This window comes from Nostoc sp. C96 (assembly GCF_059384975.1).
In genome coordinates this window covers 540,515-1,001,887 of record NZ_CM182020.1, presented here as the reverse complement: position 1 = coordinate 1,001,887, position 461,373 = coordinate 540,515, and the positions used below count along the sequence as shown (strand labels likewise).

Here is a 461,373-nt window from a genome sequence, read left to right as displayed (position 1 = left end):
ATGCTTCACCTTCTTGTTGAGCAACACAACCTGCAACTACCAAGGTTAAATCTGCTTTTTCGTGTTTGCGCTTGGCTTGTCTACCGAGGTAAGAATATACTTTCTGCTCGGCGTTATCTCGAATGGTGCAGGTATTGTAGAGAATTACATCTGCATTATTTGGATCTTCGGAAAACTCAAAGCCCATGTCTTCTAAAATGCCAGCCATGCGCTCTGAGTCGGCTTTATTCATTTGGCAACCGAAGGTAGTAATGTGATAGCGGCGTTTAGAAGTGGTCATGGGAATTGTGCTTAATTAGCTTGGTGTTAGATATATTGTTTTTCTATTCTATAGTTTTAAACGCAGAGGTACGCGAAGGGTAACGCGGAGGTACGCGGAGTGATTTCATCTATTCCCTCTTCCTTTGTTCCCTATTCCCCCGCCCCCAACTGTGGCACAATAAAGAACTGTAATAAAAAAATATTGTTAAGGTAATTTAGTGACTCCAACTGCTCAATCCACGGCAAGTGCGCGTCGCGTGGTATTTCCATTTACGGCAATTGTAGGCCAGGAAGAAATGAAACTGGCGCTGCTTTTGAACGTGATTGACCCCAAAATCGGTGGTGTCATGATTATGGGCGATCGCGGCACCGGCAAGACAACAACTATCCGGGCGTTAGCGGATTTGTTGCCAGAAATCCCTGTAGTTGCTAATGACCCCTTCAATAGTCACCCCAGCGACACCGACCTGATGAGCGATGAAGTCCGCCAACAACTAGAACAAGGTGCGGATATTCCCGTAGACCACAGGAAAGTTCAGATGGTAGACCTACCATTGGGAGCCACAGAAGACCGGGTATGCGGTACTATCGACATCGAAAAAGCTTTGTCTGAGGGTGTGAAAGCCTTTGAACCAGGGTTGCTGGCTAAAGCTAACCGAGGCATTCTCTACGTGGATGAAGTCAACTTGCTTGATGACCACCTTGTAGATGTGTTGCTCGACTCCGCTGCTAGTGGCTGGAACACTGTAGAACGGGAAGGTATTTCCATCCGTCACCCAGCGCGGTTTGTGCTTGTTGGTTCTGGAAACCCGGAAGAAGGCGAATTGCGTCCTCAGTTACTCGACCGTTTTGGGATGCACGCCGAAATTCACACGGTGAAAGAACCTGCTTTGCGGGTGCAAATTGTGGAACAGCGCTCGGAATTTGACCAAAATCCGCCAGAATTTTTGCAACAGCATCAAACTGAGCAAGAAGCACTCCAGCAGAAAGTTGTCAATGCTCAAACTCTGTTGCGAGAAGTCAAAATTGACTATGATTTGCGGGTGAAAATTTCGGAAGTTTGTTCTGAGTTAGATGTGGATGGTTTGCGGGGTGATATTGTAACAAACCGTGCAGCCAAAGCATTAGCCGCTTATGAAGGACGTACTGAAGTCACCCTTGATGATATCCGACGGGTGATTACTTTGTGCTTGCGTCACAGGTTGCGGAAAGACCCGCTAGAGTCAATTGACTCTGGCTACAAAGTGGAAAAAGTTTTTGCTCGCGTTTTTGGTGTAGAGTTGCCAGAAGAAGATTCAGCAAAGAAAAACGGCACAGGACAAATTAAAACTGGTGTCCGCTAATTTTCACTGAAAGTAAAAAGTAGGGGCGCATAGCCTTGCGCCCTGAAATTCACCTAATTTACTGAATATGAGATTTTGGCGTTTTTGGTTAAGCAGCTTGTTTTTGTCTAGCCAACATGAACCAGCCCATTTTATTGAGTTTGTCATGCTAGTGCTGACAATATTACTGCTCGGTATTTGGGGAGTTACGCAAGAATTACCTTATATGCTCTTATGCCTGAGTTATGCCATTGGAGCAGCTATTTCTATGTTAGTCCGAGAAGCGATCGCACCTTCACCGCAAGCAAGAATTTCTCGCCTTATTGCCTTATTATTACTTGTCATCAGCCTCTACGGTTTTGTGGATTTTCTGTAAGTTAGTCAATAGTCAATGGTCAATGGTCAATAGCAAAGTACCAGATAGTTAATCAAGCAATGACAAATGAAAAATAACTAACTCCATCCTTGCATTTCTACGAGTTCTATACATAATTGATTAATTTGTTCTAAGTCAGGTTTATGAGGCAGAGTTGATGTTTCATAAACAGCATCCATTTGGGCGACTAAATCCTCTGCCATCTGCATCACCTGTTCATAACTATATTTTCCCTGGAGAATGGCTTTTAAATCATCAACATCGCCAGCAATTCTTCTATCTACAATTACTTCTCCTTGCTGCAATATTTCTAAGCCACTGCGGAGTAATCTAATACAGTGCATTCCATGTTTAAGGTCAAATCCAGACTGTTTTTCCATTTCGGCTCTCACTGGATTGCGATTTTCTTGCCAAGATAAATATGCTTTCCATTCTCGTAAAGCAATTTGATAGCTTTGACTTTTTTGCAGCAGCCGAATAAAGTCTTTACGACCATGAGTTAAATTTTCGGTATATTCTAAAGTTTCAGTGGGTAAAGTATATTGTTTCAATACACCCTTAAAATCAATATCTGCTGTGAGTAATTTATATAATTGCTCTGCTTCTTCTAAAAATTCAATGCGCCCTCTAATTAATACATAAAGATACTCCAAAAAAGCATTTAACTCATCTTTACTCAGTGGTTCTTCATTTTCTATCCCATAATCAGCAGGTAGCGGTTTCTTTTGTGGAGGATTTAACAACCACTTGCGATGAGTTTCCATCTTTTTGATTTGAGCAAAAGCATAACCTGAATATGTATGCTTAACTTTCTTAGTCAAAAATATATTTCTGTGTTTAATTAAATGTTGTCCAACTTCAGTTAATACAGGATATTTATGTAACCATAGCAATTCCAAAATATTAGGATTTGCTCCTGCTAATAATTGCAGAATTTTTCTTAACTCATAGATAACTGTATCTTTATTTCCATCAATAAACGGAAATATCCCTGGTTCGTCCCAACCAGCATCTTTTTGTTCAATATTGTCAAATCCTAAATAATATCTTTTGGGTGCAATAAACACACCCCGAAAATCCAAATCTGAGTCAGGACGATTTAATCCATAGCCATGACTACCTGCTAAACCAATCAAAATGCTTCTTTGTTCGACTTCTATTCTTTTCATGGCACATGATTAAAATAGCTATCCTAACTCATTCCATTTTAGATTTTGGATTTTAGATTTTGGATTTGGGTGGTGTGTTGTCGCGTAGCGCAACGCACCCTACTAAAATTAAAACGCAAAGAAGCTCAGAAAACTCTTTGCGCCTTTGCGTCTTTGCGTGAGATATTTAATTATTCCACTACACCATTTCAGATGATGTTTGCACCACTGGCTGAGGCTGGGGTTGGAACATGAACAAGGAGTAAACTACATCTCGGCGGATGTTGACCATCATATCGAGGAATAGTTCATAACCTTCGCTCTTATATTCAATCAGTGGGTCTTTTTGACCATAACCACGCAAGCCTACAGACTCACGTAAAGCATCCATTTGTTGTAGGTGTTCTCGCCACAGAGTATCAATGCGTTGCAAGATGAAGAAGCGTTCGGCTTGACGCATTAACCCTGGTTGAACTTGGTCAATTTGCGCTTCTTTCATGTCGTAGGCAATTCTTACCTGTTCGTGGAGGAAGGCCTTAATCTCCGTGACAGACATGTCTTCTAGTTGACTGGCCTGCATATCTGATAGCAAGTAGACGAATTCTTTGACTTTCTCAACAAGTTTGTCTAGCTCCCATTCTTCGGAAGGTAGATCTGCGTTGATGTAATAGTCAACGATGTCGTCCATCGTTTTTTCTGCATATTTAATGACTTGTTCTTTCAAGTCTTGACCTTCTAATACCCGACGGCGTTCGGCGTAGATGGCGCGACGTTGGTTGTTCATTACCTCGTCGTACTCAAATACCTGTTTACGGATGTCGTAGTAGTAAGTTTCAACTTTTTTCTGTGCGCCTTCTAAGCTACGGGTGAGCATTCCCGACTCAATAGGCATATCTTCTTCGACTTGGAAGGCGTTCATTAAGCCAGCAACGCGATCGCCTCCAAAAATCCGCAATAAGTTATCTTCTAAACTGAGGAAAAATCTGGTAGAACCAGGGTCGCCTTGTCGTCCAGCGCGTCCCCGCAACTGGTTATCAATCCGCCGTGATTCATGGCGTTCTGTGCCAATTACGTGCAAACCACCGATTTCGACGACGTTATTATGTTCGCTGTCGGTAAACTCTTCATATTCGTGTTTGACACGATTATATGCTTCCCGCAATCTCTGAATTACTGGGTCTGAGGTCGGTGCTTTTTCGGCAGCTACGGCAACTTTATCTTCTGCTTCTAGTTCTGGTAAAGAGCGATCGCCATATTCCCGCACTGCAAAATCTACTGCTTCTTTAAGTAGTTGTTCTGTTGCTTTTGACAGTTGGGTGGGGAAGATTTCTGGCGAAGCTTTCCAAGTTTTGACTTTTTTCCCTGGTGTAAAGCCTTGACCGCCACCATGTCCTGTGGGCATACTACCGCTGGCCCTTTGGATACCGAAGACATCTTCGTCTTCTGGTTGAACGATGCGCGGCATAAAATATTCCCGCAATTTCAACCGCGCCATATATTCTGAGTTACCACCGAGGATGATGTCTGTACCTCTACCAGCCATGTTAGTAGCAATAGTGACAGCACCTCTGCGCCCAGCTTGAGCGACAATTTCGGCTTCCCGTTCCACGTTTTCGGGTCGAGCGTTGAGCAATTCGTGGGGAATGCCTGCCTGTTTCAGTAATTGGCTGAGATACTCTGACTTTTCTACGCTAGTGGTTCCCACTAATACAGGACGGCCAAGTTCGTGCATTTCGGCACATTCTCTGGCGATCGCTTGCCATTTACCCGCCTCTGTTTTAAACACCATATCCGACAAATCTTGTCGTCTTCTGATTCTGTTGGTGGGAATGACACTGACTTCTAATTTGTAAATTTTTTCAAACTCAGCTTCTTCTGTTTTGGCGGTTCCTGTCATGCCGCCCAGTTTAGGATACAGCAAGAACAAGTTTTGGTAAGTAATGGTTGCTAGAGTTTGGGTTTCTGGCTGAATTTCTACATGTTCTTTGGCTTCAATGGCTTGGTGTAATCCATCACTCCACCGCCTTCCAGGTAACACCCGTCCAGTAAATTCGTCTACGATAACTACTTCGCCATTCCGAACAATATAGTTAACATCCTTTAAAAACAGTTCTTTGGCTTTAAGTGCATTAAATACAAAGTGCGCCCAAGGATCTTCTGGGTCAAATAAATCTGTCACACCTAAAAGCTCTTCTGCTTCGGCAAAACCTTCATCTGTTAACAAAACGTTACGGGCTTTTTCGTCTACTTCGTAATGTTCTTCTTTTTTGAGAGTGAGAGCGATTTCCTCTGCTTGCAAGTATTTTTCTGTTGGTCTTTCTACCTGACCAGAAATAATCAGGGGTGTCCGCGCTTCATCAATCAGAATTGAGTCTACTTCGTCGATTACGCAATAGTTAAAAGGGCGTTGTACAACATCAGCCATTGAAGTGGACATGTTGTCCCGCAGATAGTCAAAGCCTACTTCACTATTGGTAACGTAGGTAATATCACATTCATAGTTCTTCTGGCGTTCACTGGGATTCATGCTCGCCTGAATTAGTCCCACACTCAACCCTAAGAAGCGATGCACCTGTCCCATCCACTCTGCGTCCCGACGAGCTAGGTAATCGTTCACAGTAACGACGTGTACGCCTTTACCTGTGAGAGCATTTAAATAACTCGGTAAGGTTGCTACTAGGGTTTTACCTTCCCCAGTTTTCATTTCCGCAATTTGTCCAGTGTGTAGGATGATACCGCCTAACATCTGGACATCAAAGTGCCGCAATCCTAAGACTCGCCGTCCTGCTTCTCTCACCACGGCAAATGCTTCGGGTAGGATGTCATCCAGAGTTTCACCTTTGGCGAGACGCTGTTGGAATTCTCCTGTTTTACCTTTTAAATCATCATCAGAGAGAGCTTTAATTTCTTCCTCTAAGAGATTAATTTCCGTGATATAAGGTTGGTATTTTTTCAGCTTACGAGCGTTGGGATCGCCCAACAAGAGTTTTAACATGGCGGTTATGGAACTAAATCAAGGGGGATGGGAAATATAGCTTTGGTATTGATTATAAGAATTTAACCTAACCCAGCTTTTTTAGTTGCAGATGGGTAGGAAATGAAAATTCACTCAAAAACGCAGAAAACGTAGATCAAATAAATCTACTAAAGATTTAGTTTTATTTTACGTTTAATATCGAAACTCTATTAATAGTATCATTTTGCCCTCAACTGAGGCAGGGAAACCCGACCATGTTCAAGGTGCGATCGCCCCCATGATATCCTGTCTGGTAATCAGGTTGCTGGGTGTAATACCGTTTCACTTTAAGTTTGATACAAATAGACCGCAGGGGGCAGGGAGCAGGGAGCAGGGGGAAAGAATGAAAAACCCATAAATTCGTATCATTTTTTTCGTGAAATGGTGTAAGGGTATAAGGGTGCAGGTAAGGATAAATCTTACACCTAGTAAATGCCAGCTAAAAATATTAGGTTTGATGGAGCGACAGCGCAACCCAACATCCAAAGATTTTTGTATGTGGTCAAATATTCGAGTTCTGAAAGTAAAGTTTCAACCTTTTTGCTTGAACGTTGAAGTTCAAAGGGTGAACGTTGAGCCTTTGAAGGTGAAGTTTCAGCCTTTTTACTCGAACGTTGAGCCTCAAAGGGTGAAAGGTGAGCCTTTGAAAGTGAAGTTTCAGCCTTTTTGCTCGAACGTTGAGGTTCAAAGGGTGAACGTTGAGCCTTTGAGGGTGAAGCTTCAGCTTTTTTGCTCGAACGTTGAGGTTCAAAGGGTGAAGTGTCAGGAAATTTTCTGCGTTGGATGTTGTGGAGTGTGGGATTTTCTCACGCAGAGGCGCGGAGGCGCAGAGAGGAAAGGGAGAGTTTTTGAGTTTTTTCACAATTGTTTTGCGAAAATTGCTGAGTCCGGCATGATTTACTTAACAGTCATCAGTAAACAGTCAACAGTAATCAGCAATATATTTTAAAGTCCCTCACTTGTAAAAGGTGGTAGTCAACAAGAGTCCAATCTCCAACTGAAACCGTGATAACTGTTCTCTGATAACTGATAACTGACCTATACAAGCTTGTGAGTTGAGAGTGAAAAAGTTATTCAGTGCGATTAATGCGGCGGGTATCTGTCTTGCACCTTGGATAGTGGCGGGTGCGATCGCAACAGGGTTAGTTTTAAGTATGCCAGTTGAGGGGATAGCGCAACAACAAACCCCTGCATATTCAGCCGAGCAACAAGCAGCTTTAAAGGAGGCGGAAGAACTGAATGAACAGGCATTAAAGTTATACCAAGAAGGTAATTACAGTAGCGCCATCCCTTTAGCAGAACGCGCTCTGGCGATTAATAAAAAGGTGCTGGGTCAGGAACATCCCGATGTAGCCACTAGCTTGAATAATTTGGCTGCGCTGTATGATGCACAGGGAAAATATGAACAAGCCGAACCTCTGTATCTCCGCGCTCTGGCTATTAGAGAGAAGGTGCTGGGTCAGGAACATCCTGATGTAGCCACTAGCTTGAATAATTTGGCTGGACTGTATTATGCACAGGGGAAATATGAACAAGCCGAAGCCCTGTATCTCCGCGCTCTGGCGATTAGTGAGAAGGTGCTGGGTCAGGGACATCCCGATGTCGCCCAAAGCTTGAATAATTTGGCTCTACTGTATCGCGCACAGGGGAAATATAAACAAGCCGAACCTCTGTATCTCCGCGCTCTGGCGATTAGTGAGAAGGTGCTGGGCCAAGAACATCCCCTTGTCGCCACTAGTTTAAATAATTTGGCTGGACTGTATGATTCACAGGGGAAATATGAACAAGCCGAACCCCTGTATCTCCGCGCTCTTGCTATTAGAGAGAAAGTGCTGGGTCAGGAACATCCCGATGTCGCCCAAAGCTTGAATAATTTGGCGATACTGTATGATTCACAGGGGAAATATGAACAAGTCGAACCCCTGTATCTCCGCGCTCTTGCTATTAATGAGAAAGTGCTGGGTCAAGAACATCCTCTTGTCACCCAAATCTTGAATAATTTGGCTGTACTGTATGATGCACAGGGGAAATATGAACAAGCCGAACCCTTGTATCTCCGCGCTCTTGCTATTAGAGAGAAAGTACTGGGTCAGGAACATCCCGATGTCGCCCAAAGCTTGAATAATTTGGCACTACAGTATTATCTACAGGGGAAATATGAACAAGTCGAACCCCTGTATCTCCGCGCTCTTGCTATTAATGAGAAGGTGCTGGGTCAAGAACATCCCCTTGTCGCCACTAGTTTAAATAATTTGGCTGGACTGTATGATTCACAGGGGAAATATGAACAAGCCGAATCCCTGTATCTCCGCGCTCTTGATATTAGAGAGAAAGTGCTGGGTCAGGAACATCCCGATGTCGCCACTAGCTTGAATAATCTGGCTTTCATGTATCAAGCAAAAGGTGATATCACTCGTGCTACCGATTTCTTACGCCGTGGATTAGATATTCAAGCACAGAATCTCAATCTAATTTTTGCTACTGGCTCGGAAAAAAGCAAACAAAGTTACATTACGACTTTTTCAGGGGCAACTGACGCTACTGTTTCCCTATCATTGCAAGAAGTTCGCAATCAAAAAGCTGCCGCATCTCTCGCCCTAACTACTGTACTCCGTCGCAAAGGACTGGTGTTAGATGCCGTAGCCGACAGCATCCAAATCTTACGCAGCAAACTCGACAAAAATCCCGAAACTCAAAAATTATTCACCCAATGGCTGCAAGTACAACAGCAACTCTCAGCCTTAGTCTTTTCCCAATCAGAAAAACAAACTGCTAACCCGAAAGCTCAGTTAGAACAACTCGAAGCAGAGAGAGAAAAGTTGGAAGCAGCAATTAGTGTGAAAAGTGCCGAATTTCGTCAGCAAACCCAACCACTACAGTTAGCCGCCATCCAAGCCAAGATACCCAAAGATGCAGCCTTGGTAGAAATTGTGCAGTATTACCCATACAACACCAAAGCCAAAACAGAGGCTCAAAGGTTTGGTAAACCACGTTATGCGGCGGCTGTATTACGCTCCAAGGGTGAACCAAAGTGGGTTGATTTAGGCGAAGCCGCAGAAATTGATAAACTAGCCATTGATTTCAGAGCAAATTTAGCCACCGGAAGAACATTCAAAAAACTCGCCCGCAGTTTAGATGAAAAATTAATTGCACCCATCCGCCCTTTACTGAGTAATGCAAATCATATTTTAATTTCTCCCGATGGGCAATTAACATTAATTCCCTTTGAAGCTCTAAGAGATGAGCAAGATAAATTTTTAATTCAGCGTTACGCTTTTTCTTATCTCACAAGTGGACGGGATTTATTACGCTTTGGCTCAAATAGTAACAATGCTTCTGCGCCTGTGGTGTTGGCAGATATTGACTACGATAACCAAAAACAAACTGTTGCTTCTGCAAAAACATCTGGTTCACGCGGTTCTCAAAATCGGCGTTCTGGTGATTTGGCAAACTTGATATTTGACCCGTTAGCTAATACTAAAGATGAAGCTATAGCTATTAAAAAGGTTTTACCCAATGCCAAGTTACTATTAGGTAAAGATGCGACAGAAACCGTAGTTAAACAATTACAAAGCCCCAGTATTTTACACCTGGCGACTCACGGTTTTTTCATCGCTGATAAAGAACAAAATCTCAACGCCTCACCAGATTTAGAATTAACACCACGCCAACCGAAGATTTTAGAAGTGGAAAATCCTTTGTTACGTTCTGGTTTAGCATTGGCTGGGTTTAATAAACGCAAACAAGCCACAAATAATGATGATGATGGTGTGTTGACGGCGTTGGAAATTGCTGGTTTAGATTTACGTTCTAATCAATTAGTTGTGCTGTCGGCTTGTGATACTGGTAAGGGTGATATTAAAGTTGGCGATGGTGTTTATGGTTTGCGTCGTGCTTTGGTAATTGCTGGTTCCCAATCTCAAGTTTTAAGTTTGTGGCAAGTTAATGATGAAGCAACAAAGGAATTGATGGTGAAGTATTATCAAAATTTGAAAACCGGGAAGGGAAGACATGAAGCTTTACGTGCTGCACAGTTAGAATTACTCAATAGTCAAGAATATCAAGAACCTTACTATTGGGCGGCGTTTGTTCCTTCTGGTAATTGGACACCGTTAAATAATAGGTAGGAGATTTAGATCCACGATTTCTTCAAGAAGTCGGGGATCTGAGCTTCACATAATTACTGAGAATTTTCCCATTCTGGGGAAAGGCGACGAAAATTATATTGTTCTGCGCTGGAATGACAGCTAACACATCCGCTAATTTGTACCGGACGCGGTAAATCGACTTTAGGATGCAAAGCTTTGAAGAAACGTGATTTATTTACGCGATAAGGTGTTTCTTCGTCTTTGAGTTGAGTGCGAGAGAAAGTAGAAAGATAACGCCACACAAGAATCCGTGCTGGATCTACTAAAGGCTGGAGTTGTACACCATAGTGTTGGGAGTCTTCCAAAAGATTTTTCCAGGTTTGGGTGGGTAAAACTTGTGGCGGGATAGGAATATGGCACTTGGAACAATTTTCTATGTAGAGTTCTTGTCCTAGCTGATACTGAGCCTGTATGACATCAACGGTTCCAACTTCTGAGATAGGAGTAGCACTGTAGACACTAGTTGCGGAAGTAAATAGCCAACCCATAACTAGACTCCAAGCCAAAATTACCAACACTAAACCGAAAGGGCGGCGTTGTTTGAGTTGACGAGATTGGCGTTGTCGAAGATTTGACATTCCTCACATTCCCAAATACTTATAGCTAATGATTGAGACTGATGCTGCTTTGCTGATGTTGCGTCAGTATTTTAGTGTTTTGGTTGGGCGATCGCACTGCAAATCTCATCATCCCTCATTCAAGGTTATTCGCGGTAATCCAAAAACCCCAGCAGTTAACCGGAGTATACTAAAAAAGTATGAAGTATTAATCTTTCATACTTCATACTTCATACTTCAGCCCTAATTATCGCCTGTGGAACTATCGTGTAAATCAGAGTACGCAATTCTAGCCTTACTAGAAATGGCAACTCATTATGAAAATGGCGAACCGATGCAAATTCGGCAAATCGCTGCTCAACAAAACATACCAGATCGCTACTTAGAACAACTACTAGCAACCTTAAGACGCGGGGGTATTATCAAAAGTCAACGCGGTTCCAAAGGTGGCTACCTTTTGTCCAAAGAACCGTGGAAAATTACAATATATGAAGTTTTAGAATGCTTAGAAGGCTTAGACGTAAAAGTCTCAGAAGAAACCTCCAGTCTCAAAAGTGTAGATAGTGCTGTTGTTGATGAAATCTGGCAAGAAGCTTGTCTTGCTGCCAATGCTGTTTTGCAAAACTACACACTTCAGCATCTTTGCGAAAAAAGAGACTCCCGCAAGCAACTAGACATCATGTATTACATTTAGTTATTAGTTAATGGTTAATGGTCAATAGTCAATAGTCAATGGTCAATAGTTTTTACTCTTGACTGTGGACTTTTGACTCCTGACTAATTACAAAGGAATATTATGCGAATTGCTCGTAACATAACAGAAATTATTGGTCGTACACCCTTAGTACAATTAAACCGTATTCCCCAAGCCGATGGCTGTGTAGCGCAAATATTAGTGAAGTTGGAAAGTATGAACCCATCGGCATCAGTGAAAGACCGAATTGGGATTAGTATGATTAATGCTGCTGAAGCGGAGGGATTGATTGCTCCGGGAAAGACAGTATTAGTAGAACCAACATCGGGGAATACAGGCATTGCCTTGGCAATGGTAGCAGCAGCTAAGGGTTATCGATTAATTTTGACCATGCCTGATACCATGAGTGGTGAACGACGGGCAATGTTACGAGCTTATGGAGCAGAATTAGAACTCACTCCCGGAATTGAAGGTATGGGTGGCGCAATTCGCCGCGCTCAAGAGATAGTTAATACTACACCATACTCATATATGTTGCAGCAGTTTCGCAATCCAGCGAATGCCAAAATTCATCGAGAAACTACCGCTGAGGAAATCTGGGAAGATACTGATGGTCAAGTAGATATGATTGTTGCTGGAGTGGGTACAGGTGGTACGATTACTGGTGTAGCAGAAGTTCTCAAAGCACGTAAACCAAGTTTTCAGGCGATCGCAGTTGAACCAGCCAATAGCCCAGTTTTATCAGGCGGACAACCAGGAGCGCACAAAATCCAAGGGATTGGTGCAGGGTTTATTCCACAAGTGCTGAAAATCAAGTTCATTGATGAAATAATTACCGTCAGTGACGAAGATGCGATCGAGTATGGACGGCGTTTAGCCAGAGAAGAAGGGCTATTATCAGGAATTTCCAGCGGTGCGGCTTTATGTGCTGCAATTAAAGTTGCCCAACGTCCAGAAAACGCGGGACGCTTAATTGTGATGATTCAGCCCAGTTTTGGCGAAAGGTATTTGAGTACACCGTTGTTCCAGAACCTGGAAGCAAAAATACCCACCAGCGTCAGCTAACAATTACTTAGACTAATGGTTGACTCCAAGCACACTGATAACCACTACGAAACTCTCAAAATTAATCGTGATGCCAGCCAAGCGGAGATTAAACAAGCTTATCGCCGCTTGGTAAAACTATTTCATCCTGACAGCAACCAAAAAACAGCCGATAAGGATAAAATTATCCGCATTAACGAGGCTTATGAAGTCTTGGGTGACTCTCAAAATCGCCTTGACTATGACCAAAAATTGCAGCTTGAATCTCAAAATCGCCAACAACGCGCCGCATCAGCGCAAAAACATTACCAAGCCACGCGAAAATCAGGGAAAAATGCTGATGAACAAGTCGAAGAATGGCTACGTTTAATTTATCAACCAGTTAACCGCATACTGGAAGAAATTCTTGATTCTCTAGAAGAGCAAATTGAACAATTAGCTGCCGATCCGTTTGATGATCAATTATTAGAAGCATTTCAAGAATATTTAGATACTTGTCGAGACGAGATTAAACAAGCTCAAGTTATCTTTCGTTCTTTGCCTAACCCTCCTAGTTTAGCGAGAACTGCGGCGCATCTCTACTACAGCCTCAATCAAGTAGCAGATGGCATAGAAGAATTTGCCTACTTTCCCCTAAGTTATGACGATCGCTATCTACACACAGGGCAAGAAATGTTTCGCATAGCCACAAGATTACACTACGAAGCGCAAGATTCAGTTAAGCAGTAGAACAATCAGTTAATATCTCAAGTAATTTGATATTTAAATAACCAGAGGATATCGCCCACTAGGTATTTTAGAACAAGATGCGGTGACATGGTTTTGGATTGGTAGCCATGATGAATATGAACGTTTCTTTGGATGAAGTTGTATTGAGAGATACTTATACGAGCAATATATTCTTCCTCTCACCACAGACCAAGAAATTAGTTTATGCTGGAAAAAGTGAAAGATTAAGAAAATTTAAATTTTTCTCCCAGTGTACTCATGCAATGTATCGTAAATCGCCGCGCTCAATTTTCGGCTAGTCATCGCTATTGGCTACCCGAACTGAGTGAAGCTGAGAATTTTGAGAAATTTGGTGCTGGCTCAAAATTTCCTGGACATGGACATAACTATGTTTTATTTATTTCCCTGGCTGGGGAACTAGATAAGTATGGTATGGTGCTGAATTTGTCTGATGTTAAACAAGTAATTAAACGCGAAGTTACCAGCCAACTGGATTTTTCTTATCTCAATGATGTTTGGGCAGAATTTCAAGAAACTCTCCCCACCACTGAAAATATTGCACGGGTTATCTGGCGGCGGTTAGCACCCCACTTGCCTGTAGTCCGCGTACAGTTATTTGAACATCCTGAACTTTGGGCAGATTATATGGGAAACTCAATGGAAGCTTACCTCAGTATCAGTACTCACTTTAGCGCTGCCCATCGGTTGGCACATCCTGATCTTAGCTTAGAAGATAACACTGAGATTTATGGGAAATGCGCTCGGACTAACGGCCACGGACATAACTACCATTTAGAAGTGACCGTGAAAGGCGAAATTGATCAGCGCACCGGGATGATTGTTGATTTAGGTGCATTGCATCAAGCGATCGCCGATTATGTGGTAGAACCATTTGATCACACCTTTTTGAACAAGGACATACCTTATTTTGCTGAGGTTGTGCCGACTGCGGAAAATATCGCCCTATATATTAGTAATTTACTGCGATCGCCCATCCAAAACCTAGGAGCGCAGCTTTACAAAATCAAACTAATCGAAAGTCCCAATAACTCCTGCGAAATCTACTGCACAGATACAGACTCAAATCCCATGAGTGCAGTAGATAGTCAACCAGTCTTAGCTAGGTTGTAATTTTTGTAGAGACGCGAAATTTCGCGTCTCTAATTTTTTCCAGGGTGGGGAAAGAACCGGAAATATACACAGATAACGGCTCAATCAAAGTCACACGGAGATGATAAAATTACTCTTCAGTTATTTAGTTAAGAATGAGTAATTATCAAATGTCCCCGATGCTTCATCCCTTGCAGATTGGTAAACATATTGCCCGTTATCCTATAATGCAAGCAGCAATGGCAGTACGGGTATCTGGCGCACAATTAGCTGGCGCAGTTGCCAATGCTGGCGGTGTGGGGATGATTGCTTCGCTGGGGCTAGGTTTAGATTCTCCTTACTTTAATCAACGCAAACGTAGTAGTTTTTTCGCCGCCAATCGACTCGCACTCATCGATGAATTGTCTCAAGCCAGGAGTATCAGCCCAGATGGAGTAATTGGGGTAAATATTCTTGTAGGAACAAAAGATTACTCAAAAATAGCAACAACCGCCGCAGCCGAGGGCGCAAATTTAATTGTGACTGGGCCAGGAATGCCTTTAACTTTACCAGAGTATACTGTTGATTTTCCTGATGTTGCCCTTGTACCGACTATAGCCAATGTCGAGGCGGCTCAGTTTCTTTGTCAGACTTGGAAAAGTCGATATAATCGTTTACCCGATGCTTTAATTGTAGAAAATTGCCAGAAGGTGGGCGGACATTTTACCCAATGTGAACAGATAAATGTTCCAGGGTTTTCAGTTGGGAGGGTGATTTCGCAAATTCGGGATTATTTAATAGAGACGATGGGTGCGAGGATACCTTTAATTGTGACAGGGGGAATTAGCGATCGCCAAGATATTGATCAAATGTTAGCAATTGGCGCTGATGGCGTGCAGATGGGTACTCGCTTTATTACGACAATTGAATGTGATGCCAATCAACGTTATAAAGAACGTCATTTGCAAGCAAATTTAGCAGATATTGTCACAGTACCCAGCCCTGTTGGCAAACCTAGTCGGGCTTTACGCAATTCCTTCGCCGAGCAAATCATGACAGATTCATTACAGGAACGGCGGTGTATTGCCAACTGTTTAGAAACTTGTCTATTTCGAGATAAAGGCAAAACCTATTGTTTGTTGAATGCTTTAGCTCAAGCCGCCCGTGGTGATGTAGAACATGGTTTAATTTTTTCAGGTGCTAATGTTAGTCATCCTGAGCGCATCATGTCTGTTGCAGAATTGATGGCAGATTTGACGGCTAAGGTCTAGTAGCAACAGTGTAGTGAATTGAGCGCTAAATCTGCATTGTGGCTAAGGCTGCTGCATCTAGGCTGTTTTTTCCAAAACATCATGCTTAATTAACTACAATAAAATTTTTAGGACTAACGAAAAAAACCTCTCCAACTCTTCTGACTCTGTGCCTCTGTGGTAGCTTGCGGGAAGCTGCTTGCGCGTCTAAGATTTTCCAGAACCCATAAAGTAATTTCTTCAACCTAGAATTTTTAACATTAATTTATGAATATAAATGAAATTCTCAAATCATATATTGCTGGCAAAAGAAACTTCCAAAAACTTAATTTACAAGAAGCCGAATTAACTAATGCCAATCTTACAGGCGCAGATTTTAGCTATGCTGATTTGCGTCAAACAAGATTGGGTAAAACGAATCTCAGCCAAGCTTGTTTACGAGAAGCAGACTTGAGTGAATCTATTCTTTGGGGGATAGATTTAAGTGAAGCAGACTTATATCGTGCTGTGCTGCGAGAAGCTGATTTAACAGGTGCGAAATTAGTCAATACTCGGTTAGAAGAAACTAACTTAATTAAATCTAGTATGTGTGGCGCAAATTTGCATGGAGCAAACTTATCTCGTGCGTTGCTATTTCAGGTAGACTTACGCCCTAGTTCTAACCAACGCACAGATTTAGGATATGCAGTTTTGAGTGGAGCAGATTTAAGTTACGCTGACCTGAGAGCCGTGTCTTTGCATCATGCTAATTTAGATCAAGCCAAATTGTGCCGTGTTAATCTGAGTAAGACAATTCAGTGGGGTAACTTAGCCGCAGATTTAAGTGGGGCTAGTTTACAAGGTGCAGACTTGAGTTATGCCAATCTCGATAGTGCGGTTCTGCGAAAAGCAAATCTGCAAGGCGCAGACTTAACGGGAGCAATTCTCACAAATGCTGATTTTCAAGGAGCCATCATGCCTGATGGTAGCGTTCATGATTGAATTATGAGCGATCGCTACACAGATTAATTTGTTAATAAAATACGACAACAACCTCCTTTAAAAAATATTGGGAGGTTGTTATCCTAATTGGGAAACTTTTCCCAAAACTAACGCACGGTTGCTCGCAAGTTCTCAGCATCAATGGGTTTGATCAGGTAAAGCAACACTAGATTCCCAACAATAGCGGCAATTAACGGTAGTTTACGCATCAGCTTGATAAATTTTGACTGAGAACTGCGCTCAATGTTGGCAATTTTTAAGTTGTAACCCGCACAGCGTTGTAATCGAGTGAAGAATTGGGGATGTTCGGTATTTAACATCACCGGAAAAGCCCGTCCGGCTGTTTCATTTGTGTTCTGCACAACCTGGCGGTCAAATTCTGTCGCATCAAGTCCTAATGATTTGTAAAAACCAGACCGTTCATGAACTGTCATTGTGTGGGTAGCAAATACCGATAGCAAGAAAAAGCGACTCCACAACTTAGCTTTCCAGTTGTTCCATAGTTGCGGTTGAGAACGTAACAGCGCCTTAAATATATCTCCGTGACGGTTTTCGTCCTGACACCAACTTTCAAAGTAACGGAAGATGGGGTAAAACTGGTTTTCTGGATGCTGTTCTAGATGTCTGTAAATAATAATGTAACGCCAATAGCCGATTTTTTCTGATAGGTAAACGGTATACAGTACCCACTCAATTGGGAAAAACGTATAGGTGCGGGTTTTAGTCACCTTGGCTAAATCTAGGGAAAGTTTAAAATCCCCCATTGCTTTGTTAAGAAAGCCGGCGTGGCGAGCTTCATCTCGTGCCATTAATTGAAACATCTCTGCTAATAGGGGACTGCGATTTTTCAACTTGCGGGATAATTCCTTAAACAGCAAAAAGCCAGAAAATTCAGAAATGCAAGAGCGCTCTAAATACTCAATAAACCCTTGTCTCGCTTCGCCGTCAATGTGTTCCCATGATTGCTCAAATGCTTCATCTCGGATAAAGTGGTGGCGGTTATAGTCTGCTCGCATTTCGGCTAACATCGCCTGCAATTCTGTATCTTGAGCAGATAAATCTAGATTGGCGGCTTTTTCAAAATCTGTTGTATAAAACCGGGGCGTGAGTACAGTTTCTTTGCTGGGGGTTTTAATTCCTGGTTTGGGTAGAGTATTAACCATCGGTAATGCGGTAATCCAGTAAATAGTTTTATAGCTATTAAGTTATGATAGGTGGCATTTTTTGACTAGACCTCTTTACAATCCTTTAGTAAAGTCGGAAATTACTAGGCTCTAGATGCAAGATCTGACAATCTAAAAGCTTGATATGGCAGGATTTTAGACAATTTATTAACTTTTGCAACTTACCTGAACTAAATCTCATTCATAACTATAGAGTTATTAAGTGGTAGCAATTACACTTACTCGAAGTTTTAGAGGTTTTACCATGCGCCGTCATTCTGATCGTTCTCTGCAAGTATCTCCAAATCACACAACATTCCTGGCATCACCTACCAACACCATACCCCAGGATTCACGACAACGAGTGCAGCAATTCATGCAGAAAATACAGGATGAGATTTGCACAGGGTTAGAGCAACTGGATGGGGAAGCACGCTTTCAACAAGATTATTGGGAGCGAGAAGAAGGGGGAGAAGGACGTACCCGCGTGATTCGAGAAGGGCGGGTATTTGAGCAGGGGGGCGTGAATTTTTCCGCAGTGTGGGGGAAAAGCTTACCGCCTGCTATTTTGGCGCAACGTCCAGAAGCCACTGGACATGACTTTTTTGCCACAGGAACTTCAATGGTGCTGCACCCTCGTAATCCTTATGTACCCACCGTACATATCAACTATCGCTACTTTGAGGCTGGCCCGATTTGGTGGTTTGGTGGTGGGGCTGATTTAACACCATATTATGCCTTTAAAGAGGATGCTGTTCACTTTCATCAGACACTAAAAAATGCTTGTGATGTCCATCATGCAGAATATTATCCAGCCTTTAAACGCTGGTGTGATGAATACTTTTATTTACAGCATCGTCAAGAACAGCGAGGTATTGGCGGGATTTTCTTTGATTATCAAGATGCTAGTAGTCAGCTTTATGTTGGCGCTCAAGTAGATACTCCAGCGGCAATTTACAGCCAAAAAGTAGGTAATGTAAAGCGTAATTGGGAAGATATTTTTGCTTTTGTGCAGTCTTGCGGTCAAGCTTTTTTACCTGCTTACGTACCCATTGTAGAACGACGACAAGAAACAGAGTATGGCGATCGCCAGCGTCATTTTCAACTTTACCGTCGGGGTCGTTACGTCGAGTTTAATTTAGTCTACGACAGAGGTACAGTTTTCGGGCTGCAAACAAAGGGAAGGACTGAATCGATTCTCATGTCTTTACCGCCTCTAGCTCGTTGGGAATATTGCTATGAACCAGAAGCAGGAAGCCCGGAAGCAGAACTGACAGAAGTTTTTCTCCAGCCTAGAGATTGGGTGTAAGAAAGGTAAAAGTAAAAAGTAAAAAGTAAAAAGGCAAGGGTAAAAAGTAAAACTTTTACCTTTTGAATTTTGAATTGGGATGAGGAGTGTTTGTGAAATTTAATGCAATCAGAACGTACTCAGATAATCCCCAGTCGTTGCGGCTGGATTGGCTAACTGTAGTATTTTTTGGGATAATTCATGCCCTAGCATTATTAGCACCGTGGTGTTTTTCATGGTCTGCATTAGCGGTAGCGTTGTTTCTACACTGGCTATTTGGCAGTATTGGAGTTTGTCTAGGCTATCACCGGCTGTTGAGCCATCACAGCTTGCGTGTGCCTAAGTGGTTAGAGTATGCGATCGCAATTTTGGGTGCGCTATCTCTGCAAGGAGGGCCGATCTTCTGGGTAGCTGGACATCGTTTACACCATGCTCACACAGAAGATGAATACAAAGATCCCTACTCAGCCCGCAGAGGTTTTTGGTGGAGTCATATTCTGTGGATTTTCTACCCCACCAAGGAGTTTTTTGATTATGACTGTTACCACAGATATGCTCCTGATTTAGCGCGAGATCCCTTTTATCGTTGGCTGAACCGCTACTTTTTACCACTACAAATTCCCGTTGCATTGTTGCTGTATGCCCTCGGTGGTTGGTCATTTGTGATTTATGGTGTGTTTTTGAGATGTGTAATTCTTTGGCACACAACTTGGTTTATCAATTCTGTCACTCATCTGTGGGGATATCGCACATTCGAGTGTAATGATAATTCTCGTAATCTTTGGTGGGCAGCGATTCTCACCTATGGCGAGGGTTGGCATAATAATCACCATGCCTATCCTCATGTAGCTAGATGTGGCTGGCGCTGGTGGGAAATTGATATGACTTGGTGGGCAATTAAATTATTGAGGACACTAGGTTTGGCTCAAGATGTCAACTTAGCACCGAAATAGGGTGTAAGGGTGTAATACCAATTTAATATGAAGCTGAACCCTATAAATCATGTACAGACGTTGTATACAACGTCTGTACATGAACTATTTTTCTGACTCAGCAATCAGCGAGAACTTGCGTGCGGAGAGAACTTGCGTGCGCGGGTTCCCCGCGTTGAGCAAAGTTTGGAGGGTTCCCCACGTTGAGCAAAGTTCGGTAACTTAACACTAATATTAGGAAGATAAATATTGTCCCATTTCTGGTTGTTGACGACGCAAAATATTCATAGCTTGCTGCTGAATTTGACGAACTCGTTCTCGGCTGACATTGAGCTTTTCGCCAATCTGAGCCAAACTACGTTCTTGATTGTCTAAAAGTCCAAAGCGCAAAATTAAGACTTCACGTTGTACGGGTTTGAGTGAAGCTAACAAATTATCCAAGTCCTGGCGCAGCATTTCTTGGGTAATTTGTTCATTGGGTGAGATGCCATCATCACTTAAAAGTTCACTGAGTTCTGTGTCTTGATTATCTCCTACTTTTAAATCTAAAGAAATTGTGGCACTTGCAGCACTGAGATATTCTCGAATTTGGCTTGCTTGTATATCCAATTTTTGAGCAATCTCTGTAACTGTGGCGCGGCGACCAAGGGTTTGAAACAATTCTCGCTGGACTTTTTTAATTTGATTGAGTTTTTCGTTAACGTGAATTGGTAGTCTAACAGCCCGGGATTTTTCGGCGATCGCTCTGGTGATAGCTTGACTAATCCACCAGTAGGCGTAAGTTGATAACTTATAGCCACGGTTGGGATCAAACTTTTCTATACCTCGTTGTAACCCGATCGCACCTTCTTGAATCAAATCCAATAACTCTAGATTGCGACGCTGGTATTTTTTGGCAATGGAAACCACCAGTCGGAGGTTTGCTGTCACCATTTTTTGTTTAGCTCTCTGACCAAGTTGAAGTATTTGAGTGACTTCAGCTTCGCTTTTGTTGACAAAATCTGCTAATTCTGCTAACTTCGGTTCCCGATGTAATTGTTGACTAAGTTGCTTTTTCTGCTCCTCAACGGCAATCATTTGCTGTACTTGCCTGCCATAAGTTATTTCTTGGTCTGAGGTGAGTAAAGGGAACTGGCCAATCTCTCGTAAATAAACGCGTACCATGTCAGGACTTAGGCTGGACATACAACTTTCAAACTGCTCTTTTCGATAATTTCAGACGAATCTAAAAGTATAAATCAAATAGCCTCAGAAAAAATGCCAATCAGGACAAGCCATTTTGTGCTGCGATCGCAGCCGCACCCTAATCATGGTGAAAAATTATTCACCAACTGAGTTCACACACTAGATGATGGGTTTAACGATAGACTGGGAAAAATTCTTGAGAAAACATTCATGGCAAAATCCAACGGGGCGAAAGGCGAAACTTCTACTCAAGAACCAGCTGTAGTTTCAAATACCGAAGATACAGTTGCGGTTCAAGATGCGCCGGAACCAGTAGAGGATGTCCAAGATATTGATGAAATCCTGAACTCGCTGAAAGCTTTACTTAGTAGCGTTGAAAAACTGCAAAAAGTTCGTCAGGAAGTCGGCGATATTAAACCTTTAGTCCAAAGAATGCTGGATGGGGAATTGTTAGCTGGTGAGGAGTTGGAATTACTTAAGGCTAGGGTAAGTGGTCTAGTACGTCTAGTTAAAGCTTACAGTGACCATCAAGCCGCACTAACAAAAGCCCAACCAGCAAGAAACTTGCTAGACGAAATCCTAAAATAGCATCCAGCTAACTGAAGTTTTTTGCTTTGGCAATTATGACTAGTCCATCGGAAAAGTCTCGTCTCGAAAATGCGATCAATGCCGCTTGTGCAGTCGCCAAACAACAAGGGCTGAATTTTGCTGAGGCTGTGGTGCTGCAAGACAGAAGCAATTTAGTGATCCATTTACGCCCCGCCCCTGTAGTTGCACGTATAGCAACTACAACGGGTACAGTGCGCTTTGGTGATGCTTGGTTTGCCAAAGAAGTTGCTGTAGCTAGTTATTTAGCCGCAGCAGGCGCACCTGTTGTCAGTCCAACCAATCTTATTCAACCAGGGCCGCATCAGCACAATGGATTAGTTCTCAGTTTTTGGGAATTTGTCGAAGAAATAGATGAACTACCAGACGCAACTATTGTTGGACAGACTTTACGAGATTGCCATGAAGCTTTAGTAGACTTTGTAGGTGAACTGACAGTTTTAGATCCTTTAAATGAGTCTGAAAGTTTGCTGTCTACTCTCATATCTCAAGCAGCATTCAGCCTCAGTGATACCCAAATGTTACAAGCAGTAAATCATCATCTCAAAAGTCGATTTCAGCAACTTCAGTTAACGATGCAACCGCTTCATGGAGACTCCAATTTTTCTAATGTGCTTAACACCACACGCGGAGTACTATGGACAGATTGGGAAGATACTTTTATTGGTCATATTGCTTGGGATATTGGCTGTTTAATTGCCTCTAGCTATGTTTTTGGTACGGATATAGAACGTGCGGTTGCGGCGTTGAATGGTTATGATCTAGAGATAGATCAAGAAATATTAGATTTGTTTATCGAAGCGCGGACTTTTCAAGGCGTAATGTGGAATTTCATTATTGGGCAACAACATCCTGAGAGTCTGGAACGGTTAGAAGGTCGCCTGAGTTGGTTACGCGATCGCTATGGCACAGTATCTTAAATTGTTAAATCTTTGATGAATAACCTATAGAATTATAACTGGTACTGAAATGTAGATACTAGGACTAGAGGCTTTAGTCTTGAGTCTGTAGGGAATGAGATATTAAATAACTGCATTACTTACTCAAGAACATAATGAAATACGAAGTAGTCGAGCAGGTTTTTAATAAATATTCGACTTTACGTAAATTTGAATATTTAGAACTAGATGTTCATTTCTGTATTGTCGATAAATCTGAGCAAGTACAGCGCTTTGCCCTGCAACCAGAAGCGGTGATTTTAGGTACAGATATTCGTTTAGGGTTTCCTGAATTTATTGGCAAGGAAGAGATATTAAAATCTATTATCCAAGGTCAACAAGCAAGCTTTGAATTAGTAGCAATTAGAAGAACTTGTGAGAATCAATCGGATATTTATATTAACATATATATTATTGGTGAATCTAGCGAAAAACTATCGGAAATAAGATTGATAATTTTTATTGAAGATGTTACAGAAAAAATTCAATCAAAACAAGATTTATCAAAATTAACTAATGCTACTAGTCTGCTGTCAATGACACTGGTAACATATAAAAACTATATGGATACAGTTATTAATTCAATGGCAGATGCCTTATTGATAACTACTAATACAGGCAAAATTAAGCAAGTTAATCCGGCAGCGCAAAAGTTGTTTGCTTTTTCCGAAGAAGAATTAATCAATAAACCAATATCTTTGATATTTGATGACAATTTTTTATTACTCAGGATTATTAATCATTACAGCAAAATCAACCGAGATTTACAGCATTTTGAAGTTGTTTGCCGCAAAAAAACGCGAGAAAAAGTGCTGGTAGCTTTTTCTTGTACAGTGATGCAGAAAAAAAACGAAGTTTTAGAAGATATTATTTATCTTGGTCGAGATATTACGAGTCGCCAGCGTCGAGAACAACGTCATGTTGCCCAATATGCTATTACCCGAATTCTCTCAGAATCACAAAATATTCAACAGGCAATACCAGAAATTTTACAGGCAATTTGTCAAAATTTAGAGTGGGATGTAGGGGAATTATGGACAACAAGTGAATATATTAGTACAAATGTGCCAGAAGAAAGTGATGATGTAGTATTAAGATGCGTCGAAATTTGGTCAAGCCGACTCGTAGCAGTGCGGGAATTTAAAGCTGTGACATGGCAAACTACATATCTTCCGAGTGTGGGACTACCTGGACAAATTTGGGAAAGACGTTCTGCTTTATGGATTAAAAATATTTTAGACTATGGAGATTTACAGCGATCGCCAACTGCTGTAACCGCGGGACTGCGTTCAGCATTTGGGTTCCCCATCCTAGACGACAATAAAATTTTAGGAGTGATGACTTTTTTTAGCCGCGATGTCCAACCCAAAGATGCAGACTTGTTACAAATGATGGTTTCTGTCAGTAGTCAAATCGCTCATTTTATGAAACGCAAACAAGCAGAAGATGATTTGTTAGAAAGTGAATCTCGATATCGAGATATTTGTGAAAATGCTAATGATTTAATTCAGTCTGTTAATGCGTATGGACGATTTTTATATGTTAATCGAACATGGTGTCAAACATTAGGATACAGCGCCGCAGAAGTGGAGCAAATGAATGTATTTGACATTATACATCCTGATTTTCAAGAACATTGTCGACAAATGTTTTATCGTTTAATGTCAGGAGAACAGTTAGACCAAGTTAAGGCGGCTTTCATTGCTAAAAATGGTCAAACCGTTTTTTTAGAAGGTAATATAAATTGTAAATTTGCTCATGGTATACCAGTGGCAACTCGTGGTATTTTTCGCAATATTACAAGGCGAGTAGCATTAGAAGCAGCATTGCAGCAACAGGAAGCACAAACGGAACAACTTTGGCAAGCAAGAATACCAAAATTGACAGCTAATAATCTCCAAGCACCAATAGAGGGTAAAGCCGCAGATGTGATCAATGTGACTGTTTTATGTGCAGATATTGTCGGTTTAAACGAAATTGCGGCTTTGGGAAGTGCGATGCAATTAGTTAATTTACTCTGTCCAATTTTTGCTAATTTCGATCGCCTTTGTAATCGCTACGGTTTAGAAAAAATCAAAACCATCAATGAAGCGTATATAGTAATTGGGGGATTACCGACAAAACGCTCAGATCATGCCCAAGCTATAGCGCAAATGGCGCTAGATATGCAAAATGCGATCGCCACATTTAATACAGAAAATCAGCAAAACCTGAAAATTTGTGTCGGTATCCATACAGGAGTCGTCACAGCAGCCGCACTCGGTTTAATAGACACAATCAATATTGCTAAATCTATCGAGTCTCAAAGTTTAGCCGACACTATTCAAGTTAGCGCTACTGCTTACGAATATATCCGTGATGAATTTATTCTAGAACCACAGGATGAAATAGAAATTCCCCATCAGCAGCAAATGACAACTTATCTACTACTGGGAAAAAGTAAAAAGTAAAAAGGCAAAAGTCAAAAGATTTATTGTTTTAACTTTTACCTTTTACCTTTTCGATTATGGATTATTCGGAATTAATCTACCGCAAGGATAAGTTGTAACACCTTTGGCTGCATCTTCAGCCATTGCTGTAGGTACTTTATCCGATGGTTGCGTTTTAGCTGCGAGATAATCTTTTTGTAGGGTGCTTAACATTGCTTCCCGCTGATCGTACAACCGCTTTAAGGGACGAGGCGCACATTGATTCATTACATAAGCTGTAACTAAGGGTAAGGCGATCGTGCTATCGGTATAACAAACAATTGTGCTGGGTAACTCTTCTGGGTCAATTTTACCCCAGCTGACCGCCTCGGATGGAGTCGCCCCAGACAAACCGCCAGTATCAGGACGCGCATCAGTAAACTGGACAAAGAAATCATGTCCGCGTTCTTCTAACCCCAGTACTTCATGAATTTGTGGTTGAGTTTGCAGTAAGAAGTTCTTGGGACTACCACCACCCAGAATTACGGCTGCACTTTTACCGTTTCCCTCTCTGGCATTGTAGGCGATCGCAGCTGTCTCATTCACATCAATGGCAGGATCTAAAATTAATTGCGAACCTTCTAACGCCAAAGCTGCAACGTTCATCCCAATGGAACTATCCCCAGGCGAGGAAGTGTAAATTGGTACGCCATATTCATAAGCTGTCGCCAGCAAGCAAGAATGCTGCACTCCCAGTTGCTTTTCGACTTCTCGGACATACTTACCTAAAAGATAATGAAACTCTGCTGTTCCCATTCGCTTTTGGAAAGGTTCAGCTTGCAAAATCTTGCGAATGAAAGCATCGGTTTCTAACAAAACATCGTAGCCAAAGATAATGTCATAAATGCGGATAGTACCTTCTTCCCGCAGTTTCACATCATCCAAAAATGGATTCCCCGCAAATAGTTCAAAGCCTAACCCATAGTGCATATCATGGTAAAGATTCGCACCGGTGCTAATCATCCAGTCGATAAAACCGTTGCGAATTAAAGGTGCTAATGCGGAAACCCCAAATCCCGCTGGTGTCATCGCACCAGAAAGGCTAACTCCCACCGTCACGCCATCTTGGAGTACATCTTGACTCAGTAGTTGGCAGACTTCCCGCAAACGTGCTGAATTGTAGGCTGTGAAATAAGTATTGATTAAATCTACTACCCCAATATTGGTTGGTATGGGTGTAGGTGCGATTTTTTGACCACGCTGTTTTGACATTTGCACTCCCGAACAGTAAACGCGCCGAATCTAATGTTAACTATGTTTCAGTAACTTCTGGCATCGTCTTGCTGTATAAATCAAATGCAGTTTGACCAAAACAGACGAAAATCACTTGTTCTAGGGAGCTTGTTTGAAGTAAAAACTTTTTAACTTCGGCGATCGCAATTTTACAGGCGCGTTCCATCGGGAACCCATAAACACCTGTACTAATAGCCGGAAAAGCAATAGTTTTAACTTGGTATTGTTCCGCTAAAACCAAACTGTGACGGTAACAACTAGCTAATAGCTCATCCTCTCCATAATTTCCGCCTTTCCAAACTGGCCCAACTGTATGGATTACCCATTTTGCTGGCAAGTTATAACCTTTTGTAATCTTCGCCTCACCAGTTGCACAACCCCTTAACTCTCGACATTCTGCCAGTAATTCTTTCCCAGCGGCGCGATGAATTGCACCATCAACACCGCCACCACCTAATAACGAACTATTAGCAGCATTCACAATTGCATCTACTGATAACTTAGTAATATCACCTTGATTGATTTCTATTTGCTTCATAATATTAGTTTTGCCAGATTTGTCTGCATTTTCTCAAATTGTTAGCTATTCAACATTTTTCATAAAATATATTATTACCTAAATTATTCGTTAACAATAATAACCGCGGCTTCTTAGAGGAACCGCGGTTTTCAAACTCTCGTTAAAGTAACTACAAAAATTTTTGAGAGAAATGCTTTAATAAAACTATTAACTTATTTAGACTCGTCATATAATTTCACTTCAATGAGTCTCTTATTTTTATGAGTTATTAATCTTTATTTTGACAAAAATTAGCAGTTTATAGTCAGTTTAAATAAAGTCGCCCCATCATTTTCTATCAGCAAAGTCCCGTAATTCTATTTTCTGTAGTAGTTATTTTCATAAAATGTTGATGAGCAAAGATACACCAGAAGAATTAGAATCAGATAGAGAAATCGAACGCTTGATTGATGAAGTAATGTCCTCATCCCTGAATAATGATTCTAAGCTGAATGACGAGCAGTATCGCCAAAAAATGCAGCGCCGTAAAGAAATCCAAGATCGGCGCATAGCACAAGCTGTCCCAGAGAAGGGGTTAGTGATTGTTAATACTGGTAACGGTAAAGGCAAAACTACTGCGGCGCTGGGAATGGTGTTGCGATCGCTTGGTCATGGCTATAAAGTGGCGATCGTCCAGTTCATCAAAGGTGCGTGGGAACCTTCCGAAAAGTTGGTTTTCAGCCATTGGGAAGACCAAATCGAATTTCACGCGATGGGTGAAGGCTTTACCTGGGAAACCCAAGACCGCGATCGCGACCTCGAAAAAGCGCAAGCAGCTTGGGAAAAATCTTTAGAATACATCCGCAACCCAGATTTTCAGTTGGTGCTGTTGGATGAAATTAATATCGCCTTAAAAATGGCTTATTTACAAATAGAAGAAGTTTTAGCAGGTTTGGCAGAGAAACCGCCTCATAAACACATAATTCTCACAGGTAGAGGCGCACCAGCAGCTTTAATTGAGCGTGCTGACTTAGTAACCGAAATGACCTTAATCAAACATCCTTTCCGTGACCAAGGCGTTAAAGCTCAACCAGGAATCGAATTTTAATTAAGTATGAAGTGTGAAATGTTTAGTACATAGTAAATTTCCTACTTCATACTTCATAATTCATACTTCATAATTCAGCTTGACACATCTGTAAAATGCGGCGATCGCTAGAACTCAGCGATTGAATCGGATGATAGTCTTGTAATGCTACTGAGTAAGCATAATTGTTAAACTCATCATCAGAAATAGATGGAATTGTACTGGTTGTTGCTACATCAGAAGCACCAACTTCATCTTGTGAGCCATTGACAGTCATTGCCAACTCACCAGATTTATCAATTGTGCCTTGAAAACAACTAAACTCAGAGCTAGGCATATATAACGCACCAGTTACTTTACCTTGCTGCTTCTGGAATACGATATAGCCTTGACCAATTTGGTTTGGTGTTGGTGATTGTCCATAGAGATAAACTCCATCTTTTGTGGGAATATTTCTCTTAGGCATCACCCCGGTTTCTTTACCTGCTTTTTGATAGTGTCTAGGAGATATATCTCTAGATTCAGGATCTATAATTTCACTCTCAAAAGCTACTGTTTGTTGTGGCGATCGCTGTTCTTGAATTTCTCTCAGCCGCGACAACAAAGAATTCTCAGAACTAATATATTGATGATTGGTCAATCTGGAAAAATTACCATCCACAGATGCGGAAGTTGTGACTGTTTGTAATTGTTTGCTAAGTACAGGTTTAGTCTGCTCACTGACAACACCAGCGGTTAAAACTAAGCCAACAACAGAAATTGTTAGCTGGCGAGGGGATAAGAATTTAGAAATATTGTTAAGCACCCGACCACTCCTGTTACGAAATTAACTGTCTCCTCTGCGACTCACTTAAACCATAACCAACTGTGTATCGTTCAAGGTTCCGTCGATAGTTTGATTTAGTTTTTTCAAAATAAAAATCCGTCAAAAAAAGAAGTTTTGTAGAATATTTGACGATAAACTCACACTATCATCACTTATAGAATTTACTCTTCCCCCAATAGAATCACCCTATCGGGTGATGTAATTGCCAAATACATCATTCTGGTAAATATTTGCTCGCTAATTCTTTACAAATATTGATATTTTCGTTGTCAATTGAGTTAACTATAATCAGCTACAACAGCCAAACTCTTCATTCCGCAAAAGATAAAATTTTGCTGTGTTGGGTGTAGAACAGTCGGAAATTCAATTTCTATCAACACTTCAAAAATTATGATATCTGCTGATACAACTTCTCAACTGTTGACAATTCCGCCTTTAGAAAACGGCGACAAGCTTACCCGTGCCGAATTTGAGCGCCGCTATCACGCTATGCCAAATCTCAAAAAAGCAGAATTAATCGAAGGAGTTGTTTACGTGGCTTCCCCCGTACGCGCAAAAACACACGGTAAACCCCATAGCCGCATTATGATTTGGTTAGGTACTTATGAAGCCGCTACGCCAGGAGTAGAAACACTGGATAATACCACTGTGCGTCTTGATGCTGATAACGAACCACAACCAGATGCACTACTCCTAATAGAACAAGGTGGACAATCACAGATTATACAAGATGATTATGTCGAAGGTGCGCCAGAATTAATTGTAGAGATTGCTACTCAATTTAACCAATGCCAAAACCTGTATATTGCCTCACCAAAGGTTCATGAAATGCTAGTATAATATCTTCTTTCGGCACTCCTAAATTAACTAATTCATTAGCAATGCCAATCTCAGTACCATCATGCTGTATCCAAATTTTGTCATTCTTGATATCTAGATGTAACACACAGCCGTACATTGGTCGGCGATTTTTCCAACCTGTATAAACAACCTGATAATGATCTCTTTGGATGTCAAAAATTAGTTCTGTTTCCACTTCATCATCAGAAGGGCTTCCTTTAGCATATTCAGTTAATAATTGTTGGACGTATATACGATATTGTTCTATTTTTTCCATTCTAAAATTGTCTCCTTGTTTGGATCGTAGACTAACAGACTAAGTTGAAACCGTGCAATAATAGTTTCTACAAATGATAGATTAAAAAAAGTTTTATAAGTACCTTGCGGAACTGCTAAATATAAAAAACGGTCAGGCTGCTGTTCTTCCAAAGCAACACGGTAGTTAAGAAATTGACCCAATGCAGTATGAAATTCAGAAATATTAGACGGACTAGTAAAGCTTTTAATTTCAACCGCTATCTTTTCTTCTCCTCTCTCAGCAGCAATGAGTTTTTCTGCTCCCAGATAGATCGATTTGCATATCAACCCTACCTGCTCGAATTCTGACAGGGTCGTCTGTAATTATCCATCCTTCTTTTTCTAACGCATTTTTAACCGCATCATGAAAAATATCTTTAGCAGCCATTAACTTAAAATATAGTAATTTTTACCAAAATAATAATATAAGTATTGCAGGTGATCGCACCAGATTTCGACATAAAAAAGCGCCCCCTGAATTCAGGAGGCGCATCACCGTTATCGAGTTATTGATTCTGCAATTAACTAGCAACGTATTCTTTAACGTTGGCGCGACGGCGACGCAAATGAGCCAGTGCTTGATGTTCGAGTTGACGAACACGTTCGCGGCTAAGATTCAATCTTTCACCCACTTTCGCCAAGGACAATTCATTTCCATCCTCTAAACCAAAGCGCAGAGCCAACACTTCGCGCTGTTGGGGTGTGAGTTCGGCTAACAAGGTGTTGAGGTCTTGGCGCAAGAACTCTTGGGTGGTGTAATACTCTGGTGATGGCCCATCATCTTCCAACATTTCTTGCAGTTCGGTGTCTTGGTTATCACCAACACGCACATCTAAAGAAACTGGCTGACGTGCCATATTCAGATATTCTCGAATTTGGACTGGTTCTAATTCCAGTTCTTTGGCGATTTCAGCGGGTGTAGGAGAACGCCCTAATGTTTGGGCTAGTTCGCGCTGCACTTTTTTGATTTTATTGAGTTTTTCGGTAATATGAATCGGTAAGCGAATGGTGCGCCCTTGTTGAGCGATCGCACGGGTAATTGCTTGGCGAATCCACCAGTAAGCGTAGGTTGAGAATTTATAACCGCGTGTGGGATCAAATTTCTCTACACCTCGTTCTAATCCGAGTGTTCCTTCTTGGATTAAATCGAGAAATTCCATGTTGCGCTTCTGGTATTTCTTGGCGATCGCTACGACTAAGCGTAAATTCGCTTCAATCATTTTTTGCTTCGCCCGTTTACCTTGAGCTACCGTTTGCTTGACATCGGTTTCTGATTGTTTAACATGGTTTGCCCACTCTGGTAAACTCGGTTCGCGGTGCAATTTCTTTGTCAAAGCTTCTTTCGCTTCGACAAGTTTCATCATTTGTTGCACCTGCTTCCCAAAGACAATTTCTTGCTCACGGGTTAGCAGTGGTACACGACCAATTTCCCGCAGATAGGTTCGCACCATATCAGCCGTGAATTTGGTGTTCAGGTTTTCAGTTTGGGTGTTAACAGTAGGCATTGGTGCGTTGTCCTCTACTCCGTAAACACAATGAATCTTTAATAACTAACAACAATTAGGAAAAACTATCTATAAAAACACCGAACTCAGGTGGTTCCTGGGGATTGCGTATTTAGAAATTTATTCCCCCTACTCCTCGACTTGTTTCTCTTTCGTTCTGGCTTCAACAGTTCATGACGGCTATATAAGAATAATCAGTTCATATACATGAGATTCCAGAAGACGAGTATCTGTGATAGGTTCCCCCTACCCTTACGTAATTTTTTAGGTCTTGCAAAAGCACACTGGGTTGTTTTCAAGAATTCTTCTTTATCTTCAGTTGGTATCGGCAACTGACAAATCCGAAGTCGGTATGAGTTTTACTTGCTTTTATCTTAGGATAAATCAGATGGATAGTAAAGTAGTCTAGAGAAAGAGAAGATTATACTCCAAAAGTGTATATTTACAAACAGAAATTAATTTCCTTAGAGTGCTTACTATATCTATAGTGACGGCAAAACCCCCTCTTATGTTGCCTATCGGTAGGGAGAAAACCGAACTCTCTGGGCATATTTTTGGAGGGATGTTACGAATTGGTCAATGGTTATGAGTCAAGAATCAATAGTAAATGCAATGGACTATTGACTATGGACGTTTGACTATTGACAAAATTAAAATCCCAAATCAGCTTTAGCTAGTTCCGCAGCGGCGAAGACTTCTGCGTCGGGCTTTTCGTCCCAAGCTGGATCACCGATTTCGGCGTAGAAAGTAGCATCGTAAGGACGAGTACGCACAACGACTGGCATAGGAACGGCGTGACCTAAAATCAAGGCTTGTTGTTTGGAGTCTAATTTGGACAATACCGATCGCAGTCCACCTGCACCAGATACACCCGTGAAAATTGCATCGATGTCTTTTTCGTCGTTGAGTAAAGCTGTGATCCGAGTACCAATCTGGGACATAACTTCATTATCTATTCCCGACGGTCGTTGATCAACTACTAGCAACGTTACGAAATATTTCCGCAGTTCCCGCGCGATCGTCCCAAAGATAGTACTTTGGACTATAGCCGGGTCGAGAAAACGATGCGCCTCTTCAATGGTAATCATTAAGGGGGTGGGGCGATCGTTGGGGTTTTTGCTCTGCAAGAACTTATCAGCTTTGCGGACATAATGCTCATGGATGCGTCTGGTGATCATATTTGTCACCAACATATAAGAGAGCATATTTGACTGGGAACCAAATTCTACCACTACATTCTTGCCGGCTTCCAGAGATTGTAAGATTTTATTAATGTAGTTTTGAGGGCAAACTGCCCGCATATACTTCAAACCGTCTAGGCGCAAGAGTTTCCGCTGTAAGGCCATAATCGAGCCTTTGTGTCCCCGCTTTTCTTCGCAGAACATCTCGATTTCTTCGTTGGTCATGTTCAGCAGTTGTACAATCCAAGCTTTGTTGAACTCGCTGTAGAGAATGTTGGCATTATCTAATGCTGCTTCTGACAGTCCTAAATCGCGGCTACATAATTTAATATCTTCAACTTCGATTTGTTCGTAACTCAGATATAGTTCTTGAGAATCGCGCACACCTCGACGTTTAGTTGATTCGGGGTCGAGGGTGTAAACTTCAACTTTCCCAGGGAATAACTGCTTTAAGCCTTTGACTGTGTTAACATTTTTACCTTCGGCTACGGCTTCCCAACCGTATTCTGAGTGCATATCAAAAATCAAGTTGACTGCGGCATTTTTGCGAATCACCCCAGCCAAAAGTAAGCGGGTAAGAAAGGATTTACCTGTACCAGATTTCCCAAAAACGCCGTTGCTGCGTTCTACAAACCGATTTAAATCAATGCACACAGGTACATCCATATCTAATGGTTTACCAATGGCAAAATTCTTTCTATGGATATCATCTTCCCAACCAAAGACGCGGCGAAAGTCTTCTTCACTTGCGTCGAAAACCTGACTAAAATGACTGGGAATAGTTTTGACTGGTAGTAATTCCATCGTGGTACTTGTTTGGGGCTGCAATGATGCCAAACTCGTATTTGATGGGACAAATGGATTTACAGATTTACCGTTAGTTGGAGAAAAAGACTCATTAGATTCGGGGGTAAACATCAACATCGGCGCTAAGGCGATGGTTCCATAAGTACCACTTCCGGCTAAAACATCTCGCAAAAAAGTGTCTTCCCAACTCGGCGGATTAGCAATAATCCGAGCGTTTGCAGTTCCCAGGGATACATCTGTCAGCATACAGAAAAACCGCGATCGCACCCCTTGGACAACTAAAAACTTACCCACCCGCATATCTTCGACAGAAATATCCGGGTGTAGTCTTACTTCTAATCCGTCAGTTAGTGAGCCTTGAGTTACCGAACCTAATGGTTTTACCAATTTGTCATTTGTCATTGGTTAATGGTTATTGGTCAAGAGTCAAAAGTCAATGGTGAGCCAGCGCGGTCTTGGGGGTTTCCCCCATGAGCGACTGGTGAACCCCGAAGGGGTCAATAGTCAATGGTTTTTACTCTGGACTTTGGACTTTGGACTATTGACGAAATCTAATCAATCTGAATCGAGGTTGGTGCTGTACCAGATGGCGATGCGCTGATTAGTGGTTTACGAAATTGAGTGTAAAGGCGATCGCGCCATTCAAAGAATAATTGATAATCGGGATTATGGGCGATGCTTGGCACACCTTGACCTCTGAGACTGGCGGGTAAATCTAAATAAGCGCCTTCAGGGAACTTCAATAATATTGATAAACCAGCCACGGCTAAATCGGCTAAGGTTGGTTCATCGCCTGTGAGATAGGGACTGTCTGTCAATAATAAGGTTAATGCTTCTAGGTCTTGCTTTAAATCGGCGATCGCTGATTTAATCACATCTGGGCTATATCCTACACCCAAACCTACAACTGTCAAAATATCGCTGGGTACGCCTTCGACTAAACTACGAAAAATGTCTGGTGTTGATGTGGGTAATAAAGATTTGCGAAAATTTTGATCTTGACTAATAGCGGCAAAAAGTGCTTTTCTACCTTTAATTCCAATCGATTCATCTGCCCATTCTTCGATTAATAAGGTTAAAGCTTTTTGCTTGGGATTTTGCGGTATTAGTGGGCGCTCAGGATATTTTAAGTCTAAATACTTAGCTATTTCTGTAGAATCTGCAATGTATTTATTTCCATCTTTTAATACTGGCACTTGTCTTTGACCAGTGAGACGAAATAGTTCTATCTGTCCTATGCCGGGAGTAACTTCTATTTTGCGGTACTCTAAACCTTTGTAATCTAGAATTAGCCGCACTTTTTCTGAGTATTGAGAGAGTTCCCATTGGTATAATTCTAGCATATTGTATTCCTGGATACTGAGTTATAAAATAACTCTCTAATTTTATCTTTACTTCCCGAAAATTTGCCAAGTTAAAATAAAATCTAGCAGACAAATATTGCTCTAACTAGTTATTTTACCTGGATTTGATATTGATCAAATTTCTAATTACTCAGAGAAATTTTTTGCAACTCTAGACTAAGCAATACAAAACCAAATCATTCTGATAATCTTCCCCAAGGTTCTGCTATGGGTTTGTCAAAATCTTGAGAAAAAATAATTGGTATTTCCTGTAAGAGATAATTATGTGCTGCTAAAAATTTGCTTTCGCCAGATAAAATCTGAAAAATTGGCTGACTATTAAGGTTAAGCACAATTTCACTGTTAGTTTTTGTCAATATATCAATGAGAATTACCAGATTCAGATCTATTTCTTGAATTTAAAGTTGTTTTATACTATATTTTTCTAGATAATTTTTATACTTTTATTGTCAGCAATTTTGCTATTAATATATTGATTGAATAGTTATTTAAACACAAAAAAAATGGAAATTTATATTAAATATCTTACTTTTCAGATTAGATTTTTTGTGTAGCAAAGTGATATAAGTCTTTATGTAAACTGTGTTAAATCAAAACAAACAAAATTTATGAAGGGGCATAACAGCAAGTTATTGACTAATTTAGCAAGTATGGCGGGAGTATTAGGGGTGAGTCTCCTTGTTACTTTACCATCACAAGCCAAAGAAGTTCTGAATCCTAGTCCTAGCATTTTTAGCGAAGCTCCTTACAACCGGAGTCAACGGGTGCAGTCCAATGCTAGTTATACACCTGTTAAGCCAGCGATCGCCACAGATAAAAACAACGCTCGTAATGCAAATATAGTAGCTCAAAAAAGCCCAAACAGAGGGTTAAATCCTCGCCCTAGCATTTTTGATGAGCCTCCCTATAACCGTGGTAGTCAGTCTGCGCCTAGCGAAACTGCACCGACTCCCATAACTCCACCAACGACACCAGAGAAACCACCAGCACCAGAGAAACCCCCAGCTAAACCGCCAACTAGCGGTACCAGCAATAAAAACAAAACTGTTGTAGCATTAGCTGAATCGAACAGTTCCTTTAAAACCCTCACCGCAGCTTTAAAAGCCGCCGGATTAATTGAAACTTTACAAGGTGCAGGGCCTTTCACAATTTTTGCCCCGACTGATGCAGCCTTTGCCAAACTTCCCCCAGATGCTTTAAACGACTTGTTAAAGCCAGAAAATAAGGAAGTTCTGGTGAAGATATTAACTTATCATGTCGTACCGGGCAAAGTATTGTCCTCCGATTTGAAATCTGGTCAAGTAACCAGCTTGCAAGGAGATCCTATTTCTGTGAAAGTTGATGGCAACGGGGTAGTAGTGAATGATGGTAAAGTCACTCAGGCAGATATTCAAGGCAGCAACGGTGTGATTCATGCGATCGACAACGTAATTTTGCCGCCTAGCTTGTAGTTTATTTCTCTGGGACTGACGCACAAAAGTAGTCTGTTAAGCCAGACTGGGTATAAGGGTGTATAAAACTACACTCTTACACCCTTATACGTTGTTTTCCGTCCAATCTTGGGCGATCGCTGCTAACTTAGTTAAATTTTTAGCTAAGTTAACAGTGTTTGCCGTTGTCTGTTGTGAGGTACTAGCAACTTCGGTTAGAGATTGGCTGACTGCGGTAGAAATTTCGACTTGGTTGTTAGCAGCCTGCATTAGTTCTGTCAGTAGCACATTCACATAGTGGCTCATGGCGGTAATGCGGTCTAGTGCTTGCTGGGTTGCTTCAATTTCTTGAGTGCTGGCGATCGCTTGTTGCTCTCCTCCCTGCATTAACTCCGTTACTTCAGTGTGAGCTAGGTCAAGTTCGCTAACTAAAGATGTGATCTTTGTGATGTCATCATCCAACTGCTGCGCCAAAGACAGTACTTCTTCCGCTGTAGTTACAAATTCTTGCCCAGATTCTCCAGTCCGTACCGCTTCAAACACAACCTTCATCGCTTGGCGCTTCATTTGAGATGCTACCTGAGCAATCAAGTTAACTTTTGATAATAGTGTTTGAGATGGCTGCTCAAAATGTTTCAGCTTTGTAGCAGCTTCCACAACTGTATTACTAACTGCCGAAATCCCATCTAAAATTCCATTCATACCTTGCTGACCAGTTTCTACTTGTGTGTAGATTTGTTGGGCTTGGTTGTCTAGTTCTTGCAAACGCCGGAAAATTGCTTGATTCCCATTAGCTAATGCTTGAATTTGATTATGGGCATCTGTGATCATATCCATCTGGCTAATTGCTTGACTTGAAAGAATTTCCACAACAGTTTGATGATCTTTCAACAATTTAGATACTTGAGATTGCCAGGCTTCTTTGTGCAGATGTTGTTGTTGCAAGGCAGATTCTACAGATTGATATGCTTGCTCTACTTGGTCTAACAGTCGCGCATGGTCGAGGGCAAATCCTACTTGCATGGCTAACTGAGCAAACAAATCAATTTCCGGCTGTTGCCAATCTCGTGGTGCAGCACATTGATGGGCAATTAATAAGCCGAATAACTGGTCATCTTTGAGAATTGGTGCGACTAAATTTGCTTTGACGGCGAAAGGTTCAAGTTGACTGATGTGACAAGCACTCAAACCTGCTGTGTAAATGTCATTAGTTGCTTGAACTCGACCTGTTCTGTATTGGTCTACATAACCTTCGGCAAAACAAGGGTCTTTAATTTTGGCACGCAATGCTTTAGGAAAACCGGGAACTACAGCTTCGGCTATGACTGTACCATACCAGTCAGCATCAAAACCATAAACCATCACTCGGTCTGTACTGAGGGCTTTGCGAATTTCCTCTACAGTAGTTTTCAGAACATCTTCTTCATTCAACGATTCTCTGATTTTGCGCGTAATATCTACAAGTAGCTGAGTGCGTACTCCTTCAGCATCAATTCGCTGGAGTAATCTAGCATGGTCGAGGGCAAATCCTACCTGCATGGCTAACTGAGCCACTAAATCAATTTCTAGTTGTTGCCATTCCCGTGGTGCAGCACATTGATGGGCAATCAATAAGCCGAATAACTGGTCATCTTTGAGAATTGGTGCGACTAAATTTGCTTTAACGGCGAAAGGTTCAAGTTGACTGATGTGACAAGCACTCAAACCTGCTGTGTAAATATCATTAGTTGCTTGAACTCGACCTGTTCTGTATTGGTCTACATAACCTTCAGCAAAACAAGGGTCTTTAATTTTGGCACGTAATGCTTTAGGAAAACCAGGAACTACAGCTTCGGCGATGACTGTGCCGTACCAGTCGGCATCAAAACCATAAACCATCACTCGGTCTGTACTGAGGGCTTTGCGAATTTCCTCTACAGTAGTTTTCAGAACATCTTCTTCATTCAACGATTCTCTGATTTTGCGGGTAATATTAATCACTACATGAGCTTGGTCGGCTCTTTTGTCTATTTGTTCTATAAGTCTGGTATGGTCGAGGGCAAATCCCAGTTGGGTAGCGACTTGAGCAAATAAATCGATTTCAGCTTGTTGCCAAAAACGGGGTGCTGAACATTGATGACCGATTAACAAGCCAAATAACTGATTATTTTTGAGGATAGGTGCAACTAAATTAGCTTTAATACCAAATCTTTCTAACAATCCAATGTGACAATCTGTCAGGTTAGCTTGATAAATATTATTGATAGCGCGGACACGTCCTTGACGGTACTGTTCGATGTATCTTTCCTGAAAACAGGGATCAGCAACTGTCGCCCATAAGATTTTGGGTAAACCAGGTGCTGCTGATTCTTCTAAAAACGAGCCATTCCCATAAGCGTCAAAGTGAAAGATGACTACACGGTCGAATCGCAGAGTTTGACGAACTTCTTCAACTGTGGTTCTTAACAGATTTTCTTCCGAAAGTGCTGCCTGCATCCGGCGAGTTAGGTTAATTAACAACTGAGAACGTTCAGTTTCGGTTTCTTGTTTGGAGAGTAAGATTGGTAACTGAAGTTGTAGCTGGTTAATGTTGGATTTGAGTGCAACTAATTCATCTTGTTCTGCAATATCAGTTTGTGTTTCTATTTCTTCTCGACGACTTAATCTATTAACTAAAACAGTAGAAATTTCAGCCGCAGAAAGTACTGGTCGTGTGAGACGATGGGAGATTACAGATGCGATCGCCCCTGATAATACCGCAATTATCCCCGTCCCCCATAATAAAGATGTTTGGTATTGCTTGAGGCTAATTTCTGCTGTTGACAAATATGCGGGGTTGGCTGACTTGGCTTGGTTAATTTGCTGAGTGAGCGACTGACTGCCAAAATAACTAACGGCTCCTACACCCAACACTGGTAGGATGCTGATAGCGATCGCCCAACCAGTAACTTTTGATTTTAAGCTCCACGGCAAAAGTGACTGGAGACGGCGGAAAGAATTGCTGCTGTTTACCCTGACATCACTGGCTTTGCTTAGGGATGGTTCAACTTCAGTAGTAGCAAAATTACTATTCAATTTCTTGGTAGAATGCTGATTCATGGATAAAATTTTTCCTAGATTGACAGGATCTGCCATATACATTGGCCATAAAGTGGCAGGTATAGGGAACCGACTCTTATTGAGATATCAAGCTTACTGAGAATTGAGATAATACTACTTTTGTCAATGTATAATTTTGCTGAAATTTTAAAGATTTGAGCCAAATTTATCAGTTTGGTCAAGCAATTTACTTAATACTAAATTACAAATTCTTGTTAGAATTGTACTTTTTTAATTACTGATATGAAAAACCTGATAAAGAAACAGCAACACGAAAACCTAAAAGGTTGCCTCGACCATCTTGAGGATTCCAGCTACGATAAGCAGAGCGACATAATCGCGGAGAGCTTTTCCAAGAGCCGCCGCGAATCACGCGCGATTTAAATTCATTGTTAGATAGCCACACACTACCATCCACTGGTGCGCCTTGATAATTTTCGTGCCAATGATCCCCGCACCACTCCCAGACATTACCGTGCATATCATACAATCCAAAAGTATTGGCGGGAAAACTGCCAACTATAGTTGTTTGCCAATGATTTCCTGGGTCAGCACTATAAAGAGAACTGTTGTTATAGTTAGCCAAGCTAGGTAGGAGTGTTTCACCAAAATAAAAAGGTGTAGTGGTTTTGGCGCGACAGGCGTATTCCCATTCAGCTTCGCTGGGTAGGCGATATTTTCGCCCCGTTTTTTGACAAAGCCTAGCACAAAATTCTACTGCATCTTCCCAAGAAACTTGCTCGACAGGACGATTTGCGCCTTTAACATTAGCTGGTGTGGAATCGAGGTGGCGGTTAATGGGTGAAAGTGCAGCAACGGCTTGCCATTGTGCTTGGGTGATGGGAAATTTACTCATAAAGAAGGGGGAAATTTTGACAAGATGCTGGGGACTCTCGGTATCAAATCTTTCTGTTTCATCATCTGGAGAACCCATAAAAAATTGTCCCCCCGGAATAGATACCATTGCCAAGGTAATGTCATTGCTTAAATCTTCGATATAACATTGCGCCGAGTCAGAATAACGGTTAACTTCATAAGTTGGTTTAGAACCAACCCATCTTTTCTCAGAAATATTCGCTATTTCAAACTCAAATTGTTCTAAAGGTAAGAAAATTGTGTCTAATTCTGGTTCTAGACTTAATTGTGATTCTACTGGGGGATTAAAGTTGAGTGGTGGAGATAATAGAGCAGACAATGGTAATTCTTGAGTTGCGGTCAGTGCTTGCAATGCTTCAGTTGCGGATGGATAGCGCGAAGTGTAGCGATCGCATATCATTGTTTCGATAATATCAGCTAGGGAATCACTGACTTTTACATAGTCGCGCCAGATCGTTTTTCCTGTGTCAGGATCTTCTTGTAGCAGATGGGGAGAAATCCCGGTTAAAGCTTCAATAGCCATCATTCCTAAAGCATAGATGTCGCTGCATAACCGTGGTTTACCTTTGGCTTGTTCTGTGGGGATGTAGCCTGGAGTACCAACCACCACACTAGTACGAATCATTTTATATACATCAATTGAGATGGTGCCAAGTTCTCTCACAGAACCAAAGTCAATCAACATAATCTGATGATCATGTTTACGCCGCATGATATTTTCGGGTTTGATATCCCGGTGAATGACGTTGTTTTGATGCACAAAGACCAAAACTTCTAAAATGTCATGCAGCAACTTTGTGACATCAGTTTCTGTCATTTGCCTTTTTGGGACAATTTCTTTTCTCAGGGTATGTCCTTCCACATAGTCTTGGATAATAAATAAGTCATTATTAATCGTAAAATGAGCCAGTAGGCGGGGAATTTGGGGATGTTCGCCCAGTTTTTCCAAGATTACGGCTTCTTGCTCAAACAATTCCATAACTCTCGGATGGGTATGCTTTGGCTTCAGTCGCTTCACTACACATATAGGTTTACTAGGACGTTTGAGATCCCTTGCTAAATAGGTTTCACCAAAGTTTCCTTCACCTAATTTTTTGACAATTTTGTAGCGTTTATCTAGTAGTTCGCCGATGAAGTCCATATTTGTTAGTTCAGCCCAGAGGGGAATGAGGCATAACAAAAACTTATAAAATTTTGATGTGGTCTAATTAAATAAAATAAAATTATCAAGAAGAATATGGGTGGATTTTTCTGCGATTGACTCTGGTTTTAATTAAAATATGAAACAAGTTTTAACGCCATTATCCTATCATTTTCTAGTCAAATAAGTGCATAACTTATTTATGGCAATATTTGAACTATTTAACTCAAAGGTTAAGACACCTAACTAATGGTCATAACTAAGGGGTAAGAATTAGAAATTGATGGCAGAAAATAGTGAACAGGCTGTAAATGCTCGTGAGATATATGTTTGATAATGAGTTAATGTGTTCATTTAACTAAAAAATGCAACAAATCGATATAAATTATCCGATAAATTTAACACGGAAGCAAGATGTTTGATATTAGGGAATGCTGAAGCTAAAGTGCGGCAGACTGAGCAATTCTGAATTCATAAATCCTAGGCACAGTATTGCAACATAAACTTCTCAGTAATTGTGTATAAATGTTCATTTAAATGAGATAGTGTTTGTTCAGCGATCGCTTTTGGTAAGCCATGATAATATGCTTGGGCAATACCGCCTGTAATACAAGCAATGGTGTCACTGTCACCACCAACAGAAATTGCATTGCGAATTGCATCTTCGTAATCGGTAGATTCTAAAAAGGCGATAATTGCTGGGGGGACGGAACCTTGACAAGAAACATCAAATTTGTAAGTCGGTCTAATTTGATCAAGGGTAATTTCTAAATCGTAGCCAAAATTATTTTGAATATAAGCTTTGATGGCAGGTTTATCGTAGCCTGTACGAGCCAAAAATATAGCGGCTGCTGTGGCTTGAGCGCCTTTGATACCTTCAGGATGATTATGAGTAACTTCGGCACAACTTTTAGCGGCTTGCAGTACAGTAGCTAAGTCATTCAAGGCAAATGCAATGGGACTGACGCGCATAGCCGAACCATTACCCCAACTATTGTATGGCTCACTACTACTAGAGTTTGCCCAAGTTCTAAAAGTACTGCCATAACCAGCGTAAGGATAGCGGCGGAAATAAGACTTAAATTGCTCAATGTATTGATTGCTATCTAGTAAATTACCACCATCCAGAATTATTTCTGCCACTGCCACTGTTAGCACAGTATCATCGGTGAAACGACATTGCCTGTCGAATAAAGGAAAATCCTTGGTTTTGATATTGTTAACTTCATATACCGAACCAATGATGTCACCTGCGATCGCTCCTAACATATTAATCTTCTGGAATATGATTTAATTACGTTTTTCCAGCCTTACGACAGCATTGTAATCTGGTACTCCTTCTAGCGATCGCTTACTTTTATCAAGCAATACATTTCCCTCTGGCCAATGAACCTGTAAATTTCCTCTCTGAATTGGCGCAATATAAATTTTCCCCGGTAACTCACCCAATTCATTCTGCAAAATTACCTCATCCCCATCTTGTAAATTCAACTTAGCTGCATCAGCCCCATTGATTAACACCGCCTCACGGAATGCACCAGTAATGGCATCTTTGCGTTCTTGCACCATACTATTAAACTGCTTACCGCGACGTGTAGACACCAAAAAACAGCCTTCTGGTATTTTTTTGACTGCGGGAGATAAAGGCGTAAAATGAGCTTTACCATCTGGTGTAGCGAAATTCCAGCCAAAGCACAGATGCGAACCACCATATTGAAATTGATCGCCGGCTTGCTGTAAGTGTTGAATACCTGCATATAACGGCACAACTTGGGCAATTTCCTGGCGAATAGCCGCAGTATCCTGAAAATCAATCTTCTCAGCCAAATCTGGCCGCACCCGCTTGGCTAATTCTATAAACACCTCCCACTCCGGCTGCGCCTCGCCAATACGGGGGCCAGGTATTTCTGGGCTGAAAATTATCCGCCGTTCGGTGCTGGTTTCCGTCACTCCTCCTGGTACTTCATAGCGAGTTGTGGCTGGTAACAATACCACTGTGTCTGCTGGTTCGACTAACATTTGGCTAGAAAGCACAATATCCAGATGCACCCGCAGCGGTAAATTTTGCAAAGCGCCTTCCACATAATCTGGTTCTGGCAAAACTTCTAAAAAATTCCCTCCCACCGAGAACAATACATCTAACTGCTTGTCGTAAGCCGCATCAATCATTTGTGGTGCGATTAAACCTTTGCTGCTAGGTACTTCAAAACCCCACTGTTGACTCAAATGGGCAGCATTTTCTGGGTTAATCGGTTTACCACCAGGAAACACAGTGGCGTAACATCCCATCTCTGCACCGCCTTGCACCCCAGAATGGCCGCGAATAGGCATCAAACCACAGCCTTCTCGCCCAACAAAACCTTTAGTCAGCGCTAAATTGATAATACTGCGGACATTATCTTCACCACATTCATGTTGCGTAATGCCCATACTCCACACAAACACAGCTTTATTAGCTGCTGCAACCATTTGGGCAAAGGCGTGCATATCATAACGCGATGCACCAGAAAGTCTTTCTAATTCTTCCCAAGATTGTTGTTCTAAAGATGCTTTCAGTTCGGCAAAGCCTGTGGTGTAACTCTCTATAAATGATTGGTCTACCCATCCGTAGGCAATTAAATGTTTGATTGTGCCATTCAAAAATGCCATATCACCACCAGTGTTTACCAAAAAGAAATCTTCGGCAAACTTAGTGCCAAACAAAGCACTTTCTATAATAGAAGGCACCCAATACCGTTCCATTCCTGGTTCACGATAGGTATTAATCACGACAATTTTCGTACCAGCTTTTTTGGCGTAGTGGAGATATTTCACCGTCACTGGTTGATTATTGGCCACATTAGAACCAATAAACACTAATAAATCTGTACCTATCCAGTCTTTATAAGAACAAGTCGTCGCCCCTGCACCCAGTGAGCTTTTCAGCCCAGCGGTACTCGGAGAATGACAAATACGGGCGGCATTATCAATATTATTACAACCCATTGCGCGTACCGCTTTTTGGGTGGTGTAATAAGTTTCGTTGACAGTCCCGCGACTGGTAATGTAAAAACTGAGCCTATCGGGAGTAGTGGCGCGGATACGACTGGCAATAAGATTTAAAGCTTCATCCCAGCTAACCCGACGAAAACCTTTTTCGCCACGTTGGCGCATCATGGGATAGGGAAGTCGCCCCAAGTTACGTAATTGAGAACTTTTTAGGGTTTGTAATTGTGATACATCTTGCAGTAGATGGGGGTCAAACGCTGGCATAGTGTTCATCTGCAATAACCGCAACCGAACATTGCAGAGATGAATGCCATCGAGTGTCCAATCTTTCATGCCAGTTGTGCCTAAAGCACAGCCATCACACACACCTCGATTAAGAATCTTCCAGGTGTATGGTAGTTTGTGGCGTGATAGCCAAATCGCCCGAAATACTTCCCAATAGTTGTTGGGATACTGTTCGCCAATGCCAAAGGGCTTCCAACTTGCCCAGTGCTGGGGTGTCCAATATTTCTTCGGTTTAGGTAACATAACTAAATATATAATTACTCTGGATAAAACTAATTTGCCAGATTTAAGCACAGCATTTAAATCTACCTAATTAATCTTTATTTTGATTTTTATCGCTGATGTTGTACTAGTAAATATAACTTTTGATAGATGCAGATGATGTTACTCTCTGGTGTTAGAAAATTTACAGGTATCAGTATTTGTCTCTTTTGGTATATAGCTAGTTAGCAAAAGTAAATATAAAATCAAATTATCGGCTAGAATCCTACTTAACTTACTATTACCTACGGATAAGCACAGATACATTATCGGTGTTTATCTGCCTTTTTATTAAAAATTTTCTTCTAATAAATATAAATAATATTGTGTAAGTATCCAAAATAAGTTTTTGCTGAGATAGTCAATCATCTAAGAGATAAAATGTCAGAATGCTATCGTAAAGGCAAACTTATTTTCTCAAGTTTGAGGAAAGTCTTATGACTACTACATTGGTAGAGGCTAATTCTATCGAGTCATTGTTAGGAAAAGAAGCAGAAGACCTGCTGAATTACAAAGCCAAAGTTTCTCAAGATTTATTGCATTTACCAGGGCCAGACTTTGTAGATCGAGTCTGGCTTAATAGCGATCGCAATCCTCAAGTTTTGCGTAATCTGCAACAACTTTATTCTACTGGTCGTCTGGCAAATACAGGCTATCTCTCAATTCTGCCTGTTGACCAAGGTATCGAACACTCAGCTGGTGCATCTTTTGCACCAAATCCCATATACTTTGACCCAGAAAATATTGTTAAATTAGCGATCGCAGGTGAGTGTAATGCCGTTGCGACAACTCTGGGAGTATTAGGTATTGTCTCACGCAAATATGCTCACAAAATTCCGTTTATTGCCAAAATCAACCATAACGAACTCTTAACCTTTCCCAATCAATTTGATCAAGTATTATTTGCTAGTGTTGAGCAAGCTTGGAATTTAGGTGCAGTAGCAGTAGGCGCAACAATTTACTTTGGTTCCGAACAATCAACTAGACAAATTCAAGAAATTAGTCATGCTTTTGCACGCGCCCATGAATTAGGAATGGTGACAATTCTTTGGTGCTATCTACGTAATAACGCTTTCAAACAAGATAAAGATTATCATCTGGCTGCTGACTTAACTGGACAAGCAAATCATTTAGGTGTGACCATTGAAGCCGACATCATTAAACAGAAATTACCTGAATGTAACAATGGTTATGGTGCAGTTGTGAAAGCCACAGGTAAAAGTTATGGCAAAACAGATGAGCGAGTTTATACAGAATTAACCACTGATCACCCCATAGATTTAGCTCGTTATCAAGTGCTAAATTGCTACGCTGGGAGAGCAGGATTAATTAATTCTGGTGGTGCATCTGGTAAAAGTGATTTTGCTGAAGCAGTACGCACTGCTGTTATTAATAAACGGGCTGGTGGTACAGGATTAATTTCTGGAAGGAAAGCTTTTCAGCGTCCGTTTGAAGAAGGCGTAAAACTATTTCACACCATTCAAGATGTTTATTTATCACCAGATGTAACTATTGCTTAAAGTTACGCAATTAGATAACAAATTCAGGAAGGTGATCAATATTCACCTTCCTTTTTATATATGCACAATTAGCCTAGAGGAAGACGTTAGCCTAATAAGTATTTTTTACCATTTAGGCATTTGTTTCAGACCTAGGAGAAACTTTTCCTATGCTAAATATTCAAAGCGTCCTTGATCAATTAATTCGCAAAATTGCTGTGTTCATCTTAGCTGGTTTAGTCATAATGATGAGCTTACCTAATAATTCTGTGCTGGCTGATGGTTATTATTCTGATAAAAATCACAGCATAGAAACAGTACCACCTTATTACACTGCTAAAGACCGGAGAATAGCCAGAACTGAACCTAGCAAACCTTATTACACCACTAAAGAACGTCAAAAGTCACAAGCCACTAAAAATTACGACGATTCTCTCAAAACTGGTAAGCGAGAAAATCAAGTACATCTGAAAGATTTAGAAACTAGAAATCGGTAAATAAACTCCAGAATATAGAGGCGTGATGATTCACGTCTCTAGTAAAAATATTGCTTAATTATTGTTATCTTCAAGATGAACGCTAGTAAGCTTAATAAGCGATCGCATTTAGCTTCTTAAGACCAATGACACTTATCCTAGCCTTAGATTTTGGTGGTACTAAGTTAGCCGCCGCAGTAACTCAACTTGGTTCCCGTGAATGGTTGCGTTATGAACGTCGACTCTCACCAATAGATGGTAATGCTACCACTGATTTAGCAATTATGCGATCGCTCATTGATAATTTGCTGCAAGATGCAACTCCCGATGCAATTGGGGTGAGTTTTGGCGGCCCTGTAGACGCTACCACCGGAACTGTCCGACTTTCTCATCATGTCCCTGGCTGGGAAAATCTACCTCTCAAGGAATGGCTAGAAAAAGAATTTGCTATATCTGCCATTGTAGATAACGATGCTAATGTTGCGGCTTTGGGCGAACATTGTTTTGGCGCTGGTCAAGGATATGATAGCTTGTTTTACATTACTATCAGCACTGGCGTTGGTGGTGGTTGGATACTCAATGGTCAACCTTGGCGCGGTAACGCAGGTATGGCTGGTGAAATTGGACACATAGTTGTTAACCCTGCGGGGCCACTGTGTTTATGTGGTAAGCAAGGATGTGTAGAAAGGTTAGCATCAGGCCCTTACATGGCTCAAGATGCTAAAGAGTATTTATTCAAACCAGCAAATCAATTACAAGGTAAACAATTACGCAGCTTAGTGAATGACAATTTAGATTTAATCACTGGACAAATTATCAGCGCCGCAGCAACTCAAGGAGATGAGTTAGCAATCAAGATTTTGCAAAGTGGTGCTTGGGCTTTAGGTGTGGGTATTGGTAATGTGGCGAATTTAATGAACCCACAACGATTTATTTTAGGTGGTAGTGTAACTAAAGCTGGAGAAATTTGGTGGAATACTGTAAAAAAAACAGCCCGTGAAACAGCATTACCAGAAATAGATTTTGAAATTGTTTGTGCTGCGTTGGGAGATGATGCACCACTGTGGGGCGCTGTGGCTTTGGCGGAATCAGCATTAATCTCTAAATAATTTTCTCACCATTCCCAAAGGGTTTCCTAATAAGGAAAAAATATGACAAAAGCCAGGAAAAAATACTGGCTCAATTTCTACATCTAACAGAATTCTTTCTAGTTCTCCATCACTCAGTGGTTCTTCCCATAATCCATGCTCTACAAGATTATTACCATGAAAAATTAGGCGATCGCGCAAAAAATTTAATTGCTCATCCCGTGGTGCTGCGGGTACTCGAATCGTTAAGGGAAAGTTACCAAATAATACCACGACTTTGCCTAAGTGATATTTTTGCATATTCTTTATATTTTTTAACTATTTTAAGATGTATTTTGCATAGCTACTATTTTCTTATAACTTTGTTGCATTGTCTGAGCCTCATCATAAATACTGATCATGTCCTGAAAATATTTGTCTTAATTAATTGGTAAAAATTCAAACACTTTGATACCCAGTCTCTTTAAAAATCTGGTATTTCCAGACTTCATAGAGAATTTAGGCTCCTAAATACTAAATTTTTTTGCTAATTTTACAAGACAGAGGATTTATTTTCAGTTTCTTGAATAAATGATTCAAATTGACCATTAGGTGTCCATTGAATAGCGCCATCTCGCCCTGTGAAAAAAACTTGTGTTGGATTTTGTTTAAGTTCAGTAATTATTTTAGGATCAAGGTTAGTAGATGTGGCGATCGCTACTTTTGGCTGAAACAATTTGATCAAATCTTTTAATGATTCTGGACTACACCATAATACTTGCGGACTAGGTAAACCTCCCGTTTTAGCTAATCTTTCGATTTCTTGAGGTTCAACATCACCGACTAATAACCAAGTTTGATTTTGAATTTGCAAATACAAAACAGGTAATTGCTCTTTAATTAATTGAGCAACTGTTAAACCTGTAACTACTTGTTGTCCTGGTATCACAGTTTGGTAAATACCTTGATGCTTTTGAACTTCCTGTTGAATTTCTTGACTCGCCAGGTTAGTCTCTGGTTTGAGAGAATATTTATAAAAATTTTTGATTGGCAGGCTTTGAATTACTTCCAACCAAGCATTATTATCATTGTTATCAAAATCACTGGCGATCGCCCATTCAATTTTATTCACACCTTGCTGCTGTAAAAATGGGACAATTGTGTAACGTCCTGTACCTTCTTCGCCACTGTTAATTAAGGTGACATTGCCTTTATCTTGAATCACTACCACTGGTTCTGCGCCAGCTTCTAAAACTGTTACCCGAAATAATGTATTTGCTGAATGCCAAGCTGGGACAAGTACTAAACCAAATATGATTAAACCAGCAAACCACCAACGTTTTTGCCACCATTTAACTAGGCACGTTAACAGAATCAAAGTATAAACAGCTAACATTTGCCAAGTTGAAATACTTCCAACTACTAAGGAATTTCCTGGTAAACTACTAAAAAATTCTACTAATTGAATTAGCCAATCACTAGGATAGTTGAGTATACTTGCGATCGCACTGCCCACCTTAAAAGATGCTAATGCCGCGATCGCACTAATAATTCCCCCAATACTAATCACTGAAATGAACGGTGTAGTAATCATATTCAGCAACAAACTGTAAGCGGGAACCACGCCAAACACCGAAAGTTGGATAGGTAAAGTCCAAATTGTCGCCGCTAAAGGTACAGTAATTAAAGAAGCGATCGCAGGTGGTAGCCAATTCAGTTTTTCAGTTATCGCTGGTACAGTAACAATTAATCCTAATGTTGCTAAAAAACTCAGTTGAAAACCTAAATCCCAAATCCATAACGGGTTAAATAACAATAGTAATGTTGCTGCTAATAATAGCGAACCGAACTGTTTTACTTTTCTATCTAATAACAAACCAACTAAAGCTGCACTACCCATAATTACGGCCCGCAGTACCGCAGGTTGGAATCCTGACAAACTGAGGAAAATAATTAAACCTAAAAAACCGCAGATAAATTGGGTGGCTTTATTTGTCCGTTTTGTTAACTGTAATATCACACCCAAAATTAACGAAGTTTGAAACCCAGATGCAGCCAAAGCATGAGCCATTCCAGCTTTGACAAATAAATCACGAATATCGTATGGTAAATCGACAGCTTTGCTACCCAAAACCATTGCACTTACAAGTGGCCCTGCGGGAATTCCTAAACTTTGAACTTGCGATTTCAAAATTCGCTCCCGAATTTGCCACCATCCCCATTTATCATCATCATTGACAATATTTATTTGTCTTCCTATCAAACCAGCAAATGATCCTTCCTGCTTGAGATACTTTTGAAAATCGAAAGCGCCAGGGTTAGAAGCAGCTTTTGGTTTATATAAAATCCCTGTAACAGCAATTTCTTCCCCAGGATGCAGCCCAGTTGCTTGCAATAGAGGTAAAGTTACATACAACTTACCTGTAACCCCTTTTGGTACACTGGCGGGGCCATTACCATTTTTAACTTCATCCAACTGAGTCGCTGCTAACCAAAACTGTCCGCGTTGACTGCGAGTCAAGCGGGGACTACTTTCTACTTGGCCGCGTACAATCACTAATTGCTCTTGATTTGCAACATTATCTGCCGGCACAAATTGACTAATATCTTTTACACTTGGTAGTGGCGATCGCCATTGCAAATAAAAAGTCGCCAACAATCCTACCAAACCAGCAATTAGCCAGACTCGCGGATGGGGAAATGATTGCCAAATATTTGCTGTAGCTTTACCTTTGTTTCCATTGCTTTCTTGTGGCTGAGGTGGAGTGGTGCGTTTTCTCAAAAAAACTGCTCCCAGTATCGCCACAATTAAAATCCACACCCCACCCCAAGGAACGGCTGTAAACAACAACCCGAAAATATAACCAAGGCAAATAATCACACCACTCGTCTGAAGCATAAGACAATTTAAATTCTCAACTGGGCAGCACTCAAGAAAAATTGATGCTTGTTGGTGAAGTATAGTTTATTTAGATTCATACAAACAAAGCCCGCAAATGCAGGCTTTCTTGATGAGACTAAGTATGACTCGTTAAAAATTACAACAAAACTACAAAGATATACCCAAGTTAAATAAGCCCTAATACAGCGTGGACAACTAAAAGTCCCAAGATTCCGCTGCCTAAATAGGCATGAGTAGTGCGTAAAGCAGGTTTACCACCCGCAAAGCCAGTAAACGAAATTACACTATTAATCAATAGCAATATGAGTACAAGAGAGCCAGTCCAGAAATGAGGACTTTCAAAAATTGCGTGACGCTGCATTACCAAAGACAAAACTCCACCAGGATAACCCGCCGCTAAAAAGAAAAACATCCACGGTGCAAGTAGACGATGATTCATCCGGTTTTTAAATGACTCATCTTTATCCTTCGCCAGCCTATATCGCCAACCAGTCCATCCGACATAGCTACCCATCACAACCACAACAATTCCCATCATCACCGGATGACCCCATTCCACAATCGGCTGGGGTATTCCCAAAGAACGGAACCAAGCTGCAAGAGGTTCTAGGGCTTCGCTGACGTTAATCATATATACTCAAATTTTTTTAAGGATTATAGTAACTTTTTTAGCATAATTTTAAGTATTGTAAATAATAATTAATTTTTTATAAGGAGGAGGGCGATCGCACTTTATCTAAAATTTAGTTGCGCTTGAAACTTTTGATAAGCCTGATTGATGACTTGCATCGATGCTTGAGCAGTTGCAGAATTATTCACGTCAGGATGATATTGTCTGGCTAATTGCAGGTAAGCAAACTTGACATCTTGAGGTTGAGCATTAGCATCTACACCTAAAACTTCCCACCATTCCGGAGATAATAAAGAATTGCAAGTCAACTCATTCAAACCTTGCAGACTCCAAATTTTGATAGTACCGCCGTTACCACCACTTATTAAAATTTGACTATCAGGCGTAAAGACGACAGGACTACAACCAGGTAGAGTTTGTAATAAATTCCCAGTTGGGATATGCCAGAGTTTGATAGTGTTGCGAGTGCTACTAGCTAAGATTTGTCCATCAGCACTCACAGCTAGAGATAAAATCGCTTCTGAATGTCCAGTCAAAGTAGAAACTAATTTTCTTGTATGAAGAATCCAGAGTTTGATAGTAGTATCTGTACTACCACTAATTAAAGTATTACCATCAGGGGTGATAACTAAAGTATTTACAGCAGCCGAATGTGCTGAAAAAATCTCTACTTGTTTCCAGTTGATGCAGTCCCAAATTCTAATCGTTTTATCAGTACTGCCACTAGCTAGAATTTTACTATCAGGACTGATAGCAACAGAGAAAACTGCATCTGCGTGTCCATTCAAAGTACGTTTTAACTCTCCTGTATAGCCTCCCCAAATTCTGATGGTTTTATCAGAACTAGCACTAACAATAAATCTGCCATCAGAACTATATATAACTGAATTAACAAAACTATGATGACTGTAGGGAGAGTTTAAATAAAAAAATGTCCGCAAAAATTTTTGTTTATCTATTTGCCAAGTACTAATTTTGCGGTCAACACAGCCACTAGCAATCTGTTTTCCATCAGGACTGATAGCAAGAGATAGAACCGCCTCTGCTTTACCGGAGAAAGTATAAAGCCATTTTCCTGTTTTCAAATTCCACAGATTAATTTGTCTGTCATTGCTACCACTAACTAAAGTATTACCATCAGGAGTGATAGCGATCGCATTAACTTTTGCTGTATGACCTTTAAGTGTTTTGACACATTTCCAAGTTTCAGGAAGCTGAAGGTTGGAAATTGTAGTTTCGGGTTCAGTCTTCGCAGTAGAAAATTCAGCCTTAAGTTTTTGTAACTCCTCCTCAACCTCCAAAGCCGCAAATTTTTGGTTGAAATCATCACCAGATAAAAATAAACCTAACTCTATGACAGCAGCGTTATAGTAATCCATCTGCAAAACTTTTTCTTCCATTCGTTCAAAAAGCTGTGCAGGAGTTTCCTTAACCTCAGATTCATCTAATAACTTAGCAAAACCATAAGCCGCCAGTCCTAAAACTGCACCCACACCAGCCATTGGTACAGTACCAATACCAAACGCCAAACCGATTTTAGGTGCAACTATTCCCATACTACCAACAACACTAGAAAAGCCAGCACCACCAACAGCACCAATTCCCATTGCACCAAAAGCCGCAGCATCTCCCGCAGCTACCGCTTTAAAAGCACCATAAACAGCTGCACCAGACACAGCACCAGCACCAACAACAGGCGCAGTTCCAATCCCGACAGCACCAAATCCGCCTGCTAACCCCATTCCGCCAACTGACACGGAAACACCCGCACCTACTAAGCTTCCTCCAGCGATGAATGCTGCACCTGTTTTAGAGTTTTGTGTCATTAGTTTTTGTATCTACTAGAAGTTATTTGATTAATTTTTAGTAAAAAAATATTTTATGTTTTACTTATGTCCCTAATAATTCCAAAATATTTTCTAAAGCTGTAAGGTTTTGTTTAAGTAAATTTACTGTTATTTCCTGCTTTTGAAGCTGTGTTTTTAAAGTAAACACAATTTTGTTGTTAACTTTGTTCTTGATTACAGCTTTAACGGCTAGATTATCATCATTGTTTTTTAGTGCTATCTGAGCCTTATTTTTCCAGAAAGTCACTTCTTCTTGCGCTTTTTCATAATCTTTCTGAATCCCTTCTTGATGAGTAACAGCAAAGTTTAGAGTTTGCCGTACCTCTCCAATAGCCACTGCCAACAGTGTTTTAGTATCTTGTTTATCTGTAGCTTTATTTAGCTGTTTCGAGGGTTGTAATAATTCTTTTTTAAGCCTCTGTAGCTCCTCATCAACATCCTCAAAGGTTATAAAAATCAACCTATCCGAATTAGAAACAACTTCTGAATTAGTTTCAACCTGTAAAACTTGCTTTTCGTTGTTATCTGCTTCAGAAATCTTTTCTTCCCAAGATTTAAAGCTAACTTTAAGATTTTCAACTTTTGGCTGTTGTTCTTCTACAAGATTTTTCAGCCTACTAGCTATTGCTTGATAGCGTTCTTTTTGAAACTTTGCTTGAGGAATTAAATCCTCACGACCTTCTTTTAGAGCAAGTTGATATCGTGCTTCCCATTTATCAGCTTGTGCTTGCGCTTGAGCGTAATCTCGTTGAGCAATTTTCTGGGCTGCACTGGCATGGATTGTGCCTTCACGTAACTTGTTCAAAGCATTTTGCTTAGAATCATTTTGTTCGTCCAGATTCATAAGTATGTTGTAAGTAGCTTTAATTACTTACAGACTAAGCAAAGCCAGCTTTGAAAGCCTCAGAATTAACAATGAAATCTTACTTTTTGCTCTTAAATTTTGTCTAATGTGCAGCCTTCCGCTATCTTAAGTTTTGAGATAACAAATTGCGCTTAATATGACTTCGCTTTCTCCTCACCAAAAAGCCAAAGCCTTAAAACCCGGTAGCCGTCGCCCTGCCAAAGAACTGTGCAGCGAATGCGGACTATGTGATACATACTATGTTCACTATGTCAAAGAAGCCTGTGCTTTCATTAACCAGCAGATAGACACCCTAGAAGCACAAGCCCATAGCCGTTCTCGGAATCTCGACAACCCCGAAGAACTCTACTTTGGTGTGCATCAAGACATGATGGCGGCGCGGAAACAGCAACCCATCGAAGGCGCACAATGGACAGGGATAGTCAGCACCATTGCCATAGAAATGCTGAATCGGGGCTTAGTGGAAGGCGTTGTCTGCGTCCAAAATACCAAAGAAGACCGCTTTCAACCTATGCCCGTAATTGCTCGCACCCCAGAAGAAATACTGGCAGCGCGAGTCAATAAACCAACACTTTCTCCCAACCTTTCTATTTTGGAACAGGTGGAAAAATCAGGGATGAAGCGACTATTAGTAATTGGTGTTGGTTGCCAAATTCAGGCACTTAGGGCTGTAGAAAAGCAACTCGGTCTAGAAAAGTTATACGTTTTAGGTACACCTTGCGTAGATAACGTCACCCGCGCCGGACTGCAAAAATTCCTAAAAACCACCAGCCGATCGCCTGACACAGTAGTACACTACGAATTTATGCAAGACTTCCGCATCCACTTCAAGCATGAAGATGGTTCCATTGAGAAAGTACCATTCTTTGGCTTAAAAACCAATCAACTCAAAGATGTCTTTGCTCCTTCCTGTATGAGTTGCTTTGATTACGTCAACTCCCTAGCTGATTTGGTAGTAGGCTACATGGGCGCACCCTTTGGCTGGCAATGGATTGTAGTCAGAAATGATATAGGTAAAGAAATGCTGGACTTGGTAAAAGACCAGATAGACACTCAACCTGTGATGTCGCAAGGGAATCGCAAAGAAGCCGTACAGCAGGGGATTCCGGCTTATGACAAAGGCGTAACTTTACCGATGTGGGTGGCGAAAATGATGGGAGTGGTGATTGATAAAATCGGCCCCAAAGGTTTGGAGTATGCGCGGTTCTCGATTGATTCGCACTTTACCAGGAATTATTTGTATGTGAAGCGGAATCATCCTGAGAAGTTAGAGGCGCACGTGCCGGAGTATGCTAAACGGATTGTTGGCGAGTATAAGTTACCGGATTAAAGTCTCACGCAAAGGCAAGGCAGTGCGTTGCCTTTGCGTGAGACAATCCTAACTCATGTAACTTCAAGCACTCCCAACTGCATTAATCGCCGCCTCTAATGCGATCGCCACATGAGTCCAATGAGTCCCCCCTTGGCAATAAACTATATAAGGCTCACGCAAAGGCCCATCCGCCGAGAATTCCAATGTACTCCCCTCAATAAACGTTCCCCCAGCCATCACAACTTTACTCTCATACCCCGGCATAGCATCAGGCACAGGGTCGAGATAAGAACCCACCGGAGAATTCTGTTGTACAGCCTTACAAAAAGCAATTAACTTTTTCGCAGAACCCAACTTAATCGCTTGAATGACATCACCACGCGGCGCAAGCGGCGCAGGATTCACAGGATAACCAAGCTTGTCAAAAACATAACCAGTTAAGAAAGTTCCCTTCATCGCCTCGCCTACCATCTGCGGCGATAAAAATAAGCCTTGGAATAACAAGCGATTTTGGTCAAAGGTCGCACCGCCATAGCTACCAATACCGGGTGCAGTTAAGCGACAGGCGGCGGCTTCTACCAAGTCAGCACGACCAGCTATGTAACCACCAGCCGTGACGATAGTACCACCCGGATTTTTAATTAAGGAACCCGCCATTAAATCAGCACCAACGTGGGTGGGTTCTTGAGTTTCGATAAATTCGCCGTAGCAGTTATCAATGAAGCAAACAGTATCAGGATTTTGCTGTTTGACTAGATGCACAATCTTTTCGATATCCGCAATCGATAAACTAGGCCGCCAAGAATAGCCGCAAGAACGCTGAATTAAGACTAAACGCGTTTTGTCATCTACTGCATGGCTTAAAGCTTCCCAATCGATAGATCCTTCAGCAGTTAACTCCAATTGACGGTATTTTATGCCAAACTCAATAAGGGAGCCTTGTCCTTGACCCCGCAAACCAATCACTTCTTCGAGCGTATCGTAGGGAGAGCCGACCACTGCTAACATCTCATCACCAGGACGAAGTACACCATATAGGGCGCAAGCGATCGCGTGAGTTCCCGATACAAACTGCACTCGCACGGCCGCAGCTTCCGCACCCATTACTTCCGCAAAAACTTTGTCTAAAGTTTCTCGTCCTAAATCATCATGACCATAGCCACTTACTCCAGCGAAGTGGTGCGCTCCTACGCGCTGATTACGAAAGGCATCCAGCACTCTTTTCAGATTATGCTTGACCTGAGCGTCAATTCCAGAAAAAATCTCTAACAGTGCCTGTTCTGCTTGCCGCAGCTGTTCCAAGCTGTTCATTACTTCCTCAATAATAAAAAATTATAAATGTGCGGATTTTGCGATCGCGCAGATTAGGCTGAACAATTTCAATACAGGTTATTGCATGACAATTGCTACTACGACTAAACCTCAAATCAATTGGGTAAATACCCTCTTTTTCGTTGGTTTACACATCGGCGCTCTATTTGCCTTTGTCCCTAGCAACTTTAGCTGGACGGCAGTTGGCGTGGGTTTCTTACTTTACTGGATAACTGGTGGTTTAGGCGTTACTCTAGGTTTTCACCGCCTTGTTACTCACCGCAGTTTCCAAACTCCCAAGTGGTTGGAATATCTCTTGGTGCTTTTCGGAACACTATCGTGCCAAGGAGGGCCAATAGAGTGGGTAGGGACACACCGCATTCACCATTTACATTCAGATACTGACCCAGATCCCCATGATTCTAATAAAGGCTTCTGGTGGAGCCACATGGGTTGGCTAATTCATAAATGTCCCGCTCATGCTGACGTTCCTCGCTTTACCAAAGATATTGCCGAAGACCCAGTTTATCAGTTTTTAGAAAAATATTTCATTCTCATCCAAGTTGCCCTAGGTTTACTATTGTTGTTTCTAGGTGGCTGGCCGTTCGTGATTTGGGGAATTTTTGTTCGCATTGTCTGGGTTTACCACTGCACTTGGTTGGTGAACAGTGCTACCCATAAATTTGGCTACCGCAGCCATGAATCTGGCGATAATTCAACTAACTGCTGGTGGGTAGCTGTACTAGTTTTTGGTGAAGGTTGGCACAATAACCACCATGCTTTTCAATATTCAGCCCGTCACGGTTTGGAATGGTGGGAAATCGACTTAACTTGGATGACAATCCAACTTTTACAATTATTTGGTCTAGCTACAAATGTAAAACTTGCAGACAAAAAACAGTAAGTCGTTTATCATTTGTCATTAGTCATCGGTCTTCCAATGATTAATGACAAAGGAATTTCTGAGTAATCAAAATATCCAATCGTCAGTTCTAGAAATAGCTCCCAAAACATACTTTCGGGTATGCTTAGGTAGCTAAAGTTGCTATAATCCAAAACGTTAATGTAAAGAAATTTTGCGGCAAGTTACTTTTGGGTAACTTGGTGGAGGAGTTTGTCGTTTTTCGGGTTTTCATGACTACATCAATAATCAAGACGCAAGAAATAAACCAAGACCTTAGTAATTCCCAACTGAGGCTCAAAGATATTATCAAAACTCTGCCAAAAGAATGTTTTCAGCAGAATAGTCGCAAAGCTTGGACACAAGTTTTTCTTAATGTTTTGATGGTAGGGTTAGGCTATTATAGTTTGGCAATTTCTCCCTGGTTTCTATTGCCTATTGCCTGGATTTTTACAGGGACAGCTTTAACAGGTTTTTTTGTGATTGGACATGACTGCGGTCATCGCTCATTTGCCAAAAGACGGTGGGTTAATGATTTAGTAGGGCATATATTTATGATGCCGTTAATCTACCCTTTTCATAGTTGGCGAATTAAGCATAACCATCACCATAAACATACAAATAAGTTAGATGAGGATAATGCTTGGCATCCCATCCGACCAGAAGTTTTTGCAAATTGGGATAAAACTCGTCAGTCTGCTTTTGAATTGTTCATGAAAAAGCGGTTGTGGTGGGTAGGTTCCATTGGACATTGGGCTGTTGTACATTTCGACTGGCGCAACTTTAAAGTTAAAGACCAAGGCAGTATCAAACTTTCAGTTGCTGTAGTTACAATTTTTGCAGCAATTGTATTTCCTACCCTCATCGCTACAACTGGTATTTGGGGATTTGTCAAATTCTGGCTTGTGCCTTGGTTGGTATATCATTTCTGGATGAGTACATTCACCATTGTTCACCACACATTCCCAGATGTTCCTTTTAAGGAAGCCAGTAAGTGGAACGAAGCAATGGCACAGCTAAATGGCACTATTCATTGCGATTATCCTCGTTGGGTAGAGTTTCTTTGCCACGATATTAACGTCCACGTTCCTCATCACCTTTCTACTGCTATTCCCTCTTATAATTTACGGTTAGCTTACAGCAGCATTAAAGATAATTGGGGAAACTATTTGCATGATGAATTGCGGTTTTCTTGGCCTTTAATGAAACACATTACAGACCAATGTCAACTGTATATAACTGATGTTGGTTATCAAACTTTTAACGAATATTACGCAGACAAGTAAGCTAAGTTCAGGCTAAAATTGCTCTGATTAAATCTAAGCTCGTATATTAATTACAGAGCAATTAGATAATTCGTCTGCCAATTAAATAGGTTCTGGCAATTCTCGATGAATTATTGCTAAGTGAATTGCCAGAGATTTTTACCTTGCGTGTCTAAAAACATTGCAGGTATCTTAGAGGTGAATTAAAACCTCAAACAAATTTTGATTTTATATTTCATCAAAGAATCAAGTGCAATCAACTACCATCCCTTTTGACAGTTCCCCTGCTAGTGAAACTTCTGAGAATACCACTAAGCTGCCTTTTACTCTTCAGGATTTAAAAGCTGCTATCCCAGAAGAATGTTTTCAACCAAATGTCAGCAAATCACTGTTGTATTTCTTTCGTGATGTTCTGATTATTGGTTCGCTCTATGCAGTGGCTCATTATCTTGATTCTTGGTATTTTTGGCCTATTTTCTGGTTAATGCAAGGAACAATGTTTTGGGCTTTATTTGTCGTTGGGCATGACTGCGGACATCAGTCATTTTCTAAGCATAAATGGCTCAATGATTTAATTGGGCATCTGTCTCATACACCGATATTAGTTCCTTATCATGGTTGGCGCATCAGCCATAGGACACATCATAAAAATACTGGCAACATCGATAACGATGAAAGCTGGTATCCTGTGACGGAATCGCAGTATAAAGAAATGCCTTTGGCACAAAAGATAGGTCGATATTATTTATTTTTATTGGCTTATCCAGTGTATTTGTTTAAGCGTTCTCCCAATAAAGAAGGTTCGCACTTTTCACCTAATAGCCCACTGTTTAAACCATCAGAGAAATGGGACGTAATTACTAGTACAGTCCTCTGGATTGGCATGGTAGGTTTGTTAGGTTTCCTCACCTATCAATGGGGTTGGATGTGGTTATTGAAATACTACGCTATGCCCTACATTGTGTTTGTCATTTGGTTGGATTTGGTGACATTTCTGCATCACACCGAGTCTGATATTCCTTGGTATCGTGGCGAAGATTGGACTTTTCTTAAAGGTGCAATTTCTAGTATTGATCGCAATTATGGTTTGTTCAATCACATCCATCATGATATTGGTACTCACGTTGCTCATCACATCTTCCTCAATATCCCTCACTACAACTTGTTAAAGGCAACTGAAGCCATCAAACCTGTCATGGGTGAGTATTACCGCAAGTCTGAGGAACCGATTTGGCAGTCTTTATGGCGTTCTTGTGTTAGCTGTCATTTTGTTTCTGATACTGGTGGTAAAGTCTATTACACATCCAAACCTAAATAAATTAGCCATCAATTTAAAAGTTTGAAACTAAAAAAGTCTGCCTAGGCGGACTTTTTTTTGCTCGATAGTATATTGCAAAGCAGCACTCGTTTTTTATAGACACTAAAAATTTAGGGTAATATGACAGTAAAGCGAAATATACCGAAAAAGTTGTATGAATCTCACTATTCAAGATGTAGAAAGACTACAACACAACCTACAAGAAGAGCAGCACGACTACCAAATAGAACTGCAAGAAGGAAATATTCTACTTATGGGGCCGTCAGATATTGAATCTAGTGAGATTGGCGCTCAGTTAATATTTTTACTTAAACTGTGGGTTAATCCTCGTAAACTTGGGCGGATATTTGACTCTAGTGGTGGCTTTATTATGCCCAATAGCGATTTACGCGCGCCTGATGTTTCTTTTGTAGCAGCAGCAAGATTAAAACGTACTGTGAGAGATTTTGCTGAGTTAGTACCTGATTTAGTAGTAGAAATAAAATCAAAAACAGATAGAATTTTTAAGTTAGAAGAGAAAGTTAAATTATTTTTAGAATTAGGTGCCAGAGTAGGAATATTAATTAATCCAGATGAATTAACTGTGAGTGTATATCGCCCCAGTGGTGATATAGAAGTTTTAGCTGGTGAAGATAAATTGACGATTGTTGAGTTATTTCCTGGTTGGGAAGTGACAATTTCTGAGTTATGGCCGCCTGTATTTGAGTAATTTTAAAAAATAATTCGTTACTCTAAAATGAGAGCGATCGCCTTACACGTTAAAACCTACCATTCCCTTGAATAATGTGCTTGACGGTAGTCAAGGTTTCCAAGCTAATAAATCCCCGACGGTGGCCTTTTTGGTTAGACATACCGAGAAATACTGAGTCTCCCCGCGAAGGGTTGCGCGAGAATCTGGGGGAAGTGTTGATGTAGGTGGAAGCGCTATTCACTCCTAAAGCAAATTGCCGACTTTCTTGATAAGATTCCGTGACGATACAGTCAGCATGACCGCTGCTATGTTGATTAATCCAAGCGATCGCCACTTCTAGGCTATCCACTAGTTTAAAGGCTACAGTCTTAGTTAAATAGGGACTGCCCCATTCGCTTTCTTTGGCTAGTTGCAATTGAGGAAAAGCTTCGACTAACTCTGCATCACCTTTGATTTCAAAGCCTTTTTCTTTCAAGCTATTCCACAGCACTGATAAAGATGATGGCATGGCTTGGCGATGAATTAATACCTTTTCGATCGCGTTCACAGGGTCTGGTTCGCTTTGATGGCTATCAAGAATCATCCAGCGTACCATCTCTAAGCTGCCATTCAGCGACCAGTAAAGGTAACAGTTGCCCATTGCGGACTTTAATACGGGACAAGTGGCTTGTCGCATCACCTGTTGCACCAAGCTAGAACGTCCGTAGGGAATTACTAAATTGAGGTACTGGTCTTGAGTAACTAAATCTCGCACTGAAGCACCATGTTCGGCGGTAACTAGTTCAACGCAACCTGGTGGTAAACCAACCTCTTGAATTGCACTTTGGAGTACCTCTGCGATCGCGGCGTTAGAATGACTGGCTTCTGTACTACCTTTGAGAATGATACTATTACCAGTTTTAATACACAAACCTGCGGCGATCGCCCCTAAATCTGGAAATGCCTCATAAATAAAACCAATCACTCCCAAAGCCATTAATTGTGAGTAACTCTGAGAGTCTTCTGGTTGATAGTCAGCATTCCTCACCCGTCGTAGGGGATCTGATAGTTCACCTAAACGTCGGAGTATTTCTACTGTTGTTTCTAGTCGTTTTGGGGTGAGTTTTAGCCAATCTAAGATCAACTCTGGCACTGCCATTTCTTTACTGGCTTCTAAATCCAGAGTATTAGCTTCTAAAATATCATCAAAAGACATTTCCAGAGCCTGTGCCATCGCCAACACAGCACGACTGCGGTCTACGCCCTTTGTAAACCCCAACTTCAGGGAAGCTTGATAAGCGCGTTTGGCGCTTTTCATTGGTTCGGGGTAATCATGTACAACTTCAACGGTCATTGAGTTAACGTCGGTAGGTAAGCCAGACCATGAGTGCTGGCAGGATAGCTAATACCACTGCCACTATTGCCCAAGCAATAATGCTAGAACCCTTGGCTAATTTCAATGCTAATGGTAGCCAAATAATCACTAACACAAAAATAATGCCAAGGGCGATGGGTAGATAGCTTTCTCCCATACGTGGATGGACAACATTCCAACTATTTCCCGTCCAGCGCCAAGCCCGCTTGTAGGGATAAGTGGTCGAAAGTTGTTCTAGGACATATCCATTATCTTGGACAACAAAGATTTGCTGACAGCGATCGCAGCCAAATGCTTCTGTAAGGGTAATCGGAACTAACCGTCCCCGACGGCGACAGGGACAGGGATATTCCTGGGTAAAATCTATTTTTTCGGGTTTTTGAGGATGCACAAGCGTTCTACTAACTTGAGCGTGATTTTCATAATTTGGAGATTTCCCGACTCAATGCGTTAGAAATTGGGTAATCTCACAATCAACTGTTTATATACATAGCGAAGTCAGGCAAATAATGCCATTATCAACAACACCATCAATTACCAATTTTCTGGAAATGGGTATATCTGTCTGTTGTTTTGTGCTGTAGCTGGCAATCTTGTTGAAGGATTTCCGGCTTTGCATCTGCGACTTTCAAGGTAATGTCATCAAGTTTTTGCGGCATGTATTGTGGTTACATATCTAATACAATTCTAAGCTTACGCGCTACTACTCCGAAAACAAACCGTTTGACAAGAAGGCTGCGTTCGCAAGCCAGTAATATCCTGAGAACACTTCCTAAATTCTAACTACCGAGCATTAGACACAAAGCAGGAGACTTTTTTAACTTATTTTCATTCTCCTGCTCATTATCTAGTAGTTGAGCAAAATATTGTGGCTGACTTCATTACCAAGAGATGCTGTTTACCTGATCAAACTTATATTCAACTAGCCACTTCTAAATCTAGTTTAATCTAGCCAAAATATAATGAGTTGAATCCAAGGATAAATACTTGGCTATTACTCACCCTATTTTTTGCTGCTTAGATATTGGTTTTATTTTTAAAAGCGGGTAACGCGATTCGAACGCGCGACATCAACCTTGGCAAGGTTGCGCTCTACCACTGAGCTATACCCGCAAACTCACATTAACTATAGTGTCAGATATATTTTGATTTGTCAACCCCTGAGTTTTAGTCAATGGTTATTTGTCATTTGTGCTTGGTCAATAGACCATTGACTCTTGACCATTGACCCCTTCCGGGTTCGCCAGTCGCTCATGGGGGAAACCCCCAAGACCGCGCTGGTTCACCATTGACTCTTGACCATTGACTACTGACTGTTAATTATTGACTCTTGACCGTGAGCAGCAGGTAAGGGCTGGGGATTTAAAGTGTACGTCTCTGTGAGGTTAGATCGTAATTTCCGCATCAGGCTGGCCATTTCTAGAGCGTTCATGGCATACTCCCAGCCATGATTAGCTTTAATCCCGGCTCGTTCTAGGGCTTGCTGCATTGTATCTACGGTCAAAATGCCAAAAATTACTGGAACTCCAGTTTGAAAGCTGGCTGCGGCAATGCCTTTGGCTACTTCCGAAGATACATAATCAAAATGGGGCGTTTGTCCGCGAATAACCGCGCCTAAACAAATGATCGCATCATAACGCTGGGAAAGTGCTAATTGACGTGCAACAATTGGCACTTCAAAACTTCCCGGAACCCAAACATAATCAACTTGATTACCGTGGGGGTTAGGGTCTACACCATGACGTTTCAAGCAATCTTGACATCCTTCCACCAGCTTTGCAGTCACAAGGTCATTAAATCGACCAATCACCACTGCAAAACGTAAGGGTTCAGTTTGAGTAAAAGTTCCCTCAAAAACTGCCATGACTGCCTCTTAATCAACTATACTCTTGCCAATATACATTTCTTCTTTGCAGATGGTTGAGATGAAGCGCACAATTATCTACTGAAAATATGGAAAAAGGTAAATTAATCAATTTACCTTTTTCTTTTGCTATCAGCTTTATGCTATTTTATTAGACTATTGCCAAGTGCCTAGACTACAAACCTAGACTACAAAAAAGTTTAATATACCAACCAACAGTACTAGGGCAATCCAAACTCCAGAACCCAGCCACAATAATCTTTTAGATTCTACCCAACTTTGTGGGGTAGCATAGGCAACAGGAACGCCAACAACCAGTACAAAAGACATCAAAACAAGAGCTACTAAAGCGAACTGGAATATTATGGTCATTTTTGCTTCTCCCAAGACAGCGTAATACTAAAGATAGAATATCCTAAAGGGCGACACTGACAGTTTTTCCTTATTTTTTAACCTAGCAGAAATTGATACACTTTGGTCAACAGTCAAAGGTCAATTGTCCATAGTCCAAATATTGACTTTTGACTTTTAACTCTTGACTTTTGACTTTTGACTATGGATTTAATTCTTTGCCACACAACGGCTGATTTTGATGCTTTGGGCGCGGCGGTCGGGCTGACTTGCTTGCTACCGGGAAGTAAGATTGTGTTAACAGGCGGCGCACATCCACCTGTGAGAGATTTTTTGGCGTTACATCGAGATGAGTATCCGCTGATTGAACGACGTTCAGTGAATCCGCAAACAATTCGCTCGATTACTGTAGTTGATACACAAAAGCGCGATCGCCTGGGTAAAGCAGCTGAATGGTTAGATTTACCCAGCGTGAAAGAAATTGTAGTTTATGACCATCACTTAGGGCAAGAGGGTGATATTCCGGCGACGCAATTGCATATTGCCCCGGTGGGTGCTTGCACAACTTTAATTGTGGAGCAATTACAACAACAGCAAATTTCTCTCACCCCATCCCAAGCCACGGTGATGGCTTTGGGTATCCATGTGGATACGGGTTCATTAACCTATGACTTATCAACAGCCAGGGATGCTTTAGCTTTGGCTTGGTTGATGCAGCAAGGCGCAAGTTTACCAGTTATTTCTACTTATCGTGATCCTGGTTTATCAACGCAGTTACAACAGCTATTAACCACAGCGCTGCAAGAGTTAGACTATCTCTGCTTACGCGGTTATACGTTGGCTTGGGTAACTTTAAAAACTGAGGCTTTTGTGCCTGGGTTATCAGGTTTAGCATCCCAAATAGTAGAGTTAAGCGAAATTGATGCTTTACTGTTAGTCAATGAATATCCATTGGGGGAAGATGAATCAAGATTAACTGTGATTGGGCGATCGCAAATTCCTGGTGTCAATCTTAACTTGTTATTTCAACCCTTTGGTGGGGGTGGACATTCTCAAGCCGCATCACTTAACCTGCGGGGAGTTGATACACAAGCAACCTTAGAAGAACTTTTAGAAGGTTTAAAAGCCTCCATTCCTCATCCTCTCACCGCTAGAGATTTGATGTCCTCGCCAGTCCGCACCATTCTTCCAGAAACTACCATTGAAGAAGCACAGCGGATTTTATTACGTTACGGACATTCTGGTTTATCTGTAGTTGATAATCAAGGACAGTTAGTCGGCATTATTTCCCGGCGAGATTTAGATATTGCCTTTCATCACGGCTTTAGTCATGCGCCAGTCAAAGGTTATATGACTATCAATCTCAAAACCATCACCCCAGATACCACCCTGCCACAAATCGAGTCGCTGATGGTGACTTATGATATCGGACGCTTACCAGTCTTAGAAGATAGGCAATTAGTTGGGATAGTCACCCGTACCGATGTCCTACGGGAGTTACATCAAAACAGTGAGGAGTTTCAAAGTTTAACTCCTCAAAACTCAAAACTCAGCACTCAGCACTCAGCACTGAATATCGCCTCACGTCTTGCACCCCAACTGTGGCAATTACTCACCAAAGCATCCCAAGCAGCAGAAAAACGCGGTTGGCATCTTTACTTAGTTGGTGGTGCTGTGCGGGACTTGTTATTAGCCGAAACAGCAGATCAATTAATGATTAAAGATATTGATTTGGTTGTAGATGGCTTTCATAAATCAGCAGATGTCGGTGCTGGGGTGGAATTAGCAAAAGCATTGCAAGAACTTTACCCAGCCGCGCGTTTAGAAATTCATGGTGCGTTTCAAACTGCGGCTTTGTTGTGGCACAAAGACCCAGAATTAAATTCTTTGTGGGTGGATATTGCCACAGCTAGAACAGAATTTTATCCTTACCCAGCTGCAAACCCTGAAGTTGAGGCGAGTTCTATTCGTCAAGATTTGTACCGTCGGGATTTTACTATCAATGCACTGGCATTGCGGCTAACTTCTCCCCGTTCGGGCGAATTACTCGATTTCTTTGGTGGTTTATTAGATTTACAAGCCAAGCAAATTCGGGTTTTACACGCCAATAGTTTTATTGAAGATCCTACCCGGATTTATCGCGGTGTGCGCTTTGCTGTGCGCTTTGGATTTGATTTTGAACCGCGAACAGAAGAGTATATCCGCTACGCCATTAATAGTGGTGTTTACGATCGCACCACTCAACACAATAGCAGAACTCCAGCTTTGCAAACTCGGCTGAAAACCGAACTGAAACATATCTTGGAAGCACCGTACTGGAAATCAGCTTTGCAATTACTCGATAACTTACAAGCTTTGCAGTGCATTCATCATACTCTCTCTTTAGATGCGGAACTTTTACGCCAACTGCGGTTATTAGAACGCTGTCTGCACAGATTTGATCCCCAACTCACCCTTGTCCACTGGCAAATGCGCCTAGAAGCTTTAATGGCCCATCTCGAACCAAAATATCGGGAAAAAGTCGCCAAAAATCTGCAATTACAAGAAGATAGCATTCATCGTTTGCAAAATTTAGCCCAAACCCAAGCAGATGTTAGGGAATTGTTACCGCAGTTGCAGCGTCCCAGCCAAATTGTGCAGTTACTGAAAAAGTATGACTTACCAATGCTGATTTTAATCGCCTTGCAAAGCCCGCGATCGCTCAGAAAACAAATTTGGCATTACTTAACAGTATTGACTCACATTCAACCCATTTTAAATGGTAACGACCTGAAGAAATTAGGCTACAAGCCAGGCCCTCAATATCGTCAAATTCTGGATGATATTCTTGCCGCTACGTTAGATAGAGTAATTACAAATAAACCCGAAGCTGAACAATTCTTGAGTACAAACTATCCCAAATAACCAGTTATTTTCAAGATAAAATTATGCAAATCAAAACACAAAAAAAACGCTACACTCCAGAAGAATATCTCCAACTAGAAGAGACATCCGAATTTAAAAATGAATACTACGATGGGGAAATTGTACCAATGGCAGGTGGAACTACAAACCATAACGAAATTTCTTTAAACTTCTGCACTAATTTCAAATTTAATATGCGGGGTAAACATTACAAAATCTATATGGGTGATGTAAGATTGTGGATATCTCGTTACCGCATCTATACTTATCCTGATGCTATGGTGATTGAAGGAGAACCAATATATGAAGGAAATAGCACTACTACAGTCACAAATCCTCAAGTAATTATAGAAGTATTATCTAAATCAACACAGAGCCATGATAAAACTGATAAATTTAGATTTTACCGTTCTATACCCACTTTCAAAGAATATATTATCGTTAATCAATATGAATATTTAGTTGAGCATTACGCTAAAAATGCTAATGCTCAATGGGTATTAACAGAATACGAATCATTAGATGCAGTTTTATCACTCCAAACAATAGATTTTGCAATTCCTTTAAGTGACATTTATGAAGGTGTGAACTTGTCAGCAGTTGGAGAAGAAATTTAATTTTTGTGAAACATACTACATCTGTGTGAAGATTCTTCGCTTTCCGTAATGCTTTTGTGCTACACTGTAGTCTATATCAAACCTCATCACATAATCATCGAGATAGCTGAAATGAAGTAGTACCAGACAAAAATTGTCAAAACCGAATAAATACGCCAAGTTTGACAGGGTTACTTCAAATAATCATGAGCTAGAATTTTTGTTTTTATCTTCAATATTGTGAGTTTAACCACATTTATCCGTGGTTGATTATTGATGTAGATCCGATTGCATCGGAATATTTTGTCTATTCAATTCGCCCGTAATCTTTGTGCATAGATGGGTGAAAGTTGATGATTTGAGGTTTGGTAAGAATGCAGAAAAAATCAATATTAATCGCTGAGAATTTAAGTTATGAAGTCAGTGATATGCAGCCATTGTTTTCAGGGATTCAAGGAAGTATTGTAATAGGCGATCGCATTGCTTTAGTTGGTCGCAATGGTGTTGGCAAATCAACTCTATTAAAGATAATTGCAGGACAGATTCAGCCTAAATCTGGTTCGGTGTTTCGGCAGGGTAGTATTTACTATTTACCCCAAATTAGTACTATTCAAGAATCAATTAATGCAGATACAGTATTGAATTATTTAATTTCAATTGCTGATGAATGGTGGAACATTGAAGAGATTTTGCAAACCCAATTCAACACAACCATTGATTTATCATTACCAATGGCTAATTTAAGCGGTGGAGAATTGACAAAATTATTTTTGGCAATTGGTTTAGCACAACAGCCAAACTTACTGTTGCTAGATGAACCAACAAATCATATAGATTTGCCTGCATTAGAAAGCTTGAGACAGTTTCTGGTAAATTTTGCTGGTGCTTATGTCATTGTCTCTCACAAACCTTTTTTCTTAGATCAAGTAACTACTGCGACTTGGGAACTTACTCCCAATCAATTAAAAGTATATGGAGGCAATTTTTCTGATTATCGACAACAAAAGCAAATAGAATTAGAAGTGGCAATGCGATCGCACGAAGTAGCCAGAAAGGAACTTAAACGCACCCAAGCAGCCGCGATGCAAGAACAGCAACGCACCGCCCAAGCACAACGTAACGGTCGAGCGAAGTTTCTCAATGGTAGTATTGACAGAGCCGCTGCTGGCTCAATGAGAACTCAAGCTCAAGTCTCAGCTGGTACAGCTAAAAAGAAGCATGAAGCAGCTGTAGCTAAAGCTACGCAAACAGTCAACGAGACAAAGATTAAAACTACCAAAGTCACAAGTATTCATTTAGAGGAAAGCAATCAGAAACGCCGGAATTTAATTGATATTCAAGGTGCAAATCTTTGGATATCTAATCGCCTGCTGATTCAAAATATCCAATTGCATCTTTCTTCAGGTGAACGCATTGCTATTATCGGGGCGAATGGTTCTGGGAAATCGACTTTAGCGAAAGCTATCTTGGGGATGGAGAAGGAAACAGTGTTATTAGAATCAGGTGAAATTTTAATTACACCTGTCATGAAAGCTGTTTATCTCGACCAAACTTATCAACTCGTAAATCGTCAGCAGACAATTCTCGAAAATATGCAATCTGCTAATTCCAATTTGAGTTATCAGTTATTGCGTCAACAACTAGGACACTTTTTATTTAAATATGATGATGTGCATAAATCTACATCTGTGTTGAGTGGTGGCGAGTTGGCTAGACTAGCTATCGCTATGATTAGCATATCCGAAATCGACTTGCTCATTCTCGATGAGCCAACTAATAATCTTGATATTGAAACTGTAGAACAAATGGTCATCGGCATCAATGAATATCAAGGCGCTTTATTTGTCATTTCTCATGATATTAATTTTTTAAGTCGCATCAATATCAACCACAGTTGGCAAGTGAAACAGCAAAGTTTACAAATGACAAGTTATTTACCCAATCATCTTGAGCAATATTATCAAGAAATTGGTCAGTGTTGAAGTTTTAATTCAGCGCGATCGCATGATGACGAATGTGGTCAGCAATAAAACTAGCAATAAAATAGTAACTATGGTCATAACCAGCTTGGTAACGTAAATTGAGGGGTTGATTTACAGATACACAAGCTTGTTCAAACATTTCTGGTTTTAGTTGTTCAGTTAAAAATTTATCTGCGGTACCTTGGTCAATTAAAATGGTACTGTGATAGCCTAATTGTTTGATTAATTCACTCGCATCATAAGCACGCCAATTATCTTGATTATTGCCTAAATATCCACTAAAAGCCTTTTGTCCCCAAGGACAACTCATCGGTGCAGCGATGGGTGCAAAAGCAGACACCGATTTATATTGTTGGGGGTTACGTATAGCACAAACTAAAGCCCCATGTCCCCCCATTGAATGACCAAAAATACCTTGTTTATCTGCTTGGATGGGGAAGTTAGCTGCAATGATAGCAGGTAATTCTTGGACAATGTAACTATACATTTGATAGTGCGATCGCCAAGGTTCTGCGGTAGCATCAACATAAAATCCTGCACCTGTGCCGAAATCCCAAGCATCATCTTCACCTGGAATACCAGTATTGCGGGGGCTAGTATCTGGTGCTACCAACATTAAACCATGCTCGGCGGCGTAGCGTTGCGCCCCAGCTTTGACTATGAAATTTTCTTCTGTACAAGTCAAACCAGACAAAAAGTAGAGAACTGGTACTGATTTGTGTGTTGCTTGGGGAGGCTGATAAACAGCAAAGCGCATTTCACTGTTACAAGTTGCAGAAGCATGAGAGTAAAAGCCGAGTTGACCGTCAAAGCATTTATATTCGGAGATAATTTGCAGATGCGTCATGATTGCCAAATTTTTAATTTAAATTCTGGAATAGCTGAAATTTAACTTGTAACAAATAGTTGGCGATCGCAACTTTAAAGTGCGTAATTCAAGCATAATGAGATGTCAAATACACAAGCAGCAACTTTGCTCAAATTTAGGAATAAAACAGCAAAAAGACTGCTAAAACAATTATTGCAGGCTTGAAACAATGTACTCCAAAATACGTAAACCATATCAAAACGCTTCTTCTTCAGAATCATCAAGTAAAAATCCGTTTGCGCCACGTAGTTTTAAAGTTCCTTCTTCGGAAGAAGAAAAGCTCGAAGCACAGCAACAACCCAATTTACAAAGTACCAGAAAGTCTGGCGATGGTTTTCCAAATGTCTCAATGTTTCTTCCGCGTCCTCCAGCCGCACCACCACAATTGCAGATGAAACTCACCATTGGGCAACCTGGAGATAAGTTTGAACAAGAAGCGGATAAAGTAGCGGCGGATGTAGTGCAGCAAATGAATGTCCTTCAACGCCAGGAATTGGTAGAGGAAGACAAACCCCCAAGGTCGCTAATGACTCATGAGTTGACCCATGTAGTGCAGCAAAATAAGGATGCGTCAAAATTTCAAAATCCTGTAGAGCTAGAACAAATTAACCAAGCCATTATTCAACGTTGTTTAAATCTAGATGACCCATCCTGGGAAGCATCAATTTTTAGTTACTTGGTATCTTATGATCCCAAGAAAGCTAAACAAACATTACAAGATGCGTTTACAGAACTCAAAGACCTAGTTTCTCGTATTGAGGAATCTATCTCTATACTCAAGGAAAACAACTTTGTATCAGACCTTTCTCAGTTACAACAATTTATTGAAACAGCTAAAGCAAAACCAAAAATTACATATTCTGAAGGTCAAGACTTATTAAAACAGATCAAGCAACACAAATCTGCCGCAGAACAACTAGAAGAAGAAGTTGAAACTGCTATAGAGCAACAGAACATCGAAGAACAAAAACAGAAGGAACAAGAGGAGGAAAACAAAAAAGCCGAACTTAAACGACAAAAAGAAGCAGAAATCCAACAGCAAAAAGAAGAAGAACTCAAACAACAAGCAGAACTTAAACGACAAGAAGAAGAACTCAAACAACAAGCAGAACTTAAACGACAAGAAGAAGCAAAAATTGTTGCTGAACAAGAGGCACAAAAAAAAGAAGAAGCAAGGAAGAAAAAACAGGAGAAAAATCGGATAAAAGCCGAAGCAAGAGCAGAAAAAAAACGGCAGGAACAAGCAGCACAACAAAAGGAAAAAGAAGCAAAACAAAAGCAGTGGGAAATAGAACGCGAAGAAAGAAGGAAACGACAAGATGAGGAAGAAAAGAAACGACAAGCAATAGAAATGCAACGTCAGGAGGAAAAACTTAAAAAACAGGAAGAAGAACGTAAACGCCAGGAAGAAGAGAATAAGAATAAAAAAGAAAAGATAGATCAGTTAATAATTGAAGCTCAACAACTACAACCGCAAATAACAAATAAATCAGTCAACGATGTAACCAAAGAGTTACAAAATGCTTTCACAGCAGAATATCAGAAGGCTTATAAAAATATACAAGGTAAAGATCCAGCGGCTGATCAATCAGCCATAGAGACATTTAAGAAAATAATTCCGATCACAACTCAAATTTATAACGAATCGCAGAGCATTCCCGCCAACGAGATGCAAATGGCACTGAAAAATTCATATATTAACAGCTTGTGCAATGATCTTAAGCAGACCATTTTGGGAGATAAAGGAATTAGTGCAACGACTTTGGAGCTTGTCAGTACATTCAAAAAAGAAATTAGTAAAATATGCACATATTACAAAGAAATAGAGCAACTAGGACTAGAAAATAATACAATCCAGCATAAGGATAACTATCCATCTGAATGGAAAAAAGAAGCAAACGATGCATTTACACAATTAGACACAAATAAAAATAATTATAACAAGAATGACTTGGGACAATCTATCTCCCAATTCCAAAAAGCTCATGTTCAGCAATACTACAAATATCTTGATAAAAAAGCTGGAGTTGAGGCTAGGAAATTAGCTTATGCAGAAACAGTGGAAGGTAAATTTAGGCAAAACCCATCTGTTGAGGATCTGGAAAAACTTGTCAATGATGGGGAAGTTACAATAGGAGAAATTACAAAAGCTTACATTTCAAAATGGGATGATGAAAAACTAGGTGAATTCTCAATTGAATGTCCGTTAAAAATAGGGGTAGAAGAGTATAAAAACGTGGTAGTTCATGTTCACTGTAATTCTGATGGCAGTGCTAAACCTGGAAATGGCGCGCACTTTAAATTAGCTAATGATAAATACGATGGAAAGACTTGGGAATTGTCGAAAATGTTGAGGGATAATCTCATTCCATCCGAATATGCAATGCGTAATGCAGGAGAAACATTATTTAAGTAACTACTTGAATACGTTTTAAATTTTAACATTCCTGTGAGGGTTAAGAAGATTCAATGAGAATTTTATCTTAACTGTATTAGTGTATAGACAAGCGATGGAGTTGTGATTGCAACATCTTCCGAAAAGCACGTTTAGTTTGAGTTTCTCCTTGAGTTTTGCATTGCGCTAAAAACTCGTAAACCATTGATTTAGTTAATATGGAAAATGTGGCACTAGGCTTGGTAGATATGGGGCGTGGTTTCCCCGCCCTTAACAAAGATTGCTGAATCTAAAACGTTACAACACTGCGAATAGATTCACCTTTGTGCATTAATTCTAAAGCATGATTAATTTGTTCAATTGGCATGACATGGGTAATTAAATCATCGATATTGATTTTGCCATCCATATACCAATCAACAATTTTTGGTACATCTGTGCGTCCTCTTGCACCACCAAAGGCTGAACCTTTCCAGACTCTACCTGTAACTAATTGAAACGGACGTGTGCTGATTTCTTGTCCTGCGCCAGCTACCCCAATAATGACGCTGACACCCCAACCTTTATGGCAGCATTCTAATGCTTGACGCATGACTTTGACATTGCCGATACACTCAAAGGTATAGTCTGCACCGCCTTTAGTTAAATCAACCAAGTAACTAACTAAATCACCTTCGACTTCTTGAGGGTTGACAAAGTGCGTCATCCCAAACTTTTCGGCTAAGGCGCGCTTGCTGGGATTAATATCTACCCCCACAATCATATCGGCTCCTACCATCCGCGCTCCTTGGATGACGTTTAAGCCAATACCACCCAAGCCAAACACGATAACTTTTGCTCCCGGTTCTACTTTGGCGGTATAAATCACTGCACCTATACCTGTGGTGACACCGCAACCAATGTAACAAACCTTGTCAAAAGGGGCATCTTCTCGAATTTTGGCAACGGCGATTTCTGGCAATACTGTGTAATTAGCAAAGGTGGATGTACCCATATAATGGTGAATCATTTCGCCACTGATACTAAAACGACTAGTACCGTTGGGCATTACGCCGCGTCCTTGAGTAGAGCGTATTGCTTGACAGAGATTGGTTTTGAGGCTGAGACAATATTCACATTGGCGGCATTCTGGGGTGTAGAGTGGGATGACATGATCTCCTGGTTTGACACTGGTAACACCAGCACCCACCTCGACTACTACACCAGCGCCCTCATGACCTAAAATGGCGGGAAATAAACCTTCAGGATCAGCACCAGACAGAGTATAAGCATCGGTGTGACAAACTCCCGAAGCTTTAATTTCTACTAAAACTTCTCCTGCTTGTGGCCCTGATAATTGCACTGTTTCGATAGTTAGCGGCTTACCCGCGCCGTAAGCTACTGCTGCTTTAACATCCACGCGTTAGCCCTCCTAATATATAAATTTTAACGGCGTTGTTGACACTGGGAATGAATTGTCATTCTGAACGTCACAAAGTGTATCGCGTCTACGTTCTGCGTTACTGCACTCAGCATGATACAACAAAAATTATCTTGCAATTATCCAACGTCGCAATTCGCAATTACAAATTGGCATAACGTCAAAACAGAAGTTGCTACAGCTTGCGCGAAACACGCAAATGCGAAAGCGGAAGTTGCTACAGCTTGCGCGAAACACGCAAATGTAAAAGCAGAAGTTACTACAAGGAAAGTGGAAGTTGCTACAGCTTACGCGAAACACGCAAATGTGAAAGCGGAAGTTACTACAGGGAACGCGGAAGTTGCTATAGCTTGCGCGAAACACGCAAATGTGAAAGCGGAGGTAAAATCTCTTGCCTTAAAATTTATTTTCAGTCTCATAGCAGAAGTCTTAAAGGATGTTTTAAAAGTGGTTGGTTATGTTTATCGGCACTTACAGATCCCCCCAACCCCCCTTAAAAAGCTACAGTGTACACACAAGCTTATCTGATCTCCCTAAATCCATATCATTTGCTACAACGGAGGGAACCTCCCTTCGGGTGACGCTCCTAACGTCGCTACCGCTTCGCTAACGGCAGTTCCTTCTCCTAATCGGAGACGCTGCGCGTAGCTTGCTTCCCCGTAGGGGTACAAGTCGGCAAAGCCGCCCAACGGACTGCTCACCGCAACGCAGTGGCTACCCTTAAAAAGGAGGATTTGAAGAAAATTCTGAGGGTTGACAGATACACTACTGGATATGAACTAAAATTGCATTTTTTTGTGAGATTGGTACATTAGTTACAGGCGGCAAACGTGGAAGATGATATCTATCCGCCGCATGAATTTTATAATTTTGTCAACCCCTCAATTATTCATAATTTTGCAAAGCTTATGAACCCTGCCCTAACGAAAATTGGCGCTCAAATGTCCAACCTCACTGGTGTACGAGCGATTATGAAGGACATTGTAGAAACGTTGCAAGCGAGTCAGGGGCAGGAATTAATTAATTTAAGTGCGGGAAATCCGTTGATTTTGCCAGAGGTGGAACAGTTGTGGCGGGATGCAACAGCAGAACTGCTGGCGAGTTCGGAATATGGAGAAGTGGTTTGTCGATATGGCGCAAGTCAAGGTTATGCGCCTTTGATTGAAGCGATCGCTAATGACTTCAACAAACGCTATGGTTTAAACTTAACCTCTCGCAATATCTTAATTACTCCCGGTAGCCAAAGCCTTTATTTCTATGCGGCAAATGCCTTTGGTGGCTATGACATTAATGGTGGACTGCGACAAATTGTTTTACCACTGAGTCCCGACTATACAGGTTATGGTGGTGTTTGCTTGTATCCAGAGGCTTTAATTGCTTACAAACCAACTCTGGATATAGACGCGGCTAACCACAAGTTTAAGTATCGCCCTGATTTCAGCCAATTGTCGGTGTCAGAACAAACTGGCTGTATTATCTTCTCTCGTCCTTGTAACCCCACAGGTAATGTCCTCACAGCCGATGAAGTGCATAAAATTACGGTTCTAGCGGAAACTTACAATGTACCTGTGTTGATTGATTCTGCTTACGCGCCTCCCTTCCCAGCTTTGAACTTCACAGAGATGCAGCCGATTTTTGGCAAGAATATTATTCACTGTATGAGTTTATCTAAAGCCGGATTACCAGGGGAACGCATTGGTGTAGCTATTGGTGATGAAAAATTCATTCAAGTGCTGGAGTCCTTCCAGACAAACTTGTGTATTCATGCTTCTCGTTATGGACAAGCGATCGCCGCTCGTGCGATCAACTCCGGTAAACTAGTAGATATTGCCGCCCAAGTTATTCGGCCTTTTTATCAAAACAAATTTGCAGTTCTGGAAAATACTCTAGACACATCTATGCCGAAAGATTTACCTTGGTTCCTCCACCGTGGTGAAGGCGCTATCTTTGCGTGGTTGTGGTTGAAAGATTTACCCATCACTGATTGGGAATTTTACCAAGAACTCAAAAAAGTTGGGGTAATTGTGGTACCTGGTAGTACCTTCTTCCCTGGTTTACAAGAAGAATGGCCTCACAAACACCAATGTTTACGCATTAGCTTAACAGGCAGTGATGCTGAGATTGTACTTGGGATGCAGCGTCTTGCCAAAGTCGCAGAACAAGTTTATCAGCAGGCGGCGGTGAGTGCGTAAGGAGGCAGAAGACAGGAGGTTTTTCAACTTCCTGTTATGCGCTGTCTTTACTAAATTGGATAAATAGGAATGAATAGCGAAGAGACAAAAAAACCGAAGAATAGTAGGAAAGCGCAGGGCAATAAAAAAAGCAAAAAAACTCAATCCCCAAATGCTAATCCAAAATCTACAATCCAAAATCTAAAATTAGATGATTGGTTAGCAATTGGTAAAATTGTTGCGCCTCAAGGGTTGGCTGGAGAATTACGAGTGTACCCAGAAACGGATTTTCCTGAACGCTTTGAAGTACCGGGAACACGTTGGATGTTGCGTCCTGGGCAAACAGAACTACAAACTGTAGAATTATTGGATGGTCGTTACGTCGAGGGCAAAAATTTATACGTGATTACCATAGCTGGCGTAGAAACGCGCAACCAAGCTGAGGAATTGCGTGATTGTAGATTATTTGTCCCGGCAAGCGATCGCCCCGAATTAGGCGAAGATGAATATCATGTTGTCGATTTAATTGGTTTGGAAGTTTATCTACAAGCATCTGGTGAACTGTTGGGGAAAGTGGTAGATGTGATCCCCGCAGGTAATGATTTATTAGAAGTAGAATTACTCAATCATGAAAAAGCCAACAAAAAAGTTTTAATTCCCTTTGTCAAGGAAATTACACCCGTCGTAGACATAGCATCTCGGCGCGTGGAAATTCTACCACCGCCAGGTTTACTGGAAATCAATTAAAGATTGGTTTTCTTCAAACTGCTGGGTTGCACCACCGGGTTGTGAAAAAACTAACGTTGTGACTGCTACTGCGCCCATCCCCATAACAGCTAAAGCAAACATAGCTGTGCGTTTTTTCAACTTAATCGCCGCCATTAAAACTTCGATAATAGAAGCCTTACCCGTAACGGGAATTGACTTGAGTGCTGTTAAAGCAACTGCTGCATTGGGATAGCGGTCTTTCCAGTTAGGTTGCACTATCGTCAACAACCATGAACGAAAACCTGGATGAAGATGAGGTGCTAATTTGGGAAATCGTAAGCTGCTATCACTAATTTTCACGGTATGAGTATTAGTGAGTAAGCAAATCAATGTTGCCCCAACACTATATAAATCTGAAGCCTGTGTCAAAGCATAACCAAACTGTTCTTCTGGGGGAATAAAACCAGGAGTCCCTGTGGATAAGGTAGTTAAAGCTATTTTGGTACTTTGTCGGCGAGCCAAACCAAAATCAACTAAATAAGCATTGAGTTGCTCATCAACTAAAATGTTTTCTGGTTTAATATCCCGATGAATAATTGGGTCAACTTGCTGTTGCAGATAAACCAAAATTTCTAAGAGTGAGATGGCTATCTGCTTAATTTCCGTTGCCGAAAAACTACATTTTGTTTTCAAAGATATAGCTTGCTTATACTCTTGCACTAAATAAAAATTCTCTGCGGTGGCAAAAGAATTTATGTAGCGAGGAATGCGAGGATGTTGCAGTTGCTGTAAGAGAGCAATTTCACGTTCGTAAGTTTTTGAACCTGACCAATCAGTAGTTTCATGGTCAATACTGAACTCTTTAATGACTACTGGTTGTTGAGATTGACAATCATCAGCAAGGTAAACAATGCGTCCTGCTTCGTGATTACGTGCAAGTTCTCGAATCACTTGATAGCCTTGCACAGAAAAATCTGGATGCTGACTGACGGGAATTTTCCCTTTATTACGCACATCAAGCTCCATTACACACCACCTGAGTTTGATTTTGTCAAGGTGCCATAAGATAAAAGGTACTCACCCGGCAAATGAAGTGTGAAATAATGCGATGTGCAAGTTATTCTTAAAACCCCTCTCCAAACCTCTCCCCGCAACGGAGAGAGGCTTTGAGTCTTGCTCCCCTTCCTTGGTAGGGAAGGGGTTGGGGGTTAGGTTTGAGATAAAATTGCACACAGCACGAAGTATAAAATATAACGATTAAATTAACACTTCATACTTCATACTTCAGACTTGTGTTAACCAATTAATCATTTGAGTGTTGACAAGCTCTGGAACTTCGTCGTGAGGACAATGACCGGCGTTAGGAATGGGAACAATTTTGATATCTTTGCCATTCGCCCGCGCCTCTTCGTAAATCTTCGCCCCAGTAATTGGTGTCCAGGGATCATCAGCACCCCAAATCACTAATAGAGGACGTTCCACTTTGGGTAAAAGTTCCTCTGGGCTAGGGCCAGGAGGTGCAGTTAGGATAGATGCAAAAACTTGTTGCGCGCCTGGATCACAAGAGGGTGTATAAAGTAAATCAACTAATTCATCAGTGACAGCGGCGCGATCGCGGTAAACTTGGTACAAGGTGCGGCGAATTTGGGCTTTTTGGCGAATGCGGTTAAAGACAAATTTACCAGTAATAGGCGATCGCACCACTTTATTAAAAGTAGCCATCACAATGCGTAGCGGTGGGTTCAATTCGTGGGGACGATGACTCAACCCACCCGCAGAATTAATCAAAACCCCACCAGCGCTAATTTCTGGATGTTCTGTTAACACTATCAAGCTAATCAATGCACCAATAGAGTTACCAATAAATACCGCAGGTTCTTGAATATGCGCCGTCCAAAAATCCTTGAGTAATTCCACCCAGATTTCTACAGAGTAATTCAGCAGCGGTTTATCGGAACCACCAAAACCCAACAAATCCACTGCATATACCTTATAACCAGCATCAGCTAACACGGGAATATTTTTCCGCCAATGTCCGATAGAAGCCCCAAAGCCGTGAACCAAAACCAAAGGCTTGCCTGTACCCATGACAGTATATTGAATTTTATGCCCCTGCCAAGCCCAAATTAGTTTTTCTAAAGTAGTTGAAGATAGCTGCTGTGTGGTTCCAGTCATTATTAAGATTCCTAAACTATTACTTTATATAGTAAAGTCTAGAGAATTTTGGGCAGAGCGCTGATGTGTTATTTGAGAAAGTACCTTAAAAAGTAGGCGATCGCACTATTCTGCTCGATGATTATAATACGCGAGGAGTTGATAGCTAAGGGGCAATGCCAAAAAAATCAGAGAATTAAAAGTAATGGTGGCAAAAGCTGGGTATATCCTTCAGCCAGGACGAGGCAAAGGAAGTCATACATTTTGGAAACATCCAATGCTACCGGAAGAACCCCTTACTATTCCTGGCAAAGATGGTGATGATGCTCCACTATATTTAGAAAGAGGTATTCAACGAGTACTGAAAAAGTTGGAAGAACTCGAAAAACTTGCAAACGAGGAAGATGAGGAATGATCTATCACTACAGCATGGTGATTCAATGGTCACAAGAGGATCAACTTTTCTTAGTTCACTTGCCTGAGTTTCCCTGGCAACAATTTCATACTCATGGTAGAACTTACGAGGAAGCTGCCAAAAATGGTCAGGAAGTAATTGAAGCTTTTGTAGAAATGCTGATTGAAGATAATATACCACTGCCAGAACCGCGAATGTTGCCTACAAAACCGTTGCAAGTTGCTTAAAGATTTTACTCAGCACTAATCAAGGATTTGGGGACAGGTGTAGGGGTAGACTCACAAGTGTAGATTTTTAATCAGATTTCCATTACCCCTACACCCTCACACCCATTCTTAACAAGTCGTGAAAGGGTAAGCGATCGCTCGCTATATTGTTAAGTAATCCAAATTCTCTATAGGAATGTTAGTTTCCTCTACACAAAGGGATTAATAAGTCAAGGGAATTCATATTCTCTTCACTTACTAGCCGATTGGTACGGTGTGAGATGAAACACATAAAAACTCGTTCTTTAGCTCATTTGAGTCAAGTGATTGTTGCTGCAACTTCTGTAGCAATGTTATCGCCAATCTTTTCAGCAACTGCAGCTCCTCGGTTCTCTACCACCATTGCACAAACACCTGTTAACTCCACAAGCCAACAACTGTTAGCTGATGAGTTAAGCAGCAATAGCTCAGACTTGCCAGAATCAGTAAAAGTTGCTGTTTTACAGGATATTTCCGATCGCACAGGTACAAAAACTTCTGCTTTACGTGTCGTTAAAGCCCAACAGCAAACTTGGTCTGATGGCTGTTTAGGTTTAAAAGCGGATGACAACTGCTCTCAAGCAATAGTACCTGGTTGGCACGTAGTGGTTGCCAACGTCAAGCAAGTTTGGGTATACCGGACTGATGAATCGGGAAGTGTCGCCAAGCTAGATGAAGAGTCTACCCAGAGCTTGACAGCATTGATTAGCCGTCGAGAAACTAGCACTCGTCAAACCAGTGGAACTGCTATCAAACGCACAGTGCTGGCTCAACGCAGTACCGAAGTTAGTGCTGCTAGTACAGCAGTCAAGGCGAAAAAGACAGGTTTTAGCCTCGCTATTTTGCAATCATCTGGTGACTTTTCGGAAGTAGTTGCTCGTATTTCTGTAAAATCAAAACGCCACAAGGACTTCTTAAAAGAAAGATTTCTGGGTGATTACAAATACAAACTGAAGCACAAGGCGAAATTTGTTAAAGGTATCAAAGCAGGCGATCGCGTAGTTGTCAGATTATACGACACTCAAAACCGTTTTATTGGCTACAGCGAATTTGAATGTTTGTCAGCATTCAGTAGCGTGAACTTAGTTTTGTCTGCTAATCCTAGTGAATATCAAGTTGTCCGCACTGTCTATGGAGTTGATGCTGATGAAGACGGCACAATAGACTCTGGGACTAGCACTTATGACTATTTCACCCAAGTTAGCGACCAACGAGTAACTTTCCTTAGCAGTTCCCAAACTGTTAACGTTAGTCAGTTTGAGGCAGAAGGTTTATCATCCGTTGCCACAAATAGCGTTTACTCATCTTCTTTTACTAGTGGGAAATTCGCCCTAGCTCGTCAAACAATTAGCACTTTTAGTTACAACTTAGCAGAAGCTTTAAAAGCTGAACCCGGTCGCTTAGTAGAACTCAATGAAGTCAGCGATGATGATAGTTCTATTTATGACATCGGTCAAATGATGATGAGTTACCGTGCGATCGGTGTAGCTCAAGGTATCCAGGTTAAATTTAGCGATGTCTCAACTAACCACTGGGCTAATGACTTTATTGCAGAGTTGTCAGCTTTGCAAGTAATTCAAGGTTTTCCTGATGGTACTTTCCGCCCCGATGAACAAGTGACTCGCGCCCAATTTGCGGCAATGATTAGTCAAGCCTTTGAAAAGGTCAATATTCGTCAAGCCGTTAGCTTTAGAGATGTAACTACAAAATATTGGGCTTACAGTGCCATCCGCGAAGCTTATTCTACAGGCTTTTTAGGAATTTCTGGGAATAAATTCAATCCCACCCAAGCCTTATCTCGTTTGGAAGTATTACTATCGTTAGCACGCGGGCTAAACTATACCTTTAGCGGTTCCACAGAGTCAATTTTGGCTGCATACTCTGACGCTGCAACTATTCGGAGTGATGTGCGAAATGCGATCGCTGCACTGACAGAACGAGGTATTGTCGTTAATTATCCCAATGTTCAAGCCCTCAATGCTGACAAGGTAGCAACGCGAGCCGAAGTCGTGGCTTTGATATATAAAGCGTTAGTCAGCACTGGCGAAGCTGCTGAAATTAACTCTCAGTATGCTGTCGAACAAACACAGCAGCAAGCTGAAGTTGAAGAAAATAGTGTTACTGAAGATAGAAAACTCCGCCGTCATTGTAACCAAGGAATTGGTAATGGTTCTGAAGGCTGTGATCCAGGTAACTCCCATCCTCACGGTGGTAGTAACGACGAAGGTGGTAGAACTCCTGGTAGAAGGTAAGATTCAAGTTTTGTAGAAACAATAAAAACTGTTTCTACCAATGGACAGTAGGATAAAACTCAAAAGTAAAAGGTAAAAATCATTTTTTGTTGTCTACCTTTTACTTTTTTTTGCCTTTAATTTGAATTATTCTGCACATAAACATCTCTAATAGGGAAGGGAATAGAAATTCCTAATTCTTGATAACGTTTGTGCAATTTCTTAACAAACAAATGTTTACCCATTCTTTGATCAAAATATTCACTTACCCGCATATAAAGAGTAAAATCTATACTAAAATCCCCAAAAGTATGAAATCGAATATATGGCTGATTTTCCATTAATTCCGGTGCAATCTCTCGCATTACTTCTTTTGCAACTTCGACAGTTACTTTCTCGACTTGTTCTAAATCACTGTCGTAACTTACCCCAACATTCATTGTTAAAGTGATTTCTTTAGCAGGCAAATGATAATTGATAAAAATTGCCGACGCTAATTTAGAATTAGGAACAATCACTACATTATTGGAAAGCTCTTTAATAGTAGTATTCCGCCAATTAATATCTGTAACATAACCTTCATGCCCAGCATCTAGTTTGACATAATCTCCTGTTCTAACTTGTTTAGAAATAATTAGATAAAAACCCGAAAATAAATTTGCTAAAGTATCTTGTAGGGCTAAACCAACAGCAATACCACCAATTCCTAAAGTTGTAACTATGGGTGTTATTTCTACACCTAGGGTTTGTAAGATAATTAATGTACCTAAAATTAAAACGGCAGTTTTAGCAAGATTAGAAATTAATGAAGCTGAAACGCCTTCGGTTTTACGAGTAAATAAATTTACAAAACCAGCAGTTAGCCTAGATGCAACTAATGTGGCTGAAAATAGAAAAGTAATTGTGATAATTCTTTGGAGCAGCAGTTTTAAGTCTGGATTAATATTAGGTGCAGCAACTAAAGCTGATGACAAACCTGCCAAAACAAACCAAATAAAGGTTACATGATGTAAAGCTTGAAAAATGATTCTGCTTCCAGGAATATTTTTCTGGAAAATGATTTTTTTGAAATTTTTGAACAAAAATTTTTCACAAACTATTCCAGTGATCAAGCTGACTACAATAAGTGCGATCGGTAAAATCCATTGCGTCATAATTAATTTGATTTCTTCAGTTTAACGACAAAAATTAAAAAAATATTATAAAACAATTACTAGTGAATCTCATCTGACAAATACAGTAATTTATTCACCTTTAGGTATATTTAGCATCAGAAATATGATGAAAAATACATAATATGCACTTGCCCATAATTTATCACCCAAACTATGTTGTACCTTTACCGGAAGGGCATCGTTTCCCGATGTCTAAATTTAGTAAATTGTATGAATTATTACTCAGGGATGGTGTAGCACAGGCAGAACAGTTTCACACTCCACAACTTCCGCCGCAAGATTTGATTGAGTTAGTGCATACGCCAGATTATGTTAAAGCATATTGTGAGGGAACCCTTGACGCGAAAGCACAACGTCGTATTGGCTTGCCTTGGAGTCCTGCTTTAGTGAATCGTACCTGTGTAGCGGTTGGTGGTACAATCCTGACTGCCCAGATGGCTCTAAGTAATGGTTTAGCTTGCAATACAGCGGGTGGAACACATCATGCTTTTCCCAGTTATGGATCTGGTTTTTGTATTTTCAATGATTTAGCGATCGCATCTCGTGTTTTGCAAAAACTGGGACTGGTGCAGAAAATCTTGATTGTCGATTTGGATGTGCATCAAGGAGACGGTACGGCTTTTATTTTTGGTGATGATGCAAGTGTGTTCACTTTCTCGATGCACTGTGAAGTCAATTTTCCCGGTACAAAACAACACAGTGATTTAGATGTTCCTCTCCCTGTAGGAATGGAAGATGATGCTTATTTGCAAACTTTGGCAAAATATTTGCCAGATTTGTTATCTCATGTCCAGCCCGATTTAATATTTTACGACGCAGGTGTTGATCCCCATATATGCGATCGCTTGGGCAAATTGGCTTTAACTGATACTGGCCTTTTCCGCCGCGAAATGCAAGTTTTAACTACCTGTGTCAGTGCAGGTTATCCAGTCGCCTGTGTGATTGGTGGTGGATACGCCGATGATATGCAATCTTTAGTATGGCGACATTCTCTATTGCATCGTGCTGCTAGTGAAGTTTACCGACAGTATAGACTTTAGGTTACAGGGGACAGGGGACAATAGTTTTTACTCAGCACTCAGCGAGAACTTGCGTGCGGAGAGAACTTGCGTGCGCGGGTTCCCCGCGTTGAGCAAAGTTCGGTAACTCAGCACTCCAAACTCAGCATAGAGTAATTCGGTATAATCACCTCAATAACTTTGATACATCAGAATATTGTGATTGCTATCTATCCCGGCAGTTTTGACCCCATTACTTTAGGACACCTTGATATTATTCAACGTGGTAGTCGGCTGTTTGATCAGGTAGTTGTAGCTGTGCTACGGAATCCTCATAAAGTGCCGTTATTCACGGTACAGCAACGACTAGAACAAATTCGGATAGCTACGCAGCATCTACCAAACGTCGAAGCGGATAGTTTTGATGGCTTGACTGTGAATTATGCCCAACAGCGCCAAGCACAGGTGTTGTTACGAGGTTTACGGGCAATTTCTGACTTTGAAGTAGAATTACAGATGGCTCACACGAATAAAACTCTGTCTACTCAAATTGAAACAGTTTTTCTCGCAACATCAAATGAGTATAGTTTTTTAAGTAGTAGTGTGATAAAAGAGATCGCAAGATTTGGTGGTTCTGTCGATCATCTTGTTCCCCCGCACATTGCTTTAGATATATACAAATGCTACAACCACAACTATCCAATAGCGAACCCAACCACAACGGCAATTATCCCGCCCCTCCAGAATATTCCAATGGAGTCGGCAACGGGGACAATTCCCGAAGCGGAAGTGTAGACATTCAGCAAGAACTCAACCGTTTAGAAGATTTGATTTTGTCTAGTTGGCGAGTTCCTCTAACAGGGCGCACATTAATCGACGAAGAAAAATTATTTGAACAGCTAGATTTTATTCGCGTTTCCTTGCCCTCTGTGTTTCAGGAAGCCTCCGCGATTATGCAACACAAGCAAGAAGTGATGTTAGAAGCGGAAGAATATGGACAGCAAATTGTCGAGGCTGCCCAAGCCAAAAGAGCGCAAATTTTGGCAGAAAGCGATATTCTCAGGCAGGCAGAACGAGAAGCAGAACAACTACGGCGAACAACCCAGCAAGAATGCGAGGAAATGATGCAAGAAACCATCGCCGAAATTGACCGCCGACGACAAGCTTGTATAGAAGAATTAGAACAAATGCGACAAACTGCGATCGCTCAAGCTCAAGAAATTGAAGATGGTGCAGATCAATACGCTGATACTGTCCTGGAAAATATCGAGCAAGACCTCAAAGATATGTTAAGAATTATCACCAATGGCAGACAACAATTACGCCAAGAAAATCAATCTCAAGGTTATTCTTCGAGAAAGAAATAATGCTTGAGGCAGAAGGCAGAAGGCAGGAGGTAGAAAAAATAGCTTTGTATTTCAATAGGACTTACGCATTGACAAAAAGCATCAATTACGGGCTTTAATAAATGCCTGCACTAGTGATGTTGTTCAAAATATACTCGCGCAAGACTTCTGTAAATAAATTCCTTTGGACTTCATACCAATTGGTAATTGTTTTTTCAGAGCGCATTAGCTCCAATCTGACAAATGCTTGAAGTGAGCAAAATATGTGAGTCTTGATTGCTTGGCTATCTCTAACCATAAATCGACAGATTCCACAGACCTGTTTGATTGCCCGATGAAATGTTTCAATTTTCCAATGGGTATCATGAATTGTGATAAATTCACTCCTCGATATTTGTTGGAGCCTATGCTCATCAGGTAAATATAAAATATAGTGTCTAGAGTCTTCTTTTTTAAAGACTTTCCTAAACAACTTAATAAATCCAAATTCTTTTAGATGAGTGATTAAACCTTCATCTGGAATCTCTAGAGTGCTTATCTGGCTGTATTTACCTACTTGATTCGAGACAGTTCTATTTTTCTCAACCCCGAATAGAAAACCCAATTTCTGGTTTCTTAGAAATTTCAAGTTCTCCACTCCTGAGTACCAACTATCCCCAGTTACGACTCTTGGTTTTAAACCCCATGCTATTACCTCAATTACCATTTCGCGGAAATAGTCGTTCTTGGTTTTACCTTCCCTTTTGTCATATATTCTGTAATTAATTGGAACTGAATTCTCATAAATATCACTGTAATATAGTGTGATTAAATTCAATCCCTTGATGCTTTTATGATATTTACCTGACCAAAAATAACCTATTAATTCTGCATGTTTTGGGTCACTGTAAAGCTTCTCTATGACCGTATCGTCAACACTTAAAATCCCTCCTACCAAATTAATTATGCTCTTTACCCTATTGTACAAATCATAGGGAGTGTATCTCTCTCTGAGTAAAAAGCGATTTACACTATCATCTGAAACATCTTCCAATATCTCTGCTAATCGGCTGCATCCCCCATGCTTTGGCTCTGATAGCAGAAATAGAGTGTAATGTTCCAGATTACATTGTGCTGTTGAGGGTTTGCTGATTTCTCTAATTTTCCGATACCTGTGAGTAGACGACACCAATCTCAAGCCAGCATTATATTACTACTGTGTCAATGCGTAAGTCCTATTCAATTACGAATTAGTATCAACTCTACTGTAAGATTTTTCTAACCCTATCTTGCTCATGGGGTAAAAATTGCAGGTTATTTCTAGTGCATTGCCATGCCTTACTATCAGGATCAGTTAAGCATTACCACTGTTGATGAGGCTCTACAACAGTTATCTGTTGATGAACTGAAAAAACTGGCTGCATTACTGAATACTAATAGCAAACCGACTCGGAAAGCCGAAATAATTGCGTTGATTCAGCGCCATCTTTTAGGGGAAAATCTGCAACAATTGTGGCGAGAACTAGATCATCTCCAACAAAAAGCAGTAGCAGAAACCATTCACAACACAGATGGTTTATTTAACGCAACACGTTTTTATGCTAAATATCTCGCAGAACCGAACTGGGGGACATCTGATGTCTACGGCTTCAAGCGTCAACAATCGTTGTTGTGTTTATTTATCTACGGCCAAATTATTCCTCAAGATTTACAAACACGGCTGAAAGCTTTTGTTCATCCACCAGCAGAATTTTCTATTACTAGCTTAGATAGCTGTCCAGAGGTTTTTCGTTTGCAGTGGCGAGAATGGAACTGGAAAACCCATGAACGAGAAACTCATGAAAAAGAAATTGTCGTCAAGCAGTGTGAAATGGAAACTGCTGCACAACAAGATTTACTCGCGGTATTGAGGTTAATTAACGCCGGCAAACTCAGTGTTAGCGATAAAACTGGATATCCAAATAATAGTAGTATGAGTGCGATCGCATCTATACTTACTGGCGGCGATTATTACAACGATGACCCAGCTACACCATCATACGAAAAAATCGGTTTTATTAAGCCTTTCGCCTGGGCAATGCTAGTCCAAGCCGCAGGTTTAGCTGAACTTTCTAACAAACGCCTTGTATTAACCAAAGCAGGACAAAAAGCCCTTACCAACCCACCCGCAGCAACCATTCGCAATATATGGAAGAAATGGCTGAAAAATAAGGTATTAGACGAATTACGCCGCATAGATTCGATTAAAGGGCAAACAGGCAAAGGTAAGCCAGGTTTAACAGCCCCAGACAAACGCCGCGAAGCCATTACCAAAGCCTTAGCCGAGTGTCCTGTAGGACGTTGGACGGGTGTAAATGAACTGTTTCGTTGCATTCTCGTCAAAGGCTACGATTTTGAAGTTACCCGCAACCCTTGGAATTTGTATATTAGTGACTCCCATTACGGTAGCTTAGGTAATGGTGGCGATGATTGGGAGATTTTGCAAGGCAGATATGCTTTATGTCTGTTATTTGAATATGTTGCCACCTTGGGGATGATTAATATCGGCTACGTTAACCCAGGTGGGGTTCGCCCTGACTACAGCGATTTATGGGGAACCGATGACTTACCGTTTCTCAGCCGTTACGATGGCTTGATGTGTATGCAATTAACACCATTGGGTGCATATTGCTTAGGTTTGCAAAACGACTATACACCGCCACCGTTAGAAGTACGGACGGTATTTCGGGTGTTACCAAACTTAGAAATAGCCGCGACTGGAGAACCAATTACTCCTGCTGATACTATCGTGCTGGATGTTTACGCCCAAAAAATTTCTGATGCGGTGTGGCGGTTAGAGACAGCTAAGTTGTTGGGTGCGATAGAAGCAGGACAAAGCATCACCCAATTACGAGAATTTTTGCAAGCCCGCAGTGGCCATGAATTACCAGAGACAGTCAATCAATTTTTAGCAGATATTGAAGCGCGAGGCAATAGTTTGCGCGATCGCGGTCAAGCCCGTTTGATAGAATGCACTGATGAAGCTTTAGCAGTATTAATTGCTAACGATTCGCGCACGAAAAAGCTGTGTTTCTTAGCTGGAGAAAAGCATTTAGTTGTGCCTAGCGAATCAGAAACTAAATTCCGGAATGCCGTAAAGAAATTGGGGTATAGTATTGCGTTGATTGGTTAGAATTTCTCATGAACGAGTTAGTTTTTATGCAAGTAAATTTCGGGTTGAATGTAGCCAGCTTGATTGGTTTTGTACAGATAATTTTTGCTGTAGCTTACATATTGGCTATGATAATTCTGCTGATTCAACGCGCTAGAAGATTAGAGAGTTTATCTTTAATCATTTATATTTTCCAAACTATAATTATCCCTATTTTTCTGCTAACTTCTGGATTGATTCTGGTTTTTCAAGGTTGGCGATTAGACCCTATTTTACAATTTATGCAGTTTTTACTAACTGTGTTGATTATTTATTTATGTATTAAAGATATTGTGGTTAATGGTGGTTATAGAAATCGGTAGTTTAAGTTGAGCGATCGCACTCAAGCAGATTTTACTAAAAATGCAATGCTAAAGTCTTAGCAGTTAAAAAAATTGCTGGTTGCAAGCTGTTTCATATTTGACTTTGTGAAACAAAATAAAGCAAATGCGAAAAAACCGGATTAAATGTTGTAGCTTAATTGCATAGGTGTATTTTAGCAATTATGTAGTTGGTATATGCAGCTAAAATTAGTGGTTCAATTATTACCAAAAGTAGCAGCAGCCTCCGTAACTTCGCTTCTAGCTGGGGGAATTTTTGTAACTGAGCCTAGTTATGCTGGGCCAAGCAAGTTCTTCTGTACACAGGAAGGTGGTATAACTGTCACCAAAGTACGCACCCCACGGGGAAATGAGACGTTTATCCGTTGGGTGGTTGACGATTTTAAAAAATTTCCACCTGCAAAGCGTTGTCAGACTGTGACTACCAGATTTCAACGCTACTACGATAACGGTTCACTTTACATTACCAGTCGAGACAACTTTAACAGTTATCCAGTTTTGTGCATTGCCAATCGCAAAGGCGTACCTTGTACAACAGAAAATATACTAGTCACCCTCAAACCTGGAACTGATACAGGTGCAGTTCTAAAACGAATACTTGATTTCCGTCGTGGTGCTGCGGCTAAACCCATTAATTTAAGCGGATGTCAAGCAATTACCTACGACAGTCAAGGTGATTTGTATCTTGATGTAAAGCAATTTTTAGATGCTGAAGAGTGTAGTCAATCAACTACTAGCACTAATAGTAACTAAATAGAACCCGTAGAACCTCGTTTTTAGTTGAAGGTTCTTAAGGAAGTCACTGTAACATGAACTGGCAATGCCTTAAAAGCAGAATTGTTTATCTGGTGTGCTTGATGATTTGTCTTGGTGGTGTTGAGTTAGCACTCTCAAAACCGCAAAGTGTTCTTGATGAGTTTAGCAGATTGGAGCAACCTACTCCTCTTTCTGTCGGGCAATTGCAAAAATTAGCTCAGACTATGACTGTCAAAATTTCTGCACAAGAGTTACTAGGCTCAGGAACTATACTGCAACGTCACGGTCAAATTTATACAGTAATTACCAATGCTCACGTCTTGAGGTCTGCTAAACCACCCTATCAAATTCAAACGCCAGATGGGGGTTTATATCAAGCTTCTGTGGTGCAGGTTGCCAAGTCTCAGCAGGATGATTTGGCTGTGTTGCAGTTTCGTAGTCCCGATATAGTTTATTCAGTGGCGAACATTAACGATGTATCTAGCTTGCAAGTTGGGGATGAGGTTTTTGTGGGTGGATTTACATCAGATTTGACTGATCATAAGTTTGTCTTTACCTCTGGCAAAGTCACCTTATTGCTAGAAAAAGCATTAGAACAAGGCTACCAGATTGGCTATACCAATGATGTGCGTAAAGGTATGAGTGGCGCACCATTGCTGAATATATATGGTGAAGTAGTGGGGATCAATAGCTTACATAAAGATCCAATTTGGAACACAGCAGAAATTTATCAAGATGGTTCTCAAGCAGAAGCCCATTTGCAAGAACTTATTACACAATCTAGTATGGCTATACCGATTAAATCAGTGAACAGTGAACAGTTATCAATGTTGATGTATCAGGAGAATCAATTATGAGGATGGCTGGTTTACTGATGGCAGTATTATTAGGTACAGCAACTGTCATAGTGCAACCAGTTGCCACAGCATTGACATCCACAGAAATTTACCCCATTGCTGAACAAATTACAGTCCGCATTGATGGTGCTAATACTGGTTCTGGAGTAATTATTGAGCATAAAGATAATACTTATACCGTTGTCACCAACTGGCACGTTATCCAAGTAAAAGGTACTTACACAGTTCAAACAGCAGATGGTAAAAAATACACTATCAACCACAGCCAAATAAAGCGATTACCAGGGGTTGATTTAGCAGTATTTGAATTTACCAGTAATCAAAATTATCGTGTTGCTGAAAAGGGAAATTCTGATCAAATTACCGGAGGTAAAACTGTTTATGTCGCCGGTTATCCTGACGGCATCCCTGGTATTCCAGAACGCACTTTTCAAGCTTTACCTGGACAAATTGCAGGTCTTATACAAAAGCCCAAAGATGGTTATGCTTTAGTTTACACAGTCAATGCTTTTCCCGGCATGAGTGGCGGGCCGATACTGGATGAACAGGGAAAATTAGTTGGTATTCATGGACGTTCTGGAACTCGTCCAGATACAAATGCTACTGCGGTGTTTGGGATTCTCTTGAAGACTTATTTGAGTCTTGCACCATCTGTAAATATCAACAACACCTCTACTAAATTTTCTCTGCTGAAAACGCTGAGAGGACATTCTACAAAAGTTGATTATGATGATTCGATAGAAGGAGTTGTTACTTCAGTCGCCTTTAGTCCAGATGGTAAAACTTTAGCTAGTGGTAGTTTGGATAGAACTATCAAAATATGGAATGTCGCTACTGGTCAAGAAATTCGTACACTCAATGGTCATTCTCATAAAGTTTTTTCAGTCGCATTTAGTCCAGACGGCAAAACATTAGCTAGTGGTAGTTTGGATAGAACTATCAAAATATGGAATGTCGCTACTGGTCAAGAAATTCGTACACTCAATGGTCATTCTAGGTGGGTTAAGTCAGTCGCCTTTAGCCCAGATGCCAAAACCTTAGCTAGTGGTAGTTATGACGAGACTATCAAAATATGGAATGTCGCTACTGGTCAAGAAATTCGTACACTCAATGGTTATTCTCATTGGATTGATTCAGTAGCGTTTAGCCCAGATGGTAAAACCTTAGCTCGTGGTAGTGGTGATAGTAACAATATCAAAATATGGAATGTCGCCTCTGGTCAAGAAATTACTACTCTCAAAGGTCATTCTAATGGGGTTAATTCAGTAGCGTTTAACTCAGATGGTAAGACTTTAGCTAGTGGTGGTTTCAAAACTATCAAAATATGGAATGTCGCCACTGGTCAAGAAATTACTACTCTCAAAGGTCATTCTAATTGGGTTAAGTCAATCGCCTTTAGTCCAGATGGCAAAACTTTAGCTAGTGGCAGTTGGGACAAGACTATTAAATTATGGAATGTTTACACTGGTCAAGAAATTATTACCCTTAATGGTGATTCTGATATTATTGAATCAGTCGCCTTTAGCCCAAATGGCAAGACTTTAGCTAGTGGTAGTGGGGATGCGACTATAAAAATTTGGCGCTTGTCTGAGTAGTTATTTAATTTAAATTTTTGATGTTATTTTGTTTAAATTAACTTTGTATTTTAAGAACTTTTAATAATTTAATTAGGCAGAGAATCAATTACATTTACTCTCGTATGGCTGTACCGATTAGAAAAGAAGTATTACAAAATCATCAGGAGAATCAATCATGAGGGTTACTGGTGTACTGACAGCAGTATTCTTGGGTACAGCAATTGTCATAGTGCAGCCAGTAGCCACAGCCTTGACACCTCAAGAAGTTGCTGATATCGCTCAACAAATTACAGTCCGCATTGATGGCACAAATACTGGCTCAGGGGTGATTATTGAGCTTCAAGGCAATGTTTATACTGTTGTCACTAATTGGCACGTAGTACAACTCCCAGGTAACTACACAATACAGACACCAGACGGCAGAAAATACACTTTCAACCACAACCAAGTAAAACAATTTCGCGGCATTGATTTAGCTGAATTTCAGTTTACAAGTAACCAAAATTACCGTGTTGCTGAAAAAGGAAATTCTGACCAAGTAACATTAGGGACAAATATTTCTGTAGCAGGTTATCCCCAAGGAACATCTGATATAAGTTTTCTCAGAGGTGCGATTTCGAGTCGGTTAACAAACCCAAAAGATGGTTATACCTTTGTTTATTATGTAGGGGGTTTGCCGGGAATGAGTGGCGGGCCGATACTCGATGAGCAGGGTAAATTAGTCGGGATTCACGGACGCGCTACGACTCGCCCAGATACTAATGCTACTACGGTGTATGGGATTCCGTTAAAAACTTATTTAAGTCTTGCGCCATCTGCACAAACAATGTCAGTTACATCATCGGTAAATACAGCCTATAAATTTTATTTAGCGAAGACTTTGACTGGACATTCCACCAAGATGATTAAATTTGGAAATTATTCATCCATAGAAAGAACCGTTTATTCAGTCGCCATTAGTCCAGATGGCAAAACTTTAGCTAGTGGTGGTGATGACAACACTATTAAAATCTGGAATATCGCCACAGGGCAAGAAATTCGTACCTTCAAAGGTCATTCTTCTTCGGTTACTTCTGTCGCTTTTAATCCAGATGGCAAAACTTTAGCTAGTGGTAGTTATGACGAGACTATCAAAATCTGGAATATCGCCACAGGACAAGAAATTCATACCTTCAAAGGTCATTCGGATGGGGTTAATTCAGTCGCTTTTAGTCCAGATGGCAAAACTTTAGCTAGTAGTAGCGGTTCTTTCTCCGGAGATATCAGACTATCAAACATTACCACCGGGCAAGAAATTCGTACACTCAAAGGTCATTCTTCTTCGGATAATTTAGTCACTTTTAGTCCAGAGGGCAAAACTTTAGCTAGTGGTAGTTATGACGAGACTATCAAAATCTGGAATATCGCCACAGGGCAAGAAATTCGTACCTTCAAAGGTCATTCGGATGGGGTTAATTCAGTCGCTTTTAGTCCAGATGGCAAAACTTTAGCTAGTAGTAGTTATGACCGAACTATCAAAATCTGGAATGTTGCCACAGGGCAAGAAATTCGTACCTTCAAAGGTCATTCGGATGGGGTTAATTCAGTCGCTTTTAGTCCAGATGGCAAAACTTTAGCTAGTAGTAGTTATGACCGAACTATCAAAATCTGGAATATCGCCACAGGGCAAGAAATTCGTACCCTCAATGGTCATTCTTCTTCGGATAAATCAGTCACTTTTAATCCAGATGGCAAAACTTTAGCTAGTGGTAGTTATGACCGAACTATCAAAATCTGGAATGTTGCCACAGGGCAAGAAATTCGTACCCTCAATGGTCATTCTTCTTCGGTTACTTCTGTCGCTTTTAGTCCAGATGGTAAAACTTTAGCTAGTGGTAGCGATGACAACACTATCAAAATTTGGCGGCTGTCTGAGTTAGTAATTTCTGTTAATTAGAGTAATCAACTCAAAAGCATCAGAAATATATCTTAAATACTTTTATTGAAAATCAAGAATAAGTAAATTTATGCCATTCATTATTATTGTTATTTATCTTAGCTACATTTAATTGTTGAAAACATCTATTTCTATTTGGATTGAAATAGTAATGTTATTATAGGCTCGATAGAATGATCGCCTACTAAACAACCACTCTAATTTTATCTTTAACCAATATGATTTGTTTAAAAGTGCCGATTTTGCCATTGTGATTGTACAGCAAGTTGCCACTGCCTTTACACCCTCTCAAGTGAGTGCGATTGCTTCACATCTATTGAGGATTAATTTCAAATGAATTAATCATGGCTTCCACCAATGGTAAATATCGATTATATTCTTTTTGTTCTGCTGTATAGGTAATATAGTAAGCATTGCCTTCTCTGACTGTGCCAATTTCTAGAACTTGGAACTGACATTGATATTCTTGACGGGAATAAGTCAATCTGTAGGCATTATATTGAGATAATGTTGTTGTTGGTTTGGTTGCATCTGTAATTTTTGCCTGGGAGTAATTCTGCTTAATTCGTTCTAAAATTCTATTTTTATATTCATTGAGAGATAAGACTTGGGATAATTCTGTTTTATTGACAGTAACTTCTGGGTTACAAGAATTTTCTTGTTGTAGATTTTTAGGGATAAATTGAATTAATTCACCACTAAAATCGCCTGGTTTTTTGGTTATCCAGTTGTCTGGATATTTAATTTTGATATCAGATTGAGAATATTCGTTAGTTAAAGGCTGAGGTTGAGGACGAATAGTTGAAAATCCTAGCCATAGAATGACGGAGGTGATAGTTGCAGATACTCCCACACCCAGCCACTTTTTCTGTGAAATTTTTCTGCTAGGTGGCGGAGGTGGTGTTATGTCGGGAGGTAACATAAGTGCATTCACCGCTTGCAGTGCTTCTGCTGCTGATGGATAACGCTGCTTGTAGTCACGATGCACCATTTTATCGATAACGTTAGCTAATTCTGGGCTAACTTGAACGCGATCGCGCCAAACAATTTCCCCTGTCTGTTGTTGAAATAGTGCTATACCAGGGGATGCAATTCCTGTTAAAGCTTGGATAGCAATTACACCAACTGCATAGATATCACTACTCAAGACTGGACTACCTTCACATTGTTCTCTTGGTGCATAGCCGGGAGTATATATCGCAGTGGCAAAACTTACCTGTCCTTGAGGATTAACTATCTGGGTAGTAACTTCTTTAACGGAACCAAAATCAATCAAGACAATTTTCTCGTCAGATGCACGCCTAAGAATATTTGAAGGTTTGAGATCCCGATGAATTAAATTTTGTTGGTGAACAAAATTTAAAACTTCTAAAATATCGCGTAAAAGTTGAATTACGTAAGTTTCATCAAGTTGTTTACCACGTACTAATTCCTGACTGAGATCATGTCCTGCAATATATTCCTGTACTAAATAAAATTCTTGATTTTCTGTGAAGTAGGCAAGTAGGCGGGGAATTTGGTCATAATTTCCTAAATCTTGTAACTTTTGTGCTTCTCGTTCAAATAATCTTTTGCCAACTTCCCAGTGACTTGGATGTTGTGGTTTAAACTGCTTGACAACACATAAAGGATTTCCTGGTAATTGTGTATCAACGGCTTTAAACGTCATGCCAAATCCGCCTCTACCCAATGGTTCAACAATTTGGTAACGTCCACCAATAAAATTTTGAGATGTCATGCCACTTGCCTAGTTCCCTGGTGTTCTCTTTATACTATTTCTCTAAAGTATTACTGTTGAGATTATCAAAAATTACTAAATAGTATTTAGCTGATAAAACTCATGACTTACATCCCAGAAAATGCGCTGATTGTGCAGAGCGATCGCACTATTCTTTTAGAAGTACATTCTCCCACAGCAGCTAAAGCCAGAGAAGCGATCGCACCTTTCGCGGAACTAATCAAAAGTCCCGAACATATCCACACTTACCAAATTACACCGCTAAGTATTTGGAATGCGCGGGCGGCAGGGATGCAGGTTGAGGCGATGGTAGCGGCGTTGCGAGAATATGCAAAATACCCCATCCCGGAAGCTGTCGCCCAAGAAATTAGCACCTTAGGTAGTCGCTATGGTTTAACTGTGATTGAACGTGATGGAGATAGTTTACTGCTGCGGATGAGCGACGAACCATTAGCAGAGTTGCTGTCACGGGATAAGCAAGTTGCACCATTATTAGGTAAGCGACTGTCGGAGGTTTGTTTTCAAGTCGCGGCGAGTTTGCGTGGCGTACTTAAACAAGCTTTGTTAGCGGCTGGTTATCCGGCGGAAGATATTGCAGGTTATGTCACAGGTGATGCTTTAGCAATACAGTTGCGTGAAGAAACACGCACAGGCAGAAAATTTCTGCTGCGAGACTATCAAAGTCAAGCAGCAGAAGCATTTTATCAGTCGGGAAGAGTACAAGGTGGCAGTGGCGTAATTGTGCTACCCTGCGGTGCAGGTAAGACAATTGTCGGTATGGCTGCGATCGCCGCCGTGCAAGAGAGTACACTTGTACTAAGTACTAGTTTAACATCTGTGCGGCAGTGGCGGCGGGAATTGTTGGATAAAACAGATTTACCAGAAGATGCGATCGCCGAATATAGTGGCGAAGTTAAAAATACAGGGCCAATTACCCTGTCAACTTATCAAATCCTGACCTATCGCCATCAACGGGACGGTGATTTTCCTCACTTTGATTTATTTAGCGCCCGTTCTTGGGGTTTAATCATCTACGACGAAGTTCATCTCCTCCCCGCGCCAGTTTTCCGCATCACCGCAGAACTGCAAGCCCGCCGCCGCTTGGGACTCACCGCTACTCTAATTCGTGAAGATGGTAGAGAAGGTGATGTTTTCGCCCTGATTGGGCCGAAACGGTATGATGTTCCGTGGCGCGAACTGGAAGGTGAAGGTTTTATTGCTACGGCGAGTTGCACAGAAATTCGCGTTTCTCAAGATAAAGAACGCCAAATGGAATATGCTTTAGCACCCAGGCGGAATCAGTTCCGTGTCGCCGCCGAAAATCCGCGCAAGCTGGAAGTTATCAAAGACTTGTTAGCAAAAGAATCAGGACACCGCATTTTAATTATTGGCGAATTTCTGTCGCAATTGGAAGCGATCGCCCAATTTACCCAACTACCGTTAATTACTGGTAAAACTCCCGAAAAAGAGCGAGAAAAACTTTATCAAGCTTTTCGAGAAGGGGAATTAGGCGGACTCGTTTTATCCAGAGTTGGTAACTTCGCCATTGATTTACCAGATGCAGATGTTCTCATTCAAGTATCTGGTAAATATGGTTCTCGCCAAGAAGAAGCCCAGCGTTTGGGTAGAGTTTTACGCCCGAAATCTGATGGTCGTCCCGCGCAATTTTATACTTTAGTTTCGCTGCGTACTTGCGAAGAAGATTTCGCCCGTCATCGTCAGTTATTTTTAACTGAGCAAGGTTATAGTTATCAAATTGAAATTATTGATTAGTTGAAAATTGATAGCTATTTCCCTGCTTTATTCTTTGCGCCTTTGCGTGAGCTTTTAAACAATCTTGTCAGTAGCCGAACCACTACCTCCTACACCTACAAAGTGTAAGTAAAATCATTGACTAACATCCCAGGCACCAGACTTCCACCTAATTGCCGATTTTCGTAAGTGCCGACTTCGGGGATGAATTCTTGAAAGTTAGTGAAATCGACTAAATTTTCTCCCCAAAAACGATAGAGGCTGTCGTCAAAGCGGAGATTTTCGATAGGTGCAACGATTTCGCCGTTCTCTACCCAAAAACAGGCATAACGGGTCATACCTGTAATTCTACCCGTGGGGCGATCGCTCCAATTTAAATAATGTAAATTCGAGAGATATAATCCTGTATCTAAGTTAGATAAAATCTGCTCTAATCTTAAATTTCCTGGTCTGATTTCTGGTGTACGTAAGGTTTCGGAACTATTAGCACCATTAGCAGTTTTTTGATATTCTTTAGCAGTCCGAGAATTAACTAAGCTATTTACTAAGATGCCATTTTCAATTATCAATAACTCTGGTGCTGCCATTTCGCCTAATTCATTAAAGCGTGGCACTAGACCTAATTGAAAGTTTTCCTGTAAACTAAATTTGGCAGACAACTGTTTTTCTTTTCGGGATAATGCTGCTAAAGCACTGTTACCTTGTTGGATATCTGCTTCACCCACAGCACTCCAAGAAAGCATCTGCAATAAATCAGCCACAGCCGCAGGTGCAAAATAAGTTTTATATTGTCCTCTAGACACTTCTTTTGCTGGACGAGATAGTAATTGTAGTTGTTTTTTGGCTTCGCTGATTTTTGCTGTATAGTTAGCTAAATCCCAGTGGTTTCCGGCAAATGTGCCTTTAACAGCTTGTCCAGAACTGCTAAACAAAGAATAATCTAATGTGAAAGTGTCGGTAGCGAACCAATGTTTTTGACCACTAGAATCTCCATAGCCTTTAATTACTACACCTCCAGCATAAATTCCAGTAAAATCTAATTCTGTTACTTCATCTAATATGCTAGAAACTACTGTCTCTGGTGCTAATAAATTACTATAATGAACTTCTCGACTAGTATTATTTCCTGAAGGTAAAACTAAATAAGGATCAATGGGTAATACAGGCAATTCCTCCCGTAATTCTTGTAAGGCTTTATATGCTTTTTGTGAGTCTTTTTCCCAATTTCCGGTAAAAGTAAACTGTCGAGAACTACTGCGTTGATCTGCCATTAAAGTCAGTTGAATGCAACCATCGGCTACACAGCCAGTTTGTCTAACTTTGGCATGATTAAATCGAGTAAATTGACTTCTTTCACTACTAAGTTTGAGGGTAAATTCCTCACCTTCTAATTTCTTGATGAGTAGAGTTTCTAAAACCTGATTGAAGCTAGATTCTAAAGCTGTTAATTCTTCTTTCATTGGTAGATTATTAATTCGTAATTCGGAATAAAGTTACAAAAGTCATGCTTTTGACTTTCTCAACTTCCTCCCCCAAAGACTTCAATATCAGCAAATACGCAAACGGATGAACCATGCCCTACCCAAATGGCTTGATTGGGTTCGCCTTTACCACAGTAAGGAGTACCATACATTTGCCAACTATGAGTATCACCAACTTGGATTAAACTGTGCCAAAATTCTGGTGTTGTGGCGCGATAGTTGGGGTTGCGGAGAGTTTTGGTGAGTTGGCCATTTTCAATTAATTTGGCATATTCGCAACCAAATTGGAATTTATAACGGCGATCGTCAATTGACCAAGAGCGATTTGATTCCATGTAAACGCCGTGTTCAATACCGCTAATAATTTCGTCAAAGGTGGCGTTTCCTGGTTCTAAGTTTAAGTTAGCCATGCGATCAATTGCTGGTCGATTCCAGGAACAAGCACGGGCGCAAGCAACTCCGGGGATTCCGGCTCTGGCTTGACTTTCTAAACTGCCTAAACCTCTTTGTAATACGCCTTCTTTAATTACATATTCCCGTGTGGCGACTGCACCTGTATCATCAAAAGCATAGCTGGCATACTCACCTGGGACTGTGGGGTCGAAGGTAATATTCATCAGTGGCGAACCATAGACTAGCTGACCAAAATCGTCGGTGGTGACAAAGCTACCGCCTGCATAGTTGCGTTCATCTCCTAAAATCCGGTCAATTTCTAAGGGATGACCGATACTTTCGTGGATTTGCAGCATCATTTGGTCTGGCGCTAAGACTAGGTTAGTGCGTATATTTGGGCATTCAGCCGCAGTCAACAATTCTATAGCTTGTTCTCCTACTTGCTGTACTCGTTGCCATAAATTTTCTTGTCTTAAAAGTTCCCATCCACCTTGATAACAGTGCGCTTGCCAACCGTTGTTGGTGCGTTGCTGGACAATGGCTCCGTCTTGGGCGATCGCACCATAATTACTCCCCAAGGAGATAAACTTTTGATAGACTTCTGATCCGTTGCTGCTGACAAACCAACTTTCTCGCTCACTAGTGCTGATGCTGGCTGTGGTTTGCACAATTTTTTCATGAACTTTGAGTGTTTGGCACATCCGCACCAACAAATCGTTGATTTCTCCGGGACTCAGCGCGTCTAATGGTTCTAAATAGGGCGAGTTGTATTCACCTACAACCTTGGGACGCTCGGTTTCTTGAAATGGATATATCCACCATTTACTAGCTGCGAGTGCTTGCTTGTAAGCTATTTGGGCAGTAGCTTCTAAAGAAGCAAATTCTAAAGAATTGGTAGCGGCGTAACCCAGACAGCCATTCACTAAAACTTCAATCATGGCTCCCTCGGTGGTAGATTTACCATTAGCTTGGGGAATACCATCACGTACATAACGGTTCGAGGCTGTTTCTTTGACTGCTCTGATACCAATCCAATCAGCCGGAATATCAAATTTAGCGATCGCTTTTGTTAGTTCAGACCACATAATAATTTAGATGCAAAATTTAGTTAATTTATTATTGACAATTTGCTTTATTTATGAAAGCTATTTTATTCGTTCAGCTAATCCTAGTTTAGCTATCAAATAACCAGTTATTGGATAAGTTATCTAATTTTCTATGCTTTTTTGCAAAGCATAGGAACTTTTCGGTTTTTTACACAATTGGTTGTATTTGATACTAATTTAGATTATTGTACTTTTACCCTAATCGATGTAAATTATCAGACCTGAGATACTTTTTCAAGACTGTTTTCACCACACACTCTAAAAATTCGATTTAGTGTAATAATGCAGAAACCTTGCAGAAGAATTTAGTAGCCAGAATTAATGATTCTGACTATTTGCCATGTTATGAAAACATAACATTTTGGATTTAAAACTGAGTTTCTTCGTGGAAATTTTAGCGAGAAAAAGGCTTTTGTAGTTGAGTTTTTCAGATAAAAACTGCAATGTGAGATTGACAAAAGCCTATACTTCAGATTAATTTCTGTGCCAGCGAGTACCTTCAGGACTATCAATTAAGGTAATACCTTGGGATTGTAGTTCATTACGGATGCGATCGCCTTCGGCAAAATTCCGCGCTTTTCTGGCGGCTTGGCGTTGCTGAATCAAATCTTCAATTTCCGCATCACTTAAACCATCATTTACAGGGGTAGCATTTTCAATTTCGGCAGTTAAACCTAAAACCTCTGCCAAAGTTAGAAGAGTTTGCCATTGTTTTTGCAGTTCATCGGCTGGTGTGTCAGTTTTGCCTTCATGAACCAGGATATTTCCTTCACGGCGGAGTTCTTTGGCTAATTCAAACAACACTGTTACCCCACCTGGGAAATTAAAATCATCGTTGACAGCTTCTTTGAAACGTTCCACAAATTCGGGGAGTAGGAGAGTGGGGAGTGGGGGAAAATTTACTTCCCAATTGAATTGTTTACCATATTGATAACCAAACAGCAAACCTTCTTTTAGGGTGTGCCAGCCGTTGGTGGCAGCAGCGATCGCATCATCGGTAAAATCAATAGGCTTACGATATTGCGCCATCAGCACAAATAACCTGACTGCCATTGGATCAACGCCGCGATCAAGTAAGTCGCGGATGGTGGTAAAGTTGCCCAAAGACTTGGACATTTTCTCACCGTCTACTTTGACCATACCGTTGTGCAGCCAGTAATTTGCTAAAGGTTTACCTGTGACGGCTTCTGATTGAGCAATTTCGTTTTCGTGGTGAGGGAAAATTAAGTCAGCACCACCAGCATGAATATCTATTGTCTCACCCAAGCGATCGCGCACCATCGCCGAGCATTCAATGTGCCATCCCGGACGACCAGCACCCCAAGGTGATTCCCACGCAGGTTCTTCGGGTTTGGCGGCTTTCCACAAAGCAAAATCAAAGGGGTCTTTTTTCTTTTGATATTCTGCGTCTTCTATATTAACGCGGTCACTCGCACCAGCCTGCATATCTTCCAACTTGCGACCAGAAAGCTTCCCATACTCAGCAAACTGGCGCACAGCATAGTAAACATCCCCATCAGACGGATAGGCAAAACCTTTATTTTCCAACTCATGAATTAACCGCTGAATTCCGTTCATCGTATGGGTCGCGCGGGGATATTCATCAGCTTCTTTGATTCCCAACCGTGCCATATCTTCAAAATATGCTTTAATGAAGCGTTCAGCTACAGCCTCCATTGATGAGTGTTCTTGTCGCGCGCGGTTGAGAATTTTGTCATCAACATCAGTAAAATTCTGCACATAGCGCACTTCATAACCGATAAACTGGAGATAGCGGCGCACGACATCCCAAACAATGCAAGCTCTAGCATGACCCAAATGGCAGTAGTCATAAACCGTCACGCCGCAGTAATACATCTTAACCTTGCCTGGTTCGACTGTTTTAAACGGTTCTTGACTACGGGTAAGGGTATTGTAAACAGTTAGGGTCATAACAGAGTAATGCGGCAATAGAGGGATACGCAATAATAGGGTTAAGTCGCTGGGAAGTTTATCCAGCATCCCTATGCTAGTGTTTTCTGGCCTATCTGCGCTACCTTTTATGAATTTGAATTTCCGGTAGCACAGCCGCAACTTAAAGAAGTTTGATATTTTTTGATTTGTTTGATAACCGCGCTATGCAAACAGCAGTGAATTCTGAATCTCAACCCATGAATGCGCCGAAACAAGGTTTACCAGTAACAATTATTACTGGATTTCTTGGTAGCGGCAAAACGACTTTACTAAATCATATTCTCACAAACCAACAGGGTTTAAAAACCGCTGTGTTAGTGAATGAATTTGGTGAAATTGGCATCGACAACGAGTTAATTATCTCCACCGATGAAAATAATAATATGGTGGAGCTAAGTAATGGTTGTATTTGTTGCACCATTAACAATGATTTAGTTGATGCTGTTTACAAAGTATTAGAACGGGAAGAAAAGCTAGATTATCTAGTAGTAGAAACCACCGGACTAGCAGATCCGCTACCAGTAGCCTTAACATTTTTAGGCACAGAACTGCGGGATTTAACCCGTCTAGATTCGATTATCACTGTCGTAGATGCAGCTAACTACAGCCTAGATTTATTCAACTCCCAAGCAGCTTACAGCCAAATTGCTTACGGCGATGTCATTCTGTTGAATAAAACAGATTTGGTTGATGAAGCCACTTTGACTCAGTTAGAAGCAAAAATCAATGAAGTCAAAGAAGGTGCAAGAATTTTGCGTACCACGCGATCGCAAGTACCACTCGCATTAATTCTCAGTGTAGGATTATTTGAGTCTGACAAATATTTTGACACCGTTGATGAGCATGATCATCACGATCATGACCATCACGACCACGACCACGACCATTCAACTTGCGGTCACGACCACCATGACCACGACCATTCAGCCTGCGGTCACGACCACCACGACCATGAACACCACCACCACCATTCCGACCATTTAGAAAATGATGGTTTCACTTCCATCTCCTTCCAAAGTGACAAGCCTTTTTCTATTAGGAAGTTTCAGTATTTCCTAGATAACCAATTACCAACCAACATTTTCCGCGCTAAAGGTGTGATGTGGTTTGATGAAAGTCCCAAACGCCACATTTTCCACCTGTGCGGTAAACGCTTCACCTTAGATGATGATGAGTGGAAAGGTGAACCCAAGAACCAGCTAGTGCTAATTGGTCAAAATCTAGACCGGGAGACTTTAATCTCTCAGATAGAAAACTGCATTTGTTTACCTTCCGTCAGTCGGGGTAAAGGCTTCGGAAAGTAAAAAGTTAAAAGTCAAAAGTCAAAAACATTTCTTTTTACTTTTTCCCTTTTACTTTTTACTTTATTTATGCGCGTTATCATCCAGCGAGTGAAATCATCGCAAGTAACAGTTAACGGTGAAACTATTGGCAAAATCGGCCGAGGATTAAACTTACTTGTAGGTATTGCCGATACTGACACAGATGCAGAACTCGACTGGATGGCGCGTAAATGCTTAGAATTGCGGCTGTTTCCCGATGAAGAAGGTGGAGACCGATGGCAAAAATCTGTGCAAGAAATTAACGGTGAATTGTTGGTAGTCAGTCAGTTCACTCTTTATGGCGACTGTCGCAAAGGTCGCCGTCCGTCTTTTGACCGTTCTGCACCGCCTCAAACCGCAGAAGATTTATATAACAGCTTTGTTAAAAAGTTACGCGCCAGCGGTTTACAGGTAGAAACAGGCAAATTTGGCGCAATGATGCAAGTTTCGATCGAAAATGATGGCCCTGTAACTTTATTACTAGAACGAGAAGCAACGTAAAGAAGCCAGGGAGGACAAGATTGAAATTTCTTTCCTTCTGCCTTATGCCTCTCCGCAGTCGCTACAACGGGGAGCCACTGCGTTGGGCGGCTCTGCCGACTTGAAGCATGTGGTGTGGGAACCCCCGCAACGCGCTGCTCTCTGCCTCCTGCCTTTTTAAATAGACTACTGAGTTCTAAATAATGAGAGAATATTAAATCAACCATCACAAAACTTTAAATTCTTTCATCATGGCAAAAATCCAATTTTCTAGAGGTCTTGACGAAAATGTGTTACCAGATGTACGTTTGACGCGATCGCGTAGTGGCGATACTGGTACAGCAACGTTTATTTTTACAAATCCCAAAATTTTAGACCAAAGCAGCACTGAAGAAGTTACTGGGATGTATATGCTAGACGAGGAAGGCGAAATAATTACCCGCGAAGTTAAAGCTAGATTCGTCAATGGTAAAGCCGAAGCATTAGAAGCTGTTCATATTATGAAATCTGTTGATGAGTGGGATCGCTTTATCCGTTTTATGGAGCGATTTGCTCAAGCAAACGGTTTAGAATTCAGCAAATCTTAATAGTCAAACTGAAGTATGAAGGATGAAGTCTGAAATAAACTCAGACGCTATGCGTAGCTTGCTCTCACGAAGTGGTACGCGAACGTCAAAGGCGAACATACTTCATTCTTCTATCAGATGAATCGGTGAAAACAATCCAAAATTCCACATTGAAACTCGGATGATGCAACAACCACATCCAGATGCGGCAAAAATTCTGGTAACTTGTGCGGTAGTTACCGTCAGCGATACACGCACTCCAGAAACAGATAAAAGTGGTCAACTTGTTCAACAATTGCTAATAGGTGCGAACCATAGTATTGCAGCCTACGCAATTATCAAAGATGAACCAAGCCAAATTCAAGCACAAATTGAATCGCTGGGTAAAAGTGCCAATTTAGATGCAGTGATTTTTAATGGTGGTACAGGTATTGCACCGAGAGATACTACTTACGATGCGATTGAAAAATTATTAGAAAAAACTCTACCAGGATTTGGAGAGATATTTAGATTTTTAAGTTATCAAGAAATCGGTTCCCGTGCGATCGCATCTCGCGCTGTCGCAGGTGTTTATCAAAATAAATTAATTTTCTCTCTCCCTGGTTCCAGCAATGCTGTGCGGCTAGGTATGGAAAAACTAATTTTACCTGAACTTGTTCATTTAGTCAGTCAGATGAGGAAATAGCAAGGCACAATCCAAAATATGATTGGCTACAATTCTGATTTCTAATACTCATTGGCTAAACCAGCGCTTTTAATAACGCCTGGAGTTTTAGTTGTACCTCAGCAAATTCTTTATCAGGATCAGAACCGGCGACGATACCTGCACCTGCGTAAAGTCTAGCGCGATCGCCATCGATTAGTGCCGAACGAATCCCCACAATAAATTCACAGTTACCTTGAGAGTCTATCCAACCTAAAGGTGCAGCATATAAACCCCTCTCAAAGCTTTCGTAACGCCGAATTTCTGCACAAGCCACATCTCTTGCTGCGCCAGCCACAGCTGGTGTCGGATGCAGTTGCGCCACAATTTTTAAGGGGTGGACATTAGCGGGAACTATAGCGCTAATGGGTGTCCATAAATGTTGGATATTAGATAGCTGTCGCAAGCGTGGCGGTAATACCTGCGGTGATAATCCTAGTTGTGATAGGCGTTGAGTAATAAAATCAATTACTAACGAGTGTTCGTGTCTTTCTTTTTCACTGTTGAGTAAGCGATTTGCATTTGCAGCGTCTTCCTCTGGCGTTTTACCCCGTGGTGCGGAACCAGCTAACGCATCAGTAATTAATTGTTGATTCTGAATACAAATTAATCTTTCAGGACTTGCCCCAATAAAGTTTTGTCCTTTACCATTACTTGTGGAAAAAACATAACAATTAGGATGGATTTGTCTCAGATTATCTAATGATTTATATAAGTCAAACTGATGATTTGCCCGCACATCTAAAGCATCTGCTAGGACAATTTTGCTTAAATGACTAGCCTGGATTTTTTGTAAAGCTGAAACAACAGAACGTTTAAATTCTGTACCCTGCGTTACAGATTGCTTACTAAAGTGTGTGGATAAAAAATCCAGTTTGGGCGAGAAATATTCTAAAGAATTAATAAGTTCAATTTTACTCCATAAATTATGCCAGATTTTTTCTAAATTAGCGTTCGCTGTTATTAATATGTTGGCGACTAAGATGCAGCGCTGATTTTTGACGGCTATTTGCCAACGCGGTAAAAATATCGTCGCCGAGGGAAACGGATAGTCTGATTGAATGTTTTGGTTAAAAAAACTAAAGTAACAAAAAAAACGAGGGCTGGCAAAAGGTTGGTGAATATCTCCAAAATTAATGATATTTTTTAGACAATTTTTGATAAAATATTCTGCTTGATTAAAACGGTCTTGACCATCAATTTGTAATTTTGCGACAGCATCAATCGCGGCGATCGCTTCTCCTTTACCTCTGTTCTCAAAGTAAAAATTTATTTCATTTGCTTGCGCTAGTTTAGCCAATACAACTAAAGGATCAACCCAGTCAAGTTCTAGGGAAATACTCACAATTTGCCGACAATTATTGTTGAGGCAATTTTCGTGAACTGCTAACAGAAATTGGTATATGTCTTTGTGCGTTACAAAGAAGTTGTTACGACATGGTGAAACTGTCATGGATCTAATAATAGTAAATTTTTTTTAAGTTATCTTCCTAAAGTGTAATTAATCATGGTCTATTTCTACAGGTAACATATTCAGTAGACATTTCACCAGAGTATAGTTTGCTTTGTTTAGGGTATTATCAAACGCTGACAAGCTATGCTCAGTTTCAACGCGTAATCAAAGAATAAGTTTTACTAAGGAATGGTTAATCAATCCCAAAAAATGCTGAATGTTAAGTGCTAATTGCTGAGTAAAATAAATAAAGAAGAATTCAGAAGTCAGAATTCAGTAATCAAAATCAAGAGTGTAGGGTATTCCAACCTGCCATTAATTGTAGTGCAGTAATTTTTAGCTTTTTCGTGAATTAAAACCCATGTATTTATATACAATCATCACAAATTGCTGCTGAATTCTGACTACTGACTCCTGAATTATATTTTGATAAACAATGAATGTTAACTAATGACTACTAAGCAGATTTCACATCCCAAAAGTAAGCTGTGGATGGCGGCAATTAAACCGCCGATGTACAGTGTGGCAATTATGCCTATTTGGATAGGAACAGCAATTGCTTTTGCCGAAACTAATATTTTTAATACAACAGTATTTATCACGTTTTTAGTAGCTGCAATATTAATTTTGGCATGGGAAAACATGAGCAATGATGTTTTTGATTCTGAAACAGGAATCGATAAGAATAAACATCATTCACTAGTGAATTTAACAGGAAAGAAGTCACTCATATTTTGGTTAGCAAATCTATGTTTGGTGATTGGTTTGCTAGGAATATTAGCGATCGCCACTTGGCAACAAGACCCAACTGTGATCATCATGGTGTTGCTGGCTTGTGCTTTAGGCTATATGTACCAAGGGCCGCCCTTTCGGTTAGGATATCAAGGATTAGGTGAAATTCTCTGCTTTTTTGCCTTTGGGCCGTTACTAGTACCATCTGTATATTACAGCCAAACGCAAACTTGGTCGATCGCCAGTTTTGCCGCTTCAGTGATTGTCGGGATTGTCACCAGCTTAATTTTGTTTTGTTCACACTTTCACCAAGTTAAGGATGACATAGTCGCCGGGAAGCGATCGCCAATTGTGCGTTTAGGTACAGCTAATGGTGCGAAAGTTTTAGTTTGGTTTACCGCCAGTATCTATCCTTTTTGCTTATTGTTTATCCTTTTGGGAGTTTTCCCAGTATGGACATTGTTGAGTTGGCTAAGTTTACCTTACGCCATCAAATTATGTCGCCATGTCCAACAAAATCACAACCAGCCAGAAAAAGTCAGCAACTGTAAATTCATCGCTGTCGCTGTGCATTTTTGGAGTTGCTTGTTATTAGGTGTAGGATTTTTCATCGGCTAATGAGTTGCAAAAGGTACGAAAAAGAATAATGAACCGCAGATGAACGCAGATAAATTTATAAGCTAATCGTCATTTAAATTGCATCATTTTGATGGTAATAAAAGCTGCAAACTTTTCCCTTGCTCCCTGCTCCTTGCCCCCTTGCGGCTTCAATGTGCAAACTAAAATGCTTAACAGCTTACCTCAGCACTCAATACTTTTCGAGTTTCGTCCTTATCAACGGAGATTTGCTAAACCACTAATTACCCATCATGGTGTTTGGGATACCCGCGAAGGTATTATTTTGCGGCTTGTAGATGAAGCAAGAAAAATTGGCTGGGGAGAAATCGCGCCTATCAGTTGGTTTGGTTCAGAGACTTTAGAACAAGCGTTAGATTTTTGTCGCCAACTACCTAACAAAATTACATCTGAGATGATTTCGGCAATTCCTGACTGTTTACCCGCTTGTCAGTTCGGGTTTGAATCAGCAATTGAGAGAGTGAGGAGTTGGGAGTTAGGAGTGGAAAATAATTTCACTTGTAGCGGCTTACTTTCTGCGGGGGAAGCGGCGTTACAACAATGGAAAACGCTGTGGGAACAAGGATATCGCACATTTAAATGGAAAATTGGTGTAGATGCGATCGCTAAAGAACTAGCAATATTTGATACCTTAATTCATAGCTTACCCCTCTCAGCCAAACTCCGCCTAGATGCTAACGGTGGACTCAGTTATGCAGAAGCGCAATTATGGCTGGAGGCTTGCGACAATATCCAGGGTGAATTACCTGTAGAAATTGAATTTTTGGAACAACCCCTAGCTGTTGATGAATTAGTAAAGATGTTGGAGTTAAGTAGATTTTACAGAACTGCGATCGCTTTAGATGAATCCGTCGCCACACTCCCACAAATTATCAGTTGTTATCAACAAGGCTGGCGAGGAATTTTCGTCATCAAACCCGGAATTGTCGGTTCACCATCAAAGCTGCGACAGTTTTGCCAACAACATCAAATTGATGTTGTATTCTCATCTGTATTTGAGACTGAGATTGGTAGACAAGCTGCACTTAACCTAGCAGTCAAATTATCTCGTAAAAACAGAGCAGTTGGTTTTGGCGTTGATCATTTTTTTGCCCAAGCAGAAATAACAAATCCTGAAAATCTATGGAACAACCTTTAACTTATCTGCAAAATTTAACTCAAAATAATTGGCTAATTGCTAACAACAGCAATCAATTTCAAACAATAGCTGAAAAATTATATTTAGAACTCACGGAAAGATTAAAACAACATCATAAACCACTCAAAATTATCTTAGCTGAACGCGAACCAGTCAAATTTTTAGCTAGTTTCCTCGCCGCTTGTGCAGCCAATTGTTCAGTTTTTCTCTGTAACCCCGACTGGGGAACACAAGAATGGGAACAAGTATTTACATTAGTCCAACCGGATATCATTTGGGGAATAGATTCTAGTAACCCCTTAGCACTCAGCACTCAGCACTCAGCACTCAGCACTCAGCACTCAGCACTAATCATGATTCCCACAGGTGGTTCATCAGGGAAAATTAAATTCGCCATCCACACATGGGAAACTCTCACCGCATCTGTACAAGGATTTACAGAATATTTCCAGTTAACGCAAGTGAATTCTTTTTGTGTATTACCTCTATATCATGTTAGTGGATTAATGCAATTTATGCGTTCTTTCACTACTGGAGGGAAACTAGTTATCTTGCCATTTAAATCTGTAGAATCTATTCCAATAGCTTCTATTCAATCATCAGAATTTTTCCTTTCATTAGTACCAACTCAACTACAACGCCTTTTACAAAATTCTGAATTAACCCAATGGTTAGCCCAATTTCATACTGTAATGTTAGGCGGCGCACCAGCTTGGCAAGAACTATTAGAAAAAGCCCGATTTCACAATATTAGGTTAGCACCAACCTACGGTATGACAGAAACCGCCTCGCAAGTTGCCACCCTCAAACCTGATGATTTTCTGCAAGGTAAAATTAACAGTGGGCAAACTTTACCCCATGCCGAGGTAATAATTCGCAATCAACAAGGTGAAGTTTTACAACCTCATCAAATTGGGAATATTACTATTCAAGCCAAATCTTTAGCCCTTGGTTATTATCCTCACAATTGGGAAACCCAAAATTATTTCCAAGTAGATGATTTAGGTTTTTTAGATACTCTTGGTTATCTGCATATAATTGGACGCAACAGCGACAAAATAATTACAGGTGGCGAAAACGTTTACCCAGGGGAAATCGAAGCGGCTATCCGCGCCACGCAAATGATTGTTGATGTTTGTGTAATTGGTGTACCCGATAAATATTGGGGACAAGCATTAACAGCTATATATACTCCTCTAGATGCTAATATTTCTACTCTAGAAATTAAAACTGTACTGCAAGATAAACTCAGTAAATTTAAAATTCCTAAATATTGGATTTGCCTTGAGGATTTACCCTGCAACGCCCAAGGTAAAATTAATCGTCAAGCACTACAACAAATAGCAGCAGAATTTTTGCAAAATCACAGAGAACAAGCAACACTAAAATAATGCCTTACTCCCTGACAATTACCTCGTTCGTTACAAATGAGGTAGCGTTAATAAGAAACCTTACGTTATTCGTCACTAATGAGTTAAGGTTCTCTATGGATGAGGTAGCGTTAATAAGAAACCTTACGTTATTCATCACTAATGAGTTAAGGTTCTCTATGGATGAGGTAGCGTTAATAAGAAACCTTACGTTATTCGTCACTAATGAGTTAAGGTTCTCTATGGATGAGGTAGCGTTAATAAGAAACCTTACCTCGTTTGTCACCAATGAGATGTAGGTTGGGTGCAGGAACGGAACCCAATATTCTCAAAACTCTGTTAGGTATAGCGATAGCGTAACCCAACCGACTATTCTCTACTTTTAACTCTGTTCCCTGATATCGTCACAATTTAACCTTACATCACCTCGCGTGCTTTCCGCCTCTCCGCGCCCTCTGCGTCTCTGCGGTTCGTTTCCAACCACTGTATAATTTCCTCAGATAATTCTTGCTTAGTTCTACTATTCACATCAATACAAACATGGCGAGTAATTGCCTTAGCAACTAACACCTCTGTAATACTAATTTCGTAAGCAATCTCAAACTTATCCGCGCTCAATTTTTGGGGAATTAGACTAACATTTAACTTATCTCCGCAATACATTGGGCGCAGAAAATCAACATTAGCATGAACAATCGGAAAAGCAACAGCAGGCTTAGTAAAAAAAGCCTTGATATTTATTCCTGCTGCGTTGAGAGATGCTTCATAAGCTTCATGACAAATGCTCAAAACATTAGCAAAATAAACTACACCCGCAGCATCAGTATCTGCAAAGCGCACGGTACGATTATAAATAAAAGACATTTTTGTATAATTAAAAATTAAAAAACAAAATGGCAAACTATTCAGCCTGCCATCTCAAATTATCTCACTGCAATCGCGTCAGTTATCAATGTAAGGGGTAATATATATCTTCAGAATGAGGGTTGAGATAAGGGCGTTGCAAGTCAACTGAATGGATAGCAAAGTGTTTTTCAATTGACTTCATTCGCTCTTCCATTGCATCTTTACCTTTTTGCCATACTTCCAATAAAGCATGAGCGACAATTTGACAACGATTCATTCCAAAACTTTCTTGCACGGCAAATTTTTGAATTGGTTCTTCAGCTAAACTTAGTCCTGGAGCTAAAAACTTAGTGAATAAAGGGATTCCTGGCTGAAAATGCGATTGATGTTCTGCATAAACAGCTTGAAGAATTTGGTGAATTGCTGGGTAGTTTTCTCGTTCAAAATAAAGTAAGCCGGAGTCGTAGCGTCCGTAAGCTCTAGGATTGTAAAGTACTTGAAAGGTAAAGGGAAGTGCAGCTTGGTTGAGTTGCTGCGTTAGGCTATCCATGAGGGCGATCGCCCCATCTGCCGTAATATTAAAATAGATTCTTCCTGTTCCCAATTCCGTATCTACACTTTGCTGTTCTTGTCCTACATCACTTACAGCTACATAACAGCCATTTTGTAGATGATTTTTCGGCATCCAAATAGATACCGACTCACCCGGTTTAGCAGACTTGCTATGAGATTTCAGATGACAATCTGGCTCAATATATAACGTTAAACCACATTTTGTCACCGCCATACTCCCATCAGGTTCTTGACGTAAAACTTGCCAACTAGGGTCGAAATATCCTTTACCGTGGTTATTCGTGTGCAGTTGGGCGTAAAATTCCCAGTCAATACCCAAATGAGGATTATTAGCTAAATTCTGCTGTGGTAAGCCATTAGCTGTATCAGAATTAACAGCTAAAACATTTTGTAGAGAACCGTTGTAATAAATCCCATATAGGAAATTACGCAGTAGCAACGTGAGATATTTTTGCTGTAAAACCGCAGAATTCTGCTGAAATCTATCTGCTATTTTTGTTGGTAAAGCAAAAGTTTGATAGTCAGGATGATGAATCGAAAAGTTAGATTCAATCTGGATATTTCTCGCAATATCAAACAGAGAATTTAACAAAGGGTTGGTAGAAGTGTCTAGCATTGCTGAATGGAGAGTAAGGAGTAGGAGAGAAAAGGCAGAAGAACTATTGACTATTGACCGAGGAAAAATGACAATTATTTAACATCCGCGCAGACGGGTTTTTTCGTAGTATAAGGGAACCAATTTTGGTGATTTTTGCGGTTGGGTTAGTTGATGCTGTTTAGCCATCGGTGCAATAATTTCTGAGGCGGTAACACCAAAAACATTGTTTACAGATTTCTCTGGTATGGTTAGCAGATTTTGTGCTACTTGTAGCGCACACATATCAGTATTATCAAAGTGTTGCTGATACTTGATTTTGTCTTGAATTTGGTGAATTATTCCGAGTCCTGCAAACTGGATGACACGCTCTACAAAATCTGGGCGGTGTTCTAAAATAGCAGGAAAAGCCTTGAGATAAGCTTGAATTAAAGCCAGTAATGAAGGTTGAATTTCTGCTAGTGGTATCATCGCTAACTGCAAAGATTCTTCTAACTCCAGCATGGAATCTACTACTAAACTAGAAAGCCAAATTTTTAAATAGCTGGCGATTAAAGTGCCTAAATCATAAACTGGATCTCCCCACGCGCAAGCTTCCCAGTCTATCAGGCGCACTAGGCAATTATCGAGTTTATCCCAACGAGAATGTAGCAAAATGTTGTGCAACTTCAAATCGTTGTGAGTTAAACAGCAAGGTTTCCATTCACAAGCTAAATCTGCGATCGCATATTCTAAGCTTTCATAGCGCTGATAAAATGTATAAAATTGCCATGCTGATTTTGGCACTGCACCAAAAATATCAGGTGTAAGTGATTCTATACCCTGCGCTGGGTTGTAAAAGTTATAGCGATACTGTCCTGCTGGCGCTGTCGCCATAAAATCTCGATATTCTCGGCGCTGGAAAGTTGTGCGATGCAAACCTGCAATTGTGGTACCAATAGCAGTGGCTATTTCTGTAGGGAAGCTATAGCTATGTTGATAAAAGTTACCTAATTCTTGATATTCACTTAAATAATTGCGGACAAGAATGGAATTTTCTTCATCATAATGTACTACTAATGATGCGATCGCGGCAATATTACCTAAAACAGGAAACTGCTTGAGTAATTGGTGAAATAACCACTCATTAAAAAATTCATGGAGATTTCCGTCATTTTCCTGATGATGTTCTTGTTTAACTAGTAATTGGCGACGATTTCCCAGTGTCACTAATAAATTGAAATTCTTTTTGCTACTTCCTGGCACATCAGATAAATCTGAATTGCCATCTTCTAAGCTACACAGTCCGATTGCTTGCAGATACTGAATAACGCTTTGAGAAGATAGTGGTAATAACATATTTGATTTCCTACTTCGTAAAAGTGCTGAGATAATCAATTACTTAATTTCAGGATTATTGTTACTTGCGGACTTTAAGTAGATAGCGATAAGTATCTAAATATCAATTATTCTTTCTTCTCCAGTAATATCGTATTTCTGATATCTATAACTGCCAAAATGGCACGATTACCTTTATTTTTGCTTTAAATATTACTGAGCATTACTATAAAAACTTTAAAATCATAAGATGCTTTTAGTGAAAATACTAGACTGAGGTATTCATTGATTTAATGACTTTATAGTTTCCTCGATAAGTCAAAATAAAAAAGTAATCAAAATCACCTTAATATCATTTTCTTGACTACAATTTGGCGTAATTTTTATGAATATGACAACATTATCTTGAACATAAAGCCTTATATAGCAAGCTTTATGGTTTTTTATGATTGATGTTGACTATCTGTTAATTTAGTTAATATAGATAGTAGTACAACCATTTAGTATCATAAAAAACATGTTATCAATTTACCTAATATTTGTTAGATAAAAGTGATTTAGGATTTAACTGAGTCATAGCTCCACGTTAATAATTGAATATTTACCTAAAAATACCTGTCTCTAGATGGATATTAGATAAAACTTAGGATGCAAAACTCAATCAGGACTGTAATTCATCCTGAAATAAGACTAATAAATGTCATATACATAGTATGTTGCGTTATCAAAGTGAGATGAACGCAGAAACCCCGGTTACTGAATGGGTAAACTCTCGGCTGTACCCAAAACTGTCAAAATCATATCCAATATTATTTTTATTTATCATTACCAAATAAATAAAACCGGATGTTTTGGCAAAAGGATGCTGAATTTTTTGCGGTCACATATTAATAATTTATGCTGTGACTTCAGTAGTAGGCAAGATTTTTTACTCACGCTGTCTTATTGCCTAGTACAACAAGGCAAAAGTAAAAAATAAAAAGGAAAAAGAAAGAATAGTGACACCACAAGCCTTTTAGCAATTCCAGATGTCACTGAGTGTAGTTGTACTGAGCGCAGCCGAAGTAGTCGAAGTGTGTTCTGTTGATTTACGCCGACCTGTACTAGCGATCGCCACAGCAATACAATAATATAAATGTACTATGACAGAAAACTCATATATTCTTACACCATGTCACGAAAAAAATGAGACAAATTTATGGGTTTCTCATTCTTTCCCCCTGCTCCCTGCTCCCTGCTCCCTGCCCCCTGCGGTCTATTTGTATCAAACTTAAAGTGAAACGGAATTACCGCCCCAATAGCTGATGTGCCATCACAGCCAGCGTCAATGCACCTAAAACAATCATCAATCCCGCAGGCATAAACTTGCGTGTCTTAGCAAACCTTAAAGCAAACACAACCACCAAAACCCCAGTCACACAAACGGCTAAAATCAAACCCCAAGGTTGCCCTTGAAGTTGCCAGTAAGCAGATAAAATCAGCAACAAACCGCTAATACAACCACTGAGGAGCGAAACTTTACTGCGCGCCTGAACGTAGCCCATAATTCCACCGACAATTGCTAAGATACCGTAAGCAAAAGCAGCAATTATACTTAAATTCATTGTTACAACCTATGTAGATTTTGACTTTACAGCCAAGGTCGGCAGACAATTTACCATAGCTATTGAGCTACATCACCCAGTTGATTGATGGATATTCCAGCGATGGCAACGGCAAGTACTTCGTCATTAGCCCAGGTTCAATTTCTCCAGCGTCAAGCAGCATCTCTTTTACTCTACCAATCTGTTCTCCAGAGCGAAGCCGCGATCGCCTTTCTGGAACTGTTGCAAGCAATACGTTACACTGATGCCGACGCTAGGGGTTGTCTCCAAGCCTACGGAAATTACTTCCACGCCTTAGCAGCACACAATCAAAATTGGGAAGACTACTTAATTTCACAAATTCTCCTTTGTGAAAATCCCTTTAGCCGAATGGCGCAACAAAGAGATTTCTCGGAGTTACCTCCAACTTTAATTGCCGCCGCCCAAAATGATTTACAGATATTACAAAGTCTTTATGAATGCAGCACTGCTTGTCTTAGCGAATGGGTGCAGACTGTTGCTCATTTACCTGTTTCGCCTGTAGTTTGGTATCAAGAACACAATCATCTCAGCAGCAACACAACCGTGTATTTGCCAAATTGGGAACATTGGGCTGATGCTGTAGAAGAATTAGCTGCTTATTATCGCAAATTTGGCGTAGGTTTATTTGCTGAGTATCGCGCCTTACGTTGGCAAAGTGGGCAGTTTGCCGGTATTCCTTATCCTGACCCAATACAGTTAAGTACACTGGTAGGCTATGAATGGCAGCGTGATGCTTTGCTGAAAAATACAGAGTTTTTATTATGTGGCGAAACAGCATTGCATGTATTACTTTACGGTAGTCGCGGTTCGGGTAAATCTTCTTTAGTCAAAGCCTTATTGAACGAGTATGGAGAACGTCAACTGCGTGTACTAGAAGTAGGCAAATCTGACTTACAAGATTTACCCAAAATTGTCGAACAGTTACGCGGGTTACCCCAAAAATTTATCATCTTTGTGGATGACCTCTCCTTTGAGGAAGATGACGATGCGTTTAAAGCCCTTAAGGTAGTTTTAGAAGGGAATTTAACCGCACGTCCACAAAATGTAGTTGTTTATGCTACCTCGAACCGCCGTCACCTGATTCGGGAATATTTCGCTGATAGACCCACACCCAAAGATCACGAAGAAATCCATGCTTGGGATACCATGCAGGAGAAGTTATCATTTAGCGATCGCTTTGGTTTGACATTAACCTTTGAACCAGCCAATCAACAGACTTATTTAACAATTATTCGCCATTTAGCAGCACAAACAAAAATTAATCTCAGCCCAGAAGATTTAGAATATCAAGCATTACAGTGGGCAACACGTCATAACGGTCGTTCTGGACGCACAGCACGACAGTTTATTGATTTTTTAAAAGCAGATATATCTCTCTTTAGTACAACAAATATTCAGTCTTAATTACGAATTACGAATTACGAATTAACACCAGCAATATGCAAGCAGTAATGGTCAGTAATCGGTTTCTTTTAGGCATAGTTGCCTTTAGTGTAAGTTTTGGGCTTAGTCTTGTTCCCAACTGGAATTTTAGTCAAGCCTTCATTACAGGCATAATTACTGTACTTGCTACTTATGCCGCAGCATTATTTGTTGATAAACGACGTAGACATCACGAAATGCTGGTGTTAGTGACCTTACGTAAACACATTAAAGAGCAAGAAGCTTTAAAAAATCGCATTTATCGAGAAATCAAACAAATAGAAGAACATCGCAGTTTATTATACGCCGAAAACCAAAAACTCCAAAATCAAATTGCAGAATCTCGCAATCAAAGAGATAGTCTACATCGAGAATTGAGTAATTTTGCTGGGCAGAAAAAACAATTAGAAACTGAAACTAATAACCTAAAAAATACAATTAAAACTCTAGAAAAAACAAGCACAGAACTGAGTAACACTTGTACTAATCTCACAGCCGAAAAACGCCGCTTAGAGTTACATAGTAATGTTTCTCATGCTGAAATTGTCCAGTTGCAAACTCAAATTGCTCAACTACGACAAGATAAACAAGAACTTGAGAACAATTTAACTTTATTAGGTAGACTCAAACCTCAGCTAGAAGAAAAAATGTATGAACTCAGAATTCAAATTCAAGAACTAGAAATCGTTGTTAATCAGCAGAATAAATTATTAGCCGACACGATAACAGAAAGAAACGACATCATTAGTAGACTGAATAACTTAACTCAGCAAACATCAGATAAAGAATCAGAATTACAACAGCTAAATAGTCAAGTTTCTATATTACAAGAAGAACGAGATTTATTACAAAACCAAGTTTGGGAATTACTCCAACAAACAGAAACACTTAATTTAGAGCATCTACCTATAAATCTCCCCATCGAAGATGAACCAGAGTTATTTCCTTTTGCCGATTTAATTGCCACTCCAGAAGATCTAAGTGAAGACTTACCTGAAGAATGGACTAATTTATTAGAAAAATTACCAGGGCATGAAATTGAAGTATTAAAAGCAATATTACAAGCAGATAATCCCAAAGGGACAATTAAACAAATTGCCGAAGCAAATATTACCATGCCGAATCTCTTAATTGATTCAATCAATGACCGAGCAAATGATACCATTGGCGAATTAATCATCGAGCCAGGAGAAGACATTCCCGAAATTTATCAAGAACACCTGAACAATGTCCGCAAAATGATTGCTATGTACGAAGACCTGATGAGTAGGCAAGCCTCATCAAATTAAATTTACTTGTTATCGTAAAATTATTATTGCGTTAAATATCAAATCTAGTGAAGTACATGGCAAAGCTCAAAATCTCGAAGAAAATTTCCACTGCTTTAATTAATTCCCTAGGCGCAGGAGTAGTACCAAGACTAGGAGTTGAACATATAGCAGTTGGTCGAGAACAAGAACTTAAAAGCCTGATACAAAATCTAGATGATATTGCAGAAGGTGTAGCAGCATTTCGCTTTATTATTGGTAACTATGGTTCCGGTAAAAGCTTTCTCCTACAAATGATTCGCAACCGAGCAATGGAGCAAGGTTTTGTAGTAGCTGATGCTGATTTATCATCCGAACGTCGCCTCGCAGGAAGCAACAACGAAGGTTTAGCGACTTACAGAGAATTAATGAGTCACCTTTCCAGCAAAACCCGTCCTGATGGCGGTGCTTTAGTTTCAATTTTAGAAGGCTGGATTAACAAAATCCAGCAAGAAGTTGCCAAAGAAACTAATATGCGTCCAACAGACGAAGGTTTTGATGACCAGGTGGAAACCAAAATTCGAGAAGTTGTACAGTATATTGAAGATTTAGTTCACGGCTTTGATTTTGGTAACGTCATTATTGCTTATTGGCGTGGTTATAGATTAGATGATGATAATTTAAAAAATGCGGCTTTGCGTTGGTTACGCGGAGAATTCAGCACTAAAATTGAAGCCAGGGCTGCTTTAGGGGTGCGGGTAATTATTGATGATGAAAGTTGGTATGACTATATTAAATTATTAGCGAAATTTGTTGCCGAAATTGGTTATAAAGGTCTATTAATTTTATTAGATGAAGCGGTAAATTTATATCAAATATCTACTACTGTTACCCGCGAGAAAAACTATAACAGACTGCTGGCAATGTTTAACGATACCATGCAATGCAAAGCCGAACATCTGGGAATTTTTATTGGTGGTACCACCAAGTTTTTAGAAGACCAAAATCGTGGCTTATTTGCTGACCAAGCTTGGCGCAGACGTACCAAAGAAAGTCGCTTTGCTACCCAAGCGAATGTTCAGGAGTTTTTAGGGCCAGTTATTCGGTTAAACCCCTTGAGTGAAGCGGAAATTTTCACGCTGTTACAACGCCTGAAAGAAATTCATGTAACCCACTATGGCTATGATAAAACGTTGAGCGATCGCAACTTACAAGAATTCTTACAAGAAATCGTGAGTCGCCTAGGTGCAGAAGCATTACTCACACCCGGCGAAATCATCCGCGACTTTATTAGCGTGCTGAATATCCTGCACCAAAATCCAAAAATAGCATTCAGTGAATTAATTCATGGCTCTCAATTCAAACCTATAGCCGTTGGTAAAAATGCAGCTATCGATGAAGATGACGCAGCAGAATTTAGTTTGTAACTAATTAAATAAGCAAAACCACAACTAATTAAATATTGACTAGTTAAACATGAGATGACTAATGCCTTTAACCGACTTGCACCCTTCATTCAAGAATATATCTACCATCACAACTGGACGGAATTACGACCAGTGCAAATTGCTGCTTGTGAAGTAATTTTTGACACTGATGCTCACTTGTTAGTTGCAGCAGCCACGGCGGCGGGAAAAACAGAAGCAGCATTTTTACCAGTATTAACTGTCTTACATAATCACCCTACAAATACAATTGGTGCATTATATATCGGCCCGATTAAAGCTTTAATTAATGACCAATTTGAACGTCTTAATGGCTTACTTAAAACAGCCGATATTCCTGTTTATCACTGGCATGGTGATGTTGCTCAAAGTCGCAAAAATCAGCTTTTAAAAAATCCCCAAGGCATTCTCCAAATTACTCCCGAATCTCTCGAAAGCCTACTAATTAATAAACACCATGATTTAGTCCGCTTATTTGGAGATTTAAAATTTGTCATTATTGATGAAATTCATGCTTTCATGGGTTCGGAACGCGGCTGTCAGATTATTTGTCAATTGCAGCGTTTAGCAAATACAATTCAATCACAACCCCGGCGCATTGGTTTATCAGCTACCCTTGGTGATTATTCACTGGCAGAAGAATGGTTAAGTTCGGGAACCGACAAACAAGTAATTACTCCCAAAATTGAAGTTGGCAAACGTCAAATTAAACTTGCTGTCGAACATTTTTATCTTCGTGATGATATTAATTCATCAGCAATATATGATAATTACCTATTTAATCTCACCAAAAATCAAAAATGTCTCATCTTTGCAAATAACCGCACTCAAACTGAATCTGTAATTGCTTCTTTGCGACAAGTTGCTCAAGAACAAGCACAACCAGATATTTATCATGTCCATCACGGCAGTATCTCAGCAAGCTTGCGTCAAGCTGCGGAAAAAGCTATGCAAGAACCTCATCATCCTGCTGTAACTGCGGCGACGCTCACCTTAGAATTAGGTATAGATATTGGCAATTTAGAGCGAGTCATTCAGTTAGAATCACCCTTATCTGTAGCCAGCTTTTTACAACGTTTGGGACGTGCTGGTAGAAGAGGTGTAGCAGCAGATATGCGTTTTGTGTGTGCTGAGAATGAACCATCACAAGAAGTATGTCTTCCTGAGCAAATTCCCTGGCAACTTTTACAGTGTATTGCCATTATTCAACTGTATTTAGAAGAACGTTGGATTGAGCCAATAAAGCCGCCTAAATATCCTTTGAGTTTGCTTTATCATCAGACGATGAGTATTTTATTAGCAACAGGGGAAATATCTCCGGCTAATTTAGCAAAACAAGTTTTAAAATTTCCACCTTTTGCGGCAATTACTCAAGAAGATTTGAAACTATTATTACGTTATTTAATTGATATTAATCATGTTCAGAAAACTGAGCAAGGTAAACTAATTATCGGCTTGGCTGGCGAAAAAATAGTAGGTAGATTTCAGTTCTATGCTGTCTTTGCTGATAATCAAGAATATGTGATTAAGCAAGGGACTACAGAAATTGGTAGTATCGTCACACCACCACCTGTAGGTAATCAATTTGGTTTAGCAGGTCGCACTTGGGAAGTTTTAGAAGTTGATTTTAAAAGGAAAGTGGTTTTAGCTAAACAAGTAGATGGTAAAGCTACCGTTTATTGGCGTGGTGGTGGTGGTAGTATTCATACAAAAATTTTACGGCGAATGCGGCAGGTTTTACTTGAAGATGTGGAATATAGTTATTTACAAAAAAACGCTAAACAACGTCTAAAAATAGTCAGAGAATTAGTCCAATCTGCTGGATTAGCAAAATCTCAGCTATTGCACTTAGATAAAAATAAATGCTGTATTTTCCCTTGGGTGGGAACGGTAACTTATCGCACCTTAGAAAGATTGCTCAATTCTTTTTGTCGAGAATCTTTAGAAATTAGTAGTATTGGGGGAATTAACCCTTATTATTTAATTTTGAAATTAGGCAAAGGTAAGTTTAAAAATCTGCAACCAGAAATTGCTTCATTATGTGAGCAAAGAATTTCCGCAGAAGATTTAGTCAGCACAGCCGAAGCGCCAGAAATGCAAAAATATGACGAATTTATTCCCCATCCGTTATTACGCAAAGCCTTTGCTCATGATTATTTAGATATAGAAGAACTTAGACAGCAAGTTGCACTGTGGAATTGTCCTGAATAGAAGTTTACTTTATTTGAGAGCGATCGCACTTAAGATAGATGTTTTCTAAATAAAGTAATTCAAATTTCAGACTGTACAAGATTAAATATGCACTCTTGGCTATAAGCAAGCTCTGACTTCTGCTAGAGGAATATTTACCTTTGTAACAGATAGTCTTGATATGTCTTTCAATAAAGCTGATTGGTTCCCAAATAGGTTGGTTTTTGACTAAATTTCATTCCTAACCTGTACTTAAAGCTAACCAATTAGTTCTAAAAACGTAAAAATAATGGAGTGCAGTTCATGATAAATCTGATTTCTCAAGCATTTTCTCGCATCAGTTCTCTGCTGAATGGTCTTCAAGTAAAGCGGTTTGTCGCTTTAGTACTAGTGGGATTTTTAGTCTTGACAACAAACGCTAATATTGAGCGTGGTAACACCAAAGCTGTAACGAGAGAACTTGATAGAGTGGTACATCAAGATAAAGCTGATAGACCTAAAACTACTGGTGAATGGAACAGAGAAGCTCGTCAAACTGAAGATGAGCCTGGTAAACGCACTCAAAGAATTGCTAAAGAATCAGCAGAAGCTGTCAAACAATGGGGTTCAGTCTATCCCGATACCGTTAAACGCAGCGCAGATGATAATGCACGTAGGTAATACAAAACAATTTTTGATTGAGTATCTCTTTCTCCATCTAGGAGAGCAGAGCGCTGAAAAAATAGCAATAGGTAGTTAAGATTGAAAAGGTGCAGTGAATATTGCACCTTTTTGGGTATAAAAATAACTGTGCTATAAAAAAACCCCTTGTGGGGGTTCAGTTTTAAGTTATTCGCGTGGAGTGAACAACTTAATCATTAATACCTACAGTAAATACAGTAATCCGAACAGAATTATCCAAATTACGTCTACAAAGTGCCAGTAGATTTCGGCAGCTTCAATACCGAAGTGCTTTTCGTTACTATAATGACCAGGGACGCGCGATCGCCACAATACTGCCACAATTGCTAAAACGCCGATGGTAACGTGCAATCCGTGGAAACCAGTTAAAACGTAAAAGGCACTAGCAAATAAATTGGTAGTTAAACCAAATTCTAGATGAGTATATTCATATACCTGCCCCACCAAGAAAATTGCCCCCATTGCGGCGGTAATCGCTAACCAAATCCGCGCACCTCGTGCATCATTCTTTTTAATTGCCGTATCAGCATTGTGCATCACAAAACTGCTGGCAATCAGATTGACAGTATTAACTCCAGGAAGTAATAATTCCAATTCTGGTGTGCCAGCAGGAGGCCACACAGGTAAGGTCGAACGAAAAGCTAGATAGGCTCCAAACAAACCCAAAAAAATCATCCCTTCAGCCACTAAGAAGACAAACAAACCAAACAAGCGATGGTCTGGATGTTCTTCGTGATGACCAACTGTGGCTGCACTATGATGATGATTTAATTCGGTTTTAGCTGGGTCAATGGTTTGACTTTGCATGAATCTTATTAAGTGTGAAGTATGAAGTATGAAAAATGCAGTATGGCTAAGAGCTAGAGAATTTTGAGAGCGAGAATGCTAAATCCCTAGCTCCTATTCCATCCTTAATCTTTATTACCCGAAACACGTTGTTCCAGGTCAGACTCGATGGTGGGATATGGCTCATCAGGATCGGCACGTAGTACCGAGTTGGGGCCAGCCGATAACAAGGGATTGGGATCTGATAACGGCACACCTTCATTAGCTCTTTCTAAGCCGTAGTCATAAGGCCCTGTAGCTAATACGGGGAATCCATCAAAATTTTCAATTGCTGGTGGCGAGGTTGTCATCCACTCTAAGGTCAGCGCTCGCCAAGGATTATTACCTGCTTTTTCACCGTACATCCAACTCCAAATTGCATTGATGATGAATGGAAAGGTGGAAACAGCAAGTATGTAAGCGCCATAGGTGCAGATTTCATTTAGCAGCGTAAATTTGGGGTCGTATTGAGCAACGCGGCGGTTCATTCCCATCATCCCTAGCTTGTGCATGGGTAAGAAGGTCATATTCAGACCCACAATTGTCAGCGCAAAGTGAACCTTACCCCAAAATTCGTTGAACATCCGTCCCGTCATTTTCGGGAACCAGTGATATATCGCGGCAAAAATCCCCAACACGCTTCCACCAAACAACACATAGTGGAGGTGAGCCACGACAAAATAAGTATCGTGAACGTGGATATCAAAAGGTACAGCCGCCAACATTACACCACTAATGCCACCAATTACAAAGGTGCCAACAAAACCAATGGCAAATAGCATGGCTGAGTTGAGTTGGATTTTGCCACCCCACATTGTGGCTAACCAGCTGAAAATTTTGATCCCTGTGGGTACAGCAATGATCATCGTAGTGATCATAAAGAACATCCGCAACCAACCGGGAATCCCACTGGTAAACATGTGGTGCGCCCAAACTATCAACCCCAAAAAGCTAATTGCTAGGGAAGAGTAGGCGATCGCTTTATAACCGAAAATTGGTTTACGAGAATGTATGGGAATAATCTCGGAAATTGCCCCGAAGAACGGCAAAATCATGATATAAACTGCCGGATGAGAGTAAAACCAGAACATGTGCTGGTAAACTACAGGATCACCGCCGCCAGTCGGATTAAAAAATGTTGTGCCTGCTAATAAGTCAAATGCCAGCAAAATCAAACCTGCGGCTAAGACTGGAGTTGACATCAAAACTAATGCCGAAGTCGCAAACATCGCCCAACAAAACAAGGGCATTTGATGTACTCCCATTCCTGGAGTCCGCATCTTGATTAAGGTGACAAGAAAATTTATCGCCCCCAAAATCGACGACGTACCCAGCAACAGCACACTCATAATCCAAATCCCTTCACCTACTTGGCCTGTCACCAAGCTGAGGGGTGGATAGGAAGTCCAACCAGCATCTGGCGCATCGCCTACAGCTAAACTAGCCACCAGCAATAAACCCCCAACAGGAATCATCCAAAAAGCCACAGCATTCAATCTAGGGAATGCCATATCTTTAGCCCCAATCATCAGGGGAATCAAATAGTTGGCAAACCCCGCACCAGCTGGCACAATCCACAAGAAAATCATAATTGTGGCGTGTAGCGTAAACAGGCTGTTATATACTTCTGGACTGACAAAATCTACTTCGGGAGTGCGTAGTTCTGTTCGTACTAAGTCAGCGAGAACACCGCCAATGCAATAAAAAATGAAGGAAGTGACGAGATATTGAATCCCGATCACTTTATGGTCAGTGTTAAAAGTAAAGTAATCTCGCCATTTTCTGGCTCCCGGTTCATCAATCCGCACCGGAAAATTGGCTGTTTCTTGTATTTGGGCTTGTGTCATAGTTAATGGTCAATGGTCAAGGGTCAATGGTCAATGGTCAATGGTCTGATGGTTTTCCTCTGGGCTATTGACTGTGGACTATTGACTTTGGACTACTTGTGAACTTGATGTAAAATTTCTGGCTGAATTCCCATTTCCTTGGTGTAAGGCGCGAGAAATTCATCTGGGGTGAGGTTGGCTGGATTAACAGCAACAGCTTTATTCAAGGTTTCATGACTAGCCACCAGCTGCTCTTGCATCCATTTGTCAAAATTTTCTTGACTTTCCACTACCACTTGGCTTCGCATCGCGCCGTGGTAGGGGCCGCAAAGTTCAGCACAAATTAGAGCATAATCACCGATTTTTCTCGGTGTGAAGCGAATTTCGCTCTGTCTACCAGGAATCGCATCTTGTTTTAAGCGGAATTCTGGCACCCAAAAGGCGTGGATGACATCATTAGCTGTCATATTGATTTGCACTTCTCGCCCGATGGGAACATGCAGTTCACCTGTGGTTATGCCTGTTTCTGGATAAGTAAAAATCCAGGCATATTGCAGACCTGTAACATTAACCGCTAAACTAGCTGGCTGGCCTGCTTTGTCGGGGCTGGAGCCAAGAGTAGGAGCTACACTACCTACACCAGGAGCATTACGAAGTTGGGGAATCTGATCAGCATTCCGTACAGCAGCGGTGGCTGGGTCTTGCATCGCCTCATCAGATTTTTCTTGATTCAGGTTTGGTGCAGTGCTAGGAGGAGTATCTGTCAAGGTAGCTGCGAGAGCGGTTCCCGCACGCTGCGCGAACGCGGCTCCGGGCATATTCATCGAACTTTGATTTATAGGCGCTTCGTGAACAGCGTGGGGATCGAAGCCACCGATTTCGTTATACACATCAAAGCTATAAACAGAAATACCGATCACAATAATTGCGGGGATCGCCGTCCAGAGTATTTCTAGAGGTACATTGCCTTCTACTGGTGGCCCGTCTTCATTGTCACCAGCACGCCGACGGTATTTAAATACAGAGTAGATTAAAACACCTTCAACAATCAAAAATATACCTACAGAAACGGTCATCATCGAGTTAAATAAACCATCAACTAAGACGGCTTCATCAGAGGCTGCTGTCGGCAACAGACCGTGATTTTGACCGTACCAAAGACTGGCTAACGTTAGTACGATGCCAATCAGTAATGTCCAGATTGAACTTGGAATTTTCACGGCTTACTTAAATTAATTGATTACGTTTTTTCAAACCTGCCCACTTACTAAGGTAGTCTAGGCTATTAAACATAAAGCCAAATGGTCTGAAATTTTTATTAATTTTTTCAGCCACTTTACTATTTCTGAGTAAAAGAGATTTATTAGATACTGACAAGGATAAATAGGGATAACTGGAAAAATTTAAGAAAAAATTTAGGTTAGGAAAATTGTTTGTCAACTGCTTATTGCTCACAACTTGAAAAATACCTAAAGCTTCAGACTAAAACCATCAGAAGTGATTCAAAGTAATAAGTGAAAGCCCATCTCTAAACTTGGCTGTATACGCTAGGGTGGAAATGGGTTGGTACGAAAAAATTAGAAATTTTAAGAGAGCTACTACCAAGATCGGCAGAAGGAATCGTTCATGAACGAATTTGTCCTAAAACAACAAAATGATGCGGCAGTTGAGCAACAAAAGCCGAAGGAAATGATTCGTCGCTTGGTGTGGAGAATGTCTATAGCCACCTTGATTTTAATGGCTATTGGCTCTGCCACCCGTGTAATGAATGCCGGACTTGCTTGCCCAGACTGGCCGCTATGCTACGGGGAACTAGTACCAGCCAAACAAATGAATCTCCAAGTATTTTTGGAGTGGTTTCACCGCTTGGATGCAAGCTTGATTGGTGTGAGCGCGATCGCACTGGCTGGTTTATCTTGGTGGCACCGTCGCTCTTTGCCTGTCTGGTTGCCTTGGGCTGCAAGCTTTGCTCTGTTTTTAATTGTGTTTCAAGGCATTTTGGGAGGACTCACCGTTACTGAACTGCTGCGGTTTGACATCGTTACCGCCCACTTGGGAACAGCACTGTTATTTTTCACCACCCTACTAGTAGTCGGTACGGCTCTGGCTCCCTATCAGGGAACTGGGAATGTAGGCAAGCTACCCTGGATTGGTTTAGCTGCGGCTATGTTGGTTTATGTGCAGAGTTTACTAGGCGCTATAGTCGGTTCTCGCTGGGCGTTACACCAATGCTTTGGTACGTCTGAACTTTGCAGCGTGATGTACAGCCATATTTTTGGGTTAGTACCGCCAACAGTAGCAACCCTAGCCGTAGTTTTAATTTCTTGGCGCACACCAGCCCTCCATCCAGCTTTGCGGCGACTAGCAAATATGGCTGGTGGTTTATTGATCTTACAAATTTTGTTAGGCGTTGCTACTTTTCGTTTGCATCTGCAAGTCGAGCCGCTAACTGTCTCTCACCAAGCTATCGGTGCGGCTTTGCTTGGTACTTTGGTCGGGTTTACGGTTCTCGCATTGCGTGACTGGGCTGCTAATCGTGAAATCAACAGTTTGTCTGTAGGTTTAGCGACAAATTCTCTGCATACCCCAGCCAAAAGCTCGAATCCTTAACAAATCCTGGTTTGTGGCCAAACTGATGCGATCGCTACGATGACTGATGACTAATGGTGATAAGACATTAGCCATTAGTCATTAGTAATTCACCCCATAGAACTGGTGAAAGTCTTCCTATCTTCACCTCTGCCTGAGTTTCTCAAACACTAGCCACTGACGCTTCAAATTCAGAAACGGCAAGGTTCAAGATTATCACCCCAGCAAAGGCTTCTGGGCGGATCACTCTCCACAATCAGACAGAGCTAAGACTAGACACACATTGTTGACAATTAAGGAAATAGAACCAAGATGATTGAGACTAATGTCTCTCGCCACCACGAAACTTTCCTCCAGGTAATTCAAAGCTATTACCAACTAACTAAACCTCGAATTATTCCCTTGCTTTTGATTACTACGGCTGGGAGTATGTGGGTTGCAGCTAAGGGACAAGTAGACCCATTACTGTTGTTAGTCACTCTGACTGGTGGTACACTGGCTGCGGCCAGCGCTCAGACAATCAACTGTATCTATGACAGAGATATTGATTACGACATGGAACGGACGCGCCATCGTCCTATGCCTTCTGGCAGAGTACAGCCAAGGGATGCGCTAATTTTTGCGATCGCTTTGGCTGTACTTTCCTTTACCCTACTAACAGTGTTTGCTAATTTATTGGCAGCTTGTCTGGCATTTTCTGGCATCGTTTTTTACATACTGATTTACACCCACTGGCTCAAGCGTCACACCACTCAAAATATTGTGATTGGTGGTGCGGCTGGGGCAATTCCGGCGTTGGTTGGTTGGGCAGCTGTGACAAACACTTTAAGCTGGCCTGCGTGGTTAATTTTTGCCATTGTCTTTTTATGGACTCCGCCCCATTTCTGGGCGCTGGCGTTGATGATTCGTGATGACTACGCCAAGGTAGGTATCCCCATGCTTCCCGTGATTGCGGGTGCGACAGCCACAGTCAAGCAAATTTGGTATTATACCCTCATTACAGTCGTCGCCACCCTGTTATTGTTCTATCCCTTACATGCCAGTGGTATTATCTATGCGGCGATCGCCGCTGGTTTAGGTGGATTATTTATCCGCAAATCTTGGTGTTTATTGCAACAGCCAGAAGACCGCACTGTAGCCAAAGATGTGTTTCTCTACTCCATCTCCTACATGATGCTGTTATGTTTGGCGATGGTGATTGATAGTCTGCCAATTACCCATCATGTGGTGAGTACTATTATTGCTCAGTTGCACTTGTTTAATTAAGGTAGACCAAAATGAATGCGATCGCACTAGTAGAATGAGAGGTGCGATCGCATTTTTCGATATTAAAAAACCACTGAGCATACCATTTTATTAATTCATAGCAAATTAGCGTTGCAAACACTCTGCGTTACTTGGCGCTAACCTCAGCGTCACTCTGCGTTTAAAAGAGTTGCTCAGTTTCTTTTGCCATGACTCCTTTTCTCTACTCAATTTCCTAAATTCCTAGATATCAACCAAAGAATCAAGCTAGTTCCCAGAACGCAAAAAACTCCTGCTAACCCAGCCAGGGGTTTTTTATATTTACCAGTCCACCATTCGGGTACTTTACCAGTGTAAGTTATGAGTTGGGCTGTATCTATAGTAGCGATCGCCCACACCAAAGCTGTATGTAATCCCCAAGCTATACCCAAACTGCCTTTATCTGCTATTCTCGCCATCACTAACATCATTCCCATCAGCCACAGTCCAGGTACTTGTGGTAAAGTTTCCTGTTGCTCCCAAACTAAATGCAGCACCGCAAAAATGCAGCTAGAAATTGCAGCAGCAATCCCAACTGAATAATCTCGCTCCAATTCAGTGAGCAAAAAACCGCGAAAAACTAATTCTTCAATACCACCTACCAATAACGCTACTAAGAAAATCGGTAGCAAGATAGCTGGTAATAACTTAATATTAGACTTTTCAAAATCACACCAACCCAGGCAAAACTGTACAGTAAACATCACACCTAGGCTGAGTAATCCCAAACCAAAACCTATTCCTAAGCCACCCAGCAGGGAAGTTTTTATGATTAACCCATAATCAGCAAAAGACTTTTTACATAGCAAAACTACACCCCAAAGCACCAAGGGAGCTAATAAATAAAGTGTCACTATGAGAGGTAACTTTTGCTCTGGCTGCAAAGGTTTTGTTGGTCGCCAACCCACGAAAACAGCAGATATGACTGCTAATGGCAACCAACATACTACCCAACTGATAAAAAATGCCATCAAAACAACTGGTACTGAGGCATTTTCTAGAAATGACAGTAGAGTGTTGACTGATGGCTGAAAAAAATTTGCTAAAACAAATAAAAAAAACACGATAGACTTATTGGTTTATCTTCAAGACTCTACTAAAATTTGTGGCTTGAGCAACATGTCTAATCGTATCGTTTTATTAGTACAGAATTCTTAAACAGAGTTATTGGCTGTAATAGTAGGGATATGTAGTCCTAAAATTTGGCTGTCACTTCTCCCTACCATCGACCAATTTACTCTTCTTCGTCTAAGTCTTCATCTACCTCATCCATATCTTCTGGGGAGATGCCTTTTTTATCGCTTTCACCTAGTTGAATTAGGTGAATATGCTTGTATCCCAATCTAATTTCAAATTCATCTCCAGGCTTTAAACCCATTGCCTTAGTGTAAGTTGCACCAATGACAATTTGACCATTTTGATGAACGCTAACCCGATATGTCGGTTCGCGACCGCGGCCATCTTTAGGTGCTTCTGGACTTAAAGGAATTCCTCTAGCCGATAGTAAAGCGTCATAAAAATCAGTCAGATTGACGCGCACCTGATTATTTTTAGTAACAGTGTAATAGCCACACTGTTTTGCTCTCTCTCTTCTGGGTAAATTAGAAAGTTCTTTTACCTTAGCAAGCAGTGCTTTTCCAGTTAATGGTGCAGTTGCAGTTTCTGTCATTACGCTCAAATTATCCTTACTCTCTCCAAACTGATAAACTATGTAGTCTAATGCCAGTATTTAACTTTTGAGTATCCGTAAAAAGATCCTCAAAATTTTTGGGAAGGGTTAAATTGCTACTAATAGAGGAGCTACAAGCGCCTATTATGATATTTACCTGCAACAGATTAAAGGTTAAGGTTATCACAGGCATTTATTTTGGTGATTTTACGGCACTTTTAACCATGATTCGCCATTGAAAACGAAATGATTTTCTCTTTTGGCGCTACTGTAGCGGTGTAACTTTAAGCCACCTTTACAAATGAGGTTGTTTCTACTCTCAATCAGAAGTAGACCCAATAAATTGCAGGTTTTCCACTTTCAGTGCTTGCCTTTATTGCTCTTGATTTGTAGGTTTTAACCGTTCTTCCTCTTAAGCTTAAGACAGCATAGTATTTGAATATGCTCTCTTGGACATACACTTTTTGTCCCAGATATAGAGACAGAAAATTTTATGTCTCTATGTTACGAAAAAACAAAGTAGTGGTCATCGCGCTTATACGACGATTAAGACTGGTTTTGTTGCTTCGTAATTTTATATTAAATACTAGCATGGACTAATAATAGCAAAATAATTGTTTAAGTTTGAATTTAATTTACAGACAAACTTTTATCTAAATCATTTAGCTTAACGAGGTAACAAGCAGTCAGGATTTTTAGGCGAGTTTATTAGCTATCATACGTATTGCTGCCGCACTTTTAGAAAAATTCATCTAAATTTAGATCCGCAGTTTTGAGTCGCTGCCATTCTTTGATGTTAAAGATTGAGAAGAGACAAAAATGCAGAGAGCTTAAACCTCCTGGTTTATTCTCACGAGACAAACAACAGTCAAGTATTTCGAGTGTCTGTCTTTAGCAAGAATAAATATCTTGTGCATCTGTCAAGTGCTTGATTAACCTGATTAGGATGTTTATTATCAGCTTTAACACTTCTCTATCACCAAAAAATCAACCTTTGGAGATTATTTCCCTGATTTCTGCAATAAGTAGATTTGAGCTATGGGTCTTGCTGATATAAAGATGTATTAAGCAAATGAAGCGTATTAAATGGGAATATTTTCGTTATATAGATAATTAACTTGAGTTAATCTACCAAAAACATCTTTTGTTTTTAACTCCTAAACAGGTAAGGTGAACAACAAGCTGCGATCGCCTATTTGGGAGTAGGGCTTAGAGCTTAACATAAATCTCGGACATGGTGCTAATACAACTAAAATTTTAATGGTTATCCTTAAACTAGAATCAGTGGCTCTTTACTCATCAGCCTTTTAACACTAGGCCTTGAATTAAGAGCAACAAGAGTATAGCTCAATTTTCGCACCTACTAGCCTTTACTTATAATTTTTGAGGCTGGTAAAGCAATTTTAAGACTTTGGTTGGTAGCAATGGAAGTTATTTTTAAGATTATTCGGCAGCAACAAAATTCTGTGCCTGTTGTGCAAACTTACCCTCTAGAGGTAGACCCTGGTAATACTGTGACTTTACCCATAACTTTGCCGCAACGGCAAGCTTATGCTTCCAATAAAAGGCGGCAAAGTTATGGTTCCAGTTTTTAAAGCGTATAGGTAAAACTATAACAGCTTATAAACCAAACTCACGTCGTGCATTATTAAAAGCAGCGCGGATTTGTTTATATCTAAAACATCCTGGATTTGTAATTAATTCACAAACGCGAGCTTCTGTTGGATAGATACCCTGAGCATTAAGGCTAAGGACAATCTCTCTAACGTCATTGCATAATTTTTCTATGCTTTTGAGACGACAAGCTTTGTTGTAATCATGACATTTAGCAGAAATAGCACTACACAAATCTGGAAAGTGTCTAGAAATAGTTCTATTGTGATGACCTAACCGCTTTGCAACTTCTTCCATTGTTGGTGGTGGTTCTTCATTAGCTGCAAGTATTGCTAATAAAGCATCTCTTACTTTATGTTGGTCGAAAACTTTTGGAGATACCCTTGGTGTGTGAGAAAGTTGGAGGTACTTCTGCGAGATTTTTGTAAAAGATTTAGTGACTAGATTTTTTGGAGCAAGAAATTCTACCAACGATATCTCTAATTCGTAACAAATCTTCAGAAGTATATTTAGCTCTGGCAAAGTTTTAGTAGATTGCCACATCCACAAACTATTTCTTGGTACTCCAATAAGACGAGAAAATGCAGCTGCATTATTTTCTGCAACTTTATCAATAACTAAATTTAATGATTTTGTAATATTTTCCTTGGATGGGGGAGATTCAAAGCTTTGAGTAGCTAAAATTAACTCTCCTACAACATTGGCAGTCCAAGACTGCCACTCCAACTGTAAATTTATTGATACTTCATCATCTGTAAATGTTTTAAGGCATTGATTTATGCCTAACCACTCTCCACACTTTGAACAGTAACCAGGTCTTGAGTACCAGCTTAATAAAAGTGATTGATGATTGCAGTGAGGGCAAACCTCAATTAAGGGTTTTTGATGCTGAGGGCAAATTGTAATTAGTTTGATTGTCCAAAGCAATTGCTCATAAACTACTTGCCCGTTTTGGTATTGCTCTTGGTAACAAATTGGACACCAAGCTTTTTTAGTGCGAAATAAATTGCGTGGAGTCAAAATGTCTGACCAAAACAGCATGGTTAAAAAACGCAAGTCATCTCTAAGCGTCAGTTTTTGTAACACTTGAACTAAATCTGCTGCCATCTCTCCCATGCCATTTAAAGCTTGACTACGATTGAAGATTTCACGAAAACCTCGATTAGCTCCATTTTGGAAATACAGTTTATTGACCAGTGGAGCAATTTCTCTAGTCATCAAGATACCTGGAAGAACTCTATGCAACTCTGCTATCCGTGCGATATAACCTGTTAAACTCTCTATGTAAGGTGTACCAAGACCTATAGGTTGAGGTTGATAGAGACGACTACGTTGTGGAATTAATGGCTTTTTTAAATCCCAAGATTCGTATGTTGTTAGTTCATTAGCTAACATCTTGCTGCACTCCGATGGGATCTCTTTTAGGTTTGCGTTTGCCAACCTTTCCTGACGGACGAGTAGTTTTTGGGTTTTCTTCTGGTAGTGCGATTGGTTTTGCGCCAAGTCCTAATGCAGAGCGTAAGTCTTGAACATCTTTTTCTGTTTCAGATAATTGTCGTTCGCCTTCTTGAATGTCTTTGAACATTTTCTGACACTGAGAAACCGACAAAGCACGTTTTTGTAAATCTTTAACAGTGATTGTTGTTGCTTCTCGATCCAGGGCATCTTTCAGAACACGCTTCAGCCAATCTTTCAGTGTGCCAATACATCCTAAAGTACGTTCGTAAAAATATTCCCACTGATCGACTAAATTTGGAGTTTCTGCTAGTGGCAGATGCTGTTGAAAAGTTAACAACACACTCTTAAAAGCCTGTACATCTTCTGGGCTATCAGCACAATAACGGCGGAAATGAATATCAACACTACGACGTGAGAGTTGACCGCTCAAATTACGGAATGTCAGTAGTTCGTATGTTCCTAATAGACAGTGCAAGATGCCTGTCATGTTTGCTAAAGATTTGAGACTGTCTAATTGATCTTGTAGCTTGTATCCGCTTGCCACCTTACCAAAATGTTGTGCTTCATCTACAAAAAACACTTCTGGATGACGATGGATGAGAGCATTTTCTAAAGCTCTGCGTAGAGCAGGTGCAACTACTTTCGACTCAACATTAATTTTGCCAAAATTATCGCGAGAGATACCACGCACACCGTAATCAAACTTGTGATCGATTAATGGTTCTTCCAAGGTAATTAAGGCGCGTGTATAGTATTCTTTCCAGTTGAAGTATCTCGATTCTGGGGCTAGAGCTTCAATACCAACAACAGGAACACGACCGCGATCGCTTTCCAGTTGAGGTAATACTAGTTCCTTTAATTTCTGCTCAACGCGGAGCCACAAAGTTGTTTTACCGATACCGCTAGGGCCATAAACAAAAATGAATGATGCCCCTGCGGGTTCAGCAATTGTTCGCATGAGAATTTCATAGACTTCTTTAAGTCGAGGATGCGCTACGGTGTAATCCTTAAAATAAGCAAGCCTTTCTGTAGTAGGCCGTGTGAGGAGTTCAAGGGGAAATCCAGTAGATTTTGTCATAATTAAAACTCTTCATACATTACAAGTATTTCTGGGACGATCGCTTCATCTTCAGCTACTTGAGTATCAGTATTTTCAAAAGTAACTGGAATAAGTTGTGGTTGTTCGTTACGGATTGTTGTCGCTTTTCCGCCCTCAATTACTCGGAATACTTCCTTAACTTCTACATCATAGGAACGCTGTTGTAATAGAGCTTCTTGAGCTTCTACTGATGTTAAAAATTCTGCTAGATTCTTAGCTGAAACTTGAGATTGTCGTCCATAATTTGAGGAGCGTTTGCGTAACTCAGCGCTAGCTAACTTCAGTTCTTTTTCTGAACGACCTTGGAGTTCTGTATAATATTGAGAAATACACTGTACCCACTGTCCGCGAACAAAGGCGTAAGCGATACCAATATTAAACGGGTCATATCTGATTGGAACAGAGGTATTTTCAATTTGCGGGTCGCGAAAACTATTAGACCAATAGTAGATGTAGTTAATTTTTACGCCGCGTGCAACCTGAACTTTAGCTTTTCCCTCTGAAGTTGTAGGTAAGGTAAGAATCTGAAAGTTTTCATCGTAAGGAATCATGCGGTGAACCCGACTGCCACCAATTGCCATACCCGCAGCAAAGGCATCCCTGGGACTTTGGAAAAGTGCTGGATGTTCGTCTGTATCGTAAACTTCGTAGGCCCAAGCACAAAGATATTCATAAAGCAAACCAAGTGTCCATACAGCTTGATTTTTAGGGTTAACTGACTTGGTGACTTGGCGCACATTACGCGTTATTTGCGTATTACCGAGTAAGTTATGGACAAATTGAGTGTTTGAAGTTCCAAATAGACGTTCGCAGACCGACCCAAAACGAGCCTTAGCTGGGGGTCTTTGCTTTTTTGTACATTCAAAAGTAGCTAGTAGTGTTTCAAAGTAAACGCTATGAAATTCAGTACCGTTATCTACGACTACAAATTGGGGAAGTCTACCGTGACGCTTGACACAAATTCTTAGCACCATTAAGCAAGAACGATATGAAGGTGAATCAAACGTTAGGTAAACTGCCAGCAATCGCCGTGAGTAAGCATCTACGAGAAATGTTGCCCAAGGTCTGCCAAGATTGCGACCTGTACGAGAGCAAACTAGTTCTACATCTAGCTGAGTATGATCTATGTGTCCAATTTCAAAGGGGCGATCGCCGTGTCTTGGGGTAGTTTGGGTAAGCTCCCAATAGAAGGATTCACGATGATAGGCGGCACGATGATCCTGGCGTTTTTTAGTCTGTTCGTAACCAGTGCGGCGTTTTACTTCTTTGGTAAATGCTTTATAGCTCGGAGCAATTACACTAGATTGTTCGCAAGCTCGAACTAAAGCCCCGTAAACCTCCAACATTCTTTTTTGTTTCAGAGTTTCATAGTCTTCTAAAATAAATTTCTCCATAATTGCTAAGGTGTCTTCGGGCAACTTGCGCTGACGATTACCTTTGACACTGCGATGGGACAAAAGTCCAATGTAGCCACAACTGTATTTTTGAAGTGCCGTTAGATATTTAGCTTTCCAGTCACGAATGGTACGGGCTGGTATTGTTTCGTTTTCTGGGGGATAACCGTTTAAGTAAGGTTCGATAGCTTTGTAGCGTTCAACGGCTTTTGCTTGGTCTTCAGGACTAGCTTGATAAAATTGCTGCCAATATTCTGTGCTAATAGCTGTATTTTCTGGTGTTTGGAGACTTGTAATTTTTCCTTGACGAACCAGATTCTCAAATACAACTTTTTTGAGTTCAATTAACTGATTATTTTCTGCGCCAAGTATCACCTCTGTTTCTCCAACATGGATGATATTTAAACCTTTGCCGTCCCAACTAACAGGCGTTCCAGTGGTAAGATTGATTACATGAGAGATAGCCAGAACATTTATACTTGGTTGCTCAAGCATTAATCTATAACCACTAGCAGTTTGTTCGTCACGGAAGACGAGACATCTTTCTGGTTCAGCAAGTGGTGCAGCATTTAAATCAAAATGGATTTGCTCTTGAACAATTAAGGTGTAAATATCGTCAGATTTAGCTCCTGTTGGCTGATGGATTAGTTCTGCTAAAGTGATTCCTGGTTGAGATGACACAATTGCAAGTAATGATTGAGCGATCGCTTCTTCCACTGCTAGGGATTCGGCTCGGTAATAATCTTCTAAAAATTGCAAATTACGTTGCAGAATCCAATTGATTTCCTTATCTGAACGAATGCGGTAATAAAGCCCAAATTGGTCAGCATAGACTTCCCCAGGCGGGCAATGCCATTGATTATCTTCTTGAGAGTAAAAGTAACGATTGGGGTTTTTCTCTGATAATTTTTTTAAATCCTGCTCAGTTTTACACTCTTCCCAACCAGCCGAATTGGTTCGGATGACAAAGAAATCTGGGGTGTGTAAAACGCCTAATCTACGTCCGTTACTTGCTTGATAGTCAAGTTTAATTTGTGGTGGTTGATCGTAAAATTCTAGAACATCATCATCGTGTTCTAACTGATAGATAATTGGCAGTTCAACCCGATGAGATTCAAATTGAATCGTGACTCCCATCTTGCAACTAGGGTAGCGTCCCGAAACATTCTTGCTACCTCCACCAACCCGACGGGATGGTTCAGATGCGCGGACTTTCTCAATAATTTTTTGCCCTGCCTCGGATATTTGAAGGCGAGCAACCCATTGTTCAAATTGCTCTTTCATATAGTCCTTACTAAGCGCTTTGCGCTTAATTTTCTGAATCTATCAAAATCAGACCATAAAGTTAGGAACTTGTTTACTTGATACTATACTACTTAACTTTATAACACTTATAGTGTGCAAAAATCTACTGATAGTAGGTAGATTTAACAGCGATACTGGTTCAGTATTGTTTCGTGACACAGAAACACTTCAGTATTGAGTACCGCTTTGGCAAAGCAATTAGGCGGCGAAGGCGAGAGCTAGATTTATCCCAAGAAGAACTGGCTGAAAAGTCAGGGCTTCATCGCAACTACATCTCAGGTATCGAAAACGGGGAGCGTAACCCTTCGTTAAAAAATATTGTTAAGTTAGCGATAGCTTTGGAGATATCTGTCTCCGATCTCTTCGTTAATTACGGTATTGAGGTTAAAAGTGACTAGGAAACTAATTCCTGAAATTTGACTTTTAAAACTAAAGTACCAGAATTTAGGTTAATCCAAGAAGGATGACTATTGACTTAGAACATTGGAGCCTAAAACCTCCAGAAATCCCGCAACGGAGTCGGTTATTTTCTCTTGAACCTGCGGCGGTGGGAACTCCCTACACAGAAAGTCTTAGTAGCTATCTTCATCGTTTGGCACAGGCACATTGTTTAACCACTCAAAAGCTCGTTATGGGAGAGATTGCGCCACTTATCCTTAAGGATGAGGATAAATCTGAGCTATTGGCAAAAAATCTGAGTCACTTATTAGGAAATAGCGACGCGAAACCGGCTATCAATGGAATGCGAGAAATGACAGGAAAGTTAGTCACTGTCTTAGAAGAGTTAACAATGCGTCAGGATTTGCGGTTTTTGACCCTTTTAAGTTGGAAAGGAATGATTTATGACAAGGGGTTATTTCGGAACTACCGCGCTTGGTGTCCTTATTGTTGGGAAGAGTGGATGCAGGAGAACAAAACTATCTATGAACCATTATTATGGTCATTTAAGGATGTAGAATTTTGTTTGATTCACAAACAGCGATTGGTAGAAGAATGTCCTCATTGTGGTTCGCGTTTACCTGTAATCGCTAAGTTTTCACCTGCGGGATTTTGTTCTCGTTGTTACGGGTGGTTAGGACAGGAAGCTAAAGGCGAAGAGGATATGGAGAAATATCGAGTTAATATTCAAGGAATTAGCGAGTTAATTGCACTGACTCCCCAATTAGGATATAAACCCATTCCAATCGAGTTAACCCGAAAATTACAATTAATTTTGTTTGTATTTGAACAAGCAATTGGAAAGGATGTGAAGTTATTGGGAGATTTAGGGAGAGTCATGGAATCTTTGAGGATAGCCTCAACAACAAACCAAAGTCAACCTTATCATTTGGTGAAGTTGATTATTCCTGTGTGCGAAAAGGCGAAGATTAGTGTATCCCAGTTGTTTGGGTTAGATTTTCAGGAATTGAGCAAGATATTGTTTGGGAATTTTAGTCTGGAATTAAAGTTGTAGCAATTTAGTATTTGATGCCAAGACTATCAAAAAGCTGGGTTAGAACTTTAAAATCAAAGTTTAGAGCGCACTGGCAAGCTTGAAGAAAGTGGCTACAACTTAATTTAAAGCGTTGTCTGATGCAGTGATCACACCTTTGGAAACCCGCCGCCATAATAGGAGACACGCTACCAAGGTTGTGCCAACCGTCAGCTAAATCGCTGATTCGCTAAAAACAGCAAACCAAGGCATTGAGCAGAGGTTGGATCAGGGCGAACGCATCTAAATATAGTACAAAGATACTAAAGTCAGAAGAAAGTATTGATCGCGGGTGACAGATAAGTAAGCATTCAAGCTTTGATGGTAGAGTCATTGTAAAAGTAGTAAGATTGGCCTAATTCGTGTGAAACTCAAGCCCAAAATCACCATTGCTGACCACTTCGCACAAATGTCAGACCCACGAATAGATCGTACAAAACTGCACAAGTTAATTGACATTTTAACGATTGCCATCTGTGCAGTGATATGTGGAGCAGATAGTTGGGTGGCGATAGAGTTGTATGGCTGCACAAAGTATGAGTGGTTAAAAACATTTTTAGAGCTACCAAATGGCATCCCATCGCATGATACATTTGCAAGAGTATTTGCACAATTGAATCCGCAGCAATTTCAGGAATGTTTCTTAAACTGGATAAAAACAGTTCAGAAAATAACTGCAAGTGAAGTTGTAGCAATTGACGGAAAAACGTTATGCGGCTCTCATGACAAGAGTATTGAGCAAAGTGCAATTCAAATGGTGAGCGCATGGGCAACCACAAATAAATTGGTGCTGGGACAGGTAAAAGTAGACTCTAAATCAAATGAGATTACAGCAATACCAGAATTAATCAAAGTTTTAGAGCTTAACGGTTGTATCGTAACGATTGATGCTATCGGTTGTCAGAAAGAAATAGTGAGGTTAATTACGCAACAAAACGCAGATTATGTAATTACTCTAAAAAAGAACCAAGGTAATCTGTATGAGTCAGTAGAAAACCTATTTTTATCAGGCATAAGTAAAGGTTTTGAAGGGTTTCAACATAGCACATATAAAACAGAAGAAACTGGGCATGGTCGTCATGAAATTCGTAATTATGTGATGTTATCAGGAATTTAATCTCAACTTGACCCTGATTCAGTTTGGTCAAACCTTAATAGTATTGGAATGGTAGAATCCGTCCGGCAAGTGAATGGTAAAACAACAGTAGAGACTCGTTATTTTATTAGTAGTCTTGAAGATAATGTCAAACAACTTGCTAATGCTGTTCGCAGCCACTGGGGGATAGAAAACTCATTGCATTGGGTATTAGATGTAGCTTTAAAAGAAGATGATTGTAGGATTAGGAAAGATAATGCTCCACAAAATTTTGCAGTAATGCGGCAGATAGCAGTAAATCTTTTAGGTAAAGAGAAGCGTGTAAAACGCGGAATCAAAAATAAACAGTTTCTGGCAGCAATGGATAATAATTATTTAGAAAGAGTTTTAGATTTAGCGTAAAATAACTTGTCAACAATTTAGTTAAAATTATTGTTTATTTTCAGAACTAAGCTTACTTATTCATGGCTAAATAGTTAGCTAGTTTATCTTTACACAAGAGTTATTTCCTTAGAGATAAGCTAATTTATGTGTTAGTAGAATAATCGATTTGTTCTGTTTATGTTTTTGTCAGATTTTGCACTTATATAGATGATTTTGAAATCCGTATTAGTTTTTGTTAGGAAATAAGGTGCGTTTTCCCTGGAGGTTGGATACTTTGAGCGATCGAATCCTCCAACTTGCCAACACACCCAGAAGCTTGAGTGTATCAACTCCGAACCCTGTGGATGATGCGGCTAAAATCATGAACGATGTATCAAGGTAGGCAGTGAAGGGAGCGGGGTTGTAAGATTGTGAAAAACTTTTCAGGAAGGTGGGTTTAATTTTGACTTTGTTCGGCTTCTTCTTGCTGAATAGCCACAAGTTCTGCTCTCAATTCGTCATCAGATGGTCTTTTGCGAAATTCTTCATGGGTGTATATCCAGACCAGATAAACAATGCGCTTTACTTCATTAACTGCATACATGAAGCGACATTGCCCAGCAGATCCGTCTAACTCTGGTGTTCTAAATTTGATTTTTCTGAATTTAAAGTCTGCTCTATACGTTCCTTTGGGAAAACCTTCATCCTCTGAAAATGAATTAGAGCTAGGATTCTCACGGAGTTTTTTGATGTAATCCTCTACTAACTCCAAAAAAGAATCTCTAGCTCTTTCGTTTTTGCGGTAATGACTTTTAATCAGCTTCTTGAGGCTAATCTCAAACCTCTCCAATGGCACTATCTGATAAGCTTCGCAACCAGTCACGGGTTTCCTCCGCCTTCAAAACTTTACCCTGCTCTGGGTATGAATACAATTGTTCTAGAGTATCAGATAAAACCGCTTGATAGCTAGGGTCGTGACGTGTTGCTGTATCTAAAATTGTCTCAGACAGAGTGTTTAAAGCTCTCATGCAAGAACGGAAAGCTTCTGTCTGATTAGTTACGCGCAAAAATAAATAGTAAATTATTGCTCGAACTGTAAGCTTCAAGCTAGATACGCCTTGTGTAGCTGGTTCCAGCCAATAGTATGCAAAGTCTTTTAGTTCTTCGCGGTCTTCAGTAGAAAGGTTGTTCCATTCTTGGTTAACCTGGTGGATCAACCTACGAGCTTTAGCAGTTAATTTCTCAAATTTTGTTGATGAACTTATCTTTCTTTTCCGAATCTGCTCAAACTCATGAGTAAAAATCACGATTGCAGTGGACACCGCTACACTCTCCTACTACTCTGCTCTTGGACAACATCAATGGTAAAAACTACTTGAGCTTGATAAATTAATTAGTTTTTTAAGTTGTCTTATTGTATGTTTAGTTGTCTCATTTATTCTAAAACACCAGTTGCTGGCTGTCTTCCGCAATAAAGCAGAGGCATAAGCAATGATGATACCTGTCACTATAATTATCAAAACTCCATTACAGGCTCAATATATCAGCCTATTAAGGCATTTTTGAAAAACTTTTCACAAACTTCAAAGTATCATAATGGCATTACAGTGGTTCGATAAACGCATTATAGTGGCACTACACTAGTTGAATAACCTTATCATAGTGGCACTACAGTAAACCAATAACTCGATCATAGTGGCACTACACTAGTTGAATAACCGTATCATAGTGGCACTATTGTAGAGCAATAACGACGTTACTAAGTTGAAAAACATGATCATAATTAGCTTGATGATCACATTAATCAATTATTGATCATGTTTTGCTAAATTACCTCTCTACAGCAATCGCTTGTGTTTTACAATTGCATAACTAGTTATGCAATCAAGCAAAGCCGCGAAACTTACACGAACTCCATGATTATTTGCTTCGCTTGGGTTGTTGAGCCATACCTCAGTTCATGAATGGCTTGGTGCAATCCTGTATGAGCATTACTGATTACTGGCTGCTGTTATGGCTGTCTCTAATACCTGTGGATCTGGCTTGTCTGTCATAGCTGTGCTTTCAACTACTATCAGCATTTTCGATGAAAGCAAGTGAAAAGGGAAGAGGGCTGAGGCGATCGCTCCAATTCTAGAGTTATGTCTAAGCGATCGCTCTTGGGTAATGCAACACTTCTCTAAGGAGCGTCGTTAAGCTCGACTAGAATTTTGTCAAGTCTATCGTTGGCTTCCTTGGCAAGTTTAGTGCATTGCACACTAGCAACTATTCCTCCAGCAGTGGTGACAGTTCCCTCTGTAGCTTTGCCTGACAGTAACAACCCAGCACCCACTAAGCTTACAAACAAAGACATGGCAGTGGCAAATAGAGTCAGGTTGAAACTGTAACGAGCTTGGCGCAGACGTTCCATCAAAACTTCCTGGTTGAAATTGGGTTCACCTTCTTGAGATACCGTTAACTTAGTCATTAATTTATCCATCGCTCAACTGCTTTAAGTCTCGCAGTTAGGCAATTTGAGTTCAGCCAAAGTTCTGCTTTACACCGCATGACTTTTGCATGAGTTTGGCTTTTATCATAAAATTTGGGGTGGCTGATCCGAATGAAGTTATGCCACAAAATTCGCTCATAGCTTGCCCAGCAGGTATTGAAAAAGCAAAAACCGCTCTAGATTATAAAGGTTGGAGCCGGCAGATGTTAGCAAAAAAATTGGACATAAGCCGCCAACCTGTTGATAATTTTTTTGCTGGTAAAGCAGTAAGAAACGACAATTTCAGCGCTATTTGCCGAGAACTAGAACTTGACTTGGAGGAGGTAACTGGCAGCGTTCAGGCAGAGGAACCAGTAGTCCAAATCCCAAGCATTGATGAACTGGTACAACAGGTACGGGAAAAGATAAAACCATACATCCAAGAGCTTTGCGGCAAAATGCAAGTGCTGGAAATGACTCAGCCCATTGGGTTAAATGACATTTACACTGATGTCAATATTTTGGAAAAAATTACAGCATTCCAACAGCATGAAATATCTCAACTTTTAGAAAACATTAATCTGGAAGACTTTGATCGCATTGGTTTCGGTCGGGTAGTACAAGAGCGAGTATCTGGATTGACAGCTGTTAACCAATACTCCAAACTGATGATTTTAGGAAAGCCGGGAGCGGGTAAGACCACCTTTTTAAAGCGAATAGCTATGCAGTGTAACTTAGGCTGCTTTTTAGGCGATCGCGTCCCTATTTTCATCACACTCAAAGCCTTTGCGGAAGAATCTCAGCAACCGAGTTTATTGCAATATATCAATGACCAATTTGCTCTCAACGATATTTCCGACGAGAAGATAACTGAAACGCTATTGCGTCAAGGTCGAGCAATTATTTTACTTGATGGGTTAGACGAAGTTAGACAAGCAGACAACGATAGAGTTATCAGAGAAGTTGAAAAAGTCTCTACTCATTATTATGGCAACTGTTTTTTGATCACCTGCCGGATTGCTGCCAATGAACATAAATTTAAAAACTTTACTGAGGTCGAGGTTGCTGACTTTGATGAAAAACAGATTGCCGAGTTTGCTGCCAAATGGTTTCAGGCTAAAAAGAACCCCATAAAAGCCCAAAAATTTATTGAAAAGCTTGAACAAAATCCAAGGATTAAACAACTAGCAACCAATCCCTTGCTCTTGACGCTGCTGTGTTTGTTGTTTGAGGGAGCAACAGATTTCCCATCCAGTCGTTCTGAGCTTTACCAAGAAGGAGTAGAAGTATTACTGAAAAAATGGGATGGTACGCGCAGCATTGAACGCGATCAGGTATATCAAAAACTCTCTCTTAGACGCAAACAAGACCTACTAAGCATGATTGCCTTGGAAACCTTTGAGAAAGGAGATTACTTTTTCAAGGAAGGGAAAGCAGAAAAATACATTACTGATTACATTGAAAACTTACCTGACGCACAAACCGACTCAGAAGCACTACTGTTAGAAAGTAAAGCAGTACTGAAATCGATTGAAGCACAGCATGGATTACTGGTAGAACGGGCAAGAAGAATTTATTCATTTTCTCATTTAACCTTTCATGAGTTTTTCACTGCTAAACAAATAACCTTAAATTCTAATTCTCAACAGGTGTTTAAAAAATTAGAGAGTCATATCACCAACAAACGTTGGCGAGAAGTTTTCTTGTTGAGTGTGGGGATGTTGGCTAATGCTGATGACCTTTTAAAGTTAATGAAAGATCGCATTGATGAACTCGTAGTAAATGATGATGAATTAAAGCAGTTTCTCACTTGGGTTGATTTAAAATCCAGTTCTGTGGAAGCGTCCTATAAAAGAGCAGCTATTCGAGTTTTCTATTTCGACTGCGCCCTCGACCGTGCCTCCGTCCTCAACCGCGCCCTCAACCGCGCCCTCGGACTCGACCGCGACCTCGAACTCGACCTCGTCCTCAACCGCGCCCTCAACCGCTCCCGCGTCCGCGCCCTCGAACTCGACCGCGAACTCGACCGCGACCGCGAACTCGACCTCGACCTCGAACTCGACCTCGACCGCGAACTCGACCGCGAACTCGACCGCGTCCGCGCCCTCGACCGCGCCCTCGAACTCGACCGCGAACTCGGCCGCGACCGCGTCCGCGCCCTCGACCTCAACCGCGCCCTCAACCGCGCCCGCGTCCTCGCCCTCAAACTCGACCGCGACCACGCCCGCGACTTGCAGCGTCAGATACAAGAACTACTAGATTTAAAACCAAAAAACTTAGTAGAACTGAAACAGTGGTGGCAGACAAATGGTCAAGCTTGGATTAAAAAACTCAGAGCAGTAATGATTGAGCATCGTAATATCGGTCATGATTGGCAATTTAACGTCGAACAAGAAGAACTGTTACAGCAGTACTATGACGCTAATAAGCTACTAGTTGATTGTCTTAACAGCGAGTGTTACGTAAGCCGAAATGTGCGACAGGAGATTGAAGATACATTGCTGTTGCCAGTAGCTAAAACTAGCTCATCTTGAAAAATTTTTCAGGTATGAGGGCGATCGCTCGAATGCGATAATAAAAATTCCATAGTGAGTGAAGAATGCGCTTCAAAAAAACGAGGCGCTTTCTTTTTGTTGGCTTTGGGGAAGTGCGATCGCTTCTTACTCTGGGCAAATACTATGTTCTCTATCAAACCAAACAATATAGTAAATTGAATCTACCCTAAAACCAAAAATCCGCTTCTTCTCACAAACGCGCATTTCTGTGATAGTAACGTCGTCGCTAACACTATCTGGAAGTAGTGGATGCTGCTTAATAATCTTAAATCCACAACCAACTGACTCGCCTCTAGTTTTAGAACCCTGGCTTTTTATCTGATGCCAAGTATGTTTTTCAATTTTTTTTAACGCACGCATTAAATCCTTAATTTCATCTGCCTTCCATTCTGACAAGCAGTATCGATTTGTATCTGCGTGCGTAAATCTAAAGCTTGGATTTAAGTGATCGCTCGGCTCTCCCTGAGTGGCTTTAGCTGTAGCCGCTTCAGGGATTTTTCTAGATTTGTTTTCAGTCTTTTGTTTTGGGAGATGCTTTTTCCCCATTAAGCTACAACAACTAAGTATTTCTCGTAATAAGATTTCATTGTCTCATGAGAAATAATTTGTTGTGATTTTTCACCGGGGTCTAAGCCTTCACGGGCTTCTTTCCACGGCTGTTCATCGTGAGTTAACTTTTCAAGCTGCCTAGCACTTAACTCACCGTAAGCATCCCAAACTTCTTCTAATATTTCAATCTCGTCTTCCGAAAAATCTAGTTCGCACGCTTCTGGTTCAGGGATAGCAGTATGTTTATAATCTCTGTAATGATTCCATACTTCGTATACCACAGGCCCGTGAGGCCATGCTTGAATTTTTTCAGGAAACAGAGGCTCGTTTCGCAACACTAAGCTCCAAGCTTGAGCATAATACACAAGCTTTTGAAGCTTCAATGGGGATATTGTGTCGCCAGCTTCTCTGTCAACACGACAAAGAAAATATTTGGCAACATCAAGGGCGCTTCGCATACCAGTTTACTGCTCAAGTAGTACAAGTGTTCTGACAATTCTATTTTCGCATAATCAAAGGCGAAGTGCGCGACTTAGAAGAAAATTTAAGAATTGCGTGCTACACAGTTGGCTTCACTTTTTAAGCAAATGAAGCCAACTGTGTAGCACCTAACCTTGTTATGACTTCCACTTGTTGGAAAATTTTTCAGGTTTTAAAGGAAGTGATTGCCATCGCCTTTCAACGCTTCTCCCACGCACAATTTTCAGCTGAATAAGGAAGCTCAGGATTAATCAACTTGAGGCGATCGTCATCTTTGTAAGTCGCTCCCATGTCCTGGTAAAAATCTGTGAAATTCTTCCATCGCTCACAGACTATTGAGCCATCGTAGTGTTTTGGCTTGGGATTGCTTAGTTGATAAATTAACCGATCCCAATATCTATACAGCCGCGTTTTTGACATTCCATGCGGCTTTTTAACCTCAATTCTACCTGTGTAAATTCGCTTCTCAGCAGCAGCTACACTAATCCCCTCTCGCTTGGCTAAAGCTTCTGCCGCAGCTTTAACAGACAAATAAACAGTAGAATCTCCAGGTAGCTTTGTTGGTTTACCAGGCGCGCCCCCCATTTCTCCACCATTGCTGACGTTGTAGCCGTTAGGAGCTAAAGTCTTGAGTTGTTTAATCCATTGACGTTCTTTAACTCTAAGCTCTTCAATGCTAGAAGCAGAATCAATGATTTCAAGCGTGAAGTTTTCTTCCCCAAAGAGAGCGATCGCTTTATGAATTAGCGAAGCTTCCTTTGTAGAAACTTGATCTAAATGTCTTTCCCAGCGTTCTTCTAAAGATGTTGTAGTTAAGCCAACATACTGTTTACCATTGATGAGATTAGTGGCTAAATAAACAACGCCATTGTCATAACCAAACTTGGGAGGGGCAAACAAGGCTTCCTCTGGCTTCATGCCTTCCGCCAACCGTCTCCTTACAGTTGCAGAACTGACAGGAGAATTTAATTGCCGAACAGCATCTTCTACACCGTTATAAACAATGCCATTTACCTCGAAAGGATGTCGGGGGTTATGAGGTGCATCATCAAACACTTGCTCTGAAGTCCAGCCAGCATCTAATCGCTTGAGGACAACCCAGTAGTCTTTACCTAATTTTTGGCAAGCGTGTTTAATACTTCGATACTGAACTCCTTTGTACTCAAAACTATGCTTCGTCTCGGTTATATTTTCCCTTGAGCATTCAGGACATTCGTTTCCCCGAAGATGATTGTAAGGAAGTTGATCAAAGCTGCCATGTTCAGAACAAATGACAGTTATTTTGGTTTCTGCATTAACATACCTTACTAGGCTGTAGTCGTATTTATCGCCATGTTTAGCACGAGCTTTTTGGATGAATTCTTCTGTTGTTAGTGCTTGCGAACGCCAGTTCGCTCAAGTCGGCAGAGCCGCCCACGCGACTGGCTCAAATTTTTCATCTTTGTTTTATCTGGAAGTGGGAACTGGGGGGCGATCGCCAAAAATAGCCCCTTGTTGCTCTAGGTCACGCTTGGCATCCTCTGTAAGTCCTGTGCTGTCTCCAAAAAAGGCATTTTCAACAGGATCGCATCCTGAATGGACAGATAAACCGTTTTCCAGTAATCCCCCATCAAGCTTTGATCCAGCAAATTCACAGGCTCCCAAATGCTGATTAATATTTTCCCTGTGCGTTTGCCCGCCGTAGTTTGCATCTGCACGGTTGATTGAGCAGGGATTTGCCCAGATGACGAGGCTGACTGGGAAGGTGGAGGGTTTTGCGGTTGAGTCATCCTGAGATAACGTGAATGCGGATGCGCTCAAATTCTACCATTCTGCTTACTCAAGCAAAGCTCATAATTTGCAAAACTATTGGGAATTCTGGTGGCGACAATATATCGCGTGATGCGTATGCCTTCTGAATTAGAAGATTCATCAACACCAGTAAAACAATATAGTGACGACGAAGTTACTAAAATCCTCAACACAGCCAAAGCCAACCGCACGGAGCGAGACGAGGCCGCTAAAAGAGCCAAAGATTTAGAAACCAAAGTTGCTGAACTTTCGGGACAGCTTGAAAAAATCCAAGGAATTGACCCGAAGCGATTCCAGGAACTTGAGCAATTAGCCCAAACCTACGAAGAGCGCAAACTGGAAGAACAGCGCAATTTCCAAGAACTCAAAGAACGCTGGAGTGGCGAAAAGACCACATTGCAACAGGAAATTGGGCAGTTAAAAGAAAATCTTAAGCAGAATCAAATCATTAATGCTTTAGAGAAATCCTTCTATGCTACTGGTGGTAAAGCTGGCAAGGATGAAGATGGCTATAGTTATTTTGACCTGATACGCGATTGCGCCATCAATTATGTTGTGCTAGATGAACATGGCAAGTTTATAGTCATTGACCCGCGAAACAAAACGCCGCTAAAGATACTAATGGCTTACCAGGAATCAAAATCTCAACATTGCGATCGCATTTTTATCCATAGCAAGGCAAATCTGCATGTTTGGGCTTCTGTTGATAAGAATGAAAACTAAATGACTTTTGGTGGTTCAGCGTCAGTTTTTCTAAAGGAGGCTCACTTTTACTCTAGATCGTTATAGTTTGTAAACTGTAGTAGCTCAGAAATTTATATTTTGTTTACTGCTGTAGCTATTATATGTCCAACAAGGGTGAAAAAGAAACCAGAATTTATATTTATATTGAAGACGTTGTATCTGTAGCCTGGAATAAAGATAGAGGAACAGTTTTAAAGCGACTACGTGGAAAAAAATCACGCCAGAAACTGGCTGATGAAATTGCTGCCAGAGGTGGTGAGTGTTCGCATCAAAACTTAAAGAAATTAGAGTATGGTGAGTCTGAAAGCGTTTCTTTAAAAGTATTAGAGGCTATTTGTACTGCATTAGGAATCTCGGTAAACAATTTTTTAAGCACAGTCGAAGTGACAAATTAAAGTTTTAAATAGGCTCGTTGATTTTAGCTACTAAAGTTACTAATATATTGATGTACTCAAAAAGGCGATCGCCCTCGGCCAAGAGAAATGCGATCGCCTTTTGTTCAACCCCATTAATGAGGTCACTCATGATGATTGTACAAGATGAATTTGATAACCCAGCCTTGGCTGAATCAGAGTTTGAGGAATATCTTGACCAGCTTGCCGACCCAGTAGCACCAGAAATTGAAATTGACTCAGTACCAGATGACTTAGGTGAACTGTATCGAGTCTGGAATGCTTCTCAACTACTTGGCACTTTCTACCAAAATCTAGAGGGGAAATGGGTAGCACAACCCTGTAATAGCGACGATAGATTACGTTGTGACACTCCTTTAGCAGCACAAATCATCATCATCGCTGTGAATGGCTTACTGGTAGACGACGCAGCCTAACACACAAAGCATTTATCCCATCACTTGGAGACGTGATTCAGTTCACGTCTCTTTACTTCTAAAGCTACGAATCACTTCTGCGATAGCAGTCAATAATTTGATCTCATATCTGTGAGCAACGCCTAACGGCATCAAGCCACGAATCACGTATACAGTAGCTGCGTGCCGGATAGGCTAATTCTGTGAGCAACGCCTAACGGCATCAAGCCACGAATCACAGTAATCCGACTCCAGTATGTATCTAACTCTTGGCGGTGAGCAACGCCTAACGGCATTAAGCCACGAATCACGCTATATTTCGGCTTCAATATGCTAACGGGGACAAGTGAGCAACGCCTAACGGCATTAAGCCACGAATCACTTTGTGATGCTTCGCGTGACGATATTCTAAGCAGTAAAGTGAGCAACGCCTAACGGCATTAAGCCACGAATCACCTGCGCTGGACATTGGAGGGGAGGCGATCGCATTAGTGAGCAACGCCTAACGGCATTAAGCCACGAATCACAGCAAGGGTGAAAACCTTTAACTGAGGAAGGCTCATTTACAATCTTACAAGTACCTTCCAGATCGAGAAACCAAAAACACAAAACTTACCAAAGTTTCCCTTACTTTCAGCCCCTCAAACCCAGTGCTGATAAACTTTTCCAAAAATGGCAAGCACCTTTTTCCTTACCTTAATTACCATATCCCTTAGCGTGTAAACCTTCCCGCCATTCTTCTACCTTAAATTCCCTTTCCTATATAGAGATACTTGTCAAATTGGAGATTGAATCATTGTCCACGCTAAATCAGGAGGTGGTGAGCTTGGCATTTCCTCAATCCCACACCTCAAAAATCGGGTATTTCTTGACCCCACATGGTCAACCCAATAAGGTAAGGTTAACCTGCCTCGATTATCCCTTATCACCCACTGTCTCACCCCTTCTAAATAATCTTGGGTCACAAGTTTAATCGTTTTAATCAACTGGTCACTTTCTCCCAAAAATAAACAACCAAACCGTCTTACTAGCTCAGGATGGTCAAAGGCTAACTGTATCCTCTCACTTAAACTTGGTTGTATCTTCTCCCCGTCAGAACGAACCCAAATCAAACACTTCACATTAGACAAAATTTCTTGATAACCGGGAATAACATTCTCTGGATGGCTAAAATCAGCATTCTTAAACCGTCTCATTTGACGCAAAATTCGGGACTTTTTAGGGATAGATAACATTGCGATCGCCAATTCTACCCCACAGTGGCGATAGACATCCGTTTCCCCTACCAAAGACAACAACATCCCATACACTGTTGCTGGAGGAGGGACAGGATAGGTTTTTCCCATTTCCCTTGCATGGGACTCCCGAAAAGTCGCAAATGGAACATCCAAATAGAGAATTAATGGTGCAGTCATTTTGATTCTTTTAACCTCAAATCTCTTTTAATGACTGTTTTTAACTCTTCAATCAGTTCATTTCGATTACGATAGATATGCGCCTTGTTAAAAGGAGAATTATCAAAATCATCCAATTGCTGTAACTCCTTAACAATTGTTCCCCCAATCCATAATTTACTAGGGTCAATCTGCCCGCATTCCACCTCATCTATAAACTCTTGTGTAAGTTTTACGTCCTTACTCTTAGGATCACAATATTCAAAGCAATAGGAAATATATGAAGGCAAATTATTTGTCCATTGAAATACAAAACTATCAGGACAAAAAGGATAATTAAAAATATTACTACTTCCTCCTACCTTGGGAAGATTCATAATCCCATCTATCAGAGGTAAAATCCGCGAAAAATCTCTGAGATGAGTGGCATTAATTCCAAAATAATATTGATATCGAGTTGCATGATATTCTGTAAAATGAAGCGATGTACTATCCTTATCTCTGCCACTTTTCGCGCCTAACTTAACTGCACCATCATAAGGCGTTAGTGAAACAGCGTGATTCATTCCTAAAGCACCCATTCGCTGATTAGGAGTGCTGGTTTTTGTTTGTTTCTTTGTTCTCTTGGTTTTTGAAGTTTCTTCCTCTGTTTCAGCAGACTCTAATAAAGCAAACCCAAAAATATCATCATCATAAAATTTTTCCGGGTCGAAATCTTCACTTGTTAACCGATTAATATGTTCGTCTTCATCCCAAACTCGATTAACTAAATAACCTTGCTTTTGCAGATAAAAACGTAACGCCCAACGAATTGCACTCGAACCTACAATAGAATAAATCTTCCCATCATTCCAATAGCCTTTTTGCAGAGTAGTCTTATTTCCTCGCCTCATGTCATGATTTAAGGAAGCTAAACCATAACGAGTGAGGACTGTTCCATAAAGATAATAATTGGGGATATTACTGTCACTCTTCTTCTGACTCATCATTCACTTCTTCTGGGTTTTGATTGTTTGGCAATGAATTATCATCTCTATTGGTGAGTTTATCTTTGGGTTTATAACTGGCGATCGCTAACAATGCCCAAATTCTTATTTCTTGCCAAGGTGATTTTTTAATTAATAGTGAAATTTCTTCTTGATGCTCATTAAAGTACTTATTTAATCCTCCTCTTACTAAAAAGTCGGACAAATACTCCTTAAACGACAATTCATCATAACAATAGTTTAGCTCTGCCCTTAACCGTTCAACTTTCTTCTTAATCGGAGGGTCTTTTCCTTTCTGGGCTTTGGCATACATTTTAGCAAAATTGCCCTTCATCGCTTGCTGAAATACCTTGATGAAAATCAGATACTGCTTGTCTTCTTCACTATTTTCTGCCATTCTTATGAATCCTTCGCGGTTGAAAAATAGCTGGTTAAATAAATATCCTTTTGAATCATCTATCACCAATTTTTCCCAAAAATTAGACCACCAATGGATTCTTTTTACTAAATTATCAGCAATCAAAGAACGAATCGGATTCACTTTAATAAAAATTTGCTTAGGTTTAATTTGCTGATAGTTAGTTTGAAAGTATTTTTGAACCTGTTGATAAGTGATTAAAGTATTCTTATCAATTTCAATTTCGTCTATACTCATCAATGTTCTTTGACGAGAATCTTTATTCATTTTTTCATATAACCAAACTTGACAAGCTTGATAGTAGTCGCCTTGGGGCTGAGTATCGTCTAAGCTGTAGTAAAGTAATCCTGCTTCACCAACGCTACTAACATGAAGCTGTTTGGTTTTTAATTGCTGTAATCGCCATCTTCTTTGAGAAGCATCTTCAAAATCCTTGATTTCTGGAATCACCACTAGGTAGCGATGGGGTTTCTTTTCCTTCAAGTCTTCTGATGGAATATGAAGTAAGCAATAATGACAAACTACTGGTACAAATAATAATGCTAAGGCATATTTAGGTTTTTCTTCCAGTTTTGTAGCGTTCTGCGTTCTAGCATGGCGAACAATTCCTCCTAAATACAACCAACTGGTTATTTGAACATAATCCTGTCTGAGTTGTTGGGTATTTGTATCGCATAACTTCTCTGTAAAGATTTGATGTGCGTACCAAGTTAGGGATTTATATTGATACTCGACTTTTTGTTCTTCAACCGTCAGTTCAGTGTTAACTATCTCTCCTGCTTGATAAAACTGATTATGACGAAGAAAAACAACACACATTCCCTCATGAATGTGGATTTTCTGGCTTAAATCTATTGCATCATTTTCTAATCCTGTTAAATGAATTAAACCTGTATCATCTAGTTGAAAAGACTCCTTAATTAACCAAGATAGGGCGACATAATCACTTCCTTGCCAGAATAATTCAATAGTATCAGCAGTCAAATACCATGATATATTTCCTCCCCGTTGACGAGATGAGGGATATTGCTTTTCTAATCGCTTTAAAGTCATATAAAGTCCCGTCATTCCGACACGGTGCATTATTGTCGTATCCGCAGCATCGAGAGATAGGAAAATTTTGGGTTGGGTAGCAACCATGATCAGGTTTCCTGTTCTTCCTTGGTGCGAGTCGCTGGGACAAATATTCCACACATCATCTTTCGTCTCCCACTTATTCCTTGTTCTTGCAGGATTAAGGAATCTTCTGGGTTGAGTTGGCTGATTTTTACGCCAAATCCTCTGACTTTAAACTGTCTCCCTTGTTTATTGATGGTTAATTGTCTTTTTTGAGGTGTTCCATCTTGTCGGGTAAGTAGTTCAATTTTTCCTTGTATTCCTTTATTATCCAGTTTCCGTTGCACAGCTTCAATAAAAGTAGTAGCTTCTTGAAAGCCTGTAATTATCACTAATCTGGAATAGACACTTTCTGAAGAAATTAACGGTTTGTAGTCGGGAATATCTAGTTGATAAGAATTGTGACCGATATGAAAAGCTTGACCTGCTAAATAAGGATAAATTAAAGGAATCTGTTGATGATGAATCCGAATTTTGAGACGAGATTGAGCAGTGAGTTCAAGCAAATTGTTTCTGGTGGGTATTCCAGCAATCGGGTGAATCCCAATATTGTTTAGTTCATGTAGTGGAGGACAAATACGGGATAAAGCAGCGTAGGTAAGATAACCGTTGTCAAGAGGAATAGGTGCGCCTCTAAGTTTAAATGTTAAGTCTACATATTCCTCACTTTGAAGTAATATGGCAGCCATAAATGGAAATTTTGAGAAAACTTTAGTAGCTACTCACAACAGACGGATAGCAGAAAGTTTCTATTCTAGATCAGGGTAAACGCTTCTGCTTCATTCACTAGACTGAAAAGTTTTGTAATCGCTATTTGTTCGCAGAGGGATAAGTTGCGATCGCACTTCATTCCTCTATCCATTCCAATCCTGGCAAGGTTAGCTGAACTGCTTCTGTTTCTTGTTGACTGATTTTGGTATGGATATATTCAGAAACGTCACCTGTAGATTTTGGTTTTGCCTGTTTTACGCCAATCTCTTTAGATAAGGCTGATACTGCTTCATCATCGAAATCAGAAGATATGAGTTCACCCCGAAAGGCACGATGCAGCAGGGTTTGAAATAAGTGTTCTGCTTGGCGTTCGGCTTCCCGTTGTTGGGTGCGGAAGCGTTCAAATTTTTGGACGATTTGGGCGAATTTTTCTTGAAGGGGGAGAGGAGGAACTGGAACCACAATATTTGATATACCTGTGCGATTAATTGTGAATTGTCCAGCAGTAGTAATAATACAACCTTTAAATTGATGTCTTCCGTATGGAGAATTCAACAAATGTACAACATAAAGGGGGTTGACAACTTTATGATTTAGTCGGGTGCGAATAATATGATCATTAAATGCAACTGGTTCGTCTATATTTTTAAATACAGCACATCTGCCAACTAAATCAGGGTTGCCATTAACTCGCACTAATAATAGGTCATTATCATAAAGGCAGTAGTTTTTATTTTCTTCTTCACTTAAATCTATCCGATTAGGTTCGGAATAATCAATTACTCCCCAACCAACATCTTTAATTCTTAAAACTATAGTACCAACATTATCAAAAGTTTTTCTTCGTCTACTAATACCGTTTTTTGTATCAAGAATGAAATCATCTAGACTTTGAATATCCCAACCTATTGGATTAGTAACTGGATCACCAAACATTTGCAAGAAGACGGATTGCAGGAAGGTGTCGCTGAGTTGTAGGGCGTAGCGGCGTGTGCGGCGCAGGCGATCGCATTTTTCCAAGACTGCTGCAATCCGCTTTTGTTCTGCTAAAGGGAAATATGGAAGTTTAACTTGCAGTAACTCACTCTGCTTTATTCCTAATACAGTTGTACTTGCTGAGCGTTCATACAGTTGCTTTTGTACAAATGCTGTTTTAAGAACATAAAGTAAATATTCTTGTGATATTACATTTTGCTTTCCTCGTAAAAGGATAACTCGCTGGGCAAGTGCTACTTTTTCAGAGGTTCTTAATTGAGCTACTTCTCCTAAAGGGGCTTCAGTTGTGATTAGAACATCTCCTTTTTTTGGAAAACCACGAGTCATCCATGATTTATACGTATCTTCAGCAATATATTCATGATTACCCTCTACTATCCAACCATCCTTAATTACTTTTGCCGTAATAAGCTTAATACCATCTTTTGTTTTTGGAGGTGTTTTACCTCGGTAATCTATGACTTTTTCTATGACTTCCTCAATAGTTCTGGTTTCAAAAGTGGCAGTTTCCATATTAGAATGATGCTAAATAATCCATTATTTCTTTCACTTCCGCCGTCATCACTGCCTCTAACTTCAAAGTTCGTTCAAGAGTCACCTGTGGCGAATCATAAAATGCTTCATCCTGCTCAATTTGACGATAACGACTTGCTGACAAATCATATTTATTTCCCTTCACCTGCGCCTTACTCACCCAAAACTGACGATTTAATTGATTAATCTCCGCTTGCAAAGGTGACATTTGCTCATGAAGTTGTGCCAGTTTTTGCCTATCTGCTTCCAACGCCAGACGGGTATCCTCATCATCGGCGGGTGCAATGGCATTTTCAAAAGTCAGGCGGTTAATTTCCTTGTGCAGTCGCAACCGTTCCGTCTTCAAAGGTGCAATTTGCTCTTTCAACTCGGCTAAACGCTCCTCCCTTTGCTTAGTGAAATCAGCATTAAACCGATTCCGCCAACAATTAAGAATATCAGGAATATCGTTCTCAGCTACAGGTTGGCGCTTATCATCCAGAGAAAAGCCATCATGCTCCATATCGTAGAACCAAATCCGGTCAGTGGTTCCCCCACGAGTAAACAGCAGCACGGCTGTAGACACCCCCGCATAAGGTTTAAACACGCCGCTAGGCATTGATACCACCCCATCAAGGCGATTTTCTTCTATAATCTTTTTGCGAATCTCGACGTGCGCCTTACTGGAACCAAACAGCACCCCATCCGGGACAATTACCGCACATCTACCACCCATATCCAAGACGCGCAGAATTAGGTGCAGAAATAGCAATTCTGATTTTTTGCTTTTACCCGCCAGAGTGGAATGAGCATCACCAGGATCGACTGCTCCCTTAAAAGGCGGATTCATCAATACTAAATCCAGAGTTTTTTCATCATTAAAAGATTTAGAAAGGGTATCCATATAAAAGAACCGGGGATGCTCAATACCATGCAGCATCAAATTCATGGAACCGATGCGTAACATCGTCATTCCAGAATCATTATCGTATGCAGTCAAAGCTTGAGTTTGCAGAAACTCCGCCTCCTCAGCAGAGAGCAGATCCCCAACTAGGTGCTTTTGCCCTTTGTCGTCATACAATATTTCTGGATTGGTGTGTTTTTCTAAAATATATTGATAGGCATTGACAGGAAACCCACAAGTACCCGCAGCTAAATCGCCAATTCTGTCAGTGGGTTTAGGCTCCACCATTTCCACCATCATCTGGATAATATGGCGGGGTGTCCTGAACTGTCCATTTCTCCCAGCAATACTCAGCTTTGATAATAAATACTCATACAAATCCCCCTGCACATCCTGATTCTGTTCCGAGATTTTCATCTCATCAATGGCTTTGCAGGCTTCAATTAGCAGACTTGGTTTATTAATTTTAAATTCCGCAGTTTGCATATACTGACTGAAGGAATTTTTAATTTCATTAGGTTCTTCCTGAGTTTCAGGATTATCTATTTCATTGGATTCTTCCTGAGTTTTAGGATTACCGATTTCTTTCAGCCAGGGGAAGACCTTAATTTTAATATGACTTAAAGCATCATCAGCCTTCATCTGTGTCCAATGTCGCCACCGCATTTCTAACGGTAATTTTGGCTGATAATTCTCTTGTTTACGTCGCTTGGCTTGTCGTTCCCTTAAATCTTCAGCCTCGTCTAAGCGTTTAAGAAAGAGCAAGAAAGAGAACTGCTCGATCGCATCCATTGGATTAGATAAGCCACCAGTCCATAGCTTATCCCAAAGTTGATCAACTTTTGATTTTAGGTTAGTGTCAGTGAGCATAATTAAATATCTATTATTTTTAACTTATTGAAACTAATAAATCTAAGCTGCTAACTGCTCTGTAAACCCTAACAGTTCATCCACCTCATCCTCAGAAAACAACCTATCCACCGCATTCTTCCCAAACCTTGCTAATGCACCCTCATATAAATCAGCCACCTCTAACCTGCGCTTCTGCAAAAATACACTTTGCACTGCCCGCAAAAAATTAATCTGAGTTGCATTATACTGATGTTGAGCAATATATTCCTCAAACTGACGCTTCACCACCTCCTCATAATCAGGAATCGCATCCAGTTCTAGAAGATATCGCAGAAACGCCAACAAACTCCCTACCTTCAACCCGTAAGCCTTGCGAATATTTGACTCCGAAAGCTGCGTATTACCACCCCCCAAACCTTGCCGCAAAGTTCGTTCTAACTCTACTAATTGCCAATCTGTCACTACTTCCCCTTGGCGAATTGCTGCAACTGTGGGGTGATTTTCCACGATTTCTGTAATCTTGCCTTCCACACGTTTTTTGTACTCTTCCACATACACCTGTTCAGCACCCTCACCCAGAGTAATGAAGCCACGGGTTTCCACAAAATCAGGCAAGTCTAACTCTAAAAACACACTGGGGCGTTGTCGTCGATTCTTCATCTGATTGGCTAAAGCAGCAATCACCTGATTTAATTCAGCCACAGTTGCATTTTTCAACCGAGACGACAAACACAACTTTACTGCGCCTTGCTTTTGGGTGTCCTGATGCACAAAGTCTGGTAAGCGGCTTACATCATCAGCAACAGATTGTAATGTATCAGGCTTTGCCGCCTCAGTCTTAATTTCCAATTTCAATCGCTCAACTTTGCTAGTAAAGGTAGCTTCGGCTACATCTACTCCTGGAACAAAGCGCAGCAGTGGGGCAATTTTTAGTCGCAGAAATTTCAATTTATTTTGAGTAATGTAAGCCCAAAATGAATCCGTCCAAGCTTCCTCGATTTCATTTAGCTGCTTCTTGACAGTAAAAGCATCCATAGGAATTTCGGCAATTTGTTGGCGCAAACTGGCAATTACCGCTTGACACTCTGGCGACTCCTGCTCACTCAAATACAACTCCAGCAAATCCAAGCGTGTGTTAAAAATTCGCTGAAGTACAGGAATAGTTTGCGCCACTGCTGCTTGTGGCTGCGCCTCAAATTCGTTTTCCCAAAAATCAATAATCAAAAACTCTTGCTTGGTACGATTTGGCAATAACTCCAAACGTCTACAAGCCTCTTGGTTGCGGGTTCCCCGCCCAATCATCTGCCAGAGTTTTATTTGCGAGTGTACTGGCTTCATAAATACCAGATTCATGATCTCTGGTACGTCTACCCCGGTGTCCAGCATATCAACGGAAATCGCAATCCGAGGCATATCCTCATTTTTGAATTTGCCTGTCAACTTTCCCTTGTATTCGGTTTCATGAGTAATCACCCGCACCAAATCCGAATACTGGGGATACATTTCCTCAAATACTTGACAAAGCCGTAGAGCATGAGGCTGAGTCAGAGCAAATACAATTGTTTTCGCTGGTAGTTGTCCAGACTCGTCTTTATGGCATTTATCTAATATTTCTTCCCATTGCTTTCGCAAAGTGTCTCTATTACTGACAGTTTTCTCTAACTCTGTCCCGGAATAATCCAGTTCATCCGGGTCAAGACCTTGTTCTATCAAAGCATTGCGGTCTTCCTCACTGAGATTTGCTCCTTGAATTCCCTGGCGTTGAAATCTCGTCTGTGCGCGATAAAGGCTAAAGTTGACTAAATATTTTTCATTAACTGCTGTGGTGAAATCGTAGAGAAAGGTAGGGGTTCCATCAAAGCAGTGAAAGGTGTTAAAAGTATTACGGTCAACAAAAGTTGCTGGAGTAGCTGTTAGCCCAATCATTCGGCCATCAAAGTACTCCATCACCTCCTGAAAGCGGTTAAAAATTGACCGATGTGCCTCATCAAAAATAATCAGGTCAAAAAATGCCGGGGTGAATTGTTGATAGCAACGCGCCAAAGTTTGCAGAGTGACTGTATACAGGCGTTTTGTCTTGTCGATATTGTGGGTAAAAATGCGATCGCATGGTTCATTAGGGATATGCGGCTTAAAACCATCCGTCAAAGCTTGATCTACCAAATTATCGCGATCGGCTACAAACAAGACTTTACGGGTTTGGTTTGCCCTCAGAAACAAGTCAATAATCGCCATTGTCGTGCGCGTCTTCCCCGTACCCGTCGCCATAATCAACAAAGCACGACGCTTCCCTTGATCAAACGCCTCACAAACCCGCCGAATCGCCTCTTGCTGATACGCCCTCCCCGCAATTTGGCTATTAATCGGTACTTCAATCAGGGGTATTTTATTTTGGCGGAGGTAAAGCAAATTTTCTAAATCTGCTGGTGAGAAAAATCCGGCAACTTGCCGTTTGGCAAAGTTACCCACATCCCAGAAATAGACTTCTACACCATTTGTTAGGAAAGCAAAAGGACGAAAACTTTGATGTTTTTCAATTTCCGTAACGTAATGTTCTACCTGTGCTTGTGCTATCAGGGGATCACGGCTTTGTTTTTTCGCTTCGACAACAGCGATAACTTCCCCATTAGGCTGATATAAGCAGTAGTCTGTTACTCCATTCCAAGGTGCTGCATCGTAGCCATCTACCGGAATCTCAATTTTCACCTGATCGGGATTTGTGAGGTTCCATCCTGCTTTTTCTAACGCCGGATCAACTAACTTCTCTCTGGTATTGGCTTCACTTAAAGACATTACAGCATCCTAGAACAGTGACTTAGCAAGAAGAGTCAGAGTTTTGTCTCCTATTAGTGTTCCCTCAAAACCCTGTGTAAATCACATCTAAGTATATCAACAAGTTCAGGGTTTTCTTGTAAATGTAAGTGCTGTTCGGCATTGAGTTGAGCGGGGTTGATGTAAGCGAGAGTTTGCCAGCGATGACACTGCGATCGCTAACTACTTTGGTTAGACTGGCAATACAGTTTAGGTTATTGTTCGCAATGTTCTCACTGGTTAAGAGGATCTTCTAATACTCCAGTAGTTACTTAGAAAAGATGGATAGCCGAAAGTTTCTATCCTATACCAGCATTAACCGCTTCTGCTCCATTCTCAAAAATCCTCTGCTTTCCTGCTTTCTATGCTTGTTTGGACTCACGGCAAGCTTATACTTCCAATTTGTACTAGCGGCAAAGTTATGGTTCCAAACTGTCAATTTCATCCAAAATTAGCTGACGCAAGAATGAGCCTTCTAGCGTTGTTGACGGCAAAGTTATGCTTCCAGTAGCGGCAAAGTTATGGGTAAAGTCACAAATACAATCCTTGACTGTTTAAATCGAATTAAATGGGAGCAGGATGGCACATTAGCATTTCGCAAAAATTGTCGCAATACCATTTGTGGCAGCTGTGCGATGCGAATCAATGGGCGTTCAGCTTTAGCTTGCAAAGAAAACGTTGGCAGCGAAATTGCGAGATTACAACAAATACAATCGTTGACAAATACCGCAAATTCTCATTTAGAAATCACGGTTGCACCTTTGGGTAATATGCCTGTGATTAAAGATTTAGTAGTAGATATGAGCAGTTTTTGGGATAATTTGGAGGCAGTTGCTCCATATATAAGTACAGCAGCACGACAAATCCCAGAACGAGAATTTTTACAAACACCCCAAGAGCGATCGCTCCTTGATCAAACTGGTAACTGTATCATGTGTGGTGCTTGTTATTCTGAATGCAATGCCCGTGAAGTTAATCCCGATTTTGTTGGCCCTCATGCTTTAGCTAAAGCGTATCGCATGGTTGCAGATTCTCGTGATAGCACCACAGAAAATCGCTTAGAAAATTACAACGAAGGTACTAAAGGAGTGTGGGGTTGTACTCGTTGTTTATATTGCGATTCAGTTTGTCCAATGGAAGTCGCACCCCTAGAACAAATCACCAAAATTAAACAAGAAATTCTCACACACAAACAAAAAGCTGATACCCGTTCCATTCGTCATCGTAAAGTTTTAGTCGAGTTGGTAAAAGAAGGGGGTTGGATTGATGAACGCCAATTTGGTTTACAAGTAGTTGGCAATTATTTCCGTGATCTCAGAGGATTACTCAGTCTGGCACCTCTGGGATTAAGAATGATCGCCAAAGGTAAATTTCCCTTGTCTTTTGAAGCATCTGAAGGCACTGAACAAGTGCGATCGCTTATCGAAGCAATACAACAAACAAAGTCTGAGGTCTAAAGGCTAAAACTTCAGACTTAATACTTTATCTAGGGTCTTGGGGTATATCTAATGGTCGCCCAAAACGGTCATAAACTAAAATATCCCACTGCCCGTTATTAGTTGATTCAAACGCAATCCGACTACCATCAGCGCTAATAGTGGGGTTACGAACTTCCGCTTGCAAATTATTAGTTAAATTGCGCGATTGGCGAGTTTCTCGGTCATAAACAAAAATAGCCGATCGCCCCTGACGACTAGCCGCAAACACAACATAACGACCATCTTGGGACACGCTTGGGTGAGAGGCGATCGTATCTAAAGCATTTAAACCCGGTAAATCAATTAAATTACGCGTCAAGGTATCAAACATATAAACATCTTGACTACCCCGGCGATCGCTAGTAAACACAATATATCTCCCAGAAGTTTGCGGATTTAATTCCGAAGCCAAACTATTAATACTCCGTCCCCCTGGATCAAACGGATAACTCACCAACCGGGGATAACCAAAACAACCAGTTAGTAAACTACAGCAAGCAAATATAGGTATAAAAATATTGCGCTTTGTCATTAGTCAATGGTCAATGGTCAATGGTCAAAAGGCAGCAAGGCGATAGCTAAAGGATTAAATTTCAGACTTCACACTTTAATTAGGCGCATCCACCGTTGCACCATTGGGAATATCTAATTCAACATTGGGGCCACGGTCTAAAACTTCAATATCCCATTGACCACGACTGGCTGTTTCAAAAACAACGTAACGTCCATCAGGGCTAATACCAGGATTTCGTACCCAGCCACGATAGACAGGAGTCAGAATTTGTGATTGTTGCGTAGCGCGATCGTAAAGAGCTACCACTGGTCTACCTTGGTCGCTAGTTAAATAAACAATATAACGCCCTGTGTAGCTCAAGCTAGGACTTTCACTGATTGTCTCCGAACGGTTTAAACCCGGCGTTCTGACAAATATTTGTTGTTGCAAGTCATACACCAATAATTGGTGACTACCATTACGATTTGAGACAAATGCTAAAAACCGACCGTTGCCACTTAACGTCGGTTGTTCTTCCGTATAACGACTATTCAGAGAAGTAGGCCCAAGTGGAATCTCACTAGTACCACAAGATACAAGTAAGCTGATTAAGCCAAAAATCAGGCTCCAATGAATCGGTCTTTGGAGCCACAAAGTAGGCGTAAATTTATTCACCTCAACTGTTATTTTTTACATCGCCTCTAGCTTACATCTATCCCAACAGTTTTATACATCATCAAAATTAGTTGAATTATCCGATTCATCATCAGACCTGTCAATCGGCTTGTATGGGACATAATCTGCGGAAATGACATCATCATCTGCACTTTCGCGGCGCGAGGTTGTCTCAGCAGGTGGACGACGTTTTCTTGGTCTAGCTGGAACATCATCTTCCCGGCTTTCGGGACGCTGAGTACCGTTACTCCCACGACGAGCAGTTTTTCTCCCTTCATCGCTGGGACTTTCCCAATCATCTACTTGTTTTGTGGAAGGAGAACCCCAACTTTCTTCATCGTCATATCTCTCAGTTGAACGGCTGGTAGAACGAGTAGAAGTCCGGCGGCGATTTTTATCAGTTGTATCTGTCCGTTCATTAGTGGGGCGACGATTTGAGCGACGGGGTGGTTGCTCCTCATTGTAGTCATCACGAGATGAGCGTTCATCTCTGCTACCCCGAATTCTAGGACGTGCTGGAGGCTCTTCTTCTTCATAAGGTAGTGGTTCGTACTCGTCTTCTACCTCAGCCTCATAGTCTCTGCGCGACTTCCTATTATATGAATAGTTATCGCTGACTTCCCGTTCTCTATCCACAATCGGAGTGTTACGCTTGGCTTGCTGGGTAGCGATGCTACGTAGGCGAATACTTTCCACCGCAAAAAACACCGTTGTTCCAACCAACAGCAACTGACCAAATTGCAGAATTGGGTCTAACCGCCATCCTTGGAAAATCAGAATAAAGCCGCAGAGTAAACCAACAGCGGCAAAAAAGATATCTTGATCTCGTGAAAGTTCTGGGCGTACAGTCCGCATAAAATACAGCGCTGCCCCAGCCACAGCCAGGAAAATTCCTAGAATACTGGCTGAGTTCGTCCCTACATTGACCTGAGCCAGAACACTGGCTGAGTTCAGCCCAAAATTTAGCATTGTTCTTTATCCCAATATCACAATCTATGTTAGCGAGTCACAATTAAAATCACTACTTTAATTAATCACAATATAATTAAGCTCCAAAGCTTCTGGCTCAGAAGGTAGGAAGCTATTGATTGCCAGCCAAAAAATTGATTTATATCTGTCAGCTAAGTATACCCTGTCCTCACAAGGAAGATTGCTGCTGTTAATGCAATTGGATAAATAGCTGACAGATAATTGGTATTAGAGTCAGTTCGACTCACCAAAAGATTATGAACGTTGGATTTTATCTTTTTGGCTAATGAAAATTAGCCCAACGGTAGCAGGGATAACAACGATCGCAGTACCCCAAGCCAGACTCCAAAGAAAATTTGCTAAAGATGGTGTCATTGTTCTCAACCTTTTTTTACACACTTCATCATAATTCTAATAGTGTAGTACTTCCTTGAGAAGCCTCTTGCTATGAGTGGTAAAACTAGAGCTTAGAAGCTAGAGACACGAAACTAGTATTTTTCAAGACTTACGTGCCATTAATCTACAATCCAAAATTTAAAATCTAAAATTTGGTTGACTGGCATTTGCAATAAAATATATATAGATTGCTTGACAAAGCTTAAAACTTCCTTACTTGCTTCTCAGAATTTTCTTTGTTCAAAAATAGTAGCTCAAACCGATGACTGGCATTAACTTGACCGTTTGGATTCTTGGCCCGCTGTTGGGACTGATGACCTTCTTATTTATTTTCCGCATTATTCTCACTTGGTTTCCACAAGTGAATTTAAATCAATTGCCTTTTAATCTTATAGCTTGGCCTACGGAGCCATTTTTGCTGCCTTTACGTAAGCTAGTACCACCCATCGGCGGGGTGGATATTACCCCAATTATTTGGGTAGGAATTTTCAGCTTGTTGCGAGAAATCCTGCTAGGACAGCAAGGACTACTTACTATGATGTCTCGTGTCAGTTAGGGGATAGGGGAGGATGCGATCGCCTAATTATCACTCATATTAAGAAGGGCGATCGCAACAAAGCCAAGTGTAGCCTATTTACATCCGTGACTACGGAATTAGCGATAACCTCCCCATTATGCCGCTTCAATCATTGTTCTCATAGGCAATCTCAACCTGTCTGTGATTGATGTGCCTCCATATACGCTCGTAGCAATTGATTGATCTGTGTCTGATAGCCTCGCCCTTGAGACTTAAACCACTCCAATACATCGCTGTCAATGCGGAGTGTAACTTGAGCCTTGGCTTTTGTAGCAGGTAAACCTCGTCGCACTACTGCCTTAGCAAACATTTCTGGTGTAATTTCTGGACAGTCTGACAAATCAATATCCTCATCACTCATTGCGTCTAATCGTTGCCAATCAGTTTGAGATTTGCTCGAAGTAGGTTCGTTGTTCATATTTCGTCGCTTTTCTTGCAGAAATAATACGAGTGCAATCCTCACGTTCTGTATGGACAACGGCAATCACTCGCCCTTTAATCTAAACCAACCTGAGTACGGGATCAGGAAAGGGACAGCTTTTAAGCTGAAAATTAAATATTTCTCAGCCTGTTACGCCTTCCCTTTACCTTTCTACTTTCCAATCCCCTAAATATTCATTTCTTGGACAAAATTGGTGTAAACGTTACCTTGTAAAAACTGTGGGTTTTCCATAATTCGTTGATGGAACCCAATAGTTGTCGGCAATCCAGTAATGGCACACTCCCGAAGAGCGCGTTTCATCCGGTTAATCGCAGTTGCCCGATCTGGCCCCCAAACGATGAGCTTGCCAATTAAAGAATCGTAGTAGGGAGGAATCTGGTAATCGGTGTAAACATGAGAATCGATCCGCACACCAGGGCCACCGGGGGGAAGATAACCGCTGATGCGTCCTGGGGCGGGACGGAAATCATGATCTGGGTCTTCAGCATTGATGCGGCATTCTATAGCATGACCACGCAATACTACTTGATCTTGAGTCAGCTTCAGTCTTTCTCCTTGAGCAACCCGAATTTGTTCAGCCACTAAATCCACCCCAGTAATCATCTCTGTTACAGGATGCTCTACTTGAATTCGGGTGTTCATTTCCATAAAGTAGAACTTCCCAAATCGATCTAACAGAAACTCAATAGTACCTGCCCCAGTAAAGTTGATAAACTGGGCAGCTTTGACCGCTGCTTGTCCCATTTTTTCCCGTAGGTCAGGGTCAAGAGCCGGACTAGGGGCTTCTTCTAACAGTTTTTGGTTGCGGCGTTGAATTGAACAATCCCGTTCACCTAAGTGAATCACATTGCCGTAATTATCTGCCAAAATTTGAAATTCAATGTGCCGTGGACGTTCAATAAATTTTTCTATATAAACGCCAGAATTACCAAAGGCTGCACCAGCTTCTCCTTGAGCAGCTAAGAAAAGTTTGACAAATTCATCTTCAGAGCGTACTAAACGCATACCACGCCCACCACCACCAGCAGTAGCTTTGATCATCACTGGATAACCAATTTCTTTCGCCAGTGCTAATCCTTCTTGTTCAGACTCTACTAAACCATCGCTACCGGGTACTGTTGGCACTCCAGCTTTTTGCATGGTTTCTTTGGCTGTGGATTTATCGCCCATTAACCGAATAGCTTCCGGAGTCGGGCCAATAAAAGCAATATGATGATCAGCACAGATTTCCGCAAATTTGGCGTTCTCTGCCAAAAAGCCATAACCTGGATGAATAGCAGTGGCATTACGCGTCAAAGCGGCAGCAATTATATTGGGAATATTTAAATAACTTTTACCGCTGGCAGGCTCACCAATACAAACTGCTTCATCAGCAAGTTGAACATGGAGAGCGTTACGATCAACAGTGGAGTGAACCGCAACAGTCGCAATTCCCATTTCTTCACAGGCGCGGAGAATGCGAAGCGCGATTTCTCCCCGATTAGCAATTAATATTTTGTCAAACTTCATTTTGTAGCTTCGATATTAGTACCAGTAGATCGACATTTTCTCTTATCTGGTTTGCAACAGAGCTTTTACTTGGTTGCAAATGACGATCAGAGCTTTCTCAACATCATCCTGAGCAGTGTATATACACCCTTCGGAGTTTTACAAAGGGAAAGGATTGCCAAGGAGCCTCTACAGGTCTTAACCAGACTAACAGCATCACATCTGCTTATCTGTGCCAGTGTCCTCAACGAGGCTGTGGTTAAAAGTAGCTATACCCCTTTTAATATCACTTGTGGCGCTATTACATTTCTGTTAGTCTGATATCCGCCTTCGGGAAATTTGTGAATATGTTCACTTAAATTTTTGGTAAATTTTGCAAAATAAGATATTACCTTACTATAATCACTTTGTTGTGCTATATTAGTTCTTCAGTGAACTCTCGCGGATGTGGCGGAATTGGTATACGCGCACGCTTGAGGTGCGTGTGGCTTTGCCTTGCGAGTTCGAGTCTCGCCATCCGCATTATTTAGTCAATGGTCATAAGTCAATAGTCAATAGTTAAGCAATGCCTAGCTACTGACTACGAGCTTTGAACTATTGACTTTTTTTGTGCTTTTATAGAGATAGATGAACTTTTGTAAATAAAATTGACTGCTATTTTTACTCTGACAAACAACTCAACAAAGCCAGCAGCATGGCATCGCCTGACTCCGATTTGGCAAGGGGGCGAGGAAATTATTCAAAAAAGTTTGCCTCACACGCAGTTAGCACCTACTTGGCAATTGCTCCTGTTAGGCGATGGTTCTCCGACTAGGCATTTAGAATTGCTGACAGGTGAGCCAACAGAAGTAGATGTCATTGATATGTCTTTAATTGGTATGGATTTAGATGATGCACCTGACTTAATTCAAGCTGTACCAGGGCCAAGATTGCGACGACAGGTGTGGTTGCGGACTGCTTCTGGTCAGAGGTTAGCTTATGCTACATCCTGGTGGGAAGCCAGCCATGTAGATGAGTATTTGCAAAACCGTTCATTGCCAATTTGGGCAAGTTTAGCGCGTCTCCGCACAGAATTGTATCGAGATGTGCGAGGTATTTACTACGGGGACTCAGCAGCGTTAGAGTCTGGCTTTGATGTGGAAGGGCCGTTTTGGGGTCGTCACTACTTGTTTTGGCATCATGGGCAACCGCTAACTTTGATTTATGAGGTTTTCTCACCTTACTTAACCAAGTATTTGGGGCCGATGCAGCTAAATGCTACTAATGGCAAAGTGTAAAATCAAGAAGCGATCGCCAAAATATCGCCAAGTGCTGATTATCCATTCAATTGCTTCCAGGCATTGACCTCAGCGACGGTCATTAAATCCTCGCACTAAATTAGGTAATCGAATATACCTGAGATAGGTAAAAAATTAAATTTATCTAAAAATTAAATTCTGGCTCGATAGTTCATTTACTGCTATCTAGCCCATATAATTGTGATTTCAGCGCAAAAATATCGATAAATTGCCAAAATTTATGATTTGGTAATTTTAGTAAAAATAGTCATCACTAAGTTATATTTTCTATAATTTTTTCAGTTGGGTATTAACCCTATATTTTTAAACATTCAATACATAATAACTAAGTTGTGTAAGTAGTAAAAATTACAAATTACTGCTGGCTTGCAGCTTTTTGCAGTTAGTTATATCCTCATAATGCTGAGAATCAAGTTTAAAACTTATGTAAAAAAATTGTCTGTTCAGAGTAACCTTAAAGATTTATAGCGCATGATTGTCAGGGTTGCGCTGACTTAAGTCCTTCGCCTAGATCATTGATTTTTAGGATCACAAGATAAATTTACCAGAGGGTTTAGCTCACGAAGATTGAGCGATAAAAAAACTTTTATGAGAAAGTTGCCTGCGAAATCGAGCAAAGCATGTTAAAAAGATAAACTAACAATAAAAATACTCCTTTTACAGCAAAATAGCTAAGGTTAATTACCGAAGTATCAGTAAAAGTTCAGGGTAGAGAAAATTGTGGAAAAACTGCCCAAAAGAATGGGAAAAGCTTAAGTTTACTTGATAAAACAAGTAAAAAGTCCGCAAGTTATGAGGTATTGGTTTCAATGGCGCTGCCTATTGTGTCTGTTCCCATGAAGAAAAAACAGAAACCGTCTCTGGCACTGACGCTCTCGGCTACTGGTTTATTAATTATTGGTGGCGGAGTCGCTTATCGGCTGTTCAGCCAGGGTCATTTATATTCGGGAAATTTATTAGTAGGTGCAAATATTATTCCTGGCGATGCTCTGTTTGCTGCTTCTCTCACTACAGATCCCAAACAATGGCAGAAATTACAGGATTTTGGCACAAAAGAATCGCAAGCAGAACTGAATAAAAATTTAATTCAGTTACGCGATCGCTTTCTGACCAATAATGGTTTTAACTTTGAGCAAGATATCCAACCTTGGGTAGATGAAGAAGTTACCTTCGCTATTTTGGCTCCCGAAACTAGTCAGCCTGCTCCTAAGCCTGTAGCTACCGATGGGGTTGCTAACAGTCAGCAGTCATTAGTGATGGTTTTGCCTGTCAAAAACCCAGAGTTAGGCCAAAAAATATTGGCACAGCCCAAAGCGCTGAAAACAGGTAAATGGATTGACCGCACCTATCAGGGAATTCCCATTAAACAAAGCGAAGGGCAATTTGGCACAAACCTTTCCGCCACATTATTAGATCAACGCTTTCTGGTTATTACTGATAATCCTAAAGCTACAGAACGGGCAATTGATGCCTACAAAAATAAAACATCCTTAGCAACAGTCGGGAGTTTCGCCGAGAATTTCCCCAAAATTTCTGAGTCTCACTCTTTTGCTCAGTTTTATATCAACGTCCCAACAGCCGCGAAAATTGCGACGACGGCTCCTAATCGTCGATTACCTGCTCAAGTTTTGGCGCAACTGCAAAATAACCAAGGTTTGGCAGGGACTATTACTTTAGAGGCAGAAGGAGTACGTTTGAAGGGTGTTTCCTGGCTGAATCCTCAAAGTCAGCGCCTACTCTCAATCGACAACACAGCAGGTAGTATGCAGCAACGAATGCCAGCAGAAACCTTAATGATGTTATCGGGTAGTAACTTACAAAGATTGTGGGGAGATTACATCCTCACATCTCAAGGAAATCCCCTCTCGCCTGTATCTCCAGAACAATTGCGTAGTGGCGTAAAATCGCTAACTAATCTTGATTTGGAACGAGATTTACTCAGTTGGATGAAAGGCGAGTTTGCTGTTTCACTGATTCCTAATACATCAAAAAACGGCACCCCAGGAGATTTTAGAGCCGGATTGGTATTTATGATCAAAGCCAGCGATCGCAAATTAGCTGAAGCATCTCTACAAAAATTGGATGACGTAATTAAAAATCAATATCAATTCCAAATTCAACCAGGGACAGTCGCAAATCAACCTGTTGTTAACTGGATTGGGCCTTTTGGTACTTTAACAGCCAGCCACGGTTGGTTAGATAAAGATGTCGCTTTTTTAGTATTGGGCGCTCCTGTCACCGAGAAAATTGTGCCTAAACCCAACAGCACACTAGCTAGTAATCTTGCTTATCAACATACTGTGCCGACAGAACTCAATCCGACAAATGGGGCATTTTTCCTGGATGTAGAACGGATGGTAAATAACTTTACCCTCAATACTTTATTTCCCAAACAAAAAACTTTTTTAGAAGCAACCCGTTCTATTGGCGTAACAACATCTGTGAGTGACAGTCGTAGTACTCGCTACGATGTATTTCTCTCTTTGAAAAAATCTCATAATTCAGCGATTTTACCTAATCCTGTGTCTAGTCCCAGCATTAGTAGTTCAAAGTAAATCTTGTCCGTGGTATTAGTCACACCAGTTTAGCAGTACCACACACATTAATTTATTATATCTACCCTGAGTCTCTAATTAAACTCAAGTTAGGATCAAGAGAGTTAGAATCGCAACTTTAAACAATAACGGTGGAGAATACTGTATGAATCTGGTTGTACTCCAGAACTGGCTAGACAACGCCGCATTTGCTGTGTTATTTCTCACCATGCTGGTTTACTGGGGAGGAGCAGCTTTTCCAAATCTGCCAGCACTGGCTGCTTTGGGAACGGCCGGAATGGCGATCGCTAATTTGTGCATCGCTACCCTTTTAGGCGCAAGATGGATAGAGGCAGGTTATTTTCCCTTGAGTAACTTGTACGAGTCGCTGTTCTTTTTGACTTGGGGGATTACAGCAGTCCATTTAATTGCGGAAAATGGGACTCGTAGCCGCTTGGTAGGAGTTTTTACTACACCTGTTGCAATGGGAATCACTGCCTTTGCTGCCCTAACCTTACCATCTACAATGCAAGCCGCAGAACCATTAGTACCAGCATTAAAGTCTAACTGGTTGATGATGCACGTCAGCGTGATGATGTTGAGCTACTCTGCTTTAATGGTAGGTTCAATATTAGCGATCGCTTTTCTGGTGGTGACACGCGGCCAAAATATCGAACTACAAGGCAGTTCGGTTGGTACTGGTGGCTACCGCACCAATGGTTATCGCTTACACAAAGCAGGTGAACTAGTAACTCAATCAGCAACACCTGTCGGTGAAAATAACGGTTCTGCTCTTCGTTTTGAAAACAATACTAATAACGGCAACACCGCCGTTTTGAACTTGGTAACAGCAACCCCATCAGGAACCATAGAAACCGCAAAAGCTCTTTCACCCCAACGTCTCAGTCTGGCCGATACCCTAGACAATATTAGCTATCGCATCATTGGGTTAGGATTTCCCCTGCTGACAATTGGGATTATTGCTGGTGGTGTTTGGGCAAACGAAGCTTGGGGTTCTTACTGGAGTTGGGATCCTAAAGAAACCTGGGCATTAATTACTTGGTTAGTTTTTGCAGCTTACCTCCACGCTAGAATTACTCGCGGTTGGCAAGGTCGTCGCCCCGCAATTTTAGCTGCAAGTGGCTTTGTCGTCGTCTGGATTTGTTATCTCGGTGTAAATCTTTTAGGAAAAGGTTTACATTCTTACGGTTGGTTTTTTTAATAGCCTTAGCCCCTCTTTAGAAGTGGAGAGGGGTTAAATTATATTTGATATTTTGTGAATATTTTCTATGTTTTAAAACCGCATCTATAGGTGGTAGGCTTTGGTGCGGTGTAACACCTCAGCATACACAGTACCTGTTCCCTTTACAATGGTATGGACTCCCCTACACGCCAAAATTCATCGCACTATTAAATCGCGTCATTTATTTCAGCATCATGAACGCCTATTAGTGGCTGTTTCTGGTGGACAAGATTCTCTATGCTTAATTAAATTACTATTAGATTTACAATCAAAATGGTCATGGTATTTAGCTATTGCTCATTGCGATCATTGCTGGCGTGATGATTCCCAGGATAATGCTCATTATGTAGAAAATTTGGCTAAAAATTGGGGTATAAATTTTTATTTAGAAACTGCTAAAGAACCCATAAATAGTGAAGCTGCGGCGCGGAATTGGCGGTATCAAGCTTTAAATGCGATCGCCCAACAATACAATTATCAATATATAGTTACTGGACACACAGCCAGCGATCGCGCTGAAACTCTGCTCTACAATTTAATGCGTGGTACTGGTGCTGATGGTTTACAAGCTTTAACTTGGCAACGTCCGTTGTCGGAAAAAGTTATTTTAATACGTCCACTGTTAGAAATTACCCGTCAAGAAACAGGGCAATTTTGCCATGATTTTCAATTACCTATTTGGGAAGATTCTACCAATCAAAATGTTAAGTATGCCCGCAACCGCATCCGCCAAGAATTAATTCCCTATTTACAAATAAACTTTAACCCCAAAGTAGAATCAGCTTTAGCCCAAACAGCAGAACTCTTACAAGCAGATGTCGAGTATTTGGAACAAGCAGCCCAGCAGTTACGGGAAAAAGCGATGATAGGAAGTGGGGATGATCTAAAATTAAATCGTCAGGTATTACAACCAGCGTCATTAGCTTTACAACGCCGTGTGATGCGACAGATATTAATAGAAATTTTGCCTGACGCACCTAATTTTGAACATATTGAAAAATTAACCGCCTTAATTATCGCCCCGAACCGTTCACAAACTGATCCCTTTCCTGGTGGTGCGATCGCTCAAGTTCAAGATAACTGGATTATGATTAAGGAAAAGTCATTATAAAGTCTAAAATATTTTTCACACTTCATACTTCTAAGACGCTATTAACTCTGGCTGAGATATCAAATTTTGCAGAGTCTGACGCATCTCGCTAATAGTTTGTAGTTGATAATCACCCACTTCTTGCACTTGCGCTAGAGAATCATTAATTCCTTGTAATTTTTGTCGCAAACTTTCCAAAGAATCTTGAATTGGTTGTAAGGCTTCTTGATATAAATTGACGCGCACCCAACATTCAGCAGTTGCTGTTCGCAAAGACTGTAAATTTGCTTCTAGAGTTTTGATTTCTTGTTGCTTATTTTCCAAATCATGCGCTTGGTTATCAATCATTCCTTGGTCTAAATCAATCGCAGACCGCATCTGTTCAATGTCTTGTTCAAGTTTTTGTAGTTCCTGAGATTGTTGTTGCCGCTGACTATCAATTTGTAGCAAAATCGGAGAAAAATCAACTGTATTTTCTTCTTCGGTATTGGGAACAGGTTGTCCTTGTCTTCGGAGCAATATATTTTGGTGCTGCTTCAGAGCCTTATCACGCTGCAACAAACTACGGCGTTGACCTTCTAAAGTTTTGTTGAGCATTTGATAATGGTCTTTTTCATCCGCCAGTTCCATTTCCAAATTGATATGATCTTGGTCAGAAGCTTGACTAAGTTTTTTTTGTAATTCTTCTATATCTGCTTGCTTATATTGCAGTTCTTGTTCTTGTTCTTGGACAAAACTAGAGTCTATTTCTAATTTTTTAATAAGGTCTTGAACTATCTTTTGGAGTTCATCTAAAGGCATTTTTTCTAATGCTTCTAAATCAACTTTCTGTCCAGAAATATCACCAGCACTAGCAGATAAATAATTAATTTTTTGATATAAATCGTCTTGATATTGCAACTGTTCTTTAACTAGTCGAGCAGATTCTTGCTTACTAGTAATAGTTGCCTGATTAATTTTTAATTGAGTAGTTTGCTGCTCTATAAAATTATGTGCTTGTTGCCATTCATTTTGGCGATCACCTAAACTTTGTGCAAGACGCTCAACTTCTTCTTGTTGTTGCGTTGCTAAAGTTTTTTGCTGCTCTAACTTTTCCCAGTGCGGATTTAAAATTGCTTGCTGCTGTTCGATTAATTCAAAAGCTAAATGCAAATGTTCTCTGACTGTTTCCGTTGGAGCAACACGGCTAGATAAGCGATTTAATAACTCGCTCATAACCCGACTTTGCTCTTCATCTAAAACATTACCTTGTTGTACCTCTGCTTGTCGCTCTTCTAAACGCCGCTGTTCACCACGTAAATGCTCCCAAGCACCTTCTAATTCTTGGCGGTTACGCTCAATTTCCGCTTGCAACTTTTCAATTTCCTCGCGGGATGAGTCAACTTCTTGTTTTTGCTCATCCAGACGTTGACAATCATCTTCCATTTGTTGCAGCTGTTCTAAGCGTGCTTCCATTTCCATTTCCCGGCGATTCATTTCTTGCGCCTGAAATGTCAGCGACTGCTTCCATTGATCAATCTCATCTTCCTTCAGTTTAAATTTTTCTAGCTGGCGAGAAAAATTTTGCAATATGTTGACTAATGGCCGTCCTGCTTCTTGAATCCGCTGCACTTGACGATTTGGATTCAGTTCTACTAGCACTAATGCACCGTCATTTAATTTGCTTGCTTCTTCAGCAGTGATTACCTCTTCCGACACAGTACTCCAATTCTGGTCGGTTCGCTGACAAGCGAGCAGTTTCAGTTCGGTTTTAGAACCACCACTAAGTAAGCCGCCCTTCTGCTTTTGTACTTCTGCTAAATACAGCACACCGTTCGTCCTTTTGCGTACTTAATGTCCGTGTTTTGAAATATATCTGAGATAATTCTATGAGTTCGTCTTAATTTCACCGTGGTGTAGGAAAAAAATCCAGACAGAACTATCTATAGGCGTAAAATTTCACGCCGAAATATTTATAGAAGCGATTGAGTCGCGCCTTTATATTCTGTACTGGTGATAGTGATGATGACTTCCGTGTTATCACTAACTTTATCAAGCTGTATTACGAAAATTTACGGTTTATAGCTAAATGTATCTCCTGATAGACATTATTTGTTGGAGAAATAAGATGGCGAAGACGTGGAGGTAATAATTTACTTTACTTATGAGAAATATGGAGAAAATTACTGGGCAAACTTAAGTCAAGAATATAACAAGGAGTCGCGTTGCGCTAAATGCAGGGAAATTTAAATGAAATTGATATTCGCAGTATTTTGCAATTGATTGCTTTAGGGCAGAGAACTGGACAACTTTTAGTAGAAGCTGGTTTTCACAAGCAAGATAATCTCAGCCAAGATGAGACTCTCAGACATCGCCATAGTAAAAATAGCAGAAAAAAATCTTGGTTTGTCTTTTTTCTCAATGGCCAAATTATCTATTGCCAAGCTGGTGAAAGTAATTTATCGCGGATTGACGATTATTTGCGCCATTATCGCATCGATACCGGACTTGAGCAAAAGCAACATACTTCACTAGCCACCCAAAATGTCCCAGAGTATGGCTATTTGTGGACACTTCTAGAGCGAAGTATCATCAGTCCCAAGATAGCCCATAGTATTATTCAACGCTTAGTGCAAGAAACATTATTTGATTTATTGAGTTTACACCAAGGTAGTTTCACGTTTCGTCAAGGAGCAGCCCTGGCACCACAATTAACTAGTTTAGAAATTGCGCCTCTAGTTGCCAGAATCACTCAACAAGTCCAAGAATGGAAGCGCCTATATCCGCAAATTCAGTCTCCCGAACAATTACCCGTCTTAGCTGACACAACAGAACTACGCTCCTCATTACCAGAGGCAACAGTAAATAAGCTACAGCATTGGGCTGATGGCAAAACATCCCTACGACAACTGTCGCGTTATCTAAATCGAGATTTATTGACAGTTGCTAAGGCAATATATCCTTATGTACTACAAGGTTGGTTGCAAATAGTAGATTCAGCGACAACTAATTCCAAAACATTCATACCAGAGTTGGGAGGAGAAGAAAACCATCGCCCACGGATAGTTTGTATTGATGATACAACCACGATTTGTGAGGCTGTTGAGTCGATTTTAAAGTTACATGGTTATGAAGCGATCGCGCTGACTCAACCCTTAGAAGCTCTTGGTTTGCTATTTCAACTACGACCTGATTTAATTTTGTGCGACATTGCCATGCCGGAACTAGATGGTTATGAGATTTGCAATATGCTGCGCCATTCCACCGCATTTCGGTTAGTGCCGATTATTATGCTGACTGGTAAAGATGGCTTTATTGATCGAGTCAGAGCCAGGATGGTTGGGGCAACAGATTATTTAACCAAACCATTTGATGATTCCGAATTACTCATGCTTGTGGAGAAATATGTTAATTACAAGTCTTTTATGGGAACACCAAAGAAATAGAAGACTTGTTGATTCCATAAAAGATCGGGTAAAAAATGTTATCACAGAATCAACTAACCCCATGCCCAATTATTATCTAGTCAATTAGTGAAATAATAGCATAAATTTATACAAGTAATTTTAACGGGGAGTCAGGGAATGTTCCAAATGGGAACGTCTACATCAGGAGGTAGATAGGCATTTATGAGTACAGTTCTGATTGTGGAAGACAGTCTCGCACAAAGGGAGATGATTATTGACCTCCTGAAAGCCACTGGTTTAACAGTCACATACGCCAGTGACGGAGTAGAAGCGTTGGAGGCCATTCAAAGCGCTCCTCCAGACTTGGTGGTATTGGATATTGTCATGCCACGAATGAACGGCTACGAAGTTTGCCGTCGGTTAAAATCTGACCCAAAAACCCAAAATGTCCCAGTAGTTATGTGTTCTTCTAAAGGTGAAGAATTTGACCGCTACTGGGGAATGAAACAGGGTGCGGATGCTTATATAGCCAAACCGTTTCAGCCGACGGAGTTGGTAGGAACAGTCAAACAACTCCTGCGAGGATAAGGATGAAAATAACATGGTCAGCAAACCGGACTTTTTGAGTGGCAGTGGCCAAGACCACTTTCGGCCTGAATTACAAGTAGAAAGTCCTGAAGGTGAGTTACATTTACGTTTTTATATTCCCTCGCATCAGGAGTTTGCCCTACCAGCTACTGGTATCCGAGAAGTCTTGGAATTAAGTCCTGATAGAATTACCCCGATTCCTAATGCTTCTCCTTTACTTTTGGGTACTCTAAATTTACGAGGTCGAGTAATTTGGGTAGCTGATTTAGGTCAATTTCTTGGCGAAGGAACGGCGCTAAATACGGATAGAGCAGAAATTCCCGTAATTGCGATCGAGGAGCAGGAAACAATAGTCGGTTTAGCAGTGGAAGAAGTCGGCGGTATGGATTGGCTAGATGTACAACATCTGATGCCACCAACAAATCTACCAGATACGATGGCTCCCTTTTTGCGTGGTGAGTGGTTATTAGGTGCTAAAAACAACCAGTGTCTAAGATTGCTTGATCAAACGGCGATTGTGCGGAGTGCAAGGTGGGCAGGATGATATTGGGAGGGAGCAAATGGCAGCAACAATAGATGATTATCTCGAAACATATCAGCAGGCTTGTACAGCCTACGCAGAACAAGACTATGAATTCGCTGCTACCTTAGTCGATCAGGTAGTAGAAAATGTACCAGATGACCCCAACTGCCATTTGTTAAGGGGTCACGTCTACTACGTTTTGCAACAGTACGATATTGCCAAAACAGAATATCAACAAGTATTGCAGTTGACTGATGAACCAGAAATTATCAGTTTTGCCAAAAATGGTCTAGAGAATATCCATCAATATTTACAGCCTCTAGAAGAAGCTATACCCCTGGAAATTGATCAGTCAATCAATTTTGCCAGTATCGCTGATTCTTCAGAACTTGATACAGCAGACTTACAAGATTTAGGAGCTTTTGCTAACTTAGATAGCCAAAGCTTTGATTTAAGCAGTTATGAAGAATCTCAGTCATCTTTAAACCCATTTGATGTTCCCACAGACAGCATTGTTATGAACAAAACGGTTGAAGAATCTCCATCTTTAATGGCTGATCCTTTTGCCGTGAATCAAGATGAAAATAGTGCTGATCTGCATAGCAATCCAGAGGAAGAAATCGCCCTAGATTTACCAGCTTTTTGGCAAGAAGATATTTCAGGAATCAATTTAGATGATTCAGGAATCACAAATAGCCCCTTTGATAGTGGGATAACTTCGAGTCAAGCAAGTTCACCCTTTGATAGCAATAGTGTTGATTCTCCTTTTGCACCAGTTGATTTATTAACGAGTAATATTTTAGATACTTCATCTGAACCTTTATTAACAGAACAGTATGCAGAGCCAAACATAGCAAGTTTTGATTTAAAAATGGGTATTCTGGATGAAACTTTACCCAAATCACCAGAAGATATTCTGAATGTGGACGCAAAAACTAATCAAGATAATGTATTCGCGGCTAAACCAAGTAATTGGTTAGAAAAAATAGAATTTCCTGATAATTCTGAAACTACCAACTCATCTGTTAATGATGATTTTTCTTTGCAAAACTCTCCTTTAAAAGCTGGCACAACTTTAGACACCAACTCTTTTGATGGTGATGATAATTTTGATTTTGAAGCGTTTGAGTCTGCTTTTGGCTCAGATGAATTCAAAACTGATGAAGATACAAACGGTCTGCTCAGTGGTGAAAATTCTAAAAGTAATATCGAATTTTTAGATGATTTTGATGAATTTGACGACCTCGGTAATATTCCTGGATTTGACTTAGCAGACTCAGATGTGAGCTTTGGCGATGTGGCACTATCTGGGCCGCTAGAAGCTCATAGTAGTCCCCGCAGTAAATTTACTGAAACGCCCGTTAATAATATTGCTAATGGTAGTAGCGATCGCGATGAAGAACTATTCACCATTACTGGTTCTCAAGAAGCCGTACCGATATTTACCCAAACTGATGTCTCAAAACTAGAGCCTGTTGCCAGTGTTGAGCAAGGCTGGTTAGCACCATTGGAAAATGCTTCTTTAGATATGAAGCCTTTTTTGGTAGCTGGGACTGTTGGTATTTTCTCGGCAATGGTTGTTGCTATTGTGAGCTTTGGCGCGACTTCCTTTTCGCCACCGCAACAGCGAGAATCCATCCGCAACACTGGCTGGGCTATGTCTCTCGCCGCTGGGATTTCGGGATTTGCCACTGCTGCTTTTATGGGCAATCTCACTCTCAAGCAAATTCGCCGCACAACTAAGGATTTGCAAAATCAGTTTGATGCTGTCCGCCAAGGCAATCTCAATGTCCAAGCTACAGTCTATTCCGAGGATGAATTAGGGCTGTTATCCACCGGCTTTAACGAAATGGCGCGGGTAATTTTTACAACTACCAATGAAGCTCAACGCAAAGCCGATGAACAAGAAGAAGCCAAGGAAAATCTACAACGGCAAGTAATTCGCTTGTTGGACGACGTAGAAGGGGCCGCCAGAGGTGATTTGACAGTGCAAGCTGAGGTGACAGCCGACGTATTGGGAGCCGTTGCTGATGCCTTTAACCTGACAATTCAAAACTTGCGGGATATTGTCCAACAGGTAAAAGTAGCAGCGCGGGAAGTAACCAAAGGTGCGACCAATTCTGAAACCTTTGCCAGAGCCTTATCAAGTGATGCTTTACGCCAAGCCGAAGAGTTAGCTGTCACCTTAAATTCTGTGCAAGTGATGACTGACTCCATTCAACGGGTAGCAGAAGCCGCGCGGGAAGCTGAAACTGTTGCCCGTGATGCTAGTAGCATTGCGCTCAAAGGTGGGGAAGCCGTAGAAAACACCGTAGCTGGGATTTTAGAAATTCGGGAAACTGTGGCGGAAACCACCCGCAAAGTGAAACGGTTGGCAGAATCTTCCCAAGAAATTTCTAAGATTGTGGCGTTAATTTCCCAAATTGCTTCTCGTACCAACTTACTCGCACTCAACGCCAGTATTGAGGCGGCGCGGGCGGGCGAAGCGGGAAGAGGGTTTGCGATTGTTGCGGATGAAGTGCGCCAGTTAGCCGACAAATCTGCCAAATCCTTGAAGGAAATTGAACAGATTGTGATGCAAATCCAAAGTGAAACCGGCTCAGTGATGACCGCAATGGAAGAAGGCACACAACAGGTAATTAAAGGAACAAAACTTGCCGAAGAAGCCAAGCGATCGCTGGAAAATATTATTCAAGTGGCGAATCGCATTGATATTCTTGTGCGTTCAATTACCAGCGATACCGTAGAACAGACAGAGACCTCCCGTGCTGTCGCTCAAGTTATGCAATCAGTAGAACTCACAGCCCAAGAAACCTCCCAAGAAGCACAGCGAGTTTCTGGCGCACTTCAAAACTTAGTAGGTGTGTCCCGTGACTTAATCGCTTCCGTTGAGCGTTTCCGCGTGGATACCTTGGAATCGAAGTAATTAGTCATTAGTCCATAGTCAATAGTCCATAGTGCAAAATTATTGACTGATGACTGATGCTCTTGACCATTGACCATTGACCCTTGACTCTTGACTAAAAAACTATGCTGCCGGAACAACAACAGCGGATTTTGGGTTACTTTATCGAAGAAGCGCGAGACCACCTGAACACAATTGAGCAGGGGTTATTGGATCTTCAAGGTACTTTGAACGACCCGGAAATGATCAATGAAGTTTTTCGGGCAGCCCACTCCATTAAAGGCGGCGCGGCTATGCTGGGCCTAACTAGTATCCAGCACACGGCTCATCGTCTAGAAGATTGCTTTAAAGTCCTCAAAGAGCATCCAGTTCGGATTGATGAAAAGTTAGAATCATTGTTTCTGGGTGTAGCAGATACTCTCAAAGCTTTATTAGAACATTTAAGCGGCCCCTACGGACTGTCAGAAGAAGCGGCCAACACTTTGATGTCGGAAGCTGAACCTGTATTTAAATGGCTGATTGATCATCTAGACTCTTTAGTACAAAAAGGTCACAATGGCGTAGCAGATGATAGTCATACAGTCATACAATCGCCCCAAACAGAAAGCGTCAGTTCACTCACAGAGATTTTCTGGCGGACGGATACTTCTACACCAGTAGAAGACACTCAAGTTGCATCTCCAGGAATACCCACATCAGTTGCCGCCCAAGAAAATACTTGGAGCGAGTTTCAAAATCAGGTGCTGCAAGCTCTACGACAAATGTTGCAACTGTTTAAGCAACAAGCGACAGCAGAATCACGCCAAAATCTTCAGCAATGTTGTCGCCAGTTAGAGAAACTTGGACAAAGATGGAATTTGCCGAATTGGTCTAGTTTATGTCAAGCTGCGGCAAATGCGATCTGTAATAGTGAAAATACTTATCTTACCCTAGCTAAAATTGTCATTACTGAAATTAAACAAGCTCAGGAATTAGTGCTTCAAGATAGAGATGCTGAGATTACAATTAGTCAGCAATTAGAAGCACTCCTAAGTTTTCCCGAACTGGAATTTGATTTATTTGATAATGAACTAGTTACGGAGATAGAAAACCAAGCTGTCAACATCACCACAACTAATGAGGAAGTTTCTCTCATTGCTAGTGTAGAACCTACAGATAGTGTTATTAGCTTGGCGGATATTAATGAGCAACTGAATCAAGATAGTGCGATCGCAATTAATCATCCGAGTGAAAATGTAGCTAATTCTCTGTTTAGTGATGGAGAAGATGTGTCATTCACGATTGGTCAAATTGACCATCACGGGCCAGAAGTAGCATTAGCAGACTTAAATACTTTAGCCGATTTATTTGAAGGGGAAACACCAGAATTAGATGAAACTTGGCAACAAGAAGAAATTCTGGATATTACTGCTGTTAGTGACTTGGGAATAAATATTACCGAAGATACGACAGAAGATAATGATAGTGATTTGGCGGATTTTCTGTCTCTAGATGAAGAACTACGTACTGATGAGCCAAATGTCAATCTCAGCACTACAGAAGAACTTGGACTGTTATTTGGCGATAATTTCTTAGAAAAAGACTCTTCCGAAACAGAAATTACGAATGCACCTCAATTATCTTCGGCTAACGTCAGCAACCAAGATGTAGATGACCTGTTAGCTCTGACCCTAGATGATCATCAACTACCAATGGTGAGCGAAGTAGCTCAACCAACAACTGAGGCGATTCCGAGTACTGGATTATCTGTCTCCCAACAAAGCATTTTAGATGAATTATTCCTCGAAAATGCGAAAACAACTCTTTCAGAGGTCAATCCTTTTGACAATACAGAACTTAAGGTGTCAATTTCTGAACCTAACTCTTTGTCTTTAGACGGTTTATTTGCTGAAGGTGAAGAAAATACACTCATACCCACACAAGATTCAGGAATTGGGGATTTATTTGATAGTCCACCTACAATAGCAACAAATTTAGCTCAGACAGAAGATGATTTGAGTAATTTCTGGGATTCCCCCGCAGACACAGAATTACAGTCAGAATTTGATAATATCTTAGAAGAAGATGTTACTAAAGCTTTAGAAGAAAGTTTATTTGCAGCGGCGGCTTCTGGGGAAATTTTTGGGGATATGCAGGATGCTAGTTCCTCGAATATAGAAGATTATCGAGATGATTTTGAGCTAACTTTCCTCCAACCTGACTTAGATTTTGCTTCAGATAGTGAAAATGATTTATTTGGGGAATTAAAAGCGCCTGTTTTTAGCGATCGCGATGTTTCTTCACCAGAAATTCGCAATTTTGCCCAAGCACCAGAGGCATTAGATTTCACTCCCGAATTCACTTACCAGTCGCCGGAAGCTGCTGCGGTTGATGCCCAAGCTTTTGGGGAAGTAGAACTCAATCTTTTTGATGATTTAGATTCAGAATTTGCCCAAGATGAACCGATGGCTTTAGCTGATTTAGAGCCAAAAATTCATGGCACGTATATTCAGCTAGACAGTTCCGATAATCCAGCTTTTGATTTGTTTGGAGATATTAGCCTTCCAGGAACATCTGAAACTCATGGAAATGTGAATGAACCCGTAGTCAATGAAGATGTAGACTTGAGTTTGCTAGATGAGTTATTAGCCACAGACATCAGCCAACCAAATACGGATTTAGATCAGTTACTTGCAGATACAGAAATTATTGAGTTTTCCCAACTGCCAAATTTTGAAAATTTACTCGATGATTTATTAGTTGTCAATAATCATGAAAAATCTGATAATTCTGAGCCAATAATTAGCGATGATTTTGATTTATTTTCCACGGCAGATACAGATGAAATATCATCCAGTGGTGAAGAGTCAGGATTAAAACTAGAAGTTTATGAAAATATTAACCAGACTGTTGCTGTTGATGTCTTAAGAGAAACAGCAGAATCTCCAGAATTATTATTAGAAATCAGTGAGATATCATCAGATATACCAATTACTGAAGTAGAAAGTATTAATGTAAAATTCACAGAATCATCCACAGAAGAAACAAATATAATATCTGAAGATGAAAATGACTTTGCTGATTTAGAAGCATTATTAGGAGAAGAACTACCAAGTGATGCTGGTGCGATCGCTTCGGACGATTTTGCAGCGTTGGAAGCTTTGTTAGGTGGAGATAACGATGATGAAATCTCTCCCCAATCCACAATTCACCATAATTACATCTCAGAATCTCCTACCACAGCCAGTAATCACTCTGTTAGTGAAACGCCTGCATCACCAAAACTCGAAGATGAATTTAGTGATTTAGAAAAACTACTGGCCGAAGCAGATAACACAATCGCTCACACATCACCAATCAAATCCAACAATAATAAAGCTCCTCGTCCAACAAATCGACGGAACGCCAGATTTGAAGAAACAATGAAAGTGCCAGTCAAACAACTGGACGATATGAGCAATTTAGTCGGGGAATTGGTAGTCAACCGTAACACCTTAGAGCAGGATCATGAACGGCTAAGACAATCATTAGATAACTTGCTAATTCAAGTGCAACAGCTATCAGATGTGGGCGCGAGAATGCAAGAATTATATGAGCGATCGCTTTTAGAAGCTTCTCTACTGGCCAGTCGTACCAAAAAAGAAACGCCAATCTTCTCACCAGAACCCGATACAGACAGGGGTTTTAGCGAACTAGAAATGGATCGGTTTACCCCGTTCCACACATTGTCTCAAGAAATGATTGAATTGATTGTGCGAGTACGGGAGTCAGCGAGTGACATCGACTTTGTGACTGAAGAGACTGAACGTGTGGCGAGACAATTCCGTCAGGTGACAACGCAATTGCAAGAAGGCTTAACCCGCGCTCGCATGGTGCCGTTTTCTCAGGCGATTGACCGCTTGCGGCGCGGTGTGCGGGATAACGCGATTAAATGCGGTAAACAAGTAGAGTTGGTGATTGAAGGTAGCGATACCTTAATTGACAAGATGATTTTAGATCATCTCACCGATCCATTAACGCACATGTTGAATAATGCGATCGCGCATGGAATCGAAACTCCAGAAGAACGTCAAGCTGCGGGTAAACCACCTGTGGGAGAAATTACCATCCGCGCCTTCCATCAAGGAAACCAAACAGTTATTTCTGTGGGTGATGACGGTGCAGGTATCGACCCAGAAAAAGTCAAAGTTAAGGCCGTTAAGGTCGGGATGATTACCAAAGAACAAGCCAGAACAATCTCCCGTATGGAAGTTTATGATTTGCTGTTCCAGCCTGGGTTTAGTATCAAAGATAAAGCCGATGAAATTTCTGGTCGTGGTGTCGGGATGGATGTAGTGCGTTCCGAGATTAGTGAAATTCGCGGGACTGTCAATACAGATTCGGCAATTGGTAAAGGCACAACATTCACTATTCGTTTACCACTCACCCTAAGTATTTGTAAAGCCCTCTGCTGCGTCTCCGATAAAGCCCGAATTGCCTTCCCAATGGATGGAGTAGAAGATACTTTAGACATCCCCGCCAAAAATATTCAACATAATGCTGATGGGCAAACATTTATTTCTTGGCGTGATACAGTCTTGCCATTCCGACCTCTCAAAGATTTATTATCCTTCAATCGCCAGTTGAGTCGCGGTAATGTTTACGGTGGTACTAGGGATGATGATACAGTTTCCGTCGTGGTGGTGCGATCGGGCAATACTTTAATTGCTTTACAAATTGACTTAGTACTCAGTGAACAAGAAATTGTCATTAAGCAATTTGAAGGGCCAGCGCCTAAACCCATTGGTGTAGCTGGTGCTACGGTGCTAGGGGATGGTCGGATTATGCCAATTGCTGACGTGTTGGAAATTATCGATATCTTCCAAGGACGGATGTCTAAACATAGTGGTGGTACTCCTTGGCAACAAAAAACTCCACCTACTGTTATAGAAGTTCAGGCGGAGAAAATTGATCCAACTGTGCTGATTGTTGATGACTCAATTACAGTGAGAGAATTGTTATCTTTGACCTTTAATAAATCAGGCTATCGCGTTGAACAGGCGCGTGATGGTCAAGAAGCTTGGGATAAACTGCGCTCTGGACTACCTTGCGATATTGTATTCTGCGATATTGAAATGCCCCGTTGCGACGGACTGGAGTTATTATCACGCATTCAAAAAGATTCCAGCCTGAATCACTTACCTATCGCTATGCTCACCTCGCGCGGTGCAGACAAACACAGACAAATGGCAATTCAACTTGGTGCTAGTGGTTACTTTACTAAGCCTTATCTCGAAGAAGCCTTACTCGAAGCTGCTGTGAGGATGTTGAAGGGTGAGAAGTTAGTCAGCAATAATGGTTAGGATGTGCTGAGTATCAACTTAGTTTAATTTAATTTATGGTTCTACTGCTGTCACAGGCATAATATCATCAAGTTTCATCTGTAAGTTGGGAAACAGATAAGATGAGATAGTTTCTCCTAAGCGATATTGCTGCTGTTCATACACACCGTTAACTAAATGACCAACGGTGAAAGTAGGCTGTTTGGGATTACCAATAAATTGCCAACCACCTAATCCCTGAAAGTCCACAATCCAATATTCAAGAATGTTCAGAAAAGCATATTCTTCCACTTTTCTGGCATAATCATCTTGCCAATTTGTACTTACCACTTTAGCAACAAGTTTAATCGTACTGCCGTTACAAATAATAGGTTCTTTTTGCCAGAGTGGTTCTTTGCTCAGTTCTACTTGATCTAAAACAATAACATCAGGACGCAATGCTGTAGCAGTAGCCGCAAGTGGTTTAATCAAGCAAGTTTTGGGAACTAGCCAGTTTAAATGAGAATTAAAAACTTCGACATAGATTCTACCGGCAATACTCCCCGCAACGGCTTCATGATGGCCTGTAGGTTCCATGCCTCTTAATTCCCCATCCATAAGTTCGTAACGTGTATTGTCACCATATTGGTTAATAAATTCCTCAAAGCTAAGTAGCCTAGGTGGAGTGTAAGTCATACTGTTTTTACTAGATGTAGCTTTGTTTTGACTCTACTATTTCTATGATGAAATTGCTTGCCAACATCGTACGATTTTTTGTAATATTTTTCACCACAGTTTTTGTTTCTTACTGGGTTGTAAATCCGGGAATATTACCTGTAGCTTTAGCCAGCTACCACAAGGCTGGGAATTCTGATTACCATGTACACAGAAGAATTGTATCCCCAACTATGTCAACAGCAAAACAGATTACTTATCCAATTACCCATAAAAGCGAACAAGTAGATGATTATCACGGAACTTTGGTTGCAGACCCTTATCGTTGGTTAGAGAATCCCGATTCTGAAGAATCGAAAGCCTGGATTGCGGCTCAAAATAAAATTACTTTTGGCTTTTTAGGTGAAATTCCTGCTCGTGACAAAATTAAACAACGCTTAACTAAACTTTGGGATTATGAAAAATATGGTATTCCTTTTAAAGAAGGTGAATCTTTAGGGGATAGTTCCAGCGATCGCTATTTTTATTTCAAAAACGATGGGCTGCAAAATCAAAGCGTATTATATACATTAAAAACTCTCGACTCTGAACCGCAAGTTTTACTTGACCCCAATAAACTTTCTGCTGATGGCACTGTTGCTTTATCAGGATTATCTATTAGTAATGATGGTAGACTTTTAGCTTATGGTCTTTCAACTTCTGGTTCTGATTGGCAAGAGTGGAAAGTCCGCGATGTGGAAACAGGTAAAGATTTAGCAGACCATTTGCAGTGGATTAAATTTTCTGGTGCATCTTGGACAACTGATAATCAAGGCTTTTTTTATAGTCGTTACAATAAGCCAAATTCTAAAACTCAGTTAGAAGATGTCAACTATTATCAAAAGCTTTATTACCATAAATTAGGTACGCCCCAATCGGAAGACATTTTAATTTATCAACGTCCTGACCAAAAAGAATGGGGATTTGGTGGTGGTGTTACAGAAGATGGACAATATTTAATTATTGCTGTGTGGTTGGGAACTGACTCTAGGAATTTAGTATTTTATAAAGACTTAACTAATCCTCAAGCTGAAGTTGTTGAACTCATTAACGAGTTTGAGGCAGATTATAGTTTTATTGACCATGATGATAGTATCTTTTATTTCCGCACCGATTTAAATGCTCCACGGGGTAGAGTAATTGCCATTGATATTAAAAAACCAGAGAAATCAGCATGGCAAGAAATTATTCGGCAAAGTGAAGCAACTTTAGAAAGTGTCAATATTCTCAATAATCAGTTTGTTGCTGATTATTTACAAGATGCGCGATCGCAAATTAAAATTTTTGACCTAAAAGGTGCATTGGTGCGTGAGGTAGAATTACCCGGAGTCGGTTCAGTCGGTGGTTTTGGCGGTAAACGTCATGACACAGAAACTTTTTATAGTTTCACTAGTTTTACTACCCCAGGCGCAATTTATCGCTACGATATGGTGACTGGTAAAAGTCAGCTTTTCCGCCAACCAAAGGTAGACTTTAATCCTGATGATTACGAAACAAAGCAGGTATTTTATCACAGCAAAGATGGCACAAAGGTGCCGATGTTTATTACTCACAAAAAAGGCATTAAGTTAGATGGCAATAATCCAACTTTTCTCTATGCTTATGGTGGGTTTAATATCTCTCTAACTCCGACTTTTTCTGTGAGTACCTTGGTGTGGATGGAGATGGGTGGTGTTTACGCTATGCCAAATCTGCGCGGTGGCGGAGAATATGGTGAAGAATGGCATCAAGCCGGGATGAAAGAGAAAAAACAAAATGTGTTTGATGATTTTATTGCGGCAGCTGAGTGGTTAATTGCCAATAAGTATACAAAAACTGGCAAACTAGCGATCGCAGGTGGTAGTAACGGCGGTTTATTGGTGGGTGCTTGTATGACACAGCGTCCTGATTTATTTGGTGCGGCTTTACCAGCAGTCGGCGTGATGGATATGTTGCGCTTTCACAAGTTTACTATCGGCTGGGCTTGGACTGCGGAATATGGTTCGCCAGATAATGCCGAAGAGTTCAAAACACTTTATGCTTATTCACCGTTGCATAACTTAAAACCAAAGACAGCTTATCCAGCCACTTTAATTACTACCGCAGATCACGACGATCGCGTAGTTCCTGCCCATAGTTTCAAATTTGCAGCGGCTTTGCAAGCAGCCCATCAAGGTGATGCACCTGTGCTAATTAGAATTGAGACAAAGGCGGGACATGGTGCGGGTAAACCAACAACAAAGATTATTGAAGAAGCTGCGGATAAGTGGGCGTTTTTGGTAAGGGTTTTGGATATTAAGATTTAAACGCAGAGGTGCGCTGAGGTAGGCGCGGAGTAACGCAGAGTATTGAGGGTGTGTTTCTGCAATGGTAGAACGCACCTTTTTTGTGAGATAACCCAGTTACACTGTTGAATAGATATGGGTAAAAGCTATGCAAGTTACACAACAGCAATACTACACCCCAGAGGAATATTTACAGTTAGAGGAAGCGGCTGAATATAAAAGTGAATATATTGATGGACAAATAATTCCAATGGCGGGTGGAACCGTTAATCACGCTCAAGTCTCACTTAACCTTGGTTATGCGTTAAATTTTGCATTTAGACAGCAAAATTACGAAGTTTTTGTGAGTGATGTCCGTCTGTGGACATCACAAAAACGGATTTATACATACCCAGATGTGATGATTATCGCAGGTGAACCAGAATTTTTTAACAATCGCCAAGATATTATTACTAACCCGCAAATTATTGTGGAGGTGCTGTCAAAATCCACTAGAAATTATGATTATGAGGATAAGTTTGCGGCGTATCGCACAATTCCCACGTTTCAAGAATATCTGTTAATAGACCAATATCAGGTGCATGTAGAGCAGTTTTCTAAAATTGGGAAGAAACAATGGAATCTGGGTGAGTATGATGAGGAAGATAATGCGATCGCATTTGCATCTGTACCCTTGGAAATTTCCCTACAAGATTTATATAACAAAGTAAATTTTGAGCTTGTTGAGCCAGAAAGTGAAATAATTTGACAAAGAGTGCTGATTATTCATGTCCTTTGACAACCTCTGCAAACTCCTATCTGAAAAACATCCCGCCACCTTTGCTAGTTGGGTATTAGGTACACCGCAAACAGCCGCCACTGTCCTCAAAACCGAATTGAGTATTGAACCAATACGTGCTGATTACGTTACATTTCTACAATTAGAAGAACGCATTCTTCACCTGGAATTTCAAACTAAACTCGAATCAAATCCACCTCTACCGTTGCGGATGCTTGATTATTGGGTAAGGTTATATCGGTTATATCGTATCCCCATCACGCAAGTTGTTGTATTATTACTTCCTCCTGCACCAGACACAGTAATTGAAACTGTTTTCCATGTCGAAAGCACTTGTCATGAATATCGAGTAATTAGCCTATGGGAAGAAAATCCCCAAATCTTCCTGGATAACCCAGCATTGTTACCATTAGCACCACTAACAGCAACTTCCCAACCCCAAGCTTTATTGCAACAAGTGGTGCAAAGAGTCAATCAACTTGAGTCAACACAAAGACTGGAAATTTCGACCTACACCCAAATCTTTGCAGGGTTAAAATACAAAAAAGACTTGATTCGACAATTATTTCGGGAGGATATGATGCGCGAATCAGTAATTTATCAAGAAATTCTTGCTGAAGGCGAACAACTAGGAAAACTAACAGAAGCGCGATCGCTCATTTTTCGCCAACTTACTCGTCGTGTGGGAAAATTAACTTTACCACTGATAGGCAAAATTGAAACGCTCTCTTTAGAAGAATTAGAAAATCTAGGGGAAGCTTTGTTAGATTTCCAAGGAATTGCAGATTTAGAAGCTTGGTTCAATACGCAGAGTGTTGAGTAAAATCAGGAAAAAGAGGCTTATTTACTAAAACTCGGTTAATCAACAGTTTCAGCAAATAAGCCGGAAGCGGATCAAATTAAGCTTCGACTTTTACGCCTTTCCAGAAAGCGATGTAACCTTCAATATTTTTTGCTTTTTCTTTGGCGCTGGGATAATACCAAGCAGCATCTTTATTAACCTGTCCATCAACTTCGATGCTGTAGTAACTGGCTAAACCTTTCCAGGGACAAGTTGTGTGGGTGTCGCTGTCTTGGAAATACTGCTTGTTAATTGCGTCGGGAGGAAAATAGTGATTGCCTTCCACAACTACAGTATTATCGCTTTCGGCTAAAGTTGCGCCGTTCCAAACTGCTTTAGGCATAAGTGCGTTGGTGATGAAAGTTTACACTTAACATTCTGACACTTCCTCTGATACCGTTTCACTTTAAGTTTGATACAAATAGACCGCAGGGGAGCCAGCGCGTTGGGGAGACACTGCGTTGCGGAGGTTCCCTCCGTTGTAGCAAGTGTCGGCGGGTTTCCCGACTTGTAGCGACTGGCGTGGGCAGAGGAGCAGAGGGGCGGAGGAGAAATTATTCGTATGATTTATTTAGTGAAATGGTATGACATCAACAAATTTGAGTCGCTTATTGACTATATATTTAATATATTTGCGGGATATATGATTTTATTCGTGTGGTAGAGATTACTAATGGCAGAAATTCAAATTGGTATTGAGGGTGAAGGTGCGCCAGCGGCCGCCGAAGCTTTGTTAGAAATTCCTGGGATATCGGGGAGTTATGAAGTACCGACGCAGCGAGAGGGAACTTTGGCGGCTATTGCTACCATTTTTGGCATTGTCGGTGGTGCTGCTGCTTTAGCTGAACAAATCCGCAAATGGTATCAAGAATGGCAAAAATCCCATCCAGATAAGCAATTTGATGTGGTAATTCTTGACCCAGATACGGGAAACAGGATTTTTCTCGCAGACGCTACTATAGAGGAAATTACCGAAATCCTCAAATCTATCAGCAAATAAAGTGCAAACTATCCGCATTCAACTTCGGGAAAGTACACAAGAAACTGTTGAACTCAGGTATTGGCTACCTCAACAAAAGCATTATGAACCACGTCGCCTGCAATTAGCAGAAATCGCTAATTTACTCAAGCAAGGCGATCGCGATTATTATCAACTGCTGCCTAATTTACGGGGAATTGGGCAGCAGTTATTTTTTTGGTTGGATGGGGATGGGCGGTGGTTGAGTCGGGGAATTGCTAACTGTCGCGGTGAGGGGTTGGTAATTGCCATTGATACTGGGAAACAACTGGCACATCTACCTTGGGAAGTGCTGCATGATGGTGAGGATTTTTTAGTCAAGCGGGTTAATCCAGTGGTTTTACCTCTGCGCTGGATTGAGAAAGAAACGGAACCGTTTCTCGTGGAAGCACGACAATTGCGAGTATTGTTTATGGCGACCGATCCGGAAGATGTGGAACCAAAGTTAGAGTTTGAACAGGAAGAAGCGAGGATTTTGGCAGATACGCGAGATTTTGCTGTAGATTTGCGGGTGGAAGAAAGCGGTTGCGTGAGGGAGTTGGGTAAGGTATGGAGTCGCTATCTTGATGATTTTGATGTGTTTCACCTCACAGGACACGCCTCAATTAAGGATGCAGCACCTTACACGCCTTACTTTATCACTGAGACGGAAATCGGGGAACGCCACGAAACCACAGCCGTAGAACTGGCGGAAGTCTTTCGGTTTCGCTTTCCCAAGTTGGTGTTTTTGTCTGGGTGTCGGACTGGACAAGCACCAGATAAAGGGGCTGTGCCTTCAATGGCTGAGGCACTTATTGAACAAGGGGCTAGGGCGGTTTTAAGTTGGGGGCGGCCTGTGGAAGACCGGACAGCCACAGCCGCAGCCGCGCACCTCTACGGCAAATTAGCGGCTGGATATGAATTAGCCCAAGCACTCGCCAGCACTTACCAGCAGTTGTTTAAACAGAAAGTGCGGGACTGGCATTTGTTACGGTTATATGTCCAGGGCGAATGTCCGGGTGCGTTGGTGGATGTGGTGGGAGATGTGCCACCCTCAGCGCCGGAACCTGCTTATCAACAGTTTTTAGATCCCGATACCCAACTGGTGCGGGTGGCGAAACCCTCTGAGTTTGTTGGCAGACGGCGGAATTTGCAACGTTGTCTCAAAGCTATTCGCACTTCATTAGGGGTACTAATTCACGGACTGGGTGGTGTGGGTAAGAGTACTGTGACGGCGCGACTTCTGGAAAGGATGGTTGGCTATCACAGGCTGGTGAACTTTCGGCAACTCGATGAGGACAAACTGCTCAAAACCCTTGCTGAACAATGTACCTCGGAACGGGGGCATGAAATTCTCAATGGCAAGTTACCGTTGATGCAGCGCCTCACGAAGTTTTTCACTGAAGGACTCAATACCAAAGAACAGCGCTTTGCCTTTGTGCTGGATGACTTTGAGGCTAATTTGGATTTACGAAATGGGGTTTATGTCTTGCAACCACAAGTTGTGGATGTACTGCTGGCGTTGCTGAAGGCGATGCAAAATTCCCAACTTCCCCACAAGGTAATTATTACCTGTCGCTACAATTTCACTTTGTCGGAACTGAATCATCGTCTGTACCGCGAACCTCTGGGGGCTTTGGGTGGGGCAGATTTAATTAAAAAGTATAATCGTCTGGATTCGTTTAATGGCAGTTGGCAATTTCAGCCTGATTTACCGGAACGTGCCAAAAAAGCAGCAGATGGAAATCCTCGGCTGTTGGAATGGTTAGATAAGATTTTGCAAAATTCCCCGAAGTCGCCGGAAGCAAAGAGGGGAGTTGAGATGATTCTGCAAAAGATGGCAGATAAGGAAAAGGAATTTCGTGAGGATATTTTGGCACAGGTATTGCTGAAGCAGCAAACTCCAGCTTTGCGTCTTATGCTGGGGAAGTTGTTGGTGTATGAGTTACCTGTTCCTCTAGCTGCGATTTCCCCTATTTGTGAGGATATCTCAAGTTGGGAAAGTCATATTCAACGCGCTGAAATTTTGGGTTTGTTGGAAGTTACCCTCACCAACAACACAGAGAGGTTGTATCGTGTTCCCCGGATTTTGTCACCGTTGCTAGAGTTTCCAGAAAACCCCAAGGGTGAAGAGTTGTATAAACAAGCTGCACAAATTTTGTATCGCCTGTGGTGGGAAGCGGAAGGTGCGACGGAAGCACAAATGTTAGAAATTCATCGGTTGGCGTTGTTGGGGAAGGATGAAGAAATTGCAGCGAAAATAGCTAGTTCATTGGCGAACGGCTTGTTGCATCAAGGTCGATATCGGGAAGCAATATATCTGTGCAAATCAACTTTAGAAATTACTAAAAACCATAGTGTTCTCAAAGAAATTGCTTATTGTGAACACCAAATGGGTGAGGTTGATCAAGCATTAAACTATTACCAACAAGCTTTAAATCTTTGTCCCGCAGAAGACGAAGCAGAATTAGCGTCAATTTATTATTATTTTGGGATGCTGAAAGCCGACAAAGGGGATGTGGATGAAGCGATCGCACTCTACAATCAGTCTTTGGAAATATTTGAACGCATTGGAAATGTCCAAGGCAAAGCGGCAACGTTGCACGAACTGGCAATTATCTACGCCGATAAATGGGAAGCGAATAAAGCGATCGCACTCTACAATCAGTCTTTGGAAATAGATGAACGCATTGGTAATGTCAAAGGCAAAGCGGCGACGTTGCACTGTCTGGCACGTATCTACGCCAACAAAGGGGAAGTAGAGCAAGCGATCGCACTCTGCAATCAGTCTTTGGAAATATTTGAACGCATTGGTGATGTCCAAGGTAAAGCGGCAACTTTGAACAATCTGGGATATCTCTACGCCAACAAACGGGAAGTGGATGAAGCGATCGCACTCTACAATCAGTCTTTGGAAATAGAAGAACGCATTGGTAATGTCCAAGGCAAAGCGGCGACGTTGCACTGTCTGGCAATTCTCTACGCCAACAAAGGGGAAGTGGAGCAAGCGATCGCACTCTACAATCAGTCTTTGGAAATATTTGAACGCATTGGAGATGTCCAAGGCAAAGCGACGACGTTAAACAATCTGGGAATTCTCTACGCCGACAAAGGGGAAGTGGATAAAGCGATCGCACTTTTCAATCAGTCTTTGGAAATAAAAGAACGCATTGGTGATGTCCAAGGCAAAGCGGCGACGTTGCACGAACTGGCAAGTATCTACGCCAACAAAGGGGAAGTGGAACAAGCGATCGCACTCTACAATCAGTCTTTGGAAATAAAAGAACGCATTGGTGATGTCCAAGGCAAAGCGGCGACGTTGTACCAACTGGGAATGATCTACTCCAAAAAAGGGGAAGTGGATGAAGCGATCGCACTCTACAATCAGTCTTTGAAAATAACTGAACGCATTGGTAATATCCAAGGCAAAGCGGCGACGTTGCACGAATTGGGACGTATCTACGCCAACAAAGGGGAAGTGGATGAAGCGATCGCACTTTTCAATCAGTCTTTGGAAATAAAAGAACGCATTGGAGATGTCCAAGGTAAAGCGGCGACGTTGAACTGTCTGGAGTATCTACGCCAACAAAGGGGAAGTGGATGAAGCGATCGCACTCTACAATCAGTCTTTGGAAATAGAAGAACGTATTGGAAATGTCCAAAGCAAAGCGGCGACGTTGCACAATTTAGCAGCTATCTACGCCAACAAAGGGGAAGTGGATGAAGCGATCGCACTCTACAATCAGTCTTTGGAAATAAGTGAACGCATTGGAGATGTGAAAACTAAAGCGGCGACGTTGCACAAACTGGGAATTCTCTACGCCAACAAAGGGGAAGTGGAGCAAGCGATCGCACTTTTCAATCAGTCTTTGGAAATAGATGAACGCATTGGTGATGTCCAAGGCAAAGCAGCGACGTTGCACAATCTGGCAGGTATCTACGCCGACAAAGGGGAAATCGATGAAGCGATCGCACTCTACAATCAGTCTTTGGAAATAAATGAACGCATTGATAATGTCCAAGGCAAAGCGACGATGTTGCACCAACTGGGAATAATCTACGCCAACAAAGGGGAAGTGGAGCAAGCGATCGCACTTTTCCATCAGTCTTTGGAAATAACTGAACGCATTGGTAATGTCAAAACCAAAGCGGCGACGTTGCACAATCTAGGATCTATCTACGCCAACAGAGGGGAAGTGGAGCAAGCGATCGCACTCTACAATCAGTCTTTAGAAATAAATGAACGCATTGGTAATATCCAAGGCAAAGCGACGATGTTGCACCAACTGGGAATAATCTACGCCAACAAAGGGGAAGTGGAGCAAGCGATCGCACTTTACAATCAGTCTTTAGAAATAAATGAACGCATTGGTAATATCCAAGGCAAAGCGATGACTCTGTGGTGTTTGGGGCATTTGGCAGAACAGCGAGGTGAATACACTCAAGCGATATCTTATTTGCAACCTGCTTTGGAGATTTTGCAGCGGTTGCAGTCACCGGATGCTGAAGGTGTGCGGGCGAGTCTTGATAGGGTGATGGGTAATTCCTGAAGGTTTTTGTCTCACGCAAAGGCGCAAAGGCGCAAAGAGGAAGGCGAGAGTGTGGTTTAAGTAAATGAAAACTGCTTTAATGAGTGTTTGATACTCGTGAATGAGTATTTGATATTCGTCGGCGAGTCTTTGATATTCGTGCGAGAGTGTTTGATACTCGTCGGCGAGTCTTTGATATTCACGCGAGAGTGTTTGATACTCGTGAACGAGTGTTTAATACTTGCGTGAGAGTGTTTAATACTTGTGGATGAGTCTTTTATACTCGTGGATGAGTCTTTTATACTCGTGGGCGAGTGTTTGATATTCGCGGGTGAGTGTTTGATATTCGCGGGTGAGTGTTTGATGCTGATTAACGCAGTGTGTAACTTTCTCTCAAACCTAACCCCCAACCCCTTCCCTTGTAGGGAAGGGGAGCAAGACTCAAAGCCTCTCTCCGTTTCGGGGAGAGGTTTGGAGAGGGGTTTTAAAAATAAGTTGCACTCGCGTAATTAATTAGCTTTTACAGCAATTCAGGTGAGAGAATCTGGATCTACGCCGAGCGATCTTAATCTTTCTCGTAATAATTGCGCTTGTTGCTGTGCTTGTTGCGCTTGTTGTTGAGCTTGCTGTGCTTGTTGTTGAGCTTGTTGCGCTTGTTGTTGAGCTTGCTGTGCTTGTTCTTCTGGTGTTAAAAGCCTTTGTCTTTCTTGGTTATACCAATACATCCACTCGCGGGGAATACCAAGATAAGTCCCCTGTTCTATACCAATTCCTAAACCAATTTCTGGCAACCAAACTGGATTACCATCATGTAATTCATAAGCATGATTAACTAATTTGTATACTTCTAACCGTGGCTTGCGGCGACGAAATGGGTTGTAAACCACGTAATACAAAATCCCTAACGTGGCGTACTCTGCTTTTTTAGTTGAGTATTCACCACGATATGTCTGCGACACTACCTCTAGGACTAATAATGGTAGTTTCTTTTCTTCCCAAAGCACATAACTGGGGCGGAGGTTTTGATCATAAAATCTTTCTACGCCCAGACTCAGGAATCCATCTGAGACGATCGCTGGTAAATCTGGACATAATAAATACCCATATCTACGCCAAAAAACCAATCCATGCGTTCTGGCCAAGCCATCGCCAAAAGGGCTTTGAGTAAACCGGGAATTAAATCTTGTAATTCATTATCCACGGGGGTATCGTCAGAGTCTGGTAATTCCTCAGATGAAGGCAAGCAAGCTAATGGATTGTAATTTAGCATGATTGATGTCCCGTTCCTCAGTTATGAGTACATCTTTATTTTATTCATGAAAGAATCAGGATTTATGCGAAGCGATCGCACTGAAATATTTTTGTCTCACGCAGAGGCGCAAAGGCGCAGAGAGGATTTTGTGCTTTTATAATCTTTGTATCAACTACCTACGCAGAATGCAGCCAAAAAAGCGATCGCTATGCTTCAGTATCCTAATCTCGAACAGGCGCTAAAATATCACTTCGGTTATGATCAATTCCGTCCTGGACAGCGAAAAATTATCGAAGATGCGCTACAAAATCGAGATTTGCTGGTAGTAATGCCAACGGGTGGCGGTAAGTCTTTGTGTTTTCAGTTACCAGCATTGATCAAGAAGGGATTGACGGTGGTGGTATCGCCGTTAATTGCGTTGATGCAAGACCAAGTGGAAGCACTGCGAAATAATAATATTAGCGCCACGTTTCTCAATAGTAGTTTGAATCCTTATCAGGTGCGATCGCGGGAAGAAGCCATTCTGAATGGTAAGGTAAGATTACTCTATGTCGCCCCGGAACGGCTGATGAGTGAAAGGTTTTTGCCGTTTCTCGATTTAGTACATCACCAAGTTGGTATTTCTACCTTTGCGATTGATGAGGCGCACTGTGTTTCGGAGTGGGGACATGATTTTCGTCCAGAATATCGTCAGTTGAGGTCATTGCGATCGCGTTATCCCCATGTCCCGACGATTGCGTTGACAGCAACGGCGACTGAACGCGTCCGTTCGGATATCATTCAACAAATCGGGTTAAAGCAGCCAAGTATTCACATTGCTAGTTTTAATCGGCAAAATCTTTATTACGAAGTCCGCCCGAAAAGTAAATATGCTTACGCTGAATTATTAGAATTAATTCGAGAAATTGACGGTTCAGCTATTATTTATTGTCTGACTCGCAAAAAAGTTGATGAATTAACTTTTAAACTGCAAAATGATAAGGTTTCAGTTCTTCCCTATCATGCAGGCTTAAGTGACGAAGAACGCAGCAAGAATCAAACGCGATTTATTCGGGATGATGCACGGGTGATGGTGGCAACTATCGCCTTTGGGATGGGAATTAATAAACCAGATGTGCGACTGGTAATTCACTTTGATATTCCCCGAAATTTAGAAAGTTATTATCAAGAATCTGGGCGGGCGGGACGCGATGGCGAACCTTCACGCTGTACAATCTTTTTTAGTTTTGGTGATATTAAAACTATTGAATGGAGTATTAACCAAAAAACTGATGCTCAAGAACAGTTGATTGCTAAACAACAACTGCGACAAATGATTGATTATGCTGAGGGGACAGATTGTCGGCGGACAATTCAACTCAGTTATTTTGGCGAAAGGTTTCTGGGAAATTGCAATAATTGTGACAATTGTCGTCATCCTAAACCCGTGGAAGATTGGACAATTGAAGCCATGAAGTTTTTATCTTGTGTGGCGCGTTGCAAAGAAAGATTTGGAATGCTGCATATTATTGATGTGTTGCGGGGGGCAAAAAATCAGAAGATAACCCAATACGAACACGACAAATTATCTACTTACGGTATCGGTAAAGATAAAAGTGTGGAAGAATGGCGAATGTTAGGGCGATCGCTTTTACATCAAGGTTTGTTAGAACAAACTAGTGATGGTTATTCTGTTTTAAAATTAAACGCCCACAGTTGGGAAGTGATGCGACGACAGCGCAAAGTGGAAATTGCTGTGTCTGCAACCCAAAAATTATCTTTAATTGAAGAGAGTCCTAAAGCTGCTGAGGCAGAAGAATTATTACATAAATTGCGATCGCTGCGTAAAGAACTGGCTGATGAACAGTCTGTTCCACCTTACGTAATTTTTCATGACTCCACATTAAAGTTAATGGCACAGGTACAACCAAAAACTTTAGTTGAGTTTGGTAAATTATCTGGTGTTGGGAGTCATAAACTTGCCCAATATGGGGAAAAGTTCTTAGCAGAAATTCGGACTTACCGTGATGGGAAAAATTCTGTTAGTTCTGCGGTTGATGTTCTACCTTCACTCAGTTTAATTTCTGGAACTGAATTACAAACTCTACAGTTACATCAACAAGGTTTAAGTGTTGCTGAAATTGCCAAACAACGCAAACTCAGCCCAGCGACAGTTGTCAGCCATCTCGCAAGATTAATCGAAAAAAACCAGCCTGTAGATTTAAATTTATTAGTACCTGTGGAACATCATCAAAAAATTTGGCAAGTTCTCGAAGTTCTCGGTGATATTCCTCTCACTCCGCTAAAAGAACAGTTAGGTACAGCCTATACTTTTGATGAAATTCGCTTAGTTAAAGAGAAGTGGCGGCGAGAAAAACGGAAGTAAATTATTTTTGGCGATCGCATAAACTCAACATACATTATTCCATGTTTCTCTCAAGAGCGATCGCCTGACACTTTTAAGCTATTTCAGAACTAGATACAGGTTGAGTTGCTACTTCATCCGCAGTTTTATTAGCCAAAACTACAGACAGCAGCTTTGGCAACATCAAACAAGCAACAGTATTCACCAGTGTCAACATTAGACCATCGATAAAACTCATAAATAAACTCCTTTTTTTAATTTTGTTTGTTATTTATTTAGTTTGAAGCATATTTTGTCAAATGGACTACATTAGTGCTTTTGATTTTCTTCTCATCTCCATAAGCTAGTTCAATATTTAGTTTTGTAACACTAATAGATACAAAGATACCCGACTTTTTTAAGGAGCCGGGTATCTAAGACTTTATTCCATCAATAGCTAGAACATTTAGAACAAAAATGAGGACTGAATCTACAATATTGACGGCCTGTTATTGCATAAACCGTACAATAGGGAAAACTAGTAATTTCTACTGTAGATTTTGGTGAGAGCAGAACTTTTGTAGATGCTTGATTAGTCCTGATTTTAGCTAGAATCCCCGACAGAAGCTTAGGAAATGCTAAACAAGCAATAGCATTAATCAGAGTGAAGCATATTGCATCTGTGAAATCTATAGGTAATCACCCCCATTGAAAAGTTAGGTGGTCGCTGTTTTTGACTGCAAACATCCAAATTAACCAATCATTTACGGATGTATTGCTTAAAGTTTATATAACTTCACTTTAACATAAATTTTTATCAATACAACCGTTGGTTTTGCGAAATAGCGGACACAATTGGCGATGTAAAAATACAGGAGAGTATTGTAGTGTCAATAGCAGAATAAACTAAAACTAAAAAATTAGTACATTTTCGGTAATGTTGTTATGTCAAACACCCAATCAGCGTCTTCCATATTATTGAACATCAGTGAGAGAGAAAAGCTGGCATTTCAAGGTTCTGTAGATTACACAAAAGTAAATTTACTTTCAGAGATTTGGCCTTTAGCAGCCAAGCAATTTGGCAATATTGTGGCGTTGCGAAATCCGCACTCCAAGCCAGAAACAGCGATTACATATACCCAGTTGGCGGATCAAATTCAACAATTTGCGGCTGGGTTACAAGCCTTAGAAGTGCAAGTAGGCGATCGCATTTCCTTAATTGCCGATAACAGTCCCCGCTGGTTCATCGCCGATCAAGGTATCATCACAGCAGGCGGTGTGGATGCGGTACGTAGTTCGCAAGCCGAAAAAGAAGAACTGCTGTTTATTATTGCCAACAGTGGCAGTACAGTTTTGGTAGTTGAAGATTTAAAAACCTTTAATAGACTGCGCGACAGATTATGTGACTTACCAATTCGCATAGTTATCTTACTTGCTGATGAAACACCACCAACGGACGATCATCTGAAAATACTCAACTTTTCCCAGTTACAAGAACTTGGTGCAAAGCATACTCTAGTGCGGGTTCAGCAAAGTCCCGATTCCTTAGCCACTTTAATTTATACATCTGGGACAACAGGTAAACCCAAAGGTGTTATGTTGTCTCACCGCAATTTAATGCACCAAGTAAGAAGTCTCAGAGCAATAGTCCAACCCGAACCAGGTGATATTGTCTTAAGTATTCTTCCTACTTGGCACAGCTACGAACGTAGTGGTGAATACTTTTTGTTATCACAAGGCTGCACCCAAGTTTACACAAACTTGCGTTCTGTGAAACGCGATTTAAAAGAATTTAAACCCAATTTCATGATTGCTGTTCCCCGTTTATGGGAATCGATTTATGAAGGAGTGCAGAAACAGTTTCGGGAACAACCAGCTAATAAGCAACGCCTGATTAACTTTTTACTAGGCATCAGCGAAAAGTATATCAAAGCGCAACGCATCGCCCAAGGATTGTGTTTAGAGCATATCGATGCTTCAGCCATTGAACGCGCTGTAGCTAAAATTCAAGCATCAGCCTTGTTACCGCTGCATATTTTGGGAGAAAAGATAGTTTATGCCAAAGTTAGGGAAGCCACAGGCGGACGCATCAAACATGTTATTAGTGGTGGCGGGGCGTTACCAAGGCACATTGATAACTTTTTTGAAATTATTGGTGTAGACATTTTACAAGGTTATGGTTTAACCGAAACTTCGCCAGTAACTAATGCGCGTCGTCCTTGGCGGAATTTCCGTGGTTCATCCGGTCAACCAATTCCCGGTACAGAAGTAAAAATTGTAGATCCTGAAAATCGCCAGCCTTTAGCCAAAGGACAAAGAGGTTTGGTGTTATTGAAAGGGCCGCAAATCATGCAGGGGTATTACCAAAACCCCGAAGCAACAGCCAAAGCCATTGATGCTGAAGGTTGGTTTGATAGCGGTGATTTAGGTTGGGTTACGCCAGAAAATGACTTGGTGCTGACTGGTAGGGCAAAAGATACAATTGTCTTGACTAACGGGGAAAACATCGAACCACAACCAATTGAAGATGCGTGTTTGCGATCGCCTTATATTGACCAAATCATGCTTGTAGGGCAAGATCAGCGCAGTCTTGGTGCTTTAATTGTTCCCAATCTCGAAGCCTTAGAAAAATGGGCTCAAAGTCAGAACGTGCAATTACGTCTACCAGAACAAAACTCCGAACTCAGCACTGGTGTTGACCTAGAGAGTAAAATAATCCAGGATTTGTTTCGCCAAGAATTGAATCGGGAAGTACAGAATCGTCCAGGTTATCGTTTAGATGATCGCATTGGGCCATTCAGGCTGATTCTAGAACCGTTTTCTATTGAAAATGGCTTGATGACCCAAACACTAAAAATCCGGCGACACGTTGTTGCAGAACGCTACGGCGACCTGATTAACAAAATGTTTGCCTGATCTTCAAAAGTGCTGAGTGCTGTTAGCGGTAGCGGGGCGTTTAGCCCGTGCTGAGTATCAAACCTCGATAATTTCCACTGCAAACTTTATAGAGTGAACGCGAAATATGGATGTCTCCAACCCCCAACTACTTTTGAAGCGCATCGTCAACGTCAAAGTTATTGTTACTCCCCTCTGGAGAGAGGAAGTACAACAGCAATTGCAAGCCCAGATCAATCAACTTGATCAGCAATTGCAACAACTTGACCTCGAAGGACAAAGAGCGATCGCCGCCATTCAAAAGCAAAGTATCCAACCACCTAGCCCCCAAACTCTGCAACAAATTGACAACATCCAACTGCAAGTTAATCAAAAGAAAAGCGAATTCCTAGAGCAAAAAAATCAAATGCTGCAAAACCTTCAGCAAGTACAGATGCTGGAGTTAGATCAAGAAGTCAACCAATTTCAAATGGAAGGATTTTTCCGGGTAGAAAAAGGTGATAACTTAATTAGCAAAATGCAGGTAGAAATCGTCATGCGCGATGGCATTATCGAAGATATTCGCGGCGATATCTAAATAAAGTATGAAGTGTGAAGTCTGAAAGTATGAAAATTTTATTCTTCACACTTCAGATTTTTACTCTGATTTAATTGTTTGCTGTGGCGACTTCCAGGTTTACATTGTACCTGGGAGCCAGCCCAGATAATTTCCCACACAGGCGGCGAACTCACTAAAAGCGATCGCCCAAAGGTATTCATCTCTACCCGATATTTAATCGCATTGACTGAATTACTATTTTGGGGAATGTGTGTAATGGTCACTAGGGCTTGATTGTGCTGGGGATAAATCACTTCTATCTTATCTATCCCCTTTTCTGACCCTACATCTTCAATCGCATTTAACGCTAGTGTTTCTGGGTCACTCCCTTGGCGAGCCGCATTCAGACTTTCTAATGGTATAGATTTATAGTTAATACGCTCTGGATCAACCACAAGGTTTTCAGTATGTTGCATGACTGAAAATTGCGGTTTTACTGGATTTTCAGTATGGAAAACTGTTACTGAATTTTGGGGCTGAGTGATATAAACACTAATAGCAGCAGTAACAATAATACTGAGTAGTAAAATCCGCAGAAACTTCCACTTTCCTGAAAGCATAAGCTCACAAAAATTTCCCACAGATTAATTGTGAATTGTGAATTTTAAATTGATGTTAAACCTCTAATTATTTACACTTCGCTAAGAACAAAATCCTGATACAAGTGTAGAGTAGAGCAGAATATTGTCAATATTCCCAAGATCACATCTTGTAGATCATGGATATCACGCAGAATTGCAGAAAATTTATCCATTGTGTAGTTAGAGACAGCAAAATCCTAATTTACTGACCCCAGATTACTAAAGATCTCAATCAAATTCCCATCAGGATCACGAAAATGTGCCGTGCGGAGTCCCCAGGCTGGACGATCTAATGGTTGGGTGACAACTATAACGTTGCGTTCTTTGAGTTTTTCGTAGACTTCATCCACGTTATCAACGGCGAAAACTAAAGCCATTTTGTTTTGACAATCAAAAGCCGAAGGTAGATAAGCACTAGGTATTGCTTCAGCCATGAAGTCTTTTCTAAATAATGCCAGTTTAAGGTGAGATCCAGTGTGCAACTCAGCATAGCCGCTATTTTCATCACCCCAATCAATCCAAAAGCCGAGTATGTCACGGTAGAAGAGAAAACAATCTGTGTAGTTGGTTACTAGCAGCCTGATATGTGTTAACTGAAGCATGATAACTATGATGTCTATTAGTGAATATACTAACTATGAATTCTTGGCTCTGGATGCAAGTTTACCAGCAGATCGCTTTCAACAATTGCTAACTCATCCAGCCGTTGCTGGACGATTTCGCGGTTAAAATAAGTATCTGCTAAAACCCAGTATGTACCAAAGTGTCTTGCTTCCGATGCCATTAAGCTTTGATAAAATTTAGCTAATTCTGCTTCAGGACAGTGTGTAGCTAACAGTCCTAGTCTTTCGTGACTGCGGGCTTCTATTAAGCCAGTAACGAGTAAGGAATCTAAAAAACGGTCTGGTTCGTTGGGACGGACAGCGGCTTTTAAACCAGCACCATAGGGAGGTGGTGATAAAGGTGCTAAGGGTATGTTGCGGCGTTCTAGCCACTGGTTGACAAGTTCAAAGTGTTCTAATTCTTCACGAGCGATCGCAGTTAATTCCCTTACCATTTTGGTATTGGAAGGATAGCGAAACATAAAATTTAACGCCACCCCTGCTGCTTTGCGTTCGCAGTGAGAATGGTCAAGCAAAATAATATCTAAATTTGCGATCGCTTGTTCTACCCAAGCATCAGATGTCGGCTGCTTGAGGGCGTTGATAGTCGGTAATGCAGAAGTAAGCACAGGCTGAAATTGAAGAAATTGCAATCCTGCTGAGTATCCCAGCAAATCGATTGTAATAGCCAATGGGGTGAATTAGTGTGGGCGATCGCTGAAGAGACTGAATATTGTGGTTTAGGAGTGTAAGAGTGACTTCAAGATAATTCTTTACGACCCAAATTAAGTAAATCACCAAAGCAAAGTAATTTTCCTATGTTGTTACATAAGTATTGTGGTTGAAGTTTATCAACCCTACTTTTTTAGGAATAATTATCTACTGCTTTGGTGCTTTTTTAGCGGATATTTCCGCCATAAGGGTAAAAGTAAAGGGCATATAAAGCCTATAATAGCTGCCTAAAAATTACTGTATCAGCCCACACCATTTGCTCAGATTTCTCATTGATTTTGCCCGGCGATCCTATGTCAGGAAAATCTTATACTTCACCCAACTTTGTACTGTTAATTATCATGAATTATTTGTATTGATAAATAACTAAATATAAAATTTTACCAAGCAATTGGTTGGCGATCGCGGAAAAATCCCCCAGTAACACCATCATCTTTAAGGGTAGCCAGCCAGACAATTGTATCAACGCCTTGTTCTGGTGTACGTGGTGCATTAGCGCCACCCATATCAGTTTTTACCCAACCTGGACATACAGAATTAACTAATATATTGCTACCTATTAATTCACTGGCAAAAATTCGGGTTACAGCATTTAAAGCTGTTTTAGAAATGCGGTATCCAGGGGAACCTCCCTCCATATCTGTTAACTGTCCCATTCCCGAAGAAACATTAACTATTCGTCCGTAATTTTGTTTCTTCATTAAGGGAATTAACGCTTGAGTAACTCGCACAACACCATAAACATTTGTATCAATTGTTGTCTGCAAAGTATCAATTTTGGTATCAATAATGCTATCGCTTCCTGCTTGAGCATCAATATAAATACCTGCATTATTAACCAGTGCATCAAGTTTGCCAAACTGCTGATCAATAAACTTAGCTAAATTTTGACTACTTTCATCACTGCTAACATCTAAAGTATAAGCAATTACATCTAATCCCTCAGCCTGTAACTTTTGCGCGGCGGCTTTACCTTTATCTTCGTCTCTGCTGGTGAGAATTACCTTATATCCTTGTTTCGCCAGTTGACGAGAAGCTTCAAATCCCAATCCACGATTTCCACCAGTGACGACAGCAACTTTTTGGTTTGTACTCACGCTGATTTTCTCCCCATCATATTTTTGTGGTGGCAATTTTTAAGATATAAGAAGTGAAAAGACATCACACCCATCGTTTGACAGAAACCAGATGATAAATTAAATCTGCATCAGCACCCAAATTACGCCCGCAGTAACTAGAGGCACACCAAGGTTATCTGTACCAGATGGTGATATAGCTTCAACTAAAGTTGCAAAACTAGCACTAACTAATGCTATTAATAAAGCCTTGCCGATACCAACAGACACAGCTAGGGGGCTGAGAAAAGAATTAGGTAAAAACATTAGTACCAAAAATATTGCTGTTGCACTAGCTAAAAACATCGCCAATGAACCTTCCCAAGAACGCACAGATGAGCCTATTTGATATTGATGTTTTCCGAAACGTTTACCAATTAATGCAGCTAAAGCATCTCCCCAAGTCATAGCCATAATTCCCGCTACAGCAATGGGGACATGATCAACTGAATCATCTGGTCGCCAAAAAAAACCAAAAAGGATGGTAACTGAAATTGCAAAATAAACAGTACCTGGGGAACTATCTTCAGTATCCATTGCACCGATAATTCGATAACGATAAAGTAGATAATTGATGAAAATAAAGGTGGCAAAAGGGATAATACCGATTTGCCAATGTTTAAACAGCAACAGCACACCAAACACCCACATCCCCGCACCAATATGGATAACCTTGCGAGTTAAATCTGGCTTGACACCAAATAGCCTCCGCAGTCCTTCACCAAGGGCTAATAAACTCATCGCGTAGGTGTAAGATGCTGCTAATCCGATCAGATCACTGTTATTCATTATTTAATTGAATGCGCCGCGACTCGATATTTTACAAGCTATTTCAACAATTCCCTAGTTTACTATTTGAACTGTTGCAAAATCCGGTAGCCAATGCAGAGGCGTATAGATTTGATTCTGTAGCTGTTAAAGAACCTAAATTTGAAATCGATGGTAATGACTACTTATTTACTTTGGCCTTTCGCTGTTGCGGTTGAAATTTTTATCTGGGAATGACACACTACCGATACCTTGCAAAATCCCACGACCGATTAAACCTAAACCACGACCGATAATTTGAGTCAGCACAAAGACAATACCACTCCCTAAAAAAGATAATAGGGATTGTAGGCGAGGAGCGATCGCATCCCAAAATTCTAGGCCTAGCGTTACCAATAAAGGAACTCCCGAAAGCTTGGCTAATTCTGCATTTCGCGGAGCATATATCGAAGTTTTAGCAATCCCGCGCGGTGCTAATACAAACAACTCATAGCGGCTTTCAAAAATTGCTTTAGCTTCATTAACATAATTATTTAAACGATATTTCCATGATAATTCATTTCTAAAACGTTCAATTTCTCGCGTGGAAATTAACTTTCGAGTATAGAAATTTTTCTTAATCGCTTCTACATCGGCTAAATAATTTAACAGTGGTTGTAATACTCCATTACCAACCTGAATCAACAAATTCTCTAAAATGATTAATGCCTGATATTTAGCATCATCACTATCAGCTAAATAAGCATGATTATCAATATATAAATCTGTCTGAAACAGTAAATAAGAAAATAACTCTAATACAAAAGGGATTTTATTTAATATCTCTGTTTGAATAACTCTAGGATGTTGCAACAATACATTTACAACTGCAATACTTTGCTGCCCGACTTGCACTTGGGAAAATTTACCGAAAAAATCTGTAACTGTGGCTTGCCAAACATCAAATAATATAGTGTTTTTGTATCCTTCTAACTGCTCAATTGTAATTTGAGCCGCACGTAAACTATCTAACTGTGTAGCTATTTTTTGTAATATTAAATAAAGTAAATCACGTTTTTTCGCTTCATATAAAATATCAATCTCTAAAGGAACATCTGTAACGTTTTCCAAGGGCGATTGTAGCTTATTAATACAAGTTGCAAATAACTCAAATTGCAAATTAATTGGGTTAATATCTGGTAGCAAAGTTAGTGGTTGTTCCACATCTGTTGTGGCAATAGCACTACTAGATAAAGGAATAAATGGCAATTCTTCAGGAGAGGAAGTTAATTGTTGCCTTTGTTGGGATGAACTTAAAAATTTATTGAGTAACCAATGCGCCGCTAAAAGTTCTCGCCGTTGTCCAGCCAGCACAGCCCGTTCTAGTATTGGTAAACCTGGGGTTTGTAATTGTAATGTAACTTTTGCTAAGGAATTATTAATATAATTAATTCCCGATAAACACTGATTATACCATAGCCGTAATAAAGGCATCTGAGGCGGTGGAGAAATATTAACTGGAGAAGGATTGGTATTTAATACCCAATAGGAATCACCTGTTGCTATTTCTGCTATGACGGCAATTATTTGAGATATGGGAGTACCTTTAGGGAGATAGCCATTGATCCCAGCTACCTTAGCCGCAGTCAGTATTTCTGGGTTTTGGGCAGAACTCAGCAGTAAAATTGGCAAAGTGGGATATGTAGTTTTGAGCAAACGACACAATTGTAAACTTTGTAACTGACTATCAACAGAACGACCGTTGCCCAATTCCAAAACCACTAGATTTACTTGGTTGGGGTCTGGATGAGCGAATTCTGCTAGTCTTTGCAAAGCAGCCGTATCGGTTTCTACTTCTGCTACAACTTGCCAATCAGCTATTTCTTCTAAAGCTATCCGCAGTCCCAAGCGAAAAATAGGATCTTGGTCAATTAGTAATATTTTGAGAGGGCGATCGCTCATCATTACCTGAGACACTAAGGATATTCTTACTCATTGTCACCTGTTTTCGTCCACCAATAAATGAATCATAATTACATAGGCGGAGTCTTAATTGTGTAATTAAATGAACCTCAGTATTCGGCAATGGTTGGCAGAACGCCAGATTGAAATCCACCAAATTAGAGCATTTTCCCTTGGTCAATTGGCGGGAGTCGCCTACCGGATTGTCCAAGATATGGAACTCAAAAGCCTTGCACCGCTTGATGTCTGTACCTTAGTGGAGGTGTTAGAACTGCCTTTGGGGTCTGTTTGGGAAGATATTAATGTCATCGCCCGATTAACAGAAAGCCTATTGCGTAGTCTCAGTGAAAAAAAAGCCTTAAAACGTAACGAAGGTACATGGTTGGCGTTTCAAATTGCCTATCTCCAAGCTTTACAACAGGTGATTCAACAAGAAGTCAGCCTGCAAAAACCTTGGCTGAATCGAGCCATGATTCCAACTCCCGCGGAAATATTGAAAGAGTTGATTAGCAAACTCAGTTTGCAAGATGTTCAACTCCAAGGACTTTTGAAAACTCTAAGTCCAGGTAAATTAACTGATACTCAAGCTGAACAAGCACTATCTTTAGTGGCAGATTCATTATTAGTACAACAAATGAATAATGCTACTGTAGCTTGGTTAATTGCCAATGGTGCTGAAGATTTAGAAGCAAAATTGTTAACGCAGCGTTTAACTCATTCCCTAAGTGGCTATTTACTCAAAGTTGTAGCTGAAAATGCACCGCAACTGGCACAATTACAAAAATTTTTCCAGTTAGGTTCTACTAGAAATATTTCCCCCTCAGAGCTAGGCACTTTGGGAATATCTACTAATTCGACTGTAGGAGACAAAATTGATTTATGTCGAGAAAATTATCGGGGGATTCTGCTTCAAAATCTGAGTACACCTTTATTTATAGAATCTTTTGCACTCAAAGATATTTATATTCCTCTTAAGGGTTTAGTCACAGATAAAAGTAATTCTCCATCAGTATCTGTTGATTTAAAAAAATGGGTGCAAGAACAGTTAGCAGATAGCGAAACAATTACTGTCATTACATCAGAACCGGGATATGGTAAAACCAGTTTTTGCCAAATTTGGGCAGCAGAAGTAGCACGAGAACTTTATCCTGTTTGGATGCCAGTAATTATTAGATTGCGTGAGATTCAGTATGGCAAAACTTTAGCAGAGACCCTTAATTCTGGTTTTCTTTTAAATAATCAGGCTAATTTAAGTGATTGGTTTGAGCAAGAAAATCCACGATGTTTGTTACTTTTAGATGGTTTGGATGAATTACCTGCTTCTAGTTTAGGCACAAGGGCAAAGGCAATTTTTCTACAGCAGCTAATTGAATTTCAAGCTGAAGCTAAACATAAAATTATATTGACTAGTCGCAAAAATACTTTAGAAGAAATTGACTCCGATATATTATTGCAGTTACAACAAATAGTTATTCAACCATTAGAACAAGAACAATTAAAACAATGGTTTCAACAGTGGGCAATTTTACAATCATTACCCATCGCCCAAAATTTCTTTACATTCTTAAAGCAATCTGGTTTATTTGTCAGTAATTCTAAGTTTCCCGAACTTTCGGCTTTGGTGCGCCAACCTTTGATGTTGTATTTGCTAGGGATTTTACACCGTGACGCACTCATAGATGATGAAATATGGCAATTAGCTCAATCAAATAGCACTTTTACTGTAGTTTGGGAAATTTATTATCGCCTAAGTCGTTGGTTATTAGGCTATCCCGCAATTGGTGGGATTAAAACCATGCTATTGCGTTCTGGTTCGGCTCACATTCATCGTACACAAGAAGCGATCGCCAATTTACTCTCAGGCAGTCATCCCCAAGATTTATTAAACCAAATGCAGGCGATCGCTCTGCAAATTTTACACAGCGATCGCGATCAAATTCACTTACCGAAAACTTCTCACCCTCACACCCTACCAGCCTTCTACTTCAAAACATCCCACTCCACACTTTTGGTAGAATTTTCCCACCCCAAATTAGGTGAATATCTCTGTGCTGACGCTATTGCTGATCAACTACAAATCTTGACTCAGCAGCAAAAAGATGCCTATGGAACCCTGATTTTTTGCCTAGATTCTCCTCAGAGTGTTGCTCAACATCTATATAAACTACTTGGTTATGGTGTGTTGACTAGAGAAATCAAACAACTGGTAATTGAAACTTTACTACACCAGCCTAAAAGCGATTTTTCTCTAGATTTATTACTACAACGTCTAGAATTATTTTGGCATGGTTACTGTCAGGGTCGTTGGTTGAATGAAGGAATTGTTCATCAAGCTTGGGATTATTTCCACACCCTACATAATCCTATTAATGTTGAGCAAATTAATGCCAACGTGGGTATAAATATATTTTTATTATTATGTGCTGGCTATCGAGTTACAAAAGTTGCTTTTTCCCCTTGCGGTAATCCTGATAATGTCACTGAATTTTACCCAGAAGCTTTGACGATGCTGATGGGTAAACTGGCAATTTTATCTAATCATGTTTTAGTCCGGCGAATTCTACCTCAATCTTTAATTGGACTTAATCTCTCAGGCGCATCTTTGTCACAAATGATGTTAGCTAAAGCCAATTTTGAACAGACAAATTTTTCAGGTGCAAATCTCAGTTATGCAAATTTAGCTGGTGCAAATCTCAGCCGGGCAAATTTAACTGGTGCAAACCTCAGTTATGCAAATTTAAATGGCGCAAACCTCAGTTATGCAAATTTAACTGGTGCAAATTTGACTGGTGCTAATCTCAGAAACATTAATTTTGAGACTGTCAATCTCACCAATGCCTGCTTATTTGATACTATTTTGAATGAGACTGACAGAGAAATTGCCACAGTTAATGGTGCTGTATTCTCTTTGGAACAGTTTTACACCCTGAAAAAATTACTTTCACAAAAATCTTTAATGAGCATCACCCCTAGCGCCGATAAAACGGAAGCTTGGTTGCATAATAATTCTGATATTCAAGGACTTGAAGGTTTGCAAGGAGAGACAATGGTCTCCGTAGATCTATATGATGATGATGATGATGTCGAAGATGAAACGGTATTTAGTGTAAATCCTAATGATTATGATTAGTCATTGGTCAATAGTCCATAGTCAAAAGTTATTTTTCTCTACACTCCTACACCCTTACACATCTTCTGATGGATGGCGATAACCATAAAAGTTAATACTATATTCCGTGATTTGTACGCCTGTTTGTTCTTCAACTTGACGGAGTAATTCTGCTGGTAATTCTATGTGAACATCTAGAATTTGATTGGTATCGAGACAGTTGACATGGCTGTGAGCATCACTAATGTTGCCATATAAACGGCCATCACAGTGTTCGATACACTCAATAATGCCTTGGCTTGATAAGGCTTCGAGGTTTTGGTATACAGAGGTATGGCCAATGTCTTTGCCTTCTTGGTTAAGGCGATCGTAAATTTCTCTAGCAGATAGATGCTCATTTGCTTGCCACAGCAATTCTAAGACAAAGCGGCGCTGGCGGCTAACCCGCATACCCAGCATTTGACAGCGATCTAGTGCATCTTCTAAGGAACGAATTGGTTTTTTAGCTATCGTTGGTTTTTGCATATTAGGTTTGGCTAACTATTCTGGAAATTGGGTATTTCCATGTTTAATTTTTCTTTTTGATATAAAAAAATATTATATGCTGCTTGTTCGCCTCAACTGTGTTGTTTTTAGCGATCGCTGCACAACTTACAGTCTCAAATAATAGTATTTACAGTTTGTTGATGGTTTACTCATCATATTCTTATCTAAAACAAACTCATTACAACTTTAGCTTAAAATTCAAATTAATGTCCACCTTGAGATAGGTGTAGTTTATATGACGCAATCTAGTTTAGGTTTGTGTTCTACCCTGGGGAAAGTCGCTAATCTCGGTAAAATTTTTATCTTCTTTTCTGAATTAAAATTGAGCAAAAAGCCTTAAAACTGTCTCTCAGCGGCGATTTCGGTAGTTAAACTGGTGAGATTAACAAAAAGAGCGAGTATAATCGGTGACTGACAATTGACAGTCTAGTTATCCTAAAGGGGTATTTTATGTCAGACCAATTTACCTTTACCGTTACAAATGACACCGACCTAGCAATTACAGAGTTGTGGGTATCTGTTGATGATGAAGAGTGGCTTCCATTTACCTTGAGTGATGACGGGATTCCATCAGGTGAAACAGCAACAATTGCGTGGGCTGAATATACCAATGATTCTCCTTGTGAATGGTATATCTCTGCTGTATTTGAAGATGAATCAGAAACTGATTCAGCCTTATTTAACTTTTGTGAAGAACCCGCTTTAACAATTGGATAAAAGCGATCGCAAAAATTGCTAAGGGCGCACAGATGTACGCCCTTAACTTTTATACAACTAAATAAAATTGCATATCTTTACCAGTTAGCCACAGCTTGAGCGATCGCGTCTTTAGCAGCTGCTAATGATTGTTGACGAGCATCATCACCTAAATTGAGGCTATCAGCATGAATAAATGTCACATCTGTTAGACCGATAAAACCCAAAATAGCGCGGAGATAAGGTTCTTGATAGTCATAAGCTGCAAAGGGTGTACCTGGAGGAAAAGTCCCACCACGAGATGTAATAATTAGTACTTTTTTGCTGCTATCAACTAAACCCTTATAGCCGTTCGCATCAATGGCGAAGGTGCGACCAACACGAACAATTTGGTCAATGTAAGCTTTGAAAGTAGAAGGAATATTCAAGTTATACATTGGTATACCAAAAATATAGCGATTGGCCGCTAGAAACTCATCAATTAAACTATCCGAAAGCTTAATCGCCTCAGCTAATTCGGGTGTGTGCTTATCTGGTGGTGTAAAAGCCGCAGCTATCCATGATTCGTCTACGTGGGGAACAGGATGATGACCCAAATCTCGGTAACTAACTGTATCCCCTGAATGAGTATCTTTCCAAGATGTGATGAACTCATAAGTGAGTGCGCGTGAAACAGAACGTTCACCACGAGGACTAGAATCAATGTGTAGGATATTTGCCATAAATAAAGCCTAAAATCAGATTATTACTCAAATTTGTTGGTTTGAACGAGCAGTCAAAAAGGTGACATCAGAAATCTACATCAGTTCACCAGAAGCGCAGAAAGTCTGTCAAGTCAAGCCCACAATCGTCAGCATCAGTGATGCAAGCATATTATACTGGGCTAAAAGCATGACACGGTAAACTGATATTTGCTGCCTATCTAGCTGCATAAGATTTTATGTTTGTTTAACAGTCTTAAGTTAAGAATGTTCAACTTGAACGGAGACTAACTATGCTTGTTATACCAACCAGATAAACTAATTACCAACTTTAATGGTATTATCTAAAAAATCTTGACTGAATTAAGCTTCTGCGGTGTGGCTAAAAGAATAATTAATCTAAGCAGTAGGTTTGTAAAAATGCTTGCTGCTGAAAATTTGGTGTGCGAAAAAACAGACCAAATTAGATAATTTTTTACTTAATTCCAGTCAGATACCAGGGCAATATATAAGTGAAAATATTTTGATATGCGTTCTGAACAAAAAAATATAAATTTTATTTCTAGCGCAACTAGTAAGCATAATATTTGGGAAAATCATCTCCATCAAATCAGCTTAATTTCTCCTGAAAAAACCAGCCATAAATTTCTAAATTATCGGAGTTATTCATCTGCTTTAGCATCCAGTAATGTTGGCTCTGATATCACTAGCTCGAATCAGCAGAATAACCAAGAAAATACTCAAGCGATCGCACTGATATCTGCCCAACCAGACTTAATAGTACAAAATGCTGTAGCTCCAGCTTCAATAACTGCTGGTAGTACAATTAACCTGAACTATCAGATCAAAAATAAAGGCACGGAAAATGCTTTTTCTAGCTACACACTTTTTTATCTATCCCATGATCAAACTGTGAGTGATAATGATGTGTATTTAGGCTCAGACTATGTTGATAGTATTGCCGCAGGTGCGTATAGTTCAGAGTCAGTCGCACTCAAAATTGAAAATAATATTGCTGCTGGTAGTTATTATTTACTTTCTCAAGCTAATGGTAATGGAGATGCTCTTGAAAGCAATGTAAATAACAATACTTTTGCTCAGACTATCAATGTGACTCAGACGAAGACAGATTTGATCATTCAAAATGCTGTCACTCCTACTTCTATATCTGTGGGAGAGAGCTTTAAAGTAAGTTATCGTGTCAAAAATCAAGGTATTGGCAAAGCCTTTCCTAGCTCTACAACCTTTTATCTATCTAGAGATAAAACAGTGAGTGATGATGATTTGTATTTAGGCTCTGATGAAATTGCTAGTCTGTCCGCAGGTGCTTACACTTCTAGAACAGCCACTTTTAGCATTGAGAAGAATGTCGCCCCAGGTAGTTATTATCTGTTGTACAAAGCAGATGCTAACAACAATGTGATTGAAACAAATGAAAGTAATAATGTTACAGCTAAAGCGATCGCACTCAAGAATAGTTTTAGTTCAATTAATGGTTACGGCTTGATTAATGCAGCCGCAGCCGTGGCTCAAGCTTTAGGTCAGACGACTTTTGCAGATGTACCTGATTTGGGCAGTCGTAATTGGGGCGCAGACCTGATCAAAGCGCCAGAAGTTTGGGCTAAAGGCTATACAGGCGCAGGAATTACTGTCGCAGTTATAGATAGTGGTGTTGACCGCAACCATCGAGATTTAAGCTCTAATATTTGGAAAAATACCAAAGAAATTGCTGGCAATGGTAAAGATGATGACGGCAATGGTTATATTGATGATGTCTACGGTTGGAACTTTGTTAGCAATAACAATAACACCCTAGACAAAAACGGTCATGGTACTCACGTTGCAGGTACGATCGCTGGCGTAAAAAATAGCTTTGGTGTAACTGGTATTGCTTATAATGCCAAGATTATGCCAGTGAAAGTTTTAAATGAAAATGGCTCTGGCTCTGATAGTGCGATCGCTAACGGTATTCGTTACGCTGTGGACAATGGAGCAAATGTGATTAACTTAAGTATTGGCAAGGATCAGCCAAATACAGATATCCAATCAGCTGTTCAATATGCCAGTAGCAAAGGCGCAATTGTCGTTATGGCTGCGGGAAATGCCAGTGCTTCCACACCATACTATCCTGCCAGCTATGCCAAAGATTGGGGGCTGGCGGTGGGAGCAGTTGATCAATCTGGGAATATGGCTGATTTTTCTAATTTAGCTGGCTCTGAACTCATCAGCTATGTTACAGCCCCTGGTGTTGGCGTTTATTCTACACTTCCTGGTCATAAATATGTTGCTTGGAACGGCACATCAATGGCAACTCCTCATGTTGCTGGGGTAGTAGCTTTGATGCTCAGTGCGAATAAAAATCTTACTGATGCTCAAATACGTAAGATAATCACAGCAACCGCAAGCAATAGTTTGACAGCATAATTTTCAGGAGGTAGGAGGTAAGAGACAATCCTGATGAAGCAAGTAAACATCAAAAATCTCTTTCTCCTACACCCTTACACTCCAATCAATGTTTTTGGGAAAAATTTATTCCCCATCTAGCATTAACAACTCACAGCTTTTTTGCGCTTGAGCCATCCGCCTAGTAACCCAGCAAGGGCAATACCACCAATAGTTGTTGGTTCAGGTACAGCTTGGTTTCCAGAACCCTGTGAATTATCATCTTCTACGCGGTAGACACTGACATCATCTAGGTTTAACCAGTCATATCCAGTGTGACTAGCAAACTTTAACTCTGTAACTCTTGATGTAGCCACAAAGTTAAGGGTGTATTTTTGGAAATTCAGTAGAGAATCAGGATTTAAGGTGAGGTTTGTTAGTTCTAACTGCTTTTGTCCACCGACAAATACTTGAAATATGTTATCAAGACGAGGCGCTTCTTCTACAGAGGCTAAGTAAAAGCTGAGTTGATACTCGTTATTCTTTTTTGTAGCTAGATTTTGGGAAAGGTACGCCAAAGTTCCAGGCGGAGTGTAGCCAAGTTCGACACTACGAATACCATTGGTTGCTGGGTTGGGATAATTTGACAAACGATTAGCAAAGATATCAACACCAATCAGACTATTATTATTCCAACCAGTAATAAAAGGATTAGGTAGAGTGGGGTCATAATCAGGATTTACGAGTGGATCTGCCTCAAAATCTCCATTCTGCACTAGATTTACGTTTGTCGCTTGCGCTTGGGGAATGTAAGCACCAGTAATAGCAATGGCACTAGTCATACCAACAACAAGCAATCCTATATTTTTTGCTGATTTCATCAGATTTAACTCCAAATAGTTTAAATTTCACGAGAATAAAAAGTTACTGAAAAAGCGATCGCAGATTTTCTGGGTTTAGGGAGTACCAAATCCACGAGTAGTCAGCCTACCTCTGGCTGTAGAACTTGATAAGAAGTTGGCAAAACTAGTTGCAGCCGTAAGATTAGTAGTTCTGTTGAGTACAGCCGCCGGATAGACAATCGAACTGTGACAGTTTTGTGCCACGGTTGTGATGAAGGTAGTACTATTAGAAATTCTTTGGTCAGTTGTGTAAACTAGACCTGCATCAATTGTGTTGCCACTAAGTGTTTTATTTTGTACTGCCGCCAAGACGTTACGGACATTACTCGCAAATACTAGCTTGTTGGCAGTCGTACTATTTAGGAGTGTGTTGTAGCTACCTGCACCACAACCACTGAGGGTGCTTTGGAGAGCTTGTTGAGCATAGGCTCCGGCGGGTACGGTTGCGGGATCACCGATAGCAATCCCTCTAATGCCAGTTCTGGGAGGACTGCTGGTGGTGCTGTTTGTCAGTCTGTCAATACCTGCGATCGTTGGACTTGGCGCTGGAGCAGTCGGCGTATTCGGTCTAATTAAGACCAGACGGTTAGTTGCAACAGTCACAGGCCAACCTGAAGCCAATTGTCCTGCTGCTTGCAGGCTATTCATTTGCGTGGTCGCTGCCGAGATAAAAATATCTGGGATACCTGCTGACTGATTTGCTGGCAAGTTGATTTGATTGAGCAACGCACCAGAAGAATCAAAAGTGTTGACAAAAGTAGCTCCTAAGCTAGGGTTAGCGGCAATGAAGTCACTTTCAATTTCTGGCAATACTTCTGATAAACTAACTGCGGCAAAGACTCGTAAGGTAACTGCCGCCTGTGCCTTTTCGGTTGTCTGATTGAGTAGCGGTAAGCCGATTACTAACAGCAAGCTGGTAATCGCCGCAGCTATCCAGGTGATCAAACCTCTTCTTCGAGTTAGAAACATGCTGAATCTTTTAGTTGGTGTAAGGTTGACGCAGGCGTATATTACCAACCACAGGGGTGTTTACCAATATATTTGGTAATAATACTATAAGTAATCCTACCAGGGTTGGTAGTTATTACCAATATATCTGGTAATTAAATCCTGACAAAACACTGTGGTCAAAAGAGGCAGGGGAGCAGGGAGCAAGGGGGAGAATATTTCCCCCTTGCTCCCTGCCCCCTTCCCCGAAGCCTCTTCGGTGGAAACTCGGCAATAAATAAATGATCAACGCTGAGGTTAATACTCTTGTGTGCTGCGTTGGCATGAGAAAATCAGATAATACGATCGCAATACAAGCGATAAAGTCAAAGGAAGAAAGATGTCGGATAATTTGAGAAGCCGGGTTGTAACACAGGGTGTACAGCGATCGCCAAATCGAGCGATGCTCCGGGCTGTTGGGTTTGAAGATGCCGATTTTAACAAGGCAATTGTCGGTATTGCCAATGGCTACAGCACTATTACCCCTTGCAATATGGGGATAAATCAATTGGCAAAAAGGGCAGAATCTGGTATTAAAAGTGCTGGAGCTATGCCGCAAATTTTCGGTACAATTACCATCAGTGACGGGATTTCGATGGGAACTGAGGGGATGAAATATTCCCTCGTGTCAAGAGAAGTGATTGCCGATTCCATTGAAACCGCCTGTACAGGACAAAGTATGGATGGCGTGTTGGCCATTGGTGGGTGTGATAAAAATATGCCAGGGGCAATGCTGGCGATCGCCCGGATGAATATTCCCGCGATTTTTGTCTACGGTGGTACAATCAAACCCGGACACTACAACGGTCGTGATTTAACTGTAGTCAGTTCCTTTGAAGCAGTAGGACAATATAGTGCTGGCAAAATTGACGAAACTGAATTAACAGCAGTTGAACAAAATGCTTGTCCTGGTGCTGGTTCTTGTGGTGGGATGTTTACAGCTAACACCATGTCATCGGCATTTGAAGCAATGGGGATGAGTTTACCTTATTCTTCGACAATGGCGGCCGAAGATGCCGAAAAAGCCGACAGTACCGAAAAATCAGCGTTTGTTTTAGTAGAAGCCATTCGTAAGCAATTATTACCCCGACAGATTATCACCCGCAAATCTATAGAAAATGCTATTTCTGTAATTATGGCCGTCGGTGGTTCTACTAATGCAGTATTACATTTTCTGGCGATCGCCCGTGCGGCTGGTGTGGAATTAACCATCGATGACTTTGAAACTATTCGCGGACGAGTTCCCGTACTGTGCGATTTAAAACCCAGCGGTAAGTATGTAGCGACAGACTTACACAAAGCTGGCGGTATTCCTCAAGTTATGAAAATGCTGCTGGTACATGATTTGCTGCATGGTGACTGTATTACCATCAGTGGTCAAACCATTGCCGAAGTGCTTGCCGATGTGCCGAATGAACCCAGGGCTGACCAAGATGTAATTCGCCCTTGGGATAAACCGATGTATGCTCAAGGTCACTTGGCAGTTCTCAAAGGTAATCTCGCTACTGAGGGTGCAGTGGCTAAAATTACCGGGGTGAAAAAACCAGTCATTACCGGCCCCGCCAGAGTATTTGAATCAGAAGAAGCTTGCTTGGATGCGATTTTGGCAGGCAAAATTAAAGCTGGTGATGTGATTGTGATTCGTTACGAAGGCCCCAAAGGCGGCCCTGGAATGCGGGAAATGTTGGCTCCCACCTCCGCAATTATTGGTGCTGGCTTGGGTGATTCTGTCGGGTTAATCACCGATGGCCGCTTCTCCGGCGGGACTTACGGTATGGTAGTTGGTCACGTTGCACCAGAAGCAGCTGTGGGTGGAGCGATCGCCTTAGTAGAAGAAGGTGATACCATCACCATTGATGCACCATCGCGGCTCTTACAGTTGAATATTTCGGATGAAGAATTAGCGCGTCGCCGTGCTAATTGGCAACCCCCAGCCCCACGTTACACTAAAGGTGTATTGGCGAAATATGCCAAGTTGGTATCTTCCAGTAGTTTAGGTGCAGTGACAGACTTAGGTTTGTTTGATAGTTAATCAACCGCAGATGGACGCAGATAAATAAACATAATCTCTGCGTCTCTGCGCTATGCCAATGCTTCACCATCTGGCATCCTTACATGTTTTCTTGAGGAATCATAATCGTAAATGTCGTACCTGTACCTACTTTACTTTCTACGATAATTTTTCCTTGATGTAGCTCTATACATTTTTTGACAACTGCTAACCCTAACCCTGTCCCAGCAATATTTTCAACATTTTGGCATCGGTAAAAAGGCTCATAGATTTTATGTTGCTCTGCTAATGGAATACCAATTCCTTGATCAATAACTTGAAAAGTTATCAGATCAGCTTCAGATTTTAGTATTAAATAAATTTCGGTTTCGTTATTTGAATATTTGATAGCATTTAATAACAAATTGCTAAGAATAGAATACAAAAGCCTTTCATCAAAATTGGCTTTAAAAATAGAACCTATTTTTTGAAATCTTATCATATTTGCTGTTCTAGCAAAAAGCTGTAAATCTTCTACTAAATTTAAGCAAAAGTTTTCTAAATTTATCACTTGTAATTTAAAATCTAACTGACCTGCTTCGGCTCGCGTTAAAATTAATATATCCGTTAATATATGATTCATAATTTTAGCAGAAGATTGAATCCGAAAAATATTCTTTAAGTGCTGTCTATCTACTAAATTTTCGAGACTTTCCTTTAATAACTGTGCTGAAAGTAAAATTATACTTAATGGTGTCCGAAATTCATGAGAAATCATAGAAAACAATTGAATTTTTAAATCACCTATTTTCTTTTCTTGAGCTAAAGAAGATTCTAAATCTCTAATTCGCTCACGTTTAATCCATTGCTTTTCCAGAATTATACATAAACCAAGAATGATGATTAAAATTAAAAACGTTGTAAAAATTTCTATAAAAACTCGGAAATAAATACTTTGTTTTGATTGCTCTAATGAATCTTGGAGATAAGTTTGTTCTTCTGCTTTAATATCTGCTATGACATTTAATATTTTTTCTCGAATCTGAACACTACTAACGGTAATATCATTTTGTATTAACATTGCTTTTTTATCTTTTTGGTAAAGTTCTATAGATTGCTCTAACAGAGATAATCTCTGATTGACTAATAAATTTAAACTTACCAATCGTTTTTCTTGACTACCATACGGATGTATTTGTTTTTGTAATATTTGCAGTTGAGAGCGCATATCTGCCTTGGCATGATAATAACGCTGCAAATCCTGACTACTACCTAAAAAAATATATCCTCGTCTAGCTGATTCTGCGGAAGTCATTGCTCCATAAAAATTTGTCAAAGTATTGAGAGTTTGATATGTCTGCTGCACCCTGTTAGCTCCATATTTGATTTCATCTGTGTTCTTCAACGAAATAAAACAGATAATTACCATTAGCAACAAGGTTAAACCAAAACCTCCCATAATCCATTTTCCTGGGAAAGTCCATTTGATCAATTGCTGAGTCATAGATTGAGTTAAACAATAGTTACTTATACATGATAAATTTAAGGTATTGCTAATATATTTGCCTGTTACTCAATAAAAGATCAAATATGCGAATTTTAGTAGTTGAAGATGATATTCAACTCGCAGAAGTACTAGCAGAAGCACTCAATAGACGGCAATATGTGGTGGATATTGCCAAAGATGGAGAAGCAGCTTGGAACTCTACACAATCCATGAAATATGATTTAATAGTCCTGGATATCACCTTGCCTAAGCTAGATGGAATTAAGTTTTGTCACCAGTTACGTACTGTCGGCATAAACAATGCTGCACATCGTAATGCAACTATACCAGTGTTAATGTTAACAGCGCGTGATACCGTAGCGGACAAGATTGCTGGGTTAGATGCTGGTGCAGATGATTATGTAGCCAAGCCATTTGATTTAGAAGAGTTAATGGCTAGGGTTCGTGCGTTACTTAGACGAGGTAGTTCCAGCAGCACAGTGAGTCTGTTTTGGGAAAAATTGTATCTAAATCCCAGCACCTATGAAGCTACTTACGATGGCTATCCCCTATCATTAACTCTCAAAGAATATGCAATTTTAGAATTACTGGTTGCTCATGGTAGACGAGTACTAAGTCGTTCTAGCATTATTGAACAAGTTTGGTCAGTTGATGAATCTCCTGTTGAAGAAACAATCAGATCCCATATTAGGTGCATTCGACAAAAGCTGAAGGCGTTAGGTGCAGCAGAAAACTTCATTGAAACTGTTCATGGACTAGGGTATCGCTTGAAATAGTCATCATGATGCTCATCTCATCAGCAGCGTTGAAAACTTAGCTATGACTATCTACACGAATTATACACAAACTCTACACGAGGGTTGCATATCAATATAATATTATGATATTTGAACTTAAAATTATAAATATAAAATTCAATACTTAAAAATTGAATTTAGTATTAAATCGTCTCTATTTAATGATTTATCAGGGTTCATAAAATTTACGTGATTTGGAGTCATTAAAGCAAACTAAGTTGACTACGCTTATGAATAAATATGATCGTGGTAGTGGTAGATATGACAATCTGCTTTTAATTAATGAGCTTTGTTCATCTATTACTTTCTATTCGTCAATCATCACCAAAATTAATATAGGACTTACGTAGTGAGATAAGCAATCAAGGATTTTAGGAAGGGTGTATGGATGTATGTACCCAACACCCTGACACCAGGTAAACTCATGCGTAAGTCCTATAAATAGAGTCCGAATATCATATACCTTCACGTTAATTAATTTTAAATTTTTAAATAAGCTAATAAAAATCTCTATTTTCTCTGCAAAAATAATTACCAATGTCCTGTAAGTTTGCTGTTGTTATACATTTTAATTGGCAAATTTAGCACAGGTTGATGTTGGATTAGCTTGCAAAGATAAAGGTTTAATATTGCCTTTAGGTTTTTATTATTTTTGTGTTTTCCCTTGTTTTTAAAAGTAAAATCCGAGATTACTTCTGTGTTTTACAAAGACTGTGGCTGACGTAAATGGATAGAGTCAGTTTTGTGCAGATGTCATAACTGCACACACTTGGTTTTTTGTTAAATAGTCCTAATGAAAATTATGAATAGCCCAAAAGTTAAAGGCTCAAAAGATAAAGCACTCTTGAAAAAGAAAATACTTTCTGTGTTAGCGATCGCTATTACTGCTATTTTTTCTATCGGTGTGATAGTGGGTGGTTTTCTTGACAGAGAAGTGAAAGCACAGTCTGTTGATGCGACTCTACCCAGTAGATTCGGCCGGATGTTTCGTAATCTACCACCCTTTGCGCCACCCAGCCCGATTGTTAAAAATGCTCTGATGGAAATGGGTAAACCTGGGGGAATCTTAGATGCTAAAGACAATTTAGCCGCAGGGCCAATAGCCCTAATCACTGATCCTACTCTCAACGTTAACAATCCCAACAACCCTACCCATACAGCTGGTACAACCTTTATGTCCCAGTTTTTGGATCTTGACATAACCTTTGATACGACATCTCGACTTGGCCAAGTAACACCTCCAGTCTCGGCAACGAACTCTCGAACCGCAGCCTTTGACCTTGATAATATCTACGGTTCTGGGCCGATAGGTTCGCCAAATCTATACGACCCTAAAGATCCAATTAAGCTGAAACTTGAAAGTGGCGGCTTGTTTGAGGATTTACCAAGAGACGCAAACAATCGAGCGATTATTGCAGACCCACGCGGTGATCAGCATCTAATTATCAGTGGGTTGGTAACTGCGTTCTATAGCTTTCACAACCATCTGGTGGATTTAGTTAGATCTCAGTCTCCTAATATCTCGAACGATGATGTTTTTCGTCAGGCTCGTCAATTGACCACATGGCACTACCAATGGACAATCCTCCATGAATTTTTGCCCCTGGTAGTTGGTCAGGATATGGTAAATGACATCTTAAAAAATGGGCGTAAATTTTATAATCCCTTGCCAAATAGAGGATTTATCCCAGTTGAGTTCCAAATTGGTTATCGTATCGGTCACAGTATGATCCGGCCTTCTTACCGAGCCAACTTGGCTGGTGACAATGGCAAGCCCTTCTTCGCATTCATTTTCGATCCTTCTCAAGAGGGAAAACCTGATCCAGATGACCTCCGTGGTCGAGCAAGAGCAGCACGACGCTTTATTGGATGGCAGACATTCTTCGACTTTGGAGATAATCAAGTCAGACCGAATAAATTAATCGATACGAAAATTTCTAGCCCACTGTTTAACTTGCCACTTCAGACTATTGGTTCAGGTACTCCTCCGACTTCACTTATCCAACGTAACCTGCTCCGACACCTGACTTGGCTACTACCATCTGGTCAAAGCATCGCTCAAAAGATGGGTGTACCTGTACTAAGTAAGTACGACTTGGCCGAGCTTCGGAGTATTTACCCTACCTTCGATACCTCCACACCACTTTGGTACTACATGCTCAAAGAAGCTGAACTGAAAGAAAAAGGCTTACATCTAGGCCAAGTTGGTGGTCGGATTGTGGGTGAGGTAATGATCGGTCTGCTTCAGGTTGACCCAAATTCTTATCTCAATGTAAATCCGTCTTGGGTGCCGACTTTACCAACTAAAACTGGCAAACCTCAAGATTTTCGGATGACTGATTTGTTAACTTTTGCTGGTGTAGCTCCAGTTAGTCGTGGTCAGTGACGTTATTGTCGGACTTTTCATACCATAGTTTGGTTTGTTTCCGCCGACCTAATTACGACTAATACCGTTTCACTTTAAGTTTGATACAAATAGACCGCAGGGGGCAGGGAGCAGGGAGCAGAGGGAAAGAATGAAAAACCCATAAATTTGTATCATTTTTTTCGTGAAATGGTATGAGCATCTGGATACAATATCCAAAAAGTAAAGAAAGCAGGTGAGCATAACTCACCTGCTTTTTGCTTTTTTATAAATATTCTCGAAATTTACCTTTTCCTAGTATTTCCTTAACCTTGATTCAGTAAATTTTCGGGGACTATTGACACAAAAAAATTACTCTCATCTTAAGTTGCAGTATATACAAAAACACTCGATGCAGTAGTGTGACAGGTCTAATTTGGTTCCTCAATCATCTGAGACTCCAGCCAGATTTCTAATTTGGTTATTTCTTCTTCTGCCTTATTGAAGTCTGATTCTATGTTTATGAGCGAAGTACATTTGTCTATCGCTCTCAATTTTATGTTTCTGCAAAGCTATACATCTAAGGACAAATAGTCATGGCGATTGAATTTAATGGTTCTTATTCTGAGAACTTTGATAGTTTGGCATCTTCTGGAAGCAGTAGTGTAATTCCTATTGGTTGGGCATTGTTGGAAACTGGAACCAGTGCAAATGTAAACGGACAGTACACGACTGGTACTGGCTCTAATAACGCAGGCGATATATATAGTTTTGGCGCAACAGGTTCTAGTGAGAGAGCTTTTGGAACTCTGCGCTCAGGTACTCTCAACCCCTCAATCGGCGCAAGCTTTACGAATACAACAGGTAGCACAATTACAACGTTGAATTTGTCCTACAGAGGTGAACAATGGCGTTTGGGTGCAGCTAACAGAGGAGCTGATCGTTTAGATTTTCAGTACAGTCTGGATGCAACATCTTTAAATACAGGAGCTTGGGTAGATGTTGATAATTTAGATTTCAATTCTCCCGTAACTACCGGAACTGTAGGGGCGTTGGATGGAAATACTAATAGCAGCCAAATCACCGCAAGTATTACAGGGCTAAATATCCCCAATGGTGCAAGTTTTTGGTTTCGTTGGTTAGATTTTGATGTTTCTAACTCAGATGATGGCTTGGCGATTGACAATTTTTCCCTTTCTACTGGAGTCACGCCGCCTGCGGTTCCCACAGTGGAGATCGCAGCTACCGATGCAACCGCCGCCGAAGCTGGAACAGAACCAGGAACTTTCCGCATTAGTCGTACTGGTGATACAACCAATGCGCTGACTGTTAGTTACACAGTTGCTGGTGGTGCAGATCAGACAGACTACACACCAAACCTGACGGGTAGTGTGACAATCCCTGGTGGACAGTCCTTTGTGGATGTCACAATCACACCCGTGGACGACTCTTTGGTAGAGGGGAATGAAACTGTTACGCTGACGCTGGTGGATACTGCTGATTACGATTTAGGAGCAACCGCCACAGCTACAGTCACAATTACAGATAATGATGTTGCGCCTGGGGCAGTTCGTATTCATGATATTCAAGGCACAGCACATATTTCACCCCTCAATGGCCAAGGTGTGGTAAATGTCGCCGGGATCGTCACAGCGATCGCCTCTAACGGCTTCTACATCCAAGACCCAACTCCCGATAACAATGATGCAACCTCCGAAGGGATTTTTGTTTTCACAGGTACTACTTCTGCTATTCTCAGCACCCGTACTGTCGGCGAAGCAGTCTTAGTTACAGGTACAGTATCGGAGTTTCGCCCAGCTAACAACTCCAACAACCTCACCGCCACACAAATCGGCAACAACAACAGTGTGCAGAGTTTGAGTGTAAGTGCCTGGACAGATGCACCGACTACAACTATTACTCCAACAATACTGGGCAATGGCGGACGGACGATACCAACTCAGGTGATCAATGATGACTTTGCTACTAGCGGTAACGTAGAAACAGGTGGAGATTTCGATCCAGTAAATGAAGGTATCGATTTTTACGAAAGTCTAGAAGGGATGTTAGTTCAGATTAACAATCCTGTGACGACATCTCCAAGCGCCAACTTTGGGACTTCTGAGGAAATCTGGGTGCTGGCAGATAACGGTGCTAATGCCACAAGCCGGACTGAGCGAGGCGGTAGCTTGATCACAGCTACCGACAGCAACCCAGAACGGATTCAAATTGATGATTTAATCAATGGCTCAATCACATTGCCAAGTGTGAATGTCGGCGCGCAACTCAGTACAATTACAGGCGTAGTTAACTACGATTTTAACAATTACGAAGTCCTGGTTCCATCTGCACCAACGGTAGTACAGCCATCCACTCTGCAAAGAGAAGTTACAAACTTAACAGGCACTGCCGATCAACTAACGGTTGCAACTTTCAACGTGGAAAACCTTGATCCTGGTGATGGTGCAATTCAGTTTGGTAACTTGGCTAACCGGATTGTGAATAACTTGCGATCGCCAGACATCCTCTCTCTAGAAGAAATCCAGGACAACAACGGGGCGGTTAATGACAGTGTAGTTGATGCCAGTGTAACTTTTCAGACATTAATAGATGCGATCGCCGCAGCTGGCGGCCCGACATATCAATATCGTCAGATTAACCCGGTGGATGATACTAATGGTGGGGAACCTGGGGGTAATATTCGTGTTGGTTACTTGTTTAACCCCAATCGCGTCAGCTTTGTAGACCGTCCTGGTGGTGGTTCCACTACCAGCATTTCCGTCACTAATGTTGATGGTACTCCCAGCCTTTCTAGTAGTCCTGGGTTAATTGACCCGACAAACCCCGCTTTCAACAGCAGCCGTAAACCTTTAGTTGGTGAGTTTGTCTTTAACGGTCAAAGTGTTTATCTCATTGGCAATCACTTTAACTCCAAAGGTGGCGACCAACCTTTATTCGGGCCAAGTCAACCGCCAGTTCTCAGTAGTGAAGCGCAACGCCAGCAACAAGCCGCAATTGTGAGAGACTTTGTGCGAGAGATTTTGACAATTGACCCGAATGCGAATGTGGTGGTGCTAGGTGACTTGAATGATTTTGAGTTTTCTAATCCTCTCACCACATTAGAAAGTGCAGGACTAACTTCTTTAATTGAAACCCTACCTGCAAACGAGCGTTACACCTATAATTTTCAAGGTAACGCCCAGGTACTTGACCACATTTTGGCAAGTCAGAACTTGGTCAATAATTTAGATGGTTATGATGTGGTTCACATCAACTCAGAGTTTTTTGATCAAGATAGCGACCATGATCCTGTGATTGCCAGGTTCAATTTACCACCAGCCAACCAAGCACCAACGGCGGTGACATTTAATAATGCGATCGCCAACATCAACGAAAATACTAATACCACCAACCGCATCAGAGTTGCAGACATCGCCATTACCGATGATGGACGAGGCACAAATAACCTAAGTGTGACTGGTGCAGATGCTAGTTTCTTTGAAATCGACAATTCTGTATTGTATCTGCGGGCTAACACTAACTTAGATTTTGAAACCCGTTCTAACTACAGTGTGACAGTTGCCGTGGATGATCCGACAGTTGGTGCTACTCCCGATGCTACTGCTAATTTCTCCTTAGCTGTCAATAATGTCAACGAAACACCAACCGCTAGGAATGACATCGCCACAACTACGGATATTCAACCAGTAATTATTAATGTTCTCGCCAATGATAGCGACCCAGATCGTAATCCGTTGACTATCAACAGCTTTACCAATCCGACAACGGGTAATTTGGTCAGAAATAACGATAACACCTTTACCTACACACCACAAATTGGCTTCACTGGTGCTGACAGTTTTACTTATACCGTGAGTGATGGCAATTTAACTAGTACAGCCACAGTTAACTTGACAGTTACCCTTGGTAGCAACCAGATTAACGGCACTAACGGTAGTGATATATTACTGGGAACTAGCAGAATCGATGTTATCCGCAGTTTGGGGGGTAACGATATTATTAGCGGCTTAGGTAATAACGATGTCATCTATGGTGGCGATGGTAATGACATAATAGACGGCGGGGCTGGGAATGACAGCCTCTATGGTGAAAATGGCAGTGATATTGTTTATGGTGGAGATGGCAATGACACCTTGAATGGTGGTGCTGGTGACGATATGCTGCTTGGTGATGCAGGTAATGACACCCTCATCGGCGGTTTAGGTAAAGATATTCTAGCTGGTGGGAATGGTAGAGATAGCTTTTATCTCAATCGTGGGGCGGGAAATTCCGATATTATCACTGACTTTGTGTCTGGGATTGATAGTATTGTTATTTCTCAGTCAGAGTTTGGACTTAACCAAGCACTGGGTACACTTGACCCTGGCTTATTCCGCCTGGGTAGCAGTGCAAGCACAGCCGGCGATCGCTTTATCTACGACAGAAACACAGGTAAACTATTCTTTGATCAAGATGGTATTGGTAGTGTTGCCAAAGTGCAAATAGCCCAACTGTCTAATCGACCAACTCTGAGCAATATCGATTTTACTGTGATTGCGTAGCTGAGTAAGCAGTAATAATTATTACTGTTCAGATACCCGACTTCTGTTAGAAGTCGGGTATCTTGTTGAACTCGATTAATAATATTATTTAGTGCGATCGCTCATCTCATGAACAAATTGTATTAATACCAGTCTGCGATCGCCAGCGCTGTAACCCTAGAAAATTCTCTGACATTATGCGTTACGAGAGTTGATTGAAGTGCTATGGCTGTCCCAGCAATCAAAATATCAAGTGAACCTATAAGTATACCCTGTTGTTCCAATTGAGCGCGGATATTTGCAGCAGCCAAAGCATGAGGCTGCTCAAAAGATACCAGATTAACTTGGCTCAATAATTGTTGAAGTTGTTGAGTGCGTTTTGCTGGTGAGCTAGATTTAGCAATACCAACTTGTAATTCAAAGAGAACGATTGTGGAAATGACTATTTCTTTGGGAGAGACCTGAACCAGATTTTGAGCAACCTGTCCCTGACCTTTAAAGTAATAGATCAGGGTGTTGGTATCTAAAACGTACATTTAAAGAATCTCTCGTAAGATGTCTTGTCCCGAATTTGACCGAATATCTTCTAAGCTAGGAAAATCCTGTTCCCAACTTCCAGCTAAAGAATAAACTAGTGCTGTCCATTGCTGTGAAGTGACTGTATTGCTTGGTTGATTAGCATTTAGATATTGATCACGAATAGATTCTGCAAAGGAGAGAATCTCACTAGCTCGGTCTTGCGGAAGAGATTTGACAAGTTCATAAATTTGTTCGGCGATAGTCATACAAAGTCACTGAGCAAGTACAGAAAATCCATAAACCGTCCTGTTCTTCCACAAAACATCTTAACGTAAGTTTCCCACAGAGACACAAGTTAATTAAAATTGACAAGGTGCGATCGCGAGTCTCATGAACAAATTACCACTACCACCAGGAAGCTTTGGTTTACCAGTTGTCGGAGAAACTCTATCTTTTTTGGCAGATTTAAACTTTGTCGAAAAACGCTATCAACGATATGGTTCGATTTTTAAAACTCATATTTTAGGTAGACCAACAGTTGCAATGGTCGGGACAAAAGCAGTGGAGTTTGTCCTTTCTAGCCATATCGAAAATTTTTCTTGGCGTGAAGGCTGGCCGGAAAATTTTAAAGTATTGTTGGGTGAATCATTATTTTTACAAGATGGCGAAGAACACCGCCGCAATCGCCGTTTAATGATGCCAGCTTTACACGGGCCAGCGCTGACAAACTATGTCACTACAATGGATGAAATTGTCTGCAATTACCTAAAACAATGGGAGAATAAACAAGAGTTTACTTGGTTTGAAGAGTTTAAAAAACTGACTTTTGATATTGCAAGTCAACTGTTATTAGGTACAAGTGCCAGTGAAGAAGTTATCCGTTTAAGTGGGTTATTTACTAACCTCACCAATGGTTTTTTTGCTTTGAATACGTTGCCTTTACCTTTTACTACCTTTAGTAAAGCGATCGCAGCGCGTAATCAAATTTTAGAACACATTGCTCAGGTTGTGAAAGTACGCCAGCAAAATCCCAGCAAAGATGCTTTAAGTTTATTAATCCAAGCTAGGGATGAAGATGGTAACAGCCTCAGTGAACAAGAAATTATCGTCCAAGCCGTGCTGTTACTCTTTGCGGGACATGAAACCACCACTGCAATGTTGACTTGGTTAGCCACCGAATTAGCACGCCACCCAGAAGTTTTACAACGCGCCAGAGAAGAACAGTTACAACTGACTTCATCTGGTTCTGTAACTCTAGAACAATTGGGAAAAATGCCTTATTTAGACCAAATTTTATGGGAAGTTGAACGACTACATCCACCAGTTGCAGGGGGATTTCGTGGGGTAGTCAAAGAGTTTGAATATGATGGTTATTATGTCCCGGCTGGTTGGCAATTATATTATTCAATTTTAACTACTCAAAACCTACCAGAAATTTACCCTGAACCAGAACGTTTTGATCCTGACCGTTTCAGCCCTCAGCGCCAAGAACACAAACAGTATCCTTTCAGTTTAATTGGTTTTGGTGGAGGGCCGCGGGTGTGTATTGGTGTGGCATTTGCCAAAATGGAAATGAAGATTGTTGCTGCCCATCTTTTACGCAGCTATGATTGGGAAATCTTACCTAACCAAAGTTTGGCTACAGTCCGAATTCCCACAAATCGTCCTAAAGATGGGTTGCGGGTTCGATTCCAGCCCCGGTGAAATTGTATATGACACCTCAAAGCAATATCAGTTTGCCGTCAGAAGTGTCTCAACGTTGGCAAAGTGTCAAAGATTTTGTCAACCAAGAGGCTAACTCTGTAAATAATTCTCTACAACAAGTTGGCGAGTCTTGGCAAGAAACAGCTACAACAACCATTGAAAAAGCTAAATCTTCGATTGGACAAGGGTTACAAACCGCCGACCAGTTTAAGAATACAACATCAGGCGCAATTGAAACTGCGATCGCCTCTTCAATCAATGATTGGCTGACACAGCATCCTATTATGTTGCGTCTACTTCACATACTTAATTGGGCAGCGAATCACCCTATTATCAGTTTAGTAATTTTGCTGTTTAGTCTCGCTATTCTTTTCAGTATTATCAACGCCATTATTCGTTTATTTACAACAGCAAGTTTTTCTATCTTGCAAGCACCATTAAAATTATTACAAGCTTTAATTAGAGTTATATTCCTAACTTTAGCTAAAGTCGGTGGTTTTACTTTTAATAAAATCACCAATCATCATCAAATAGATAATACAAATACTATTCAACCTATTTATCAAGATAAACAGCAAAGATTAGCAGAAATTTCTTGTCGTTTAGAAACACTCCAACAAGAACAACAGCAACTTTTACAAGAAGCCGCCGAAATCATCGCCACAGACACCACAAATCTCGAAATTAAAGAAATGATATTTCCTCAAAATCACATCAATAATCTTTAAACATTCATATATAGCAGGGTACAGGTTAGAGGTCTAAGTTTTATCGCTTACCGATGTCCTAACTACCTTGGCTAAAGCCACACCCCATAACTTAACGAAAAAAACCCTCAGCGTAACTCCGCGCCCCTTTGCGTTGAAAAAAACCTAATTAAACCTAATTAAACCTGCATAAATCCCGTAATAATTTCATCTTCCTTACCAGTAACAAAATTAGCAAAACGTTGTGCTAAAGGTGGGACAAAAACCAGAGGATTGCTAAATCCTGAAAAAATATGCACATCTTTAAATTCTGGCACAGCACCAATTACAGGTAGACGATTGTGACTAAATGCGACTAAACAATGATGCCATTTTCCTGGTAAATTACCTAAAGCTGGTAATACGGTTGTAATACTATTTCGCAGCCATTGTTCACTTGCTTCTGAATTAATTTGTGCATGAGGATTTGTCAGCACGCGACTAATTTGACCCAAGCGTAAGCTACCATCTAAAAACTGAATTGCACCTACATCTAATATTGGTGATGCTAATTCTTTATCAGGTTGATTCCACAATTCATCAACTTGTATAGATACTGATTCTAATTCAAATCTTTGCAGATTAGCTGGCATTACTAAAGTATGTAAACGCAAATCTACAGGCGGAATTTCGATCATTTCGGCGTGGGTAAAATACACCTTGATAGAAACCCCGGCTGATTTGAGTAATTGTCTGCTAAGTCCACCAGCACAAATCACAACGTTGGCGCTGTGGTAATTTTCAGTATGCGTTTGAACACCACCGCTGAGAATTTGCAAAACTTGACTAATCTGCATTTCCCCCCCAGCACGTAAAAATGCTTGAATATAAGCTTGTGCGGTTTTTTCGGGATGAATATGGCCATGTTTGACAGTTAACGCACCGGAAATAACTTCCCGATTTAAGAGTGGTTCTAACTCACAAGCTGCTTGTAAACTCAGTAACCGCGGTGGAACTGCACATTTAGCATAAACACTAGCTGCTGCTTCTGGGTTGCTATCGGCGGAAATCGTCAGTAATAAATCTAATTCTCGCAACTCAATATCAGCATCTAATTCTTGAGACAGAATTTGGTAACGGGCGATCGCTTCTTGGCATAATTGACGAGTGAGTGGTGTTGTCCCCGACCAATAAGCTAGTCCACCATAACTATATCGAGTTGCATTGTCTGGTGTGGCGTGTTGTTCTAATAACAGTACACTCCAGCCGACTTTGACCAGTTCATAGGCAAGTGTAGCACCTGTAATTCCGCCACCAACTACAATCCAGTCGTAGGTTTTCATTCAATATGTTGCTTGTAGACGACTCAAAAGATATTCTCCCGCCAGAATGGGAGGATAAATAGGCGCACGTTCTTTTTGGCAAGTTTCTAGACAAGCAATTTCTGTATCATCATTAGGATGACAGAAAAACGCTATAGAATAACGCGATCGCTCCAACTGCTGATCGTGAGGAATCATTACCCGATGCTTGGTTGAACAAAACACATCATTTGTCCAACGCTGCATCAAATCGCCAGTATTCACAATCACTGTATCAGGAATTGTCGGCGCAGCAATCCACTCCCCCGCAGTTGTTTGCACTTCCAAACCACCCACATCGTCTTGGAAAAGCAAGGTAATACTGCCATAATCAGAATGCTCACCAGCACGTACTTGTCCAAGTTTAGGCGGTGTTTGTAAAGGAGGATAATGTAGCAGTCGCAAGGTATGATTTTGTTGATTATGTCTAATAGTAAAAAAATATTCTGGTAATTCTAAGGCTAAAGCAAATGCTTGCAAAATTTTATTTGCTAGTTCTGTACAAGCTTGATAAAAGACAAAAATGTCAGGCTCATTTGCTGGAGGTTGTAGAGTAAATAATTCTGCTTTGCTAAAATTAAATGCTTCTTTTAAATCTCCTGGTTGATTAGGGTCAAGACGTTCTCTTTCAATACCTACATACCCGATGTTACTCAATTCATTTTTCCAAGCCAATTTTTGTTTAGCCGCTAAAGATAAATTAAACAATGATTTACTGTGAGAAAATACTTGGGTAATCAAATCTTTTGATATCCCAGAATTTCGCAAATACATAAAACCAATTTTATGACAAGCATCATAAATTTCTCTGGCTACAGCTTGTTGATATCTAATATCACTTTTTCTAAAAGTAGCTAAATCAATAATGGGAATTTTCAACATTAGAAATATTAAATTGAGATTATTTCACAATAATTGCTCAAGTTTACAAAATTAATTAAAAAAAGGAATTTATTTTGCTAAAAATTATTCAATTTGAGAACGAACAAGATAAAACTCATCTGCAAAATTTGCTTTTTGAATATTTTAGCTGGATAAACTTGATGTGGAACCAGGAATTTCATCTAAGTTTTGATGTTAATGCTTATTTAGAGGAATCTCTTACTCAAATAGATGAATTTATGCCACCAGTAGGACGCTTACTTTTAGCCAGATATAAAGGCAGAATTGTTGGTTGTGTTGGCTTACGCAGAATTGATGAGGGAATTGGTGAAATAAAACGGATGTATGTCAAGCCAAAATTCCGGGAAAAAGGTATCGGTAAAGCTTTATTAGAAAATATCATCTATGAAGCTGCCAATATTGGTTATTCTAAACTACGCTTAGATACGGCTCCTTTTACGAAGGAAGCACAAGCACTCTATCATTCACTCGGTTTTCAAGATATCGAACCATATTTTGCCAAACTGGAAGTGCCTCCAGAATACCGAGCCAACTGGATTTTTATGGAATTGAGACTTTAATTAGGCAAAATAGCCGCACTAATGAGATTCACTTAACTAAATCCAGTTTTTAGCTATTTATTATCGAACAACTTTGCCCTTATTTAGCCATTGATAGAATCAATTCCTTCTATACCTATTATGGGTAAAGATTTATGAAGAAAATATAACAAAATTGCATATAATAATCTCATTCACACACATAAGTATTTTTGCTTACTGCCATGATAGCGGATGGATTTTCTTGGCTAACTACGATTATTATGTTGCCACTTGTGGCTTCTATACTCATCCCTGTGCTGCCTGATAAAGATGGCAAGCTTGTGCGATGGTATGCCCTAGGTGTGGCGATCGCAGACTTTATCTTGATGTGCTACGCTTTTTGGCAGCATTACGATGCCAGCAATGCAACTTTTCAACTCGTGGAGAAATATGCCTGGTTGCCTCAGTTAGGTCTGAGTTGGGCAGTTTCAGTCGATGGAATATCTGCGCCACTAGTGCTACTGGCAGGGCTAGTCACGACACTTTCGATATTTGCAGCCTGGCAAGTTAACCTCAAGCCACGCTTGTTTTATTTCTTGATGTTGCTGTTATATAGCGCCCAAATCGGAGTGTTCGTCGCCCAAGACTTATTATTATTCTTCATTATGTGGGAACTAGAACTGGTTCCTGTTTACCTGCTTGTCTCCATTTGGGGTGGTCAAAAACGCCGCTACGCCGCGACAAAATTCTTACTTTACACCGCCGCAGCTTCTATTTTTATTCTCATAGCTGGGCTGGGAATGGCACTCTATGGCGATAATACAACCTTCGATATAGTTGAACTTGGTGCTAAGAATTATCCTTTGGCTTTAGAACTGTGGTTATATGCAGGACTATTAATTGCCTTTGGTGTCAAATTAGCTATATTTCCTTTGCATACATGGTTGCCTGATGCCCACGGTGAAGCATCTGCCCCCGTATCCATGCTTTTAGCCGGTGTACTGCTCAAAATGGGCGGATATGGGTTAATTCGCCTCAATTTAGAATTGTTATCTGATGCCCATGTTTATTTTGCACCACTCCTAGCAACTCTCGGCGTAATCAATATTATTTATGGTGCATTAAACTCCTTTGCTCAGACGAACATGAAGCGCCGTCTGGCTTATTCGTCTATTTCCCACATGGGCTTTGTACTGCTGGGAATTGCCTCCTTCACAGACGTAGGCGTAAGTGGAGCGATGCTGCAAATGCTTTCTCACGGTTTAATTGCCGCAGTATTATTCTTTTTAGCAGGTGTGACCTACGATCGCACCCATACAATGGCAATGGCAAGCATGGGCGGTATTGGCCAAGTCATGCCAAAAGTCTTTGCTTTATTCACAGCTGGCGCAATGGCATCACTAGCTCTTCCTGGAATGAGTGGCTTTGTGAGCGAACTTCAGGTATTTGTTGGCATTACCACCAGCGACATCTACAGTTCCACATTCTGCACCGTCATGGTGTTCTTGGCCGCCGTGGGAGTTATTCTTACCCCCATTTATCTGCTTTCGATGTTGAGACAAGTATTTTACGGCACTGGTGCAGAACTCACCTGTGACATCAACAATGCTTCTTTAGAAAATCAAGAAGATGAAGGAACAGTTTGCTTCGGTACAGACTGTCTCCTACCCAGCGAAGCCGTCTATCGAGATGCTCAACCGCGGGAAATATTTATCGCCGCTTGTTTCTTGGTGTTGATTATTGGCTTTGGTTTCTATCCCAAATTGGCTACGCAAATGTACGATGTGAAAACTGTGGCTGTCAACACTCAAGTACGCCAATCATATATTCAATTTGCCCAAGCTAATCCTCAAATATATGCCAAGGGATTATTTGCGCCTCAAATTGCCCAGCCGGAAACTGCACCCGTTTTTGGAATAATTAAATAACTGCTCCAGTTGGAAAATTAATTAGCCGTCATCAACTTGTGACATACGCAGTTGATGACGTCTAATTTATTCATAATCTGCTTCATAACATAGCCCGCTTCATCCAAATGCCTACTTTTAGATATATGACTAATCACCTTGTTGCTAGTTAAGCTAAAACCAGAGACTACAACAGGTACAAAGATATGAATAAGGCCTTAATCACTAGTGTGATTTTTGCAATGTTAATTTTATTGATTGTTTCTCCTTTTGCTGCCCTTGCTAGTTTAATGATTGTGTTGTTAGTATCAGCAACTTTCTGGTTTATCAAAAATTTATTACAAACGATTATTAGCGGTAATGTTCAGTCAACAGAAGAAGGAGAGTGATTGCTACTCGTTCATTTCTTTGTATGTAGCTAGTGCTGAAGGTGATAAGCGGCTGAGGTAACGGAATATCCAATATTTAACAACTGTATCTAAAATCACCGGAAATGTAGCAATGAAGAGAAATATTAAACTTTCATTTGCTGCTACACCAAGATGCTCGGCTAATCCTTCAAGAATGACTTCCCAACCGTGCGGTGAGTGGAAACCGACAAATATATCGGTGAACAAAATAATTACAAAGGCTTTGGCACTATCGCTCAAACCAAAGATAATTTCATCTATAAACGACTTAATAGCCGCAATTTCTTTCTTCCCATTAACTACTACTAATGCAAACGCTACTAAAGAAATTAAATCAGCAAAAATATTACTAATAGCATCTTTGCTTTTCCAGCGAAACTCTTGAGCTATTTCTATAGCTTTTTCCTTAATATTTCTCTCTATTTCTTCTGAATCCAAAATTGGAGCTTTTTTGAGTAGAGTTTGAAATTTTAATTTTTCTTCAAAAATTTTTAACTCTTTGAAGGCTTCTTCCTCCATTTCAGAATTGATAAATATGGGAGTAATTTGTTGACTTCTAACACGCTCTACTATCGGACTAACGAAAAATTCTTTAGACAACTGCCGTGTTAATAAAGGAATAATAATTAAAAGTATCAAAAACCGAATCGAAGTTCTCGTCCGATTTTGAGAAATGTGGTAGTTACGAATAAAGTCGGCTTCAGCTTGGGGAGAAAAGTCAGTGGTAATTCTATTAATTGTTCTACCGATAGAACTGGGAAGAAATCCTATACTTTGATTGCTGCTAGGATTGATTAGATTAGATGTATTTTGGTAAATTTCACTGTCAATTCTTATAGGTTTAGGTTGCGAGATTGATTGTTTATTTATCTTGCTAATTATTACTGTTTGTTGCTGATAATTATCAATAACTTCATCAATAAACTGGAGCTTATTTAATAAAACTGGATGAGAAATTTCTAGTAGTGAGCGACTAGACTGGAATTCCGCTAGTCTCAGTTTAATAATAGTTAAATTTTGTGTAAGTATACTCTGCCAATAAGACATGACATTTGGGGTGTCATTTACGGATGTAGCAGCAATGATTTGACCATTGAAACGCTCTATTTCAATATTCCTGATTTTCTGTGCAGCCTCGTAAGCTTGTGCAAGCGATCGCTCTGGTGTATTAATAAACCATTGCTTCATCACTTGCCAATATTCAGATACTTTTTGCAGCAGCAAATCACTATTCTTTATAAACAAAAAATTCTTCATTGCCGTATTTAGGGTAATCTATAATTAAGATAGGGTAATAATAAGTTTAAATTCTTATCGTTACCCTATCCAAACATTAATAATGAATTACTCTGAATATACACCAATCAAAGGATTTGGGACAGGGAATGGTCGATTTTCTAAAATCTTAAATTGACCATTGTCAGCATCATAAGCAAAAACTTCACCACTCTCAATTTCATAAATCCACGCATGAAGAGTCAGTTGACCGCTGTGAAGTCGAGAACGAATAATTGGATGGGTTTCGAGATTTTCTATCTGTGTTAGTACATTTTGTTCAATGGCAATTTTTAACAGCCTGTCAGGTGGATAATCTTTGTAGTTATCCATAACTAAGCGGCGAGTTGGTTCAGCATAATGCCGTAACCAGTCATAAACTAAAGGCATTTGCTGGGCCAAACTACCTATTTGTAATAATCCTCTCATCGCTCCACAATGAGAATGACCACAAATCACTATATCATCGATATTTAAAGCTTGAATTGCATATTCGATTCCCGCAGCTTCAGCACTATTGGGTGAGCCATAAGGCGGAATAATATTACCAACATTACGAATAACAAATAAATCGCCAGGTTGACTCTGAGTGATTAGAAAAGGATCAATCCTAGAGTCTGAGCAAGTAATAAATAATACTTCTGGATTTTGTCCTTGGGATAAATTTTCAAATAATTCTCGGTGTGTAGTAAAGTAATTGTCGTGAAATTCATTCAGCCCCGCAATGATGCGTTTAATTGGCACGGTTAAATACTCCTTAGTAATATTAGTAATAAGCTAAATGTGATTTTTAGAGACGTAGATACTATCAATATGTCTCCTCAGAGCTTATCTAATGTGCAATCCACTTGGCATCAGAGACAATACACACACCTCCAAATTTTTTCAGAATTGGCTCAATTGCTGTTACTAATTCTTGTTCTTGTTCACGTGTGCAAACACTTATCACATATCCATTAGTGAGTACATGAGTTTCTAAATCATTAAAAACTTTACCTCTATCTCCTTTACCTATGACATCTTCAATTACTGTGTAACCGGAAACTCCGACTTTTTCTAAAATTTCTAGAACCTTAGTGATTTCTAAAGAGTTTGTCACTATTTCTATCTTCTTGATGGCTTCCATTTGGTTAAACTCCAATAGCTTTAATAATGTTGAAATACAAAGGAATGCCAATAATAATGTTGAAAGGAAAAGTTAAAGCTAATGCCATCGATACATATAAACTAGGGTTAGCTTCAGGAACTGTCATTCTCATCGCTGCGGGAACTGCTATATAAGAAGCACTTGCACAAAGAACAGCGAATAGTAAGGAATTTCCCGCCGACATACCAATTAATTTTGCGAGAATTATACCCATAATTGCATTAGCTACAGGCATTAATATAGCAAAAGCAATTAAAAAAGCACCCGTCTTTCGCATATCTTTAATTCTTCTAGCAGCCACTATACCCATATCTAGTAAACAGACGGCTAAAACCCCGTAAAAAATATCTTGGGTGAATGGGTGTAGTTTTTCCCAGCCTCTTTCGCCTGTAAGCGTTCCAATAATCACGCTACCGATAAGGAGAAAAACTGAACCATTCAAAAAAGCTTCTCGTAAAACTTCACCCCAAGCAAATTCTCCTTTTTTGTTTTCTTGATTTGGTGCAAACAATCTTACTAGCAAAATACCTACAATAATTGCAGGTGATTCCATTAATGCTAAAGCTGCTACCATGTGTCCGCCAGAAGCAATATTCAGAATTTTGAGAAATGATTGAGCCGTAATAAATGTGACGGCGCTGATAGAACCATAAGTTGCGGCGATCGCAGTTGCATTATATGCGTCTAGTTTGACTTTTAAAATGAAAAAGGAGTACACAGGTACACCAGAAGCCATCAGGATTGCTGACAAAAGTGTGAGAGCAATTTCCGTATTGATGCCACTCTGTGTAATTTCATATCCTCCCTTAAAGCAGTATTAATTCTATGTTTGAAGCATAATTTTTCATTGATGAAAGTAATTTTCAGTTCACGAAAATAGTTTTACTATGGGTACTGCTACTAGGTTTAAGATAAATTATTTGTATAGCTGGAACTATTACCGTGATTTTACGGTCAATGCTGTTTTACACTTTCAGTAAGACACCTGATATTGTCGAGGAAGTTAAGTGTTAAGGATAAAATTGGGGTTCTTTAGCCAAGCGTTAATGGGGATTGCTGGAACTTCTGTGGTTGCGTTGGGTATGATTGCAACTATCAATCAGCCCAGTTATGCAGGAGGGACTATCTTCAAGTGTGAAAAGCGTCAGGGTATACCGATAACAGTGGCTCAAACTCAAGATGGTAGGAAAGTCCCGATGATTCAATGGTCATCGCAGGATTACTTTACTAGGGAGTGGAATTCGGAACGCCGTTGTTATGAAGTATCGCGGAGATTTCAAAAAAGCTATGACAATGGCAAACTAAAGTACATTAAAACTGGCATCCTTAGAGGTGAACCAGTGGTATGTGCAGCGGTGAATCAAAATGCGCCTTGTACAGATAGTTCTTTGTTATTCACTCTCAAGCGTGGTAGTAATGCGAAGGCAACCTTGAGAAGATTAATGAATCGTCGGGGATTAGTGGCTGGAAATGTACTCAATGAAAGTGGCGGAGACTCGTTGAATATTGATTTTGATACATATCTGAATCATGCTACAAATGAGCAAAATAGCGATATTAATCCAAATATTAATGAATAAAGATGCGATCGCTATTTCATATCCCTTGTAAATACAGATAGATGAATTGTTCTTTGTTGACGCTGGTTGTTTGTCTTGGCAGTATCTCCCTGACACTGTCGGCCTCAGCACCAGTTGTCAGTATTCCTGCACCAGATTATATTGCTCAGTCAGCCCCTCTTTCACAACAGGCGCAGTCTATTACTGTCAAAGTCAGATCTCAAGATTTTTTGGGGTCAGGTATTATATTGCGCCGCAACGGTGCAACATACACAGTGTTGACTAATGCTCATGTGCTACAAGCTGGTGATCCTCCCTATCGTGTGCAAACTGTGGATGGTAGGATTTATACAGCTAATTTACCTCGACGCTTAAACTTCGGGAAAAACGATTTGGCTGTGTTGCAATTTAAAAGTGCAGGCAGTATCTATGCAGTAGCATCTTTTGGTGCATCTCCCACACCAGGAGATGAAGTTTTTGCTGCGGGTTATCCAGCGGTGGAAGAGAGAGGGAAAAAACAAAGCTTTGCATTTACTACAGGTAAGGTGGGTTTAGTTCTAGCCAAACCATTAGAAGGGGGTTATCAGCTAGGCTACACCAACAATATTAAAAACGGGATGAGTGGCGGCCCTTTATTAAATCGTCGGGGTCAAGTGGTGGGAATCAATGGGATGCAGGCTTATCCTTTGTGGGATCAACCTTCGGTATTTGCTGATGGTTCCAAAGCTGAGGAAAGACTGCATCAAATGATTATTCGCCTGAGTTGGGCTGTACCAATAACAAAGGTCATACAGATGATGCCCAAAGCCGAAAAAACTACGGTTACTACTGTATTCAGTAAGGCTGATTAGAGGTCAGATGATGAGACTTAATCGTGGATTAACAACAGCAATTATCGGAGTTGCGATCGCCTTTACGCAACCAGAAATTGCTCGACCCTTAACTGCTCAAGATGTCACCAATCTCGCTAAAGATATTACAGTACTAATTAGCGGCCCCAAACTCGGTTCTGGAGTTATTATTTACCGCAAAGGCAAAACCTACAGTGTTCTCACCAATTGGCATGTTGTTGATGAGTCAGGAACCTATACTATTCAAACGCGGGATCAAACTCAATATCAAATCCCACCAACATCTATTACCCGTGTGCCAGAAGCGGATTTAGCAATTTTACAGTTTAACAGCGATAAAGCGCACAATGTTGCTATTTTTGGCAATTCTGATGCCACCAGAGAAGGAACAACTGTATATGTATCCGGCGCACCAGAACCATTAAATGGGATTGAAAGCCGGACTGTGTTGGTTCCAATGGGGCAAATTATTGGTACCAATTCTCAAGACAAAGAAGGTTACACCTTAATTTACACCAACACTACTCATAGTGGTATGAGTGGTGGCCCAGTATTAGACGACAATGGGCGTTTAATTGGGATTCACGGACGGGGCGCTAGAGATGATGATAATCTCAAAGTTGGTTTTAACCTAGGCATTCCCATCAAGTTTTTGCTCAATTCCAAAGCTGTCAGCACTTTAAAATTAGCAATTCCCATTGCTCAACCCAAAGATAAACCTGCATCTGCAAATGTTCCTACCATTGGCAGACCGAGTGTTATCAATGGTTCTGGGGGAGCCGCAGGTTCTTGTCCTGGTAGAATTTGCTAATTATTACATTCTTTTTTACGTAACAAATTTTTTTAAGATGAAAAAGTTTTTACAATTTAGCCTTTTAACTGTATTACTATTACCAACATTGCCAAATTTGGATAGCAAAAAAGCGATCGCCCAAAGTGCGATCGATGAAGATAAACTCAATACTGTGAATGGGATGCCTTGGGCTGGTGGTGGTTTACCTTTTAGTAAACTCGTCAATATTCAAGATACCTTGGTCAATTCCGCTTTAGGCAAAGTAGTCATTGATGCCCACGGCGAAGATCCATTAAGCAGTTTAATTAAAAGTCCTTTTAGCGGCCCCCGTCCCGGTAGATTTGTCATTATTTCTCTTTGGGGAAGCAAAATTGAAGGCTGCTTTGCCAAAATTGTTGTGCAAACAGCCCCCAGCAATGGCCAAGCTACATTAGATGAAATCGCGCCAACAACAATAGAGTTAGGTATTAATGGTCAAATTCTCCAGTTAACTCCTACTCCTAATACCAAAGTCAGAGGCTTTTCTGGCAAGTATACATATACAGAATATGAAAACAATCAAAACGTTTCATATAACAATACTTGGTATATGTCAGATACGTTGTTTGCTATCAATGCCGATGCTGCTAATATTTTACGCAAAGCTCCAGCCAAAGAAATTCGCGCTCGTTTAACTTTTGCCAATGGTGATACTAAAGTTTTTCCCATTGGTAAGGGAACAGTGAAACATTGGCAAGAAGCTTATGGGTTTAATAATACTTGTACTGCACCCAGTCAGCCGTAAATCAGGCAAAAGGCTGTAAAAGGCAAAATGTAAAAGGCAAAAGGCAAAAGGTAAAGAATAGATGCCGTAGTGTTCTTACTTTTTCCTTTTTACTTTTTATTTTTTACTTTTAATTCTTCGGTTTTGGTGATTCGGGAATAATTTCTGTGACTACGCGATTACCTGTTTTACCGCCACTCACAACAATATTATCTGTTTCCAGATTACCAACGGCTGTATCTCCATTAAATGTTAAGGCTGGGCTGGCTTGGCGATAAACTACATTTCCCTGTGCTTCTAATAATTTTTTATCAAGATACCAAGTTAAATTCTGAGATTTTAACGACTGGCGACGCTGTCCAACTGCGTTAACATTACCTACTAAATAAACCGTTTTTTGCGGTATTTTCATCTCAGCTTGATTACCCGTCACCGTCAATTTTTCCGCCCGGTGGAAGACGCGCACCGCAGAGTTTGTCTTCACGTTTTCTGCATTCATATCCCAAATCATTGAGTTACTCAGGATTTGTACTGGTGGGTCTAATAAATCGGCCTGGGCATTTTGTTTAATGGTAACAATCTTCGTTTTTAAGTTAACTTCGGCGGAATTGCCTCGGCCACGATCTGTGATTTGATTATTTTTATAACGTTCAAATTGTAACGGGCGATCGCCAATTAATTGTTCTTGTTTAATCTGCCAAATTAAATGCTCAGTCCGCATTCGTAATTGGGGATCAGTAGAATTAGCGACAACTTTGCCGAAAAAATCTACTACTTGGGCGCGAGTCTTAACTCTTGCTTCTTGCGCTACTGCTTGTAACTGTTTGTGCTTACCGTTGATTTGATTGCGAACAATTAATAAATCTTCTTTGGGTAGCCATTCCATTTCATTACCTTGTAAAACCACACCATTATTAGGGTCTGTGGCCAAGATTTTGCCTTTGAGAAATAGCCGTTTACCATCTTGTTGAATATCTGCTTGGTCTGCTTTAATTTGATAAATTACTTTGCCATCTTGATATAACTCTCCATAAGGATTTTCGGCTTGACCAATTTGTTTTTCTTTGGTGTATACTGCCTGTTTTGCTTTAACTTTCCACAGCGGTCGTCCTACTTCGTCAGCTTGTTCTAAAGTTACATCAAAAAAGGTTAAATTACTCTCGGAATCTGCTGCTGAACGTTGATTATTTTGCTGAGAGCCTGTGGAAGATTTACCGCCACAAGCTCCTAAACTCATGATTAACAGTAAAATTAAAGGCAGGTAATACCAATTTGTTTTGATTTGAATAAAACTCCCAAAAGAAAATGTATGAAAGTGGGGGGATTGATTTTTTCCCCCCATAAATCTTAAATTTCTTTTTGCTATTTGCCTGCCTTGCTGATGCTTCATGTATCTTGAATTTCTAGATGTCCATCATGGTCTGTGGGGTCATCCAAAAAACCCATTCCCGACAAAGGGCGATATGGGTAACTCTGGCGGGGTGTTTTTTGGATATCTTCTTTGATAGCTTCTAAATCAATGTAGCGATCGCTCACATTAATTAAACTATCACTGGTCATAGAGCGTAAACTCACAACCTCTACCCTGACACCACGATAGCTTACAGAATTAACAGCGTAGGCTAAATCGCCATCACCACTCACCAAAACTGCCGTATCATAGGAATCTACCAAAGCCATCATATCAACAGCTATTTCGACATCTAAGTTGGCTTTTTTAGAACCATCTGGTAGCTGTACTAGGTCTTTAGCAATGACTCGATAACCGTTACGACGCATCCATAACAAAAAACCTTGTTGCTTTTCGTTGGTTCTATCTACACCTGTATAGAAAAAAGCCCGCAACAGTCTAGATCCACCTGTTAAACGACATAATAACTTGGTGTAATCGATTTCAATTCCTAATTGCAAGGCAGCGTAAAATAGATTTGAGCCATCAATAAATATGGCGACTCGACCTCGATTTTCTAAAACTTGCTCTGGCGTAAATATCGAGTCGTTTTCTAGATTATTCAACATTGTTGTCATACCTCATTTTTATCTGGTTATTTTTGATACGAATTTCCAACTTTTACATTTAGTTAGAGAGTTTTATGATAATTTTCCGGGGCTAATTATTTAAGTTCAGCCCCGATAAATTTTTGGCGAGATTTGAAAGATTAGAAAATTGTCTGAAAGAGATTAAAAAAACTAATCGTTTTTAGGAGGTTCTATGCGTTTAAAGATTGGTTGAGGATTCCCCAACAGTTGTTTATTAGATAGTAACCCCCATTTGGAATGAATGGAAAATGGGGCAGCATTTGCTGTTTGATTTTGTTCGTTAAAGTTGATTCCAAAACCCAGCTGCTGATAAATTTCGCTACTGATATTGGGAATAACTGGTGCAAGAAGATACGCTGACAGCCTCACCGCTTCCAAAACTGCGTAAAGCACTTTTTCTACTTCCTGCTGCTGTCCTTGTTTATATAGCGACCAAGGTGCTTGATCATCAATAAACTTATTACTGGCTTGTACCAATGACAGAATAGCTTCGCAGGCTTGATTGAAAGCTAACGTCTGATATGCTTGTTGAACCTTTTCCCCTAGATCTAAGCCAATCTTTTTCAAAGGATTGTCAGCAGAAATTGTTTCATCGGAAATTGACAGTTCATTACCAGCACAGTACTTCTTCACCATGTTCAAGGAGCGATTAAGCAAATTACCTAAATCATTTGCCAAATCTGCATTTAGAACATTAATGAATCTACTTTCATTAAAATCGCCATCTTTGCCAAATTCGATTTCCTTAAGAAAGTAATAACGAACCGCATCACTACCATATCTCTCGACTAGAGCAATAGGATCAAGGGTATTACCCAGCGCTTTACCCATTTTTTGCCCATCTTTGGTCAAAAAACCATGTCCAAACACTCTTTCTGGCAAAGGTAAATCTGCTGACATTAACATGGCTGGCCAGTAAACTGCATGAAAGCGCAGAATGTCTTTGCCAATTAAATGCAGATTAATCGGCCACCATGTCGCTAAAGCGTTATCTAAGGTTGGTTCAGCATCGGGTTCTAATAATGCTGTGACATAACCCAGGAGTGCATCAAACCAGACGTATAGGGTTTGTTTTGGATCAGTTGGTACAGGAAAACCCCAATCGAGATTAATTCGGGAAATCGAAAAGTCTTGCAAACCTCTGCTCACAAAGCTTAAGACTTCATTACGACGGCTTTCTGGTTGAATGAAATCTGGGTGAGATTGATAAAATTGTTCTAACTGGGTTTGATAGTTCGATAACCGAAAGAAGTAATTTTGTTCGTCGCGCCACTCAACTGGTTTATTCGTATGAATAGGACAACGCTTATCCGCTAATAATTCTCTTTCTTCTTTAAATTCTTCGCAGGCTACACAGTACCAGCCTTTTTGTTGTCCTTGGTAGATGTCGCCTTTTTGCCAAACTCGCCCAAAAAATTCTTTGACGATCGCTTCATGACGCGGTGCTGTTGTCCGACTAAAGCGATCATATTGAATGTTTAATTTCTCCCATAAGCTAACGAAACTAGGGACAATTTCATCACAAAATTCTTGGGGTGCTTTTCCTAAAGTCTCCGCCGAACGTTGAATTTTTTGCCCATGTTCATCTGTACCTGTTATTAGCAGTACTCTATGTCCCTTAAGCTTTTGAAATCGAGCCACTACATCTGCGGCGATCGTTGTATAAGCACTTCCAATATGTGGGACATCGTTTACATAATAGAGGGGTGTTGTCAGTGCAAATGTCTGGTCTGTTTTATCCACTAGGTTCATGCAAAATAAAAATAAATTATTAAACCGTTTTTTAATTAATTATGAGGGCAAAACCACGCAATTATATAACATTACTATCGCTTTTTCAAAGTTCCTCTTAATATTAGCAAATTTCTAGAGTTCACAAATGTTTGGTCATCAGTACAAATCTGGCTAATTTCTGCTCAAAAAACTTAATAGAGCATTTCATATCCTTGAACTGATGCTATTTCTTACATAGTATTGTGACTAAAAGTACAACGCTCCAAACATAGAAAAATCATTTCCTTTTAATAGATAAGACATTTCTATCCTAAGACGGTCGTGGCATTAGTAAAGAAATGTAAAAATTGAGTCAAGATAAACTACGATATTTTCCCAAAAATATATTTAGATATGAGTCTAAATAGTCCTTTGGACATTTCTCGCTTGCTCTTAGCAACGTTTTCCACACGAATGTTTCGCTATTACGAGGATCGCATTCCTGATGATGCAAGTTTGTTAATAGTGAGCAATCATCGCAGCTTTATGGATGCGATGATTTTAATGTCAGCTTTATCAAGTCCGATTCGTTTTGCTTGCCATCACTACATGGGACAAGTCCCAATTTTGCGAGAGATTGTCACCGGACAATTAGGTTGTTTTCCTTTAGATATTAATCAAAACCGGCAGCAAAGCTTTTTTGCCCAATCACAAATGTTATTAAAGTCTCAACAGATGGTAGGAGTGTTTCCTGAAGGGGCTGAACCAATGGTGCAATCAACTCCAAAATCTGTAGTTGGGGAATTTCAGCGGGGATTTGCCCATTTGGCGTTGCGTTCTGGTGTACCAGACTTAGCAATTTTACCAATTGCGATCGCCTCCTTAGAAGAAGTCAACACTACAGCTTTTCCCCTAAAAATGTTGAGTTTGTTCGACCCCTCCGAACCTCTATTTAACCAATATGGATGGCATCCATTAGTCATATATCAACGGGTGGCTGTGCTAATTGGTCGTCCTTATTGGATTACAAACGCTCATCAACATCAATATCATGGCAAACAAGCAAAAAATGTGGTTTCTGAACTAACCGAACACTGCCACAGCGAAATCGCACATTTACTCCAACAAGGATGTTATTAATGTACAAACTAGCAGAAAAAAATTAATCGCGGCAATTTTTTGCTAATTTTACTTGAGGGTTAATTGTAATTTGTTGCCTAGTTTTGATATATCTTGCTAAATATTGTCTGATATTATCTGCTCATAAGATTGAGTTATCTTTATGAGAAATTTATCTTATATTTAAGTGAGTTTTGATTAGCTGAGTTATGATTTTAACAGAGTTTTGTCTGTAATACTGTAGCGAATCTAGTAAGCAATCATCCAAATCAAAAGATAGTTGTTGTATGCAGGTAAATTTATCACAATCGCCAAGGAAATTGAAATTGTAAAATGCCACAAGTTGATCTAAAGCCATGTTTTCTGACTCCGAAACGAGTCCAACCAGAGTATCCGTTGTTTGTTTATTTACCGGGAATGGATGGTACTGGTGAGTTGCTGCGATCGCAAACATCGGGGTTAGAAGCTGGCTTTGATGTGCGCTGTTTGGCGATCCCCAGAAAAGATCCTGACAACATGGGAAGAATTAACGAAAAATGTCTTGGATTTAATTCATGCAGAATTAGAGAAAAGTTCCCAGAGACCAGTTTATTTGTGTGGAGAATCATTTGGGGGATGTTTGGCGATGAAAGTAGCCACCCAAGCATCGCATTTGTTTAAACGCATTATTTTGATTAATCCCGCCTCAGCTTTTCGCCTACGTCCGTTTTTAGATTGGGCATCCCAGATAACATATTTAGTGCCAGAATCTTTTTATGATGTCGGCGCATTGGGATTATTACCGTTTCTGGCATCCTTAGAACGGATGACTAGAAGCGATCGCCACGAGCTGCTAAAAACCATGCGTTCTGTTCCATCAGCAACAGTTAATTGGCGGTTGGCTTTATTGAGACAATTTGCAGTGGATGACAGCCAGTTACGCCGCCTAACTCAGCAAGTGTTGTTAATTGCAGGTGCAAGCGATCGCCTTTTGCCTTCTGTAGATGAAGTAAGACGGATAGCGGGTATATTACCCAATGCTGAAGTTTTGATACTGCCAAATAGTGGACACGCCTGTTTGCTAGAACAAGATATCAGCCTTTATGAGATTCTCAAAAACAACAACTTTTTGGAAACTAGGGATAATAAATTTTACCAATTACAAGTTAAGGAAGTAGGTTGAGCTTAAGTAGTTCGACAAAAATAAACTCCTTGTTCTCTCTGCGCCTTTGGTTACTGAGTTTCGACAACGCACAACTACCGCACAGTCGTTGGCGCAGCCTCTCGTAGAGAAGTATGCGTTTCTAGGTGAGACAAATTATCCCTGAAGTACTCAACAAACTTGTACTTGTTGGGAGATGTCAAGTCGCTTGAAATTTCGCTACAAACAGACTAGAGCGACTGGCAAAACAATGACAGAACAACCCCAAAAAAAACCAGAAGTAGAAATTACCCATCAAACATCCGCCACAGAAAAATTATCCCTATTTGACTCTTTAGCCATCACTGGTAAAACATTTATCGATACAGCCTGGGGACTTGGCGTAGCCGCAACAAAACAAACGCATCAATTATTTGGACAAGCAACTCAAACCACTGGTGAGGTAGTCAATTATCTCAATCAAAATTGGCTCATCCGCAAACTATCAGGATTTTTGAATCTTAATTGGTTAATCGGTGCTAGTGAAAATGTTGACCTAGAAAAAGCCGCAGCCACAGTCAAAAAACTCAAGCAACAACACCCACAAGAATCGCCTAGCCAAATTTCTCATCGCATCATACTAGAAACAGCTACAAAAGCTGGGGGGATTGGATTTGCCAGTAGTATTTTACCAGGGGTAGCAGCAGCATTATTAGCCGTGGATTTAGCCGCAACCTTGAAATTGCAGTCAGAAATGCTGTATCAAATTGCGGCGGCTTATAACCTAGATTTAAAAGATCCAGCGCGGAAAGGTGAGGTTTTAACAATTTTTGGTTTGGGTTTGGGTGGAAATCGACTGTTAAAAGCAGCTGGATTAGCTTTGCTGCGAAATGTGCCATTTGCAGGAGCCGCGATCGCCACTAGTTCTAATGCTGCCTTAAGCTATTCTCTGGGTTATGCCGCTTGTCGATTTTACGAAGCCAAACTAGATGAATCCGTTTCCCTATCATCGCCAGAAACTTTGGCAAGCCTCAAAGCAGAAAGTGAAAATTACTTAGAAACAGCGATCGCTCAACAAGCAATCATGGATCAAATCTTAGTTCATATCATTCTTGCCAGCCATCCTGAAAAAACCTGGGAAAAAATCTTACCAGAATTGCAAGCATTAAACCTCAGCCCCAACTCACTAAGTGCGATCACCAACAATATCAAATCACCGCAACCATTAGATACACTACTCAATCAACTCAACCGTGATTTTGCGATACCATTATTGGCTCAATGCCAAAGAATTGTTCAACTTGACAAGCAAACTACCGCACTAGAGCAAGAAATAATTAGTGCGATCGCCAATAAATTTGACATTAACACTACTGAAGTCGAGTCAATAGTGAATACTTCTGATTCCAACACTAGCCTCTAGCTTCCAGTCCCTAGTACAACATGGCGGAAATAAAGAAACCATTTCAAGTTAGTGAAAATCTTGTGATATAAGCTTTTTGACTTTTGCCTTTTTACTTTTTACTTTTTAATTCCGCGTAGCGGTACTAGCCTCTATTCTTGTTCAATTTGCTCAGGATCAATACCCAGTTCTCGGAGACGTTGCTTTAATTGCTCTACTTGCTGTTCAGCTTGCTGTCGAGCTTGTTTTGCTTCTCGTAGTGCTTGCGCCTGTTCTGTGGGATTAAGCAGTTTTTCTCCTGTATCTTCTCGGTAAAAACCAATCAGTTCTCCTTCTACTTGCAACCGCAACCCTAAAGGTTCACTGCGATTGTCCGTAATCAATTCATATCTATCTTGCCGCAACCGATAACCTTGCAACTGTTCTTGTACCCATTCACCTTTAGGATCAAATAGCCAGTATTCTTTAACACCAAGTTGCTCGTACAAGGTTTTCTTAAATTCCTGATCGTGATTTTTTGTCCCTGCCGAAGTCATCTCAAAAATCACAGATGGAACTTCCCCTTCTTCCCACACTTTATAATTATCTCGACCACCAGGCGCGACATTAAAAATTATCATCACATCTGGTGCAACTCGCAACTTAGGAAATCCTTGAGCGTAGTAAAGAAACTGATTCGCCAGAACTGTTGCTTGTTGTCCTTGTAAATACTGGCGGAGAATTTCCAGCGTCGCCAGTAAAACACATAGATGGGCATAGCTTTCTGCCACAGGTTCACCATCGGAACTAGGATAGAACACTTCTGCCCGTTGGTTTGGAGTCAAGGCTGAGGTCATAGTCATGCCATGCAGAAGGTTGGGATGTTTCAATTATAAAAGTCAATGGTCATTTGTCCTTTATTAATGGTCAATGGTCAACAGTCAATAGCCAGCACTTGAAATCATATTTCAGACTTCACACTTCAAAATTTTGAGCAATACTGGTACAAGAAGGAATCTTTAAAGAAAATCCCAACATGGCAGCAATTCAACTTAGTAATCAGCCTCTGCTGGAGTGGGCAGGCGATAGTTTGGCAATTGGATTATTTGAAGATGCGGTAGAGTTAACAGGTGAACTGGCGACTTTGAATGAAAAGTTTGCTGGCATCTTAAAAGAAGTCATTGCCGAAGAAGAATTTACAGCCAAAGCCAACAGTACTGTTTTCACCCGTGTCAGTGGCGGTGGTTCAGTTAAAAAAATTATTTTAGTCGGTTTAGGAAAGCCAGACGCGCTGAAAATAGATAGTCTGCGGAGGGCGGCGGCAGCGGCGGCTAAAGTAGCAAAAAAGCAAAAAAGCAAAACTCTGGGATTTAGCTTTCCCTTATGGAATAACGACCCAGCAGCCACAGCCCAAGCGATCGCTGAAGGTGTACAGTTAGCTTTGTACCAGGATGTGCGATTTAAATCAGAACCAGACGATAAAGGTTCAAAGGTCGAAACAGTAGAACTGCTGGGTTTCGAGGGACAAGAAGCCGCGATTACCCGTGCAAATCAAATTGTGTCTGGGGTAATTTTGGCGAGAGAGTTGGTTGCAGCCCCAGCCAACGCAGTGACACCCATTACAATGGCAGAAACCGCCCAAGCGATCGCCAAAGACTACGGTTTACAATTACAAATACTCGAAAAAGAAGATTGTGAAAAGTTAGGTATGGGTGCTTTTTTAGGAGTTGCCCTAGCATCTGACTTACCACCTAAATTTATTCATCTTACCTACAAACCAGAAGGCACCCCGACAAAGAAACTCGCCATTATTGGCAAAGGTTTAACCTTTGATTCTGGTGGACTGAATATTAAAGGTGCAGGTAGCGGCATCGAAACCATGAAAATTGATATGGGTGGTGCAGCTGCAACCTTGGGTGCGGCAAAAGCGATCGCCCAACTCAAGCCGAATACTGAAGTTCACTTCATCTCCGCCGTTACCGAAAACATGATTAGCGGTCGCGCTATGCACCCTGGCGATATCCTTACCGCCTCTAACGGCAAAACCATCGAAGTGAATAACACTGATGCCGAAGGGCGTTTAACCTTAGCTGATGCTTTGGTGTATACCGATAAATTGGGATTAGATGCGATCGTGGATTTAGCCACCCTCACAGGTGCCAACGTTATCGCTTTAGGTGAAGATATCGCCGGGTTGTACACCCCTGACGATGCGATAGCTTCGCAGTTAGAAACAGCTGCTGCCACATCCGGCGAAAAAATTTGGCGAATGCCAATGGAAGAGAAATATTTTGAAGGCTTGAAATCTGGCATTGCGGATATGAAAAACACCGGGCCGCGTCCTGGTGGTTCGATCACTGCTGCCCTATTCCTCAAGCAGTTCGTTAAAGATACCCCTTGGGCGCACATAGATATTGCTGGGCCAGTGTGGGCAGATAAAGAAAATGGCTACAACGGCCCCGGTGCCACAGGCTACGGCGTAAGGATTTTAGTTGATTGGATACTCAATCAATAAAAAGTCAAAAGTTAAAATTAAAAAGGCAAAAGTATCTTTCTGTTTACTTTTGCCCTTCGGGTTCGCCAGCGCGGTCTTGGGGGGAACCCCCAAGACCGCGCTGGCGAACCTTTTTACTTTTAACTTCTCGCGTGTTATCTTGGGCTTGCCGCCAAAATATGTTGCAATAGTGACAAACGATGCGGAGTACTGAGCAGTTTTTACTTGACTCAGCACTGAGTATAGGAATTTGGCAGTCAAAAAGTTAAGGTTTTTTAACAAAGCCAATCTGGTAAAATTTGTAAGGTTTCTAGAAGCTCTGAGCAATGGGATCGACTTGCGCACGGATAGCAATTGACGCGATGGGGGGGGATCATGCACCCAAAGAAATCGTTGCTGGTGCATTACGCGCCAGTGAAGAATTGGGTGTGAAAGTCTTGTTGGTAGGTGATCCCCAACAAATTAAAGCTGTCATGCCGCCAAAAACTACTTTGGAGAGGGTGGAGATAGTTCCTGCTGAAGAAGCGATCGCTATGGATGAGGAGCCTTTAAATGCGGTTAGACGCAAACGCAAGGCTTCGATTAATGTGGCGATGGATTTGGTAAAAAATCAGCAGGCGGATGCTGTATTTTCTGCTGGACACTCTGGGGCAGCTATGGCAGCAGCATTGCTGCGCTTAGGGAGATTGCCAGGAATTGATCGCCCAGCAATTGGTACAGTTTTCCCTACAATTATGGCTGGCAAGCCAGTGTTAATTTTAGATGTAGGTGCCAATGTAGACTGCCGACCTAAGTTTTTAGAGCAGTTTGCGATGATGGGTTCGATTTATAGCCAGTATGTATTAGGTACAGACACACCCAAAGTCGGGTTATTGAATATTGGCGAAGAAGATACAAAAGGTAATGAGCAAGCCCTCCGCGCCCATCAACTACTGCGAGATAATTCTCTAATTAATTTTGTTGGTAATGCTGAAGGGCGTGATGTGCTTTCTGGAGAATTTGATGTGATTGTCTGCGATGGTTTTGTCGGCAATGTCTTACTAAAATTTGCCGAATCTCTGGGAGGCGTAATTCTGCAAATTTTACGGGAAGAACTGCCCCAAGGATTGCACGGTCAAATTGGCACAGCACTGTTAAAACCAAATCTCAAGCGAATTAAGCAGCGTATGGATCATGCGGAGCATGGAGGTGCTTTACTGTTAGGTGTGGCTGGAGTTTGTTTTATCGGCCACGGCAGTTCACAAGCACCTTCAATTTTTAGTGCAATACGGATGGCCAAAGAAGCAGTAGATAATCAGGTACTAGAAAGGCTTCATTCCCAATACGAAATCCTACAGCGTGGTAGCGGTTAGTAATGGGTTAGTTGTCATCCGTCATTTGTCCTTTGTTGTAGGAAAACACCAGAGGCAATGATCAAAATGCTGAGAGCTTGGGAGAGCAGGAGTGCAAAAGTTAGGCATAGCATTTACAGGAAGTGGCTCGGCAGTTCCCGAAACTTCCCTCGATAACCAGGCACTAACAGCGCTGGTTGAAACATCAGATGAGTGGATTACCACAAGAACCGGGATTCGTCAACGACGAGTATCACAACCGTCAGATTCTCTGAGTTCCTTGGCAGCGGCGGCTGGTCGTCGAGCGATCGCATCTGCCGGAATTCAAGCCACTGATATAGATCTGATTTTGCTGGCAACATCTACCCCTGATGATTTGTTTGGCACTGCTTGTAAAGTGCAGGCTGAGTTAGGCGCGACGAAAGCCGTAGCGTTTGACTTAACCGCCGCTTGTTCTGGCTTTGTGTTTGGGCTAGTAACGGCCGCTCAATACCTCAGAACAGGTGTATATCAGAATGTACTTTTGATTGGGGCAGACATCCTCTCTCGATGGGTAGATTGGCAAGACCGCAGAACTTGTATTTTGTTTGGTGATGGGGCGGGTGCGGTAGTTTTACAAGCTAGTGAAAGCGATCGCCTCTTAGGATTTGCCCTCAAAAGTGACGGTACGCAAAATCATTACCTCAACCTTGGCTATGCCGCTACTGCTCAAGAAATACTCCCAAACATCAACGTTTCTCAAGGCCATTACCAACCCATCACCATGAACGGCAAAGAAGTATACCGCTTTGCTGTGCAGAAAGTCCCAGAAATTATTGATAAAGCCTTATTTGAAGCTCATCTTACTGTTGATCAAATAGATTGGCTCATCTTACATCAAGCCAATCAACGCATTCTAGATGCTGTCGCTCAACGGCTAGGAATTCCCGAACAAAAAGTTATTAGTAATCTGGCAAATTACGGCAATACTTCCGCTGCTTCTATTCCTCTCGCCTTAGATGAAGCAGTGCAACAAGGCAAAATTAAACCTAACGACATCATTGCTGCATCCGGCTTTGGCGCAGGTTTTACCTGGGGTGCAGCAATTTTTAAATGGGGAAAATAAGCATTAATAAGTAAAAAGTTAAAAGTAAAAAGGTAAAAATTTTTTACTTTTGCTTTTTGCCTTTTGATTTTTTTATTGACTAATGACCAATGACTAAAACTGTATGGGTGTTTCCCGGACAAGGTTCCCAAGCACTGGGAATGGGAACAGACTTATTAGATATACCAGGTGCTAAAGAAAAATTTACTCAAGCTGAGGCCATCTTAGGCTGGTCTGTCAGCGAAATCTGCCAAAACCAAGAAGAAAAGTTAGCACAGACACTTTACACTCAGCCCTGTCTTTACGTAGTGGAAAGTATTCTCGCTGATTTAATGCGGGAACGAGGACATCAACCAGATTTGGTGGCTGGGCATAGTTTAGGTGAATATATTGCCCTTTATGTCGCTGGGGTTTTTGAGTGGTCAGCAGGGTTGCATTTGGTCAAACGTCGTGCTGAACTGATGGATAGTGCCGCAGGTGGAATGATGGCGGCGTTAATGAACTTTGACAAAGAACAATTAGATGCAGTTATAGCCGCAACACCAGATGTAGTTTTGGCAAATGATAACAGTCCAGCACAGGTGGTAATTTCTGGTACTCCTGATGCTGTACAAGCGGTCATGTCTCAAGTTAAAGCCAAACGAGCTATTCCTTTAAAAGTCTCTGGCGCTTTTCACTCACATCTAATGGCGACGGCGGCGAGTGAATTCCAAGAGATTCTGGAAACTGTTGAATTTCAGCCTGCAACTATACCCGTGATGTCGAATGTTGAGCCTGTACCCTCGACTGATGCCCAAATTTTAAAACAGCGTCTAACTCAACAGATGACTGGTTCGGTACGTTGGCGAGAAATTTCTTTGCAATTACCAGTGAATAACATTGAACAAGTCATAGAAATTGGCCCTGGCAATGTCTTAACTGGTTTAATTAAACGTACCACTTCTGATTTAATCTTAAAGAACGTCCGTAATGGTGCTGAATTACCGGACTAAAAAATTCAAAAGTGTGAAGTATGAAGTATGAAATACTTGACTTCACACTAGCCTGTGGCAAGCCCTTCGGGTGACGCTCCTGCGTCGCTAACGCTGCGCTAACAGCAGTTGCTTTAAGTCGGGGTACCCGCCCAACTCACTGCTTCACCGCTAAAAGCGGCTACATACTTCATAATTCATCCTTCTTATGTCTCGCAGTCGTGAACCGCTTATTAGTCTGGCACTTTACCACGCCTTTAAATGGTCGGTTGTCAGCCCCATGCTTCATGCTTACTTTCAGGGCAAGATTTATGGTGTGGAAAATGTGCCGCAATCAGATCCATTATTAGTTGTCAGCAATCATGCTAGTTACTTTGACCCGCCCATTGTTTCTAATTGTGTGCGTCGTCCAGTAGCATATATGGCTAAACAAGAATTATTTGAAATTCCGGTTTTAGCACAAGCCATTAAATTGTATGGTGCTTACCCCGTGAGCCGAGGTAGCGCCGATCGCAATGCAATTCGGGCAGCTTTAGAATGTTTAGAAAATGGTTGGGCAGTGGGAGTTTTTTTACAAGGTACTCGCACTAGTGATGGTAAAATTACTGACCCAAAAAAAGGCGCAGCATTACTAGCAGCCAAGGCGCAAGCACCGATTTTACCTGTGAGCTTGTGGGGAACTGAAGGAATTTTAGCAAAAGGCTCGTCTCTACCGCGTGCTGTTCCCCTCACAATCAGAATTGGTGAGGTGATTGACCCTCCTAGTTCTACTAATAAAGAACAATTAGAAGCTGTAACCCAAAAGTGTGCCGCAGTAATCAACGAAATGCACGATTTAGGACGTTAATGAGAAATATACTTTTAGGTAGTAGCGATCGCCACTGGATTTTTCTATGTTGCTAATATCTACTAGCAAATCGCTAAACTAGCTTATTTTTAAATTATATGAGTGGATTGGATGCCAAGCATTTTTGGAATCGTTTGAATAATTTGGCGTTAGTCCGCTTTTTGCTGTTAGTGGCTGCTGGTTGGGCTTTTGTGCAACTTTTAGGATATTTTGAAGCAGTCATAGTTATTTTTACATTCGCCGCAATTTTAGCGTTCTTACTTAGCTACCCTGTATATTGGTTGCGGCGGTTTTTGCCTCATGGTGTGGCTGTGATTGTTGTTTTCTTGCTCAGTATCGTGATTTTGGGAGGATTGATGATCACCGTTGGGATTGCGGTATTATCTCAAGGACAGCAATTAATCGACAGTATTTCTGGTTTTTTAACTTCTCTTGCGCCTTTTTTAGAAAGAATAGAAGAATTTCTCAGGAACCGCAATCTACAAATAGATTTAAGTGTCATTGAAGAGCAATTACGCGATCAGGCTATATCAGGTTTAGTCACCAGTTTAACTTTTTTACAACAGTTATTGACTAATTTCGTAACTTTTGTCTTGATTGCGGTTGTAGCATTTTTTATGTTATTAGATGGCGAAAAGCTGTGGAATTTTATTTTAAAAATAGTCCCTAAACAGCGCCGAATTAGATTTACCAATATTATTAGACGGAGCTTTTTAGGGTTCTTTCGTGGTCAGTTATTATTAAGTTTATTTTTAACAACAACTAGTTTTATAGTTTTTCTATTATTACAAGTACCTTTTGCTTTATTATTGTCAGTAATAGTCGGATTTTTAGATATCATTCCTGGGATAGGCGCAACTTTAGGTGTTAGTACAATTACGTTGATTGTGCTATCTCAAAATGTTTGGTTAGCATTAAAAGTCTTAATCGCTTGTATTATCCTTCAACAAATTCAAGATAATTTGATTGCACCGCGAATTATGCAAAATGCTCTAAATCTAAATCCTGTTGTAGTATTTTTTGCTTTATTAGTAGGTGCTAGAGTTGCAGGTTTGTTAGGAGTTTTTATCTCTATTCCTATTACAGGAGTCATCGTATCTTTATTTGAAATTGATGAGATGAAAGCAGAGATTTAGTCAATAGTCAATAGTCATGGGTTATTTGTCCTTGGTAATTCTTGACTAAAGTGTAATGTAAAATCAAATTTAGAAAAAGAAAAACGTGAAGTCATGTCAGATTTAAGAGCAGAATTAACACAAAGCGTAGATGAAGCAGAATGGGAATGGTTAATTCCTCATGTACAACGCGATGCAGTAATTTTGGTAACGCCAGGGTTAAGTCTTGTAGATGTAGGAGAAGCGATCGCTAGTGATAACTCTCAATCTGTACAGCAGTGGATTGATGAGCAATTAATTACCAAACCTTCCGTAGACCAAGTGGGAGAATGGAATGGCGATCGGCAAAAACGATTCCACACCCTGATTTTACAACCTTTTGTTCTAGTCCAAGAAATCGCCGCATAAGCAAGTAAAAAGTAAAAAGTAAAAAATTCATTATTTGTACTTTTGCCTTTTACCTTTTTACTTCCTACTCTCCATCCTTGATTTAGCAACTTTTTTACCGCCATCAGCACCTGTATAACCCGTAGCTACCCACACCAAAGCTCTAGCTCCATCACGAATAGATTTCTCTAAAGGTTCAGGTGGTGATTCTGAAGGTACGGATACTGGCTGAAAATCAATTCCCCGGCTACCTAAGACAATCTCACCAATAACAGACGCACGACGCATGTGGAAATCTGAGGTAATTAAATAAACCCTCTTGATGCCGTGGGCTTTTAAATCGTCTACTAAGCTGGTAAAATTAGTAACTGTATCTACAGCCTCATAATCTAAGTGTAACCGCTTGGGATCAACGCCAGCTTTGACAAACACCTTCCGCGTGTATCTAGGTGGACTACCGCCAGAAATCCAAATCGGTAACTTTGGATGCTTACGAACAAACTCCGCTGTGAACTTTTCTCTCTCTAATTTTTTGGTTGAACCACCCAATACTAAAACCGCTTCAGGTTGTTTAGCTTGTTGTTGGAATTCTTTGTAACCAAGCCACATAAATAGGGGTAAGGCAAGAACCATAAACCGAAAAGATTTACCTGTAAACAAAAAATTGTTCTTCAAGGCTCTGTGATTTCGTGTAGTGATACGTATTCTTCTCTGAATAAGTCAAAAATATATGTTAGATTAGCAGACTTTTGTCAAATCCACCCTATAGTTTGTTAACAATTTTGATGTTCATACAGATTAAATTCCGTATAAACGCTCTCAGTAAGTATTTATTAGTTAACTTCAGATAAATTTAGAAGATTCCGCAAAAACTACCGAGGAAATTTTTGGTGAATTTATTTTGATATAACGACGGGACTGGTGCGTCTCGAACGCACGGCCTAGCGCTTAGGAGGCGCTCGCTCTATCCAACTGAGCTACAGCCCCAACTATGAGGCATAAATATAATAGCAGTAGTTTTAGCTAGAGTGCCAAGAATTATCCCAAGAACCGCCGCCTATTTCTAAACCACACAGAGAACTCTGTGATTTTAGGATAACTTGAGATGGTTTGTCACTTACTTTTCGCAACTCCAAATTCAGTTTTCCTTGCATGGTATCCCGACAACAGAACTCTAAACCATTGGTTGTCGGCGCACGTAGGGGTGTACCTAGTAGATGCGTGGTTCCTGTCAATTCAACCTCGTAGTTTAGATTTTTAGCTTGCATTTGCCATCTACCCCAAGGTTGAATTTGCCATTGGACTTGCGAATTCCAAGGCACAAATTCATAAAATGTGCCTTGATAATGTACTCCAATCATGGCGACAGATTCCATCCACCACAACACACCGCGTCTACCACCACCTGCGGTTAATGCTAAGTCAGGTTCACCGTCAAAGCAATTACAGTTTAGCCAAAACCATTTTTGTGGAAAAGCCCCGCCCCAGTTTTTCTCGCTGTAGGCTGGTGCGTTGGTGAATTGATAGATTTTGCCATTCCAGTCTATCCAACCACTAGCCAAGCCATGCGCCATCAAAATTTGCCAGCCAGGTTCAAAAATCTGTAAAAATGACAGCCAGCCAGCAGTTGATTGCTGAGGGCTATTTTGATTTCCCCAAGCGTATACTGGCTGAATTTCATATAACCAACGGCAATAAAAACCAGTTGCAGGATCACGAATTATTCCTTGGTTGATGGTGGCTGTAGCTTGATAACCCTCTTGAATATGTTGTTCAAATTCTTTTGGTAAAAGGTAGAGAGGTTGAGTGTTGAGGTTGGTTTTACCCCAATGTCCTAAAGCTAAGACATCTCGACTAGCCCAAAATTTGTCTAGATCTGGAAAAGTGCGACATAAATACTGATCATCAGGTCCGAGAATCTGCGCTGCACCACCACTATAAGGTTTACCACCAATAGGATCTTCAATTGAGTACATAAAGGCGAAGGTTTGTCCGCAGTCTGGCAAAGTTACCCGATAATACCAACCTTCAAAAAAACGGCGACTACTGCCATCCCAATGATACCCACTGTGTGGTGTTTGAGAATTTATAGGTAAGGAAAACATCTATATAAATGTTTGCTAATTGACTATTTTTTAGTATGAGCGATCGCCTGTAAACAAGCTTGAACATTTTTAGGTAACAGCTAATAACAGCATATTTCTACCTGAAACTAATTCTTTTGGCAGATGATAAACTCCCAACTTTAGATAGAACCATCTGTGCAATTACAGAGGGTATGCTGAATATCATTAAAAGCTAAGTAAAAAAAAGAACGCAAATTTATTTGGTTCTTGTCAGATTAGTATTGCAATTTCTTTTGTCGTCAGAGTTTAGCTTTTTTAGTACAGATTTTAGGAGTGTAATTAATAGTATGACTAATTCAGGCGATCGCGAAACTTATAACAACGAAACTAGACAAGAGTCTTACACGGATAATTACGGTAACACTCACACTAACCTGACACGCACCAGTGAAACAGTTAACAACAATCCCAACAATGTCAATTCTTATCGCAATGGTTATGCAAATGGTCGAGAAATTGAGCGTAACTACCAGCAAGCTAATTTAGCCGCCCGTGATAATGACAATGCTTCTCGTGGCTTACTATTGGGGATTTTGCTCACCTCTCTAGCTGGTTTAATTGTTGGTGCATTCTGGTACTTTAACCAGCCCAGAGAAACCGTAGTTAACGAAACTCAACCAATAGTGACTCCTTCACCTAAAAATGATCTTCCTACTCCCCAACCACAACAAACCACAATCATCGAAAGAACCAGAGAAGTACCTATCGAAAGAACCAGAGAAGTACCTGTTGTAATTCCTCAACAACAAGTTCCATCCGTAAATATACCTTCCCCACCAGACATTAATATAACTGTTCCACCTCAACAGCCTGTAACTTCGGGAACACAAACCACTCCTCCAAAAGATAATCCTGCTCCAGCGGACAGTAGTAAAACTAAGGCAACATCAAATACTGATTCTTCTACCACTGGTGATACTAGTACAGATAAGAGTAACTCTCGATAATAAGCAATTGCCATAGTTGTAGAGGCGTTGCATTCCAACGCCTCTATTTTATTGTGTTTGATTATCTTCATACTTTTGATAGTTGCTGAGACTCTTCTGTGGATAGAGTTTTTCGAGATAGCTTAACATTTACTATATTTTGTGTTGTAAATAGTTTATTTCAAAGAAAAATAATTTAAAAACCTTACCTAAATAAATTAACTAGGAAACATATCAATAAAATTATTTTTTATTAAGTAAAACTGGGTTATGAATTATCTACAATTATTTAGCAAAAGACAAAATTATCCGAGCAATTTTAAGCGGAAAACTGCAAAAAATAGCAAAAATTTAATGTATGAGAAAACGCAAGCTCAACAAATAGCATATAGCGTTGCTCATGCAATTAGTGGACGAATTCGCTTTCGGGTTCCTCGGCTATCAAAAGATTTGGAATATGCGAATAAACTCAAAGTAGCGATAGAATCACAAATTAAGAATGCCAAAGTCCGAATTAATCCTACAGCCGCATCTGTTGTTATTCATTATCCATCAGGTTTAATGCCAGATGAACAAATGCGATCGCATCTAGTTAATCTCATTCAAACTGCCCAAAATATAGTTTTACCCACAAAAGTCAGCGCCAAAACAATTGCTGGGACTGTTTTTGATGCGTTGATTAACTTAATGGATAGCCTACGTAATGTCAACAAAGCACGTACTGCTATTCAGCATCAAGACATGAAAAAAGACTCTTGGGAGCGATTATTGTCAACTAGAGAAAGGATAATTAAAGGTTTCAAATCTGCTATAATGTTTATCCTGCCTCACAAGCGATTTCGGCATTCACAGTCAGCACTAAACTCTGCTTGATTAAAGCAATTCCATATTCAGGCATAAGTCTAGATGCAGAATATGAAAATACTCTTTTAAGGAAAAAAATAATTTTCTGATAGTTTACCAAACACGTAATATTTTGGTCGGTTTTTACTCTACCAGTCAGCTTGTTTTTAGCCAGAATGTAATTTAGTAGTGCAACATCGCACACTTTTATCTAGCTAAATCCAGAGGCCAAGTATGTTTCCTTTTTGGGGTAACGTCTGTTACGGTAGCGAACCTATTTCGCACAAAGCTCATTTAGAACGTAAACTCAAGTTCTTGACTTGGATGCGCGATGATTTAGAGTCCAAGCTATCTGGTATTAATGCTGCCATTGATACCATTCGACAACAAATAGAACGGGAAGATAGATCTGCTTAAACTTCTATTGATGACTGGTAAAGGAGTTTAGCTAAATCTGAGAACTTTTAATTCTGTTTGTTTTTGTATAACGCACCACCAAAAAAAGGTGGTGCGTTAAGTGTGTAACCGAAATTTTTGCAGAGTAAATCATCTCGAAATACATAAAAACTCAGCATTAGAGACATATTAGGGTATGTTTATACAAAAATATCTCTTCTGTTAGAGGCTCATCCTCTTGATCAGTCCCTTGTAAAATGTTGGCAGCAATCAATAAATCCTACAGAACCAAAGTCAAAAATCATTATGCGCTTATTACATACAATGCTGCGGGTGGGGAACCTAGAAGAATCATTGAAATTTTACTGTGATCTCCTAGGTATGAAATTACTCCGGAGAAAAGATTATCCAGGGGGAGAATTTACCTTAGCTTTTGTTGGCTACGGTGATGAAAGTGATAATGCAGTTATTGAATTAACTTATAACTGGGGCGTGGAAAAGTACGAATTAGGTAACGCCTACGGCCACATTGCGTTGGGAGTGGATGATATTTACACTACCTGTGAAGCAATTAAAAATCGTGGTGGTAAAGTTGTGCGGGAACCAGGGCCAATGAAACATGGTTCTACAGTAATTGCTTTTGTCGAAGATCCGGATGGATACAAAATTGAACTGATTCAATTGGGTAGTCAAGGATCATCTGTGAAGCAATCCTCACAAGACCAACTCGTATCGCCATAATTTTGATTACGATTAGGGTGTAAGGTCTTTTTGATTCACAAGACTTACGCAAAAACCTTGTTTGTTGAGGTTGGGTGTAGGGGGTGAGATCTTTTATCCTACGCTACTAATAAGGAGATGCCGCGATCGCCGGATAGTGCATCTAAGTCCTCCACCTTTCCCCAACCCCCAATTTCTTAAATAAAATCCGCCATTTAAAATCGTAACGATGCAGCCTACAGATCCTAATAAATTTACAGATAAAGCCTGGGAAGCAATTGTCAAATCTCAGGATATAGTTCGTGCTTATAAACAACAACAATTAGACGTTGAACATTTAATTATTGCCCTTTTAGAAGAACCCACCAGTTTAGCGATTCGCATCTTAGCACGGGCGGAAATCGACCCTATCCGCTTGCAACAGCAACTAGAAGCTTATACCCAACGTCAGCCCAAAGTTGCTAATAATGACCAGCTTTATCTCGGTCGCACTTTAGATGTGCTACTTGACCATGCTGAGGAAGCAAGAGTCAAAATGAAAGATACCTACATATCTGTAGAACATATTCTCTTAGGCTTTGCGGAAGACGAACGTATTGGTCGGCGAATTCTCAAAGGTTTTAATGCTGATAGTGGTACTCTAGAGGCGGCAATTAAAGCTGTGCGTGGTAGCCAAAAAGTGACAGATCAAAATCCAGAATCTCGCTATGAAGCACTGCAAAAATTTGGTAGAGACTTGACAGAACAAGCCAAAGCGGGCAAACTCGACCCAGTTATTGGCCGGGATGATGAAATTCGCCGCGTGATTCAGGTGTTGTCGCGTCGTAGTAAAAATAATCCGGTTTTGATTGGTGAACCGGGGGTAGGGAAAACTGCGATCGCCGAAGCTTTGGCACAACGTATAATCAACGGTGATGTCCCTGAATCTCTCAAAAATCGCCAATTAATCTCTTTAGATATTGGTAGTTTAATTGCTGGGGCAAAATATCGGGGTGAATTTGAAGACCGCCTCAAAGCCGTCCTCAAGGAAGTTATCGAGTCCAACGGACAAATTGTCTTGTTTATTGACGAACTGCATACCGTTGTGGGTACAGGTTCCAATCAACAAGGGGCGATGGATGCAGGAAATTTACTCAAACCTATGCTGGCGAGAGGTGAACTGCGGTGTATTGGCGCAACCACTTTAGATGAGTACCGCAAATATATTGAGAAAGACGCAGCCTTAGAACGCCGTTTTCAACAAGTATTTGTCGATCAGCCGAACGTAGAAAATACTATCTCGATTTTGCGGGGTTTGAAAGAACGCTATGAAGTCCATCACAACGTCAAAATTTCTGATTCAGCATTAGTAGCTGCGGCTACTTTATCAGCACGATATATTTCTGATCGCTTTTTACCCGATAAAGCCATTGACTTGGTAGATGAAGCCGCCGCCCAGTTGAAAATGGAGATTACCTCCAAACCTTCAGAATTGGAAACCATCGACCGCCGCTTAATGCAGCTAGAAATGGAAAAGCTGTCACTAGCGGGAGAAGAAAAAGTTCCTACCCAAACCCGCGAACGTTTGCAGCGCATTGAAGAAGAAATTGACACCTTAAAGGTAAAACAGCAAGAATTTAACGAACAATGGCAAGGTGAAAAGCAGTTATTAGAAGCGATTAGTGTTTTAAAGAAAGAAGAAGAAGCCTTGCGAGTGCAAATTGATCAGGCAGAACGGGCGTATGATTTAAATAAAGCTGCCCAATTGAAGTATGGCAAATTAGAAGGCGTACAACGCGATCGCGAAGCCAAAGAAACAAAACTTTTAGAACTGCAAAGCCAAGGTTCGACTTTGTTGCGCGAACAAGTCACCGAAGCAGACATTGCTGAAATAGTCGCCAAGTGGACAGGTATCCCCGTCAACCGTTTATTGGAATCAGAACGCCAAAAATTACTGCAACTAGAAAGTCATTTACACGAACGAGTAATTGGACAACACGAAGCCGTCGAAGCCGTAGCCGCAGCTATTCGTCGCGCTCGTGCAGGAATGAAAGACCCCAGCCGTCCCATTGGTTCATTTTTGTTTATGGGGCCGACTGGAGTCGGTAAAACCGAATTAGCCCGTGCTTTAGCACAGTTTCTCTTTGATTCTGATGATGCTTTGGTACGCCTAGATATGTCCGAGTATATGGAAAAACACTCGGTTTCGCGGTTAGTTGGTGCGCCTCCGGGATATGTTGGTTATGAAGAAGGCGGTCAACTTTCCGAGGCGGTTCGCCGTCATCCTTACTCAGTCGTGCTGCTGGATGAAGTGGAAAAAGCTCATCCCGATGTGTTTAATATTTTGTTGCAAGTACTGGATGATGGGAGAATTACTGATTCTCAAGGCAGAACAGTAGATTTTCGTAATACTGTGATTGTGATGACTAGTAACATTGGCAGTGAACACATTTTAGATGTGTCTGGTGATGATTCTAAATATGACATGATGCGGAACCGGGTAACAGATGCACTGCGATCGCACTTCCGCCCCGAATTTCTCAACCGTGTAGATGATATTATCCTGTTCCATACCCTCAGCCGTTCCGAAATGCGTCACATCATCCGCATTCAACTCAAGCGGGTTGAGAACCTGCTAAAAGAGCAGAAAATCTCCTTTGAAATCACTCCAGCAGCTTGTGATTACCTCGTGGAAATGGGTTATGACCCCATTTATGGCGCACGTCCCTTAAAACGAGCAATTCAGCGAGAAGTAGAAAACCCCATCGCCACTAAATTATTAGAAAATACTTTTATTGGTGGCGATACCATCCTGATTGATAAAGATGAAGACAATTTGACTTTTAACAAAAAAGTTACTGTGAAAGTCTCAGTCCCACAGGTAATCACATAAGCATTTAACGTGAATTCGACAGATCAAAAAACCCCTCTCACACAAGTCACCTCAAGTCGGGAAACCCTCTCATAGCATGGTGTTTCCTGTGCTGTAGCCAGTGCGTAGAGGTGGCAAAAGCTGAATATTTTTGTTTTAAAAAAACATTGTCAATATCAGCCAAAAATTAGGTAAAATGTAATGCCATTGTGCCAGCAGTTCTCATGACCTCATCTGCCTCGTTTGACACATTAGAGTCTCTGCAAGCGGATATCGCTGACTTAATCGATCGCCTACCGACTTTAAAAAATCGGCAATTTATCCAACAGGCACTTGCTACTATAATCCGTTTGGCTGATAGTGACATTGATCGTCTTGATTGGAAAATACTATCCTCTGCTTTAGCGGATATGGAGCGAGGCTTTGAGTTATTTTACAACTACCGACACGTACGTAAAGTAACTATTTTTGGTTCTGCCCGTTTATCACCAGAAACACCAGAGTACCAAATGGCGCTGGAATTTGGTCGCGCTGTGACTCAGTTGGGTTTTATGGTGATGACAGGTGGCGGCGGCGGAATTATGCAGGCTGGTCACGAAGGCGCTGGACGAGAAAATTCCTTTGGGTTAAATATTCAGTTACCCTTTGAACAGCAAGCTAACCCGATTATTGAAGGTGATCCAAAGCTGATTCACTTTAAGTATTTCTTCACCCGCAAACTGTTTCTCCTCAAAGAAAGTGATGCAGTTGCGTTGTTTCCTGGTGGGTTTGGCACTCAAGATGAAGCCTTTGAGTGCATGACTTTAAGTCAGACAGGCAAATTTGGCCCTGTACCTTTAGTTTTAATTGACCATCCAGGCGGCGATTATTGGCGGTCTTGGAGCGATTATATTGATCAACAACTGGTACAGAAAGGTCTTGTGAGTCCAGAAGACCCTAGCCTTTACACTGTGACAGATAACCTGGAAGTAGCTTGTAACGCCATCACAGATTTTTATAAAGTTTATCACTCCAGCCGCTACGTGAGTAATCAGTTGGTGATTCGCCTCAGTTGTGATTTATCAGATGCAGAGGTAGAACAATTAAATGCTGATTTTAGTGACATTCTCGTAAAAGGCAAAATTGAAAAAAGTCAGGCTTTGCCTCAAGAAGCTCAAGATGAAACTTTAGAATTACCTCGGTTAATTTTGCACTTTAATCAACGAGATTTGGGGCGTTTATATCAGATGATTGCCACTATTAATCAAATGGGTAGACCTTCGCAACAGGAGATAGCCCATCCAGAGAGAAAGTAGTGCCAAGACTTATTGATTAACATTGTGCGTCACTTGTTAACCTTCAGAAAGTTTTGCAAAGCTTGTCTACCAGTCAGCTAATCATATTGATATTCAAGGCAAGACTAAAGAAATTAACGAAATATAGCAAAGTGCTGAGTGCTGAGTATAAACCCAGTAATTACAAGGCTTTGAGCTATCAAGACTGTCCTCATCTATGTGACTAAGGCTATACATTAAATTTCTATAGAGATGCGAAATTTCGCGTCTCTGCATCTGGTGGAATGACTCATTAACAACAAATGTATTGTCAATCATGAAAGCTTGTTCAAGGCTTGTTGAACTATTTTCCGAACAATTGAACTTTCATCTTCTAAGCATTTATTAAGTGGTTCTACTGCTTGTAAATTTCCCAAATTGCCTAGATTTAATGCTACTGCACCGCGAACCCTAAAGTCTTCATCTTTGAGCATCTCAATTAGGGCTTTCGCAACTCGCTCATCATTCATTTCTGCTAGAGCATAAACAGCTGCTATACGCACATCTGCATTCACATCCTGCAAAATACTGATCATAGGTTCAATAGCTCTTATATCTCGTCGTTCTCCCAGGTAATACATAGCACTTTTACGTAGCCAGTCATTTTTACTGCCCAATGTCACAATTAACAAGTCGACCATCAGAGGATTTGCAATCTTAGCGATCGCAGAAAGAGTGTTTGTTTGAATGCGACTTTCCGAATCTTGTAGTAACTGGGCCAATATTTCTAGTAGATCTGGATATTGACGGGTAAGGAGAGTTTCGATAACTTGGTGAGTTGCTTGCTCGGAGCGTAGCCAATCTCTTTTGATGGCTTGTAATAAACCTTCCCGATCTCTGAGAAATTCCACCAAAATATCTGTAGTTCTAGAATCATCAATGAGCCGTAAAGCATGAACCACAGCTAATTGGACATGAGGAAAACTAGAAACATCTCTGAGAAAACTACCATTGCTGCGAAAAACCGCAATCAAAGGTTCAATAGCTCTCACATCACCAAACTTGCCTAATGCTGAGGCGATCGCACCACAAGCGGTAGACTGATTCTCATCTCTCAATGCTTGAATTAGCGGTTCAATCGCTTGAGTATCGCCAAATTCTCCTAACGCCCATGCTGCTTTAGTTCGCACAAAAAAATCTGCGTCTTGCAAACACTGAATTAGCGGTTCAACGGCTCGACTATCTCCCAACTTTACCAATGATTCAATTGCATTGGTTCTGACTTTACTAGAGCGATCGCTTAAAGCTTGTAAAAGTGGCTCAACTGCTCGAATGTCTCCTAATTCACCTAATTTTTTTGCTGCTAGAGCATGGCCAGCATTGTCATAGAGTATATTTTGTAAACCAATTACTAACGGTTCCGCACCAACTTGATTAGCTAAACCCAAATTCGCTAAATTATCTAATGTATTAGCTGCCATTGCTTGCAACATCCCAGCATCAGGACTCAATGGCGCAGCTTGCAAAGCCTGGATTAATTCTTCCAGTGCATTCGTGTTAGACAAATCAACTTCACTAGCAAATGTTGGCGGTTCAGGATTGTATGATTCATTCGTAGTCGATTTTGCTCTGCCCCGATAGTTATACTTACGGTGAATTTCTGCAACTTTTTGTTTGTCTTGTTTTATGTCTCCTTTATCATCAAGATAACAAGCACCAGTTTCGTAACACTCTGCCGTTGCCATTATTAAATCTGTTAAGCTATCCCAGCGAATTTCTTCAATACAACACTCTGGATCTATGAACCAAATAGGTGCAGAATCTTCTCCTGTAACAACAGCGTACCTATAATCACCATTAAAATCTAATATCGTTAGCCAGTGCGGATTCCAATCAAAGCCCCAACTTAAAAAGTCTGCGTACCATTTCAACGCTTCTTGCAAAGATAAATAATTGTCAAATTTAGGAACTATATAGCCATATTGGCAACCATTATGCCACCCGTAAAACTCGTATAATTCTTCTGGCAAGCGATAAGGAAAATTTTCAACAATTGCGTCTATTTCTTGGCGAGTTAGTCCAGGCGCTAAACTCAAAGCAAATTCCGGTTGATTTTTGACTAACCAAGTCTCAATTCTATCCAGCGCATCTGTTAAAAGTGACATAAAAATTCCGGTGAGTGTATTTATATAATTCCCCAACTAAAACAGCGAAAAACTCTATCAGAAAAGCAAAATATTTTATAACTAATTTTGAAATATTTGAGCCTAAATTATTAAAGCATTGCTATAAATATTAGTGTTTGCCATCTAGAGAAAAATCAAAACAATAAATTACAGAAGTTTGCGTTGATTAAAACCAAACTCCTGTACTCTTCTATGTGCCTCTGCGCCTCTGCGTGAAACCAAAAAGATGTAGTTTATTCATATAAAGGTAGTAGGAATTGTCAAGTCAAATAAGTAACAAATAGAAATTTATTTTACCTACTACCAGATTAGGAATAGACCAGTTATGATTACCCAATGCTGATGAGCATAAAAAAGCCTGTATATTAGCACAGTAAATCACAAATCACATCGTAGAACTTGGGGAGTAAGAAATGCTGGAATTATTGAGTTCAGGTTTGGTGTCTCTGTGGCTAGAAATGGCTGGAGTAGAAATCAAGCCTTCTGATGCTTTAGAAGCATTGGCTGGGCAAGTAAATCCTGGCTTAGTTCTGGCTTCTGATCCCAATCATACTGGGGTGAATACAGTTCAACAATACTTACAAGCACTAATTAAATCTAAGTTAGTTGCCCAAAATTTAGCCGAAAGCCAGGGAATTTGGTTACAGTCGGGGCCAATACTCATGGCTAATCATGAAGGTACAACACCTTTGCCAGCGGCTTCTTTAACTAAGATTGCTACTTCTTTGGTATCTTTAAAAACTTGGGGGCCAGATCACCAATTTGAAACTTTGATTGGGACTACGGGGCCTGTGGTTAATGGTGTATTGCAAGGTGATTTGGTCATTGCTGGTGGTGGCGACCCCATGTTTGTTTGGGAGGAAGCGATCGCCCTTGGCAATACACTCAATAAAATGGGCATTAAGCAAGTTAAAGGGAATTTGCTCATTTCAGGCAACTTTGCCATGAATTTCCAGCGCCATCCCCTACTAGCTGGTCAAATGGTGAAGCAAGCGCTGAATTATAAAACTTGGACTCGTCCAGCGAATTATATCTACTCCATCATGCCTAAAGGCACACCTAAACCAGAAGTTGTGATTACAGGGGCTGTTAAAGTTACCGCCCAACCACCGCAACAAACTTTGCTGGTGCGGCACAAATCTTTGCCTTTGCGTCAATTGCTCAAAGAAATGAACGTTTACAGCAATAACGAAATGGCCGAGATGCTGGCAGAATCTGTGGGGGGAGCAAGTGTAGTACAATCAACGGCGGCATATCTGGCGAGAGTTCCTGAGTCAGAAATTCAATTAATCAATGGTTCTGGACTCGGCCCTGAAAATCGGATTTCTCCCAGGGCTGTTTGTGCAATGTTAATGGCGATTCAACAGCAAGCAGCAGGATATGACCTGAATTTGGCAGATTTATTTCCTATGTCGGGATTTGATCATCGAGGAACAGTACACAGCAGACATATACCAGTGGGTACTGTGATTAAAACTGGTACTCTCCGCGATGTGAGTTCATTAGCTGGCGTTATGCCGACACGCGATCGCGGTTTGGTTTGGTTTGCTATCCTCAACCGTGGCCCCTTCGTATCTAACTACCGTCTAGAACAAGATAAGTTGTTGCAAAGTCTGGTCAAACAATTAGAAGTAACTCCCGCAGTTCCCACAGCTATTACTCCCCATTCACCCGCTAACTCTTTACCCGAACTGGGCGCTACTAGCCGCAACGAAATTCTGTTTAGAGGTTAGGTTTTAGAATAGCGTAGAGCATATTTTTTGTTATCTTCTGCCGATCAAAAATTTGCTCTACGGATAAATCTAAGTTAATTTTCTTGAGTATGAGTAAGGAATATTTATGAAAATTAATTGTTTAAAACTAAATTAGACTCCCACTGCACTAACTTTAGACCATATTCATACTGATTAAGCCAATTTTCGTTAGTTTTAATAACCGTTGCTACTTTTTGAAGTTCTTCCTGTTGATCTTGACCAATTTTTTTGAGGGCTTCAAACATACTTTTTAGACCATCATTAATATGTCTTTTTACATCTTCTGTGCCTGAATTACCAGGCATCGCTTTTAATTCTGTTGCCCAACTTGAAATAGTGTCCGCTAAAACGGCTAATGGTTTTTTATCCCAACCTAGCCATTTCTTATCATCATGTTTTGCATGGAATCCAGAGAATTGGGCATTATTTTGCTCATTTTTAACCCCAATACGAATGCCCCCGATGCTGTTACCTATATGGACTACTTTCACCTCTCCATTTTGTGATCGTGTGTTTAAATTTTCGATCACATTATTAGATGTGTCATTGTTAGGAGATACAATATAAGCCTCAATAGGTGGAACTGGTGAGTTTTGCTCATCTTCATCATCTGCTCCCAGTTTCGCCTGAACATCGCTAATCATTGCAGAAAGAGTTTCTGAGATATTTGTATCACTGTCAATGTGACATAGTGCATAAACCTCAAAGTCAGCTTTTTTGCCAACTAATGCAACTCCTGTGCATGTGGCTAAACCAGTTGTGGCTAGTCCCGTAGTCAGTTCATTGGCAGATTTAACTAAATAATGTCCTTCCGGGACAAGAATATCCATATTTTCAGCTTTTTTAAGTGCATTTCCTTTAATCTCAGACTCTACCTTAATTATGTATTCAGCTTTTTCTAGTACCGCTGCCTCAGTACCACAAGCTTCCTTAACTTTTTCAAGTTGTGCAGTAACTTGTTTTTCCCTAGAAATGCTTTCAATGATCCATTTATTCCAAGATATAAGTTCTTTACCCTCATAATTCTTATTTTTTAGCCACGTTGTCAGAAAGTCATCTGGGTTTTCATTAGACTGATTTAAAGGTTTTTTATTCTTTGCTGGTTTTAGATTTGGATTTGCCGCAGCAAAGTTTTCTACTAACTTTTTCAAAGCTTTGTTATTAGGAACATCTTCAATATTCCAACTATTTTCTTGAGCCTGTTTAAATTTTTCCCATATATCACTATTCTCAGCAACCCACTTTAAGTTACCTTGCGTTCTAATATAGGTTTTTGCATCATCTTCAGGCATCATCCTAATTATGCCTTGAATATCTTGAGCAATAGTAGTTCCTAACAGATTGCTTGGTTGACTTTCAGGAAGGTTTGTAGTTTGACTAGTATCTTGCTTCGCCTGTACTTGTTGCTGATTTTGCTGCACTACATGAGTCAATTCGTGGGCAATTAATTCCTGTCCGCCTCTACTTCCAGGATCATAGTTTCCTTGGCGAAAGAAAATATCTTGTCCTGTTGTAAATGCTTTGGCCTGAATTGATTGATTCATCTGTTCAGACTGAGCATCTGTATGAATTTTCACACCACTAAAATCAGCCCCAAATGCTTGTTCCATTGGCTGTTTGATCGTCTCTGCAAGAGGCTGTCCACTACCCTGCATTCGTTGGATAGAAGCTTCTAAATCTGGTGTTGCACTAGTTTCGTCTGCATCTGATAGACGTTGTATTAGAGATTTTTTTCTCAGTTCTTCTTCTGGTTTTGGCTGTGGCTGTACTGGTGTTTCTGGAGAATTGATTCTTTGTACAACATCCGCTGCTAGTCTGTCAGCTTCTTGCTCATATTTATCCCCAGGTTCACCAATGGTAAGTTTCATCTGGATTCTTGGTGGTGGTGGCGGTTGATAACCAGGGGGAAAAATTGGAATATTGGCGAAGTTATTACCAGATGTTTCCGTGCTGGTTGATTTAGTCTGTAAATCAGGTAATTGTTCTGGTTCTTCGGTTTGCGGCTGGCTGACAAAGCGACGAGGTGCAAATTGATTTGCTGGTACATCAGAGTGATTTGCCGGAGTTTTCCCTGTTCTGTGTTGTCGCTTATACATTTGCTCCTCCAGATATTTTTGTGCCAGCAAAAAACCTGCCGTATTTTTGCGGCAGAGGTATTGTAAAAATTTGGCACTATCTTACTGAAGATAAATAGCGATCGCCATAATTGATATCATTGTTCACAATGAATCGAACCTGCAACTGCTGCAAAAATCGGTAAATATTGCAATTCTTCAGTTGACTCTACCATTGCAATTAATCCATAGACAGTTTGATGATTTTGCCAACACACTTGATATTGTGTAATGGGCAGTTCAACATCAGGAGATTGAAACACAAAAATATCTAATCTTGCTGGATAATTATCAATTTTTGTCTGTGTTTGAGTAATTATTTCAAATTCTTCTGGTTGTAATTTTTTTAATGGTAATTGCATTAATTCATCTGCAAGTTCTATAAAATTCTGTTCATGTTGTTCTGCATTAGGGACAACAATTTTTTTAATAAAAATTTGTGGGTTATGTACCAATTGTGCAGGATAGGAATATCCCTCTGTTTGCTCATCTAAATATTGCTTTTCAATTTTTTGCCAAGTCTGAGGAATTTCTAAGGATATTCCAAGTTTGCCACTGAAATGACGCTCAAATATAACTGGGCCATTCATAGAAAAATCCTAGGTTAAATATTTTATTCTTCCTTGTTTCCAGAGAAGTAATTGGTGACATTTTCATAAAGACTTGACGCACCAGAGGCGATCGCACTTCCAGCTTTTGACGCACCACTAGCGATCGCACTTCCAGCTTTTGATGCACCAGAGGCGATCGCACTTCCGGCTTTTGACGCACCAGAAGCGATCGCACTTCCAGCTTTTGATGCACCAGAGGCGATCGCACTTCCGGCTTTGGTCAAACCTTTGTAAGCTAATCTAGTGGGAACTTCTATTGCTGTTCCTGCTAATCCAGCCGCACCAACTAACAAGCCACCAGCAACCGCTGTACCTTTATTTAGTGCCATCATCCGTCCGGCTTCGACTAATCGAGATTTAGTATAAGGACGAGTAGCATTTTCCGTCATGGTGATATCTTGAGTATGATTACCGTGACCTGCTTCTCCGATAATATCTTCAGTATTTAATAGCTGAGATGTATGTGCTTGTTTAATTCTGGCAAGTGTAGAAACATTCGCTAATCCTGAAGTTTCCAGATCATGTTCAAAAAAGGTTCCTTTAAGATGTTCTCCTCCGGCTAAATCGACAATATCGCCTTTAGCAATATGATGAACTACCTCTGGTCTTTCTTCTTCTGGTAGAGAATCAATATTTTTGTGATATTGTTTGGCATTAGGAGCAGCCGATTGAAATGTTACCAGCCGTCTCACTAAATCAGGATGAGTACCGACAAAATGCTGCGCTAATGCACCGCCTAAACTGTGGCCTGTCACATCCAATTTGCCTGACTGGGAAACAATATTACCGATGTAGCCAGTAGGGACTTCTTTTAGCAAATTCTGAATACCACCATGTCCAGGAGAGTTAATATCTAAATCTTGCCATGCTGTTGCTAAATCACTGGTTCCACGAAATGCCAATACAGCATGTTTTCCTGCTGTTACTCCTGCTTCTGTCGGTAATAATAATCCATAATTCAAACCACTACCAGCATTAACAACATTGCCATCAGGAAACCATTGTTCTTTAAATCCTTGTTCTCTCAACCATTCTTTATCTTGATCTGTTAAAACGTCATGATAAATCAAGCCATGTCCAATTTTCTCTAAATTGATATCTTGGGGATTAATTGCCGTTGTCCCATCTTTGACTTGAGAAGGATCAATGTCTCTGTTAAGAATCTGAGTTTGGCTATGCTGGATATTTTCACCAACAATCGGCGCATCAACTCGCTGTCTAGCTTTGACTACAGCGTTAGTTTCTTGTTCATATTCATCTCCTGGTTCACCAATAGCAAGTTTCATCTGAATTCGTGGCGGCGGTGGTGGTTGATAACCAGGGGGAAAAATGGGAATGTTGGCGAAATTGTGACTAGGGAGTAATGTATTATTTCTGACTTGTTGAGCCTGTAAATCGGGTGTTTGGGTGGTATCTTCGGCTTCAGTTGGGACAACAAACGGACGAGGTGCAAATTGATTTACTGGTGTGTCAGATTGATTTGCCGATGCTTTACCTGTTCTATGTTGTCGCTTATACATTTTTCTTCTCCAGAGATTTTTGTGCCAGCATCACAGATACCGTATTTTTGCGACAGAGGTATTGTAAAATTTTGGCACCATCTTACTGAAGATTAATAGCGATCGCCACAATCAATACTATTGTTTACATAGATTGCATCTTCAGCCAACTAAAAACCTGCTCTACCGACAGATTTAGGTCGATTTCTTGTAAACTCAATAAGCGATCGCTACCTTGCAACAATTGTGGTTGTTGATTCGGAGCAAAAACAAGAATAGAGCGATCGCTTGGATCAATTAACCAACCTAGCTGACAACCATTTTGTAAGCAGTAAAGAATATTACCAATGACTTTGTTAGAACTTTGTTCAGGAGAAAGAATTTCTATTGTCCAGTCAGGACACAATAAAAAATCATTAGGCGCTTCCCCATCCGCATCAAAGGGAATGCGTGACCATTTAAACACAGCTACATCAGGGACAATTGAGCGCGTACCAAAACTACAACGCAACTCAGGGAAAGCATAAGCAATCCGTTGATTTTCTGCAACGTTGTTGATGTTGTTGCACAACTTTAATTGCAATCGACTATGCTTCCCCTTCGGCATTGGTTTTTGAATAATCTCACCATTAATATATTCACTAGCCGGTTTGGTTTCTGGGAGCTTCATAAACGCTTCTAGGGTGAGAGTTGTGCTAGTTGTGGCGCTCATAGCTCTTGAAGATTACGAGGTGTGACTTTAGTTTAGCAGGGTGGTTGGATGGGCGATCGCCACGCCACTATTGATACTCTTGTTTACATAGACAGCGATCGCTTTGTGACATCCTCAACGCTAAGATTTGCGGCTGGCGATTGATTGCTCTTCGTTGCCAACAATGCGGCTGTATTCTTGATGCTGTGCGGACTTATTAACTCTATTGTTTAGATTATTTGTCTTTTTTTATCTGTTATCTCTACCGCTTATTTTGAAAGCATTGGTTGCATCAGTTTTAAGATAATCCTTGCGTTGTTCACTATTGAGATATTTCTCCATCCATTTATCACCTTTCAAGTTTCCTAAATCTCTAGTGATGACATCTATGCTTGCAAGGTCTACACCAGCTGTTTGCAACTGCGTTAACGTTGTATACATTTGGTGCATGTTGGGTTTGTAGTGACCACTTTTATCAGCGATCGCTTCCAGTCGGCCATTTATCACCTGAATTGCACCAGCACCCTTGATGGGGATTCCAGCTAAAGCACTTGAGTGATGATATTCCCCTTCCTTATGACCAGCTGCATAGAATTTACCATCGGGGCTAAGAACAAAGATCATCCAACCTTTTCCATCATTCGGTAAATCAGAACTTATAGCCAGTAGACCTGATGAGTCAACTACCCCGCCAAAGGCATCTTTCCATGCACCTCCGCTAATCTTGACTTCTCTGGATCTGCGATCAACTTCAGACTCTAGGTAATCGACACTTTTTTTACCTCCTTCGCCATTTTTTTCTAGCCATTCCCAGAAAGAAATTGTGTTTGGAGGTGGCGAAGATTTTTGAGAATATTCCGAAGTTACTTTCCATTCCCAAAAATTAGTTTTACCACCCTCATTCTTTTGCTTTTCAAAAGCGGTCATCATTTCTTTATCTCTCTTTTCTTGGGTATCCAGCCAGTCTAGTATTTTAGTTTCCTCAAGCCAATTTTCAAAAGGCCCTTCTTTTCCGTCTTCACCAGCCAAATTAAAAGCAGGACGATGTAGTGCATCCCAAGCTTCTAGCCAGTAACTATGATGATTTAAATCTAATTTTCCCAAATCGGCGGCCTTAGCCTTTGTCTCAGTTTTCACTTGATCAACTATATTTTTATAAGTTAAAGCTTTTGATTTACCTTTTATCTGAGGCGTATTTGGATCTGTTCTGACTATTTTGGCCAATTTATTCCAGCGTTCTTTCCCAGTTTTCTTCTGAGGTTCTACTTGGGTTGAAACTTTCTTTATCAACTCTCCGTATTCATTACAATATTCACCTAAAAAGTCGTCAATACACATTTGAATTTCTTCAGGGGTGAGCAAGTAATCCTCTTCTCCATTTTGTTCCTTTTCCAAGAGGAATTCATGGATTCCTGCTCGTGCGAATTTAATCAACTGAGTATATATTTCCGCACTTGATTGCCTGACTACGGCATCTGCATCTGCGGCATCTTGCTCTTCCATGTATTGGAAAAAACGATCTGCGATCGCATTCACGTTTTTCTCAACCTGTTGCTTTCTTTGGTCATCCTTATTAGGCGTTTCCTCTTTCTTCAAATCAGAAGATGTACTTGGGGGAGCAAGAGTTTCTGGCTCTTCTGCTTTCTTCGCTTCAACTGGCTGCAAGTCTGATAACTGTGGTTCAGATTGCTTCTGTTCTGCATCGGCTTTTACAGACTTAGAAGCCGCCTGAGATCCTTTGGATGCTCCTCCTTTCTGCTGTTTTTGTCTGTTGATATCCTCTGCGTTTTTTGTGGCTATTTCATTAAACATATTAATAGCTGCCTTAACAGAAACACGCTGTATAACATCTGTACCTGTTTGCAGTTCTTGGCACTGTATTTTATCTGCTAAATTCTCACTTTTTGAATTCTTCCTACTCATTAGATCCGTCTCAGTAGGAGTGGTGTTAATAGAAACTCTCTTAATCTGCGGCATTACTACCTGGCTTGGCCGTTGTTGCACCACATGGGTTAACTCATGAGCTATTAATTCCTGTCCACCACGGCTTCCTGGCTGATATGCGCCTTGGCGAAAGAAGATATCTTGCCCTGTGGTGAAGGCTTTCGCTTGAATCGATTGATTTAACTGATCAGATTGAGCATCAGTGTGAACCTTCACGCTGCTGAAATCAGCGCCAAATGCCTGTTCCATTGGTTCCCTGATGCTTTTTGTTAGAGGCTGTCCGCTACTCCTGGCCTGTTGTATCGACTCTTCTAAATCAGGTGTTGCAGTCATACCATCGGCGACCGACAAACGCTGCACTAAGGGCTTCATTTGCAGTTCGTCTTCATCGCCTGTTAATTCTTGACGCTGAACTTTTTCACTCTCAGGTGCATTAATTCGCTGCACTACATCTGCTGCTAATCTGTCCGCTTCTTGTTCGTATTTGTCACCAGGCTGGCCGATGGTGAGCTTCATTTGAATGCGGGGTGGCTGAGGTTGAGTTACATTGCTGGCAAATACAGATATATTTTTCAGGTTATTGTCAGATTGCTTTTTCTTATCTGATTGAGTCTGCAAATCAGGCGTTTGGTTGTTGGTTATTTCTTCAGCTTGCGGCTGGACGACAAAACGGCGTGGTGCGAATTGATTGGAGGTTGAGGTATCAGCAGAATTTGTAGAAGCTTTTTTTGTTTTGTACTGTCTTGTATACATTGACTCAACACTCCAATCTTTTAAATTAGTGGTTTGTTGTCCAGACTTAGCTAGTATCAATTTTGGCATTAACTTGAGGACATTAGTTAGCGATCGCCACCACTATTCACAGTGTCAAACCCAGCCTTTGACTTCAGCATCGGTTAACTGTCGTTCTAGCTTGGTGTACTCACTCTTAGCTGCTTGTAAAATATGTTTCATCTCTACCGCGTCTCCGGTATCGGCAGCTAAAAAGGCGGCATTGAGGGCAATGTTGCGAATATTACCGCCAGATACATTTAATTTGGCTAACTTACTCGCATCTAAATCTTGAGTAGGTGTTTGACGGGGAAAAACGCGTTGCCAAATCTCGGTGCGCTGGGTGATATCCGGGAAGGGAAACTGCACAACAAACCGAATCCGGCGCAAAAATGCCTGATCTAAGGAAGCTTTTAAGTTGGTGGTGAGAATTGCTAAACCTCGGTAAGATTCCATCCGTTGGAGTAAGTAACCTACTTCAATGTTGGCATGGCGATCGTGGCTGTCTTTAACTTCGCTGCGCTTACCAAATAAAGCATCGGCTTCATCAAATAATAGAATTGCGCCGCCTGCTTCGGCTGCATCAAATACCCGGCGCAAGTTCTTCTCGGTTTCGCCAATGTACTTACTCACCACCTGACTTAAATCTATGCGGTATAAATCTAAACGCAATTCATGGGCAATTACTTCTGCGGCCATTGTCTTACCAGTACCACTAGCACCAGCAAATAAGGCGCTGATACCTAAACCCCGTCCGCCTTTGTTGCCAAATCCCCATTTTTCATAGACTTTTGTCCGTTGGCGCACATGGGCAGTAATATCACGTAATACTTGGCGTTGTGCTTCTGGTAAGACTAAATCATCCCAAGTTGCACTAGTTTCCATTGGTTGGGCTAATTCATCCAGACGCGATCGCGCTTGAAAACGGCAAGTATCCCATAAAAGAGTGCTGAGTTCTTCTACTTCTTTTGCCTTTTGCTTTTTAACTTTTAACTTGCCTTTGGCTTCTGCACAAACTGTTTGAATGGTAGAGGCGTTGAGGCTGAAGTGGGAAACTAGGGTGTCTACATGGCCGTTGAGGGTGGTGGCTGCTTCGCCTAAAGCATTTTGCCAGATTATCCGTTGTTCTGTGGTATTGGGTTTGTGAACTTCGATCGCAATGAGGGGACGTTGGAGCGATCGCTTTCTTTCCAAACTAGTAATAATTAAGGGACTAGTAATACTGGCGATCAAACGCGCGATCGCATTTTCTTTGGCTGGCTCTGTATAATCTACTTCATCACAATCTAATAGCAAGACGCTATTGGTGAGCATCGATTCTCTTTCCCACAGACGCAACAAGTCGTTCATCTCGTTCTGACGCAAATTAGTAATTGCTCCAGCCGACATCAGGTGTAAATTAAGGTTGAGTAACTTGCAAGCTTTAGCGGCGATCGCTTTTTTGCTGGCTATTTCATCTCCACATAACTGAATAATTGGCAATACTGTTTCTGTTTCGCTCCACGTTGTGGCTAATTGTTCGGCTAACTGCTGATGAGAGGGGACAATTTCGCTATGTGGAATTACCACAGGTTGCACAATACTCTGTAATCTTTCATCCAAGTGATCCAAGCCCAGCAAATAATGAAAAATCCGTTCATCAACTCGCAAATGACTCAGATTCAGCGTAGAACCTTCTTCAAGTTGGATTAACTGCCACTTTCGTAACGGTGCAGTTGGTATAAAAGCATTCCAATGAGGTTGCGGTAAGCTGGCTTTGGCTAACATAAAGGTTGGATAGGGTTTTCCTAAACTACCTTGAGCATTGGCACATAAAAAACCCCAGTTAGCATCTAATTCCATCCCAACGCAGAGTAACAAAACGTGACGCTCAAATTCTGATAAACCAAAAATTTGGCAAAGAGTGTCAAGGGCTGGCGGGGAGAGGTGAGAAAAATAATGATTGCGGTTTTCTTTAGCTTCTTCAGCTAGTAAAGCCTGGCGAACGATATCTAGTGCATTGATTAAGTAATTATAGTTAGCTGTTTGCCATTCATAGTTCTGAGTTAATAATTTATTTGCCATAATTTTGATGAGTTGAGTATCTCAATGTATTTTTTAACATGGAGAAACGCAGAGTTTTTTCAGAGGATATTGCAAGAGTCAAGCGATCGCTACTACAGGCCCGATATAACTTTCATAAGTGGGACTATGAGGATCTGTATCAACTGAGAGTAAACTTTCTGCACCATCAACAACTAGGCGAACTAAATAGTTTCCAGGTAAACAATCAGTAATCGCAAAGGTAATAGAGTTGCTATTGTTGCGGCGATGCTTGGTTTGTTCGTAGGAATATCCGCTAAATTGGGTTAAGGAAAGTTCTGTTAATACTAAAGTGACTTGTTGTATTTTATCTATGGTGAAGTTAACTGTAACATTGACATCAGCCGATCGTAGGTCGTTACCTCTGCCATGTAAATTAGATACAGTAACTTCTTGAATGGTGGGGCGCAGTAATATCGGCACAATATTGGAGTTAACCCGCTGTTGGGGATGAATTACCTGTAAACTCTGAACACCAGCCCGTAATGATTCTGTAGGTATGCGAGAAAGATCCAAAGTAATTTGCTTTTCGGTCACAGTTTGAGGTGTTAGTGTCACTTCACCAAGGCGGACTTGAGTAATCTCTGCGTTTAAGTTGTTCCCTTGAATTAATAAAGTACTGCTGGCGAGAATTAATGGATTTGCGGTGCTTTGGGTTTTCCAGAGTTTGGCTAGTTCTTCGGCTACCTTGATGTGAGCGATCGCAGGTTGATATGGTGTAACATGACGCTGAATATTGCGGACAGGTAAGGGTTTTTTGGGAATTTCGCCGCTATCGATTAAGATAACACTGGCTTTATAACCTAATGACAATGAGTATGGTGTTTGAAAAAATACCGTCCATATTTTGGAAATTTCTTCGATATTCATATCAACGGGAGAAATTGTAATCGTTTCCACTTGTTCAGCTAGGTTAGAATCCGCTAAAAATGTGAAAGTGGAATCGGCTACGGTTTCCCGAATCATATCTTGGGTGAGAATCGATTTGCTATTGAGGGTACGGATAATACTACCCATGAGGCGCTGCGGTTCCAATTCCACATCGTTACCGTAGCAGGTGATCAAGTAGTACAAATCTAAACCTGTTTGCGATCGCTTAATATATTTCTCTTCGGAATGGCGTTGTCTTAAATCAGCACTGCGCCAAGCACTATTCAGCAAAACATCGTAAAGATAGATGTTCACTCCTGCTTCTGGTGTAGCATTATTCAGGCGATCTGGTCTAACGGTTGTCACACGCGCACCATCTACGTCTACTTGGACGTTGGCTTGCAATGTTCTTTGCAAAGTTGCGGTGATAGTGGCGATGGCTAAATAGTTACTCATTTGTTATTGGTCAATGGTCAATAGTTAATAGTTAATAGTCAATATGTTTTGACTTTTGACTTTGGACTCTTGACTCTTTTATGGACAAACTAAACCAAGTTTTAAAGCTTTGACAATTGCTTGAGTACGACTGGTGACACTTAATTTATCAAAAATAGCTGTTAAGTGCGCTTTGACTGTGGCGACTGTAATATAGAGATTCCCTGCAATTTGTTCATTAGAAGCGCCTTGAACTAACCAATTTAAAACTTCTTGTTCTCTTTCAGTCAGATGAATACAACTATGACTAGAGTTTAATGATTTTCCTGTGTAGTAGTGAAACAATCTAAAAAATGCCGTTGCTACATCCGGCGGTAAATAAACTTGATTATTAATCACAGTTGTAATCGCTTCACACAATTGAGTTGCTAATTGGTCTTTAAATACATAACCACAAGCACCTGCTTGCATAGCACGAAATATCCATTCATCTTGTTGATGAGCCGACAAAATTAATACTTTGCCGTTATAAGATAATTCCCCTAAACGTTGCAGCGCCATAATGCCATCGTCTGGGGGTAATTCTAAATCTAGTAATATTAAAGTGGGATGTTGTTCCGCCGTTAATTTTACCGCTTGCTCAACAGATGCGGCTTCTCCAATCACATTTAATCCCAAACTACTACTAGTTGTATAAAAGTTTAATAAGGTGCGTATACCTTTACGAAAATGTGGTTCATCATCGACGAGCAGAACAGAGATGACCTCTTTTTTTGTATTCATGGTAGTTTACCTGGTATATATTAAGAGAATTCAGAAGTTTGAAGTCTGAATTTTGGCAGTTTGAATCAGCAGACTATCTAATAACTTTGAAAAGCTTGCAGTCTAAGTCTTATTTCTTTTTACTTTTACCTTTTTACTTTTGCCTTTTATACGGTAATGTAAAGGAAAATTGTGCGCCCCCTTCGGGCAGATTTTCTGCCCATAAATTACCTTGATGTGCCAGGATAATTTTTTGGGCGATCGCTAGTCCTAAACCTGTCCCACCTAAACGGCGAGAATAATAAGGCTTAAATATTTGCTTCAATTCCTCTGGTACAATTCCGGAACCGCGATCGCAAATCTCAATTAGCACTTCATTACTGTAGGCGTACCAATTGCAAGTTATTGTCCCGCCACGAGGACTAAAATAAATTGCATTGGATAATAAGTTATCAAACACCTGTTTCATCTGCCAGTTATCTACTGTCACATACACAGGTTTTTCAGGATAATTAATCTTTAATTCTTTTTCTTTTAACAAATGTTGTAAATTTTTAATACATTCACCAATAATTGTTTGCAAATTGTGTTTTTTAAAGTTTAGATTTGCCTGTTGACCACGGTAAAGTAAATCGGTTAATTTAGCGCTGAGTTCATCTACAGTTTGCCGAATTAAGCAGGCTTGTTCTTGTAAATCACCTTGTGGTAATGCCAAGCGGAGATTTTCTGCATAGAGATTAATCAATGCTAAAGGATTCCGCAATTGATGTTCTGCTTGTCCGAGAGCTTGAGATAAAGCCGCAATTTCTTGTTGTTGGTGCGATCGCTCTCTATACATAGCCAAATAATTACTCAATAATTGAGCATTATTCAACAGTAAATTTTGCTGTTCATCTGATAGCAAATTACTAGTACAGATCAATAAATATTCGGCTGTTGTCACACTTTGTTTGCTAATTCGACAAACATAGCTATGATAAAAATCCGATGCGGCTAATTCCGTAATTTTGAGAACGGGAAAATCTTCTCTCCACCAAGTTTCTGCTTGCAAAGATGTAAAATCTAAGTTGGACTGTCCAGAAACAAAGTAGCTTGGCAAACAAGCTGGTGTAACTTGCACAGAACATAAATTTTCTGAGAGATATTCAGCCACTAAATGACGTTTTCCCTTTGCCAAATCGTGATAAACAGTCCAGATAGCCACAGTCGGCAATAAGGCAGTTAATTGTTGAATAATTAACTGACAAATTTGGTTAAAATCTGACTCTGGCAGCTTACTCTCTGAATTGTTTCCCAACAAAGGTAGCGGAAATTGAGAGGTTAATTTTTGTGTAGCCACCCTCATCCTGTTTTACACTCCGAAACACTCTAATAGCTAAGAAGCATGATGAATGCTACTCAATTTCAAATATTTTGTACTTGGAGAAATTATGCTTCTAACTGTATAAATACGGACGAGATTAGCTTACTCTACCCCTTGGGAATTTGGGGAATTTAAAACAATAATTTTACAATATCGACCAAAGTCTAATAACCGCCAGCCAACTAGATCCCTAAGCTAGAAAGAGTTAGCCCAATAGTGGCAAATCAACTAACAAAAAAGCCTGATTTAAAGGTTTATTTTGTGCTGTCAGCCCTCTGCCTTCCGTAAGTTAGGTAGCAAAGTAGTCACTTTCTGCTGCCTGCATTAGGAAATCTGGTAAGGACGCTTCAACCTCCATAGATTCATGCTGGCGGTAAAAATACACCCGCCAGACTGATTAAGGGAGCATTTCCGTCACCCTGCTGTTGTGTCTTATGATCCCAGCTGCTACCCAGACTTTAGCAAAAATTTTAGCTGGCGGGATTTCCCTGCTCAGTACAGAACAAATTGATTTCAACCACCCTGGTGTGGAACAGAATATCAACCCTAGGCTGAATTTATACTGTTATAACATTCAAGAAAGTGTTGAAAAACAACAGTCCAATTGTCAGCAACCAGCAGACAAAAGGAAATTAGTCTTATTAACACCGAGGTGGTTTGATATCTCATTTTTGGTGAGTGCCTGGGATTTTACCAGTTTGGGTGAACAGCGTCTCTTATCTGAGGCATTAATACTACTGTTGCATCATCACTCATTACGAGAGGAAGTACTAGCTCCAGCACTGCGCGGTCATGGCGAATTAGCAATGACCGTTTCTGCTATTCATCCTTTGGACGCTGCGGCTTTGTGGAATGCCCTAGGAGTACCATTACGTCCAGCTTTGTATGTGACATTAACAATTCCCCTGAACTTGGACAGTTACTCTGTCACTGAATCAAGGTCGGTAGATTGTTCAAAACCAACACAAAAAGTCTGAAGTATGAAGGCTGAAGTCTGAAATTTCATACTTTATACTTCAGACTTAAAAAATAGGAAAACCAAGTGTTATGCCAAGATTAGATTATTTTGCACCTGGTGTCTACGTTGAAGAAGTAGACCGAGGTAGTCGCCCAATAGAAGGGGTGAGTACAAATATCGCTGGTTTTATCGGTTTTACAGAAGATGTCCGCGGTGATGCGGAATTATTTAAACCGATGTTGGTGACATCGTGGAACGAGTATCTAGAATACTATGCTAAACAAGGTTCGGACGGTTTCACCGATTTTGATGCTTATTTACCCTTTGCGGTAAATGGTTGGTTTCTCAACGGTGGGGGACGGTGTTGGGTAGCCAGTATCGGCACAAAACTTCCTGGTTCTCAGCCACCACCACCAGAAGAAACTGCTTTAAAACTGCGTACTACCGGGAACCGTCCATCTTTAAGCTTTGCTCTGAAGCCTGCTGAAGGTGACGATGATAGCGGTGCAGAAGGCAGAATTAATGTTTCTGTGACTGAAAGTCAACCGCGTCCACCAGAAAGCCCAGAAGCTGAACCACCTGCAAATACTGGTGAATTTTTCAAAGTTATTATTAGCCGCAATGGGGAAATTCTGGAAGAATACGACAATCTTTCCATGAACCCTCAAGTTGAAGCACAGCTAGGTGCTTATGCGGTGACAGCTTTGCAAGAGTCGCAGTTTGTGACTGTCGCTGACTTAGAAACACCAGGACAACCTTTATCTCGTCGTCCTGCAAATGGTACTTACGAAGTCAGTCCGCCACCAGTCGTTTCTACTCCTGACCGTTTCCCCAGAGATGTGCAAGGTGTCCGGGACGATCGCACCGGGATGCAAGGTATCTTTGAAATTGACGAAGTTACCATGATTACTTTCCCTGATTTGATGCGGGCTTATCAAAACGGCATCTTGGATTTAGATCAAGTCCACGGCATCATGGAAGCAATGGTCAGTATGTGTGAAAATACTGCCCCCAACCGGATGGTAGTGTTAGATCCGCCTCCGTGTAAAGGTGGTGGTGCGCCTGTACCGCCCACCCAGGTGAAGCCTCAGCATATTGCTCAGTGGTTGAGTGCATTTAATCGGCGATCGCAATTTGCCGCCCTCTACTATCCTTGGATTAAAGTCCCCAACCCCCGTAACGGTGGTAGACCGATTTTGATTCCTCCCGCTGGTCACATGTTGGGTGTTTGGTGTCGGACTGATGAAACTCGTGGTGTGTACAAAGCACCCGCCAACGACACACCTAGAGGTGTAATTGGTCTAGCTTACGAAACCAACCTGCGCGAACAAGAATTACTTAACCCCTTGGGTATTAACTGTATTCGTACCTTCCCCAACCGTGGTATCCGCATTTGGGGCGCTCGCACTTTGGTAGAACCAGATAACGTGCAATGGCGCTACATCAGCGTCCGCCGCTTGATGAGTTATATCGAGAAATCAGTAGAACTTGGTACTCAGTGGGTAGTATTTGAACCCAACGACCAAGATTTATGGGCGCGTGTCACCCGCACCGTGAGTAATTTCTTAGAAAGACTATGGCGCGAAGGTGCTTTGTTTGGTGCTTCGGCTGCGGAGGCTTTTTACGTTAAGTGTGACTCCAGCATTAACACCCACGAAACCATGATGTTGGGTCGGTTGTATATCGAAGTTGGTGTCTGTCCTGTACGTCCGGCGGAATTTGTCATCTTCCGCTTTAGTCAATGGTCGCCTAACCAATAAACAATTTTGGATTTTGGATTTTAGATTTTGGATTTAAAGTTTCCGAAATAACTAATATCCAGAAATTTAAATTAAATTCAACATACTTACAGGGTAATAGCTATACCTTGTAAGTATATAAATTTACCAAAATCAAGGAGCTAAAAATATGCCTGAATTAAAACCAATTGCCGCCAGTAATTTTTATTTTGAAATTGATGGCATGACTGATATGGCCTTTAGCAAAGTTGGCGGGGTTAAATTTGAAGCCAAAGTCAAAGGTCAAGATAAACCTTTAATGTCTACTAAAGGTGGAACTACTATTCGACAAATTAACTCTGCTGGTTTTGAAGGATTATTTACAATCGAAGTAACAACCCTCATGAGTGGTGATAGTGATAGCACCAGTAAGAAAATGTATGAGTGGTTTAAAAAGTGTATGCCAAAAACTGAAAAGGGTGAAGGAAAATGGGCAGAAAGTAAAAAAACAGGTTCTATTACTGCCTACGATACTGATGGTAAAGAGGTAATGCGTTGGGAGCTAAAAGAAGCTTGGCCTTCTCAATATAAAATTGGTGATTTAGATGTAAATGGTAGTGATTATATCGAAGAGACTTATACATTAACCTGCGAAAATATGAACAGAAAGACATGAGTTTAACTCTAAAATTTGTCTGATTCATACAAACCATACTGAAACCATTTTTTGGAGATTTAATTTATGCCAGAGTTTATTTCTAACGCCAAGTTTTATTGGGAAGCCGATGGACTCACTGAGATTTTGATTCAAAAAATTAGTGGGATGCAAATGAAAATGACAGTTGCTGGTGGAGATTCACCCATTGGTGTAACCAAAGATGGCAAAACTCAAACACAAGCCACAATTGGTGGTGTAGAATGTTCTGAAATTACTATTGAATGTGTAGCAACTGCCGAATCTAAACAATTGCTAGATTGGTATAACAAATGCCATGCTGAAGCTCTTTCTGGTGGTAAAGCTGAGGGACGTAAAAATCGCAAATTAGGGAAAATTTCTATCTACGATGGTGAACAAGAAAAAGTTCAGTACGAGTTCACAGATGTTTTTCCTACTAGTTACGCAACCAGTGATTTTTCAGCAGGTTCTGGTGATTTACTTACAGAAACAGTAACCGTAGGCTTCACCTACTTTGAACGTAAAAAGTAAGTAGAAGTCTAAATTATGAAGTCTGAAGTATGAAGTATGAAAGTTTACCTTACTAGATAAAAACTTTCGCCTTAATTTAAGATGTCATCATGACTGTAAGGTTAACAACTTTTACTCTTCATACTTTTTTCTGAGCATAATTGTTATGAGGTTAACACTGTGACAGACTTTCCTGAAATTCTCACGAATAGCCGTTTTTATTTAGAATTAAAACTTACTGGTAGCCAAGAACCAGTAGATGGCTATTTTATGGAATGCCAAGGTTTTAAAATTAATCAGCAAGTCATAGAAGTTGCCGAAGTTACGCCGCAAACCTGGGGTAAAAATGGCAATACTAGTGGTAGAATTGTCCGCACTAAAATTCCAGGAAATATATCTTATTCCAATATAGTTTTACGCCGTGGTTTAACTATCTCTATGACTATGTGGAATTGGTTAGCGGCTGTGCAAGAAAGTAAATGGGGTGATGAAAGACGCGACGGTTCTTTAGTAATTTACAATCAAGCTGCTGAAGAAAAATTTAGATTAGAATTTAAAAATGCCTGGCCTGCTAGTTATAAAATTAATGATGTGAATGCAGCAGGTAGCGAACATGAAATTGAAGAAATAGAAGTAGTTGTAGAAGAATTAAAACGAGTAAAAGTAGCATAGGATGTTACAAACTGATTTTGAATTTACTTTACCGAAAGGGTATCTAGATGCAGACGGTAATTTACACCGTAAAGGTGTGATGCGTTTATCAAGGGCGATGGACGAAATTGTGCCATTACGTGACCCTCGTGTAAAATCAAATCCAGCTTATGCGACGGTGATAATTTTATCTCGCGTGATTACTCATTTAGGTGCATTAGATGAGGTAACACCCGCAGTTGTAGAAAATTTTTTTGCTTGTGATTTAAGCTATTTACAAAATTTTTATCGCCAAATTAATGAGTTAGAAGAAGTAGAGAGAGGGGAGTAGGGGTGTAGAGGAAAATAACAAATGAGTAATATACAGACAGAATTTAACTTTACCCTTCCGAGAGGTTTATTAGATGCTGACGGAAATTTGCATCGCCAAGGTGTGATGCGTTTAGCGACAGCCAAGGATGAAATAATTGTGCAGAAAAATAGGGCTGCTCAGGAAAATACAGCTTATGCTGCGATCGCCATGTTATCACAAGTAATCACTCGTTTGGGCGATTTAACAACAATAACTCCTGATTTACTAGAAAATCTTTTTTCACGAGATTTGGCTTATTTGCGAGAGTTTTATAATCGAATTAATCAGCAAGGTGATGCAGAAATTCCAGTACAGTGTCCCCAATGTCAGACTAATTTTCAAGTGGAGTTAGCTTTATCGGGGGAATCATAGGCTACCCCTCAGATTTACTACATGAGGAGGTAGCCTGTATTGCGTTTAATTTCCATTGGAGTTTAGCAGAAATTTTAAACTTAGAGCATTCTGACCGTCAGCATTGGGTTGAAGAAATCAGCAAAATTGTGCAGCCAGAATAACTGATAAAAGCCTTATCACATTAGCAAACTTTTGGGTACATACTATAGGAAGATGCCTCAATATTGAACTCAGCCTAAATTTATTCTGGTGTGTCAAATAACTGCTTTCTACAGAGGTTTAGCACTCAGCTAAACCTTTTTTATAACTTATGGTTTTGTAAAAAACTAACGGCTCTACTCAACTCGCGATCGCAAGATATATTTTATCATCTATAGCTAAATCTAATACACTAGATTGTTATCTAAAGTTTTTCTATCCCTCGCCAGATAGGTGAAATGAATTATTTTCAAGGTTAATATTCGGTCTCATAATGCCTGAAAAACGTGTATCCACCCTGGAAGTAAAGCCAGGGTTTTTTTCATTAATCTGAAAAATTAAATATATAGCAATAATTATTTGATTTAGAAAAGCTGAAAGGACTGATTAACGATTTCGGATAGATTGTTTTTTATTTAAAATATTTTTATACACTAGTTTAGTGTTGTCTCCTACTAGAGGTAGAATCAATTAATTATATCCTTATTAAAAAGACTTCATCTTTATCAGTCTAATTTGTATCTTTAATGAAGAGTAATACATATCATAGTTTAGATTTTTTGTACACAACTAAAAGGAAGATGACCTATGTCTAGTGAGGGGATAAATTATCTAGATATGGTAAACACCTGGTATTTATAGGCTTGGCCATTGTCCAAGCCTTTTTCATATTTTTTAGACAATAAAACTAGTGACAAAATTTTAATCAACTAAAATTAGCTCTATTGGTGCATAGTTTTGATATCTAAAATTAATAATATAAATTGCTTATAATAGTTTTTTTAACTGTACCAAACTCTCTCTATCCTTACTTTTTTGTAGTTATATCAATTGCATAGTATTTGGCTACACCCTAAAGATAGATGAAGTACCTGAGTAGAAAGTAATAAATTAATTTAGTACGTTGTTAAGCACAGCAATTCTTAAGGTTTGGTCATGAGCCAAACCTTTTTTGTAACTAAAAAGTATATAAATTTTACCTTGATAATTTTGGACATATAGGAATCTGCTTTGATTCCTGAAATGATTTACTTAGGAAGGGAATAAAGAACAGGTAACGGGGAACAGATAAGAAGGAATAAAAGTGTATGGAGTTCTTTTCAGAAATCAAATATGAGTTCTATATAACTATCCTATCTAAGTTGTGAAAAATCTTCTTTTTAACGAACCTCCCGTAAAGTAACTGGCAAAGAAGACGAAGAAGGATAGTAAAAAGAATAAAAAAATTCATCAATGATTTAGGATTGCTATATATTTTTATTTATAGATTGTCTCAAAATTAAAAATATTATTTGTAGCTCTGTTCATATCAGTTATTAAATCATTTGTATACATCCTTTAGAGAGATGAGCTAAAGGATGACTTCGGATAAATTAAGCTTGGTGTAGTAAATGCTTGGTATACATAAAGGCTTGGGTAAACCGAGCCTTTTTTTGTACACTTTTGGAGTATTGCATTATTACTAATTCTTATCGTATTTGTGGGTCAACTTAATGCAAGTATATTTCCACAACTATGCAAAAGAGTGTTGGATGTACTTAAGATTATAAATACACAGGTTAAACTAGCGATCGCCTCCAGCCTCAATCTATCTATAATTAATGCACTTAAAAAAATCACCCAAAAATTTTATATAAGTAATACTGGCAAAATTTACGAAAAACTCTTGAAATACTTACATTTTGCCGCATCATTGTACCTGTTAGTAAAATAGTCCAGTCAAGAAACTGTTGAAGTTTCATTAAGAAGACTCATATTTGTGCTTTCCGTGGGAACTATATGGACAATTGCACTAATAGAGGCTAGAAGGAATGGCATCTAACGAATTTATGTGAATTTCCGGTAATCTTACTTAACTAAACATTACATTATATCTGGTTTAAGCAAAGCTGAGGTTTTTTAAGTGTAACTACTGAGAAAAATCTAGTTAAATTTTGCTAATTTAGCAGTATTCTTTGAAATTCGTTTAGCTAAAAGTTGATTAAAGACAAGGAGATTGTTTTAATTTTTACTGTTTGTGAAGTTACTTCTCCTGATGCTGATCAATTTTAACGACGGTAATTAATTTAACTTTTAATTACCTATATAAAAAAGGTGTAAACATCAAAAATCAATAGCATCAAGTTACTAATGCCCCAAAATTTATCCTAAGTACTTGTAGTATATTTTACGCAAAAAACTTAGTTTTTTTGAGCATGGTAACTAAAACACGTACGAGTTGATATGACACGTCTTGAACTTAGCTGAAGTAAATGCAAAATCTAATTCCTATGAGTAGTCATCGGTTAATCCAAAAACTACATCCACTATCTTTATTAGCACAGCTAACTAGTCGGCGTGCTACGGGATGCTTACGTGTATTTACTGGATCAACCTCATGGTCAATCCATCTCGAAGAAGGTAAACTTACTTATGCTTCTTCATCTGATAAGGTATTTGAGCGACTGGATAATCAGTTACGGCGTTTGAGTCTCAATATCCCTACACTCAATAGCGCGACTCGTGTCCAGATGCGGCTGATGTTTGAACCAGCCAGTGAAAATCTGTCCATACCATATCCAGACTACCAAGCTATTTGTTGGTTAGTAGAGCAGCGTTACATCAGTTCTATGCAAGCAGCTACCTTAGTAGACGAATTAGCTAAAGAGGTGCTGGAGTCATTTTTAATTTTAAAAGAAGGAACCTACGAATTTTATCCTGACACTTCATGGAACGAACTACCAAAATTCTGCCAGTTAGACTTGCGTTTACTAGTGGAATATTGTCAAAGACAATTACGAAATCGTTATCATATCCAATCACCAGTTAATGTTGCGAAGGGTTCTCCAGTCTTACCGTCCATTAATTCATTATCTAATGGCAAGACATTAAACAAAAATAATTCTGGTGAAAATAATAATCAGAAATATGCCAAGCAATTAGAAAAAAATAGTTTATATACAGTTGCTTGCATTGATGATAGTCAAACTGTGTTAAATTCCATCAAGCTATTTTTAGATGAAAACACTTTTTCGGTAGTGACAATTAATGATCCAGTTAAGGCGTTAATGCAGATTCTCCGCAGTAAACCTGACTTGATTTTGCTAGATGTAGAAATGCCAAACCTAGATGGTTATGAACTTTGTTCATTATTACGAAGGCACTCAGCCTTTAAACATACACCTATTATTATGGTGACTGGTAGGACAGGATTTATTGATAGAGCTAAAGCCAAAATGGTCAGATCATCTGGCTATTTGACCAAGCCTTTTACTCAATCAGAATTACTAAAAATTGTGTTTAAGCATATTAAATAATACTGTCTTTCCCACAAAAGGAGAATTAGGAGTGAATCTGACTTTGGTTGGCACAATTTTAATTGTTGAAGATTCGCCCAGCGAATTAGAACTTATGAGCCATTATCTCAAAGAAAGTGGTTACAACGTCATCAAGGCTAGTGGTGCAAAAGAAGCTTTAGAACAAGCTCTTTTGCAAAATCCTGATGCAATTGTGACTGATGTTGTTATGCCAGGAATGAGTGGTTTTGAGTTATGCCGTTCACTGAAAAAAAATCCAGCAACTCAAAAATTACCCATAGTTATTTGTAGTTCAAAAAATCTAGAAATTGATAGATTATGGGCGATGAAACAAGGTGCTGATGCCTATATTACCAAGCCATACACACGAGAACAATTATTAAGAGCTATTAAATCAGTGGTGATTTAAATCAATGAACAATTCTAACGCTATACTTGCTGAAAAACCTCAGCAAAATCATCTCAAAGATGGTTATCTGAAGTTTCAGCTAAATCAACAAACTGCCGCTATGTTGGCAATGAATCACACTCAAGAAGCTGTGATTTTGCCTGTAGAAGCTATTACTCCGATGCCGAATATGGCTGGATGTATCTTAGGATTAATGAATTGGCGGAGTCGGATAATTTGGGCTATTGATTTACCGCGAATGCTCAATTTAGAAGCTATAGATACGCGAAGACAACAATATAATGTCATCGTAATTAAGGTAGAATCACTGCTTTTAGGTTTAGTTGTTCAAGAAATTAAAGGGACAACTAAAGTTATGCTTGATGATATTCATTCTCCCATTGGACAAGTAGCATCTAGTTTAGTTCCTTATTTGCGTGGATGCGTTGTGCAACAAGAAGAAATATTGCTGGTATTAGATGCACAAGCAATTGTGCAATCTTCTATTCTCCGCAGTGATTAAGTTGTCTGGACTTCAGATAACTTGAGATATTTTTGATGTACCTATGCAGGAGAATTTCAGGATGTTTAATAAAACTGACACGGCTAAGAGTGGTGATGGTAAAAATCGTGCTTCTTTGATTACATCTACCAAACTTTCTGAGAGTAAAATTCCATTAACGACTAATAGTAATGCTGCTAAATCTGATGGAGATATGCAGCATAATCTTGGTGGAAATTTAAAACGGCTGAGTTTAGAAACTAAAGCCACAATTATAGCGATCGCCATCAGTACTATACCAGCTTTAGTCATGGGTGCGATCGCCTATACTTTTGCGAGTAAATCATTGACTCAGCAAATTACCCAATTTCAAACGGCTGAAGCTATTGGTTTAACAGATAAAGTTAACCGCTTTATGTCTGCAAGATATGGAGATATTCAAATACTGGCTAACTTGCCTGTATTTGTGAATGGTAACTTCACCAGAAATACTAGTACTCCAGAAAAACAAGCATTACTAGATAAAATTCTCGCAGCTTATCAAACTTATAATAGTATTGCTGTCTTTGGCACGGATGGTAATGTAATTGTGCAGTCTTCTGGTGAAGCCCTAGATAACCAAAAAGATAATAACTATTTTCAAGCAACTCTGCAAAAAGATGCTGCGGTAATTAGTCAACCAGAAAAATCTGCTGATATTTATCTAGCTGCACCTATCAAAGATACAGTCACAGGCAAAACTTTGGCAGTTGTCAGAACCAGCCTACCGACTAAAGCTTTAGAAGAAACAATCAAAAACTATGCTGTTAACGGCTATCAATACGCTTTGCTAGATAATTCTGGCAAAGTTTTCTTAAGTTCACGCCCAGAATTATTAGGCAAAGAAGCAAAAGCCGAGTATCCTGGTTTAGCCAAAATTCTCGCAACAAGCAATATCTCTACCCTGACAACTGTTCCCCAAAGTCATCATAAACGACAATTAATTAGTTACGTACCTGCGCCAAAAATTGCCGGGTTATCAGATTTTAATTGGCAAGTATTGTTGACTACTGATGCGGCAATTTTATATGGCACTCAACGGCAATTGTTGTGGATAGTTACCATCGGTACAGGATTAATTGGACTCATTGTTGCTGCGATCGCAGCTTGGTTAGCCAAGCGTACCACATTGCCCATTATCAATGCCACCGCAGCTGTCGCCAAACTCGGACAAGGTGAACTCAACACCCGTCTCGCATCAGAAAGAGAAGACGAGTTAGGTGTATTGAGTGCCAATATTGATAATATGGCTGCTCAATTGCAGGTATTCGTCAAAGAACAAGCCGCCGAAATTGCCCAAACCAAGACTGTTACTGAAGCAACTTCCCCAGCCGAACGCCCAACACAAGAAGCCTTACAACTGCAACTTTTAGAACTACTAAATGACATCGAAGGTGCAGCTAGAGGTGATTTAACTGTCCGCGCTGATGTGACAGACGGCGAAATTGGCACTGTCGCCGACTTTTTCAACTCTATTGTCGAAAATTTGCGGGATATCGTCACCCAAGTTAAACAAGCCGCCACTCAGGTAAACACTGCTATTGGTTCTAACGAAAGCGCTATTAGCCAACTTGCAGACGAAGCACTAGTGCAAGCTGAGGAAATTAACCGCGCCCTAGATGCTGTTGATAAGATGACACATTCCATGCAAGCAGTTGCCAATAGTGCCGAACAAGCCGCCACTGTAGCTAACAACGCCGCTCAAAATGCTTCCAAGAGTGAAGAAGCAATGTATTTAACAGTGCAGAACATCCTCTCTCTCCGGGAAAGTGTTGGCGAAACAGCCCAAAAAGTTAAACGGTTGGGAGAATCTTCTCAACAAATTTCCCGCGTGGTGTCCTTAATTAATCAAATTGCCATGCAAACCAACTTACTCGCCATCAACGCAGGTATAGAAGCCGCCCGTGCTGGTGAAGAAGGCCAAGGTTTTGCTGTGGTAGCCGAAGAAGTAGGTGAGTTAGCAGTTCGTAGTGCCGCAGCCACCCAAGAAATTGAACAAATTGTCGAGAACATCCAACGGGAAACCAGCGCAGTTGTTCAAGCGATGGAAATTGGTACTACCCAAGTTGGCGAAGGTGCGCGGGTAGTAGAAGAAGCCAAGCAAAATCTCGGTCAAATTTTCGATGTTTCCCGGCAAATTGATTCTTTAGTACAGTCTATTTCTTCTGCAACCGCATCTCAAGTGCAAACATCGCAAACTGTGAGCTTATTAATGAAAGAAATCGCTGCTATCTCTCAACGCACTAGAGATTCTTCCAGCGTAGTTTGCCAATCTCTCAAACAAACTGTAGAGATTTCTCATAAGTTGCAAGAGACTGTTGAGACTTTTAAAGTTAACTAAAAATTGTCCAAAGTCAAAAGTCAATAGTCAAAAGTTGGGCTATTGACCATTGACCATTGACCCTTCGGGTTCACCAGTTGCTTCTCCTAATCGGAGACGCTACGCGAACAAGTCGGGAAACCCGCCCAACGCACTGGCTCACCATTGACTATTGACTAAATAATAAAAACAATGTCACAAGATAAAGAATTAGAAATCCAGATGCAGTTTCTGGAAGAAGCGACAGATTACCTCAATACTTTAGAAGCAGTATTGTTGGAAATCGACACGAGCCATCGTATAGATTTAGAAAAAATTAACGGCGCACTCCGCGCTGCCCACTCAATTAAAGGTGGTGCAGCAATGATGGGATTTCGGGTGCTAAGTGATTTAGCACACCGTTTAGAGGATGCTTTTAAAGTCTTAAAAACCAGAAAAAGTTCTCTAGAAATTGACCAACAATTGCAAAGTTTATTGCTGTCGGCAATTGATTGGATGCGTCAGATTGTGGATTTACTATCAACAGAAAGTGTCATCGAAGAACAATGGTTAACGAGTTTTTGTTTTCCAGTCTTTGATGAACTTCATCAACGTTTGGGTGATCCTAGTCCTGAAGATGCAACAACTATGTTGTCACCAGAAGATGGACAAAATATTATTCATTTATTATTTGAAACCGAAGTCGAAGGTTGTTTACAACGGCTAGAATCTGTGTTGGCTGATAGTCAACAACCATGTTTGCAAGAAGAAGTGGCAATTATGGCTGCTGAGTTAGGCGGTTTGGGAGAAATGCTGCAATTAACAGCGTTTACTCAACTGTGTGATTTCATCAAACGCTGTGTGGAATGTGCTGCACCAGAACGCATTCCCGAAATTGCCCAGATAGCATTGCAAACATGGCGGCGATCGCAAGCTTTAGTCTTAACGAATCAACTCGATAGTTTACCTAGAGCAATTGAGTTAAGTGAAGCACCAACCACATCAACAAATTATAATCAATTTGAGCAACTGTCAACCGCAGATGCGATCGCCCAATTTCTGGCTACAGATAACGGTGTTAACCAAGAAGTAGAACTAACAGAAACGCCATTGATTGGGCAAGCAGAAGAAATAACTGTTAGTAATTTTGTCCCCTTAGATGCAGAGATTAATCAAAGTATTAGTCTGCCAGCAATCAACACCATTATTGCCGAACACAAAACTGAAGTAATTAGTAATGGCAAAGACCGTGAACATTCAGAAAACTCAGTCCGAGTTCCCAGTAAACAACTAGAACAAATTAATGATTTGTTTAGTGAACTCATAGTTCAAAGAAACGGTCTACATTCCCAACTAGAAAAATTACGTAAACTCTCGCGGAATCTCAACCAGAGAGTGCAAACTCTTGATCGGGAAAATCAAGAACTACGGATGGCATATAACAGAGTACTATCAGCTAATGCGCGTCAGCACCACGGAATGACATTGGTCGAAAGCTCAGAAAACGAAAGTATTGATTCTCCCACTCAGCACTCAACACTAACCACTCAAAACCTTGCCAGCACCCAGCACTCCCTAGAAGAAATTAATTTGCGATCGCAAGATGTGATCGAAACTATTGTCCAAGTGCAAGAAGTTTCCACAGACATTCAATTAAGTGTAGATGATGCTGATCAAATTGCTCGCAAATTAAACAAAACCTCCAAACAATTGCAAACCAAGCTCAATCAAGTGCGGATGCGGCCAATTTCTGAATTAGTTGAGCGTTTTCCTAGAGCTATCCGCGATTTAAATGTGGAGTATGGCAAAAATGTCCAGCTAAAAATTGAAGGTGGCAATACTTTAATTGAACGCAGTATTTTAGAAGCATTAAATGACCCTTTAATGCACTTATTAAGGAATGCTTTTGATCATGGCATAGAAGAATCAGCCACTCGCCACAGCTTAGGTAAACCAGAACAAGGATTAATCGAAATTCAAGCCACTCACCGCAGCAATCGCACAATTATTACTATGCGGGATGATGGACGAGGTATTTCTTTAGAAAAAATTCGCGCTCGCGCCTTGGCAATGGGGTTAGATAGTTCTTTATTAGAAAGTGCGAGTGATGATGAACTACTTTCACTCATTTTTGAACCAGGGTTTAGTACTTCCGAAAAAGTCACCGCCTTATCTGGTCGTGGTGTGGGAATGGATGTGGTTCGCAACAACCTCAAACTGGTGCGCGGTGATATCACAGTTGATACTGAGCCAGGAAAGGGAACCACCTTCACCTTATCAGTACCGTTTACCCTGTCTGTGGCGCGAGTGCTGTTAGTTGAAACCAGTAAAATATTACTGGCCTTTCCCACTGATGTGGTTTCGGAAATATTTTTACTCCAAAGCGATCGCATCATCTCAATGGGCGGTAGCGAAGTCCTGAATTGGCAAGGTACAATGATACCTTTGATTCGCCTGGGACAATATTTGGATTTCAATTGTCCGCGTTACGACAGTCCAGAACTGGAAACTCCCGCAGCCATTAACGCTAGTAGTGTATTAATAGTCAAAGGTAACAATCAAACTGTTGCTGTCCAAGTAGACCGTTGTTGGGGTGAACAAGAAGTTGCTATCCGTCAAGTTGAAGGTAATATCCCTTTACCGGAAGGTTTTAGTAACTGTACAATTCTCGGTGATGGTCGAGTTGTCGCCTTAGTTAATGCTAACGAATTACTATATTGGATTGCTACTAACCAAAACACTCCCAAAAACAATCAACTACCCTCAGTCAGATTAAAAACACCGTTCCTGTTTGTTGATAGTGAAAAGCTGGCGGCGTTACCTCCCAAACCAAAAGGCAAGATTTTAATTATTGATGACTCAATTAATGTCCGCCGCTTCTTAGCACTTACCCTAGAAAAAGGTGGCTACCAAGTAGAACAAGCAAAAGACGGTCAAGATGCTTTAGAAAAATTAGAAACAGGCTTGAAAATTGCTGCTGTAATTTGTGATATCGAAATGCCTCGTCTTGACGGTTATGGATTTTTAGGAAAAGTTAAAAACAACATTGATTGGAAAAATATCCCAGTTGCAATGCTGACTTCTCGTAGTAGCGATAAACATAAACAACTCGCTATCCAACTTGGTGCTAGAGCTTATTTTTCCAAACCATATAACGAGCAAGAATTACTCGGCACTTTAGAGCAACTCATCAGTAATGTAGCAGAAACAGCAGCTTCTAATTAAATGCCAACTCAATAAATATTTGCACTCATTCCCAGTTTCCCGCCGGGAATGATATTTTTTTGTTTTGAAGATTTACCTAATAGTAGCGATCGCCACTCTCACGATTTGATTGTCAACATCAACTTCAACATCGCCTGACAGTCTTACTTATACAGCTTGCATAATTAGCCGTAAGTAACCTGATAGGTACATGTACAACCTAGCTAAAATTCCTATATTGGAGGATATCTCATGCTTAATACCCCCATAGCATTAGTTTTAGCTGAAAAAAGTTAATTTAGTTACATTTTTCTAGATTCAGTTAGTATACTGTTAATACCAGCAAAGTTGGTACTACTCTTGAAGAATCCTCTGACTAAGATAGTTAGCATTATCCGACAACTCGGAATCCCTGTATCTATGCTTACTTTGTCTTTACACAAGATGTGCTAAAGTTTCTCAACTGCTAATGTTTGATTAAATTCTCCAAATTTAAATAGTTATGACAGAGCAATCAGATTTTCTATCTAATCTCTCTGACTTTCTTTATCCACGTAGTTGCTATTACGGTCAGTTTAAGCCAGAATATCTAGTATTTAACGCTAATTTACAAGAATTTGCTCAAAGAGTGGGCTACATTAGTAACCTGCAAACAAATGGTAAACTTTCTCCAGAAGAAGCCTACCAGCAAATTAAGGCTCTTTGGAAACAATTAAAACGTGCAAAAAAACAGCTAGAAATTAGGACAGATGTCTTAGATTCAAATAATCCTTAATAATATTACATCATTTTTAATAAAACAACTTTGTGTTCCTGTCGGCTTTACTCCAAAGGTAAAACATCATGGAAGTGGTTGTAGTCGATATAACGATGTCCATTAGATGCGTGGTGCAGTATATCTACAAACCGATGATTCCATAAAATCTCATTACTACCATAGCTATGACGTGCATGAACAACTTGTGCCACTGTTTCATCAATGCCGCTTAAAGATACCATCAGTACACAGTTAGTTTGAGTTAAAGATTCTGGTGTCATCCCATATAAAGGACTAGACTCATCAATTACATGGATGACTGACCAACTTAAGGCAAAGCCAGGAGTTTGCTGGCGCAAAAGTTTAAGATCATAAATGCGGCGCATAAAATCACCTTCTGCGGTCACTTCATCACGCATTAGATACACCCGCATCTGTGCTTCCAAAATTAAATTCCGCCGCTGGTTAGCAGTGCGAAACATCAGAGTCGGCGCACCCTCATAGGGTACAATTACCGCCACACGACTAAATATGACACGCGCCGTTGGACGAGAAAACCGAGCAAAGGCTAACCCTGTCATCACAGCAATTCCCATCACCCCAACAATCGCCTCTATCGTCACAATAATATTGGCATAAGTTGTTTTGGGATACATTGCCCCATAGCCAATAGATGCCAAAGTTTGCACACTAAAGAAAAACACATCTAAAAAAGACCCTGGACGAGCATTCGTAATGCAATCTCCCCCTAATAAATAAGCCAAAGCAAACAGAGTGTTAATAACTACATAAAAAGCACAAATTAATAGAACAAATCCACTCCAAGGAACTGTCAGCAGTAAATGATAGGGATCGCGCCAGTATGAGTACCATACACCTAAACCGATAATCTCGACATTACCATTGCGATACTTTAGGTGAACGATGCTTTGTGAACCTTGTCTTTGCTTCCGTGCAAGTATCTTGAGTTGAAATTTCATCGGGTTTGACCAGGTAAACTCTCTGCTCGTTTTGGGCGTAAAATTTTACTGATTATTGAGTTGGCTAATACTAATTTAATGTGAAGTTGCACATATCTAGATCCCCAGAAATCCCCTTTTTTAACTGCGATGTACACACAAGTCAAAAATGTTTAACCCATAATGATGTTGGCATTATGCTATCTCTAAGCCATCTGCTTGAACCGTATGTCAGGCTTAGACTAACAGTTGAGCCAAAAATTCCTACGATACCTAATGAATCTGGCGATATATTCATTTACAGACCACCGAATTCACTACTTCGTAAACTTAAAAATGAATATGAAATCAAGCCAGCCTGGGAAGGTAAAGACATTTGGCTATGGCGACTAAAAAAATAACTTGGCTAGGCAAAATCTTTTATTTGAGATTTACCCGAATTGAATAAAAAAACTAGAACTGTTTGCAAGATAGGGACTAGAGAGAAGATATCTTTATTTTTTTGTAAAGTTATTGCTTTATCACAATTTGTCAATTTCTGTAGTTAATTTAACGACACTTTAATAAAAAGTAGCATATACTCGGTATATAAGCCTCCGAGAAAGAAAAATAGCGGAGGATTGAAACCTAACCAGCAGGTAAATCCTATGCAAACAGTATGGGAATCAACGGAATTAGAATATGCCTTTCTGTTCACATTAAGAAAAGTAAATTCAATTAATCCAGAAGGTTTTGAGCCATTCTTTCATAATTTGCCAGTTGATCCTTATATCAAGGGCAATTATCGTTTAAGAAGATTATCTCGGTTTACTGTTTCTGGAAATGAGTTAATAAAATTACCTCATGGCTATCTTTTTCAAAGTAAGACATACAATCCGTTATTAGGAGATGTTAAAAGAGAGTTCTCGGAATTGGAAGATGGCATCATTAAGCTTGATATCTTTAAAAAGATGGTCTTAGCGTTTAGTGATTCTTGTAAACTCCACCCAGAAGCAGAAATAGGTGTTCATCAAATCAGAACTATCTGTTCCGCAGAAAATATGGGTAATCCAGCACCTGAAGGTATTCATCAAGATGGTACTGATTTTATCGGCATATTCTCTGTTGCTAGAGAAAATATTCAAGGGGGAGAAACTCATTTATATACTGCGAAAAAAGAGAAGCCTGTTTTTAGCAAAGTGCTAAATTCCGGTGAACTATTATTAGTTAACGACCACGAATTTTTCCATTTTACGACTCCCATCAAACCTCAAACTGATGGTTTAGGAATTAGAGATGTATTTGTGTTAACTTCGCCGAGTTTGTTGACTGAATGATTATTTTCACAGTAAATGATTTATAAACTTGAATATTACGTACTAATTTTGCTTGGCTAACATTAATCTATTGTCAATATGGGGAATTAAACTTAGTTATTTCCCCATATTTTTTAGATAAAAAATAATATAACTGATAGTTTTTGAGCAATTTGAAGGTGTAAAAACAGCAATTAATTGGTTTTACTGAATGGCGATCGCACTCTCAATTGATACCGTTTCACTTTAAGTTTGATACAAATAGACCGCAGGGGAGACAGCGCGTTGGGCGGGTTTCCCGACTTGTAGCGACTGGCGTGGGCAGAGGGGCGGAGGAGAAATTATTCGTATCATTTATTGAGTGAAATGGTGTGAGATGCTGCAATTTTAAAAAAATCTTTGTCGCTCTCGGCTAAGTTCCCAACCTCGATTATCTCGGTTAACGCAAGTTAAGCCTGTCCTTCTGGATGTGCAAACAAAACCTTGATAACGCAACGTTTTACCATATTGCAAAACAGGACTGTTGGCATCTGCTACAGTGTCGCCATAACAACCCCGATATCCACTACCCCGCGCATTCAAATTAAATACATGACCCCAGTCTAATTGACAGTCTTTGGGTTGGGGTGGGATTCTTCCAGTAATTTGTAAAACATCACAACGAATACTTTGATCTGCGATTAAGCAGTGAATATTCCGAGAAGGTGTTTGAAATTGGGTTTCTGCTTGGGCGATCGCCGGGAAAGATATAAAAGAAAATACAGTTGTTGTCAGGATGCTCAAAAAATTCTTGCGATTCATGAAAAATGCCTTGTACGACAGAAAAAGTTCTTGATAGCAGATTTGTCTCTTCAAGGCTGGTGCTGATTTCTTAAAATGCACATACTCTTTGATGAGACTTGCTAGATTTAATTATATTAGTGACTATTAGTACCAGTAAATATTTAGATACCAACATTCTAGATAAAAGAAACAAATCTTATAATACTTGACTGTAATTGCTTTGACGCTTTTAGTCAAATTAAAGGCACATCAGTAATTGGCAATTAAGGTAACTTTTATATCAATAATTCTTGGGTGCTAGAAATTATGCAGAAGTCGGCAGTTAAAAATGATAATTTGAGACAGTTCTGATTTACATTCTAGTTTCGACAAATCAGTAGCAAGAGCAAGGCAGAATAATTTCTATCTGCGATTTAGTGCATTGTCATCAGTTAAACTTTACTTATTCACATCATGAGTCCTGAAGACATCACTGCTCAAACTACTTCTGGAAATAACCATGACCAACCGATTCATCTCTCTGGGTCGATACAGCCTCATGGTTTATTACTCGCACTTAATGCTGAGTTAGAAATTTGGCAAGTTAGCAACAATACTCAGAACTATTTGGATCAACAACCCCAAGAGTTACTTGGTCAACCATTGAGTTGTTTACTGGCTACTCAACAGGTAACAGCCATTAAACAGTGCTTAGAGAAAAAAATTGGTAGTTTCACAACTTTCAAAATACCAATCACAACTATCAATGGCGAGCGATATTTTGATGCTATTGTTCATCGGACAAGCAATGCTTTAATTTTAGAACTAGAGCCAAGAGACAGTGATGATGAGGTGAGTTTTTTAGGTTTTTATGGTTTGGTGAGTGAAGCGATCGCCAAACTACAAAATACTTCCAATCTCGCAGAATTTTTGCATTTAGTTGCCTCAGAATACCGCAAAATCACTGCTTTTGACCGAGTGATGGTTTATCAATTTGATCAACAAGGTGCGGGTTCAGTAGTTGCGGAAGTCAAAAGCGAAGATTTACCGCCTTATTTGGGACTGCACTATCCGGCTACAGATATTCCTGAACCTGCAAGACAGCTATATACTCAATGTTTGCAGCGATTTATCCCTAATTTCCCAGCCCAATCTGTGGAGTTGATTTCCCAAAATTCAGCCGACGCTACACCCGTTGATTTAAGCTGGGCTGTATTGCGGAGTGTTGACCCCTGCTGTGTTACCTATCATCAAAATATGGGCGTAACCGCCATTCTGGTGATTGCGTTAATTAAAAATCAGCAGTTATGGGGGTTAATTTCTTGTCATCATCCAATGCCGAAGTATCTAGCTTATGAAGTGCGGAAAATCTGCGAATTTTTAGGACAGATTGTTTCCTTAGAGTTAGGACACAAAGTTATTCACTCAGAATTAGACTATGAAGTTAGGCTGAAATCTCTCCAAGGGGAATTTGTCGAGTTAATTTCTCAGGCGGATAATTTTATAGATGCGTTAATTAAACCGCAACCGAGTTTATTAGCTCTGGTCAATGCTACTGGGGCGGCGGTATGCCTAGATAATGAAATTACACTGGTGGGCGCAACACCAAATATAGAACAAGTGCGATCGCTAATTACTTGGGTAGATAGTCAAGTTAGCAATCGCATTTTTACCACCGATTCTCTCCCGAAACAGTACCCAGAGGCGATTAAATTTAAAAATACAGCCAGTGGCTTACTATTGTTACGTATTTCCCAAATCCAGCGTTACTATATTCTCTGGTTTCGCCCGGAAGTTGTGCAAACTATTAATTGGGCGGGAAATCCCAACACATCAATTCAGGTACAGGCGGATGGTAGCATTATTTTTTGCCCGCGCACATCCTTTGAAAAGTGGCAAGAAATAGTCCAGTTAACTTCTCTACCTTGGAAACAGTGTGAGATTGATAATGCTTTGGCCTTGAAAAATGCGATCGTCGGGATTGTTCTTTCCAAAGCGGAAGAGTTAGCCAAAATCAATCAAGAGTTAGAACGCAGTAATCACGAACTTGCATCTTTTGCTTATGCTGCTTCTCATGACCTCAAAGAACCTTTGCGCGGCATTTATAACTTCTCGACAATTTTAATCGAAGATTATGCCCAAGTTCTTGATGAAGATGGCATTGATTACTTACAGACTGTACTTTCTTTGTCTGTGCGGATGGAAACTCTGATTAATTCCCTGTTGCGTCTCTCGCAATTAGGACAAACAGAAACCGATCTTCAACTTACCGATCTCAATGAATTGCTCAACCAAGTCATTGAGGTAATTAGTAGCAGTCGTCAAGACACTGAATCTTATATTCACATTCCTCGGCCGTTACCTACGGTTCCGTGTGACTCGGTACTTCTCAACGAAGTTTTTACTAATTTGATCATCAATGCCTTGAAATATAACGATAAACCAGAACCATTAATTGAAATTGGCTTTATCAGCGAGAGAGAATCAGATAATACCTTAAAAGCTACCTCATTTCCTGTTTTTTATGTCAAAGATAACGGTATTGGCATTCAACAACATCATTACCAAACCATCTTTCGCCTATTTAAACGACTACACTCTCAAGAAAAGTATGGCGGCGGAACAGGAGCCGGATTAGCCATTTCTAAAAAAATTGTTGAGTTACACAACGGTCAAATTTGGGTTGAATCCAGTGTGGGTATTGGTTCTACGTTTTATTTCACCTTGGGACAATAGTTTAAGATAATTAAAATTTTTTGTTACATTTTTTAAAATCTCTGATGACGAAAAAACTTAACAAACCTCTGTTGGTTGTTGAGGATAGCAATGAAGACTTTAAAATGTTGCAACGCCTGATGCGGCGGTTGGCTGTCCCGAACCCCATATATAGATGTACTAATGGGGACGAGGTTTTAGACTTGCTTTATCAAGAAAAAAGTTCTCAAAACCCTAACAGCATACCAACGCCTTCTGTCATCTTGCTTGACCTGAATTTACCGGGGATTGATGGCCGTGACATCCTCGAACGGCTCAAGCAAGATATAAGTTTAAAGAAAATCCCCATTGTGGTTTTTACCACCTCATCCAACCCCAAAGACATTGAATTTTGCTACCAAAAAGGAGCCAATGGCTATTTAGTCAAGCCGATGGATGCTCAAGAACTGCAAAAGACGGTTCAAGCATTTGTTGACTATTGGTTAGAGAGTAATACGGTGCCACCTGGGGATTAATACCAATTCCCCAAAATATGGCTACACATAGGCAGATGGGGGGCAGGGGGCAGGGAGCAGGGGGAGAATTATCTATAGCCTGGATTTAGATAATTGGTACAAAAGTTAAAGGTAGAGTGGGCAAACTTTGCCCACCCGACTTTTCTGTACCTTAAAATTTAAGATTTTATTTATATTTTTGTAATGATTAATTAACAATTGCAGTAATGTATGGGATTGTGAATGAAGGAGTGTAAACATTCTCCCCCATTCTTAATATGCCGGACACCTGGACGCTACTCATCATTGATGATTGTGCCGAGGATCGGAAAATCTATCGTCGATATCTCTTAAAAGATCCTCAAAATTCATATCAGATATTCGAGGCCGATTCTGCGGAAGAAGGGCTGGCGTTGTGCCAATCAATCCACTGTGACGTGATTTTGCTGGATTTTTGCCTACCTGACATGAGTGGGTTAGATTTGCTGGAGCGTTTGAAAAAGCGTAAGGTTGAAGCCCCTGTTTCCATAATCATGTTGACAGGGCGTGGTGACGAAGCAGTTGCAGTACAAGCCATGAAACGAGGTGCGTATGATTATTTAGTTAAACAGCACCTCCAGTTAGATGTACTACAATTAGCAGTTCGCAATGCCATTAAACAATCTCGCGTTGAAGTTAAACTCAGCAAAACGCAAGAACGACAGCGTTTAATTGCGACAACAGCACTTCGCATCCGTCAGTCGCTGAATCTAGCAGAAATTCTGCATACAGCTGTAGTTGAAGTACAGCAACTTTTGAAGTGCGATCGCGTGATGGTCTATCAGTTTACTTCTGATATGGATGGTAAGATAGTCGCATCATCTAAAGAGCCTGAGCAAATATGCGATCGCCTCTGGGATACTTGCTATCAAGAAGAAAGCAGCTTTGTCACTACACAAGTAGCTCATAGTAGCGTCACGACTAAACAAAAAAACTTAGTGGTGGCTTACAGCAATCTGGGTGAAAATCATCGTTGGCGATGCAGACGCAAAATTTCCCATCACCATGAAGCGAGTTTGAGTCATTTGTGTTTTCAGACAAAAGAGCAACTTAATCCTCAAATAAATTTAGTAGTTCCCATTAATCTGAACCAAAACAATAACCCTAACCCAAAACTTTGGGGATTTTTGATTGCCCAACCTACTTCTGAAGATAGACTATGGCCAGCTGATGAAGTAGAAATTCTCAATCAAGTATCTGTCCAATTAGCGATCGCTATTCAACAAGCAGAACTATTGGCGATGACTCAAGCCGCATTGGTAAAAGAAAAAGAACTGAATACATTTAAATCTCAAATCGTCACTACAGTTTCTCACGAATACCGCACACCTTTAGCTTCGATATTGGCAGCTGCATCAACAATCAAGCAACAAGGCGCACAACTAAATGAGTCGAGAAAAAATCGTTTCTTACAAATCATTGAGCAAAAAGCTAGGCATTTGTCCAGACTTGTGGATGATATGCTGTTAGTCCATCAACTCGAACTCGACAAAACCAAATTTAAGCCGCAGCAGCTAGATTTACTGCAATTTATTTCCGAGTTAATCGAAGATCAGCAAGAAGTATTAGGCGATCGCCATGAATTGATTTTACAGGTGACAGGAAACCATCAAAGCTTTTGGGGCGATCGCGGACTTTTACGGCAAATACTATTGAATTTATTATCCAATGCCATCAAATATTCCCCAGCAGGCGGCAATATAGAAATTTATCTGGATGGTAAAGAATCTGAAACTCTCCTAGAAATTCAAGATAAAGGCATTGGTATTCCTGTTGCAGATCAAGAAAACTTGTTCAAATCCTTTAGTCGTGGGAGTAATGTTGACACTATCCCAGGAACAGGTTTGGGCTTAGTAATTACTAAAGCCTGTGTAGAGTTGCATGGCGGCAATATTAGTTTATCTAGTCAAGAAGGACAGGGAACTAAAGTTACAGTTAAGTTGCCAAAGCAGCATTCTCATTCGTAATTCGTAATTCGTAATTCGTATTTTATGCACAGTGGTTTCATATAAATGGAGAAAAATGAAAATACTCATAAAGGTATTGAGACATCGATAGCTGTACAAGTATGAATCTGATGATGGATTCATTTAATACTTGGGCAAATCCGGTACAGATCAGATGATTGCGATCGCAATCATTGGACTTTTGGTTGTCCTTCCTTAAAAAACCAAGATGTCGATGAACTGTATCAATGAGTAAAAAAAGGTACGGTAGTTGAAATTTTACCTTAAGCTAAACTGAGAGATTGTCTTGGCAAAGTATACTATTCCTTGTCCAGCAGACTTATCAGAGTGTACTATGTCAATTCCAGCCTTAACTCAAAAGCTGCTTGCTGCCAAAAAAATTAAAGGATTAAGCTTTGCAGACTTAGAACAAATTTTAGACCGCGATGAAGTCTGGATTGCTGCTTTATTTTATCGTCAAGCTACAGCTTCCTTGGAAGAAGCCCAAAAACTGGCTGATGTGTTAGGGCTTGATTCCGAAGATGTTGCAGAACTAATTAGCTATCCGACAAAAGGCTTAGGCCCTGTTGTTCCTACCGATCCCTTGATTTATCGTTTTTACGAAATCATGCAAGTTTACGGTTTCCCCATCAAAGAAGTTATTCAAGAAAAATTCGGTGATGGGATTATGAGTGCAATTGATTTTACTTTGGATATTGAAAAAGTAGAAGACCCCAAAGGCGATCGCGTTAAAGTCACCATGAATGGTAAATTTTTACCCTATAAAAAATGGTGAGTCATTAGTCAATAGTCATTTGTCCATAGTCAAAAGTTATCCTCCTCTCCTGCCTTCTGCCTCCTGCCTTCTTAAGGATTAACTTCTTGACAAAACCACTGTTGATTTTCATCAAGCTGATAAATGCTTCTATTTTGTGGTTCGCCCCGCAACTCTAAGTGATCAACCTGTACTGGATCAAGTAATAGTAAGCAAAAGTTTGATACTGGTTGCAAAGAATCAGGCGTTGGTGGTGTAAAAGCTGCTGGCGCTGTATTCCTGGGTTTACCAGGATGAGGCCAAACAAATTGTAAACGTGCTGCATCGCTCAGTGCTTGCCAAGTAGCAAGGCGGGCTGATTGTAGTCCAGAATCATCATGACTATCAACTAATGTCAAGCGCCCAGCAATGCGAAACTGTTCCCGTGTGTTGGGGAAATACCAACAAGCTTCCGCCCAAGGTTGATTTTTGATTTGATCAATTTTATCGCTACGAGTATCAGTAATAAATTTTAGCTGATTGGTATCTTGAAGAAAATCACGAAAGACAACAGTCCGATTAGCAGGGCGATGATCTGCGCGGATTGTAGCCAATTGTAAGTAACGAGCATAAACCAGACTACGGTTGCGATGTAGGGCGTGAGCGATCGCACCTCTCCAAGGAGCAAGAGACATTGTATACTTTCATTTCCATGAGTACAGCTACAGAAGTAGCGCAAAGTGGAAAATTTTGCAATCTTTTATCCTCAACTTACTTGGCGTATAGTCATAATCTGTTCAAAAGCAACACGACTTGATTATGGTTCGAGAGCTTGAAAGAAAACGTCAGAATCTACTAATTCAACAAGCACCTAATTCCACAAACAAAAACCTCTTGGTCTTTACACACAACCAAGAGGGCATTCAACAAATATATTTCAACCATACTATTATGCAAGAAAATGGACTAAATAAGGCTGAAATTTTTCAGCAATTCCTTACCCATAACAGACAGCAAACATCAAGTTTACTTTCTCAAATAGTTCCTACTTCCCCAGGTACGCCACCACCACCTGATGCAGTAAGTCTAGTACCTATACTCAGTTATGGAGGGGTTGCAGTAGCAGTTATTATTGCTATGGCTTGGTTTAACCAAATACAGCTAAAGTCGCTTTTGGAGATATTAAAAGTTACCAACCGCAATAGACAGTAAATTTGACTTTGAAGGAAGAAATGCTTTTGTATTCTTAATAACTAAATTTTTGAGAATCGAATAAACAAATCTTCCTGGAAATAAGCTGTAACCCTTGGAACTTATTCGGATTTCTCTTTCAACAAAGAATGATTTGATTGATGGGGGTAAAAGGTAAATTTGTCTTATACCTCCATCAGTCTATAAATTTAATACTGAAAATAATTACAACATAGTATATAAATTTATAAGTAAAGTAAGGGCATTATACACCATAAGTTTATGTTGTAATTTGTACTGTCATTACATAGCGTAAAGTGTACATTTTTTCAATCTTTTCTCCTCAACTCACTTAGCGTATAGTCGTAATCTGTTCAACAGCAACACGACTTGATTATGGTTCGAGAGCTTGAAAGAAAACGTCAGGGTGTTACGTTTCCCGAAACCGCGCCAGCAGCCAATCCTGTATTTTTTAGGACTTACAGCCGCCGGACTGGAGCAGGACTGAGAGAATCTTACGATGAAGTGTGCGATCGCACCATCCAAGGCTTAATCGAATTAGGTAAGCTCAACCCAGAAGAAATTGCCCTCTTAGAAAAAACACAACGCCAACTTAAAGCTTTACCTAGTGGCCGTTGGCTATGGGTAGGCGGTACAAATTGGATTAACAAACCCAAGAACTTTTCCGGCGGTTACAATTGCACCTCTACCAATCTCCAAGACTGGAAAGCCTTCGGTTTAATGATGGACTTGGCCATGATGGGCTGCGGTACAGGAGCCATCATCGAACCACAGTATATTAATCAACTACCTCCTATCCGTAATCGTCTCAATGTCACAGTACAAGGCGAAATTGGCAGCACTCCGAAAAACTTACGTCGTGAATTTACACAAACCGATATAGAAGGCAACCGCGTTACCATTCATGTTGGTGATAGCCGCGAAGGTTGGGTTGCATCTTATCAAACTCTGTTGGAACTCTCCACAGATAAAAGATTTACAGATGAAGTAGAAGTATTTGTTGATATCAGTGATGTTCGTCAAGCCGGAGAAACCCTCAACGGTTTTGGCGGCGTTGCCAATCCTGTGAAATTACCAGGATTGTATCAACGTTGTGCTGACATCTTAAATAAAGCTCTAGGCAGACAATTAAATTCTGTAGAATGTTGCCTATTAATTGACGAAGCTGCTGTAACAATTGTTGCAGGTAATATTAGGCGTTGTTTGCCTGAAGATGCTTTGGTTCATACATCTAAAGGTCTTGTACCAATTCGTGATGTAAAAGTTGGTGACTTAGTACAGACTCCTTTAGGATTTCGGCGAGTTGTCGATAAATTCGACCAAGGGTTTCAAGATGTTTATGAAATCGAAACCAATGGTACTTATCCCAGAGCTACTTTAAACCATAGACAAGCAGTGATGGCAGATGCTCAAGGCGGCATTGTCTGGAAATACATTGCTAGTTTAGCTGAAGGCGATCGCCTACTACACAATACTCAAGTTTTACCCGGCACAGTTACTCATTTGCCTTCAGATTTTACTCAAACTCGACCTTTACATAGCCGCACAGCCAAATCTTTTGTAGTTCCAGAACTCACCTCTGAAGTAGCTTGGCTAATTGGGTTAACCCACGGTGACGGCTATGTAGCTCTTGGTCGCAATAAATACGGTAAGCCCTACGGTCGTGTTGAATGGGCAATGAACAGTTTAGATGTTGAAGTCACAGCTAGAATTCAAGCTAAACTTGATGCGGCTTTGGCTTTATTTGGCTTAACAGCCTCTCATGGCATTATCAAAGGTGAAAACACTGCCAAGTCAATCTGTTCATCTATTCGTCTAGCTGAGTATTTCCATCGCTACATTAAGCAACCAAATGTCCCCTTAGTAGTTCCTGATTTTATTTTGCAGGGTTCTGTGGACATCCGCGCCGCTTACTTAGCTGGTTTAATGGATAGTGACGGAGGAGTTAACAACCGACCCCCTTACCTAGTAACTTCAGTTTATCGGTCATTTATTAGACAAGTTGGTGCAGTTTTATCCAGTTTAGGAATTGCTGGTAGGCTTACCACAACTCGTCCCCAGGAAGAAGGGTGGCAAGTGAAGTACAACTTGACAATTCCTGCGCTGAAGGAGCGTTATAACTCTTTAATTGCACCTCATTCGTCCAAAGGCCAACTGCGCCAAGGGCTGAAGATGTATGGTTTCACCGTTCCCGGTGTCATCATGCGTCAAGCTTACACTTACAGCGAAATGCGCGAGATGGGATTCCAAGGTTCTCGCACTGTAGATGCCAATTATGAACGTTACATCGCTGAAGCTGATATTTCTTTAGATATTCCTGTCACTGTTAAAGGGCTGGGTAGCTATGATTACGTTCAAACTTACGACATTGAAGTTGAAGAAGCTCACTGTTTTTACTGCGATGGCTATCTAACACATAACAGTGCAGGTATGCGTCAGTTTACTGCTGACGATGAACTCGGAGCTACAGCTAAAGATAACCTCTGGCAACAAGACGAAAACGGTAACTGGCGCATTGATCCTGAACGTGATTCTCTACGTATGGCGAATCATACAAGAGTATTTCACCGCAAGCCAACATTAGAAGAATCGATCGCAGCTGTTCAGAAACAATATTATAGTGGCGAAGGTGCGATCCAATGGGCTGGTGAAGCTGTAGCGAGAGCTAACATTGATCTGCTTTCTACCCAAGCATTGAAAAAAGAGTTTTTACAAGCTTACGAACAAGGAACAGCTAAAAATTGGCTGCAACAACGTTACCCAGAAATAGATGCTAATGAATTAGAACATCGTTTGAGCAGATACGCTTTAAATCCATGCGGAGAAATTATTGGTAGCAACTTCCACTGTAATCTTTCAGAGATTCATCTCAATCAAATTGACCCATTTAATTACAAAGAACAAGAGGAAGCTTTCACTGCTGGGGCATTATCTGTAGCGACACTTTTAAATCATAAATTTTTGGAACCGCGCTATCAATATAGTCGGGAATTAGACCCAATTGTCGGGGTTTCTTTTACTGGCTTATTTGATTTCTTTGTCCATGCTTTTGGTGTGGACTGGTTGCGCTGGTGGGCAGAAGGTAGACCTGCAACACCCCAAGGGTTAGCATTTAAGCACCAAGAAGAAAAATATCTCAGCTTTTGGAGAGAAGTAGTACAAAAGGCAGTGTGGGATTATTGCGATCGCCATCATCTCAAACGTCCTAATCGTTGTACTACTGTCCAACCCAGTGGAACTAAAGCTCTATTATCTGGCGCTAGTTCTGGTTGGCATCCACCCAAAGCCCAAAGATTTATTCGCCGGATCACTTTCCGCAAAAATGACCCCGTAGCCTTAGCTTGTATTGACTACGGCTATAATGTCATTCCCTCCCAAGCTGACAAGGATGAAAACGGTAATTTATTAAACGATCCTTTTGATCCCCGCGTAAGTGAATGGTTGGTGGAAATCCCTGTCGCGGTACCTTGGGCTGATGTACCTGGTGCCGATCAAATTGACGTATCTAAGTTTTCTGTCTTAGCCCAATTTGATTTTGTCATGCAAGTTCAACGTCATTACGTTACCCACAACACATCCGCTACCCTAGAACTACGGGCTGATGAAGTTGAACCGTTAGGACAGCGAATTTACGAAGCCATCCAAAATGATGAGGGTTACATTTCCGCCGCATTATTAGCACGATTTGACGATTTACAATCATTCCCCCGTCTCCCATTTGAGCCAATAGACAAAGCAACTTATGAGCGTTTATCTCAAGAAGTGTTAACACGACGTAAAACCGATGATTTCTGTGCTGTTCTCAGCCGCTACGACTCCGGCGAACTAACAGAAGCAGGCCCTAGCGGTTGTGATTCTGACAAGTGTATGTTTCCAGATCAACAACCTAACTAGGAGCTAGTAAGTAAAAAGGTAAAAGATTTATTTTGACTTTTGCTTTTTTACTTTTGACTTTGAATCCCGCGTTACGATTGATAAAAAAGTAATAATTTTTTATGGCACTGCCAGGAGATTTTTCATGTTTCTTGATGAATTGTCACCAATATTTAAAGAGTTAACTCATCACCCAGTCTCATTTCTCGGTGGTTTTTTCTCTGGAGTGCTGCGACTTAATCTGAAAGATGATCCTGTGAAAAGTTGGCTAGATCAACAAAGAGGTACCACTAGCTACCCCACTTCCACAACCGAAGTGAGCAATGGTAAAGCCACAGGCCCACAGACAATTTCAATTGAATAAATTTGCTGCTGATTTCCCATCAAATTAATCGCTTTTTACCTGCAACTCTTACTCTGACAGATTCAGCAAAGTTGCAGGTAAATTTTTGTTTTTTAGCAAAGTTTGTAAATCTAATAGTAATCTCAAGATTACTAATCACAATGTATAAATAACTGCTTTTTTAAGTAAAAACTACTAAAAAAACTGGCGAAACAATCAGACTAGCTATATTAACACAATGAACTTTTTATCTTAAAAATCTATAAGTTTGGCTTATTTTGTATTATTTGGGATTGTAATATCCCATACTTTGAAAAATGTCACAATCAGTTATTATATGAGCGTAAGCGTAAGTTCAGCCTTATGGACAGTTTAGTTGAAGTCACGCCAGCACTATGATTGCTGCGCCACAACGTTCGTCATCAATAAAAATAAATCAGAAGCGGCAACGCAAGATTTGTAGTTTGTTGATCTCTGTTTTTTCGCTGAACTAATCGCTGTTTGTTGACAATTACGTGATCCCACATGACTATTTACGTTGGAAATCTCTCCTACCGCGCTACTGAAGCAGATTTAAAAGCAGTATTTGCAGACTATGGCGAGGTCAAAAGAGTTGTCTTACCTACTGATCGTGAAACAGGGCGGATGCGCGGTTTTGCTTTTGTGGAAATGGAAGAAGACGCTCAAGAAGATGCGGCTATCACTGAGTTAGATGGTGCCGAATGGATGGGTCGGCAACTCAGAGTTAACAAAGCAAAACCACGAGATGATAACCGACAAGACGATAATCGGCGAGGTGGTTGGGCGAAAAAACAAGAAATTTAAATCAGACGGACGACAATAATAGCAAATTGTTTTACTCTTAAGCAAGAATTTTCTTGGCTAAAGTTAACTCAGCACAATTAGCGGAGTTAAAAGCCAACAGTAACTCAGGCTAAAGATCATTCTGTAGCTCACTTAGTTACAAATTGCTGTAAGTATTAAACAATCGAAGGCAACTATACCCGGCTGTTGTGAGCTACAGACAAATCTCACAAGCAGTCGGTTTTTTAGGGCTTAGGTAGATATGGGGTGAGATCTAACAAGCCATTTTACCTCTACGCTTCCATTGGCAACGATACTTTTCTGCCTTGGTAAATTCAGCAAAAACTTATCCATTTCTTTAGTTTATCTAAAGCCACATCAAGGTTATCAACTTACCTTTCTAAGATAGAAGCAGCAGCTATAAGTTGCTACCCATGACTTTACCAACCTAACTATCAACCAGTCCCTAGGGAGAATGCAAAAATGGCTAAAGCGCCAGAATCTCTGGAGTTGCCAATCGACGATCATACAGATAAAAGCTTAGATCGTGATTGTACAACCTTATCCCGTCATGTTCTTCAGCAACTTCAAAGCTTTTCTCCTGATGCTCAGGATTTAAGTGCGCTGATGAATCGCATCGCCCTTGCAGGTAAATTAATTGCCCGTCATCTTAGCCGTGCAGGGTTAATGGAAGGCGTTCTCGGATTTACCGGGGATGTAAATGTTCAAGGAGAATCCGTCAAAAAGATGGATGTTTATGCCAACGATGTTTTTATCTCGGTATTTAAGCAAAGTGGCTTAGTTTGTCGCCTAGCTTCTGAGGAAATGGACGACCCTTATTACATCCCAGAAAACTGCCCTATAGGTCGTTATACCTTGTTGTATGACCCAATAGATGGTTCTTCTAACACCGATACTAATCTCAGCTTGGGTTCCATTTTTGCGATTCGCCAACAAGAAGGAGACGACGCGGATGGTTTAGCCACCGATTTACTTACTAATGGACGTAAGCAAATTGCCGCTGGATACATACTATATGGGCCAAGCACTATGCTGGTTTATAGTATAGGTAGAGGGGTGCATTCATTTACTCTTGATCCCAGTTTGGGAGAGTTTATCCTCACCGAAGAAAATATTCGGATTCCTGATAATGGCTCTGTTTACAGTGTCAATGAAGGAAATTTCTGGCAGTGGGAAGAGTCAATTAGAGAATATGTTCGGTACGTTCATCGTACAGAGGGCTACTCTGCTCGCTATAGTGGAGCGATGGTGAGTGATATCCATAGAATTCTGGTTCAAGGCGGTGTATTTCTCTACCCAGGTACAATTCAAAAGCCAGAAGGTAAATTACGCTTACTTTATGAATCGGCTCCTCTAGCTTTTTTGATTGAGCAAGCAGGCGGTCGCGCCACCACAGGACTAGTAGATATTTTAGATGTGGTGCCGAAAAAACTCCACCAACGCACACCTTTGATTATTGGTAGTAAAGAGTCTGTGGCAAAAGTTGAGTCTTTTATTCAAAACGGTCACTAGTTTTAAAAGTCAAAAGTCAAAAGTCAAAAGTCAAAAATAAATTTTATTTACCAATAATTATTGACTATTGACCATTGAGCATTCACTTTTAACTGTTTCTTACTGTGAAGTTATTTTTATCTTGCTTTACTAGTGTCTGCTTGGGATGAAGAAGAGAAAATATCACTACTACAGTGCGGATGAAGTAGTGATAGATTATTTCAGCTGGTCGATGCGATAAGTGATTGGCAAAGCCAAAATGCAAAAGTCACCATCACAGGATGGATTGCCAAGTTCACTTGGAGACATCATTAAACGGAGGGAACTAAGCTATGGCGACTAATCATCTACAGGAGATTCAACAATACGGTCAAAGTATCTGGATGGATAATTTGACGCGAGACATGATTCAATCAGGGGAATTGAAAAACCTGGTAGAAAATCAAGGAATCTCCGGGATCACCTCGAACCCAGCCATTTTTGAGAAAGCGATCGCGCGTAATGCGATTTATGATGCGGACATAGAAGCAGGTGTTCGCGCTAAATTACCAACCTACAAAATTTACGAATCTTTAGTTTTCGCAGATATCCGTAATGCGGCAGATATTCTGCGCCCTGTATATGAAGCCTCGAATGGACTTGATGGTTATGTGAGTATCGAAGTACCACCAACTATTGCTCATGATACTCAAGCCACCATCAACGAAGCCCGCCGTTATTTTCAAGAAATTGGCCGGGAAAATATCATGATTAAAATTCCTGGTACAGAATCAGGTTTACCAGCCGTAGAACAAGTAATCGCCGACGGAATTAACGTCAATGTTACTTTGTTATTTTCTGTACAAAGCTACATTAATACAGCTTGGGCTTATATTCGAGGCTTAGAAAAACGCGCCTCTGAGGAAAAAGACATTAGCAAAATTGCTTCTGTCGCCAGCTTTTTCCTCAGTCGCATTGATAGTAACATTGACGCAAAAATCGATGCAAAATTGCACCGTGGCGTTGATGATATTAACCTAGAAGCCAAACTCAGAGCCGTAAAAGGCAAAGTAGCGATCGCTAATGCCAAAATAGCTTATCAAGAATACAAAAAAATTATTGAAAGCGACCAATGGCAAGCCCTTGCAGCCAAAGGGGCAAAAGTACAGCGGTTACTTTGGGCTAGTACCAGCACCAAAGACCCGAACTACAGCGACGTGATGTATGTTGATGAGTTAATTGGCCACGATACCGTTAACACCTTACCACCCTCGACAATAGCAGCTTGTGCTGACCACTGCGATGTAGGCGATCGCGTGGAAACCAAAGTTCATGAAGCTTATCAACTTATCGAAAATTTGAAAGATCCAGACATAAACATTGATATCAATACCGTAATGGATGAACTGTTAGTGGAAGGTATTGATAAATTTGTCCAACCTTTCAAGTCCTTGATGAACTCTTTAGAAAACAAAGTCAAGTTATTGTCACCTGTGTAGGGTCTAAGAAATCTGAAGTGTGAAGTCTGAAGTCTGAAAGATAAACACAAAAAAGTAATTTCATACTTCATAATTCATACTTCATACTTCCTCCCATTCCAAATCTCAACTCCAAGATCCAAAAATTGTTATGGTCAGTCTGCTAGAAAATCCCTTGCGCGTTGGTCTGCAACAGCAAGGGATGCCCGAACCCCAAATTATAGTTATCTTTGGCGCTTCTGGTGATCTTACCTGGCGCAAACTAGTTCCAGCATTATACAAACTACGGCGAGAACGGCGGGTTCCACCAGAAATCACGATTGTTGGTGTGGCACGTCGGGAATGGACACATGAATACTTCCGTGAACAAATGCGTAAAGGCATGGAAGAAGCCCACGGTGGTGTCGAACTCGAAGAACTATGGCAAGACTTCTCTCAAGGTTTGTTTTACTGTCCTGGTGACATAGACAACCCTGAAAGTTATCAAAAACTGAAAAACTTACTCAGTGAATTAGACGAAAAACGGGGTACACGCGGTAATCGGATGTTCTACCTTTCCGTCGCTCCCAACTTCTTCCCCGAAGCCATCAGGCAACTAGGAGAAGGCGGAATGCTAGACAATCCAGAGAAGCACCGCCTAGTAATTGAAAAACCCTTTGGTCGAGACTTGGCTTCTGCTCAAAGCCTCAACGTGATTGTGCAGAAGTATTGTAAAGAAAATCAAGTCTATCGCATTGACCACTACCTAGGTAAAGAAACCGTTCAAAACTTGCTCGTGTTCCGCTTTGCCAATGCGATTTTTGAACCATTGTGGAACCGTCAGTTCGTTGATCACGTACAAATTACCGTTGCTGAAACCGTAGGGGTAGAAGACCGGGCTGGTTACTATGAAAAAGCCGGCGCACTCCGAGATATGTTGCAAAACCACTTAATGCAACTTTACTGCTTGACGGCAATGGAAGCACCCAACTCAATGGATGCTAACAGTATTCGCACAGAAAAAGTTAAAGTACTTCAAGCAACTCGTCTAGCAGATATCCGCAATTTGTCTCGTTCGGCCATTCGCGGTCAATATAGTGCTGGTTGGATGAAAGGACAACAAGTGCCAGGATATCACGAAGAACCAGGTGTTGATCCCAAGTCCGGTACACCCACTTATGTAGCCATGAAATTCATGGTAGATAACTGGCGTTGGCAAGGTGTACCCTTCTATTTGCGGACTGGCAAACGGATGCCGAAAAAAGTCAGCGAAATTTCGATTCATTTCCGCGATGTTCCTTCTCGGATGTTCCAGTCCGCCGCCCAACAAAGAAATGCCAACGTACTGGCAATGCGGATTCAACCCAACGAAGGAATTTCTTTGCGCTTTGATGTGAAAATGCCAGGGGCAGAATTCCGTACTCGTTCCGTAGATATGGACTTTAGCTACGGTTCCTTCGGAATTTCCGGTACTTCTGATGCCTACGATCGCCTCTTCTTAGATTGTATGATGGGCGACCAAACATTGTTCACACGGGCTGACGAAGTGGAAGCAGCTTGGCAAATAGTCACCCCCGCCCTTTCTGTTTGGGATGCACCCACCGACCCAACAATTATTCCCCAGTACGAAGCCGGTACATGGGAACCCGCAGAAGCCGAATTGTTGATAAACCAAGACGGCCGTCGCTGGCGCAGACTGTAAAATTTTAGATTTTAGATTTTAGATTTTTAGATTAGGAACAAAGAAATAGCGAATAGGTAATAGATAAAAGCAAAAACTATTTCTGACTAATTCTGTTTAGTAGTTCTTAATCAAAAATCTTAAATCGTCAATCCAAAATTCAAACTCCAAAATCCAAAATTACTATGACCCAAGCTCCTACCATTTTTTCACTCCAAGCCCCCAAGGACATTTCGCTGAATGAAATCGAAGGGGAATTGAATCAAATTTGGCAAAGTTACGGTATCACTGGTGAAGATGGCGGCTTACCTGCTGCTACTCGTGCCACAACTTTTACCTTAGTGGTTTACGAACCTGAAGAAACCCAATATCTATTGGCATCTCTGGGATTTTATAACGGCCCCATCGATGGGATTTTAGGGCCACAGACAGACATCGCACTGCGACAAGCGCAACAAAAATATGAACTACTAGAAACTGGCACGGCTACACCAGAAACTTTGGCAAAATTACGGGAAGAATACACCAAACGCCAAGGCAATGGAGCCGTTGCGGAAAATGGTAATGGTTCCTATAACGTTAGTGTTACCAGCCCCAGAATTGCTGATGAAATTGCTTTACGCAACCCCTGCCGCATCATTGCTCTATGTCCCATCGCTGGTGAAGATGAAGGGGTAAAAGCACAAGTTTCAGCTTACTGCCCAATTCAAAAGCAATCTTCTAGCACTCTTGTTTGTTGTGAATACATCACCCTTTCTGGTACAGCCTCAGCTTTAGAAAGAATTGGCGGGATGATTCCCGCATTACTCATTGGTGGTCTGCCTAAGTTCCTATGGTGGAAAGCTACTCCCGACCCCAACAACCCATTATTCAAGAGACTGGCAGCCGTTTGCAATAACGTTATAGTTGATTCTTGTAACTTTAACGAACCAGAAAGCGATTTACTCAGCTTATATGAGTTAGTCGAAACTAACGTACCTGTGGCTGACTTGAATTGGCGGCGTTTAGCAGCATGGCAAGAATTAACTGCGGAAGCTTATGACCCCCCTCATCGTCGCACAGCCTTAAAAGACATTGACCGCGTAACAATTGATTATGAAAAAGGCAACCCTGCCCAAGCACTATTATTTTTAGGTTGGTTGGCTAGTCGCTTAGAATGGATGCCGATTTCCTATCAAAAGGAAAGCAATGATTACGATATCATTCGGATTCGTTTTGTAGCTCAAGACCAAAAGCAAATAGAAGCCGAGTTAGCTGGAGTTCCGGTTGCTGATGCAGGTGATATCTCTGGCGACTTGATTGCTTTACGTCTAAGTTCAACTAATACCAAAGCCGACTGTAGCACAGTCATCTGCTCGGAAACTGGGGGTTGTATGCGGATGGAAACCCACGGCGGCGCTCAATCTGCTGGTTTGTTCCAACAAGTGAGTTCACTTTCTGAACAAAAGGCGGAAGCACTGTTGAGTCAGCAAGTACAACGCTGGGGACGTGAAACTCTGTTTGAAGACAGCTTGGGAGTTATTGCCCAAACTGTGAAACCTTCAGTGAAGAGTTAGATTAATCTCAGCTAATTTGTCAAAAAAGCCTTCCAATTTTCAAAATGGAGGGCTTTTTTTAACGCAAAGATACGCAGAGGATGGCGCAAAGTTGCGCGGAGGTTTTATTAAGATAATTCGTACTTTTACTTCAATATGTAGTTACGTCAAATAAAGTAGGAGCGCTTTTTGTTGTCTAACAGTATCTTCATAGTAATCAACTATTTCGTTGTAGTAATCTACCATCCAATAAAGCATTTCTTCTTCTGAAAAATCAATCAAGGGTACAGGGTTTGGCTTTTGGGACTCTAGCATAAAACGATTTTCACTATTCTTTCCTACACAGTGTATTTTCACGGTGACGGTATACTAATCTTTTAAGATTTAAGCTAGTCACAACCTCTTAATCTTCTTATGGCTTTAGTAATTGCTGGCGAACGTAGCGGGGTGGGTAAGACAACAGTCACACTCGCCCTGTTAGCATCTTTATGTCGTCGTGGTGGTCAGGTGCAATCTTTCAAGGTCGGGCCAGACTATATTGACCCAATGTTTCATCAGTATGTGACTGGTCTTGCTTGTCGCAACTTAGACCCAGTGCTGACTAGTGAAGCCTACGTTCAGCAATGTTTTGCTAAACATCACCAAGCAAGTGAATATGCTTTGGTAGAAGGGGTGATGGGGTTGTTTGATGGGGTGATGGGGAGTGGAAAAGATGATAGTCAACACCCATTCACTTTTGCCAGTACGGCTCATGTTGCGCGGTTACTAGATTTGCCTGTAGTGCTGGTAATTGATTGCAGTCGGTTATCGGGTTCTGTGGCGGCGATCGCTCACGGTTATTGTTCTTTTGACCCTAAAATTAAAATAGCCGGTTTAGTCCTCAATCGCGTGGGGAGCGATCGCCATCTTTCTTTACTCAAAGATGCTCTACAATCTCTACAATTACCGATTCTCGGTGTATTGCGTCGTCAAGATAACATTACAATTCCTGACCGCCATCTCGGCTTAGTCCCCACAGGCGAACTTAGCGAACTGGATGCTGTGGTAGAACGTCTAGCTGATTTAGGTGATACTTGCTTCGATTGGCAAAGTTTATTACCGTTGTTAGACACTCAAAACTCAAAACTCAGCGAGAACTTGCGTGCGCGGGTTCCCCGCGTTGAGCAAAGTTCGGTAACTCAGCACGATGCTCAACTCCCGCTACCGCTAACAGCACTCAGTAAAGTTAGGATTGCCGTTGCACGCGATCGCGCTTTTAATTTTTATTATCAAGATAATCTCGATTTACTCCAACAATTAGGTGCAGAGTTAGTCTTTTGGAGTCCTTTAGCAGACTCAGAATTACCTCAAAATATCCAGGGAATGTATTTTGGTGGCGGGTTCCCAGAAGTATTTGCTGAACAATTAACTAAAAATACAAATGTTTTACAAGCAGTCAAAACAGCTATTCTTCAAGGAATGCCGACAATTGCCGAGTGTGGGGGATTGATGTATTTGTGTGAAAAAATCATCGATTTTGAGGGTAAAACTTACCCAATGGTAGGAATAATTCCCACATCTGCTTGTATGGATAAACGTTTAACTTTGGGTTATCGTCGGGCGGTAGCTTTACAAGATAGTTTGTTAGTAAATGCTGGGACAAATATTTACGGACATGAGTTTCACCGCTCAAGTTTAAAAGCTAATTTTCATCAGCCATTATTTGCAACTTACCGCTACGATTGTGATGAGAATATGGGCTTTGAAGGCTGGAATTTACCTATTAATCTTCATGCTTCATATATACATTTACATTGGGGCGCTAGTATAGAAATTCCCCAGCGATTTATTCAACAATGTCAGTCTCATAGGATGTGCTACAGCAATGTTATGACTTGAACATTTGAGAGAAAATTTTTTGTCATTGGCATAAATGAATTTAGAAGGATATCAATCCGTTAGCAACACAAGAGCATCAGGTTATACCAATTTGAAAAATGATTGTGAGAAATTGAGTTCTGAACAGATGATCAATAAACCCTTCCATCATCCAAAATAGTTTTAGTTCGTTTCCTTATCTATATTTTTCATGACTCATTTAAGATTGCTATAACTGGCTTAAAATCTCGTAAAATTCATATTAATGGCTGCAATGGAAACACAAGTTTTAGCAATTGCATCATACTCAGCAATTTCCATGTTAGTAACTTCACCTAGAACAACTTAATTTCTTAGTCAAAGAATGTTGCTCACAGACTACTGAATTCACTTGTTAAACTTTAAGTTACCCATACACTTTTGTCGGTTACTAAAGTTGGAAATTAATGAATAAACAGGTGAATGCAATTCGAGTTGCATGGTGTAGTCCACTAGATTTGCCTCAACTAATAAATATTCCCCTCAATTTTGAGTGGATGCAAGTTGATATTGCAACTTTATTTGAGCAAGATTTTGACGTGATTGTACTCGATATCAAAGCTTTTGAAAATTTGGAGCAAGCCAAATATATGTATACTACTGTTGGTTTGCCAATAGTAGTCTTAGTAGAGACAATTGAGCAAGAAACTGCTGTTCTTTGCTGGTTAGAAGCAGCAGATGAAACCTGTAAACTTGATGCTATTAATCAGCAAATAGGTTTACGTTTACAGCGCAGTATTTGGCATAACCAACAAAAGCATTTATTTAGTCTGGATAAGTTAACAGGAATTGCTAATTTTCGCAAATTTAATGATTATGCCATCAAGCTTTTAACATCCAACGAAGAGGTAGAACCTGTATCTTTAATTTACTTAGATATTGATCGGTTTAAATTTATTAACGATCGCTATGGTCATAATGTCGGAGATCAGATATTACAAGAGATTGGACAAATTCTTCAAAAGTACTCACTAGGAGCAAGCATCGTCGCTCGGACAGGCGGCGATAAATTTGCTATTTGTATGGATGGTTGTATGGTGCAGGGAAAAGCTTTTGCCGAATTTCTCAGAACGCAGATCGAAACTCATGAATTCAAGCTGAATGACACGTCTTCTGTGCATCTAACAGCTTCATTAGGAGTAGTTACGATGTCAGGACATTCTTCCGTTGAGCAATTATGGCAAGAAATCAATCAATGTATCTATGCGGCCAAGCAAAAGGGACGTAACCGCGTTGTCACCTCAGAAGAATTTGAGGCGATCGCAGACGCTTCCGGTCAAGATAAACTAATCACTGATTTTGAGCATCGCATTCGTGTCACTGCGGAACGAATGATTAGTGAAATGGTGCTGAAAGCCAGTCGTTTAGCCAATAAATACCGCATAGAAGCAGAACATGATGGCTTAACTGAGGTGTTTAATCGGCGCTATCTCGATAGACTACTAGCCCGTGAGATCGAAAAATATCATAAATATCAGCAACGGCTAACAATCTTGCTCCTCGATTTAGATAATTTCGGTGAGGTGAATCGTACCTACGGTTTTCCTACTGGTGATCAAGCTTTAAAAACTGCTGCAAAAATATTTACAACTCATATCCGAGCAGGAGATTGGGTTACACGCTACGGTGGCGAAGAATTTTGTATTGTTATGTCCAACACTGACCTCAATACCGGATGTCAAATAGCTGAACGAATTCGCCTAGCTTTGAGTGAAGAAATCATCACAGCCTACAATGGCCAGCAGTTTCACCTCACGACAAGTATTGGAGTTGTTGAACTAATGGCAGAAAATAACCTTGTGTCTTTTTTGCAACAAGCCAGCGATAAAGTCCGAGCAGCTAAGAAAAACGGACGTAATCAAATTTGCTTTTAAATCCCTACAACCTTTTAGATTTTCTCCTTCGCCGGTGGGACAATTCCACTCTTATTTAAACCTGCATCAATTTCTCTAAGAATTTTAAAATCGTCCTCTGGTAAAGGATAACTACTACTATTAAACAAACCTGTACTGACCATTGGTTGTTTTTCTAAAAAAGAAAATGCTTGGCGAAATTGCTGCGGTTGAGCTTTAATTGGTGCGTCAAAATGACAGGGAATCACCCACTGAAAATCCCATCTGGCGACTTTCTCCGCCCAATCAAGCGTCTCCTTTGGTGCGCGGTTAAGAATGAGAGTTTGTAAAACTGGTGCGACAAACAAACGCCCATCTCCGCGTAAAGCGTGAAATGACCTCTGCCAGTTATCTCGCCATTTAAAGGGAAATAACCCAAAATAAGCCTTTCTAGAGCGTTCTGTGGCTTTTAAAGCATCACGGAACACCTCGCCCCATGTAGGTACTTCTAAAGCACTGGGTTGAAAGTATAAAGCAAACAGTGTGATGCGTTCCCATCCTTTGCGGCGATTTGCTTGATTGTCAGCCACAACATCCGAACCTTTTTCTTTGGCGTGGAATAATAAAGGATAGGGATCGAGTTGGACGATCGCTGGTGGTTCTTCTGGTACAGATACTACCGCATCTGTGACTAATAAAGTGTGCGATCGCTTATGAAAAAATGCCACTTCTGTAAACTTACCAGGGCCTAAATCAATTGTCTTTAAGATTGCATAGTCCAACTCATCAGCAAAAGGCGCTAGACTACTATCTTCTGGCAAAACTTGAGTAAGTTTTGCAGGTAAACCCAACCAACTTAATGGTAAATTCAACGGGAAACTCCATTGATTCGGCGCAACAAACACCTGTGCATTAGGAAAGCATCTCGCAAAAGGGCCGACAAAAACTTTGTGTTCGATACCAGAGATAGTTGGCAAGATAATATATTTGATATCGCCATGTTCTGCTACCAACTCCTGAACAAGTTGAAAACATTCTTTTGTTGGTGCAACAGGTGCATATACCAGTAAACCACCTGCATCTAGCTTGACAACAGTCATCCGAATCGGCACAACAACGTAAAAGATGCCTTGTAATTGGTCAAAAGTCCAAATAGTGTTTTTGATGACTTCTTTACGAATTGTCCGCCGCCTGCTATATGGGTAGAGTGGCACAATCGGCCAAAATGGCCAGGAAATATCTTTTGGATGAATTTGTTCCGTTACTGCACGTTCATCGTGAGCCACCCTGAAACCCCTCCGAATTCCCAATATTTAAGTTTATTTGTGATCTCCGAAGTTGGAGTTTAGCAAATTCTGGAGCTAAGAAACTAGTTTATTTGCTTTTGTTTTTGTCTTACGCAGAGAGTTAAGGAGCAATGAATAGAGTTTACAACAAAGGTGTGAGTAAGCGAGATATTCTCACAGCTAACTTGAACCACAGAGGTTTTTTATCATATTCAGAGAAATTTACTGTAATTGAGGCAGCTAAATCAGTTTTGAGCATTTTCTCAACGCTATGAGCAAATTGAGCATTGATTATAAATGCCATGACTTCAAAGTTGAGAAAAAATGAGCGATTATCGAGGTTGACTGTGCCTACTCCTGCTAAATCATTATCGATGAGGATAATTTTTTGGTGCATAAATCCATGTTTGTAGCGATAAAATTTGATATCTAGAGCTTTCATTTCGTTGTAATAGGAGAAAGAACACAGATAAACAAATAAGTGATCAGGTCGGTTTGGTAAGATAATTCGCACATCAACACCGCGCATTGCTGCTAGTTTTAAGGCTGTCAAAGTTGAATCATCTGGGACAAAATAGGGAGTAGCAATCCAAAGACGAGTTTGCGCTTGATTAATTGCATTAACGAAAAAAAGTTGACAAGCTTTGTGTTTATCAGCGGGGCCTGTGGGTAAGATAAGTGCTGTTTGGTTAGCTTCCCTATTAGGTTGCACTTGCCAGTTAACATCGATAACTTGGCGATTTGCCCAATACCAATCTTGCAAAAAAGAACTTTGCAGACTTTGAACAGTCGGCCCTTGCAGTTTGATATGAGTGTCGCGCCAAGGACTCAGACGGCGATTTTTACCCAAATAGTCATTACCAATATTTAAACCACCAGTAAATGCAATTTCACCATCCACAACTAAAATTTTGCGATGGTTGCGGAAATTAAGTTGAAAACGATTACCTCTACCTTTAGTAGTGTGAAATGCGCTCACTTGAATTAAATTTTGGCGCAGAGAGTTGAGATAAGTGTGAGGTAATTTGTTAGAACCAATTTCGTCATAAAGAAAATAGATGCGTATACCTTGTTTGGCTTTAGTAATTAAAGCTGCTTGAAATTCATTACCTGCTGCGTCATCATCAACGATGTAAGATTGCAACAAAATATAACTTTTTGCAGAGGCGATCGCACTCAACATTGCTTGATATGTTTGCTGTCCATCAATGAGTAATTCCGCAGCATTACCTGATGTAAAGCAAATGCCTGTAAATGTTTCTGCTAATGGTTCTAGTGATTTTAATTTCTCTGGGACTGCAACCTGAAATTTAGTTATTTCACTATAAGCTTGATGAACTAATTTCTGGTGTTGAGCAAATACTGAGCGCAAGGCTTCGGCGTATCCATGAAATTTTGTTCTGCCTAAAATCCAGTATAAGGGGAGAGCCAGCCAGGGAAAGGTGATCAGAGAAATACTCCAAGCGATCGCTCCACGGGAAGAACGCACTGTCATGACTGCATGGGCTGCATGGGCAATTCCCAAGGTATGAACTACAACGGTAGCTGCACTAAAAAAAGTGAGGATGCTAATATCTACAAGCATCGTTATTTTTCACATATCGACATAACTAAATTCTGCCAGCAATGGCTTGTGATCGGATGAATTAATTTCGTCTAAAACTTTAGCACTAGCTGGTTTTTCAGTTAAGCCTCGGTAAAAAATATAGTCTAAGGGGGGTGACAAAAGGAACCTTTTAATCTTCTTGCTTTCCTGGGTGGCAAATTCTACTGATTTTAAGCCTAACTTAGTGATAGCTTTATCTAAAAGTATTGCTCTTTGGCGATTCCAAGTATTAAAATCCCCAGCAAAGATAATCGCCCCGTGATGTGTAGATAATGCTAATTCTATTTCTTGCAATTGAGTTTTAAATTTGTTTATATCTACAAAATTAATTAGATGGCTATTAATAGTTAAAAGTGTTTTTCGTTGATTAGATAAAGAATATTCCGTAATTAATGAAACCTTGGGCGTATTGACTAAAGGCTCATAATGTTTAGTTACTATAGCTTTTTTGCTAACAGGACTAACATTAGCTGCTGTTAAAATACCAGAATAAGTTTGATGATGAGCATCAATAAAATTAGGCGCGTAAGCCCAACTGAAATTTGTTAAACCAATAATTTGTTCTACACCTACACCCATCCGCACTTCTTGGAAAAAGATTAAATCTGGCTGGTACTGTCTTAAAATTCGGTAAAAGTCTTTAAACCAAATTTTATCAAAGTTATTTTTAGCTATATTCCAATTTAAAACTTTAATTGAGTGAGGATTTAGTTCTGTTTGCAGTTTATGACTGTTACCAAGGGTTGATTCATGGGTGCGAATGAATCGATAAGAGGGAACAAACTGTCTGGCGAACGTGGCGATATTTTCTTTGAAGTCAGACATGACTCAAATTTAACTAAACTTAATCTAGCTTAACTCTTGACTCTTGCTTTGCAGAGATGGAAAGTAGGATTTTAGGGTGTTTGCTCTTAAATTATCGAACAGAATTCAGGAGTCATAATTCATACCAATTTGAAAAATGATGGCGACAAATTGATTTCTGAACAGCTTACCAGTAAACTCTTTATCAATCCAAAATCCAAAATCTAAAATCCAAAATGGTATCAGCTTGGAAATTCTCTGCGAGTGGCGGATAGCGTCTCGCAGAGAGCGTCTGAATCCCCGACTAATTGATTCTGATACCATTTCACGAAAAAAATGAGACAAATTTATGGGTTTTTCATTCTTTCCCCCTGCCCACGCCAGTCGCTACAAGTCGGGAAACCCGCCCAACGCGCTGGCTCCCCTGCGGTCTATTTGTATCAAACTTAAAGTGAAACGGTATAACTCCTGAATTCTTCTTCAATCCCAACATATCTTCTACGTCCTCTCAAGACATTTACTTTTTTGTCAAAATAGATTAGAAACGAATTACTCTAAAAAAGTTACTAATATGAGTCGTTATAGACCTGTTCTAGTAATTCCTCAATCATCTTCAGCACAAATACTAAATTGGATTGCACTGGCAGGACTAGTGGGATTATTTGGTATTGCTATTCACGCTTGGTTGACATTACCAGAGACTATACCCATCCATTTTGAAATTGATGGCGAAGTCAATAGTTGGGGAAGTAAAAAAATTCTCTGGCTGTTAGCAATTATAGCTTTAGCAATTTATGGATTTTTAACATTTATCAGTCGTTATCCTCATACATTTAACTATGCAGTGATCATTACTGAATTAAATGCTTTACGGCAGTATCAAATTGCTTGCTCAATGCTGAATTGGTTAAAAAGTGAAATAGTTTGGATATTTGCTTATATTGAATGGCAAATCTTCCATCTAGCAACTATAGAAAACCCCCATTTAGAAATATGGTTTGTTCCTGTATTAATCATAATTATATTTGGGACAATTGGATATTGGTTGAGTCAATCTTTTATGGCTCATTAACGTTAAGCTATTTACTGAAATGTTGATAAAAATGCCTCTCTAAACAGAACTTAAGTAAGAATTAAACTGACGATGCAACTGTTTGTGGTTGAGTTTAGCTTTCCATTCTCGAATTGCGATCGCCGTTCTGTTAGTCGGTGATATATATGCTTGTGGAGGTGTTTGTTGTGGTTGAGACGGAAATTCTCGCAGAGGCTGAGTTGTTAAACAGTTGCTTAAATTGGGTAAATTATTCTCTATATTTAAAGCTTTAATTACCTCATCAACTGTTTTAAAGCGATCATCTAAAGAAAATTTCACCATCTTGCCTAAAATTTTGGCAAAGCGATCGCTAATATTCACTTCTTTTTGCCATGATATCTCACCTGTGGAGATATCCTGTTCAAAGTCTAGAGGCCCTTTACCAGTCAACAAATAAAGACAAGTGACTCCCACTGCATAGATATCACTGGCATAAACTGGCCGCAGTGCAAACTGTTCTGGAGGTGCAAACCCCATTGTTCCAACAAAATTAGTACTTGCAGTTTTATAACCAGAGTCTTCCGCAATATCAACTAACTTTTCTTTAACTGCACCGAAATCTATCATTACTAACCGCTGATCATCTTCACAGCGCAACAAGTTTTGCGGTTTAATATCTCGATGAATAACGCGATTTTGATGTATGTATTGTAATATTGGCAAAATTTCTCGTAAAAAGTGTTTCACTTCTGTTTCAGTTTGAGTGCCGTTCCGCTTGACTTCCCGTGCTAAAGTGTAGCCGCGCACATATTCTTGCACTAAATAAAACTCGCCATTTGTTTCAAAGTAGTCTAAAAGCATAGGAATTTGCGAATGACTACCAAGTTGCGCTAAAGTTTTGGCTTCTTGCTCAAAGCGCTGACAGGCTTTTTGCCAACTTTTAGTACTAGTTGTCTTTGGGCAAAGTTGTTTAATCACACACAGAGGGTTGCCTGGTAATTGGGCATTTCTGGCTAAAAAAGTAATACCAAAACCACCTCTACCTAAAATTCGCAGGATGATGTAGCGATCGCGAAATAGCTGCGTGGAACCACACAATTGAGCCAGTTGATTCTTTTGTGAACTGTACTCGTTTTGAAAATTAGTCATGTTTCCAGAAAAGCGATTCATGGTTCAAAAACAGCTACTCTGTGTTGTCTTCAATTTAACTATAAAAATATTTTTTTGCCAGTATCATTACTGCTTATTTGCAAATTCTTGCTCTATTTTAAAATTCATCCGTAATTCAAAATCAAAGTTTTATAATTTTTATACAAATTTATCCGGATTACTGAGATGACTGCAATATTACAGCAGATTGCAGATGAATGAGGTACAAATTTTCAGTACAAAACGCCGTGTGCAACTTTATGTCAAACCTAACCCCCAACCCCTTCCCTACAAGAGAAGGGGAGTAATCATCAAAGTTTCTCTCCGTTGCGGGAAGAGGAATGGAAGTGGGGTTTCAAAAATAAGTCGCACATCGCGTTACAAAGCTATATATTAAGAGGCTTTCAATCTTTCTATTGTAATTAGCCAACTACGAATAGAAGCAGATCTAGGCTGAAGCAATTCATTTCACACTTCAGCCTAATTAGTCATAGTTGATTATGGAACTTCAATCGGAATCAACGCATTTTCTGGCAAATAATCGCAGAAACGCCCATTATCAGACTGCACTAAAATCAAGCGCAAGGGATAATCTGGTGGCACTTGCAAATCTGCCCAAGGCACTGATAACTCTAAACAGGTATCTAAAGCTACTTGGGCGCGACTACAGCGGGGTTGCCATTGATGATTCTCTGCGGCTTCTCGGAACTGCACCGATTGTGTCAGCAAGTTAATTTCTAGATGGTGGTGATACAAATAATTCACTGGTGCTTGCTGTGGCAAATCTGCTAAGGGAATTGGGCTATTGTGCATTGTTTTCTCAGGATAGAACCACAGCAGATTTAGCTCTGGTGGTAACTCATTTCCTGGTGCTACACCACTTTTGAAGTCCAACCTTAAATAAAAATTCAGGTGATCTACCCCATACCAAAGTCGTTGGACAATGCTGCTGTTGTGCATTGTACCTCTAGCACCACCAATTTCTATTCGTCCAGCTTTGTCCCAATCTTGTTCATCACCTCTGCCATCAATTACGGGGTGAATAAAGCTTTCGGGAATATGGTTGGCTTTAACTTCATGCACCTCTACAGGCTGTGAAAGATAGGCTGGTATTGGTTCATTTAAGGCTTTGTAAATGCCACATAAATGTTCTCGAAATAACTGATCAAAGATGGCATCTTGATTGGAAGAATGTCCTTCACCAAACCACCAAAACCAATCTGAACCCTCGGCAGCATATAAAGCCTCCCATGCGGCTGGGTTGCTTTCTTCTGTGGCTTCAGGATGGCTGGCCAGCACGGCTCTGGCATGGGTCAAGTAGTCCCAAGCTTTATTTTTCGCTGGGTCGCCAATCCAAGTGGTGAAGCTACCATCTACCCAAGAACCGCTGTGTAATTGTTCTTGGGGGATAGTGGCTGTGGGCGGAAATTGTTCGATAAATTCCGAGACTGTAACAAGTTGTAGTTGGGGGTCGTTACTGAGGTTTTGATATAAAGCTTCGAGGAAGAGTTTGCCGTCTTGGGGATAAAATTCCCAACAATTCTCGCCATCCAAGGCGATGGTAACTAACCAAGGTTGTTCGCTGGGGTTTTCGCGTTGTTTTTTAGCGATCGCTTGCAAATGTCCTACTAAGTTAGCGGCGGCTTGTTTTGGCTGCATTGACCCATAAGTAAAGCCAATTAAATCTGACAATCTATGGTCACGGAAGACAATGGCCAAATCACCTGCTGGGGTTGTTAAACGATAAGGTCTATACAGTATTTCTGGTTGCTGGACGTTACCTGCGCCATCCCGATGGAAGAAGTGTTTGAGTGTCCATCCTAAAACGGCCTCATCCGAGCAAATCCACTTAAACCCTTGCTTAATAATATACGGTAAAACTTCTGGACTAACGGATTGTTCTGAAGGCCATAACCCTCGTGGTTCTTGACCAAAACGGTCTGTATATAAATCCCAAGCTTTGCGTAAGTGGCGGGGAATATCTTCTGCCCATTGAAAGCGATGCTCTGGCAAGGTCATATTTGGCACTGCCACCCGACCAGCATTGGTATCAGCCAGCAAGGGCATAATCGGGTGAGTGTAAGGCGTGGTAGTTACTTCTAATTGCCCCGTCTGTTGCATTTTCCGGTGTTGAGGAATAATGCGGCTTAAGATTTGGCGTTGTTTGGCATAAATTTGCTGGCGATCGCTTAAACTAAAATTCCGCCCCTGTTTTAACCATCCAGCAATTTCTGGATCATCCCAAAATAGCGGATCTATCCAAGCTAAGTTGTGCCAAGCCAGCAAATCACTGTAATCTGCTAATCCCCAATTTGCCAAACACCAAGCTGGCCCTTTTTCTTGTCTTTGTTGATACAATTCGGCATAGCGCGGATGCGGATCAATCAGCGTGTGGTGATTGGCATCAAAAAAATGTTGGACAATAAATTCTTGCTGATACTGGGTGAGTTGTTCCGCAGGAGTTAAACTAGCTGTTAAATAAGGGTCAAAAGCTGTACCAGCAATGTAGTCTTCTAATTGCAATATCAGAGAAGGTACCAGATTCACCGTTTGGTGTAACTGGGGATACTGTTCGAGAATTAATATTAAATCTAAATAATCTTTGGTGCCATGCAAGCGTACCCAAGGGAGCTTGTACTGTTGAGTAGATGAAAGTGAAACGCCGCTGTCAGGAGATTTGTACAGCGGCTGATGTTGATGCCAAATAAAGGCAATATAAAGTGGATGGGGCATATATTAGGTAGTGATTAAGAAAGTATGAAGTATGAAGGATGAAGTATGAAATTTCATACTTCATCCTTCAGCCTTTTTTTACTAGTCCCTAGATAACTTGCTCAACTTCAGCGATTTCAGGAATCATTTCTCGCAGGCGGCGTTCAATACCCATTCTGAGGGTCATTGTAGAGCTAGGACAAGAACCACAAGCACCTTGTAACCGTAATCTGACCACAGGGCCATCAAGTTCCACAACTTCTACATTACCGCCATCAGATATCAAATAAGGGCGCATTTCATCTAAAACGGTTTCTACGTTGTCAAGTGTCAGTTCCATTGTTTTAGACCTGTGAATTTAGTGATAGTTATAGGTGTGAGTTCTTCGTAGATTTTTGGCACTACTAGTGAATCAACACCCATAAATTTGTTTTTTGGCTTTGTTAAATCAATCCTAGATCTAATTGTCGCTAGATTGCCTGCCATGCTTTTACCTTTCTGATTGTAGACAAAACAATCACTAGCGACTCAACAAAAAGTAGCATCAAGCCGTCTTATGGGATTCGTGAACTTACTCATGAACAGAGATGAAATCCATCATAACTTTACCTTACTCCCCACCCATAGATATAGTGTTTTCATATACAGTCATCAAAAAAGGGCGTAGGGGTGGAATAAAGGATGGTGATTGCGTTGGTTTTATACCCTCACATCCAATCTCAACATCCCAGCTTTCTGCTTCATGCCTAATTAACAGGCGCAGTCTAAATTATTGTCTGTTGATGAAACAATTACTGGTCGTTGATACAAAGGCACTGTAAACGTAACGGTTGAGCCAAGTCCTTCACCCAGACTGTAGAAATGCACTTCACCACCCATTGCTTCAATCAGCTTTTGGGAGATGGCCAGTCCCAATCCTGTACCGCCATACTGACGAGTGCGGGAACCATCTACTTGAGAAAATAATTGAAATAATTTATCTTGTTTGTCTAATGAAACACCAATTCCGGTATCGGCTACTCGGACTCTCACCAGACCAGGAAATTGCTGTTCTTGAAATTTCACCTTTTTCTGTACTATATCGGCAGTGATAGTAATACCGCCTTCATGGGTAAATTTAATTGCATTATTTACCAAGTTCAGCATCACTTGGAGCAGCCGTTGATAATTGCCTTGGACGACGATTTCATCGCAGGTGGTGGGAATTTGCATCCGAAAGCTGAGGTTTTTCATCTCTGCTTGGGGACGCATGAAACTTTCGACACCACAAAATAGCTCATCTAACTGGACGGGAGCGCAATCTAATTCCATTTTGCCTGCTTCGATTTTGGCAATGTCCAAAATATCGTTGATGATGTTGAGCAGGTGGATTGATGATTGATGCGCTTCTAAGAGAAACTGATGTTGTTCTTCAGGATCATCTGCCATACCCTCTAAGATTAACTTCAAAAAGCCAATCATCCCGTTGAGGGGAGTGCGAATTTCATGGGAGACGTTGGCTAAAAATTCACTTTTGAGGCGTGAGGCTTCTTCAGCTTTTTGGCGGGCGGCTTCTAATTCTTTATATAAAGTAGCATGAGCGATCGCCGTTCCTAATTGATCGGCTACTTCTTTGGCTAGTTCAAGTTCGGCATTTGTCAGCGGATAGCATTCATCTCGCACATTTAGGGCAATCAAGCCATTTGCTTGGTCTTGATAACATGTTGCTACTACTAAAACTTTCTGCTCTGGACACAGTGCATATTTCGCTATCTCCATCACCACTGGTTCTAAAGTAGCTAACGCTTGAGCAAATGCTGGCTCAGAAGCTACATCTATTTCTAAGCCAAGCATCGAACTCCGTTCTGGCTGATGATACTCTGCTATAACTCGCACTTTTGAGCTAGAGGGCTGATAGGGACAGATAATGCAACGTTCTAGCTTTAGGGCTTTACCCAAATTGTCTACTGTTTGCTGCCATATAATGTCTAAATCCAAAGTTCGGCGAATATTTCTAGTAATTTTATTTACTAGTTTTTGATGTTGCTGCGAACGTAAAGCCAACTCGATTGGTGTAGGCGCTTTTGGTGTGTTACTGAGTTCTTTTTGCTCAACTGTTGCCTGTAATAACCGTCCCATCACTACAACTGTAGTGGCGGCAGTTCCTAGTGGCGGCATGATCGGACAAATTACTAATTCCAACTCGCACAACTCTTGGTGGTAGCGAAACCAACACTGCAACTTTTCTGGCACCAAACTTTCTAAAATTCGGTGCAATCGTTCTAGATAAGCTACCTTATCCACAGGAGTAAAAATTTCCTCATCATGGCTACCATTCACTATTTGCTCAGGGTTTAATCCCAGAACTTCGCTGTGCTGCCAATAAAATGACAGGTAGCGGCCTGACCCATCTTGCATATAGACCAACTCAGCACCGAGAGTTGGTAAAGAGCCATCCGTTTGATGAGCTATGTCTTCCAGATTTTGAGAAAATAAGTTTGGCAATTGGGAGTTGGCAGTAATAGTCATTTAATCGAGTTGGGTAGACAAGTGGCAACTCAATACAGTTTTGCTCAAGCTACTAAAAGCTTTTACATACTTACATTGGGTGTTTTGGCTGTGATGAACACGATGATTGACAAATTTGATAGTTGTGTTCTTGTCTATAAAAAGCTTTTTTGTGGCTGTCAATCATTCCATTCACCTCTAGGCGGCACAGGTGTACGGTAAGGAGTGCGGGTTAGTTCATCATCTCTAGGAATTTCACCCCGTAACCATTGGCGAATTGCTACTTCGATGACTTTGCTAGGGTCGTTGGTGAGATGCTGAATTTGCTCTAGTAATTCAGAATCTAGGCGGACAGCAATTTCTACCTTATCGCCTTGTTTTTGCTCCCCTTCGGTAGCTCTCTCTTTCATATTCATCGGTTTATATACTCTGAATGTGTTTTGTCTAAAGCTTTGTAAAGTAGTTCTACTCAAGTTTCGGGTTAGTTTACTGACAAATCTTCAAGGTATAGTTACATAGTTCCCCGAACTCTTACTAAAAGTAACAGCTTGAGATTTTTAAGTGGCAATTTTCATAGAACTCACTCTTTCAAGGCTCTAGAAGTTTTGTCAGTAAATCAGTAGCTCCGAGCATTTACGAGGTGTAACTGCCCACGCTTTCTACACTATGTACTTATATATATTTATTGTACGCTGCTGATAGATCAATACCTGCAAGGAAAAATAGACTTAATTATTAGTCAATAGTCATTGGTCATTTGTTATTGTCCCTACCCTCTACCCTTACTTCATACTTCATAGCAGCGTCTTGGCTAAGAAAGCATTAAAATACATGAAGTAAATCGCTCTTTATAACCTTGGTTGCTGCTTCAGCAAAGATAGTATATGACTGACGTTCCCGCAGTTCGCATTCGCAATTTCTGTATTATTGCTCACATTGATCACGGGAAATCAACCCTCGCCGATCGCTTACTGCAAGCTACTGGCACTGTTGACGTGCGGCAGATGAAGGAGCAGTTTCTCGACAATATGGATTTAGAACGGGAGCGCGGCATTACAATTAAGCTGCAAGCTGCCCGAATGAATTACACTGCTAAAGATGGTCAGCAGTATGTATTAAATTTAATTGACACTCCCGGACACGTAGACTTTTCTTATGAAGTGTCTCGCAGTTTAGCTGCTTGTGAAGGGGCATTGTTGGTTGTAGACGCATCTCAAGGTGTGGAAGCGCAAACTTTGGCGAATGTCTACTTGGCGTTAGAACATAACCTGGAAATTATTCCGGTTTTGAATAAAATTGACCTTCCTGGTGCAGAACCAGACCGGGTAATTGGTGAAATTGAAGAAATTATCGGTCTCGATTGCAGCGGGGCAATTTTAGCCTCAGCCAAAGAGGGCATAGGAATTAACGAAATTTTAGAGACAATTGTTGAACGCGTTCCGCCAGCACCCAATACCGTAGATCAACGCTTACGGGCGTTAATTTTTGATAGCTATTATGATTCTTATCGGGGTGTAATTGTCTACTTCCGGGTGATGGATGGTCGGGTAAAAAAAGGCGATCGCGTCTATTTAATGGCATCTGGCAAAGAATACGAAATCGACGAGTTGGGTGTCCTGTCTCCCACCCAAAAGCAAGTTGATGAACTTCACGCCGGGGAAGTAGGATATTTCGCCGCAGCTATTAAAGCGGTAGCTGATGCGCGGGTGGGTGATACGATTACTTTATCTAATGCCAAAGCGGAAGAACCTTTACCTGGTTACACCGAAGCTAATCCAATGGTCTTTTGCGGGATGTTCCCCATCGATGCTGACCAATTTGAAGACTTGCGAGAAGCTTTAGAAAAGCTGCGGCTGAATGATGCGGCGCTGCACTATGAACCGGAAACTTCCAGCGCGATGGGTTTTGGCTTCCGGTGTGGGTTCTTGGGTTTGCTACACATGGAAATTGTCCAAGAACGGTTGGAGCGTGAGTATGATTTAGATTTAATTATTACCGCACCTTCTGTCGTTTACCGTGTAACTACGCTCAAGGGCGAAGAGTTATATATTGATAACCCTAGCCATTTGCCTGAACCAAACGCTCGCGAAAAAATCGAAGAACCTTATGTCAAGGTAGAGATGATTACGCCGGAAACATACGTGGGGACTTTGATGGAGTTGTCACAAAATCGGCGGGGTATCTTCAAGGATATGAAATATCTTACCCAAGGGCGGACTACTCTGACTTATGAGTTACCCTTAGCAGAAGTTGTCACCGACTTTTTTGACCAAATGAAATCGCGATCGCGCGGTTATGCCAGTATGGAATATCATCTCATCGGCTACCGCGAAAATCCACTGGTGAAGCTGGATATCATGATTAACGGCGACCCCGTTGATTCCTTAGCGATGATTGTCCACCGCGATAAAGCTTATAACGTCGGCCGATCAATGGCTGAGAAACTCAAAGAATTGATTCCCCGCCATCAATTTAAAGTACCAATTCAAGCATCAATTGGTAGCAAAGTTATCGCCAGTGAACATATCCCCGCTTTACGCAAAGATGTACTCGCCAAGTGTTATGGCGGTGACATCAGCCGGAAGAAGAAACTTTTGCAAAAGCAAGCCAAAGGTAAAAAGCGAATGAAAGCTGTAGGTACAGTTGATGTACCGCAAGAAGCTTTTATGGCTGTGTTGCGTTTAGATCAAAATTAAATAGCAGCTGTTATTAACTTTATACTGCAAGAAAATTACAAGGAATGTCTAAGGGAAGATTCTCTTTACATTCCTTTATTTATTTCCTGATGGTTTTTACTCCAGCATGAAAACAAGCAAAGAATGGTGGTGTACTAAAACTCGAAAGAGGGGTTAGATACTCCATCCCCTAGGGACATTTATCAATTAATCTAGAAAGTTTCATAAGGTATTTGCGAATTCAACCAACCTTGCTACCCTGTGATCTATCCTTAAAATTATTAAAAAATTAGAAAACTTTAGTAAACATACTTACTCAATTGATTTCGTCCCCTTGTATTTTTAGATAAATCTAGTTGTTGAGAAATTTATAAAAAATTGGAGACTTGAGTATATGAAAATACTTGTATTAAGTTGGGAATTTCCACCAAGGATAGTCGGAGGTATTGCTAGACACGTATCTGAGTTGTACCCGGAACTAGTCAAGCTAGGACATGAAATCCATTTGATTACAGTAGAGTTCGGTCAAGCGCCGATGTATGAGATGGTTGAAGGGATAAATGTACATCGAGTCCCTGTAGGACATAGTAACGACTTTTTTCACTGGGTTGTCAATCTTAACCAAAGCATGGGACATCACGGTGGTAAGCTCATTTTAGAAGAAGGGGCATTTGATTTAATCCATGCCCATGATTGGTTAGTTGGAGATGCAGCGATCGCTCTCAAGCATACTTTTAAAATTCCCCTCATAGCAACAATCCATGCTACAGAATACGGGCGCTACAACGGTATTCATAACGATATCCAAAATTACATTCACGGTAAAGAAACCTTACTTGCTTTCGATGCTTGGCGAATTATCGTTTGTACCGACTATATGCGCCGAGAAGTAGAACGCGCCCTCCGCAGCCCTTGGAATAAAGTCGATGTCATATATAACGGTATTCGTCCCGAAAAAAAACAGCATCATCAAGATTTTCATGCCCAAGATTTTCGCCGTCAATTTGCCGAAGATGGTGAAAAAATTGTTTACTATGTCGGCCGGATGACTTACGAAAAGGGTGTACCAGTATTATTAAATGCTGCACCTAAAGTCCTAGCAGAAATGGGTGGTTACGTTAAATTTGTGATTATTGGTGGCGGTAATACTGATCATCTTAAACAGCAAGCCGCAGATTTAGGTATTTGGGATAAATGCTATTTTACGGGTTTCTTATCTGATGAATACTTAGATAAATTCCAAACAATTGCCGACTGTGCTGTATTCCCCAGTTTCTATGAACCCTTTGGTATTGTGGCTTTAGAAAGTTTTGCGTCTCGCGTTCCTGTGGTAGTTTCCGATACCGGGGGTTTCCCTGAAGTTGTGCAGCATACCAAAACTGGCATTGTTACCTGGGTAAACGATCCTGATTCATTAGCGTGGGGAATTTTAGAGGTTTTGAAAAACCCTGAATATCGGCAATGGCTGGTAGATAACGCTTATGAAGATTTAGAACGTCGCTTTAGCTGGCCAAATTTAGCCCAGCAAACAGAATCAGTTTATCAGCGAGTTATGCAGGAGCGATCGCAAGTTATCTGGTAATCCAATACCAAGTAAAACTGAGGATACTTACCAGAAATGCAGAGAATCAATGATTACTCTAGATAATTTTGCGTTAAAAAACATTACAAACCCTGTACGCTGGGAATATCAAGCCTTCTGATGCGAGAGTAAACAGTAAATGCAGTTTGCTCTAAAAAGTTAGTATGACGAAGGCATTCCCAGATATAGCAAAGTTCTGGAAAAATTTGGGAACTGTGTTGTTAAGGATGGGTGCCAGTTTAATAACCCGTCTTACAGCATACCTGAAACGCCACTTCATTGACAACACTGTAGACGTTGTTTCGCCCGTTTCCCACCTTCCCCGACTAGCTGGCCCAGTACTGAACTTAGGCGGCGGTGGCCCTGATGTCGAGAAGGCCATTCAATGGATGATTGACCAAGTTAGGGGAGGGACTAGCAACGCTACGAAAGTTGATGTGGTAGTTCTCCGTACTTATGGCAGTGATGATTATAATCACCTGATCTATGGTATGAGAGGTGTGAATTCTGTTAGAACTCTCATCATTAGTAACCGCCAAGATGCTAACAGAGATGATATTGTCGAAAAAGTCCGAAAAGCTGGCGTAGTTTTCTTTGCTGGTGGCGACCAATGCCAATACATCCGCAGTTGGAAAAACACCAAACTAGAAAATGCCGTCAGAGAAGTCTACACTAGAGGCGGTGCCATTGGTGGAACTAGTGCAGGTGCCATGATTCACAGTGAGTATATTTACGATTCTTGCGCCTGTGAAGACAGCATCGAAACTAGAGAAATCCTCGAAGACCCCTATCGAAATATCACCTTTAGTTATGATTTTTTTCAATGGGGTCATTTGCGCGGAACCATTATCGATACCCATTTTGATAGCCGCAAACGGATGGGTAGAATTATGGCTTTCATTGCACGACAAATTCAGGATGGCAAAGCCAAACGTGTTTTAGGGATAGCTATTAGTGAGGAAACCTCAGTTGTCGTAGATAAGTATGGTCTCATAAAAGTGATGGGAAGAAATGCCGCCTATTTTGTCTTAGGAGACCACCCGCCAGAGGTATGTAAACCCCGAACGCCCCTAACTTACCATGACTATAAAATTTGGCGAGTTCCCAGCGGCGAAACATTCGACCTGAGAAACCCACCAAATCGTGGTTATTACTTTAGAAGCGTCAAACGAGGCAGATTTAATTCAGATCCCTATTGAATTAAACTCCGCGCCCCTTTGCGTTAAAAACCTCAAAGACTACGTAGTGGAGAAAGCCTTGATTCAAAACTTTCTCCACACCCAACTAACTTGTTGGTTTACAACTTCGTCCCACACTCAGCACAGAAGTTATGGTTCGGTGCATTCATGCTACCGCAGTGACTACAACAAACTGGTTCTAAGGAACTTTTTGGTGGTTGCTTGGGTAAGCCGACCATTTGAGCATTGCTCTTACCAGGGGCTACCATTGGATAACAGTTTTCGTCTCTGGTGACGTGAACATTTAAGATGACAGGGCCGTTGTGTGCTAACATTTCGGCGATCGCATCTTTTAATTGCTCGCGTTCCTTGACGACAATGCCTTTGATACCATAAGCCTTAGCTAATAACTCAATATCTGGCATCCCGACTTCCATATTTGAGCAGGAATAACGCTCGCCGTGGAAAGCTTGTTGCCACTGGCGTACCATGCCCTGCCAGCCGTTGTTGACAATTACAGTCTTGACATTAATCCCATATTGTGATGCAGTTCCCAATTCTTGTAAACACATTTGGAAACTGGCATCGCCGCTAATACAGATTACTTCATCATTGGGGAAGGCTACTTTTGCACCGATAGCCGCAGGTAAGCCAAAACCCATTGTGCCTAAGCCAGCACTAGAAATCCAGCGGCGTGGGCCATTCTTAAGGAATTGCGCTGCCCACATTTGATGTTGACCCACATCTGTAGTGTAGAAGGCGTGGGGTGCTTGGCGACTAACTTCAACAATTGCTTCTTGAGGTGAGATGCTGTCGGGGTGCTGTGGTACTACTAAGGGATACTCTTCCCGCCAACGATTAATTAAACTTAACCATTCTTGGTTTTGGTTAGGTGTAGGTTTGGCACCTGATTGCTTACAGCGGCGCAACAAGTCAACTAAGACATTGCGGACATCGCCAACAATGGGGACTTCGGGAATGCGGTTTTTACCTACTTCCGCTGGGTCAATATCAATGTGAATAACTTTGGCGCGAGAAGCAAACTCATCTAATTTACCAGTGACGCGATCATCAAATCTTGCACCTACACAAATGAGCAAATCACAATCACTCACAGCAAAGTTAGCGTAGGCTGTACCGTGCATTCCCAACATCCCTAAAGATAGGGGATGATGCTCGTCAAATGCCCCAATGCCCATCAATGTAGTGGTGACAGGAATATTAAATAGTTCAGCCAATTGCAGAACTTCTTCATGGGCATTAGCAGCGATCGCACCACCACCAACATACAGCAATGGGCGGCGACTTTCTTTAATTAACTTAATTGCCGCGTTGATTTGGCGGGGATTTCCCTTAACTGTAGGGCGATATCCTGGTAATTTAACTGTACCTGGTTCTATTGGCACATAATCAAATTCTTCAAAAGCCACATCTTTGGGAACATCAATTAAAACTGGCCCTGGCCTTCCCGTACTGGCGATGTGGAATGCTTCAGCCACAATTCGCGCCATGTCTTTGGGATCGCGCACTACATAAGAGTGCTTGACTATTGGTAAAGTAATACCGTAAATATCGGTTTCTTGAAACGCATCTGTACCGATCATTTTTCGGGGTACTTGTCCGGTGACGACAACCATTGGAATCGAGTCCATATAGGCTGTAGCGATGCCTGTCACCAAGTTTGTTGCTCCAGGGCCAGAAGTACCAAAACAAACTCCTACCTTCCCTGTGGCACGAGCATAGCCATCTGCGGCGTGGGCTGCGCCTTGTTCGTGCCGCACCAGTATGTGCTTCAGCGCACCAGTGGATTCCACTTTGTATAAATCATCGTAAATCGGTAGGATTGCTCCACCGGGATAACCAAAAATATATTCAACTCCGTGGCGGAGGAGGCTGTCTAGTAAAGCGAAACCACCAGTTGCCCGTTTAGGTGTCACAACTGACGATTGAGCAGCAGACTGGTTTTGATTCTCGGTTTTTGCGGGACTAATCGGGGAAGGCAAGCTCAAGGTCACGGTCGAACCTCAGATAATAGCTAAGTTAACGCTTAAATTCTGTAGTTAAGATTTCAGGGTAACTGAAACTTTTCTCTATTTTAAGACCCTTCATGATCATGAAGGGTTAACAGCACCAGATTAGGATATTTTACACAATTCAGTAAACAGTAAGTTCGTCACCTTACTCATCAACTTACCTTGAATATGCTTACCGCCTAGCAGCTTCTCACCTTGTTCACTGACATTTGCTTTGAGTGAGTCACGGTAGTCGAGCAATTCCTTGGTCAGTTCATTATCTGGCAGTCGGCCAGTTTCCACACCAGTTAAGATGTACTGCCACAGCGAAATTCTACACAATGATGACCCGCTGGCTTTTTCAATAAGTCCGTCACCGGACTGCTCAAGGGTTGTACCCATACCCAGCCGCATTTTGAAAGTGTCGCGGCTGCGGTTACGTTTGATTCGTTTGGTTTCCCCAGCTAAACGCTTCACAATGGTTTCGCCATTTTTGCGATCGCGCTCAGTTTTCTTCACCTCACGCACCTCATACTCAATCACAGGTTTACCATCGACTCCTAAGAACGACTCAAATGGGTAAATTCTGGTGAGTAAACGCGATCGCACTCGTAAACCAAAACCAAATTTATCAAACACGCTAATGTAAGACTTGAATACTGACTCTGAAAGTATTTCAGTAATTCTGGCTTCCAAGTTTTGCTCATAAAGTGAGATGTCACACATCCACTGAGCGTGTAATTTCAAAATCGGATCAATCTCAATTCCATATTCCTGAGCAATAGATTTTTTATAGCGATTATCCATCCTGGTTTGACCACCGGGGGAAATTTCACTACTACCAGACAACCAGCCCCAAAGCGGCGGGACAAATCCAGGTTTATCAGTTGCGCTTTTGGTGTGCGCTACTTCTGGGAACTGCCAAGCTAGAAGCTGACGGGCATAATTGACAATTGGCGACTGAACACGGTTGAGGTGTTCGAGTTGCTGGCACAGGTCGCGGAGTTCATCTATAGGTTCTGGCTGGTGCATGAGAAAATATCTCATGTTTATTTCGCCATTCTCCAGTCGATGATCTGGGTCGTGACCGTAAGCGGCCATAGCCAAAGCATCAGCAGGGTCAGATTTATTAGGTAAATTTTTACCGCCACGATAACGGCGCAATTCAACGTGACCAACCCACAGAATTGTGATTTCTAACTTTTTAAGAATAGATGCCCAAATCCGGGAATAGTGGTTTCCTGTTGGCTCCATAATTGCGTAGTCTGGCTTGATTTCTGTTAGGTAATCAGCAAAGTCAAACGCTGATTTTTGCTTTTTTCTAACATCTGGATTGGAATAAAAAGCCGGATATAAGCTTGATGCTTTATTCCTAGTTTTGTTCCAATAAGCCTGTAATCCGCCCTTGGGATATTGTGATAAAATATGGGTTGTAATACTGTTTTTGCTAACATCAATTCCCAAAATAGTTGCTTGAATTGTCATGGTTCTGCGAAAAAAGTAAGGTGGTTTTCAGGACTGGCATCCTTTGGTAAACCCGAACTATAAAGCGCACGAATCACCCTAACGCCCCACATATAAGGGGCGCGATTCAGGAATAAACGCATTCGGGGAATTAGTCAGAGAAAAGCCGCGCATGAAATCTTTAACGCCACAATTGAGGGGCGCAATTCATTTTGAACGCTGCACTTTCTCTAACTAATGTGCGAATTGATTTGGACTCAACCCGCGACGCTGGCAGTAATGCCAGCGTTTCGGCTACTGAGTCAAGGTAGCCATCATCAGGCGGATTTATTCGTCATCATCATCAAATTCTTGTGTTAGTTCGATATCAATTATTTGAATTAGAGAACTAGATGCAGGTTGAAGAATATCTTGAATTACTTCATTCACTCCGCTATCAAATTTTTCTACATTTTTCATTTCATTTAAAGCCTGATCAATCTTGGCTTTAATGTGAATTAAATCGTGCCATAAGGTGTAGTAATCCCAAGCTGGATCAGGTTGCCAAGTGTTATTAGTTGTTTCTAAATTTTCGCTACTCATAAACTTCATCGTCCTCGTAATCTTCTTCACCCCAGTCAATAATTGAATAGGTGTTATTAGGGTCAGTGTTGTTGAGAATATCGACCATTGCCCGTCCGGTTAGTACATCAAAAACCGAGTAATTAGAAAGTTGTTGCTCAACTTGGAGGCGTTGAAAAGCTTGTTCTAGTTGAGGTGTTCTTAACCTGGGGTCAATGTCCTCAATGCTGTTGATTGCTGGCGGTTCCTCATCGCCGTAAATCCATCGCTCATACTGGTCATCGGCAAAATCAGCCCAAGCTTTTCGACCTTCGGGCGTTCCGGGTGGTGGTGCGGTTTCGAGAAAATCAGCGAGTTCTTTAGCACGGGCAAAACCTTCCTCCCAGCACTGCATGGATTCAACCCAAACCTCACTCATAGCGAAGCCATTGCGTTTAGCAGCAACAGCTGCAACTTCATTCACATCAGCATTCCTGGCGCTGGCGATGAGTCGGGCAATGGATTGAATTTGAATACTGCTGAGTCTTTCTAAATCCACAATCCACAGGGCAATTTGTTCTTTGTTTGGCCCGGTTGGTCGTTCCATTGGGAACGGGTCACGCATGGGAATCATGCCATCGGGGAATAGTTCTAAGATTGGTTCGTAAGGATTTCCGGGTTTGAGTTTTACCCAGGTGTCATGTTTGGTCATCATGTTGTCCTCTTGCAGCAGCTTCTTGCCAAGCTTGGGCGATTGCGTCTACGTCTTCGGGAAATTGGAAATTTTGAATGTTGCCATTTGACCAAGTGATTCTGGCGATGCCTTCATCAATTTCTAGTTGACGAACTAGGGCTAAATTTAGCCAGCCACCAGACGGTAAGTGACAGCTGTATATTGTTGGCACAGAAATGATCATGGTAAATTTGGTGTGGTACAAATTCCGCGATCGCAGCGGCTTACTTCTACTCACTGCGATCGCCAAAAAATTTAGAAACTGTCAGGAATACCGTCATCCTCTGGCTGAGGTGATTTAGCCGCGGTTACTTGTTGTTGAAGTTCACGTAATTCCTGTTTGAGTCGCCTGATGTTTGCCTCATACTGGTCGCATATCTCTTCTCTGATTTTTCGTTCCACTGTTTCCATGACACGCGAGATTGATTCTTCTACGTCATCCCCTTCCTCTACTTCGGCAAATAGGGACAATTTCTTATTTTCGTAGTTCCCCAAGCTGAGAACTCGTTCGTATGTAATGCTTTTGATTTCCATAACAATGTGATATTTTTTACTAGTCCAGAAGTAGTGAATCGATTTTTAAAGGCGATGGCTTTGCCAACGCCAGGGGCGAACGCATATCCTGAGTGCGATCGCCTTTTACAATGCCGGCTATCCTTTAACCTCCGCGGCCTGATCAAAAGCCACTACAAAATTGCCGGAAGACAGCCGGGATAAGATGCTCATGTAAGCATCGGCATCTGGACGAGTGCGAAATCTAGCAACGCAGATATTACCTGTGGTACGACAGTTGAAAACTGCCCACGGTCTAAGGTCGGTGCGATAACTCATAATCTAAAATCCAAATTTTTCAAGAAAAGCCAGCACAAACTAACCACCTAGCTTGTGCTGGTGTGAACGGAACAATTTGATTTACAAAAGCTGATTAACAAGGAATCGCCAGTGAGGTGTAACACTGGCGAACAGTGGAAAACCTTATAATTTTCGGTTACTTGTATGTGAATTTTTCGTCTAAAAATACCTCCAACTAAAGGACATGACTGTATAGGTGCAAGTGTGAAGTGAAGCACCAAAGAATTTCTGTGTGAATTGTGAGTTTTAGGTTGTTTCCGCACCGGGGGCTTTGCCAGTGGTGCGGGTGCTTGCTCCTGAATAGGCCATGCAATCTTGAAAGCATGGGGGAGCAGGTTTACATTAGCTTCAACAGCTGAATGAGAAACTATCAACAGACCAGCCATTTACTGAACTTTGCCAAGCCAGGTAAATCTGGCTGGTCTTTTTATGTCGTTCAACATGAATGATACGTCCTGTCGGTTGGTGCTGTCAAGACGTTTCATTCATGAACCACTCGTCTTGTATGATAGAAGAAAATCACCTAAAACAGGATAAGTCTCCCTTGAGGCTACTTAGAGAACAAGCTGGTTTGACCCGACCTCAAGTCAAACAATTAATAGGAGTTTCGGAGCGCAGGCAGGCTGACTGGGAATCAGGTAAGGCTATGCCAAGCGTTGAAAATGTTGTGGCGTTATGTCGCTTGTACAAAGTCTCCATGAAAACCATGTGTAAGTCTTTGGGTATCGATGTAACAGGAATTCCTAATGATGAAGATGATTAATTTCTAAATCAAAAGCTGCCTAGTTCAATGGCTGGGTAGCTTCTTATGCACCAGTAGAGAACAATACGACAAATTGTGTATCCAAAACGTCTTCCAAAAGAGCGATTGCAGCTGACCAATGCTCAAAATTTGTATGCGGGAATCCCGGATGTATCAAACTGGATGTTCCCGCAATCTAGATTGAGTAAGTTACGGGTACTCAACCTATGGATATTTTAGTCTTGCTTTTTCAAGTACTACTGCCTTGTATCGTAATTCTTGCCGTTTGCGGTTTGGTGTGGTTAATTATGCGACTGCTACCAAAGTCAGTTCAAAGAGTTCTCAACTTCAACTTTACCGACCCAGCCGCTAACCGACGAGAACCTGAACAAAGCGACCATACCAGAACTACGCGATTGCAATCTGACTTATTGGCAATACTCAAAGGCGACAATGCCAAAGCTAGAAAGCTTTTAGAGCAAGAACACAAAATAAGACCAGGTATGTCAAACGGTTGGTATCTGGAAAAAATCGTCGATGATCTAAGACGCGATCGCCATTAAAAACTAAAAAGCCACCCTACTTACAACGACTGGGTGGCTCTAAGCTCTACTACTCGAATTATGCCAGGAAATCAAACATTACAAAAGCTCCAATGGACGGAGCAAATAATTAACCCTCCCGGCTGGTTAATCAACTGCTTGGAGTGGCGCTACTGGGAAGGTTGGGGTGAGTTATGAACCAACTAACCCTGTTCAACCTGGAACCATTTACCAACTACGACGAAACTCAAGAACCACCAGACCCGGATGATTACCAAACACTCGAACAATACGAATATGCCTGGAAGCAATGGCAGAACAAATACCCTGAATTGCTCAAGTATGTAAATGCGATGTCTCCGTGTGAAAGTGTTGGGGAGCAAGTAATCAACATCACTGTAGAAAGTGCGAATACTAATAACTTAGTTAAATTTCATACAAAAAAATCTGCTCCCCAACACGATAACCATTGGGTAGAAAAATACTGGGTTGAGCGTTCTGGTAATAAATATTGGTATTACCGCTATATGTGGATGGAGGGGAGAAAATTACACCGCCGCTACATTGGCTCGGTCAGTTCACCAAAAGTACGCGATCGCAAATTGGCCATCGAGGAGGCCATAGCTGATGGTCAAACCCCTGCGGAGATTGAAAAACTCATTCGCTCCTGGCGCTAAGTCTCCTATATTCCTAGTGTCAAGCATTCTCAATAAGGTAGTTTGGGCGATTGCCATTTTTCAAGAAGCTGCTGTCCATGCTGAAAGTATTGATTTTTCGTTGCTTCATCCATGAAAAGTGTTTAAAAGCAAAAATTTTATTGCTAGTAGATAGCATTAAGTCTCAATGAAAAATGCTTTCGCCCTTGGCGTTGGCGAAGCCATCGCATGAACACGGTAAAGAGCGATCGCAAAAAATGAATATTTCAGCTTGATTGTAGAGGATAAAAAATGCGATCGCCTTGAAGTGGTGCGATCGCACAGTTAGATGTTACTCAGTAGAGTTATTTAGCTGCTATTGTGTCACGGAAGCATTGACTGTGGGTAAAGTTCATCAACTTCATCCCAGGCCATGTTGGCCATCTCCTCTAGTGCTTTGGCTAAATCATGAGGATGCCAGTCTGCGAGAACAGCCCGAACATACAATTCTTCGATTTTTTTGAATAGTTCACGGTTCATAGTGTGGCGATCGCTCCTTTGATTTGGTCAGCGTCAATATCGATGTAACGTTCCAAAGCCTTAAAATCACGGTGTCCCGTAATTTTCTTAATCGTGTAAGGACTTGTACCGTTACGATGCAGCTTGGTGATAAACGTCCGGCGGGTTGAGTGAGTGCTGATACCCTTAGCCGCAAAACCAGCTTTTTCACAGGCACGCTGCAAAATGTCATAGGCATTACGCCAAGTCACACACTTTTGGCCGTCCCGGCTGGGGAACAGCCACAAGCTATCACCCGGCTTGTAACTAGCAAGTGATTCAGCTAAAACCGGATGTACAGGAACTTGGCGAGTTTCTCTACTGCCATCAGGCCGACGCTTGCGAGTTGACGAACGAAAAGTAATAGCTTCTCGTGGTGAACCATCAGCGTTATAAACATCACTCACCCGAAGTTGAACAATCGCCCCCCAACGTTCCCCTGTGTACCATGCCAAATCTAAAAGCAGTTTATATTTCTGAGTTTTTAACTGTCGTCGTAACTTAGAATATTCAGCGTCAGTCAGAATAGATGCTTGCCCACACCTATTATTTTTCATTGTAAAATCTCCTCTTTTAATATTCCGGTTTAGCCAAGGTGATAAGTTAAATCGGAATATTTTGTTTTTTAGCTAATAACTAAAAGTGTATTAACTCTAGCTGTAGCAACTGTTTCACGTCCTCAGCGCAACTACCGCTTTTACATAAAACTGGAAGATTTACTGATTTTTAAATACCGCATACAAAGGATTTAATCACTTCATAAAAAATCCGAAATATGGCGGAACCAACATTAGCAGAAGTATTTGGCTCTGGTGCAACACAGAACTCAACAACGTTAACAATTGCAAAAGCAGACTTAGCAAGCGTAGGCTTAACCGCATCCGCAAGTAATACAGCCGAATCTCTTCTCGTAGCCCTTCTTCTCAAGGCTGAAACTTATTTAAACGATACTAACCAAGCCAATAACATTGACCAATCAGTTAGTATTAGCACCTCTACAACACCATCATTCACAAATCGGAACAGTGCAGTTTATATCCGTGATTCGCTAACCGTAGAAATCGATAAACCTGCGGGTACTTTGACAATTGATCCGGATGACTATTAAACATGACCATTGCAGTTAGAACAAATACAACTCTGGCTGCTACTATCACCCAAACCAATTTAGTAGCAGCTATCAAAACAGCATTAACAAACGCTGGCTATAGCAACTTAATTGATGAATACACCAGCGGAACAGATAAAATTCTTGTCTACTCTAAAACTGTTGGCACAGGAACATATAACGCTATTTATCAGCGGATAAGAGTGACATCTGGTTTAGTACTTGCAGCCCGTTTATATAGTAGCTGGGATACTGTAAACCATACTGGCAACAATGCAGGAACAGAAGCATTACAAACAGCCTTCGTTACTGGGTCATCAATCTCATTTGCCAGTTTTAATGCCGGAGATGAATTAAATCTCGTTGTTGCAATTCAAGGTTCAACAGTCATCCCGATTGGCTGGTTATTTCCAAGTGTTAAGCCGACATGGTGGGATATAAATCAATATCCTTTTGCCTTTCAGTTTACAGGTAGTGGTTTTAGTGTTTGGCGGGGTTGCGCCCTCAACCCATACAGCAACGACACCTACAACGGAATTATCAATAATACCGATATGGGGACAGCAAACCCCATCAGCAGTAAACGCGATATTCTAGCAGGTTTAATCATTACCTCTGCTAGTGGTGCAGGCATAGCCGCCAAAACATCAGATGATATCGCCACAGTATCAGCTGGCGGAAGTGTGCGTTATGACTTAATTTCCCCTCAAGGAACAACCACAACTTACACAATTATCAATCCTGTTCCTGGCGGTTTAGCAATTCGCACAGCATGAGTAATTTTTATCAATTTTCTAGCTTCCTAGAAAATGGTGAATTAAAAAAAGATGGATATTTAATCCTTAATTCTAATTTTTTAGATGGGAATCAAGAATATACAGGAATTATTTATCAATCATCTTCTGTAATTAATCGTTCCAATCCATTACAAATTTATTTCGGGGTTAATGCAACACAAGATATCAATAATCTTTACATCAAAAAGAGTGATTTGACTGGCTTGACTCCATCTGCCAACAACACAGCAGAATCATTATTAATTGCATTATTGCTAAGGAATATAGATGTAACTAATGATAATGACGATGCTATTTTGATTACACTTTTCGACACTTACATTCAAGGAAATAAAATCAAAAACACATTATTAATTCAAATCGACCACCCAGCAACAGTAATTGACAATGAAATACAAGAACCATCAACAGAAATAAACCCTATGAATTATGGCTACTTACTGTAAAGCGGGAGACAAGCCGACAGTTATTTATTCATTTAACGGAGGTAAAGAAAAAACATACAAATCAAAAGTATCTCCTATTGATGTCGAAATAGTTGGTTTACTTGAAGACGATGGAAGCACAAATTACAACGGAGAAGGATTTCGGCTAATCGTAACTGCACTAGATGGTTACACCTGGATTGATGGAGTAGTGAAAGACTATAGGGCAGACAGAAGTACAGATTACACGACATATAGTGTAATCCCATGCGGCAGCAGTGAATGGATTACTCTGGCAACACTAAGCAATGACCAGAATGTAGTTAGCACCGACCCTAATGTTAAATGCCCTCCCGATTCAGATGAATGCTTTATTAGGGTCAAATATCAAGGTTCAGTTATTTTCAAAGATAAGGGTAAAAAAGATTGTAATTTTAGAGTTCAGTGCGGTAATTGCCCCGATGGATTTATAGAATGTCCTCACCCTGGATACCCTGGTTACTGCTGTATTGATTGCAAAGGGTCAGCGGAGAAAATAAACACTTTAGCTCAAAAAGTAGAGCAATATGGCGGAACAATGTAAGGATATTGACGCAGCTTTAGCAAGATTAGAAGCAGCGATAAATGCTTTATCTCGTAAGTTTACAAGTCTTGAAAATAGAATTAGCAAAGTTGAGCAAGCGATAAATATTTTCAATTCAAGTATTAATGGTTTGCAAAATGCTGATTCTGATATTAGAAATAAAATCAGCAATCTCGATAATGACATAAAAAGCCTCAAGCAAGGCGATAATAATAATCGCTCTGGATTGGGAGAGAGAGTCGCAAAACTAGAAACTCTAGTATCAGCAATCGAACAATTTGTAATGAGTCTCAGACCAATATTGCAGACATTAAAGAAATTTAATTTATTTGATATTTTACTAAAATGAGTGCTATTCAAATTATTGAAATGACCCGTGAAGCTCAGGACGCTGCTAGAAGATTATACGCAGCTAATGAAAGTTTAGGTAAATACATAAATGCTTCAAAGGCTGCTAGATTAGATTTATCTAATTTGAAAAATCTTAAACGCACAGTTGATAATGCTCGACCAGATTTATCTAACTTGAAAAATTTAAAACGTACTGTTGATAGCACTAGTAAAAAACTAATAGATGTTGGTAAAATCACAGATGCTTTAAAGAGAGGAGCTTTTAAAGAAATTAATCCTAGCTGGGGTAGTAGATTCGGTAGCTTTTTAGCAGTATTAAATGCTGGTGCTACAACATTTTTAATCAAAAAGAATGAGGAAATACAAGAGGCTAATATTGAAAGTCAGAAAATAACTGAAGCGGGATTAGCTGATACTTTTACACGTACTATCAATAATTCAATTCAAATTAAAACCTTGCAAAAGGAGTCCGAAGCCTCTAAGAAATTTCAAAATGATATTACCTATGAAGTAAGAGAAGGTAGAAAAATTGTAGAAGGTAAAGCGGATGCAGCCAAAAAACAAAGTAATGATGCACTCTATGAGGCGAGAGAGGGAAGAAAGATTGTAGAGGGGAAAGTAGATGCAGCTAAAAAACAAGCTAATGATGCACTCTATGAGACGAGAGAGGGAAGAAAGATTGTAGAGGGTAAACTCTTCGATATTAACCAGAAAATAGCAAGTATTAATTCTGGGTTTAAAACTACCATAGATGGCATTGTAAATACATTCAAAACTCAGACTAATGCAACAATTGATAGTTTAAAGCAACAGTTAAAACTGACACAAACCAAACAAGACACTATTGATAAACAAGTATCTGATATTAATAGAAACTTGGGCAGATCCAGTAATAGCACCACAAATAATATTGCAGCGCAAGCAGCCAAGATTGTTTTCGGGCAAGTTGACCCAAAGCTAAAGACGATTGAAACCAATGCTTACGGCAATACCATCAGAGTTAATACACTTGGCGATAGCATTGTTGGATTAGGTGGACAAATCCGACTAGTAAATAATCGTGTTGAGATATTAGAGAAAACCCCAATTAAGTTTCCCCCTCAAAAAAATTACGATCCACAAATTGACCAAATAAACACGCGGCTAAGGGAACAAGAGAAAGTGAATCAAGAAGCCATCCCCAAATTAAACTCAATCCTCAGTCTTATTCCCCTGATTCCTGCTAGGGTCGCTGATAATATCCGTCCTTCAATTCCTACAGTTCCACAGATTGAAAACGCTGCCGGAACGGCAATCTGTAGAAGCTTGAACGGTGGTTGTGCTGGTAAAAGTTTGAAGGACACTTCTGACAATATTAAGCAGAACAGCAATAACAACACTGGTAACATTCTCGACGCGATTAACACGGGTGCGAACGCTGCATTACTTCAAGGGCAAGGTGAAATTCTAAACCGTTTGGGTGATCAGCTTCCTGGTGGTATCGGTGGGAAGCTAACGCGGTTCACCAAATGGCTGCAATTAGACCGCGCATTAAACATCCTCACCTTTGCGGCTACCGTTCACAATGCTTTCATGTTGTCTAACGACGTTGGGCAAACCTTACTCGGTGCTTTGGGTAACGTATTACAGGTAATCGGACTCAAGGACGATGACGGACAGGCTTTTGATATCGGCTCCATCATCTCTGGAACTATTGAGAACTTTATCAAATCCATTGTTGGTGCTGAGAACTACCAAGCTATTTCAATCGCTTGGGCTAAGGCTAACCGCATCTACCAAGCCACAACCAATGTACTCAATAGCTTTTTGAATCTATCTCAAGTTATTTTACAAGCAAATGAATTAATAGCTGCTTATACAGGCAGAATAGGAAATGCTTTAAAAAAAGGTGGTGTGGTTCTAGAGAATGCTTATGGATGGATGAACCCCCAGCCTAAATTTAATCGCGTTACTTCCTTCTTAGAGAATTTGCAAAATGCAGCATCAACAGTTCAAATGGTGACACAAGTACCATTAGATATTGTTAATGCTACTACTGAATTAACAACAGCATCAACAGAATTTGTTAAGGCAGTTAAAGAGGATGATAAACCGGAAAACAAAGCCGGATAAACACCAGAGCCAGATGTATTAAAAGCCCAAGAAAGTATAGGAAAAGTTAATTCACAACCCAATCCGTTCGACTTCTCAGACTTGTTTGACGGAGAGGACTAATGGCAAATTTACCAGATGATTTTAATCCATTTGAACACTTACAACAGACTTATAGAACTGAATTTAACAGACGGGTAGATAGATACTTTCGAGATGTAGAAGGCAATGGTGATTTATCTTCGGCGCGTGCATCGCTAAAGTTGGCGTGCCGAATTACCGACAATGACAACGACGCAATGATGAATATGCGTCACAACTTATTTATCAATGTCATTGGTTATAGCCGCAAAAATTTAGCTATTTTTTATGGTTCAAAGTTTGATAATGCGCCTTCTGTTGCTGGGCATCCACAGCTATTTCTAGTCTTTTCACAGGATGAATCTGCTTCACCTCCTGAAGAGTCACCCATACAGCATGAAAAATCAGTTAGGTTAATGAAATTCTCTTGTATTTCTGGTGATGATGATGGCAGTAGTAAGCCAGTTATTACTAAAGCAAATATGACAGAAATTGCTAATGAAATCAAAAATACTTTTTTATCAGGTGGCAGGGGAATAACTTACACAACTGGAAATAAATCAGCATCGTATACTGACCCTGAGAATGGATTTCCTAAAGGTAATTATTTACTTGTCAATTCTAGGGCTGACGGTGTAGAGATTTATGAAAAAATTTGCAATGTGATTGATGTACCATTTCACTCAGACAAGCTTGTAGTTAATGACCCAGATAAAGCCAGCACCACAACGGCTACAGCAGGTAAAGTCACGATTTTAGGTAAGCAGGTACAAAATCGGCGGTATCGTCCCGTAGCAGTTCTCAGATTTAGAAGTGCTTACATCTCGCTGGGCAATCTTGTACCACCAGTATTTTTGATAGATACTACACTACGAAACACGGGATTAGTCAGTTATCCGTGATGTTAAATGAGTGTCAAAGGCTGACTCTGGCAAACAATAAAGATAAAAACCTATTAGGTTTCTGGGGAAAATTCTAAGGATTTTAACGGGCTAGGGTAGTAGGCATCTGCAACTAGTACCAATAAGCACCAGTAAAAATTATGGGTTTTAGAGATTTACAACGCTACCCCGCACAGAAAGCTCGGTATGACAAATATAAATTGTGGTTAGATGCTCCCCCAGAACAGCGCCAAACAATGTATGCGTCTATTACCGACGAAACCAAGCGGGTGAAGACTGAAAAAGAAGCTGGCTATATTTCTCCGTTTGGCACTGCTGGTACAACTAAAGTTTATCTGCCGGCTCGACTAATCAAATCTGGTCAAACTGGTCAAGGTTCGGGTGTGGCTGAAGTGCTGCGCGGGCTGCTTGCCAGCTATACGACTACTGCAACTGAATTTGCAGCATTAACCACACCAATTTTGATTAATGCTTCAAAGTTCAAGTTCGCCAAGCTAACACTCAGTTTAGTTGTGCCGGGAACTACGAAGAAAAATAGTCGTATCACTGGCGCTGCCTACTACAAACCTGATGTAGATTCTGTTACTAGTCCATTTGGGCAGAATGCTGGCGGACAGGATTACGATGCGGCTGTTCTGGCTATCAAAGGTGAATCAGCTTATGCAACTTTTGTAGCTGGTAACGGCGGTAAAAACCGCGCCAGATTTACCCCAGAGGGATAATGAGCAAGATAGCAGAACGTACTGGGTTGATTTGGAGTCCAGATGATGCTTTAAATCTGCTATCTGTTGATGTTGATGGCAACTGCTCTGAGGCTGAATTTCAGGGGATGCTTGCCATCAATCAAGCGGGTAGAGATTGGCTCACGGGGAAAATTGACATCGTTGAATATCTCGATAAGTTGGAGTTTTACGGTGTTCCCAACCCATTCGAGATACTTGATGAATTTGCTGATCATGTTGATTTTGTAATTTCTCACGGATAATCAAGCGGTGAGAGTAGTTGAGTTAAATAATAGCGATAACTGGCAAAGCATCTACTCTACTAACATTAATGCTGTCAGCGTTCCGATGCAGGATGGGGGTTATTTAAGTAGCCCAATTCCTGAAATAGTAGTGCCATTAATACTAGATAAATTTATTTTGGCTGTGAGCGTGAGTACTGATGTGCCGTCAGGTCGAGAGTGGCGGTTTGCTGGTTATGTCAATCAAAAAATTAGCACTGGGCTTGTAGTTGGTGGCAGTCAGGATGCAACTACGGTTAGAGGTCAACCGCTATTTTTAGACCGTGTAAACTTGATTCTCTTTCAAAAAATTTCTACATCCTACGCTCTCAGCATTAGAGTACCAAAATGGTTTACTCGTGCTGCTGTGAGCGTGTGGGAGTACACAGGTATAGACGATACAAGCGAAAATATTTTACTGGCTGAGGAGTTCGGTAACATCAATTTCAAATTAGACCAGTTGCTTAATAATTAGTACTTCGATGAAAGTTGACCTTAACAATGCACTAACTATTATCTTGGGATTATTGGCTGTAATTGGCTCAATCTATCGATTAGCGCAGGTTGAGGCTAATATTATTTCCAAAATTAATAATCTTGATAAAAAAGTTGAAATTCATCTAACTGAATACTCCGAAAAAAAACAATTTGTAGATTATCGCCTCAATGCCAACGAGAAACTAATCGAGCATAAGTTTAACCGACTGGCCGGCTGGGTAAAACAAATTGCTGGCTTCCTCAATAGAGAATCTAACTTTCATATCCGGGATGACCAGTTTTAACTCTCTGGGGATTCATTTTAATTGAAAAGTTAGATTAAATGCCTACCGATTTTTAAATATCAATCACAAGATAGAAGTTACAAACAAATAAATCTGTAGGCGATCGCTATTCTCAAAATTAGGAACTAGCAAATCGGACGCTGACTATCTTTAATCATAGACAATGAATGATGTGAGAAAACTGATTAAATTACATCCTGTAAAACTCGGCGTGTATTTTGCCATGCCCAAACACCAACGGCCGCCACAACAACACTCATTGTGACGAGAACAACACGCAAGCCCAGCACATCTGTTAAGGGGCCAGTAATTGCTAAAGGTACTGATAAAGCAATATTGACAGCATGGTTTTGAAAACCAAATACCTTACCGTGCATAGTTGGTGGTGTTTGTTGCTGAATTAAAGTTTGCATCGGTACACCAATTAAGGCAGCACCTACTCCTAAAAATGCACATAGTCCCAGTGCCAGCATTAAGTTATGGGTAAATGTGAATACTCCCAAAACCAGTGCCATTGCTAAAAACCCAATTAAAGGTAGTGGCTTATGGTGCAATTTATCACCCCAGTGACCTAAAATCCCAGCACCCATCACCATACCTACCCCGGCTGCTGCTAAGAAAAAGCCAAACTGCTTTTCTTTTAAACCAAAGTCTTCTGCTAATCGAATTGTTAGCACTGTTAAAGCGGCAAACACGCAATATAAAGTGGTGAGTTGCAGCATGGCATTTAAGACCAAGCGATTTTTCTTTAAATAGCGCACACTTTCTTTAAACTCAACCCAAGGGTTAATAGAAGCCTGATGTTCTTGATGAGGTTTGTGTTCTTTAAATTTTATCGGCTGCATGATTGCCCCCGATAAAATATATAGTCCGCCAACGATAATTTCTTGGCCGTATTCTTCTCCCATTAAGCTTTTCGCCCAGCTTAATATTGGCTCTCCGATGGCAAAACCGACAATTAACGCTCCCATCATTGTGCTGCTAAACAGGGCGTTGGCTGCTAGTAAATTTTCTCGGCGCACTAATAGAGGGATTGCGGCTTGTTCTGCGGGGGCAAAAAACTGAGTAACTGTGGAGATGGCAAATGTGAGAAGTAATAAAATGAAAAACTCTCTTGGCAAAAAGGGCAGACACAATGTTAATAGCCCACGCACAATATCGGAGCCTACCATAATTAGCTTTTTGGGCAACCGATCAACAAATACACCACCCGCAGAACCAAATAAAATTGCAGGGATAGTAAATGCCACCATCAAGGTTGAGTACATGGAGTTTTCTGCTAATCCTGATGGGGCTGGATAAAATTCCAGCAAGGCAATCATTAACACGAAAAAGACTTTATCTGCCAACTGGGAAATGAGTTGCCCAATCCACAGGAGCATGAAACCACGGTTTTTTAGCAGTGCGCTAAACCCATTATTTACAGCAGCAGGTTCAGTAGGAAACATCGGGTACTTAGTGATAACGACTAGGGTAGATGGGGCAGATGGGAATGAGGGAGTCGGGGGGATGGGTGCAGGGATCGGAGAAGATAAATTTCCCCCTTGCTCCCCGCACCCCTGCTCCCTTGCCTCTTCTATTTCTCACTCCTGTTGCCCTATGCTGTTTTCCGGACTATTTTGATTCATAGCGTTTGACCAACACATGCAAAAACTCGGTAGCAGTCAAGCGCATTTGTTGGGGAGAATCCTGACAATCAGAGTTTACCCACCAACCTTGAACAGTTTGGGGCGATCGCCACAGGGATAGATGGTCAACGGCTGGTTCTGCGTAAAAATTATTATGCCCACTACCCAGTAACAAGGAACTCCAATGTGTAAAATAATCGTGGCTCAGGCGATGAATGGGAAAATTACCCCATAAAGGCACACCCCATCCATCTATAGCAATAAAGGCTTTGACTTGTCCTCCCAAGATTTGCCAGTTCCAAGCGGCGACAATCGCACCTACTACTCCTGCACTGAAGCTAATAAATACAACAGGGGAGTTTCGTTGATTTTTTAGGCGATCGCCCAAAAATTGCAAAATGTGCGGCGCTGATAACGCTAAAACACCTTGTCCTGGAAAAACCATTGTCTTGAGTGTAATTTGGCTTAAGCATTCTGAAATAAAGCTATCAGTTATTTCTGGTTCATGAATGCCAGGGCAAATGATGATCATCATTTATCTTTTATGCTCACAAGTTTCTCTGGCGGAAGATGGAGTTTTTTGTCATTAATCTATATTTTGATTTAAGTATTTTTATGTATTTAGCAAGCTGCAAAAGTCACTTTATGATTTTATCGCCCTATGTAGAAAAAATTAGTGAAATCTGGGTTTAACAGATTTTCCTCTAGGATAATAAGTAATTATTTTGTCATACTCAGTATCTAGGATTAACTCTAAGTATGTCTTTTGAAGTATTGTTGTTAATTTTATGGTTATCCTATCCCCCCGGAAGGGATAATGTTTTATGATCCAGAAAAATACATAGAGCTATTATCTAGCTCTAATGCTTTACTCTGGTTTCTATTGAGGAATTTACTGTGGTTGCTACGCCAGAAAAATTGCAACACACCCACGAGCATCTACCAGGTCAAGACCGTGTAGCTGTGTTGCTCATGGGTTATGGTGAAGTTGAAAGCTACGAAGATTTCGCCAACTATAACGAACAGGCTTTAAATTTACTAACAGCAAAATTCGCACCTGTGCCAACTTGGATTTATCCACCTTTAGCAAAGTTGTTGGCGTTATTTGACCGCCATGAATGGGGTCATACACACCATGATTTCATCTCGCCACACAACGCCATATTTGAACAGCAACGAGCCGGAATTGAGCAAAATTTACAGGCGAAGTGGGGCGATCGCGTTAAAGTATTCAAAGCATTTAACTTCTGTGCGCCGTTTCTGCCCAAACAGGTTTTAGCCGAAATCCAGCACCAAGGATTTGATAAGCTATTAATTTACCCGCTGTTGGTTGTTGATTCAATTTTTACCAGTGGGATTGCGATCGAGCAAGTGAATAATGCTTTAGCTGAAATAGCTGATGGTGAAGAACATTGGGTAAAAGGACAGCGTTATATTCCTTCTTTTTACAACGAACCAGCCTACATTGATTTGATGGCGCATCTAGTTGAAGAGAAAATCAATGCTGATTTCGCTGCAACTTACTTACCTTCCCAAATCGGGATCGTGTTAATGAATCACGGTTGTCCGCATAAAGCTAAAGGCTTTACATCTGGGATTGTTGAAAGTCAAGCACTATACGATTTAGTTAGAGATCAATTGATTAACCGCTATCCTTTAATATCCGTCGGTTGGTTGAATCACGATACACCTCTAATTGAATGGACGCAGCCTAACGCTGAACAAGCTGCCAAAAACCTGATTCAATTAGGTGCGAAAATCATCATATTTATGCCCATTGGTTTCGCTACAGAAAACCATGAAACGTTGTTAGATGTCCACCACATTATTCATGCCTTAGAAAAGCAATTTTCTGGTGTGGATTATGTGCAGATGGCTTGTGTTAACGACAATGCAGACTTCTTGGCAATGGCGGCAGAATGGGCGAACCCTCATATTGCAGAATTGTTGTCAGAACAAGCTTTAGCAGTTAATCATCAATCAAGTGAACATCATCACCACCACCATCATCATTAATAGGACTGACACAAAAACACTCTGAAACTCTTATTTCTCCGTGTTCTTGATGGTTCGATGGTTGCTTACCCGTGCGTCAGTTCTGATTAAATAATAAGGTGGGTAAAGTTTTGCCCACCCTAAAAGATAATGCTGATCATTTTAGTCAATCAAGCATGAAGATTAACTTGTTCTTGTAACCAAGAATCTACAGGTTGTCCATCTTTACGCCGCAATTCAATTTCAATAGAGATGACTTCTTTAGAACCAGGAGGCGCAGGTTTTTGGTGGAAAATAATATCGTAGTCTAATGGGTTTTGATTACGTTCTTTTAACCATTCCTGGACTTTAGTTGTGGCGAAAAATGATTGTCCTTGGTCAAACATCCGAGTAATTTGCATTTGTAGGGTGTAGGGATTTAGGCGACCCATTTTTTAGCACCTTTGTAAAGTAATTTAAAGTTAAGACATTGCCTACTCTATGTTATATCGATGGTTAGATAACAAGGGTTTAATTAGGCAAGCGCACTATATTGACAATCATAATTGCAACAATACGCATTGGGGTAACAAATGCGAGAAACTGAAAACAGATCCATTAATGAAGGAGAACGCAATGGGCTGGACTAAAGTTCTGGCGGCTGATGCACTAGCCCCTGGTGCTAGAGAAGTTGTGAATGTTGGCAAGCGGAAAATTCTCGTGTTAAATCACGAAAATCAACTATATGCGGTAGATAATGCCTGTCCTCACTTAAAATTACCTTTAAAGAATGGCAAAATTGAAGATGGGGCAATTGTTTGTCCTATTCACCGCAGTGCCTTTAATCTCAGTAACGGGCAAGTTAATAATTGGTGTCCTTGGCCACCCGGAGTAGGTAAAGTATTGTCATTAATTTCGCAAGAAAAAACACTGCCCGTTTTTCCTGTGCGGGTGGAAGAAGGTAGTATTTGGATTGATTTAGCCGATAACTAAATTGACATTTCAATTGCATTAATTGGGCGGGCATCTTGCCTACCCTACAAAATCTAATGTTGCTGGATTTTCCAAAAATAACTGGAAACCCAATTTGTCATAATATGGGCAACAATCGGCACTAACAAATTTCCACTCAACAGGGCGCTATATCCCAAAATCAACCCAATCACTGTTGCCCACATTACGTAAGGCCATTGTTGGGAACCACTGAGGTGTAAAACTCCAAAGCACAGGCTAGATACAATCACTGCTACATGGTCTAAGCCTAAAGCTGGCAGCATTACACCTCGAAATAATAATTCTTCGCTTAATCCTGGTAGTAAACCCAGCCAAATTAAATCCGGCCAGGCTAAAGGTCTTAATACTAGTTCTAGATAATAGTCTGCACTTTGACGATAGGCTGGCCACAACCGATAAGCTAAACCACTCAAGCTGGTGATTATCAGTCCTACACCCAGCCCCCAAAGAAAATCTATTTCGTGCCATTCCCACTTAAATAGGAAAACATTACCAAAGCGCAGCCAGACTTTAGCAACTGTCCACAGCAGGATGGCAGTTACCGCCATTGCTACTAAAACCTGGATACGTGTCAGGTAAGGAATTTCTGGATCTTGTTTTTGTTGTTCTACCACAGGAAAGTTATGAAGTATGAAGTATGAAGTATGTAGACGCGCAACGGTGAAGGAGTGCGTTAGGCGGGTTCCGCGACTTGTACCCCTATGGGGAAGCAAGCTACGCGTAGCGTCTCCGATTAGGAGAAGCAACTGCTATTAGCGCACCCGTTAGCGAAGCGGTAGCGACGAAGGAGCGTCAGGGCTTGCCGCAGGATAGTAGGAAATTTTATCCTTTATCCGTCTGCCTGTTGACCATTGACTATTGACCAAGAATCAAAGTATCTGGATTGATGCCTGCTTTGAGGGCTACCAATACACCTACTGCTTCTAAATACGAGTTTACCTGTATGGATTTGATTCCCAACGGTTGGGCAGGAACTTGTATTTGAGTTTGATTATCTTTGACGGTAATTATTGAGCATCGGCTTTGACTTAAACTTAGTAAAGCGCTGCTACCGCAAGCGTTTGCCGGTACGATCGCAACATCTATTTGATCAGCCCAAATATCTGCTGGATGAGATGTAAATAATTGTTTCTCGACGATAAATTGGGGGGCGCGACTTAAGCCTACAAGTACGCTTGGTAAAAAAGTATAGCCTAATTCTTCGGCGGCGGAACGCGGAGATAAATCGGGATAAGGCGGGGCGCTGGCGAGGGCTGGTGAATGGGCGCAAGGAATTTGCAAGTTTCGCACTAGTAAATGGCTAATTACTGCTTCTGCACCTGCTAACGGGTCTACGCCTTTACCTTGGCGATAGTTCTGCACAGCATCTTCATCCATATCATCAGGGAAACGGGCGACAACCGCGATCGCCTCTGCCCCTATTTTATTGATTAATATCTCTGCTGCCCTAAGTAAACTATCGGGGTTGCCGATGGTTCCCCAACTTGCCCCTGATGTGGAAGTACGTAATTCTACATTTAACGGGGCATCAGTAACTACATAATCTGTGATGGTTAATCCGAGAGTTGCCCTCGCTGCGTCAACAGCTTGCAGGTGTCGTAGCTGCAACTCTGGTTCAATGCCTTGGTCTAAAAGCAAACCTATTTTATTATTGCGGACTGGTCGTAATCCCCAACATCCAGATGCGAATTTGTCAAGCCCAAAACCTTCCACATAGAAAGCATTGGGGATGTTCCAATACAAACTTGCGCCATTGAGGACATTGGGGTGAGTGATTAGGCGATCGCAAACCTGTGCTAATGTTCGAGCAACAGGTATAGCATCGCCAGCATACCCCCCAATCGCTGCCCCAACGCCAGTAGGTACAATCAAAATAGCGGTATAAGGACGCATTTTAAGTGCTGAGTGCTGAGTCACCGAACTTTGCTCAACGCGGGTTTCCCGCGCACGCAAGTTCTCGCTAAGTGCTGTTAGCGGTAGCGGGAGTTGAGCAGCGTACTGAGTGCTAGAAAAATCTAGCACCGTCATACACTTAAGACTCAACACTTCCTTTAGTCACAACTGCTTCCACAGCAACTTTTTGCTGTTCTTCATCTACAGATGTAATCGCCCAACGTAATGGTTCACCTTGTTTTTTTAACTCAGCTTCAATTACTTTTTGCAATTCAGTAGGAGTTTCTTGAATATCAATTTCCGCAGTAATAAAATGAGTAGTCATTGCCGTTTCTCCTGTTAATTAATTTGTTCTACAATAGCCGAATGAACTATAAGTTATGAAGTCTAAAGTATGAAATCTTATCTTTTAGACTTCATACTTCAAACTTTATACTTTATTACTGTTTACCGAATTGCAACTGATAAACAATGTCTTCTTTTTCAGTTTCAATTTTCAAGTCAGAACGGGGATAGGAGACGCAAAGTAATGCGTAACCTTGTTTTTGCAATTCTGGACTAACACCCATACCCTCGGTTTGGTCTACAGTTCCTTCGATGATTTGGGCGGCGCAAGTTGTACAAACTCCTGCATGACAAGAAGCAGGCAACTCGAAACCAGTAGTTTCAGCTACGGATAAAATAGTTTCATCTTCAGGAACTTGCAGAGTAAGAATTTTACCTTGGTGATGGAGTTCTACGGTGTAAGTATTGGACATATACTAAAAAATGAGTGCAATAGACAAACTCATTATTATATCTGAATTATTTAATATTATTGCAGATATGGTCAACCACTAAATTTTTACCTCTCACCAGAGAGCGATCGCTTAATATAATCAATAATTTTAGAGAAAATCGGGGTCAATATTTAATTCGCGCAACTTGGCAGCTAGGCGTTCCGCACGTTGCTTTTCTTCGTCTGCACGTTGCTTTTCTTTGTCTGCACGCTGTTTTTCTTGTGCTGCTAATTCTTCCGGTGTCGGCACTAATTCCCCTTGTGCCGTAAAATAGCGTAATTGATTGTTCTGCACACCCAAATATAAATCTAGCTGCTGACTCCATAACCAACCTTGGAGATTTGGTTCTATGGGTTGGTAATTTCCATCGACTAAATGAAACCCAACAAATTCTAAATTATTGGGGTCAAACCAAAAATATTCTGGTGTGCGAAATATATCTTGGTAGATTTGCTTTTTTAAGCCTTTGTCTGTGGCTTTTGTAGAAGATGACAGTAACTCAACAATAATATTGGGATATTTACCGTCTTCTTGCCAAATTACCCAACTTTTGCGAGGTTTTCTTTCGCATCCTCGCACCACAAAAAAATCAGGGCCACGAAATTCTTCTGACTTGAGTTGACGTTGGCTGTAGTAAATTGTCAGGTTCCCAGCAGCATAAAAGTCATTGCGGTTTTGCCACCACAATTCTAAACATTGTAATAACAGAATAATTTGACGTAGATGTAAATCGCTTTCCAAAGGTGGTTCGTGACTTTCAATATCTCCTGGTGGAAATATTATATCTGCTGCTGGTTCTAATTCTTGGGCGACTGACATGACTTGATTAGGGCTAAGGGTGAGACGATCGCATTCATTTGGGATTGTAGATCAATGCAAAGATGTAATTACTATCATAATCTGGTTGACCGATAGTGATTGCGATCGCTCCTCTTCAAAAACAAGCCAATGAGAGCATCTTACTTTTTTGTATGTCATTGCGAACGGTCGTGTTAGCGTCTCGCAGAAACGCGAAGCAATCCCAGGGTTTGGGATTGCTTCATTTAGCTTTGCTGCATTCGCAATGACTTTGTGTCAGCAACTATGTTTAACTACTTATTGTTAGCAGCATCAATCACTAGTACAGGTTGGCGTAAATAAACAGACCATCTGGAATTGCTAAAAGGCTTGTGGGGTCACTATTCTTTCTTTTTCCTTTTGACTTTTTACTTTTGCCTTGTTGTACTAGACATTTGCACCAGTTGCAGTTCCGCCCAATTTTTGTTGAATTTTGGCTTTAGCTGCTTTAAATTCTGTAGCTAGTTGCTCAGTTTGTTGAGTGTTCAAGTTATTACGGATTGCAGCAAACATTGTGCTTTCTTCTTGACGAACATGGTCGCCAACGATATCCATCAGATGTTTGATTCTATCTTTAAATTCAGGAGCAGAAGGACTGATAGCCTTAATTTGCTCTAAAAGCCGCTTCATTTCGGCTTGTTCATCATAAAGTTCTTGGGTATCGCCTTCGCCATAGAAAGAACGAACTCTGGGATAAACTACTTCTTCTTCAGCTTCAGCATGTGCTGTTAGATCTTTGTAAATTTGACCAAAGTATTCTTGAATTTTTTGATGATCATTGCTTTGTAGCAGTTCAGTAAATAAGATATTTACCTTGTTGTGATCCAAGCGAATAACGTCTTGGATGTTCATATCTTTTTTATCGGTACTTTGGGTAACTGCACTACCTACAGCACCGCTAAAAGCTGCGATCGCATCTTGGACTCTCGCCCAGATTCCTTGGTCTGCATCTTGTCCAGTTAGCTCACGCACACCGAGAATTTCAAGAATCCCTTTGAGTTGCTCTTGATGGGCGCGGTTTTCAAAGTTAACAGGATTGATAGGCCCAATTGCAGCCATCACATCAGCACCAACTTTTTGGGCTGCTTTGTGTACCAACAAACCACTCATAACTTGTTGATGCTTTAACAACTCGTGCTGAGATACTTTTTCGTAGAAACTCAGTTCTGAACCTTGCATCAATTGGCGAACTTTGTTTACCATTTCTTGCACAGTTTTTTTCGGCTCTTGCTGAATACCATACTGCACAATTACTGTTTCGATGATGCCCAGATTTTTCCGATCATCTTCGAGGAAGTCTCGAATCCGATCTGAGATTTCACTATCTGTAGCTTCTCTCAAAAATAGCTCTTCATTCTCAATAAGCAACTGTTGAACTAATTTAATACTAGCCAATTTAGTGGCAATAGCATTGCGTTTTGTATCATCTAAAGTAGATACCATTCTCAAGTTCTCCTCAAAAATTAATCGGATTATTACTAATCAAAGCTTGTCATAGGAGTTAATCATCTTTCCTCTTTCTTTTGAGCGATTAATTGCGTCACTCTAGATAGAAAACAAATTTTTTAAACATAAGAAAAGCTGATTATACTTTTGGATATACACAGATAAAATTTTGACTCCATCGTTAGGTAGATAATTTTTCGACATTATTTTTCTAAATTGTCCAAAGAGAGTCAAACACGAGATGAGAATGTAATGTCAGAAAGCCCTGGGATAGGAGAGCAAGCACTAAATAAAGCCGCAGAAATAGGATTATCTAGCCAGTTAGATGAAGTAGAAAATCTAGATGTCAACATCAAAACTGATCCGCTGAAAATGGTTCAGGGAGAGGTAGATGCAGTAGAAATATCAGGCGAAGGTTTGGTGATGCAAAAAGACCTCCGAATGGAGGAATTAAAAATGCAAATGGGTAATGTTGCCATCAATCCTTTGAGTGTGGCTTTTGGCAAAATTGAATTAACTAAACCTACAGAAGCTAGTGCGAGAGTTGTATTAACAGAAAATGATATCAACCGCGCTTTTAATTCAGAATATGTGCGATCGCAACTTCAAAGCCAGAAAATAGATATCAATGGGCAATTAATGAGTATAGAGCCTCAACAAGTAGACTTTCGCTTACTTGATAATCAAAAAATATGGCTCAATGCAACTATTCAATTAAAAGAAACAAGCGAAACTCAAAAAGTTGCTTTCTCTGCAATACCTAGAGTCAGTGCTAATGGACAAACTGTCTCTTTAGAGAATGTCGAGTATGGCGAAGGTGAAGAAATCTCCCCAGAATTGACAAAGGCTTTAATTGACCAAACCAGCAATATTCTGAATTTAAGTAACTTCGATTTAGAAGGTATGAGCCTGCGAGTTAAGCAACTACAAGTAGAAGCAGGTAAATTAACGCTTCAAGCAGAAGCTTATGTAGAGCAAATTCCCTCCGCTTAAACAAAGGATACTAAATTTATGGAAACTATGGATACTTCAGAAACAACATCGGCTTCTACTCCTTTTCCCAATATCCCACCGATTATTGAAAGTGATGATAGAGAATATCGTGATACTGGCGTACCTAGTACAGTAGCGATCGCCGGACATCCATTACACCCTTTAAGCGTCATTTTCCCCATAGCTTTTTTAGCCGCAGCATTAGGAAGCGACTTTGGCTATTGGTTAACTCGTGATTTCTTCTGGGCGCGGGCTTCTTTATGGTTAATTGGCCTTGGGCTGGTTGGCGGTTTAATTGCAGCTGCGATCGGGATGAGTGATTTTTTGAAGATTGAGCGAGTCCGTAAGCGCAAAGCTGGCTGGGCGCACATGATTCTCAATGTTTCTATCCTAGTTTTAACGCTGTTGAACTTTATTTTGCGTTGGGGCGATGCAGAAGCACGCATCTTACCTTGGGGATTATTAATATCTTTGGTAGTTGGGACACTAACTAGCGTGTCTGGATGGTTTGGTGCAGAACTTTCTTATCGCCACAAAATAGGTGTAGTGGGGGCTGGTAGTAAAAGGTACCCATAACTTTATTTGAGATTTGAAAGCTAGAATCTTTTTTAGTCTCTAGCTTTTAGAAAATCTGCCATAGCCGTCACTCAAAAATCTTCATCATCTCTCTTTGCTCATCGTTTATAGCGATGGGCTTTTTATCGTCAGTTGTATACTAAAATTTCTCCGCTTTGGTATGTGGTAATATTCAAGGCTATGTAAGCTACATTGATAAATAGATTGTTGCTTGGCATTACTTTTTTTTGCTAGGATTTCGTTCATTATGTGTTGAGATTTATTGTTGGTTGTGGCGACGAAAATTAAAGGAAATAGGCAATGCAAAAAAGAGTGAAAGTCAAACCTAATTCAAAACAACAAAAAATTGAAGAACAAGCAGATGGTAGTTTAACTGTCAATTTGAAATCGCCTCCAGTTGATGGTAAAGCGAATGAAGAGTTAATTAAATTATTGGCTGATAAATTTGACGTGCCGAAGTCTTATGTCACTATTAAATCGGGTTTATCGTCTCGGCAAAAATTGATTGAAATTAGCACAGATATTGAGTAGTAATATTATTTTTATAGAGAATCAGTTATTGGCTTTTCTATGTAAGCAGCTACGCTATTTCACCGATGAATATTAACCAGACGTTCATCTAGCCAAGCTAAAGCTGCGCCAGAGGTTTCAGCCAAAATACTGATGAGACGATATAGTGCGATCGCACTGATCACTACAGCTGAAGGAAAGCGGTGCTGTAAAAGTGCGATCGCCGTGGCTTCAAATACACCTAATCCTCCTGGCGCACCTGGAACTACCAGCCCTAATAGCCAAGCAAAACTAAAAGCCCCAACTAACAAAGGCATTTGGCTGAGATTCACAGGGTAAATGGCATATATAGTTAAGATAAACCCTAAACTCCGCAATCCTAAAAATCCGAATTCGCCTAATAAGGGACGGATGGGATAGCGTTCGAGATTGATTGCGACTTGTGGCTGAGTCTTATTAGCCGATTTTTTGTTTTTCAACCTGTGTAAAAAACGAATTACCGGGTTTAAAAACCAAGGATGTACGCCACAAAGTATAAAAATTAAAACTAAAAATTGGCATATTATTACTGCTAAATTAGTCTGAGTTGCCGCAAATTGATTACCTAATAAAACAACAATTATTAAAGCGGCTGCGGCCATGAGTAGCGGTTCTAGTAACACACTTAATGTTGCTGCACCCGCAGAGATATTGGCATTTTTAGCTGCGACAATTCGCCCATAATAATGCCAAACATTACCCGGTAGATACTTGGCGATGTTAGTTTTTAAGTAGACCTGAATGAATTGAACAGATGGTATGGATTGATTTAAATCGCGCAAAACCCAAGTCCAGATCCAGCCAGCCCACGTATGTGCTAATAATGTTACACCTGTGGCGATCGCCAAAATTGCCCATCCGGCTGCATCAATTTTGAGATTTGTCACCCCAACCCAATTATCCTTGAGGGCTTTGGCGACAAAAAATAGCGTTCCCCCCAAAATTATCCAGCGTAAAAATTGCTTCATCACTTTGGTCATTTAATAGCTTTAGCACCAAACCTTGAATATCTTAAATCTTATGGTACATCAGCAACATCCCAAAAAATTTACAAACTCACGCTTCAGTTCTGCTTAAAACATAAGTAATTCTTGTGACAAATTATTTGTAATTCCACTTAGATAAAAAAAATATTTGGAAGAATTGATTTAATTTCAACTTTATTAATATTAATTTAAAGTGGGATTTTTATATTAATTTGCATACTTTCAAATCCATCTTAAGTATGAAATAAAATAAGTTTTAGTAATTTTTAATTTTGATGCAGTTTTTATAGTTATTTCCATGATTAAAAAGCTGAAATATCAATATTGTCTAACTTGAGAGAGATAAAAATAGCATATTTTTAGTGAAAATAATGTAGCTTAAGCCAGATGTAAAGTTATTTTTTTTTGAATTACATTAGAGACTGTTGGTTCAATAATAATCAACTATAACAAGGAAATGAGCTTACTTAATTTAATTAATTATAAGCTAAAAAACTTGTTTATGGTTGAAAGGAGGTCTCAGTGAAAAAAATCACAGCTTTATTGAAAAAACTACGATTGCAGCAAATTGTAACTGTATTTCTTGCAGGTTTATTGTTGATAGTTAGCACTGCTTGTTCAAGTGGAGATGTTACAGGTGCCAATCCTCAAAATCCTGCTGTACAAGCTGGAGGCGCAAACAATCCTTATAAAAATGGTGGAGATAAATATACTAGAAACCCTTCCAGCAATTCTCAAAAGATAGGCAATCAAGCTAACTTACCTTCTGGCTTATTAATTGCTACAAATCAAGAATCAGAAATACTCTACCCTGGTGCAGAAACACCCCAAGGCAGAGTAGAGAAAGAAAAAGAATTACCAATCATTACAAAGGAAAATTTTAAAACATCCTCTGAACCCGGAAGTTTAATTCAAAACGAATCAGATTTAGGAAATAGGGTTCAAGACCGCCTCGAAACTGTCAAAGAACAATTTGAAGATGCTACCAGCTTTGTCAAAGATAAAGCAGCAGAAGCAAGTGCTAGACCAGAGTTACAAAAGAATCCGGCAGTAGGTAGATAGAACTTTTGATTTGTTCTCACATTGGAGACGACAATTTGAAGCTAAATTTCATCTCCATCAATTTGGAACTTACTTACATAAATTCAAGGAGCTAAAACATGAAAAAAGTTATTGATTGGGTAAAAAATATTCGCCCTTTGAAAGTTTTAAGCGTTTTCTTGGCAGGTATGTTTCTCATCCTGACACAAGCTTGTAACAGACCAACTATTGCAGGATCAACCACCACAACCGGGTGCTGAATCAGGTTATGCCCAGCCTGGTGCTGAATCAGCTTATACTAAACGTCAAGACCCCACTAAACAGTACAACCTTAATACTCCTGAAGGTGGGATGAATAACTTTAGTGATGTAGATCCTAGAGCTAAAAATTTTGAAAAATCTGCTAGAAACAGAGCCGAAGATTTGAGCAGAAATGCCGAAAGAAACATTGATCAAAAAGGCATTGAAAGTCCACAGGATTATGCTCGGAATTATCGCCAAGGTACACCTTTTCCTGAAAGAGTGAAAAACTTAGGTGAAGACATTGGTAGTTCTGCTCAAGAAACAGCGGAAGGTGTTGCCAAAGGGGCAAAACGCGGTGTTGAAAACCTCAAAGACAATACCAGTAATGCGGCTCAAGACTTGGGTAAAAATGCCCGTCGTGCAGGTGAAGATGCAGGCGACGCTGTAAACCGGTCATTAAGAAATATTGACTAAATTTTAGTCAATTCAAAGTAGGGAACACAAAATATAGGAGTCAGAATTTAAAATTATTCTGACTCTTTTCTTGTTAATTGTTTGATGAATACCAACTCTCAAGAGCAAGCCGATGAATTTCCCGCCAAGGCAGATTGTGTTGTCGAGCTAATTTGGCACAATCTTCATATTCTGGCTGCACATTAGTAATAAATTTATCTTGTAATTCTCCTTGCCATGCAACTTTGATACGTACATTGCCATATTTTGTTTCTACTTGTTGAATTTCTCGTTGCAGGATGGCGCGTTGTTGGGTAGTGCGACGAATACCCAAAGTGCTAGTTTCACGGAATAAAATTGCTTCGCAATTCAGTAAATTATCAGGATGACAGATAACTGTTAATAAGATACCTGGACGGGACTTTTTCATACCTATGGGTTGGGTGAAGACATCCACTGCACCAGCGGCAAATAGCGCTGCAAATACATAGCCAACCGCTTGAGGATTTAAGTCATCAATTTGAGTTTCGAGTACGGAGATGGTTTCTAAAATTGGGCTGATTTGTTGTGAATGGGCGACATCTGCCTGTAGGCTGGTGCTTTCACCCAGCCACAGGCGTAGTATATTGGGAATAGGAAGATTAATCGTTCCCGCACCCAATCCCACTTGTTTAATCGTCATTGATGGCGGATTCCCAAATTCTCTGACTAGTGTAGTGGCGATCGCACCTCCCGTTGGTGTTACCAGTTCCTTTTCAATGCCGTTACTATAAACCGGACAACTCCTCATTTCCCATAATTTCAACACTGCTGGCACTGGTACCGCCATTTGACCGTGTGCAGCCCGCACCGTACCGCCCCCTGTGGGCAATGCCGAGCAGTAAACTAAGGGGAATCCTGTGCGATCGCTCTCAATCCCCAACCAATCTAAACCTAAACAAGTGCCGACAATATCCACAATCGCATCCACGGCACCCACTTCATGGAAATGTACTTTCTCAGGTGCAATCCCATGCACTGCACCTTCGGCTACGGCTAATTGTTGGAATACTGCTAAACTCCAAGCTTCGGCTCGTGGTGGCAACTTTGCCTGAAGAATCATTTGCTCGATTTCTGGCAGATGACGGCCGTGATGGTGACTATGTTCGTGGTCATGGTCATGGTGATGCTTCTCTAGTAAATCCACATATACCTTAGTTGCCTGTTGACCATTTTTTTGGACAAATTCTGCCCGTAAATGGTACTCCTGGGAAATTCCTAAGTCATTTAATTTTGTACTTAAATACTCCACAGGCACACCCAAACTGACTAAGGCTCCCAGGCACATATCACCAGAAATTCCCGTCGGGCATTGAAGATAAGCTATTTTACTCATATAGGTTAATCAATGGTCATTTGTTCTTAGTTATTGTCTCCCTAGCTCCCTGCCCCCTGCTCCATTTCCCAAAATACCGTGTTCTATGGCAAAAATTCTCACAGTGCATCCGGATAATCCCCAAAGCCGCCGAATAGAAGAAATAAAGTCGGCGCTATCTCAAGGCGCGGTCATGCTTTACCCAACTGATACGGTCTATGCGATCGGTTGTGATTTAAATGCCAAGTCGGCGGTGGAACGAGTGAGGAAAATCAAGCAGTTAGCGAATGATAAACCATTAACATTTTTGTGTCCTTCATTGTCAAATGTAGCGACTTATGCGTTTGTCAGCGATACGGCTTATCGATTGATGAAGCGGCTAATTCCCGGCCCTTACACATTTTTGCTACCTGCAACTAAGTTAGTCCCCCGACTAGTGCAAAATCCCAAGCGAAAAACTACAGGTATTCGCGTACCGAATCATACTGTATGCCTAGCCTTGCTCGAAGCTTTAGAAACCCCGATTATTTCCACTTCGGCACATTTGCCAAGCAATGAGGCCGATGATGGGAAATTTAGCTCAGATCTTAAACCTCAGCTATCAAGGGTAGAGCTATTTGATTATCTGGATAACTTAGTAGATGTGATTGTAGACACGGGTGAAGAGCCAACATATCAGGTATCGACAATTTTGGACTTAACAGGAGATGAAGCAGTAATTACGAGACGGGGGTTAGGTTGGGAAGCAGTCGCCGCATGGGTTTAAACAGCGTACTTCACAAGCTGAAACTTCTGTTTCGGAAACGAGTATTCAAAATGCTCCAGTTTGGCGATTGTCATACTGAATCATGGCAGGGATTGGGTAGTCAGGATAGGAGTAAAAGTATATATAGCCAGGATTTGAACCAATTGTGTGTGTGATTAATATCTGTGTATCGCCTGCAATTTGGTTACTGTATCAAAAAGCGACACATTACTTTCACTGTAACTTTTTTAAATTTCCTACAGTCATATACATAAGCAGTGCTGGCAATGAATCTTGTATGGATCAATACTTAATAATTTTCCAGACAAGAACGTTTTCAGATGCTATCTTTGCGTTGTAGTTACGGTGCGATACCCTACCCTAGGAAAATTCATGAAAGCTAACCTTGTAAATCTACCAACCTCCACACCCAATTTTTTTGTTAGCAATGTTGCTATTGAAGAATCACCAGCTACAGATACTTTAATGCCACTGCTGTGTCAGGAAATACAGGCGCAGGTCAAAGCCAGTTCTGGATGTGTACAAGCTGTAGCACAACGCATAGCCAAAGAAGTTAGACGGATTTGTGATAAGAGTTCTCGCATCCAAACATCAGGACAAATCCAATCTTGGCAGCTAACTTTAGCAAAACATCGTCTGCACAAGTGTCTGCACTACTACCAACTTGGTTCTCGGCGGGGACGGGTAGAGTTACACAGTAGTTTGGGGGCGATGGTTTATCGCCATGTTACGCCATCTGGGGCAGAATATGGATTTGACGCTCGTTACAATTTGATTGAAGATTTTCTCCAAGCTTTTTATATTGAGGCGATTAAAGCTTTCCGGCGGGAAAATGAATTAGCTGAAGATTACCAACCCCGCACTCAGCTGCAATTAGCTGAATATATGGCATTTACAGAGCAGTATGCCAAGCGCCGCATTAATTTACCTGGTGGAAATAATCAACAATTAGTCATTCTACGCGCTCAAGGTTTTGCGCGTCGTCAGCCTCAAGAAACGGCTGTTGATATTGAAATGGCTGTAGAGTCGCCGAAAGGTGAAGATGGAGAATCTTACCAACGCAATCCCGCGGTGCAACAAATCCGTTCTAAAATGATTGCTCAAGGTCATGTTGATTTATCGGAAGAATCAGAACGCGATCGCGTGATTGCTGAATTAGTCAAATATCTAGAATCTCAAGGTCAATCTGACTGTGTTGACTACCTCAGCTTGAAGCTGCAAGACTTATCTGCACCAGAAATTGACCAAATTCTCGGTTTAACTAGCCGTCAACGCGATTATTTGCAACAACGCTTTAAATATCATGTAGAAAAGTTCTCCAAACAGCACCAATGGCAATTAGTTCATCAATGGTTGGGTGCTGGTTTAGAACAAAAATTAGGTTTGTCTTCTCAACAGTGGGAAACTTTTATTCAAGTACTTTCTCCCCAACAGCAGCAAATTTTGCAATTAAAAGCAGCAAGACATAGTGATCAAGCGATCGCTAAAGCCTTAAAATGTACTCCCAAACAATTGCAAAAACGCTGGACTCATCTACTAGAAATTGCTTGGGGAATCCGCAATGGTCACAGCGAAGTACAAACTGGTTGAGTTTTTCCGCAGAGTATCGCTGCGTTCAGCGCAAAGTAACGCGGAGTTTTATTCACCTAAATTCATCAGCGGTTAATTACTCTGAACTCAACTATTTTTCACTCTTTTTTAGTACATAAGTACCAAAAATATCCCACTTTTTTCCACTTTGAAAATTCATATTAAGTAACTGTCTATATATCTCTGCTTCCATGAAATTCTAGAATAGATGGTAAGTGTGGCGGAGGGCTTGAGAATGACTATGACTCAAGGCAAACGGGCAAATCAGGCAGGGAAGATTCTAGAAAGTAATGTAGAAGCAATATTAACTGGACATGGTTATTTTCAAGTTGGCAATCACGTCACTAAAGAATATCTTTTAACTGCTCATTTATTACCAAAACGCTATGCTAAACAAGTTTATATTGGTGCAGGAATTTATAATACTTTGTTGAAAGTTGATTTTTATGTTGTTGGCTTACCGAGCATTCCCACAGGATTAATTATTGAATGTAAATGGCAAGAAAGTGGCGGTTCTGTAGATGAAAAATTTCCTTATTTGAGTATGAATATTCAGGAATATTATCCAGCACCGGCAATTGTAGTGATTGGTGGCGAAGGTATGCGTGAAGGAGCAATTCAATGGCTCAGGCAACAAGTCAAACTAAACCATAACTTACTTGGAGTTTACAGTTTAGATAGATTTATTGCCTGGGCTAATAAAAGTTTTTAATATGAAGTAATTAATAATTCGCTAATTATGCCCCGCTTTTTAGTATTAGAATTAATTGAGCGCGATGCCGCGATCGCATAAATATTAAAGTTTATTTCCTGATATATTTGTTTAATAAATTCACAATCAGAATTGCAAACCATAACTTTGACACCACGATTTGCTAACTCTGCACACACATCGCGCAAACGTGTTTGGTCTTTTTCACCAAAAGAATTGCCATTATAACCCGTAAAATAACTAGTATTGCTGATAGGATGATAAGGTGGATCGCAAAACACAAAATCATCACAACTCTTAGCATAATTCAGCACATTCATAAAGTCTGCTTGCTTTATTTCACAAGATGAAAGGGCTTTAGATGCAGTTCTGAGTAAATCTGTTGGACAAATATTCGGATTTTTATAACTACCTAAAGGAACGTTAAATTTACCTTGGGAATTGACGCGATATAAACCGTTATAACAGGTTTTATTCAAATAAATTAACCGAGCCGCTTTCTCTAAATCATTTATGCCTGGATGAGAACGCACCTTATAATAATAATCTCGATTATGTTGAGATTTATGCTCTTCTAATAAGCTAATTAAATTTTCAACTTTATCTCTGACACAGCGATAGGTAGTAATTAGTTCAGCATTAATATCGGTTAAAACTGCCGTTGTTGGTTGCAAATGAAAGAAAACCGCACCACCACCTAAAAAGGGTTCATAGTAAGTTTGATAAAACTTAGGAAAATAAGGAAGATATTGTTGAATTAACCTACTTTTACCACCTGCCCATTTTAAAAATGGACGTGGGCAAGTTTCAGGAAGCATTTGAATAACCATTTACAGACAAGTTCACTAAAATTAAGCTAATAAATATAACAGGATATAACTGCCGACGCATATTCTATATTAGGTGAGTAATTTTCATCCGCATAGATTACAATTGGGTAGATAAAGCATATCAAAACAAACGTCAGTTCATAACAAGGCAGTTTAGATTTCCATGTTTGACGGATTTTGGGATAACGTTTTTCGCTACCCCCGCTACTTAATTACTATCCTCGTTGGGCTTTTGGTGAACACATTTGAGCCATTAATGCCCTTGCTAAAACGCCCAGTCACCTTAGTTGCCGTTGTCGGCTTATTACTGGGCGGTCTGGCTTTCGTGACTCTCACCCTACGCGCTATGCTAGGCTTGAGTGCGGTTTAGGACGGGAAAGATTGGGGCTATGGCTTTTGGTGTTGTTATAGCTAAAAGCCTGATAGCTACTGGTTTTATACTCAGCACTCAGCACTTTCTTAGAGTCATTCCCAAATTTTCGATTATTGATGTTTTATAACCTCTGTGTGGAGGCAAAGATTTTATGGCTACAAATCGCCGCGTTTCCCGTGTTGCTGAATTAATTAAACGGGAAGTTAGCCAAATGTTACTCAACGGAATTAAAGATGACCGTGTGGGTTCAGGTATGGTTAGTGTCACGGATGTAGACGTTTCTGGCGATTTGCAGCACGCCAAAATCTACGTCAGTATCTATGGTACAGAAGAAGCTAAGGCAGAAACAATGGCAGGCTTGAAGTCGGCTACGGGTTTTGTACGTAGTGAACTTGGTGCTAGGGTACGGCTGCGTCGGACACCAGAGGTAATTTTTATCGAAGACCGTTCTATAGAACGAGGTAATAAAGTATTGTCGCTGTTGAATAAACTCCAGGATGCCCGATCGCCTGAAACTTTAGATAGCGAAGAAGACATAGGCGCAGAAGAAGATTAGTAATAGTTATAGTAGGGGCAAAAATCGGTTCGCCCCTATTTAGTTATTTTGCTAATCATTAAACTTCATAAGCATCTGACAAAATTTAAATCATAAACCACTCTCACTATTAGGACTGGCTGTAGGTGCTGGTTTTTCAGTTTTGGGGGTTTTTTGATGATTTTGCTGATCTACAGGGGGAAAAGCCTGTTTACCGATATTATCAGCCGCTTGTTTAAATAAAGGCTCGATTTTATTGCGCCAGTATTGGGTATCGGGTAACTTTTCGGGATGATTTTTGTAGTCTAAAACCTTGTCCCATTTGCCATCATCGATCGCTTTGTTGATGTCGTTAAACAGTGCATCAGCCTTAGTCCAATCTTGCTGCCATTGGTTGATGATCTTACCTGTTTCTTGAATACCAGCAGAAGCATTAGCGGGAATAGACCGTAATAATGCGATCGCACCGACTAAATCTCCTGATTCATACTTCTTCCTAGCTTGTTCGACAACCTTGTCGCTGTTCTCACTAGGTTTTGCTGGTTCTGATTTTCCAGATTCCGAATTTGAGACCTCTGCTGGCGGAGTCGTCGCCTTACTCGGTTTTGGTTTGGGAAGCGGTCTAGCTGCAATCACCGTACCATCATCAACCGTCTTAATAGCAATACCTTTATCTCGCAGACAACCAATCCATTCATCATTATTGGAGATGACATCTGCATACGCCCAAGCCAAGCGCCCAGAATTGAGTCTAACTTGTATCCAATTGCGCTTTGTCCGCAGTCCTGTCACCTCAAATTGTGTGTCCTCACCGATGGTTTTAAGAACATTATCAGAATTAATCGAACTAGGTTCCGAACGAATATTAGAATTACCCGTCACCATCGCCAAGCACTTATTGCCCACACTAGCGTTTTGACCTGTAAAATTGGCGGCGAAATTTCTCACATTTGGGTATAAATTTGCCACCAAAGCCGCCGCACTACCAGCCAAAAGTACACCAATTAACAACGGTAGAGGATCAGATTTGCTAGAAGTTCTGCGGGTGGGTTTGGTAGTACCAGGGTTTGCTGGCGCAACCGCCAGAGTTGGCTGAAAAGACGCAGCAGGTTTAGCCGTAGAATAACTATGATTAATCACAGGTTCCGGTGGTGCCGCTGGCGTTAAAACTGGACTCATCACATTCAAACAAGCTTGCAGTGCTTCGGTAGCTGTTTGGTAACGATCTTTGAAATGATAATGCACCATCTTCGTCAACACAGATGTTAACCGATAGCTAACAGGGGCTAAATGTTGCCAGCGAATCTCCCCAGTATCAGGGTCTTCTTGTAATTCCGAAGCCGATACGCCAGTCAATGCTTGAATAGCAATAATACCTAAAGAATAAATATCACTATTGGGGCGGGGTTTACCTTGTCCTTGTTCCGTTGGCATATAGCCAGGAGTTCCAATAGCCACAGTCGCCGTCGGTTGTCCGCCAACCGTCACCATTGAAGAACTTAACTGTTTGACCGCCCCAAAATCTACTAAAACTAATTTATTGTCCGATGACCGCCGAATAATATTATCTGGTTTAATATCGCGGTGAATTACACCTTGCTGATGGACAAACTCTAAAATCCCTAATACTTCCTGCAACATTTGCAGAACTTGGCCTTCACTCCAGCGTTGACCAGAAATTAGTTCATTAGTTAAGGGATGTCCTTCGATGTATTCTTGGACTAAAAAGAATTCTTGATGTTCGTCAAAATAAGCCAGCAACCGAGGAATTTGGTCATGATATCCCAAGCGTTCCAAGGTGTCCGCTTCGTTTTGGAACAAACGTTTGGCAGTTTCAAAAATTCTGGGGTCAGAACTGGTAGGCTTGAGGTGCTTGACAACGCAGATAGGATTTCCCGGCCGTCTGGTATCTTGGGCGATGTAGGTTTGACCAAACCCCCCCTTAGCCAGCACTTGAATTACTTGGTAACGATTATCTAGTAGCTTACCGATCATATTCCCTCCCCAGAGTTATTACCTAATTTTCCAGCTGGTAATAAATATCTCCAAATTTTTTTACTTGAAATCCGCTATCTTGAGAAAAGATTTGAAATAAATACGTAGCTTTTTTATAAACCCTGTTTATTAACTGTGCCAATTTGAGATTTTAGATTGCCGATAGCGGAGAGTCTTTTAGATTTTTTTGGTTTATACTCCGTCAAGTCAAGGCGCAATATCAATCTACTTCCAAAATTTAAAATCCTCAAACACTGTACCCTAGCGGTTAGAGTCAATCCAAAATCCAAAATCCAAAATTCAAAATTGTTTGACGACCGATGCCACCTAAAATAACCAATCCAGTTGCATGGCAACAGGCGGAACTCCTCATGCAACCAGCTTTCATTAGAGTTGTGGATAACATTCGTAAGCAACTCGACACATCTGCTTGGACGGGAACCTACCATGATGTACTGATTTGGCCACCTAACACCACCGACGAAATGAAAGCCTTGGTAACAAGACTGTTACAAGAGATGGAAAGTGCCACACCAGAAGAAGCAGACGAAATCCGTGATACCCTGTCTCGGTTGCCAATGCCCCATCCAGGATATCATTTGCAATTGCAACGTCAAGAGCAGAAAGTCAGCATTGATTTGTGGGAACTGTGTTATCAAGTGTGTTTTGCAAATTACAGTCCAGAGAATGATATTGCTGATATTGATACCAGTTTAATTGATGAGTTAGGTGAAGTAGATTGGCTGCATCTAGAGAATAAGACAAAAGATTTAGTGGCCCAGGTGTTTGCAAATTTACCAACGCACTGATTGAATTTGCGATCGCTTCAAGTAAATCTCAGCCCTAAACTCTGTGAGAAAATTCATAAAACAGAGGACAATCATTAGCTTAGTCCTTGCAGATACCACATAAACACACAGAATTTACCTGTGTTTATTTCTGTTCATCTATGCTTTAATTGTCAAAACTTGGGCATAACCCAACATCCATCATCTAAACACTGCTCATGATTGACATTGACGGTTCCTACGGGGAGGGAGGCGGACAAGTTCTCCGTACTTGCTTAAGTTTAGCTGCTATCACAGGTGAACCAGTTCGTATTGCCAATATTCGCGCCGGACGCAAAAAACCGGGGTTAGCGCCACAACACCTCACAGCAGTTCGGGCGGCGGCTAAGATTTGTCAGGCTCAAATACAGGGCGATGCTTTGGGTTCGATGATGCTGGAATTTATTCCTAGTAGTCCAGTGCAGGCGGGAAGCTATACTTTTGATGTCAGTGAAGTGCTAGAAGGTGGTTCGGCTGGGGCAATTACTTTAGTTTTACAAACAATTCTTTTACCTTTAGCTTTAGCCAATGGTGATTCTCAGGTAACTTTGCGCGGTGGAACTCATGTCATCTTTAGCCCAACGATGACATATATTGAGCAGGTATATCTGCCGATGCTCAAGGGTATGGGAATCAAAGCATCTGTCAAATTAGGTGCGTGGGGGTGGTATCCCCAAGGTGGTGGAGAGGTAGAATTGCAGGTGAGTGGTGGGACTCAACTCGGTAGCATACATTTACTAGAGCGCGGCAATTTACGCCAAGTCCGGGGGCTGGCGGTGGTGACGGAATTACCTGCTCATATTCCTCAACGTATGGCTAACCGGGCTGAGAAAATATTAGGTACAGCAGGATTAAAGGTTACTGTACAAGCTTTACGAGAAAAAGGTGTTGCACCGGGAGCAGGGATTTTTCTCACGGCTGAATATGAGAATAGTTTGACGGGATTTGGTGGGTTTGGGCGGTGGCGGATGTCATCGGAAAAAGTGGCAGAAATTGCTTGCGAACAACTGCTGAATTTTCACCAAACTGGTGCGCCTGTAGATGAGCATTTGGGAGATCAGTTAATTTTGCCCGCAACTTTGGCTACAGAAGAAAGTCAATATCAAGTAGCAAATGTTAGTACGCACTTGACAACTAATGCCGCAGTAATTGAGATGTTTGGACTATCGCGGGTAATGGTGGATGCGGTGGAGAAGATTGTGAAGGTGGTACCAATATCTCACGCAGAGGCGCAGAGAGTGAGAGTTTGAGAGATATTTTACGGAAGTTCTCATCTCTAGTCACAACCCAGACTTTTAATCCTGTTACCTGTTCTCTACTAAAAAATCCAAAATTGGTAAACCGCACCTTTAAGGACGGTAAGCACAACTCTTAGTTGATTTTAATATTTGTTACGTTTCGTTACACTGAATACATCGAGAGTAAAAGTCAATCTCTCGCCAGCATTCAAAGGTGAACGACATGAATGGCACAATTCGCGTTGGTAATCTCTTCGGGATTCCATTTTACATCCATCCGTCCTGGTTTTTGGTTCTTGGCTTAGTAACCTGGAGCTATAGTAGTGGACTTTCAGCCCAATTTCCCTATCTGTCTGGGGGGTTAGCTTTGCTACTAGGATTGATGACAGCGCTGTTATTGTTTGGTTCTGTCGTCGCCCACGAATTAGGACATAGTTTTGTTGCTTTGCGCCAAGGAATTGATGTTAAATCGATTACATTGTTTATCTTTGGTGGTTTAGCAAATCTCGAAAAAGAATCGAATACTCCCGCAGGCGCTTTTTGGATTGCGATCGCCGGGCCGTTAGTCAGCTTACTATTATGTGGAATCGTGACGATATTGGGTGTAACAACTGCGGTATCGGGGCCACTTGCGGCGGTTCTTGGTGTTTTAGCTTCTGTTAACTTAGCTTTAGCACTGTTTAACTTGATTCCTGGCTTGCCTTTAGATGGCGGTAATATCCTCAAAGCTCTTGTTTGGAAAATTACAGGTAATCCTTATAAAGGTGTGAGTTTTGCCAGCCGAGTTGGACAAATCTTTGGTTGGGTGGCGATCGCTTCTGGGATAATTCCTCTAGTATTCTTTGGCAGCTTGGCTAATGTTTGGAACTTGTTAATCGGTTTCTTCTTGCTGCAAAATGCAGGGAATTCAGCCCAATTTGCTAGAGTCCAAGAAAAACTAGATGGCTTAACCGCCGCAGATGTCGTTAATAATCATAGCCCCATCATCTCTGCAAACCTCAGCTTAAGAGAATTTGCTGATGAACAGATTCTTCACAAACAAGACTGGCGACGCTTCTTAGTCACAGATGATGCGGGACAATTAGTCGGTGCAGTTACTCTAGATGATCTACGCACCGTTCCCACCGCACAGTGGACAGAAACTCAGGTTCAAGAAATCATGCGCCCAGTTGCTGCATCCAACACAGTAAAATCAGATCAACCCCTCTTAGAAGTCATCCAGCTACTGGAACAACAAAAACTCTCAGCCTTAGCTGTAATTCGAGAAAATGGCGTTCTGGTGGGTATTTTAGAAAAAGCAGCAATTATTCAACTTTTGCAAGGTCAACCTATAACTCACCCTGCATAGATATCTCATCACTAAATACTCCTTCTCCACCCTCTCTCAGTCAATCTGAGGGAGTTTTTTTGTGGAAAAAGCATTCAGCCAAAATTGTTTCACTCTGGATCTATCCCCAATTCTCGCAGCTTTGCTAATAATACTGCTTGACGCTGACGTTCAATTTCTAATTGAGCGATCGCATCATCCGCACGTTGACGTTCTTGTTCCGCACGCTGGTGTTCTTGTTCAGCCCTTTGACGTTCTTGTTCGGCTTGTTCAGAACTCCACAGCAATAAATTACCTGCTTCATCCCACCACCGCAACCAACAAATATTCATTCCTAAGCGAGTACCTCGCCAAATTCCTAAAAATAATTCCATTTCAGGAATCCAAAATTGTCCTGATTCTGTAGGTTGTTGCAAAACATATCGTCCATTTTCCAGACGCAGGACTTCTAAACTCACTTCGTAAGGGTTGAAAATTGCATAGACGGGAACTTGTAAGATTTGTTCGTAAAAGTAGAGTTTCCCATAGGGAAAGGTGGGACGAATGGAATATTCCCCGTTGTCGGAATCGGATAGAAACTCCATCACCACAGCAATGTTTTCACCTTCTATGTTGGGTGTATAGCTGCGCCGAATTACACCTGTACCTACTGGTGAGACACTGGGTACATATAACCAATCTGGTGCTTTAACAACAGTTTTTTGATTAATATTGGCGACGAGGCCAAAATTAGATGCAACTAACATTTGAGGTTGAATGCGATTAGCTGTAGCTAAAGCTTCTGTTAAAGCTGCTGCTAAAAACGGTTGTTGAATATTTTCCACTGGATCGTCGGGCAGAATAAAATCATCTGGGAGTTTTTCCCAAGTGACGACAGGGGTTTGGCGCTGGGGTGCGGCTAGAACCATCATGGTTAAAGTGTCGCTTGTGGGCTTGGGGACTAATGCCAATATTTTACAGTGCTTTTTAGATGTCTGAAATCAAGAGGTATTTAGAGATATCGAGAGTTTGTCTGGGGAAACAAAGTTACTTTTATGCCTAGTTAGGGAACTCTAGCAATTAAGGTTTTGTTTCACAATACAAGGACTTACTTATGGATAAAACCATTGTTCAGTTGGTTGACGAGTTACCCAGCGATAATATTACTGTCAAAGTTTTAAAAGCTCTTGATTATGTAGCACCTGGGCAGTGGGATAATTTGGTGGGTTTTGATAATACAGTCCGTGCGATTACTGGCGAAACAGATGCTAACGTGATTAAAAGAATCCGCGATCGCGCCGATAGTATATATGTAGACCCACAACACGGCTATCAAGCAGCCATCAAACTTTATCAAATCATCGACAAAGCCGATGCAGCAATGGGAACTGCGGCTTTAGCTAACAAAGTGAGCGAAAAAATTAGTTTTCTCTCTTTTTTAGGCAATATTACGCCCAAAGCCGATGTCACCCAAACAATTGACTTAGTTCTCAAAATTGCTGTCGAAATCATCGCCTTCTGCAAAATCAACGGGATTCCCCAACCCAACCCCCAAGAATTTGCCAATATCCTAGCGAATAACTATCAAAACGCTTCCCTGATGCGGATGGCTGCATTGGTTTGTATAGATGGTATTTTACCTTTAGGCCCCGACTTCTTGATTAAAATTCAGGAACTGATTAGTGGTGCTGATGCTGGTAATGCAATCGCTCAAAATCCCATCTTTCAAGCTGTCAATAGCTCTCTACCAGGAAATACTCCTTCAGATAAAGTTGGTTTTATTGCCCAAGGTTTTAACTCTGTCCAAGGTTGGATGAATAACTTAGTCACCAAGACAGGTATCACACCCCAATCAGTTGCTAATGGTTTAAGTAGTTTTGTGCAGATTGCTGACGATAATTTAGATTTTGTCGCTGCATTCTTAGATCAAACTACAAATTATTTTGAGCATACTGGCATTCAAACCGTCGCCCGCAGCATAATTTTACAAGCTCATACTTTAGTTAAAGCAGAAATTGCCGAAGAAGCCAAAAAGCCACAACAGCAAGATACTTCATCTGCAACCAAATCTAAGTCAGATACTCCTACCCAGTATGGAGTGAATAGCACAGTAGAAGTTTGGGACGAAGAAGACGAAGAATGGTACAAAGCCACAATTCAGAAAATTAAAGATGACCAATTCTTTATTAATTATGTTGGCTATGGTTCATCTTCTGATGAGTGGGTTGGCGAGGATGCGATTCGGATTCGCGCCCTAGAATCATCTGATGATAATGGATTTGCAGTTGGTCAAAAAGTAAAATGCTGGGACGAAGAAAACGAAGAATGGTATAGTGCCACAATTGAGGAAATTCGTGGTCAGCAATACTTTGTTCATTACCAGGGATATGATTCATCCTATGATGAGTGGCTTGATTTAGCAGAAATTCGCTAGATTAGACAGGCATTGAGTCTATTAAACATTCACTCAATGCCTAGAATATCTAAAACTTATGTTACGTAGTTTGACTTATATCTAAAAGCATTGGTATTTGTGCTTTTTCGTCATTAGACTAGATTTAGCACAGGGTAGAAATTTAGAGGAAAATTATGATGAGCGATCGCGACTATACATTAATCCTGGACAAAAGCGGTAGTATGTCTACACCTGACCAGGTAGGTGGTAGAAGTAGATGGGAGATAGCTCAAGAATCTACTCTCGCTTTAGCCCGAAAATGTGAACAATTTGACCCAGATGGCATTACAGTTTATGTATTTTCTGGCAAATTCAAACGTTATGATGATGTAACCTCAGCTAAAGTAGCCCAGATTTTCCTCGAAAATGACCCCGCAGGTACCACCAACTTAGCTGGTGTCCTCCAGGATGCAACTAATAATTATTTTCAACGTAAAGCCGCAGGTAAAACCAAAGCCAATGGTGAAACTATATTAGTCATTACCGATGGTGAACCTGATGATCGCAAAGCAGTATTTGAAGTAATTATCCAAGCAACTCGTCAAATGGAGCGAGATGAAGAATTAGGAATATCGATCATTCAAGTAGGCTCAGATGCTCAAGCAACTAAGTTTCTCAAAGCTTTAGATGATCAATTGCAAGGTGTCGGCGCTAAATTTGATATCTGCGATACCATCACTTTAGAAGATTTAGAAGATATGAGTCTTGCAGATGTATTGATGAATGCAATTACAGATTGATCAGTCAATACTTGTTTATCATTAATTTTACTGTAACAATACAATATAGGTTTATACTTGTCAGATTTTTCAGGTTGTATGTTATAGGTAGTAAGTGTTATTACTGTAGGGCTAATGTCTGATTCCCAACCTTCTACCTTTTCCAATAGTAACGACTTGGATAATTTTGAGATGGAGCTATTGAAGCAGGAATATTTTTTCCTGCAAAACACTATTGAAGATTACAATAAGCAGATTTGGGCAATTAAAGCCCTTGGAATCACTGGTACTGGTGCTGTGATTCTGTTTGCACTGCAACAGAATAAGAGCCTTATTGCTTTGCTTGGCTGTGCCATTCCTATCTTTTTTTGGGTTTTAGAGAGTCAGTGGAAGCATTTTCAGCGTGGATTTTATCCCCGTGTTGGTGAAATTGAAACAATTCTCTTGGAAACCTGTAAATTGAGAGGGCCTGCCATCTTTAATAGCTGGAGTTATTCATTGAAACGAGTTACTGTACCCAAACGGAAAGGTTATCTTTGGGACGGCTTGCTAAATCCCACTGTATTTATAAGTTACATTCTAGAAATTATTTTTCTCCTAATTGCTTGGAAGGTAATTCCCTTAATTTGAGGCTGGTTAATAAGGAATTTTTTTAATGACTCAAACACTGACTTGGCTGCATCTTTCGGATCTTCATGCTTGTAAACCGCGAACTGGTTGGGATGCTAAACGAGTGACTGATACTCTCTGCAAAGATCTTAAAAAGATGCAGAAGCAGTATGGGTTAAGACCAGATTTAATTTTTTTTACGGGTGATGCAGCGTTTGGTCACATTGGGGAAGGTGGCGGAAAATCAATAGCTGAACAATTTCGTGAAGCGCATGATTTCTTAACAGCAGTTCGAGAATCTTTTGAGCCAGTAATTGAGCAACGAAACCTTTTTCTTGTACCGGGTAATCATGATGTGAATCGACAGCGAATAACTGATTTTGAGACAGAATGGTTACTTAGTGAAAAGAGAAACTTAGATGATATTACTCATTGTATCCAAAGTGTAGGAACTAACTGGAAGCAACTTCTTGGACGTTTAGATGATTATGCTCATTTTCTTCAGACTTATGAGTACGAGCATCTCCTGACAGGACGCGATCGCTTAATTTATGCTGATGCAAGAGAGTTTGATGGGTTACGTGTAGGTATTGCTGGGTTTAATTCAGCTTGGTCATCTAGAGGAGTTGGTCGAGAAGAGATGGGACGGCTTTGGATGGCTGGTCGTTTTCAGCTTGAAACTCTAAATCAACAGATACCGCCTAGTGACTTCAAGATAGCTCTGCTACATCATCCTTCTAACTGGTTGTTTCCTGATGAAAATCCTGAGTTTGGAGATTTCCTCCAACGAGATTATCAGTTTGTACTGCATGGTCATGAACATAGGGGATGGGTGCGACCTGATGCTTCAACCGGACACACGGTTATATCAGCAGGTGCTTGTCATGAATGGTCTGATAGCAAAAACAATGGCTATAACATTGTGCGGCTTGATTTTGAACAAGGAACTGGTGAGGTTTGGTTACGCCAATACGATTCTATAGGTGGAGGGTGGACTCCCCGCCTTATTGCTAATCGGACAGATAACCAAGGATTTTGGCCTTTAACACATTTAAAGCCTTGGATGGAAACGATTTGTAATTCTGTAGCTGCAAAAAAAAACTCTAACTCTGCCGTAGAAGCATTAATAGATAATATTCCGATTGAAATTACTTCTGAAAGTCAAGTTGAGCGAGCGGAAGATTATGAAATTCGTTATCGTAAAGCTGTCGCTAATAAGTTAGATTATGTGCAGCTTTTTGGTATTGATGTACCCAGAGAATCGAAGGAATATTCGCTGACTGTTTCGTATGTATCTTTGAATTTGTCCGATGAAGATGAGGAGATTACAGAAGCAGAAGAATTAGAAAATGATGATAACCAATTAACAGATACAGATCAAACTACATTTCCAGCAGAGCAAGTTTTTGATAATCTTTGTGATAAAAAGCGGTTGCTGATACGTGGAGTCGCTGGTAGCGGAAAAACAACGCTCTTGCGTTGGGCTGCCGTTCAATCAGCCAAAAATGAACTTATATCTAGAGACATAGGAAGACAAAAATCACCATTGATTAAGCTTGATGGAGAAACTAATACTCAATTTTTAACTAATTATGGTGATTGGCGAGAAAAAATTCCTTTTATTATTCGCTTACGGGATTACACTAAAGGTGAATTGCCACGTCCCAGCGAATTTCCTCTGTTACTGGCAAAAGAACTACCTGATCCTCCCGCCAATTGGATTGATAATGTCTTAACCAGTGGTCGTGCTTTGGTGATGTTTGACGGCTTGGATGAAGTGCCGAAACAAGCACGGGATAAAATAATGCAAGAAATCCGTGATTTGATTAATGCCTATCCCAATAATTACTATATAGCTACAACCCGTCCCGAAGCAGTCGAACCAAAAGAGTTTATTGAACTTGAGTTTGAATCTGCGCGGGTTGAACCGATGAACCCTGCTGACCGTGATACTTTCATTGATAAGTGGCATGATGCAATGGAGGTTCGTTTACGAAATTGGAATGAACCTGAAGATTTACGACCTTTGGCACAACGCTTAAAGCAGCGACTTGAGAACACCCCTGCTGTAGCTCGACTCACCAGTAATCCTTTGCTTTGTGCTGTAGTTTGTGCGCTTCATAGGGCAAGAAATGAGAACCTTCCAGAAACACCTGTTGATTTATGCGAAAAGCTGTGCGAAATGCTGCTTGATCGCCGCGACAAAGAACGTCTGAGTCTTGAAGCTCAAAAGTGGATTGATGAAGTCTATGGAGGATTAGAATTTCGGGTTCGTAAAGGATTGCTGTCTCAACTTGCTTACCACATGGTTAGTTTAGGTGTATCTGCAATTACTGAAGCTGAAGCAGATCAGCAAATTACTGAAGCGTTAGGAAGCTACAAACATCCTAACATCAACGCCACTGCTATTCGTAAAGCACTTGTTGAGCGCAGTGGTATGCTTCAGGAATCAAGTGAGCAAAGAATTGAATTTCTGCACAACACTTTAAAAGAGTTTCTAGCGGCCGAACGTTTTGTTAATATCGGTGATGTTCAGACGTTAGCAAATCACACTGATGAAGCTTCCTGGCAACCTGTAATTTTGTTTGCTGTTGCACTACCACGAGATGGTTCTAGGTTTGCTACTGAGCTTGTAAGAGCAATTCTTGAAAAAACTCCTTTAAATGCTCCCTCTAAAGTACGGAAAAAAGAAGACCGATTAAAAGCAGCAAAAATCAGATCACAGCAGTTCTTTTTTCTGCGCTGTTATACAAATGCCTATCAGCTAAATGATTCAGGAATTAGCCAAACCTTTACTCAGTTGTCAAAACAGCTTTTACCACCCCAAAATATGACGGATGCCGCAGCTTTAGCATCCTGTGGTGAAGCGATTATACCTTATCTGAAAAAACAAATAGGTTGGAAAGCAGCAGAACGTGCAGCCTGTGTGCGAACGTTGGGCTTAATTGGTAACCAGAAAGCCAGCGATCTTCTGAAAGAGTTTTTAGATGATTGGACTCTGACAGTTGGTCAAGAACTAGCAAGTTTTGTTGATGATTGGAGCCAAATATCAGTTATTAGAAAACATGTTAAAATAAGCGGCTTAATTCCGATTTCAATTTCAAGAAAATTACGTGACTTAAATCCGTTGTCTAATTTAAACAACGTCACAAGACTAGATATTTCAAACACGCAGGTGAGGGATGTTTCCGTTCTGGCTCACATGACCAACCTTACATCGTTAAATCTTTCAAACACGCAGGTAAGCGATGTTTCCACTCTGGCTCACCTGACCAACCTCACAAGGCTAGATATTTCAAACACGCAGGTGAGGGATGTTTCCGCTCTGGCTCACCTAACAAACCTTAAAGAGCTATATCTTTCATTCACGCAGGTAAGCGATGTTTCCGCTCTGACTCATCTGACGAACCTCAAAGAGCTAAATCTTTCATGCACGCGGGTAAGCGATGTTTCCGCTCTGACTCATCTGACGAACCTTACATCTGTAGATCTTTCATTCACGCAGGTGAGTGATGTTTCTGCGCTGGCTCATCTGACCAGCCTCAAAGAGCTAAGTCTTTCATTCACATCGGTGAGCGATGTTTCTGCGCTGGCTCACCTGACCAGCCTCAAAGAGCTAGGTCTTTCATTCACACCGGTGAGCGATGTTTCTGCGCTGGCTCACCTGACTAACCTTAAAAAGCTATATCTTTCAAGAGTACAGGTGAGCAATGTTTACGCTCTGGTTCACCTGACTGACCTCAAAGAGCTAGATCTTTCAGAAACGCAGGTGAAAGATGTTTCGGCTCTGGCTCACCTGACTGACCTCAAAATTTATCAATAAGCCTCATCATCTTACTAAACGAGGATAGAATCTATAGTACCTCTACCTTGGACGAAGTGTAGCTGTGAGTGCCACTCAAGGAACGCTGAAAAAGCGATCGCCTGCGGTAGACTGCGCTAGAATTTGTGTGCGATCGCTATAACTTTTTGACTATAGCTTTTTGACGGTGAGGCTTCTGCTTGCGTTTACGAGTCGGTGCTGAGAAGAAAATTTGAAAGTTAATAATGATGAGGAGTTTTGTACTCTTACAAAATTTATGTTACATCCTTTAACTTATCTCTAAAAGGCTTGCAAAGTTACAAGACTCGTAGATTAGACTAGTAGCACAAGGTAACAATTTTTGAGGCAGATATGATGAGCGATCGCAACTATACCTTAATCATAGACAAAAGCGGTAGTATATTTACCCCTGATCAGGTTGGTGATAGAAGTAGATAGGGGATAGCTCAAGCATTTTCTCTAGCTTTAGCCAGAAAGTGTGAACAATAGTTACTCAATGTCGTTTTTTAACAAATTCTAAGTCTATTTTCTGTATTAACAAATGACGAATGGTATATAACTAATTGGAGAAATTTATTATGCTTGAAAACCGAGATTACACTTTAATTATTGATAAAAGTGGCAGTATGGCAACCCCAGACCAAAAAGGCGGTAGAAGCCGCTGGGTTGCAGCCCAAGAATCTACTTTAGCTTTAGCTAGTAAGTGTGAACAATTTGATCCCGATGGTATTACTGTTTATGTGTTTTCGGGAAGATTTAAGCGCTATGAAAATGTCACTACTAGTAAAGTTACCCAAATTTTCCAAGAAAATGATCCATCAGGAACTACAGACTTAGCTGCTGTCTTAAAACACGCTACGGATGATTATTTTCAACGTAAGTCTTCTGGACAAACAAAGTCAAACGGAGAAACAATTTTAGTAGTAACTGATGGTGAACCAGATGACCGCAAAGCAGTGATGCGCGTAATTATTGAAGCTTCTCGGCGAATGGACAAAGACGAAGAATTAGGAATTTCCTTTATTCAAGTTGGTTCCGATCAACAAGCTACTCGGTTTCTCAAAGTATTAGATGATGAACTACAAAGCGCTGGGGCAAAATTCGATATCTGCGACACCATTACAATGGAAGATATGGAAGATTTAAGTTTGTCCGAAGTTCTACTCAACGCTATTAACGATTAAGTGAAAAACCCAACACTGTTATTATCATAGTTTCTCGATTTGATCCGCGTGCATCTGCGGTTAATTATTCATTAGAGCGATCGCTATCATAATCAACGAACAAAAATGGACTCTATTGATCAACTTTTAGCTCAAATCAAAGCGGAATATGATCCAGCAAAACCCGCACCTACACCACAACAATCTAAACCAGATGTAATCTCACCATTCATTTCAACACCATCTAAATCACAATCTATCATCGATAACATTTTGGCGGAAGTAAAAGCTGATGTTGAAGAACAAGCCGCCATTGAGGAGTTGCAAAGACAACAAGAACGCGAACAAGAACGCATTCGACAAGAAAAAATCAAAGCTCAACAATTAGAAGTTTTGCAAAAAAAAGCAAAAGAATGGTTGAAAAAATTAGATCCTCTGTCACCAGAAGGATTATGGTTTGAAAGTTTTGCTGAAGGCTATCCCTCAAAATTAGCAGCAGCAATTGAATATTTACAAAATAATTAAATAATATATTTTACAGTTTGTGTTGGTTGCTGATGTGAGATAAATGCTCAACAGCCCAGTTGTGCATCGCATAAAGGATAGGTTTTAGACTTTCTCCTAAAGGAGTGAGTGAATATTCTACTTTGGGAGGTATTTGAGCATAAACTTGTCGATGTACTATCCCATCCTCTTCCATTTCTCTCAGTTGCTGAGTTAACATCTTTTGGGTAATTCCTGGTAAGGCTCGTTGCAATTCACCAAAGCGTTTCACACCAGTGATTAATTCCCTAATAATTAAAACTTTCCAACGTCCGCCAATTACCTTCAAGGTAGTTTCTACTTCACAAGTGAGCCTGCGATCGCTTTCTGCTTCTGCTTTCATAGTGACTTTATTAGTGGAGGTGAAAAATCATAAACTTGCTATATTATCCACGCAGCTTGAAAAAATTCCCGTTCGCAAAGCATAGCGTAACGGTAAGTTGAATGAACTAAAGCGTTATTAGTGGCGTAGTTATCCACCAAAGTTTCTAATTGTTGTGTGAGTGGTTGAAAATCCGTACCACTGTAGGTGATAATCCAATCTGCATAGTGATGATTAGGAATACCATTACAAGCTAACCGTTCTCCTAAAAAGGCATACAGCCGCATACAGGGTGACATCGCCGCCGCAGTTATCCCAACATCGCTACTCCAAGCTGTGGCTAATAAAAAATCTGTATAACGCCGGGTAGCTGCGCCTGGTTCTACTGAGCGCAAATCAACTCCCCACTTGGCTGCATAACCTTGATGTAGTTGTAACTCTGCTAAAACTCCACTAACTAAGTGGTGAAATATGGTAAATCCTTTCCAGTCTGGTGCTTTAGCTGCGGCGATGCTATAAGCACGGGCGAAAGCTTCTAAAAAGAAAGCATCTTGTCCTACATAGTAAGCAAATTTGGTTGGTTCAAGACTACCATCAGCGATACCTTGCACGAAAGGATGCTCTAGACAAGCTTGCCCTAAATCTTGATTAGCTACCCACAATTCATTGGATAAAGTCATTAGTCTGGAGCTTGTAGCCAAAAATTCTTAAATTGATCGTAGCTGACTATCAAGCTATATAGCTCTACATCCTTGATCTTTTGTAGTTAAAGTGATTACTTGCTTATATAGTAAAGGAGGCAGAAAGCTTGCCTGCCTCTATATCAACTGCTTCAGCAGTTCAGTAATATTTCCATAGTAATTTTTACAAGTATTTATCTCACTTCACAATGTATACGCAACACTGTTTTAACTTTTGTTGATCAGATTATTTTCTATAAACAAAACTAGTAAAGACGTGATATCGCTACGCCTATACTAGTTTAAGAATATAAATGTTCCTCACGCTGGCGTTCGGAACTCTGGAAGATCTAGACACACTTAGTTAAGTTGAACCAAGGCGATCGCATCTGGCGGTAAAATATGCAATTGTTGTCATAGTTTGACATATCTGTATAATTCTGCCCTTGTGTGCTTAAAATATACAAAAATGCCACTCACTATGTAACTTGTTTTTTAGTCAACTACCTTAATCACAGCAGTTGCTACTTTTTGAGAAGCTGCACCAAAGCGCCCCTACAAATCGGGAAAACCGCCCAACATATTAAATCACCGCTATGGGTTTACACTCTGTCAATCATAGCTGCCAGTAATCTTGGATTTAGTCGAGCAAGACTCATGGACAATTAAAAATTAAAAACCAGAAAGTTGATTTTTAATTTTTAATTTCTCCTTGCTAGTCTTAATTGGTTGTTTGTGCTGCTAACATCTGCTTGAGCTTTTCTAGTTCCGATGCCCAACGGGGATCTGGACGAATTGCATCTGAGTCAGTTGATGTGCTACTTTCGCGCCCACCACTGCTGCGTTTAGACTTCTTAGAGCCTTTGTCACGACGATTGCTTTCTTTATTGCTGCTAGGAGTAGGATTGCTATGTGCAGCAGCTTTAGGCGCTTGCTCTTCGCCTTCATCACCCTTGGTGCGGGGCAATGCTTTTTCTAGCTTAATTGGGGTATCTTTGAACATCTGACCATTATATTTTTCAATAATTTGATCAGCTTGTTCGTCATTGTTGACGGTTAAGAACCCAAAACCACGACATTTACCAGTTTTCCGGTCTTTAATTAGTTTTGTGGTAACAGCATCGCCTTCTGCCGCAAAAACTGCTTGCAGGTCTTGACGATCTATTTCTTCTTTTGGCAAATTGCCTATATATAGGCGAACGGACATGACTATACCTCCAGAGTTTAATGAACGTAGCAAGGCAAGAGAACAATCACTTGGTTTTGGCTCTTAATTAAATAGATGCTTTTGATTAAATTTGCCATCAACCAATTTTTTTGACTCCAAACTGTCAACTTATACAATACAGTTTTTCGTTTGGATAAAGCTTGTATATTACAAAAGCGCATACAACGCTCAGTTAATACCACCTTAATTCTAAAATTTGTAAATTTATTAGCCTACTGTCTGCCACAGTAAACATTTTTTTGATGTCCTTGCCCGCAGAATTCAACACCATTCCCTACATTATCACGGTATCTTCTACGTAGCTAGTTCAGAACACACATTTCCGATTATATGGCGAATCAATAGTAACATAAAATACATTTTCTTCTCAAGAAGGGATATTTGAAACAAAAACCAGCCAATGGCTGGTCTAGCTGCTGTGTTGGGAGGATAAAAAGATGGATTGGCGTAAGCAGTTACTAAGCTAGGATGCTTAAGTTATGCTAGTTGCTTAGAATATTGTTAATAAATGTAACACTTGTAAAGAAATGTTGCAACATCATCCAGAGTCCATAGTCAACAGTCAAGAATTTTCTTTTGGCTTTTTAACTCTTCAACTATTGACCATTGACTAACCTAGAAGAAAAATGTAAGCGCCCCAAGCCTGTGCGGCTATGGCCAAAATGGTAGACCAAATCGGGTGAGGACTATAAAGGGTGGTGCCAGTTTGAGTTTGTACAGATTGAATATCTATCCAAGGTGTTGCGCCACGGCGGAACCAGCCGATGACCGTAACTTGCCGTCCGATCAAATCTGGAAGATGGACTTTCTGCCCCAAGCATAGCCAAGGAACGTGGTGTAATTTCACCAAACCATTGCTGGACTGTAAGATAAAGTCTTGTGCTAAAGAGTTTGCTGTGCCAGGGCGACCTAACAATTGGCCGACCAAACAGACACTAGTACTATCTATAGGGATGGCAGATGGATTAGCTAACAGGTTAGGTAAACTTTCATTAGCTTGGTAATTAGCAGTTTTGAGATTTGGAAAAAAAGCATTCATGCGAATTACTAAACCAATGCTAAAACCAATCAGTAGGCAACCACTGACAAAATTCCAATCTTCATAAATCCATTTCAAGTTCAAAAATTTGAGGCTGAAAGCAGTTTGCCAACTCAACCAAATTAACCCTGCAAATCCAAAACCTATGGGAATACCTAAAAAAGGCGCGATTTGCAGCAAGAATGATTGACGTGTAGTTTTAATAAACTGTTCGTTGGCCAGATGGAGTTCAGTTTCTATGTGCCAGTGACGAGCTATTTGACACAGCCATTGAATACGCTGACCCATTAACGGATGGCTATTATTAATTGCCATCCAGTGACGATAGGGATTGATATGATCCCACATCAAGGCTGATTCAAAGGGAATATGACCAGCAATACTACCCAAAGATAGACTTTGTTGATAGCTGATCGGCATAAGGAGATTTAGACTTTCTAGCTGACAATTGGTGTGTTGTACTTGTTGAATATCATGGGCAATGCCGATCGCAATTTTCAAGAAAGCCCGAATTAAAGCGTTAGGATTACCAGTAATTTCGGCAGCTAGGCGATCGCTATAATAATGCCGCGAGCGCGATAACCATAAAGCTGTCCCGGTAAATAAACACCAAATTCCATAAGTCAGACTAGAGAATATGTTAAACGGCCACTGCCCAAAACCAGGCGAGATATTGTTTCCCCACTGAGAAATTTGCTGATATAAACGATAAATAGGCAAAGTCAGCAGCAATACCAATGACATCACTAAATAATCACCGTGGGCAATGTGTCCCAACTGGGCAGCATAGATAGTGGCAATTTCATCATCTGCCAGTTGATTTAATAGCCCTTGACTGACGACAATCCGCGCATTACGGGGTAAATTGCCGTAGGTTAAAGCTATAGGTGTATTGATGGGTAAAATTCGCAGATGAGGTAACTGCCAGCGTTTTTGCTGACAGTAACGCTGGAGAACTCTGGCTGTTTCTCGACTGCGGCTGTGCAAGATATCTTTTGATAGGGGTTGCTGACTACAAAACCGAGTTAGTAACCAATCTAATAGCCAAGGGGAAAGGGCGATCGCACTCACCAAAATACCAATTACCACCAGCTTGGGGTCGCGGTAGAAAAACGGCAATGGTGCCAAATACGGTAACTTGTCTAAAATTACATTCACCGATACCATTGCTACCTTCAAGAGAAACTCCATCACCCAAAACAAAGCAACGATGGTGAAGAGTGCCTGTAAGCGCAAAGGTAGTAATTTTGGTTTACGTAGAGGTTGCCATACCTTGGCGCGTTTTGCTTGTCGCCAGTAAATATTTAGCCGTTGAGTCGGTGTATATCCATCTAACTCTGTAAACCGATTTTGTGATGCTACTGGCGTTTCTATGAAAGTATTTTGATAATGACTTGGCTGTGCCGGTTTTTCTAGCACAGACTGTTGTATGCGTCCTGATACCACAGTCGATGAGTTACCAGAATTTGTCGTTTCTTTTGATGTTTGTGGAGATACTTTTTTTGTTTTTTTACGTTTTGTTAAATGTGTTAAAGCGCGTTCTGCCCACTCTTGGACTTGGGGATTTTGGCTATCTCTGAGAGTTTGACATAGGGCGATCGCCTTGCGGGCTTCGCCAGTGCGGGCATAGGCCATAACTAACCCAACACGAGCTTGTAAGCTAGTAGTGCTATTGCCTTTACTACTAGCAACAGGCTCTAGTTGAGCGATCGCTGTTTGATAATCTCCCTGCTTGAGGGCAGTTAAACCAGCCTCCAAAGATGATTCAGAATATGAAGGCATAGAAATTCTGGCACTCCAATCTCTGCTAACTGACAGAATAAGGTAAAAGTAAAAATTTAAAAGGCAAAAGTAAAGAAGAACAAAATCGCTCACCAGTACCTAGACTGCTGCGCCTCGCGTTTTAGATATAAGATTTTCTTTTTACTTTTCACTTTTAGCTTTTGACTTTTGATCCACGGTAATATAACAACGCGACCCCGCGATGCCGTGGACATCAACTATACCCGATAAGTAGAATTCAGGAGTCAGAATTCAAGAGTCAGGAGTCAAAATTCAGGATTTGTACTGAATTCTGGATTCCAGATTCTGGATGCTTCTTCAAGATTCCACTGATGATTGACCATAAAGTACCGGGGCGATCGCGCTTAATTTTAAATTTGGATGGTCTTCTAGTAACTGATGGCAATTCCATTCATTGCGGAATAGCAGCACTGGCCGATCCATACTGTCTTTGACTGTGGTGGTGTTAAATAAACGTCCCACCTTGTTCAAAGCTTCCCAACCACCTTCTACCCAACGGGCGACGCTGTAGGGTAATAAATCGAGAATTGTTTCTACACCATACTCATTTTGTAGGCGAAACTGCACCACTTCAAATTGCAACTGACCCACCGCAGCCAAAATTGGGTCGCGTTTGGCTTCATCAGTTGAGTACATAATTTGCACAGCACCTTCTTCGCGCAATTCCGAAATACCTTTTTGAAATTGCTTAAACTTTGAGGGGTTGGGGTTTCTGAGGGTAGCAAAGAGTTCTGGTGAAAAATACGGAATCCCCTCATATTCCAACTTCTGCCCTGTGTAAATGGTATCGCCGATCGCAAAAACGCCAGGATTGTTTAACCCGATGACATCACCTGGATATGCTATGTCAATCGATTCCCGTTCTTGGGCAAAGAGTTTTTGCGGACGAGATAAACGCACAACTTTGCCTGTGCGGGCATGATTGACTGTCATATCTTTTTCAAATCTGCCAGTGCAGACCCGGACAAAAGCAATGCGATCGCGGTGTTTTGGATCCATATTGGCTTGCAATTTGAACACAAAACCGGAAAATTCCGGGTAAGTGGGGGGAACTTCACCAACGCTACTGTTATGAACACCTGGTTTTAAAGCACAGTCAAGGAAAGACTTGAGGAATAACTCTACACCAAAGTTGGTCATAGCGCTACCAAAGAACACTGGAGTCATTTTGCCTTGATGCACTAATTCCAAATCTAGTTCCGGGCCGACTCCCTCTAAAAGTTCCAGATCATTTTTGAGTTGGTAGTACAAGTCTGCTTCTAGGAGTTGTTCAATTGTGGCATCACCCAAGTCAACAACAGTATCCAAAGCTTCTTTACTACCGTGGGCGCTACGTTCAAACAAGTGAATTTGTTGTTGTTGACGATCAAAAACACCCTTAAAGCGATCGCCCATCCCAATCGGCCAATTCACGGCGTAAGTCTGCAACCCTAGTTCCTGTTCAATTTCATCTAACAGTTCTAAAGGTTCTCTACCCGGACGGTCGAGTTTATTTACAAAGGTGAAAATTGGCAAACCCCGCAATTTGCATACTTCAAATAATTTCCGGGTTTGGGGTTCCAAACCTTTAGCCGCATCAATTAACATCACCGCATTATCGGCTGCGGCGAGAGTACGGTAAGTATCTTCACTAAAATCTTGGTGTCCGGGAGTGTCTAATAAATTAATCTGACAGTTACGGTATGCAAACTGTAAAACGGTTGAGGTAATGGAAATTCCCCGTTGTTGTTCCATCGCCATCCAGTCTGAGGTAGCCTTGCGCTGCGCCCGCCGCGCTTTTACCGCACCGGCTTCGTGAATCGCACCTCCGTACAGCAGGAGTTTTTCTGTGAGTGTTGTTTTACCCGCGTCAGGGTGAGAAATAATCGCAAAGTTGCGTCGCAGTTCTACTGCTTGGTGAAGTTCTGACTGAAGTTCAGTTGACATAATTGACCTAAATGTATAGCTTACCTTGTTACTTTACTTAACTTAATTTTTCTCTACTTTAGTAAGTCTTTTAATCTTAAAACAACGAGGCTCGTGATAGGTTCAACATAGTGATAAGTGCTGAGTCACCGAACTTTGCTCAACGCGGGGAACCCGAGCACGCAAGTTCTCGCTGAGTGCTGAGTAAAAAATGTTATACCGTTTCACGAAAAAAATGATCCAAGTTTATGGGTTTTTCATTCTTTCCCCCTGCGCCCTGCGCCCTGCCCCCTGCGGTTTATTTGTATCAAACTTAAAGTGAAATGGTATTAGTCCCTAGCCTCTAAAAGGAGAGAAGTATGTACGACCCAGATAAGCGCAAGATTTTATCTGCCTTGTGTCATGGAGCGATTTTTTTCAGTACGACTTTTGTGTCAGTTGGCATACCGATCGCTATGCTATTCATTGCTAATGATCCGGTAGTGCTAGAAAATGCCAAAGAATCCATTAATTTTCACTTTAATGTTTGGATTTATGGAATCATTATTACAGCATTGATTTGGATAACTTTAGGTTTGTTATTTCCCTTAATTGGTATCGGCTATTTGCTGCATTGGGGATTAACAATTTGGGCGATCGCTAAAGTGCTAACCAATCCAGATCAGCCATTCCGCTATCCCTTCATTTTCCGCGTCCTATAGCATAATCATGGTAATAGCTAATAAAAGCTTGAACATTTTTAACAAAAAACATCTCTTTTCTTCTCTGCGCCTCAGCCTCTCTGCGTGAGAATTAAAAATAAATATCTTTTTGCCAAAACTGTTAGCTAGATGAAGTAGCAACCTAGTTGTAGAATACAAAATTGCCCCACAGCTTCATCAAGAGTAGGGCAAAGGACAGTTAAGCACTGTATTGTAGTTTGTCTGACAGTAGTAGAGTTTTTCTCTACTTTTGTGCCGCTTTGACTTGTGTCCATTACATCGTTTCCTTGACAAAAAATTATGTTTCCCATACAACGTCCCCGTCGTTTGCGTAGCCATCCCCAACTGCGCCGGATGGTACGTGAAACCATCCTCACCACCAACGATTTAATTTACCCACTGTTTGCTGTCCCAGGCGAAGGCATAGCCAAGGAAGTTAAATCCATGCCTGGAGTCTACCAACTCTCGGTGGACAAAATAGTGGAAGAAGCCAAAGAAGTTTACGACTTAGGCATTCCCGCCATTATTTTATTTGGCATTCCTGAAGATAAAGATGTTGATGCTACTGGTGCTTGGCACGATTGCGGAATTGTCCAAAAAGCTGCCACTGCGGTAAAAACGGCAGTCCCAGATTTGATTGTGATTGCTGACACTTGCTTGTGTGAATACACCAGTCATGGTCACTGCGGTTACTTGCAAGTGGGTGATTTAACAGGCAGAGTACTCAACGACCCCACCCTGGAATTACTCAAGAAAACGGCAGTTTCTCAAGCCAACGCTGGTGCAGATATTATTGCCCCTTCTGGGATGATGGATGGTTTTGTCCAGGCAATTCGGGCGGGATTAGATGCAGCAGGATTTCAAGATACCCCCATTTTGTCGTATGCTGCTAAGTATGCTTCCGCTTACTATGGGCCTTTCCGGGATGCAGCCGACTCCACACCCCAATTTGGTGACAGAAGAACTTACCAAATGGATCCAGGCAATAGTCGGGAAGCTATCAAAGAAATTGAATTAGATATTGCCGAAGGTGCGGATATGCTCATGGTCAAGCCTGCTTTGGCTTACATGGATATTATCTGGCGGGTGAAGGAAGCGAGTAACTTACCTGTGGCAGCTTACAACGTTTCCGGTGAATACTCCATGATTAAAGCTGCGGCTTTAAATGGCTGGATTGACGAAGAGCGTGTAGTTATGGAAACTTTAACTGGCTTTAAACGTGCTGGTGCAGATTTGATTTTGACTTATCATGCCAAAGATGCTGCAAGATGGTTGCGGTAAGTGCTTTTTTGTGGAAATCTCACGCACAAAGATTGTCTGTGAAGAATGGGTGCAAGGGTTTTGAACACCTACACCCTTTCCCAAACCCTTGATTTTTCGTTTCTGGAGTTAGTCCTAAAAGTATTTCTTTGTGTTTTGGTGTTTGAGCGTTAGATGATTATGATAAATCTGGGAAATAACGACTGAGAAAATCTTGCGGTGTCAAAATTGGAATTTCGTTAAATGCTACCAATACTAATAAATCTAAATCCCCAGTAATAATTGCTTCCGCATTCGCCGCAACAGCGGTAGCCAAAACAAAATTATCTTTTGGGTCACGCAATTGAGGAACATCTACAGAAATTGTGGGAGAATTATTAGATAAACTCTTAACTACGGACATCAACTCTTCTACTGTATAACCTCTCTGTTGTAGTCGGTGTTGAAATTTATCACGTCTTAAAGTTGTTTCTAGCTCTAATAATAAAGACTCAGAAATAAAGCTATTAATTTGCTGATTTCTGGCTAAACGCAAAGTTTTAGCAGGAACACCTCCCCACAATAAAGCTGAAATCCAAACGTTAACATCAAGGATAACTCTCATGGGTTCGACCATAACTCTTGTCTGACATCCTTGACAATTTCGCTAATTTCTTCGACCGTGGGTTGATTAGGATCAGGTTCTAAGTCTTCTAAGTCTTGCAGAAATTTATCTAAATTTACATTAGGCTGAGTAATTTTTTTCAACACAATTTCATCTTCTGTCACTGAAACTGCATATTCTGTCAAAGGTTGGAGTTGTATCAAAACTTCTTGAGGCATTTCTAGCTTTCCTTCAGATGTAACTTTAGCCACAATATTTGTATTCATAGTTTAATTTTTCCACTTTGATAAATTTTAGCCTTGATTAAGATTGCCTTGCCTGCCGCTAAAAATAGCCATGTCATTCACCAGAATGAAAATTAAGCAACCGCTTATATCAACAAAGATTAAACTCTATTAGAAGAATTCAACAATCGCCCAGATCAGTATCATCTGGGTGGTATAAAAAAATTATCAATATACTTTTAAGCAATTGCTCACAGCAAGCATAGCAAAACAGGTTATGAAATTTAACTATTTATTAACACCTGCACTAATTGGAGTTTCAGTTGCTATTGTGCAACCACAAATGGCTGTCGCGCTTTCTTCAACCGAAGTCAGCAAAATTGCTAAAGCCATGACGGTGTTGATTGAAAATCCAAATGGTTCTGGTTCTGGGGTAATTATTCGCCGCGAAGGTGAGACTTACACTGTATTAACAGCTAAACACGTTATCGACAACCCAGATAAATATGCAGTTGTCACGCCTGACGATCGCCGTTATGAGTTAAAGTACAACACGGTGAAAAAGCTATCGGGGATAGATTTAGCTATTGGGCAGTTTACCAGTAATAAAACTTATCCTGTGGCCAAAATCGGCAACTCTGATGATATCAGCGAAGGTGCAACATCTTATGTTGCGGGGTTCCCTCAACCCAGTGCGGCAATTTCTATCTCAATTTACAATTTCATTGAAGGGCGAATCACTGCCAATGCTTCTAAAGCGCTGCGTGATGGTTATGCCTTAGTTTACAATAACGACACTCTACCGGGAATGAGTGGCGGCCCAGTACTCAATGATAAAGGCGAATTAGTAGGTATTCACGGTAGAGGCGACACCGCCGAGAACTACCAAATTTCTGATAAAAATCCCGATGTAATTATTAAAACTGGTTTTAATTTAGGCATTCCCATCAATACTTTTTTACGCACCTTACCTAAAGGTGCGGTAGGTGCTGTCAGTCAACCTACTCCTACAACACCCAAGGCGGATGACTTTTATATTCAAGGTGGGGATAAGTATAAAAAAGGTGATTACAAAGGAGCAATTGAAGCTTACGACCAAGCAATTCGCATCAATCCCAAATATTCTTATGCTTACAATGACAGGGGAAATGCGCGTTATTATTTAGGTGATAAACAAGGCGCATTAAAAGATTACAACCAAGCCTTAAAAATTAATCCTGAATATGCCTTTGCCTATTATAATCGCGGCAATATTCTCTATGATTTTGATGATAAGCGGGGGGCGTTGGCTGATTATAATCAAGCCTTGAAACTTAATCCTAATTATTCTTCTGCCTATAATAATCGGGGTAACTCTCACTATGCTTTAGGTGATAAACAGAGGGCGCTGGCTGATTATAACTTAGCAATTAAAACTGATCCTGGTAATTCGGAAGCTTATTACAATCGGGGAAATACTCGCGCTAGTTTAGGAGATAAGCAAGGGGCAATAACTGATTATAATCAAGCGATTAAGATTAACCCTAATTATGTTTTTGCCTACAATAACCGGGGAAATATACGTTATGATTTGGGTGATTATCAAGGAGCGATCGCAGATTACACCCAAGCTGTTAAAATCAATCCCAATCATTCCTCCGCTTACAACGGTAGGGGTAATGCTCGTTATTACTTGGGCGATAAACAAGGCGCAACTGCTGATTACACCTTAGCCTTGAAAGCAAATCCTAATAATGCCGAAGCTTATTATAATCGCGGCAATGCTCGCTCTGATTTGAAAGATTCCTCAGCAGCGATCGCCGATTACAACCAAGCAATTAAACTTAATCCTAACTATTCTGCTGCTTACAACGGTAGAGGTAATGCCTTTTATTATTTAGGTGAAAAGCAAAAGGCACTTGCAGATTATAGCCAAGCCATCAAAAGCGATACTAATAATTCTGAAGCTTACTATAACCGAGGCAATGTTTACTTTGATTTAGGTAATAAAAAAGGAGCGATCGCTGACTATACCCAAGCGATTAAAATTAATCCTAATTATGCCTATGCTTACAATAATCGCGGTAATGCTAAGTATGATGTCAATGATTTGCAAGGAGCCTTAGCTGATTACAATCAAGCCTTAAAGCTTCTGGCTAATTATGCCTATGCTTACTACAATCGAGCTAATGTTTACAAAAATCTGGGAGACTTAGAAGGAGCGATCGCCGATTATAATCAAGCAATTATCAACAACTCCAACTATGCCCAAGCCTATCAAAATCGTGGTCTGGCTCGTTATGATTTAGGCGAACAGCAAGGGGGTATTACTGATTTAGAAATGGCAGCTAATTTGTATAAAGAACAAGGAAACGCAGCAGCTTATCAACAAACCTTAGAAGCAATTAGAAAACGTCAACGTTAGCAAGTAAAAAATAATGAGCATTATCCTAAATTGCTTTTAAATTGTGAATTATTACGAGTTATTTCACATTAACCCTCGAAATTATGACAACTTTACCTGAGTAAATACTAAGTGTTGGAAAATTACCAAAAAATATCAGCAACAATCAACCACTATCATCCGTCAATCCACTTACTCAGAAAACACTCCTCCTAGAACTGTCTAGCAACAATCAGGCAGTGATTTTCTCATGTTTTGAGGTATAACGTGATGAAATCGAATATTAAGTTATTTCCCATAATCAACAGCACCAGCAATTTTCCCAAAGGTGTTGTTTTTACCCTAGCTTTAACCAGCTTGCTATCTTTGGGACAGGGATTTATCGGTAATTATGCAGCTGAAGCTGCGCCGCGTGGCGAACCGATACAACTTTCGCAACGCTTACCTGATCACTTTCGTAATCGCTCTAATGGATTACCGCGAAGAATTGCCAACATCATAATTAATGATGCGGCTCGGCGTGGTAGAGTAACGAGTAATCAAGTGAGAATTACTCAAGTCCGTTCTCAAACTTTTGCTAATCCTTGTATTTTTAATTTTGGTGAGGTTTGTACAAGAGAATATAACCCCATCAAAGGTTGGGAAGTAATTGTTACAGTTCAAAATCAGTATTTTACTTACCACGTTGATGAATCAGGTTCTCGGATTGTTTTAGATCCAAAAACTACAGATTCAGGTTCAGACAACAGTTATCAATTACCCAGAGCGATCGCCGATAGAATTTTAAGAGATGCGGCTCGGCGTTCTGGCGAAAATGTGAATGATTTAAGAATTACCCAAGCGACCCGCAAAACCTTTGGTAATGCTTGTGAATTTAATTTTGGTGAAGTTTGTACACAACAATATGATCCTATTCAAGGTTGGGAAGTAATAGTCAGAGTTGAGGGAAGGTCTTGGATTTACCACAGCAATGAATCTGGTTCCCAAATCGTTTTAGATCCACAAATCAACGATTCAGGTTCAGAAAACAGTGGACAACTACCAAGAGCGATCGCCGATAGAATTTTACGAGACGCGGCTCGTCGTTCTGGGGAAGATGTGAATGATTTAAGAATTACTCAAGCTGAACGCAAAACCTTTGGTAATACTTGTGAGTTTAACTTTGGCGAAGTTTGTACTAGGGAATATAACCCCATTCGCGGCTGGGAAGTGATTGTGCGAGTGCGTCGTCAGACTTGGACTTATCACGTTGATGAATCTGGTTCTCGGATTGTGTTAGATCCGCAAATTAGCGATTCAGGTTCAGAAAACAGTGGACAACTACCAAGAGCGAGCGCCGATAGAATTTTACGAGATGCGGCGCGTCGTTCTGGGGAAGATGTGAATGATTTAAGAATTAGCGAAAGTACTCGCAAAACCTTTAGTAATCGTTGTGTCTTCAACTTTGGCGAAATCTGCACAGAAGAATATAACCCAATTGAAGGCTGGGAAGTGATTGTGCGAGTGCGTCGCCAGACTTGGACTTATCACGTTGATGAATCTGCTTCTCGGATTGTTTTAGACCCGGATATTGGACGCTAGTACCGCTACGCGGAAGTCAAAAGTCAAAAGTCAAAAAGCTTATATTACAAGCTTTTCACTAACTTGAAATGGTATCTTTAATTTCCGCCGCGTTGTACTAGCTTGGTGAAGCTGGCGACTAATCACAACAAAATCTCCGACTGGTTTGCACGGTCGGGGATTTGAGCATCTCGATTGTTTCAATGCAAATAGGATTGCTATATTGGCATTTGAGCAATTTGAATAGTATATAATGATGGATTGTGTCGAATCGTCAAATTTAAACCCAGCCAATGCCTAAACTAAAAACCCGTAAAGCAGCAGCAAAACGGTTCCGCGCTACTGGTAGCGGTAAAATCGTCCGCCGCAAAGCTTTCAAAAACCACTTGTTAGAACACAAAACCACTAACAAAAAGCGTAAATTCTCCAAAATGGCAATTGTCAACGAGCGTGACGAAGAAAACGTACGCTTGATGCTGCCTTATTTGTAATGTAAATCTTTTAGGAATTAAAACATGACACGGGTAAAACGCGGTAACGTAGCTCGCAAACGCCGCAATAAAATTCTCAAGTTAGCTAAAGGTTTTCGTGGTTCTCACTCAACGCTGTTTAGAACCGCTAATCAGCAAGTAATGAAAGCGCTACGCAGTGCTTACCGCGATCGCAAAAAACGCAAACGCGATTTTCGCCGTCTGTGGATCACTCGGATTAACGCTGCTGCTAGACAACATGGTTTAAGCTATAGCCAGTTGATTGGTAACTTGAAAAAAGCCGAGATCCAACTCAACCGTAAAATGTTGGCACAATTAGCAGTCTTAGATCCTACCAGCTTCAGCAAAGTTGCTGAATTGGCAAGCCAAGCTAAAAAATAAAGGTGGTAACGGATGAATAACCTTTGAAGGATAAAGTATGAAGTATGAAGGCTGAAACTTACCCCAAACATCAATCAAGGGGTTGGCAAAAACTTAGCTCGTTGCTCAGACAATTGGTGACGCAACAAGTCTGTTTTTCATCCTTTATCCTTTATCCTTTATCCTTGAATCGGTTATATCGGGTATTATCCACCGCCATTTTAGGGATTTTCTGCTGTTTATTTTTAGTCACAGGATTACCTGCATCTGCCGCAGAAATGCCAGAAATTCAGCGGCGGGGCTATTTTACAATTGCTGTTAAAGATAATCTGCCTCCCTTGGGATTTAGAGATGGTAATGGTAATATCCAAGGTTTAGAAATTGATTTGGCGCAACGTTTAGCCACAGATTTACTAGGCAAAGCCGAGGCTGTGAAATTGCAACCTGTAGCGAATCGCGATCGCTTATCGGTAGTCTTAAAGCAGAAGGTTGATTTAACAATTGCCAGAGTCACAGCTACTGAGTCACGCTCTCGGTTAGTAAATTTCAGTGTGCCTTATTACTTGGATGGCACTTACTTAATTACAAAAGATAACACCGTCAAAGAACTGCGGGATTTAGCCAAGCATAAAATAGCCGTACTCAATCACTCTGATGCGATCGCTCAAGTGCGTTATTATGTCCCCAATGCGGAGTTAGTAGGAGTAAATTCTTACCAGGAAGGACGAGAGCAGCTAGAAAATAACGCAGCCACAGCCTTTGCAGCCGATGCAAGTGTCCTCAGCGGTTGGATACAACAATATCCGCAATATAGGCTATTACCCACCAAGCTATCGACTGAACCCTTATCTGTAGTTATGCCCAAGGGCTTGCAATACGACGAACTGCGACGTAATGTAAATGAAGCGATCGCTCGTTACACAGTCGAAGGTTGGCTGAAGCAACGCGCTCAATATTGGGGATTACCTTAAAAAGGCAAAATGCAAAAGTTAAAAGTTAAAAGAGATGTGTACTTTTGCCTTTTAACTTTTAACTTTTAACTTCTCTACGGTTGATAATAGATAGAGAAAGTAGTTTTAATATTTGTCTTGACAGGCGATGGATAATAATCTAGCTGTTGTTTACCTCTCGATTGTAGTAGCAATTTTGGCGTTTGCGGTTGTGAGTGTTTTCCGCCAAATTCTCAAAACTCGGAAATTAGAAGGCTCATTCGCAAAACTGCGAAAAAAATTGGAGAAAGAAAAAGGTACAACTCAGGAATATTACGAGTTAGCCTGTATTTATTCTGAGAAAAAATTGTACACTCAGGCGATCGCCCTATTTCAAAAAGCTCTCAAAGCAGCCGAAGAAGAAGGCGAAGAAGCAATTGCTCCTATTTACAATGGGCTAGGATATACTTACTTTGCTCAAGAACAATATGATTTGGCAATTCGTCAATACAAAGAAGCTCTGAAAAATAAACCAGATTATGTGGTGGCATTAAATAATATTGGTCATGCCTATGAACGAAAAAAATTAAATGCTCAGGCGCTACAAAGTTACGAAGAAGTACTTAAATTCGCTCCTAATAATTCTACTGCAAAACGTCGTGCAGAATCTCTACGACGCTTGGTTTCTGCTTAATTAATAACTGTGCTTTTCTGAATAAAAAACTCAAAAACCAGGTTTGTTGAGAAAACCTGGTTTTTTATATAACTATGTATAAATTAATTAATTTATTACACATATATACTTGCAAATTTCCAACTTTTTAAAGAAATTAGGAATCTATCTCCTGACTATTTAGCTTTGAATTTGAAAAATATAATATTACTCACCATAAATTTATCGGTTTTTTAATTCGTATTGAGAATGAAATAATTATAAGTTCTTGTTTGGCTCATTACGAATGTTTAAAAGATTCCGGTTTCCTTGGTTAGCCATTACTATAATTATCTGCCTGGCACTATTTTTTGGTTTTATTGGCAAACTATCTGCTCAACAATCGCAGATTTCCCATCCGTTAACCCCATTAACAGAATCAGAAATTACCACATCTGTGGGGGTTATTAAAAAGCAAAAAACTTTAAGCGATATGGCGGTATTTTCTATTATTGCTTTACAAGAACCAGATAAAAAAGAAGTTTTAAATTTTACACTAAATAAAGAATTTCAGCGCCAATCTTTTGTAGTAGTATATGAGCGATCGCAAAACAAAACCTATCAAGGTATCGTTGACGTAAAAAAACAGTCTCTCAGTTCTTGGAAAGAAATTCCTAATGCTCAACCAGCTTTGAACTATTCTGAATGTAACTTAACATCTCAAGCGATTAAAGCTGATGAACGATGGCAAAAAGCCATGCAAAGACGGGGAATCAAAGATTTTGATGATGTTAAAGTTAGTTGTTGGGCCCCTGGAATTTTAAGCAAACAAGAAGAAACAAAAGGCGATCGCCTAGCGCGTGGATTATCTTATTATCGAGGCGATCGCTGGAATTATTACAGTAGTCCGATTGAAGGTGTACTCGCAACTGTAAATTTAAATACAGGTAAAGTTGTTAGTTTTATAGATAGAGGCATCGTACCATTCTCTAAAGAAAACTGGAACTATGATCTTAAATCTTTAGGTAAATTACTAACACCGCCAAAACCATTAAGAATTTTTCAGCCTTATGGTAGAACCTTCCAAATTAATGGCAACGAAATTAGTTGGCAAGGTTGGAAATTTCGCTATTTAATGCACCCTCGTGATGGGTTGGTGTTGTATTTAGTAAATTACCAAGATGGACAAAATATTCGACCAGTTTTATATCGTGGCAGTCTATCAGAAATGGTAGTACCTTATGGCGATCCTGATCCTACTTGGTCATTCCGTAATGCTTTTGATGTTGGTGAATATAACTTTGGTGTGTTAGCTAATGCGCTGGAATTAGGCAAAGACATTCCCACCAACGGAGTTTTACTAGATGCTATATTTGCCAACGAACAAGGCGAACCTGTGACAATGCCAAGAGTTGTGGGGATTTATGAGCGTGATAATGGCATTCTCTGGAAACATTATGGATATGATACTCAGCGCAATGATGTGCGACGCAATCGTGAATTAGTTGTCACTATCACTGCAACAGTTGACAATTACGATTACAGCCTGAATTGGATTTTTCACCAAGACGGCACTTTAGAAGTACAAAATGAGTTATCGGGAATTGTCTTAGCACAAGGAACAGCTTTAGAGAAAGAGTCCTTTGATAATTCTTCTGGACGACTAGTAGCTAAAAATATTTTTGGCGTAAATCATCAGCACTTTTTTAATTACCGCCTAGATATGGATGTAGATGGACAGGCAAATTCTGTTATGGAGATGAATGTTAATTCTGTGCCAATAAGTGATAAAAATCCTCTAGGAAATGCGATCGCAGTAGAAGACACACCATTAACAAAAGAAAAAACTGCTGTACGCGATATTGATACAAAGCATAGCCGAGAATGGATGATTACTAGCACAGATAAAAAGAATTCTCTCGGTGTGGGAACTGCATATATGCTAATGCCAACTGGAAACACAATATTTTTCCCCACAAAAGGTGCAGAAATTCGGAAACGAGCCGAATTTGCTACCCATCACTTCTGGGTAACAAAATATAAATCAGATGAACTTTATGCAGGTGGCAATTATCCTAACCAAGGTCAACCAAAACAAGGTTTACCACAATATATTGCTGACGATGAATCTTTAAGCAATGAAGATATCGTAGTCTGGTACACAATGGGAATGACACACGTACCTCGTCCTGAAGATTGGCCTGTGATGCCTGTTCATCGTGTTGGGTTTAAGTTAGTTCCACGCGGTTTCTTTAGCCTTAATCCTGTCATCAATTTGCCTGAGTAATTATCAGATCCCCGACTTCTTGAAGAAGTCGGGGATCTGGTTTTTTAATTTATGATTGCTCTATCTGTAGAGAAATATTAAGAATAACATTTCAAAATTCATGAATAAATATTAAATAACCGCTTTATCTTGTTATCAACATTTGCAGAAGACTAAGAATTATTTCGTAAAACAATATATATGTTGTTTAACTTAAAAGCTGAACGCCTATCATCAACAAGGTTTCAGCGATCACCAGACAAATTAACTAGTAAATAGTCCTATTTATTCAACGCTACAAGTTTTGGGACAATCAAAGACTAATAATTTCGCAATCATAGTCCACCTCTGATTCACCTCACAAGGGAGAACGCCTGATGAAATTGGCTTACTGGATGTACGCAGGCCCAGCCCACATTGGCACTTTACGAATCGCAAGTTCGTTTAAAAACGTTCATGCGATTATGCACGCCCCACTCGGCGATGATTATTTTAACGTCATGCGTTCTATGCTCTCACGGGAGCGAGATTTTACCCCAGTAACAACTAGTGTTGTAGATCGCAACGTTTTAGCGCGTGGTTCTCAAGAAAAGGTGGTTGACAACATTACTCGCAAAGATGCGGAAGAACACCCCGATTTAATTGTGTTAACTCCCACCTGCACTTCTAGCATTCTCCAAGAAGATTTGCACAACTTTGTAGAACGGGCGCGGATTGAAGCTAAAGGCGATGTCCTTTTGGCCGATGTGAACCATTATCGCGCCAACGAACTGCAAGCAGCCGATCGCACTCTCCATCAAATCGTTCAATACTATATTGAAAAAGTCCGCAAAAAAGGCGAACTATCTACAACCAAAACCGAAAAGCCATCAGTTAACATCATCGGTATTTCTACCCTTGGTTTTCACAACAACCATGACTGCACCGAACTGAAAAAACTCATGGGTGATTTGGGAATTGAAGTTAACTCCGTCATTCCCGAAGGCGCTTCTGTTCACGAATTAAAAAATCTGCCGAAAGCTTGGTTTAACTTAGTTCCTTACCGGGAACTTGGTTTAATGACGGCTAATTACCTACAAGCAGAATTCGGCACACCTTGCGTAGATATTACACCAATGGGTGTGGTAGAAACTGCTCGTTGTATCCGCAAGATTCAGCAGGTAATTAACGAACAAGGTGCAAATGTTAACTACGAAGAATATATCAACGAACAAACCTTGCACGTTTCTCAAGCTGCTTGGTTCTCCCGTTCCATCGACTGTCAGAATTTGACTGGTAAGAAAGCTGTGGTATTTGGCGACAACACCCACGCCGCAGCCCTTACCAAAATTTTGTCACGGGAAATGGGGATTCATGTAGTTTGGGCAGGAACTTACTGCAAATATGATGCTGATTGGTTCCGCGAACAAGTCAGCGAATATTGCGACGAAGTGCTGATTACTGATGATCATGGCGCAATTGGGGATGCGATCGCCCGTGTCGAACCCTCAGCCATCTTCGGTACGCAAATGGAACGCCACGTTGGTAAACGCTTAGATATTCCTTGCGGTGTAATTGCTGCACCAATTCACGTCCAAAACTTCCCCATTGGTTACAAACCATTTTTGGGTTACGAAGGTACAAATCAAATCACAGATTTAATCTACAATTCCTTCACTTTAGGAATGGAAGACCATCTATTAGAAATATTTGGTGGACACGATACTAAGGAAGTAATTACTAAAGGTATTTCTGCCGAATCTGATTTGAATTGGACAAAAGATGGTTTAGCAGAATTGAACAAAATACCTGGATTTGTCCGCGGTAAAGTGAAGCGAAATACTGAGAAATTTGCGCGCGATCGCGGTTTCAAAGATATTAATGCTGAGGTGCTATACGCTGCTAAAGAAGCTGTAGGAGCTTAGTTTAGGACTAATAGACTTTACTTAAAGGATGTTTTTGATTGAACATCCTTTTTCTTTAATAAAATTCAGTGTATAAAATACCCATAGAGACATGCAGTTAGCTCAAAAATTTATAAGAATTGCTGTAATATATTAAATGTTAAATTTATTTAATATAAGTTGAGCTATTTTTCTGTTGTATTCTTTTGGATCTTTGTCCGCAATTGCTTTAATTTTATCAATTGCATAGTTTGGTAGATTCATTACAGCTAAAGTTTTTAAAGTATACTGACGAACCTGCGGTGCAGAATTAGATAGGTTATCTAGTAAATAAGGAATTGATATTTCGCATTTTTTTTGAAAATTACTAGCAAGTTTATTTATTGCTGAAGCAGCAAGCCTTTTATTTTCATAAGAATTTGTACTAGATAAATACTGAATAAGATAATATATGGCTTCTTCTCTATTAGATTCTCCCAACTCAAATGGAGTCCAACTAGCCAGTTCATCCGAGTGGTGGTTTTCGCAAAAAAGTCTAGCAGCTTTTTTAAAATCTTCTATTGCGCTAGGTTTGTTATCTAATTTATGGTAGCTTTTACCTCGTAGATAATAGGCTTCAGCAAAATTAGGGTTAATCTGTAATGCTTGATCAAATTCTTCTATAGCTTGCGTATAATTCTGTAACTGCCAGTAAGCTTTTCCAAGCTGATAATATTTATTTGAATTCTTAGACTGTAGTAAAAAAGGTGAAATATCGTGGACTTGCAATGATGGAATTTGTTGATTTTTTTGATGTCGCCACTCCAGGAACTCAATAAAAAATAGTATTTCCTGATGTGCATCTTCAGAGAGAAAATCTATTTTTTCTAAAATCTTTTGTTTGATAAAACTCATAGTTTTTAATACCGTTTTTGTTTACCTAGTATAACTTAGATAATTCATTATGAAAGATGTTATTCGACATTAATTTGACATTCTACAGAATACTCATACTTCTCAAAGTTCTTGCTATGATGTATTGGAACATCTACAGCATTAGAAAAATATCCCATCATGTCCAATCAGACAAACTTAACTGATGCTTGTAATAATCTAGCCGAACTCTGCGATCAAGTAGTTGCAGATAGAGATGTAGTAATTATTAATCGCCAAGCAGGTGAAAGTGTAGCTTTAATTGCTGTTGATGAACTCAACAGTTTACTAGAAACATCTTATCTACTCCGCTCACCTAAAAATGCAGCACGGCTATTCACTGCTTTAGAAAGAGCAAAAGCTAGAATATTAAAACCTCAAAGTATTAACGAACTGCGTCAGGAGTTGGGTATTGGCGAAGAAGAAGAATGAAACCCAACCTCAAGAAAATAAAGCCAGAGATGCTGTTTTCCATCCAGAATTTCGAGAAGACCTTGTTTATTGGATTGAAACAAACCGGAAAACTGCGCTTCGTGCTTTTGATTTGATTGAATCGATTATGCGAGATCCTTTTTCAGGAATTGGTAAACCTGAACCATTAAAATACTTAGATTCAGATGCGTGGTCACGACGACTTACTCAAGAACATCGTATTGTTTATTTAGTAAGTGATGACCGGATTGATTTTCTCCAAGCTCGATATCACTACTAAGTATTAAAGGAATCTGTAAAACTAGTTTGTCAGTTTTGGAAGCTTATATATATCTCTTAATTTACTTTCAGCTATTTTTATTACATTTTCCCTAAGAGGAGTATTTTATAGCAAGCTATTGCTATCCTCTATACCTTGACATAGCAAGGATTTTACGATAAACACGAAGGCTATTATAAATCGTTTATGTACGAATACTTATAAATAAAATTTAACTCTCACTAATTATTACAATACAAGCTTATTAGTTGAGCGATCCCGCAAGCTAAAATCGCTTACCTACTGATTCACCGTTGTATTTCCAGCAACGAGGTATAAAAAATAGTCAAAAAAACATAGTAGTTGCTGATCAAAAAAATCGGGATAGGCATGATAAGGTTTAAATCCAACCCATTCTGTTCGCGCTTCTCATCATGCATCTACACTATTTAGAACCAAAACACCTTGAAGAATTAGTCAAGGACAGTAGTATAGATTTACACCTAGCGCAAATAAATTTTAAATCTTTTCAAGGTGCGATCGCCTACGAATATCTGTTAATTTCCTCACTTCTTCCCCGCACTAACACAGGCATGGTAAAAAGCGGCTGGTTGCAGCGTTACAGCCACATCACCGCTGGCGGTTGGTGGTGTGGTGGACTAGATCCGCTAAATAATTGGCAAGCAATGGAATGGGGATGCTTTAAGCCAAACCAACCGCGCATCAAGGATAATGGCAAAGCAATTAAATATGAACATCCTCCCAGCACACCCACCAGGGTATTTTGTTTGCGGGTAACGCTGGAAATATGGCAAGAAACTGCACAGCGTTACAATCTCAACTTACCTGCGAACATCAGCGTTGATGCTAACGGTGAAGCCGTCGGTTTTTGGCAATGGGTGATAGAACAGAACATACCCGTGATTATCTGCGAAGGTGCAAAAAAGGCGGCTGCACTGTTATCGCAGGGGTATGCTGCGATCGCAATTCCGGGAATTACTAGCGGATATAGAGTTGTCAAAGATGGATTTGGTAAAGTTACCAGTCGTCAGCTAATTCCTGACTTAGGTTTGTTTGCGACTGCAAAACGCAGTATATATATATGTTTTGATTTTGAAACTCAACCTAAGACTATAGCAGCAGTGAATAATGCGATCGCTCAACTTGGTTGCTTATTCCAAGAAAAAAATTGCTTAGTCAAAGTTATCGAACTACCAGGGCCAGAAAAAGGTGTTGATGAATTAATCGTTGCTAAAAATAGTCACGCCTTCGATAAAGTTTATCGCCAAAGTGTTGATTTAGAAATTTATCTAGCACACACCAAGCCACATACAGAACTAACCATTCCATCTGCACTGACTATTAATCGTCCTTACTTAGGTGAGGTAGCTTTTCCGAACTCAGGATTAGTAGGAGTGAAATCAGCCAAAGGTACAGGTAAAACTACAGCCTTACAAAATATTGTCAAACAAGCCAAAATCAAAAATCAGCCTGTCTTATTAATTACCCATAGAATCCAACTAGGAAAATTTTTATGTGACAAAGTTGGTATTCAATGGGGATTAAATACTAATAATTTACTTTCTTACTTTGAAAATCAAATTACTGAATCGCTGGGTTTATGTATTGACTCTATTTGGAAAATAAACTCCGATAATTGGCAAGGTGGCATTATCATCTTAGATGAAGTAGAGCAATTATTATGGCATTTGTTAAATAGTGATACTTGTAAAAACAAACGCGTCAAAATTTTAAAAAATTTCCAGAAATTAATCAGCACAGTTTTGAAAACTGGCGGTTTAGTAATTGCCCAAGATGCTGATTTATCAGATGTATCATTAGAATATTTACAAGGGTTATCAGGAATCAAAATAACACCGTGGATACTTGTAAATCAATGGCAACCAGAACGCAGTTGGGATATAACTTTTTATGATTCGCCTAACCCAACGCCTTTAATTCATCAATTAGAATTAGATTTACTTGCAGGACGTAAATGTTATGTCACGACTGATAGTCGGTCTGGAAGATATAGCTGCGAAACTATTGAAAACTATCTCAAAGAACGTTTAGAAAAATTACGCTACCAATTTCCTAAAAGCTTAGTCATTAGTAGCAGAACTACCAACACACCTGATCATCCAGCAGTTGAATTTGTCGGTACTATTAATCAAAAAATTGCAGATTACGACACTATTTTTGTCACTCCCAGTTTAGGCACTGGTATTAGTATAGATGTGCAACATTTTGATAGAGTTTATGGCATTTTTCAAGGCGTAATTCCTGACTCAGAAGCACGACAAGCATTAGCTAGAGTTAGAGATAATGTACCTCGAATTGTTTGGTGTGCAAAAAGAGGAATTGGTTTAATTGGTAGTGGTAGCACAAACTATCGTTTGCTATCTGATTGGTATCAAGCCAATCAAAAAGAAAATTTAGCGTTACTTAGCCCTCTGCATAAAATAGATGTAGATTTACCTTTAGTATATGACCCAATTCATCTACGTACTTGGGCTAAATTATCTGCGAGAGTTAATGCTTCTATTCGCCTTTACCGTCAATCTATGCAAGATGGTTTGACAACTGACGGACATCAAATTTGGCTGCGGAGTAATGCAGTTCACAATAATATTATTCGAGATTTACGTTTAGCATTTTTAGCAACTGACTCTAATGATTTAGCAACACGCAAGAGATTAATTTTGGAAATTGTGAAAGTCCAAAGAGATTGGACAGATAAGCGTCAAAAAGCTAAAGATATTAAACGCCAAATGCAGGAAATTAAACAAAAAAATCAATTATTGAGTGCCAAAGTTATTGCAGAAACGCAAGATATTGATTACCTAGAATATCAACAACTAACATCTAAAAATTCTCTTACAGATTTAGAGCGTAATCAAATACATAAATATACCCTCAAACAAAAATACGGCGTAGAGGTTACACCTTTACTAAAAATACGAGATGATCAAGGCTATTATTCCCAACTGTTGCTTCACTATTATTTAACCCACGAAAGTGATTATTTTCATGTTAGAGATCAGCATGAATGGCAACAGCAATTGCAGTGGGGTGAAGGAAAAGTTTTTCTACCAGACATCAAAACTTATACTTGCAAAGTTGAAGCAATGAAAGCTCTAGGCATATTAGAGTTTCTTGACCCATCCCGAAATTTTACAGAAAATGATGCTGATTTACTCTGGTTACAAGATGTTGTTTATCAACACAGTAAACATATCAAACGGGTTTTAGGAATTGACTTATTTAGGGAAGAAGAAACAACTTCACCAATTAAAATACTTGCTAAATTACTCAAGTTATTAGGATTAAAGTTGAAACTAGTTAAAGAAGGTTATCAATTAGACCCTGAAACTTTCTACGATGGCAGGGAAAAAATATTTGTGATTTGGTATAAACGAGATGAATTGATGTTAGCTGATTTGAAAGGTAGGCAACTAGAAATACAGGATTTTTCGACTTGGAAGTTTGAGCCTGTGAAGCAGCAATCTGTATTAGCAAGCTTATCCATGAAATGAATTACAGCATTCTGGATTGAGAATGACTGTTTGTGTCTGGATAATAGTAGATATTACGTTGACAATTACTTAGAAAGTAGTATAAACAGTAAATTACTACATCACATATCTTGCATCTAGTTCCGACGAATAGAATTCGCGGCTATAAAAACGAAGTCCGCCTGCGCGGACTAACATAAAATCAAAGCTTTTGTCTGTGTAGCCGCGACTTCAGTCGCTTGGTGCAAGATGTGAACATAACTTGGAGAGCATAATGTCTAAACATAATCCTAAATTTCATACTGTTAGAGAAAACGGAACAATTATTTTATGCTCTAATCATTTAGGCAAGGTTGTAGAAGTTCATTTAAACAAAGAAAAACGACGTTTTTATGGGATTAGAGAAGATGGTTCTGTAATAGAAGATGAAGGTGATTGTGGCAATGATTTTGCTCAACCAGTGATGCTTTATAAAATATACTATTCCTTTGAAAAAGATAATTGGGGAGTAGGATATCGAATTAAAGACGGAAAAGAAAACGAGTGGAGAGATGGTTTTAATACAGCTAGAGAAGCTTGGCTATATAGAGAAGCTTTAATTGCTAGTGGGATAGCTAAAAGGTAAATTTTGGCGAACAGTATACTGAAGCTATGGTTTTGAGTTTTCACTATATTTAAAGTCAACGATTTTGTGTTTCTTTAATTAAAATATCTAAAAAAGTTAGATAAAGCGAGTATTATGACTCAATGCGATGACTGCATTTTGACCACCGAAACCAAAGCTAAAACATAAGATATTTTGAATTAATTTTTCTTGTGCAGTCATTACAAAATTTAAATCAAACTCTGGTGTTTGCAAGCCAACACATGGGGGTAAAACTTGTTGCTGCAATGCTTTTAAAGAAAAAGCAATTCCTAACGCTCCTGAAGCTCCTAGAGTATGGCCTGTAGCACCTTTAGTAGAACTAACTGCTACTTTTGCAGGAAATAACTTTTGTATGACTTTACTTTCAATTTGGTCGTTTAATTTTGTAGCAGTACCATGAGCATGAATATAATCTATATCCTTTGGTGTGAGATGACTGCGTTCTAGACATTGTTTAATAGCAGCGATCGCACTTTTGCCGTTTGGTTCTGGCTGGTTGGTATGATAAGCATCGGCGGTAAAACTAAAGCCCAAAATTTCACCATAAACTCTAGCTTGGCGTTGCTTGGCTAACTCTGCTGACTCTAAAACCAATACTGCACCACCTTCACCCAACACTAACCCTTCTCGCTGTACATCAAAAGGATAAGCACCAGTCTTAGCTAAAGCATTCATCTGCTGAAAGCCACAAATAGTTAGAGGTGTGATTGGTGCTTCTACAGCCCCAGCAATTACTCGTTCACATTGCCCAGTTTGAATTAAAAAAGCTGCTTGAGCAATAGCCCAAATTCCTGTAGCACAAGCCGCCATTGGTGCAGAAACTATTCCAGTTGCCCCAATTTGCCTAGCCGCTGCGATCGCATTTCTATGGGGTAAGATATCTAACCAATCTTCTAATGCGTAATTGCTATCTTTGCCATTCATTCGCCTAGCCAGCGATTCCCAAGCTCCTTGATAGCCGCGACTCGATCCAATCACTACTGCACAATCAGGTAGAGGGGGAGACAAACCAGCATCTTTTAACGCAGAAGTCACAACCAGTTCGGTAAGCCTTTTTAATTCAGATGGTTGTTTACCTATCAAGCCAAGGGGAACTGCTTCAAGTTCTGGAAATGGTTGCTGTAATTTAATTCCTGTTTTACCTGCTAACAAATTTTGCCAGCTATTCTCTAAATCTTCGCCTAAAGCGGAGACTAAACCAATACCAGTGACAACAACCTTAACCAATTTTGTGAGTTAGAAGCGGGGACGAAGAAAGTATAAAGTGTCCAGTCTGAATTCTGAAGTGTGAAGTAATACATTTCTAGGCTGGAGTGCGATCGCTTTTAACAAACTACAAAGTTTGCAAAGTGCGCTAAGAAGGAGAGCGATCGCTTGGTAGCATAAAATTTTATTGCAGCTGTTGCAACCAAGCCACTAAATCAGCTTCAGTTGAGAAATCTAGCAAAGCTTCTGCTAAATCCTCTAATCGAGTTAAAGGTAATCCCCGTATTTGCTCTTGTAATTCAGGAGTGATTGTACCAATGCGCCTTGTTAATAGACGCTGAATGACTTTCAACTCTCCTTGTTGCAAACCTTGTTGCAAACCTTGTTGCAAACCTTGTTCTATCCCTTCCTCCATCCAACTGGTGACAATTTGCATAACTACCTCTTGTTGAGTCGGTTCAAATTGAGCAATTTCCGCCTGGAATATTGCATTTTCTTGGGCATTTAGCCGTAGGTAGGTGTCAATAAACCCAGAAATTAACTGCATCCGTGCTGGATCTAACTTTAATGTAGCTAATAGACGCAGACACTCAGATTTTACTCTGGGGCGGTCTTGTGGCACTATACTCATCTTAGCCATGAGCGCACTAGCTACAGGATTTTGCTGTTGCAGATATTCTCGCCAATTCAGGCGATTTAACTGAATTACATCGTAATTGAATTGCAAGATTACTTTATTGGGAAATGCGACTTGATGAAAATTTGGTTCGGCTCTTTTGGGGCGATCGTAAGAAAATAAAGCAATGGGATAAACTGGCAAGGCGTATTTTTCATACAATCTGGCAAAGTAGCGATACATCCGTAAATCAAATGCTTCTTGATAATAGGCTTGATGTTCTAGATGTACTAAGAAAAAAGATTCTTGCCCTCTAAATTTGGCTTTTACTAATATGTCAGTTTCGTATTTTTCGCCAGCCGTAACATCAGTAAATATTTCTTTGTCAATGAAAGAAATGCTATCCCGTTCAAGATAAGCGGTAATCTCTGGGAAAAATAACTCGATAAATTCCCAGAAGAATGTAGTGAGTAGTTCTTTGAATAAGCGATCGTGGTCTATCATGCCAAATTTATATCATGTCTGTTGTAGGAAAGCGATCGCACTAAGTTTGAGTTTCGTTCCCAGTTTAATTTAGCTCGCGCATACCGCTAAGTTTGAGTTTCGTTGTGAGTGTGTCAATCATAAAATTAACGCCATGTGCGACTTATTCTCAAAACCCCTCTCCAAAACTCTCACACCAGTTGCTACAACGAGGGGAATCCTCCGAAGTTTGCTCAACGGGGAAAACCCCCGCACGCAACTTCTCTCCGCTGCGGGTAGCTAGTGCGTTGCGGAGAGAGGCTTTGAGTATTACTCCCCTTCCCTGGTAGGGAAGGGGTTGGGGGTTAGGTTTGAAATAAAGTTGCACACCGCGTAAATTAGCAAAACGAGAATTTTATTCACGGTGAAATTGTTTGATATCTCATTCGCAAGTATCAAAGACTCGTGCGCGAGTATAAAAGACTCATTCATGAGCAAAATATACTCATTCACGAATATCAAAGACTCGCCAGCGAGCATCAAAGACTGATTAATGAGCAAAATATACTCATTCACGAGTATCAAAGACTCGCCAGCAAGTATTCAAGACTCATTCATGAATATCAAAGACTCACCAGCGAGTATCAAAGACTGATTAATGAGCAAAATATACTCATTCACGAATATCAAATACTCGTCCACGAGTATTCAAGACTCATTTACTAGTCATAACTACTCGCGTGCCATTTGCAAATTTACAATGATAAATTCTTTATCACATTTACGTAGAATCTATTACTACTCATGTAGTGTGATATGGCATGGGGAATTGCTCTGAGATTGCCTAGCCAATCAGGGGCATAAAATCATAATTATCGTTGATTAGGTGAACCTCAGTATGGCAAACACGCCTCAACGTTTCCTTGAGAAAATCCGAGAAGTGAAAGAGAAAAAGCTTAAAAAATTAGATTTAAGCAATATATATTGGCGTACTAATGACAAGGAAAAGTTGACAGAGATTCCATCTGAGGTATTTGAACTGGAATGGTTGGAGGTTTTGAATTTAAGCAACAACCAAATCACAACACTGCCAGAAGCGCTTGCCAGTCTCCAACAACTCGCTACCCTGGATTTAAGCGGCAACCAAATCATCACACTGCCAGAAGCGCTTGCCAGTCTCCAACAACTCACCTCCCTGGATTTAAGCGGCAACCAAATCACCATACTGCCAGAAGCGCTTGCCAGTCTCCAACAACTCACCTCCCTGGATTTAAGCGGCAACCAAATCACAACACTGCCAGAAGCGCTTGCCAGTCTCCAACAACTCACCTCCCTGTATTTAAGCCGTAACCAAATCACCACACTGCCAGAAGCGCTTGCCAGTCTCCAACAACTCACCTCCCTGTATTTAAGCCGTAACCAAATCACCACACTGCCAGAAGCGCTTGCCAGTCTCCAACAACTCACCTCCCTGTATTTAAGCCGTAACCAAATCACCACACTGCCAGAAGCGCTTGCCAGTCTCCATCAACTCACCACCCTGGATTTACGCGGCAACCAAATCACCACACTGCCAGAAGCGATCACCAGTCTCCATCAACTCACCACCCTGGATTTAAGCGGCAACCAAATCACCACACTGCCAGAAGCGATTACCCGTCTCCAACAACTCAAATACCTGAATTTAAGGAACAACCAAATCAGGACATTGCCAGAAACGATCGCCAGTCTCCAACAACTCAAATATCTTGATTTAAGCTTCAACCAAATTACGGCACTGCCAAAAGCGATCGCCAGTCTCCAACAACTCACCTCTCTGTATTTAACGAGTAACCCCATCGAAACGCCGCCAGAAATTGTTGCAAAAGGGATTGAGGCAATTAAAGATTATTTCCGCCAATTGGAGACAGAAGGCACAGATAATCTGTACGAGGCCAAGTTACTCATAGTCGGTGAAGGAGGCGCAGGTAAGACAACACTAGCCAAGAAGATTGAAAATCAAAATTATCAACTCAAACAAGAAGATTCTACTAAGGGAATTGAGGTGATCCAGTGGAGCTTCCCAATGGAAAACGGGCGAGAATTTCGAGTTAACATTTGGGATTTTGGCGGACAAGAGATTTACCATACCACCCACCAATTTTTTCTCACTAAACGTTCTCTCTATGCTTTGGTTGCAGATAATCGCAAAGAAGACACTGATTTTTACTACTGGCTAAATGTAGTGGAATTGCTCAGTGAAAGCAGCCCAGTGCTAATCATTAAAAATGAGAAGGACGATAGAGCGCGTGAAATTAATGAACCGCAATTGAAAGGGCAATTTAATAACCTCAAAGAAACCTTCGCAACCAACCTGGCTAAAAACGACCAACGTTTAGAGAATGTCATCCGAGAAATCAAGCATTGTATTAAGTCTTTACCTCTCGTGGGTACACCATTACCTAAAACGTGGGTAAAAGTTAGAGAAACTTTAGAAAATTATCCACGCAACTACATCAGCTTAGATGAATATCTCAATATCTGCCAGCAAAATGGTTTTACTAAACAAAAAGACAAATTGCAGTTAAGTGGTTATCTGCACGATTTAGGAGTCTGCTTGCACTTTCAAGATGACCCCATTTTAGAAAAGACTCTCATCCTCAAACCCAAGTGGGGTACTGATGCAGTTTACAGAGTTTTGGACAATCACCAGGTAATTAAAAACTTGGGCAAATTCACATGGCAAAACCTCAAAGAAATCTGGCATGAGCCAGAATATACCCAAAAGCAAAGAGAACTCTTGCAATTGATGATCAATTTCAAGCTATGTTACGAAATTCCTAATAATCCTAAAACATATATTGCACCACAGCTTTTAACAGCAAAACAACCGCAATATGAATGGGATGAAACGAATAATCTTATCCTCCGTTACACTTACGAATTCATGCCCAAAGGTATCATCACTCAGTTAATTGTTGCTATGCACAACTTAATTGATGTGATGGATAAACAACAAATTGTCTGGAAAAGTGGTGTCATTCTTAGCCAAGAAGAAACAACAGCCGAAGTAATTGAATATTACGACAAGCGAGAAATTAAAATCCGAGTCGCAGGTAAATTCAAAAGAGATTTGATGACAAAAGTTAACTACGAACTAGACAAAATTCATCAATCTTACAAGCGACTTAAGTACGACAAATTAATTCCCTGCAATTGTGTCACTTGCAAAGACAACCAAGAACCTCACTTTTATCTTTCAGAAACATTGAGGCAGTTTGTAGCTGATAAGCAAGACCAAATTCAATGTCAAAAGAAACCTTATAAAATGGTCAATGTCTTGAGCTTAATTGACGATGTGATGGATAGAACAGAACTAGAACAGGATAAAAGTAGAGATTCTGTTTCTCATTCCTCCGTCACTTTTGCAGGAAATATTGAAAAAGTCGTAATTCAGCATTCAACCGAAGGGAATAATATTATGACAGAGCCATCAGAAAAACCAGAAGAACCTTCTAAATCAGAAGTTCAAGTTACACTATCTTGGGCTTTTAGAAATGGAATGTTTTATTTATTTGTATGTGTAGTTGTATTCACCTTAATTGGAACTTTGGGTGGTTTCCTACCGTTTCATTATTTAGCTCTAACTATTATCGGTACTGCTATATTTATTATCTTAATTGGCGTTCTGCAACTACGACAAGATGACCGTCTGTCTGAAGAAAATTTTGTCGAGTTAACAGTAAGAGTAATCAAACAGTTTCCTTTAATTGGCAATCTGATTGAGTCATTGAAAGGAAATAAATAAACTTGATCCCCCTAAATCCCCCTTAAAAAGGGGGACTTTGATTCTAGTTCCCCCCTTTTTAAGGGGGGTTAGGGGGGATCTAAACATCTCAATTTATTGCGGAACTTTCAGATTTTCTGCGCCTTGAGTGACTTTAGCAGAATCAATGCGATCGCCTTGCTGAATTTTGTTGACTACATCAAAACCTTGAGTTACCTGACCAAATACAGCGTAGTTACCATCTAGAAAACCCAAATCAGCTAACGCAAAGTAGAACTGCGAAGAAGCTGAATCTGGTTGTTGCGATCGCGCCATTGCGATCGCGCCTTGTTTATGGGTTAATTCGGGTGTTGTAGTTACCCTAGCCATTTCAAATGTTTTACTGTAAATTGGGCTGGCTTCACCTTTGGGTTTGATTTCTAAAGGTATATAGCGTTCGGTGCCAGTTTTGGGATCAATATAACCGCCTGTCCCTAATCTACTGGCTGGAAATTTTGGATCTTTCCCTTGGGGATCGCCACCTTGAACAACAAACGGTTGCGGATCGCGCACTACTCGATGGAATGCCAACCCATCGTACACGCCTTTTTGGACTAAATCGACAAAGTTACCGGCTGTAATGGGTGCGTTTGTGCCATCTACTTCGATAGTGATTGGTGAACCTTTCACCGTCATCACCACAGTAGCTTTACCTTCGAGCCGTGGTAAATTGTTCATTCCTGGGATACTCTCACTTGTTGTTTCAGATACAGACGTTGCTTCAGTAGTTGTTGTAGTACTTGATGGAGATGCTGTTGCTGGAGAAGAGGAGTTAGAGCCAACTTGCTGTGTGGAACATCCTCCCAACATTAAAGCCGCAACCATCAAAAACGTAACTAAAAATTTTGTCACTTTTAACCGCATTTTCAGGTACTGACTCAACCAGAGTATCTTATCCTCTCAAGTGAATAAAGTTAAAAGGTAAAAGTAAAAAGTAAGCCATTGCGGTGGACGGGTTTCTCGGCATAAAGGAGACAGTGCCGTGGTGAAGCAGTCCGGTCTTCGGGGGTTTCCCCCAGGAGGAACTGCTGAAAGGGTCTCCCGACTTGAGGCAACTGTCGTCAAATGGCGTTAGCGCAGCGTTAGCGACGTAGGAGCGTCACCCGAAGGGCAAAAGATTATTTTCTTTTAACTTTTGCCTTTCTACTTTTAACTTCAATTAAAGTCCTTCCAAAGGTACTTGCAAAAAGCGGGCTAACTCTGCACCTTTTGTTTCTATTTCCGTCAAAGATAGTGGTTGTCCCACTCTGGTTAAAGGAACATCTCGCCGACCTTTAAGGCGTAGGTAAACTGCACGCCGCGGATTTAAACCCTCTTTAATTTCCAGCCGTACAGATTGGACATCGCGGATGCGAGCATCAATTTCAATGCGCCGATTTTTGCCGGGAAATCCCCACCGAAAGATTTTAAGGGTACCAGTTTCTTGATTAAAATCGTTGTAGCCACCACCCACATCCAAAAAAATCATTAGCCACAGATAAAAAGCTAAAAGTACACCAGCAGTGCCGTACAATCCCATTACTAACCCTTGGGGTACGAACACCAGTTGAGTAGGATCGGTGACTAATAGTAAATTGATTTTTAAATAACTAGATATGCCTGCCAACAAAAAGCCTGTGGCACCTAAAGTCACGACAGTTGCCCACCAGTAGTTACTCAACCGACGAGAACCAAGAACTTTTTGATGTAAAACACTCGTAGAAGAGCGATCGCCATTTGGTGAATCGCCTTTGTTAATTGTTGTTGATGCCGTCATAGAACTACCTTCGCCTGTGATTTCTTGCCTAATCAATCATCAATAACTATTCTCCCTTAATCCCTGCCCCCCTGCTTACTGAGCGCAGTCGAAGTATGCTCCCCTGCCTTCTTCCCACTCTCTAAATTTTGAGATTTCTGAGAAAAGTTGTGTCAGATTGTAAAAATTCTGATATTCATATTATTTAATAGGTTTGTGATCAATACAGGATTTCCCTGCGTAGTTCGGGCAAAAAACCGAACTAATGTGATAAGTTAAGGATCATTAAGTTACCACAAGCTAGGTTACTAGCCAATGGTACGTGTAATGGCATAAGCCTGAGAAAAGCCAACTTACTGAGGCGGCAAGCTCTCAGAAACTCAGTAGCCCGAAAGCAGCTGAGACTGTCAAAAAACGTTTATTCCTCAAAAGCGTTGAAATTTTTAGTAAAAAGAGGATTTTAGTCCGATGACCATCGCAGTAGGACGGGCCCCCAGTAGAAGAGGGTGGTTTGACGAACTAGACGACTGGTTAAAACGCGATCGCTTCGTATTCGTAGGTTGGTCAGGAATATTATTATTCCCCTGCGCCTTCCTCGCACTAGGCGGTTGGCTAACCGGTACAACCTTCGTCACCTCCTGGTACACCCACGGATTAGCATCATCATATCTAGAAGGCTGCAACTTCCTAACAGTAGCAGTATCAACCCCAGCAGACAGCATGGGACATTCCCTATTACTGTTGTGGGGGCCAGAAGCGCAAGGCGACTTCACCCGTTGGATTCAACTGGGTGGATTATGGCCATTCGTAGCGCTACACGGAGCCTTTGGCTTAATCGGCTTCATGTTGCGGCAATTTGAAATTGCGCGACTAGTAGGCATCCGTCCATACAACGCCCTAGCATTCTCAGCACCCATCGCGGTATTCGTCAGCGTCTTCCTGATGTACCCCTTGGGACAATCGTCTTGGTTCTTTGCACCCAGCTTTGGCGTAGCCGCAATCTTCCGGTTCTTGTTATTCTTGCAAGGCTTCCACAACTGGACACTCAACCCCTTCCACATGATGGGAGTAGCAGGTGTACTCGGTGGAGCGCTGTTGTGCGCCATTCACGGTGCCACAGTCGAAAACACCTTGTTTGAAGACGGTGAAGCCGCCAACACCTTCCGCGCCTTCAACCCCACCCAATCAGAAGAAACCTACTCAATGGTGACCGCAAACCGATTCTGGTCACAGATATTCGGGATTGCCTTCTCCAACAAGCGCTGGTTGCACTTCTTCATGTTGTTTGTACCAGTGACAGGTTTGTGGATGAGCGCCGTTGGCATTGTCGGTTTAGCACTCAACCTGCGGGCTTATGACTTCGTCTCCCAAGAATTGCGGGCAGCCGAAGACCCAGAATTTGAAACTTTCTATACCAAAAACATTTTGCTGAACGAGGGTATCCGCGCTTGGATGGCTCCTCAAGATCAGCCTCACGAACAATTTATATTCCCTGAGGAGGTTCTACCTCGTGGTAACGCTCTCTAATAGACCCGCAGTCATGGGCGGCGGACGCGACATCGAATCAACAGGTTTTGCCTGGTGGTCTGGTAACGCCCGTTTGATTAACCTGTCTGGTAAACTGCTAGGCGCTCACGTTGCTCATGCTGGCTTGATTGTCTTCTGGGCTGGAGCAATGACTTTATTTGAAGTTGCTCACTTTATCCCAGAAAAGCCTATGTACGAACAAGGCTTGATTCTGTTGCCTCACCTCGCTACTTTAGGCTGGGGTGTAGGCCCTGGTGGTGAAGTAATCGACACCTTCCCCTACTTTGTAGTTGGTGTACTTCACTTAATTTCCTCCGCAGTCTTGGGTTTTGGCGGTATCTATCACGCCGTTCGTGGCCCAGAAACCTTAGAAGAATACTCTTCTTTCTTTGGTTATGACTGGAAAGACAAGAACAAGATGACCAACATCATCGGGTTCCACCTGATCATCTTGGGCTGTGGTGCATTATTGCTTGTACTGAAGGCTATGTTCTTCGGTGGTGTCTATGACACCTGGGCTCCTGGTGGTGGTGATGTGCGTGTCATTACTAATCCGACTCTCAACCCAGCAGTTATCTTCGGCTACCTCATCAAATCTCCCTTCGGTGGCGAAGGTTGGATTGTGAGCGTCGATAACTTAGAAGACGTAATCGGCGGTCATATTTGGGTTGCCTTAATTTGTATTTCTGGCGGTATTTGGCACATCTTCACCAAGCCTTTTGCTTGGGCGCGTCGTGCCTTTATCTGGTCTGGTGAAGCTTACCTTTCCTACAGCTTGGGCGCATTATCCTTAATGGGCTTCATCGCTTCTTGTATGGTTTGGTACAACAACACCGTTTACCCCAGTGAGTTCTTCGGCCCCACAGGCCCTGAAGCTTCTCAAGCACAAGCTTTAACCTTCTTGATTCGTGACCAACGCTTAGGTGCTAACGTTGGTTCTGCTCAAGGCCCCACAGGTCTTGGTAAATACTTGATGCGCTCTCCTACAGGTGAAATCATCTTTGGTGGTGAAACCATGCGCTTCTGGGATTTCCGTGGCCCTTGGTTAGAGCCTCTACGTGGCCCTAACGGTCTTGACCTCGAAAAAATTAAGAACGATATTCAGCCTTGGCAAGCTCGTCGTGCTGCTGAATACATGACTCACGCTCCTCTGGGTTCTTTGAACTCTGTAGGTGGTGTAGCAACTGAAATCAACTCATTCAACTACGTATCTCCCCGTGCGTGGCTGTCTACTTCTCACTTCGTATTAGGTTTCTTCTTCCTAGTAGGTCACTTGTGGCACGCGGGTCGCGCTCGTGCTGCTGCTGGTGGTTTCGAGAAAGGTATCGACCGTGAGAATGAACCAGTAATGTTCATGAACGACCTTGACTAAGTTGAAATATTTTTTTCATCACTGACAATCGAATTTTAAAAGGCTCTTGTTTCACAACAAGAGCCTTTTTCTTTGAATTAGGAGTTACGCACAAAGATTGTCGGTGGAGACTGAGTGTATGGTATAAAGTAAGGGTTCTGAATAATACACCCCTATACCTTCACACCCTTACACCCATTCTCAACAGTGTTCCATTCTAGGGTTATCTCCAGATTACCTGTATCGTTACCTTTCACTAGTACAGGTGTAAGCTTCCCTGATTCAATGCCAATATCTATCCCAAATTTGACACTAGCTTTATCTGGTTTCACTTTATTTAATACTTCAGCAATTTCTTTAACAAGCGCTGCTATTGGCTCAGTGACTTCACTAAACTGTCTAACTTGAATATTAGATTTGCGATCGCCTATTGGTGTAGCTTCAACTTTAATATTTGTACCATCAGCAAGTTCTACTGTAATAATTTTGCTTTGAATTTCCATGTTAATTTAAATACATGCCTCTGGTTTAATTACATACAAAATTAACTGCTTCCCACATTCATAGCTGCTAAAACAGCTTTTTGGCTAACATCTTTGTAAAGAGTATCTAAATACTTCATTACCACATCACCAGAATTCAAATTTATTACATCCTCCTCAGTTTTAGCCAAGGGGATAGCCCCTAAAACATCTAAGACTGTCTCGCTCATACTAGGGGTAATCACTACTAGAGATGAATCTAAAGGCTCATGATATTCCCAAAACGAGTTAAGGTTTACTGAAGATTGCTTGTGTGCAAGTGGTTTTTGAGTATCCAATGCTGGATGCGTATTCACTTCAGATTTAGCACCCCGTAGCTGGCGCAAATCACTGATAATTTGTTCTTTAGTGCGCCCTCTTAACTGAAATAGCACAAAAGGATCTTCGCTAAATCTGTCGCCTAATTGATAGTAAATAGCCCCAACATGTTTACACGGATTGGCTTTATCTGGACAAGAACATTTACTGTGAACATCACCCAACGTAAACGGAAATAACGAAAGACCATTGGCAGTAAAAACCTCTTCAATATTTTGGGGCATTTCTCCTGCCAATAATTTGGCAGAAAATAATGCTTTTTTAGACATGCTTTCAATTACATAGCCCCATTCTTCATCACTAAAAGAGTCAAGAGAAAGAGAAACTTTATAAGGTTCAACTTCACTACCTTGAACTTTAGCTAATACTTTCGCACCTTTAAATTCAATACTGAGAACATTACCTTGACGAGCATAATTTCTGGCACGTTCTAAACGCTTTTTAAAGCGATAAGAATCGAGTAACTCTAGCCATCTTTGTGACCACCATTCCCGGCTTGCTTGTAATGTAGTCATAATTAATTTTTTTGCTAATCAACTTTAAAAACATTCTATGTTACTCCCCATCTTCATCAATCAAAGCATGACGATCAAGTATGAGTAAGTTACGCAGTTGGTCTGTATCTAATTCTGTCAGCCAATCTTCACCAGCACTGACAACCTGTTCGGCTAATTGCTTTTTACTTTCAATCATGTCGTGAATTTTTTCTTCTAATGTGCCAGTACAAACAAATTTATGTACTTGGACATTCCTCGTTTGACCAATCCGAAATACTCGGTCTGTAGCTTGATTTTCAATCGCCGGGTTCCACCATCTATCAAAGTGAAATACATGATTAGCACGGGTTAAATTTAATCCCACACCGCCAGCTTTTAAAGAAAGAATCATCACAGGTGGCCCTTGTGGGTCATGTTGAAAACGGTCTACCATTTCCTCACGTTGTTTTTTACTGGTGCTGCCATATAAAAAGAAAACTTCTCTACCCAATTGCTTTTCTAAATGAGGTTTGAGTAATTTACCCCATTCAGCAAATTGAGTGAAAATTAAAGCCCGGTCTCCTTCTGCAATCGCCACATCTAACATTTCTTCTAGGCGTTGCAACTTACCAGAATGATGTTGTGTTAATGTTGTTTCTTTTAAATACTGAGATGGGTGATTACAAATTTGCTTGAGTTTAGTTAGTAATGCTAAAATCATCCCCCGTCTTTGTAATCCTTCGGCAGATTCTATTTCCACTAAGGATGTGTCTACTGCTTGCTGATATAGTGCGGCTTGTTCTGTAGTCAAACCACAAAATACTGTCATTTCTTGCTTATCTGGCAAATCTTGAATAATTTCTTTATCTGTTTTCAACCTTCTTAAAATAAAAGGTTGAACTAAGGAACGCAATTGAGTTAAAGACGCGGCATCACCATACTTTTCAATCGGCATTGCAAACCGCCGTTGAAAGAATTGTTTATTCCCTAAATAACCAGGATTGAGAAAATCTAAAATAGACCATAATTCTTGCAGTCTATTTTCTACTGGTGTACCTGTTAACGCGATGCGAAATGTGGCATCTAACTGTCGAACTGCCTGGGACTGTTTGGCATCAGGATTTTTGACATTTTGGGCTTCATCTAAGACAATTATTTGCCAAGAAATAGTCTGCAATAATTTTACATCTCTGTGAATTAATGAATAACTCGTAATGATTAAATTATGCTGATTTACTGCTTCAACAAATGCCTTACCTTTAGGGCGCTTATCACCGTGATATTGCATTACTTTTAGGCTGGGAGCAAATTTTTTAACTTCTCGTTCCCAGTTACCTAACACAGAAGTGGGGCAGACTAATAGTATGGGTTTTTCTAGTACATCTTGTTCTTTGAGGTGTAAAACAAAAGCTATAAGCTCAATAGTTTTGCCTAGTCCCATGTCGTCGGCGAGACATGCACCCAAACCCCAACGTTCTAAAAAAGCCAGCCAAGCTGCACCACGTTCTTGATAAGGGCGCAACTGTCCTTGGAAACTTACGGGTGTGGGTAAGGGTTTTATTTCCTGATTATTGGTTAAAGCCCCAATTAATTCTTGTAATGCCCCAGATGCTTCAAAACTTACCACTGGTAACTTTTCAATTACTTGGGTATCGCCTGTACTGAGGTGCAAGGCATCTTCTAAAGAAAGTGCCATTTGTTCTTTACGGGAAGCAAAAAATGTCTGGGCTGTTTTGATATCTTGGGGACGCAACTCCACCCACTCGCCGTTAATTTCTACTAGGGGACTATTTAAAGCTACTAGTCGATCAAACTCTGCTTTAGAAATTGTCTGTCCACCGATCGCCAATTGCCATTGAAAATTAAGTAAACTTTGTAAACCTAGGCGTTCTTTTTGTTTTTTGGACGTTTCGGCGGTAATTTTTAACCCTAAACGGTTCGCCCAGCCTTCTCGGTTGGTTAAACTGGGCGGCAAAATTACGCCTAAACCGCTATCTTCTAACCTCCAGGCTACGGACTTGATAAATTCGTAGGCTTGAATTGGGGTTAACTGGCAATATTGGGGGTATTCTGTTTCTAAGCTGGGGGCGATCACTGGATACAATCGACAAGCTAAACCCAATCCGCGTAAGAAAGTTTCTTGGGGTTTATCAATGGTGCGGTTTTGATAATTTAATTGTTCAACGGGGTTTTGCCAAACTGTTGCAGCATTTAACAAAAATTCTGAATCATCAGCAGCCTGGAGAAAATACGCCAGTATCCATTCAGTTTCGTCAATTCCAGGGGAATTTAATTGAAAACAAGTGCGAAATAGCGGCTTTCCTGTTATTTCCGACTGTAGTGGCAAAGTCCAAGCTTTCAGTGCCGCTTCTAACCGTTCTACACCAATTACATCTGCAACCACAGTGTGAGATGCACTAGTTAAAGCTTGCAACCACTGTCGTACTGATAATGGTAAAGCAGCCATCACTCTGGCTTCAATGATGGGTTGATTACCAACCATCTCTCGCACTTGCACATCTATTGTGCTGTTGAGAAATTCTAAAATTAATGCTTGTGCAGATTCAGAGAAATCTACAGAAATATCCCCATTTTCCATTTCTTGATAAGTCCGACAAGCCAGTGGCATTTTCGCCGCGAATTTTTCTAAGCGAGTGCTATCTACAGCACTGTCTAAAAGCACTTGCCACCCTGCATCTGTAGTACCATCTGCTTGCTGTTGAATATTGGGTAAAAACTTAGAGCGTGAAATTAAATCTAAACTCCAACGGGCTACCTGCGACCAAAATCTTAAATCCCCAGCTAAAAAGGCCTCTTCGCCACCAGTAATGTTGAGAGGAAGAGATTGGAGAAATTTAATTGCTTCACTAGTAGTAAGACAAAAACCTGTAACTTGCCAAGGTTGCAAGTATGGTGAAGCGCCAGATTCTAAATCTTGGCTGGCGGAATGCACAGGTAATAAGTTAAATGTTCTATCTTTGGTGTTTTGGAGAATCTGAGTTGGTAAGGCGATGATGTGAGAATGTGTAGGTAAACTGGCTTCAGGTGGTTTTGTAGTTTTGCGCGATCGCGTTTGAGTTTGTACCTGCTGTTGTTGGCTGCTGGTAATTGTTATGTTCTTTGCTGCTAACCACTCACTCAACTCCACTGGTGTCATTGCTAATGGATGTTGTGGTATTTCTGGTGATTGAGTTATATCCCAATTCACTTGGGGCGATCGCCAAGTTTCTCCCCAGATAAATAAACAACTATTTTGATTTTTTCTGACCCAACTGCCGTGTAAAATCGCCATTTTTAACTACTCAAATTTTGACCAGACTAAATATTTACAATAATGCTGATGATTGCCTTTGATTTGGGCGAGATTAATTCTGCCAGTTTTTACTTTTATTCTAGATTTATGGACATTTATAAATTATCAAATTATTTAAGAGTGCAATTTAAATAGCTGCTAAAAATTTAATTACTCATGATGAAAAATTGGTGGTTTAGTGATTGAATTAATGTTTATTTTGTTGAGGTTAGTGCAGCTATTTTTGTAACGTTGGTACTATTGTACAACTAGGTTTACATACTGGTGAGAGATTGTTTCCATCCAAATTTTAATGATGATTTAAGAAATATCGCATTTTGTTGAGGAGGTGTAAAAAAATCTACTTTGTATTTCTTAGCTGCACCAGTATTGGATAAATTACATAGATTGTTATATATGCAATTTGTAGACTTTTGAGTATGATTAGGCATATTCTACCTGTGACAATCCTAAAAGATAAGCAAGCCGTCAAATCTACTGCCGCTTGATGAGTAAACATGTAATACATTTGGCAGGAAATAACTTGTTTATCTTTGTATGTAACAGAAGCCAGCCAGAGTGCATAAATGTTAGGATTGCCACAGAGAGAGAATAGTGTGCATAGAAGGAAAAAAAACTGAATGGCAGAAGTTGAAAAGTCAATATCCTTTGATGGACGGGATATTCGACTGAAGTTAGGCCTACTAGCTCCCCAAGCTGGTGGGTCAGTTTTGATAGAATCAGGGGACACAGCTGTTTTGGTAACAGCTACGAGATCACAAGCCAGAGAAGGCATTGATTTTCTTCCCCTCACAGTAGATTACGAAGAAAGACTTTATGCAGCAGGTAGAATTCCTGGTGGGATTATGCGCCGGGAAGGTCGTCCACCGGAAAAAGCAATTCTCACCAGCCGTCTGATAGACCGTCCTCTGCGTCCTCTGTTCCCTTCATGGTTGCGGGATGACCTGCAAGTCATCGCTTTAACATTATCAATGGATGAGTTAGTACCGCCTGATGTTCTAGCAGTCACAGGTGCTTCCATCGCTACGTTGCTGGCTCAGATTCCCTTTAACGGGCCAATGGCAGCCGTGCGGGTAGGGTTAGTAGGAGATGATTTCATTATTAATCCTACTTATGCAGAAATTGAAGCTGGCGATTTAGACTTGATTGTAGCGGGTTCGCCAGAAGGCGTAATCATGATTGAGGCAGGAGCCAATCAGCTGCCAGAGCGAGATATTATCGAAGCGATTGATTTTGGCTATGAAGCGGTACGCGATTTAATTAAGGCGCAGCAAGATATCATTGCCGACTTGGGTTTGCAAATAATTCACCAAGCACCACCAGAGGTAGACCAGACCCTGGAAAATTATATTCGCGATCGCGCCAATGACGAGATTAAGAAAATTCTGTCTCAATTTACATTTACTAAGCCTGAACGCGATGCAGCTTTAGATGTAGTTAAAGATACAATCCAAACTGCGATCGCCGAACTACCAGAAGAAGATCCCGTTCGCCTAGCTGCGACGAGTGATCCCAAAGCACTTGGTAAGACTTTTAAAGAAATCACCAAATATTTCATGCGCCGTCAAATCGTGGAAGATAATATCCGCGTTGATGGTCGCAAACTAGATGAAGTACGTCCTGTTTCTTGTCAAGTTAGTGTCTTACCAAAACGCGTCCACGGTAGTGGTTTATTTAATCGCGGACTAACTCAGGTACTATCCAACTGTACCCTTGGTACTCCTGGCGATGCCCAAAATCTCAATGATGACCTGCAAACAGACCAATCCAAGCGCTACCTGCACCATTACAACTTCCCTCCCTTCTCCGTTGGCGAAACCAAGCCAATGCGTGCGCCTGGTAGACGGGAAATCGGTCACGGAGCTTTAGCAGAACGGGCTATTTTGCCAATACTGCCACCCAAAGAACAATTTCCTTACGTGATTCGGATCGTTTCAGAGGTACTTTCTTCCAACGGTTCCACCTCAATGGGTTCAGTCTGCGGTTCTACCCTCGCCCTCATGGATGCTGGTGTACCGATTATCAAACCCGTCAGTGGTGCGGCAATGGGTCTGATTAAAGAAGGTGATGAAGTCCGCGTTTTGACTGATATTCAAGGCATTGAAGACTTCCTCGGTGATATGGACTTTAAAGTTGCCGGCACCGATAGCGGGATTACAGCCTTACAAATGGATATGAAAATCTCTGGTTTGTCTTTGGAAACCATTGCCCAAGCCATTCACCAAGCCAAAGATGCACGGTTGCACATCTTGGATAAAATGCTCCAAACTATCGACCAACCACGCACAGAAACATCACCCTACGCGCCCCGACTGCTGACTATCAAGATTGACCCAGACATGATTGGTTTAGTCATCGGCCCTGGCGGTAAGACAATTAAAGGCATCACCGAAGAGACTGGTGCGAAAATCGACATTGAAGATGATGGTACAGTCACCATATCTGCTGTTGATGAAAGCAAAGCCAAAAAAGCCCGGAACATCATCCAAGGGATGACCCGCAAGCTGCATGAAGGGGATGTCTACGCAGGTCGCGTTACGCGAATTATCCCAATAGGTGCATTTGTAGAATTCCTACCCGGTAAGGAAGGGATGATCCACATTTCTCAACTTGCTGACTACCGCGTTGGTAAAGTTGAAGATGAAGTCGCAGTTGGTGATGAAGTGATTGTCAAAGTGCGCGAGATTGACGGTAAAGGACGAATCAATCTCACACGTTTGGGTATCCATCCAGACCAAGCAGCTGCGGCGAGAGAAGCTGCGGCAGTAAATCGATAAATCGATTTGGGATTTTAGAGAATATCTAAAATCCGCGATGCCTTTGTTGTAGGCATCGCCGTAGCTTTTTTAAAAGTTTTGTGCAAGTCAAAGGAACCGTATGAAGAAATTTGCGGTTACATAAAAATAAAAAATGAGCCGAATGAGTCAACTCGCGGCTATTAAAACAAAGCCTGCCTATCGCGCTTCGCGCACCACGCAGGCTAAATAATATTACAAAATTTTACAGTCTGGAACGATAGATTTTTTTTGATGGTGGGTAGCTTGGTTGGGAAACTCATGTTATCTGGGTAATTGAACTATAAAAGTACTACCATTACCCAATTCACTTTGTAGATTTAATTTGCCTTGATGTGCTTGAACAATTGCTTGAACAATAGCTAATCCTAATCCAGAACCACCAGTGTTACGAGAGCGATCGCTACTTACTCGATAAAAGCGATCAAAAATTCGAGTCAGTTCATGTTGTGGAATACCAATGCCTGTATCTTGAACTTTAATGACAGCATAATTATCATTGTGTTCTAAGATAACTGTTACTTCCCCTCCTTTGGGTGTGTATTGAATTGCATTGACAATTAAGTTGGAAACCAACCGATAAAACTGATCGGAATTACCTATAATATTTAGATTGTGCTTAACTCGAATTGAAGATGTCAGCTTTACATCTGCGGCATTTGCCATCGCCTCAAATTCTTCAATTAAATCGCTAACAATATCATTTAAACAACAAACTTCGCACTGTAACTTTTGAGCTTGTCTATCTAAACGTGCTAACATCAATAAGTCAACGACTAAAGTTGTTAGCCGCTGATTTTGACGCTGTATAGTTTGCAGTATGTCCTGTGTTTCTTTTTCATCTATTTCTGACATTAAAAGTGCTGATTCTACAGTTGCGCTTGTCGCAGCTAAAGGCGTTCTTAATTCATGTGCAGCATCGGCTGTAAACTGTTGAATTTGTCGATATGACTGATAAATTGGCTGCATAGCGAATCTAGATAGCCACCAACTAGCACCAGCAATCATAGCCATAGCTATCGGTAGCCCCAATATCAAAATTAGCTTTACGCTATCCAAATAATGATTAAACTCTTCTAGACTTCGCCCAACCTGCATATATCCCCAATCTTGATGATCTTGAGTATGCAGCGATAAGGTAATTTGATGATATTCTTTGCCTGTGCTGTCTTTGAGAAATTGCCAATTTTTTTGATGAAAAATATTAGGTAATCCCTCTGGATAATACCCAGCATTAGCAATTAAATTTCCTGAACTATCAAAAAACCGTATATAGTAGCTAGTCTTAGTCACAATACCAAGAAGATGACGTTTAGGATGCGGCTGTTCTTGAATACAATTAGTAGCCCCAATTTTACAGTTACCTGTATTTGGAAATAACTGATTTACTAATGGTTCTAAACGTCCAGGTGACTGAAGTTTTAGTTCAATACTGTCGTGCAGTGTCCCAGCTACAGTCTCAATTTCATTATCTAAAGCTACCACATGAGCATGAAACACAGACCTGTAAAAGCCAAAGGCACATAGGCTTAAAATCAAACCCATAACAATAGCGTAATACAGAGCTAAACGAACACGGGTAAGCCTAAACAATTTATTTTGATTCATCTGAGAACTTAAGACGATACCCCATACCGTGCAAAGTTTCAATTGGATTAGGACAGTCGTTACTCGTGAGTTTACGACGTAACAAACGTATTTGCGCTGCCACTACATTACTGCTAGACTCCGCATTAACTTCCCAAATTTGATTACGAATTTGCTCAGTCGTAACAATCTGGTTAGGATGGTTCATGAAATATTCCAATAGTTGGAATTCTTTATTAGTTAATGGAATGCTTTGCTGTTCACCTGTTGTATTTTGTCTAACAACTTTACTGTTACCATAATCTAGAGTCAAATTACCAACAGTTAATTGTTGAGGTTGTAAGTGTGGAGAACGACGCTGTAAAGCCCGCAATCTTGCCAGCAGTTCCACCATACCGAAGGGTTTTACTAAGTAGTCATCTGCACCTGCATCTAGTCCGGCAACTTTATCTTCCATTCTATCTTTAGCAGTTAGCATCAGGATAGGAAGAGGATTACCTTTATAACGCATTCTTTTACACAATTCCAAACCACTAATTCCTGGAAGCATCCAATCAAGAATCGCTACTGTATATTGCGCCGAACTATTTTCTAAGTAAGTCCATGCGTCATTCCCATCCATAACCCAGTCAACTAGGTACTTTTGTTGATTTAAAGTACGCTTAATAGCAGCCCCCAAATCCGGCTCATCTTCAACTAGTAGCACCCTCATATCAAATTGGGTATTTAAAAGTTCTTTATAAGTTTGTAATTTTAGCATAGTTCCCCATAGGGATACCCCTATTAATAGGGTTGCAGAAATTTATGAAATTAGGATGAAAATATTAGATATTTTATGTTTCAAGTCAATTAATTAACAAAAACAATAATCCCTACTGATTTTTATGGAGTTTCAAAATTCAATAAAAAATTTCATCTTGATTTCATATTTATCCTTCAACATAAAAATATGTCAATTCCGTAATGGATATCAATATTTTTATGGGCATACTTGAAATGCTTACCTATATATTTATCGATTCCAACATAATTGCTATTTATTTTTAAGCAAATTGAATAGATTCAAAAAGAAATGAACTATACAAGCAATAGTTATTCCTCTTGTTTTAAAGAAAACAATGCAGTGGTTATATTGCAATAAAATCAAATCCAATGAACAAGTTCATATAGCTATGAGAATTTGTAATAATTTTAAAATTTTTGGGTAATTAATATGAATTATTTGGCAAAATCTTCATTCTTGGAAAGCGTTTTCAGCCCTCAGTGGAGCAACCATAGTAAATGGAAAAATACTACGGCTACTGATGTTACCCAGGCTTTAGGTAATGTTCCGATTGTCAAACTCAGAAATATTTCTCCTGTCTGTGCGATCGCAGAATGCTTCTTGAAATTGGAAAGTTGTAATCCCGGTGGATCAATTAAGGAAAAAAATGCAGTTTATCTCGTGACGCGTGCAGAGGAGGAAGGGTTGCTTGTACCTGGTGGTACGATTATCGAGTCCAGTTCAGGAAATTTTGGTGTAGGATTGGCGATGGTAGGAGCAGTCCGAGGGTATCGAGTGATGATTGTCGTCGATGCGAAAACTCCTCCGCCCTTTAGGCGAATGTTGAAAGCGTATGGTGCTGAACTTGTCGATGTCCCGCTACATGAAGCAGACGAATCGGGATCTATGCAAAAGGCACGAATGAAACGGGCAAAAGAGCTTGCAGCCATTATTCCCGATGCTTGGTATTCATGTCAGCACTTGAATCCTTTGAATACTGAGGCACATTCGTATTACACTGCGCGGGAAATTGAAGCTCACTTTGCTGATGAGCTTGATGCTGTAGTAGTTGGTGTGAGTACGGCGGGACAAATAATGGGAATAGCTCGTTATCTGAAACCGCGATTCCCAAACATACGCATTGTTGGTGTTGATGTGGTGGGTTCAGTGATTATGGGAACGCCAGCAAAACCATACAAGATGACGGGCATTGGCTTATCTTTCTTTCCACCAAATCTCGATCTTTCGCTACTCGATCGCGCTTACATAGTACCAGAAGATTTAGCTTATTCAGTCTGTCACGCCCTTGCACGTCGTGAGGGATTGCTTCTGGGTGCATCAACAGGGGCAATTGTAGCTGGTGGCTTGCATCTGGCGCATGAACTGGGCGAGGGTGCGCGGATTCTGATGATCAATCCAGACCGAGGGGACAGATATCTTGAGACAGTTTATGATGCCGATTGGCTTGAGCGTCATGGATTTACTCTGAAACAACACTCACATCTTGAGGATGCGATCGCTTCACTAAGTCCCGTGTATTTTAAGTAGTGCTGAAAAATAAAATGAACTCTTCTCCCCACCCTAAACAAGAAGGTAATCAAATCAGTTCAGGGCGATCGCTCCTAGCACTACTCACCCAGTTTATTCCACTTTCCCTATCTGATGTGGCAATGACTCTCGGAGATCCGCTTCAGACATCTGCACTGAGTCGCCTAGCCTTTCCCCAAGAGACATTAGCCGGAGTCGGGGTAGTCAAAGGTGTTGCTGTATTTCTAGAAAGCCCCATTATCATGATTCTTCATGCCTCAACCGCACTAGGAGGCCAAGCCAAATCTCGACGCGCACTTTGGCAGTTTACGATAATTGCGGGACTAGTTCTTAGTAGTATCTTTCTGTTACTCACTTGCGAACCTTTGTATAACTGGCTACTACTTGATGTATTCGGCGTTAGCTCATCAATTGCCGCTAGAGGAAGAACGGCTTTTCTGCTAATGTTTCTGTGGCCTTTCGTGATTGCTTGGCGGCGATTCTTTCAAGGGTTACTGATTCGCGCTCAAAAGAGCATAGCCGTAGGTTGGGCAAGTGTAGCGCGATTGGCTTGGGTAATTGTGTCACTGGTAGTGGGAGTAAATTTGCGATTAGATGGCGCAATGCTCGCAGGTATCACCATGATGGGAGCAATACTTATTGAAGCAGTATTGGTCACATGGTTTTGTCTGCGTCTTGGTGCTATTTCTATTCTTAAACACCAAGGATATTCTGAGACTAAGAAACTGCCTCAAACCTTGCCAGAAGTCACATCTTACTATCTACCTTTAGCCTCAACAATGCTGATTGTTTGGGGTGCAAGAGCCATACTCTTAAGTCTCATTGCACGTTCATTCGATGGTAGTCTTGCACTCGCTGTCTGGCCTGCGACCTGGGGGCTACTGCTTTCAATCGCTAACGGTACACGTATGATTCAACAAGTGGTAATTTCTGCTTATGAAGAAACTTCGCAGCGAACACTTGCTGCTTTTGTAATTATTGTCGGACTGAGTTTTACTTTGATACCGTTTTTGCTGGGGTTTACAGACCAAGGATTATTTTTACTGCGTCAGTTTTTGGGAAATAATCCCTCTCTTGTAGAAGCATCTCGTCCAGTTATACAAATACTCTCATGTTTTCCCCTACTCTTGGCTCTGCAAAATACGTTTCAGGGGCTACTTATTCACAAGGGCAAGAATTGGTTTATCAACTTGGCAACAGTCGTTGCTGCGACCTTTACTTTAGTAGTATGTGGAAGTTTGATTTTTACCAAACATAGCGGAGCTACTTCAGCAGCCTATGGAATGCTGGCGGGTGTGATGAGTGAAATAATAGTGCTGTTTTTCGCACTTAAAAAGAAATAACTGGATTCATTTTTACTAGCAACTATGGCACTATTAATACGCAACAAAAAGCATGGTGCAACACATAGTTGCTAACACAACCTAAAACAAATTCTTCTATACTATAAAACCAACACCGCCGTCCAATTACCATCCAGTCTGTTTAGCCGCTACTTCAGTCGTTCGGCTTAGTACCCAAAAATAAATACTCACTTTGGTCAGTTTGTCGAATTACGCTAAGTTTGGTAAATAAAAGAAATAGACTATATTGTTTGCTTTTATTCCACACTTTATCTAAAGCATTGTGAGTGCAAAACGTTTGCCAGAAACTACTGCCCATGTCAGAATTACGCGCCAATCCTGGCAACACGGCTTTCTTGAGGGCGAAGTTAGCGCGGGGGATTTTGAGTGGCATTTCCAGTGGCATTTCCGCCGTGGAGAACTGTCTGTGAAGCCATCCCAAGGCCGCGCTTTAATCAAAGAACCTCTTGGGCGCTTTTTAGAAAAACAAGATTATCAGTTGGAACCAGGAGGGGATTATGCTTTTACTATCCGAGCAGAATTATGAGGATACAAGGCAAGGGAGAGATCAGAACCATTGACTATTGACTATTAACTGCTGATTCTGTCAAGCGATTTAAATATCTTTCAATTAATAAGATAGCCACAATGTCATCTATTGGTCTGGGTGGTTGGCGCATCCCCTTTGGTAATAGTTTTGTGAGTCCTTGGGGCGGATACATTTGCCAATAACGATCGCGTGCTTCTAAGGTAGAATATCGCTCATCTACTAACATGATATTTAAAGGTTGTAATAATTCTTGTTGTAATTTTTGTTTCCACTGCTTGGCTGTGGTCTGATTACCCATAACTAGTAAGGAAACAGGATATTTTTGTCTTAGGGTTTCTATATTGGCGATCGCTTCTTGTGCAAGTACAACCTGATGATAATGCAGTTGCCGATCTAATCCCATTACGGCTAAACCACACTTATCTTTACCAGGATCAAAGCCAAGAATTACTGGTTGAGTTGGCGAGAATTCATTTAAATTCATGTTCAATCAACTAAAATTTTCAACTGGGTACAGCGAAATATATAAAAAAAGTTTTTAGCAATTACCGATGGTTACTGAGCTTTAACCTGTAACTTCTAATTCCTATTGTTTGGGTATTTCACGTACTGAAAATGACTTTGCCGTTTTGGATAGCTAATAATTTAACTCGCAGAGGCCCTGCTGTATAAGTATCTTCTGAGGCGATCGCTTTAATCTCTAAAGGCTGATCGTATTGTCTTAATTGGTTGATAAAGCGCAAAAAAGTTCCATCTACTTGCACACTTTCCACAATACCAGCATTCCTAGCCCGAAATTGGGAAGCAGAAATGAGTAAATCTAGCCTTTGCCGTAGCTCATAAGATGACATACTTCTAGGATCAGCACTGGTACTAGCTAATACCTCTCCTCCTGCAAAGACTAATATATTGCGTGCAGCATCTCCAAAGAATTCTATCTGTTTTTCGCCTCTGACGTAATTGCCTGCGGAGAAAATTCGCACAACATATTCTCTACCATCGCTAATTTGTCTAATCAACTGCTCAACTCTTTCTGGAGTCACACGCAGAATTTGGGTATTTTCTGGTTTTGCACTTGGTTCAGTTAATTGAAAAATCGCATTTTGGTTAGCATCACCTAAAAGTTGCAACACCGCCTGACGAGCCGCAGTAGCTTGGTTAACTTGAATCACAGCACCAGCCAAAACTTGACCACGAACCAACGCCAACTTGCCTAAACGCAGGTCTTGATAAGACTGATAGTATTTTTCTAGTCTGGCGACTTCCTGCTCTAAATAATCCTGTTGTCTTTCTAATTCTTTGAGGCGAGACTCACGCGTCGCAATAACTTGTTCCCGTGCAGTAATTTCTAAATTACGATTTTGAATGAGTTTATCTAGTTGGGCAATTTTGAGATCGCGTTTTTCAATAATTTCTTGGCGGTTGGCGAGTTCGCGATCGCGTTTTGTAATGGCTGCTTTCGCTTCATCAATTGCCTTTTTCGCCTCTGCGTACAATCTTTGTTGTTCTGCCTTTAATTGTCCTACAGCCACTTGTAGGGCTTTTCTCTGATTGTAAACGTTTTGTAATTCTGATCTGGCTTGTTGATATTGAGTTGCTACTTGATTCAAACGCCCTTGAGTGCGTTGCAGTTGCGCCTGTGTTTGGGCTTGGCGGCTAATAGTTTGGTTGAGTTTCGCTTGGGTTTCTCGTTGTTTAGCATTTGCCGCTTGCAACGATTTATTAATTATCTGTAAATCTTGTTGTGCTTTGGTTTGTTCAACTCTCGCTTGGCTTAACTCTTTCTCTACTTGGCTTTTTTGCGTTTCTGCGGTTTTAAGTTGCTCTCGTTTGTTTCTCAGGTCTTTTTGAATATCTTCTAATTCAAAGACACCCTTACGCAATCCTTCATCAGCCGCAAACAAAATTCCTAGAGTGGAAGCCGAAATTAAACCCCCAGTAAAAATTGTCACCACTACCGCCGTATTTTTTGGCCGAAGCTTGAATAGTGAGAGGCGTGCTTTGCCAACCCGTGTGCCAATGCGATCGCCCACAGTGGCAATTACGCCTCCCAAAATTAAAATTGCCGCTATGAGGATGTACCCGGTGGTCATCTTCAGCTACCGAAATGGTTCCAGATACAGCCTACTACTTTCGACCATTGTCTGTGGAGGATGGATGATTGGCAATAGCGAAGATTCATCAATTTATGATTTAACTCCAGCTATGGGTATTATCTGCAAAAACACAATAATTGCCAACTCCACTACCTCCAATTGCTTTGAACAACAAATAATTCAGCCGTCAGTCAGCCCAAATTCAGAATGAATAACGTTTTTGTTCTGACTCCTCACTTCTGACTTCTGAAATTCTTGTTTACGTGAACTGTCTACTTAAGCTAACAGGTTTATGCACAGTAATCTTCTTTTTATGAATAGAAATCATTTTCTTTTCACGTAAATCACCAAGTAATCTAGTGACCGTCACGCGAGTCGAACCAATTGCTTCTGCGATCGCCTGATGAGATAGCTTTAGATCAATTGTGATTCCATCTGCACAAGGAACACCAAAATCACGACAAAGAATTAATAAAAAACTCACCAATCTTGAACCCATATCTCGGTGAGCTAGAGTTTCAATCATCATCTCTGTCTGTAAAATCCGCGAAGACAGACCCCGCAGCATTAACATTGATAATTCTGGATTTTCCTTGAGTGCTTGCTCTACTTGTTCGATTGGTGCTGACAGCAATTCTACAGGTGTAAATGCAACAGCATGGTAAAATCGATCCGACTTATTTCCTGTCAGCAAAGACAACACACCAAAAACACTATTTTCCCGTAACAACGCTACTGTTATTTCTTCTCCTGCTTCGTATACCCTGGAAAGTTTTACAGCACCCTTAAGAAGAAAATAAACTCGTTCAGCAGGATCGCCCGGAAAAAAGATCGTTTTGTTGCGTTCAAACGTTTCCACAACAGGCGGAAACGCGCCAGTTGCCATCTGACGAAAAACATTTGCTAGGGCTTTATCTTGTGTCACGATCATCTCCCTTCCCCTACCCAATGCCGGAAAAACAAATAAACTGATTACCTAAGAATACACCTGAAAAATCAATAAATCACCGTCAACCTTTCTGTACTTTCCTATACTCAAATACCAAACATCAGAGTTATTTGTTCATAATGATACATAATTTTTCACCTTTTTAGCTAGTAGTTGTTATAAGTACTTACAAACTCCTATTCATCAGGTTTTTTGCAAAAAAATTCATTATATCTTGAGAATATCTTCAGGAATAGCAGACAATTTTTTATGCAGGAAACGCACTTGTTGATTTAAAGAAGAATTCACAATTCACAATTGCGAGTCAAAATCAATCCTTGAGGAAAAATATCTGTTACCTAGAAGCACCAGCAAATTTTCAATTTGGTGTAGTGTTTCACAGTTTATTCCTCCGCCAGTAACCCAAGATTCAATGAGAGAATTCTGGCCACTGACCCATGTATTCTTTCTTGTTAAACATGATTTTTCTAAATCCTGTGTTCAACCCAGCAAAACAGGCCTCAGTTTCTAGTATCCTCCTAAAAGGATGTCTGAAAAGTCCCAGGTGATACATTCAGCAGTTGAAGTATCCTCAATTCCCCTAAAGAATTTAGACTCAAGGGTATTATTTCCTTTTGGAAAAGAAAAGCTATTACAGCTACGCCCAAGTCAAAAACAGTCATCGCGTTGTCAAACCAACTTTCGTGAAAGCAACTATTGTTCAAAATGCGTTTATTTTTTGAATAGTAGGGTCGTGAACGCCACACTGTGCTATGGGGATAAAGAAAAATATTTGATACTGTTCGGACATCTTCATCATGATTGATCCTGTTAATAATTTGTATGCTGAATCTGACTGGAAAAAACGCCCTTGTTACAGGTATTGCCAATAATCGCTCCATCGCTTGGGGTATCGCTCAACAATTGCACGCAGCCGGCGCTAATTTAGGTATTACTTACCTGCCCGATGAACGTGGCAAAATGGAGAAAAAAGTTGCGGAATTGGTAGAACCTCTCAATCCCAGCTTATTTGTGCCTTGTAATGTTCAAAACGACGAACAGATTCACTCTACCTTTGAGGCAGTGCGGGAAAAATGGGGCAAGTTAGATATTCTGATCCACTGTCTGGCTTTTGCCAACAAAGATGACTTGACTGGAGGTTTTAGCCAAACCTCTCGTTCTGGTTTCAATACAGCTTTAGAAATTAGTACCTATTCTTTAGTACAGTTAAGCGGTGCAGCTAAACCGTTAATGACAGAAGGTGGTAGCATTGTCACCTTGACTTATCTTGGTGGCGTTAGAGCTATTCCTAACTACAATGTGATGGGAGTAGCTAAGGCTGGTTTAGAAGCGAGTGTGCGTTATCTAGCAGCAGAACTCGGCCCAGAAAATATTCGTGTAAATGCCATCTCAGCCGGGCCAATTCGGACTTTGGCATCTTCGGCAGTTGGTGGAATTTTAGATATGATTCATCATGTAGAACAGGTAGCGCCTCTGCGACGTACAGTCACTCAACAAGAAGTAGGTAATACGGCAGCTTTCTTGTGCAGTGATTTATCCAGTGGTATTACTGGGCAAGTTCTGTACGTGGATGCAGGATATGAAATTATGGGAATGTAATAGTATTACTCAAGTCAAAAGTTAAAAGTAAAAAGGTGAACCACTGCGTTGGACGGGTTTCCCGGCTTGTTCGCGCAGCGTCTCCGATTAGGAGAAGCAAGTGGTAAACCCGAAGGGTAAAAGAAGTGTTTTTTTACTTTTGCTTTTTTACTTTTAACTTCCTACTCCCTTATTAACAACTATGCAAATTAGCGATATCTCTAATAAAGATTCTGTTCTGCACCAAGTTTCATCAATTACAACTGCTCGTATTGCTTCTGTTCACCGCGTGACTGGTGAAACTGATGTGCAAGTAACTATTAATTTAGATGGCACGGGAAAATGTCATGCTGCAACTGGTGTTCCATTTTTAGACCACATGTTGCATCAAATTTCCTCTCACGGTTTGATTGATTTAGATGTCAAAGCCAAGGGAGATTGGGAAATTGATGATCATCATACTAATGAAGATGTGGGTATAACTTTAGGACAAGCTTTGCATCAAGCATTGGGTGATAGAAAAGGTATTGTCCGCTTTGGTAATTTTTTAGCACCATTAGATGAAGCTTTGATACAAGTGGCGTTAGATTTTTCTGGACGACCTCACCTAAGTTACGGCTTACAAATTCCTACACAACGCGTGGGAACCTATGATACTCAGCTAGTGCGGGAATTTTTTGTGGCATTGGTGAATCATAGCCAAATGACACTGCACATTCGTCAGTTAGATGGTATTAATTCCCATCACATTATTGAAGCAACATTTAAAGCATTTGCTAGAGCTATGCGGATGGCAACCGAATTTGACCCCCGTCGTGCTGGGACAATTCCTAGTTCTAAAGGTGTTTTATAAATTAGTCATTAGTCATTAGTTATTTGTAAATACAAATGACTAATGACATTGCTTTTTATCTATGCAATCCAGATTTTCTGAAGTCTAATTTTCTGCTGGAAGTTTTACTGCCGTGAAATATACTTCTGTTTGAGTGCCAAGAGTATCTAGACGATTACTGCCTGTATTCACAATGACAGTAGATGAACTAATTTTTGGTAATGGGTATAAATGAGAAAGATAAATTTTGTCATTGATACTTATTTTTCCCAGAGCAGTTGGTGTCAGCTTTTTGATTGACTCAACTTCTACATCGCCATTGCGATAACACAGTCTGCCAAAAGCTAAGGCTGTAGCTTGTTGAGGAACTTCAAGCAGATAAAAATAATCAGGACGTAACCATTCTTGCCAACTATCATCACCACCTTTACCAATATATTGAATCGATGATGAAGATATCTTTGACCAAGTTTGCGGTGAAAGTCCTCTAGGAAAAATAATTACTTTGATTTCGCCTTTTATATCCAGAGAAACTTTTCTGGTAAATGTGCCACTCTGCCAATAAATTCCCAGATTATCGTAATGCTTAACTTTGATTTCCGTTAAAGGTTGAACACTGCGGCATAACTTAGCTCGCTGATAATCTGGTGATTGAAAGTTATTCCAAATAATCAGGCATATTAATGTTAAACAAATAAGGACAAATGTCTTCCAGAGTCGATGGATTTTCATTGATCTCATCAACAGAGTAATTGTTGTATCCTTTATAACTAAGATTTATTGCAAAGCAAATAGTTATAACAAGAAGAGTTGTGTTTGCGATCGCCTCATCCGTCTTATCCACCTCATCACTCAGCACTCAAAATATTGTTTAACTATGGCAGCATAACCACAAAATGGTTCAGTAAATCGTGCTGCTAGACCGCAAAAGGCTGCTGAGACTGTAACAATTTCGCCTGCTACTGGTTGGGTGTTCAACAAGCAAGGCGAAGTCACATTAGTGAAATGGTATGAGAGACTGGAAATCGTAGCTATACAGGCAAAACCCACCTGCGCGAGTTGATAAGCTTACATAATGGGTTGTGTTGCTTACCAACTCGCGCAAATAAACTTATACCTTATAGCTGTCAGGTAGTGCTTGGTGGGTTAACGTGTACATTGGCGAGACTTACGTTAACATTCATCGACTCTTATAAGATGTAAGTCAGCGATGTGGGATTGACATTAATTCGGAGAACAAGCTGTGCGCCATTCACTTCAGGAGTGATAGCCTCAAACCAGCCGCCTTTATCTTGGATTTCCTCAAAGTTCCTCGCGTTTCTTATACCAAATCCTCTTAGGTCAATCCTGTCTATACCAACTTCATAGTCCACTATTGTTAGTGTGTAATCGATCGCATCTTTATTGATAGCGATGAACCTGTCTGCTTGTCTATCTGCCGTAATTCGAGTACTGAACGGATCGTTTTTCAAGTTAGAGATTAGCTGAGAATCATATTGATTTGAGCCTCCGCCTACGAGGATGTCATCTCCCCATGCAATTAGAGTATCAGTGCCTGAACCACCTATGAGAACATCATTTCCTTTTTCAGGTTGGTTGGTTGCTGTAGTTTCTCCATCACCAGATAAGATATCAGAACCTAAACCACCAAAAAGTAAATCGTCATTCTTGCCGCCTAGAAGCGTGTCTGCACCTCCAAACCCTTCAAGAATATCGTTTCCATTTCTTCCTCTAACTGTGTCTGAGCCAGATGTCCCTCTTAAGCGATTGTCACTATCGTTTCCAACTATTAGTGCCATATGATTTTTTGTCAGATCGTGAAGTGATTGGATATAAGTTGGGGTAGTTTACAGCTTGAGACTCAACCTTGCCCTTAACTCTGGTAAAACTTTTGCACCGTATTATGAATTAATTATGAAACTTTTATGAGAAAAATCTCATGATAGCCAACACTAATCAGTTGGAACTTTTGCTATGTAAGTTATACTGGCAAGCTATAACTTTGGTCAGTAGTAATTAAAACTATATGAAGTCTGCTGTAGACACACCCGATTCTCAACCGCAAACTACAGATATTACGCCTGTTGTGTCAACTTTTGATTTGAGAAAAGTCTACCGCAGTGGCTTTTGGCTGAATCAAAAAGTTGTATCTCTCAAAGGCTGTTCTTTGACGGTTTATCAGGGGGAAACTTTTGGTTTATTGGGGCCGAATGGTGCTGGTAAAACCACTTTATTAAAACTTTTGCTGGGAATTATCCGTCCGAGTGCGGGACGGGGATTATTGTTGGGTAAACCATTGGGCGATCGCCAAGTCAAGCAAAGTATCGGCTATCTGCCAGAAAACCCTTATTTATATGATTATCTCACGGGCTGGGAATTTTTAGAGTTAGCGGCTGGACTGTTCCAAATTCCTCGTCCTATTCAGCGCGATCGCATTCCTCAACTTTTACAATTAGTCGGTCTACCTTTAGCTGATGCACGCAAAAAACAAATGCGGCGTTACTCTAAGGGAATGCTACAGCGTGTCGGTATGGCGCAGGCGTTAATTAACGACCCAGAACTGATATTTTTAGATGAACCGATGTCTGGTCTTGACCCTCTAGGACGCTATCAAATGCGCGAAATCATTTTAGGGTTAAAAGCCGCCGGGAAGACAATCTTCTTTAACAGTCACATTCTGAGTGAAGTTGAGCAAATTTGCGATCGCATTGCCATTCTCGCCAAAGGTGAGTTAATTTGCGCTGGTTCCCTCCATGAATTATTAGGTAGTACTAATGCTTACCAAGTAAAAGGTAACGGTGGCGATCAAGAAATTCTCCACAAATGGATACCTAATCTTGTATTTAACCATGATGGTTCTTGGCAGGGAACTTTACAAGCTGATTACTATGATTTTCTTGATAGTCTTCGCTTAATGGAAGCTAAAATCATTTCTTTGGATTTAGCGCGTCATTCTCTGGAAGACTTTTTTATTCAAAAGATTAAACAACAAAATACCTCTGTTTAGTAATTTTTGATATTCAATAACACATTTTAAATTTTCGATTTTAGATCCCCGACTGCTTTAAAAATTCGGGGATCTGAGTCACTTACTTAGCTTGTAAATTACCATCACAACCTGTATTAATAAATGCTGAATACGCATCTCCGTAAGTTGAACTTTAAGCTAACTTTACCAAAAATTCAACTCTGATAAATAATTATGCTTCCGGAAAAGAGTATCCTTCAAGGAAAATAAGATTGTCGGGAAACGGGAATACTTAAGTATAGTCAAATTAAAATGTTTAGACAGTACTTTGCCGATCGTAGTCTCAGAGTCTAAGGTAAATATGTTTAACACAGGTTTATGGAAATTCCTCACCCAGCCAGTTATGGGTGTGGCTTTTTGTACAGCTATCAATTTTGCTGTGTCGCCCGTCAGCCTAGCTCAGGGACAACCAGTATTACCAGCTTCAAAACCAGTAATACCAACACCACAAACGCTACCGCCGAATAGAACACCAATTATTCCGCCACAACAGATATCACCAGCAACTACACAGCAACTAGACACTAATTATACTTTAGGTGGAGGCGATCGCATCCGGGTTAATGTATTTGAAGTGCCGGAATACACAGGCGAATATCAAATTCCTCCCGGTGGAGCAATCACTTTACCTCTGATTGGCAGTGTTCCAGTTTTGGGGTTAACAACTGAACAAGCATCTGATGAAATTGCCAGAAGATACTCCCGTTATTTAAAACGTCCTTTAATTTCCGTCAATCTGTTATCACCGCGCCCCATTAATATCTTTGTTGCGGGAGAAGTTACAAGGCCTGGTTCTTATACTCTCAGCTTAAGTGGTGGCGCAGGGGATAATCCTGGCGTACAATACCCAACTGTTTTAGCAGCTTTAACCACAGCCCAGGGCGTGACCCTAGCAGCTGATGTCACTCAAGTACAAGTACGCCGGAAAGTAGGACGCAGTGGCGAACAACTTGTGAGCCTCAACTTAAAAGAGGCTGTGCAGACAGGTCAGATAGGTCAAGATATTACATTGCGGGATGGAGACACTATCTTTGTACCGACTGCATCTAACTTCGATAAAGCTGAAGCGCGTAATTTAGCCGCCAGCAACTTTGCTGCTAGTCCTAGCACACCCCGGACTGTAGCTATTATTGGTGAAGTCAACCGTCCTGGCTCTTATCTTGTGACCACAGGTGGTGGCGGTGCAGAAGCAGGAGCAGGTGGCTTACCTACAGTCACCAGAGCAATTCAATTAGCGGGTGGAATCACCGGACAAGCTGACATTCGCAGTCTTAAACTCCGTCGTCCTACTAGAACTGGTGGTGAACAAAACATTGATGTTAATCTTTGGCAATTACTCCAGAGTGGTGATGTCAATCAAGACATTATTGTGCAAGACGGCGATACAATTGTGATCCCTACTGCTACTGATGTGACTGCCGCAGAAGCGACCCAACTAGCGAATACAACTTTGTCTCCGAACACCATTCAAGTGGGTGTTGTCGGTGAAGTGAAAAGACCAGGCGCTACAGAGATTAAGCCCAATAGTTCTTTAAACCAAGCTTTGTTAGCTGCTGGTGGTTTTAATGATGCCAGAGCCAGTAGAGCCGCTGTAGATTTGGTGCGGCTGAATCCTGATGGTTCTGTCACCAAACGCGTTGTCAAAGTCAATTTTGCTGATGGAATTAACGAGGCGACTAATCCCATTCTGCGAAATAACGATGTGATTATAGTTGGCCGTAATGGTTTGACTAAGACTAGTGAAACTTTAGGTGCTATCGCTGGCCCCTTTGGTGTGATTTTGAATGTGTTGAGACTTTTCACAGGATTTTAGTTGAGGATACAGCTAAAAATTGGGGACAATACTCCATATTTATTCGTCCCCATAGCTGGTAATCTTTTGGTTCAAAGAAAATGGCAGCTTCTTTGCAGTTTCAACCAAGCAACAAACCTTGCAAGCGTTCGTTCTTGCAAGGTTTGTTATTTAGTTTGGGTCTGGTTTTAAGTTCGGGTGTAGCAATACCAGCTACTTTAGCTGCGGAAACAGTAACTATTCGGTTTGGCCCGTTTCAGCAATCTGTGGCGATCGCGGATATCGAAAAATTTGCGAAAACTGGTACACTATCCAAAACTCTCCAAGCTTACGAATCTTTATTTACACCAGAATTGCGCGGCTTACTCAATCGACGAGTGCAAGTAGATCCAAAATTTGCTGACAAATTTGTCGATGAATTAACTCTTTTGCCACAAGGCAAACAATTGATTACATCCTTAACAGCAGCTATTCCCGGCAGTACAGTCGAAAGTTTGCAAGCAACGATGAGTATCGGTCTGCGGCAAGTCAATGGTTTGAGCGTTGTGAGTTTCCTCAAAGCCTACCCAACGGAAAATATTAGCCTAGACGCAACTCAAATATTACAAATTGCCACGGACTTTAACCCCAACAACTTACAAAATCAAGCCCTCGGCAGTATCCTCGCCAGAAATTTAGCAGTTAAAATTAATACACCCTTTCAGCCGACTTTCGACCCCGCAGCCACAGGCCAAGCACCAGTACAACAGCAAACACTCACTTTACAAGACAAACAACGTCAACGTAGTATTCCGGTAGATATTTACTGGAGTCAAACAACAGACACCACAGCACCACTAGTAGTGATTTCCCACGGCTTTGGAGCTAACCGTCGATTTGCCAGCTATTTAGCGCGTCATTTAGCTTCTCATGGCATCAGCGTAGCCGCTATTGAACATCCTGGGAGTAATGGTGTGGCAATTAGCAACGCTGCTAATCAAGGAGATTTAGCAAAATTACTCCCAGCTACAGAATTTATTGACCGACCCAAGGATGTGAGTTTTTTACTCAACGAACTGGCGATTCTCAACACTCAACCAGGACAACTGCAAGGAAAACTCAACACCGAGAAAGTAACTGTCATTGGTCATTCTTTGGGAGGTTATACCGCTTTAGCTTTGGTTGGTGGAGAAATTAATTTAGAGGAAGTACGACAATTTTGCAAAACTTCTCTCAGCTTGGTTGACCCCCTTGGTGATTGGTTGCAATGTGCAGCTACACCGTTAAAAGGGAAAAAATTCCAGTTGCAAGATGAGCGAGTTAAAAGTGCGATCGCACTTAACCCCCTTACAGGTAAACTTTTTGGTAAACAGGGACTCTCGCGGATTAACAAGCCTGTGTTAATTTTGACCGCGACTGAAGATGCTTTAACTCCTGCCTTAACTCACCAAATTAGACCTTTTACTCAGTTACGGGGTAATAAATATTTGTTAACCGCCATTGGTGCGACTCATTTAAGCATTCTTGACCCCGCATATTCTACTGGTGAAGCTTCCCAAATTATTTCAGAAAAGCGCGGCGCACAAACCCAACCCTTGCGTCAGCTAATTCGTGGTGTCAGTTTAGCTTTTGTCAAGCAACTCACACCAGAGGCTCAGACTTACCAACCATTTCTCACAGCAGCTTATGCTCAGTCTCTATCTACACCAGAATTACCCTTACGCCTGAATGCTGATTTACCTACAAATGTCAAACCTTGGCTGGATTTAGCGGTGAAGTGAGTCAATTTCTTGCCAGTATGTTATCAAGGTGCTTTAATAACGATCGCATTCTGCCAATCTTTCTTATCTGCTTAAAACACAGCAAATTTACAGATGCTGGGTTTGCGAGTGAGTGCTTATAAAAGCACAAACTCTAGAGATTAGACTAAAAGGTAGGAGAAATACCATATCCTTAACAGTTAATTCTCCCAATTACTACATAGGAGCATCTATGGAGCCAATTATTGCTATAGTCTTAGCGCTTGTAGGCTATGCGTTAGGATCTGCCAAAATTATTAATGAAGGTAATGAAGCCTTAGTTGAACGCTTAGGACAAAGACACCGCACACTTAGACCAGGCTTAAACTTTATTGTGCCTTTTGTGGATCAGATTGTGATGGAAGATACCACCAGAGAGCAAATTTTAGACATTAAGCCTCAAAAAGTAATTACTAAAGATAACGTCTATTTGGAAGTTGATGGTGTTGTCACTTGGCAAATTACCAGCATGGAAGACAGCTTTTATAAAGTTGAAGATATGCAGGTGGCTTTATCGAACTTAGTCACAGTTGAACTCCGTACTCACATTGCCGATAGAACATTATCGGAAACCACTTCTGCTAGAAATCAAATGAACCAATCACTGTTGCAGATTGTGAATGAGACAAGTAAAAAATGGGGTGTGAAGATTATCCGTGTGGATATTCAAAGCATTACACCGCCAGAAAGTGTGCAGAAATCAATGGCCGAACAACAAGCGGCGGAAATTAAAAAACAAGCAGCTATTTTAGAAGCTGAAGGCGACAGACAAGCCGCTATTAAACGCGCCGAAGCTACAAAAGAATCAATCCGTATCCTTTCGGAAGCTATCACTGCTAAACCAGAAACCAAAGAAATTCTGCGGTATCTAGTGGCTCAAGATCATTTAGAAGCAAGTCAAAAACTTAGTGCTAGTACTAATGCCAAAATCGTATTTCTTAACCCCAGCGTCTCTGAAGGAGCATTAGATCAAATGCTGGGTGATACTGTAGGTACTGAAGGGAACGGGAATGGTCAAACTTGAAAAAGTGCTGAGTGCTGAGTCACCGAACTTTGCTCAACGCGGGGAACCCGCCGAACTTTGCTCAACGCGGGGAAACCGCGCACGCAAGTTCTCTCCGCACGCAAGTTCTCGCTGAGTGCTGAGTAACAAATACTAGTCTCTAACCTTTAGAACAGGTTAGTGAAAATAAAGCAACCATTATAAATTGCTGAAAAGCTCACTATAAGAGTTTCTTCATTTCAGACTTCAGACTTCAGCCTTTTTGTACTAGCCTCTAATCCCTTTATCGGAACAACGTATCCGCAACTAGGGAGACTTCACGCATTTCTTTGACATCGTGAATTCGCAGAATATCAGCACCGTTGGCAATAGCAGCACAACAAGCCGCTGCTGTTCCCCAGGCGCGTGCTTTGGGATTTGGTTGATTGAGAATCCGTCCAATAAAACTTTTACGCGATACACCAACTAAGATAGGGCAGTTTAATGATGTGAGCGATCGCAAGTTCCGCAAAAGCTGTAAATTTTGCTCGTAGTTCTTAGCAAAACCAATCCCCGGATCAATAATAATTTTCTCTAGGTCAATACCTGCTTTGGTGGCTGCCGTAATTTGTCTTGTTAAAAAAGTTATCATCTCCGCCAGCAAATCTTCATACTCTGTCATTTGCTGCATTGTCTGAGGTGTTCCGCGAATGTGCATCAATACTATCGGCACATTTAAACTAGCAACTGTCGGCAACATCTCAACATCAAATGTCCCACCGGAAATATCATTAACAATATCGGCTCCAGCTTCGATTGCGGCTTTTGCTACATCTGCTCTAGTTGTATCTACAGAAATTGGCACTGTTATTTCCGAGCGTAGCGTCTGTACTATGGGGATAACTCGCTGTAATTCTTCATCCAGGGTAATTTGTTCTGCACCCGGTCGAGTTGATTGTCCACCCACATCAATCATATCAGCACCAGCAGCTACCATTGCTTGTGCTTGAGTTAACGCCGCAGATTTACTATTAAAATCCCCCCCATCACTAAAACTATCAGGTGTCACATTCAGCACACCCATTAAATAAGTGCGTTGTCCCCATTCAAAACAACGCCCGCGAACTATTAAGTTACCAGACATACGAAACTGATCTTAGCGGCCTTGTATGTTAAATACTTTTACAATCAAAAATCTAAAATCCAAAATTCAAAATTGGGATTCCCATTCCCTGGTAGAGCCAGGGAAAAGGCGTTACACATAAGACTACTGATAGTTGACAATTCGGGCAAAACTTTCAGGTTCTAGACTGGCTCCTCCCACAAGCACGCCGTCAATTTCTGGTTGAGCCATGATCTCATCAATATTATTAGGCTTGACTGAGCCGCCGTATTGAATCGAAACATTGGTGTTTTTTAATTGACTGCGAATTAAGCCAATAACTCGGTTAGCTTCTTTTGCTTCACAAGTATCACCAGTTCCAATTGCCCAAATTGGTTCATAGGCAATTACCAAATTATCTTGATCTACATTCACTAGGTCTTTGTCTAGCTGAGTAGTAATGAGTGATTCTGTTTGTCCTGCATCGCGTTGTTGTTTGGTTTCCCCTACACACAAAACTGGGGTTAGACCATGTTTTTGAGCAGCTTTCAGACGCAGATTAACTGTCTCGTCTGTTTCGCCAAAAAATTGCCGTCGTTCGCTATGACCGACAATTACATAACGGACACCAATTTCTGTGAGCATCTGGGCGGCAATTTCACCAGTGTAAGCTCCAGAATCTTCCCAGTGAACATTTTGCGCTCCCAGTTGTACACGGCTGCCATGCAAACTTTGAGACAAAATGTTTAAATCGGTGAAAGGAGGACACAATAATACTTCTCGCTCATCAGGCGTTTCGTCTAAATGAGGCAGAAACCCTCGCAAGAAATCTTGAGTCTCTGCCTGGGTTTTAAACATTTTCCAGTTACCGGCAATAACAATTTTCCGCACAGGTGATGTAGTCAAATTCCTAACGCTAATAGATGCAATTTTCACTCTACTACTTTTTATGACACTCCAAGCCCATCAAGAAATGAAAGAGCGATCGCGGAGTGAGTTATCTTTTCATTAGTGCCAGTCTATGAAGACAATTTCCCTCATATTCTGTAAAAATAACTAGGATAAAAATGAGGTAAATCAAAAATCTCCGATTATCATGCCTTCTAAATTGCCAGAACCAGACCAAAGCAACTCGCCTAACTGGGAGGAAGAACTAGATAGTGCTATTTTTAGCTTTGAAGACATTCAAGCGGAACTGAATTATAAACAAGCGCAAACAGCACTGCGAAACTTGGTAGCTAATCTTGACTTGACACCACGAGAAAAAGCAGGGTTAGAAACCGAACTGGCTGATTTAGAAATTATGCTGGCAAAGTTAGACCGGATGGTTGTGCAGATTGCTGCTTTTGGGATGGTAGGACGGGGTAAATCGTCTCTGTTGAATGCTTTGGTGGGACAACCTGTATTTGAAACTGGCCCTTTACATGGTGTGACTCGCGCCGCACAGCGGGTTAATTGGAGTATTCACGAAGAACTAATTGGTACGACAGAACGAGCTTTGCGAGTCACTTTACCGAGTGTGGGTCAATCTCAGGTAGAACTCATTGATACGCCTGGGTTGGATGAAATTGATGGTGAAACTCGTACAGCTTTGGCGGAACAAATCGCTAAACAAGCCGATTTGATTTTGTTTGTGATTTCGGGAGACATGACTA

General features: G+C 40.7%; 385 protein-coding genes, 3 tRNA genes, 11 pseudogenes and 1 CRISPR repeat array (2 of these 400 only partly in view). Of the genes and pseudogenes, 219 read left to right on the top strand and 180 right to left on the bottom strand.

What is annotated here, in order from left to right; translation table 11 throughout:
* On the bottom strand, positions 1 to 280 hold the start of the coding sequence (gene miaB / locus AC504W_RS04355; RefSeq protein WP_494876437.1) for a tRNA (N6-isopentenyl adenosine(37)-C2)-methylthiotransferase MiaB. The gene continues 1,085 nt to the left of window position 1, outside the view; only the first 280 of its 1,365 coding nucleotides appear in the window; the start codon lies at positions 278 to 280; the stop codon falls past the left edge of the window.
* 199 nt (positions 281 to 479) lie between these two features.
* Here miaB and bchI point away from each other — a divergent pair, with 199 nt between their 5' ends.
* Positions 480 to 1,604 carry a magnesium chelatase ATPase subunit I gene (gene bchI, locus AC504W_RS04350; protein WP_494876435.1) on the top strand — a complete coding sequence of 375 codons (1,125 nt, stop codon included), beginning with the start codon at positions 480 to 482 and terminating at the stop codon, positions 1,602 to 1,604.
* Between the two features lie 67 nt (positions 1,605 to 1,671).
* A complete protein-coding gene (locus tag AC504W_RS04345; protein ID WP_494876433.1) occupies positions 1,672 to 1,959 on the top strand; it encodes a hypothetical protein in 288 nt (95 codons plus the stop codon).
* Between the two features lie 77 nt (positions 1,960 to 2,036).
* Here AC504W_RS04345 and AC504W_RS04340 read toward each other — a convergent pair whose 3' ends face one another.
* Both AC504W_RS04340 and secA read right to left on the bottom strand, forming a co-directional pair.
* Positions 2,037 to 3,128 (bottom strand): nucleotidyltransferase domain-containing protein, encoded by a 1,092-nt coding sequence (locus tag AC504W_RS04340; protein WP_494876431.1) that lies wholly within the window; start codon positions 3,126 to 3,128, stop codon positions 2,037 to 2,039.
* Between the two features lie 178 nt (positions 3,129 to 3,306).
* A complete protein-coding gene (secA, locus tag AC504W_RS04335) occupies positions 3,307 to 6,102 on the bottom strand; it encodes a preprotein translocase subunit SecA (protein WP_494876430.1) in 2,796 nt (931 codons plus the stop codon).
* Positions 6,103 to 7,184: 1,082 nt separating this feature from the next.
* On the opposite strand from secA, the gene AC504W_RS04330 reads away from it, so the two are divergent.
* A complete protein-coding gene (locus AC504W_RS04330; RefSeq protein ID WP_494876429.1) occupies positions 7,185 to 10,250 on the top strand; it encodes a CHAT domain-containing tetratricopeptide repeat protein in 3,066 nt (1,021 codons plus the stop codon).
* 53 nt (positions 10,251 to 10,303) lie between these two features.
* On the opposite strand, the gene AC504W_RS04325 is transcribed toward AC504W_RS04330, so the two are convergent.
* Entirely contained in the window at positions 10,304 to 10,849 is a 546-nt protein-coding gene (locus AC504W_RS04325) for a cytochrome C (RefSeq protein WP_494876427.1), read from the bottom strand.
* Positions 10,850 to 10,877: 28 nt separating this feature from the next.
* On the opposite strand from AC504W_RS04325, the gene AC504W_RS04320 reads away from it, so the two are divergent.
* From AC504W_RS04320 to hetL, 7 genes are all read left to right on the top strand, one after another.
* Positions 10,878 to 11,075: a hypothetical protein gene (locus tag AC504W_RS04320; protein WP_494876426.1), complete on the top strand. Its 198-nt coding sequence runs from the start codon at positions 10,878 to 10,880 to the stop codon at positions 11,073 to 11,075.
* 9 nt (positions 11,076 to 11,084) lie between these two features.
* On the top strand, positions 11,085 to 11,522 hold the full coding sequence (locus AC504W_RS04315; protein ID WP_494876425.1) for an RrF2 family transcriptional regulator: 438 nt from the start codon (positions 11,085 to 11,087) through the stop codon (positions 11,520 to 11,522).
* 102 nt (positions 11,523 to 11,624) lie between these two features.
* Positions 11,625 to 12,587 (top strand): cysteine synthase A, encoded by a 963-nt coding sequence (cysK, locus tag AC504W_RS04310; protein ID WP_494879553.1) that lies wholly within the window; start codon positions 11,625 to 11,627, stop codon positions 12,585 to 12,587.
* A gap of 15 nt (positions 12,588 to 12,602) precedes the next feature.
* A complete protein-coding gene (locus AC504W_RS04305; RefSeq protein ID WP_494876424.1) occupies positions 12,603 to 13,295 on the top strand; it encodes a J domain-containing protein in 693 nt (230 codons plus the stop codon).
* A 258-nt stretch (positions 13,296 to 13,553) separates the two neighbouring features.
* On the top strand, positions 13,554 to 14,426 hold the full coding sequence (locus AC504W_RS04300; protein WP_494876423.1) for a 6-carboxytetrahydropterin synthase: 873 nt from the start codon (positions 13,554 to 13,556) through the stop codon (positions 14,424 to 14,426).
* A 149-nt stretch (positions 14,427 to 14,575) separates the two neighbouring features.
* Positions 14,576 to 15,655, top strand: a complete 1,080-nt coding sequence (locus AC504W_RS04295; RefSeq protein ID WP_494876422.1) for an NAD(P)H-dependent flavin oxidoreductase — start codon at positions 14,576 to 14,578, stop codon at positions 15,653 to 15,655.
* Between the two features lie 246 nt (positions 15,656 to 15,901).
* The gene (hetL, locus tag AC504W_RS04290) at positions 15,902 to 16,615 is read left to right on the top strand and encodes a heterocyst differentiation pentapeptide repeat protein HetL (RefSeq protein WP_494876421.1); all 714 of its coding nucleotides are present in this window, start codon (positions 15,902 to 15,904) and stop codon (positions 16,613 to 16,615) included.
* Positions 16,616 to 16,722: 107 nt separating this feature from the next.
* Here hetL and acsF read toward each other — a convergent pair whose 3' ends face one another.
* A complete protein-coding gene (gene acsF / locus AC504W_RS04285) occupies positions 16,723 to 17,778 on the bottom strand; it encodes a magnesium-protoporphyrin IX monomethyl ester (oxidative) cyclase (RefSeq protein WP_494876420.1) in 1,056 nt (351 codons plus the stop codon).
* Positions 17,779 to 18,043: 265 nt separating this feature from the next.
* Here acsF and hemF point away from each other — a divergent pair, with 265 nt between their 5' ends.
* Both hemF and AC504W_RS04275 read left to right on the top strand, forming a co-directional pair.
* The gene (gene hemF / locus AC504W_RS04280) at positions 18,044 to 19,087 is read left to right on the top strand and encodes an oxygen-dependent coproporphyrinogen oxidase (RefSeq protein ID WP_494876419.1); all 1,044 of its coding nucleotides are present in this window, start codon (positions 18,044 to 18,046) and stop codon (positions 19,085 to 19,087) included.
* A 92-nt stretch (positions 19,088 to 19,179) separates the two neighbouring features.
* Positions 19,180 to 20,019 carry an acyl-CoA desaturase gene (locus tag AC504W_RS04275; RefSeq protein ID WP_494876418.1) on the top strand — a complete coding sequence of 280 codons (840 nt, stop codon included), beginning with the start codon at positions 19,180 to 19,182 and terminating at the stop codon, positions 20,017 to 20,019.
* Positions 20,020 to 20,232: 213 nt separating this feature from the next.
* On the opposite strand, the gene AC504W_RS04270 is transcribed toward AC504W_RS04275, so the two are convergent.
* Entirely contained in the window at positions 20,233 to 21,183 is a 951-nt protein-coding gene (locus AC504W_RS04270) for an RpoD/SigA family RNA polymerase sigma factor (protein WP_494876417.1), read from the bottom strand.
* Between the two features lie 210 nt (positions 21,184 to 21,393).
* Between AC504W_RS04270 and AC504W_RS04265 the strand changes: the two genes are divergently transcribed.
* The 3 genes from AC504W_RS04265 (at position 21,394) to AC504W_RS04255 (ending at position 25,177) form a co-directional block, all read left to right on the top strand.
* Positions 21,394 to 21,771 carry a hypothetical protein gene (locus tag AC504W_RS04265; RefSeq protein ID WP_494876416.1) on the top strand — a complete coding sequence of 126 codons (378 nt, stop codon included), beginning with the start codon at positions 21,394 to 21,396 and terminating at the stop codon, positions 21,769 to 21,771.
* Positions 21,772 to 21,806: 35 nt separating this feature from the next.
* Entirely contained in the window at positions 21,807 to 22,709 is a 903-nt protein-coding gene (locus AC504W_RS04260) for a phosphotransferase (protein WP_494876415.1), read from the top strand.
* A gap of 134 nt (positions 22,710 to 22,843) precedes the next feature.
* On the top strand, positions 22,844 to 25,177 hold the full coding sequence (locus AC504W_RS04255; protein WP_494876414.1) for an adenylate/guanylate cyclase domain-containing protein: 2,334 nt from the start codon (positions 22,844 to 22,846) through the stop codon (positions 25,175 to 25,177).
* A gap of 54 nt (positions 25,178 to 25,231) precedes the next feature.
* Here the strand turns inward: AC504W_RS04255 and AC504W_RS04250 are convergent, their stop codons facing one another.
* Both AC504W_RS04250 and AC504W_RS04245 read right to left on the bottom strand, forming a co-directional pair.
* Complete coding sequence (locus tag AC504W_RS04250) at positions 25,232 to 26,407, bottom strand: homospermidine biosynthesis protein (RefSeq protein ID WP_494876413.1); 1,176 nt, start codon at positions 26,405 to 26,407, stop codon at positions 25,232 to 25,234.
* Between the two features lie 40 nt (positions 26,408 to 26,447).
* Positions 26,448 to 26,966, bottom strand: coding sequence for an O-acetyl-ADP-ribose deacetylase (locus tag AC504W_RS04245; RefSeq protein ID WP_494876412.1), 519 nt, complete (start codon positions 26,964 to 26,966; stop codon positions 26,448 to 26,450).
* Between the two features lie 373 nt (positions 26,967 to 27,339).
* Between AC504W_RS04245 and cobO the strand changes: the two genes are divergently transcribed.
* Complete coding sequence (cobO, locus tag AC504W_RS04240) at positions 27,340 to 28,035, top strand: cob(I)yrinic acid a,c-diamide adenosyltransferase (RefSeq protein ID WP_494876411.1); 696 nt, start codon at positions 27,340 to 27,342, stop codon at positions 28,033 to 28,035.
* 67 nt (positions 28,036 to 28,102) lie between these two features.
* Here the strand turns inward: cobO and AC504W_RS04235 are convergent, their stop codons facing one another.
* Positions 28,103 to 28,819: a hypothetical protein gene (locus AC504W_RS04235; protein ID WP_494876409.1), complete on the bottom strand. Its 717-nt coding sequence runs from the start codon at positions 28,817 to 28,819 to the stop codon at positions 28,103 to 28,105.
* 411 nt (positions 28,820 to 29,230) lie between these two features.
* Between AC504W_RS04235 and AC504W_RS04230 the strand changes: the two are divergent.
* Positions 29,231 to 29,614: pseudogene (locus AC504W_RS04230) on the top strand (Uma2 family endonuclease); the annotation flags it as partial.
* Positions 29,615 to 29,621: 7 nt separating this feature from the next.
* Here AC504W_RS04230 and AC504W_RS04225 read toward each other — a convergent pair.
* The 6 genes and pseudogenes from AC504W_RS04225 to AC504W_RS04200 all read right to left on the bottom strand — a co-directional run bounded on the left by AC504W_RS04225 (position 29,622) and on the right by AC504W_RS04200 (position 35,166).
* The gene (locus AC504W_RS04225) at positions 29,622 to 29,957 is read right to left on the bottom strand and encodes a XisI protein (RefSeq protein WP_494876408.1); all 336 of its coding nucleotides are present in this window, start codon (positions 29,955 to 29,957) and stop codon (positions 29,622 to 29,624) included.
* Positions 29,945 to 30,365: pseudogene (locus AC504W_RS04220) on the bottom strand (XisH family protein). The gene AC504W_RS04225 and the pseudogene AC504W_RS04220 overlap by 13 nt, the downstream one beginning before the upstream one ends.
* 133 nt (positions 30,366 to 30,498) lie before the next feature.
* The gene (locus tag AC504W_RS04215; protein WP_096583641.1) at positions 30,499 to 31,482 is read right to left on the bottom strand and encodes an RNA polymerase sigma factor, RpoD/SigA family; all 984 of its coding nucleotides are present in this window, start codon (positions 31,480 to 31,482) and stop codon (positions 30,499 to 30,501) included.
* A 650-nt stretch (positions 31,483 to 32,132) separates the two neighbouring features.
* Positions 32,133 to 33,872 carry a helicase HerA domain-containing protein gene (locus tag AC504W_RS04210; protein WP_494876406.1) on the bottom strand — a complete coding sequence of 580 codons (1,740 nt, stop codon included), beginning with the start codon at positions 33,870 to 33,872 and terminating at the stop codon, positions 32,133 to 32,135.
* A gap of 149 nt (positions 33,873 to 34,021) precedes the next feature.
* The gene (locus AC504W_RS04205) at positions 34,022 to 34,813 is read right to left on the bottom strand and encodes a glutathione S-transferase (protein ID WP_494876405.1); all 792 of its coding nucleotides are present in this window, start codon (positions 34,811 to 34,813) and stop codon (positions 34,022 to 34,024) included.
* Between the two features lie 197 nt (positions 34,814 to 35,010).
* Positions 35,011 to 35,166, bottom strand: coding sequence for a hypothetical protein (locus AC504W_RS04200; protein ID WP_494876404.1), 156 nt, complete (start codon positions 35,164 to 35,166; stop codon positions 35,011 to 35,013).
* A 276-nt stretch (positions 35,167 to 35,442) separates the two neighbouring features.
* On the opposite strand from AC504W_RS04200, the gene AC504W_RS04195 reads away from it, so the two are divergent.
* The gene (locus AC504W_RS04195; protein WP_494876403.1) at positions 35,443 to 36,285 is read left to right on the top strand and encodes a fasciclin domain-containing protein; all 843 of its coding nucleotides are present in this window, start codon (positions 35,443 to 35,445) and stop codon (positions 36,283 to 36,285) included.
* 84 nt (positions 36,286 to 36,369) lie between these two features.
* Here the strand turns inward: AC504W_RS04195 and AC504W_RS04190 are convergent, their stop codons facing one another.
* The 4 genes from AC504W_RS04190 to AC504W_RS04175 form a co-directional block, all read right to left on the bottom strand.
* Positions 36,370 to 39,378, bottom strand: a complete 3,009-nt coding sequence (locus tag AC504W_RS04190) for a methyl-accepting chemotaxis protein (protein ID WP_494876402.1) — start codon at positions 39,376 to 39,378, stop codon at positions 36,370 to 36,372.
* A 199-nt stretch (positions 39,379 to 39,577) separates the two neighbouring features.
* On the bottom strand, positions 39,578 to 41,359 hold the full coding sequence (locus AC504W_RS04185) for a bifunctional serine/threonine-protein kinase/formylglycine-generating enzyme family protein (RefSeq protein WP_494876401.1): 1,782 nt from the start codon (positions 41,357 to 41,359) through the stop codon (positions 39,578 to 39,580).
* Between the two features lie 480 nt (positions 41,360 to 41,839).
* Positions 41,840 to 42,628, bottom strand: a complete 789-nt coding sequence (locus tag AC504W_RS04180; protein ID WP_494876400.1) for an ADP-ribosylglycohydrolase family protein — start codon at positions 42,626 to 42,628, stop codon at positions 41,840 to 41,842.
* Between the two features lie 21 nt (positions 42,629 to 42,649).
* Positions 42,650 to 44,875: an FdhF/YdeP family oxidoreductase gene (locus tag AC504W_RS04175; RefSeq protein ID WP_494876399.1), complete on the bottom strand. Its 2,226-nt coding sequence runs from the start codon at positions 44,873 to 44,875 to the stop codon at positions 42,650 to 42,652.
* Positions 44,876 to 45,330: 455 nt separating this feature from the next.
* Between AC504W_RS04175 and AC504W_RS04170 the strand changes: the two genes are divergently transcribed.
* From AC504W_RS04170 to AC504W_RS04160, 3 genes are all read left to right on the top strand, one after another.
* Positions 45,331 to 46,413, top strand: a complete 1,083-nt coding sequence (locus AC504W_RS04170) for a class I fructose-bisphosphate aldolase (RefSeq protein WP_494876398.1) — start codon at positions 45,331 to 45,333, stop codon at positions 46,411 to 46,413.
* A 149-nt stretch (positions 46,414 to 46,562) separates the two neighbouring features.
* A complete protein-coding gene (locus AC504W_RS04165; protein ID WP_494876396.1) occupies positions 46,563 to 46,889 on the top strand; it encodes a hypothetical protein in 327 nt (108 codons plus the stop codon).
* Positions 46,890 to 47,014: 125 nt separating this feature from the next.
* Positions 47,015 to 47,977, top strand: coding sequence for an ROK family protein (locus tag AC504W_RS04160; RefSeq protein ID WP_494876395.1), 963 nt, complete (start codon positions 47,015 to 47,017; stop codon positions 47,975 to 47,977).
* Here AC504W_RS04160 and AC504W_RS04155 read toward each other — a convergent pair.
* The 5 genes from AC504W_RS04155 to AC504W_RS04135 form a co-directional block, all read right to left on the bottom strand.
* Entirely contained in the window at positions 47,963 to 48,256 is a 294-nt protein-coding gene (locus AC504W_RS04155; protein WP_494876394.1) for a hypothetical protein, read from the bottom strand. The genes AC504W_RS04160 and AC504W_RS04155 overlap by 15 nt on opposite strands.
* A 232-nt stretch (positions 48,257 to 48,488) precedes the next feature.
* Complete coding sequence (locus AC504W_RS04150; protein ID WP_494876393.1) at positions 48,489 to 50,834, bottom strand: ComEC/Rec2 family competence protein; 2,346 nt, start codon at positions 50,832 to 50,834, stop codon at positions 48,489 to 48,491.
* A gap of 169 nt (positions 50,835 to 51,003) precedes the next feature.
* Positions 51,004 to 51,468 carry a DUF4079 domain-containing protein gene (locus AC504W_RS04145; RefSeq protein WP_096583667.1) on the bottom strand — a complete coding sequence of 155 codons (465 nt, stop codon included), beginning with the start codon at positions 51,466 to 51,468 and terminating at the stop codon, positions 51,004 to 51,006.
* A gap of 101 nt (positions 51,469 to 51,569) precedes the next feature.
* The gene (locus AC504W_RS04140; protein ID WP_494876392.1) at positions 51,570 to 53,294 is read right to left on the bottom strand and encodes a DnaJ domain-containing protein; all 1,725 of its coding nucleotides are present in this window, start codon (positions 53,292 to 53,294) and stop codon (positions 51,570 to 51,572) included.
* A 64-nt stretch (positions 53,295 to 53,358) separates the two neighbouring features.
* On the bottom strand, positions 53,359 to 54,159 hold the full coding sequence (locus AC504W_RS04135; protein WP_494876390.1) for a PspA/IM30 family protein: 801 nt from the start codon (positions 54,157 to 54,159) through the stop codon (positions 53,359 to 53,361).
* Between the two features lie 157 nt (positions 54,160 to 54,316).
* On the opposite strand from AC504W_RS04135, the gene AC504W_RS04130 reads away from it, so the two are divergent.
* Positions 54,317 to 55,510, top strand: coding sequence for a Coenzyme F420 hydrogenase/dehydrogenase, beta subunit C-terminal domain (locus AC504W_RS04130; RefSeq protein WP_494876389.1), 1,194 nt, complete (start codon positions 54,317 to 54,319; stop codon positions 55,508 to 55,510).
* 63 nt (positions 55,511 to 55,573) lie between these two features.
* Here AC504W_RS04130 and AC504W_RS04125 read toward each other — a convergent pair whose 3' ends face one another.
* Complete coding sequence (locus AC504W_RS04125) at positions 55,574 to 56,803, bottom strand: methionine gamma-lyase family protein (protein ID WP_494876388.1); 1,230 nt, start codon at positions 56,801 to 56,803, stop codon at positions 55,574 to 55,576.
* Positions 56,804 to 56,888: 85 nt separating this feature from the next.
* On the opposite strand from AC504W_RS04125, the gene AC504W_RS04120 reads away from it, so the two are divergent.
* The 4 genes from AC504W_RS04120 (at position 56,889) to AC504W_RS04105 (ending at position 60,996) form a co-directional block, all read left to right on the top strand.
* Positions 56,889 to 57,707, top strand: coding sequence for an acyl-CoA desaturase (locus AC504W_RS04120; RefSeq protein WP_494876387.1), 819 nt, complete (start codon positions 56,889 to 56,891; stop codon positions 57,705 to 57,707).
* A 230-nt stretch (positions 57,708 to 57,937) separates the two neighbouring features.
* Positions 57,938 to 58,990, top strand: a complete 1,053-nt coding sequence (locus AC504W_RS04115) for a fatty acid desaturase (protein ID WP_494876385.1) — start codon at positions 57,938 to 57,940, stop codon at positions 58,988 to 58,990.
* Positions 58,991 to 59,219: 229 nt separating this feature from the next.
* Positions 59,220 to 60,287 (top strand): fatty acid desaturase, encoded by a 1,068-nt coding sequence (locus AC504W_RS04110; RefSeq protein WP_494876384.1) that lies wholly within the window; start codon positions 59,220 to 59,222, stop codon positions 60,285 to 60,287.
* 154 nt (positions 60,288 to 60,441) lie between these two features.
* Positions 60,442 to 60,996, top strand: coding sequence for a Uma2 family endonuclease (locus tag AC504W_RS04105; protein WP_494876382.1), 555 nt, complete (start codon positions 60,442 to 60,444; stop codon positions 60,994 to 60,996).
* A gap of 49 nt (positions 60,997 to 61,045) precedes the next feature.
* Here AC504W_RS04105 and AC504W_RS04100 read toward each other — a convergent pair whose 3' ends face one another.
* The 5 genes from AC504W_RS04100 to psbZ form a co-directional block, all read right to left on the bottom strand.
* Entirely contained in the window at positions 61,046 to 62,311 is a 1,266-nt protein-coding gene (locus AC504W_RS04100; RefSeq protein WP_494876381.1) for a glutamate-5-semialdehyde dehydrogenase, read from the bottom strand.
* Positions 62,312 to 62,315: 4 nt separating this feature from the next.
* Positions 62,316 to 62,723 (bottom strand): hypothetical protein, encoded by a 408-nt coding sequence (locus AC504W_RS04095; RefSeq protein WP_096583689.1) that lies wholly within the window; start codon positions 62,721 to 62,723, stop codon positions 62,316 to 62,318.
* A 650-nt stretch (positions 62,724 to 63,373) separates the two neighbouring features.
* Positions 63,374 to 63,445: transfer RNA gene (locus tag AC504W_RS04090), tRNA-Gly, on the bottom strand.
* Between the two features lie 193 nt (positions 63,446 to 63,638).
* Positions 63,639 to 64,196, bottom strand: a complete 558-nt coding sequence (gene ribH / locus AC504W_RS04085; protein ID WP_096583691.1) for a 6,7-dimethyl-8-ribityllumazine synthase — start codon at positions 64,194 to 64,196, stop codon at positions 63,639 to 63,641.
* Positions 64,197 to 64,379: 183 nt separating this feature from the next.
* On the bottom strand, positions 64,380 to 64,568 hold the full coding sequence (gene psbZ, locus AC504W_RS04080) for a photosystem II reaction center protein PsbZ (protein ID WP_015111523.1): 189 nt from the start codon (positions 64,566 to 64,568) through the stop codon (positions 64,380 to 64,382).
* Positions 64,569 to 64,751: 183 nt separating this feature from the next.
* Here psbZ and AC504W_RS04075 point away from each other — a divergent pair, with 183 nt between their 5' ends.
* From AC504W_RS04075 to abc-f, 3 genes are all read left to right on the top strand, one after another.
* Positions 64,752 to 67,451 (top strand): CBS domain-containing protein, encoded by a 2,700-nt coding sequence (locus AC504W_RS04075; protein ID WP_494879550.1) that lies wholly within the window; start codon positions 64,752 to 64,754, stop codon positions 67,449 to 67,451.
* Positions 67,452 to 67,474: 23 nt separating this feature from the next.
* Positions 67,475 to 68,068, top strand: coding sequence for a Uma2 family endonuclease (locus AC504W_RS04070; protein WP_494876378.1), 594 nt, complete (start codon positions 67,475 to 67,477; stop codon positions 68,066 to 68,068).
* A gap of 353 nt (positions 68,069 to 68,421) precedes the next feature.
* Positions 68,422 to 70,029, top strand: coding sequence for a ribosomal protection-like ABC-F family protein (gene abc-f / locus AC504W_RS04065; protein ID WP_494876377.1), 1,608 nt, complete (start codon positions 68,422 to 68,424; stop codon positions 70,027 to 70,029).
* Positions 70,030 to 70,033: 4 nt separating this feature from the next.
* Here abc-f and fghA read toward each other — a convergent pair whose 3' ends face one another.
* On the bottom strand, positions 70,034 to 70,876 hold the full coding sequence (gene fghA / locus AC504W_RS04060; protein ID WP_494876376.1) for an S-formylglutathione hydrolase: 843 nt from the start codon (positions 70,874 to 70,876) through the stop codon (positions 70,034 to 70,036).
* Between the two features lie 190 nt (positions 70,877 to 71,066).
* Here fghA and AC504W_RS04055 point away from each other — a divergent pair, with 190 nt between their 5' ends.
* Positions 71,067 to 73,313 carry a hypothetical protein gene (locus AC504W_RS04055; protein ID WP_494876375.1) on the top strand — a complete coding sequence of 749 codons (2,247 nt, stop codon included), beginning with the start codon at positions 71,067 to 71,069 and terminating at the stop codon, positions 73,311 to 73,313.
* Between the two features lie 268 nt (positions 73,314 to 73,581).
* On the opposite strand, the gene AC504W_RS04050 is transcribed toward AC504W_RS04055, so the two are convergent.
* Complete coding sequence (locus AC504W_RS04050) at positions 73,582 to 74,691, bottom strand: S-(hydroxymethyl)glutathione dehydrogenase/class III alcohol dehydrogenase (protein WP_494876374.1); 1,110 nt, start codon at positions 74,689 to 74,691, stop codon at positions 73,582 to 73,584.
* 114 nt (positions 74,692 to 74,805) lie between these two features.
* On the opposite strand from AC504W_RS04050, the gene AC504W_RS04045 reads away from it, so the two are divergent.
* Entirely contained in the window at positions 74,806 to 75,240 is a 435-nt protein-coding gene (locus AC504W_RS04045) for a hypothetical protein (protein WP_494876372.1), read from the top strand.
* A 23-nt stretch (positions 75,241 to 75,263) separates the two neighbouring features.
* Here the strand turns inward: AC504W_RS04045 and AC504W_RS04040 are convergent, their stop codons facing one another.
* Positions 75,264 to 75,413, bottom strand: coding sequence for a hypothetical protein (locus AC504W_RS04040; RefSeq protein ID WP_494876371.1), 150 nt, complete (start codon positions 75,411 to 75,413; stop codon positions 75,264 to 75,266).
* A 207-nt stretch (positions 75,414 to 75,620) separates the two neighbouring features.
* On the opposite strand from AC504W_RS04040, the gene AC504W_RS04035 reads away from it, so the two are divergent.
* Positions 75,621 to 76,904: a valine--pyruvate transaminase gene (locus AC504W_RS04035; RefSeq protein WP_494876370.1), complete on the top strand. Its 1,284-nt coding sequence runs from the start codon at positions 75,621 to 75,623 to the stop codon at positions 76,902 to 76,904.
* A 69-nt stretch (positions 76,905 to 76,973) separates the two neighbouring features.
* Positions 76,974 to 77,630: a ribosome maturation factor RimM gene (gene rimM / locus AC504W_RS04030; RefSeq protein ID WP_494876368.1), complete on the top strand. Its 657-nt coding sequence runs from the start codon at positions 76,974 to 76,976 to the stop codon at positions 77,628 to 77,630.
* Here rimM and AC504W_RS04025 read toward each other — a convergent pair.
* Entirely contained in the window at positions 77,613 to 78,617 is a 1,005-nt protein-coding gene (locus tag AC504W_RS04025) for a serine/threonine protein kinase (protein WP_494879548.1), read from the bottom strand. The two genes, rimM and AC504W_RS04025, sit on opposite strands and share 18 nt — an antisense overlap.
* 258 nt (positions 78,618 to 78,875) lie before the next feature.
* Complete coding sequence (locus tag AC504W_RS04020; RefSeq protein ID WP_494876363.1) at positions 78,876 to 79,766, bottom strand: alpha/beta fold hydrolase; 891 nt, start codon at positions 79,764 to 79,766, stop codon at positions 78,876 to 78,878.
* Between the two features lie 184 nt (positions 79,767 to 79,950).
* Here AC504W_RS04020 and AC504W_RS04015 point away from each other — a divergent pair, with 184 nt between their 5' ends.
* The 3 genes from AC504W_RS04015 to AC504W_RS04005 all read left to right on the top strand — a co-directional run bounded on the left by AC504W_RS04015 (position 79,951) and on the right by AC504W_RS04005 (position 82,657).
* Positions 79,951 to 80,160 (top strand): type II toxin-antitoxin system HicA family toxin, encoded by a 210-nt coding sequence (locus AC504W_RS04015; RefSeq protein WP_494876361.1) that lies wholly within the window; start codon positions 79,951 to 79,953, stop codon positions 80,158 to 80,160.
* Positions 80,157 to 80,387, top strand: a complete 231-nt coding sequence (locus AC504W_RS04010; RefSeq protein ID WP_015111512.1) for a type II toxin-antitoxin system HicB family antitoxin — start codon at positions 80,157 to 80,159, stop codon at positions 80,385 to 80,387. The genes AC504W_RS04015 and AC504W_RS04010 overlap by 4 nt, the downstream gene beginning before the upstream one ends.
* A 260-nt stretch (positions 80,388 to 80,647) precedes the next feature.
* Positions 80,648 to 82,657 (top strand): S-layer homology domain-containing protein, encoded by a 2,010-nt coding sequence (locus AC504W_RS04005; protein WP_494876360.1) that lies wholly within the window; start codon positions 80,648 to 80,650, stop codon positions 82,655 to 82,657.
* A 116-nt stretch (positions 82,658 to 82,773) separates the two neighbouring features.
* Here AC504W_RS04005 and AC504W_RS04000 read toward each other — a convergent pair whose 3' ends face one another.
* Complete coding sequence (locus AC504W_RS04000) at positions 82,774 to 83,790, bottom strand: mechanosensitive ion channel family protein (RefSeq protein WP_494876359.1); 1,017 nt, start codon at positions 83,788 to 83,790, stop codon at positions 82,774 to 82,776.
* A 143-nt stretch (positions 83,791 to 83,933) separates the two neighbouring features.
* On the opposite strand from AC504W_RS04000, the gene AC504W_RS03995 reads away from it, so the two are divergent.
* From AC504W_RS03995 to AC504W_RS03985, 3 genes are all read left to right on the top strand, one after another.
* Positions 83,934 to 84,851 carry a histone deacetylase family protein gene (locus tag AC504W_RS03995; protein ID WP_494876357.1) on the top strand — a complete coding sequence of 306 codons (918 nt, stop codon included), beginning with the start codon at positions 83,934 to 83,936 and terminating at the stop codon, positions 84,849 to 84,851.
* A gap of 177 nt (positions 84,852 to 85,028) precedes the next feature.
* Positions 85,029 to 85,604, top strand: a complete 576-nt coding sequence (gene coaD, locus AC504W_RS03990; protein ID WP_494878556.1) for a pantetheine-phosphate adenylyltransferase — start codon at positions 85,029 to 85,031, stop codon at positions 85,602 to 85,604.
* Entirely contained in the window at positions 85,490 to 86,176 is a 687-nt protein-coding gene (locus AC504W_RS03985) for a DivIVA domain-containing protein (RefSeq protein WP_494876355.1), read from the top strand. The genes coaD and AC504W_RS03985 overlap by 115 nt, the downstream gene beginning before the upstream one ends.
* A 94-nt stretch (positions 86,177 to 86,270) precedes the next feature.
* Here AC504W_RS03985 and AC504W_RS03980 read toward each other — a convergent pair whose 3' ends face one another.
* On the bottom strand, positions 86,271 to 87,296 hold the full coding sequence (locus AC504W_RS03980; RefSeq protein ID WP_494878555.1) for an IS701 family transposase: 1,026 nt from the start codon (positions 87,294 to 87,296) through the stop codon (positions 86,271 to 86,273).
* Positions 87,297 to 87,467: 171 nt separating this feature from the next.
* Between AC504W_RS03980 and AC504W_RS03975 the strand changes: the two genes are divergently transcribed.
* The 6 genes from AC504W_RS03975 to AC504W_RS03950 all read left to right on the top strand — a co-directional run bounded on the left by AC504W_RS03975 (position 87,468) and on the right by AC504W_RS03950 (position 94,791).
* Positions 87,468 to 89,306: a hypothetical protein gene (locus AC504W_RS03975; RefSeq protein ID WP_494876354.1), complete on the top strand. Its 1,839-nt coding sequence runs from the start codon at positions 87,468 to 87,470 to the stop codon at positions 89,304 to 89,306.
* Positions 89,307 to 89,314: 8 nt separating this feature from the next.
* Positions 89,315 to 89,647: a Ycf66 family protein gene (locus tag AC504W_RS03970; protein WP_494876353.1), complete on the top strand. Its 333-nt coding sequence runs from the start codon at positions 89,315 to 89,317 to the stop codon at positions 89,645 to 89,647.
* Between the two features lie 195 nt (positions 89,648 to 89,842).
* The gene (locus tag AC504W_RS03965; protein WP_494876352.1) at positions 89,843 to 90,418 is read left to right on the top strand and encodes a COP23 domain-containing protein; all 576 of its coding nucleotides are present in this window, start codon (positions 89,843 to 89,845) and stop codon (positions 90,416 to 90,418) included.
* 56 nt (positions 90,419 to 90,474) lie between these two features.
* Complete coding sequence (locus AC504W_RS03960; RefSeq protein WP_494876350.1) at positions 90,475 to 91,278, top strand: S1 family peptidase; 804 nt, start codon at positions 90,475 to 90,477, stop codon at positions 91,276 to 91,278.
* Positions 91,275 to 92,873 (top strand): WD40 domain-containing protein, encoded by a 1,599-nt coding sequence (locus AC504W_RS03955; RefSeq protein ID WP_494876348.1) that lies wholly within the window; start codon positions 91,275 to 91,277, stop codon positions 92,871 to 92,873. Before AC504W_RS03960 ends, AC504W_RS03955 begins: the two co-directional genes overlap by 4 nt.
* A 157-nt stretch (positions 92,874 to 93,030) precedes the next feature.
* A complete protein-coding gene (locus AC504W_RS03950; protein ID WP_494876347.1) occupies positions 93,031 to 94,791 on the top strand; it encodes a WD40 domain-containing protein in 1,761 nt (586 codons plus the stop codon).
* Positions 94,792 to 95,104: 313 nt separating this feature from the next.
* On the opposite strand, the gene AC504W_RS03945 is transcribed toward AC504W_RS03950, so the two are convergent.
* Positions 95,105 to 96,529, bottom strand: a complete 1,425-nt coding sequence (locus AC504W_RS03945; RefSeq protein WP_494876345.1) for a protein kinase domain-containing protein — start codon at positions 96,527 to 96,529, stop codon at positions 95,105 to 95,107.
* A 102-nt stretch (positions 96,530 to 96,631) separates the two neighbouring features.
* Between AC504W_RS03945 and AC504W_RS03940 the strand changes: the two genes are divergently transcribed.
* On the top strand, positions 96,632 to 98,302 hold the full coding sequence (locus AC504W_RS03940) for a DNA repair helicase XPB (protein ID WP_494876344.1): 1,671 nt from the start codon (positions 96,632 to 96,634) through the stop codon (positions 98,300 to 98,302).
* 95 nt (positions 98,303 to 98,397) lie between these two features.
* Here AC504W_RS03940 and AC504W_RS03935 read toward each other — a convergent pair whose 3' ends face one another.
* From AC504W_RS03935 to cysS, 3 genes are all read right to left on the bottom strand, one after another.
* Positions 98,398 to 99,741: a TldD/PmbA family protein gene (locus AC504W_RS03935; protein WP_494876342.1), complete on the bottom strand. Its 1,344-nt coding sequence runs from the start codon at positions 99,739 to 99,741 to the stop codon at positions 98,398 to 98,400.
* Positions 99,742 to 99,800: 59 nt separating this feature from the next.
* On the bottom strand, positions 99,801 to 101,240 hold the full coding sequence (locus AC504W_RS03930) for a TldD/PmbA family protein (protein ID WP_494876340.1): 1,440 nt from the start codon (positions 101,238 to 101,240) through the stop codon (positions 99,801 to 99,803).
* A 495-nt stretch (positions 101,241 to 101,735) separates the two neighbouring features.
* Positions 101,736 to 103,193, bottom strand: coding sequence for a cysteine--tRNA ligase (gene cysS / locus AC504W_RS03925; RefSeq protein ID WP_494876339.1), 1,458 nt, complete (start codon positions 103,191 to 103,193; stop codon positions 101,736 to 101,738).
* A 185-nt stretch (positions 103,194 to 103,378) separates the two neighbouring features.
* On the opposite strand from cysS, the gene AC504W_RS03920 reads away from it, so the two are divergent.
* From AC504W_RS03920 to AC504W_RS03905, 4 genes are all read left to right on the top strand, one after another.
* Complete coding sequence (locus tag AC504W_RS03920) at positions 103,379 to 104,518, top strand: CobW family GTP-binding protein (RefSeq protein ID WP_494876337.1); 1,140 nt, start codon at positions 103,379 to 103,381, stop codon at positions 104,516 to 104,518.
* A gap of 66 nt (positions 104,519 to 104,584) precedes the next feature.
* Positions 104,585 to 105,037, top strand: a complete 453-nt coding sequence (gene dtd / locus AC504W_RS03915; RefSeq protein WP_494876335.1) for a D-aminoacyl-tRNA deacylase — start codon at positions 104,585 to 104,587, stop codon at positions 105,035 to 105,037.
* Between the two features lie 230 nt (positions 105,038 to 105,267).
* On the top strand, positions 105,268 to 105,603 hold the full coding sequence (gene psb28, locus AC504W_RS03910; protein WP_494876334.1) for a photosystem II reaction center protein Psb28: 336 nt from the start codon (positions 105,268 to 105,270) through the stop codon (positions 105,601 to 105,603).
* A 160-nt stretch (positions 105,604 to 105,763) separates the two neighbouring features.
* On the top strand, positions 105,764 to 106,267 hold the full coding sequence (locus AC504W_RS03905; protein ID WP_494876333.1) for a MogA/MoaB family molybdenum cofactor biosynthesis protein: 504 nt from the start codon (positions 105,764 to 105,766) through the stop codon (positions 106,265 to 106,267).
* 55 nt (positions 106,268 to 106,322) lie between these two features.
* Here AC504W_RS03905 and AC504W_RS03900 read toward each other — a convergent pair whose 3' ends face one another.
* Positions 106,323 to 107,738: an isochorismate synthase gene (locus AC504W_RS03900; protein WP_494876332.1), complete on the bottom strand. Its 1,416-nt coding sequence runs from the start codon at positions 107,736 to 107,738 to the stop codon at positions 106,323 to 106,325.
* Positions 107,739 to 108,188: 450 nt separating this feature from the next.
* Here AC504W_RS03900 and menA point away from each other — a divergent pair, with 450 nt between their 5' ends.
* The 3 genes from menA to AC504W_RS03885 all read left to right on the top strand — a co-directional run bounded on the left by menA (position 108,189) and on the right by AC504W_RS03885 (position 111,635).
* A complete protein-coding gene (gene menA, locus AC504W_RS03895; RefSeq protein WP_494876331.1) occupies positions 108,189 to 109,088 on the top strand; it encodes a 2-carboxy-1,4-naphthoquinone phytyltransferase in 900 nt (299 codons plus the stop codon).
* 166 nt (positions 109,089 to 109,254) lie between these two features.
* On the top strand, positions 109,255 to 110,244 hold the full coding sequence (locus AC504W_RS03890) for an o-succinylbenzoate synthase (RefSeq protein ID WP_494876330.1): 990 nt from the start codon (positions 109,255 to 109,257) through the stop codon (positions 110,242 to 110,244).
* Complete coding sequence (locus AC504W_RS03885) at positions 110,229 to 111,635, top strand: 2-succinylbenzoate--CoA ligase (RefSeq protein WP_494876329.1); 1,407 nt, start codon at positions 110,229 to 110,231, stop codon at positions 111,633 to 111,635. The genes AC504W_RS03890 and AC504W_RS03885 overlap by 16 nt, the downstream gene beginning before the upstream one ends.
* Before the next feature lie 396 nt (positions 111,636 to 112,031).
* On the opposite strand, the gene AC504W_RS03880 is transcribed toward AC504W_RS03885, so the two are convergent.
* The 4 genes from AC504W_RS03880 to AC504W_RS03865 all read right to left on the bottom strand — a co-directional run bounded on the left by AC504W_RS03880 (position 112,032) and on the right by AC504W_RS03865 (position 116,549).
* Positions 112,032 to 112,478 carry an acyl-CoA thioesterase gene (locus AC504W_RS03880; protein WP_494876328.1) on the bottom strand — a complete coding sequence of 149 codons (447 nt, stop codon included), beginning with the start codon at positions 112,476 to 112,478 and terminating at the stop codon, positions 112,032 to 112,034.
* An 85-nt stretch (positions 112,479 to 112,563) separates the two neighbouring features.
* A complete protein-coding gene (locus AC504W_RS03875) occupies positions 112,564 to 113,649 on the bottom strand; it encodes a T3SS effector HopA1 family protein (RefSeq protein ID WP_494876327.1) in 1,086 nt (361 codons plus the stop codon).
* A gap of 78 nt (positions 113,650 to 113,727) precedes the next feature.
* Positions 113,728 to 114,966 (bottom strand): phosphotransferase family protein, encoded by a 1,239-nt coding sequence (locus tag AC504W_RS03870; RefSeq protein ID WP_494876326.1) that lies wholly within the window; start codon positions 114,964 to 114,966, stop codon positions 113,728 to 113,730.
* A 1,265-nt stretch (positions 114,967 to 116,231) separates the two neighbouring features.
* Positions 116,232 to 116,549, bottom strand: a complete 318-nt coding sequence (locus AC504W_RS03865; protein ID WP_494876325.1) for a TMEM14 family protein — start codon at positions 116,547 to 116,549, stop codon at positions 116,232 to 116,234.
* Between the two features lie 87 nt (positions 116,550 to 116,636).
* Here AC504W_RS03865 and AC504W_RS03860 point away from each other — a divergent pair, with 87 nt between their 5' ends.
* The 5 genes from AC504W_RS03860 (at position 116,637) to AC504W_RS03840 (ending at position 123,534) form a co-directional block, all read left to right on the top strand.
* Positions 116,637 to 117,974, top strand: coding sequence for an ATP-binding protein (locus AC504W_RS03860; RefSeq protein WP_494876324.1), 1,338 nt, complete (start codon positions 116,637 to 116,639; stop codon positions 117,972 to 117,974).
* A gap of 35 nt (positions 117,975 to 118,009) precedes the next feature.
* Positions 118,010 to 119,281: a tellurite resistance TerB C-terminal domain-containing protein gene (locus AC504W_RS03855; RefSeq protein WP_494876322.1), complete on the top strand. Its 1,272-nt coding sequence runs from the start codon at positions 118,010 to 118,012 to the stop codon at positions 119,279 to 119,281.
* Between the two features lie 56 nt (positions 119,282 to 119,337).
* On the top strand, positions 119,338 to 120,666 hold the full coding sequence (locus AC504W_RS03850) for an ATP-binding protein (RefSeq protein ID WP_494876321.1): 1,329 nt from the start codon (positions 119,338 to 119,340) through the stop codon (positions 120,664 to 120,666).
* A gap of 54 nt (positions 120,667 to 120,720) precedes the next feature.
* Entirely contained in the window at positions 120,721 to 122,895 is a 2,175-nt protein-coding gene (locus tag AC504W_RS03845; RefSeq protein ID WP_494876319.1) for a DEAD/DEAH box helicase, read from the top strand.
* A gap of 282 nt (positions 122,896 to 123,177) precedes the next feature.
* On the top strand, positions 123,178 to 123,534 hold the full coding sequence (locus tag AC504W_RS03840; RefSeq protein WP_494876318.1) for a phage tail protein: 357 nt from the start codon (positions 123,178 to 123,180) through the stop codon (positions 123,532 to 123,534).
* 204 nt (positions 123,535 to 123,738) lie between these two features.
* Here the strand turns inward: AC504W_RS03840 and AC504W_RS03835 are convergent, their stop codons facing one another.
* The 3 genes from AC504W_RS03835 to AC504W_RS03825 form a co-directional block, all read right to left on the bottom strand.
* Complete coding sequence (locus AC504W_RS03835) at positions 123,739 to 124,362, bottom strand: cytochrome c oxidase subunit 3 (protein WP_096583759.1); 624 nt, start codon at positions 124,360 to 124,362, stop codon at positions 123,739 to 123,741.
* A gap of 104 nt (positions 124,363 to 124,466) precedes the next feature.
* On the bottom strand, positions 124,467 to 126,227 hold the full coding sequence (ctaD, locus tag AC504W_RS03830) for a cytochrome c oxidase subunit I (protein ID WP_096583761.1): 1,761 nt from the start codon (positions 126,225 to 126,227) through the stop codon (positions 124,467 to 124,469).
* A 92-nt stretch (positions 126,228 to 126,319) separates the two neighbouring features.
* Positions 126,320 to 127,426: a cytochrome c oxidase subunit II gene (locus tag AC504W_RS03825; protein WP_494876317.1), complete on the bottom strand. Its 1,107-nt coding sequence runs from the start codon at positions 127,424 to 127,426 to the stop codon at positions 126,320 to 126,322.
* Between the two features lie 406 nt (positions 127,427 to 127,832).
* Between AC504W_RS03825 and AC504W_RS03820 the strand changes: the two genes are divergently transcribed.
* Positions 127,833 to 128,816: a COX15/CtaA family protein gene (locus AC504W_RS03820; RefSeq protein ID WP_494876316.1), complete on the top strand. Its 984-nt coding sequence runs from the start codon at positions 127,833 to 127,835 to the stop codon at positions 128,814 to 128,816.
* Positions 128,817 to 129,107: 291 nt separating this feature from the next.
* Positions 129,108 to 130,061: a heme o synthase gene (locus tag AC504W_RS03815; RefSeq protein ID WP_494876315.1), complete on the top strand. Its 954-nt coding sequence runs from the start codon at positions 129,108 to 129,110 to the stop codon at positions 130,059 to 130,061.
* 206 nt (positions 130,062 to 130,267) lie between these two features.
* Here AC504W_RS03815 and AC504W_RS03810 read toward each other — a convergent pair whose 3' ends face one another.
* Positions 130,268 to 131,143: a CPBP family intramembrane glutamic endopeptidase gene (locus AC504W_RS03810; RefSeq protein WP_494876312.1), complete on the bottom strand. Its 876-nt coding sequence runs from the start codon at positions 131,141 to 131,143 to the stop codon at positions 130,268 to 130,270.
* 170 nt (positions 131,144 to 131,313) lie between these two features.
* On the bottom strand, positions 131,314 to 131,748 hold the full coding sequence (locus AC504W_RS03805) for an AbrB family transcriptional regulator (RefSeq protein WP_096583771.1): 435 nt from the start codon (positions 131,746 to 131,748) through the stop codon (positions 131,314 to 131,316).
* Between the two features lie 1,376 nt (positions 131,749 to 133,124).
* On the opposite strand from AC504W_RS03805, the pseudogene AC504W_RS03800 reads away from it, so the two are divergent.
* Positions 133,125 to 133,265 (top strand): annotated as a pseudogene (locus AC504W_RS03800) (succinate dehydrogenase/fumarate reductase iron-sulfur subunit); the annotation flags it as partial.
* A 103-nt stretch (positions 133,266 to 133,368) separates the two neighbouring features.
* On the opposite strand, the gene AC504W_RS03795 reads toward AC504W_RS03800, so the two are convergent.
* Genes AC504W_RS03795 through AC504W_RS03785 form a run of 3 tightly spaced genes read right to left on the bottom strand, consistent with a single transcriptional unit; the run spans position 133,369 to position 138,597 of the window.
* Positions 133,369 to 134,757 (bottom strand): TniQ family protein, encoded by a 1,389-nt coding sequence (locus AC504W_RS03795; RefSeq protein ID WP_494874866.1) that lies wholly within the window; start codon positions 134,755 to 134,757, stop codon positions 133,369 to 133,371.
* Positions 134,747 to 135,898: an AAA family ATPase gene (locus AC504W_RS03790; RefSeq protein WP_494874865.1), complete on the bottom strand. Its 1,152-nt coding sequence runs from the start codon at positions 135,896 to 135,898 to the stop codon at positions 134,747 to 134,749. Before AC504W_RS03790 ends, AC504W_RS03795 begins: the two co-directional genes overlap by 11 nt.
* 2 nt (positions 135,899 to 135,900) lie before the next feature.
* On the bottom strand, positions 135,901 to 138,597 hold the full coding sequence (locus AC504W_RS03785) for a TnsB C-terminal domain-containing protein (RefSeq protein WP_494879545.1): 2,697 nt from the start codon (positions 138,595 to 138,597) through the stop codon (positions 135,901 to 135,903).
* A gap of 173 nt (positions 138,598 to 138,770) precedes the next feature.
* On the opposite strand from AC504W_RS03785, the gene AC504W_RS03780 reads away from it, so the two are divergent.
* From AC504W_RS03780 to AC504W_RS03770, 3 genes and pseudogenes are all read left to right on the top strand, one after another.
* Positions 138,771 to 139,016 (top strand): helix-turn-helix domain-containing protein, encoded by a 246-nt coding sequence (locus AC504W_RS03780; protein WP_494874863.1) that lies wholly within the window; start codon positions 138,771 to 138,773, stop codon positions 139,014 to 139,016.
* Positions 139,017 to 139,081: 65 nt separating this feature from the next.
* Complete coding sequence (locus AC504W_RS03775; protein WP_494874862.1) at positions 139,082 to 140,071, top strand: TniQ family protein; 990 nt, start codon at positions 139,082 to 139,084, stop codon at positions 140,069 to 140,071.
* A gap of 382 nt (positions 140,072 to 140,453) precedes the next feature.
* Positions 140,454 to 141,587, top strand: a pseudogene (locus AC504W_RS03770) (ISAs1 family transposase).
* 418 nt (positions 141,588 to 142,005) lie between these two features.
* Here the strand turns inward: AC504W_RS03770 and AC504W_RS03765 are convergent.
* The 3 genes from AC504W_RS03765 to AC504W_RS03755 all read right to left on the bottom strand — a co-directional run bounded on the left by AC504W_RS03765 (position 142,006) and on the right by AC504W_RS03755 (position 144,027).
* Positions 142,006 to 142,431 carry a hypothetical protein gene (locus tag AC504W_RS03765; protein ID WP_494874861.1) on the bottom strand — a complete coding sequence of 142 codons (426 nt, stop codon included), beginning with the start codon at positions 142,429 to 142,431 and terminating at the stop codon, positions 142,006 to 142,008.
* Positions 142,385 to 142,870, bottom strand: a complete 486-nt coding sequence (locus AC504W_RS03760) for a hypothetical protein (protein WP_494879543.1) — start codon at positions 142,868 to 142,870, stop codon at positions 142,385 to 142,387. Before AC504W_RS03760 ends, AC504W_RS03765 begins: the two co-directional genes overlap by 47 nt.
* 857 nt (positions 142,871 to 143,727) lie before the next feature.
* Positions 143,728 to 144,027: a TRADD-N-associated membrane domain-containing protein gene (locus AC504W_RS03755; RefSeq protein ID WP_494879452.1), complete on the bottom strand. Its 300-nt coding sequence runs from the start codon at positions 144,025 to 144,027 to the stop codon at positions 143,728 to 143,730.
* 107 nt (positions 144,028 to 144,134) lie between these two features.
* Here AC504W_RS03755 and AC504W_RS03750 point away from each other — a divergent pair, with 107 nt between their 5' ends.
* On the top strand, positions 144,135 to 146,549 hold the full coding sequence (locus tag AC504W_RS03750) for an NACHT domain-containing protein (protein WP_494874858.1): 2,415 nt from the start codon (positions 144,135 to 144,137) through the stop codon (positions 146,547 to 146,549).
* Between the two features lie 126 nt (positions 146,550 to 146,675).
* Here the strand turns inward: AC504W_RS03750 and AC504W_RS03745 are convergent, their stop codons facing one another.
* The 5 genes and pseudogenes from AC504W_RS03745 to AC504W_RS03725 all read right to left on the bottom strand — a co-directional run bounded on the left by AC504W_RS03745 (position 146,676) and on the right by AC504W_RS03725 (position 149,399).
* On the bottom strand, positions 146,676 to 147,116 hold the full coding sequence (locus tag AC504W_RS03745; protein ID WP_494874857.1) for an MAG6450 family protein: 441 nt from the start codon (positions 147,114 to 147,116) through the stop codon (positions 146,676 to 146,678).
* Positions 147,116 to 147,577 (bottom strand): Panacea domain-containing protein, encoded by a 462-nt coding sequence (locus tag AC504W_RS03740; protein WP_494874856.1) that lies wholly within the window; start codon positions 147,575 to 147,577, stop codon positions 147,116 to 147,118. The genes AC504W_RS03745 and AC504W_RS03740 overlap by 1 nt, the downstream gene beginning before the upstream one ends.
* Before the next feature lie 220 nt (positions 147,578 to 147,797).
* Positions 147,798 to 148,655, bottom strand: coding sequence for a GIY-YIG nuclease family protein (locus AC504W_RS03735; RefSeq protein ID WP_494874855.1), 858 nt, complete (start codon positions 148,653 to 148,655; stop codon positions 147,798 to 147,800).
* Between the two features lie 201 nt (positions 148,656 to 148,856).
* Positions 148,857 to 148,955 (bottom strand): annotated as a pseudogene (locus AC504W_RS03730) (DUF723 domain-containing protein); the annotation flags it as partial.
* A gap of 90 nt (positions 148,956 to 149,045) precedes the next feature.
* A complete protein-coding gene (locus AC504W_RS03725; protein WP_494874854.1) occupies positions 149,046 to 149,399 on the bottom strand; it encodes a hypothetical protein in 354 nt (117 codons plus the stop codon).
* 60 nt (positions 149,400 to 149,459) lie between these two features.
* Here AC504W_RS03725 and AC504W_RS03720 point away from each other — a divergent pair, with 60 nt between their 5' ends.
* Complete coding sequence (locus AC504W_RS03720; protein WP_494874853.1) at positions 149,460 to 150,113, top strand: hypothetical protein; 654 nt, start codon at positions 149,460 to 149,462, stop codon at positions 150,111 to 150,113.
* A 122-nt stretch (positions 150,114 to 150,235) separates the two neighbouring features.
* On the top strand, positions 150,236 to 150,529 hold the full coding sequence (locus AC504W_RS03715; RefSeq protein ID WP_494874852.1) for a helix-turn-helix domain-containing protein: 294 nt from the start codon (positions 150,236 to 150,238) through the stop codon (positions 150,527 to 150,529).
* A gap of 4 nt (positions 150,530 to 150,533) precedes the next feature.
* Here the strand turns inward: AC504W_RS03715 and AC504W_RS03710 are convergent, their stop codons facing one another.
* On the bottom strand, positions 150,534 to 150,659 hold the full coding sequence (locus AC504W_RS03710; RefSeq protein WP_494874851.1) for a hypothetical protein: 126 nt from the start codon (positions 150,657 to 150,659) through the stop codon (positions 150,534 to 150,536).
* Here AC504W_RS03710 and AC504W_RS03705 point away from each other — a divergent pair.
* Entirely contained in the window at positions 150,658 to 150,963 is a 306-nt protein-coding gene (locus tag AC504W_RS03705) for a hypothetical protein (RefSeq protein ID WP_494874850.1), read from the top strand. The genes AC504W_RS03710 and AC504W_RS03705 overlap by 2 nt on opposite strands.
* A gap of 111 nt (positions 150,964 to 151,074) precedes the next feature.
* Positions 151,075 to 151,469: a CRISPR direct-repeat array (repeat unit 36 nt; unit sequence GTGAGCAACGCCTAACGGCATTAAGCCACGAATCAC).
* 249 nt (positions 151,470 to 151,718) lie between these two features.
* Here AC504W_RS03705 and cas5 read toward each other — a convergent pair.
* From cas5 to AC504W_RS03670, 7 genes are all read right to left on the bottom strand, one after another.
* Positions 151,719 to 152,357 carry a type I-MYXAN CRISPR-associated protein Cas5/Cmx5/DevS gene (gene cas5 / locus AC504W_RS03700; protein WP_494874849.1) on the bottom strand — a complete coding sequence of 213 codons (639 nt, stop codon included), beginning with the start codon at positions 152,355 to 152,357 and terminating at the stop codon, positions 151,719 to 151,721.
* On the bottom strand, positions 152,354 to 153,325 hold the full coding sequence (locus AC504W_RS03695; RefSeq protein ID WP_494874848.1) for a CRISPR-associated protein: 972 nt from the start codon (positions 153,323 to 153,325) through the stop codon (positions 152,354 to 152,356). The genes cas5 and AC504W_RS03695 overlap by 4 nt, the downstream gene beginning before the upstream one ends.
* On the bottom strand, positions 153,303 to 154,880 hold the full coding sequence (gene cas8a1 / locus AC504W_RS03690) for a type I-MYXAN CRISPR-associated Cas8a1/Cmx1 (protein WP_494874847.1): 1,578 nt from the start codon (positions 154,878 to 154,880) through the stop codon (positions 153,303 to 153,305). Before cas8a1 ends, AC504W_RS03695 begins: the two co-directional genes overlap by 23 nt.
* Positions 154,881 to 154,882: 2 nt before the next feature.
* Entirely contained in the window at positions 154,883 to 155,545 is a 663-nt protein-coding gene (gene cas6, locus AC504W_RS03685; protein ID WP_494874846.1) for a type I-MYXAN CRISPR-associated protein Cas6/Cmx6, read from the bottom strand.
* Positions 155,546 to 155,702: 157 nt separating this feature from the next.
* Positions 155,703 to 157,076 carry a restriction endonuclease subunit S gene (locus AC504W_RS03680; protein ID WP_494874845.1) on the bottom strand — a complete coding sequence of 458 codons (1,374 nt, stop codon included), beginning with the start codon at positions 157,074 to 157,076 and terminating at the stop codon, positions 155,703 to 155,705.
* 1 nt (position 157,077) lies between these two features.
* Positions 157,078 to 158,850 (bottom strand): type I restriction-modification system subunit M, encoded by a 1,773-nt coding sequence (locus AC504W_RS03675; RefSeq protein ID WP_494874844.1) that lies wholly within the window; start codon positions 158,848 to 158,850, stop codon positions 157,078 to 157,080.
* 42 nt (positions 158,851 to 158,892) lie between these two features.
* Positions 158,893 to 161,625, bottom strand: coding sequence for a type I restriction endonuclease subunit R (locus AC504W_RS03670; RefSeq protein ID WP_494874843.1), 2,733 nt, complete (start codon positions 161,623 to 161,625; stop codon positions 158,893 to 158,895).
* A gap of 539 nt (positions 161,626 to 162,164) precedes the next feature.
* On the opposite strand from AC504W_RS03670, the gene AC504W_RS03665 reads away from it, so the two are divergent.
* Positions 162,165 to 163,100, top strand: coding sequence for a succinate dehydrogenase/fumarate reductase iron-sulfur subunit (locus AC504W_RS03665; RefSeq protein WP_494879541.1), 936 nt, complete (start codon positions 162,165 to 162,167; stop codon positions 163,098 to 163,100).
* Positions 163,101 to 163,125: 25 nt separating this feature from the next.
* On the opposite strand, the gene AC504W_RS03660 is transcribed toward AC504W_RS03665, so the two are convergent.
* The 4 genes from AC504W_RS03660 to psbX all read right to left on the bottom strand — a co-directional run bounded on the left by AC504W_RS03660 (position 163,126) and on the right by psbX (position 165,633).
* Positions 163,126 to 163,653: a TolB family protein gene (locus tag AC504W_RS03660; protein WP_494876310.1), complete on the bottom strand. Its 528-nt coding sequence runs from the start codon at positions 163,651 to 163,653 to the stop codon at positions 163,126 to 163,128.
* Positions 163,654 to 163,728: 75 nt separating this feature from the next.
* Complete coding sequence (locus tag AC504W_RS03655) at positions 163,729 to 164,289, bottom strand: TolB family protein (RefSeq protein WP_494876309.1); 561 nt, start codon at positions 164,287 to 164,289, stop codon at positions 163,729 to 163,731.
* Between the two features lie 51 nt (positions 164,290 to 164,340).
* A complete protein-coding gene (locus tag AC504W_RS03650) occupies positions 164,341 to 165,258 on the bottom strand; it encodes a Ycf66 family protein (RefSeq protein ID WP_494876308.1) in 918 nt (305 codons plus the stop codon).
* 255 nt (positions 165,259 to 165,513) lie between these two features.
* A complete protein-coding gene (gene psbX, locus AC504W_RS03645; protein WP_015112477.1) occupies positions 165,514 to 165,633 on the bottom strand; it encodes a photosystem II reaction center X protein in 120 nt (39 codons plus the stop codon).
* Between the two features lie 283 nt (positions 165,634 to 165,916).
* Here psbX and AC504W_RS03640 point away from each other — a divergent pair, with 283 nt between their 5' ends.
* A complete protein-coding gene (locus AC504W_RS03640; protein WP_096583781.1) occupies positions 165,917 to 166,210 on the top strand; it encodes a YggT family protein in 294 nt (97 codons plus the stop codon).
* A gap of 151 nt (positions 166,211 to 166,361) precedes the next feature.
* On the opposite strand, the gene AC504W_RS03635 is transcribed toward AC504W_RS03640, so the two are convergent.
* The 3 genes from AC504W_RS03635 to accC all read right to left on the bottom strand — a co-directional run bounded on the left by AC504W_RS03635 (position 166,362) and on the right by accC (position 168,182).
* Positions 166,362 to 166,649, bottom strand: coding sequence for a BrnA antitoxin family protein (locus tag AC504W_RS03635; RefSeq protein WP_494876306.1), 288 nt, complete (start codon positions 166,647 to 166,649; stop codon positions 166,362 to 166,364).
* Positions 166,612 to 166,719: a BrnT family toxin gene (locus tag AC504W_RS03630; protein ID WP_494876305.1), complete on the bottom strand. Its 108-nt coding sequence runs from the start codon at positions 166,717 to 166,719 to the stop codon at positions 166,612 to 166,614. Before AC504W_RS03630 ends, AC504W_RS03635 begins: the two co-directional genes overlap by 38 nt.
* Positions 166,720 to 166,838: 119 nt before the next feature.
* Positions 166,839 to 168,182: an acetyl-CoA carboxylase biotin carboxylase subunit gene (accC, locus tag AC504W_RS03625; RefSeq protein WP_494876304.1), complete on the bottom strand. Its 1,344-nt coding sequence runs from the start codon at positions 168,180 to 168,182 to the stop codon at positions 166,839 to 166,841.
* 420 nt (positions 168,183 to 168,602) lie between these two features.
* Here accC and AC504W_RS03620 point away from each other — a divergent pair.
* The 5 genes from AC504W_RS03620 to tilS all read left to right on the top strand — a co-directional run bounded on the left by AC504W_RS03620 (position 168,603) and on the right by tilS (position 174,347).
* Positions 168,603 to 168,683, top strand: a tRNA-Leu gene (locus AC504W_RS03620).
* A 125-nt stretch (positions 168,684 to 168,808) separates the two neighbouring features.
* Positions 168,809 to 169,438 carry a chorismate lyase gene (locus AC504W_RS03615; protein WP_096583791.1) on the top strand — a complete coding sequence of 210 codons (630 nt, stop codon included), beginning with the start codon at positions 168,809 to 168,811 and terminating at the stop codon, positions 169,436 to 169,438.
* Between the two features lie 830 nt (positions 169,439 to 170,268).
* Positions 170,269 to 172,014 (top strand): DUF3352 domain-containing protein, encoded by a 1,746-nt coding sequence (locus tag AC504W_RS03610; RefSeq protein ID WP_494876303.1) that lies wholly within the window; start codon positions 170,269 to 170,271, stop codon positions 172,012 to 172,014.
* Between the two features lie 145 nt (positions 172,015 to 172,159).
* Positions 172,160 to 173,215: a c-type cytochrome biogenesis protein CcsB gene (ccsB, locus tag AC504W_RS03605; protein WP_494876302.1), complete on the top strand. Its 1,056-nt coding sequence runs from the start codon at positions 172,160 to 172,162 to the stop codon at positions 173,213 to 173,215.
* 148 nt (positions 173,216 to 173,363) lie between these two features.
* Entirely contained in the window at positions 173,364 to 174,347 is a 984-nt protein-coding gene (tilS, locus tag AC504W_RS03600; protein ID WP_494878554.1) for a tRNA lysidine(34) synthetase TilS, read from the top strand.
* A gap of 30 nt (positions 174,348 to 174,377) precedes the next feature.
* Here the strand turns inward: tilS and hmpF are convergent, their stop codons facing one another.
* Positions 174,378 to 176,135: a pilus motility taxis protein HmpF gene (gene hmpF, locus AC504W_RS03595; protein ID WP_494876300.1), complete on the bottom strand. Its 1,758-nt coding sequence runs from the start codon at positions 176,133 to 176,135 to the stop codon at positions 174,378 to 174,380.
* A gap of 404 nt (positions 176,136 to 176,539) precedes the next feature.
* Here hmpF and AC504W_RS03590 point away from each other — a divergent pair, with 404 nt between their 5' ends.
* The 5 genes from AC504W_RS03590 to AC504W_RS03570 all read left to right on the top strand — a co-directional run bounded on the left by AC504W_RS03590 (position 176,540) and on the right by AC504W_RS03570 (position 187,049).
* Complete coding sequence (locus AC504W_RS03590) at positions 176,540 to 177,751, top strand: response regulator (RefSeq protein WP_494876299.1); 1,212 nt, start codon at positions 176,540 to 176,542, stop codon at positions 177,749 to 177,751.
* Between the two features lie 183 nt (positions 177,752 to 177,934).
* Positions 177,935 to 178,300 carry a response regulator transcription factor gene (locus AC504W_RS03585; protein WP_015112466.1) on the top strand — a complete coding sequence of 122 codons (366 nt, stop codon included), beginning with the start codon at positions 177,935 to 177,937 and terminating at the stop codon, positions 178,298 to 178,300.
* Positions 178,301 to 178,313: 13 nt separating this feature from the next.
* Positions 178,314 to 178,844 carry a chemotaxis protein CheW gene (locus tag AC504W_RS03580; protein ID WP_015112465.1) on the top strand — a complete coding sequence of 177 codons (531 nt, stop codon included), beginning with the start codon at positions 178,314 to 178,316 and terminating at the stop codon, positions 178,842 to 178,844.
* A 16-nt stretch (positions 178,845 to 178,860) separates the two neighbouring features.
* Complete coding sequence (locus AC504W_RS03575; protein WP_494876297.1) at positions 178,861 to 181,749, top strand: methyl-accepting chemotaxis protein; 2,889 nt, start codon at positions 178,861 to 178,863, stop codon at positions 181,747 to 181,749.
* A gap of 104 nt (positions 181,750 to 181,853) precedes the next feature.
* Positions 181,854 to 187,049: a hybrid sensor histidine kinase/response regulator gene (locus AC504W_RS03570; protein WP_494876296.1), complete on the top strand. Its 5,196-nt coding sequence runs from the start codon at positions 181,854 to 181,856 to the stop codon at positions 187,047 to 187,049.
* 33 nt (positions 187,050 to 187,082) lie between these two features.
* Here the strand turns inward: AC504W_RS03570 and AC504W_RS03565 are convergent, their stop codons facing one another.
* Positions 187,083 to 187,703 carry a Uma2 family endonuclease gene (locus tag AC504W_RS03565; RefSeq protein ID WP_494876294.1) on the bottom strand — a complete coding sequence of 207 codons (621 nt, stop codon included), beginning with the start codon at positions 187,701 to 187,703 and terminating at the stop codon, positions 187,083 to 187,085.
* Positions 187,704 to 187,915: 212 nt separating this feature from the next.
* Here AC504W_RS03565 and AC504W_RS03560 point away from each other — a divergent pair, with 212 nt between their 5' ends.
* From AC504W_RS03560 to AC504W_RS03550, 3 genes are all read left to right on the top strand, one after another.
* Positions 187,916 to 190,006, top strand: a complete 2,091-nt coding sequence (locus tag AC504W_RS03560; RefSeq protein ID WP_494876292.1) for a prolyl oligopeptidase family serine peptidase — start codon at positions 187,916 to 187,918, stop codon at positions 190,004 to 190,006.
* A gap of 127 nt (positions 190,007 to 190,133) precedes the next feature.
* On the top strand, positions 190,134 to 190,733 hold the full coding sequence (locus tag AC504W_RS03555; RefSeq protein WP_494876291.1) for a Uma2 family endonuclease: 600 nt from the start codon (positions 190,134 to 190,136) through the stop codon (positions 190,731 to 190,733).
* Positions 190,734 to 190,752: 19 nt separating this feature from the next.
* Entirely contained in the window at positions 190,753 to 191,586 is an 834-nt protein-coding gene (locus AC504W_RS03550) for an Rpn family recombination-promoting nuclease/putative transposase (RefSeq protein WP_494876290.1), read from the top strand.
* Between the two features lie 76 nt (positions 191,587 to 191,662).
* Here AC504W_RS03550 and AC504W_RS03545 read toward each other — a convergent pair whose 3' ends face one another.
* Positions 191,663 to 191,947, bottom strand: a complete 285-nt coding sequence (locus AC504W_RS03545) for a DUF427 domain-containing protein (RefSeq protein ID WP_494876288.1) — start codon at positions 191,945 to 191,947, stop codon at positions 191,663 to 191,665.
* A gap of 330 nt (positions 191,948 to 192,277) precedes the next feature.
* Here AC504W_RS03545 and AC504W_RS03540 point away from each other — a divergent pair, with 330 nt between their 5' ends.
* The 3 genes from AC504W_RS03540 to AC504W_RS03530 are packed head-to-tail and all read left to right on the top strand — an operon-like array spanning position 192,278 to position 197,151.
* Positions 192,278 to 192,604, top strand: a complete 327-nt coding sequence (locus tag AC504W_RS03540) for a hypothetical protein (RefSeq protein WP_494876287.1) — start codon at positions 192,278 to 192,280, stop codon at positions 192,602 to 192,604.
* A 1-nt stretch (position 192,605) separates the two neighbouring features.
* Complete coding sequence (locus tag AC504W_RS03535) at positions 192,606 to 196,205, top strand: tetratricopeptide repeat protein (protein ID WP_494876286.1); 3,600 nt, start codon at positions 192,606 to 192,608, stop codon at positions 196,203 to 196,205.
* Positions 196,198 to 197,151, top strand: a complete 954-nt coding sequence (locus tag AC504W_RS03530; RefSeq protein ID WP_494876284.1) for a tetratricopeptide repeat protein — start codon at positions 196,198 to 196,200, stop codon at positions 197,149 to 197,151. Before AC504W_RS03535 ends, AC504W_RS03530 begins: the two co-directional genes overlap by 8 nt.
* 509 nt (positions 197,152 to 197,660) lie before the next feature.
* On the opposite strand, the pseudogene AC504W_RS03525 reads toward AC504W_RS03530, so the two are convergent.
* A pseudogene (locus AC504W_RS03525) lies at positions 197,661 to 198,400 on the bottom strand (Uma2 family endonuclease).
* A 190-nt stretch (positions 198,401 to 198,590) separates the two neighbouring features.
* Between AC504W_RS03525 and recQ the strand changes: the two are divergent.
* Entirely contained in the window at positions 198,591 to 200,747 is a 2,157-nt protein-coding gene (gene recQ, locus AC504W_RS03520; protein ID WP_494878553.1) for a DNA helicase RecQ, read from the top strand.
* Positions 200,748 to 200,820: 73 nt separating this feature from the next.
* Here recQ and AC504W_RS03515 read toward each other — a convergent pair whose 3' ends face one another.
* On the bottom strand, positions 200,821 to 200,964 hold the full coding sequence (locus tag AC504W_RS03515) for a hypothetical protein (RefSeq protein ID WP_494876283.1): 144 nt from the start codon (positions 200,962 to 200,964) through the stop codon (positions 200,821 to 200,823).
* Positions 200,965 to 201,650: 686 nt separating this feature from the next.
* Here AC504W_RS03515 and AC504W_RS03510 point away from each other — a divergent pair.
* Together AC504W_RS03510 and AC504W_RS03505 are read left to right on the top strand one after the other, a co-directional pair.
* Positions 201,651 to 203,621, top strand: a complete 1,971-nt coding sequence (locus tag AC504W_RS03510) for an AMP-dependent synthetase/ligase (protein ID WP_494876281.1) — start codon at positions 201,651 to 201,653, stop codon at positions 203,619 to 203,621.
* 106 nt (positions 203,622 to 203,727) lie between these two features.
* A complete protein-coding gene (locus AC504W_RS03505) occupies positions 203,728 to 204,177 on the top strand; it encodes a YlqD family protein (protein ID WP_015112570.1) in 450 nt (149 codons plus the stop codon).
* A gap of 38 nt (positions 204,178 to 204,215) precedes the next feature.
* Here AC504W_RS03505 and AC504W_RS03500 read toward each other — a convergent pair whose 3' ends face one another.
* From AC504W_RS03500 to AC504W_RS03480, 5 genes are all read right to left on the bottom strand, one after another.
* Entirely contained in the window at positions 204,216 to 204,758 is a 543-nt protein-coding gene (locus AC504W_RS03500) for a hypothetical protein (RefSeq protein WP_494879538.1), read from the bottom strand.
* A gap of 218 nt (positions 204,759 to 204,976) precedes the next feature.
* Positions 204,977 to 205,384 carry a VOC family protein gene (locus AC504W_RS03495; RefSeq protein ID WP_044499852.1) on the bottom strand — a complete coding sequence of 136 codons (408 nt, stop codon included), beginning with the start codon at positions 205,382 to 205,384 and terminating at the stop codon, positions 204,977 to 204,979.
* Between the two features lie 26 nt (positions 205,385 to 205,410).
* Positions 205,411 to 206,010 (bottom strand): MiaE family protein, encoded by a 600-nt coding sequence (locus AC504W_RS03490; RefSeq protein WP_494878551.1) that lies wholly within the window; start codon positions 206,008 to 206,010, stop codon positions 205,411 to 205,413.
* Between the two features lie 483 nt (positions 206,011 to 206,493).
* Entirely contained in the window at positions 206,494 to 207,210 is a 717-nt protein-coding gene (locus AC504W_RS03485; protein ID WP_494876277.1) for an SDR family oxidoreductase, read from the bottom strand.
* Positions 207,211 to 207,309: 99 nt separating this feature from the next.
* Entirely contained in the window at positions 207,310 to 208,017 is a 708-nt protein-coding gene (locus AC504W_RS03480; RefSeq protein ID WP_494876276.1) for a diacylglycerol/polyprenol kinase family protein, read from the bottom strand.
* An 11-nt stretch (positions 208,018 to 208,028) separates the two neighbouring features.
* Between AC504W_RS03480 and AC504W_RS03475 the strand changes: the two are divergent.
* Positions 208,029 to 208,172, top strand: a pseudogene (locus tag AC504W_RS03475) (DUF2887 domain-containing protein); the annotation flags it as partial.
* 13 nt (positions 208,173 to 208,185) lie between these two features.
* Here AC504W_RS03475 and AC504W_RS03470 read toward each other — a convergent pair.
* A complete protein-coding gene (locus AC504W_RS03470; protein WP_494878549.1) occupies positions 208,186 to 209,937 on the bottom strand; it encodes a DUF3685 domain-containing protein in 1,752 nt (583 codons plus the stop codon).
* A gap of 103 nt (positions 209,938 to 210,040) precedes the next feature.
* On the opposite strand from AC504W_RS03470, the gene AC504W_RS03465 reads away from it, so the two are divergent.
* Entirely contained in the window at positions 210,041 to 213,067 is a 3,027-nt protein-coding gene (locus AC504W_RS03465; RefSeq protein WP_494876275.1) for a pentapeptide repeat-containing protein, read from the top strand.
* 54 nt (positions 213,068 to 213,121) lie between these two features.
* Here the strand turns inward: AC504W_RS03465 and AC504W_RS03460 are convergent, their stop codons facing one another.
* Positions 213,122 to 213,571: a Fur family transcriptional regulator gene (locus AC504W_RS03460; protein ID WP_096583848.1), complete on the bottom strand. Its 450-nt coding sequence runs from the start codon at positions 213,569 to 213,571 to the stop codon at positions 213,122 to 213,124.
* A gap of 471 nt (positions 213,572 to 214,042) precedes the next feature.
* On the opposite strand from AC504W_RS03460, the gene AC504W_RS03455 reads away from it, so the two are divergent.
* Positions 214,043 to 214,309, top strand: coding sequence for a hypothetical protein (locus AC504W_RS03455; protein ID WP_015112584.1), 267 nt, complete (start codon positions 214,043 to 214,045; stop codon positions 214,307 to 214,309).
* A gap of 77 nt (positions 214,310 to 214,386) precedes the next feature.
* Here the strand turns inward: AC504W_RS03455 and AC504W_RS03450 are convergent, their stop codons facing one another.
* Entirely contained in the window at positions 214,387 to 215,010 is a 624-nt protein-coding gene (locus AC504W_RS03450) for an FMN-dependent NADH-azoreductase (RefSeq protein WP_494876273.1), read from the bottom strand.
* A 507-nt stretch (positions 215,011 to 215,517) separates the two neighbouring features.
* Between AC504W_RS03450 and AC504W_RS03445 the strand changes: the two genes are divergently transcribed.
* A complete protein-coding gene (locus AC504W_RS03445; protein ID WP_494876272.1) occupies positions 215,518 to 217,413 on the top strand; it encodes a S8 family serine peptidase in 1,896 nt (631 codons plus the stop codon).
* Between the two features lie 122 nt (positions 217,414 to 217,535).
* Here the strand turns inward: AC504W_RS03445 and AC504W_RS03440 are convergent, their stop codons facing one another.
* On the bottom strand, positions 217,536 to 218,252 hold the full coding sequence (locus AC504W_RS03440; protein WP_494876270.1) for a PEP-CTERM sorting domain-containing protein: 717 nt from the start codon (positions 218,250 to 218,252) through the stop codon (positions 217,536 to 217,538).
* Between the two features lie 75 nt (positions 218,253 to 218,327).
* Complete coding sequence (gene modA, locus AC504W_RS03435; protein WP_494876269.1) at positions 218,328 to 219,242, bottom strand: molybdate ABC transporter substrate-binding protein; 915 nt, start codon at positions 219,240 to 219,242, stop codon at positions 218,328 to 218,330.
* A gap of 358 nt (positions 219,243 to 219,600) precedes the next feature.
* On the opposite strand from modA, the gene ilvD reads away from it, so the two are divergent.
* Positions 219,601 to 221,292, top strand: a complete 1,692-nt coding sequence (gene ilvD / locus AC504W_RS03430; RefSeq protein ID WP_494876267.1) for a dihydroxy-acid dehydratase — start codon at positions 219,601 to 219,603, stop codon at positions 221,290 to 221,292.
* A 79-nt stretch (positions 221,293 to 221,371) separates the two neighbouring features.
* Here the strand turns inward: ilvD and AC504W_RS03425 are convergent, their stop codons facing one another.
* Complete coding sequence (locus AC504W_RS03425; protein WP_494876265.1) at positions 221,372 to 222,754, bottom strand: sensor histidine kinase; 1,383 nt, start codon at positions 222,752 to 222,754, stop codon at positions 221,372 to 221,374.
* Positions 222,755 to 222,840: 86 nt separating this feature from the next.
* On the opposite strand from AC504W_RS03425, the gene AC504W_RS03420 reads away from it, so the two are divergent.
* The 3 genes from AC504W_RS03420 to AC504W_RS03410 all read left to right on the top strand — a co-directional run bounded on the left by AC504W_RS03420 (position 222,841) and on the right by AC504W_RS03410 (position 230,460).
* The gene (locus AC504W_RS03420) at positions 222,841 to 223,533 is read left to right on the top strand and encodes a response regulator transcription factor (protein WP_494876264.1); all 693 of its coding nucleotides are present in this window, start codon (positions 222,841 to 222,843) and stop codon (positions 223,531 to 223,533) included.
* Positions 223,534 to 224,356: 823 nt separating this feature from the next.
* Entirely contained in the window at positions 224,357 to 225,940 is a 1,584-nt protein-coding gene (locus AC504W_RS03415; protein ID WP_494876262.1) for a peroxidase family protein, read from the top strand.
* Between the two features lie 554 nt (positions 225,941 to 226,494).
* Entirely contained in the window at positions 226,495 to 230,460 is a 3,966-nt protein-coding gene (locus tag AC504W_RS03410; protein WP_494879536.1) for a DUF8508 domain-containing protein, read from the top strand.
* A 122-nt stretch (positions 230,461 to 230,582) separates the two neighbouring features.
* Here AC504W_RS03410 and AC504W_RS03405 read toward each other — a convergent pair whose 3' ends face one another.
* Positions 230,583 to 230,975 carry a type II toxin-antitoxin system VapC family toxin gene (locus AC504W_RS03405; protein ID WP_494876260.1) on the bottom strand — a complete coding sequence of 131 codons (393 nt, stop codon included), beginning with the start codon at positions 230,973 to 230,975 and terminating at the stop codon, positions 230,583 to 230,585.
* Positions 230,976 to 231,224, bottom strand: coding sequence for a DUF2281 domain-containing protein (locus tag AC504W_RS03400; protein WP_494876259.1), 249 nt, complete (start codon positions 231,222 to 231,224; stop codon positions 230,976 to 230,978).
* 124 nt (positions 231,225 to 231,348) lie between these two features.
* On the opposite strand from AC504W_RS03400, the gene AC504W_RS03395 reads away from it, so the two are divergent.
* The gene (locus AC504W_RS03395; RefSeq protein WP_494876258.1) at positions 231,349 to 232,662 is read left to right on the top strand and encodes a cytochrome P450; all 1,314 of its coding nucleotides are present in this window, start codon (positions 231,349 to 231,351) and stop codon (positions 232,660 to 232,662) included.
* 8 nt (positions 232,663 to 232,670) lie between these two features.
* The gene (locus tag AC504W_RS03390; RefSeq protein WP_494876257.1) at positions 232,671 to 233,390 is read left to right on the top strand and encodes a hypothetical protein; all 720 of its coding nucleotides are present in this window, start codon (positions 232,671 to 232,673) and stop codon (positions 233,388 to 233,390) included.
* Positions 233,391 to 233,548: 158 nt separating this feature from the next.
* On the opposite strand, the gene AC504W_RS03385 is transcribed toward AC504W_RS03390, so the two are convergent.
* Together AC504W_RS03385 and AC504W_RS03380 are read right to left on the bottom strand one after the other, a co-directional pair.
* Positions 233,549 to 234,691, bottom strand: coding sequence for an NAD(P)/FAD-dependent oxidoreductase (locus AC504W_RS03385; RefSeq protein WP_494876256.1), 1,143 nt, complete (start codon positions 234,689 to 234,691; stop codon positions 233,549 to 233,551).
* Complete coding sequence (locus tag AC504W_RS03380; protein WP_494876254.1) at positions 234,692 to 235,591, bottom strand: isopenicillin N synthase family dioxygenase; 900 nt, start codon at positions 235,589 to 235,591, stop codon at positions 234,692 to 234,694.
* Positions 235,592 to 235,665: 74 nt separating this feature from the next.
* On the opposite strand from AC504W_RS03380, the gene AC504W_RS03375 reads away from it, so the two are divergent.
* The 3 genes from AC504W_RS03375 to AC504W_RS03365 all read left to right on the top strand — a co-directional run bounded on the left by AC504W_RS03375 (position 235,666) and on the right by AC504W_RS03365 (position 238,429).
* A complete protein-coding gene (locus tag AC504W_RS03375; protein ID WP_494876252.1) occupies positions 235,666 to 236,172 on the top strand; it encodes a GNAT family N-acetyltransferase in 507 nt (168 codons plus the stop codon).
* 203 nt (positions 236,173 to 236,375) lie between these two features.
* Positions 236,376 to 238,061: an NAD(P)H-quinone oxidoreductase subunit 4 gene (locus AC504W_RS03370; protein ID WP_494878547.1), complete on the top strand. Its 1,686-nt coding sequence runs from the start codon at positions 236,376 to 236,378 to the stop codon at positions 238,059 to 238,061.
* Positions 238,062 to 238,246: 185 nt separating this feature from the next.
* Positions 238,247 to 238,429: a hypothetical protein gene (locus tag AC504W_RS03365; protein WP_494876250.1), complete on the top strand. Its 183-nt coding sequence runs from the start codon at positions 238,247 to 238,249 to the stop codon at positions 238,427 to 238,429.
* Between the two features lie 3 nt (positions 238,430 to 238,432).
* Here AC504W_RS03365 and AC504W_RS03360 read toward each other — a convergent pair whose 3' ends face one another.
* From AC504W_RS03360 to AC504W_RS03345, 4 genes and pseudogenes are all read right to left on the bottom strand, one after another.
* Positions 238,433 to 239,707, bottom strand: a complete 1,275-nt coding sequence (locus AC504W_RS03360) for a proton extrusion protein PcxA (protein ID WP_494876248.1) — start codon at positions 239,705 to 239,707, stop codon at positions 238,433 to 238,435.
* Between the two features lie 87 nt (positions 239,708 to 239,794).
* Positions 239,795 to 240,469 carry a carbonic anhydrase gene (locus tag AC504W_RS03355; protein WP_494876246.1) on the bottom strand — a complete coding sequence of 225 codons (675 nt, stop codon included), beginning with the start codon at positions 240,467 to 240,469 and terminating at the stop codon, positions 239,795 to 239,797.
* 88 nt (positions 240,470 to 240,557) lie between these two features.
* On the bottom strand, positions 240,558 to 240,851 hold the full coding sequence (locus AC504W_RS03350; RefSeq protein ID WP_494876245.1) for a P-II family nitrogen regulator: 294 nt from the start codon (positions 240,849 to 240,851) through the stop codon (positions 240,558 to 240,560).
* A 4-nt stretch (positions 240,852 to 240,855) separates the two neighbouring features.
* A pseudogene (locus AC504W_RS03345) lies at positions 240,856 to 241,683 on the bottom strand (sodium-dependent bicarbonate transport family permease); the annotation flags it as partial.
* Between the two features lie 196 nt (positions 241,684 to 241,879).
* On the opposite strand from AC504W_RS03345, the gene AC504W_RS03340 reads away from it, so the two are divergent.
* Genes AC504W_RS03340 through AC504W_RS03325 form a run of 4 tightly spaced genes read left to right on the top strand, consistent with a single transcriptional unit; the run spans position 241,880 to position 244,859 of the window.
* On the top strand, positions 241,880 to 242,452 hold the full coding sequence (locus AC504W_RS03340) for a COP23 domain-containing protein (protein WP_494876244.1): 573 nt from the start codon (positions 241,880 to 241,882) through the stop codon (positions 242,450 to 242,452).
* Between the two features lie 41 nt (positions 242,453 to 242,493).
* Positions 242,494 to 243,282, top strand: a complete 789-nt coding sequence (locus AC504W_RS03335; RefSeq protein WP_494876243.1) for a S1 family peptidase — start codon at positions 242,494 to 242,496, stop codon at positions 243,280 to 243,282.
* 7 nt (positions 243,283 to 243,289) lie between these two features.
* Positions 243,290 to 244,093: a S1 family peptidase gene (locus tag AC504W_RS03330; RefSeq protein WP_494876242.1), complete on the top strand. Its 804-nt coding sequence runs from the start codon at positions 243,290 to 243,292 to the stop codon at positions 244,091 to 244,093.
* 37 nt (positions 244,094 to 244,130) lie between these two features.
* A complete protein-coding gene (locus AC504W_RS03325; RefSeq protein WP_494876241.1) occupies positions 244,131 to 244,859 on the top strand; it encodes a hypothetical protein in 729 nt (242 codons plus the stop codon).
* A 109-nt stretch (positions 244,860 to 244,968) separates the two neighbouring features.
* Here AC504W_RS03325 and lptC read toward each other — a convergent pair whose 3' ends face one another.
* The 3 genes from lptC to metG form a co-directional block, all read right to left on the bottom strand.
* Entirely contained in the window at positions 244,969 to 246,228 is a 1,260-nt protein-coding gene (gene lptC, locus AC504W_RS03320; protein ID WP_494876240.1) for an LPS export ABC transporter periplasmic protein LptC, read from the bottom strand.
* A complete protein-coding gene (locus AC504W_RS03315; RefSeq protein ID WP_015112605.1) occupies positions 246,225 to 246,857 on the bottom strand; it encodes a LabA-like NYN domain-containing protein in 633 nt (210 codons plus the stop codon). The genes lptC and AC504W_RS03315 overlap by 4 nt, the downstream gene beginning before the upstream one ends.
* A gap of 171 nt (positions 246,858 to 247,028) precedes the next feature.
* Positions 247,029 to 248,630, bottom strand: a complete 1,602-nt coding sequence (gene metG, locus AC504W_RS03310; protein ID WP_494876238.1) for a methionine--tRNA ligase — start codon at positions 248,628 to 248,630, stop codon at positions 247,029 to 247,031.
* Between the two features lie 375 nt (positions 248,631 to 249,005).
* On the opposite strand from metG, the gene AC504W_RS03305 reads away from it, so the two are divergent.
* From AC504W_RS03305 to AC504W_RS03295, 3 genes and pseudogenes are all read left to right on the top strand, one after another.
* On the top strand, positions 249,006 to 249,731 hold the full coding sequence (locus AC504W_RS03305) for a lysophospholipid acyltransferase family protein (protein WP_494876237.1): 726 nt from the start codon (positions 249,006 to 249,008) through the stop codon (positions 249,729 to 249,731).
* A gap of 312 nt (positions 249,732 to 250,043) precedes the next feature.
* Positions 250,044 to 250,872, top strand: a pseudogene (locus tag AC504W_RS03300) (alpha/beta fold hydrolase).
* 229 nt (positions 250,873 to 251,101) lie between these two features.
* Entirely contained in the window at positions 251,102 to 252,253 is a 1,152-nt protein-coding gene (locus tag AC504W_RS03295; RefSeq protein WP_494876234.1) for a hypothetical protein, read from the top strand.
* A gap of 131 nt (positions 252,254 to 252,384) precedes the next feature.
* Here AC504W_RS03295 and AC504W_RS03290 read toward each other — a convergent pair whose 3' ends face one another.
* Positions 252,385 to 253,068, bottom strand: coding sequence for a Uma2 family endonuclease (locus AC504W_RS03290; protein ID WP_494878545.1), 684 nt, complete (start codon positions 253,066 to 253,068; stop codon positions 252,385 to 252,387).
* 179 nt (positions 253,069 to 253,247) lie between these two features.
* Here AC504W_RS03290 and AC504W_RS03285 point away from each other — a divergent pair, with 179 nt between their 5' ends.
* Complete coding sequence (locus AC504W_RS03285; RefSeq protein WP_494876233.1) at positions 253,248 to 254,726, top strand: leucyl aminopeptidase; 1,479 nt, start codon at positions 253,248 to 253,250, stop codon at positions 254,724 to 254,726.
* Here AC504W_RS03285 and AC504W_RS03280 read toward each other — a convergent pair.
* Entirely contained in the window at positions 254,700 to 254,942 is a 243-nt protein-coding gene (locus tag AC504W_RS03280; RefSeq protein WP_494876232.1) for a hypothetical protein, read from the bottom strand. The two genes, AC504W_RS03285 and AC504W_RS03280, sit on opposite strands and share 27 nt — an antisense overlap.
* 89 nt (positions 254,943 to 255,031) lie before the next feature.
* Between AC504W_RS03280 and plsX the strand changes: the two genes are divergently transcribed.
* The 6 genes from plsX to AC504W_RS03250 all read left to right on the top strand — a co-directional run bounded on the left by plsX (position 255,032) and on the right by AC504W_RS03250 (position 260,461).
* Positions 255,032 to 256,057, top strand: a complete 1,026-nt coding sequence (gene plsX, locus AC504W_RS03275) for a phosphate acyltransferase PlsX (RefSeq protein ID WP_096583911.1) — start codon at positions 255,032 to 255,034, stop codon at positions 256,055 to 256,057.
* 91 nt (positions 256,058 to 256,148) lie between these two features.
* Positions 256,149 to 257,141 (top strand): beta-ketoacyl-ACP synthase 3, encoded by a 993-nt coding sequence (locus tag AC504W_RS03270; protein WP_494879534.1) that lies wholly within the window; start codon positions 256,149 to 256,151, stop codon positions 257,139 to 257,141.
* A gap of 89 nt (positions 257,142 to 257,230) precedes the next feature.
* Positions 257,231 to 258,112 carry an ACP S-malonyltransferase gene (gene fabD / locus AC504W_RS03265; RefSeq protein WP_494876230.1) on the top strand — a complete coding sequence of 294 codons (882 nt, stop codon included), beginning with the start codon at positions 257,231 to 257,233 and terminating at the stop codon, positions 258,110 to 258,112.
* Between the two features lie 187 nt (positions 258,113 to 258,299).
* A complete protein-coding gene (locus AC504W_RS03260) occupies positions 258,300 to 258,938 on the top strand; it encodes a lysophospholipid acyltransferase family protein (RefSeq protein WP_494876229.1) in 639 nt (212 codons plus the stop codon).
* 98 nt (positions 258,939 to 259,036) lie between these two features.
* Positions 259,037 to 260,074: an AI-2E family transporter gene (locus AC504W_RS03255; RefSeq protein ID WP_494876228.1), complete on the top strand. Its 1,038-nt coding sequence runs from the start codon at positions 259,037 to 259,039 to the stop codon at positions 260,072 to 260,074.
* A gap of 93 nt (positions 260,075 to 260,167) precedes the next feature.
* A complete protein-coding gene (locus AC504W_RS03250; RefSeq protein WP_096583921.1) occupies positions 260,168 to 260,461 on the top strand; it encodes a DUF2288 domain-containing protein in 294 nt (97 codons plus the stop codon).
* A gap of 57 nt (positions 260,462 to 260,518) precedes the next feature.
* Here the strand turns inward: AC504W_RS03250 and AC504W_RS03245 are convergent, their stop codons facing one another.
* From AC504W_RS03245 to AC504W_RS03235, 3 genes are all read right to left on the bottom strand, one after another.
* On the bottom strand, positions 260,519 to 261,073 hold the full coding sequence (locus tag AC504W_RS03245; RefSeq protein WP_494876225.1) for a YdcF family protein: 555 nt from the start codon (positions 261,071 to 261,073) through the stop codon (positions 260,519 to 260,521).
* A 280-nt stretch (positions 261,074 to 261,353) separates the two neighbouring features.
* A tRNA-Arg gene (locus tag AC504W_RS03240) sits at positions 261,354 to 261,427 on the bottom strand.
* A gap of 32 nt (positions 261,428 to 261,459) precedes the next feature.
* Positions 261,460 to 262,545 carry a tocopherol cyclase family protein gene (locus tag AC504W_RS03235; protein WP_494876224.1) on the bottom strand — a complete coding sequence of 362 codons (1,086 nt, stop codon included), beginning with the start codon at positions 262,543 to 262,545 and terminating at the stop codon, positions 261,460 to 261,462.
* A gap of 308 nt (positions 262,546 to 262,853) precedes the next feature.
* On the opposite strand from AC504W_RS03235, the gene AC504W_RS03230 reads away from it, so the two are divergent.
* The 6 genes from AC504W_RS03230 (at position 262,854) to AC504W_RS03205 (ending at position 269,597) form a co-directional block, all read left to right on the top strand.
* Positions 262,854 to 263,513 carry a hypothetical protein gene (locus AC504W_RS03230; protein WP_494876223.1) on the top strand — a complete coding sequence of 220 codons (660 nt, stop codon included), beginning with the start codon at positions 262,854 to 262,856 and terminating at the stop codon, positions 263,511 to 263,513.
* Between the two features lie 333 nt (positions 263,514 to 263,846).
* Positions 263,847 to 264,365 carry an HMA2 domain-containing protein gene (locus AC504W_RS03225; protein WP_494876222.1) on the top strand — a complete coding sequence of 173 codons (519 nt, stop codon included), beginning with the start codon at positions 263,847 to 263,849 and terminating at the stop codon, positions 264,363 to 264,365.
* A 204-nt stretch (positions 264,366 to 264,569) separates the two neighbouring features.
* Positions 264,570 to 264,752: a hypothetical protein gene (locus AC504W_RS03220; protein WP_494876221.1), complete on the top strand. Its 183-nt coding sequence runs from the start codon at positions 264,570 to 264,572 to the stop codon at positions 264,750 to 264,752.
* A 285-nt stretch (positions 264,753 to 265,037) separates the two neighbouring features.
* Positions 265,038 to 265,472 carry a lactoylglutathione lyase gene (gene gloA, locus AC504W_RS03215; protein ID WP_494876220.1) on the top strand — a complete coding sequence of 145 codons (435 nt, stop codon included), beginning with the start codon at positions 265,038 to 265,040 and terminating at the stop codon, positions 265,470 to 265,472.
* A gap of 208 nt (positions 265,473 to 265,680) precedes the next feature.
* Positions 265,681 to 268,323, top strand: coding sequence for an ATP-dependent chaperone ClpB (clpB, locus tag AC504W_RS03210; protein WP_494876219.1), 2,643 nt, complete (start codon positions 265,681 to 265,683; stop codon positions 268,321 to 268,323).
* Positions 268,324 to 268,526: 203 nt separating this feature from the next.
* Positions 268,527 to 269,597, top strand: a complete 1,071-nt coding sequence (locus tag AC504W_RS03205; RefSeq protein WP_494876218.1) for an LOG family protein — start codon at positions 268,527 to 268,529, stop codon at positions 269,595 to 269,597.
* Between the two features lie 293 nt (positions 269,598 to 269,890).
* Here the strand turns inward: AC504W_RS03205 and AC504W_RS03200 are convergent, their stop codons facing one another.
* Positions 269,891 to 271,720: a HEAT repeat domain-containing protein gene (locus tag AC504W_RS03200; RefSeq protein WP_494876217.1), complete on the bottom strand. Its 1,830-nt coding sequence runs from the start codon at positions 271,718 to 271,720 to the stop codon at positions 269,891 to 269,893.
* Positions 271,721 to 272,154: 434 nt separating this feature from the next.
* On the opposite strand from AC504W_RS03200, the gene AC504W_RS03195 reads away from it, so the two are divergent.
* Positions 272,155 to 273,474, top strand: coding sequence for a D-alanyl-D-alanine carboxypeptidase (locus AC504W_RS03195; RefSeq protein WP_494876216.1), 1,320 nt, complete (start codon positions 272,155 to 272,157; stop codon positions 273,472 to 273,474).
* 113 nt (positions 273,475 to 273,587) lie between these two features.
* Here AC504W_RS03195 and AC504W_RS03190 read toward each other — a convergent pair whose 3' ends face one another.
* The 9 genes from AC504W_RS03190 to AC504W_RS03150 all read right to left on the bottom strand — a co-directional run bounded on the left by AC504W_RS03190 (position 273,588) and on the right by AC504W_RS03150 (position 286,619).
* Positions 273,588 to 275,591 (bottom strand): eCIS core domain-containing protein, encoded by a 2,004-nt coding sequence (locus AC504W_RS03190; RefSeq protein ID WP_494876215.1) that lies wholly within the window; start codon positions 275,589 to 275,591, stop codon positions 273,588 to 273,590.
* Positions 275,592 to 275,707: 116 nt separating this feature from the next.
* Positions 275,708 to 276,199: a hypothetical protein gene (locus tag AC504W_RS03185; RefSeq protein WP_494876214.1), complete on the bottom strand. Its 492-nt coding sequence runs from the start codon at positions 276,197 to 276,199 to the stop codon at positions 275,708 to 275,710.
* A gap of 23 nt (positions 276,200 to 276,222) precedes the next feature.
* A complete protein-coding gene (locus AC504W_RS03180) occupies positions 276,223 to 277,740 on the bottom strand; it encodes an alpha/beta hydrolase family protein (protein WP_494876213.1) in 1,518 nt (505 codons plus the stop codon).
* 124 nt (positions 277,741 to 277,864) lie between these two features.
* Positions 277,865 to 278,431: a Uma2 family endonuclease gene (locus AC504W_RS03175; RefSeq protein WP_494876212.1), complete on the bottom strand. Its 567-nt coding sequence runs from the start codon at positions 278,429 to 278,431 to the stop codon at positions 277,865 to 277,867.
* Between the two features lie 228 nt (positions 278,432 to 278,659).
* Complete coding sequence (locus tag AC504W_RS03170; RefSeq protein ID WP_494876211.1) at positions 278,660 to 281,176, bottom strand: eCIS core domain-containing protein; 2,517 nt, start codon at positions 281,174 to 281,176, stop codon at positions 278,660 to 278,662.
* Between the two features lie 45 nt (positions 281,177 to 281,221).
* Positions 281,222 to 283,189: an ATP-binding protein gene (locus AC504W_RS03165; protein ID WP_494876210.1), complete on the bottom strand. Its 1,968-nt coding sequence runs from the start codon at positions 283,187 to 283,189 to the stop codon at positions 281,222 to 281,224.
* Between the two features lie 78 nt (positions 283,190 to 283,267).
* Complete coding sequence (locus AC504W_RS03160; protein WP_494876209.1) at positions 283,268 to 284,533, bottom strand: Pvc16 family protein; 1,266 nt, start codon at positions 284,531 to 284,533, stop codon at positions 283,268 to 283,270.
* Positions 284,534 to 284,611: 78 nt separating this feature from the next.
* Positions 284,612 to 285,295, bottom strand: coding sequence for a response regulator (locus tag AC504W_RS03155; protein ID WP_494876207.1), 684 nt, complete (start codon positions 285,293 to 285,295; stop codon positions 284,612 to 284,614).
* A gap of 133 nt (positions 285,296 to 285,428) precedes the next feature.
* Positions 285,429 to 286,619: a sensor histidine kinase gene (locus AC504W_RS03150; protein WP_494876206.1), complete on the bottom strand. Its 1,191-nt coding sequence runs from the start codon at positions 286,617 to 286,619 to the stop codon at positions 285,429 to 285,431.
* 452 nt (positions 286,620 to 287,071) lie between these two features.
* Between AC504W_RS03150 and AC504W_RS03145 the strand changes: the two genes are divergently transcribed.
* The 14 genes from AC504W_RS03145 to AC504W_RS03080 all read left to right on the top strand — a co-directional run bounded on the left by AC504W_RS03145 (position 287,072) and on the right by AC504W_RS03080 (position 302,557).
* Positions 287,072 to 287,614, top strand: coding sequence for a Pvc16 family protein (locus AC504W_RS03145; RefSeq protein WP_096583957.1), 543 nt, complete (start codon positions 287,072 to 287,074; stop codon positions 287,612 to 287,614).
* Positions 287,615 to 287,684: 70 nt separating this feature from the next.
* Positions 287,685 to 289,355 carry a phage tail sheath family protein gene (locus AC504W_RS03140; RefSeq protein ID WP_494876205.1) on the top strand — a complete coding sequence of 557 codons (1,671 nt, stop codon included), beginning with the start codon at positions 287,685 to 287,687 and terminating at the stop codon, positions 289,353 to 289,355.
* 148 nt (positions 289,356 to 289,503) lie between these two features.
* Positions 289,504 to 289,989, top strand: coding sequence for a phage tail protein (locus AC504W_RS03135; RefSeq protein ID WP_096583961.1), 486 nt, complete (start codon positions 289,504 to 289,506; stop codon positions 289,987 to 289,989).
* Between the two features lie 66 nt (positions 289,990 to 290,055).
* The gene (locus tag AC504W_RS03130; RefSeq protein WP_096583963.1) at positions 290,056 to 290,520 is read left to right on the top strand and encodes a phage tail protein; all 465 of its coding nucleotides are present in this window, start codon (positions 290,056 to 290,058) and stop codon (positions 290,518 to 290,520) included.
* Positions 290,521 to 290,679: 159 nt separating this feature from the next.
* Positions 290,680 to 291,171, top strand: coding sequence for a phage tail protein (locus AC504W_RS03125; RefSeq protein ID WP_096583965.1), 492 nt, complete (start codon positions 290,680 to 290,682; stop codon positions 291,169 to 291,171).
* Between the two features lies 1 nt (position 291,172).
* On the top strand, positions 291,173 to 291,481 hold the full coding sequence (locus AC504W_RS03120) for a hypothetical protein (protein ID WP_494876202.1): 309 nt from the start codon (positions 291,173 to 291,175) through the stop codon (positions 291,479 to 291,481).
* A gap of 21 nt (positions 291,482 to 291,502) precedes the next feature.
* Positions 291,503 to 291,874, top strand: a complete 372-nt coding sequence (locus tag AC504W_RS03115) for a phage tail assembly protein (RefSeq protein ID WP_494876200.1) — start codon at positions 291,503 to 291,505, stop codon at positions 291,872 to 291,874.
* Complete coding sequence (locus AC504W_RS03110) at positions 291,859 to 292,017, top strand: DUF6760 family protein (RefSeq protein WP_494878543.1); 159 nt, start codon at positions 291,859 to 291,861, stop codon at positions 292,015 to 292,017. Before AC504W_RS03115 ends, AC504W_RS03110 begins: the two co-directional genes overlap by 16 nt.
* Positions 292,018 to 294,306: 2,289 nt before the next feature.
* A complete protein-coding gene (locus AC504W_RS03105) occupies positions 294,307 to 295,350 on the top strand; it encodes a response regulator (RefSeq protein ID WP_096583973.1) in 1,044 nt (347 codons plus the stop codon).
* Positions 295,351 to 295,381: 31 nt separating this feature from the next.
* Positions 295,382 to 295,759 carry a response regulator gene (locus AC504W_RS03100; protein WP_494876198.1) on the top strand — a complete coding sequence of 126 codons (378 nt, stop codon included), beginning with the start codon at positions 295,382 to 295,384 and terminating at the stop codon, positions 295,757 to 295,759.
* A gap of 4 nt (positions 295,760 to 295,763) precedes the next feature.
* Positions 295,764 to 296,261 carry a chemotaxis protein CheW gene (locus AC504W_RS03095; RefSeq protein ID WP_103125493.1) on the top strand — a complete coding sequence of 166 codons (498 nt, stop codon included), beginning with the start codon at positions 295,764 to 295,766 and terminating at the stop codon, positions 296,259 to 296,261.
* Between the two features lie 61 nt (positions 296,262 to 296,322).
* The gene (locus tag AC504W_RS03090; RefSeq protein ID WP_494876196.1) at positions 296,323 to 298,620 is read left to right on the top strand and encodes a methyl-accepting chemotaxis protein; all 2,298 of its coding nucleotides are present in this window, start codon (positions 296,323 to 296,325) and stop codon (positions 298,618 to 298,620) included.
* A 171-nt stretch (positions 298,621 to 298,791) separates the two neighbouring features.
* Positions 298,792 to 301,803 (top strand): hybrid sensor histidine kinase/response regulator, encoded by a 3,012-nt coding sequence (locus AC504W_RS03085; RefSeq protein WP_494876195.1) that lies wholly within the window; start codon positions 298,792 to 298,794, stop codon positions 301,801 to 301,803.
* A gap of 481 nt (positions 301,804 to 302,284) precedes the next feature.
* On the top strand, positions 302,285 to 302,557 hold the full coding sequence (locus tag AC504W_RS03080; protein WP_096583981.1) for a DUF7219 family protein: 273 nt from the start codon (positions 302,285 to 302,287) through the stop codon (positions 302,555 to 302,557).
* Between the two features lie 47 nt (positions 302,558 to 302,604).
* Here the strand turns inward: AC504W_RS03080 and AC504W_RS03075 are convergent, their stop codons facing one another.
* Complete coding sequence (locus AC504W_RS03075) at positions 302,605 to 303,519, bottom strand: ion channel (RefSeq protein WP_494876194.1); 915 nt, start codon at positions 303,517 to 303,519, stop codon at positions 302,605 to 302,607.
* Positions 303,520 to 304,145: 626 nt separating this feature from the next.
* Here AC504W_RS03075 and AC504W_RS03070 point away from each other — a divergent pair.
* The gene (locus AC504W_RS03070; protein WP_494876193.1) at positions 304,146 to 304,814 is read left to right on the top strand and encodes a 2OG-Fe dioxygenase family protein; all 669 of its coding nucleotides are present in this window, start codon (positions 304,146 to 304,148) and stop codon (positions 304,812 to 304,814) included.
* A gap of 366 nt (positions 304,815 to 305,180) precedes the next feature.
* Here AC504W_RS03070 and AC504W_RS03065 read toward each other — a convergent pair whose 3' ends face one another.
* Positions 305,181 to 305,594, bottom strand: a complete 414-nt coding sequence (locus AC504W_RS03065; protein ID WP_096583994.1) for a DUF6636 domain-containing protein — start codon at positions 305,592 to 305,594, stop codon at positions 305,181 to 305,183.
* Positions 305,595 to 306,029: 435 nt separating this feature from the next.
* Here AC504W_RS03065 and AC504W_RS03060 point away from each other — a divergent pair, with 435 nt between their 5' ends.
* The 4 genes from AC504W_RS03060 (at position 306,030) to cynS (ending at position 311,545) form a co-directional block, all read left to right on the top strand.
* A complete protein-coding gene (locus AC504W_RS03060; protein ID WP_494879531.1) occupies positions 306,030 to 308,291 on the top strand; it encodes an ATP-binding protein in 2,262 nt (753 codons plus the stop codon).
* Positions 308,292 to 308,335: 44 nt separating this feature from the next.
* Positions 308,336 to 308,785 (top strand): response regulator, encoded by a 450-nt coding sequence (locus AC504W_RS03055; protein WP_494876190.1) that lies wholly within the window; start codon positions 308,336 to 308,338, stop codon positions 308,783 to 308,785.
* Positions 308,786 to 309,042: 257 nt separating this feature from the next.
* A complete protein-coding gene (locus AC504W_RS03050) occupies positions 309,043 to 310,770 on the top strand; it encodes a hybrid sensor histidine kinase/response regulator (RefSeq protein ID WP_494876188.1) in 1,728 nt (575 codons plus the stop codon).
* 334 nt (positions 310,771 to 311,104) lie between these two features.
* Positions 311,105 to 311,545 carry a cyanase gene (cynS, locus tag AC504W_RS03045; RefSeq protein ID WP_096584005.1) on the top strand — a complete coding sequence of 147 codons (441 nt, stop codon included), beginning with the start codon at positions 311,105 to 311,107 and terminating at the stop codon, positions 311,543 to 311,545.
* A gap of 71 nt (positions 311,546 to 311,616) precedes the next feature.
* On the opposite strand, the gene AC504W_RS03040 is transcribed toward cynS, so the two are convergent.
* The gene (locus tag AC504W_RS03040) at positions 311,617 to 312,198 is read right to left on the bottom strand and encodes an Npun_F5749 family FMN-dependent PPOX-type flavoprotein (RefSeq protein ID WP_494876186.1); all 582 of its coding nucleotides are present in this window, start codon (positions 312,196 to 312,198) and stop codon (positions 311,617 to 311,619) included.
* Between the two features lie 124 nt (positions 312,199 to 312,322).
* Here AC504W_RS03040 and AC504W_RS03035 point away from each other — a divergent pair, with 124 nt between their 5' ends.
* The 8 genes from AC504W_RS03035 to opcA all read left to right on the top strand — a co-directional run bounded on the left by AC504W_RS03035 (position 312,323) and on the right by opcA (position 323,920).
* Positions 312,323 to 312,715, top strand: coding sequence for a hypothetical protein (locus AC504W_RS03035; RefSeq protein WP_494876185.1), 393 nt, complete (start codon positions 312,323 to 312,325; stop codon positions 312,713 to 312,715).
* Between the two features lie 375 nt (positions 312,716 to 313,090).
* Positions 313,091 to 316,609 carry a ribonucleoside-triphosphate reductase, adenosylcobalamin-dependent gene (gene nrdJ, locus AC504W_RS03030; protein WP_494876183.1) on the top strand — a complete coding sequence of 1,173 codons (3,519 nt, stop codon included), beginning with the start codon at positions 313,091 to 313,093 and terminating at the stop codon, positions 316,607 to 316,609.
* 124 nt (positions 316,610 to 316,733) lie between these two features.
* The gene (locus AC504W_RS03025) at positions 316,734 to 316,952 is read left to right on the top strand and encodes a ssl0294 family protein (protein ID WP_096584014.1); all 219 of its coding nucleotides are present in this window, start codon (positions 316,734 to 316,736) and stop codon (positions 316,950 to 316,952) included.
* Positions 316,953 to 317,456: 504 nt separating this feature from the next.
* On the top strand, positions 317,457 to 317,756 hold the full coding sequence (gene rbp / locus AC504W_RS03020) for an RNA-binding regulator (RefSeq protein WP_494876182.1): 300 nt from the start codon (positions 317,457 to 317,459) through the stop codon (positions 317,754 to 317,756).
* 462 nt (positions 317,757 to 318,218) lie between these two features.
* Positions 318,219 to 319,268: a class 1 fructose-bisphosphatase gene (gene fbp / locus AC504W_RS03015; RefSeq protein ID WP_103125483.1), complete on the top strand. Its 1,050-nt coding sequence runs from the start codon at positions 318,219 to 318,221 to the stop codon at positions 319,266 to 319,268.
* A 311-nt stretch (positions 319,269 to 319,579) separates the two neighbouring features.
* The gene (gene tal, locus AC504W_RS03010; protein WP_494876181.1) at positions 319,580 to 320,725 is read left to right on the top strand and encodes a transaldolase; all 1,146 of its coding nucleotides are present in this window, start codon (positions 319,580 to 319,582) and stop codon (positions 320,723 to 320,725) included.
* 130 nt (positions 320,726 to 320,855) lie between these two features.
* Positions 320,856 to 322,385, top strand: coding sequence for a glucose-6-phosphate dehydrogenase (gene zwf, locus AC504W_RS03005; protein ID WP_494876180.1), 1,530 nt, complete (start codon positions 320,856 to 320,858; stop codon positions 322,383 to 322,385).
* A gap of 164 nt (positions 322,386 to 322,549) precedes the next feature.
* Positions 322,550 to 323,920 (top strand): glucose-6-phosphate dehydrogenase assembly protein OpcA, encoded by a 1,371-nt coding sequence (opcA, locus tag AC504W_RS03000; RefSeq protein ID WP_494876179.1) that lies wholly within the window; start codon positions 322,550 to 322,552, stop codon positions 323,918 to 323,920.
* Positions 323,921 to 324,061: 141 nt separating this feature from the next.
* On the opposite strand, the gene AC504W_RS02995 is transcribed toward opcA, so the two are convergent.
* Positions 324,062 to 324,214 (bottom strand): hypothetical protein, encoded by a 153-nt coding sequence (locus AC504W_RS02995; RefSeq protein WP_494876177.1) that lies wholly within the window; start codon positions 324,212 to 324,214, stop codon positions 324,062 to 324,064.
* A 99-nt stretch (positions 324,215 to 324,313) separates the two neighbouring features.
* On the opposite strand from AC504W_RS02995, the gene AC504W_RS02990 reads away from it, so the two are divergent.
* Complete coding sequence (locus tag AC504W_RS02990; protein ID WP_494876176.1) at positions 324,314 to 325,777, top strand: cobyrinic acid a,c-diamide synthase CobB; 1,464 nt, start codon at positions 324,314 to 324,316, stop codon at positions 325,775 to 325,777.
* 425 nt (positions 325,778 to 326,202) lie between these two features.
* On the top strand, positions 326,203 to 327,669 hold the full coding sequence (locus tag AC504W_RS02985; RefSeq protein WP_494876174.1) for a diguanylate cyclase: 1,467 nt from the start codon (positions 326,203 to 326,205) through the stop codon (positions 327,667 to 327,669).
* Between the two features lie 14 nt (positions 327,670 to 327,683).
* Here the strand turns inward: AC504W_RS02985 and AC504W_RS02980 are convergent, their stop codons facing one another.
* The 3 genes from AC504W_RS02980 to AC504W_RS02970 all read right to left on the bottom strand — a co-directional run bounded on the left by AC504W_RS02980 (position 327,684) and on the right by AC504W_RS02970 (position 331,344).
* Positions 327,684 to 328,913 carry a DUF4336 domain-containing protein gene (locus tag AC504W_RS02980; RefSeq protein ID WP_494876173.1) on the bottom strand — a complete coding sequence of 410 codons (1,230 nt, stop codon included), beginning with the start codon at positions 328,911 to 328,913 and terminating at the stop codon, positions 327,684 to 327,686.
* A gap of 142 nt (positions 328,914 to 329,055) precedes the next feature.
* Entirely contained in the window at positions 329,056 to 330,498 is a 1,443-nt protein-coding gene (gene cls, locus AC504W_RS02975) for a cardiolipin synthase (protein ID WP_494876172.1), read from the bottom strand.
* 9 nt (positions 330,499 to 330,507) lie between these two features.
* Complete coding sequence (locus AC504W_RS02970; protein WP_494876171.1) at positions 330,508 to 331,344, bottom strand: endonuclease/exonuclease/phosphatase family protein; 837 nt, start codon at positions 331,342 to 331,344, stop codon at positions 330,508 to 330,510.
* Positions 331,345 to 331,894: 550 nt separating this feature from the next.
* Here AC504W_RS02970 and AC504W_RS02965 point away from each other — a divergent pair.
* Entirely contained in the window at positions 331,895 to 332,395 is a 501-nt protein-coding gene (locus tag AC504W_RS02965; RefSeq protein WP_494876169.1) for a DUF1648 domain-containing protein, read from the top strand.
* Between the two features lie 39 nt (positions 332,396 to 332,434).
* Here AC504W_RS02965 and AC504W_RS02960 read toward each other — a convergent pair whose 3' ends face one another.
* From AC504W_RS02960 to AC504W_RS02940, 5 genes are all read right to left on the bottom strand, one after another.
* A complete protein-coding gene (locus tag AC504W_RS02960) occupies positions 332,435 to 333,526 on the bottom strand; it encodes a protein kinase domain-containing protein (RefSeq protein ID WP_494876167.1) in 1,092 nt (363 codons plus the stop codon).
* A 477-nt stretch (positions 333,527 to 334,003) separates the two neighbouring features.
* On the bottom strand, positions 334,004 to 336,238 hold the full coding sequence (locus AC504W_RS02955) for a glycoside hydrolase family 57 protein (protein ID WP_494879528.1): 2,235 nt from the start codon (positions 336,236 to 336,238) through the stop codon (positions 334,004 to 334,006).
* Positions 336,239 to 336,326: 88 nt separating this feature from the next.
* Positions 336,327 to 336,557, bottom strand: a complete 231-nt coding sequence (locus AC504W_RS02950; RefSeq protein ID WP_015113556.1) for a NifU family protein — start codon at positions 336,555 to 336,557, stop codon at positions 336,327 to 336,329.
* Between the two features lie 410 nt (positions 336,558 to 336,967).
* Complete coding sequence (locus tag AC504W_RS02945; RefSeq protein WP_494876163.1) at positions 336,968 to 338,725, bottom strand: ATP-binding protein; 1,758 nt, start codon at positions 338,723 to 338,725, stop codon at positions 336,968 to 336,970.
* 158 nt (positions 338,726 to 338,883) lie between these two features.
* Positions 338,884 to 339,120, bottom strand: a complete 237-nt coding sequence (locus tag AC504W_RS02940; RefSeq protein ID WP_096584059.1) for a hypothetical protein — start codon at positions 339,118 to 339,120, stop codon at positions 338,884 to 338,886.
* Between the two features lie 468 nt (positions 339,121 to 339,588).
* On the opposite strand from AC504W_RS02940, the gene lepA reads away from it, so the two are divergent.
* From lepA to AC504W_RS02925, 3 genes are all read left to right on the top strand, one after another.
* Positions 339,589 to 341,400 (top strand): translation elongation factor 4, encoded by a 1,812-nt coding sequence (gene lepA / locus AC504W_RS02935; protein ID WP_096584062.1) that lies wholly within the window; start codon positions 339,589 to 339,591, stop codon positions 341,398 to 341,400.
* 373 nt (positions 341,401 to 341,773) lie between these two features.
* Positions 341,774 to 342,961 (top strand): glycosyltransferase family 4 protein, encoded by a 1,188-nt coding sequence (locus AC504W_RS02930; protein ID WP_494876162.1) that lies wholly within the window; start codon positions 341,774 to 341,776, stop codon positions 342,959 to 342,961.
* Between the two features lie 164 nt (positions 342,962 to 343,125).
* Complete coding sequence (locus AC504W_RS02925) at positions 343,126 to 344,160, top strand: cyanophycinase (protein ID WP_494876160.1); 1,035 nt, start codon at positions 343,126 to 343,128, stop codon at positions 344,158 to 344,160.
* Positions 344,161 to 344,258: 98 nt separating this feature from the next.
* Here the strand turns inward: AC504W_RS02925 and ilvB are convergent, their stop codons facing one another.
* The 7 genes from ilvB to AC504W_RS02890 form a co-directional block, all read right to left on the bottom strand.
* Entirely contained in the window at positions 344,259 to 346,154 is a 1,896-nt protein-coding gene (gene ilvB / locus AC504W_RS02920; RefSeq protein WP_494876159.1) for a biosynthetic-type acetolactate synthase large subunit, read from the bottom strand.
* A 120-nt stretch (positions 346,155 to 346,274) separates the two neighbouring features.
* Positions 346,275 to 347,636, bottom strand: coding sequence for an IS110 family transposase (locus AC504W_RS02915; RefSeq protein WP_494876158.1), 1,362 nt, complete (start codon positions 347,634 to 347,636; stop codon positions 346,275 to 346,277).
* Positions 347,637 to 347,942: 306 nt separating this feature from the next.
* On the bottom strand, positions 347,943 to 348,197 hold the full coding sequence (locus AC504W_RS02910) for a hypothetical protein (protein ID WP_494876157.1): 255 nt from the start codon (positions 348,195 to 348,197) through the stop codon (positions 347,943 to 347,945).
* Positions 348,190 to 348,870, bottom strand: a complete 681-nt coding sequence (locus tag AC504W_RS02905; RefSeq protein WP_494876156.1) for a hypothetical protein — start codon at positions 348,868 to 348,870, stop codon at positions 348,190 to 348,192. Before AC504W_RS02905 ends, AC504W_RS02910 begins: the two co-directional genes overlap by 8 nt.
* Positions 348,854 to 349,126: a hypothetical protein gene (locus AC504W_RS02900; RefSeq protein ID WP_494876155.1), complete on the bottom strand. Its 273-nt coding sequence runs from the start codon at positions 349,124 to 349,126 to the stop codon at positions 348,854 to 348,856. Before AC504W_RS02900 ends, AC504W_RS02905 begins: the two co-directional genes overlap by 17 nt.
* 17 nt (positions 349,127 to 349,143) lie before the next feature.
* Complete coding sequence (locus AC504W_RS02895; protein ID WP_494876153.1) at positions 349,144 to 349,422, bottom strand: hypothetical protein; 279 nt, start codon at positions 349,420 to 349,422, stop codon at positions 349,144 to 349,146.
* Between the two features lie 117 nt (positions 349,423 to 349,539).
* Positions 349,540 to 349,719 carry a hypothetical protein gene (locus AC504W_RS02890; RefSeq protein WP_494876152.1) on the bottom strand — a complete coding sequence of 60 codons (180 nt, stop codon included), beginning with the start codon at positions 349,717 to 349,719 and terminating at the stop codon, positions 349,540 to 349,542.
* A gap of 466 nt (positions 349,720 to 350,185) precedes the next feature.
* Between AC504W_RS02890 and AC504W_RS02885 the strand changes: the two are divergent.
* From AC504W_RS02885 to AC504W_RS02875, 3 genes and pseudogenes are all read left to right on the top strand, one after another.
* Positions 350,186 to 350,380: pseudogene (locus AC504W_RS02885) on the top strand (helix-turn-helix domain-containing protein); the annotation flags it as partial.
* 329 nt (positions 350,381 to 350,709) lie between these two features.
* On the top strand, positions 350,710 to 351,045 hold the full coding sequence (locus tag AC504W_RS02880) for a hypothetical protein (RefSeq protein ID WP_494876151.1): 336 nt from the start codon (positions 350,710 to 350,712) through the stop codon (positions 351,043 to 351,045).
* Between the two features lie 173 nt (positions 351,046 to 351,218).
* Positions 351,219 to 351,701 (top strand): DUF4102 domain-containing protein, encoded by a 483-nt coding sequence (locus AC504W_RS02875; protein ID WP_494876149.1) that lies wholly within the window; start codon positions 351,219 to 351,221, stop codon positions 351,699 to 351,701.
* Between the two features lie 163 nt (positions 351,702 to 351,864).
* Here the strand turns inward: AC504W_RS02875 and AC504W_RS02870 are convergent, their stop codons facing one another.
* From AC504W_RS02870 to AC504W_RS02860, 3 genes are read right to left on the bottom strand one after another with little or no spacing between them, the layout of a single operon-like run.
* Positions 351,865 to 352,002 (bottom strand): hypothetical protein, encoded by a 138-nt coding sequence (locus AC504W_RS02870; protein ID WP_494876148.1) that lies wholly within the window; start codon positions 352,000 to 352,002, stop codon positions 351,865 to 351,867.
* Positions 352,003 to 352,043: 41 nt separating this feature from the next.
* Positions 352,044 to 352,199, bottom strand: coding sequence for a hypothetical protein (locus AC504W_RS02865; protein WP_494875329.1), 156 nt, complete (start codon positions 352,197 to 352,199; stop codon positions 352,044 to 352,046).
* Positions 352,196 to 352,774 carry a tyrosine-type recombinase/integrase gene (locus tag AC504W_RS02860; protein ID WP_494875328.1) on the bottom strand — a complete coding sequence of 193 codons (579 nt, stop codon included), beginning with the start codon at positions 352,772 to 352,774 and terminating at the stop codon, positions 352,196 to 352,198. The genes AC504W_RS02865 and AC504W_RS02860 overlap by 4 nt, the downstream gene beginning before the upstream one ends.
* A gap of 218 nt (positions 352,775 to 352,992) precedes the next feature.
* Here AC504W_RS02860 and AC504W_RS02855 point away from each other — a divergent pair, with 218 nt between their 5' ends.
* From AC504W_RS02855 to AC504W_RS02805, 11 genes are all read left to right on the top strand, one after another.
* Positions 352,993 to 353,325, top strand: a complete 333-nt coding sequence (locus tag AC504W_RS02855; protein ID WP_494876147.1) for a hypothetical protein — start codon at positions 352,993 to 352,995, stop codon at positions 353,323 to 353,325.
* Between the two features lie 2 nt (positions 353,326 to 353,327).
* Complete coding sequence (locus AC504W_RS02850) at positions 353,328 to 354,101, top strand: hypothetical protein (RefSeq protein WP_494876146.1); 774 nt, start codon at positions 353,328 to 353,330, stop codon at positions 354,099 to 354,101.
* Complete coding sequence (locus AC504W_RS02845) at positions 354,098 to 354,568, top strand: hypothetical protein (protein WP_494876144.1); 471 nt, start codon at positions 354,098 to 354,100, stop codon at positions 354,566 to 354,568. The genes AC504W_RS02850 and AC504W_RS02845 overlap by 4 nt, the downstream gene beginning before the upstream one ends.
* On the top strand, positions 354,552 to 355,130 hold the full coding sequence (locus AC504W_RS02840) for a hypothetical protein (RefSeq protein ID WP_494876142.1): 579 nt from the start codon (positions 354,552 to 354,554) through the stop codon (positions 355,128 to 355,130). Before AC504W_RS02845 ends, AC504W_RS02840 begins: the two co-directional genes overlap by 17 nt.
* The gene (locus AC504W_RS02835; RefSeq protein WP_494876140.1) at positions 355,114 to 355,479 is read left to right on the top strand and encodes a hypothetical protein; all 366 of its coding nucleotides are present in this window, start codon (positions 355,114 to 355,116) and stop codon (positions 355,477 to 355,479) included. Before AC504W_RS02840 ends, AC504W_RS02835 begins: the two co-directional genes overlap by 17 nt.
* Positions 355,476 to 357,593 (top strand): hypothetical protein, encoded by a 2,118-nt coding sequence (locus tag AC504W_RS02830; protein WP_494876139.1) that lies wholly within the window; start codon positions 355,476 to 355,478, stop codon positions 357,591 to 357,593. The genes AC504W_RS02835 and AC504W_RS02830 overlap by 4 nt, the downstream gene beginning before the upstream one ends.
* A gap of 101 nt (positions 357,594 to 357,694) precedes the next feature.
* On the top strand, positions 357,695 to 358,555 hold the full coding sequence (locus AC504W_RS02825; RefSeq protein WP_494876137.1) for a hypothetical protein: 861 nt from the start codon (positions 357,695 to 357,697) through the stop codon (positions 358,553 to 358,555).
* A gap of 140 nt (positions 358,556 to 358,695) precedes the next feature.
* Positions 358,696 to 359,277 carry a hypothetical protein gene (locus AC504W_RS02820; protein WP_494876136.1) on the top strand — a complete coding sequence of 194 codons (582 nt, stop codon included), beginning with the start codon at positions 358,696 to 358,698 and terminating at the stop codon, positions 359,275 to 359,277.
* Positions 359,277 to 359,540: a hypothetical protein gene (locus tag AC504W_RS02815; RefSeq protein WP_494876134.1), complete on the top strand. Its 264-nt coding sequence runs from the start codon at positions 359,277 to 359,279 to the stop codon at positions 359,538 to 359,540. Before AC504W_RS02820 ends, AC504W_RS02815 begins: the two co-directional genes overlap by 1 nt.
* 7 nt (positions 359,541 to 359,547) lie before the next feature.
* The gene (locus AC504W_RS02810) at positions 359,548 to 360,033 is read left to right on the top strand and encodes a hypothetical protein (RefSeq protein WP_494876132.1); all 486 of its coding nucleotides are present in this window, start codon (positions 359,548 to 359,550) and stop codon (positions 360,031 to 360,033) included.
* A gap of 7 nt (positions 360,034 to 360,040) precedes the next feature.
* On the top strand, positions 360,041 to 360,340 hold the full coding sequence (locus AC504W_RS02805) for a hypothetical protein (protein WP_494876131.1): 300 nt from the start codon (positions 360,041 to 360,043) through the stop codon (positions 360,338 to 360,340).
* Positions 360,341 to 360,525: 185 nt separating this feature from the next.
* Here AC504W_RS02805 and AC504W_RS02800 read toward each other — a convergent pair whose 3' ends face one another.
* Together AC504W_RS02800 and AC504W_RS02795 are read right to left on the bottom strand one after the other, a co-directional pair.
* Complete coding sequence (locus AC504W_RS02800; protein WP_494876130.1) at positions 360,526 to 361,788, bottom strand: MFS transporter; 1,263 nt, start codon at positions 361,786 to 361,788, stop codon at positions 360,526 to 360,528.
* 166 nt (positions 361,789 to 361,954) lie between these two features.
* Complete coding sequence (locus AC504W_RS02795; RefSeq protein ID WP_494876129.1) at positions 361,955 to 362,503, bottom strand: hypothetical protein; 549 nt, start codon at positions 362,501 to 362,503, stop codon at positions 361,955 to 361,957.
* 362 nt (positions 362,504 to 362,865) lie between these two features.
* On the opposite strand from AC504W_RS02795, the gene AC504W_RS02790 reads away from it, so the two are divergent.
* On the top strand, positions 362,866 to 363,984 hold the full coding sequence (locus tag AC504W_RS02790; protein WP_494876127.1) for a ferrochelatase: 1,119 nt from the start codon (positions 362,866 to 362,868) through the stop codon (positions 363,982 to 363,984).
* A gap of 149 nt (positions 363,985 to 364,133) precedes the next feature.
* Here AC504W_RS02790 and AC504W_RS02785 read toward each other — a convergent pair whose 3' ends face one another.
* Positions 364,134 to 364,394: a hypothetical protein gene (locus AC504W_RS02785; protein ID WP_494876125.1), complete on the bottom strand. Its 261-nt coding sequence runs from the start codon at positions 364,392 to 364,394 to the stop codon at positions 364,134 to 364,136.
* A gap of 184 nt (positions 364,395 to 364,578) precedes the next feature.
* Here AC504W_RS02785 and AC504W_RS02780 point away from each other — a divergent pair, with 184 nt between their 5' ends.
* Positions 364,579 to 364,935, top strand: coding sequence for a Rieske (2Fe-2S) protein (locus tag AC504W_RS02780; RefSeq protein ID WP_494876123.1), 357 nt, complete (start codon positions 364,579 to 364,581; stop codon positions 364,933 to 364,935).
* 53 nt (positions 364,936 to 364,988) lie between these two features.
* Here AC504W_RS02780 and AC504W_RS02775 read toward each other — a convergent pair whose 3' ends face one another.
* The 6 genes from AC504W_RS02775 to AC504W_RS02750 form a co-directional block, all read right to left on the bottom strand.
* Positions 364,989 to 365,570, bottom strand: coding sequence for a CPBP family intramembrane glutamic endopeptidase (locus tag AC504W_RS02775; protein WP_096584089.1), 582 nt, complete (start codon positions 365,568 to 365,570; stop codon positions 364,989 to 364,991).
* Positions 365,571 to 365,811: 241 nt separating this feature from the next.
* Positions 365,812 to 366,849 (bottom strand): DUF3326 domain-containing protein, encoded by a 1,038-nt coding sequence (locus AC504W_RS02770; RefSeq protein WP_494878541.1) that lies wholly within the window; start codon positions 366,847 to 366,849, stop codon positions 365,812 to 365,814.
* 139 nt (positions 366,850 to 366,988) lie between these two features.
* Positions 366,989 to 367,174, bottom strand: a complete 186-nt coding sequence (locus AC504W_RS02765) for a DUF8621 family protein (RefSeq protein ID WP_494876120.1) — start codon at positions 367,172 to 367,174, stop codon at positions 366,989 to 366,991.
* Positions 367,175 to 367,289: 115 nt separating this feature from the next.
* Positions 367,290 to 367,607, bottom strand: coding sequence for a 2Fe-2S iron-sulfur cluster-binding protein (locus AC504W_RS02760; RefSeq protein WP_494876118.1), 318 nt, complete (start codon positions 367,605 to 367,607; stop codon positions 367,290 to 367,292).
* Between the two features lie 129 nt (positions 367,608 to 367,736).
* A complete protein-coding gene (locus AC504W_RS02755) occupies positions 367,737 to 368,447 on the bottom strand; it encodes a Uma2 family endonuclease (RefSeq protein WP_494876117.1) in 711 nt (236 codons plus the stop codon).
* 405 nt (positions 368,448 to 368,852) lie between these two features.
* A complete protein-coding gene (locus AC504W_RS02750) occupies positions 368,853 to 369,908 on the bottom strand; it encodes a hemerythrin domain-containing protein (protein ID WP_494876116.1) in 1,056 nt (351 codons plus the stop codon).
* Between the two features lie 255 nt (positions 369,909 to 370,163).
* On the opposite strand from AC504W_RS02750, the gene AC504W_RS02745 reads away from it, so the two are divergent.
* The 3 genes from AC504W_RS02745 (at position 370,164) to AC504W_RS02735 (ending at position 372,011) form a co-directional block, all read left to right on the top strand.
* Positions 370,164 to 370,904, top strand: a complete 741-nt coding sequence (locus tag AC504W_RS02745) for an LmeA family phospholipid-binding protein (RefSeq protein ID WP_494876115.1) — start codon at positions 370,164 to 370,166, stop codon at positions 370,902 to 370,904.
* Positions 370,905 to 370,931: 27 nt separating this feature from the next.
* Positions 370,932 to 371,480, top strand: a complete 549-nt coding sequence (locus AC504W_RS02740; RefSeq protein ID WP_096585738.1) for a DUF2231 domain-containing protein — start codon at positions 370,932 to 370,934, stop codon at positions 371,478 to 371,480.
* Between the two features lie 300 nt (positions 371,481 to 371,780).
* The gene (locus AC504W_RS02735; RefSeq protein ID WP_494876114.1) at positions 371,781 to 372,011 is read left to right on the top strand and encodes a DUF167 domain-containing protein; all 231 of its coding nucleotides are present in this window, start codon (positions 371,781 to 371,783) and stop codon (positions 372,009 to 372,011) included.
* Positions 372,012 to 372,070: 59 nt separating this feature from the next.
* Here the strand turns inward: AC504W_RS02735 and AC504W_RS02730 are convergent, their stop codons facing one another.
* Positions 372,071 to 373,000 (bottom strand): lysylphosphatidylglycerol synthase transmembrane domain-containing protein, encoded by a 930-nt coding sequence (locus AC504W_RS02730; RefSeq protein ID WP_494878539.1) that lies wholly within the window; start codon positions 372,998 to 373,000, stop codon positions 372,071 to 372,073.
* A gap of 537 nt (positions 373,001 to 373,537) precedes the next feature.
* On the opposite strand from AC504W_RS02730, the gene AC504W_RS02725 reads away from it, so the two are divergent.
* Together AC504W_RS02725 and AC504W_RS02720 are read left to right on the top strand one after the other, a co-directional pair.
* A complete protein-coding gene (locus AC504W_RS02725) occupies positions 373,538 to 374,077 on the top strand; it encodes a DUF6658 family protein (protein WP_494876112.1) in 540 nt (179 codons plus the stop codon).
* 98 nt (positions 374,078 to 374,175) lie between these two features.
* Positions 374,176 to 374,773, top strand: a pseudogene (locus tag AC504W_RS02720) (DUF6658 family protein).
* A gap of 73 nt (positions 374,774 to 374,846) precedes the next feature.
* Here the strand turns inward: AC504W_RS02720 and larC are convergent.
* A complete protein-coding gene (larC, locus tag AC504W_RS02715) occupies positions 374,847 to 376,127 on the bottom strand; it encodes a nickel pincer cofactor biosynthesis protein LarC (RefSeq protein ID WP_494876109.1) in 1,281 nt (426 codons plus the stop codon).
* Positions 376,128 to 376,212: 85 nt separating this feature from the next.
* On the opposite strand from larC, the gene AC504W_RS02710 reads away from it, so the two are divergent.
* The 3 genes from AC504W_RS02710 to AC504W_RS02700 all read left to right on the top strand — a co-directional run bounded on the left by AC504W_RS02710 (position 376,213) and on the right by AC504W_RS02700 (position 379,174).
* Entirely contained in the window at positions 376,213 to 376,872 is a 660-nt protein-coding gene (locus AC504W_RS02710) for an L-threonylcarbamoyladenylate synthase (protein ID WP_494876107.1), read from the top strand.
* Positions 376,873 to 377,244: 372 nt separating this feature from the next.
* A complete protein-coding gene (locus AC504W_RS02705; RefSeq protein ID WP_494876105.1) occupies positions 377,245 to 378,462 on the top strand; it encodes a HetZ-related protein in 1,218 nt (405 codons plus the stop codon).
* 235 nt (positions 378,463 to 378,697) lie between these two features.
* Positions 378,698 to 379,174, top strand: a complete 477-nt coding sequence (locus tag AC504W_RS02700) for a PD-(D/E)XK nuclease superfamily protein (RefSeq protein WP_494876104.1) — start codon at positions 378,698 to 378,700, stop codon at positions 379,172 to 379,174.
* Here AC504W_RS02700 and AC504W_RS02695 read toward each other — a convergent pair.
* Complete coding sequence (locus tag AC504W_RS02695; RefSeq protein ID WP_494876103.1) at positions 379,171 to 380,004, bottom strand: DNA adenine methylase; 834 nt, start codon at positions 380,002 to 380,004, stop codon at positions 379,171 to 379,173. The two genes, AC504W_RS02700 and AC504W_RS02695, sit on opposite strands and share 4 nt — an antisense overlap.
* A gap of 163 nt (positions 380,005 to 380,167) precedes the next feature.
* Between AC504W_RS02695 and AC504W_RS02690 the strand changes: the two genes are divergently transcribed.
* Together AC504W_RS02690 and rbfA are read left to right on the top strand one after the other, a co-directional pair.
* Entirely contained in the window at positions 380,168 to 380,374 is a 207-nt protein-coding gene (locus AC504W_RS02690) for a DUF751 family protein (protein WP_494876102.1), read from the top strand.
* Between the two features lie 154 nt (positions 380,375 to 380,528).
* On the top strand, positions 380,529 to 380,933 hold the full coding sequence (rbfA, locus tag AC504W_RS02685) for a 30S ribosome-binding factor RbfA (RefSeq protein ID WP_096584137.1): 405 nt from the start codon (positions 380,529 to 380,531) through the stop codon (positions 380,931 to 380,933).
* A gap of 90 nt (positions 380,934 to 381,023) precedes the next feature.
* Here the strand turns inward: rbfA and AC504W_RS02680 are convergent, their stop codons facing one another.
* Positions 381,024 to 382,907: a protein kinase domain-containing protein gene (locus AC504W_RS02680; protein ID WP_494876101.1), complete on the bottom strand. Its 1,884-nt coding sequence runs from the start codon at positions 382,905 to 382,907 to the stop codon at positions 381,024 to 381,026.
* Between the two features lie 320 nt (positions 382,908 to 383,227).
* Between AC504W_RS02680 and AC504W_RS02675 the strand changes: the two genes are divergently transcribed.
* From AC504W_RS02675 to AC504W_RS02665, 3 genes are all read left to right on the top strand, one after another.
* The gene (locus tag AC504W_RS02675; protein WP_494876100.1) at positions 383,228 to 383,716 is read left to right on the top strand and encodes a hypothetical protein; all 489 of its coding nucleotides are present in this window, start codon (positions 383,228 to 383,230) and stop codon (positions 383,714 to 383,716) included.
* A 197-nt stretch (positions 383,717 to 383,913) separates the two neighbouring features.
* Positions 383,914 to 384,984, top strand: a complete 1,071-nt coding sequence (rtcA, locus tag AC504W_RS02670) for an RNA 3'-terminal phosphate cyclase (protein WP_494876099.1) — start codon at positions 383,914 to 383,916, stop codon at positions 384,982 to 384,984.
* A gap of 211 nt (positions 384,985 to 385,195) precedes the next feature.
* On the top strand, positions 385,196 to 386,320 hold the full coding sequence (locus AC504W_RS02665) for a site-2 protease family protein (RefSeq protein ID WP_494876097.1): 1,125 nt from the start codon (positions 385,196 to 385,198) through the stop codon (positions 386,318 to 386,320).
* Positions 386,321 to 386,409: 89 nt separating this feature from the next.
* On the opposite strand, the gene AC504W_RS02660 is transcribed toward AC504W_RS02665, so the two are convergent.
* Positions 386,410 to 387,207 carry a Uma2 family endonuclease gene (locus AC504W_RS02660; RefSeq protein ID WP_494878537.1) on the bottom strand — a complete coding sequence of 266 codons (798 nt, stop codon included), beginning with the start codon at positions 387,205 to 387,207 and terminating at the stop codon, positions 386,410 to 386,412.
* Positions 387,208 to 387,392: 185 nt separating this feature from the next.
* Here AC504W_RS02660 and AC504W_RS02655 point away from each other — a divergent pair, with 185 nt between their 5' ends.
* The 6 genes from AC504W_RS02655 to AC504W_RS02630 all read left to right on the top strand — a co-directional run bounded on the left by AC504W_RS02655 (position 387,393) and on the right by AC504W_RS02630 (position 395,572).
* Positions 387,393 to 388,712: a Tudor-knot domain-containing protein gene (locus tag AC504W_RS02655; protein ID WP_494876096.1), complete on the top strand. Its 1,320-nt coding sequence runs from the start codon at positions 387,393 to 387,395 to the stop codon at positions 388,710 to 388,712.
* Between the two features lie 155 nt (positions 388,713 to 388,867).
* The gene (locus tag AC504W_RS02650) at positions 388,868 to 389,473 is read left to right on the top strand and encodes a vWA domain-containing protein (RefSeq protein ID WP_096584154.1); all 606 of its coding nucleotides are present in this window, start codon (positions 388,868 to 388,870) and stop codon (positions 389,471 to 389,473) included.
* Positions 389,474 to 389,587: 114 nt separating this feature from the next.
* Positions 389,588 to 390,082 carry a hypothetical protein gene (locus AC504W_RS02645; RefSeq protein ID WP_494876095.1) on the top strand — a complete coding sequence of 165 codons (495 nt, stop codon included), beginning with the start codon at positions 389,588 to 389,590 and terminating at the stop codon, positions 390,080 to 390,082.
* 25 nt (positions 390,083 to 390,107) lie between these two features.
* Positions 390,108 to 393,884 carry a leucine-rich repeat domain-containing protein gene (locus AC504W_RS02640; protein ID WP_494876094.1) on the top strand — a complete coding sequence of 1,259 codons (3,777 nt, stop codon included), beginning with the start codon at positions 390,108 to 390,110 and terminating at the stop codon, positions 393,882 to 393,884.
* Positions 393,885 to 394,462: 578 nt separating this feature from the next.
* On the top strand, positions 394,463 to 395,068 hold the full coding sequence (locus tag AC504W_RS02635) for a vWA domain-containing protein (RefSeq protein WP_494876093.1): 606 nt from the start codon (positions 394,463 to 394,465) through the stop codon (positions 395,066 to 395,068).
* Between the two features lie 105 nt (positions 395,069 to 395,173).
* Positions 395,174 to 395,572, top strand: coding sequence for a salt stress protein, Slr1339 family (locus AC504W_RS02630; protein WP_494876091.1), 399 nt, complete (start codon positions 395,174 to 395,176; stop codon positions 395,570 to 395,572).
* Between the two features lie 10 nt (positions 395,573 to 395,582).
* Here the strand turns inward: AC504W_RS02630 and AC504W_RS02625 are convergent, their stop codons facing one another.
* The 5 genes from AC504W_RS02625 to prfC all read right to left on the bottom strand — a co-directional run bounded on the left by AC504W_RS02625 (position 395,583) and on the right by prfC (position 402,588).
* Positions 395,583 to 395,933, bottom strand: coding sequence for a winged helix-turn-helix transcriptional regulator (locus AC504W_RS02625; protein WP_494876090.1), 351 nt, complete (start codon positions 395,931 to 395,933; stop codon positions 395,583 to 395,585).
* A 38-nt stretch (positions 395,934 to 395,971) separates the two neighbouring features.
* The gene (locus AC504W_RS02620) at positions 395,972 to 396,592 is read right to left on the bottom strand and encodes a TenA family protein (protein ID WP_494876089.1); all 621 of its coding nucleotides are present in this window, start codon (positions 396,590 to 396,592) and stop codon (positions 395,972 to 395,974) included.
* 721 nt (positions 396,593 to 397,313) lie between these two features.
* Positions 397,314 to 397,799, bottom strand: a complete 486-nt coding sequence (locus AC504W_RS02615) for an RNA recognition motif domain-containing protein (RefSeq protein ID WP_096584168.1) — start codon at positions 397,797 to 397,799, stop codon at positions 397,314 to 397,316.
* A gap of 631 nt (positions 397,800 to 398,430) precedes the next feature.
* Complete coding sequence (locus AC504W_RS02610; protein WP_494876088.1) at positions 398,431 to 400,641, bottom strand: M48 family metalloprotease; 2,211 nt, start codon at positions 400,639 to 400,641, stop codon at positions 398,431 to 398,433.
* Positions 400,642 to 400,959: 318 nt separating this feature from the next.
* Positions 400,960 to 402,588 carry a peptide chain release factor 3 gene (gene prfC / locus AC504W_RS02605; RefSeq protein WP_103126926.1) on the bottom strand — a complete coding sequence of 543 codons (1,629 nt, stop codon included), beginning with the start codon at positions 402,586 to 402,588 and terminating at the stop codon, positions 400,960 to 400,962.
* Positions 402,589 to 402,926: 338 nt separating this feature from the next.
* Here prfC and AC504W_RS02600 point away from each other — a divergent pair, with 338 nt between their 5' ends.
* Both AC504W_RS02600 and hemB read left to right on the top strand, forming a co-directional pair.
* Positions 402,927 to 403,268 (top strand): DUF4870 domain-containing protein, encoded by a 342-nt coding sequence (locus tag AC504W_RS02600; protein ID WP_494876087.1) that lies wholly within the window; start codon positions 402,927 to 402,929, stop codon positions 403,266 to 403,268.
* A 300-nt stretch (positions 403,269 to 403,568) separates the two neighbouring features.
* Positions 403,569 to 404,549: a porphobilinogen synthase gene (gene hemB / locus AC504W_RS02595; protein ID WP_494876085.1), complete on the top strand. Its 981-nt coding sequence runs from the start codon at positions 403,569 to 403,571 to the stop codon at positions 404,547 to 404,549.
* 157 nt (positions 404,550 to 404,706) lie between these two features.
* Here the strand turns inward: hemB and AC504W_RS02590 are convergent, their stop codons facing one another.
* Positions 404,707 to 405,132 carry a putative toxin-antitoxin system toxin component, PIN family gene (locus AC504W_RS02590; RefSeq protein ID WP_494876084.1) on the bottom strand — a complete coding sequence of 142 codons (426 nt, stop codon included), beginning with the start codon at positions 405,130 to 405,132 and terminating at the stop codon, positions 404,707 to 404,709.
* Positions 405,129 to 405,398 carry a hypothetical protein gene (locus AC504W_RS02585; protein ID WP_494876083.1) on the bottom strand — a complete coding sequence of 90 codons (270 nt, stop codon included), beginning with the start codon at positions 405,396 to 405,398 and terminating at the stop codon, positions 405,129 to 405,131. Before AC504W_RS02585 ends, AC504W_RS02590 begins: the two co-directional genes overlap by 4 nt.
* A gap of 235 nt (positions 405,399 to 405,633) precedes the next feature.
* Between AC504W_RS02585 and AC504W_RS02580 the strand changes: the two genes are divergently transcribed.
* The 8 genes from AC504W_RS02580 to bchB all read left to right on the top strand — a co-directional run bounded on the left by AC504W_RS02580 (position 405,634) and on the right by bchB (position 415,901).
* Positions 405,634 to 407,760: a tetratricopeptide repeat protein gene (locus AC504W_RS02580; protein WP_494876081.1), complete on the top strand. Its 2,127-nt coding sequence runs from the start codon at positions 405,634 to 405,636 to the stop codon at positions 407,758 to 407,760.
* A 249-nt stretch (positions 407,761 to 408,009) separates the two neighbouring features.
* On the top strand, positions 408,010 to 409,320 hold the full coding sequence (locus AC504W_RS02575; RefSeq protein ID WP_494876080.1) for a hypothetical protein: 1,311 nt from the start codon (positions 408,010 to 408,012) through the stop codon (positions 409,318 to 409,320).
* Positions 409,321 to 409,592: 272 nt separating this feature from the next.
* Positions 409,593 to 409,790 (top strand): 50S ribosomal protein L35, encoded by a 198-nt coding sequence (gene rpmI, locus AC504W_RS02570; protein WP_062289269.1) that lies wholly within the window; start codon positions 409,593 to 409,595, stop codon positions 409,788 to 409,790.
* A 24-nt stretch (positions 409,791 to 409,814) separates the two neighbouring features.
* Positions 409,815 to 410,171, top strand: a complete 357-nt coding sequence (gene rplT / locus AC504W_RS02565) for a 50S ribosomal protein L20 (RefSeq protein WP_096584198.1) — start codon at positions 409,815 to 409,817, stop codon at positions 410,169 to 410,171.
* 44 nt (positions 410,172 to 410,215) lie between these two features.
* Positions 410,216 to 411,121 carry a transporter substrate-binding domain-containing protein gene (locus tag AC504W_RS02560; RefSeq protein ID WP_494876079.1) on the top strand — a complete coding sequence of 302 codons (906 nt, stop codon included), beginning with the start codon at positions 410,216 to 410,218 and terminating at the stop codon, positions 411,119 to 411,121.
* A gap of 127 nt (positions 411,122 to 411,248) precedes the next feature.
* Complete coding sequence (locus tag AC504W_RS02555; protein WP_494876078.1) at positions 411,249 to 411,773, top strand: tetratricopeptide repeat protein; 525 nt, start codon at positions 411,249 to 411,251, stop codon at positions 411,771 to 411,773.
* Between the two features lie 265 nt (positions 411,774 to 412,038).
* Positions 412,039 to 414,018: a primary-amine oxidase gene (locus AC504W_RS02550; RefSeq protein ID WP_494876077.1), complete on the top strand. Its 1,980-nt coding sequence runs from the start codon at positions 412,039 to 412,041 to the stop codon at positions 414,016 to 414,018.
* A 356-nt stretch (positions 414,019 to 414,374) separates the two neighbouring features.
* Positions 414,375 to 415,901: a ferredoxin:protochlorophyllide reductase (ATP-dependent) subunit B gene (gene bchB, locus AC504W_RS02545; protein WP_494876076.1), complete on the top strand. Its 1,527-nt coding sequence runs from the start codon at positions 414,375 to 414,377 to the stop codon at positions 415,899 to 415,901.
* A gap of 132 nt (positions 415,902 to 416,033) precedes the next feature.
* On the opposite strand, the gene AC504W_RS02540 is transcribed toward bchB, so the two are convergent.
* A complete protein-coding gene (locus AC504W_RS02540) occupies positions 416,034 to 416,774 on the bottom strand; it encodes a tetratricopeptide repeat protein (protein WP_494876075.1) in 741 nt (246 codons plus the stop codon).
* Between the two features lie 159 nt (positions 416,775 to 416,933).
* Here AC504W_RS02540 and AC504W_RS02535 point away from each other — a divergent pair, with 159 nt between their 5' ends.
* The 4 genes from AC504W_RS02535 (at position 416,934) to AC504W_RS02520 (ending at position 421,623) form a co-directional block, all read left to right on the top strand.
* Entirely contained in the window at positions 416,934 to 417,224 is a 291-nt protein-coding gene (locus AC504W_RS02535) for a type II toxin-antitoxin system Phd/YefM family antitoxin (protein WP_494876074.1), read from the top strand.
* Positions 417,205 to 417,504, top strand: a complete 300-nt coding sequence (locus AC504W_RS02530; RefSeq protein ID WP_494876073.1) for a Txe/YoeB family addiction module toxin — start codon at positions 417,205 to 417,207, stop codon at positions 417,502 to 417,504. The genes AC504W_RS02535 and AC504W_RS02530 overlap by 20 nt, the downstream gene beginning before the upstream one ends.
* A gap of 413 nt (positions 417,505 to 417,917) precedes the next feature.
* Positions 417,918 to 421,019: a plasmid replication protein, CyRepA1 family gene (locus tag AC504W_RS02525; protein WP_494876072.1), complete on the top strand. Its 3,102-nt coding sequence runs from the start codon at positions 417,918 to 417,920 to the stop codon at positions 421,017 to 421,019.
* Between the two features lie 253 nt (positions 421,020 to 421,272).
* Entirely contained in the window at positions 421,273 to 421,623 is a 351-nt protein-coding gene (locus tag AC504W_RS02520) for a hypothetical protein (protein WP_494876071.1), read from the top strand.
* A gap of 96 nt (positions 421,624 to 421,719) precedes the next feature.
* Here AC504W_RS02520 and AC504W_RS02515 read toward each other — a convergent pair whose 3' ends face one another.
* Positions 421,720 to 422,871, bottom strand: coding sequence for a beta-ketoacyl-ACP synthase (locus tag AC504W_RS02515; protein ID WP_494876070.1), 1,152 nt, complete (start codon positions 422,869 to 422,871; stop codon positions 421,720 to 421,722).
* A 163-nt stretch (positions 422,872 to 423,034) separates the two neighbouring features.
* Positions 423,035 to 423,970, bottom strand: a complete 936-nt coding sequence (locus AC504W_RS02510) for an Rpn family recombination-promoting nuclease/putative transposase (RefSeq protein WP_494876069.1) — start codon at positions 423,968 to 423,970, stop codon at positions 423,035 to 423,037.
* 856 nt (positions 423,971 to 424,826) lie between these two features.
* Here AC504W_RS02510 and AC504W_RS02505 point away from each other — a divergent pair.
* Complete coding sequence (locus AC504W_RS02505) at positions 424,827 to 427,715, top strand: leucine-rich repeat protein (RefSeq protein ID WP_494876067.1); 2,889 nt, start codon at positions 424,827 to 424,829, stop codon at positions 427,713 to 427,715.
* A gap of 93 nt (positions 427,716 to 427,808) precedes the next feature.
* On the opposite strand, the gene AC504W_RS02500 is transcribed toward AC504W_RS02505, so the two are convergent.
* Together AC504W_RS02500 and AC504W_RS02495 are read right to left on the bottom strand one after the other, a co-directional pair.
* Positions 427,809 to 428,597 (bottom strand): peptidylprolyl isomerase, encoded by a 789-nt coding sequence (locus AC504W_RS02500; protein ID WP_494876066.1) that lies wholly within the window; start codon positions 428,595 to 428,597, stop codon positions 427,809 to 427,811.
* 295 nt (positions 428,598 to 428,892) lie between these two features.
* A complete protein-coding gene (locus tag AC504W_RS02495) occupies positions 428,893 to 429,489 on the bottom strand; it encodes a photosystem I assembly protein Ycf4 (RefSeq protein ID WP_096585747.1) in 597 nt (198 codons plus the stop codon).
* 447 nt (positions 429,490 to 429,936) lie between these two features.
* Here AC504W_RS02495 and psbD point away from each other — a divergent pair, with 447 nt between their 5' ends.
* Both psbD and psbC read left to right on the top strand, forming a co-directional pair.
* A complete protein-coding gene (psbD, locus tag AC504W_RS02490) occupies positions 429,937 to 430,995 on the top strand; it encodes a photosystem II D2 protein (photosystem q(a) protein) (RefSeq protein ID WP_494873734.1) in 1,059 nt (352 codons plus the stop codon).
* Positions 430,979 to 432,367: a photosystem II reaction center protein CP43 gene (gene psbC / locus AC504W_RS02485; RefSeq protein WP_494876064.1), complete on the top strand. Its 1,389-nt coding sequence runs from the start codon at positions 430,979 to 430,981 to the stop codon at positions 432,365 to 432,367. The genes psbD and psbC overlap by 17 nt, the downstream gene beginning before the upstream one ends.
* Before the next feature lie 152 nt (positions 432,368 to 432,519).
* On the opposite strand, the gene AC504W_RS02480 is transcribed toward psbC, so the two are convergent.
* The 3 genes from AC504W_RS02480 to AC504W_RS02470 are packed head-to-tail and all read right to left on the bottom strand — an operon-like array spanning position 432,520 to position 436,974.
* The gene (locus tag AC504W_RS02480; RefSeq protein WP_494876062.1) at positions 432,520 to 432,849 is read right to left on the bottom strand and encodes a CU044_2847 family protein; all 330 of its coding nucleotides are present in this window, start codon (positions 432,847 to 432,849) and stop codon (positions 432,520 to 432,522) included.
* Between the two features lie 41 nt (positions 432,850 to 432,890).
* Positions 432,891 to 433,721: an SWIM zinc finger family protein gene (locus AC504W_RS02475; RefSeq protein WP_494876060.1), complete on the bottom strand. Its 831-nt coding sequence runs from the start codon at positions 433,719 to 433,721 to the stop codon at positions 432,891 to 432,893.
* Between the two features lie 40 nt (positions 433,722 to 433,761).
* A complete protein-coding gene (locus tag AC504W_RS02470; protein ID WP_494876058.1) occupies positions 433,762 to 436,974 on the bottom strand; it encodes a sll1366 family intein-prone helicase in 3,213 nt (1,070 codons plus the stop codon).
* Positions 436,975 to 437,615: 641 nt separating this feature from the next.
* On the opposite strand from AC504W_RS02470, the gene AC504W_RS02465 reads away from it, so the two are divergent.
* Positions 437,616 to 439,772 (top strand): polyribonucleotide nucleotidyltransferase, encoded by a 2,157-nt coding sequence (locus AC504W_RS02465; protein ID WP_494876057.1) that lies wholly within the window; start codon positions 437,616 to 437,618, stop codon positions 439,770 to 439,772.
* A gap of 282 nt (positions 439,773 to 440,054) precedes the next feature.
* On the opposite strand, the gene rppB is transcribed toward AC504W_RS02465, so the two are convergent.
* Both rppB and rppA read right to left on the bottom strand, forming a co-directional pair.
* A complete protein-coding gene (rppB, locus tag AC504W_RS02460) occupies positions 440,055 to 441,398 on the bottom strand; it encodes a two-component system sensor histidine kinase RppB (protein WP_494876056.1) in 1,344 nt (447 codons plus the stop codon).
* Positions 441,385 to 442,137 carry a two-component system response regulator RppA gene (gene rppA, locus AC504W_RS02455; RefSeq protein WP_494876055.1) on the bottom strand — a complete coding sequence of 251 codons (753 nt, stop codon included), beginning with the start codon at positions 442,135 to 442,137 and terminating at the stop codon, positions 441,385 to 441,387. Before rppA ends, rppB begins: the two co-directional genes overlap by 14 nt.
* Positions 442,138 to 442,590: 453 nt before the next feature.
* Here rppA and AC504W_RS02450 point away from each other — a divergent pair, with 453 nt between their 5' ends.
* The 3 genes from AC504W_RS02450 to AC504W_RS02440 all read left to right on the top strand — a co-directional run bounded on the left by AC504W_RS02450 (position 442,591) and on the right by AC504W_RS02440 (position 445,578).
* A complete protein-coding gene (locus AC504W_RS02450; RefSeq protein ID WP_494876054.1) occupies positions 442,591 to 443,688 on the top strand; it encodes a cysteine synthase family protein in 1,098 nt (365 codons plus the stop codon).
* A gap of 14 nt (positions 443,689 to 443,702) precedes the next feature.
* Entirely contained in the window at positions 443,703 to 445,031 is a 1,329-nt protein-coding gene (locus AC504W_RS02445) for a hypothetical protein (protein ID WP_494876053.1), read from the top strand.
* Between the two features lie 283 nt (positions 445,032 to 445,314).
* The gene (locus AC504W_RS02440; RefSeq protein WP_062287265.1) at positions 445,315 to 445,578 is read left to right on the top strand and encodes a DUF3146 family protein; all 264 of its coding nucleotides are present in this window, start codon (positions 445,315 to 445,317) and stop codon (positions 445,576 to 445,578) included.
* A 34-nt stretch (positions 445,579 to 445,612) separates the two neighbouring features.
* Here the strand turns inward: AC504W_RS02440 and AC504W_RS02435 are convergent, their stop codons facing one another.
* The 3 genes from AC504W_RS02435 to ntcA form a co-directional block, all read right to left on the bottom strand.
* Positions 445,613 to 446,065, bottom strand: a complete 453-nt coding sequence (locus tag AC504W_RS02435) for a pre-16S rRNA-processing nuclease YqgF (RefSeq protein WP_494876052.1) — start codon at positions 446,063 to 446,065, stop codon at positions 445,613 to 445,615.
* A 118-nt stretch (positions 446,066 to 446,183) separates the two neighbouring features.
* Positions 446,184 to 447,674: a DUF3084 domain-containing protein gene (locus tag AC504W_RS02430; protein ID WP_494876051.1), complete on the bottom strand. Its 1,491-nt coding sequence runs from the start codon at positions 447,672 to 447,674 to the stop codon at positions 446,184 to 446,186.
* A 262-nt stretch (positions 447,675 to 447,936) separates the two neighbouring features.
* A complete protein-coding gene (gene ntcA / locus AC504W_RS02425; protein ID WP_015113299.1) occupies positions 447,937 to 448,608 on the bottom strand; it encodes a global nitrogen regulator NtcA in 672 nt (223 codons plus the stop codon).
* An 840-nt stretch (positions 448,609 to 449,448) separates the two neighbouring features.
* Here ntcA and fabI point away from each other — a divergent pair.
* Both fabI and hisB read left to right on the top strand, forming a co-directional pair.
* Entirely contained in the window at positions 449,449 to 450,225 is a 777-nt protein-coding gene (gene fabI, locus AC504W_RS02420) for an enoyl-ACP reductase FabI (RefSeq protein ID WP_096584271.1), read from the top strand.
* A gap of 181 nt (positions 450,226 to 450,406) precedes the next feature.
* Entirely contained in the window at positions 450,407 to 451,057 is a 651-nt protein-coding gene (gene hisB / locus AC504W_RS02415; RefSeq protein ID WP_494876049.1) for an imidazoleglycerol-phosphate dehydratase HisB, read from the top strand.
* Positions 451,058 to 451,141: 84 nt separating this feature from the next.
* On the opposite strand, the gene AC504W_RS02410 is transcribed toward hisB, so the two are convergent.
* From AC504W_RS02410 to AC504W_RS02400, 3 genes are all read right to left on the bottom strand, one after another.
* The gene (locus AC504W_RS02410; protein WP_494876047.1) at positions 451,142 to 451,768 is read right to left on the bottom strand and encodes a hypothetical protein; all 627 of its coding nucleotides are present in this window, start codon (positions 451,766 to 451,768) and stop codon (positions 451,142 to 451,144) included.
* Positions 451,769 to 451,888: 120 nt separating this feature from the next.
* Entirely contained in the window at positions 451,889 to 452,032 is a 144-nt protein-coding gene (locus AC504W_RS02405; RefSeq protein ID WP_494876046.1) for a hypothetical protein, read from the bottom strand.
* Between the two features lie 194 nt (positions 452,033 to 452,226).
* The gene (locus AC504W_RS02400) at positions 452,227 to 452,835 is read right to left on the bottom strand and encodes a calcium-binding protein (protein ID WP_015113303.1); all 609 of its coding nucleotides are present in this window, start codon (positions 452,833 to 452,835) and stop codon (positions 452,227 to 452,229) included.
* Between the two features lie 227 nt (positions 452,836 to 453,062).
* Between AC504W_RS02400 and AC504W_RS02395 the strand changes: the two genes are divergently transcribed.
* The 4 genes from AC504W_RS02395 (at position 453,063) to AC504W_RS02380 (ending at position 458,658) form a co-directional block, all read left to right on the top strand.
* Positions 453,063 to 454,043 carry an ABC transporter ATP-binding protein gene (locus tag AC504W_RS02395; RefSeq protein WP_494876045.1) on the top strand — a complete coding sequence of 327 codons (981 nt, stop codon included), beginning with the start codon at positions 453,063 to 453,065 and terminating at the stop codon, positions 454,041 to 454,043.
* A 322-nt stretch (positions 454,044 to 454,365) separates the two neighbouring features.
* Positions 454,366 to 455,877: a polysaccharide biosynthesis/export family protein gene (locus AC504W_RS02390; RefSeq protein ID WP_494876044.1), complete on the top strand. Its 1,512-nt coding sequence runs from the start codon at positions 454,366 to 454,368 to the stop codon at positions 455,875 to 455,877.
* A gap of 80 nt (positions 455,878 to 455,957) precedes the next feature.
* Positions 455,958 to 457,616, top strand: a complete 1,659-nt coding sequence (locus tag AC504W_RS02385) for an alpha/beta hydrolase (protein WP_494876043.1) — start codon at positions 455,958 to 455,960, stop codon at positions 457,614 to 457,616.
* Positions 457,617 to 457,827: 211 nt separating this feature from the next.
* A complete protein-coding gene (locus tag AC504W_RS02380) occupies positions 457,828 to 458,658 on the top strand; it encodes an SPFH domain-containing protein (protein ID WP_494876041.1) in 831 nt (276 codons plus the stop codon).
* A 262-nt stretch (positions 458,659 to 458,920) separates the two neighbouring features.
* On the opposite strand, the gene folP is transcribed toward AC504W_RS02380, so the two are convergent.
* Positions 458,921 to 459,760, bottom strand: a complete 840-nt coding sequence (folP, locus tag AC504W_RS02375; RefSeq protein ID WP_494876040.1) for a dihydropteroate synthase — start codon at positions 459,758 to 459,760, stop codon at positions 458,921 to 458,923.
* Positions 459,761 to 459,883: 123 nt separating this feature from the next.
* Positions 459,884 to 460,609 carry a triose-phosphate isomerase gene (tpiA, locus tag AC504W_RS02370; RefSeq protein WP_494878535.1) on the bottom strand — a complete coding sequence of 242 codons (726 nt, stop codon included), beginning with the start codon at positions 460,607 to 460,609 and terminating at the stop codon, positions 459,884 to 459,886.
* 205 nt (positions 460,610 to 460,814) lie between these two features.
* Here tpiA and AC504W_RS02365 point away from each other — a divergent pair, with 205 nt between their 5' ends.
* Positions 460,815 to 461,373, top strand: the beginning of a protein-coding gene (locus AC504W_RS02365; RefSeq protein ID WP_494876039.1) for a GTP-binding protein. 890 nt of this gene lie beyond the right edge of the window; only the first 559 of its 1,449 coding nucleotides appear in the window; it begins with the start codon at positions 460,815 to 460,817; its stop codon lies off the right edge, out of view.

Excerpts from the sequence above, each read along its gene's own strand:
- AC504W_RS04345 (WP_494876433.1), top strand. The coding sequence starts at position 1,672 with ATGAGATTTTGGCGTTTTTGGTTAAGCAGCTTGTTTTTGTCTAGCCAA.
- AC504W_RS04340 (WP_494876431.1), bottom strand. The coding sequence starts at position 3,128 with ATGAAAAGAATAGAAGTCGAACAAAGAAGCATTTTGATTGGTTTAGCA.
- secA (WP_494876430.1), bottom strand. The coding sequence starts at position 6,102 with ATGTTAAAACTCTTGTTGGGCGATCCCAACGCTCGTAAGCTGAAAAAA.
- AC504W_RS04325 (WP_494876427.1), bottom strand. The coding sequence starts at position 10,849 with ATGTCAAATCTTCGACAACGCCAATCTCGTCAACTCAAACAACGCCGC.
- AC504W_RS04320 (WP_494876426.1), top strand. The coding sequence starts at position 10,878 with ATGATTGAGACTGATGCTGCTTTGCTGATGTTGCGTCAGTATTTTAGT.
- cysK (WP_494879553.1), top strand. The coding sequence starts at position 11,625 with ATGCGAATTGCTCGTAACATAACAGAAATTATTGGTCGTACACCCTTA.
- AC504W_RS04305 (WP_494876424.1), top strand. The coding sequence starts at position 12,603 with ATGGTTGACTCCAAGCACACTGATAACCACTACGAAACTCTCAAAATT.
- AC504W_RS04300 (WP_494876423.1), top strand. The coding sequence starts at position 13,554 with ATGCAATGTATCGTAAATCGCCGCGCTCAATTTTCGGCTAGTCATCGC.
- AC504W_RS04295 (WP_494876422.1), top strand. The coding sequence starts at position 14,576 with ATGTCCCCGATGCTTCATCCCTTGCAGATTGGTAAACATATTGCCCGT.
- hetL (WP_494876421.1), top strand. The coding sequence starts at position 15,902 with ATGAATATAAATGAAATTCTCAAATCATATATTGCTGGCAAAAGAAAC.
- acsF (WP_494876420.1), bottom strand. The coding sequence starts at position 17,778 with ATGGTTAATACTCTACCCAAACCAGGAATTAAAACCCCCAGCAAAGAA.
- hemF (WP_494876419.1), top strand. The coding sequence starts at position 18,044 with ATGCGCCGTCATTCTGATCGTTCTCTGCAAGTATCTCCAAATCACACA.
- AC504W_RS04270 (WP_494876417.1), bottom strand. The coding sequence starts at position 21,183 with ATGTCCAGCCTAAGTCCTGACATGGTACGCGTTTATTTACGAGAGATT.
- AC504W_RS04265 (WP_494876416.1), top strand. The coding sequence starts at position 21,394 with ATGGCAAAATCCAACGGGGCGAAAGGCGAAACTTCTACTCAAGAACCA.
- AC504W_RS04260 (WP_494876415.1), top strand. The coding sequence starts at position 21,807 with ATGACTAGTCCATCGGAAAAGTCTCGTCTCGAAAATGCGATCAATGCC.
- AC504W_RS04255 (WP_494876414.1), top strand. The coding sequence starts at position 22,844 with ATGAAATACGAAGTAGTCGAGCAGGTTTTTAATAAATATTCGACTTTA.
- AC504W_RS04250 (WP_494876413.1), bottom strand. The coding sequence starts at position 26,407 with ATGTCAAAACAGCGTGGTCAAAAAATCGCACCTACACCCATACCAACC.
- AC504W_RS04245 (WP_494876412.1), bottom strand. The coding sequence starts at position 26,966 with ATGAAGCAAATAGAAATCAATCAAGGTGATATTACTAAGTTATCAGTA.
- cobO (WP_494876411.1), top strand. The coding sequence starts at position 27,340 with ATGAGCAAAGATACACCAGAAGAATTAGAATCAGATAGAGAAATCGAA.
- AC504W_RS04225 (WP_494876408.1), bottom strand. The coding sequence starts at position 29,957 with ATGGAAAAAATAGAACAATATCGTATATACGTCCAACAATTATTAACT.
- AC504W_RS04215 (WP_096583641.1), bottom strand. The coding sequence starts at position 31,482 with ATGCCTACTGTTAACACCCAAACTGAAAACCTGAACACCAAATTCACG.
- AC504W_RS04210 (WP_494876406.1), bottom strand. The coding sequence starts at position 33,872 with ATGACAAATGACAAATTGGTAAAACCATTAGGTTCGGTAACTCAAGGC.
- AC504W_RS04205 (WP_494876405.1), bottom strand. The coding sequence starts at position 34,813 with ATGCTAGAATTATACCAATGGGAACTCTCTCAATACTCAGAAAAAGTG.
- AC504W_RS04195 (WP_494876403.1), top strand. The coding sequence starts at position 35,443 with ATGAAGGGGCATAACAGCAAGTTATTGACTAATTTAGCAAGTATGGCG.
- AC504W_RS04190 (WP_494876402.1), bottom strand. The coding sequence starts at position 39,378 with ATGGCAGATCCTGTCAATCTAGGAAAAATTTTATCCATGAATCAGCAT.
- AC504W_RS04185 (WP_494876401.1), bottom strand. The coding sequence starts at position 41,359 with ATGGACTTCATCGGCGAACTACTAGATAAACGCTACAAAATTGTCAAA.
- AC504W_RS04180 (WP_494876400.1), bottom strand. The coding sequence starts at position 42,628 with ATGTTAGGAGCGATCGCAGGTGACATCATTGGTTCGGTATATGAAGTT.
- AC504W_RS04175 (WP_494876399.1), bottom strand. The coding sequence starts at position 44,875 with ATGTTACCTAAACCGAAGAAATATTGGACACCCCAGCACTGGGCAAGT.
- AC504W_RS04170 (WP_494876398.1), top strand. The coding sequence starts at position 45,331 with ATGACTACTACATTGGTAGAGGCTAATTCTATCGAGTCATTGTTAGGA.
- AC504W_RS04165 (WP_494876396.1), top strand. The coding sequence starts at position 46,563 with ATGCTAAATATTCAAAGCGTCCTTGATCAATTAATTCGCAAAATTGCT.
- AC504W_RS04160 (WP_494876395.1), top strand. The coding sequence starts at position 47,015 with ATGACACTTATCCTAGCCTTAGATTTTGGTGGTACTAAGTTAGCCGCC.
- AC504W_RS04155 (WP_494876394.1), bottom strand. The coding sequence starts at position 48,256 with ATGCAAAAATATCACTTAGGCAAAGTCGTGGTATTATTTGGTAACTTT.
- AC504W_RS04150 (WP_494876393.1), bottom strand. The coding sequence starts at position 50,834 with ATGCTTCAGACGAGTGGTGTGATTATTTGCCTTGGTTATATTTTCGGG.
- AC504W_RS04145 (WP_096583667.1), bottom strand. The coding sequence starts at position 51,468 with ATGATTAACGTCAGCGAAGCCCTAGAACCTCTTGCAGCTTGGTTCCGT.
- AC504W_RS04140 (WP_494876392.1), bottom strand. The coding sequence starts at position 53,294 with ATGACACAAAACTCTAAAACAGGTGCAGCATTCATCGCTGGAGGAAGC.
- AC504W_RS04135 (WP_494876390.1), bottom strand. The coding sequence starts at position 54,159 with ATGAATCTGGACGAACAAAATGATTCTAAGCAAAATGCTTTGAACAAG.
- AC504W_RS04130 (WP_494876389.1), top strand. The coding sequence starts at position 54,317 with ATGACTTCGCTTTCTCCTCACCAAAAAGCCAAAGCCTTAAAACCCGGT.
- AC504W_RS04125 (WP_494876388.1), bottom strand. The coding sequence starts at position 56,803 with ATGAACAGCTTGGAACAGCTGCGGCAAGCAGAACAGGCACTGTTAGAG.
- AC504W_RS04120 (WP_494876387.1), top strand. The coding sequence starts at position 56,889 with ATGACAATTGCTACTACGACTAAACCTCAAATCAATTGGGTAAATACC.
- AC504W_RS04115 (WP_494876385.1), top strand. The coding sequence starts at position 57,938 with ATGACTACATCAATAATCAAGACGCAAGAAATAAACCAAGACCTTAGT.
- AC504W_RS04105 (WP_494876382.1), top strand. The coding sequence starts at position 60,442 with ATGAATCTCACTATTCAAGATGTAGAAAGACTACAACACAACCTACAA.
- AC504W_RS04100 (WP_494876381.1), bottom strand. The coding sequence starts at position 62,311 with ATGACCGTTGAAGTTGTACATGATTACCCCGAACCAATGAAAAGCGCC.
- ribH (WP_096583691.1), bottom strand. The coding sequence starts at position 64,196 with ATGGCAGTTTTTGAGGGAACTTTTACTCAAACTGAACCCTTACGTTTT.
- psbZ (WP_015111523.1), bottom strand. The coding sequence starts at position 64,568 with ATGACCATAATATTCCAGTTCGCTTTAGTAGCTCTTGTTTTGATGTCT.
- AC504W_RS04075 (WP_494879550.1), top strand. The coding sequence starts at position 64,752 with ATGGATTTAATTCTTTGCCACACAACGGCTGATTTTGATGCTTTGGGC.
- AC504W_RS04070 (WP_494876378.1), top strand. The coding sequence starts at position 67,475 with ATGCAAATCAAAACACAAAAAAAACGCTACACTCCAGAAGAATATCTC.
- abc-f (WP_494876377.1), top strand. The coding sequence starts at position 68,422 with ATGCAGAAAAAATCAATATTAATCGCTGAGAATTTAAGTTATGAAGTC.
- fghA (WP_494876376.1), bottom strand. The coding sequence starts at position 70,876 with ATGACGCATCTGCAAATTATCTCCGAATATAAATGCTTTGACGGTCAA.
- AC504W_RS04055 (WP_494876375.1), top strand. The coding sequence starts at position 71,067 with ATGTACTCCAAAATACGTAAACCATATCAAAACGCTTCTTCTTCAGAA.
- AC504W_RS04045 (WP_494876372.1), top strand. The coding sequence starts at position 74,806 with ATGATACAACAAAAATTATCTTGCAATTATCCAACGTCGCAATTCGCA.
- AC504W_RS04035 (WP_494876370.1), top strand. The coding sequence starts at position 75,621 with ATGAACCCTGCCCTAACGAAAATTGGCGCTCAAATGTCCAACCTCACT.
- rimM (WP_494876368.1), top strand. The coding sequence starts at position 76,974 with ATGAATAGCGAAGAGACAAAAAAACCGAAGAATAGTAGGAAAGCGCAG.
- AC504W_RS04025 (WP_494879548.1), bottom strand. The coding sequence starts at position 78,617 with ATGGAGCTTGATGTGCGTAATAAAGGGAAAATTCCCGTCAGTCAGCAT.
- AC504W_RS04020 (WP_494876363.1), bottom strand. The coding sequence starts at position 79,766 with ATGACTGGAACCACACAGCAGCTATCTTCAACTACTTTAGAAAAACTA.
- AC504W_RS04015 (WP_494876361.1), top strand. The coding sequence starts at position 79,951 with ATGGTGGCAAAAGCTGGGTATATCCTTCAGCCAGGACGAGGCAAAGGA.
- AC504W_RS04010 (WP_015111512.1), top strand. The coding sequence starts at position 80,157 with ATGATCTATCACTACAGCATGGTGATTCAATGGTCACAAGAGGATCAA.
- AC504W_RS04005 (WP_494876360.1), top strand. The coding sequence starts at position 80,648 with ATGAAACACATAAAAACTCGTTCTTTAGCTCATTTGAGTCAAGTGATT.
- AC504W_RS04000 (WP_494876359.1), bottom strand. The coding sequence starts at position 83,790 with ATGACGCAATGGATTTTACCGATCGCACTTATTGTAGTCAGCTTGATC.
- AC504W_RS03995 (WP_494876357.1), top strand. The coding sequence starts at position 83,934 with ATGCACTTGCCCATAATTTATCACCCAAACTATGTTGTACCTTTACCG.
- AC504W_RS03985 (WP_494876355.1), top strand. The coding sequence starts at position 85,490 with ATGCTACAACCACAACTATCCAATAGCGAACCCAACCACAACGGCAAT.
- AC504W_RS03975 (WP_494876354.1), top strand. The coding sequence starts at position 87,468 with ATGCCTTACTATCAGGATCAGTTAAGCATTACCACTGTTGATGAGGCT.
- AC504W_RS03970 (WP_494876353.1), top strand. The coding sequence starts at position 89,315 with ATGAACGAGTTAGTTTTTATGCAAGTAAATTTCGGGTTGAATGTAGCC.
- AC504W_RS03965 (WP_494876352.1), top strand. The coding sequence starts at position 89,843 with ATGCAGCTAAAATTAGTGGTTCAATTATTACCAAAAGTAGCAGCAGCC.
- AC504W_RS03960 (WP_494876350.1), top strand. The coding sequence starts at position 90,475 with ATGAACTGGCAATGCCTTAAAAGCAGAATTGTTTATCTGGTGTGCTTG.
- AC504W_RS03955 (WP_494876348.1), top strand. The coding sequence starts at position 91,275 with ATGAGGATGGCTGGTTTACTGATGGCAGTATTATTAGGTACAGCAACT.
- AC504W_RS03950 (WP_494876347.1), top strand. The coding sequence starts at position 93,031 with ATGAGGGTTACTGGTGTACTGACAGCAGTATTCTTGGGTACAGCAATT.
- AC504W_RS03945 (WP_494876345.1), bottom strand. The coding sequence starts at position 96,529 with ATGACATCTCAAAATTTTATTGGTGGACGTTACCAAATTGTTGAACCA.
- AC504W_RS03940 (WP_494876344.1), top strand. The coding sequence starts at position 96,632 with ATGACTTACATCCCAGAAAATGCGCTGATTGTGCAGAGCGATCGCACT.
- AC504W_RS03935 (WP_494876342.1), bottom strand. The coding sequence starts at position 99,741 with ATGAAAGAAGAATTAACAGCTTTAGAATCTAGCTTCAATCAGGTTTTA.
- AC504W_RS03930 (WP_494876340.1), bottom strand. The coding sequence starts at position 101,240 with ATGTGGTCTGAACTAACAAAAGCGATCGCTAAATTTGATATTCCGGCT.
- cysS (WP_494876339.1), bottom strand. The coding sequence starts at position 103,193 with ATGACCCTAACTGTTTACAATACCCTTACCCGTAGTCAAGAACCGTTT.
- AC504W_RS03920 (WP_494876337.1), top strand. The coding sequence starts at position 103,379 with ATGCAAACAGCAGTGAATTCTGAATCTCAACCCATGAATGCGCCGAAA.
- dtd (WP_494876335.1), top strand. The coding sequence starts at position 104,585 with ATGCGCGTTATCATCCAGCGAGTGAAATCATCGCAAGTAACAGTTAAC.
- psb28 (WP_494876334.1), top strand. The coding sequence starts at position 105,268 with ATGGCAAAAATCCAATTTTCTAGAGGTCTTGACGAAAATGTGTTACCA.
- AC504W_RS03905 (WP_494876333.1), top strand. The coding sequence starts at position 105,764 with ATGATGCAACAACCACATCCAGATGCGGCAAAAATTCTGGTAACTTGT.
- AC504W_RS03900 (WP_494876332.1), bottom strand. The coding sequence starts at position 107,738 with ATGACAGTTTCACCATGTCGTAACAACTTCTTTGTAACGCACAAAGAC.
- menA (WP_494876331.1), top strand. The coding sequence starts at position 108,189 with ATGACTACTAAGCAGATTTCACATCCCAAAAGTAAGCTGTGGATGGCG.
- AC504W_RS03890 (WP_494876330.1), top strand. The coding sequence starts at position 109,255 with ATGCTTAACAGCTTACCTCAGCACTCAATACTTTTCGAGTTTCGTCCT.
- AC504W_RS03885 (WP_494876329.1), top strand. The coding sequence starts at position 110,229 with ATGGAACAACCTTTAACTTATCTGCAAAATTTAACTCAAAATAATTGG.
- AC504W_RS03880 (WP_494876328.1), bottom strand. The coding sequence starts at position 112,478 with ATGTCTTTTATTTATAATCGTACCGTGCGCTTTGCAGATACTGATGCT.
- AC504W_RS03875 (WP_494876327.1), bottom strand. The coding sequence starts at position 113,649 with ATGCTAGACACTTCTACCAACCCTTTGTTAAATTCTCTGTTTGATATT.
- AC504W_RS03870 (WP_494876326.1), bottom strand. The coding sequence starts at position 114,966 with ATGTTATTACCACTATCTTCTCAAAGCGTTATTCAGTATCTGCAAGCA.
- AC504W_RS03865 (WP_494876325.1), bottom strand. The coding sequence starts at position 116,549 with ATGAATTTAAGTATAATTGCTGCTTTTGCTTACGGTATCTTAGCAATT.
- AC504W_RS03860 (WP_494876324.1), top strand. The coding sequence starts at position 116,637 with ATGGATATTCCAGCGATGGCAACGGCAAGTACTTCGTCATTAGCCCAG.
- AC504W_RS03855 (WP_494876322.1), top strand. The coding sequence starts at position 118,010 with ATGCAAGCAGTAATGGTCAGTAATCGGTTTCTTTTAGGCATAGTTGCC.
- AC504W_RS03850 (WP_494876321.1), top strand. The coding sequence starts at position 119,338 with ATGGCAAAGCTCAAAATCTCGAAGAAAATTTCCACTGCTTTAATTAAT.
- AC504W_RS03845 (WP_494876319.1), top strand. The coding sequence starts at position 120,721 with ATGACTAATGCCTTTAACCGACTTGCACCCTTCATTCAAGAATATATC.
- AC504W_RS03840 (WP_494876318.1), top strand. The coding sequence starts at position 123,178 with ATGATAAATCTGATTTCTCAAGCATTTTCTCGCATCAGTTCTCTGCTG.
- AC504W_RS03835 (WP_096583759.1), bottom strand. The coding sequence starts at position 124,362 with ATGCAAAGTCAAACCATTGACCCAGCTAAAACCGAATTAAATCATCAT.
- ctaD (WP_096583761.1), bottom strand. The coding sequence starts at position 126,227 with ATGACACAAGCCCAAATACAAGAAACAGCCAATTTTCCGGTGCGGATT.
- AC504W_RS03820 (WP_494876316.1), top strand. The coding sequence starts at position 127,833 with ATGAACGAATTTGTCCTAAAACAACAAAATGATGCGGCAGTTGAGCAA.
- AC504W_RS03815 (WP_494876315.1), top strand. The coding sequence starts at position 129,108 with ATGATTGAGACTAATGTCTCTCGCCACCACGAAACTTTCCTCCAGGTA.
- AC504W_RS03805 (WP_096583771.1), bottom strand. The coding sequence starts at position 131,748 with ATGACAGAAACTGCAACTGCACCATTAACTGGAAAAGCACTGCTTGCT.
- AC504W_RS03795 (WP_494874866.1), bottom strand. The coding sequence starts at position 134,757 with ATGTTAGCTAATGAACTAACAACATACGAATCTTGGGATTTAAAAAAG.
- AC504W_RS03790 (WP_494874865.1), bottom strand. The coding sequence starts at position 135,898 with ATGACAAAATCTACTGGATTTCCCCTTGAACTCCTCACACGGCCTACT.
- AC504W_RS03785 (WP_494879545.1), bottom strand. The coding sequence starts at position 138,597 with ATGAAAGAGCAATTTGAACAATGGGTTGCTCGCCTTCAAATATCCGAG.
- AC504W_RS03775 (WP_494874862.1), top strand. The coding sequence starts at position 139,082 with ATGACTATTGACTTAGAACATTGGAGCCTAAAACCTCCAGAAATCCCG.
- AC504W_RS03755 (WP_494879452.1), bottom strand. The coding sequence starts at position 144,027 with ATGGATAAATTAATGACTAAGTTAACGGTATCTCAAGAAGGTGAACCC.
- AC504W_RS03745 (WP_494874857.1), bottom strand. The coding sequence starts at position 147,116 with ATGGGGAAAAAGCATCTCCCAAAACAAAAGACTGAAAACAAATCTAGA.
- AC504W_RS03740 (WP_494874856.1), bottom strand. The coding sequence starts at position 147,577 with ATGCGAAGCGCCCTTGATGTTGCCAAATATTTTCTTTGTCGTGTTGAC.
- AC504W_RS03715 (WP_494874852.1), top strand. The coding sequence starts at position 150,236 with ATGTCCAACAAGGGTGAAAAAGAAACCAGAATTTATATTTATATTGAA.
- AC504W_RS03705 (WP_494874850.1), top strand. The coding sequence starts at position 150,658 with ATGATGATTGTACAAGATGAATTTGATAACCCAGCCTTGGCTGAATCA.
- AC504W_RS03710 (WP_494874851.1), bottom strand. The coding sequence starts at position 150,659 with ATGAGTGACCTCATTAATGGGGTTGAACAAAAGGCGATCGCATTTCTC.
- cas5 (WP_494874849.1), bottom strand. The coding sequence starts at position 152,357 with ATGACTGCACCATTAATTCTCTATTTGGATGTTCCATTTGCGACTTTT.
- AC504W_RS03695 (WP_494874848.1), bottom strand. The coding sequence starts at position 153,325 with ATGATGAGTCAGAAGAAGAGTGACAGTAATATCCCCAATTATTATCTT.
- cas8a1 (WP_494874847.1), bottom strand. The coding sequence starts at position 154,880 with ATGGTTGCTACCCAACCCAAAATTTTCCTATCTCTCGATGCTGCGGAT.
- cas6 (WP_494874846.1), bottom strand. The coding sequence starts at position 155,545 with ATGGCTGCCATATTACTTCAAAGTGAGGAATATGTAGACTTAACATTT.
- AC504W_RS03680 (WP_494874845.1), bottom strand. The coding sequence starts at position 157,076 with ATGGAAACTGCCACTTTTGAAACCAGAACTATTGAGGAAGTCATAGAA.
- AC504W_RS03675 (WP_494874844.1), bottom strand. The coding sequence starts at position 158,850 with ATGCTCACTGACACTAACCTAAAATCAAAAGTTGATCAACTTTGGGAT.
- AC504W_RS03670 (WP_494874843.1), bottom strand. The coding sequence starts at position 161,625 with ATGTCTTTAAGTGAAGCCAATACCAGAGAGAAGTTAGTTGATCCGGCG.
- AC504W_RS03665 (WP_494879541.1), top strand. The coding sequence starts at position 162,165 with ATGGGTAAAGTCACAAATACAATCCTTGACTGTTTAAATCGAATTAAA.
- AC504W_RS03660 (WP_494876310.1), bottom strand. The coding sequence starts at position 163,653 with ATGACAAAGCGCAATATTTTTATACCTATATTTGCTTGCTGTAGTTTA.
- AC504W_RS03650 (WP_494876308.1), bottom strand. The coding sequence starts at position 165,258 with ATGCTAAATTTTGGGCTGAACTCAGCCAGTGTTCTGGCTCAGGTCAAT.
- psbX (WP_015112477.1), bottom strand. The coding sequence starts at position 165,633 with ATGACACCATCTTTAGCAAATTTTCTTTGGAGTCTGGCTTGGGGTACT.
- AC504W_RS03640 (WP_096583781.1), top strand. The coding sequence starts at position 165,917 with ATGACTGGCATTAACTTGACCGTTTGGATTCTTGGCCCGCTGTTGGGA.
- AC504W_RS03635 (WP_494876306.1), bottom strand. The coding sequence starts at position 166,649 with ATGAACAACGAACCTACTTCGAGCAAATCTCAAACTGATTGGCAACGA.
- accC (WP_494876304.1), bottom strand. The coding sequence starts at position 168,182 with ATGAAGTTTGACAAAATATTAATTGCTAATCGGGGAGAAATCGCGCTT.
- AC504W_RS03610 (WP_494876303.1), top strand. The coding sequence starts at position 170,269 with ATGGCGCTGCCTATTGTGTCTGTTCCCATGAAGAAAAAACAGAAACCG.
- ccsB (WP_494876302.1), top strand. The coding sequence starts at position 172,160 with ATGAATCTGGTTGTACTCCAGAACTGGCTAGACAACGCCGCATTTGCT.
- tilS (WP_494878554.1), top strand. The coding sequence starts at position 173,364 with ATGGTATGGACTCCCCTACACGCCAAAATTCATCGCACTATTAAATCG.
- AC504W_RS03590 (WP_494876299.1), top strand. The coding sequence starts at position 176,540 with ATGCAGGGAAATTTAAATGAAATTGATATTCGCAGTATTTTGCAATTG.
- AC504W_RS03585 (WP_015112466.1), top strand. The coding sequence starts at position 177,935 with ATGAGTACAGTTCTGATTGTGGAAGACAGTCTCGCACAAAGGGAGATG.
- AC504W_RS03580 (WP_015112465.1), top strand. The coding sequence starts at position 178,314 with ATGGTCAGCAAACCGGACTTTTTGAGTGGCAGTGGCCAAGACCACTTT.
- AC504W_RS03575 (WP_494876297.1), top strand. The coding sequence starts at position 178,861 with ATGGCAGCAACAATAGATGATTATCTCGAAACATATCAGCAGGCTTGT.
- AC504W_RS03570 (WP_494876296.1), top strand. The coding sequence starts at position 181,854 with ATGCTGCCGGAACAACAACAGCGGATTTTGGGTTACTTTATCGAAGAA.
- AC504W_RS03565 (WP_494876294.1), bottom strand. The coding sequence starts at position 187,703 with ATGACTTACACTCCACCTAGGCTACTTAGCTTTGAGGAATTTATTAAC.
- AC504W_RS03560 (WP_494876292.1), top strand. The coding sequence starts at position 187,916 with ATGTCAACAGCAAAACAGATTACTTATCCAATTACCCATAAAAGCGAA.
- AC504W_RS03555 (WP_494876291.1), top strand. The coding sequence starts at position 190,134 with ATGCAAGTTACACAACAGCAATACTACACCCCAGAGGAATATTTACAG.
- AC504W_RS03550 (WP_494876290.1), top strand. The coding sequence starts at position 190,753 with ATGTCCTTTGACAACCTCTGCAAACTCCTATCTGAAAAACATCCCGCC.
- AC504W_RS03545 (WP_494876288.1), bottom strand. The coding sequence starts at position 191,947 with ATGCCTAAAGCAGTTTGGAACGGCGCAACTTTAGCCGAAAGCGATAAT.
- AC504W_RS03540 (WP_494876287.1), top strand. The coding sequence starts at position 192,278 with ATGGCAGAAATTCAAATTGGTATTGAGGGTGAAGGTGCGCCAGCGGCC.
- recQ (WP_494878553.1), top strand. The coding sequence starts at position 198,591 with ATGCTTCAGTATCCTAATCTCGAACAGGCGCTAAAATATCACTTCGGT.
- AC504W_RS03515 (WP_494876283.1), bottom strand. The coding sequence starts at position 200,964 with ATGAGTTTTATCGATGGTCTAATGTTGACACTGGTGAATACTGTTGCT.
- AC504W_RS03510 (WP_494876281.1), top strand. The coding sequence starts at position 201,651 with ATGTCAAACACCCAATCAGCGTCTTCCATATTATTGAACATCAGTGAG.
- AC504W_RS03505 (WP_015112570.1), top strand. The coding sequence starts at position 203,728 with ATGGATGTCTCCAACCCCCAACTACTTTTGAAGCGCATCGTCAACGTC.
- AC504W_RS03500 (WP_494879538.1), bottom strand. The coding sequence starts at position 204,758 with ATGCTTTCAGGAAAGTGGAAGTTTCTGCGGATTTTACTACTCAGTATT.
- AC504W_RS03480 (WP_494876276.1), bottom strand. The coding sequence starts at position 208,017 with ATGAATAACAGTGATCTGATCGGATTAGCAGCATCTTACACCTACGCG.
- AC504W_RS03470 (WP_494878549.1), bottom strand. The coding sequence starts at position 209,937 with ATGAGCGATCGCCCTCTCAAAATATTACTAATTGACCAAGATCCTATT.
- AC504W_RS03465 (WP_494876275.1), top strand. The coding sequence starts at position 210,041 with ATGAACCTCAGTATTCGGCAATGGTTGGCAGAACGCCAGATTGAAATC.
- AC504W_RS03460 (WP_096583848.1), bottom strand. The coding sequence starts at position 213,571 with ATGCAAAAACCAACGATAGCTAAAAAACCAATTCGTTCCTTAGAAGAT.
- AC504W_RS03455 (WP_015112584.1), top strand. The coding sequence starts at position 214,043 with ATGTCAGACCAATTTACCTTTACCGTTACAAATGACACCGACCTAGCA.
- AC504W_RS03450 (WP_494876273.1), bottom strand. The coding sequence starts at position 215,010 with ATGGCAAATATCCTACACATTGATTCTAGTCCTCGTGGTGAACGTTCT.
- AC504W_RS03445 (WP_494876272.1), top strand. The coding sequence starts at position 215,518 with ATGCGTTCTGAACAAAAAAATATAAATTTTATTTCTAGCGCAACTAGT.
- AC504W_RS03440 (WP_494876270.1), bottom strand. The coding sequence starts at position 218,252 with ATGAAATCAGCAAAAAATATAGGATTGCTTGTTGTTGGTATGACTAGT.
- modA (WP_494876269.1), bottom strand. The coding sequence starts at position 219,242 with ATGTTTCTAACTCGAAGAAGAGGTTTGATCACCTGGATAGCTGCGGCG.
- ilvD (WP_494876267.1), top strand. The coding sequence starts at position 219,601 with ATGTCGGATAATTTGAGAAGCCGGGTTGTAACACAGGGTGTACAGCGA.
- AC504W_RS03425 (WP_494876265.1), bottom strand. The coding sequence starts at position 222,754 with ATGACTCAGCAATTGATCAAATGGACTTTCCCAGGAAAATGGATTATG.
- AC504W_RS03420 (WP_494876264.1), top strand. The coding sequence starts at position 222,841 with ATGCGAATTTTAGTAGTTGAAGATGATATTCAACTCGCAGAAGTACTA.
- AC504W_RS03415 (WP_494876262.1), top strand. The coding sequence starts at position 224,357 with ATGAATAGCCCAAAAGTTAAAGGCTCAAAAGATAAAGCACTCTTGAAA.
- AC504W_RS03410 (WP_494879536.1), top strand. The coding sequence starts at position 226,495 with ATGGCGATTGAATTTAATGGTTCTTATTCTGAGAACTTTGATAGTTTG.
- AC504W_RS03405 (WP_494876260.1), bottom strand. The coding sequence starts at position 230,975 with ATGTACGTTTTAGATACCAACACCCTGATCTATTACTTTAAAGGTCAG.
- AC504W_RS03400 (WP_494876259.1), bottom strand. The coding sequence starts at position 231,224 with ATGACTATCGCCGAACAAATTTATGAACTTGTCAAATCTCTTCCGCAA.
- AC504W_RS03395 (WP_494876258.1), top strand. The coding sequence starts at position 231,349 with ATGAACAAATTACCACTACCACCAGGAAGCTTTGGTTTACCAGTTGTC.
- AC504W_RS03390 (WP_494876257.1), top strand. The coding sequence starts at position 232,671 with ATGACACCTCAAAGCAATATCAGTTTGCCGTCAGAAGTGTCTCAACGT.
- AC504W_RS03385 (WP_494876256.1), bottom strand. The coding sequence starts at position 234,691 with ATGAAAACCTACGACTGGATTGTAGTTGGTGGCGGAATTACAGGTGCT.
- AC504W_RS03380 (WP_494876254.1), bottom strand. The coding sequence starts at position 235,591 with ATGTTGAAAATTCCCATTATTGATTTAGCTACTTTTAGAAAAAGTGAT.
- AC504W_RS03370 (WP_494878547.1), top strand. The coding sequence starts at position 236,376 with ATGATAGCGGATGGATTTTCTTGGCTAACTACGATTATTATGTTGCCA.
- AC504W_RS03365 (WP_494876250.1), top strand. The coding sequence starts at position 238,247 with ATGAATAAGGCCTTAATCACTAGTGTGATTTTTGCAATGTTAATTTTA.
- AC504W_RS03360 (WP_494876248.1), bottom strand. The coding sequence starts at position 239,707 with ATGAAGAATTTTTTGTTTATAAAGAATAGTGATTTGCTGCTGCAAAAA.
- AC504W_RS03350 (WP_494876245.1), bottom strand. The coding sequence starts at position 240,851 with ATGGAAGCCATCAAGAAGATAGAAATAGTGACAAACTCTTTAGAAATC.
- AC504W_RS03335 (WP_494876243.1), top strand. The coding sequence starts at position 242,494 with ATGAATTGTTCTTTGTTGACGCTGGTTGTTTGTCTTGGCAGTATCTCC.
- AC504W_RS03330 (WP_494876242.1), top strand. The coding sequence starts at position 243,290 with ATGATGAGACTTAATCGTGGATTAACAACAGCAATTATCGGAGTTGCG.
- AC504W_RS03325 (WP_494876241.1), top strand. The coding sequence starts at position 244,131 with ATGAAAAAGTTTTTACAATTTAGCCTTTTAACTGTATTACTATTACCA.
- lptC (WP_494876240.1), bottom strand. The coding sequence starts at position 246,228 with ATGAAGCATCAGCAAGGCAGGCAAATAGCAAAAAGAAATTTAAGATTT.
- AC504W_RS03315 (WP_015112605.1), bottom strand. The coding sequence starts at position 246,857 with ATGTTGAATAATCTAGAAAACGACTCGATATTTACGCCAGAGCAAGTT.
- metG (WP_494876238.1), bottom strand. The coding sequence starts at position 248,630 with ATGAACCTAGTGGATAAAACAGACCAGACATTTGCACTGACAACACCC.
- AC504W_RS03305 (WP_494876237.1), top strand. The coding sequence starts at position 249,006 with ATGAGTCTAAATAGTCCTTTGGACATTTCTCGCTTGCTCTTAGCAACG.
- AC504W_RS03295 (WP_494876234.1), top strand. The coding sequence starts at position 251,102 with ATGACAGAACAACCCCAAAAAAAACCAGAAGTAGAAATTACCCATCAA.
- AC504W_RS03290 (WP_494878545.1), bottom strand. The coding sequence starts at position 253,068 with ATGACCTCAGCCTTGACTCCAAACCAACGGGCAGAAGTGTTCTATCCT.
- AC504W_RS03285 (WP_494876233.1), top strand. The coding sequence starts at position 253,248 with ATGGCAGCAATTCAACTTAGTAATCAGCCTCTGCTGGAGTGGGCAGGC.
- plsX (WP_096583911.1), top strand. The coding sequence starts at position 255,032 with ATGGGATCGACTTGCGCACGGATAGCAATTGACGCGATGGGGGGGGAT.
- fabD (WP_494876230.1), top strand. The coding sequence starts at position 257,231 with ATGACTAAAACTGTATGGGTGTTTCCCGGACAAGGTTCCCAAGCACTG.
- AC504W_RS03260 (WP_494876229.1), top strand. The coding sequence starts at position 258,300 with ATGTCTCGCAGTCGTGAACCGCTTATTAGTCTGGCACTTTACCACGCC.
- AC504W_RS03255 (WP_494876228.1), top strand. The coding sequence starts at position 259,037 with ATGAGTGGATTGGATGCCAAGCATTTTTGGAATCGTTTGAATAATTTG.
- AC504W_RS03250 (WP_096583921.1), top strand. The coding sequence starts at position 260,168 with ATGTCAGATTTAAGAGCAGAATTAACACAAAGCGTAGATGAAGCAGAA.
- AC504W_RS03245 (WP_494876225.1), bottom strand. The coding sequence starts at position 261,073 with ATGGTTCTTGCCTTACCCCTATTTATGTGGCTTGGTTACAAAGAATTC.
- AC504W_RS03235 (WP_494876224.1), bottom strand. The coding sequence starts at position 262,545 with ATGTTTTCCTTACCTATAAATTCTCAAACACCACACAGTGGGTATCAT.
- AC504W_RS03230 (WP_494876223.1), top strand. The coding sequence starts at position 262,854 with ATGACTAATTCAGGCGATCGCGAAACTTATAACAACGAAACTAGACAA.
- AC504W_RS03225 (WP_494876222.1), top strand. The coding sequence starts at position 263,847 with ATGTATGAGAAAACGCAAGCTCAACAAATAGCATATAGCGTTGCTCAT.
- AC504W_RS03220 (WP_494876221.1), top strand. The coding sequence starts at position 264,570 with ATGTTTCCTTTTTGGGGTAACGTCTGTTACGGTAGCGAACCTATTTCG.
- gloA (WP_494876220.1), top strand. The coding sequence starts at position 265,038 with ATGCGCTTATTACATACAATGCTGCGGGTGGGGAACCTAGAAGAATCA.
- clpB (WP_494876219.1), top strand. The coding sequence starts at position 265,681 with ATGCAGCCTACAGATCCTAATAAATTTACAGATAAAGCCTGGGAAGCA.
- AC504W_RS03205 (WP_494876218.1), top strand. The coding sequence starts at position 268,527 with ATGACCTCATCTGCCTCGTTTGACACATTAGAGTCTCTGCAAGCGGAT.
- AC504W_RS03200 (WP_494876217.1), bottom strand. The coding sequence starts at position 271,720 with ATGTCACTTTTAACAGATGCGCTGGATAGAATTGAGACTTGGTTAGTC.
- AC504W_RS03195 (WP_494876216.1), top strand. The coding sequence starts at position 272,155 with ATGCTGGAATTATTGAGTTCAGGTTTGGTGTCTCTGTGGCTAGAAATG.
- AC504W_RS03190 (WP_494876215.1), bottom strand. The coding sequence starts at position 275,591 with ATGTATAAGCGACAACACAGAACAGGGAAAACTCCGGCAAATCACTCT.
- AC504W_RS03185 (WP_494876214.1), bottom strand. The coding sequence starts at position 276,199 with ATGAATGGCCCAGTTATATTTGAGCGTCATTTCAGTGGCAAACTTGGA.
- AC504W_RS03180 (WP_494876213.1), bottom strand. The coding sequence starts at position 277,740 with ATGTATAAGCGACAACATAGAACAGGTAAAGCATCGGCAAATCAATCT.
- AC504W_RS03175 (WP_494876212.1), bottom strand. The coding sequence starts at position 278,431 with ATGAGCGCCACAACTAGCACAACTCTCACCCTAGAAGCGTTTATGAAG.
- AC504W_RS03170 (WP_494876211.1), bottom strand. The coding sequence starts at position 281,176 with ATGCCAAAATTGATACTAGCTAAGTCTGGACAACAAACCACTAATTTA.
- AC504W_RS03165 (WP_494876210.1), bottom strand. The coding sequence starts at position 283,189 with ATGGCAAATAAATTATTAACTCAGAACTATGAATGGCAAACAGCTAAC.
- AC504W_RS03160 (WP_494876209.1), bottom strand. The coding sequence starts at position 284,533 with ATGAGTAACTATTTAGCCATCGCCACTATCACCGCAACTTTGCAAAGA.
- AC504W_RS03155 (WP_494876207.1), bottom strand. The coding sequence starts at position 285,295 with ATGAATACAAAAAAAGAGGTCATCTCTGTTCTGCTCGTCGATGATGAA.
- AC504W_RS03150 (WP_494876206.1), bottom strand. The coding sequence starts at position 286,619 with ATGAGGGTGGCTACACAAAAATTAACCTCTCAATTTCCGCTACCTTTG.
- AC504W_RS03145 (WP_096583957.1), top strand. The coding sequence starts at position 287,072 with ATGATCCCAGCTGCTACCCAGACTTTAGCAAAAATTTTAGCTGGCGGG.
- AC504W_RS03140 (WP_494876205.1), top strand. The coding sequence starts at position 287,685 with ATGCCAAGATTAGATTATTTTGCACCTGGTGTCTACGTTGAAGAAGTA.
- AC504W_RS03135 (WP_096583961.1), top strand. The coding sequence starts at position 289,504 with ATGCCTGAATTAAAACCAATTGCCGCCAGTAATTTTTATTTTGAAATT.
- AC504W_RS03130 (WP_096583963.1), top strand. The coding sequence starts at position 290,056 with ATGCCAGAGTTTATTTCTAACGCCAAGTTTTATTGGGAAGCCGATGGA.
- AC504W_RS03120 (WP_494876202.1), top strand. The coding sequence starts at position 291,173 with ATGTTACAAACTGATTTTGAATTTACTTTACCGAAAGGGTATCTAGAT.
- AC504W_RS03115 (WP_494876200.1), top strand. The coding sequence starts at position 291,503 with ATGAGTAATATACAGACAGAATTTAACTTTACCCTTCCGAGAGGTTTA.
- AC504W_RS03105 (WP_096583973.1), top strand. The coding sequence starts at position 294,307 with ATGCAAAATCTAATTCCTATGAGTAGTCATCGGTTAATCCAAAAACTA.
- AC504W_RS03095 (WP_103125493.1), top strand. The coding sequence starts at position 295,764 with ATGAACAATTCTAACGCTATACTTGCTGAAAAACCTCAGCAAAATCAT.
- AC504W_RS03090 (WP_494876196.1), top strand. The coding sequence starts at position 296,323 with ATGTTTAATAAAACTGACACGGCTAAGAGTGGTGATGGTAAAAATCGT.
- AC504W_RS03085 (WP_494876195.1), top strand. The coding sequence starts at position 298,792 with ATGTCACAAGATAAAGAATTAGAAATCCAGATGCAGTTTCTGGAAGAA.
- AC504W_RS03080 (WP_096583981.1), top strand. The coding sequence starts at position 302,285 with ATGACAGAGCAATCAGATTTTCTATCTAATCTCTCTGACTTTCTTTAT.
- AC504W_RS03075 (WP_494876194.1), bottom strand. The coding sequence starts at position 303,519 with ATGAAATTTCAACTCAAGATACTTGCACGGAAGCAAAGACAAGGTTCA.
- AC504W_RS03070 (WP_494876193.1), top strand. The coding sequence starts at position 304,146 with ATGCAAACAGTATGGGAATCAACGGAATTAGAATATGCCTTTCTGTTC.
- AC504W_RS03065 (WP_096583994.1), bottom strand. The coding sequence starts at position 305,594 with ATGAATCGCAAGAATTTTTTGAGCATCCTGACAACAACTGTATTTTCT.
- AC504W_RS03060 (WP_494879531.1), top strand. The coding sequence starts at position 306,030 with ATGAGTCCTGAAGACATCACTGCTCAAACTACTTCTGGAAATAACCAT.
- AC504W_RS03055 (WP_494876190.1), top strand. The coding sequence starts at position 308,336 with ATGACGAAAAAACTTAACAAACCTCTGTTGGTTGTTGAGGATAGCAAT.
- AC504W_RS03050 (WP_494876188.1), top strand. The coding sequence starts at position 309,043 with ATGCCGGACACCTGGACGCTACTCATCATTGATGATTGTGCCGAGGAT.
- cynS (WP_096584005.1), top strand. The coding sequence starts at position 311,105 with ATGTCAATTCCAGCCTTAACTCAAAAGCTGCTTGCTGCCAAAAAAATT.
- AC504W_RS03040 (WP_494876186.1), bottom strand. The coding sequence starts at position 312,198 with ATGTCTCTTGCTCCTTGGAGAGGTGCGATCGCTCACGCCCTACATCGC.
- AC504W_RS03035 (WP_494876185.1), top strand. The coding sequence starts at position 312,323 with ATGGTTCGAGAGCTTGAAAGAAAACGTCAGAATCTACTAATTCAACAA.
- nrdJ (WP_494876183.1), top strand. The coding sequence starts at position 313,091 with ATGGTTCGAGAGCTTGAAAGAAAACGTCAGGGTGTTACGTTTCCCGAA.
- AC504W_RS03025 (WP_096584014.1), top strand. The coding sequence starts at position 316,734 with ATGTTTCTTGATGAATTGTCACCAATATTTAAAGAGTTAACTCATCAC.
- rbp (WP_494876182.1), top strand. The coding sequence starts at position 317,457 with ATGACTATTTACGTTGGAAATCTCTCCTACCGCGCTACTGAAGCAGAT.
- fbp (WP_103125483.1), top strand. The coding sequence starts at position 318,219 with ATGGCTAAAGCGCCAGAATCTCTGGAGTTGCCAATCGACGATCATACA.
- tal (WP_494876181.1), top strand. The coding sequence starts at position 319,580 with ATGGCGACTAATCATCTACAGGAGATTCAACAATACGGTCAAAGTATC.
- zwf (WP_494876180.1), top strand. The coding sequence starts at position 320,856 with ATGGTCAGTCTGCTAGAAAATCCCTTGCGCGTTGGTCTGCAACAGCAA.
- opcA (WP_494876179.1), top strand. The coding sequence starts at position 322,550 with ATGACCCAAGCTCCTACCATTTTTTCACTCCAAGCCCCCAAGGACATT.
- AC504W_RS02995 (WP_494876177.1), bottom strand. The coding sequence starts at position 324,214 with ATGCTAGAGTCCCAAAAGCCAAACCCTGTACCCTTGATTGATTTTTCA.
- AC504W_RS02990 (WP_494876176.1), top strand. The coding sequence starts at position 324,314 with ATGGCTTTAGTAATTGCTGGCGAACGTAGCGGGGTGGGTAAGACAACA.
- AC504W_RS02985 (WP_494876174.1), top strand. The coding sequence starts at position 326,203 with ATGAATAAACAGGTGAATGCAATTCGAGTTGCATGGTGTAGTCCACTA.
- cls (WP_494876172.1), bottom strand. The coding sequence starts at position 330,498 with ATGCTTGTAGATATTAGCATCCTCACTTTTTTTAGTGCAGCTACCGTT.
- AC504W_RS02970 (WP_494876171.1), bottom strand. The coding sequence starts at position 331,344 with ATGTCTGACTTCAAAGAAAATATCGCCACGTTCGCCAGACAGTTTGTT.
- AC504W_RS02965 (WP_494876169.1), top strand. The coding sequence starts at position 331,895 with ATGAGTCGTTATAGACCTGTTCTAGTAATTCCTCAATCATCTTCAGCA.
- AC504W_RS02960 (WP_494876167.1), bottom strand. The coding sequence starts at position 333,526 with ATGAATCGCTTTTCTGGAAACATGACTAATTTTCAAAACGAGTACAGT.
- AC504W_RS02955 (WP_494879528.1), bottom strand. The coding sequence starts at position 336,238 with ATGCCCCATCCACTTTATATTGCCTTTATTTGGCATCAACATCAGCCG.
- AC504W_RS02950 (WP_015113556.1), bottom strand. The coding sequence starts at position 336,557 with ATGGAACTGACACTTGACAACGTAGAAACCGTTTTAGATGAAATGCGC.
- AC504W_RS02945 (WP_494876163.1), bottom strand. The coding sequence starts at position 338,725 with ATGACTATTACTGCCAACTCCCAATTGCCAAACTTATTTTCTCAAAAT.
- AC504W_RS02940 (WP_096584059.1), bottom strand. The coding sequence starts at position 339,120 with ATGAATATGAAAGAGAGAGCTACCGAAGGGGAGCAAAAACAAGGCGAT.
- lepA (WP_096584062.1), top strand. The coding sequence starts at position 339,589 with ATGACTGACGTTCCCGCAGTTCGCATTCGCAATTTCTGTATTATTGCT.
- AC504W_RS02930 (WP_494876162.1), top strand. The coding sequence starts at position 341,774 with ATGAAAATACTTGTATTAAGTTGGGAATTTCCACCAAGGATAGTCGGA.
- AC504W_RS02925 (WP_494876160.1), top strand. The coding sequence starts at position 343,126 with ATGACGAAGGCATTCCCAGATATAGCAAAGTTCTGGAAAAATTTGGGA.
- AC504W_RS02915 (WP_494876158.1), bottom strand. The coding sequence starts at position 347,636 with ATGACAATTCAAGCAACTATTTTGGGAATTGATGTTAGCAAAAACAGT.
- AC504W_RS02910 (WP_494876157.1), bottom strand. The coding sequence starts at position 348,197 with ATGAGTAGCGAAAATTTAGAAACAACTAATAACACTTGGCAACCTGAT.
- AC504W_RS02905 (WP_494876156.1), bottom strand. The coding sequence starts at position 348,870 with ATGATGACCAAACATGACACCTGGGTAAAACTCAAACCCGGAAATCCT.
- AC504W_RS02895 (WP_494876153.1), bottom strand. The coding sequence starts at position 349,422 with ATGGAAATCAAAAGCATTACATACGAACGAGTTCTCAGCTTGGGGAAC.
- AC504W_RS02890 (WP_494876152.1), bottom strand. The coding sequence starts at position 349,719 with ATGAGTTATCGCACCGACCTTAGACCGTGGGCAGTTTTCAACTGTCGT.
- AC504W_RS02880 (WP_494876151.1), top strand. The coding sequence starts at position 350,710 with ATGGATATTTTAGTCTTGCTTTTTCAAGTACTACTGCCTTGTATCGTA.
- AC504W_RS02875 (WP_494876149.1), top strand. The coding sequence starts at position 351,219 with ATGAACCAACTAACCCTGTTCAACCTGGAACCATTTACCAACTACGAC.
- AC504W_RS02865 (WP_494875329.1), bottom strand. The coding sequence starts at position 352,199 with ATGAACCGTGAACTATTCAAAAAAATCGAAGAATTGTATGTTCGGGCT.
- AC504W_RS02860 (WP_494875328.1), bottom strand. The coding sequence starts at position 352,774 with ATGAAAAATAATAGGTGTGGGCAAGCATCTATTCTGACTGACGCTGAA.
- AC504W_RS02855 (WP_494876147.1), top strand. The coding sequence starts at position 352,993 with ATGGCGGAACCAACATTAGCAGAAGTATTTGGCTCTGGTGCAACACAG.
- AC504W_RS02850 (WP_494876146.1), top strand. The coding sequence starts at position 353,328 with ATGACCATTGCAGTTAGAACAAATACAACTCTGGCTGCTACTATCACC.
- AC504W_RS02845 (WP_494876144.1), top strand. The coding sequence starts at position 354,098 with ATGAGTAATTTTTATCAATTTTCTAGCTTCCTAGAAAATGGTGAATTA.
- AC504W_RS02840 (WP_494876142.1), top strand. The coding sequence starts at position 354,552 with ATGGCTACTTACTGTAAAGCGGGAGACAAGCCGACAGTTATTTATTCA.
- AC504W_RS02835 (WP_494876140.1), top strand. The coding sequence starts at position 355,114 with ATGGCGGAACAATGTAAGGATATTGACGCAGCTTTAGCAAGATTAGAA.
- AC504W_RS02830 (WP_494876139.1), top strand. The coding sequence starts at position 355,476 with ATGAGTGCTATTCAAATTATTGAAATGACCCGTGAAGCTCAGGACGCT.
- AC504W_RS02825 (WP_494876137.1), top strand. The coding sequence starts at position 357,695 with ATGGCAAATTTACCAGATGATTTTAATCCATTTGAACACTTACAACAG.
- AC504W_RS02820 (WP_494876136.1), top strand. The coding sequence starts at position 358,696 with ATGGGTTTTAGAGATTTACAACGCTACCCCGCACAGAAAGCTCGGTAT.
- AC504W_RS02815 (WP_494876134.1), top strand. The coding sequence starts at position 359,277 with ATGAGCAAGATAGCAGAACGTACTGGGTTGATTTGGAGTCCAGATGAT.
- AC504W_RS02805 (WP_494876131.1), top strand. The coding sequence starts at position 360,041 with ATGAAAGTTGACCTTAACAATGCACTAACTATTATCTTGGGATTATTG.
- AC504W_RS02800 (WP_494876130.1), bottom strand. The coding sequence starts at position 361,788 with ATGTTTCCTACTGAACCTGCTGCTGTAAATAATGGGTTTAGCGCACTG.
- AC504W_RS02795 (WP_494876129.1), bottom strand. The coding sequence starts at position 362,503 with ATGATGATCATCATTTGCCCTGGCATTCATGAACCAGAAATAACTGAT.
- AC504W_RS02785 (WP_494876125.1), bottom strand. The coding sequence starts at position 364,394 with ATGGGTCGCCTAAATCCCTACACCCTACAAATGCAAATTACTCGGATG.
- AC504W_RS02780 (WP_494876123.1), top strand. The coding sequence starts at position 364,579 with ATGGGCTGGACTAAAGTTCTGGCGGCTGATGCACTAGCCCCTGGTGCT.
- AC504W_RS02770 (WP_494878541.1), bottom strand. The coding sequence starts at position 366,849 with ATGCGTCCTTATACCGCTATTTTGATTGTACCTACTGGCGTTGGGGCA.
- AC504W_RS02765 (WP_494876120.1), bottom strand. The coding sequence starts at position 367,174 with ATGACTACTCATTTTATTACTGCGGAAATTGATATTCAAGAAACTCCT.
- AC504W_RS02760 (WP_494876118.1), bottom strand. The coding sequence starts at position 367,607 with ATGTCCAATACTTACACCGTAGAACTCCATCACCAAGGTAAAATTCTT.
- AC504W_RS02755 (WP_494876117.1), bottom strand. The coding sequence starts at position 368,447 with ATGTCAGTCGCCCAAGAATTAGAACCAGCAGCAGATATAATATTTCCA.
- AC504W_RS02750 (WP_494876116.1), bottom strand. The coding sequence starts at position 369,908 with ATGGTATCTACTTTAGATGATACAAAACGCAATGCTATTGCCACTAAA.
- AC504W_RS02745 (WP_494876115.1), top strand. The coding sequence starts at position 370,164 with ATGTCAGAAAGCCCTGGGATAGGAGAGCAAGCACTAAATAAAGCCGCA.
- AC504W_RS02740 (WP_096585738.1), top strand. The coding sequence starts at position 370,932 with ATGGATACTTCAGAAACAACATCGGCTTCTACTCCTTTTCCCAATATC.
- AC504W_RS02735 (WP_494876114.1), top strand. The coding sequence starts at position 371,781 with ATGCAAAAAAGAGTGAAAGTCAAACCTAATTCAAAACAACAAAAAATT.
- larC (WP_494876109.1), bottom strand. The coding sequence starts at position 376,127 with ATGAGTAAAATAGCTTATCTTCAATGCCCGACGGGAATTTCTGGTGAT.
- AC504W_RS02710 (WP_494876107.1), top strand. The coding sequence starts at position 376,213 with ATGGCAAAAATTCTCACAGTGCATCCGGATAATCCCCAAAGCCGCCGA.
- AC504W_RS02705 (WP_494876105.1), top strand. The coding sequence starts at position 377,245 with ATGAAAGCTAACCTTGTAAATCTACCAACCTCCACACCCAATTTTTTT.
- AC504W_RS02700 (WP_494876104.1), top strand. The coding sequence starts at position 378,698 with ATGACTATGACTCAAGGCAAACGGGCAAATCAGGCAGGGAAGATTCTA.
- AC504W_RS02695 (WP_494876103.1), bottom strand. The coding sequence starts at position 380,004 with ATGGTTATTCAAATGCTTCCTGAAACTTGCCCACGTCCATTTTTAAAA.
- AC504W_RS02690 (WP_494876102.1), top strand. The coding sequence starts at position 380,168 with ATGTTTGACGGATTTTGGGATAACGTTTTTCGCTACCCCCGCTACTTA.
- rbfA (WP_096584137.1), top strand. The coding sequence starts at position 380,529 with ATGGCTACAAATCGCCGCGTTTCCCGTGTTGCTGAATTAATTAAACGG.
- AC504W_RS02680 (WP_494876101.1), bottom strand. The coding sequence starts at position 382,907 with ATGATCGGTAAGCTACTAGATAATCGTTACCAAGTAATTCAAGTGCTG.
- AC504W_RS02675 (WP_494876100.1), top strand. The coding sequence starts at position 383,228 with ATGCCACCTAAAATAACCAATCCAGTTGCATGGCAACAGGCGGAACTC.
- rtcA (WP_494876099.1), top strand. The coding sequence starts at position 383,914 with ATGATTGACATTGACGGTTCCTACGGGGAGGGAGGCGGACAAGTTCTC.
- AC504W_RS02665 (WP_494876097.1), top strand. The coding sequence starts at position 385,196 with ATGAATGGCACAATTCGCGTTGGTAATCTCTTCGGGATTCCATTTTAC.
- AC504W_RS02660 (WP_494878537.1), bottom strand. The coding sequence starts at position 387,207 with ATGGTTCTAGCCGCACCCCAGCGCCAAACCCCTGTCGTCACTTGGGAA.
- AC504W_RS02655 (WP_494876096.1), top strand. The coding sequence starts at position 387,393 with ATGGATAAAACCATTGTTCAGTTGGTTGACGAGTTACCCAGCGATAAT.
- AC504W_RS02650 (WP_096584154.1), top strand. The coding sequence starts at position 388,868 with ATGATGAGCGATCGCGACTATACATTAATCCTGGACAAAAGCGGTAGT.
- AC504W_RS02645 (WP_494876095.1), top strand. The coding sequence starts at position 389,588 with ATGTCTGATTCCCAACCTTCTACCTTTTCCAATAGTAACGACTTGGAT.
- AC504W_RS02640 (WP_494876094.1), top strand. The coding sequence starts at position 390,108 with ATGACTCAAACACTGACTTGGCTGCATCTTTCGGATCTTCATGCTTGT.
- AC504W_RS02635 (WP_494876093.1), top strand. The coding sequence starts at position 394,463 with ATGCTTGAAAACCGAGATTACACTTTAATTATTGATAAAAGTGGCAGT.
- AC504W_RS02630 (WP_494876091.1), top strand. The coding sequence starts at position 395,174 with ATGGACTCTATTGATCAACTTTTAGCTCAAATCAAAGCGGAATATGAT.
- AC504W_RS02625 (WP_494876090.1), bottom strand. The coding sequence starts at position 395,933 with ATGAAAGCAGAAGCAGAAAGCGATCGCAGGCTCACTTGTGAAGTAGAA.
- AC504W_RS02620 (WP_494876089.1), bottom strand. The coding sequence starts at position 396,592 with ATGACTTTATCCAATGAATTGTGGGTAGCTAATCAAGATTTAGGGCAA.
- AC504W_RS02615 (WP_096584168.1), bottom strand. The coding sequence starts at position 397,799 with ATGTCCGTTCGCCTATATATAGGCAATTTGCCAAAAGAAGAAATAGAT.
- AC504W_RS02610 (WP_494876088.1), bottom strand. The coding sequence starts at position 400,641 with ATGCCTTCATATTCTGAATCATCTTTGGAGGCTGGTTTAACTGCCCTC.
- prfC (WP_103126926.1), bottom strand. The coding sequence starts at position 402,588 with ATGTCAACTGAACTTCAGTCAGAACTTCACCAAGCAGTAGAACTGCGA.
- AC504W_RS02600 (WP_494876087.1), top strand. The coding sequence starts at position 402,927 with ATGTACGACCCAGATAAGCGCAAGATTTTATCTGCCTTGTGTCATGGA.
- hemB (WP_494876085.1), top strand. The coding sequence starts at position 403,569 with ATGTTTCCCATACAACGTCCCCGTCGTTTGCGTAGCCATCCCCAACTG.
- AC504W_RS02590 (WP_494876084.1), bottom strand. The coding sequence starts at position 405,132 with ATGAGAGTTATCCTTGATGTTAACGTTTGGATTTCAGCTTTATTGTGG.
- AC504W_RS02585 (WP_494876083.1), bottom strand. The coding sequence starts at position 405,398 with ATGAATACAAATATTGTGGCTAAAGTTACATCTGAAGGAAAGCTAGAA.
- AC504W_RS02580 (WP_494876081.1), top strand. The coding sequence starts at position 405,634 with ATGAAATTTAACTATTTATTAACACCTGCACTAATTGGAGTTTCAGTT.
- AC504W_RS02575 (WP_494876080.1), top strand. The coding sequence starts at position 408,010 with ATGAAATCGAATATTAAGTTATTTCCCATAATCAACAGCACCAGCAAT.
- rpmI (WP_062289269.1), top strand. The coding sequence starts at position 409,593 with ATGCCTAAACTAAAAACCCGTAAAGCAGCAGCAAAACGGTTCCGCGCT.
- rplT (WP_096584198.1), top strand. The coding sequence starts at position 409,815 with ATGACACGGGTAAAACGCGGTAACGTAGCTCGCAAACGCCGCAATAAA.
- AC504W_RS02560 (WP_494876079.1), top strand. The coding sequence starts at position 410,216 with ATGAAGGCTGAAACTTACCCCAAACATCAATCAAGGGGTTGGCAAAAA.
- AC504W_RS02555 (WP_494876078.1), top strand. The coding sequence starts at position 411,249 with ATGGATAATAATCTAGCTGTTGTTTACCTCTCGATTGTAGTAGCAATT.
- AC504W_RS02550 (WP_494876077.1), top strand. The coding sequence starts at position 412,039 with ATGTTTAAAAGATTCCGGTTTCCTTGGTTAGCCATTACTATAATTATC.
- bchB (WP_494876076.1), top strand. The coding sequence starts at position 414,375 with ATGAAATTGGCTTACTGGATGTACGCAGGCCCAGCCCACATTGGCACT.
- AC504W_RS02540 (WP_494876075.1), bottom strand. The coding sequence starts at position 416,774 with ATGAGTTTTATCAAACAAAAGATTTTAGAAAAAATAGATTTTCTCTCT.
- AC504W_RS02535 (WP_494876074.1), top strand. The coding sequence starts at position 416,934 with ATGTCCAATCAGACAAACTTAACTGATGCTTGTAATAATCTAGCCGAA.
- AC504W_RS02525 (WP_494876072.1), top strand. The coding sequence starts at position 417,918 with ATGCATCTACACTATTTAGAACCAAAACACCTTGAAGAATTAGTCAAG.
- AC504W_RS02520 (WP_494876071.1), top strand. The coding sequence starts at position 421,273 with ATGTCTAAACATAATCCTAAATTTCATACTGTTAGAGAAAACGGAACA.
- AC504W_RS02510 (WP_494876069.1), bottom strand. The coding sequence starts at position 423,970 with ATGATAGACCACGATCGCTTATTCAAAGAACTACTCACTACATTCTTC.
- AC504W_RS02505 (WP_494876067.1), top strand. The coding sequence starts at position 424,827 with ATGGCAAACACGCCTCAACGTTTCCTTGAGAAAATCCGAGAAGTGAAA.
- AC504W_RS02500 (WP_494876066.1), bottom strand. The coding sequence starts at position 428,597 with ATGCGGTTAAAAGTGACAAAATTTTTAGTTACGTTTTTGATGGTTGCG.
- AC504W_RS02495 (WP_096585747.1), bottom strand. The coding sequence starts at position 429,489 with ATGACGGCATCAACAACAATTAACAAAGGCGATTCACCAAATGGCGAT.
- psbD (WP_494873734.1), top strand. The coding sequence starts at position 429,937 with ATGACCATCGCAGTAGGACGGGCCCCCAGTAGAAGAGGGTGGTTTGAC.
- AC504W_RS02480 (WP_494876062.1), bottom strand. The coding sequence starts at position 432,849 with ATGGAAATTCAAAGCAAAATTATTACAGTAGAACTTGCTGATGGTACA.
- AC504W_RS02475 (WP_494876060.1), bottom strand. The coding sequence starts at position 433,721 with ATGACTACATTACAAGCAAGCCGGGAATGGTGGTCACAAAGATGGCTA.
- AC504W_RS02470 (WP_494876058.1), bottom strand. The coding sequence starts at position 436,974 with ATGGCGATTTTACACGGCAGTTGGGTCAGAAAAAATCAAAATAGTTGT.
- AC504W_RS02465 (WP_494876057.1), top strand. The coding sequence starts at position 437,616 with ATGGCAGAAGTTGAAAAGTCAATATCCTTTGATGGACGGGATATTCGA.
- rppB (WP_494876056.1), bottom strand. The coding sequence starts at position 441,398 with ATGAATCAAAATAAATTGTTTAGGCTTACCCGTGTTCGTTTAGCTCTG.
- rppA (WP_494876055.1), bottom strand. The coding sequence starts at position 442,137 with ATGCTAAAATTACAAACTTATAAAGAACTTTTAAATACCCAATTTGAT.
- AC504W_RS02450 (WP_494876054.1), top strand. The coding sequence starts at position 442,591 with ATGAATTATTTGGCAAAATCTTCATTCTTGGAAAGCGTTTTCAGCCCT.
- AC504W_RS02445 (WP_494876053.1), top strand. The coding sequence starts at position 443,703 with ATGAACTCTTCTCCCCACCCTAAACAAGAAGGTAATCAAATCAGTTCA.
- AC504W_RS02435 (WP_494876052.1), bottom strand. The coding sequence starts at position 446,065 with ATGAATTTAAATGAATTCTCGCCAACTCAACCAGTAATTCTTGGCTTT.
- AC504W_RS02430 (WP_494876051.1), bottom strand. The coding sequence starts at position 447,674 with ATGACCACCGGGTACATCCTCATAGCGGCAATTTTAATTTTGGGAGGC.
- ntcA (WP_015113299.1), bottom strand. The coding sequence starts at position 448,608 with ATGATCGTGACACAAGATAAAGCCCTAGCAAATGTTTTTCGTCAGATG.
- fabI (WP_096584271.1), top strand. The coding sequence starts at position 449,449 with ATGCTGAATCTGACTGGAAAAAACGCCCTTGTTACAGGTATTGCCAAT.
- hisB (WP_494876049.1), top strand. The coding sequence starts at position 450,407 with ATGCAAATTAGCGATATCTCTAATAAAGATTCTGTTCTGCACCAAGTT.
- AC504W_RS02410 (WP_494876047.1), bottom strand. The coding sequence starts at position 451,768 with ATGAAAATCCATCGACTCTGGAAGACATTTGTCCTTATTTGTTTAACA.
- AC504W_RS02400 (WP_015113303.1), bottom strand. The coding sequence starts at position 452,835 with ATGGCACTAATAGTTGGAAACGATAGTGACAATCGCTTAAGAGGGACA.
- AC504W_RS02395 (WP_494876045.1), top strand. The coding sequence starts at position 453,063 with ATGAAGTCTGCTGTAGACACACCCGATTCTCAACCGCAAACTACAGAT.
- AC504W_RS02390 (WP_494876044.1), top strand. The coding sequence starts at position 454,366 with ATGTTTAACACAGGTTTATGGAAATTCCTCACCCAGCCAGTTATGGGT.
- AC504W_RS02385 (WP_494876043.1), top strand. The coding sequence starts at position 455,958 with ATGGCAGCTTCTTTGCAGTTTCAACCAAGCAACAAACCTTGCAAGCGT.
- AC504W_RS02380 (WP_494876041.1), top strand. The coding sequence starts at position 457,828 with ATGGAGCCAATTATTGCTATAGTCTTAGCGCTTGTAGGCTATGCGTTA.
- folP (WP_494876040.1), bottom strand. The coding sequence starts at position 459,760 with ATGTCTGGTAACTTAATAGTTCGCGGGCGTTGTTTTGAATGGGGACAA.